The sequence below is a fragment of the Bdellovibrio sp. NC01 genome, assembly GCF_006874625.1.
Lineage (GTDB): Bacteria > Bdellovibrionota > Bdellovibrionia > Bdellovibrionales > Bdellovibrionaceae > Bdellovibrio.
Genome location: NZ_CP030034.1, coordinates 2,018,146 through 2,479,518, shown reverse-complemented (window position 1 = coordinate 2,479,518; position 461,373 = coordinate 2,018,146). Strand labels below are relative to the sequence as shown.

438 protein-coding genes, 3 tRNA genes and 1 riboswitch (2 of these 442 cut by a window edge) are annotated in these 461,373 nt (G+C 44.0%); of the genes, 254 read left to right on the top strand and 187 right to left on the bottom strand.

Annotated features, from left to right (window positions below; translation table 11 throughout):
- Positions 1–385 carry the beginning of a hypothetical protein gene (locus DOE51_RS11925; protein ID WP_142696793.1) on the bottom strand. The gene continues 1,370 nt to the left of window position 1, outside the view, so only the first 385 of its 1,755 coding nucleotides appear in the window; it begins with the start codon at positions 383–385; the stop codon falls past the left edge of the window.
- Positions 386–559: 174 nt separating this feature from the next.
- On the opposite strand from DOE51_RS11925, the gene DOE51_RS11920 reads away from it, so the two are divergent.
- Entirely contained in the window at positions 560–1,225 is a 666-nt protein-coding gene (locus DOE51_RS11920) for an SOS response-associated peptidase (protein WP_142696792.1), read from the top strand.
- On the opposite strand, the gene DOE51_RS11915 is transcribed toward DOE51_RS11920, so the two are convergent.
- Together DOE51_RS11915 and DOE51_RS11910 are read right to left on the bottom strand one after the other, a co-directional pair.
- Positions 1,222–2,511 (bottom strand): 3-deoxy-D-manno-octulosonic acid transferase, encoded by a 1,290-nt coding sequence (locus DOE51_RS11915; protein ID WP_142696791.1) that lies wholly within the window; start codon positions 2,509–2,511, stop codon positions 1,222–1,224. The genes DOE51_RS11920 and DOE51_RS11915 overlap by 4 nt on opposite strands.
- Positions 2,508–3,470 (bottom strand): glycosyltransferase family 9 protein, encoded by a 963-nt coding sequence (locus DOE51_RS11910; RefSeq protein ID WP_246845055.1) that lies wholly within the window; start codon positions 3,468–3,470, stop codon positions 2,508–2,510. Before DOE51_RS11910 ends, DOE51_RS11915 begins: the two co-directional genes overlap by 4 nt.
- A 306-nt stretch (positions 3,471–3,776) precedes the next feature.
- Between DOE51_RS11910 and DOE51_RS11905 the strand changes: the two genes are divergently transcribed.
- The 5 genes from DOE51_RS11905 to DOE51_RS11885 all read left to right on the top strand — a co-directional run bounded on the left by DOE51_RS11905 (position 3,777) and on the right by DOE51_RS11885 (position 10,602).
- Positions 3,777–5,030 (top strand): hypothetical protein, encoded by a 1,254-nt coding sequence (locus DOE51_RS11905; protein ID WP_246845054.1) that lies wholly within the window; start codon positions 3,777–3,779, stop codon positions 5,028–5,030.
- A complete protein-coding gene (locus tag DOE51_RS11900) occupies positions 5,020–7,317 on the top strand; it encodes a hypothetical protein (protein ID WP_142696789.1) in 2,298 nt (765 codons plus the stop codon). The genes DOE51_RS11905 and DOE51_RS11900 overlap by 11 nt, the downstream gene beginning before the upstream one ends.
- Positions 7,318–7,332: 15 nt before the next feature.
- Complete coding sequence (locus tag DOE51_RS11895) at positions 7,333–8,391, top strand: hypothetical protein (RefSeq protein ID WP_142696788.1); 1,059 nt, start codon at positions 7,333–7,335, stop codon at positions 8,389–8,391.
- Complete coding sequence (locus DOE51_RS11890) at positions 8,391–9,575, top strand: class I SAM-dependent RNA methyltransferase (protein ID WP_142696787.1); 1,185 nt, start codon at positions 8,391–8,393, stop codon at positions 9,573–9,575. The genes DOE51_RS11895 and DOE51_RS11890 overlap by 1 nt, the downstream gene beginning before the upstream one ends.
- Before the next feature lie 73 nt (positions 9,576–9,648).
- Positions 9,649–10,602, top strand: a complete 954-nt coding sequence (locus DOE51_RS11885; protein ID WP_142696786.1) for a hypothetical protein — start codon at positions 9,649–9,651, stop codon at positions 10,600–10,602.
- A 90-nt stretch (positions 10,603–10,692) separates the two neighbouring features.
- Here DOE51_RS11885 and DOE51_RS11880 read toward each other — a convergent pair whose 3' ends face one another.
- The gene (locus DOE51_RS11880; RefSeq protein ID WP_142696785.1) at positions 10,693–11,895 is read right to left on the bottom strand and encodes an endonuclease/exonuclease/phosphatase family protein; all 1,203 of its coding nucleotides are present in this window, start codon (positions 11,893–11,895) and stop codon (positions 10,693–10,695) included.
- Between the two features lie 154 nt (positions 11,896–12,049).
- On the opposite strand from DOE51_RS11880, the gene DOE51_RS11875 reads away from it, so the two are divergent.
- Positions 12,050–12,979, top strand: coding sequence for a hypothetical protein (locus tag DOE51_RS11875; protein WP_142696784.1), 930 nt, complete (start codon positions 12,050–12,052; stop codon positions 12,977–12,979).
- Between the two features lie 50 nt (positions 12,980–13,029).
- Here the strand turns inward: DOE51_RS11875 and DOE51_RS11870 are convergent, their stop codons facing one another.
- Positions 13,030–13,878: an RluA family pseudouridine synthase gene (locus tag DOE51_RS11870; protein ID WP_142696783.1), complete on the bottom strand. Its 849-nt coding sequence runs from the start codon at positions 13,876–13,878 to the stop codon at positions 13,030–13,032.
- A gap of 98 nt (positions 13,879–13,976) precedes the next feature.
- Between DOE51_RS11870 and DOE51_RS11865 the strand changes: the two genes are divergently transcribed.
- Positions 13,977–14,657, top strand: a complete 681-nt coding sequence (locus DOE51_RS11865) for a DedA family protein (protein WP_246845053.1) — start codon at positions 13,977–13,979, stop codon at positions 14,655–14,657.
- An 81-nt stretch (positions 14,658–14,738) separates the two neighbouring features.
- On the opposite strand, the gene DOE51_RS11860 is transcribed toward DOE51_RS11865, so the two are convergent.
- Positions 14,739–15,794 carry a hypothetical protein gene (locus tag DOE51_RS11860; RefSeq protein WP_142696782.1) on the bottom strand — a complete coding sequence of 352 codons (1,056 nt, stop codon included), beginning with the start codon at positions 15,792–15,794 and terminating at the stop codon, positions 14,739–14,741.
- A gap of 108 nt (positions 15,795–15,902) precedes the next feature.
- On the opposite strand from DOE51_RS11860, the gene DOE51_RS11855 reads away from it, so the two are divergent.
- The 7 genes from DOE51_RS11855 (at position 15,903) to DOE51_RS11830 (ending at position 22,108) form a co-directional block, all read left to right on the top strand.
- Positions 15,903–16,700 carry a TatD family hydrolase gene (locus DOE51_RS11855; protein WP_142696781.1) on the top strand — a complete coding sequence of 266 codons (798 nt, stop codon included), beginning with the start codon at positions 15,903–15,905 and terminating at the stop codon, positions 16,698–16,700.
- Between the two features lie 2 nt (positions 16,701–16,702).
- Positions 16,703–17,569 carry a ThiF family adenylyltransferase gene (locus DOE51_RS11850; RefSeq protein WP_142696780.1) on the top strand — a complete coding sequence of 289 codons (867 nt, stop codon included), beginning with the start codon at positions 16,703–16,705 and terminating at the stop codon, positions 17,567–17,569.
- Positions 17,563–17,697 (top strand): hypothetical protein, encoded by a 135-nt coding sequence (locus DOE51_RS19375; RefSeq protein WP_256373169.1) that lies wholly within the window; start codon positions 17,563–17,565, stop codon positions 17,695–17,697. The genes DOE51_RS11850 and DOE51_RS19375 overlap by 7 nt, the downstream gene beginning before the upstream one ends.
- Positions 17,669–18,724 carry a class I SAM-dependent methyltransferase gene (locus DOE51_RS11845; protein WP_142696779.1) on the top strand — a complete coding sequence of 352 codons (1,056 nt, stop codon included), beginning with the start codon at positions 17,669–17,671 and terminating at the stop codon, positions 18,722–18,724. Before DOE51_RS19375 ends, DOE51_RS11845 begins: the two co-directional genes overlap by 29 nt.
- A gap of 52 nt (positions 18,725–18,776) precedes the next feature.
- The gene (locus DOE51_RS11840) at positions 18,777–19,748 is read left to right on the top strand and encodes a deoxyhypusine synthase family protein (RefSeq protein WP_142696778.1); all 972 of its coding nucleotides are present in this window, start codon (positions 18,777–18,779) and stop codon (positions 19,746–19,748) included.
- A gap of 201 nt (positions 19,749–19,949) precedes the next feature.
- On the top strand, positions 19,950–20,372 hold the full coding sequence (locus DOE51_RS11835) for a PAS domain-containing protein (protein ID WP_142696777.1): 423 nt from the start codon (positions 19,950–19,952) through the stop codon (positions 20,370–20,372).
- Positions 20,373–20,416: 44 nt separating this feature from the next.
- Positions 20,417–22,108 (top strand): thioredoxin domain-containing protein, encoded by a 1,692-nt coding sequence (locus DOE51_RS11830; protein ID WP_142696776.1) that lies wholly within the window; start codon positions 20,417–20,419, stop codon positions 22,106–22,108.
- A 4-nt stretch (positions 22,109–22,112) separates the two neighbouring features.
- Here DOE51_RS11830 and DOE51_RS11825 read toward each other — a convergent pair whose 3' ends face one another.
- Genes DOE51_RS11825 through DOE51_RS11815 form a run of 3 tightly spaced genes read right to left on the bottom strand, consistent with a single transcriptional unit; the run spans position 22,113 to position 26,675 of the window.
- Positions 22,113–23,804 carry a GMC oxidoreductase gene (locus DOE51_RS11825; RefSeq protein WP_142696775.1) on the bottom strand — a complete coding sequence of 564 codons (1,692 nt, stop codon included), beginning with the start codon at positions 23,802–23,804 and terminating at the stop codon, positions 22,113–22,115.
- A gap of 8 nt (positions 23,805–23,812) precedes the next feature.
- Positions 23,813–24,913: a DUF6765 family protein gene (locus DOE51_RS11820; protein WP_142696774.1), complete on the bottom strand. Its 1,101-nt coding sequence runs from the start codon at positions 24,911–24,913 to the stop codon at positions 23,813–23,815.
- On the bottom strand, positions 24,903–26,675 hold the full coding sequence (locus tag DOE51_RS11815) for an alpha/beta fold hydrolase (RefSeq protein ID WP_142696773.1): 1,773 nt from the start codon (positions 26,673–26,675) through the stop codon (positions 24,903–24,905). Before DOE51_RS11815 ends, DOE51_RS11820 begins: the two co-directional genes overlap by 11 nt.
- Before the next feature lie 169 nt (positions 26,676–26,844).
- Between DOE51_RS11815 and DOE51_RS11810 the strand changes: the two genes are divergently transcribed.
- From DOE51_RS11810 to DOE51_RS11800, 3 genes are all read left to right on the top strand, one after another.
- Positions 26,845–27,636 (top strand): MOSC domain-containing protein, encoded by a 792-nt coding sequence (locus DOE51_RS11810; RefSeq protein WP_142696772.1) that lies wholly within the window; start codon positions 26,845–26,847, stop codon positions 27,634–27,636.
- 269 nt (positions 27,637–27,905) lie between these two features.
- Entirely contained in the window at positions 27,906–29,888 is a 1,983-nt protein-coding gene (locus tag DOE51_RS11805; RefSeq protein WP_168196443.1) for an AarF/ABC1/UbiB kinase family protein, read from the top strand.
- Positions 29,889–30,068: 180 nt separating this feature from the next.
- Entirely contained in the window at positions 30,069–31,505 is a 1,437-nt protein-coding gene (locus tag DOE51_RS11800) for an MFS transporter (RefSeq protein WP_142696770.1), read from the top strand.
- Between the two features lie 55 nt (positions 31,506–31,560).
- Here DOE51_RS11800 and DOE51_RS11795 read toward each other — a convergent pair whose 3' ends face one another.
- The 5 genes from DOE51_RS11795 to DOE51_RS11775 all read right to left on the bottom strand — a co-directional run bounded on the left by DOE51_RS11795 (position 31,561) and on the right by DOE51_RS11775 (position 38,610).
- Positions 31,561–32,739, bottom strand: coding sequence for a hypothetical protein (locus DOE51_RS11795; protein ID WP_246845052.1), 1,179 nt, complete (start codon positions 32,737–32,739; stop codon positions 31,561–31,563).
- Positions 32,740–32,910: 171 nt separating this feature from the next.
- The gene (locus DOE51_RS11790) at positions 32,911–36,102 is read right to left on the bottom strand and encodes a tail fiber domain-containing protein (protein ID WP_142696769.1); all 3,192 of its coding nucleotides are present in this window, start codon (positions 36,100–36,102) and stop codon (positions 32,911–32,913) included.
- Positions 36,099–36,626 carry a hypothetical protein gene (locus DOE51_RS11785; RefSeq protein ID WP_142696768.1) on the bottom strand — a complete coding sequence of 176 codons (528 nt, stop codon included), beginning with the start codon at positions 36,624–36,626 and terminating at the stop codon, positions 36,099–36,101. Before DOE51_RS11785 ends, DOE51_RS11790 begins: the two co-directional genes overlap by 4 nt.
- Before the next feature lie 93 nt (positions 36,627–36,719).
- Complete coding sequence (locus DOE51_RS11780; RefSeq protein WP_142696767.1) at positions 36,720–38,081, bottom strand: MATE family efflux transporter; 1,362 nt, start codon at positions 38,079–38,081, stop codon at positions 36,720–36,722.
- Complete coding sequence (locus DOE51_RS11775) at positions 38,062–38,610, bottom strand: NifU family protein (RefSeq protein WP_142696766.1); 549 nt, start codon at positions 38,608–38,610, stop codon at positions 38,062–38,064. Before DOE51_RS11775 ends, DOE51_RS11780 begins: the two co-directional genes overlap by 20 nt.
- A gap of 152 nt (positions 38,611–38,762) precedes the next feature.
- Here DOE51_RS11775 and DOE51_RS11770 point away from each other — a divergent pair, with 152 nt between their 5' ends.
- The 4 genes from DOE51_RS11770 to DOE51_RS11750 all read left to right on the top strand — a co-directional run bounded on the left by DOE51_RS11770 (position 38,763) and on the right by DOE51_RS11750 (position 42,699).
- Entirely contained in the window at positions 38,763–39,686 is a 924-nt protein-coding gene (locus tag DOE51_RS11770) for a class I fructose-bisphosphate aldolase (RefSeq protein WP_142698271.1), read from the top strand.
- 12 nt (positions 39,687–39,698) lie between these two features.
- Positions 39,699–41,177 (top strand): lysine--tRNA ligase, encoded by a 1,479-nt coding sequence (lysS, locus tag DOE51_RS11765; protein ID WP_142696765.1) that lies wholly within the window; start codon positions 39,699–39,701, stop codon positions 41,175–41,177.
- Positions 41,178–41,296: 119 nt separating this feature from the next.
- On the top strand, positions 41,297–42,256 hold the full coding sequence (locus tag DOE51_RS19315) for a sulfurtransferase (protein ID WP_246845050.1): 960 nt from the start codon (positions 41,297–41,299) through the stop codon (positions 42,254–42,256).
- Positions 42,247–42,699, top strand: coding sequence for a YiiD C-terminal domain-containing protein (locus DOE51_RS11750; protein ID WP_142696764.1), 453 nt, complete (start codon positions 42,247–42,249; stop codon positions 42,697–42,699). Before DOE51_RS19315 ends, DOE51_RS11750 begins: the two co-directional genes overlap by 10 nt.
- On the opposite strand, the gene DOE51_RS11745 is transcribed toward DOE51_RS11750, so the two are convergent.
- The 7 genes from DOE51_RS11745 to DOE51_RS11715 form a co-directional block, all read right to left on the bottom strand.
- On the bottom strand, positions 42,633–44,777 hold the full coding sequence (locus DOE51_RS11745) for an ATP-binding protein (RefSeq protein ID WP_142696763.1): 2,145 nt from the start codon (positions 44,775–44,777) through the stop codon (positions 42,633–42,635). The genes DOE51_RS11750 and DOE51_RS11745 overlap by 67 nt on opposite strands.
- 69 nt (positions 44,778–44,846) lie before the next feature.
- Positions 44,847–45,311, bottom strand: coding sequence for a DUF3465 domain-containing protein (locus DOE51_RS11740; RefSeq protein WP_246845049.1), 465 nt, complete (start codon positions 45,309–45,311; stop codon positions 44,847–44,849).
- A 20-nt stretch (positions 45,312–45,331) separates the two neighbouring features.
- Positions 45,332–46,066, bottom strand: coding sequence for a hypothetical protein (locus DOE51_RS11735; protein ID WP_142696762.1), 735 nt, complete (start codon positions 46,064–46,066; stop codon positions 45,332–45,334).
- A 144-nt stretch (positions 46,067–46,210) separates the two neighbouring features.
- Positions 46,211–46,753, bottom strand: coding sequence for a CAP domain-containing protein (locus DOE51_RS11730; protein ID WP_142696761.1), 543 nt, complete (start codon positions 46,751–46,753; stop codon positions 46,211–46,213).
- Positions 46,754–46,950: 197 nt separating this feature from the next.
- A complete protein-coding gene (locus tag DOE51_RS11725) occupies positions 46,951–47,670 on the bottom strand; it encodes a rhomboid family intramembrane serine protease (protein ID WP_142696760.1) in 720 nt (239 codons plus the stop codon).
- A 118-nt stretch (positions 47,671–47,788) separates the two neighbouring features.
- Positions 47,789–48,169: a hypothetical protein gene (locus DOE51_RS11720; RefSeq protein ID WP_142696759.1), complete on the bottom strand. Its 381-nt coding sequence runs from the start codon at positions 48,167–48,169 to the stop codon at positions 47,789–47,791.
- Entirely contained in the window at positions 48,166–49,113 is a 948-nt protein-coding gene (locus DOE51_RS11715) for an HD-GYP domain-containing protein (RefSeq protein WP_142696758.1), read from the bottom strand. Before DOE51_RS11715 ends, DOE51_RS11720 begins: the two co-directional genes overlap by 4 nt.
- Before the next feature lie 59 nt (positions 49,114–49,172).
- Here DOE51_RS11715 and recG point away from each other — a divergent pair, with 59 nt between their 5' ends.
- The 6 genes from recG to cysS all read left to right on the top strand — a co-directional run bounded on the left by recG (position 49,173) and on the right by cysS (position 57,758).
- On the top strand, positions 49,173–51,260 hold the full coding sequence (gene recG / locus DOE51_RS11710) for an ATP-dependent DNA helicase RecG (RefSeq protein ID WP_142696757.1): 2,088 nt from the start codon (positions 49,173–49,175) through the stop codon (positions 51,258–51,260).
- A gap of 88 nt (positions 51,261–51,348) precedes the next feature.
- Positions 51,349–51,756, top strand: coding sequence for a hypothetical protein (locus DOE51_RS11705; RefSeq protein ID WP_142696756.1), 408 nt, complete (start codon positions 51,349–51,351; stop codon positions 51,754–51,756).
- Between the two features lie 56 nt (positions 51,757–51,812).
- Positions 51,813–54,008 (top strand): S8 family serine peptidase, encoded by a 2,196-nt coding sequence (locus tag DOE51_RS11700; protein WP_142696755.1) that lies wholly within the window; start codon positions 51,813–51,815, stop codon positions 54,006–54,008.
- Between the two features lie 175 nt (positions 54,009–54,183).
- Complete coding sequence (locus tag DOE51_RS11695; RefSeq protein ID WP_142696754.1) at positions 54,184–54,678, top strand: CarD family transcriptional regulator; 495 nt, start codon at positions 54,184–54,186, stop codon at positions 54,676–54,678.
- 128 nt (positions 54,679–54,806) lie between these two features.
- Complete coding sequence (gltX, locus tag DOE51_RS11690; protein WP_142696753.1) at positions 54,807–56,288, top strand: glutamate--tRNA ligase; 1,482 nt, start codon at positions 54,807–54,809, stop codon at positions 56,286–56,288.
- Between the two features lie 18 nt (positions 56,289–56,306).
- The gene (cysS, locus tag DOE51_RS11685) at positions 56,307–57,758 is read left to right on the top strand and encodes a cysteine--tRNA ligase (protein WP_142696752.1); all 1,452 of its coding nucleotides are present in this window, start codon (positions 56,307–56,309) and stop codon (positions 57,756–57,758) included.
- 15 nt (positions 57,759–57,773) lie between these two features.
- On the opposite strand, the gene DOE51_RS11680 is transcribed toward cysS, so the two are convergent.
- Complete coding sequence (locus tag DOE51_RS11680; RefSeq protein WP_246845047.1) at positions 57,774–59,990, bottom strand: penicillin acylase family protein; 2,217 nt, start codon at positions 59,988–59,990, stop codon at positions 57,774–57,776.
- A gap of 223 nt (positions 59,991–60,213) precedes the next feature.
- Between DOE51_RS11680 and uvrB the strand changes: the two genes are divergently transcribed.
- Genes uvrB through murJ form a run of 3 tightly spaced genes read left to right on the top strand, consistent with a single transcriptional unit; the run spans position 60,214 to position 65,727 of the window.
- Positions 60,214–62,292, top strand: coding sequence for an excinuclease ABC subunit UvrB (uvrB, locus tag DOE51_RS11675; RefSeq protein ID WP_142696750.1), 2,079 nt, complete (start codon positions 60,214–60,216; stop codon positions 62,290–62,292).
- Complete coding sequence (gene uvrC, locus DOE51_RS11670; protein ID WP_142696749.1) at positions 62,279–64,168, top strand: excinuclease ABC subunit UvrC; 1,890 nt, start codon at positions 62,279–62,281, stop codon at positions 64,166–64,168. Before uvrB ends, uvrC begins: the two co-directional genes overlap by 14 nt.
- Entirely contained in the window at positions 64,165–65,727 is a 1,563-nt protein-coding gene (murJ, locus tag DOE51_RS11665) for a murein biosynthesis integral membrane protein MurJ (protein WP_142696748.1), read from the top strand. Before uvrC ends, murJ begins: the two co-directional genes overlap by 4 nt.
- A gap of 14 nt (positions 65,728–65,741) precedes the next feature.
- On the opposite strand, the gene DOE51_RS11660 is transcribed toward murJ, so the two are convergent.
- Positions 65,742–66,263, bottom strand: coding sequence for a hypothetical protein (locus DOE51_RS11660; RefSeq protein ID WP_142696747.1), 522 nt, complete (start codon positions 66,261–66,263; stop codon positions 65,742–65,744).
- Between the two features lie 87 nt (positions 66,264–66,350).
- On the opposite strand from DOE51_RS11660, the gene DOE51_RS11655 reads away from it, so the two are divergent.
- Positions 66,351–67,559: an MFS transporter gene (locus DOE51_RS11655; protein ID WP_142696746.1), complete on the top strand. Its 1,209-nt coding sequence runs from the start codon at positions 66,351–66,353 to the stop codon at positions 67,557–67,559.
- Here the strand turns inward: DOE51_RS11655 and DOE51_RS11650 are convergent.
- A complete protein-coding gene (locus DOE51_RS11650) occupies positions 67,556–67,762 on the bottom strand; it encodes a hypothetical protein (protein WP_142696745.1) in 207 nt (68 codons plus the stop codon). The two genes, DOE51_RS11655 and DOE51_RS11650, sit on opposite strands and share 4 nt — an antisense overlap.
- Before the next feature lie 163 nt (positions 67,763–67,925).
- Here DOE51_RS11650 and DOE51_RS11645 point away from each other — a divergent pair, with 163 nt between their 5' ends.
- The 5 genes from DOE51_RS11645 (at position 67,926) to DOE51_RS11625 (ending at position 73,603) form a co-directional block, all read left to right on the top strand.
- A complete protein-coding gene (locus DOE51_RS11645) occupies positions 67,926–68,435 on the top strand; it encodes a hypothetical protein (protein WP_142696744.1) in 510 nt (169 codons plus the stop codon).
- Entirely contained in the window at positions 68,393–69,709 is a 1,317-nt protein-coding gene (locus DOE51_RS11640; RefSeq protein ID WP_142696743.1) for a nodulation protein NfeD, read from the top strand. The genes DOE51_RS11645 and DOE51_RS11640 overlap by 43 nt, the downstream gene beginning before the upstream one ends.
- A complete protein-coding gene (locus tag DOE51_RS11635; protein ID WP_142696742.1) occupies positions 69,709–70,458 on the top strand; it encodes a slipin family protein in 750 nt (249 codons plus the stop codon). Before DOE51_RS11640 ends, DOE51_RS11635 begins: the two co-directional genes overlap by 1 nt.
- A 144-nt stretch (positions 70,459–70,602) precedes the next feature.
- On the top strand, positions 70,603–71,730 hold the full coding sequence (locus tag DOE51_RS11630; RefSeq protein ID WP_246845046.1) for a SpoIID/LytB domain-containing protein: 1,128 nt from the start codon (positions 70,603–70,605) through the stop codon (positions 71,728–71,730).
- 37 nt (positions 71,731–71,767) lie between these two features.
- On the top strand, positions 71,768–73,603 hold the full coding sequence (locus tag DOE51_RS11625) for a hypothetical protein (protein WP_142696740.1): 1,836 nt from the start codon (positions 71,768–71,770) through the stop codon (positions 73,601–73,603).
- Positions 73,604–73,660: 57 nt separating this feature from the next.
- Here the strand turns inward: DOE51_RS11625 and DOE51_RS19240 are convergent, their stop codons facing one another.
- Positions 73,661–73,999, bottom strand: a complete 339-nt coding sequence (locus DOE51_RS19240; protein WP_142696739.1) for a hypothetical protein — start codon at positions 73,997–73,999, stop codon at positions 73,661–73,663.
- 50 nt (positions 74,000–74,049) lie between these two features.
- Between DOE51_RS19240 and DOE51_RS11615 the strand changes: the two genes are divergently transcribed.
- The 4 genes from DOE51_RS11615 (at position 74,050) to DOE51_RS11600 (ending at position 77,232) form a co-directional block, all read left to right on the top strand.
- Positions 74,050–74,817 (top strand): hypothetical protein, encoded by a 768-nt coding sequence (locus DOE51_RS11615; protein ID WP_142696738.1) that lies wholly within the window; start codon positions 74,050–74,052, stop codon positions 74,815–74,817.
- A gap of 71 nt (positions 74,818–74,888) precedes the next feature.
- Positions 74,889–75,497, top strand: a complete 609-nt coding sequence (locus DOE51_RS11610; protein ID WP_142696737.1) for a hypothetical protein — start codon at positions 74,889–74,891, stop codon at positions 75,495–75,497.
- A 118-nt stretch (positions 75,498–75,615) separates the two neighbouring features.
- Positions 75,616–76,494 carry a site-specific tyrosine recombinase gene (locus DOE51_RS11605; protein WP_142696736.1) on the top strand — a complete coding sequence of 293 codons (879 nt, stop codon included), beginning with the start codon at positions 75,616–75,618 and terminating at the stop codon, positions 76,492–76,494.
- 105 nt (positions 76,495–76,599) lie between these two features.
- Complete coding sequence (locus DOE51_RS11600) at positions 76,600–77,232, top strand: carbonic anhydrase (RefSeq protein WP_142696735.1); 633 nt, start codon at positions 76,600–76,602, stop codon at positions 77,230–77,232.
- Here DOE51_RS11600 and DOE51_RS19370 read toward each other — a convergent pair.
- Positions 77,229–77,360: a hypothetical protein gene (locus DOE51_RS19370; RefSeq protein ID WP_256373168.1), complete on the bottom strand. Its 132-nt coding sequence runs from the start codon at positions 77,358–77,360 to the stop codon at positions 77,229–77,231. The genes DOE51_RS11600 and DOE51_RS19370 overlap by 4 nt on opposite strands.
- Positions 77,361–77,445: 85 nt before the next feature.
- Here DOE51_RS19370 and DOE51_RS11595 point away from each other — a divergent pair, with 85 nt between their 5' ends.
- A complete protein-coding gene (locus tag DOE51_RS11595; protein WP_168196442.1) occupies positions 77,446–78,252 on the top strand; it encodes an ABC transporter substrate-binding protein in 807 nt (268 codons plus the stop codon).
- Here the strand turns inward: DOE51_RS11595 and DOE51_RS11590 are convergent.
- From DOE51_RS11590 to DOE51_RS11575, 4 genes are all read right to left on the bottom strand, one after another.
- Positions 78,249–78,800: a hypothetical protein gene (locus DOE51_RS11590; RefSeq protein ID WP_142696733.1), complete on the bottom strand. Its 552-nt coding sequence runs from the start codon at positions 78,798–78,800 to the stop codon at positions 78,249–78,251. The genes DOE51_RS11595 and DOE51_RS11590 overlap by 4 nt on opposite strands.
- 48 nt (positions 78,801–78,848) lie before the next feature.
- Entirely contained in the window at positions 78,849–79,298 is a 450-nt protein-coding gene (locus DOE51_RS11585; RefSeq protein WP_142696732.1) for a hypothetical protein, read from the bottom strand.
- An 82-nt stretch (positions 79,299–79,380) separates the two neighbouring features.
- Positions 79,381–80,139 (bottom strand): hypothetical protein, encoded by a 759-nt coding sequence (locus DOE51_RS11580; RefSeq protein WP_142696731.1) that lies wholly within the window; start codon positions 80,137–80,139, stop codon positions 79,381–79,383.
- Positions 80,140–80,149: 10 nt separating this feature from the next.
- Positions 80,150–80,920 (bottom strand): ABC transporter substrate-binding protein, encoded by a 771-nt coding sequence (locus DOE51_RS11575; protein WP_142696730.1) that lies wholly within the window; start codon positions 80,918–80,920, stop codon positions 80,150–80,152.
- Positions 80,921–81,069: 149 nt separating this feature from the next.
- Here DOE51_RS11575 and DOE51_RS11570 point away from each other — a divergent pair, with 149 nt between their 5' ends.
- The 3 genes from DOE51_RS11570 to DOE51_RS11560 all read left to right on the top strand — a co-directional run bounded on the left by DOE51_RS11570 (position 81,070) and on the right by DOE51_RS11560 (position 83,630).
- The gene (locus DOE51_RS11570; RefSeq protein ID WP_142696729.1) at positions 81,070–81,498 is read left to right on the top strand and encodes a hypothetical protein; all 429 of its coding nucleotides are present in this window, start codon (positions 81,070–81,072) and stop codon (positions 81,496–81,498) included.
- Between the two features lie 141 nt (positions 81,499–81,639).
- A complete protein-coding gene (locus DOE51_RS11565; RefSeq protein ID WP_142696728.1) occupies positions 81,640–83,202 on the top strand; it encodes a hypothetical protein in 1,563 nt (520 codons plus the stop codon).
- Positions 83,202–83,630, top strand: a complete 429-nt coding sequence (locus tag DOE51_RS11560; RefSeq protein WP_142696727.1) for a hypothetical protein — start codon at positions 83,202–83,204, stop codon at positions 83,628–83,630. Before DOE51_RS11565 ends, DOE51_RS11560 begins: the two co-directional genes overlap by 1 nt.
- On the opposite strand, the gene DOE51_RS11555 is transcribed toward DOE51_RS11560, so the two are convergent.
- A complete protein-coding gene (locus DOE51_RS11555) occupies positions 83,631–83,969 on the bottom strand; it encodes an FKBP-type peptidyl-prolyl cis-trans isomerase (RefSeq protein ID WP_142696726.1) in 339 nt (112 codons plus the stop codon).
- 45 nt (positions 83,970–84,014) lie between these two features.
- Between DOE51_RS11555 and DOE51_RS11550 the strand changes: the two genes are divergently transcribed.
- Together DOE51_RS11550 and DOE51_RS11545 are read left to right on the top strand one after the other, a co-directional pair.
- The gene (locus tag DOE51_RS11550; protein ID WP_168196441.1) at positions 84,015–84,758 is read left to right on the top strand and encodes a class I SAM-dependent methyltransferase; all 744 of its coding nucleotides are present in this window, start codon (positions 84,015–84,017) and stop codon (positions 84,756–84,758) included.
- Positions 84,759–84,867: 109 nt separating this feature from the next.
- The gene (locus tag DOE51_RS11545; protein ID WP_142696724.1) at positions 84,868–85,185 is read left to right on the top strand and encodes a hypothetical protein; all 318 of its coding nucleotides are present in this window, start codon (positions 84,868–84,870) and stop codon (positions 85,183–85,185) included.
- Here DOE51_RS11545 and DOE51_RS11540 read toward each other — a convergent pair.
- From DOE51_RS11540 to DOE51_RS11525, 4 genes are all read right to left on the bottom strand, one after another.
- A complete protein-coding gene (locus DOE51_RS11540) occupies positions 85,172–85,990 on the bottom strand; it encodes a CPBP family intramembrane glutamic endopeptidase (RefSeq protein WP_142696723.1) in 819 nt (272 codons plus the stop codon). The genes DOE51_RS11545 and DOE51_RS11540 overlap by 14 nt on opposite strands.
- Before the next feature lie 81 nt (positions 85,991–86,071).
- A complete protein-coding gene (locus DOE51_RS11535) occupies positions 86,072–87,385 on the bottom strand; it encodes a beta-sandwich domain-containing protein (RefSeq protein ID WP_142696722.1) in 1,314 nt (437 codons plus the stop codon).
- A 71-nt stretch (positions 87,386–87,456) separates the two neighbouring features.
- Positions 87,457–89,025: a L,D-transpeptidase family protein gene (locus DOE51_RS11530; RefSeq protein WP_142696721.1), complete on the bottom strand. Its 1,569-nt coding sequence runs from the start codon at positions 89,023–89,025 to the stop codon at positions 87,457–87,459.
- Positions 89,026–89,221: 196 nt separating this feature from the next.
- The gene (locus tag DOE51_RS11525; RefSeq protein ID WP_142696720.1) at positions 89,222–89,920 is read right to left on the bottom strand and encodes a class I SAM-dependent methyltransferase; all 699 of its coding nucleotides are present in this window, start codon (positions 89,918–89,920) and stop codon (positions 89,222–89,224) included.
- A 76-nt stretch (positions 89,921–89,996) separates the two neighbouring features.
- Between DOE51_RS11525 and DOE51_RS11520 the strand changes: the two genes are divergently transcribed.
- From DOE51_RS11520 to DOE51_RS11505, 4 genes are all read left to right on the top strand, one after another.
- A complete protein-coding gene (locus DOE51_RS11520; RefSeq protein ID WP_142696719.1) occupies positions 89,997–90,506 on the top strand; it encodes a hypothetical protein in 510 nt (169 codons plus the stop codon).
- A gap of 120 nt (positions 90,507–90,626) precedes the next feature.
- Positions 90,627–91,256: a PadR family transcriptional regulator gene (locus DOE51_RS11515; RefSeq protein ID WP_210415526.1), complete on the top strand. Its 630-nt coding sequence runs from the start codon at positions 90,627–90,629 to the stop codon at positions 91,254–91,256.
- Between the two features lie 4 nt (positions 91,257–91,260).
- Positions 91,261–92,007 carry a siderophore-interacting protein gene (locus DOE51_RS11510; protein ID WP_142696718.1) on the top strand — a complete coding sequence of 249 codons (747 nt, stop codon included), beginning with the start codon at positions 91,261–91,263 and terminating at the stop codon, positions 92,005–92,007.
- A complete protein-coding gene (locus DOE51_RS11505) occupies positions 92,000–93,214 on the top strand; it encodes a multidrug effflux MFS transporter (RefSeq protein ID WP_168196440.1) in 1,215 nt (404 codons plus the stop codon). Before DOE51_RS11510 ends, DOE51_RS11505 begins: the two co-directional genes overlap by 8 nt.
- Here DOE51_RS11505 and DOE51_RS11500 read toward each other — a convergent pair whose 3' ends face one another.
- Positions 93,215–94,093 (bottom strand): LysR family transcriptional regulator, encoded by an 879-nt coding sequence (locus tag DOE51_RS11500; RefSeq protein WP_168196439.1) that lies wholly within the window; start codon positions 94,091–94,093, stop codon positions 93,215–93,217.
- Between the two features lie 98 nt (positions 94,094–94,191).
- On the opposite strand from DOE51_RS11500, the gene DOE51_RS11495 reads away from it, so the two are divergent.
- Positions 94,192–94,719 carry a hypothetical protein gene (locus tag DOE51_RS11495; RefSeq protein WP_142696715.1) on the top strand — a complete coding sequence of 176 codons (528 nt, stop codon included), beginning with the start codon at positions 94,192–94,194 and terminating at the stop codon, positions 94,717–94,719.
- Positions 94,720–94,774: 55 nt separating this feature from the next.
- On the opposite strand, the gene gstA is transcribed toward DOE51_RS11495, so the two are convergent.
- On the bottom strand, positions 94,775–95,383 hold the full coding sequence (gene gstA / locus DOE51_RS11490; protein WP_142696714.1) for a glutathione transferase GstA: 609 nt from the start codon (positions 95,381–95,383) through the stop codon (positions 94,775–94,777).
- Positions 95,384–95,569: 186 nt separating this feature from the next.
- On the opposite strand from gstA, the gene DOE51_RS11485 reads away from it, so the two are divergent.
- Entirely contained in the window at positions 95,570–95,854 is a 285-nt protein-coding gene (locus DOE51_RS11485; RefSeq protein ID WP_210415525.1) for a helix-turn-helix domain-containing protein, read from the top strand.
- Positions 95,855–95,859: 5 nt separating this feature from the next.
- Here DOE51_RS11485 and DOE51_RS11480 read toward each other — a convergent pair whose 3' ends face one another.
- Both DOE51_RS11480 and DOE51_RS11475 read right to left on the bottom strand, forming a co-directional pair.
- Positions 95,860–97,557, bottom strand: a complete 1,698-nt coding sequence (locus tag DOE51_RS11480; protein WP_142696712.1) for an NAD-dependent malic enzyme — start codon at positions 97,555–97,557, stop codon at positions 95,860–95,862.
- A gap of 169 nt (positions 97,558–97,726) precedes the next feature.
- Positions 97,727–98,107: a hypothetical protein gene (locus tag DOE51_RS11475; RefSeq protein WP_142696711.1), complete on the bottom strand. Its 381-nt coding sequence runs from the start codon at positions 98,105–98,107 to the stop codon at positions 97,727–97,729.
- Between the two features lie 86 nt (positions 98,108–98,193).
- Between DOE51_RS11475 and DOE51_RS11470 the strand changes: the two genes are divergently transcribed.
- Entirely contained in the window at positions 98,194–100,050 is a 1,857-nt protein-coding gene (locus DOE51_RS11470; RefSeq protein ID WP_142696710.1) for a hypothetical protein, read from the top strand.
- A 6-nt stretch (positions 100,051–100,056) separates the two neighbouring features.
- Here the strand turns inward: DOE51_RS11470 and DOE51_RS11465 are convergent, their stop codons facing one another.
- Both DOE51_RS11465 and DOE51_RS19195 read right to left on the bottom strand, forming a co-directional pair.
- Positions 100,057–100,473 carry a hypothetical protein gene (locus tag DOE51_RS11465; RefSeq protein WP_142696709.1) on the bottom strand — a complete coding sequence of 139 codons (417 nt, stop codon included), beginning with the start codon at positions 100,471–100,473 and terminating at the stop codon, positions 100,057–100,059.
- A 50-nt stretch (positions 100,474–100,523) separates the two neighbouring features.
- Entirely contained in the window at positions 100,524–100,688 is a 165-nt protein-coding gene (locus DOE51_RS19195; protein WP_168196438.1) for a hypothetical protein, read from the bottom strand.
- A 257-nt stretch (positions 100,689–100,945) separates the two neighbouring features.
- Here DOE51_RS19195 and DOE51_RS11460 point away from each other — a divergent pair, with 257 nt between their 5' ends.
- Positions 100,946–101,728, top strand: a complete 783-nt coding sequence (locus tag DOE51_RS11460; protein WP_142696708.1) for a hypothetical protein — start codon at positions 100,946–100,948, stop codon at positions 101,726–101,728.
- 55 nt (positions 101,729–101,783) lie between these two features.
- Here the strand turns inward: DOE51_RS11460 and DOE51_RS11455 are convergent, their stop codons facing one another.
- Positions 101,784–102,005 carry a KGG domain-containing protein gene (locus DOE51_RS11455; protein WP_142696707.1) on the bottom strand — a complete coding sequence of 74 codons (222 nt, stop codon included), beginning with the start codon at positions 102,003–102,005 and terminating at the stop codon, positions 101,784–101,786.
- Positions 102,006–102,373: 368 nt separating this feature from the next.
- Between DOE51_RS11455 and DOE51_RS19365 the strand changes: the two genes are divergently transcribed.
- The 4 genes from DOE51_RS19365 to DOE51_RS11435 all read left to right on the top strand — a co-directional run bounded on the left by DOE51_RS19365 (position 102,374) and on the right by DOE51_RS11435 (position 103,842).
- Positions 102,374–102,667, top strand: coding sequence for a helix-turn-helix domain-containing protein (locus tag DOE51_RS19365; protein ID WP_142696706.1), 294 nt, complete (start codon positions 102,374–102,376; stop codon positions 102,665–102,667).
- A gap of 3 nt (positions 102,668–102,670) precedes the next feature.
- Positions 102,671–102,955 carry a helix-turn-helix domain-containing protein gene (locus DOE51_RS11445; RefSeq protein ID WP_210415524.1) on the top strand — a complete coding sequence of 95 codons (285 nt, stop codon included), beginning with the start codon at positions 102,671–102,673 and terminating at the stop codon, positions 102,953–102,955.
- Positions 102,956–103,055: 100 nt separating this feature from the next.
- Positions 103,056–103,340 carry a helix-turn-helix domain-containing protein gene (locus tag DOE51_RS11440; protein WP_142696705.1) on the top strand — a complete coding sequence of 95 codons (285 nt, stop codon included), beginning with the start codon at positions 103,056–103,058 and terminating at the stop codon, positions 103,338–103,340.
- 181 nt (positions 103,341–103,521) lie between these two features.
- The gene (locus DOE51_RS11435; protein WP_168196437.1) at positions 103,522–103,842 is read left to right on the top strand and encodes a helix-turn-helix domain-containing protein; all 321 of its coding nucleotides are present in this window, start codon (positions 103,522–103,524) and stop codon (positions 103,840–103,842) included.
- 135 nt (positions 103,843–103,977) lie between these two features.
- Here the strand turns inward: DOE51_RS11435 and DOE51_RS11430 are convergent, their stop codons facing one another.
- Positions 103,978–104,250, bottom strand: coding sequence for a hypothetical protein (locus tag DOE51_RS11430; RefSeq protein WP_142696703.1), 273 nt, complete (start codon positions 104,248–104,250; stop codon positions 103,978–103,980).
- 325 nt (positions 104,251–104,575) lie between these two features.
- Here DOE51_RS11430 and DOE51_RS11425 point away from each other — a divergent pair, with 325 nt between their 5' ends.
- Together DOE51_RS11425 and DOE51_RS11420 are read left to right on the top strand one after the other, a co-directional pair.
- Entirely contained in the window at positions 104,576–104,893 is a 318-nt protein-coding gene (locus DOE51_RS11425) for a hypothetical protein (RefSeq protein WP_142696702.1), read from the top strand.
- A 228-nt stretch (positions 104,894–105,121) separates the two neighbouring features.
- The gene (locus DOE51_RS11420) at positions 105,122–105,544 is read left to right on the top strand and encodes a Crp/Fnr family transcriptional regulator (protein WP_142696701.1); all 423 of its coding nucleotides are present in this window, start codon (positions 105,122–105,124) and stop codon (positions 105,542–105,544) included.
- Here DOE51_RS11420 and DOE51_RS11415 read toward each other — a convergent pair.
- The 4 genes from DOE51_RS11415 to DOE51_RS11400 all read right to left on the bottom strand — a co-directional run bounded on the left by DOE51_RS11415 (position 105,541) and on the right by DOE51_RS11400 (position 108,369).
- On the bottom strand, positions 105,541–106,026 hold the full coding sequence (locus tag DOE51_RS11415) for a DUF4442 domain-containing protein (protein ID WP_142696700.1): 486 nt from the start codon (positions 106,024–106,026) through the stop codon (positions 105,541–105,543). The genes DOE51_RS11420 and DOE51_RS11415 overlap by 4 nt on opposite strands.
- Before the next feature lie 9 nt (positions 106,027–106,035).
- Positions 106,036–106,731, bottom strand: coding sequence for an alpha/beta fold hydrolase (locus DOE51_RS11410; RefSeq protein WP_142696699.1), 696 nt, complete (start codon positions 106,729–106,731; stop codon positions 106,036–106,038).
- A 49-nt stretch (positions 106,732–106,780) separates the two neighbouring features.
- A tRNA-Cys gene (locus DOE51_RS11405) sits at positions 106,781–106,854 on the bottom strand.
- A gap of 63 nt (positions 106,855–106,917) precedes the next feature.
- Positions 106,918–108,369: an ATP-binding protein gene (locus DOE51_RS11400; protein WP_142696698.1), complete on the bottom strand. Its 1,452-nt coding sequence runs from the start codon at positions 108,367–108,369 to the stop codon at positions 106,918–106,920.
- Positions 108,370–108,518: 149 nt separating this feature from the next.
- Here DOE51_RS11400 and DOE51_RS19190 point away from each other — a divergent pair, with 149 nt between their 5' ends.
- Complete coding sequence (locus DOE51_RS19190) at positions 108,519–108,671, top strand: hypothetical protein (RefSeq protein ID WP_168196436.1); 153 nt, start codon at positions 108,519–108,521, stop codon at positions 108,669–108,671.
- Between the two features lie 13 nt (positions 108,672–108,684).
- Here the strand turns inward: DOE51_RS19190 and DOE51_RS11395 are convergent, their stop codons facing one another.
- From DOE51_RS11395 to DOE51_RS11365, 7 genes are all read right to left on the bottom strand, one after another.
- Entirely contained in the window at positions 108,685–109,014 is a 330-nt protein-coding gene (locus DOE51_RS11395; RefSeq protein ID WP_142696697.1) for a multidrug efflux SMR transporter, read from the bottom strand.
- A gap of 12 nt (positions 109,015–109,026) precedes the next feature.
- A complete protein-coding gene (kdsA, locus tag DOE51_RS11390; RefSeq protein WP_142696696.1) occupies positions 109,027–109,881 on the bottom strand; it encodes a 3-deoxy-8-phosphooctulonate synthase in 855 nt (284 codons plus the stop codon).
- Positions 109,882–109,934: 53 nt separating this feature from the next.
- Positions 109,935–111,305, bottom strand: coding sequence for a chloride channel protein (locus tag DOE51_RS11385; RefSeq protein ID WP_142696695.1), 1,371 nt, complete (start codon positions 111,303–111,305; stop codon positions 109,935–109,937).
- A gap of 118 nt (positions 111,306–111,423) precedes the next feature.
- On the bottom strand, positions 111,424–111,603 hold the full coding sequence (locus DOE51_RS11380) for a hypothetical protein (RefSeq protein WP_142696694.1): 180 nt from the start codon (positions 111,601–111,603) through the stop codon (positions 111,424–111,426).
- A 47-nt stretch (positions 111,604–111,650) separates the two neighbouring features.
- A complete protein-coding gene (locus DOE51_RS11375) occupies positions 111,651–111,839 on the bottom strand; it encodes a hypothetical protein (RefSeq protein ID WP_142696693.1) in 189 nt (62 codons plus the stop codon).
- 89 nt (positions 111,840–111,928) lie between these two features.
- Positions 111,929–112,561: a glycosyltransferase family 1 protein gene (locus DOE51_RS11370; RefSeq protein ID WP_142696692.1), complete on the bottom strand. Its 633-nt coding sequence runs from the start codon at positions 112,559–112,561 to the stop codon at positions 111,929–111,931.
- A gap of 119 nt (positions 112,562–112,680) precedes the next feature.
- Positions 112,681–112,935, bottom strand: a complete 255-nt coding sequence (locus tag DOE51_RS11365; RefSeq protein ID WP_142696691.1) for a hypothetical protein — start codon at positions 112,933–112,935, stop codon at positions 112,681–112,683.
- Between the two features lie 198 nt (positions 112,936–113,133).
- Here DOE51_RS11365 and DOE51_RS11360 point away from each other — a divergent pair, with 198 nt between their 5' ends.
- Together DOE51_RS11360 and DOE51_RS11355 are read left to right on the top strand one after the other, a co-directional pair.
- On the top strand, positions 113,134–113,349 hold the full coding sequence (locus DOE51_RS11360) for a hypothetical protein (RefSeq protein ID WP_142696690.1): 216 nt from the start codon (positions 113,134–113,136) through the stop codon (positions 113,347–113,349).
- A gap of 63 nt (positions 113,350–113,412) precedes the next feature.
- On the top strand, positions 113,413–113,688 hold the full coding sequence (locus DOE51_RS11355; RefSeq protein WP_142696689.1) for a helix-turn-helix domain-containing protein: 276 nt from the start codon (positions 113,413–113,415) through the stop codon (positions 113,686–113,688).
- A gap of 63 nt (positions 113,689–113,751) precedes the next feature.
- Here the strand turns inward: DOE51_RS11355 and DOE51_RS11350 are convergent, their stop codons facing one another.
- Both DOE51_RS11350 and DOE51_RS11345 read right to left on the bottom strand, forming a co-directional pair.
- Complete coding sequence (locus DOE51_RS11350; protein ID WP_142696688.1) at positions 113,752–114,171, bottom strand: hypothetical protein; 420 nt, start codon at positions 114,169–114,171, stop codon at positions 113,752–113,754.
- A 158-nt stretch (positions 114,172–114,329) separates the two neighbouring features.
- On the bottom strand, positions 114,330–114,713 hold the full coding sequence (locus DOE51_RS11345; RefSeq protein ID WP_142696687.1) for a four-helix bundle copper-binding protein: 384 nt from the start codon (positions 114,711–114,713) through the stop codon (positions 114,330–114,332).
- A gap of 270 nt (positions 114,714–114,983) precedes the next feature.
- On the opposite strand from DOE51_RS11345, the gene DOE51_RS11340 reads away from it, so the two are divergent.
- Positions 114,984–115,175 (top strand): hypothetical protein, encoded by a 192-nt coding sequence (locus DOE51_RS11340; RefSeq protein ID WP_142696686.1) that lies wholly within the window; start codon positions 114,984–114,986, stop codon positions 115,173–115,175.
- Between the two features lie 55 nt (positions 115,176–115,230).
- Here the strand turns inward: DOE51_RS11340 and DOE51_RS11335 are convergent, their stop codons facing one another.
- On the bottom strand, positions 115,231–115,584 hold the full coding sequence (locus DOE51_RS11335) for a hypothetical protein (protein WP_142696685.1): 354 nt from the start codon (positions 115,582–115,584) through the stop codon (positions 115,231–115,233).
- Positions 115,585–115,667: 83 nt separating this feature from the next.
- On the opposite strand from DOE51_RS11335, the gene DOE51_RS11330 reads away from it, so the two are divergent.
- Positions 115,668–115,982, top strand: a complete 315-nt coding sequence (locus DOE51_RS11330) for a YheU family protein (protein ID WP_246845044.1) — start codon at positions 115,668–115,670, stop codon at positions 115,980–115,982.
- A gap of 15 nt (positions 115,983–115,997) precedes the next feature.
- A complete protein-coding gene (locus DOE51_RS11325; protein WP_142696684.1) occupies positions 115,998–116,489 on the top strand; it encodes a hypothetical protein in 492 nt (163 codons plus the stop codon).
- Positions 116,490–116,492: 3 nt separating this feature from the next.
- On the opposite strand, the gene ybaK is transcribed toward DOE51_RS11325, so the two are convergent.
- Genes ybaK through DOE51_RS11310 form a run of 3 tightly spaced genes read right to left on the bottom strand, consistent with a single transcriptional unit; the run spans position 116,493 to position 119,807 of the window.
- Positions 116,493–116,981: a Cys-tRNA(Pro) deacylase gene (ybaK, locus tag DOE51_RS11320; RefSeq protein WP_142696683.1), complete on the bottom strand. Its 489-nt coding sequence runs from the start codon at positions 116,979–116,981 to the stop codon at positions 116,493–116,495.
- Positions 116,968–118,785, bottom strand: coding sequence for a monovalent cation:proton antiporter-2 (CPA2) family protein (locus DOE51_RS11315; protein ID WP_142696682.1), 1,818 nt, complete (start codon positions 118,783–118,785; stop codon positions 116,968–116,970). The genes ybaK and DOE51_RS11315 overlap by 14 nt, the downstream gene beginning before the upstream one ends.
- Before the next feature lie 41 nt (positions 118,786–118,826).
- Positions 118,827–119,807, bottom strand: coding sequence for a M4 family metallopeptidase (locus tag DOE51_RS11310; RefSeq protein ID WP_142696681.1), 981 nt, complete (start codon positions 119,805–119,807; stop codon positions 118,827–118,829).
- A gap of 242 nt (positions 119,808–120,049) precedes the next feature.
- Between DOE51_RS11310 and DOE51_RS11305 the strand changes: the two genes are divergently transcribed.
- The 3 genes from DOE51_RS11305 to DOE51_RS11295 all read left to right on the top strand — a co-directional run bounded on the left by DOE51_RS11305 (position 120,050) and on the right by DOE51_RS11295 (position 125,131).
- The gene (locus DOE51_RS11305; protein ID WP_142696680.1) at positions 120,050–120,853 is read left to right on the top strand and encodes a trypsin-like serine protease; all 804 of its coding nucleotides are present in this window, start codon (positions 120,050–120,052) and stop codon (positions 120,851–120,853) included.
- A 102-nt stretch (positions 120,854–120,955) separates the two neighbouring features.
- The gene (locus DOE51_RS11300) at positions 120,956–124,474 is read left to right on the top strand and encodes an efflux RND transporter permease subunit (RefSeq protein ID WP_142696679.1); all 3,519 of its coding nucleotides are present in this window, start codon (positions 120,956–120,958) and stop codon (positions 124,472–124,474) included.
- Positions 124,475–124,618: 144 nt separating this feature from the next.
- Positions 124,619–125,131 (top strand): hypothetical protein, encoded by a 513-nt coding sequence (locus tag DOE51_RS11295; RefSeq protein WP_142696678.1) that lies wholly within the window; start codon positions 124,619–124,621, stop codon positions 125,129–125,131.
- A 52-nt stretch (positions 125,132–125,183) separates the two neighbouring features.
- Here the strand turns inward: DOE51_RS11295 and DOE51_RS11290 are convergent, their stop codons facing one another.
- From DOE51_RS11290 to DOE51_RS11280, 3 genes are read right to left on the bottom strand one after another with little or no spacing between them, the layout of a single operon-like run.
- Positions 125,184–126,083 carry a serine protease spb1 gene (locus tag DOE51_RS11290; protein WP_142696677.1) on the bottom strand — a complete coding sequence of 300 codons (900 nt, stop codon included), beginning with the start codon at positions 126,081–126,083 and terminating at the stop codon, positions 125,184–125,186.
- On the bottom strand, positions 126,080–126,529 hold the full coding sequence (locus DOE51_RS11285) for a FixH family protein (RefSeq protein WP_142696676.1): 450 nt from the start codon (positions 126,527–126,529) through the stop codon (positions 126,080–126,082). The genes DOE51_RS11290 and DOE51_RS11285 overlap by 4 nt, the downstream gene beginning before the upstream one ends.
- Positions 126,529–127,086, bottom strand: coding sequence for a redoxin family protein (locus DOE51_RS11280; RefSeq protein WP_142696675.1), 558 nt, complete (start codon positions 127,084–127,086; stop codon positions 126,529–126,531). Before DOE51_RS11280 ends, DOE51_RS11285 begins: the two co-directional genes overlap by 1 nt.
- Before the next feature lie 107 nt (positions 127,087–127,193).
- Here DOE51_RS11280 and DOE51_RS11275 point away from each other — a divergent pair, with 107 nt between their 5' ends.
- From DOE51_RS11275 to DOE51_RS11255, 5 genes are all read left to right on the top strand, one after another.
- Positions 127,194–129,284 carry a site-specific recombinase gene (locus DOE51_RS11275; protein ID WP_142696674.1) on the top strand — a complete coding sequence of 697 codons (2,091 nt, stop codon included), beginning with the start codon at positions 127,194–127,196 and terminating at the stop codon, positions 129,282–129,284.
- The gene (locus tag DOE51_RS11270) at positions 129,284–130,003 is read left to right on the top strand and encodes a dolichyl-phosphate beta-glucosyltransferase (RefSeq protein ID WP_142696673.1); all 720 of its coding nucleotides are present in this window, start codon (positions 129,284–129,286) and stop codon (positions 130,001–130,003) included. The genes DOE51_RS11275 and DOE51_RS11270 overlap by 1 nt, the downstream gene beginning before the upstream one ends.
- A gap of 355 nt (positions 130,004–130,358) precedes the next feature.
- Entirely contained in the window at positions 130,359–131,993 is a 1,635-nt protein-coding gene (locus DOE51_RS11265) for a S8 family serine peptidase (protein ID WP_142696672.1), read from the top strand.
- A 181-nt stretch (positions 131,994–132,174) separates the two neighbouring features.
- A complete protein-coding gene (locus DOE51_RS19405; protein ID WP_142696671.1) occupies positions 132,175–133,797 on the top strand; it encodes a S8 family serine peptidase in 1,623 nt (540 codons plus the stop codon).
- A gap of 93 nt (positions 133,798–133,890) precedes the next feature.
- A complete protein-coding gene (locus DOE51_RS11255) occupies positions 133,891–136,113 on the top strand; it encodes a cation:proton antiporter (RefSeq protein WP_142696670.1) in 2,223 nt (740 codons plus the stop codon).
- Here DOE51_RS11255 and DOE51_RS11250 read toward each other — a convergent pair whose 3' ends face one another.
- Entirely contained in the window at positions 136,114–137,517 is a 1,404-nt protein-coding gene (locus DOE51_RS11250; RefSeq protein ID WP_142696669.1) for an aldehyde dehydrogenase family protein, read from the bottom strand.
- Positions 137,518–137,592: 75 nt separating this feature from the next.
- Entirely contained in the window at positions 137,593–138,531 is a 939-nt protein-coding gene (locus DOE51_RS11245) for a gamma-glutamyl-gamma-aminobutyrate hydrolase family protein (protein WP_142696668.1), read from the bottom strand.
- Between the two features lie 247 nt (positions 138,532–138,778).
- On the opposite strand from DOE51_RS11245, the gene DOE51_RS11240 reads away from it, so the two are divergent.
- The 5 genes from DOE51_RS11240 (at position 138,779) to DOE51_RS11220 (ending at position 142,054) form a co-directional block, all read left to right on the top strand.
- The gene (locus tag DOE51_RS11240; RefSeq protein WP_142696667.1) at positions 138,779–139,477 is read left to right on the top strand and encodes a pirin family protein; all 699 of its coding nucleotides are present in this window, start codon (positions 138,779–138,781) and stop codon (positions 139,475–139,477) included.
- 37 nt (positions 139,478–139,514) lie between these two features.
- Positions 139,515–139,952 (top strand): hypothetical protein, encoded by a 438-nt coding sequence (locus DOE51_RS11235; protein WP_142696666.1) that lies wholly within the window; start codon positions 139,515–139,517, stop codon positions 139,950–139,952.
- Positions 139,930–140,310 carry an OsmC family protein gene (locus tag DOE51_RS11230; RefSeq protein ID WP_142696664.1) on the top strand — a complete coding sequence of 127 codons (381 nt, stop codon included), beginning with the start codon at positions 139,930–139,932 and terminating at the stop codon, positions 140,308–140,310. Before DOE51_RS11235 ends, DOE51_RS11230 begins: the two co-directional genes overlap by 23 nt.
- Positions 140,311–140,372: 62 nt before the next feature.
- Complete coding sequence (locus tag DOE51_RS11225) at positions 140,373–140,960, top strand: TMEM175 family protein (protein ID WP_142696662.1); 588 nt, start codon at positions 140,373–140,375, stop codon at positions 140,958–140,960.
- Between the two features lie 65 nt (positions 140,961–141,025).
- A complete protein-coding gene (locus DOE51_RS11220) occupies positions 141,026–142,054 on the top strand; it encodes a PHB depolymerase family esterase (protein ID WP_142696661.1) in 1,029 nt (342 codons plus the stop codon).
- Between the two features lie 36 nt (positions 142,055–142,090).
- Here DOE51_RS11220 and DOE51_RS11215 read toward each other — a convergent pair whose 3' ends face one another.
- A complete protein-coding gene (locus tag DOE51_RS11215) occupies positions 142,091–142,513 on the bottom strand; it encodes a cytochrome b562 (RefSeq protein WP_142696659.1) in 423 nt (140 codons plus the stop codon).
- A gap of 224 nt (positions 142,514–142,737) precedes the next feature.
- Between DOE51_RS11215 and DOE51_RS11210 the strand changes: the two genes are divergently transcribed.
- From DOE51_RS11210 to DOE51_RS11200, 3 genes are all read left to right on the top strand, one after another.
- Positions 142,738–146,085 carry a tail fiber domain-containing protein gene (locus DOE51_RS11210; protein ID WP_168196435.1) on the top strand — a complete coding sequence of 1,116 codons (3,348 nt, stop codon included), beginning with the start codon at positions 142,738–142,740 and terminating at the stop codon, positions 146,083–146,085.
- 167 nt (positions 146,086–146,252) lie between these two features.
- Entirely contained in the window at positions 146,253–147,002 is a 750-nt protein-coding gene (locus DOE51_RS11205; RefSeq protein ID WP_168196434.1) for a DUF5602 domain-containing protein, read from the top strand.
- Positions 147,003–147,062: 60 nt separating this feature from the next.
- Complete coding sequence (locus DOE51_RS11200) at positions 147,063–147,620, top strand: hypothetical protein (protein WP_142696656.1); 558 nt, start codon at positions 147,063–147,065, stop codon at positions 147,618–147,620.
- Positions 147,621–147,652: 32 nt separating this feature from the next.
- Here the strand turns inward: DOE51_RS11200 and DOE51_RS11195 are convergent, their stop codons facing one another.
- Positions 147,653–148,129, bottom strand: coding sequence for a Dps family protein (locus DOE51_RS11195; RefSeq protein ID WP_142696654.1), 477 nt, complete (start codon positions 148,127–148,129; stop codon positions 147,653–147,655).
- A 133-nt stretch (positions 148,130–148,262) separates the two neighbouring features.
- Entirely contained in the window at positions 148,263–148,703 is a 441-nt protein-coding gene (locus DOE51_RS11190) for a hypothetical protein (RefSeq protein ID WP_142696652.1), read from the bottom strand.
- A gap of 177 nt (positions 148,704–148,880) precedes the next feature.
- Here DOE51_RS11190 and DOE51_RS11185 point away from each other — a divergent pair, with 177 nt between their 5' ends.
- The gene (locus DOE51_RS11185; protein WP_142696651.1) at positions 148,881–149,657 is read left to right on the top strand and encodes a trypsin-like serine protease; all 777 of its coding nucleotides are present in this window, start codon (positions 148,881–148,883) and stop codon (positions 149,655–149,657) included.
- A gap of 5 nt (positions 149,658–149,662) precedes the next feature.
- Here DOE51_RS11185 and DOE51_RS11180 read toward each other — a convergent pair whose 3' ends face one another.
- The 7 genes from DOE51_RS11180 to mmsA form a co-directional block, all read right to left on the bottom strand.
- On the bottom strand, positions 149,663–150,136 hold the full coding sequence (locus DOE51_RS11180) for a VOC family protein (RefSeq protein ID WP_142696650.1): 474 nt from the start codon (positions 150,134–150,136) through the stop codon (positions 149,663–149,665).
- Between the two features lie 27 nt (positions 150,137–150,163).
- Entirely contained in the window at positions 150,164–150,748 is a 585-nt protein-coding gene (locus DOE51_RS11175; RefSeq protein WP_142696648.1) for a dihydrofolate reductase family protein, read from the bottom strand.
- A gap of 96 nt (positions 150,749–150,844) precedes the next feature.
- Positions 150,845–151,465 carry a uridine kinase gene (gene udk, locus DOE51_RS11170; protein WP_142696647.1) on the bottom strand — a complete coding sequence of 207 codons (621 nt, stop codon included), beginning with the start codon at positions 151,463–151,465 and terminating at the stop codon, positions 150,845–150,847.
- 5 nt (positions 151,466–151,470) lie between these two features.
- The gene (upp, locus tag DOE51_RS11165) at positions 151,471–152,103 is read right to left on the bottom strand and encodes a uracil phosphoribosyltransferase (protein WP_142696645.1); all 633 of its coding nucleotides are present in this window, start codon (positions 152,101–152,103) and stop codon (positions 151,471–151,473) included.
- A gap of 20 nt (positions 152,104–152,123) precedes the next feature.
- Positions 152,124–153,332, bottom strand: coding sequence for a URC4/urg3 family protein (locus DOE51_RS11160; RefSeq protein ID WP_142696644.1), 1,209 nt, complete (start codon positions 153,330–153,332; stop codon positions 152,124–152,126).
- Positions 153,325–154,581, bottom strand: coding sequence for a GTP cyclohydrolase II (locus DOE51_RS11155; protein ID WP_142696643.1), 1,257 nt, complete (start codon positions 154,579–154,581; stop codon positions 153,325–153,327). The genes DOE51_RS11160 and DOE51_RS11155 overlap by 8 nt, the downstream gene beginning before the upstream one ends.
- Positions 154,582–154,597: 16 nt before the next feature.
- On the bottom strand, positions 154,598–156,073 hold the full coding sequence (gene mmsA, locus DOE51_RS11150; RefSeq protein ID WP_142696642.1) for a CoA-acylating methylmalonate-semialdehyde dehydrogenase: 1,476 nt from the start codon (positions 156,071–156,073) through the stop codon (positions 154,598–154,600).
- Between the two features lie 185 nt (positions 156,074–156,258).
- Here mmsA and DOE51_RS11145 point away from each other — a divergent pair, with 185 nt between their 5' ends.
- Positions 156,259–156,975 (top strand): class I SAM-dependent methyltransferase, encoded by a 717-nt coding sequence (locus DOE51_RS11145; RefSeq protein ID WP_142696640.1) that lies wholly within the window; start codon positions 156,259–156,261, stop codon positions 156,973–156,975.
- Between the two features lie 24 nt (positions 156,976–156,999).
- Here the strand turns inward: DOE51_RS11145 and DOE51_RS11140 are convergent.
- From DOE51_RS11140 to DOE51_RS11120, 5 genes are all read right to left on the bottom strand, one after another.
- Positions 157,000–157,082, bottom strand: a tRNA-Leu gene (locus DOE51_RS11140).
- A gap of 565 nt (positions 157,083–157,647) precedes the next feature.
- Positions 157,648–158,100: a hypothetical protein gene (locus DOE51_RS11135; protein ID WP_142696639.1), complete on the bottom strand. Its 453-nt coding sequence runs from the start codon at positions 158,098–158,100 to the stop codon at positions 157,648–157,650.
- A 95-nt stretch (positions 158,101–158,195) separates the two neighbouring features.
- The gene (locus tag DOE51_RS11130; protein WP_142696638.1) at positions 158,196–160,091 is read right to left on the bottom strand and encodes a hypothetical protein; all 1,896 of its coding nucleotides are present in this window, start codon (positions 160,089–160,091) and stop codon (positions 158,196–158,198) included.
- 316 nt (positions 160,092–160,407) lie between these two features.
- The gene (locus tag DOE51_RS11125) at positions 160,408–160,731 is read right to left on the bottom strand and encodes an Hpt domain-containing protein (protein ID WP_210415523.1); all 324 of its coding nucleotides are present in this window, start codon (positions 160,729–160,731) and stop codon (positions 160,408–160,410) included.
- A gap of 44 nt (positions 160,732–160,775) precedes the next feature.
- A complete protein-coding gene (locus DOE51_RS11120) occupies positions 160,776–162,830 on the bottom strand; it encodes a ferritin-like domain-containing protein (RefSeq protein WP_142696636.1) in 2,055 nt (684 codons plus the stop codon).
- A 115-nt stretch (positions 162,831–162,945) separates the two neighbouring features.
- Here DOE51_RS11120 and DOE51_RS11115 point away from each other — a divergent pair, with 115 nt between their 5' ends.
- From DOE51_RS11115 to tsaA, 3 genes are all read left to right on the top strand, one after another.
- Positions 162,946–163,503 carry a DsbA family protein gene (locus DOE51_RS11115; RefSeq protein ID WP_142696634.1) on the top strand — a complete coding sequence of 186 codons (558 nt, stop codon included), beginning with the start codon at positions 162,946–162,948 and terminating at the stop codon, positions 163,501–163,503.
- 94 nt (positions 163,504–163,597) lie between these two features.
- Positions 163,598–166,771, top strand: a complete 3,174-nt coding sequence (gene ileS, locus DOE51_RS11110) for an isoleucine--tRNA ligase (RefSeq protein WP_142696633.1) — start codon at positions 163,598–163,600, stop codon at positions 166,769–166,771.
- Between the two features lie 16 nt (positions 166,772–166,787).
- A complete protein-coding gene (gene tsaA, locus DOE51_RS11105; RefSeq protein ID WP_142696632.1) occupies positions 166,788–167,525 on the top strand; it encodes a tRNA (N6-threonylcarbamoyladenosine(37)-N6)-methyltransferase TrmO in 738 nt (245 codons plus the stop codon).
- On the opposite strand, the gene DOE51_RS11100 is transcribed toward tsaA, so the two are convergent.
- From DOE51_RS11100 to DOE51_RS11080, 5 genes are all read right to left on the bottom strand, one after another.
- Positions 167,522–168,028, bottom strand: a complete 507-nt coding sequence (locus tag DOE51_RS11100; RefSeq protein ID WP_142696631.1) for a pyridoxamine 5'-phosphate oxidase family protein — start codon at positions 168,026–168,028, stop codon at positions 167,522–167,524. The two genes, tsaA and DOE51_RS11100, sit on opposite strands and share 4 nt — an antisense overlap.
- A gap of 179 nt (positions 168,029–168,207) precedes the next feature.
- The gene (locus DOE51_RS11095; protein ID WP_168196432.1) at positions 168,208–169,371 is read right to left on the bottom strand and encodes an ABC transporter permease; all 1,164 of its coding nucleotides are present in this window, start codon (positions 169,369–169,371) and stop codon (positions 168,208–168,210) included.
- The gene (locus tag DOE51_RS11090; protein WP_142696629.1) at positions 169,368–170,519 is read right to left on the bottom strand and encodes an ABC transporter permease; all 1,152 of its coding nucleotides are present in this window, start codon (positions 170,517–170,519) and stop codon (positions 169,368–169,370) included. The genes DOE51_RS11095 and DOE51_RS11090 overlap by 4 nt, the downstream gene beginning before the upstream one ends.
- 9 nt (positions 170,520–170,528) lie before the next feature.
- Positions 170,529–171,308: an HlyD family secretion protein gene (locus tag DOE51_RS11085; protein ID WP_142696628.1), complete on the bottom strand. Its 780-nt coding sequence runs from the start codon at positions 171,306–171,308 to the stop codon at positions 170,529–170,531.
- A complete protein-coding gene (locus tag DOE51_RS11080) occupies positions 171,305–172,636 on the bottom strand; it encodes a TolC family protein (protein ID WP_210415522.1) in 1,332 nt (443 codons plus the stop codon). The genes DOE51_RS11085 and DOE51_RS11080 overlap by 4 nt, the downstream gene beginning before the upstream one ends.
- A gap of 222 nt (positions 172,637–172,858) precedes the next feature.
- Between DOE51_RS11080 and queA the strand changes: the two genes are divergently transcribed.
- The 8 genes from queA (at position 172,859) to DOE51_RS11040 (ending at position 181,140) form a co-directional block, all read left to right on the top strand.
- Positions 172,859–173,881, top strand: coding sequence for a tRNA preQ1(34) S-adenosylmethionine ribosyltransferase-isomerase QueA (queA, locus tag DOE51_RS11075; protein WP_142696625.1), 1,023 nt, complete (start codon positions 172,859–172,861; stop codon positions 173,879–173,881).
- 2 nt (positions 173,882–173,883) lie between these two features.
- On the top strand, positions 173,884–175,038 hold the full coding sequence (tgt, locus tag DOE51_RS11070; RefSeq protein ID WP_246845043.1) for a tRNA guanosine(34) transglycosylase Tgt: 1,155 nt from the start codon (positions 173,884–173,886) through the stop codon (positions 175,036–175,038).
- Positions 175,039–175,134: 96 nt separating this feature from the next.
- Positions 175,135–175,479, top strand: coding sequence for a preprotein translocase subunit YajC (yajC, locus tag DOE51_RS11065; RefSeq protein ID WP_168196431.1), 345 nt, complete (start codon positions 175,135–175,137; stop codon positions 175,477–175,479).
- On the top strand, positions 175,479–177,173 hold the full coding sequence (gene secD / locus DOE51_RS11060; RefSeq protein WP_142696624.1) for a protein translocase subunit SecD: 1,695 nt from the start codon (positions 175,479–175,481) through the stop codon (positions 177,171–177,173). The genes yajC and secD overlap by 1 nt, the downstream gene beginning before the upstream one ends.
- A 13-nt stretch (positions 177,174–177,186) precedes the next feature.
- The gene (gene secF, locus DOE51_RS11055) at positions 177,187–178,125 is read left to right on the top strand and encodes a protein translocase subunit SecF (protein WP_142696623.1); all 939 of its coding nucleotides are present in this window, start codon (positions 177,187–177,189) and stop codon (positions 178,123–178,125) included.
- A gap of 56 nt (positions 178,126–178,181) precedes the next feature.
- Positions 178,182–179,873 (top strand): single-stranded-DNA-specific exonuclease RecJ, encoded by a 1,692-nt coding sequence (recJ, locus tag DOE51_RS11050; protein ID WP_246845042.1) that lies wholly within the window; start codon positions 178,182–178,184, stop codon positions 179,871–179,873.
- Complete coding sequence (gene queC / locus DOE51_RS11045; protein WP_142696620.1) at positions 179,870–180,568, top strand: 7-cyano-7-deazaguanine synthase QueC; 699 nt, start codon at positions 179,870–179,872, stop codon at positions 180,566–180,568. Before recJ ends, queC begins: the two co-directional genes overlap by 4 nt.
- 2 nt (positions 180,569–180,570) lie before the next feature.
- Positions 180,571–181,140, top strand: a complete 570-nt coding sequence (locus DOE51_RS11040; RefSeq protein WP_142696619.1) for a DUF366 family protein — start codon at positions 180,571–180,573, stop codon at positions 181,138–181,140.
- A 97-nt stretch (positions 181,141–181,237) separates the two neighbouring features.
- Here the strand turns inward: DOE51_RS11040 and DOE51_RS11035 are convergent, their stop codons facing one another.
- A complete protein-coding gene (locus tag DOE51_RS11035) occupies positions 181,238–181,816 on the bottom strand; it encodes a hypothetical protein (RefSeq protein ID WP_142696618.1) in 579 nt (192 codons plus the stop codon).
- 79 nt (positions 181,817–181,895) lie between these two features.
- Positions 181,896–182,333, bottom strand: a complete 438-nt coding sequence (locus tag DOE51_RS11030; RefSeq protein WP_142696617.1) for a hypothetical protein — start codon at positions 182,331–182,333, stop codon at positions 181,896–181,898.
- A 128-nt stretch (positions 182,334–182,461) separates the two neighbouring features.
- Here DOE51_RS11030 and DOE51_RS11025 point away from each other — a divergent pair, with 128 nt between their 5' ends.
- Entirely contained in the window at positions 182,462–184,651 is a 2,190-nt protein-coding gene (locus tag DOE51_RS11025; protein WP_142696616.1) for a cation-translocating P-type ATPase, read from the top strand.
- Between the two features lie 9 nt (positions 184,652–184,660).
- On the opposite strand, the gene DOE51_RS11020 is transcribed toward DOE51_RS11025, so the two are convergent.
- From DOE51_RS11020 to DOE51_RS11010, 3 genes are read right to left on the bottom strand one after another with little or no spacing between them, the layout of a single operon-like run.
- Positions 184,661–186,256: a hypothetical protein gene (locus tag DOE51_RS11020; RefSeq protein WP_142696615.1), complete on the bottom strand. Its 1,596-nt coding sequence runs from the start codon at positions 186,254–186,256 to the stop codon at positions 184,661–184,663.
- A gap of 47 nt (positions 186,257–186,303) precedes the next feature.
- Positions 186,304–186,651 (bottom strand): DMT family protein, encoded by a 348-nt coding sequence (locus DOE51_RS11015; protein WP_142696614.1) that lies wholly within the window; start codon positions 186,649–186,651, stop codon positions 186,304–186,306.
- Between the two features lie 3 nt (positions 186,652–186,654).
- Positions 186,655–188,262, bottom strand: a complete 1,608-nt coding sequence (locus DOE51_RS11010) for a Na/Pi cotransporter family protein (protein WP_142696613.1) — start codon at positions 188,260–188,262, stop codon at positions 186,655–186,657.
- Positions 188,263–188,417: 155 nt separating this feature from the next.
- Here DOE51_RS11010 and DOE51_RS11005 point away from each other — a divergent pair, with 155 nt between their 5' ends.
- Positions 188,418–188,840, top strand: coding sequence for a (deoxy)nucleoside triphosphate pyrophosphohydrolase (locus tag DOE51_RS11005; RefSeq protein ID WP_142696612.1), 423 nt, complete (start codon positions 188,418–188,420; stop codon positions 188,838–188,840).
- Here DOE51_RS11005 and DOE51_RS11000 read toward each other — a convergent pair.
- The gene (locus tag DOE51_RS11000; RefSeq protein WP_246845040.1) at positions 188,825–189,214 is read right to left on the bottom strand and encodes a thiol-disulfide oxidoreductase DCC family protein; all 390 of its coding nucleotides are present in this window, start codon (positions 189,212–189,214) and stop codon (positions 188,825–188,827) included. The two genes, DOE51_RS11005 and DOE51_RS11000, sit on opposite strands and share 16 nt — an antisense overlap.
- A 76-nt stretch (positions 189,215–189,290) precedes the next feature.
- On the opposite strand from DOE51_RS11000, the gene DOE51_RS10995 reads away from it, so the two are divergent.
- Complete coding sequence (locus tag DOE51_RS10995) at positions 189,291–189,908, top strand: LON peptidase substrate-binding domain-containing protein (RefSeq protein WP_142696610.1); 618 nt, start codon at positions 189,291–189,293, stop codon at positions 189,906–189,908.
- On the opposite strand, the gene DOE51_RS10990 is transcribed toward DOE51_RS10995, so the two are convergent.
- The gene (locus DOE51_RS10990; RefSeq protein WP_142696609.1) at positions 189,905–190,813 is read right to left on the bottom strand and encodes a heme A synthase; all 909 of its coding nucleotides are present in this window, start codon (positions 190,811–190,813) and stop codon (positions 189,905–189,907) included. The two genes, DOE51_RS10995 and DOE51_RS10990, sit on opposite strands and share 4 nt — an antisense overlap.
- 89 nt (positions 190,814–190,902) lie before the next feature.
- On the opposite strand from DOE51_RS10990, the gene DOE51_RS10985 reads away from it, so the two are divergent.
- The 5 genes from DOE51_RS10985 to DOE51_RS10965 all read left to right on the top strand — a co-directional run bounded on the left by DOE51_RS10985 (position 190,903) and on the right by DOE51_RS10965 (position 197,780).
- Positions 190,903–191,850: a cation diffusion facilitator family transporter gene (locus DOE51_RS10985; protein WP_142696608.1), complete on the top strand. Its 948-nt coding sequence runs from the start codon at positions 190,903–190,905 to the stop codon at positions 191,848–191,850.
- A 159-nt stretch (positions 191,851–192,009) separates the two neighbouring features.
- The gene (locus tag DOE51_RS10980; protein ID WP_142696607.1) at positions 192,010–194,991 is read left to right on the top strand and encodes a hypothetical protein; all 2,982 of its coding nucleotides are present in this window, start codon (positions 192,010–192,012) and stop codon (positions 194,989–194,991) included.
- Positions 194,988–195,455 (top strand): hypothetical protein, encoded by a 468-nt coding sequence (locus DOE51_RS10975; RefSeq protein WP_142696606.1) that lies wholly within the window; start codon positions 194,988–194,990, stop codon positions 195,453–195,455. Before DOE51_RS10980 ends, DOE51_RS10975 begins: the two co-directional genes overlap by 4 nt.
- Positions 195,452–196,510, top strand: a complete 1,059-nt coding sequence (locus tag DOE51_RS10970; protein ID WP_142696605.1) for a prepilin-type N-terminal cleavage/methylation domain-containing protein — start codon at positions 195,452–195,454, stop codon at positions 196,508–196,510. Before DOE51_RS10975 ends, DOE51_RS10970 begins: the two co-directional genes overlap by 4 nt.
- Positions 196,511–196,532: 22 nt before the next feature.
- A complete protein-coding gene (locus tag DOE51_RS10965) occupies positions 196,533–197,780 on the top strand; it encodes an EF-hand domain-containing protein (RefSeq protein WP_142696604.1) in 1,248 nt (415 codons plus the stop codon).
- A 3-nt stretch (positions 197,781–197,783) separates the two neighbouring features.
- Here DOE51_RS10965 and DOE51_RS10960 read toward each other — a convergent pair whose 3' ends face one another.
- Positions 197,784–198,290, bottom strand: coding sequence for a TlpA disulfide reductase family protein (locus DOE51_RS10960; RefSeq protein WP_246845039.1), 507 nt, complete (start codon positions 198,288–198,290; stop codon positions 197,784–197,786).
- 20 nt (positions 198,291–198,310) lie between these two features.
- On the bottom strand, positions 198,311–199,717 hold the full coding sequence (locus tag DOE51_RS10955; protein WP_142696602.1) for an AarF/ABC1/UbiB kinase family protein: 1,407 nt from the start codon (positions 199,715–199,717) through the stop codon (positions 198,311–198,313).
- Positions 199,718–199,802: 85 nt separating this feature from the next.
- Between DOE51_RS10955 and DOE51_RS10950 the strand changes: the two genes are divergently transcribed.
- Positions 199,803–201,110, top strand: coding sequence for a deoxyribodipyrimidine photo-lyase (locus DOE51_RS10950; protein WP_142696601.1), 1,308 nt, complete (start codon positions 199,803–199,805; stop codon positions 201,108–201,110).
- Positions 201,111–201,117: 7 nt separating this feature from the next.
- Complete coding sequence (locus DOE51_RS10945; protein ID WP_142696600.1) at positions 201,118–202,485, top strand: TIGR01777 family oxidoreductase; 1,368 nt, start codon at positions 201,118–201,120, stop codon at positions 202,483–202,485.
- Between the two features lie 19 nt (positions 202,486–202,504).
- Here the strand turns inward: DOE51_RS10945 and gloB are convergent, their stop codons facing one another.
- Both gloB and DOE51_RS10935 read right to left on the bottom strand, forming a co-directional pair.
- On the bottom strand, positions 202,505–203,263 hold the full coding sequence (gloB, locus tag DOE51_RS10940; RefSeq protein ID WP_142696599.1) for a hydroxyacylglutathione hydrolase: 759 nt from the start codon (positions 203,261–203,263) through the stop codon (positions 202,505–202,507).
- Positions 203,260–204,057 carry a RimK family alpha-L-glutamate ligase gene (locus DOE51_RS10935; RefSeq protein ID WP_168196430.1) on the bottom strand — a complete coding sequence of 266 codons (798 nt, stop codon included), beginning with the start codon at positions 204,055–204,057 and terminating at the stop codon, positions 203,260–203,262. The genes gloB and DOE51_RS10935 overlap by 4 nt, the downstream gene beginning before the upstream one ends.
- A gap of 63 nt (positions 204,058–204,120) precedes the next feature.
- Here DOE51_RS10935 and DOE51_RS10930 point away from each other — a divergent pair, with 63 nt between their 5' ends.
- Complete coding sequence (locus DOE51_RS10930; protein WP_142696597.1) at positions 204,121–204,546, top strand: bacterioferritin-associated ferredoxin; 426 nt, start codon at positions 204,121–204,123, stop codon at positions 204,544–204,546.
- Here the strand turns inward: DOE51_RS10930 and DOE51_RS10925 are convergent.
- On the bottom strand, positions 204,543–204,800 hold the full coding sequence (locus tag DOE51_RS10925) for a (2Fe-2S)-binding protein (protein ID WP_142696596.1): 258 nt from the start codon (positions 204,798–204,800) through the stop codon (positions 204,543–204,545). The two genes, DOE51_RS10930 and DOE51_RS10925, sit on opposite strands and share 4 nt — an antisense overlap.
- 136 nt (positions 204,801–204,936) lie before the next feature.
- Between DOE51_RS10925 and greA the strand changes: the two genes are divergently transcribed.
- The 3 genes from greA to DOE51_RS10910 are packed head-to-tail and all read left to right on the top strand — an operon-like array spanning position 204,937 to position 208,239.
- Positions 204,937–205,425, top strand: a complete 489-nt coding sequence (gene greA, locus DOE51_RS10920; protein ID WP_246845038.1) for a transcription elongation factor GreA — start codon at positions 204,937–204,939, stop codon at positions 205,423–205,425.
- Positions 205,426–205,477: 52 nt separating this feature from the next.
- Entirely contained in the window at positions 205,478–207,457 is a 1,980-nt protein-coding gene (locus DOE51_RS10915; protein WP_142696595.1) for a hypothetical protein, read from the top strand.
- Positions 207,458–207,459: 2 nt separating this feature from the next.
- Positions 207,460–208,239, top strand: a complete 780-nt coding sequence (locus tag DOE51_RS10910) for a glycerophosphodiester phosphodiesterase (protein WP_142696594.1) — start codon at positions 207,460–207,462, stop codon at positions 208,237–208,239.
- An 87-nt stretch (positions 208,240–208,326) separates the two neighbouring features.
- On the opposite strand, the gene tatA is transcribed toward DOE51_RS10910, so the two are convergent.
- The 8 genes from tatA to sohB form a co-directional block, all read right to left on the bottom strand.
- Positions 208,327–208,575, bottom strand: a complete 249-nt coding sequence (gene tatA / locus DOE51_RS10905; RefSeq protein ID WP_142696593.1) for a twin-arginine translocase TatA/TatE family subunit — start codon at positions 208,573–208,575, stop codon at positions 208,327–208,329.
- 85 nt (positions 208,576–208,660) lie between these two features.
- A complete protein-coding gene (locus DOE51_RS10900; RefSeq protein ID WP_142696591.1) occupies positions 208,661–209,128 on the bottom strand; it encodes a hypothetical protein in 468 nt (155 codons plus the stop codon).
- Between the two features lie 207 nt (positions 209,129–209,335).
- Positions 209,336–210,556, bottom strand: coding sequence for an ABC transporter permease (locus DOE51_RS10895; RefSeq protein WP_142696590.1), 1,221 nt, complete (start codon positions 210,554–210,556; stop codon positions 209,336–209,338).
- 6 nt (positions 210,557–210,562) lie between these two features.
- Positions 210,563–211,534 carry an ABC transporter permease gene (locus tag DOE51_RS10890; protein WP_142696589.1) on the bottom strand — a complete coding sequence of 324 codons (972 nt, stop codon included), beginning with the start codon at positions 211,532–211,534 and terminating at the stop codon, positions 210,563–210,565.
- Positions 211,535–211,587: 53 nt separating this feature from the next.
- Positions 211,588–213,279 carry a peptide ABC transporter substrate-binding protein gene (locus DOE51_RS10885; protein ID WP_142696588.1) on the bottom strand — a complete coding sequence of 564 codons (1,692 nt, stop codon included), beginning with the start codon at positions 213,277–213,279 and terminating at the stop codon, positions 211,588–211,590.
- Between the two features lie 26 nt (positions 213,280–213,305).
- Positions 213,306–214,292, bottom strand: a complete 987-nt coding sequence (locus DOE51_RS10880) for an ABC transporter ATP-binding protein (RefSeq protein WP_142698261.1) — start codon at positions 214,290–214,292, stop codon at positions 213,306–213,308.
- A 14-nt stretch (positions 214,293–214,306) separates the two neighbouring features.
- Positions 214,307–215,269, bottom strand: coding sequence for an ABC transporter ATP-binding protein (locus tag DOE51_RS10875; protein ID WP_142696587.1), 963 nt, complete (start codon positions 215,267–215,269; stop codon positions 214,307–214,309).
- Positions 215,270–215,289: 20 nt separating this feature from the next.
- Positions 215,290–216,312 (bottom strand): protease SohB, encoded by a 1,023-nt coding sequence (gene sohB, locus DOE51_RS10870; RefSeq protein ID WP_142696586.1) that lies wholly within the window; start codon positions 216,310–216,312, stop codon positions 215,290–215,292.
- A 143-nt stretch (positions 216,313–216,455) separates the two neighbouring features.
- Here sohB and DOE51_RS10865 point away from each other — a divergent pair, with 143 nt between their 5' ends.
- On the top strand, positions 216,456–217,154 hold the full coding sequence (locus DOE51_RS10865) for a hypothetical protein (RefSeq protein ID WP_246845037.1): 699 nt from the start codon (positions 216,456–216,458) through the stop codon (positions 217,152–217,154).
- Positions 217,155–217,340: 186 nt separating this feature from the next.
- On the opposite strand, the gene DOE51_RS10860 is transcribed toward DOE51_RS10865, so the two are convergent.
- Both DOE51_RS10860 and DOE51_RS10855 read right to left on the bottom strand, forming a co-directional pair.
- The gene (locus DOE51_RS10860; protein WP_142696584.1) at positions 217,341–218,048 is read right to left on the bottom strand and encodes a VC0807 family protein; all 708 of its coding nucleotides are present in this window, start codon (positions 218,046–218,048) and stop codon (positions 217,341–217,343) included.
- 41 nt (positions 218,049–218,089) lie between these two features.
- The gene (locus tag DOE51_RS10855; RefSeq protein ID WP_142696583.1) at positions 218,090–218,479 is read right to left on the bottom strand and encodes a hypothetical protein; all 390 of its coding nucleotides are present in this window, start codon (positions 218,477–218,479) and stop codon (positions 218,090–218,092) included.
- Positions 218,480–218,583: 104 nt separating this feature from the next.
- Here DOE51_RS10855 and DOE51_RS10850 point away from each other — a divergent pair, with 104 nt between their 5' ends.
- The 6 genes from DOE51_RS10850 to DOE51_RS10825 all read left to right on the top strand — a co-directional run bounded on the left by DOE51_RS10850 (position 218,584) and on the right by DOE51_RS10825 (position 224,706).
- Positions 218,584–219,402: a hypothetical protein gene (locus tag DOE51_RS10850; RefSeq protein ID WP_142696582.1), complete on the top strand. Its 819-nt coding sequence runs from the start codon at positions 218,584–218,586 to the stop codon at positions 219,400–219,402.
- Positions 219,403–219,408: 6 nt separating this feature from the next.
- Positions 219,409–220,953, top strand: coding sequence for a tolA protein (locus DOE51_RS10845; protein WP_246845036.1), 1,545 nt, complete (start codon positions 219,409–219,411; stop codon positions 220,951–220,953).
- Complete coding sequence (locus tag DOE51_RS10840; RefSeq protein WP_142696581.1) at positions 220,950–221,744, top strand: J domain-containing protein; 795 nt, start codon at positions 220,950–220,952, stop codon at positions 221,742–221,744. The genes DOE51_RS10845 and DOE51_RS10840 overlap by 4 nt, the downstream gene beginning before the upstream one ends.
- A 96-nt stretch (positions 221,745–221,840) precedes the next feature.
- Positions 221,841–222,602 carry a hypothetical protein gene (locus DOE51_RS10835; RefSeq protein ID WP_168196428.1) on the top strand — a complete coding sequence of 254 codons (762 nt, stop codon included), beginning with the start codon at positions 221,841–221,843 and terminating at the stop codon, positions 222,600–222,602.
- Between the two features lie 161 nt (positions 222,603–222,763).
- Complete coding sequence (locus DOE51_RS10830) at positions 222,764–223,597, top strand: hypothetical protein (RefSeq protein WP_142696579.1); 834 nt, start codon at positions 222,764–222,766, stop codon at positions 223,595–223,597.
- 101 nt (positions 223,598–223,698) lie between these two features.
- A complete protein-coding gene (locus DOE51_RS10825) occupies positions 223,699–224,706 on the top strand; it encodes a zinc-binding dehydrogenase (RefSeq protein ID WP_142696578.1) in 1,008 nt (335 codons plus the stop codon).
- A 2-nt stretch (positions 224,707–224,708) separates the two neighbouring features.
- On the opposite strand, the gene DOE51_RS10820 is transcribed toward DOE51_RS10825, so the two are convergent.
- From DOE51_RS10820 to DOE51_RS10805, 4 genes are all read right to left on the bottom strand, one after another.
- Entirely contained in the window at positions 224,709–225,506 is a 798-nt protein-coding gene (locus tag DOE51_RS10820; RefSeq protein ID WP_142696577.1) for an RnfABCDGE type electron transport complex subunit D, read from the bottom strand.
- Between the two features lie 53 nt (positions 225,507–225,559).
- Positions 225,560–225,823 (bottom strand): hypothetical protein, encoded by a 264-nt coding sequence (locus tag DOE51_RS10815; protein ID WP_142696576.1) that lies wholly within the window; start codon positions 225,821–225,823, stop codon positions 225,560–225,562.
- 83 nt (positions 225,824–225,906) lie between these two features.
- Positions 225,907–226,194: a KH domain-containing protein gene (locus DOE51_RS10810; RefSeq protein ID WP_142696575.1), complete on the bottom strand. Its 288-nt coding sequence runs from the start codon at positions 226,192–226,194 to the stop codon at positions 225,907–225,909.
- Positions 226,194–226,721 carry a DUF4423 domain-containing protein gene (locus DOE51_RS10805; RefSeq protein ID WP_142696574.1) on the bottom strand — a complete coding sequence of 176 codons (528 nt, stop codon included), beginning with the start codon at positions 226,719–226,721 and terminating at the stop codon, positions 226,194–226,196. Before DOE51_RS10805 ends, DOE51_RS10810 begins: the two co-directional genes overlap by 1 nt.
- Positions 226,722–226,951: 230 nt before the next feature.
- Between DOE51_RS10805 and DOE51_RS10800 the strand changes: the two genes are divergently transcribed.
- From DOE51_RS10800 to DOE51_RS10790, 3 genes are all read left to right on the top strand, one after another.
- Positions 226,952–229,894, top strand: coding sequence for a tail fiber domain-containing protein (locus DOE51_RS10800; RefSeq protein ID WP_142696573.1), 2,943 nt, complete (start codon positions 226,952–226,954; stop codon positions 229,892–229,894).
- A gap of 98 nt (positions 229,895–229,992) precedes the next feature.
- On the top strand, positions 229,993–230,739 hold the full coding sequence (locus DOE51_RS10795) for a helix-turn-helix transcriptional regulator (RefSeq protein ID WP_142696572.1): 747 nt from the start codon (positions 229,993–229,995) through the stop codon (positions 230,737–230,739).
- Positions 230,740–230,936: 197 nt separating this feature from the next.
- A complete protein-coding gene (locus tag DOE51_RS10790; protein ID WP_142696571.1) occupies positions 230,937–231,401 on the top strand; it encodes a hypothetical protein in 465 nt (154 codons plus the stop codon).
- A 101-nt stretch (positions 231,402–231,502) separates the two neighbouring features.
- Here the strand turns inward: DOE51_RS10790 and DOE51_RS10785 are convergent, their stop codons facing one another.
- Positions 231,503–231,751: an AbrB/MazE/SpoVT family DNA-binding domain-containing protein gene (locus DOE51_RS10785; protein WP_142696570.1), complete on the bottom strand. Its 249-nt coding sequence runs from the start codon at positions 231,749–231,751 to the stop codon at positions 231,503–231,505.
- A 159-nt stretch (positions 231,752–231,910) separates the two neighbouring features.
- Between DOE51_RS10785 and DOE51_RS10780 the strand changes: the two genes are divergently transcribed.
- A complete protein-coding gene (locus tag DOE51_RS10780) occupies positions 231,911–232,525 on the top strand; it encodes an HAD family phosphatase (protein WP_142696569.1) in 615 nt (204 codons plus the stop codon).
- 4 nt (positions 232,526–232,529) lie between these two features.
- Here DOE51_RS10780 and DOE51_RS10775 read toward each other — a convergent pair whose 3' ends face one another.
- Positions 232,530–232,931, bottom strand: a complete 402-nt coding sequence (locus DOE51_RS10775) for a hypothetical protein (protein ID WP_142696568.1) — start codon at positions 232,929–232,931, stop codon at positions 232,530–232,532.
- Between the two features lie 284 nt (positions 232,932–233,215).
- Here DOE51_RS10775 and DOE51_RS10770 point away from each other — a divergent pair, with 284 nt between their 5' ends.
- Positions 233,216–235,591, top strand: a complete 2,376-nt coding sequence (locus DOE51_RS10770) for a hypothetical protein (RefSeq protein WP_142696567.1) — start codon at positions 233,216–233,218, stop codon at positions 235,589–235,591.
- A gap of 8 nt (positions 235,592–235,599) precedes the next feature.
- Here the strand turns inward: DOE51_RS10770 and DOE51_RS10765 are convergent, their stop codons facing one another.
- The gene (locus tag DOE51_RS10765) at positions 235,600–236,337 is read right to left on the bottom strand and encodes a transporter substrate-binding domain-containing protein (RefSeq protein ID WP_142696566.1); all 738 of its coding nucleotides are present in this window, start codon (positions 236,335–236,337) and stop codon (positions 235,600–235,602) included.
- A gap of 127 nt (positions 236,338–236,464) precedes the next feature.
- On the opposite strand from DOE51_RS10765, the gene DOE51_RS10760 reads away from it, so the two are divergent.
- From DOE51_RS10760 to DOE51_RS10750, 3 genes are all read left to right on the top strand, one after another.
- Positions 236,465–236,905 (top strand): GNAT family N-acetyltransferase, encoded by a 441-nt coding sequence (locus DOE51_RS10760; protein WP_142696565.1) that lies wholly within the window; start codon positions 236,465–236,467, stop codon positions 236,903–236,905.
- Between the two features lie 3 nt (positions 236,906–236,908).
- A complete protein-coding gene (locus DOE51_RS10755) occupies positions 236,909–237,829 on the top strand; it encodes a polysaccharide deacetylase family protein (protein ID WP_246845035.1) in 921 nt (306 codons plus the stop codon).
- A gap of 123 nt (positions 237,830–237,952) precedes the next feature.
- A complete protein-coding gene (locus tag DOE51_RS10750; RefSeq protein ID WP_142696564.1) occupies positions 237,953–239,308 on the top strand; it encodes an HD-GYP domain-containing protein in 1,356 nt (451 codons plus the stop codon).
- A 65-nt stretch (positions 239,309–239,373) separates the two neighbouring features.
- On the opposite strand, the gene DOE51_RS10745 is transcribed toward DOE51_RS10750, so the two are convergent.
- The gene (locus DOE51_RS10745) at positions 239,374–240,861 is read right to left on the bottom strand and encodes a M48 family metallopeptidase (RefSeq protein ID WP_142696563.1); all 1,488 of its coding nucleotides are present in this window, start codon (positions 240,859–240,861) and stop codon (positions 239,374–239,376) included.
- Positions 240,862–241,045: 184 nt separating this feature from the next.
- Here DOE51_RS10745 and mutM point away from each other — a divergent pair, with 184 nt between their 5' ends.
- From mutM to DOE51_RS10730, 3 genes are all read left to right on the top strand, one after another.
- A complete protein-coding gene (gene mutM / locus DOE51_RS10740) occupies positions 241,046–241,858 on the top strand; it encodes a bifunctional DNA-formamidopyrimidine glycosylase/DNA-(apurinic or apyrimidinic site) lyase (protein ID WP_142696562.1) in 813 nt (270 codons plus the stop codon).
- Between the two features lie 129 nt (positions 241,859–241,987).
- Positions 241,988–242,209, top strand: coding sequence for an acylneuraminate cytidylyltransferase (locus DOE51_RS10735; protein WP_142696561.1), 222 nt, complete (start codon positions 241,988–241,990; stop codon positions 242,207–242,209).
- Positions 242,210–242,515: 306 nt separating this feature from the next.
- Positions 242,516–244,969, top strand: a complete 2,454-nt coding sequence (locus DOE51_RS10730; RefSeq protein WP_142696560.1) for an acyl-CoA dehydrogenase — start codon at positions 242,516–242,518, stop codon at positions 244,967–244,969.
- A 40-nt stretch (positions 244,970–245,009) separates the two neighbouring features.
- On the opposite strand, the gene DOE51_RS10725 is transcribed toward DOE51_RS10730, so the two are convergent.
- Entirely contained in the window at positions 245,010–246,047 is a 1,038-nt protein-coding gene (locus DOE51_RS10725) for a hemolysin family protein (RefSeq protein ID WP_246845034.1), read from the bottom strand.
- Between the two features lie 270 nt (positions 246,048–246,317).
- On the opposite strand from DOE51_RS10725, the gene DOE51_RS10720 reads away from it, so the two are divergent.
- Positions 246,318–247,148, top strand: a complete 831-nt coding sequence (locus DOE51_RS10720) for an aldo/keto reductase (protein ID WP_142696559.1) — start codon at positions 246,318–246,320, stop codon at positions 247,146–247,148.
- 74 nt (positions 247,149–247,222) lie between these two features.
- Here the strand turns inward: DOE51_RS10720 and DOE51_RS10715 are convergent, their stop codons facing one another.
- Both DOE51_RS10715 and DOE51_RS10710 read right to left on the bottom strand, forming a co-directional pair.
- Positions 247,223–247,663: a response regulator gene (locus tag DOE51_RS10715; protein ID WP_142696558.1), complete on the bottom strand. Its 441-nt coding sequence runs from the start codon at positions 247,661–247,663 to the stop codon at positions 247,223–247,225.
- 121 nt (positions 247,664–247,784) lie between these two features.
- Entirely contained in the window at positions 247,785–249,368 is a 1,584-nt protein-coding gene (locus DOE51_RS10710) for an Rnase Y domain-containing protein (RefSeq protein WP_142696557.1), read from the bottom strand.
- A gap of 206 nt (positions 249,369–249,574) precedes the next feature.
- On the opposite strand from DOE51_RS10710, the gene DOE51_RS10705 reads away from it, so the two are divergent.
- Positions 249,575–249,985 carry an OsmC family protein gene (locus DOE51_RS10705; protein ID WP_142696556.1) on the top strand — a complete coding sequence of 137 codons (411 nt, stop codon included), beginning with the start codon at positions 249,575–249,577 and terminating at the stop codon, positions 249,983–249,985.
- On the top strand, positions 249,975–250,376 hold the full coding sequence (gene arfB, locus DOE51_RS10700) for an alternative ribosome rescue aminoacyl-tRNA hydrolase ArfB (RefSeq protein WP_142696555.1): 402 nt from the start codon (positions 249,975–249,977) through the stop codon (positions 250,374–250,376). The genes DOE51_RS10705 and arfB overlap by 11 nt, the downstream gene beginning before the upstream one ends.
- Here the strand turns inward: arfB and DOE51_RS10695 are convergent, their stop codons facing one another.
- Positions 250,377–251,615 carry an MFS transporter gene (locus tag DOE51_RS10695; protein ID WP_142696554.1) on the bottom strand — a complete coding sequence of 413 codons (1,239 nt, stop codon included), beginning with the start codon at positions 251,613–251,615 and terminating at the stop codon, positions 250,377–250,379.
- A gap of 53 nt (positions 251,616–251,668) precedes the next feature.
- On the opposite strand from DOE51_RS10695, the gene DOE51_RS10690 reads away from it, so the two are divergent.
- The 4 genes from DOE51_RS10690 to DOE51_RS10675 all read left to right on the top strand — a co-directional run bounded on the left by DOE51_RS10690 (position 251,669) and on the right by DOE51_RS10675 (position 253,973).
- A complete protein-coding gene (locus DOE51_RS10690; protein WP_142696553.1) occupies positions 251,669–252,058 on the top strand; it encodes a hypothetical protein in 390 nt (129 codons plus the stop codon).
- 12 nt (positions 252,059–252,070) lie between these two features.
- A complete protein-coding gene (locus DOE51_RS10685; protein WP_142696552.1) occupies positions 252,071–252,886 on the top strand; it encodes a sulfite exporter TauE/SafE family protein in 816 nt (271 codons plus the stop codon).
- Positions 252,886–253,275 (top strand): DUF1634 domain-containing protein, encoded by a 390-nt coding sequence (locus DOE51_RS10680; protein WP_142696551.1) that lies wholly within the window; start codon positions 252,886–252,888, stop codon positions 253,273–253,275. The genes DOE51_RS10685 and DOE51_RS10680 overlap by 1 nt, the downstream gene beginning before the upstream one ends.
- A gap of 218 nt (positions 253,276–253,493) precedes the next feature.
- Positions 253,494–253,973, top strand: coding sequence for a DUF4442 domain-containing protein (locus DOE51_RS10675; RefSeq protein WP_246845033.1), 480 nt, complete (start codon positions 253,494–253,496; stop codon positions 253,971–253,973).
- Here the strand turns inward: DOE51_RS10675 and DOE51_RS10670 are convergent.
- From DOE51_RS10670 to DOE51_RS10660, 3 genes are all read right to left on the bottom strand, one after another.
- Entirely contained in the window at positions 253,959–254,957 is a 999-nt protein-coding gene (locus DOE51_RS10670; protein ID WP_142696549.1) for a nitronate monooxygenase family protein, read from the bottom strand. The genes DOE51_RS10675 and DOE51_RS10670 overlap by 15 nt on opposite strands.
- Positions 254,941–256,017: a voltage-gated chloride channel family protein gene (locus tag DOE51_RS10665; RefSeq protein WP_210415521.1), complete on the bottom strand. Its 1,077-nt coding sequence runs from the start codon at positions 256,015–256,017 to the stop codon at positions 254,941–254,943. Before DOE51_RS10665 ends, DOE51_RS10670 begins: the two co-directional genes overlap by 17 nt.
- Positions 256,018–256,238: 221 nt before the next feature.
- Positions 256,239–256,865 carry a TetR/AcrR family transcriptional regulator gene (locus DOE51_RS10660; protein WP_142696547.1) on the bottom strand — a complete coding sequence of 209 codons (627 nt, stop codon included), beginning with the start codon at positions 256,863–256,865 and terminating at the stop codon, positions 256,239–256,241.
- 510 nt (positions 256,866–257,375) lie between these two features.
- Between DOE51_RS10660 and DOE51_RS10655 the strand changes: the two genes are divergently transcribed.
- Complete coding sequence (locus DOE51_RS10655; protein WP_142696546.1) at positions 257,376–257,888, top strand: helix-turn-helix transcriptional regulator; 513 nt, start codon at positions 257,376–257,378, stop codon at positions 257,886–257,888.
- Between the two features lie 10 nt (positions 257,889–257,898).
- On the opposite strand, the gene DOE51_RS10650 is transcribed toward DOE51_RS10655, so the two are convergent.
- Together DOE51_RS10650 and DOE51_RS10645 are read right to left on the bottom strand one after the other, a co-directional pair.
- Positions 257,899–258,876 carry a universal stress protein gene (locus DOE51_RS10650; RefSeq protein WP_142696545.1) on the bottom strand — a complete coding sequence of 326 codons (978 nt, stop codon included), beginning with the start codon at positions 258,874–258,876 and terminating at the stop codon, positions 257,899–257,901.
- Positions 258,877–259,071: 195 nt separating this feature from the next.
- A complete protein-coding gene (locus DOE51_RS10645) occupies positions 259,072–260,595 on the bottom strand; it encodes an MFS transporter (RefSeq protein WP_142696544.1) in 1,524 nt (507 codons plus the stop codon).
- 496 nt (positions 260,596–261,091) lie between these two features.
- Here DOE51_RS10645 and DOE51_RS10640 point away from each other — a divergent pair, with 496 nt between their 5' ends.
- Positions 261,092–262,708, top strand: a complete 1,617-nt coding sequence (locus tag DOE51_RS10640; protein WP_142696543.1) for a fumarate hydratase — start codon at positions 261,092–261,094, stop codon at positions 262,706–262,708.
- 51 nt (positions 262,709–262,759) lie between these two features.
- Here the strand turns inward: DOE51_RS10640 and DOE51_RS10635 are convergent, their stop codons facing one another.
- A complete protein-coding gene (locus DOE51_RS10635) occupies positions 262,760–263,083 on the bottom strand; it encodes a hypothetical protein (RefSeq protein WP_142696542.1) in 324 nt (107 codons plus the stop codon).
- A complete protein-coding gene (locus DOE51_RS10630; protein ID WP_142696541.1) occupies positions 263,080–264,144 on the bottom strand; it encodes an AI-2E family transporter in 1,065 nt (354 codons plus the stop codon). Before DOE51_RS10630 ends, DOE51_RS10635 begins: the two co-directional genes overlap by 4 nt.
- Positions 264,145–264,237: 93 nt before the next feature.
- Between DOE51_RS10630 and DOE51_RS10625 the strand changes: the two genes are divergently transcribed.
- On the top strand, positions 264,238–265,017 hold the full coding sequence (locus DOE51_RS10625; protein ID WP_142696540.1) for an SDR family oxidoreductase: 780 nt from the start codon (positions 264,238–264,240) through the stop codon (positions 265,015–265,017).
- A gap of 10 nt (positions 265,018–265,027) precedes the next feature.
- Here the strand turns inward: DOE51_RS10625 and DOE51_RS10620 are convergent, their stop codons facing one another.
- Both DOE51_RS10620 and DOE51_RS10615 read right to left on the bottom strand, forming a co-directional pair.
- Positions 265,028–265,687, bottom strand: a complete 660-nt coding sequence (locus tag DOE51_RS10620) for a PilZ domain-containing protein (RefSeq protein WP_142696539.1) — start codon at positions 265,685–265,687, stop codon at positions 265,028–265,030.
- A 340-nt stretch (positions 265,688–266,027) separates the two neighbouring features.
- Entirely contained in the window at positions 266,028–267,314 is a 1,287-nt protein-coding gene (locus DOE51_RS10615; protein ID WP_142696538.1) for an Hsp70 family protein, read from the bottom strand.
- Positions 267,315–267,410: 96 nt separating this feature from the next.
- Here DOE51_RS10615 and DOE51_RS10610 point away from each other — a divergent pair, with 96 nt between their 5' ends.
- Both DOE51_RS10610 and DOE51_RS10605 read left to right on the top strand, forming a co-directional pair.
- Positions 267,411–268,235: a phospholipase A gene (locus tag DOE51_RS10610; RefSeq protein WP_142696537.1), complete on the top strand. Its 825-nt coding sequence runs from the start codon at positions 267,411–267,413 to the stop codon at positions 268,233–268,235.
- A 9-nt stretch (positions 268,236–268,244) separates the two neighbouring features.
- Entirely contained in the window at positions 268,245–268,724 is a 480-nt protein-coding gene (locus tag DOE51_RS10605; protein WP_142696536.1) for a GreA/GreB family elongation factor, read from the top strand.
- On the opposite strand, the gene DOE51_RS10600 is transcribed toward DOE51_RS10605, so the two are convergent.
- Positions 268,725–270,470: a VWA domain-containing protein gene (locus tag DOE51_RS10600; RefSeq protein WP_168196427.1), complete on the bottom strand. Its 1,746-nt coding sequence runs from the start codon at positions 270,468–270,470 to the stop codon at positions 268,725–268,727.
- A gap of 135 nt (positions 270,471–270,605) precedes the next feature.
- Between DOE51_RS10600 and DOE51_RS10595 the strand changes: the two genes are divergently transcribed.
- From DOE51_RS10595 to DOE51_RS10585, 3 genes are all read left to right on the top strand, one after another.
- Entirely contained in the window at positions 270,606–270,815 is a 210-nt protein-coding gene (locus DOE51_RS10595; protein WP_142696534.1) for a hypothetical protein, read from the top strand.
- Positions 270,809–271,126, top strand: coding sequence for a hypothetical protein (locus DOE51_RS10590; protein WP_142696533.1), 318 nt, complete (start codon positions 270,809–270,811; stop codon positions 271,124–271,126). Before DOE51_RS10595 ends, DOE51_RS10590 begins: the two co-directional genes overlap by 7 nt.
- Positions 271,127–271,207: 81 nt before the next feature.
- Positions 271,208–272,491: a helix-turn-helix transcriptional regulator gene (locus DOE51_RS10585; protein WP_142696532.1), complete on the top strand. Its 1,284-nt coding sequence runs from the start codon at positions 271,208–271,210 to the stop codon at positions 272,489–272,491.
- Here DOE51_RS10585 and DOE51_RS10580 read toward each other — a convergent pair whose 3' ends face one another.
- On the bottom strand, positions 272,492–272,875 hold the full coding sequence (locus DOE51_RS10580) for a DUF333 domain-containing protein (RefSeq protein ID WP_142696531.1): 384 nt from the start codon (positions 272,873–272,875) through the stop codon (positions 272,492–272,494).
- On the bottom strand, positions 272,872–273,936 hold the full coding sequence (locus tag DOE51_RS10575; RefSeq protein WP_142696530.1) for a hypothetical protein: 1,065 nt from the start codon (positions 273,934–273,936) through the stop codon (positions 272,872–272,874). Before DOE51_RS10575 ends, DOE51_RS10580 begins: the two co-directional genes overlap by 4 nt.
- A gap of 133 nt (positions 273,937–274,069) precedes the next feature.
- On the opposite strand from DOE51_RS10575, the gene DOE51_RS10570 reads away from it, so the two are divergent.
- Together DOE51_RS10570 and DOE51_RS10565 are read left to right on the top strand one after the other, a co-directional pair.
- On the top strand, positions 274,070–276,262 hold the full coding sequence (locus DOE51_RS10570; protein ID WP_142696529.1) for a metallopeptidase family protein: 2,193 nt from the start codon (positions 274,070–274,072) through the stop codon (positions 276,260–276,262).
- Positions 276,231–278,195: an adenylate cyclase gene (locus DOE51_RS10565; protein WP_246845032.1), complete on the top strand. Its 1,965-nt coding sequence runs from the start codon at positions 276,231–276,233 to the stop codon at positions 278,193–278,195. Before DOE51_RS10570 ends, DOE51_RS10565 begins: the two co-directional genes overlap by 32 nt.
- A gap of 7 nt (positions 278,196–278,202) precedes the next feature.
- Here DOE51_RS10565 and DOE51_RS10560 read toward each other — a convergent pair whose 3' ends face one another.
- A complete protein-coding gene (locus tag DOE51_RS10560) occupies positions 278,203–279,090 on the bottom strand; it encodes a 3'-5' exonuclease (RefSeq protein ID WP_142696528.1) in 888 nt (295 codons plus the stop codon).
- 115 nt (positions 279,091–279,205) lie between these two features.
- On the opposite strand from DOE51_RS10560, the gene DOE51_RS10555 reads away from it, so the two are divergent.
- Entirely contained in the window at positions 279,206–281,362 is a 2,157-nt protein-coding gene (locus DOE51_RS10555) for an FUSC family protein (RefSeq protein ID WP_142696527.1), read from the top strand.
- 8 nt (positions 281,363–281,370) lie between these two features.
- On the opposite strand, the gene DOE51_RS10550 is transcribed toward DOE51_RS10555, so the two are convergent.
- The 5 genes from DOE51_RS10550 to DOE51_RS10530 are packed head-to-tail and all read right to left on the bottom strand — an operon-like array spanning position 281,371 to position 286,570.
- Positions 281,371–282,288: a hypothetical protein gene (locus tag DOE51_RS10550; protein ID WP_142696526.1), complete on the bottom strand. Its 918-nt coding sequence runs from the start codon at positions 282,286–282,288 to the stop codon at positions 281,371–281,373.
- Positions 282,281–283,657, bottom strand: a complete 1,377-nt coding sequence (locus tag DOE51_RS10545) for an ABC transporter permease (protein WP_142696525.1) — start codon at positions 283,655–283,657, stop codon at positions 282,281–282,283. Before DOE51_RS10545 ends, DOE51_RS10550 begins: the two co-directional genes overlap by 8 nt.
- Entirely contained in the window at positions 283,657–284,955 is a 1,299-nt protein-coding gene (locus DOE51_RS10540) for a UDP-N-acetylmuramoyl-tripeptide--D-alanyl-D-alanine ligase (RefSeq protein WP_142696524.1), read from the bottom strand. The genes DOE51_RS10545 and DOE51_RS10540 overlap by 1 nt, the downstream gene beginning before the upstream one ends.
- A 4-nt stretch (positions 284,956–284,959) precedes the next feature.
- Positions 284,960–286,063: a glutamate-cysteine ligase family protein gene (locus DOE51_RS10535; RefSeq protein ID WP_142696523.1), complete on the bottom strand. Its 1,104-nt coding sequence runs from the start codon at positions 286,061–286,063 to the stop codon at positions 284,960–284,962.
- A 9-nt stretch (positions 286,064–286,072) separates the two neighbouring features.
- Entirely contained in the window at positions 286,073–286,570 is a 498-nt protein-coding gene (locus DOE51_RS10530; RefSeq protein ID WP_142696522.1) for a PepSY-associated TM helix domain-containing protein, read from the bottom strand.
- Between the two features lie 226 nt (positions 286,571–286,796).
- On the opposite strand from DOE51_RS10530, the gene DOE51_RS10525 reads away from it, so the two are divergent.
- From DOE51_RS10525 to DOE51_RS10505, 6 genes are all read left to right on the top strand, one after another.
- Entirely contained in the window at positions 286,797–289,130 is a 2,334-nt protein-coding gene (locus tag DOE51_RS10525) for a PAS domain S-box protein (protein ID WP_142696521.1), read from the top strand.
- Between the two features lie 15 nt (positions 289,131–289,145).
- The gene (locus DOE51_RS10520) at positions 289,146–290,807 is read left to right on the top strand and encodes a hypothetical protein (RefSeq protein ID WP_246845031.1); all 1,662 of its coding nucleotides are present in this window, start codon (positions 289,146–289,148) and stop codon (positions 290,805–290,807) included.
- Between the two features lie 21 nt (positions 290,808–290,828).
- Positions 290,829–291,341, top strand: a complete 513-nt coding sequence (locus DOE51_RS10515) for a ribonuclease H (protein WP_142696520.1) — start codon at positions 290,829–290,831, stop codon at positions 291,339–291,341.
- A 121-nt stretch (positions 291,342–291,462) separates the two neighbouring features.
- Positions 291,463–291,633, top strand: a complete 171-nt coding sequence (locus DOE51_RS19185; protein ID WP_168196426.1) for a hypothetical protein — start codon at positions 291,463–291,465, stop codon at positions 291,631–291,633.
- A gap of 8 nt (positions 291,634–291,641) precedes the next feature.
- The gene (locus tag DOE51_RS10510) at positions 291,642–291,881 is read left to right on the top strand and encodes a hypothetical protein (protein ID WP_142696519.1); all 240 of its coding nucleotides are present in this window, start codon (positions 291,642–291,644) and stop codon (positions 291,879–291,881) included.
- Positions 291,871–292,281 (top strand): bis(5'-nucleosyl)-tetraphosphatase, encoded by a 411-nt coding sequence (locus tag DOE51_RS10505; RefSeq protein ID WP_142698255.1) that lies wholly within the window; start codon positions 291,871–291,873, stop codon positions 292,279–292,281. The genes DOE51_RS10510 and DOE51_RS10505 overlap by 11 nt, the downstream gene beginning before the upstream one ends.
- Here DOE51_RS10505 and DOE51_RS10500 read toward each other — a convergent pair.
- Positions 292,278–293,312: an SDR family oxidoreductase gene (locus tag DOE51_RS10500; RefSeq protein WP_210415520.1), complete on the bottom strand. Its 1,035-nt coding sequence runs from the start codon at positions 293,310–293,312 to the stop codon at positions 292,278–292,280. The genes DOE51_RS10505 and DOE51_RS10500 overlap by 4 nt on opposite strands.
- Positions 293,313–293,322: 10 nt before the next feature.
- Complete coding sequence (locus DOE51_RS10495) at positions 293,323–293,856, bottom strand: hemerythrin domain-containing protein (protein WP_142696518.1); 534 nt, start codon at positions 293,854–293,856, stop codon at positions 293,323–293,325.
- A gap of 153 nt (positions 293,857–294,009) precedes the next feature.
- Here DOE51_RS10495 and DOE51_RS10490 point away from each other — a divergent pair, with 153 nt between their 5' ends.
- Positions 294,010–294,210 (top strand): hypothetical protein, encoded by a 201-nt coding sequence (locus DOE51_RS10490; protein WP_142696517.1) that lies wholly within the window; start codon positions 294,010–294,012, stop codon positions 294,208–294,210.
- Between the two features lie 57 nt (positions 294,211–294,267).
- Here the strand turns inward: DOE51_RS10490 and DOE51_RS10485 are convergent, their stop codons facing one another.
- The gene (locus tag DOE51_RS10485; RefSeq protein WP_168196425.1) at positions 294,268–294,876 is read right to left on the bottom strand and encodes a hypothetical protein; all 609 of its coding nucleotides are present in this window, start codon (positions 294,874–294,876) and stop codon (positions 294,268–294,270) included.
- A 446-nt stretch (positions 294,877–295,322) separates the two neighbouring features.
- Here DOE51_RS10485 and DOE51_RS10480 point away from each other — a divergent pair, with 446 nt between their 5' ends.
- From DOE51_RS10480 to DOE51_RS10465, 4 genes are all read left to right on the top strand, one after another.
- Entirely contained in the window at positions 295,323–295,889 is a 567-nt protein-coding gene (locus tag DOE51_RS10480; protein WP_142696515.1) for an SRPBCC family protein, read from the top strand.
- A gap of 8 nt (positions 295,890–295,897) precedes the next feature.
- On the top strand, positions 295,898–297,070 hold the full coding sequence (locus tag DOE51_RS10475; RefSeq protein ID WP_142696514.1) for a zinc-dependent alcohol dehydrogenase: 1,173 nt from the start codon (positions 295,898–295,900) through the stop codon (positions 297,068–297,070).
- Positions 297,071–297,098: 28 nt separating this feature from the next.
- Entirely contained in the window at positions 297,099–297,290 is a 192-nt protein-coding gene (locus DOE51_RS10470; protein ID WP_142696513.1) for a hypothetical protein, read from the top strand.
- A gap of 89 nt (positions 297,291–297,379) precedes the next feature.
- On the top strand, positions 297,380–297,706 hold the full coding sequence (locus DOE51_RS10465; RefSeq protein ID WP_142696512.1) for a plasmid stabilization protein: 327 nt from the start codon (positions 297,380–297,382) through the stop codon (positions 297,704–297,706).
- A gap of 32 nt (positions 297,707–297,738) precedes the next feature.
- Here the strand turns inward: DOE51_RS10465 and DOE51_RS10460 are convergent, their stop codons facing one another.
- A complete protein-coding gene (locus DOE51_RS10460) occupies positions 297,739–298,305 on the bottom strand; it encodes an NADPH-dependent FMN reductase (RefSeq protein WP_142696511.1) in 567 nt (188 codons plus the stop codon).
- Positions 298,306–298,385: 80 nt separating this feature from the next.
- Positions 298,386–298,766, bottom strand: coding sequence for a hypothetical protein (locus tag DOE51_RS10455; RefSeq protein WP_142696510.1), 381 nt, complete (start codon positions 298,764–298,766; stop codon positions 298,386–298,388).
- A 125-nt stretch (positions 298,767–298,891) separates the two neighbouring features.
- Here DOE51_RS10455 and DOE51_RS10450 point away from each other — a divergent pair, with 125 nt between their 5' ends.
- Together DOE51_RS10450 and DOE51_RS10445 are read left to right on the top strand one after the other, a co-directional pair.
- The gene (locus DOE51_RS10450) at positions 298,892–299,773 is read left to right on the top strand and encodes a LysR family transcriptional regulator (protein WP_142696509.1); all 882 of its coding nucleotides are present in this window, start codon (positions 298,892–298,894) and stop codon (positions 299,771–299,773) included.
- Between the two features lie 240 nt (positions 299,774–300,013).
- On the top strand, positions 300,014–303,226 hold the full coding sequence (locus DOE51_RS10445; protein WP_142696508.1) for an Ig-like domain-containing protein: 3,213 nt from the start codon (positions 300,014–300,016) through the stop codon (positions 303,224–303,226).
- 45 nt (positions 303,227–303,271) lie between these two features.
- On the opposite strand, the gene DOE51_RS10440 is transcribed toward DOE51_RS10445, so the two are convergent.
- Positions 303,272–303,748 (bottom strand): hypothetical protein, encoded by a 477-nt coding sequence (locus DOE51_RS10440; RefSeq protein ID WP_142696507.1) that lies wholly within the window; start codon positions 303,746–303,748, stop codon positions 303,272–303,274.
- 138 nt (positions 303,749–303,886) lie between these two features.
- Positions 303,887–308,566 (bottom strand): tail fiber domain-containing protein, encoded by a 4,680-nt coding sequence (locus DOE51_RS10435; protein ID WP_142696506.1) that lies wholly within the window; start codon positions 308,564–308,566, stop codon positions 303,887–303,889.
- Positions 308,567–308,973: 407 nt separating this feature from the next.
- Between DOE51_RS10435 and DOE51_RS10430 the strand changes: the two genes are divergently transcribed.
- Complete coding sequence (locus DOE51_RS10430; RefSeq protein WP_168196424.1) at positions 308,974–310,449, top strand: methyl-accepting chemotaxis protein; 1,476 nt, start codon at positions 308,974–308,976, stop codon at positions 310,447–310,449.
- Between the two features lie 90 nt (positions 310,450–310,539).
- The gene (locus DOE51_RS10425; protein WP_142696504.1) at positions 310,540–311,556 is read left to right on the top strand and encodes a catalase family peroxidase; all 1,017 of its coding nucleotides are present in this window, start codon (positions 310,540–310,542) and stop codon (positions 311,554–311,556) included.
- A 1-nt stretch (position 311,557) separates the two neighbouring features.
- Here the strand turns inward: DOE51_RS10425 and DOE51_RS10420 are convergent, their stop codons facing one another.
- Positions 311,558–312,097 (bottom strand): hypothetical protein, encoded by a 540-nt coding sequence (locus DOE51_RS10420; RefSeq protein WP_142696503.1) that lies wholly within the window; start codon positions 312,095–312,097, stop codon positions 311,558–311,560.
- A 165-nt stretch (positions 312,098–312,262) separates the two neighbouring features.
- Complete coding sequence (locus DOE51_RS10415) at positions 312,263–314,206, bottom strand: methionine--tRNA ligase (protein WP_142696502.1); 1,944 nt, start codon at positions 314,204–314,206, stop codon at positions 312,263–312,265.
- Positions 314,207–314,317: 111 nt separating this feature from the next.
- On the opposite strand from DOE51_RS10415, the gene DOE51_RS10410 reads away from it, so the two are divergent.
- Positions 314,318–314,497 (top strand): hypothetical protein, encoded by a 180-nt coding sequence (locus tag DOE51_RS10410; protein WP_142696501.1) that lies wholly within the window; start codon positions 314,318–314,320, stop codon positions 314,495–314,497.
- A gap of 1 nt (position 314,498) precedes the next feature.
- Here the strand turns inward: DOE51_RS10410 and DOE51_RS10405 are convergent, their stop codons facing one another.
- Positions 314,499–315,740 (bottom strand): cupin domain-containing protein, encoded by a 1,242-nt coding sequence (locus DOE51_RS10405; RefSeq protein WP_246845030.1) that lies wholly within the window; start codon positions 315,738–315,740, stop codon positions 314,499–314,501.
- A gap of 180 nt (positions 315,741–315,920) precedes the next feature.
- Between DOE51_RS10405 and DOE51_RS10400 the strand changes: the two genes are divergently transcribed.
- Together DOE51_RS10400 and DOE51_RS10395 are read left to right on the top strand one after the other, a co-directional pair.
- The gene (locus tag DOE51_RS10400; protein ID WP_142696499.1) at positions 315,921–317,135 is read left to right on the top strand and encodes a class I SAM-dependent rRNA methyltransferase; all 1,215 of its coding nucleotides are present in this window, start codon (positions 315,921–315,923) and stop codon (positions 317,133–317,135) included.
- A 15-nt stretch (positions 317,136–317,150) separates the two neighbouring features.
- Entirely contained in the window at positions 317,151–317,447 is a 297-nt protein-coding gene (locus tag DOE51_RS10395; protein WP_142696498.1) for a chorismate mutase, read from the top strand.
- A gap of 17 nt (positions 317,448–317,464) precedes the next feature.
- Here DOE51_RS10395 and DOE51_RS10390 read toward each other — a convergent pair whose 3' ends face one another.
- Positions 317,465–320,050 (bottom strand): U32 family peptidase, encoded by a 2,586-nt coding sequence (locus DOE51_RS10390; protein WP_142696497.1) that lies wholly within the window; start codon positions 320,048–320,050, stop codon positions 317,465–317,467.
- Positions 320,051–320,226: 176 nt separating this feature from the next.
- On the opposite strand from DOE51_RS10390, the gene DOE51_RS10385 reads away from it, so the two are divergent.
- Complete coding sequence (locus DOE51_RS10385) at positions 320,227–320,907, top strand: hydrolase (protein ID WP_142696496.1); 681 nt, start codon at positions 320,227–320,229, stop codon at positions 320,905–320,907.
- Between the two features lie 168 nt (positions 320,908–321,075).
- Positions 321,076–321,777, top strand: a complete 702-nt coding sequence (locus DOE51_RS10380) for a helix-turn-helix domain-containing protein (RefSeq protein ID WP_142696495.1) — start codon at positions 321,076–321,078, stop codon at positions 321,775–321,777.
- 10 nt (positions 321,778–321,787) lie between these two features.
- On the opposite strand, the gene DOE51_RS10375 is transcribed toward DOE51_RS10380, so the two are convergent.
- Positions 321,788–324,196 (bottom strand): tail fiber domain-containing protein, encoded by a 2,409-nt coding sequence (locus DOE51_RS10375; protein WP_246845029.1) that lies wholly within the window; start codon positions 324,194–324,196, stop codon positions 321,788–321,790.
- A gap of 180 nt (positions 324,197–324,376) precedes the next feature.
- Here DOE51_RS10375 and DOE51_RS10370 point away from each other — a divergent pair, with 180 nt between their 5' ends.
- The 4 genes from DOE51_RS10370 to DOE51_RS10350 all read left to right on the top strand — a co-directional run bounded on the left by DOE51_RS10370 (position 324,377) and on the right by DOE51_RS10350 (position 328,481).
- The gene (locus DOE51_RS10370) at positions 324,377–324,943 is read left to right on the top strand and encodes a cysteine hydrolase family protein (protein ID WP_246845028.1); all 567 of its coding nucleotides are present in this window, start codon (positions 324,377–324,379) and stop codon (positions 324,941–324,943) included.
- Between the two features lie 590 nt (positions 324,944–325,533).
- A complete protein-coding gene (locus DOE51_RS10360) occupies positions 325,534–326,307 on the top strand; it encodes a replication-relaxation family protein (protein WP_142696494.1) in 774 nt (257 codons plus the stop codon).
- A gap of 103 nt (positions 326,308–326,410) precedes the next feature.
- A complete protein-coding gene (locus tag DOE51_RS10355) occupies positions 326,411–327,157 on the top strand; it encodes a hypothetical protein (RefSeq protein ID WP_142696493.1) in 747 nt (248 codons plus the stop codon).
- A 16-nt stretch (positions 327,158–327,173) separates the two neighbouring features.
- Positions 327,174–328,481, top strand: a complete 1,308-nt coding sequence (locus DOE51_RS10350) for a type IV secretory system conjugative DNA transfer family protein (protein WP_142696492.1) — start codon at positions 327,174–327,176, stop codon at positions 328,479–328,481.
- On the opposite strand, the gene DOE51_RS10345 is transcribed toward DOE51_RS10350, so the two are convergent.
- The 5 genes from DOE51_RS10345 to DOE51_RS10325 all read right to left on the bottom strand — a co-directional run bounded on the left by DOE51_RS10345 (position 328,482) and on the right by DOE51_RS10325 (position 331,570).
- Complete coding sequence (locus DOE51_RS10345; RefSeq protein WP_142696491.1) at positions 328,482–328,814, bottom strand: hypothetical protein; 333 nt, start codon at positions 328,812–328,814, stop codon at positions 328,482–328,484. It abuts the gene before it with no gap.
- A gap of 117 nt (positions 328,815–328,931) precedes the next feature.
- A complete protein-coding gene (locus DOE51_RS10340) occupies positions 328,932–329,423 on the bottom strand; it encodes a hypothetical protein (protein ID WP_142696490.1) in 492 nt (163 codons plus the stop codon).
- A gap of 9 nt (positions 329,424–329,432) precedes the next feature.
- Complete coding sequence (locus tag DOE51_RS10335; RefSeq protein ID WP_142696489.1) at positions 329,433–330,569, bottom strand: hypothetical protein; 1,137 nt, start codon at positions 330,567–330,569, stop codon at positions 329,433–329,435.
- 2 nt (positions 330,570–330,571) lie between these two features.
- A complete protein-coding gene (locus DOE51_RS10330; protein ID WP_142696488.1) occupies positions 330,572–330,862 on the bottom strand; it encodes a hypothetical protein in 291 nt (96 codons plus the stop codon).
- Between the two features lie 3 nt (positions 330,863–330,865).
- Positions 330,866–331,570, bottom strand: coding sequence for a hypothetical protein (locus DOE51_RS10325; RefSeq protein WP_142696487.1), 705 nt, complete (start codon positions 331,568–331,570; stop codon positions 330,866–330,868).
- A 60-nt stretch (positions 331,571–331,630) separates the two neighbouring features.
- Between DOE51_RS10325 and DOE51_RS10320 the strand changes: the two genes are divergently transcribed.
- Together DOE51_RS10320 and DOE51_RS10315 are read left to right on the top strand one after the other, a co-directional pair.
- Positions 331,631–332,434: an alpha/beta hydrolase gene (locus DOE51_RS10320; RefSeq protein WP_142696486.1), complete on the top strand. Its 804-nt coding sequence runs from the start codon at positions 331,631–331,633 to the stop codon at positions 332,432–332,434.
- Complete coding sequence (locus DOE51_RS10315) at positions 332,434–332,718, top strand: hypothetical protein (protein WP_142696485.1); 285 nt, start codon at positions 332,434–332,436, stop codon at positions 332,716–332,718. The genes DOE51_RS10320 and DOE51_RS10315 overlap by 1 nt, the downstream gene beginning before the upstream one ends.
- A 74-nt stretch (positions 332,719–332,792) precedes the next feature.
- On the opposite strand, the gene DOE51_RS10310 is transcribed toward DOE51_RS10315, so the two are convergent.
- Complete coding sequence (locus tag DOE51_RS10310; protein ID WP_142696484.1) at positions 332,793–333,308, bottom strand: DUF1697 domain-containing protein; 516 nt, start codon at positions 333,306–333,308, stop codon at positions 332,793–332,795.
- A gap of 302 nt (positions 333,309–333,610) precedes the next feature.
- Between DOE51_RS10310 and DOE51_RS10305 the strand changes: the two genes are divergently transcribed.
- Together DOE51_RS10305 and DOE51_RS10300 are read left to right on the top strand one after the other, a co-directional pair.
- The gene (locus DOE51_RS10305) at positions 333,611–333,994 is read left to right on the top strand and encodes a hypothetical protein (protein ID WP_142696483.1); all 384 of its coding nucleotides are present in this window, start codon (positions 333,611–333,613) and stop codon (positions 333,992–333,994) included.
- Between the two features lie 19 nt (positions 333,995–334,013).
- The gene (locus DOE51_RS10300; protein WP_142696482.1) at positions 334,014–334,412 is read left to right on the top strand and encodes a hypothetical protein; all 399 of its coding nucleotides are present in this window, start codon (positions 334,014–334,016) and stop codon (positions 334,410–334,412) included.
- Here DOE51_RS10300 and DOE51_RS10295 read toward each other — a convergent pair whose 3' ends face one another.
- Positions 334,413–334,697, bottom strand: a complete 285-nt coding sequence (locus tag DOE51_RS10295; protein ID WP_142696481.1) for a YciI family protein — start codon at positions 334,695–334,697, stop codon at positions 334,413–334,415.
- 607 nt (positions 334,698–335,304) lie between these two features.
- Between DOE51_RS10295 and DOE51_RS10290 the strand changes: the two genes are divergently transcribed.
- The gene (locus tag DOE51_RS10290) at positions 335,305–335,586 is read left to right on the top strand and encodes a type II toxin-antitoxin system mRNA interferase toxin, RelE/StbE family (RefSeq protein WP_142696480.1); all 282 of its coding nucleotides are present in this window, start codon (positions 335,305–335,307) and stop codon (positions 335,584–335,586) included.
- A complete protein-coding gene (locus DOE51_RS10285; protein WP_142696479.1) occupies positions 335,576–335,890 on the top strand; it encodes a helix-turn-helix domain-containing protein in 315 nt (104 codons plus the stop codon). The genes DOE51_RS10290 and DOE51_RS10285 overlap by 11 nt, the downstream gene beginning before the upstream one ends.
- A 24-nt stretch (positions 335,891–335,914) precedes the next feature.
- Here DOE51_RS10285 and DOE51_RS10280 read toward each other — a convergent pair whose 3' ends face one another.
- On the bottom strand, positions 335,915–336,163 hold the full coding sequence (locus tag DOE51_RS10280; protein ID WP_168196423.1) for a helix-turn-helix domain-containing protein: 249 nt from the start codon (positions 336,161–336,163) through the stop codon (positions 335,915–335,917).
- A 108-nt stretch (positions 336,164–336,271) separates the two neighbouring features.
- Here DOE51_RS10280 and DOE51_RS10275 point away from each other — a divergent pair, with 108 nt between their 5' ends.
- The 5 genes from DOE51_RS10275 to DOE51_RS10255 all read left to right on the top strand — a co-directional run bounded on the left by DOE51_RS10275 (position 336,272) and on the right by DOE51_RS10255 (position 342,842).
- Positions 336,272–336,526 carry a helix-turn-helix transcriptional regulator gene (locus DOE51_RS10275; protein WP_142696477.1) on the top strand — a complete coding sequence of 85 codons (255 nt, stop codon included), beginning with the start codon at positions 336,272–336,274 and terminating at the stop codon, positions 336,524–336,526.
- 62 nt (positions 336,527–336,588) lie between these two features.
- Entirely contained in the window at positions 336,589–336,861 is a 273-nt protein-coding gene (locus DOE51_RS10270) for a helix-turn-helix transcriptional regulator (RefSeq protein WP_142696476.1), read from the top strand.
- 416 nt (positions 336,862–337,277) lie between these two features.
- Positions 337,278–341,177: an RHS repeat domain-containing protein gene (locus DOE51_RS10265; RefSeq protein WP_142696475.1), complete on the top strand. Its 3,900-nt coding sequence runs from the start codon at positions 337,278–337,280 to the stop codon at positions 341,175–341,177.
- Between the two features lie 790 nt (positions 341,178–341,967).
- A complete protein-coding gene (locus DOE51_RS10260) occupies positions 341,968–342,192 on the top strand; it encodes a hypothetical protein (protein WP_142696474.1) in 225 nt (74 codons plus the stop codon).
- Positions 342,193–342,539: 347 nt separating this feature from the next.
- On the top strand, positions 342,540–342,842 hold the full coding sequence (locus tag DOE51_RS10255; protein WP_142696473.1) for a hypothetical protein: 303 nt from the start codon (positions 342,540–342,542) through the stop codon (positions 342,840–342,842).
- Positions 342,843–342,961: 119 nt separating this feature from the next.
- Here DOE51_RS10255 and DOE51_RS10250 read toward each other — a convergent pair whose 3' ends face one another.
- A complete protein-coding gene (locus DOE51_RS10250) occupies positions 342,962–343,585 on the bottom strand; it encodes a murein L,D-transpeptidase family protein (protein ID WP_142696472.1) in 624 nt (207 codons plus the stop codon).
- Between the two features lie 153 nt (positions 343,586–343,738).
- Here DOE51_RS10250 and DOE51_RS10245 point away from each other — a divergent pair, with 153 nt between their 5' ends.
- From DOE51_RS10245 to DOE51_RS10235, 3 genes are all read left to right on the top strand, one after another.
- Complete coding sequence (locus DOE51_RS10245; protein WP_142696471.1) at positions 343,739–344,326, top strand: hypothetical protein; 588 nt, start codon at positions 343,739–343,741, stop codon at positions 344,324–344,326.
- Between the two features lie 2 nt (positions 344,327–344,328).
- Complete coding sequence (locus tag DOE51_RS10240) at positions 344,329–344,901, top strand: hypothetical protein (RefSeq protein WP_142696470.1); 573 nt, start codon at positions 344,329–344,331, stop codon at positions 344,899–344,901.
- 265 nt (positions 344,902–345,166) lie between these two features.
- Positions 345,167–345,901, top strand: a complete 735-nt coding sequence (locus DOE51_RS10235) for a hypothetical protein (RefSeq protein ID WP_142696469.1) — start codon at positions 345,167–345,169, stop codon at positions 345,899–345,901.
- Positions 345,902–345,933: 32 nt separating this feature from the next.
- Here DOE51_RS10235 and DOE51_RS10230 read toward each other — a convergent pair whose 3' ends face one another.
- From DOE51_RS10230 to DOE51_RS10220, 3 genes are all read right to left on the bottom strand, one after another.
- Positions 345,934–346,863, bottom strand: coding sequence for a hypothetical protein (locus DOE51_RS10230; RefSeq protein ID WP_142696468.1), 930 nt, complete (start codon positions 346,861–346,863; stop codon positions 345,934–345,936).
- A 607-nt stretch (positions 346,864–347,470) separates the two neighbouring features.
- Positions 347,471–348,067: a hypothetical protein gene (locus tag DOE51_RS10225; protein WP_142696467.1), complete on the bottom strand. Its 597-nt coding sequence runs from the start codon at positions 348,065–348,067 to the stop codon at positions 347,471–347,473.
- A gap of 231 nt (positions 348,068–348,298) precedes the next feature.
- On the bottom strand, positions 348,299–349,741 hold the full coding sequence (locus tag DOE51_RS10220; RefSeq protein ID WP_142696466.1) for a hypothetical protein: 1,443 nt from the start codon (positions 349,739–349,741) through the stop codon (positions 348,299–348,301).
- A 145-nt stretch (positions 349,742–349,886) separates the two neighbouring features.
- On the opposite strand from DOE51_RS10220, the gene DOE51_RS10215 reads away from it, so the two are divergent.
- The 4 genes from DOE51_RS10215 (at position 349,887) to DOE51_RS10200 (ending at position 352,679) form a co-directional block, all read left to right on the top strand.
- Positions 349,887–350,885 (top strand): hypothetical protein, encoded by a 999-nt coding sequence (locus DOE51_RS10215; RefSeq protein WP_142696465.1) that lies wholly within the window; start codon positions 349,887–349,889, stop codon positions 350,883–350,885.
- 16 nt (positions 350,886–350,901) lie between these two features.
- A complete protein-coding gene (locus tag DOE51_RS10210) occupies positions 350,902–351,495 on the top strand; it encodes an NADAR family protein (RefSeq protein ID WP_142696464.1) in 594 nt (197 codons plus the stop codon).
- Positions 351,496–351,785: 290 nt separating this feature from the next.
- Complete coding sequence (locus DOE51_RS10205) at positions 351,786–351,983, top strand: hypothetical protein (RefSeq protein ID WP_142696463.1); 198 nt, start codon at positions 351,786–351,788, stop codon at positions 351,981–351,983.
- A gap of 6 nt (positions 351,984–351,989) precedes the next feature.
- A complete protein-coding gene (locus DOE51_RS10200; protein WP_142696462.1) occupies positions 351,990–352,679 on the top strand; it encodes a hypothetical protein in 690 nt (229 codons plus the stop codon).
- Positions 352,680–352,687: 8 nt separating this feature from the next.
- Here DOE51_RS10200 and DOE51_RS10195 read toward each other — a convergent pair whose 3' ends face one another.
- The gene (locus tag DOE51_RS10195; RefSeq protein ID WP_142696461.1) at positions 352,688–353,632 is read right to left on the bottom strand and encodes a hypothetical protein; all 945 of its coding nucleotides are present in this window, start codon (positions 353,630–353,632) and stop codon (positions 352,688–352,690) included.
- Between the two features lie 152 nt (positions 353,633–353,784).
- Between DOE51_RS10195 and DOE51_RS10190 the strand changes: the two genes are divergently transcribed.
- The gene (locus tag DOE51_RS10190; RefSeq protein ID WP_142696460.1) at positions 353,785–354,519 is read left to right on the top strand and encodes a hypothetical protein; all 735 of its coding nucleotides are present in this window, start codon (positions 353,785–353,787) and stop codon (positions 354,517–354,519) included.
- A 205-nt stretch (positions 354,520–354,724) separates the two neighbouring features.
- Positions 354,725–355,270, top strand: a complete 546-nt coding sequence (locus tag DOE51_RS10185; RefSeq protein ID WP_142696459.1) for a hypothetical protein — start codon at positions 354,725–354,727, stop codon at positions 355,268–355,270.
- A 776-nt stretch (positions 355,271–356,046) separates the two neighbouring features.
- On the opposite strand, the gene DOE51_RS10180 is transcribed toward DOE51_RS10185, so the two are convergent.
- Complete coding sequence (locus DOE51_RS10180) at positions 356,047–356,592, bottom strand: hypothetical protein (RefSeq protein ID WP_142696458.1); 546 nt, start codon at positions 356,590–356,592, stop codon at positions 356,047–356,049.
- 15 nt (positions 356,593–356,607) lie between these two features.
- Entirely contained in the window at positions 356,608–357,297 is a 690-nt protein-coding gene (locus DOE51_RS10175) for a hypothetical protein (protein WP_142696457.1), read from the bottom strand.
- Between the two features lie 218 nt (positions 357,298–357,515).
- On the opposite strand from DOE51_RS10175, the gene DOE51_RS10170 reads away from it, so the two are divergent.
- From DOE51_RS10170 to DOE51_RS10120, 11 genes are all read left to right on the top strand, one after another.
- Positions 357,516–357,944, top strand: a complete 429-nt coding sequence (locus DOE51_RS10170) for a hypothetical protein (protein WP_142696456.1) — start codon at positions 357,516–357,518, stop codon at positions 357,942–357,944.
- Between the two features lie 107 nt (positions 357,945–358,051).
- Positions 358,052–358,684 (top strand): FG-GAP repeat protein, encoded by a 633-nt coding sequence (locus tag DOE51_RS10165; protein WP_142696455.1) that lies wholly within the window; start codon positions 358,052–358,054, stop codon positions 358,682–358,684.
- A 3-nt stretch (positions 358,685–358,687) separates the two neighbouring features.
- Positions 358,688–359,017, top strand: a complete 330-nt coding sequence (locus tag DOE51_RS10160; RefSeq protein WP_142696454.1) for a hypothetical protein — start codon at positions 358,688–358,690, stop codon at positions 359,015–359,017.
- Positions 359,007–359,600 (top strand): hypothetical protein, encoded by a 594-nt coding sequence (locus DOE51_RS10155; protein WP_142696453.1) that lies wholly within the window; start codon positions 359,007–359,009, stop codon positions 359,598–359,600. The genes DOE51_RS10160 and DOE51_RS10155 overlap by 11 nt, the downstream gene beginning before the upstream one ends.
- Positions 359,601–359,910: 310 nt before the next feature.
- Entirely contained in the window at positions 359,911–360,399 is a 489-nt protein-coding gene (locus DOE51_RS10150; protein WP_142696452.1) for a hypothetical protein, read from the top strand.
- A gap of 608 nt (positions 360,400–361,007) precedes the next feature.
- Positions 361,008–363,467 (top strand): hypothetical protein, encoded by a 2,460-nt coding sequence (locus DOE51_RS10145; protein WP_142696451.1) that lies wholly within the window; start codon positions 361,008–361,010, stop codon positions 363,465–363,467.
- Positions 363,468–363,476: 9 nt separating this feature from the next.
- The gene (locus DOE51_RS10140; RefSeq protein ID WP_142696450.1) at positions 363,477–365,945 is read left to right on the top strand and encodes a hypothetical protein; all 2,469 of its coding nucleotides are present in this window, start codon (positions 363,477–363,479) and stop codon (positions 365,943–365,945) included.
- 12 nt (positions 365,946–365,957) lie between these two features.
- Positions 365,958–366,509, top strand: a complete 552-nt coding sequence (locus DOE51_RS10135; RefSeq protein ID WP_142696449.1) for a hypothetical protein — start codon at positions 365,958–365,960, stop codon at positions 366,507–366,509.
- 33 nt (positions 366,510–366,542) lie between these two features.
- Entirely contained in the window at positions 366,543–367,610 is a 1,068-nt protein-coding gene (locus DOE51_RS10130) for a hypothetical protein (RefSeq protein ID WP_142696448.1), read from the top strand.
- A complete protein-coding gene (locus tag DOE51_RS10125) occupies positions 367,600–370,098 on the top strand; it encodes a hypothetical protein (RefSeq protein ID WP_142696447.1) in 2,499 nt (832 codons plus the stop codon). Before DOE51_RS10130 ends, DOE51_RS10125 begins: the two co-directional genes overlap by 11 nt.
- A gap of 8 nt (positions 370,099–370,106) precedes the next feature.
- The gene (locus tag DOE51_RS10120) at positions 370,107–373,793 is read left to right on the top strand and encodes an RHS repeat domain-containing protein (protein WP_142696446.1); all 3,687 of its coding nucleotides are present in this window, start codon (positions 370,107–370,109) and stop codon (positions 373,791–373,793) included.
- Between the two features lie 31 nt (positions 373,794–373,824).
- Here the strand turns inward: DOE51_RS10120 and DOE51_RS10115 are convergent, their stop codons facing one another.
- Positions 373,825–374,253, bottom strand: a complete 429-nt coding sequence (locus DOE51_RS10115) for a hypothetical protein (protein ID WP_142696445.1) — start codon at positions 374,251–374,253, stop codon at positions 373,825–373,827.
- Positions 374,254–374,418: 165 nt separating this feature from the next.
- On the opposite strand from DOE51_RS10115, the gene DOE51_RS10110 reads away from it, so the two are divergent.
- Together DOE51_RS10110 and DOE51_RS10105 are read left to right on the top strand one after the other, a co-directional pair.
- Positions 374,419–375,363 (top strand): hypothetical protein, encoded by a 945-nt coding sequence (locus tag DOE51_RS10110; protein ID WP_142696444.1) that lies wholly within the window; start codon positions 374,419–374,421, stop codon positions 375,361–375,363.
- Entirely contained in the window at positions 375,363–375,833 is a 471-nt protein-coding gene (locus DOE51_RS10105; RefSeq protein WP_142696443.1) for a hypothetical protein, read from the top strand. Before DOE51_RS10110 ends, DOE51_RS10105 begins: the two co-directional genes overlap by 1 nt.
- Positions 375,834–376,306: 473 nt before the next feature.
- Here DOE51_RS10105 and DOE51_RS10100 read toward each other — a convergent pair whose 3' ends face one another.
- Positions 376,307–377,278 (bottom strand): SOS response-associated peptidase family protein, encoded by a 972-nt coding sequence (locus DOE51_RS10100; protein ID WP_168196422.1) that lies wholly within the window; start codon positions 377,276–377,278, stop codon positions 376,307–376,309.
- Positions 377,279–377,608: 330 nt separating this feature from the next.
- Positions 377,609–378,034 (bottom strand): hypothetical protein, encoded by a 426-nt coding sequence (locus DOE51_RS10095; RefSeq protein ID WP_142696441.1) that lies wholly within the window; start codon positions 378,032–378,034, stop codon positions 377,609–377,611.
- A gap of 693 nt (positions 378,035–378,727) precedes the next feature.
- Here DOE51_RS10095 and DOE51_RS10090 point away from each other — a divergent pair.
- Positions 378,728–379,018: a hypothetical protein gene (locus tag DOE51_RS10090; RefSeq protein ID WP_142696440.1), complete on the top strand. Its 291-nt coding sequence runs from the start codon at positions 378,728–378,730 to the stop codon at positions 379,016–379,018.
- A gap of 416 nt (positions 379,019–379,434) precedes the next feature.
- The gene (locus DOE51_RS10085; RefSeq protein ID WP_142696439.1) at positions 379,435–381,594 is read left to right on the top strand and encodes a hypothetical protein; all 2,160 of its coding nucleotides are present in this window, start codon (positions 379,435–379,437) and stop codon (positions 381,592–381,594) included.
- Here the strand turns inward: DOE51_RS10085 and DOE51_RS10080 are convergent.
- Positions 381,586–382,992, bottom strand: coding sequence for a hypothetical protein (locus DOE51_RS10080; protein WP_142696438.1), 1,407 nt, complete (start codon positions 382,990–382,992; stop codon positions 381,586–381,588). The genes DOE51_RS10085 and DOE51_RS10080 overlap by 9 nt on opposite strands.
- A gap of 116 nt (positions 382,993–383,108) precedes the next feature.
- On the opposite strand from DOE51_RS10080, the gene DOE51_RS10075 reads away from it, so the two are divergent.
- The 6 genes from DOE51_RS10075 (at position 383,109) to DOE51_RS10050 (ending at position 387,801) form a co-directional block, all read left to right on the top strand.
- The gene (locus DOE51_RS10075; protein WP_142696437.1) at positions 383,109–383,819 is read left to right on the top strand and encodes a hypothetical protein; all 711 of its coding nucleotides are present in this window, start codon (positions 383,109–383,111) and stop codon (positions 383,817–383,819) included.
- The gene (locus DOE51_RS10070; protein WP_142696436.1) at positions 383,816–384,607 is read left to right on the top strand and encodes a hypothetical protein; all 792 of its coding nucleotides are present in this window, start codon (positions 383,816–383,818) and stop codon (positions 384,605–384,607) included. The genes DOE51_RS10075 and DOE51_RS10070 overlap by 4 nt, the downstream gene beginning before the upstream one ends.
- Positions 384,604–385,164, top strand: a complete 561-nt coding sequence (locus tag DOE51_RS10065; RefSeq protein ID WP_142696435.1) for a hypothetical protein — start codon at positions 384,604–384,606, stop codon at positions 385,162–385,164. The genes DOE51_RS10070 and DOE51_RS10065 overlap by 4 nt, the downstream gene beginning before the upstream one ends.
- On the top strand, positions 385,130–385,711 hold the full coding sequence (locus DOE51_RS10060; RefSeq protein WP_142696434.1) for a hypothetical protein: 582 nt from the start codon (positions 385,130–385,132) through the stop codon (positions 385,709–385,711). The genes DOE51_RS10065 and DOE51_RS10060 overlap by 35 nt, the downstream gene beginning before the upstream one ends.
- A gap of 92 nt (positions 385,712–385,803) precedes the next feature.
- On the top strand, positions 385,804–386,487 hold the full coding sequence (locus DOE51_RS10055) for a hypothetical protein (RefSeq protein ID WP_168196421.1): 684 nt from the start codon (positions 385,804–385,806) through the stop codon (positions 386,485–386,487).
- Positions 386,488–386,718: 231 nt separating this feature from the next.
- Positions 386,719–387,801 (top strand): hypothetical protein, encoded by a 1,083-nt coding sequence (locus tag DOE51_RS10050; protein ID WP_142696432.1) that lies wholly within the window; start codon positions 386,719–386,721, stop codon positions 387,799–387,801.
- Between the two features lie 211 nt (positions 387,802–388,012).
- On the opposite strand, the gene DOE51_RS10045 is transcribed toward DOE51_RS10050, so the two are convergent.
- Positions 388,013–388,321, bottom strand: a complete 309-nt coding sequence (locus DOE51_RS10045) for a hypothetical protein (RefSeq protein ID WP_142696431.1) — start codon at positions 388,319–388,321, stop codon at positions 388,013–388,015.
- 75 nt (positions 388,322–388,396) lie between these two features.
- On the opposite strand from DOE51_RS10045, the gene DOE51_RS10040 reads away from it, so the two are divergent.
- The 4 genes from DOE51_RS10040 to DOE51_RS10025 all read left to right on the top strand — a co-directional run bounded on the left by DOE51_RS10040 (position 388,397) and on the right by DOE51_RS10025 (position 390,696).
- Positions 388,397–388,669 (top strand): hypothetical protein, encoded by a 273-nt coding sequence (locus DOE51_RS10040; RefSeq protein WP_142696430.1) that lies wholly within the window; start codon positions 388,397–388,399, stop codon positions 388,667–388,669.
- Between the two features lie 133 nt (positions 388,670–388,802).
- A complete protein-coding gene (locus tag DOE51_RS10035; RefSeq protein ID WP_142696429.1) occupies positions 388,803–389,174 on the top strand; it encodes a hypothetical protein in 372 nt (123 codons plus the stop codon).
- Positions 389,175–389,240: 66 nt separating this feature from the next.
- The gene (locus DOE51_RS19440) at positions 389,241–389,495 is read left to right on the top strand and encodes a helix-turn-helix domain-containing protein (RefSeq protein ID WP_142696428.1); all 255 of its coding nucleotides are present in this window, start codon (positions 389,241–389,243) and stop codon (positions 389,493–389,495) included.
- Positions 389,496–389,511: 16 nt separating this feature from the next.
- Entirely contained in the window at positions 389,512–390,696 is a 1,185-nt protein-coding gene (locus tag DOE51_RS10025) for a site-specific integrase (RefSeq protein WP_142696427.1), read from the top strand.
- Between the two features lie 151 nt (positions 390,697–390,847).
- Here DOE51_RS10025 and DOE51_RS10020 read toward each other — a convergent pair.
- Positions 390,848–390,924, bottom strand: a tRNA-Met gene (locus DOE51_RS10020).
- A gap of 100 nt (positions 390,925–391,024) precedes the next feature.
- Entirely contained in the window at positions 391,025–392,833 is a 1,809-nt protein-coding gene (locus tag DOE51_RS10015) for a glycoside hydrolase family 15 protein (protein WP_142696426.1), read from the bottom strand.
- A 54-nt stretch (positions 392,834–392,887) separates the two neighbouring features.
- On the opposite strand from DOE51_RS10015, the gene DOE51_RS10010 reads away from it, so the two are divergent.
- Together DOE51_RS10010 and DOE51_RS10005 are read left to right on the top strand one after the other, a co-directional pair.
- On the top strand, positions 392,888–395,143 hold the full coding sequence (locus tag DOE51_RS10010; RefSeq protein ID WP_142696425.1) for a bifunctional alpha,alpha-trehalose-phosphate synthase (UDP-forming)/trehalose-phosphatase: 2,256 nt from the start codon (positions 392,888–392,890) through the stop codon (positions 395,141–395,143).
- The gene (locus DOE51_RS10005; protein WP_142696424.1) at positions 395,115–396,257 is read left to right on the top strand and encodes a mechanosensitive ion channel family protein; all 1,143 of its coding nucleotides are present in this window, start codon (positions 395,115–395,117) and stop codon (positions 396,255–396,257) included. The genes DOE51_RS10010 and DOE51_RS10005 overlap by 29 nt, the downstream gene beginning before the upstream one ends.
- A gap of 38 nt (positions 396,258–396,295) precedes the next feature.
- Here the strand turns inward: DOE51_RS10005 and DOE51_RS10000 are convergent, their stop codons facing one another.
- Together DOE51_RS10000 and DOE51_RS09995 are read right to left on the bottom strand one after the other, a co-directional pair.
- A complete protein-coding gene (locus DOE51_RS10000; RefSeq protein ID WP_142696423.1) occupies positions 396,296–397,606 on the bottom strand; it encodes a hypothetical protein in 1,311 nt (436 codons plus the stop codon).
- A 201-nt stretch (positions 397,607–397,807) separates the two neighbouring features.
- Complete coding sequence (locus DOE51_RS09995) at positions 397,808–398,863, bottom strand: rhodanese domain-containing protein (protein ID WP_142696422.1); 1,056 nt, start codon at positions 398,861–398,863, stop codon at positions 397,808–397,810.
- A 236-nt stretch (positions 398,864–399,099) separates the two neighbouring features.
- Here DOE51_RS09995 and DOE51_RS09990 point away from each other — a divergent pair, with 236 nt between their 5' ends.
- The 14 genes from DOE51_RS09990 to DOE51_RS19180 all read left to right on the top strand — a co-directional run bounded on the left by DOE51_RS09990 (position 399,100) and on the right by DOE51_RS19180 (position 409,296).
- Entirely contained in the window at positions 399,100–400,707 is a 1,608-nt protein-coding gene (locus DOE51_RS09990; protein ID WP_142696421.1) for a peptide chain release factor 3, read from the top strand.
- 13 nt (positions 400,708–400,720) lie between these two features.
- Entirely contained in the window at positions 400,721–401,644 is a 924-nt protein-coding gene (locus tag DOE51_RS09985; protein ID WP_246845027.1) for an ABC transporter ATP-binding protein, read from the top strand.
- The gene (locus DOE51_RS09980; protein WP_142696419.1) at positions 401,644–402,417 is read left to right on the top strand and encodes an ABC transporter permease; all 774 of its coding nucleotides are present in this window, start codon (positions 401,644–401,646) and stop codon (positions 402,415–402,417) included. Before DOE51_RS09985 ends, DOE51_RS09980 begins: the two co-directional genes overlap by 1 nt.
- On the top strand, positions 402,411–402,908 hold the full coding sequence (locus DOE51_RS09975) for an LEA type 2 family protein (RefSeq protein WP_142696418.1): 498 nt from the start codon (positions 402,411–402,413) through the stop codon (positions 402,906–402,908). The genes DOE51_RS09980 and DOE51_RS09975 overlap by 7 nt, the downstream gene beginning before the upstream one ends.
- Before the next feature lie 18 nt (positions 402,909–402,926).
- A complete protein-coding gene (locus DOE51_RS09970; protein WP_142696417.1) occupies positions 402,927–403,181 on the top strand; it encodes a hypothetical protein in 255 nt (84 codons plus the stop codon).
- A 155-nt stretch (positions 403,182–403,336) separates the two neighbouring features.
- A complete protein-coding gene (gene ffh / locus DOE51_RS09965; RefSeq protein ID WP_142696416.1) occupies positions 403,337–404,668 on the top strand; it encodes a signal recognition particle protein in 1,332 nt (443 codons plus the stop codon).
- Between the two features lie 68 nt (positions 404,669–404,736).
- Positions 404,737–404,985: a 30S ribosomal protein S16 gene (rpsP, locus tag DOE51_RS09960; RefSeq protein ID WP_142696415.1), complete on the top strand. Its 249-nt coding sequence runs from the start codon at positions 404,737–404,739 to the stop codon at positions 404,983–404,985.
- Between the two features lie 80 nt (positions 404,986–405,065).
- The gene (locus tag DOE51_RS09955; protein ID WP_041875527.1) at positions 405,066–405,305 is read left to right on the top strand and encodes a KH domain-containing protein; all 240 of its coding nucleotides are present in this window, start codon (positions 405,066–405,068) and stop codon (positions 405,303–405,305) included.
- A 256-nt stretch (positions 405,306–405,561) separates the two neighbouring features.
- Positions 405,562–406,077, top strand: coding sequence for a ribosome maturation factor RimM (gene rimM, locus DOE51_RS09950; RefSeq protein WP_142696414.1), 516 nt, complete (start codon positions 405,562–405,564; stop codon positions 406,075–406,077).
- Positions 406,077–406,904: a tRNA (guanosine(37)-N1)-methyltransferase TrmD gene (trmD, locus tag DOE51_RS09945; protein WP_142696413.1), complete on the top strand. Its 828-nt coding sequence runs from the start codon at positions 406,077–406,079 to the stop codon at positions 406,902–406,904. The genes rimM and trmD overlap by 1 nt, the downstream gene beginning before the upstream one ends.
- Complete coding sequence (locus DOE51_RS09940) at positions 406,897–407,475, top strand: RNA methyltransferase (RefSeq protein ID WP_142696412.1); 579 nt, start codon at positions 406,897–406,899, stop codon at positions 407,473–407,475. The genes trmD and DOE51_RS09940 overlap by 8 nt, the downstream gene beginning before the upstream one ends.
- 48 nt (positions 407,476–407,523) lie before the next feature.
- A complete protein-coding gene (gene rplS, locus DOE51_RS09935; RefSeq protein ID WP_142696411.1) occupies positions 407,524–407,943 on the top strand; it encodes a 50S ribosomal protein L19 in 420 nt (139 codons plus the stop codon).
- A gap of 281 nt (positions 407,944–408,224) precedes the next feature.
- Complete coding sequence (locus DOE51_RS09930; RefSeq protein WP_142696410.1) at positions 408,225–408,965, top strand: ribonuclease HII; 741 nt, start codon at positions 408,225–408,227, stop codon at positions 408,963–408,965.
- 46 nt (positions 408,966–409,011) lie between these two features.
- Entirely contained in the window at positions 409,012–409,296 is a 285-nt protein-coding gene (locus DOE51_RS19180; RefSeq protein ID WP_256373183.1) for a YraN family protein, read from the top strand.
- A gap of 1 nt (position 409,297) precedes the next feature.
- Here the strand turns inward: DOE51_RS19180 and DOE51_RS09920 are convergent, their stop codons facing one another.
- Positions 409,298–411,712, bottom strand: coding sequence for an LPS-assembly protein LptD (locus tag DOE51_RS09920; protein ID WP_142696408.1), 2,415 nt, complete (start codon positions 411,710–411,712; stop codon positions 409,298–409,300).
- 136 nt (positions 411,713–411,848) lie between these two features.
- Between DOE51_RS09920 and DOE51_RS09915 the strand changes: the two genes are divergently transcribed.
- Positions 411,849–412,178: an STAS domain-containing protein gene (locus tag DOE51_RS09915; RefSeq protein WP_142696407.1), complete on the top strand. Its 330-nt coding sequence runs from the start codon at positions 411,849–411,851 to the stop codon at positions 412,176–412,178.
- On the opposite strand, the gene DOE51_RS09910 is transcribed toward DOE51_RS09915, so the two are convergent.
- Positions 412,175–413,314, bottom strand: a complete 1,140-nt coding sequence (locus tag DOE51_RS09910; protein ID WP_142696406.1) for a hypothetical protein — start codon at positions 413,312–413,314, stop codon at positions 412,175–412,177. The two genes, DOE51_RS09915 and DOE51_RS09910, sit on opposite strands and share 4 nt — an antisense overlap.
- Before the next feature lie 142 nt (positions 413,315–413,456).
- On the opposite strand from DOE51_RS09910, the gene DOE51_RS09905 reads away from it, so the two are divergent.
- Positions 413,457–414,047 carry a hypothetical protein gene (locus DOE51_RS09905; RefSeq protein ID WP_142696405.1) on the top strand — a complete coding sequence of 197 codons (591 nt, stop codon included), beginning with the start codon at positions 413,457–413,459 and terminating at the stop codon, positions 414,045–414,047.
- A gap of 94 nt (positions 414,048–414,141) precedes the next feature.
- Here DOE51_RS09905 and DOE51_RS09900 read toward each other — a convergent pair whose 3' ends face one another.
- Positions 414,142–415,347 (bottom strand): vitamin K epoxide reductase family protein, encoded by a 1,206-nt coding sequence (locus DOE51_RS09900; protein ID WP_142696404.1) that lies wholly within the window; start codon positions 415,345–415,347, stop codon positions 414,142–414,144.
- Between the two features lie 84 nt (positions 415,348–415,431).
- Here DOE51_RS09900 and DOE51_RS09895 point away from each other — a divergent pair, with 84 nt between their 5' ends.
- Both DOE51_RS09895 and DOE51_RS09890 read left to right on the top strand, forming a co-directional pair.
- A complete protein-coding gene (locus DOE51_RS09895) occupies positions 415,432–417,081 on the top strand; it encodes a ChaN family lipoprotein (protein WP_246845026.1) in 1,650 nt (549 codons plus the stop codon).
- Positions 417,078–417,521 carry a DUF4339 domain-containing protein gene (locus tag DOE51_RS09890; RefSeq protein WP_142696403.1) on the top strand — a complete coding sequence of 148 codons (444 nt, stop codon included), beginning with the start codon at positions 417,078–417,080 and terminating at the stop codon, positions 417,519–417,521. Before DOE51_RS09895 ends, DOE51_RS09890 begins: the two co-directional genes overlap by 4 nt.
- Here the strand turns inward: DOE51_RS09890 and DOE51_RS09885 are convergent.
- Positions 417,484–417,756, bottom strand: coding sequence for an HU family DNA-binding protein (locus DOE51_RS09885; protein ID WP_142696402.1), 273 nt, complete (start codon positions 417,754–417,756; stop codon positions 417,484–417,486). The genes DOE51_RS09890 and DOE51_RS09885 overlap by 38 nt on opposite strands.
- 105 nt (positions 417,757–417,861) lie before the next feature.
- Here DOE51_RS09885 and DOE51_RS09880 point away from each other — a divergent pair, with 105 nt between their 5' ends.
- The 5 genes from DOE51_RS09880 to pyk all read left to right on the top strand — a co-directional run bounded on the left by DOE51_RS09880 (position 417,862) and on the right by pyk (position 423,314).
- Complete coding sequence (locus tag DOE51_RS09880; RefSeq protein ID WP_246845025.1) at positions 417,862–418,569, top strand: hypothetical protein; 708 nt, start codon at positions 417,862–417,864, stop codon at positions 418,567–418,569.
- 60 nt (positions 418,570–418,629) lie between these two features.
- Positions 418,630–419,310, top strand: coding sequence for a tol-pal system YbgF family protein (locus DOE51_RS09875; RefSeq protein WP_142696401.1), 681 nt, complete (start codon positions 418,630–418,632; stop codon positions 419,308–419,310).
- Positions 419,310–420,047, top strand: a complete 738-nt coding sequence (locus tag DOE51_RS09870) for a hypothetical protein (protein ID WP_142696400.1) — start codon at positions 419,310–419,312, stop codon at positions 420,045–420,047. Before DOE51_RS09875 ends, DOE51_RS09870 begins: the two co-directional genes overlap by 1 nt.
- A gap of 97 nt (positions 420,048–420,144) precedes the next feature.
- Positions 420,145–421,821, top strand: coding sequence for a hypothetical protein (locus DOE51_RS09865; protein WP_142696399.1), 1,677 nt, complete (start codon positions 420,145–420,147; stop codon positions 421,819–421,821).
- A gap of 5 nt (positions 421,822–421,826) precedes the next feature.
- A complete protein-coding gene (gene pyk, locus DOE51_RS09860) occupies positions 421,827–423,314 on the top strand; it encodes a pyruvate kinase (protein ID WP_142696398.1) in 1,488 nt (495 codons plus the stop codon).
- 2 nt (positions 423,315–423,316) lie between these two features.
- Here the strand turns inward: pyk and DOE51_RS09855 are convergent, their stop codons facing one another.
- The 6 genes from DOE51_RS09855 to DOE51_RS09830 all read right to left on the bottom strand — a co-directional run bounded on the left by DOE51_RS09855 (position 423,317) and on the right by DOE51_RS09830 (position 428,908).
- Entirely contained in the window at positions 423,317–423,715 is a 399-nt protein-coding gene (locus DOE51_RS09855; protein WP_246845024.1) for a response regulator, read from the bottom strand.
- The gene (locus tag DOE51_RS09850; RefSeq protein ID WP_142696397.1) at positions 423,712–425,121 is read right to left on the bottom strand and encodes a GAF domain-containing sensor histidine kinase; all 1,410 of its coding nucleotides are present in this window, start codon (positions 425,119–425,121) and stop codon (positions 423,712–423,714) included. The genes DOE51_RS09855 and DOE51_RS09850 overlap by 4 nt, the downstream gene beginning before the upstream one ends.
- A gap of 104 nt (positions 425,122–425,225) precedes the next feature.
- On the bottom strand, positions 425,226–426,209 hold the full coding sequence (locus tag DOE51_RS09845) for a Crp/Fnr family transcriptional regulator (protein ID WP_142696396.1): 984 nt from the start codon (positions 426,207–426,209) through the stop codon (positions 425,226–425,228).
- 158 nt (positions 426,210–426,367) lie between these two features.
- Positions 426,368–427,024: a 3-oxoacid CoA-transferase subunit B gene (locus tag DOE51_RS09840; RefSeq protein WP_142696395.1), complete on the bottom strand. Its 657-nt coding sequence runs from the start codon at positions 427,022–427,024 to the stop codon at positions 426,368–426,370.
- Between the two features lie 3 nt (positions 427,025–427,027).
- Positions 427,028–427,726 carry a CoA transferase subunit A gene (locus tag DOE51_RS09835; RefSeq protein ID WP_142696394.1) on the bottom strand — a complete coding sequence of 233 codons (699 nt, stop codon included), beginning with the start codon at positions 427,724–427,726 and terminating at the stop codon, positions 427,028–427,030.
- A 6-nt stretch (positions 427,727–427,732) separates the two neighbouring features.
- A complete protein-coding gene (locus DOE51_RS09830) occupies positions 427,733–428,908 on the bottom strand; it encodes a thiolase family protein (RefSeq protein ID WP_142696393.1) in 1,176 nt (391 codons plus the stop codon).
- A 94-nt stretch (positions 428,909–429,002) separates the two neighbouring features.
- Between DOE51_RS09830 and DOE51_RS09825 the strand changes: the two genes are divergently transcribed.
- From DOE51_RS09825 to DOE51_RS09815, 3 genes are all read left to right on the top strand, one after another.
- The gene (locus DOE51_RS09825) at positions 429,003–429,989 is read left to right on the top strand and encodes a DUF4097 family beta strand repeat-containing protein (RefSeq protein WP_246845023.1); all 987 of its coding nucleotides are present in this window, start codon (positions 429,003–429,005) and stop codon (positions 429,987–429,989) included.
- Between the two features lie 136 nt (positions 429,990–430,125).
- Positions 430,126–431,061 (top strand): hypothetical protein, encoded by a 936-nt coding sequence (locus DOE51_RS09820; RefSeq protein WP_142696392.1) that lies wholly within the window; start codon positions 430,126–430,128, stop codon positions 431,059–431,061.
- A gap of 120 nt (positions 431,062–431,181) precedes the next feature.
- Positions 431,182–431,279: riboswitch (purine riboswitch) on the top strand.
- Positions 431,272–431,748, top strand: a complete 477-nt coding sequence (locus DOE51_RS09815; protein WP_142696391.1) for a hypothetical protein — start codon at positions 431,272–431,274, stop codon at positions 431,746–431,748. (Overlaps the previous riboswitch by 8 nt.)
- Positions 431,749–432,151: 403 nt before the next feature.
- On the opposite strand, the gene DOE51_RS09810 is transcribed toward DOE51_RS09815, so the two are convergent.
- The 4 genes from DOE51_RS09810 to DOE51_RS09795 all read right to left on the bottom strand — a co-directional run bounded on the left by DOE51_RS09810 (position 432,152) and on the right by DOE51_RS09795 (position 442,973).
- A complete protein-coding gene (locus DOE51_RS09810; RefSeq protein WP_142696390.1) occupies positions 432,152–436,990 on the bottom strand; it encodes a tail fiber domain-containing protein in 4,839 nt (1,612 codons plus the stop codon).
- Between the two features lie 67 nt (positions 436,991–437,057).
- Positions 437,058–441,827, bottom strand: coding sequence for a tail fiber domain-containing protein (locus DOE51_RS09805; protein ID WP_142696389.1), 4,770 nt, complete (start codon positions 441,825–441,827; stop codon positions 437,058–437,060).
- A gap of 161 nt (positions 441,828–441,988) precedes the next feature.
- Complete coding sequence (locus DOE51_RS09800) at positions 441,989–442,267, bottom strand: hypothetical protein (RefSeq protein WP_142696388.1); 279 nt, start codon at positions 442,265–442,267, stop codon at positions 441,989–441,991.
- A 76-nt stretch (positions 442,268–442,343) separates the two neighbouring features.
- Positions 442,344–442,973, bottom strand: a complete 630-nt coding sequence (locus tag DOE51_RS09795; protein WP_142696387.1) for a hypothetical protein — start codon at positions 442,971–442,973, stop codon at positions 442,344–442,346.
- Positions 442,974–443,057: 84 nt separating this feature from the next.
- Here DOE51_RS09795 and miaB point away from each other — a divergent pair, with 84 nt between their 5' ends.
- From miaB to DOE51_RS09740, 11 genes are all read left to right on the top strand, one after another.
- Positions 443,058–444,428, top strand: coding sequence for a tRNA (N6-isopentenyl adenosine(37)-C2)-methylthiotransferase MiaB (gene miaB, locus DOE51_RS09790; protein ID WP_246845022.1), 1,371 nt, complete (start codon positions 443,058–443,060; stop codon positions 444,426–444,428).
- Positions 444,428–444,985, top strand: coding sequence for a bifunctional nuclease family protein (locus DOE51_RS09785; RefSeq protein WP_142696385.1), 558 nt, complete (start codon positions 444,428–444,430; stop codon positions 444,983–444,985). The genes miaB and DOE51_RS09785 overlap by 1 nt, the downstream gene beginning before the upstream one ends.
- A 99-nt stretch (positions 444,986–445,084) precedes the next feature.
- A complete protein-coding gene (locus DOE51_RS09780; RefSeq protein WP_142696384.1) occupies positions 445,085–447,286 on the top strand; it encodes a cation:proton antiporter in 2,202 nt (733 codons plus the stop codon).
- Between the two features lie 69 nt (positions 447,287–447,355).
- Positions 447,356–448,498, top strand: coding sequence for a formylglycine-generating enzyme family protein (locus DOE51_RS09775; RefSeq protein WP_142696383.1), 1,143 nt, complete (start codon positions 447,356–447,358; stop codon positions 448,496–448,498).
- 43 nt (positions 448,499–448,541) lie between these two features.
- A complete protein-coding gene (locus tag DOE51_RS09770) occupies positions 448,542–449,057 on the top strand; it encodes a gamma carbonic anhydrase family protein (RefSeq protein WP_142696382.1) in 516 nt (171 codons plus the stop codon).
- A 94-nt stretch (positions 449,058–449,151) separates the two neighbouring features.
- Positions 449,152–450,615, top strand: a complete 1,464-nt coding sequence (guaB, locus tag DOE51_RS09765; protein WP_142696381.1) for an IMP dehydrogenase — start codon at positions 449,152–449,154, stop codon at positions 450,613–450,615.
- A gap of 5 nt (positions 450,616–450,620) precedes the next feature.
- Positions 450,621–452,141 (top strand): glutamine-hydrolyzing GMP synthase, encoded by a 1,521-nt coding sequence (gene guaA, locus DOE51_RS09760; protein ID WP_142696380.1) that lies wholly within the window; start codon positions 450,621–450,623, stop codon positions 452,139–452,141.
- A 117-nt stretch (positions 452,142–452,258) separates the two neighbouring features.
- Complete coding sequence (locus DOE51_RS09755) at positions 452,259–453,200, top strand: hypothetical protein (RefSeq protein WP_142696379.1); 942 nt, start codon at positions 452,259–452,261, stop codon at positions 453,198–453,200.
- Positions 453,201–453,316: 116 nt separating this feature from the next.
- The gene (locus DOE51_RS09750; RefSeq protein WP_168196420.1) at positions 453,317–457,726 is read left to right on the top strand and encodes a tail fiber domain-containing protein; all 4,410 of its coding nucleotides are present in this window, start codon (positions 453,317–453,319) and stop codon (positions 457,724–457,726) included.
- 87 nt (positions 457,727–457,813) lie between these two features.
- Positions 457,814–461,356, top strand: coding sequence for a DNA polymerase III subunit alpha (dnaE, locus tag DOE51_RS09745; protein ID WP_142696377.1), 3,543 nt, complete (start codon positions 457,814–457,816; stop codon positions 461,354–461,356).
- A 3-nt stretch (positions 461,357–461,359) separates the two neighbouring features.
- Positions 461,360–461,373 carry the beginning of a hypothetical protein gene (locus tag DOE51_RS09740; RefSeq protein WP_246845021.1) on the top strand. It continues 1,168 nt past the right edge of the window, so 14 of the gene's 1,182 nt are visible here — the first part of the coding sequence; its start codon is at positions 461,360–461,362; the stop codon falls past the right edge of the window.

Genomic DNA, 461,373 nt, shown 5'->3' with positions numbered 1-461,373 from the left:
TGAATGGCAGACCATTTTTCCACGCATAATACATACGTAGAAGATAAGGGAAGCGGCCACAGTCAGCGTAATAAAACACATCAGCTTCTTGGCTTGCATCATAATAAGGATTAGCAACAGGGTCTTTAAAGCATGAATCAACGCTATTACACTTAGACTTCGCCATTCTTACGACGAAGTTTTGGTAGCCAAGCTCGTCGTTGGCGTCCCATTGAAGTTTACGCACAGTCCAGACCCCTTTAGCAGGATCGGCGTTTTTAAAAGCTATCGACATAGAGGGGCTTGGCGTCTCCATAGGATCGGCAGAAGCCACAGAGCTTACCAATGAGCCTAGAACACCCGAAGTCATCGCTATCGCTAATAGTGTGCGTTTAAACGTTTTCATAATATTGGAGGCAATTGCAAAGCCAAGGCCACGACATCTCGATCTGGAACGCGAATATAAAGGCATTGGATAAATTTCAAACTGTCTCAAACTTTGACAGTGGACCTTTCTGGTTAGTTTTTCGGGGTGGCGTCAGAGTTTGTTTGTGGCGCTAAAAAATGATTTACTCCGTGCATGTGCGCAACTTATGCGGCGGCAAGCCTCAACACTATTCAAAAGTATTTTAAGGTTAAATTGCCGGCCATCATCCGCGAGGTTGAGCCCGTCTTGCATCCGCATTCATCTGCTCCAGTGATCATCGCTCCTCAAGGAGAGATGCAAGTGGAGTATATGAATTTCTCGTTGATCCCGTCGTGGTCTACGGAAAGAAAACCAAAGTTTGCAACCTACAACGCGCGCATTGAGGAAGTGTTAACAAAGCCATCTTGGAAAGAGCCCTTTGCGACTCGGCATTGTATTGTTGTGATGGATCAGTTTTTCGAATTTGCTGCCATGGGATTATTTGAAGGGCACAAAATAGGAATCTCTGCGAAAGACACAACGTCGCTTTTTGCCGCGGGCATTTGGGATCAATGGTTTGATAAGCAGACGGGGCATTTCGTGCGGTCATTTGCTATCTTAACGACAGAACCAACGCCGCAAATTCTTGAAGCAGGTCATGACCGTTCGCCGATTTTCCTAGATCCAGATGATTGCACAGAATGGATTATGGGCAGAGAGTCCCGCACCGAGTGGCTTGAATTTCTGAAACACGCGCGCCTTTTTCAAGATCTTTCCTTTGAACAAGGCGAGCGAATGAAATCATACACAGGCCAAATGAAGCTGTTCGAAGAAAATTAAAGCTGCTGCGCGATCGAAGAAAGCACACGTTGCGTGCTGTTCTTGTTCTTACCGATTTCGGAGCGGATTTCTTCTTTGATATGCGGGATTTGTTCGAACTGCTTACGCATACGATCAATCAACACCACGATATCTTCTGGTGAATGCACAACCTGCACGATCATCCCTGACGAGAAATTCTTTTTCTGATAAAACAAAGCTTCACGATTGTTTTGATGGAAAGGTCCCACCATCACCGGCAATCCTGCGGCTAAAGCTTCCATCACCGAATGCACTTGTTTTTTGAACGAGCCACCAATGAAGGCCATGTCTGACCATGTGTAAAGCTCTGCCAAAATGCCGACTTGATCGATCAATAAGATACTGCCTGTCGGCCATTCCGTTGTTTTTGAATAACGCACGAACGGAAGACCCGCATCGCTCATTTGTTTTTCTAATTTTTCAAGATGTGCCGGCGTTGTTTCATGGGGCGCAATGATCGCTTTAAAAGCCTGGCGTTTTAACTTCGCCAAAGCAGGAATCACCGCGTTTTCATCTTCAGGCCATGTCGAGCCTGCGATAAAGACAAATTCATCCGGAGTTGGCATTAGTCCTGATTTCAACGGCTTTGGATTTTCCAAGCGATGGAAAACCTGATCGAAGCGCGTGTCGCCACTTACAAAAATCTTAGATTTCAAATGCAAGCTTTCCAGATTGCGTTTGTCTTCCTCAGACACACAGTGAATTTCACTGATGCGATCCAAAGAATACTTCGTCAGATAACGAGTCATACCTTTCAAGCGCGAAGAATTATCTGCAAACGTGGCAGAGAATAAACAAGAAGGCAGACCCTTTTTTGCCGCTACTTGGGCAAGCACAGGCCACACATCTGTGCGCGAGAAAAGAACCGCACGGGGATTCCATTTCGTGATGAAGGCAGTCAGTGAAGACTCTAGATCCCACGGCAAAGCACCCCACATATCGACGTCATGCAAGCCTTCCAGAATCTTTTTAGCGGAAGGAGAAGAATAAGTCACGATGATCGGTAGATCTGGATATTGCTTTTTAAATTCGCGAATCACCGGACGGGCGTATTCGATTTCGCCACTGGCCGCGTGAATCCACAAAGGACGTGCTAAAGCCAATTCATTTTCAGAGCCTGCTTTTTTGATTTTATAAAAGCCTGAATTCTTATCTTCGATCATTTCGCGCATTTTGCCACTAAAGAACGGACGAAGAAGTTGCAACATGTAGAAAGCAAAAGGCATCAAGGCGTATTTATAAAATGCAAAAACAAGTGAGCTCACGAATGGCCTCTAAGAATTCCTTGCAGTTGTTCCGCCACTTGTGGAGGCGTGATATCGACAAGGCATTTATGATATTTTTCTTTATTCACACAAGGACCCTGACCGTGTTTGCTGCAAGGGCGGCAATACAAATCAAGTTCCATGATTTTTGTTGTCGGACGAGAAGGGAAACCAAAAGGGGCTGGTCCCATTAAAGCAATGGTGCGTTTGCCCAATTGTTCTGCCACATGTAACAGACCTGTGTCGTTGCTAACGACGGCGCGAGACAAAGCGACCACAGCCGACGAAACGTTCAACGAACATTTTCCAGCAAGGTTCAATACACGATCCGGCGCAACCGCATGAATGTCTTCGATGAACGAATCTTCGGGGCCGCCAAGTAAAACAAATCTTTCGCCTGGAAGTAATTGAATCAAATCCTTCCAATAATCTTTCGGCCAACGTTTCAAAAAGAACGCAGCCGACGGCGCTAAAGCAATGGCGTTGGTATAGTCACCTAAAACCTCTGCCGCTTTTTTTAAATTCTCTTCACTTGGAAAAATCTGTGGAGCCGGAGGAGCGATTTTCGAAACGCCCCATTTCTGCAAAGGCTCTAACAAATCACGCTGGCCATTGAATGGCATTTCAAAAGTATTGATGCGAAGTTTGAAAAGCAAAAATCTTTTCCAACGACGAATTGAACGACGAATAAATTTTGGACCAATACCAATGATACCAAGAGGACGTAAGATCCACGCAATCACACGCGAACGCATGTTGTTGTGAGCATCGTAAATGTGCGTGAAATTTTCCGCACGCATGCTCCATACAAGTTTAATCAAACCAAGTAGACCCGTTTTACGATCAAACTCCCACACACGTTGAATGTGAGGATGGTTTTTCAGCAAAGGCGCCATGTCTTTACGAGTGATCCACTGCACCTCAGCGCCCGGAAAGGTTTGGGCAAGTGCTGAAGGCACACTCAGAGTCTGAACCACGTCTCCAAAGCTGGAAAAGCGGATGACTAAAATTTTGGCAGTTGGGGCGTTGTTTAACATCCCAAAGAGCCTACCAAAGGCGCCGTAAAAGGTCACATGTTTAAAATATGGAAAGGGAGGAAGGCTTTAAATCGGGGACGCGGGGCCCAACCTTTGCTCCATGTTATTCAGAACAGGAGTCCAATGACTTTCAAAACCACCCGCAGCGGGACTAAATTTAAGGCATTTTGGGGAGCTATTTTAGCGCTCTTCTTGCCACTATTTGCAGCTGCACAGGTGCGAACAGAGATGAAGCTCTTCTCTGACTCCTATATCAGCCCTGAATTTGAAGCTACGCAAAAAACCAACTATCAATTCGTTGGCGCTCAACTAAAGACCGAAACTTTCTCTGAAGACAACCTTAGAATGGATATTTCAGGCGGTGTGGCTATGGGCTCGCCGTTAATGAATTATCTGAATATCAGCGAATTTTTCTATCAAAACCGCCAAAGGACGACAGAGACATTCTATATTGGTCGCAAAAAACTGCTGTGGAATGAACTCGATTCGCGCTGGAATTTTGGTGTTTGGCAGCCGGTATTTAAATGGAATCCACTGGCTCCGGAAGAACAAGGCCTGTCAGGTATTTTCTGGCAAGTGGATAAGCCGTTATATACTTTTGTGTTGTTTGCTTCTCCTTTATATATCCCGAATCAAGGCCCGAGCTTTGAGATTGAAAACGGCGACTTCGCGAAGGGCAATCCGTGGTTTCATCAGCCACCACAAAGTGTCAGAATCTGGAACGAAGCGACAGCGATGCAATATCGTTTCGATCAACCGAATGAATCCCAAATCGTTCTGCAAAACTCTTACGGTGCAAAGATCGCCTTTGGTGATCCGCAAGCATTCCGTACGCAAATCAGTTATCTGTATGGTCCTGACAACGTTTTGGCCTTGGGTTATCAAGGAAGCCTTGATCTTTCGACTTTAAAAGGAAATGTCGAGTTGCAGCCGCAAGTGTTCTATCACTCGTTGACGGGCATGGATGTCACCTACAAGTACAACAAATGGAAAATGGGTATCAGCGGTCTGTGGGATCGTCCCAATAAAGAGAAACTTTTTGAAGATCAATGGAGTCAGCCGATCTTTGAAGATGCCTTGCTTGTCAGTCCTTTCATCGAATGGGACAACGGCATGTGGGCCTTTAATATCATGCGCTTAGATATCTTCGGTGGCGAAGTGAAAGAGGTCGGTGAAAACTTAGCCAATACGCCGCTGACGAATCTGTATCCGTTCCAAGAGGCGAACCAAGTTTCAGTTCTGACGAATTTAAACATGGGCGGCGGTCAGCGCCTTTTCGTAAAATTAAGTTATACTCAATCGGATAAAAACGACTTTGAATTGATCCGTGCGAACTCTCGCTATCGTCTGTCAGGCTTGTGGTCGCTTTTTGGCGAGATGCAAGTTCTTAAAGCCGGTCCAACAAATAAAAATAACGTCAACGACATCGCGCAATTCGCGAACAACGATCGTCTGATGTTTGGGATTTCTTATGCATTATAAGAAATTTCTGAACCTTATTTTAGCGGCTTCCATGGGTCTGTCACTGGCAGGCTGTAGTGATTTCTTGAATGGTAAAAAGCAAGAGCCTGAAGTTCTTGAATTCTCGAATCAAAGACTGGCGTGTCTGAAGGAAGTTCCAAGTCAGTTAAAAGATTTCTCTGTCGGCGAGGCGAGTGAAAAACGCATTCGTGGAGCTTTTGATTGTACAAAAGACGCCCTAAATTATTTTAAAGATAAAACTTATGGCTCAGTTCCTGGTGCTTACACAATCGAAGAAATGCGTAACTTCTTCGGGAAGTATTTCCTAAAAGAAAATAACGTTTCTCCTGAGTTCGCTGCCGAATTGATGAAAATTAAAAAAGCTCTTTTGGGTGGTAGCGATAGTTATCTGACAAAAGAGGAGATCGTGCGTCTGGTTTCTTTGTTAGATATCCTACGCGACGAAGCTGTGCAGCTATCGCCGCACATGAAGATTTTATTGAATCAGGCAAACGACAAGGCCACGACGTGGGAGCAAGTTTCTGCGGCCACTGAACAGCTGCGTTTCACATTGCAAAGACTTCTGGATAAAACTCAACTTTCTAGTTCCGATTATAGTTTTGAAGACGGCAAGCGTGCGCTTTCAGGTCTTGGCGATTTCTTGCGTGGTTCTGAACCGTTTGAACCGTATGAACAAGTGCGTGACTGGGTTCCTATGGTGGAATCGGTTAAGAACATCTTGATGGGTCGTCGCACACAATTGACGAAACTGTATCAATGGAAAGAAAGCCTTGATACGTTGATCGATCTTTATGGTTTGGCGTTGAAGTACCGTTATGTCATCGGCAATACGAGCTTTGAAGGTCCAAATGACATTCGTCAAATCAGTCAGTTTATCAATCAAGGTTTAAGCCTGATTGAAAACTGCTACCAAATGAAAAATGAAGGTTTGATCCCGGCTGAAGACATCGACGTTCTTGTTGATCAAGTGATGTCGCGCTTTAAGTTCGGCATGGACATTAAAGCGACTTCGATTAAAAAAATCTATCGCATCGTTTTGTTAAGAATGCTTTCGCCTGAACGCCAGGGCGATTCGCGTGGGTTGTTGGGCTTAGATAAAAAACATCTGGCAGCACTTCGTCGCGAATTCAATATCTGGCGCATGGATCAAAGTTTCTTTGATCTAGCAAATTTCGATGAAAAATCAGCATCAATTACGCAGAAAGATCTGATCGATTCTTATGAGCGCTTTAATAAGAACTTCGTGATTGAAAAAGGGTTGACCGATAATCCATTAGAACAAATGGCGTTGGAGCAGTCGTGGAATGACTTGGGCGTATTGCTTAAAGCCGACAATATGATCAACTTCAACTCAAAGGGCCGAGTGATCGAAACCTTGAGTTCGAAATCAGTTCCTGTGACGTGGAAGTCATTGACGAAAATGAATCTGATGCGTGCCATCGCGCGTATGCTGATGTTGGGTTATGCTGAAAATACGAAAAACGATCTTAGCAGCGCGCACATGAGCAAAGCAGGATTGATTGCATGGTATGATGAATTTAATGAGTTGGGTCTTGATATCAAAGCTTTCGACCCACGCACGGGCAATTCCGGTTCCCGCAGTTTCTTAGAGGCGAATTTCTTTACGTTCTCTGGAAATGGTGATGATTGGATGGACATGCGCGAAACGTTTGAGTTCGTCAGTCTTCTTTTCAGCGCAGGTCTTTCTACAAGTAGCGATATTATTGAAGACATGGCAATGTGCCGTGTAGATCAAAAAGACATCTTCGGCGAATACTACATGAAAGAGACGTGCTTTAAGCAGCATTTCCGCGATCATTTCGGAATGTACTTCAATAACATGCCAGGGATGACAGCTTTCATTAAAGGTCTGAATGCGGCTGATTACGATGCTGTGTACACATACTTGAAGGATTCGTCGCTGTCGGCTGATCAGAAACCAGGTTTGATTGAAACCTCGAATATTCGTACGATGGTGATGATTCTTCACTATGTCGAATCGATTATGGTGACATACGATACTGATAAGAATCAGACTTTGTCGTTGGATGAGGTTTATGCTGCGGCACCACGCTTCATGTCGTTCTTTAAAACAGTCAGCCCGACTAAATATGAATTCATCATTAAAGAGGGATTTGCTTATTTAGTGTTCAATGGAACGATGCCGGGTGGTAGCGGGATCCTTGGATTCCAATTTTCGAAGCACTTTAAGGATGAAGCGACTCGTAAAGAAATCCTGAGACTGTTCGGAACACTGAAGGATCAATTGAATAAGGCCCCAAACTAAGCTATCGTCGGACCCATGAAGTTTTGGGTCCTATTTATTCTTTTATTGCCGCAAGCCCTGTGGGCCAATGCCACTGACGATGAAGTGGTTATTCCACTCGAGGATAAAAATCCTCCGCCATTAGTTATTAAAGACTCAAAATCTCGTGCCCGTATTGAAGCTATCGTTGATAGTAAAACGATCAGAGCCGTCAGTTACAATTCAGACTGGTTCCCGGGCGAAGTGATCTTCGTCGATTCACAAAGTAAAAATGTTGGCATCATTGCATTCGTTGAAGTGAAAGATGTCTTGGGCCGTGGCGATGGTTCCTATGAACTGCGCTGTGAGCTTCTTCGTCAATCACGTGCGGAAATGATCCAAGTTGGCGATCAACTGATGCATATCGATATGACCACGGATAATGCGCGCTATAAGGGGAGTACGGATCTGATGATTCGTCGTCGCTCGCCTTTGGTGTCGGCAAAGTACAAGCCGCTTATCACTCAAGGTTTGTCCGTCGGTGATACGGCAGAGACCTTGTGGGAAAATGAATATCTGATCACATGGTACGGTCAGCTTGATTATGGCTGGAAAGATTGGCTGACAGTGCAGGCGGTTCTTCCTGGTTATTTATTGGGTGCTTACAATGCGACAGCTAAGTTTAGAGCATATCAATCGAATTCGACCGTGATTTCAGTCGGTCCGACGTTTGCGCGAATTCCTTCACAAGATAAATCGACTCTGAATCTGAACTTTTATTGGGACTCGATTTCTTCGGAAAGCACTTTGTCGCATACGTTTGCAACCTTGGCTCTTTTCAGTTTTGAAAACGCCGAAGATGCAACAGCCATTAAATCTTTGGGTACGTCATCATTCCAGACGGGATATGAATTTATCTTGGGCAATTGGGATCGCGTGTTGTTAGGTCCGACCTACAACTTCGAGAAAAAAGCGATCGGTGGTTATTTAACTTATCTAAAGATTTGGGATCACTTCCATGGTGGCCTGTCGGTGAACTCGACGAACATTTCATCGTTTAAGCTATCGCCTGTTGATGGTTATTACTTTACCGTTGATGCTTACTGGAGATTTTAATGAACAAGTTTTTCGTTTCAACTCCGCTAGGTTATGAATTAACGACACTCGCAGAAATGAAAGAGTGCTGGCCTTATTTGTTAGGTAAAGATTCAAAAACCCACTCATTGCCATTCCCAGAAGTGGAAGTGTTGCAGGGTGGACTTGAGTTTGAAACGGAACTGTTCGCAGCTTTACAGTTTAATTTCTTTTTGAAAACCGCGAATCGCGTGTTGCTGCGTATGACTTCGTTTCGCACGAAGGATCTGCCAAAGTTTTATCAGAAATTTAAAGCGTTGCCGTGGAAAGAATATTTGGCTCACGGCCATGTCGAGTGGGAAGTGGCCGCGCAAAAAAGTCGTTTGAATAATGAAAAACGTCTGCAAGAAAGTGCTGAAAAAGCATTAAGCGAATTGTTTCCAAAGACCGAGGCCAAAGATTTCGCAGGTTCGATTTACATTCGTATGGAAGAAGATCTGTGCACGATTTCTTTAGATGCAACGGGTGAACATTTGCATAAGCGTGGTTGGTCGGTTCTGAAAGGGGAAGCCCCTTTGCGCGAAACGATTGCGGCGTACTTGTTGAAAGAAATGATTGGCGAAGCCACTCCAGCAGAAATTCGCGAAGTGACTTTGCTGGATCCAATGATGGGTGCCGGAACTTTCCTGACAGAGGCGCGCAGCTTGTGGCAAGGTCAGTTTAAGCGTCCTTTTGCTTTCCAAAAATGGAAGAAAGCTCCCAAGCTGTTTTTGTCAGAGACTTTCGTTTTTAACTACGAACTTCCTTCCTCGAATATGTTTAAAGCATTTGTCGGATTTGATATCGAAGAAAAAATGCTGAAGGTTGTCTCTGAAAATTTCAAAGAAGTTGAAAGACAAATTCAATTTCAAGAAAAGGCCGATTTCAAATCGACGCCTTTAGAGGTTCTGCATAAGAATTCGATGGACACGACGTGGACGGGGGCTCGTCCATTATGGATGGTGGTAAACCCACCTTACGGAGAACGTCTTTCAAGTGAGGGCTTAGGCGGCCTTAAAGGCTTAGCAGAAGCGTTCTGCACAAACTTTAAGCCCCAAGCTTTGGGTATTCTTTTTCCAGATAAAGAACGTCTTCAGAAAGCACCTATTGGTTATAAGGTCGAAAAAGAGCTTAAAATTAACAATGGTGGACTGCGCTGTTTGTTCACCATTTTGACACCACTGTAAATTTTCAGGATTCGGTTAGAATTGGGACTTAGCCCCTAGAAGTTTACAGGGAATCCATGTAGATTCCTGGACCATGAAAACAAGCAAACTAATTCCAGCGCTATTCGTTTCTTCTTTGATGGGTCTTGCGGCCTGCACACCTCGTGACGTGAAAGTCGGTACTGACGATCAACGTGCGAAAATCCGTCAGCTTAATAATAAAGGCAACGGTAAGGCTAACCAAAAGAACGCTAACGAGTTCAGCTTAAGTAATTACTCGCTGTCTTCATTCTTGATGGAAAAACAAATTGAAGCAGTAGAGTTAGTTAAGGTTGCGATCAGTGGTGACACCGAAGCTCGCAAAACTCAATACGTGGTTGAAGCGGGTCAAGATCGTGAAGACGGTGCAAAGACGGCTAAGATTACGTCTGTTTATCAAGGTTATACTTACCAATCTAATGATGCCGCTTGGGTTGCTAAAGCTAGTAAAAGTATTAACGTCGTTTATACTATGAAAGATGGCTTGCTTGAGTCTTTGTCTGCGACTGGTGCGAATGTGAATTCAACTGTCGACAATCCAGACGCTAAAAAGACTTACGTAAATTTAGAAGAAGAAACATACGCAGTAAAAGCAACTTCAGTAGATGCAGCGAATTTAAAAATTGAATTGAAATCTGCGGGTCAAATCTCCGGCTCAAAAGGTGGCAAGAATGTGCCAAACGCAGTGACTATCGCAGTGACTGTGGTTGTTGATAAAGCTTCGTTGCTAACTTCAGATGTTAAAATCGTTTCTATGGATGCAGCGATGACTTATCCAGGCTTTAACGGCAAGACATTCAATTCAAACCTTAAAGGTGGTGCGCTAGCGTTGAATCTAAACGGTATGTGCAACAAGCTTGTTGGTACTGTTGATGCGAGTGCTGGTCCGAAAAACCAATATAAAGTTACGTTCGCCGAAGATAGCATCACAATCAAAGGTTGGGTCAAAGATCTTGCAACTTGCGGAAAACGTCCGACAGTTGATATTAGCCGCCTACAGGTTCCATAAACTGTAGAACTCTTCTTTGAGAAATAAAAAGGCCACTCGTCAGTGGCCTTTTTATTTTCCGCTACTCCAATTTCACAGGAGTTTGGCAGCTTATTTTTTCTTTTTAGACTTCGTTTCTTTCTTGTCAGCTTTTTTCTCTGTCGCTGCTGGTTCGTCTTTTACGGGAGTCTTGGCTTCACTTCTTTGTTTCAAACGAACATAAAGTGGGAAGTGGTCTGACACGCCTGTTTGTGTGTCGTAGTCCCAGCGTTTTGGATATTTACCTTTCGACAAGTGAACTTGATTGTAGCGAATCACGTCGATAGTTGCTGGTTCCATTTCGTAAGAACCTGTACCGTCAGCAAGCAAGGCTTTACCGTAGATTTGAGCGTCTAGGAAAGACCATGATTTTTTATAGTTGTGAGAGCCCGGGCAGTCTTTGCAACCCACGAAGTGAGAAACCGCGCCACCTTGGCTTAAGATGTCTTTGAAGATGTGCTCTTTGTCTTCTTCTTCGTGTGTGATGTTCAAGTCGCCACCCGCGATAACCATCGCGTTCGGGCCTTTGCCTTTCATCAAATCCACTGTGAACTGAGCGATTTGTTGGCGCCAGTAAGTCGGATTCGCTTGTGAAGGGTAGTGGGCTACGAAGAACGTGATAGGATCACCGTTTGGAGCTTTGACAGTCACCTCTAAGATACGACGTGAACGTTCCATCCAAGTTTTATCGTTATCGTTTTTTGGCTTCCATGGGATCGGATGAAGAACCGGTTTTCCAACCAATGGGAAACGCGACAAGAACGCCACGTTGATACCGCGCTTGTCTGGGCCATCAATAATAACTTCTGTGATGTAATTCGCTTTCTTCAAGTACTCTGTGTTGAGTTTATGAAGAACAACATCGCTTTCGATTTCCATAATTAACAAGTTGTCTGGGCCGTTGCCATCAACGTCTAATACAACTTTAGAGATGTTTGTCAGTTTTTTATCTAGAGCTTCTGGAGTCCAATCTGTACCGAAGCATTCGTTACGGCGATATGAAGAATCATTCGCTTTCATACAGCCTTCGCGCATCGCTGGATCGCTTTGTTTTACACTCTTAGGAAGATATGTGTAGTCCTCGTGTCCTGGTGTGTGAACTGTGTCGAACAAGTTCTCCATATTGAAAGACATCACGCTGATTTCATTCGGCGCTTTGCTGGGTAGATCCCATTTATCTTTCTGGAAGCCAACCGCACAACCAGTGATAACAACGAAGAAAATAAGAGCGAAAACAGAGCTGATTAATTTTTGGACAGATCGAAAGTTTTTCATGCCCCCAAAGGTAAGGGGTTTGCTTTCATGACTCAAGCGTAAAGAGTTTTAGGATTTTAATGAGACATCGGGTGTCTAAACTTTGGCTATTGTGTAATGCAAGGCGCTATGGCATAACCGACGAGAATTTATTCGGACTTTCGAGGAGATAGATATGTTGAAGAAGATTTTAAGCCTTGCTGTTGCCAGCACCTTTTTAGCCTCTCCAGCTTTTGCTGCGATTTTGGATGCTGACGACGCTGCACTTTCAACTTCTATTTCTGGCAGAGCAAATGATTGGTCTCTTACTTTCTTCTCGATCGCCTCTGTCAGCAATATGAAACCAGGTAAAGAAGAGAAATCAAATCGCTCTGTTGATTCTTATGACTACTTGTCAGTGAACTACAAAATCGATTCTGTACAAAAAGCTTCAATGCGTTTGCCATGGTATTTCAATACTGCAGGTAACAACGAGTACGGCGATGAAGTGACTTCTGATTTTTCTTTAGCTGATATTCATTTCGTGTATTCAAACTATGACTTGGGTTACATCGGTGACGTGGATTTGTCTGGTAAGGTGAAAGCTTATCTTCCAACAAGCAAACAATCTCAGAACCAAGGTTTGATCACAAAAATCCGTTTGGAAGGTTACGCTGATTATCAAATCACGCGTTCATTAAGCGTTGCCTACGTTGCGAAACCAGATATCTACTGGCAAAGCAGAACGGCATCTTTGAACGATACTATTCCAATGTATGATGACGGCTCATTCTACGTAACGGACCCACGTCAAACGAACAAACAGTTCGGTCTTGAGCACTACCTACAATTTCAATACGACATCAACAGCATGTTCAGCGTCACAACTAAAACAGGTTTCAATGAAAGCTGGTACCACACTTCAAACGTTGAAGAGCTTGATGGCAACCACACGACTGCATTGCGTTTGGGTGTCGACGTGTGGATTCGTCCCATGCGTGGTCTATCGTTCACGCTTGGTATGAGCAACGATACAATGCTTAATAGCTACAGAGGCCAAGATGTTAAAATTTGGCAGCCATTCAATACACAGTACTCTTTAATGACAAACGCTTACGTGTTTTAAGCGTAGTAAAGAAAAAGGCCGCTTCGAGCGGCCTTTTTTATTTCTGTATTCTATAATTTGAAATGATGATGTTCGTTAGTGATTGGATTTGTGAAGCTGAGTTCATTGGCTTCTAGTTCGATTTTTTCTTCTGTCCAGATTTTTTCTGCGCCGTAGGCGTGGTCGCCTATGATGGGGCAGTTTTCGAAACCTAACTGTGCGCGGATTTGGTGGGTTCTTCCTGTGTGCAGTTTGATTTTTACATCAAAGGTTTTATCTGCTTGTTCTTCAACGCTTAAAATTTCTAGTAAGCATTCTTGCCAGCCTTCGTGGTGTTCACGATCTACTTTTTTTGGTGCGCGTGGAGATGGCTCCATAAAATGTGTGAGCATACCAAGAGATGGCGCGCGCATTGTTTTGGCGCGATAGATTTTTGTCATCTCTCTGCTGATTAAGAGTTTGTTGAAGGCTGTTTGGAATTCGGTGGTCTTTGCGTAGACGATCAGACCTTTTGTGGGAACATCTAAGCGATGTGTGACAAAAAGTTTTTGTCCGACGGTTTGTTCTAAATAGGCTTGCAAGTTTTCTTGAATGTTATCAACCGAGGCATGAACGGGCAGGCCTGAGATTTTGTTCACAATTATAAAGTGTTGATTCTCAAATATAATACGCTCACGCCACAGACCATCGTTCTTTGGGAATCTACGTGGTTTTGTGTGGACTCTTAAGTAGGCACCTTCTGAAACCGAGAAATTATCTTGAAGACGTTCTCCATTCAAATATATCGCGCCTAGTGCTAACAACTCTTCGAATTGAGCAAGTGTGAGATCGCAAGTGCTTAATAAAACATCACCAATCAGTCCCGACTGAGGGCTGATTATATGCTTTACTCCGTATTCAAATCCTCTTGCGCTCTGCATACTAATCCTTGCGTGGTGGAATTGTACTTAGCACGGTGTGACGTCAGTATTCAAGCCGTTCAAGTTACTCCATATTAGTTTGCTAGGAGAACTTATTTTTGGAATTAGCTAACGAACCCATTTTTCAATGGATCTCGCAGTTCGCATATTCACCGGGGACAGTTTATCTTGTCATCGTAGGGATGATGCTGCTTTCTGCCGTGGGTTTGCCGATTCCAGAAGAGCTGACTTTGATCAGCGTTGGTATTTTGGCATTCGTTGGCCAAAACCCAGATGTGTTCCCACCGCCATATCCTAATGCGCCTGTCGTGAATGTTCATTATGCCGCCATTGTCGCCTTTATCGCCGTCGTCTTTAGTGACACGCTGATATATACGATAGGGCGAAGTTTCGGGCGTAAGCTTCTTTATCATCCGCGCATGCACAGAATGTTTCCACCGCACCTAATGAAAAAAGTGGAAGAGTGGACTCATAAATACGGCATGTACGCATGTGGTATTTTCCGTTTCACTCCAGGTGTGCGTTTCCCAGGTCACTTGGTTTGCGGTATGATGCACTTCCCATTGTGGAAGTTCTTGTTGATCGACGGTATCGCGGCGTTGATTTCAGTTCCAACTCAGATCTATTTGCTGGCTCATTACGGCGAGCCTATTTTAAAGAAACTGCGTGAATTCAAAATCGTGGTTGGGATCATCTTGTTATTGTTGATCATCTATTTCGTGGCGAAGAAATTGCGCCAGAAGTTTTTAGAAAGAAGAGCAGAGGCTGCTTCTAAATAGTCTAAAAAGAAAAACCCGCTCTTTTGAAGCGGGTTTTTTGTTTCTAAAGATGTAAATCAAAGCTGAAAATTTAAATTATAATTATGCGGCTTTTGTACCGAACACAGTTTCTGGAGTCAGCTCACAAGCCAAGTGCAAGGCAAATGGTTTGCTGTGGAACTTCGGTTCGTTGTCTTTCCAGAAAACTTTTTCGTAACCACTTTGCAGACCAAAAAGTTCTTCGCGGATTTTGAAGCACAAGCCCGCAGGCGAGCCCAACAACCAATCCATTTGCACCAAGAACAAAGCTTCTTCAAGTTCAACAGGATTCAATGAATTCACGAAACTTTTTGGAAGATTATCAACCAAGTGGCAAGCGTTGTGCGAATACTTGTGGAAAGCTTTTTCCATTGGATGCGCAAAAAGTTTTTCAACACGAGCATCTGCTTTAGGACCTGTGAATGGCTGAGCCAATTTTTTGAAATTCCAATACAGCAAAGCATCGTTCACGATGTATTCAGCGCGTGGCAAGTAATCAGAAATTGCATCGACTTTAACAGCTTCGTGCGAGTGATCTTCAACGTGAGCGTTGTGATCAACGGCAACAATGCCACGCAAGTGATACAAGAATGAATACAAGCAGTGCAGCTTTTCCATGAATGGTTTAGAGAAGTTCAAACCGAAGTTATATAACAACGGAGAACCGACTTGTTTTTCAAACCACGTGAAAGTCTCAAGAAGGTGGCACAACTCTGAAAGGTCAACACCCCAAGGTTTCATCGCCAAATCAAAGCTTTCGTTGAACTGATGTTCAAACTCTGCGCACAATTTTGGATCAACAACAGCAAGATGTGATTGCAATGCACGCACGCGAGCATTGGATCTTTCGTAAAGCTCGACATGCGGGTCTAAAGCTTTCCATGCATCGAAGGCGAAAGAATAATCAACATGTGGAGTTGCCACAGGAGATTTGATGTAGTTGTTCAATTTGACCAAAGACAAACCTGTCAATGCGTCAGCCATGTATTTAAATGGCTCTGAAGGGGAGAACTTTTTAAAATCAGCTTCTTGATTCCAGAATTGAACTTTCAAAGGCTTCCAAGTTGTGCCCTTTTCCATAGTCACATCAAAACCCAAACGTAAGCTTTTGTGCTTCATACACACTCCTTCACCTGTGACATATCGGCGTCAGTCGAGCCTTGTTCGAGTCGAGTTTTTATGAGACGTTTTCAAGGATGAAAGTCTAGCTGAGCGGACGGAGGAAATATGGTGGCTTTTGGAAGTTGGGTCGATGCTCACGGGCATCTGGCAGATGCACGATGGGATGGTCAGCAAGATCAGATCATCGAAGAAGCGCGCCAAAAAGGCATTCATTTCTTCATGCAAGGCGGAGTGGGGCCCGAGGATTGGGAAAAACAGAAAGCTCTGAAAGCACGTTATCCAAAGCACATTGGCTTGTGTTTTGGATTGCATCCGTATTGGGTTGTCGATCACGACGAAGAGGCGTGTGAGCAGGCTCTTGATCTTTTGGCGACACAGCTTCCTCAAGCAAAAGGTTTGGGTGAAGCTGGTTTGGATTTTCGCCCGCACATTATGAAGGATTCTCAAGACCGTCAGATCACGGTTTTTGAAGCGCAATTGGAATTAGCACAGCTCGCTCACAAGCCGATGGTTCTGCATTTGGTGCAGGCTCACGATTTTGCTCTTAGGATTATGGACCTGTTTGGGCTTCCAGAACAAAAAGGCATGGTACACTCCTTCAACGGCAGTGCAGCGAAGGCTCAGGATTTCCTAAATCGTGGTCTTTATCTGTCTGTTGGGGGCCCCGTAGCTCGTCCCGATAACCAAAAGCTTCACCAAGCAGTCCGCGAGATCCCTTTGGAGTTCTTATTGATTGAAAGTGACAGCCCGGATCAGGCGCCGCCTTTGTATCAAGGTCGCTTAAATCCACCTGAAAGCATTTGGGAAGTGGCAAAGACTATAGGGGAGTTAAAATCACTTGATCCCCTGGAAATATTAGATATCACTACAGGGAATTTTCACCGTCTTTTTGGAGACACGTAAGAATGGAAAACACACAAACTGCCGTAGCACCTGAGCTACAACAGCCGCCAGAAACCGAATACGTTTTGCACCGTCGTTTTGACCGTATGGGCCGCCTTGTTGGCGATCCAGCGATGCGCAAATTGATGAGCACACACGTGATGGTCGTTGGTATCGGTGGAGTGGGTTCGTGGGCAGCGGAAGCCTTGGCGCGTTCGGGCGTTGGTCACATCACAATCGTCGATTTCGACGAAGTTTGTATCACAAACACAAATCGTCAGTTGCATGCGGTTCAAGGCATGGTCGGCAAAAAGAAAGCCGAAGTGATGGGCGAGCGTTTACGCAAAATCAATCCGCAAGCAAAAGTCACAGTGATTTCTGAATTCTATAACGCTGAAAATTCCGACAAGATGCTTGAAGTGAAACCTGATTTCTTGATCGATGCGATCGACAACTTGACGGCGAAAGCGCACTTGCTTGCAACGTGTGTGAAAGAAAATATCAAAGTCATTACCTCAGCAGGATCGGCAGCGAAATTAGATCCTCTTCGTATTCAGAAAAAAGATTTGGCAGAGACACACACGTGTCCTCTAGCTCATCAATTGCGTAAAATTCTTCGTCAAAAATACGATTTCCCAGAAAAGCATTTTGGTATTCCATGTGTGTTTTCTGACGAGCCGGTGATGATGCCGGAAGAGTTGAAATACGATAAAGGTATGGGCTTTAAGTGCGTGTGCCCAAAAACAAATGATTTCCATGGCTGTGACAACCGTAACATGATCTATGGTTCTGCAAGTTTTATCACGGGTTCATTTGGTTTGGTTATGGCGTCGCATATCGTGAATGAAGTTCATGCAGAAGCGAAAAAAGAAGGAGCAGTCTCATGTTAGTAGCTGCGTGGTTCACCATCGTCGGTCTGGTTGTTATTGCCGGATTCGTCATGCTAGGGTTAACATTTAGACATTGGGCGCAACAAAAGAAGGTGGTCAATGAAAAGCAAGGCGCTGCTGCGAAGTAATTTAGCACTGGGGTATTCTTTAGCTCGCTCTGTTCATTTTACGATGCAACAGATGAGTCTGCCACTGATTGAGCGACTGTTAAGCAGTCGCCACGATAAAAAACCTAATCTCGTCAAAAAACATCTGCAAAAATCAGCACAGGAACTTTATCAGCTGCTTCGCAAAGACAGCGATAATATCAGCCGCGGCATTTATCCTGTCGAAGTTTTAAAACCTGAATCTTTAAGTAAACATGCTCTTCGTTATCCGAAAATCCTTGTCGACGGTTTTTCTATTTCTAAACGTCGTAACGAGCGTGAGGCGCATGAGTTTAATCATGAAGCACGCGAATACATGCGCGATGTTCCAGAATATTATCAGCGAAATTTCCATTATCAATCCGGCGGCTATCTGACTAAAAAATCAGCAGAGCTTTATGAACATCAGGTCGAAATCCTGTTTTCAGGAGCAGCCGATGCGATGAGGCGTTTGATTATTCCGCTAGCGAAAGAAGTTTTGCCCGGCGATGGGGAAGGTCTGCACTTTTTAGAAGTGGGCGCGGGAACGGGCCGCCTGTCGCGGTTTATGAAACTGGCTTTTCCTAAAGCCAAAATCACTCTGCTGGATTTGAGTGAGCCCTATTTAAAGAAAGCCCAGGAAAATCTGGCGGAATTCACGCGCATGGATTTTGTTCAAGGGGCCGCAGAACAGCTGCCATTCCGCGATAAACAGTTTGATTTCGTTTATTCATGTTTTCTATTTCACGAATTACCCTTGGAAGTCCGTCGTCAGGTGTTAGAGGAAAGTCTGCGGACTTTGAAGCCTGGCGGTTATCTAGGCTTTGTTGATTCTGTGCAGAAGCAGGATGCCAAAGACTTAGAGTGGGCTTTGGAGCAATTTCCAGTGGATTTTCACGAGCCCTTTTATAAGAACTACAGTCTGACTCCGATGGAAGATCTGATCGCGCAGGCAGGCTTTGTAAGTACTGGACACGACCAGGGTTTTTTCTCTAAGGCGATCCTTGCACAAAAGCCATTCTCTGCTTGAGTTTTTAGGTAAACGTGCTACTTTGCGAACCTTCAAAATAACAGGAGCGCAAATGGGACCAATTTCTCAGTTTATTGAACATCACTACCGTCATTTCAATGCGGCCGCTTTGAAAGATGCAGCTAAAGGCTATAAAACTCACATCGACAATAAAGGCCAAATGCTTGTGACACTTGCAGGTGCAATGTCTACAGCAGAATTGGGTCTTTCTTTGGCTGAAATGATCCGCTCTGGTAAAGTTCACGCGATTTCTTGCACAGGTGCGAACCTTGAAGAAGACGTCTTCAACTTGGTAGCTCACGATCACTACGTACGCATTCCAAACTACCGTGATTTGACTCCAGCTGATGAGCAAAAACTTTTGGAAAAACACTTGAACCGCGTGACTGACACTTGCATCCCTGAAGAGGAAGCAATCCGTCGTATCGAAAACGTAGTTCTTGAATACTGGCAAGAAGCTGACCAAAAAGGTGAGTCTTACTTCCCGCACGAATTCATGTACAAAATCCTTCTTTCTGGAAAATTGAATCAGTACTACCAAATCGATCCAAAAAATTCTTGGTTGTTGGCTGCTGCTGAAAAAAATCTTCCAATGGTTGTTCCAGGTTGGGAAGACTCTACTTTGGGTAACATCTTCACTGGTCACATCATCAAAGGTGACATCAAAAAATCGACGACTGTTAAAGGCGGTATCGAGTACATGAAAACTTGGGCTGAATGGTACATGTCAGCTTCTAAAAAAGCTCCAGTTGGCTTCTTCCAAATCGGTGGTGGTATCGCTGGTGACTTCCCAATCTGCGTAGTTCCAATGTTGGAACAAGACTTGGGTCACGAAGACATCCCATTGTGGAGCTACTTCGCGCAAATTTCTGACTCTACAACTTCATACGGTTCGTACTCTGGTGCGATCCCGAACGAAAAAATCACTTGGGGTAAATTGGCTCCAACAACTCCATCGTACATCGTTGAATCAGACGCAACTATCGTTGCACCTTTGATCTTCGCTTACGTAATGGGTCACTAGTCCGCGGACGCGGGCAGTGCTGCCGCCACGGCAGTCGCGGCAGCTGGAGCAACTTCGTTGCGACAATATGAGACACAAATTAAAAGGGCTTCCTTACAACGGAAGCCCTTTTTTTATTTTGAGATGCTTTCTTTAAGATTTCATTCCCGTGATAGGAAATTTTTGGCAGAGCTTGTATTCTAGAGTTCGGTGGGGGATTGCATGTCACAGAAAGCTCTTCTGACGTTTCTTGAACAACGTCAGCTTTCCGTTGATCCCGTAGCATTGAGGCTTTTAAAGGATCAACAACTCATTCGCCTGTGGAACTCAGAAGGCGATCTAATTTACTATAACGAAAACATGAAGAAGATGACTTCGTATTCACCGTTGGATCTTTGTCTTTACAATATCAAAAGTCTTTATCACTTCGAAAATGATGGCTTAGAGGTCTTCAAAGCCTTAGCGGCGCGGGCGCTGCTAGGTAAAGATTTGGCAAAAGAGCGAAGCTACTTTGTTCGCGAAAGCATGGGCGAGCAGCTGCGGGCTAAAACCCTTGTTGACCTTGCGGTGCCGATCTTTCATCAGGATCAAATCAGCGGCATTTTAATCGCTGGTCAAAGCGAGATCGTCAAAAAGGCCGCATAAAGGAATGACTAGACATTCATAGGCACATTGACTTTAATGTGCCTATGAAAACGATTCTTATTAGTCTTATTTTCGCAGCTTTTTCATTCACAGCTTTCGCTCGTCTTTCTGACGGTAAAGCACATCTTAAACTTCAAGGCACAAAAATTATCGGTAATATCGATAAAGGCTTCCATTTCAATAAGGATGCACCAGCCTCTTTAGCGATAGGTGACAAATCAGTTGAGCCGACTAAAAAAGAAGCGCAAGAAATCATCTTCGACGCGTCTTCTGCTAAAGGACAAGCATTCAAATTAAGTTTCTATGTTTGTGATGACAAAAACACAGTGTGCGAGTCGCATGAAGAAACTTATGTGATTAAAGCGGACAAGCTTGTCGCGGCTGTGAATGCGGCTGATAAAGTGCAAGCCGCAGTGCCGGTGGTTGCAAAGCCAGCCGCACTTAAAAAGAATAAACACGGCTTCTATGAAAACAACTTGGCAGAGGCTTTGAAGTTAGCGGCAGCTCAAAAGAAAACAGTGCTCGTTGATTTCAATGCTCCATGGTGCCCATCTTGTATCCGTCTTGAAACTGAAACTTTCGGTGAAAAAGCATTCATTAAAGCTTCTGGTAAATTGATCAAAGTCAGTGTGAACATTGATCGCGCAGATAATAAAATCTGGGCGGATAAATACGACGTGCACGCAATTCCAACGATGATCTTAATGAACGGCAATGGCGATGAACTAGCGCGTTTGTTGGATTTCAGAACGGCTGACGTTTTGGCGAAAGAATTGACGGATCTGCAATCTAAAAAATTGGCTTCAACAGCAGAACTGACGAAGAAAGCTGAAGCTGGCGATAAAGAGGCGCGCAAAACTCTTGCGACGTTGTCTTTCAATGCGATGAAATATGATGAAGCTGCGAAATGGCTAGCTCCATTAAATGAAAACAGCTTGATGTTGGCCGTCAGCGAAGTGAATGTTGCACAAGAAGCATTCGAAAAAGATGCTAAAACTAAAGATGCTTATCAAAAGACTTTGGAAAAGTGGATTGCAGTGTATTCGGCATCGCCTGAAGTGATGGACTGGCGCTTGCAATTAGCGAAAGCCCTTAAAGGCGAACAAAAGACGATCCCAGCTGAAGCAAAAGCAATTGCTGATAAAAATCTGTCTGAAATCCAAAGACTTTTGGCAACAGCGGCAGAACGTAAAGCGTTCTTCGCGAACACTTTGCAAGGCGATTACACGGGCTTTGAGCGTGCTGAGCTTCTGGCGCAACTTGCGAACACGTATGAATTCCTCGATGTCCAAGATCGTTTGAAAGCCACGAAGGACGAACTTGCGACTGAAGTTTCAGCGATGAAGCTTTCGGTGGCTCGTCCTGGTCAATTGTTGACGGCGTTTTCTTATATGAAACAAGCAGGTCAAAAAGAAGACGTCGTGAAATGGCTAAAACAATTGATCGAGGCAAATCCGAAATCAGACGTTTACTACACGAAACTTGCTGGTTACTACTTCCGTGAAAAAGATTTCGAAAAGGCACTGCCTTATTCTGAAAAAGCGGTTGAACTGACTTCTGATTTGAAATTGTACAACATGAAGATGTTGGCAGAGATTCAAAAAGGCTTGAATCAACAAAAACAAGCCTCTGAAACTTTGAACAAAGCTCTAGCTTTACCGGAAGCAAAACTAGAGGCGAATAAGAAAACAGTTGCAGCGATGGAAGAACTAAAAAAATCGCTGGTGACTCAATAATCTTTTACTGCGCCGACGCTGCGGAATAATCAGACAGTCTGACCTTCACGGGGATTTGATCTGCGATATACTCAGCGACGGCAGCAATCGTCAGCGACGGGTTTGGTCCCGTCGACGTTGGCAGAATACTGCCATCGATCACATAAAGTCCTTCGTAGCCATAGACTTCACCCTTTGAATTTACAAAACCTTCCGCAGGATCGTCAGACATCGGGCAGCCGCCCAGTGGATGAACCGCGATGACTTTATTCAAATAGGTCAGGGGATTTTCGACAAAAACACCACCGACATTTTCGGCGATCTTTTTCATTTCAGTGCGCACGCGCTCGAAATGAAGTTCGCTCTTATCCATTTTCCATTCAATCACCGCTTGGCCATCTTCGCGCAAACGAATGATGCCATCGGATCTATCGCGGCCCATGCCCAACAGAACAAATGCACGGCGGGCAAAGTCCGCTTTATCCAAGGCGCGCGCAAATTCATCACCGACATTAATTTGCGGTGTGATGTGAATGCCAAAGGTTTTACAAACGAATTTCTTAATATTTTGCCACGCTAGTTTAAAGACGCCCGTGATGCCATCGAATTGTGGAACTTTACCTGACAAGTACCACGCCATGCCGATCGGGAAGCCCGCATCTTCTAAGTACATGCCGTGCGGGAAACCGTCTGGATAATTTTTAAATGAATACTTAATAGCACCAGTAATCACGGGACCATTCGTTGGATCTAGCGGTTTTTTTGCGTCGAAAACCATTCCCAGCAAATCGCCATTGCCACACCATTTTTTACCAAGGTTGTTATTTAATTTTGGCAAATAACCTTTGGCTTTCATTTTTAAAAGTAAAGACGATGAGCCCACAGATCCCGCAGACACAATCACTTTGTTTGCTGTGATGACAATTTCTTGCAGTGGGAACTCTGGAACAACGAGTGTAACTTTATAATGACCCTCGACCTGTTCAATCTTCGTTACTTCAGCCTGAGTTTTCACTTCAAGTTTGCCAGCGTTTTTCAAGAAGCGCGCACGTTGAATGTAATTCAGATCTAAAGTATTTTTTGCGTGGATGTTGCAACCGATATCGCATTCACCGCATTTCGTGCATTTCGATTGAATGGCACCATGGGAATTCAAAGTTTGATGTCCTGGGAATTCGCCTTCAAAACGGACCGCAAGGGGAGGAAGCACAAATTCCTGTTTCGCCGTTGCCTCAGGATTCTGTGGCATTTCTTCAGCGGCTTTCTTCAGTGCAAATGTTTTCGGCGTGTTTTTATAATAACTGTCGGTATCGACGGGATAGGGTTTCGCCTCCATCGTTGCGATCACTTTGTCATAGTAGGGATCAAGCGTTTTGCGATTAAAGATCTTAGGCCAACCTAATTGGAAAAACTCTTCTGGCATTCGATACAAAACGTTTGCGTAAATCAGGCTGCCACCGCCAAGGCCACTGGCAGTCAAAGTCATGACGTCACTTTCGGGTGTGTCGCGGAACTCCATCAGACCAAATTTTTTATCTTCCGGGTCCCAGAACATATTGTCTTGAATATCTTGCGGGCGGCGGGGGAATTCATGCATTTTCCAGTGACGACCGCGCTCTAGCAAACAAACGTTGTAACCTTTTTCAGTCAAACGACAGCTCATGACTGAGCCACCGAAACCAGAACCAATAACGACATAATCAAAATCAGTTTTCATGTTGAACCTTACGCTACACAGATTTCGTGTTTAGGAAGAACCTCATGCAGGACGCTGAAACGATAATAAATCAGCGCATCGTGCATCATCTTCCAGTTGGATTTTAAGAAAGAGTCCTTGTAAGCCACGTTTTCCATTTCAAATTGTTCGTGGAATTCGATATCGAAGGCTTCTTTCAGCCAGGACTCTGGGCCTTCCGCTTGATATCTCCAGACATCGGTTCCAAATTTAAAAGCGCCGCAAAGAATTTCGTTTTTCCATTTTTCTAAACGATCCGTGCCTTCTTCGTCGTCGATGCTTTCAATCAGCTCTTTGATTTTTGCAATGTCTTCGTCGAAAACTTTTACCAACGGTAAATTGTGCGCTTTGCGAACCTCTTTAAAGAATTCCAGGACATGATGGACGGCTTGCATGTAATCGGCCGGGTTGTCGCGACGAATGATGCGACCTTCCCAGTCTTTGTAGCGCCAACGCAAGTAGGGCAAGTCCGGATAACTTAAGACCGAACCGTGCCCCACCGGCAGATACTTGCTGACAAAAAAAGATTTGATCCAGTCAACCAGGCGACGCAGTGGATTTCTGCGGAAGTATTTCTTGCGATAGGTCATCATCTCTTGATCCAGTTCGCCTTCGTCGTCGTAGATCTCATCAACCATATTTACTTTGTCAGTGATGCCGGCAAAGCCCTGATGGGCCCAGGTATCGACGTAGGCGTGCGTTGTTACACCAAGCAGGTGATAACCGAAGTTGCGATTAAAGTTTGTGATTGTGCTTTTAAGAATATCTTGAGCGATGACGCTATTAGGACGGCAGATCAGCCTTTGCACCAAGGAATCGGCGCCGCTGCTGCGGATTTCGTTGCCGGGAATAAAGTGGAAAGGAATCCACACGTGATGATTCGCAAGCTCTTCAAAATTGCGATAGTCTAACATGCGATGCGCACTGGCTTCGAATTCATAAGCGGATCTGTTTGTGAATAAGATCTTTCCTGACTCAACAGCGTCGTCGACATATTGTGAACTGCTGGCGATGGTGTTCGCTTCAAAGGGACTAAAGCCACTCATGCGGGCAAGGACGTAAGTGACTCCTAAGTGGAAATCAATTTGCATCGCGCACCTCGTGTTTTTTTAAGAACGCTAAAAGTTGTGGGAACACTTCGATATGTGAATACTGACCCATGAATGTGTCTTGATGGCCGTAATTGGCGAATTCAAGATATTGTACGCGGTCTGCGTTTTTGCTGTCTTTTAGAGCTTCATAAGTTTGTTTGTTCGATCCTGGGAAGATGTGATTGTCGCTGCCACTGATAAACAACGTCGGCGGCAGAGTTTTCTTTTTACACTCTTCAAGGTAATTAATTTTTTTATCGAACGACACCGATGCTTTCGCAAAAAGCATTTTTCGAATATGGCGATAATAGTGAAAACTTGTGCCACCAAATAGATCCACTAAACGACGGTGAGTCGTCGGATGCATGTTGCGATGGTTGTAAGCGGCAGGATAACCCCAACCCCACATGAAACTAACGAGGTGACAGGCAGGCTCTTTACATTCGTGACGAATGCCTCGCTCCATCCAGTATAACCATTTACCAAACCCCGGCCCCGGGAAGTAGGCCATGCGCGGACTGATGTACGCATAACCAAAGATGTATTCAAGAAGTTCGGGTCCAAAGATCATCTTTAAAAATGCCTGCCAGCGAACTTTTGGACTTAGCGATACGCTGTTTGAAATGATACTTGCAATATTGTCGACATAACCCGCAGCAAGCGACGCCATGAAGCTGATTGAACCCACGCAGTGGCAGACCACGTGAACTTTGACGTCTTTACCGCAGCTTTGACGAATGAACTCCAAAGCTTTCGGAATATCGTTCTTTGCGATGTCGTCTAAGTTATAACGGTGTGGCATCAAGTTGTAAGTGAATCTGCCACTTCCACGCCAATCCAATGACCATACATCCGTAAAACCATTCGAATGCAGATAGTTCACAAAGTTTTGATGCTCGGGCATGATGTACATGTCCGTTGAAGTTGTCAGACCGTGCAAAAGCAGCACGACGTTTTTCGTTTCTTTCACTTTAAAGCGTTGCAAAGAAATCGTAAGCCCGTCGTGGGTATCGATGGGATGTAACGTCTTTTCCCCCATAGCCACACCTTGAGTGGTATTCATTGGGAATAGATGCTCGTTCCAACGCGAACTTGTGGTTGTAAAAACAAACGGCGCATAGGCCTGCCACAAATTACCAGCAAAGACGTTTAAGAATTTTACGATAGCTTCTTGTTCATCGACGATCGAAGCAGCATTCGTTTTAAATGTCGTTAATTGCTTGATGAAGTCGCTGACTGAAATTCGCAAAATTCCTACGCCGCGCACTTTTTTAGCGATGGGATTATCAAACGTCGAATGGCCTTCCCAGATATAATAATACAGCGTTGTCGTTTGCGCCCACATCTCAAAGGTGTCTTCTTTGACGACCTCTTTGAAGCCAAAGAAAGTCCACGGTTTTCCTTGGGCATCTTTCAAGAATAGGGTGTAGTGCATTTCTTTTGCTGTATCTAAATCAGGGCTCGCATCAGGGCGCACAAACAGATTGAAAATACCTTGTTCGATTTTCAAAGGTTCTTGGTCTGAAAGTCCACTAATCACGCCGAAGGCTTCTGCTTGTAAAAGAGGATCGGTAATGAACTGATCGATGTCGTTGGTTTTGATCGTCAAAGTGAATTCAAAATCTTCTCGATTTGAACCTGATTCAATCTGTACGAAATCGTTTTTCTTAAGGGGATTTTCTGCAGAAAGGTTGAATTGTTTTGGCACGAAGTGGCCGGCCATTCTCTCTGTGAACTCGAGGGAAGTGCGATGTGTTGTCACTAATGTTTCCTTTGTTTATTTTATTCTAAAGAGGTCTGTGTTTAGCGTAAACGACATTAACGCCGGGCAGACCTTGGATCGGTGGACAGCGGATTAAAAACTTGGACGCGCAAGCTCACTGAAATAGAAAGCTCTTGCCTGTAAACGCCACTCGCAGAAAACTTGCGCTATGAGAATTGAAGAACTTTTTATCTATCCGATTAAGTCGGCGCGTGGCCAAGCAGTTAAAGACATGAAAATCACCCATGAAGGTCCAGAGGGCGATCGCCAGTGGATGCTGATTGATGAAAATGGAAAGTTCGTTTCGCAAAGAACCGTTCCTAAGCTTGCAACTGTGGAAGTCTTCAATGATCAGGCTGCATTGACTGTGGGTTTTCAAAAGATGTTCTTTAAAATTTCTAAGAACAACTCGTTCCAGCGCAAGGTCAAAGTGTCGGTATGGAATGATACGTTTGAAGCCGCTTTGGAACCAGATCTGTACTCGCAGGGGTTGTCGCAGTACCTAGGGACAAATTGTCGTTTGGTTCGTTATGCGCCTTATTCACAACGCCGCGTGCTTTCTCATCAAGCGGATTGGAAACCTGAAGTGCGTTTTTCTGACGGTCGTCCTTTACTTTTAGTAAATACAAAAAGTTTGGAAGATCTAAATGGCCGCCTGCGAACTCCAGTCGGTGTTGATCGTTTCCGTCCTAATATTGTGTTCCAAGGTGGTCAGGCGTTCGAAGAAGAATCTTGGAAGAAAATCAAAATCGGCGAAGTGGTTTTCTCGTTACCGAAGAAATGCGCGCGTTGTGCGATCATCACTATCGACCAAAAAACCGGAGAAAAAACGGGTGCTGAACCGTTGAAAACTTTGGCGTCGTATCGTCGCGATGACAAGGGCGTAAACTTCGGTGTCTTGTGGATTCCTGAGAACGAAGGACAAATCAAAATTGGCGATACTCTCGAAGTTTTAGAGTAAGCCTCACGACAGTCAAAAGGCAGCGACAGAGTTTGCTGCCTGTCTAGCCCATACACACCTCTTAGGGAGTGGTAAGGCCCTAAAGTATTTATGCCCATGGTCTGAGCTGTGCATCTTTTCTTAGTGAATTGTTTTATTCACAAGGGTGTATCATGTTGAGACGGTTTACAGCTGTAATCGGCCTATGCTTAGCGTTCCTGCTGGCCTGTGTTTCTTGGGCAAGTTCCAAGAAGCAGGATCTGTATTTGTCTTATGAGCAACGGGTAGCGATGACCTACGCGTTAGCCGCACACGGTGAAGCCAAAGACATCCAACGCGATTACCTGGATCGCGCCGAAAAATACTTTACGACAGTAGCCCAAATTCCCGTACAAACTGTTGAAGTCACTAATTTCGAAGAATTCCTAAAACATTTCCGTGGTGAATGGCCGAATACTCAAAGCGTTGCTTTGGATTTACAGTTGATCGAAAAAGACGGTCCACGTGGTATCGTCGAATACCATGCTAAAAGCCCTCGTATCCAAGCGCAAATCAATAAATACATTGAATGGCAAACGGAGCAGTTAAAATTAATGGGCGAGTCTGATAAAGAGGCCGCTAAACACTTACAATCTGCTGATATCGTGTCTAATGCGCTGGCCTTGTTGCAAGATCCACAGGGTAAAGAGCTTGCGAAACAGTGGTTGTTGCAAGAAAACGAAGCGCTATTTAAAGATAAGATGCAGGAATTCAATCGCATCGGTGAAAAGATCGCAACTTCGGAAATGGCGAAGTCATCTGATGTGTCCTTAAGAATTGTTTTGCAGACCATGTTTTCAGAATATTTTTCGCGCCTGTCGCCAGCTTCAAAGAAACTGATCGTGTCTTCGTTTTTAGGTGAAAACTTGAATTCTTCAGACATGCAGAAGTTTGAAATCATGGTGCAAAACAGCGGTCCACAATTGCAAAAACTTTTGCAAATCGTGGCTCGTCAGGGAGATTTAAGCCCTGAAATGATCAAGGTTTTCAAAAGTCTTGAAGATGCGGTTCGTCCCGTTCCATACCGTCAAGTGGAAGAAATTCTGCAAGCTGAAAAAGCTAATTATCAGTTCCTATATTTTGAACGCAAACCATTGGGCGTAGGTACGATGGCCCAAGTTCACCGCGCAAAAATCCTTATCGACGGCAAACGTGCAGATGTGGTTGTGCGCTTCATTAAACCAGATATCGAAAAGCGCGTTGAAGAAGATGCCCGTATTCTTAAAGAAGTGGCTGCTATTCTAGATAACAACGAAGAATTCGCAAAAACGGGAGCCCCGAAGCTTTCTCCTATCGTGAATGATCTGACTGCAACAGTAACGGCAGAGCTCAGTCAAGAAGACACAATCGCGCGCCAAAAGCTTGCGGCGACTCGTTACAATAAAACAGTATTGATGAATACTCCCGAGTATAAAAACTATATCGAGTTCCATGTGCCGCACATCTATGATCCAAAAAATAAAGAATCAAAATTCATGATTCAAGAAATGGTCATTGGTAAAAAGCTTGATAAAGAAGCGAATGCTTGGGCTGAGTTGGTTCCTGAATTAAAAAAAGGTGTTGTAGAAGCGTTAGCTAAGATGTGGGGCCAGGAAGTGTTATTCGGCGGCGGATTCTATCACTCGGATCTGCACCAAGGTAACTTCATGGTTCGTCTGACAGATGAAAAGATTAACGTCGCTATTCTGGATTACGGAATGGGCGGTGTGATTTCACCTGAATTGCAACGTCAGGTGATGGTTTTGGGTGTCGGTGTTGAACTGAAGAACCCTGAGCTGACAGCACGCGGTTTCTGGAGCATCAGTGATAAAGGCAATAACACTGTCACACAAACTCAGTTGAAATCATTAGTTGCTGCACGCATGAAACAAACTCTTTCAGTCGAAGAAGCTTCTATCGATGGCTGGACGAAGTGGGCGATGTTACAGGGCTTGCGTTTGCCTTATGACTTTATCAGTTTAAATCGCGGTATCGTGATCGTGAATAAACTTTTGCAAGACAGTGGAAGTACGCTTTCAATTTCAGGAATGCTGAAATCATTTGCGATACAAAATCCTGCACTGGTTTACAAACGCTTGGTAATCGAAGAAAAGCTTTCGCGCGCGGATCTTTTGAAGCTCGGCCTGCAAGAAATTGCAAATCGTATTCGCCCGCAACAACCGGTGACTCCTACAATTCCGGTGGATATTCCACATGCGGGAGTTTCATTAAGCTGTGAAGGTGTGTTCCTATAGAAATAGTTTTTGAAAATAAATTATGAAGGCCAAAGGTGCTCCCTTTGGCCTTTTTTATTTGCCCTGTCTTCTAACAATGCAAAATTAAACATAAGAAATTTTAACGGAATTCGTTGAGGGTAGAGTCTGGACTCAACAACAATGTGGCTGAATGTTCCATTTGCAGGAGGGAAATCATTAATGGCTACTACAACGATGAAGGCAGTAGAAAAACCAAGTAATATCTGGAAAGTCATCATGGCATCCAGTGCCGGGACTTTGATTGAATGGTATGACTTTTATATCTTCGGAAGTTTAGCGACAATTATTTCTGCACAGTTTTTTCCTAAAGGACATGAAACCGCAGCTCTATTAAGTACACTCGCAACATTTGCGACAGGCTTCATTGTTCGTCCGTTTGGGGCTTTGGTATTCGGCAGGGTTGGCGATCTTGTCGGTCGTAAATATGCATTCATGGTGACCTTATTAATTATGGGGCTTGCGACGACAGCCATCGGTTTGCTACCGGGTTACGAAAAGATCGGTATCTTAGCGCCGATTCTTTTATTGGTACTTCGTCTTTTGCAAGGTCTTGCCTTGGGTGGGGAATACGGTGGTGCTGCGACTTATGTGGCGGAACACAGTCCCGACGGAAAACGCGGTTACTATACAAGCTTCATTCAAACGACGGCGACTCTGGGTTTGTTCGTGTCACTGGGTGTGATCTTAGCAACACGTCTATCAATGGGTGAAGCAGGATTCAAAGATTGGGGCTGGCGGATTCCGTTCTTGCTGTCGATCGTGCTGGTCGTTGCTTCATATTTGATTCGTAGGAAAATGCACGAGTCGCCGCTGTTTATTAAAATGAAAGAAGAAGGCAAAGGATCAAAACGTCCTTTGCACGACAGCTTCGCACAACCAGCAAATCGTCGTCTGGTGATTTTAGCTTTGTTAGGTGCAACCGCAGGGCAAGGGGTTGTGTGGTATACGGGGCAGTTCTATGCTCTCTATTATTTGCAGACGGTTTTAAAAATTGATTTCGTGCTGGCAAATAAAATCATCGCAGTGGCATTGCTGTGTGCGACACCATTCTTTGTTTTCTTCGGGGCTCTTTCAGATCGCATCGGACGTAAGAAAATTATGATGGCTGGATGTTTAATCGCAGCACTTGCATACTATCCGATCTATCAGGGCTTGGAATTTTATTCGGGCTGGAATTCTGCCGATCCAATGGCGGCTCCGCTGAATCCTAATGTGGGGATGTTAACATTCTTAGTGTGGATTCAGGTGATGTTCGTAACGATGGTTTACGGACCGATCGCGGCCTTCTTGGTTGAATTGTTCCCAGTGAATATTCGTTACACTTCGATGTCATTGCCGTACCATATCGGTAACGGCGTGTTCGGGGGCTTAGTGCCATTCATTGGAACAGCGTTGGTTGCAAGCACCGGCAATCACTTCGCGGGGCTTGCGTATCCGATCGCGGTCGCACTGATGACATTTATTATCGGGACATTGTTCATTAAAGAACAGCGCGACGTCACTTGGCATTCAACGACACCGACACCTACGCCGCCGTTGGGTGGTAAGGGTGGCCCCACAGTACGACCTGCTGGTGCCATGAGAGACATGAATTAAAAATAGAAGAGGGGCCTTGTGGGCCCCTCTGGCGTTTTAAGATCCTTAATCAAAATCAAGGAGCTAAAGTAATAAGACCCGAGCGTACGACGCGACCTTGAGCATCCACGGATATACCCTGCACATAGTACATCACTCCAGGAGTCAGGCCCGATAGTGAGGCTGAATGGTTCGTCACCATATTCGCATCAACATCGGTATAGATTTCTTCGAAAGTAAATTGATTGATAATGCGCAACTGACTGTTCGAAGCATAATTCGTTTTCCAACTGAATGTTGCTGAACCACCACTCAAAGAACCGATTGCAAAGTCTGTCAATGCCAATGGATCCACTGAGCAAGGATTCGAAGCTTGATCTGGCATTTTATAGTTCTTAGCAGGAATTGTATTCCAACCAGTGAACTCTAGGTAAGACATTGCTAAGCCTTTTTTGCCATTCTTAGAAATATAGAAGTAATCGTTACCTGTGAAACCGCACAACGAGTGATTCGATGGATTTTTCCACGAGTGAGCGGCGTTGTGGCGTTTCCAAATCAACACATTGGCTAAGTGATAACGTGGACCTTGATAGTACAAGACCTTCACAGGGATTTTTGAATTTTTGTCTAAATAAACTGTGCGATAAGGGCAGCCCATACGAGTCGCGTGATTGCCATCATTGTTGATAATTTCATTCCATTTATCGCCCTCTTTGATGAAGACGCGGGCACCGTCATCGGCAAGCGAAGCAATTTCATAGTGACCAGCTTCATCGCCGTCTGCTAATTGCAGAACCGATGTATATTCCAATGCGAAATTTTCAATAAGTTTATTGCCGTTAGCATCAACAAGTGTCGAGCCCGCTTGCGTTGAGAAACCTTCTGTGAATAGGCGAGTAGGTACATTCACGTCGGCGAAGTAAATCTTTTTATCGATCACATCACCTTTATTGTAATAGTCCATAACCCCAGCCACATTGGTCATGGAGGAACTCTTAACATAAAGTTTTGCAAGCAAACCATTTTCTGGAGAGGCGGCTGCATTTCCTGAAAGAGGGTCACACACTGTATTGTCGGCATCTTCAAAATTCACCGAGCCGATAGTGGGACCTGTTTGGGTTTTGTGGCCAGAGAAGACGCAGCGGATGCTCTTCATGAGACCCTTTTTATAGCGAATGTCTTCAGCTTGCTTACCAGAAGACATACTCGCTGCCAGCAGAATACTGCCAAGAACGACCATGTGCATTTTCATCATACGTACCTCAACGTCAATGCCAATAGTTTAGCAAAGATGGAAGATTACAAAAAGAAATTGGAATTTATCGTCATGGTTTGAGGCGGAAAACTGTCACGCTATGAGAATGATTTGCTACTTAATTATTTTCTTCACCGAGCTTTGACCGAGTTCATTAGAGAACTCGTGAGCTTACTTACAGATTGGTGCCGAAGGGTCCTTCGCACACAGATAAGACTTCAACGCTTGGATCTCTTTGTCTTTAGCGGCATTGGCTTCTTCAAGCTGTTGCGTTTTTTCTTCAAGAGACGCAATTGCACGAGCTTGAGTTGATTGAACTTCACTGACACCAGTTAAGCGCGCATAAAGCTCTTTCACTGCACCGATGAGTGGCGAGACGAGCTTCGAATAAGCAACAGTTTTGAAGCCGCCATCCTTTGGTGTTTCGACGGCTTCTGGGAATTGCTTTTCAACTTCTTGTGCGATCACACCAATATCATGAGTACGTTCGTGAGTGGTTGGTTGATTAACGTCTTTGCGCCAATCGAATTCAACTCCGCGAAGTTGTAGAATTTTTTCGAGTGGATTTTCGATTTCCACGATATTTTCTTTTAAACGCACATCCGAAGATGTTGTCCAAGCCGTTCCAAGTGCTGTTCCATTCACTGTGAAAAGTGCAGTTGGGGAGCTTGTACCAATACCCACGTTGCCAGAAGGCTGAATGCGGAAACGTTCAACGCCCGCATTAATATCTTTGATGATGTAGCCACCATCGTTCACCGCAGCCATAGTCCAATTATAGGTTGTGGAGTTGGTATTTTCTAAACGAATTCCTGTCACAGTTTGTGCTGATGAAACAGCGAATGGATAGGGAAGAGTGCCCGTTTCAACAACATGAAGTCGTGCAGCCGGAGTTGTTGTGCCGACACCCACTTTACCATCATTCGCAATGTACATTCGAGTGAAGGCCCCGCTTAAAGTTCCACCGCTTCCATTAATCATTGTTTTAAATGACATGTCGGCGCCACCTGTAGAGGAGCCATAGTTTTCTGTTGCATTCATTTCAATTGCAGCAGATGGATAAGTGAACGCACTGCCAGAGCGATAGCCATAAGCATAAAGACCCGTCAGAGTGTCACCCGTAACAGGGGAGGTTGGCGTCGTAGGTGTGCCACGAGCTTTTTTACCACCCAGAGTTGCGCCAAGGGTTGTATCTGAATAGTGAGTCGCAGAAATAATATTCGAAGTGGTTTGAGTTCCAGTCACATCTAATGGATATGTCGGACCAGCCACTGCATCAGGACCAATGCCGACAAAACCAGAGGTCGGCGTTGTGGTGATGGCTTTTTTATTTCCTGTAAGAATACTAACTGGGTACGCATCAATTGTACCAAGTAACGCCGAAGCACCAAAGGATTGACCACCTAATTTAAAGTAAGTGGCGTCATAACCACCCACAGGTAAATCTGTTGCTACCAACGTACGGAATGACGGAGTGCCAGCCGCGCCATTTGGCGCGATCAAAACAGTGTTCGCCGGTTGAGAAGCAAACGCCGAAGGTGAGACCGTGATCGTTGAGCACACCCACGTTCCTGTTGGTGATGAGAACGTCAACGTCTGAGAGGACGAACAGTTGCCAGGCATTTGACTGGATTTAATAATAGAAGCCGCGTCAGCCAGATCTGCCGTCGACAAAGAAACGTTCGTCCAATTTGTACCATTGTATTTTAGAAACTGACTGGCTGATAACGTTCCATAGTTAACAGGCACGCCACTTATTTTTGCGACTGTTGGTGACGGGTACGTACCACTCAAATCACCACTTGCAGTTCCCGTCGGAGCTAACGAAAGAGTTGTCCATGCAAGACCTGAAGAGGATACAGAGCTTGAAGTTAAAACCTGACCATCAACGCCAGCAGGGAAGCGCACCGCGCCTGTTGAATCACGCGCTAATAAATCGCCTTTCGTTGTTAACGGAGATAAATTATTAAACGCAGCTGTTGATGTCGAAGCGCCCGTACCGCCATTTGCTACAGGCAGAGTGCCAGAAACATCGGAAATTAAATTAACAAGTGAACCATTTGTTGCTGCCGTAATACGACCTTGAGCATCCACCGTAATATTAGCACGAGTATAAGATCCCGCCGTCACCGCAGTGTTTGCAAGACTCAATGTCACGGAACCCGTTGACCCGCCACCAGTTAAACCAGTTCCTGCAGTGACGCCAGAAATCGTGCCACCACCTCCTGAAGAGGAGATAACAACCCAAGCGCTCGAATTATACTGATAAATAACTTTCGTATCTGTAGCGAAGTAAATCGCGCCCGTAGAAGGCGAAGCCGGTTTTGCAGAATCAAGACCTGATTGAATCGACGGTGTGCCGCCATTATTAATCACGCTATCTGTGATGCCATAACCACTTAATGTTGTCGGTTTCCCCGAAGTGATTTTTGACCAATCCAATGAGGGAATGTCAGAAGCAATTAACGCTGTCGAGCCAGAGATCACACGACCTTTCGCATCTGTTGTTACTTTATAATAAGAGCCCGCTGTGCCCGCAGATGCGAGTGTCAAGGCACCCGAACTTGAAAGGGTTGCATCGCCACTCACGGGAACCGCGGTTGCGGTATTAGCAGCATTACCGACATAAATTTTACCAGCATCAAGAGCTGTACCCATTTTAGAATTAAAAGTATTCCAATCCGTCGCTGTCAAAAATCCTGAAGTAGATCCCGTGGCTGTTGCCACAGTCAAAGTCGGAGTCGTCGTGTTGTTGGCAACTGTGATGACTGGCGAAGAAGAAGTCACACTCGTTACAGTTCCAGCATTTGAAACAAACGGCGTACAAACAAAACCAGAACCAGAATAAGTTAAATACTCGCCAGCCGCACACGTCGGAACATCTGCTTTTGCGACAAGATCACTTGCAGACTTCGAGCCTAACTTATCAGCGACCATTGCACGAACGGCCGTTGGCACATTCGTAATCGTCACGTCGGGACTTAAATCAGAGCTGTCTACTTTGATGTGCAGACTGCGATTGGCCGCCGTTGAAACGGTGACTGCAGATGAATTTGAACAGTTGATCGTGCCAGAAGAAGCGAAGATCAGCTCGGCCGTGTTGCCGGTGCTATCTTGGCGTGTACCGCTACCGATAATCACACTGAATTCACCATTCGATCCTGGTGTCACGTTTTGCGTTTCTTCAAAGGCTACGCACGAAGAATAAAGAATTTGGAACGTAACGACTTTTGAAGTCGTGATCGGAGTGCCACTGGTATCAGTCAAGACACCTTCATAGGTGAATAGACCACCAGGGCTTGGCGAAGCTGCCATAGCCAATGAAGGTAAAGTCAGAAGGAGGAAAAAGAATGACTTCATCATTCTAAAATCCTCCCGCGTAAGATCACGCCCGAACCCGTTGCGACAGTTTGTTTTTGCGCGCGCAAGCGGCCTGTTAGTTTATAACCAGAACCTGATGCCGAGCCAGAACCCGCAAGAACTTCTTGGCGAATTGTTGCCGAAGGCGTGTATTTCACAGAAATATCGCGATAGATGTAAGAATTCGCACGCGTGTGCGCACGGAATTGTACCACAACAGTTTGTCCTGTTGTGAAAGTCATAGAGCTCCATGGCGCTTTTGAATTCGAAAGAGTCACGGAGTAATCGGCACTACCACATTTCAACAACGACGACGTGTCGTAAGTTGCAGTGTTAGTCCACGTCACACCACCGTCGAAACTGACATCAACGCGATCGACGTAAGCAGAACATTTGGCTTGAAGTGGAACGGATAATAAATCAGAAGCGACGATAAAGTTTTTTCGGAAGTCGAAGTCGTCCAATGCACGAAGCGCCGCTACATTGGGATTTGCATCCGTACATGCAGCGACAAACAAGCAGCTCATAATGAGACAAAGTGGTCCTACGTACCTTAACGACATTATGGAAAATATCGGTAAAAAATCGGTGAACCTAAAGTCTCAGAACGGAACTAAGGTCTAATTCGTGCCTACATTTGTGAGATATTTCTTACTTAAAATATGAAAGCGTAACGTAAGAAGGATGGATGCGAAAATAAGTCCGATCAACAGTCCCATCCAGATACCCACGGGGCCAACTCCTAAGTGAAACGCCAGTGCATAACCGCCAGGCAAGCCCATCACCCAATATGCAAAAAAGGCGATGATGCTAGGAATTTGCGTGTCACTCATGCCACGAAGTGAACCGATTGCCACCGCTTGCACGCCGTCAAAAATTTCGAAGATCGCAACCACGACGAAAAATTTCGCAGCCCACTCAATAACATCGGGATCGTTCACGTAAAATGTCGGGAACCAGTGACGAAGGAAGAAGAATCCAAGAGCGCAAAGGCCCATGTAGATCGCGCCCACTTTGATTGCCGTGAAGCCCGCGTGACGAGCCTGCGCATAATCACCACGACCCATTTCGAAGCCGACACGGATGCTTGAAGCAATACCGACACCTAAAGTGATCATGAAACTTGTCGATGCCAAGCTGATAGTAATTTGATGTGCGGCTAACGGAATCGCTCCGAACCAACCCATCATGACAGCCGCAGACGAAAAAGCACCGACTTCAAAGAAATAAGTGAAGCCTGTTGGAATTCCCAAGCGCAACATGTTCTTGATCATCTGTTTATCGAAACGGTGAATCCACGGCTCGCTAAAGTAATGCGCGAATTTTGGATTCAGGTGAACATACGCGACCATGCAGAACGCCATGATACAGCGAGCGATCAACGACGCCCATGCCGATCCCACCAGACCCATTTTGGGAAGACCATGATAACCGTGAATCAAACCATAATTCAAAAGCACGTTGATGATCACACCGGCGATCATAATATACATGCCCACTTTGGTTTTGCCGATACCGTCGGTGAACTGCTTATAAGATTGATAAATCATCGACGGAACGATGGACCACGTAAGCAATTTTAAAAACGGAATACCTTGAGTGAGAATCTCAGCACGCTGGCCAAAAATTTCTAAGTGCGGAATTAAAAGATAAACTCCCGCGACCAACACGGCACTAATCGCACAGGCGACAAATAGTGAATGGCGCAGGAGAGTTCCACCTAAAGGGAAATTTTCTTGGCCCTGCATCTTTGCGAACAAAGCTGTTGTAGGAGCTAAAATTCCTAAACCAAAGATCAAAAAAACAATGAACAAGCTGCTCGCAAATGCAGAAGCACCTAGAGCGACAGGCCCAAGCGAGCCAACAATCACCGTATCAGCCAGTTGAATCATATTCTGACCCAGCTGACCTACGATAATGGGACCTGCAAGTTTTAATAAAAGTTTCGTCTCGTGAAAGGACTTAGACTGCAAGAACTTCATGAATTTCCGGGAACAGCTCTTTCATGCGCGTCTCGATGCCTTCTTTCAAAGTGATGCTTGAACTTGGACAGCCCGAGCATGCACCTTTCATGTGAATGTAAAGAGTGTTGCCTTCAAGTCTGTTGAAGACAATGTCGCCACCATCAAGCGCAACAACCGGACGAATTTCGCGGTTCAAAACAGATTTGATATTGCGAACAAGTGTTGAGTCATTTTCATTGTACTCTTCGTGGTTTGTTACGAATTGCACAACCACGGGTTCTTTGCGATCCATGTGTTCTTGGATCAAACCACTCAAGGGCTGAGCCAAAAGTTCCCAGTCCACCCAGTCTTGCTTCGTCACTGTAATGAAATCAGTGCCGACGTAAACCGCACTCGTCCACGGGAAGCCAAAGATTTTTGAAGCAAGGGGAGAACGCTCTGCCTCCTGCGCCGTTGGACAATCAAAGCCTTCTTCTGCAACTTTTGTGTGCAAAAGGAACTTCATCGTAGACGGATTGGGAGTGATTTCGTAGCTAACCTTGTTCATAAAAGACCTCTCTGTAGAGCCAGGCCACAGTATACCACACAGGGGTTTCTGCCAAGCGTGTTAATCGATGCGCCATGCTTGATTATCCTGAAAAAGTTCAATACGTTGGTTTGGCTTTAAACATGAGGAAATACTACACAGGAGCGGTTTTAATGACACCAAGAGTTAGAGAGATTTTAAGCTGGTACGGCGCTGACAACCCAGGCGTATTGACGAATATGGCTCGCATGTTCAACCAAGGTAAATTGGCGGGCACAGGTAAACTTGTGATTCTTCCAGTGGATCAAGGTTTCGAGCACGGCCCAGCACGCTCTTTCGCGAAAAATCCAGATGGTTACGATCCAGCTTACCACGTTGAGCTTGCGATTGAATCAGGTTGCTCTGCCTATGCGGCTCCACTAGGTGCTCTTGAAGCGATCGCTCGTGATTACGCGGGTGAGATTCCTTTGATTTTGAAAATCAATAACTCTGACACTCTATACGGTGACAAACGCCCTATCTCTGCATTGACGTCATACATCGACGATGCTTTGAGACTTGGTTGCGTAGGTATCGGTTTCACAATCTATCCAGGTTCTGGCGAACGTAAGCAAATGTACGAAGAAATCGCAGAAGCTTCACGCTTGGCGAAAAACGCGGGCCTTGTTGTGATCATCTGGTCCTACGCTCGTGGCGAACAACTTTCTAAAGACGGTGAAACTGCGATTGACGTTATCGCTTACGCAGCTCATATCGCGGCTCAATTGGGCGCGCACTTCATCAAAGTAAAACCGCCAACAGCTCACGTTGAACAAGCAGCGGCTGCAAAAGTTTACGCTGAACAAGGTATCAAAATTAACACGTTGACTGATCGTATCCGTCACGTTGTGCAATCTTGCTTCAACGGTAAACGTGTTGTGATCTTCTCTGGTGGTGAAGCAAAAGGCACTGAAGAGATCTTGAAAGAAGTGAACGAAATCGCTCTTGGTGGCGGCTTCGGTTCAATCATGGGTCGTAATGCATTCCAACGTCCAAAAAAAGAAGGCATGGAACTTTTGCACAACGTAATGGAAGCTTTCGCCGGTAAAAAACTCTAGTAGGAACTAGCAATGTCGATTCAAGAAAATCCGTTAAGAGCGGAGAAACGTAAAAAACTTCATGCCCTTCGCGAGAAAGGCATCAACCCTTATCCGTATGCTTTCGAAAATAAGACGGCGATTGCCTCTATCGTAGAAACTCATGCTGCTGGTTTGCAAGCAGGTGAAAAGAAGCCTGAATCTGTTTACCGTATCGCAGGTCGTTTGATGACTTTGCGTGCGATGGGTAAGGCATGCTTCTTCAACGTGCAAGACCAAACAGGTACTGTGCAAGTGTACGTGAAGACGGAAGAACTTCCAGAGATGGAAAAGGCTGCCTTTGAATTGGTAGACCTTGGCGACATCGTGGGCGTTGAAGGTTACGTTTTCAAATCGCAAAAAGGTGAGTTTTCAATTTACTTGAAACACTTCCAAATTTTGACGAAATCAATTGAACCTCTTCCAGAAAAATTCCACGGTGTTCAGGATATCGAAATCAAGTATCGTCACAGACACTTGGATTTGATGACAGATGCGGATTCACGCAAAGTGTTCCAAACTCGTTCAAAAATCATTTCTGAAATCCGCAGATTCTTGGATGAACGCGGTTTCATGGAAGTTGAAACGCCAACACTTCAACCAATCTACGGTGGTGCTGCGGCGACTCCGTTCACGACTCATCACAAAGCTTTGGATATGAAGTTGTACATGCGTATTTCGCCTGAACTTTATTTGAAACGTCTTTTGGTGGGCGGTTTTGAAAAAGTTTACGAGATCAGCAAAAACTTCCGTAACGAAGGTATCGATCGTACTCACAATCCTGAGTTCTCGTTGCTAGAGTTCTACGAAGCCTACACAGACTACAACTATCAAATGAAACAATTCGAAGAGTTGGTTTCAACTCTGGCTTTGAAAATCACTGGCAGCATGAAAGTGACTTATCAAGGTAAAGAGATTGATTTCACGCCTCCTTGGAGACGTTTGACTGTTCATGACGGTGTTCGTGAATACGCGAAGATCGATCCAGACAAGGCGACAGATCAAGAATTGTTCGAAGCTGTTAATAAATTCGGCGGCGATTTGGATAAACCAGGCAAACGTGGCGAAATGGTGATGGAGCTGTTTGAGCTAACAGCAGAACAGCACTTGTTCCAACCAACGTTCGTGATGGATCATCCAAAAGAAATTTCTCCACTGACGAAAATTCACCGCGGTGATGATCGTTTGGTTGAGCGTTTCGAGCCGTTTGCTGCGTGCATGGAAATCGGTAACTCTTATTCAGAGTTGAACGATCCAGAAGATCAAACAGCGCGTTTGAAAGAACAAGAAGCCAGCCGTGGTTCTGACGAAGAAGCGCATCCTATGGATGAAGATTTCTTGTTGGCGATCGACTCGGGCATGCCACCAACAGGTGGTGTGGGTCTTGGAATCGAACGTATCGTGATGATCCTGACAGATCGTCCAAGTATCCGCGATATTATCTTCTTCCCAACTATGAGAATTACTAAGTAGTTGGTAAGAGAATTTTGAAGTAAAATAAGGGGAGCGGACAAGCTCCCTTTTTTTCAAGAAAAGGGTCCCGTGTGGTACGTATCCTCCTGTAGGGTCCTTCTCTGATATGGAGGTTAGAAATGCGTGCCTTAGTTCTTCTGATTGCGGCAGTGACGTTGTTCACAGCCTGCCAACAAACGCCGACAAAAGTAGTTTCACAAGAACCTATCATTCCGGGAACAATCACCGCAGAAAAAGTGATGGCCGACAATCCAGTTATTTTGGATGTGCGTGCTCCATTTGAATTTAACTTGGCGCATGTGCCAGGTGCGATCAATGTGCGATGGGAAGATTTCTCGCAACAAGATCCAAGATATCGTGGTTCTTTGCAGACGGATTTGTTTGCGATCGCACGACGTTTATCTTTGATCGGTATCGACATGGATTCAAAAGTGGTGGTCTTGGGAAAAGGTCGTCAAGGTAACGGTGAAGAAGGCCGTGTCGCTTGGACCTTGCAAGTTCTTGGGGTGAAAGAGGTTTACACTTTGGTGAATACATCTTATCGCCAGCTCAATCCCAAAGAGGATCGTCCCGATGTTAAAAACAAACCTTATTGGAAGCCAGTTGTCGATGAGTCGTTGACGATCTCATTTGATAACTTCAAGGCCTACGCTCTTCAGCAACTGCCGCCGATGAAGTTTTCAAGTAAAGCGCGCACGAAGGCTTTGGGTGGTATTCCTCCGGGAGCATTAGATGGCCCTGCACCAAGCTTGTTTGGTATGAATTTCAACGATGCCAAAGGAAAGGTTGTGATCTTGGATGTGCGCTCGCCACAAGAGTTCGGCATTCAAAATCTAACTCAACATAAAGAAGTGAAAGCGCCCGTTGTGAATTTAGAATGGCGTGAGTTCTTTAACGACAAGGGCATGACAAATCGTGAAGTTGAAAAACTTTTGACGAATAAAAACATTGGTAAAGACAAAATCATTCTTGTGATCAGCAATCACGGGGTGCGTTCCGCGGCGGTGACATACGCTTTAAGAGCGATGGGTTACCGTCAATCCGTGAACTTCGCTGGAGGATATGAACAGTGGAAGTAAAAGGCCAGGAGCTTGAGGCTATCTTAAGAGATAAAATTAAGCTCTATGAGCATTTGGGCATTGAAGTGGTCGAGATCACTTCAAGCAAGGTCCATTTCCGCGTGTCTTTAGAGAAAAATCTTAACCATAAAGGCACCGCTTTTGGTGGCAGCCTTTATGCGACGGGCGTGATGTCGGCTTACGCCTTAGTGCTAGCGGGCCTTAAGCATTATCATATTAATACCGACAACATTGTCATCGCCAAAGGCGAAATCTCTTATTATCGTCCGGTCGACACAGATTTCGACGTGGTTGCGCGCTTCAAAAACTTGCAGCAAGAAGAAGCATTCTTTAGTGAATTAAAGCAGAAAAACAGAGTGAAAGACGTTGTCGAAGTTCAAATACTTGGTGATGGCGGCTCTCTGAAAGCTTCACTTTCAGGAACTTTCGTCGTCAACGCTTGAACTAAACATTCAACGACTTCGGCTTTCTTAACGGGTTTCACCATATAACGATCACAGCCACTTGTTAAAGTTCGCTGTAATTCTTCAAGCACCGCTGTCGCAGTCAAAGCAATCACACATGTGCGTTTCATATGGTTTTCGTTTTCAATATGACGAATCAGTTCAGTCGCTTTATATCCGCTCATGACTGGCATCTGCATATCCATAAAGACGACATCGAATCTTTCTTTTTTAAAGGCCTCAACCGCTTCTTTGCCGTTGGTTGCATCAGTAATATCGAACGGAAGATTTTTCAGATAATGAGTGATCAACAAACGATTGTCTTCAGAATCGTCCACTAACAATAACTTAAAGCGCTTGTTGCCAAAATATTCTGGCCACTTCGTCGGTGTCGCTTGGATTTTTTCTTGCGGACCCGAGACGTCAGGACGGTGAGGCAAAGTGATTCTGAACGTCGTGCCGCGACCAGCAAGACTGCGCAGTTCAATGTCACCACCCATGATTTCCACGAGATTTTTAGAGATAACGAGGCCTAAACCTGTCCCACCATATTTTCGTGTAATGGCTGATTCGCCTTGAGTAAAAGGGGAGAATAAATTTTGTTGTTTATCGCGTGGAATTCCAATTCCCGTATCGCGAACCTCGATCACGAGTTTATCGGATTCACCTTTTTCGACGTAAACCTTAATCAGCACTTCGCCTTCGTCGGTGAACTTTAAAGCGTTACCAATAAGATTAAATAATACTTGGCGCAAACGTGTCGGATCACCAATCTGAAAAAGCGGCACGGTGCTATCAATGTCCAACTCAAAATGCAGACCTTTTTCTTCGGCTTTGATTTGCAGAATTTCAAAAACGCTACGAATGGTTGAGTGCACGTTGTAGGAAATGTTTTCTATCGACAGGGCCTTCGCTTCGATCTTTGAAAAATCCAAAAGGTCATTGATTAATGCTTTAAGATTTTCGCCGGCATGACTGAATAACGTTAAGTAACGTTCTTGATCTTTAGACAAATTTGTTTCACGTAAAAGCTCTAACATCCCTAGGACAGAATTTAAAGGCGTGCGAATTTCATGGCTCATACGAGCTAGGAAGTCAGATTTCGCCCGTGAAGCTTCTTCGGCCTGTTCTTTGGCGATTTTTAATTCATTTTCGGTTTCAACAACCAGTTGGATTTTTTTGCGATGATAGGTCACTGCGGAACCAGCAACCAGGGCAGAAAAGCTTAAAGTTAATAATGTCGCGACGATTTGCAAGGATTCATTGGTGCGTGGCCAAGGTTCTCCGGCGATGGCAGGATAGGCGAGTGTCAGAAAGCCAATCATGGTGTTGACAATCATTGCACATTCAAGACCATACCAGATCGCTGGTAATAAAATGAAAATGCCGACGAAATACCAAAAGCGAAAAATAGGGACAGTGATGCCCGTGACAAAAGCGGTCGCGATGCCTCCGCCAAGAATGATCTTTTCTTTCAGTGGCATCTTCCAACGCCAATCTAAATCGAAGCTTTCGATCGGGAATTTATTAAGACCTTTTTTATCAAGGTAAGGAGTTAAAATAATAATCAGTGGGATCGAGATTCCAACGCCAGTCATGATGTCACCAATGAAGGCACTGAAACCTTGCCAAACGATGGTGTTGGAATCCGCATAACCTGTCGTAAACAACATGGCCTGCTGAAAGATCGCAGCCACCATCGAAGGAATCAGTAATCCATGCACGGCATAGATCACAAGATTTGTTGGAGTTGGTGACCACTTCGTTCCTTTAAAACGCTCTTTCACCAGCACGTACGAAGCCCACGCTTCGACCACGTCAACTAAACCTATCAAGGGATAAACGGAATACTTGGTAATACCAAATAGCCCTGCTGATAAAGTGGCATTGATAAATAAGGCGGGCAGAATGCGATAGCCCCACCAGCGAATCATGACAAATGCAAAGGCGATAGGAAAATAGAACGTCGAAACGCCCGGCGCGATTTGGTAGACAAGACTCAGTTGCGTTCCTAATTGAAAGAACACGATGGGAAGAATCCACGTCCACCATGGCTGTTTATTTGCGCTATTATCCATATGATCAGTTTAGGTAAGAAGCGCTGGCTCTGCTAAGAAAGTTACTGTTAAGTGTGAAAGGACAAAGTGCTATTTGTTGAGTCCAGCCAATTCACCGTGGATCACGATGAAGCCGTCTTCGTGTTTGTTTTTAACTTTTGGATTGTAATGCAACCAGTGCACAACGGCACCCATTGGTGACCACGAATCAACGATAAAATCGCCGCAGGCAATTAGCTCATCGCCGGCTCTGTAGTCTGGCAAATTTCCGAATTCGATATTATAGATCACTTCAACGCGATCATTGGTCGTTGAAAGGTCCTTATCTAAGTCGACTTCGAAGTGCACGTGGCCTTGGCGATTTTCAATTTCAGAGACAATCACGCCCTGAATAAATGCACGACCCAAAAACTTAGGTTTTTGCGTGCTACGCCATTCGATAACTTGTTCATTATTAATTTGCAGATCTTCCATTTTGTTTTTGCAAGTCGGAAGATCTGTGTTGGCGAAAGCCGTGACTGAAACCAACAAGGAAAGCAGAATCAGAAATTTCATCTAGAAAAACTCCGTTCTAACTATTCGTGAGCGCCGTTATCAATCCACGTTTTTAAGAAGGCGGTTTCGTCAGCTGTCAAACGCGGAAGTCCCGATTTCAACGGTGGCATTTGACGTTTTGCCGTCGGCAATACGATTTTATAGAGCTTACTTTCTTCTGCAGTATCAGCAAGAACGCCATGTTCTTTCATTGCAGCGACTGAATCCAAAACTGTTTCAACGTCTTCAACATCGTGCGCATGACAGCTTAAGCATTTCGGCGCGATGATGTACTTCTGTAGGTTTTCGAACGTCACCGGAAGTTTAGTGATATCAGGTTTTGTTTCTACTGGAGGAGCTGACTGACCCGCACACTTTGGCAAATCTTTAATTTTACCGCTTGGACGGCCACTTGCTTGATCATCAAACCAAGATTCGAGGATTTGTTTTTCACAATCCGTCAGTGATTTATAACCGCTGGCTTTCGGTGGCATTTGATTGCTGTTCACCTCATCCAGGATTTTACCTTTAAGCGCAAGTGCTTGTTCAGCGGTGCCCATGGCGTTACGGCCAGTGGTGTGACACTCCAGACAGCTGCGCAGTGATGTTGTTTTCAAAACATCAAAACTGATCGTTTGGTCGTACGAGAAACTGCCGATATCTGGAAGACCGTTCTTTCCTGTTTTGAAAAGACCGATTTCTTCCATAGGGTAGCTACAAGCTGCCAAAGCCAGAGAGACGAACGAAGCTGTCAGAAAAAGCTTAAGATTTTTCATGGAAAAGGTTTTACCAGAAAGATTTCATCTTGGCAGGAAAACCTCTTGAAAATTAAAAAGTACAGAGCTGTCGAGTTAATTGACAGCCCCACTTGAAAGCCAAAAGAGAACTTACATTTTTTTTAGCGGTTTAATTCGATCTGACTAGGGGTTTTGACTCGAGAAACACTGAACCCAATACATTACGCCACTCGAATTAGTTGCAAGGCCGACGCCCATGGAATGAAAGTTCGCGCCTAGAATATTTGCTTTGTGACCGGGCGAATTCATCCATCCACTCATCACGGCTTCCGGTGAAGAATATCCTAAGGCAATATTTTCGCCATAATATCCAAAAGCGACTCCGAAACGTTGAAAACGTTGTGTACTGGTTTCGCTAGGACTGTCGTGAGAAAAGAAATTGCGTGTAACCATGTCAGCCGCATGCGACTGCGCTTCCGCAACACAAGCGGGAAGGGGTTTTAAAGAAGCTAAAGATTGTTTTGCTCTTTCGGTATTAACTAAATCGATCACGGCACATTCTTGCGAATTCATAGCGCCACAACCATTCGTGCCAGCAATGGGGTCGGCGCTTGTCGCCGTATTATTAGATCCGTCCGATGCAGATCCAGAACCACCCTGTGCGCAGGCCATTAGAAACAAAAACGGTAGAAGAAGAAAGCCGCGCCATGATTTTTTAAGAACCATTGTCTCTCCCTCAATTCAATTTTTTTATTCTAACAGATCTGCGGCTTCTGAGTTGTTTCACGAAGATAATTTCGTAGTCATCTAGACAAAATATCTGCTGACGTCTCAAATTTCGCTGAATTTTCAATAGCCAAATAAAAGATTTCTCAGAATAGCATGAGGCGTTTCACAAAATATGTCGAACCTCAGTGCACGAATCAGTCGACGAATATTTGATATTCCAAGGCAGCATTAAATTTGCGACGATGACGCCAGTAATATAAACCCGCATAAAGAGCACCAATGATAAAGCCAATCAAATGCGCACTATAGCTGACGGAAGGATCAAAAGCCGTGGTCGGCATGAAGACACCCAATGCAACACCCACACTACGCAAGGCGCGCGCCGAAATTGTACGGCGTTTATCAATCGCAAAATAAAGTGTCAGCCATAAACCGGCAAGCCAATACACGACACCTGAAGCGCCAATCAATTTCACATCTTCAGGCATGTTCATCAGGACGAAAATATTTGTGATGCCACCAAAGGCAAAAGCCGCAAACGGGAACAAGGCTAAACCAAAATAGCCGTTAATAAAATATCCCAGAATAAAAAAGAAGAGCGTGTTTGAAAGCAAGTGATGAACGTCAGCATGAGCAAACAAAGTCGTCCATAGTCGCCAGTATTCTTTGTGTTGGAAAACTCGTTGGGGACTTGCTGCCATCCACTCTTGCGCATGAAAGAAATTTTGCTGATAGATCACACTGCCAATGATGAGAATAAAAGTCGCCAACGCTGAGATGATCCCCGCATTGACAGAAGGTTTACGACTTAACCATGTGGCACTTACACGATGCCAGATATAAGGTTGTGAAGAGGCCTCGTTGAGCATGTCCTGTGATTCAGGAACTTCCGCATTTGCAATGTGTGAATCCATGTGGGGCCTCCGTGACAAACGATGAAGCCTGGATACGAAGAGTCAAGGACGGGGGAAATAAAAAAGCCTCAAATAGATCCTATTCGAGGCCTTCAAAAAATTTAATTAGTAAGTGCGATTACTTAGTAACTTTTAATGCTTGGTAGATCGCATTTGTTGAAGCAGGTTCGCGGCCAGCACGAGCTGAGACAACGCACTCTTGTCGTTGTACATCTGAAAGCTCTTGGTTCTCTGCGCATTTATCTAAAGCAGCAGGGTTGAAGCTTTGACCTTTGATGCTGTCCCAGCATGACCAGAACGTTTTATCATCGTGTTGAAGATTGCAAACAGTGGCTGCATACCAATCAACATCATCTTTTTGAATCTTCTCTTTGCATTGAGAGACATCTTTATCGCCAACGAAACGATCGCAGAAGCCCTGCGGATTTGTTGGTTCAAGCGCCATAGCGATCAACGGAATAAGCGCGATTAAAAAGACAGAGTGAATAATGTTCTTCATGAAGCGACCTTTATCTTAAACAAAACAGAGTACATTGCTTTCAACATATCGGGATCATAACGGCCCGCTAATTTTTCTTTCATCATTTCCACTGCATCCAATGGCTTCAATGGAACGTTGTAAGAACGCTGAGTCGTCATTGCATCGTAAGTATCAGTGATAGCGACGATACGTGCAAAAGGGTGGATCTCTTCAGCGACGAGTTGTTGTGGGTAACCGTTGCCGGCCCATGACTCGTGATGCTCGAAGCAAGCCGCCTTAATTGCGTCACTAATATTCGGATGATTATTCAAAATAATTAAGCCGTATTGCGGGTGCATTTTCATTTGCTCCCACTCGGCATCTGTCAGGCCGCCTTTTTTGCAAAGGATGTCCAAGCTGACGTTGCGTTTACCGATGTCATGGAAAAGGGCGCCGACACCCAATTCTTCCAACGTTTTAGCATCGTAACCCAGCGCTTTCCCTAGACCTAACGAGTAGATAGAGACGTCTAAAGAGTGATTGTAAGTGTAAAAATCATGGCCCGATAAAGAAATCATGAAGCCCATCGCTTCCGGGGCCCCTTCCATCAGGTCGATGAAGTCTTTAATGATCGGGCGAGACTCATCTAAAGCGGTATTGACGTCAGGATTCTCAAAAAGATCTTCCATCAAAGCCACAGAGGATTCGCGCAGGATTTTTGCCTTTGAAAAAGGATCGATCAACGAAGAGTTCATCTCTTCGCGGACCCAGTCACGGTACGCTTGTTTGTCTTCAATGCGCACAAAGAAAGAATCCCCCGTGTCACGCGAGTGCAAGCGTTCAATCTTTCCATCGGAAAGCTTATCGCCTGCGCGCAAGTACAGGACGTACCTGTTATCAACAAGTACAAAAATATCGAATGCCGTCACCTTGTCGGGACGGATCGTCGTCAGGCGTATTCTGAAATAATTGGAGGACTCCATAGAGGAATTCTGCCATGAATTCATTGACTTAGAAATAAAATCCGCAATACTGACCAAGTATGGCCCTTCGTCTAGATACGCAGATAATGTACCTAAAAGGAGTCGGTCCCAAACTGGGCGACCTCTTCAATCGCAAAGGTTTAAAAACCTTAAGAGATCTCTTTGAGTTCTATCCGCGTGCCTATGAAGATCAAAGGGCGGCTCGCAACATTGCGAGTCTCAAACCGGACGATATTGTCAGCATCAAAGCGACAGTCGTCGCAGTTCACAGTATCAATATGGGACGTTCGACACGCAAAATGTACGACGTCGTTGTGAAAGATGCTTCCGGACAAATTCACTGCAAATACTTCCGCGTTCCTTACAAAGGTTATTTTGAGCGCTTCAAACCCTTCACGGAAGTGCGTGTTGTCGGCAAAGTGACAGAGTATCGTGGGCGCATCGAGTTTCATCATCCTGATATTCGCGACATTGAACCCGATGAAGAAACTCAAGATGCTTTGATTCCGCTGTACACAGAGATCGAAGGACTTGCGACAGCGAAAATTCAAAAGCTTGTCCGTTCAGCTTTTGCCCAAATAGAAGAGTGGCCTGAAGAAGCCCTGCCGAAATGGTTGCTGCAAAAATACGAATTAAAATCACGCAAAGATGCTCTAAAGGAAATGCATTTTCCCGACCCAGCTAAAGCCGCTGAATATGCGGAATTTAAAACGGCTGCTCAACGTCGTATTATTTTTGAAGAATTCTTCTGGCTTGAGTTGTGGTTAGCATCTCGTAAGGCGGGCTTTCAAAAAGAGGGTGCCCCGAAAATTGAAAATGCCGGTCACAAATTAGCGGCCTTAGAAAAATCTTTGCCTTATCAGTTAACGGGCGCGCAGAAAAAAGTTTTCGCCCAAATCAAAGCGGATCTTGAAAAAGGTCATCCGATGCATCGTCTGGTTCAAGGTGATGTGGGAAGTGGTAAAACGCTGGTTAGTTTCATGGCGGCACTTTATGCGATGGAAAGCGGTTTCCAATCGTGTTTGATGGCGCCGACAGAAATTTTAGCGGAACAGCATTTTAAAAACGCGCAGAAAGTTTTGGCGCCATTAGGTGTACGACTTGGTTTGTTGGTCGGTAAAACCAAAGCTTCGGAACGCAAAGAGTTGTTATTCGAACTGCAATCAGGCGAAATCGATTTGATCATCGGTACTCACGCTTTGATTGAAGACGAAGTGGTTTTTTCAAATCTTGGTTTAGCCATCATCGATGAACAACATCGTTTCGGTGTTGAACAACGTGGCGTTTTAAAAAACAAAGGCAAGTCGCCGCATTTTTTGATTATGACAGCAACACCGATTCCACGAACATTGGCGATGACTGTTTATGGTGATTTGGATGTTTCGATCATCGATGAAATGCCACCTGGCAGAAGTCCAATTCAAACGCGCGCGATTTTCGATAGCAAAAGACCTCAAGCTTTGCAGTTTATGCTGGAACAATTGCAAAAGGGTCGTCAGGCTTATTTCGTTTATCCGTTGGTGGAAGAAAGCGAAAAGATCGATTTAAAGAATGCCGTCAGCGAGTTTGAAAAACTCCAGCAGCAATTCCCACAGGTTAAGTTCGGATTGTTGCACGGGAAAATGAAACCTGCTGAAAAAGACGAAGTCATGAATCAATTCCGTCGCCATGAAATCCAAGTTTTGGTTTCTACAACGGTGATCGAAGTCGGCGTCGACGTGCCAAACGCCAATATCATGATTATCGAACACGCCGAACGCTTTGGGCTTTCGCAGCTTCATCAGTTGCGTGGCCGTGTCGGACGGGGTGAACACAAGAGCTTCTGTATTCTGATCATGGGTTATGCTGTGTCAGAAGAAGGTAAGCAGCGCACCGAAATGATGGAAAAAACTTCGGATGGATTTAAGATTGCCGAATTCGATCTTGAAATGCGTGGGCCCGGAGAATTCATGGGCACGCGTCAATCCGGTTTAGCGGGATTCAAGCTTGCAAACTTGGTTCGCGACATGGCGATCTTGCAACAAGCGCGTGAAGCGGCTTTCGAGGTTCTGAAAAAAGATCCGAAACTGTCATTCCAAGATAACAAAGGCCTGCGCGAAGAACTACTTCGTGAGCACGGTCCTGCAGCATTGGCCGGAATCGCTTAAAAAATATTTTTACGAAATAGAACAAATGTAGTTGAAGCGGAAATATTTTTCAGCCATCCTTTATATAAGTTCACAAGGATGTGACAAAATGAAAAAGAGTTTCTTCAGCGTTGTAGCTACAGCATTCCTATTTTCCGCGCAAAGTTTTGCAGCGGTTCCTTCATATCAAGTTAATATGCGTGTCGGTTTGAAAGGCCAAGCTCCGCTTGCCATCAATACTGTTGCGAAATCGGGCAAAAAGACTTTCATCAGCGAATTCTCTGACGACGGTCAAAGCGAAACATTGGTTGAAGTGTTCGCGAAAAAATCCCAAGTAAATCGCAAAGAAGGCATTTTCATGGATGTCACTGTCACGAAACGTGTTCGCGGCGTTAAAAAAGCGTCTGAGCGCGCGCAAATCTTCGCTCCTGAAAATCAAGAGATGGAAGTGGGCGTAGGAGCCAAAGGCCGTATGGCAGGCAATATGTCGCTTGCTGTCATGGCGCATCAACTCTAAGTTCTATTGATACCCCTCGCGGCTCATGATCTAACTCCTTTTAAGGGAGGGGCGTCATGGGCCAACAGTCTCTGGCTTTCATCATTCTATTTTTTGCCTCGTTCCTTGTTTGGCCATCTGCCTATGCGGGCACTTCTTTAAAACTTAATTACGCCACAATTTCGACAAACTCATCTGCGGCAATTTCTGACTTTTCAGCCGACGATTTAATGTCTGTTGAAGCGACTGAGTTCATCTTGCAGTTCAAGCGACCGTTAAATGTTCTGCAAAAAAGATCATTGAATAAGTCATTCCAAGTTTTTGGTTACATCCCTGATGATGCCTTTGTTGTGCGTGCGACGGCTTTACAACTTCGTGAGTTTCAAAGTACTCACAGTAACGTCAGTGGCTTCGTAAAATACGATTGGAAATTTAAAGTAGAATCTGAATTATTAAGCTTAAGTGTCTTTAATAAGGACGAAGCACAGATTTTAATCATCAGGATCTTCAACGCCAGTGAGGCGCAAAACATCTTTGCTAAAATCAAAGCGATCGATCCGCAAGCGCTTATTGAACTTGAAGACTCTGCAACCTTAAGTGGTTCTTTAACTTCTCAAGGCAATAAAGCGAACAACTTTGCGAATGCATTTCATGGAAAACAGTTTGCGATCTATACGCGTAAGCACTTCATTCCGCAGATTGCAATGTTAACAGGGGTTGAGCATATTTCGACTCCACCAAAAATAGAGCTTTACGATTTCCAAACTTCTGATGCCGATGCGCCACCGACTTTGACTGGTTATGAATCGGGAACAAAGTTGATGAACTTTGATGCGGCTTACGCGGAAGCTTTCACCGGTCGAGGGCAGATCTTAGCGATGGCTGATACGGGCGTGGACTCGGGTGATGTGCAGACTTTGACGCCAGACCTACATGATGCCGTGATCGAAGGACAAGCTTTCGGTTTGCGTTCCACTTCGTGGGCTGATCCGATGGGGCATGGAACTCATGTGGCGGGCTTGATGGTCGGTCGCGGAATTTTATCTGATCGCGCGGTTCATGGTGGCGCCATCGAAGCCTCTTTGATTGCTGGCAGTATGTGGTCGCCCCTGGTGAAGAACATGACGGTGCCATCAAAGCTTTCAACATTGTTCGATGCTGCTTTTAAATCCGGTGCACGAGTTCATTCCAACTCGTGGGGATCAAATAAAGATCCGGGTGCCTACGATGCTTCGGCGGTGCAGGTCGATGAATGGACTTACAACAATCCCGATATGTTGGTTGTCTTTGCTGCCGGTAACAACGGTGCTGACATGAACAAAGATGGGCGCATCGATGAGATGAGTTTGGGCTCTCCGGGCACTGCAAAAAACTGTCTGACAGTGGGCGCTTCTAAAAATTGGGTCGCGAATGGTGGCCTGCAATCACAAATTGGTAAACTCAATGAAGGTCGCACCTTGTGGGCGGCGGAACCTTTAGCCTCTTCAAAAATGTCAGACAACGAACGTGGACTTGCGCCATTTTCTTCGCGTGGGCCTACAAAAGATGGTCGTTTAAAACCCGATGTTGTCGCCCCCGGAACAAACATCTTAGGCGTGAAATCGCATCAAGACGGCGCTTCCAGTTTGTGGGGTTATTTTAGCAAAGACTACACATGGTCGGGGGGCACATCGATGGCGGCACCTCTGACAGCGGGTGCTGCGGGTGTGACTCGTCAGATGTTGATTGAAAAATGGGGGATTGCAAATCCTTCGGCAGCGCTTGTGAAGGCGATGTTGTTGCACTCTGCGGAAGATTTATTTCCCGGTCAGTTCGGTGCCGTGGGCGCAGAAAAAGGCCAAGAGATTTTGGTGACTCGCCCGAACGTTGACGAGGGGTATGGTCGCGTGAATATGCAAAACATGGTGGCGCTGGGTTCGCACGATACCGAGACCCACGTGATTGATGCGCGCGACGGTGTTGCGCAAGATCAAGCGGTCACTTACACGATCACTGTCACGAAAGAATCAGGCTTGTATGCGAACTTGGTTTGGACGGATGCTCCGGGCTCTCCCAATGCTGCTGCGGCTTTGGTGAACGACCTTGATTTGGAGCTAATGTATCCTGATGGTCACATTTGGAAGTCCGAAGACCACGTGAATAACGTTGAAAGCCTGGAGTTGTCAGGCCTAACGCCCGGAATTTACCAACTGACAATTAGGGGCTATAGAGTTCCCGAAGGCCCGAGAAATACTCAAGCTTTTGCTTTAATCTACTCAGTTCGGCCACTTTAGTAACATACCTTAAATGCCTGAAATCATTGCATCATCAGCACTTGGCGTTAAGGGCATTTTTCACCTGAATTTCCCTCTGAAATAATTTCCTGGAGCGGTGCTCTGGTTTGATAACTCGTGTCAAATTTGATAGAACAGTGAAGGTTCGATCTCTGTCCAAAAGCGAGGTTCTCGGATGCAGACATTTAATATCGGTGATAATGCAGTTTATCCCGGCTACGGCGTAGTTAAAGTTGTAGCTATTGAAACTAAAGAAATGTTAGGCACGAAAACGACCTTCTACAATATGCAATTGGTAGATACAGGTCTTAAAATCATGATTCCGACAACAAATGTTAAATCTGCTGGTCTTCGTCCCATCATTTCTAAAACTGAAGCTGCTCGTGTAGTAGGCATTCTTAAAGAAAAAGACATCAAAATCGACAACCAAACTTGGAATCGTCGTTATCGTGAATATATGGAGAAGATCAAAACTGGATCTGTCTTCGAAATTGCTGAAGTTTTGCGCGACTTGTTCCTTTTGAAAGCCGATAAAGAGCTTTCTTTCGGCGAACGCAAGATGCTTGATTCTGCACGCAGTCTTCTTTTGAAAGAGCTGACTTTGGCGACAAGCCAAGAAGAGCTTTTCATGGAAGAAGAAGTGAAAGCGATCTTCGGCGTTACAGCCTAGGGGGCGGGAGCCCGCAGAGCTGCAGCGCCGGCAGGCGCGAAAGCTGAAGCAACTTGTCTCCAATTAGAAAATCTAATAGTGTAAAGGCTTGGTTAATCACCAAGCCTTTTTTCATTTTGGAGTGTCCCATGGCTTCGCAAATTTCTCCTCATGTTCGTGTTCGTTTTGCCCCATCGCCAACAGGTTATCTGCACGTTGGTGGCGCAAGAACTGCGCTTTATAATTATCTTTACGCGAAAAAAAATGGCGGTGAATTCATTCTGCGTATTGAAGACACGGATGAAGCACGTTCAACGCAAGAATCTTTGCGTGGCGTGGTTGACGATATGGTGTGGTTGAATCTTTTGTGGGCGGAAGGTGTTGACCCTGTGACGTTGAAAGACGTGGGTCCGCTAGGTCCTTACCGTCAAAGTGAACGTCAAGATATCTACAAAAAATATGCTGATGAATTATTGAACGCAGGCAAAGCTTACTACTGCTTTTTGACGGATGAAGAAATCGAAAAGCAACGTGAAGAAGCATTGAAGGCGGGACGTTCTCCGCATGTGAACTCTCCTTATCAAGATTGGACTCTGGATCAAGCGAAAGCGAAAATCGCTGAAGGTGGGAAAGCGGTTGTGCGTTTTAAAACGCGCGAGCTGAAAAAAGATTATATTTTAAATGACCAAGTTCGTGGTGAAGTGCGCTTTCCTTCGGACATGGTCGGCGACTTTGTGATTTTAAGATCTGGCGGTATGCCAGTTTATAACTTCTGCTGCGTGATCGACGATCATTTGATGAAGATGACTCATGTGTTCCGTGCGGAAGAACATCTGCCAAATACTCTTCGCCAAATGATGATCTATGAAGCGTTCGGCTGGCAATTGCCAGAGTTCGGTCATATGGCGTTGATCTTGGATGAAGACCGTCAAAAGCTTTCGAAACGTAAAGGTGCGGTTGCTTGCGGTCTTTTAAAAGAAGAAGGCTACTTGCCGTCAGCAGTTTTGAATTTCATCGCACTTCTTGGTTGGTCACATCCAGAAGGTAAAGAGATCATGTCCGTAGATGATATGATTCAAGCTTTCGATATTTCGCGTTTGAATCACTCAGGCGCGATCTTTGACCGCGTGAAATTCAAATGGATGAATGCGCAACACTTGCGTGCTCTTCCAAATGCGGATTTGTGGAAAGCGATTCAACCATTTTTGGCGCGTGAAAAAATGGAACTTCCCCAAGATCCAGTATGGCAGGATAAATCGATTTCATTATTTAAGCCGTATATGGAAGTTTTGGCGGATGCGATCGAGTTGTACAAACCACTCAATGATAAATCTTATGTGATCTTGCCAGAAGCTGACGAGACGATGAAGTGGGAGCCAACGAAAGCAGTTCTAACTGCGTGGCGCGATCTTGTAGCAGCATTGCCGAACGAGTTCATGACTGAAGACGAATTCTTGAAACTTCAAGATGAAGTGAAAAACAAAACAGGTGCTAAAGGTAAAAACTTGTTCATGCCAATTCGTGTGGCGGTGATCGGTAAACCTCATGGTGCTGAATTGAAGATTCTTGTTCCATTGATTAAAAAATCGTCTTTGCTAGCTCGTGCAGAGCAAGCGTTGGCAAAAATCTAGAGAGCCGCGGAGATAGGGATGTCGCTGAAGATTCACAACTCTGAGTCAAAAAAACTTGAAGAATTTGTATCGCTGGAACCAAAGAAAGTAAAAATGTACGTCTGCGGTCCAACGGTTTACAACTTCCTACACGTTGGAAACTTCCGTGGCGTCGTCTTTTTTAATCTGGTTCGTAACTGGCTTGAATATTTGGGTTATGAAGTTCAGTACGCTCTGAACTTTACGGACGTCGATGATAAAATCATCGCGCGTGCCCATGAGTTGAATATGGAGCCGGGGGCTCTTGCAGAAAAATACATCGCTGAATACAAAAAAGATTTTAACTCTTTGGGATTGCGACCTCATGATTTCAATCCGAAAGTGACTGAATCTATGAACGAGATCACAAGCATCGTTGAAACTTTGATTTCAAAAGGCAAAGCCTATGAAGCCAAAGGTGACGTGATGTATTCGATCGAATCGTTTAAGGACTACGGCAAACTTTCAGGTCGTCACACTGACGAATTGCAAGCGGGTGCCCGTGTTGAAGTGGACGATAAAAAACGCAATCCATTGGATTTCGCATTGTGGAAAGCTGCGAAGCCAGGGGAAATTTCTTGGCCGTCTCCGTGGGGACCGGGTCGTCCTGGTTGGCATATCGAGTGCTCGGCGATGATTCAAAAAATCTTTGGTGAGCAGATTGATATTCACGGTGGCGGGATGGATTTGATTTTCCCGCATCATGAAAATGAGATCGCACAAAGTGAAGGCTGCACTGGAAAGCATTTTGTAAAATACTGGATGCACAACAATATGTTGAACTTCGGTGGCCAGAAGATGTCGAAGTCCTTAGGTAACATCGTTACGATGCGCGAGTTCCTTGAAACAAACAGTGCCGAACTTTACAAGTGGATGATTTTATCAGTTCACTATCGCACGATGAGCGATTTCTCTGAAGCGGCGATTGATCGCGCGGTTTCTGGTTTGGGTCGTGTTTATTCGGCGATGGCTTTGGCTGAAAGTTATCTGACAGGCGAAGTGAAGATGGCTGATCAAGCCTTCCAAAAAATTACGGACGATGCTTGGGTGAAAATTGAAAATGCATTGAATGATGACTTTGGTACGCCTGAAGCTTTCGCGACGTTGTTTGAAGTCGTTCGTCAGTTCAATAATCAAGTTCGTCGTGGTATGAAAACAAATCCTGCGATTCAAGGTAAGGCTGTGGCGTTTACAAACTTTGTACGCCGCTTTGGTAGCATGATGAGCATGTTCCAAGAACCTGCTCATGATTTCCTTGTGAAGTTGGATGATTTGTTGCTTGCGAAAATGAATTTACAACGTTCTGTTGTGGATACGTTAGTTGCGGAACGTGGTCAGGCTCGTGCGAATAAAGATTTCGCTAAGTCTGATGAGCTTCGTACAAAATTAAACGATATGGGTATTGCGGTCAGCGATACGACAGAAGGTTCATTCTGGGAAGTAGCTAAATAAGCTACTTCCGTCCTTTTACTGCTGCAACATCAGTTGGTAGTGTTTGCCAGCAGTGATTTCAAACTCATCCATTATTTGCGGTCTGTATTCGCCTTTAATAAACATTTGCACTTGGTCTTTATAGAATGGCGACAAGATATGTTCCGAGTTGCCAATCGGTAAAATACCCCAGCTTTTTTGTGGCTGGGCGAAGTCAATAATTCGACGAGTAGATGCACCAGCCACGACTTGAAATTCCCCTGTGAAACCACGTTGTTTATTGTTGTTGATTTCGTTATAGGCGCCTGGAATTGGGTAAGGACCTAAGTTAAATAATAAACTCAGTGGGAAGCTGCGACCCAATGGATGACGATATTCGATCGTATGAATGTCGCCCCACGTAGGTTTCTTCGCAAGTTTCGCCAAAGTTTTTCTAAAGCCTTCCGTGATCAGCTGGCTTTGTGATTGTTTTTTCCACCATTCAGATTGTTCGTTATTTAAGACACGTTTATAGAAGACCCACGCATGTGTCGTATTCAAATAACCAGAACGCTCTTCTTCGTTCAGATTAGCTAGCAGTAAATTCAAATTCTGACTGTTCCATTCATGAAAGAACGCGGCTTCTGTAGAGTTGAGTTCTGAATGGAAGTTCCACTTGCGAAGTTGATTTAAGAACGCGTTGTTCTGTGCGAGTTCCGCAGGGGACAACTGCAACTTCGTCAAAAGAATCTTCATGATACCAGGTGTGAAAGCATCATAGTTGAGCGTTTGAATGTTCTTAAATTCTTCAGCGCTCCAAGTTTTTTTAGTCTGTAGAGTCTGTAAAATCGTTTGATAGCGATCATCGGCCTGCCAGTCGCCACGCATATAGGCAGGAGCTTCTTTTGGACGAGAATTCGCTGTGACGATGATGCCATCGCGCGGATTTACATCATGGGGTTTTTCAGCCCATGAAAGCAGACGGACGTATTCGTCTTTACCGGAAACACCATCAAGAATCATATCGGAATTGGGATTTGCTTTGACTGCAAAATCGCCGAATGTCCACCATGCGATGTTGCGTTCGTCGGCATACATCACGTTTAAACCGGGCGCGCGACCGGGTTTTAAGGCCTCTTCGAATTCGCTCATGTTTTTAGCTTCGCCCATTTTATAAAGCGCTGTGATGGTGTCGTTGCCGGGCTCATTATAAGCCCACTTCAATGCTAAATTCTTTTCATCAAGAACGGCGTCCATCAAAGGACCATGCGGAGTCATAATCACAGGCATCGTGATATTCGGTTTGTCTTTGACGTTGATAACCTCATCCCACTCGTCATAAGGCTGCCAACGGTTTTTATACGCGACCATTTTTTTATCGCGGTCTAAACGTTCACGATACAAATCCATGTCATCAGTTTGTGACATCGTAAAGCCCCAGGCGTGATGGCGGCTGTGACCTAAAACAGCATAAGGCACCATTGGTAGATAATGGCCGTAAAGTTCAAATTCTGGGGTGTGAATGTGGGCTTCAAACCAAACGCCTGGGTGTGAAAAACCAATGTGCGGGTCGTTGGCAAAAATACTTTTTCCCGAAGCAGATCTTTGCGGGGCGATCAGCCAAGCATTGCTGCCATCAAAATAGGGCGCATATAAATTTTCAGTCGCAACAAAAAGCGGCTTAAATGTTTTGTAGTCTGTGATCTGAGCCGGAGTCGTTGGCCAGTCGTTGCGCAGATCTTTAAATAGTTCTGGTGTTAGTTTTTTTGCCAGTGCTGACATCAACACATCGTTTTTCAAAGCCACACCAAAGCTATAGGCCATGTGACCTGTCATCATATAAGCGTCGTGGGGCGTAAAATGACGAGGCTTCATTCTTAAAAATGTAAAACCATACGGAGCTGGGTGCGTATCGATGTATTGATTAATACCATCGCAGTAAGCTTCCATCTCTTCTTGCATTTTATCGTTGGAAACACCGGCCTTCATTTTGTCGGTAAGAAGTTTGTCGACCGTATGACGTAAAGCAAGACTGCGATAAAGTTTATCGCTCTTAAGGGCAACCTCGCCGACAACTTCGGAAAGTGTTCCTGTGACAAGGCGACGCGACATCTCCATTTGAAAAAGTCGTTCGCTGGCCTGAATGTATCCCAGCGCACGCATGGCATCCTTTTTCGTCTGGGCGAAGATGTGCGGAACGCCATATTGATCACGAAGAACCTGAACGGGCGCGGATAGCTGTGTCAGCTTCGCGGTGCCCTCTAAGGGAGCCACCGTTCGTCTAAAAAAGTAAAAACATCCCAAACAAATCAGAATGAAAAGAGCCAGGAAGCGTACAAGTATTTTTCTAAAGTTTGCAGACATACTTTACTCTCACAAACAGGGGTCCAGGTGGCAATATGAAGATGTAATATGAATGTCACTCTGCATAATCATGACGAAGAGCGAGACCTTTAATTTCTAGAGAGAAATGCGCATTTTTGCTACAATCGGAGGGATGGCCAATACTTACAAAAAGAACTTCCAACTGGTGTCTGAATTCAAACCATCTGGCGATCAGCCAAAAGCGATCGAGCAGATGGTGCAAAACTTTGAAGCAGGATTAAAACATCAAACACTTCTTGGTGTGACTGGTTCAGGAAAAACATTTTCAATGGCGCATACAATTGCGCAAATGAATCAACCCGCGTTGATTCTGGCGCCGAATAAAACTTTGGCGGCGCAGCTGTATGCAGAGTTCAAAGAGTTGTTTCCAAAAAATGCAGTAGAGTATTTCGTCAGTTATTACGACTATTATCAGCCGGAAGCTTATATTCCTTCGACGGATACTTATATTGAAAAAGACTCTGCGATTAACGAACAGATTGATCGCATGCGCCACTCGGCGACGCGTTCATTGTTTGATCGTCGTGATGTTATTATCGTCAGTTCCGTATCGTGCATTTACGGTTTGGGTTCACCAGAAGCCTACGAAGGCATGATGATTCAGATCGTGTCGAATACGGAAATGAAGCGCGATCATTTGTTGCGTGAGCTTATCCGTGTTCAATATCAACGTAATAACGTTGATTTTTCACGCGGTACTGTTCGCGTGCGTGGTGATAATGTCGAAATTTTTCCACCGTATGAAGAAGAGCGCGCCGTGCGTGTTGAATTCTTCGGGGACTTCGTCGAACGCTTGTCGTGGATCGATCCATTAACTGGACAAGTTTTGGAAGAGATTGATCAAGTCGGTATTTATCCTGGAAGTCACTATGCGACCGGGGATGATAATATCAAGCGTGCGATCAAATCAATTCAAGATGAATTGCAAGTGACGCTGAAAGATTTGAATACAAATTTAAAATTTCTCGAGGCTCAGCGTCTTGAACAAAGAACTTATTATGACATCGAGATGATGGAGCAAATGGGATTCTGTCAGGGGATTGAAAATTACTCTCGTCATTTGACGGGACGTGGACCTGGAGAGCCACCTCCGACATTGCTTGAATACTTCCCTAAAGATTTCATCACGTTTATTGATGAGTCGCATGTGACCGTGCCACAAATCGGCGGTATGTATCGTGGAGACCGTGCGCGCAAAATGAACTTGGTCACTCATGGGTTCCGTTTGCCTTCCGCATTGGACAATCGACCACTTAATTTCCAAGAGTTCGAAAAGATGATGGACAAAGTGGTCTATGTGTCGGCGACTCCGGGAAATTATGAATTGCAAAAATCAGAAGGTATCATCGTTGAACAAATCATTCGTCCAACGGGTTTGATTGATCCGATTGTTGAAATTCGTCCTGTAAAACATCAGGTCGACGATTTGTTAAAAGAGATCCGCGAACGCATCAAATTGAAAGAGCGTGTCTTGATTACGACTTTGACGAAACGATCAGCGGAAGATTTGACTGAGTACTATGAAAATCTAGGTATCAAAGTCAAATACCTGCATAGCGATATCGATACATTGGAACGTACAGAAATTCTGCGTGATTTGCGTCTTGGTGTTTTTGATGTTCTGGTAGGTATCAACTTGCTGCGTGAAGGTTTGGATATTCCAGAGGTCAGCCTTGTGGGGATCACCGACGCCGATAAAGAAGGCTTCTTGCGTTCGGAAAGATCACTGATTCAAACGATCGGGCGTGCCGCTCGTAACTTGAATGGTCGTGTGATTTTGTATGCCGATGTCGTGACAGAAAGTATTGCGAAAGCCATGGGTGAAACAGATCGTCGTCGTCGTATTCAGCAAGAATACAATGAGGCCCACGGTATCACTCCGCAATCTATTAAGAAAAAAATCAGAGATGGCTTGGGCGAGGCGTTCGACGGATCGTTGGCGGCTAATCCATTGCAAGGTGAAAACAGAGAAACCGCAGTCTTTAATAAATTCTCGAAAGCTCCAGATAAGCTGCAAGAGGAAATTGCAAAACTTCGTAAACGCATGAAAGAATTGTCGGCAGACCTTGAATTCGAAGAAGCGGCGAAAGTGCGCGACGAAATCAAACGTTTGCAAATTGTTGAGCTGAATATTCGTAACGGCGAAGTAGAAGCCGATAGTGCAGAGGTAAACAAGGATGGCCTCAAGTAGGTTCGAGGAAATTCGCGATAAGGTAAAAGAGTTTCCTCTTTTACCCGGCGTCTACTTGATGAAAGGCGCTGGCGATAAAATTATTTATGTTGGTAAAGCGAAAGCGCTTCGTAACCGCGTGCGCAGTTATTTTATTGACAGTAAAGACCATTCGCCAAAAACTCGTCTGCTTGTTCAGAATATTCTTGAAGTTGAATATATTCTTACGAAAACCGAAGTCGAAGCGTTCCTGCTTGAAGCTTCGTTGATTAAAAAACACCGTCCCAAATACAACATTCGCCTGCGTGATGATAAAGCTTATCCGTACATTCGTTTTAGCTGGTCGGAAGAATTTCCGCGTTTGTATTTGGCGCGTAAGGTGAAAAAAGACGGTTCGTTGTATTTCGGTCCGTACACTTCGGGTTTTGCCGTGCAAGGCACGATTCGTTTTTTAAATCGTACCTTTAAGATTCGTGATTGTACTGATGTCATGTTTAAGACGCGTACTCGTCCTTGTATGACTTATCAAATTGGTCGTTGTACGGCACCGTGTGTGAAGTATGTCGGGCAAGAAGAGTACAAACAGGAAGTTGAAGGCGCGAAGCTCTTCCTTAAAGGGCAGAACAAAAAAGTCATCAAAACGATGAAAGAAAAGATGATGGCGGCGGCTGACGAAGAAAAATTCGAAGTGGCGGCCCGTCTACGTGATTCGATTGAATCTATCAAAGCTATTTTACAAAAGCAGTCGGTGATTAACGATACGACTGAAAAAGACCAAGATGCTGTCGGCTTCTATGGTGATGAACGTGGTTGTCTGATTGAAACTGTTCACGTTCGCGCGGGAAGAGTGATCGGTACAAGACCGCATTTCTTACCGCACTTTGATCCCAACGACCCGGCTGAAGATCACCGCGAGTGGCTGGTCGATTTCATGAATCAATACTATGACGATAACTTCATTCCAGATGAAGTGCTTTTGCCTTTGGATATTGGTTCCGATTTAAGCAAGTTGATGGAAGAAGTTCTTAAAGAACGTTCTGACCATAAAGTAACGGTGCGCTTTGCAACGGATGAGCGTGGTCGTAACTTAGTTGATATGGCTAACGAAAATGCCAAGGCTCATTTGTTAAAACATGTTTCTAAATCGGAAGAAAAACTTCGTGGTTTGGAAGAGATCAAAGAAAAATTAGGTCTGCCAGATATGCCTCGCCGTATCGAATGTTACGATATTTCGACGTTCCAAGGTGCGGAAACGGTGGCTTCACAAGTTGTCTTTGAAGAAGGTGTTCCTGCGAAGGAGCACTACCGCCGTTATAAAATTAAAACGGTTGAAGGTATCAATGACTTCGCGTCCATGTACGAAGTTCTATCTCGTCGCTTCAAACATACTGAATACGAGGATCCAAATTTGATCGTGATCGACGGTGGTAAAGGGCAGTTGTCTCAAGCCATCAAAATTTTGGAAGAGATCGGGCGAAAAGACATCCCAGTTGTCGGCTTAGCGAAAGCTCGTACTGAAAGCGATTTCCAAAAGCAGGAAGTCGAGTCGACAGAAGAGCGCTTCTTCCTTCCGGGGCGTCAAAACCCTGTGGTGTTTAAAAATAACTCCGAGGCGTTCTATATCCTGACGGGTATTCGTGACGAAGCCCATCGTTTCGCGATCACTTATCATCGTAAGCTGCGTGAAAACACGTCGATTGAAAGTGAATTGGATTACGTTGTCGGCCTGGGTGAAAAAAGAAAGAAAACTCTTTTGACTCAGTACAACTCTATTGATGAAATCAGAATGGCCGAGCCAGGAGATATCGCCAAGCTGAAAGGATTCAATCGAGTTCTTGCAGAACGTATCATCCTGCAATTGAACGATTCTGAAGAAGAAGAGATAGAAGCAGAATGAGAAACCACGCGCTGTTAGTTGGATTGGGAATATTTTTTAGTCGTATTGCAGGCCTTGTCCGAGAGCGCGTATTTGCTCACTACTTTGGTAACTCTGATGCCGGGGACGCTTTCAAAGCGGCTCTTAAAATTCCCAACTTCTTACAGAATCTTTTCGGTGAAGGCGTTCTTTCTGCAAGCTTCATCCCAGTTTATGCCCAGCTTCTAGCAAAAAAACATGAAGAGGAAGCCGCAAAGGTGGCCTCTGTTATTGGTAGCTTGTTATTCGTGATGACGTCGTTCTTGGTTTTAGGCGGAGTCTTCGCAACGCCGGCATTGATTGATTTGATCGCACCGGGTTTCGTTGGTGAAAAACGTCTTCTAACTATCAAGATCGTACAAATTCTTTTCCCAGGCACGGGCTTCTTGGTGATGTCGGCTTGGTGTTTGGGGATTTTGAATTCTCATAAAAAGTTTTTCCTTTCTTACGTGGCCCCGGTAATCTGGAATTTGACGATCATCGTGACGTTATGGATTTGGGGAAGCAAACAAGTTCAATTTGATTTAGCGTTAACAGTTTCTTGGGGTTTGGTTGCGGGAAGCTTCTTGCAATTCTTTGTGCAATTGCCATCGGCTTTGCGTTTAGGAAAAAAAATCATTCCTTCACTGGATGTGAAATTATCCAGCGTTAGAACGATTGTCAGAAACTTTGTACCGGTGGTGGTTTCTCGTGGTGTGGTGCAAGTCAGTGCTTACATCGATAATATGTTGGCATCACTATTACCCACGGGTGCGGTTTCGTCTTTGGCCTATGCGCAGACCCTTTATCTTTTACCGGTCAGTCTTTTTGGGATGAGTGTGTCCGCGGCAGAATTGCCAACGATGTCGCAAGCGACGGGCAGTGAAGAGGAAATCCGTGGTTATTTGAACGAACGCTTAAATCGTGGTCTTCAGCAAATCGCGTTTTTTATCATTCCTTCGGTAGTTGCGTTTTTATTGTTGGGTGATTTGATCGTTGGTGCTGTTTTCCAAACAGGCCAGTTCGATGCAAATAGCACGCGCACTGTGTGGTTGGTATTGATCGGTTCGACGGTGGGCTTATTGGCGTCGACACTAGGTCGGTTGTATTCGTCGACTTTTTATTCTTTGAAAGATACACGAACGCCGTTAAAGTTTGCGATCGTACGTGTGGTTGCAACAACTGCGTTGGGAATTCTGTTTGGTTTTTATTTGCCGAAAGCCATGGGGCTTGAAGCTTCATGGGGGACTCCGGGGTTGACGGCGTCAGCAGGTCTTGCTGGTTGGATTGAGTTCTTTTTCTTAAGAAAAGCTTTGAATAAGAAAATCGGTCAGACGGGCTTGCCATTTACTTTCCAATTGAAAGTTTGGGCGATTGCTTTAGTTAGTGCGGGAATTCCAGCGGCGATTGCGCATTTTATTTTGCCAGAGCATATGCATGTGATTATCAAAGCGGTGATTGCAGTTGCGATCTATGGCTTGCTCTATTTCTCTTTGGGTTATGCTTTGAAAGTCGAGCAAGCTCATAGCTTCTTACAAAAAATTCTACGTCGTTTGAAATAGGTCGCGAAAGCGACCTACCAACGTGTGCCCCAACCATAAAGGTTCACGATAAAGTTTCCGGCACTTGTTCTGAAAATCAATTGGCCACTATAGCTGCCTTGATACCATGGGCGGAATTGCACCCAAACGTTGCATTGATAGCCTGGAGGCAAAACATGTGGGCAGTTGGCGTTGCCGTAAAAACCTTGGCCGTATAAATCAATTCTATTCAGATACAAATTTCCTGATCCCGTGCTTCGTAAATAGAAATTTGCCGAACGCACAGAGTTCACGGGCACTTGGCCGAAGTTATAATTGTAGTACTGATTCCCCGGATTTGGATTACCTGGATATTGTGGTGGTCGAGGGTCATGAGGTTTCTGTGGTTCAGGACTGTTGCCATCATCAGGAAGAGGTTCCGGCAGACCCTGTATTTGCAGCGGAGTTAAAACTCCATCCGCGGAGACGAGTTCGAACTTTGCTTCGTTTGCAAATGTTGAAAGTGAAATCAAAAAAGTGGCTAGTGTGAGTATCCAAGCTTTTATAGACGCTTTCATAGACCTCTCCTTGTGTGGGCTGATGAATTTATTTTTCTAGAAGAACAAGTTGGTCGCAAAGTAAATCCACTGTATGCTTTTCTTGTCATGAAAGAATCAGTCTGGTCTCCGCTTAAAATTTCAGTCTATCGCTCGTTTTGGATCTGTGCTTTTTTGTCAAATCTTGGAACATGGGTTCAAGACGTGGCGGCAAGTTGGGTGATGACACATCTGTCGACATCGCCTTTGGTGATTTCACTTTTGTCTTTCACGGCAAATCTGCCGGTCGTTTTTTTAAGCATCCCTGCAGGCTTTGTCGCAGATCAGGGGCATCGTCGTCGCATTCTTTTAATTGCTCAGACAATGATGTTTTTTTCCGCGGGAATTCTTGCGTTTTTGGTGTGGCAAGAAAAGATCACCGAAGGATCTTTGCTTATTCTTTCCTTGGTGATGGGCGTGGGTTTTGCTTTGACGAATCCAGCCTTTCAATCTGTTTTGACGGATCTTGTACCGACAGAATCGCAGGCCCAAGCGGTGCTGGTGTATTATATGGGAATTAACATCACACGTGTGTTGGGTCCTACTTTGGGCGGCGGTATCTTAAGCGGTTTTGGTCCTGAGTGGGCGTTCTTGTTAAATGCTCTGTCATTCTTAGGTTTGATTTTATTTTTTGTGCGTTGGCCCGTTAAAGAAGCCGTTGAACAGAAAAAAGAAATTCATTGGTCCCAATCAGAGTGGAGATTTTTATTCTCTTTGCACAACATGAAGTTGTGGGTTGAGATTTTCATCGTCACTTTCTTTGCGAGTGCCTTGTGGGCTTTGTATCCAACACGCGGTCGTGTTGAGTTGGGTTTAAGCAGCTTGCAATATGGTTCTCTTTTAGGCTTCTTAGGTTTGGGCGCATGTTTCAGCGCTGTGTATTCAGATAAAATCATGCAACCACACAAAACGGATTCATCATTATCGGGTGCTTATATCGTTTATGCCGTGGGCCTGCTTTTGATGGGCCTAGCACCGAGTTATGTGTTTATGTGTGAAGCGATGTTTTTTGCTGGGATCGGTTGGTTGATTCTTGCGACCTTGATGAACATGAGTTCCCGACAGCTCACGGGAAAATCACATTTGAAAGCAACGATGCTGGGAGTTTTCTTAGCAGTCTTTTATGCAGGGATGGCTTTAGGGGCCGTCAGTTGGGGAGCGTTCGCGCGCTTTAGTTCCACATCAAAGGCGCTCGTTGTGGCGGCAGTAGGCTTATCGATTACGGGATTTTATAAATTTGCAAAATCCCGCATGAATAAAATAACAGCTACAAATTAGTGAACGCGGTGATGACTTGTTTCGCGTTCTTTTGCGCACACAGGACATTTTGCTTCTTCAGCAAGCACGCAGATTTCTGAATCTTGGCGATAGCTGAATTCAACAGGGGCACCACATAGCTCACAATTGTTGACAGCCTGTTTGAAGCTTTCTCTTTTGATAAATTCTTCAGTCGGGATGATGTTGAATTTGAAAACTCCCATGGTGGCCTCCTCTAGCTTGAATTGCTTATCGGATGTTTTTGTCTCAACTTGAGGCATTTCTTTGCGTCCTTATATACAGAGTCATTTGTAAGACCTTCCAGCGCAGGGCGCTAAACACCGGTTTTAATAGTCTATGGTCTAGGACGAGAGTATTCTTCGTCCCATGAAGGATTACATTCAATATCTTGAAGAGGTTTTAGGCTTACAAAAAGTCATGATCTCTGACGGAGCCGGAGCACCGGTTGTTACAAACGAAGCCGCTAAAACTCAGTTCTTTACTGAGCAAGGTTCGTTCAGTCCTTCAAACATCCAACACTTCGAATTGATCTTTTTAAATATCCTTACGCAAGCTAAAGAAAGTTTGTTCCTGCCAGAAACGAAAGATCTTTTTGGCAAGATGAAGGCTGCAATGAAGCTGCGTAACCTGCAAGTTTTGGAACTCGATTGCACGGTCGATGATCGTTCACAATTGCCGTCAGAGCTTGCAAAGATTTGTGAAAGCAAAGTTGTTGTTGTGTTTAGTTCTTTCCCAAAAGATATCGGCGAGTTGATTTTCAAAGGGCCTGGTAAGTGGATTGAAACTTACAGTCCTGCGTATTTGCTTGAGGATGCGGGAGCGAAAAAAGTTGTATGGAACGATTTGCAAAAAGTTATGCGCGAGCTGGGTATTTGAAGTTCGTTCTTCCACTAGTAATCATGTTACTAGCAGGAACGGCCAAAGCTACTTGCACATTAGCACTGACAGTTAACGAAGCGATTTCAGCTTCAACCTCTGATTATTTAGAACGTGCAGAAAAGCGCGCACTTGAAAACAAGTGCGAGTCCATTTTGTTGCGTGTGAATACTCCGGGTGGAAGTTTGCAAAGTACACGTTTAATCGTGTCGCGCATTTTAGCGTCACCCATTCCGTATTTGTGTTTGATCACACCCAGTGGCGGTCACGCGGGCAGTGCGGGGGCCATTATTCTGCAAGCCTGTCACGTGAATGGCGGATTGGTCGCAACGAATATCGGTGCGGCGACTCCGATCTTGGGCAGTGGTGAAAAAATTCCTGACGATCTTAGAAATAAAATGATCAATGACACTGTCAGTTGGCTTGATGGCATCACCACGCTTCGTAAACGCAATCTGAAGTTTTCAAAAGAAATCGTGACGGAAGCGAAGGCCTTAAGCAGTGAAGAAGCCTTGAAACAAGGTGCCCTTGATATTGTTGCGAATAATGAAACGGAATTTTTAAAACAAGCGCAGGGCCGTAAAACTCTTTTAGGCGAGAAAAAAGAAAGCACCGTTGAAGTGGGCGATCTGCAAGAGTTCGAGCCAGATCTGCGCTATAAAGTTTTAAGTTTCGTTGCGGATCCTGAATTTGCCTACATTCTTTTTATGGGCAGTTTGGCGTTGTTGTATGTCGAGTTGACTCATCCCGGGTTGATTGCTCCGGGAGTGATTGGTGGTTTGGGCATCGTGCTTTCAATGGTCGCTTTCCACAAACTTGATGTGATGTGGGGAGGACTTGCGCTGATCCTTCTAGGAATCGCATTCCTGATTGCGGAATTGTTCCTGCCAAGTTTTGGCGCTTTGGGTATCGGTGGTCTGATCGCGGTGTTTGTGGGAAGTTTGTTTTTATATGATCCGCAGACGACGGGTTATCACTTGCCGTATTCGATCATCACGCCGGTCGTGTTGATCCTTGGAGTTTTTGTTTTAGGTTTAGGTTATTTGGCGTTTGGCACTTTTAAGTTGAAGCGCCGTGATTTGGATACTGATCTGCAAAGTGCAGAAGGAACCGTAGTGACGACCGAAAGCAACGGTCATCGTGGTCAGATTCAAATCATGGGTGAGACTTGGAAGTATGTCTCTGAAGATTCATTGACAGTGGGTGATCATGTGTCGGTCACAGCTCGTCAGGGTCTAACTTTAAATGTGAAAAGAAATAAAAGGAGTCCGTAATGGAATTTCTAATAGCGATAGTAATTATTGGTGCAATTGTATTTAGTTCGATGGTGAAAATCTTGAACGACTGGGAACGTGGCGTGGTTTTGCGCCTTGGCCGTGCCGTGGGCGTGCGTGGACCGGGTCTGATTTTATTGATTCCGTTCATTGAACGTATGATTAAAATCGACACTCGTACAGTGGCGATGGATGTTCCACCGCAAGACGTGATCACTCGTGATAACGTTAGTATGCAAGTGAATGCTGTTGTGTACTTCAAGGTGACGTCACCGCTTGAAGCGATCACGCGTATTGAAGACTATTACTTCGCGACAAGTCAGTTGGCACAAACGACATTGCGTTCAGTGATGGGGCAATATGCTTTGGATGACGTCCTTGAACACCGTGATAAAATCAATACAGCCTTGCAAGCGATTCTTGATAAGCACACGGAAGCGTGGGGCGTAAAGGTCACGATGGTTGAAGTTAAACAAATCGATCTTCCAAAAGAAATGCAAAGAGCGATGGCTCGTGAAGCGGAAGCAGAGCGTGAGCGTCGTGCAAAAGTGATCTCTGCCGACGGTGAAGTGCAGCGTGCGCAGAAATTGGCTGAAGCGTCACAAACTTTGGCGAGCTCGCCATCTGCATTACAATTGGCCTACATGCAGACTCTGACAGAGATCGCAGGCGATAAGTCGAATACGATCTTGTTCCCATTGCCAATGGATTTGGTTAAACCGTTCATGCAATTGGAAAACAAAAACTAGACTTTCATCCTTTCTAAAATCTTAGTTAAATATCTAAAGGCAGAGCACGGATCGCTCTGCCTTTTTTTTCGTTAGCGCAAGCTAAGGTAAAACTCTAGGGATGGGGAAGCGATTTTGCGAATTTTGTGGGCGTTTATTGGTTTTTTGAGCGTTTTTATTTTGTCGTTATCGGACGCTCAATCCGCGCAACTGCATCCTGATCTTGTTCGTGTTCGCTTAATGACCGCTGGAAAGAAAATAAAAGTTTCTGGTGTCGGTCTTAAATTCCAAAGTCTGTCACAAGCCATTCAACAAGTTTCCATCCCCATGAACAATCAAGCTGAAATCCGTCTGTTACAAAAAGATGGTAAGAACTTTTGGGGTTTAAAAATCAACAGCCAAGATTACGAACATCTTTTTGCGGAAAAGTATTTCGTTATTCAAGGCGAATCAATGCGTATCGGTACGCAAACATTGCCAGATAAAGTTTTGCTTTCAAGTAGCGGCTCATCAAAAGTGGATGTTGTTGGTGTTTTGCCTTTGGATGAATACGTGATCGGTGTTCTTTCAAGTGAAATGCCGTCGTCATGGCCACTTGAAACTTTGAAAGCACAAGCGGTTGCGATTCGATCTTATACTTTGGCGGTGATGAGTGAACGTAAAGATCGCGCTTATCACGTTGAAAGCAGCGTGATGGATCAAGTCTTCCGTCATGTTTTAGGTGATGAAGAAGCAGAGTTGAAACTTAAGAAAGCAATTCAAGCCGTTAAAGAAACAGAAGGCATGAAGTTGATCGGCCCTGATCGTCATGTGCTAAAAGCGTTCTATCATTCCGATTGTGGTGGTCGCACGACGACTGCCAAAAATGTATGGCAAGGTGGCGTTGATGCGGGGGTTGCAGTGGATAGCTCCTGCCCAACGGGACCGCACTCGATTTGGAATTTCAAAATCAGTAAAGAGAACATGGCGAAACGTCTGAATGTTGCAAGCTTCACCAGCATGGTATTGGTGAAGTCTAAGGCCGACAATCGCGTGCAGGAAGTGCGTGTGGCGTTGAATGACGGAACTTCCAAGTCTTTCTCTGCGAATGAATTCCGTCAGATCTTGGGCTTTCAGGAATTGCGTAGTACGGCTTTTGATTTGAAAGTCGAAGCGGGGCAATTGTTATTCAATGGCAAAGGCTTCGGTCATGGGGTCGGGCTTTGCCAGTGGGGAAGTCGAGTTCTGGGAACTCGTGGAGCAACGTTTAAGGAAATTCTGACCCATTATTATCCATTAGCTCGACTTAAGTAGATCGTGCGTTTCCCTAAGTGTCCCGATAAGTATTCCAATGAAATACTTAAGCATCATCGTCCTAACATCACTATTTGCAAGCTCAACTCATTCTTTTGCGACAGAAGCCGATGGCGCCTGTCTGAATTGTTCCGAAGCCGGGGGCGGTACAGCAGCCAAATTAAATACTGCGGTCGATGCCATTGCAAAAGCGATTAAACCACAGGACGCTCATTGGATTGATGCGAACTTTTTCGTCGATACAAAGCCTGTGGGTAAAGAGCTAGATGTCGTTTTCAAAAATCCCAGCGATTTAAATTTATCACAAAGCCAAATGACAAAAGTGTGGGGAGTCTATTCTGATTTTCTGAATCAGAAAAATCTGACGGACGCGTTGAAAGTCGTCAATGGTCAAGGCAAGAACTTACAGCACGAAGAAAAGCTATTACTTCTAAGTATGGTGGGCAGTCGCTTATCCAGCGGCTATAGCTCTACGGGAAAAGAAAATAAAGACATCAACTCGGTTTACATGAACGCCGTGAAAGCGGGCAGTGAAGGTGGCGTGTGTGGTGATATTCATAAACTTCTTGGTGAAGTCGCAAAAAACTTAGGCTTCGAGGCCGTCGGTCGCCATACCGGTCAATGGCAGCAGAACTTAGATAAAGACAATGCCGGCGGTCATGCGATCTTGCATTTCCGTGATCCCAAAACGGGCGAATACTATGTGCAGAATTATTCGCAAGTGTACAACACGCGCCAAAAAACTTTGCAATCGGCAGTCGATGTTTCAACAAAAGTTTTAGGTGTCTTGCACGGTCAAACTTATGTTGAATCTCGTCCTGGAAAGTTGCACGAATACGTACCTGCAACGGCGCAATGGGTAGAAAACCAAATCAAAGGTGTTGCTGGTTTTAAACCGGACGCTTCGGTTGCAACTGTAAAAATCGGCGAACATGAAAAGACGTTGGCGCTGCAAATGGGCACTGAAAATATAAAAGGCTTCATGCTAAGCAGCCGTGTGAACACCGATGAAGGCACATACCAACTGGATGCTGCCGGTCTTGCAACTCGTGGTGAATATAAAAAAGAATTTAAAGATCGTATGATTGATGAAGTGAAAGTGACTTCGGAAGCTTACGGTGGTGCACTTCGCTTATCGGCTCCTGGTTTTGATGCGTGGTCTGATACTTACAAACAAGGCGAGCGCAATACGTTCTTCTTTGGTGGTAACATCAAAGGAACAGCGCGTGTGAATGATACGACAGGGAAGATTGAAATCAATTCTGTGAATTTGGATTTCAAACCCAAAGGTGGCGATCAAACAAAAACAACAACAGCGGGAACTCGTACAGAAGTAAAAGCTGGTGTGGAGCATGAGTGGAAAGATTTAAATCTTAAAGCTTCGGCTGATCGTACATGGGGTTTCATCCCTGTTGAAATCGAACAAAAACACCGTCCTAAAATGCAAACGACATATGACCGTGTTGGTATCGTTTACGATACAAGTAAGCCCGATAAAAAAGAAGCCTACTTGGTAGTTGGCGCCGACGTTTATTTCTTAGAAGGTGTGAACGTTAATTCCGCAGTGGCGGTGAAGAATTCTATCAAAGCCGTTTTGCCGACAGAAAAGTTAGGCACGTTTACGATTGCTGCGGACCTTGGCAAGATCGTTTCAAATAAAAGCAAAGATCCGTTCTATGACACGGTTCCAACAACTTCAGTGGGCATTGATTGGAATAAGCAATTAAACAAGATGCTCGATGTCGGCTTCAATGTTAGTTACACAAAAGGAACGCAAATTCAGCCGTTCGGAGTTATCGGTCCTGTCACACCTGTGATGGGCGGGCCCGAAAAGAAAGTTCAAGGAATGGTTTACTTGCACGGCAAATTCTAGAAATAAAAAAAGGCGCTGTGCAAGCGCCTTTTTAATTCAAGGTCTGAAATTCTTTTTTTAGAATCCCATAAAGACTCGGGCTGCAAACATGAACACTGCGCCCAAGATAATTACGTTCGTTGCTGTTACTGTCATGGCTTTATCCTTATAAAAAATGTCAAAGTTTTGATACAAGTCCCATTTCGGTAAAACGATGAAAATTCTTAAATATTTCTTTTTTTGTCGAAGTTTTGGTCTAGCTTTTTGAGACAGTGGTGCCCCTTTTGCGCACCCTCCACAAGGTTTAGACGATAAGCACCCCTCTGTTTCGCTCTGAGAATACCTGGGATTTCCTATATAAAACCACAACTTACGCCGTTTTTTCTGACTTGGCATACGCATAGCAATAGTATCCATACGAGAGGTGACCACTAACGGTGCACCACTTAATAAGAAGAGAGGCTGTTATGAAAAATCTCAACACTAAGCTTATGATCCTTCTAGCTGGTATCTCCTTGATGGGAGTTGGTTGCAGCAAGAATCAATTGCAAGCTAGCGACTCTACGGCAGTCGTAGATGGGAATACAGCAACTGGCGTAACTCCACTTGCACCAGACTCTACTGATTCATCTTCATCAGCTTCTGGTTACACAAACTCAGCAGCATTCACTCCAGTGTCTTTGCAAGAGTTCAACTCTTACGTAGCAACACATCCATTGAATGCGCCGACTAACTTTAAAGTGACGATGAACTTGCAAAACAACGGAAGCAATCGTTACGGTGGTACAGTTCAGATCTCTTATACAGATACTGGCTACACATACAACGGTACTTTCACTGCAGGCACAGGTAACAACGTATCGATCAAGACTTTGAAAGATAACGACACTCCAGAAGCGCAATTCAACTACTGGTATTCGTCTTCTTCTGGTCCGGTGTTCTCTGGTTTCTTCCAAGATTCTTACGGATCGATCGTAGTGATCGTTGATAAATATGTAAGTGTATCTGGTGGTGACGCTCAAGGTGGCGCTAATGTGATCTCTGGTTCAATCTACTACAAGAACTTTGCACAATCTTATGCGACTCAATCGCCATACAGAAAATGCTGGTTCATTTATGATGGTCCATACAACTGCCGCTCTTCAGCGATCATCAACAAGACTTCTTTGGTACCAGATGGTTACAGAAAATTGGGAACATTCTCTTACATGAGCAAATCAGCAGTGTTCCAATAATAGATAGATAAACGGATAAAGAATTTTAAAAACGAACTAAAACACTAGAAAAGAGTTACTTGGAGAGAATTATGGAAACGCTTAACAAAAAGACTTTAAGTTTTTCTACAAAACTTTTCGGCAGAGCAGTAGCAACATTAGCACTTATCTTCACGATGGCTGCTTGTGGAAATAAAGGTGGCGATAGCAACAATAGCAATTACCTTTGGGGTGCAAATTGTGCAACTTGCGTAACATCTTTAGGAAATGGCACTGCGATTGACGTGTTTAACGCTAGCAACGCAACTCGCATCGCAAATCTTGTTAATATGCAACTTATTGTAAATGGATCGACGTTCGTTCCAGGTGCAAGTTCATCTTACAATTTGTATACGGGCCCAGTTGCAGTATCAGGAACTTTCACATTGTCTCAGATGGCAGCAGATCCAGCGACAGGTCAATGTGCGATTCCAGCAGGCAGCTACACTGTGCAAACAGCTTCGATCGGTCAAATGTCTTTGGGTTCAATCGAGCTTCCTGATTTGATCACGACAAATGGTGTGCAAATCAGAATGTCTCTTCGTGGTGGCGTTCTTTATAAAGATGCGATGACGCAAAGAACTCGTTTGTTCGGTTCACTTTACATCACAAGTGTAAATGGTATTCCTTGCTCGAATGCTTTCTCTGATACTTTGAACTAATTCTTAAAGAAAAACTAAAAACAAAACACCGAAACCCTGAGTTCATAACTCGGGGTTTCTTCTTTTATAGTCCATAATATCTGTTGCGCTTAGAGGAAAGTCTGGGTCTAATGGTTATATGGAATTACCTCTTTGGATCGACTTCTTTGATGAACTTCAGAATGTGCGAGGACGTTCCCAGAATACGGTGATGGCTTATCGTCGTGATTTGGAACTTTACATCGAATACTCAAAAACAAATAAATCAGTGAGCGGCTTTTATGAGTTTATGAAAAAACATAAACTTTCAACGCGTTCACAAGCGCGCGTGATTTCTTCTTTACGCACGTACTTTAAGTTCTGCGAATCGCGTGGTCAGAAATGCCCAGAGCTTCGTGAACTAAAACCACCTAAAGTAAAAGTAGGTCTTCCGAAAGTTTTGACTCCGCAAGAGTTCCAGCAACTTTTTGATGCAGCTGAAGTGAATGACCCTGTAAAGACAGCACGTAATCAATTGACGTTGTTGTTCTTGTACGGATTGGGTTGTCGTGTGTCAGAGCTTATCGCTTTGAATGTGACTGATTTTAATGCGACAGACCGTTGGATTAAAGTATTAGGTAAAGGCAGCAAAGAACGTTTGGTGCCTTTGACTGAAAAGTTAGCAGAAGAGTTAACGAAATACTTGAAGGATTCACGTGGCACTTTGCTTAAAGAAAACTCACCAAGTATTTTGATTAACGATCGCGGTCATCGTCCATCACGTGTTGACGTGTGGAGATGGTTGGCGGCGTGGTCTTTGCGCGCAGGTTTCGCAGAGCCGGTGAATCCGCACAGATTCCGTCATGGTTGCGCGACAGCGTTGCTTGAAGGCGGTGCTGACTTGCGTTCGATTCAAATGTTGTTGGGGCACGCAAGTATCCAGACGACTCAGATTTACACGAACGTGACGACAAATACGATGACTCGCACAATTGAAGAGCATCATCCGCTATCTCAGCTTCAACCGGTTGAGAAATAGACTCTTAAGTAAACAATGTCGGGGCGACAACACGCCCCGGCAAAAATCGCACTATTTTATCAACAGTGAATTCCTCATGAGTTATAACAGAAGTGAGGGAAAATTATGTCTGATGAAGTCAATAAGCTCGTAAGCGGCTTTCATAAATTTCGTACGAAGTACTTCCTTAAAGATACAGAGTTGTATCATCAACTCAGCACAGAAGGTCAGTCTCCAAAAACTTTGATTATTGGTTGCAGTGACTCGCGTGTCGATCCAGCTCTTTTAACACAAGCAAATCCTGGTGATATCTTCGTGATTCGTAACGTGGCGAACTTGGTTCCTCCTTACGAAGTTGGCGGTGGATTCCACGGGGTCAGTTCGGCGATTGAGTTCGCGGTGAATGGCTTGAAGGTTGAAAACATCATTGTGATCGGTCACGAGCAGTGTGGCGGTATTAACGCTCTTTTAAAAGGCAATACAAGCCGTACTGATAGCTTTATTTCATCGTGGGTTGATATCGCGAAAGAAGCAAAGATTGAAGTTTTGCGTGAACTGCCAAATGCGCCAGAGAAAGTGCAGTTGGATGCCTGCGCTAAAAAAGCAGTCTTGATTTCAATGGAAAATTTGATGAGCTTCCCATTTATTCAAGAGCGTATGCAAAATCATGGCTTGAAAATCTACGGTTGGTTCTTTGAATTAGAACAGGGTCGTATGCTTGAGTTTAACTACGAACAAAGAAAGTTCGTAGAAATCTAAACTTCACGCACTAAAAATAAATAAGTGCAGATGATGATTCCGACGATTCCTAAAAGAACGGCTCCTAGGATGAATAAAAGTCCTAGGGCTTGTTTTCTGCGTTCCTGGTAACTTGATGTTTCTTCCATGGGGCGAACCTATCTAAGATTTACAGTATTTACAATAATTGTTTGTAAGTTGCGTGTTCCATTCTCATCCGCTAGGTTCCCCCGTATGAGCTTGTTAAGAAAAATCCTGTATACTTCTGCATTTTTCGGTTTGTTTTCTGTTTTTTCTAAACAAGAAATCGCTTTTGCCGTCGTTAAATATGATCCTCCATTTTCAGTTGTCACTTCGGATTTTCCTCCATTTAGCTATCTAAAAAACGGACAGCCGTCAGGGGTCATGGTCGACATCATTCAGGAAGTTCTGAAAGAGCTTGAAAACGACGGTAAGTTGCCAAAGATAAGTGACGTGCAAATTAACTTTGTGCCATGGAAGCGTGCCTATCGCATGGCCAGTGAAGGCACGAATGTTATGCTTTTCCCGATGGGTATTAATCCGGAACGTAACAAGCAGTTTGCATGGGTCGGACCGCGTTTTCCGCGTTCTATTTGGATTTATTCTTTAAAGACTGACAAGACACACGCTCTAAAAAAGCAGGATTTTAAGGGCAAGCTTGTTGGTATTGTGCGCGGCTATTCTTGGGATAAAGACTTGCGCGATATTTCTGCGATTCCTGATGAAACTGTGGATGATCGTATGTTGGTGCGAAAACTTGCAGGTCACCGCATGGATTACATTGCGATGGATGAAGAAGTTCTAAGATATACACTGCAGTTGATGAAAGACACCGATCCATTTGTTCGGGATTTGAAACTAGAAAAGGTATATCCATTGTTCGCTGGGGGAGAAAGAACGTTTGGTCTTTCGAAAACAAGCGACCAAGATTTGATCGCTCGATTGCAAAGCGCTTATCTAAGACTCGAAAAGCGCGGCACAATTAAAAAGATCTGTAAGCGCTACGATATTCGCTACTAGTGTTTTAGCATGCGGCAGAATAGCAACGATGACATGCCAGCGTTGCCGTCTGCTTGACGACCAATGACGAGCATTGAATTTTGGTCGGCCGAATTTCTAAACCAATAACGCAATTCCGATTTCTCGCCCACATAAGCAAGTTCTGCATGATCTGGTTCTAAAATACCTTCGGCACCTTTAGAGCCGCGCAAGATCAACTCACTTTTCGTTTCTTCGGGAGTTAAGCCCGCATAAGGATCGGATTCATAAAAGAAACCAAAAATGCCCATGATGTAAAGTGGTGCTGACTTTTGAAATACAAAAGCGCCAAAGTGGGCATAATCAGGATTGTACATTGAATTCAAATGAAAGCATTTGCCGCTGTAGGCAGAAAGATCCGCTTGCGCAAACTGGGCTGTGCCTTGTTTATAGTCTTCAATAATCGCAAGCATCGGTTCAGAACAGCTATTGCCGTTGCAGAACTGCGTCGGGTCTGGAGAAAAAGTATGAGCCGCAAAGGCAGATGAATTTAGAAGTGAAACCAGAATTGCAAGTGCGAATGTTTTCAAAGGAGCCTCCTCCTTTATGGTTTCAATCGCACTTGGTGCTGTCAATGACTAGTTACAAACACTTTGTGAAGCCAGATATGGAACATCTGGTGTGATCACGTAATTCGAAAATAAATCTTGATTCACATTGTGATCATAGTAATTGCCGAACGACGTATACAGATAAGGAATGATTTCAGTAGGTGCCATAGCCGTCACAAAGCGAGTTGGCGACAGACTTACGAAGCGCACATAGCCTGGCTTCACAACGCCCACCGCGCCAAAATCAGAAAGAATATGATTTTCGGGCGCGCCTTGAGTTTTAAACAACATGTAAGGAGTATAGCGAGCCCAGTCTTCTTTCACATCGACCGTGATCTGCATTGTGCAACGACCATTCACACAGTTTTTTAAGGCCGCCTCACGCAATACGATTAAACAATTGCGATCCGCCTGTTCTTGGAGTGCGAAAGCGAAATTAGAAAAAGATAACAAGGCAATCACCAGTAGATGCTTCATGAGTTTCTCCTGCTTTGAATGGGGAAGAGAAGTTTTTAGCATCTTGATTCTGGATCGAGCAGTTACAATGAGGAAATTAAGCTTATTGTTGTTGTGATGGTGTTGTTGAGTTTTTCGTATTACGAAGTTTGGCGTTAAAGTCGGCGACTTTGCCAAGACCGACGCTCGCCCAATAACGACGAGGAACTCCGTTTGTAAGCAATTGTGGTTTCACTTGTGCTGACACCAATGCAACAAGGGCAACGGCTAAAACGACGAAGGCAAAGCCATGCCATGTGCCTTTTAAATCTGCGGAACTAAGTTCAACGTTGAAGATCGTCGCAAATAACAAATACAACCAAATTCCAAAGTGCCAGCCCCATGATGGAAGTCCGTGGAATGAAGGATCGTGCAAAAACGCGCGGCCACCTGGAATCACAAAATAAAAATACGTCAGAAGCAATGCCGGCCCAATAACTAACGGCGCGATACCAATGAACAGATTGCCCATCGCTTGCCAAAGTTTTGGAATATACAACAACCAAAAATTCGGCGCTGGACGCGGGCTTGCTGTCACATGTCCGTGCGAGCCGTTTTTACCGCTGATATCAAGAAAACGCACATCTTCGATTTTATAAAAAAACAACCACGCCGCTAACAAGTGGCTGAGTTCGTGAATCATAATGCCGGGGCCGAACAGAATCACAAAAGCTTTCGGGCCAATGACGGCAGAGATGTTCGAACGAAATTTGCTGGAAGTCCAATTCAGAATGAACCCCAAAACAAAAAGCCCAACAGAAATAAAAGCCAATAAGATCAAGGCTTCCAACGTAAAATAAAAAAGGGCTTTATTGAAGTGCATCCTTCATATGTTAGGGGTGTTGATTTCCGTGAGTCAAATAGGACTCGACGTCTTTCGCAAATTCCTGGGGATTTACGTGGCGATTGAATTCTTTCATGATGGCGGCGTTGCGAGGCGTGTTCTTTAAAGCAATGCCGTACTTGTTAACCAGAATCGGTTTGGCATTGATTTCCAATTTACCGCGATACGGTTGCAGCTCTTTTTCTTTGGCCATGGAGTATTGAAAAACGGTGGCATCCATAAAGATCATATCAACGCGTTTGTTTGCAAGCTTCAACAAGTTGGAAACATCGCTCGTTGTTGTTTCAATGTTTAGTTTCTTTGCCTCGTACAACTCTTTAATCCCGGGACGGAGTTCAATGCCAACGACATTGCCTGCCGTATAAGGTGACAGGTCACTGAATTTGCTCCAGTGAATGGGTTTGTCTTTACGTTGTATGATGACCCATGGGGTTTCAGAAACGATGTCGGAGTAAATAAAATTTGGAACGTCCTGATCGGAATAGGGGAAGAAACCATCGATGGTATCAGATTTGGCGGCCGTGATTTTTGCGCGGGTCCACGGAGCAAAATCAATCACCAGCGTATAACCCATTTTCGCGAAAATTTTACGAAGAGCCCAAACAGCAGCCCCTTGATCTTTCATAGACTCTGACATGTAAGGAGGGCTTTCGCCGGTAATTAAATGCAGCTCTTTAGTCGGCTTTGGCGGCGTTTCTGCGAAGGCTGGCGGGCTCGCGGTGAAGCTTAAAAGCAATAGATAAGATAAGATCGTCTTCATAACGTGCGGGTGACCTCGTGGAGTATAGTTTTTATTCAATGGAACGTCCCTGTACAGTCAAAGTTTATTGATAATCCTGCTTAGATTTAATGTTCGATGCCGAAGTTTATTACTTTCTTCTATAGGGGAAGTAGGCTATGACTCGGGCCATGAAAATGATCGTCTTTTTTCTTACGTTGATGTCGGCACAACTCGCCTTTGCAGATCACTATGAATTCTTCGTTCGTAACGGTGCTTTGCTTTTGTCTATTGATATTCCTGCGACAAGCAGTCGTTTTGCTCAGCCCATTCGTGTGGAAGTTCGCGACTCACAAACTCATGAACTCGTTGAACGTGAAAATACGTGGGTTGAAGTCAGTTATTATCTGCCAGGAACAAAATTCGAAACGACGATGAATCCAATGAACGGTTATTTAGATCGTTGCCAAGCAACTGTTCCCGGTCGTGTGTGCGGGACAATGCATTTCGCCCAACCGGGCAAGTGGAATATTGCTGTTAGCTTTAAAGAATTCCACGGCGATACAGAGTCGCAAGTGTACGCTGTCTATGTCGACGGTTATATTCCAACGCCTCGCTAGACATTTTCTTAGCCAAGCAAACTGAAACAAAAACGAGAGCTTTCTTCGGAAGGCTCTTTTTTTATATCTATCTTAGGTCCTGTTTCATCAGATTTCAGAAAATCTGGTGAGTGATCAATTCTTTCTCGATATCCTCATCATATGAAACACATATCTCTGGTTTTGGCGATGGGCTTGGGGTTAGGACTTCAAGCAGGGGCGGCAGACAGTCCTCTTTGTGAGGATGCTGCGAAATTAACTTGTACTCCTGGCAGTTACAACGACGGCACAGGTACCGTGACGTTGAAGTCGGATGCATTTACAGAAGCAGCCGACAAAGCCGCAGAGAGTTTGAAAAAAGTTGAACCAAAACTTCAGTCAGAAATTCAAGCTTACTTAAAAAATAATACTTACTTCAAGCGTGTTGCTTCCGCGGGATTGGGCTTAGATATTTCTCCGGATTGTCAGGCGAAAGAAGCCGCCAATCAGAAAGCTTGTGAAGACAATATCGTCACGGGGCTCGTGGAGCTTGCGAAAAAATCGATGAATCCGCAAATGATCTACGGTGTTTACGGTGCAGGTGGCGGATATGGCGGTGGTTATGGCGGCATGATGGGCGATGGTGGTCAACCAACGACGGGTGGCGCGCAAACTGGGCAACCGGGAACGGGTCAACAAACCAGTCCTTATGGCACTAATTACGGTATGACAGCTGATATGCAAAATATGATGTACGTGATGAGCGATAAGGGCTTCCGCGATATCATCGGGGACGGCATGAAAGCGGTTAATGATAACAGTGTGAGCACGCGTTCAACAAAATTGATTCAAGATAAAATCTTCCCTGACGTTAAATCTCTTTTAGTTAAGAAAATTTCTGAGCTGCCAATTGCTGAAGATAAAAAACAGTTGATGATGGATAAAGTTAAAGGCATTCGCTTCGGCGGTACGGACTGTTCAATCATGGGTGTTGCTGGTGTCAGCGAAACGTTTATGCCCAATGCTTTCTATAGCCCGACAGAACAAAGCTTTACTGTATGCAAAGGTTTTTTAGGCGACAATCTTTCTGAATTTGGAATGTCGATGTTTATCGCGCATGAGTTGGCTCATAGTATTGATCCCTGTGGGCTTTCGACGGCGCCAGAAGGTGTTGGTATCACTTATTCGTCATTTAAGCCTTTGGCTGAAAAAGAAAAAGAATATCCAATCACAGGTTTGATTTCTTGTTTGCGTTCAGAAAAATCTATGAATGCGGTTCACAAAGATTTACCGCCAAGTAAAGCGGCGGAATCTTCGAAAGAATCCGTGGCTGCAAGCATGTGTGAAAACGATCAGATTGGTGAAGCGGTTGCTGATTGGTTTGGTACGGAGGTGATGGCTGCGTATATCACAAAGAACCATCCGAACCTGACGAAGACACAATGGCAAAACGGTGTCACAAACGTATTTAGAACGGCGTGTTCAGCACCGAATCAACCAGCAGCACTGTGGGATGAGCATCCAAGCGTTCCGACACGTGTGAATGCGGGTGTATTGCAAAATCCAATTGTCAGACAGAAAATGGGTTGTTCACCATCGAATACTCGAGTTTACTGTGATGCAACTAATCCAGATGCGATGGCTCAGAAAACGGCAGCTCCAAAAGGTCGCGTGCAAATGACATTTCCAGCACACGGTGACCCGGCAACAACAAGTCCTGCGACTTCAAACGGAGGAGTTCAATAATGAAAAAATTAATCTCTATCGCGATCTTTTCATTGTTAGCATCTAGTGTGTTTGCAAAGCCGATTAAAAAGCCATTACGTGCGCCGACAAGCGTGCCCGCAGTGGGGGGCTTTAAGTTTGAAGTAAAGTACGGGGATAAACTGACAGAGTTTTATGTGTGGTCAGATAAGCAAGGAAAGTATTTTTCGGCCGCTCAGAATGGCAGATCTAATACCGGCAATTTGTCAGAGAAAAATTATAACTTTTTGACTGCGGAATCAGCGAAGATTGTGGCCTTGCCTAAAACGAGTGCGAAATCTTGTCCGACTTCGCACATGAAAATTTCTGCCAAGGGTGGTTCGCAAGTTCAAGCTTCTTGTTTGGGAGCGAAGAACAAAACGACTCAACGTATGGCAGAAATGGCGAACGTCTTGTCGTTGTTGCTATAATTATTCGCGCGGACGAACTTCAATAATCTCAACATCAAAAAGCAAATTCGAATGGGGCGGAATAAGCCCCTTTTGTCTTTCTTGGTAACCCAGTGCCGCTGGCACAAACAGATGCCTTTTGCCGCCTTCTCGTGCGCCCATAAGGCCTTGATCCCAGCCTTTGATCACTTTGCCTGAACCAATCACAAATTGAAATGGGCGACCGTGTTTGTACGAAGAATCGAAAATCGTTCCATCTTCCAGGCGGCCTTCATAATGACAAATGACCAACGCGCCTTTGACGATTTGAACGCCAGCGCCAACAACCGTATCCGTAATTTGCAATTCATTTTTATCCATGCAACAGGTATAAAAGTAACAGCAGTTAAAATCAAGGATGGTTCCATGAAAGCTTATTATCACGAGCATGAAAACGCCTATCGCCAAATCAAACAAAAAGGTCTTGTCGGCTGGGGCAATGCGCGTTCCTTGGATGAGTTAGGTGATGACTTAACTAAACGCTATGTGACCGAAACTGTTCAGAAGCATTTCGCAAATCCTTCTGCACATACGGCCTTGGATCTTGGCTGTGGAACAGGCACGACAGCTTTCATTTTAGCGAAGTTAGGTTTTCAAGTTTTAGGTGTCGATGTTTCCGAGACTGCCATTGAAATGGCGAAAGAGCTGACTGCGCAACAAGGTTTGCAAATTTCGTATGCGGTGACCGACATTCTGGATTTATCGAAGCTTCAAAAAAAGTTTGATCTTATTTACGATAGTCACTGCCTTCACTGCATTGTTTTTGAAGAAGATCGCAAAGCCGTATTTAACGGGATTCAAAATATTTTGCGTCCCGGGGGAATCTTTATTCTTGATACGATGGCGCACTCGCCGGATATGAATATTACTGGAACTTTTGATACTCTTCGTTTTGATGAGAATTATATCTTATGGCACAAGACTTCGATGTTAGATCGTAGGGGGTTGGTTGAAATTGATGGCCAGCATTGGTGTGCGCAACGTCGCGTTTATCCCAAAGAAATTTTATTAAAAGAAGTTGCGGATGCAGGATTTAAAGTCGTCTCAGAGTTTCTTGAAGAACAGTCCGACAAGCATCCCTCGATGCTCCGTTTGGTTCTTTCGCTCTAAGCGTCTGGGGAGTTGCTGGAAAATCGCCAATAAATGTTGGTAATGTCTTCAATTTCACGCAAGGATTCGGAAGGGTGTGGTAAGAGCTATTTTTTCGAGAGGAAAAGCTATGAAATCTTACTTTGCAATTCTAGTATTTATGTTTTCTTCGACTCAAGCATTTGCGGTTGATTCCGTTGCGCAATGTTTGCCGAAAGCGCAAGCAATAGCATCGGCTTTGGATTCTGTGAATGGCAGTCATTACGCCGAACTTCCAGTTGCAACACGAAGCGCTTCTTTCTTTAATGAAGCCGATGTATCTACACAACTTCACTTGATCTATTCATTCGGTATCGGCGAGTCCATTTTGGAAGTCACTCTAAAACCAAATTACTACTCAGCCGGTGACTGCGTTTTCGCAAGCGCAACTTTACTTACACAGGATTAGTCGGCAACTGACGAAGCTTCTTGCGATAAATATAAATCGCAAGAAGTAGGTAAATGGCGGCGTTGAAAAGTCCTGACTCGCCACCAAAAAACTCATCGCGCGGGCCTTTAATTAAGAATACCGGATACGCGAACTGAATCCATAAATTATGGGCTCCATGTGCTAAGGCTGCAACGAACACCGAACCTGAGATATCTTTCAGCCAACCAATAATCACCGCAAACGAAACAATGCAAATCGTAAAAAGTAGAAGACTTAAAGCGGGCAGTGACGACGTCGCATAATTAGAAAATAAAATTAATGGCCAATGCCAAATCGCCCAGATAATTCCCAACCATAAATAACGGCCACGAATGCCGGCTTGCTGAAATTTTGTTTGTAGAAACCCTCGCCAGCCAATCTCTTCTCCTAAAGCGCTGACAGAGCCTATAAGAACGCCTACAGTGATCGCAATAAACCAACGCGTGACTTTCGTGGATGACACTTCACCGTTGAAGGAGCCTTCTTTGGTTGCGATTAAGAGGCCCAAGATCAGCATCGCAGTCGCTGCTGGAATCCCGTAAGCAAGTGCGTAGGACTTGAGGTTTCCCCATTTGAAGCCCAGGCTGCCGATGTCTTTAAAAAGAGCGGCACACAGAATTCCACAGATGCCCGGCGTCCACATCAATAAGAATGTCAGCCCCATATCGTTGACGCCTGCGCCCCGAATCATGACGTATTCGATGCTCCACGAAAATAAAAACGTCAGAAGAAGAAAGATAAGAATTTGAAATTTAGCAGGCAGAGCTCGCAAGCGATTGTTCATCTTAGGAAAAGTTGAACGCGAGAAGGGAAGTTTGTCAATTTTCAAAAAGAAAGGGCCCCGTGAAGGAGCCCTTAAGGCGAACTATTTAAGAATTCTTGCCCAGTAGCTTTGGTCCGCCAAGATAGCAAGGTATCTGCCGGCCACCGCTTGTGGGAAATCTGTGTTTGAGTTGTACTTCGCTTGATACTCGACGATCAATTGATAGCGCTGTTCGATGTCCATCAATTTTACTTCTTTAGTTAAAGCTTGCTCTGCAACCACGAAGGCATAGGCACTCATGTCGCGGTGAGTATTCTTTAAGAAGCTGCCCTCTTGTGAAGAGACGAATAGTTTATAGTAATTCGTTCCTTCTGTATCAGCTTGGCGGAACGTATAATTCGCAGCAGCGATTTCTTTGCGATATTGTGCTGGTGCAAAATCACGGATTTTATTCATGATCGTTCCATACAACGGTTTCGCTTTTGCTGAATCAGGCATTGCCGAATATTTTTTATTCAAGTCTGATGCGATCGAAATTAGCGAAGCGCTTGGATATTTACGGCAAGGAAGTTCCGTTTGCACGGAAAGAACAATGACGTCGAAAGTTCCTTGCAGCAAGTTTTTGTAAGCCGGTTCAGAAACACCGCCAGCACGAACCGCATTGTATTGATCCGCAAAGAAATTAAGCAGCGTTAGCAAGTAAGTTGAACTTGTGTAAGAGCCACCTGTTTTCATTGTTGCGATAAAGTCAGCTACTTGATCTTTCAGCTGATTGCCAGCGAATTTTTCTTGGACCGAACCAGGGGCAGCCGCTTCAGCGCGTGACACCCACAATTGGATTGGATCAAGTTTATCTTTCAACAATGAATCAATGCTCTTTTTGCAAGAGAAGTCAGGAACTCGAGATCCAAGTGCTAACTTCGGAGCTTCTTTTGTCGAAAACGCCTTGATTTCCAATGCAGATTCGCCACCCATTGCTTCCGCAAGAATTTCGATCGCAGTGATTGTTGCGTCCGTATTTAAAAGTTCAGAACTGATTGCCTGTGATGCTTCATCAACATAAATACCAGCCAATTGGCGTACTGGGATTCTTTCGTTTTTATCTGTCACAAGATTTGTTGAATAAACTTTCGAGCGACCTAATTTCGATTTCGCTTCGATACGTACCAAAGGTAGTGCTTTAGAAAGATCAAGACGATAAATCTCGCCACCTTGATTGCGAGTGACTTGATCGATACGGCCTACGCCTTCAAATTGCCCTTGAGATGGTGGAAGATCCGGTTGAGTCGGTGGAGCGGGTGGATTTGGAAGATTTGGATTTCCTGGTTTTGCCGGAGGAGCAGGTTTTGGAGGCGCTGCTGCTGGTGGTGCCGCCGGTGCGGCAAAGGCTGCAATGCTGGCGCTTAAAGTCGCCATGAATACTATTCTGCGAAGTGATTGCGCGTACATGTGAATAAACCCTTTCTTGTGGTTGTTTTGTGCGACTGCTAGAACGCAGCCATCATATTTCTTCTAATTGCTGTATTTTGTCCGTAAATGTCGTCAACAAATCTAACAACGCCGTCTGCACTCGCCATTGAAGTCAGATAAGCGGTATAGACTGCCGTATGCTTATATTTAGGAATTGGTATCTCTGTCGATTTCGTCAGAACTTCGCCAGGTCTTGCCATTGTCGCTTCGATGGTTTTGCGATCCCACGGAGTGTCCTCTAAAAGATACTCGGCCAGATCCAAAGGACGTTGTAAACGAATGCACCCTGAACTTAATTGGCGCATGGGCGTATCAAACAATTCACGCTGATTCGTATCGTGCAGATAAATCGCAAACGAATTTGTCAGATCAAACTTCAGAACTCCTAACGCATTTCCTAAGTGAGGCAGCTGTCTGATTTGCACGTCAGGTGCGACGCGGCCTTCTGCGATTCCCAACCAGTCGACGGAAGTGGGATCGATTTTACGCGTGAAATCTCCGGTCCATACTTCGTAGTTATGCGATTTGAAGTACTCTGCAATTTCTGGCTTTGTAAGAGCTTTAAGATCATTCACCTTGTCTTCACTGAAAATGGTTGGTGGCACAACCCAGAATGGATTGATGATCACTCTTAAAACTTCATCTTTCATTGTTGGTGACTTGCGAGCGGGGCGACCGTTGACTGTTCTGAAGGTCATTGTGCGTGTCCATTCTGTCGAACCGTCATAAAGAACAAAGAACGACATCGCAAGATTCACAAAGATGTAGCGATTTTCAAAATATTGCGGAAACCAGCGCATCTTTTCCATGTCGGTTTGGATTTGACGTACGCGATCCATGCACGACACGCCCAAGAACTTCCAAACTTTCCCATTCGGAGAAATAATGCCGTCAGGTTTGATCCACAAATTCCATTGCACGTCACTAAGGGCCGCCAGAAGCTCACCATCAAATAGTTCATCGGTGTTATTGATGTTGTAGCCCAATTGACTGAAGCGTTTCTTGATGTCGCTGATAACTTTATTGCGTGAATAAAGGCGCAGGGGAGTGTTGACTGGAACGATGTCCTGCCATGAACCGTCCATGCATTTAGGATAAATTTTCTCCATAGCATCTTTTGCAGCGAAATACGGAGGATTTTGTGGTGCTACTAAATCAAAAAGCGTTGCCGGATTGCGACCCGAAGTCACAACCAGAGTCATAACCTGTTGGGGCGTTAGAAATTCTTTACGAATGAATTTAACATCGCTTGTTACATTTTGCGGGTCGACATTGCCGATGTTCAAATCGCGCAACAAATTATAAAGCATATTATTGACCTGAGGGCGCATGGTTTTTTCTAAGTTACCGCCTGCTCGATAAAGATCTTCAAGTCGCTGACTCCAATAATATTGTGGGTTCAAACCGTGATGCCAAATCGCTAAAGTCGCTTGGCGAACATCTGAAATGTCCAACTGATTCAAAGCATTTGTATAGTCACCTCGGCCGAAGCTGGGTTGGCTGATTTCATACTGTGCAAATGCTTGAGGCGTGCTCAATATGAACTGAGCGGCGACGAGAACGACGGCTATTCGAACGAGACCCATAATGATTTCTCCTGCGATGATGGTCATTAGACTTTCGTGTAGCCGAGATTCTTGCGTGAGCTTTTAAAAAATCGAACTTGTATTCATTGAACTTGTACAAAGTCATGAATAAAAAATGAGATGAAAAAGTGACCACATCACTTTCTTGTTGATAGTTTTGTAGTGAAAAATGATGGAACGTTGTTAGATAAAAGTTTTAAGTCTGCAGTTCTCGCGATTTCTTGAATTCCCAGATTTGCAAAAGTGGATTGGCAATATGCTTTCGCCATTTTGGATTAATCTGGGCAAGCTCTTCAGTGCCATAGATGGTTTCTTTGCGGACCACTTCAAAGCCAGCCGCACTTGCAGCTTGTTGGAAATCTTCTTCTGTATGCGCATGACTTGTCAGATGCACTTCTTCTTGTTCGTTCACTTTGAAGTGCGCAAGAATTCCTTCGACCGTGCGATCTGGATGAATTTCTGAGATATAAACCGGGCCGTCCATTTTTAAACAAGCCGCAAGCTTTTTAAAGAACATGGTAAGGTCATGGATGTGTTCGATGACTAAGCTTGCAACGACAGCATCAAACTGATCCGCAGTGAAACCATCATAAGTCATGATGTCTGCGTGAATCAGCTCCAGATTCTCTTCAGGGAGCTTTTCTTTCGCTTTTTGCAGCATACCCTCAGATACGTCGATGCCCACGACATGATTGTGTTGTTGAAGCAGTTTGATAGTGTTGCGACCTGTGCCGGGACCAATCTCTAAAACAGTTTTATTTTGCAGATCATTCCAATAGCTTGAAAATGACAACTCATCGGCGGCAACCGTAGGGTTTGGATATTGATCGTAAAACTCTGACCACGTGTCGTAGCCGGACTGATTATCTGTTTGCGCAGGTTTGTTGTCAGACATACAGCTCCTCCATGTGATCCAACATCTAGTTTAAATGAATTTTACCCAAAGACAATAGCAGTCATAGAATTTCAAAATGAAATCTTTTAAAACTCCTATCGGTTTTGCTTTATTGTTTTTATCCACTGGGTGTGAGTCGGTGGCTCGTTATCAACCAGCAAAAGTCAAAGCGCCTGCTTCCGTGCAGGTTCAAGATAATCACAAAGTCATCTTTGATGATGTCACAATGAGATTTTCTTTGCGCAGATTGGATACGAAACTTTTGTTGGATTTAAAAATGGAAAACTTCGGCGACGAAACAGCGACGATGTCGATGCAGGATATCGTGCTGACCGATGATGATAAGAAACTTCTGATTTTGTCGAAGGCGGGGCACTATTCGAACAACGGCGACTATGCTGCCCTTATGCAAGTCAAAGAAAAGGTGAATGTCAAAGCCGGGGAGACCACGCGCTTAGTTTATACATTTGAAGTCCCGCAAGAAAAGGCCGACGTCACAAAAGGATTCAATCTGAAAGGGCACATCACCAAAGGGCAAAAGACTATTCCGCTTTCGGTGAGTTTTGCCGATTCTAATATTCAATAAATTTCGCGATACAAATTATTTTACTTCACGATCTAAAAGATCTCTGAGGAAGAGATCTTTTGTTATTTAAATCGATCTGAGTTGCAAATTCTCAACTAATTCGCATTTAAGCTCGGCCTCTTGTGTTTTCGATATATCGGAAGTAGTGTCTATTTAGATATATCGAAAACATTTAAAAAAGATATATCTGAAGCAAAGGAGATATTTATGCGTGGGCATCATAGAGGTGGGCGCGGTGTTGAAGAAAAGCTGTCACGTCTTTTACGTCACGGCGATCTTCGTTATGTCATTCTATTTTTGCTAGAAGAAAAACCTCGTCATGGTTATGAGCTTATCAAGGCATTGGAAGATCTTTCATCTGGAGTTTACACGCCAAGCCCCGGTGTTATTTATCCCACTCTGACGTTTTTGGAAGAGGGTGGATTTGCCACAGCAACGACAGAAGATAATAAAAAGCTTTATAAAATCACTTCTGAGGGAAAAACTTTAGTAAAAGAAAACATCGCCTTCGTGAAAGAGATTTTGTCGCGTTTTGCAATGGCGGGGCAGCGGGTCTCTCGACTGCGTCAAGAGATGGGGCGAGAAGATATGATGGACGTTGCGAGTCGTGAAACTTCGCCGATTCGTCGTGCAATGCATGCATTTAAAGCCGAACTTTTTTTATTCATTGATGCAAACAAAGAAACCAAACTGAAGGTGGCAGAAGTTATTGACCGCGCCACTGAAGAGATTCGAAAGCTCAAAGGGTAAATTTATGTCAACACCAGATCGTGAAATTAAAACGGTGATGCATCAACTGAAACAGCGCACATTAACGGTAAAGAAGATTGAAGAATTAAATTCCCGTATGCGCCGGATTACTTTTACCGGTTCCGAGCTTAAAGATTTTGTATCGTTATCGCCCGATGATCATATCAAGGTCTTTTTACCTTCTTCTGGAGAAGATAAACCTATCATGCGTGACTATACACCGCGCAGATACGACAACAATGCTTTAGAGTTGGATATTGAGTTCGTGCTTCACGGTGAAGGGCCAGGTTCATCATGGGCGTCACAGGCACAAGTAGGTGCCGAATTAACAATCGGTGGACCTCGCGGATCTAGGGTTGTTCCGTATAGCTTCGATTGGTACTTGATGATTGGTGACGAAACAGCGTTGCCATCTATTGGACGCCGTCTTTTCGAATTGCCTGCACACTCTAAGGCCATTGTGATTGTTGAAGTTGAAGATGAAACGCATCGTGTTCAATTGCCACTGTCTGAAAATGTGCAAGTGCAATGGCTTTATCGCCATGGGCGTAAGCCTGGATCCGCAGAACAGTTTAAAAATGAAATTCTAAAAACGGGTTTTCCTGTTGGCGACTATTTCGTGTGGATTGCGACAGAAAAATCCGTAGCAATGCAGTTGCGCGATTTACTGGTCACTGTTCGTGGCGCGAATGAACAGTGGGTGAAAGCAACTGGTTATTGGAATGCCAGTAAGGATGATCACCATGGATAAAGAAAATAGTAAACTCTTAAACGGCATTGGTTTGGTTTTATTATTAGGAACTCTAACGGCGCTTGATCCTTTGACTATTGATATGTACTTGCCAGCCTTTGGCAGTATTCAAAAGGATTTTATGACGACAATGTCAAACGTGGAGCTTTCGGTATCGACGTTTTTCGTTGGTATGGCCTTCGGCCAACTTTTTTATGGACCGCTAGCGGATCGCTTTGGCCGTAAGCTGCCGTTGCAATTGGGAATGCTTGTCTATTTCTTTGCGACGTTGGGTTGTGCTTTCGCCCCAAATATTGAAACCTTCATCGGTTTTCGCTTGTTGCAAGCCCTGGGTGGTTGCGCAGGTATGGTGATTACGCGTGCGATAATTCGTGACCTGTTTGATACGAAACAAGTCGCGACTTTTTTGTCTAATATGGCTTTAGTGATGGGGATTGCACCCATTATCGCGCCAACCGTGGGTGCGGTGATTAACGAACACTTCGGATGGAAAGCGATTTTCTTTGTATTAGCAGGCGCCAATTTGCTGTGCATGATTGCGATCGCTATTTTCTTGCCTGAAACAAGCAAGGTGCGAAAAACTGAATTAAAAATCGGTACGGTCTTTACTTCCTATATCAAACTCTTAGGCAATAGAAATTTCGTTGGTTACCTGATTCCAGACACGGCCGTGCGCGCGGGAATGTTCGCGTATATAGCGGGTTCTCCGTTCGTATTTATTGAGCTTCTGGGAATACCTTCAGAAAAATATGGCTTGATCTTTGGTTTGAATGGGCTGGGTTTAGTCTTGGCTTCACAAGTGAATCGTCGTTTGTTATCACGTTGGGCTCCAGATACGATTTTACGTTGGAGTGTGCGGATTGCCGCGATTGCCTCTGCGTGTGTTTTACTTTTCGCGTGGAGTGGTCCTTCGAAGTATGTCTTCTTGGGTTCTATTTTTATTTTCCTCGCGAGTTTGAATTTTATCAGTCCGAACTCTTTAGCCGGAGCCCTGTCTTCACAAGGCCATCAGGCGGGAACGGCATCAGCTCTTTATGGGTGTTTGCAGTGGAGTATGGCTTCAGTGTCTTCGTACTTCGTAAGTTATTTTCATAACGGTACAGCCTTCCCGATGAGTGGAGTCATTCTGTTCTGTGGATTGCTGTCCCTGTGTGCATTTCAGTTTTTAGTAGTGCAGCCAGCGAAAAGAACGCCAGCCTCTATATGATCAGGTAGATTTGTAAGTTTCTAAGATCTCATTCACTAAGACCTTAAACCACGGAATGCGAATGAGATCTTTTTTGTATAATAGGTGATAACTCACGTGCGGTGCGAGATCATTGGATGCAGGCGTTGCCATGATCTTTGAGCTCTTACGCAGTAAATTCGCTGGCGCAACAGCCCAACCCAATCCATTTTCGACCCAGGTCTGCAGTACCTCCCAATTTTGTAAAACGCGCAGAATCTGGGGTTGGCCTTCGAGTTTGTATTTGCTCCAAGCCTCTTCGGGAAAAGAAAAATCTTCGCCATAAGCAAGGATTGGGTAGGAGTTAAGCTTTTGCATAAGCTGACGTTCTGTTGCGGGTGTGGCGATCTTCCATTTTGCCGGATAGATGATCTGAAATCCTTCTTTGAAAAGAACACGGGCGCTGACCTGAAGATTGTCAGGGACAACGCGTGTGATACCAATTGCAATTTCATCTTTAGCAACGTTCTCAGAAACAGTCCCGCTACGAGTTGGCGTGAAGATCAACGGATGTGGGAACGTTAAGTTAGCAGCCGTGCGTGACAGAAGCTCTGCGGGGCCATAGATCTTTACGGGCTGTTGTGGTTCGATAGAGAATTTTGAAACGACCCCATCGACAATCGCATCGTAATTTTGCCAAGTGGGCTGAATGCGCGCAAATAGTTCATGGCCAATAGGGGATAGAGTCTTTTGTCTACCTTGTTTTTGGAACAGCTTTTCGCCGACAAGTTCTTCAAGTTGTTGCAAGTGACGACTGAGTGCGGGTTGAGAAATTCCCAGAGTGTTCGCGGTTTTAACGACATTTCTTTCAGTCGCGAAAGTCATGAACGATTCGATCAGGTGGCGTGGATACTTCGTCATAATATATACATTATTGCATATAATATATGTGAAAACATGCATATTCTTTCCCATTTGTATTTCGTATAAGGACGGCATTCCCATTAAAGGAGTCCCCCATGAAAAATATGATTATTGCTGGCGCGATGATGGCCATGTCGATGACAGCTCAAGCCCGTGTTTTGGCTGGTGTTGATCAAGACGGTAACTCTTGTCAGTTGGTATTAAATGACGTGCAAGTCTCGGCACCGGTTGCACATAACCCTTGTGATTTCGATAGCGATGGCGAAGGTCCCTGGTGTACGGGTAAACCCGCGATCAACGTGGTTCATGTTACTGGCGGTGGTGAGTACGTCACTACAGCGGGTCGCGTGAATTTCAGTATTGATGATGAATACGCGTTTCTGGATGAGCAAGGTCAGCTCACTTCAGTGACAGCAGACCCTGCTGGCGGCGGCACGGTTTCTATTGATTTAACGAAAAGTGCTAATGCGAACGGTTCGGTTTATTTCTATTTCCCAACTGCTTACGGCAAAACATTGACGGGAAAACAAATCGTTCAAGCTCTGGATGATAGATCGTCAGGTCGCAGTTATTCTGAAATCTGGAAGTCAATCTATACAGACGTGACTTGCACATTGAAATAATTCGAATAAGCGCGAAGCCCGATCAGGCGACGCGCTTATTCTTGAACATACTTTTTTAAAGACGAATGCCTTCCGCAGCAACAGCGGCTTTCACTGTCGGTCTTTCATTCATTCTGGCCATGAATGACTGAAGATTCGTGAATGGTGTCAAATCTACTTTTGTGATGTTGGACCAGCGAAGAATGTTGTATGCATACGCATCAACAACAGAAAACTCAGAACCTAAGATGTAGTCGTTATCGGCAAGATGTTTATCAAGTAAGCTCAAGCGTTTTGCGACTTTTTCATGATTCCACTTTAAAGCTTCTTCGTTATGAACATGAGCATAGAATAATGGCGAATAGCCTTTGTGCAACTCTGAAGAAATATAATTCAACCATTCCATGGCTGTATATCGTTCGCGCGTACCCAAACGAGGAATCAGATTTTTTTCCGGAACTTGATCCGCGATCCATTGCAAAATAATGCTTCCTTCAGTCAGTAAAGACTCATCCGGCAACTTCAAAGCAGGAACGTAGCCTTTAGGATTTACTTCGAAATAATTGCCACCCTCGAATTGTTTTGTTTTTAAATCCACTTTGACTAGATCAAAGTTAAGACCCGCTTCGCGCAGAATGATTTGTGGACCCAAAGCGCAGGCGCCAGGTGAAAAGTATAACTTCATAGGAATCTCCTTTTTGTCAGATTGCTTTTCAAAAATACGATTGCATGCTAGTTCTGTAAATAAATTTGTACTGCCTTACGAGTAAAAGCAGTTACCGTTTGGAAACTAGAAAAGTGGTGAGCCATGTTGAAACGCCGTAAAACCAAAATAGACCCAACCGCATCGGATTGTCCTTTAGAGACGTGCATGCGTTTTATCTCGGGGACGTGGACGGCGAATATCTTGTGGGTCCTTTATCACAACCCTCGTCGCTTTAGCGAACTGCGCACGGATATGCCAAAGGTATCTGCGAAAGTTTTAAGTGCCAGACTTAAGCGCATGGAAAAGTCGGGATTGATAAATAGAACTCAACTGAAGACATCGCCGCCATCTGTGGAATATTCACTGACTGAGTTGGGGCGGGAATTGAAGCCCGTGATTGCGGCAGTGATCAAAGTGGGCGAGAAGTTGCGCCAACAACGTCTCGCCTAAAATATTTACCAGTCAGCCTTCGTATAGCTGCGGTATTCGGGATACCAGAAATTCTCGTCCAAAGATTTTTGTAATTCTTCGTCAGATACTTTCTTAGCAACGCCATCTTCCATGGCCGCTTTTGCCACTCGTAAAGCGATTGTACGGGACACTTCACGAATGTCGGCAAGATTTGGTAGCAATGCCCCTTTGTGATCTTTCGCCATAGGTGAGCAATCAGCCAGCGCATTGCTTGCTGCCATCATCATACCGTCTGTGACTTGACGAGCTTTTGAAGTCAAAACACCAAGGCCAATACCAGGGAAGATGTACGAGTTATTACATTGGGCAATGGGATAAACTTTGTCGTTATATGTCACTGGCGCAAACGGACTCCCTGTCGCAACAAGTGCAGCACCGTCTGTCCAACGAATAATATTTTCTGGCAGAGCTTCCACACGCGAAGTCGGATTCGATAGCGGCATCACAATCGGGTGAGAACAATTTTTGTGCATAGTACGAATGATCTCTTCAGTGAAAAGACCCGGTTGAGCAGACACACCAATCAAAATTGTTGGCTTCGCGTTTTGCACAGTTTCTAGCAAAGAGATTTCTTCACCTTCCGTATTCCACGAAGTCAGGGCATCGGTTTTTTGTACCAAGGCGCTTTGGAAATCCAAAAGGTTTGGCATTTTATCAGTCAATAGACCAAAACGATCGACCATGTAAATGCGTGCGCGAGCTTCGGCGTCGCTTAAACCTTCGCGCTTCATCTGCAAAATGATTTGTTCTGCAATACCGCAACCAGCAGATCCCGCACCCAAGAAAGCCACACGTTGATCGCGAAGCTTTCCACCGTTAGCGCGACTTGCTGCAATCAAGCAACCAAGTACCACTGCGGCAGTTCCCTGAATGTCGTCATTGAAGCAGCAGATTTGTTCACGATATTTTTTTAAAATAGGGGAAGCGTTCTTTTGCGCGAAGTCTTCGAATTGCAAAAGAACATCGTGCCAACGGCGTTTCACGGCTTTGACGAAAGCATCAACGAAGTTTTCATACTCTTCGCCCGTGATACGTGGATGTTTCCAACCCATGTACAGTGGATCGTTAATCAATTGTTCGTTGTTCGTTCCAACATCCAACACAATCGGCAATGTGTAAGCGGGACTGATGCCGCCGCACGCTGTGTATAGCGATAGTTTACCGATCGGAATGCCCATGCCGCCGATACCTTGGTCACCAAGCCCCAAGATACGTTCGCCATCAGTGACGACGATAACTTTCACATTTCTTTTTGTGACGTTGGCAAGCATGTCATCAATGTGATCGCGATTTGGGTAAGAAATAAAAAGACCACGGTTCGCACGGTAGATTTCAGAGAAGTGTTGGCACGCTTCGCCCACAACCGGCGTGTAAATGATCGGCATCATCTCGGTCAGATGTTTATTGATCATGTGGTAGTAAAGCGTTTCGTTCGTGTCTTGCAGGTTGCGCAAGTAAACGTGTTTATCTAGATCCGCTTTGAATTGATGAAATTGAGTGTAGGCGCGAGTCGTTTGTTCTTCGATTGTTTCAATCGTGTGTGGAACAAGTCCATGAAGTTTTAATTCTCTGCGCTCTGATTCTGAAAAGGCCGTGCCTTTATTAAGAAGTGACATCTCAAGCAAAACTGTTCCCGAGTAAGGAATTTTCACCGGACGTTTGCTTTTATATGTGCTTTCCATTGAAGTCTCCAAAGCCCTAATTTTCAGGGGGCCCTTCTATGGAAAAAATAGGATTTTACGGCCATTTTGGCAATGAAGTTCTCTATGAGTTGTATTCTAGTTCGTGGTGCATCTTGTTGAGTGCGCAAAAACACACTCAGACAGAGGCCAGAAAGTCACACTTTAGGGGCTAGAACGTATAGCGGCAGGCGAAAGAGCGAGTCGATTTATTAATCTTGTTTTGCAGCTCGATGACGAAGCCCGATTTCGATTCTTGTGTGAACACGTTGTACTTCGTTTTTGTCGTCGCATGAGTGCGAACGTATAACGAATTCCACGGGAAAACCGTCAGCAAGGTTTCTGCTTCGTCGCCAATCAGCACCAATTCAGAAGCCTGTTTTTGTGTGAATGTTCCACTTGATTTCTGTGGCGTTAAAATGGCATCGCGAGTTTGATTGGAAGAAGAGATGATCCAACCTTTCAGGCTTGATTGGCAGTACAAACGATCAAAAGCTTGCGCTTGTAGGGATGCCATCATTGAAAGGGTTAGAATCAGTAAATTCTTTTTCATAAGCACTTTATCGGTTTTATAGCAGCGAAACTATTTAAGACCGAAGGCTAGTTCATTTTGATATTCCAAGTGCCGATGTAGAAAGCATGAAACTTTATGCCTTTCTTATCATTGCACTTATCGTGAATTCCGCCTCGGCAAAGATCACTGTCGGCGACCAAGAAATGGTTAACGGCGTTGGTACCTTGGGTATGGGCATGGGGATGGGGCAAGGTGGCATGGTAGGACCGATGCCGCAGGGTTTTTATCCAACACTGGGTAAAGATGCACAAGAAAAGTCGGCCGTTAGTTCAACGGGCAGTCTTGTTAATAAAGCGATTGATTATATTCCGGATTCAAACTTAAAAAGTGGTTTGCAAGAGTACATGAAAATTGTGAATCCTGAAGCTTATCAGGGTGATTCTTCTGTCGGCGGATCAAATCGCGGCATCTCTGCTTATTTCACTCGGGAATACCAAAAAAATAAATGCTTTCAAGACGCGGCCAAAGGTTTTTACGACGACATCAGAGCCACACTTAAGAAGAACAATCAATGTGATCGTGAACTTGATAAAACCAAAGAAGCTTCAGTCAATTGGCTTGAGCTTATGAAAAACGGTTTGATGGATTCGTGCAAAGACAACCGCGCGAAATTGACGGATCAAGCCGGCGTTGGGGATAAAAAAGACTACAAAGAAGGCTGGGTTTTGGATCTGGCGATGAAGCATGCCAATGGCAATCCGGAAGCGGCTTTACAGCTTATCGGAATGTGCGGTCATGATGATGTCGCTCAAGGCGCTTATTCGTATTGGGACTCATCAGATGCCGCAAAAGACAAAGTCAAAAATCAAGTTGAACAAGTCAAAGCAATGAAAAAGAAAATGGATGCGAAGCTTAAAGCATCCTTTGCAAAATTTGACGCTTCTGATGAAGAAAAACAGAAGACATATATTTTAGGACAACAGGCGTCGTATCTGAATTCACAAATACAAGCCCTGCAGAGTCAAAAAGGCATGGTGTCGGTACTGGAGTGTCCCGCGCAAAGTTCTGATTTCTATTTGCCAGGTTCGTTGTCAGCATCAGCGGATATTCCAAAAGCATTGAAAGACAAAATCATGTCTGTTCAAGATCCAGAAAAAGAAAAACATATTCCCGGTAAGTACTATCACGTCTATGGTTCCGCATTCCTGGGCTGTAAAATGGTTGAAAAAGGCATGTCGCCAGAGACGGCCGTTACCGTGCAAAAGCAAGCGGCTCGTTTATATCGTGGCATCCGTATGTGCGAAGCCAATAACCGAAAGATCAAAGACTCTGAACAGATTGCGAAGAGCTTAGGCGTGTCGGATTTGAACGATACCAAAACGATTCAAGACAAGGTTTTGAAAGTTTGGACTGACGAGTTAGACGGTAAAGTTGACTGTTCGAAATTCGATAAAGAAACGATGCAGAAATGCAACCTGCTATATCAGTTCAATATCAAGGGTCTGAAGAAAGACGAAAAAGAGATCGTTCTGCAAAAGATCGAAGGATATGTCGGTCAAGGTGATGCGGCACAATTGTATTCTGATTGGTATTTCGGCGGCGGCAGTATCGCGGGCAAGAATTTGCCATGTTCAGATGTTCGCTATAAGGGCCCCAAGGATTTAATGAATCCTAATGAAGGTATTTTAGGCAAGTTGTTCAAACCTTCAGGCTGGAGTGATGAACGCTACAAAAAAGCTTCACAAAAAGTTGCGACCTATGATGTCGACTTTGAATGGACGGTCGCTCAGCATGAAGCGGGCAGTGCATTCGGTGCAAAACTCTGTGCGAACGCCAAAAATAAAAAGAATCCATTTGCAGATAAGGCGTGCGAAATCACGGCTGGATATAATGGCTACAATCCCTATAATCCGGGGCAGGGTGGATACATGGGCTTCCCGGGTGGTGGTATGATGGGAATTTCCAATCCAGGTGTTAAATAATTTTTTCTAATGAATATGGCGAAGTTCTGAAACGAGTCTTTCAACTTCGTCTTTACTTAAATCTCTTTCAGCCAATTCACTGCGAAACGTTGCGACTTCTTTGCGTGAACGCGCTAAAAATCTGACTGACAATACAACTGCTGTTAGTAATAAAAAACCAGGCACACTGGCAATTCCCAGAAAGCCCACTAGCAACGTGTTGCGCAGAGTTTTTCTAGCATCAAGTTGAATGGCATTTTCCGTTAGCGTATTAAAATCGGCGTTTGAGTTTGACCAGAAAAGGTCGATCTTAACAAGATTCTGATTTAAAATCTGAAGGCTGCGGGATTGCAGCTGTTTGCGTGTCAGGTAAAAATTAATGCTGACGACAATCGCCGATAAACTTAAACACGCAAACCACACACCTAAGACGATCTCAATCATACCGGTCCTCAAGAACTTTGATTGTGCTCCGTTCTTAAGGGATGTCAATATTATCGGCTCGCTTCGGTTGCAAGCGGCACGTGGTCAACCAGTGAGCATTGGCGCACGCCAGCTTGGCCTTCAGCTTCGTCTACTTTGTGAAGCTTCGTTCGGGCCCATAGGATACCCATTTTAACTTCCTGCCAAACGTAATAGTTTTTTACGCTCATCTTCACGGCAAACCCCATCGACTCATTTCGGTAAATGTAAAGATGCGCAACTCTAGGGATGGGTTTCAAAAGACTCGCTTTTTCATCAAGCTCTGGGTTGGCTTTTGGTGACGTCGTTCGGCAAAACGGGGGCATCAGCCAGTCAAATTATCTTTACTAAACAAAGAATATTTATAGGCTTGCATTACGTTATGGGTTCGCCGTCGTTTCCCTCTAGACAGAATGAAAAGATGGCCCTATTTATGGGGGCCATGAGATCGTCGATGTTGGTTCGAATTATGGTGGCCTTCTTGAGTGCGCTGGTTGTGACCGTAGCAGCCAAGATCATTCGCACGCCCGGCGAAGAAAGGGCTGCGCGCGAAGCACTCGTTAATGCGCAAATTGAAAAAGAGTCCGAAGAACTTCTGAAGATCTTCGATAATCCCGATTCGATGACTTTGTATTCTGTGAATCCAGAACCCGCGGGCGAACTAAAACCAGAAAATTACAAAGTTCTGAATCAAACTGAGCTTGATCGCGACGGTATTGGAATCGTTAAGAACGAAATTGAAAGAGCGACGAAATCATTTGATCCGAAAGCGCCCACAAGGGCGTGCTTTAATTCACGTCATCGCATTCATGTTGAGAAAGCCGGGCAAAAAGCAGACTTCTTGATTTGTTATGAATGTTTACAGATGCGCGGTTTTTCTAACGGCAAAGATTATTGGTATGGAATCACTCGCGACGACGCCCAAACTTTTGGGAAACTTTTTCCGGCGGTCAGTGTTGCCACGGTTTTGGAGAACTCCCGCAATTTCAACGGCACGTTCTTAAAAGTTGAAGGCTACGCAAGCTTTGAACCCGATAATACAACTCTTTCTGATAATAGTGGCCGAGTGAAGTGTGACGAAAATATTTGGCTCGACATTCCCAAAGATGGTTTGCATAGTTACGGCGCCATTAATCGTAGCAAGGTCACTGTCATGGGGAAGTATGAAGTGAATAAGACGGGCCATCATGGCTGTTCAAAGGGCTCTTTAGCTGACGTCAAACTTTTGAAGTGGTAGTGGGGTAATTCCCAGGTCGAGGGAGATTCGACCCGGGTGAGGCTTCCGCTATGATCTAATACCTAGATTCATTCTCCCGATAATCTTCATCATCTTTATAATTATCTTCGTCATAGTCTTCGTCACGAGAACGACGAACCTGACCATCTTTGCCACCATGACTTGCGTGACCACCCATTGCTGAAATTCTACGATGTTCTTCTGGATCCATCGAAGCGAATCCTCTGCGTGAAGAGCCCGAAGAATGACGGCGGGAAGAACTTGAACGTGTTGCCATTACTTTTCTCCTTGTTAGATAGAGGGTTGGTTGAATTGAATTCCTATTGTTAAACTAGGTTCTATTTCCAAGAGTGTCGTTATGTTCTTTGCGATGAATCTACTGCTGCACGAGGAAGGTTGAATCTTGTTAATTAAACTGAACGTTTTTGCGGTGAATTCCGCGCAGCCTGAATGAGAATTTTCTGTAATTTACTTGGTAAATTTCTAAAAACAAATATCAACAAAAAATTGAGAATCTTGTGTCTGCATTTTCGACAATAATCGGCTTAAAGTACGCGAGTTATCTGAAAGACTAATAACTGTTCATTGGTAACGAACGGATTTAGTTTTTTATATCACGCGTGAGTCATCAAAGGATTGAGAATTATGTCGGAACTAGGAAAACATATTAAAGAGTTACGAAGAGGTGTCGGTCTTTCACAAAAAAAGGCGGTTGAACTTTTTGGAATACGCCACAGTCAATTTTTATCAAACATTGAAATGGGCCGAAGACTTCCACCTATGAGTCTGTTGAGCAAAATGTGTGAAGTCTACAAAGTTCATCCCGATGAGGTGTGGCCGAAATACTTAACTGAAGTTCAAACGATTGCGGCTGAAAAGGCTTTGCGAAAATGGAAACTCCACACCGATAGATTAGTGCGTGCCGCAAATGGGAACTAGTTTATGATGGGAAGAAATGAATTCGCTGAGCTTCTGCGCGAACTCCGTGTTCAGTCACATCTGACACAATTTGAAGTCGCAGAAAAGTTGCAGTATGCAACTCCTCAGTATGTGTCCAACTGGGAGCGTGGTATTTCTACGCCACCCGTGGCGCATTTGAAGACATTGGCCAAGATCTTTAAATATGATGACGAACTTTTGTTTGAAAAATTCTTACAAGAAGAAATCAGGGTTATTACTGAAGATTTTAAAAAACAGTTTACGCGTAAGGGACGGTGGAATCCTTAACGCAGGCGTTTGCTTGAGTTTGGTTTCAAATACGTAACTTTGTATTGCGAAGTTTCCGTGCGAAGGTGCGACAAAGATTCTGCTAACTTGAAAGTTATTTATGAACACCTTTGGTCTTTACATCAAACAGTTGCGCATCAATAAACGCCTTACCCAGTCGGAGGCAGCGCAATTGCTGGGTAAGGATCAACAAGGGCAATACATTTCTAACATCGAGCGTGGCCAGTCCGTGCCATCGATTGAAGTTCTAAAAAAACTTTGCGAAATCTACAGCGTCCAAGAATCAGAAATGACCCAAGAATATATGAATCTTTGTCATCGCAAAGTGAGCAAAAAAATTAAGTCTGAATGGGAACGTTGCGCTTCATCTCCAAGTGGGCATTAGAAGTTTTCGGGCCCAATGTTAATTTAAAAAATATCATCGTTGAACCTTCGGATTCACGTGAGTCGGTTCGCCTTTTTTCATGACTCCGCTATTTCCGGTTATAAATATTTATAGTCTATAACTACTCGATAAGATTTATTCGGAGAATAACTATTCCACAACACAGCAACGAGGGATGCACATGAGTTTGTATGAATTTTTGAGACAGAAGCGGATGAATAAAGCGCTGACTCAGAGGGAAGCGGCCGAGTTGATCGGCAAATCAAATCACCAATTCATTTCAAACATCGAACGAGGCTCCGCAAAACCATCAATCGCTGTACTGAAGCAGCTTTGTGAGATCTATGATGTCGAATATAGTGATATGTTAAATGCCTATATCGACGGAGAAAAAGAACAGGCTGTGCTTATTGCTATATATAAGTGGACTGCTCTTCAAAAGGACGAAGACGATGAAGCCAAGACACAATCGGGTAGAGATCCGTGGGTCACCTCTTTTTGATGAATCTCAAATTAAGCGTTGAAATTCTGATTTTTTGATCCTCGCTACATTGGTTGGCATTGGGTTGTACGGCCCTGGCTTTTTATTTTCTTATTGTTTTTGTATATTCTGCCGCTTTTTTTATGAGAGATCAATCTATTCACGAGTGCGATCGTATTGGTTGGCTTTGTATTGATCTTGATAAGTATCGTGGCTTGTATTTGAAGCACGTATATATTTATCTCTCATGCTTCGGCCTGTGGACTCGTATGTGTTTTCAGCCGCGCGAGAGCTGAATTCTCTTTGTTCTGGTGTACGGTATTGATCACTTGTTGTCGGATTCATTGTGTTGCGATGATAGTCATCATCGTAAGCTTCTGCCAGAGTCCCCAGCAGAAGTGCACTTACTAGCAGTAGACTTGCTTTCATAGTGGCCTCCTTGTTATGCGTTTTCCACGAATATCTTATTTCAACAATAACACTTTGAGAATTGATGCAAACTCGTGAACTCGCAAGAGGCCGATACAATATACACAATCGCTTCGTGCAAATCTGCTTGAGTGTTCTTTACTAAAGGCCGTCCTGTATCCAGGTAGTGCTCTCGCATGTGGTGGCGGAATCACTTACGTGAGCGACAATTCCTGGTTTTTAGGTAACATAACCATTTAAACAGCGAGTCTAGAGAGTAAATTGAAGGTTGTTAACCCCCTATAAAGTTAGGTATGTTTATTGGTACTTTATTGAGGATATTGGCTTGGCATCTTACGAAGAATTTCTCGAAGCACTTGAATCTGGTTTAGAACACGGTCCGATGAAAGCTCATCACGTGAGCATTCTTGCTGAAACATATCTGAAGCATAATGATTTTCACGCAGTCCGTTCTTACGTTATCTCTGCATTAAGCGATCTTGTGAGTCACAATAAAATTGAATTCAGTCTGACTCATGCCGATGGTTCTTTCATTCCAATGGCCGGAGAGCGCAATAAAATCAGCGCTGAAATTAAAGAGACATTGTTGAAATCAACCGAACGTTTTGATTTAGACGGTTTATTTATCATTAGAGCGAAATAAGAAAAGGGCAGAGAGCCCTTTTCTGTGACCAGACCTTGTTCTAATGTGAATGGAATGTCTTCATCTCTAGTTTAAACTTTCTAAAATTTCTGGCGTTAAAAAGCGAAAACTCGTGCGCACTAGCAGTGTCCGTCGAATGTGAATCAACCACTTTGTGTTCACTAGCCCCGTGTTCGCATTTGCAAGACTGGTCTTTTTTAATCAAGAAAATTTGATAACTATCTGGACATGGCGAAGTTAATAACAATTCCAAAAGGTGAATATCTATATCGGCAAGGTGATCCGGCGACCGCCATGTATTTGGTAAAATCAGGATCGCTTGTGATAACCCGCTTCTTTTTGCATCATGAGGTTGCCCATCGGAATCATATCTTCGCTGATGATATCGTCGGGGAGTTGTCTTTATTCGATGGCAAGCATCGCGATCACAACGTCAAGGCCACGCAAGACACTGAAGTCATCATGATCGAATATGCGACTCTTTTGCATAGTATGGCCCAGCTTCCGCCTTGGGCAGAAGCCTTGATGAAGACACTGATCAGCCACATCCGCATCGTCGCACATCACTTGCGTGTGCGCATCGATCAAGAAGTACATCAGGAACAAATGTCTTCGTCTAAAAAACCGGCTCCGCTAAATGATGCGGGTTAAGCTGGTTTTTTCTTTCTGACATAAAGAGTTTTAATCACCTCGGCGATGGTTTCGCCGTGGATGTCTTTGATTGTGACGGACAGATCAAAAATATATTTCTCGTTATTCGCGGTGCGCGCTTTCACTTCGTTTAACAGAGCATCGTCGATGCGAAATTCCGCGAGCAGTTTGGTTTTGCCAGGCTTTATAAAATCAATCTTCGCAGCCTTATCCCAAACCACATAACCGGGACCAAGATTATTGATAAGCAAATACATGAAATGCGGATCAGTCATGGAATAGATCGATCCACCAAACTGCGTGCCCACGTAATTGCGATTGTAGAAACGAAGTTTTAAAGCCACCCGCAGATATCTGCGATCTTTAGAAATCTCTTCAACCTCGACACCGGCCCCGAAGTACGGTGGATAGATGTTAAAAAATAACCGCATCACCCAAGTCGGAGTTCGTTCTGCAATTGCTCTGAGCCATCTTACGATCATTTGGATTTCCTATTTCTTTAACCACTTCACCAGTGCGTTCGTTACAAGTTCAGGTTGTTCTAATGTTGAAGCATGTCCACAGTTGGGAATGGTCACGTATTCAGATCTGGGAAGGCCATTTGCAATTTCAGACATCACTTCCGGTGGCGTGAGCTTGTCTTCGCGACCACCCAGAACAAGTGTGGGACACAGAATGTTTTTAAGATCAGGTCGCGAATCAGGTCGTGACATGATGGCATTTTGCTGGCGCAGAAACGCATCAATGCCAGTGTCCTCTGTCATCTGCAAAAATATTTTCTGCAAGCGCGGATTATCAAAATCATGAAATACAAATGGTAAAGAAGCTTTCATTGCTTCTTCATATTTTCCTGAAGTGGCTTGGTCCATCGCCACTTTGCGGGCGGCCGTTTGTTCCGCTGTATCGGGGCGTGCTGACGTATCTAGAAGCGCGAGTTTCATTACACGCTCGGGCGCTTGACGAAGAATCTCAAAAGAAATGTAGCCACCCATCGACAGCCCCATTAGCGTAAATTTCGGCGGAGCTGTCGCAAGAATCTCTTTTGCAATTTCAGACATTGTATCGTGTTGACGATGATCTGCGATTTGGACTGACCCAAATTGCCAAAGCGAAGGAATCTGCGCTTCAAAAAGTCGCGCCGAACACGCAAGCCCCGGAATAAGAACAATAGGATGAGATGAGTTCATACCCGATATTCAAACATAAGATTTTGATTAGTACTAGAGAGAGAAAAATTGGAGGTGACGAGCGGATTTGAACCGCTGTAGCAGCTTTTGCAGAGCTGAGCCTAACCCCTCGGCCACATCACCCCTAAAGGAAGGTTCAAACTAAGGCTTAGGGGTTCTGAAGTCAACTTTTAACAAGTTTTTTGATTAACAGCCGAGGCGTTTTAGGGATTCAAACGGGTGATAAGTAAGCTTCAAGGCTCGTTCAATGTGTTCCGGCTGTAGCTTTTCCTTGTGATCAAGGTCGGCAAACGTTCTTGCGACTCGAAGCGTCGCGAGCTCGCGGCGGCGACTTGAAAGCTCCTGCGGAAAGATTTCTCGCATATAGAAGCTTGGTAAATCAGCAATCAGCTCTTCAAAACGCCAAAAGCCTGCGACCTTTTTGAAACGCAGATCCTTTTCCGCTAAATGCTGACGAAATGCTCGGGCTTCTTCAATCTTTTCTAATATAGATTGGCCTTTCATTTTTGTGCCGTCCTCTTTCTTGCTGGTGAAGAAAGTTGTTTGAAAGCGATCTACTAACGGACCCGATAAACGCTCGCCATAAGACTGACATTTTTTCAAAGAACGCCCACACAAGATTCTGGCACCGGGAACCCAATCTCCACACGGACACAGATTTGTGGTGGCGATCACAAGTGTTTCAGCAGGGTATTGTTCAAAATACCTGCCGCGACGAATACGAATGCAGTTTTCTTCCATCGGTTCACGCAGGGATTCTTGTGCGCGCGCTTGAAATTCTAAAAGTTCATCAAGCACCAGCACACCTTTATGCGCGCGAGTGATTTCGCCTTTAAAGGGGGGAACACCCCCACCAATCAAACCCAAAGGTGAAGTTGAATGATGGGGATGCACCACAGGTCGCCATCTGAGTGGGGTTTCCGATGACTCCCTGTTGTTTCGAACAATCACATGCATTTCATCTTGCGAAGGCGCACGCAGGAGTGACGACAGTGTTCTCGCAATAGTGCTTTTGCCTGAACCTGCAGGCCCTGCCAACAAAACTGAGTGCTCTCCTAAAGCCACAAGACTTAGAAGTTCCGCTTGCCGCTCGGGGAATTCTAAATCCAATCCAGTGCGAGGTCTTTCAATCTCGTACTTGCGTGGTAAAGCTTCAACGAATGTGGGTTCATTAATATCTTGAAGAGATGAAAGCAGCGCGCGACCAAAAGTTGCCGTGCCGCCATTATTTTGCCCGGTCCATACGAGTGTTTCTTCGCTGGGTTCGAAATCTTTTGTCAGATCATCGGGCTCGAACACTTCACCAAGCAAACCGAGTTCGCCATAAATGGTGACGGATTCAACTTCAGGCACAACAGCTTGCTGCGATTCCCACAGAATTCCTAAGGCCACGGCGAGCTCAAGACCGCGAGAGGATTTTTTAAGATGATTGGGACGAAGATTCACCAACACTTGTTGTGCTTTGGGAAATTCAAAACCTTGCGCGCGAATGGCGCTTTTAATTCGGTGAATACTTTCTTTAATGCCTTGGTCGGGAAGACCCAAGAATTGAATTTGAGGAAGACCTGCGATGAAGTTGATTTCAACTTCAACAGGGACTAAGCGATCGTGTTCACGAATTAAAGACTGAATTTTCATGCGAAGTTTTATGTGCAAGCTGTGGTCGCACATAAAATTTGAAAACATCAATCAACCAAATGAGGTGATGGACGGATCTCGGTGTAAGTTGTCAGCTAGCCTTTGCGCTGCCAGAAAAACTTTCTAATCTGAAACAAAGGGAGGCTTCTATGCAGCATAAGAACGAAAGAATTTATAAAACTTTAGAAACGAAAAAAGCATCACAACTTGAAGGCAAGATCAGTGGCAGAAAACCAAAAGAGTCTGTTCGAAAAAATGAAGAGCGTCCGGAAGCATTGAAAAACAAAAAAGGCCGCGCGTAATAGCGCAGCCTTCTTAATGAACTGACATTTTCGAAAACACATTCATAAGCACGACACCCACAATAATGAAGCCCATGCCGAGCACCGCAGGTAAATCCAAAGCTTGCTTGTATAGAAAGTAACCTGCCGTGGAAATCAAAACGATTCCGAGTCCTGACCATGTCGCATAGACAATACCGACAGGCAGAACTTTAACGACCTGACTTAAGAAATAAAACGACAACAAATACCCAGCAAGCATCGTCACAGTAAACGGGATGTGCGTGAAGCCCTCTGTTTTCTTCAACAAAGAAGTGGCGATGACTTCAAAAATAATAGCCAGTGCTAGTTTTACGTAAATCATTCGCTTTTGGAATTAGTTCTCTGTATTCAACACGGGGAAAGCTTTGACGATGTCGTCGATGGCTTTCATTTGTTGTAAGAAAGGTTCAACTTTCGATAATGGCAACGCGGAAGGGCCGTCGCATTTTGCTTTTTCTGGATCTGGATGGCTTTCGATAAATAGACCAGCCAAACCAACAGCAAGACCTGCACGAGACAGCTCTGCCACCTGCGCACGACGACCTGAAGAAGCCGCACCACCTGGATCACGGAATTGCAAAGCATGAGTCGCATCCAGAATTACTGGCGCGCCTTTAGAAACTTTCTTCATCACTGTGAAGCCCAACATATCCACAACCAAGTTGTCGTAACCAAAACAAGAACCACGTTCGCACAAAATAACTTTGTCGTTACCGCACTCTTGAATTTTTTCGACGATGTTGCCCATTTGGCTTGGTGCCAAGAATTGAGGCTTCTTAACGTTGATCACGGCACCTGTGCGCGCCATGGCTTCTACAAGATCCGTTTGACGAGCTAGGAAAGCTGGCAACTGAATCACGTCGGCAATTTCTGATACCGGTTTTGCTTGGTGAATTTCGTGAATGTCAGTGATGACTTTCACGCCGAAAGTTTTTTTCAACTCTTCAAAGATTTTCAAACCGGCTTCCATTCCCGGACCGCGGTAGGAATGAATCGAGGAACGATTGGCTTTATCGAAAGAAGATTTAAATACGTAAGGAATTTTCAACTTATCTGTGACTTTCACGAAGTGTTCGCACACTTGCATAGCTAAATCACGAGATTCCAAAACGTTCATACCAGCAAACAAAACAAAGGGTTTGTCGTTGGCAACTTCGATATTTCCGATTTTTACGATCTTATTTTGCATGCCGATTACCATAGCACCGGGGGGAGCTATGGTAAAGGGCTATAAAACGCAGATTAATGGGCTTTCGCTGAGTGATCCTTAGCAGGACCCTCTTCAAGATCCGACAACGCGGGATAGTAATCGCTTGGGACTTTCAAACCACGGCGAACGATTTTTTCCGTCATAATTGAGTTTTTCATTAATAATGTGGAAATCAAATATGCAATCGAGCAACAACCCAATAACGGCACAAGGCCCAGAGGTTGTTTTGTGCCTTCAAGCGCAAAGACCACCGATGTCAAAAGCGCACGCGATGAACCGGCAAATAAAGCTGCCATGCCAACCAAAGCCATCGCATGGGGATCAACTCCCAAAGAGGGGAACGCGGTGTTTAGAACTGTTCCAGTAACGAAGCCAAAGGTTGCACCCAAAGTAAGCAATGGCGCCAGTGTCCCACCCGAAGTCCCACTACCTAAAGCAATCGCCCAAGATAGAAACTTCCAAATAAAGATACTTAAGGCCACGCCAATCGTTAACTGACCACTGAGGCTGAAGGTAATGTTATCATACCCAACACCAAGACTGCGCGGCTCGATCAAACCAATAATTCCCACAGCGATTCCACCCAGAGCTGGCCACCACATCCAGTGCAATGGCAATTTTTCGAATTGATCTTCAACCCAATAAATCGATTTTGTTACAAGCACACACAGGACACCCATCATCGCGCCAAAAACAAAATAGGTCGCAAGATTCGGAATAGTGGTGATTGCAAGATCGGGCATCGTAAAGAAGGCGCCGGAACTAAAGAACACCGTACGCAAAGTCGCAGCGACAACAGTTGCAAGCGCTACGGGAATAAAAGATTTCGCACGAAATTCAAACAACAACAATTCAATCGCAAGCAGAACCGCAGCCAGGGGCGTTCCAAAGATGGCTGTCATGCCCGCCGCAGCACCAGAAGCCAAAATCACCTTTCGCTCGTAAGGAGTCGTGGGAATGATTTGCCCAAGCCATGAACCTAAAGCACCACCTGTGGCAATGATAGGTCCTTCGGCTCCAAACGGGCCGCCAGATCCAATCGCTATGGCAGACGAGAGTGGTTTTAGGAAAGTAATTCGACGAGGAATGCGACTTTCACGTTCCAAAATATTTTCCATTGCTTCGGGTATACCGTGGCCACGAATACTTGCGGAACCAAAACGCGCCATCAAACCAACAATCACACCACCCAACACGGGCACGAGAACGGCAAACCAACCCATCGTATTTTCACTCGGGGCACGTTCGGTCAGAGAAAACGATTGGAAGTAAAAGATGTTTGTGAAAAGACCAATACCCATCAACAAAAGTTTTGCGACGAACATACTGGCAATCGCAACAAGGCAGCTTAGTAAGCAAATAAAAATAAGACGACGTTTCTTGGAAAGCTCGAGTTCAGACATTTTTCATCCTCTGCTTACTTCGACTTTGCGAAGTAAAAGTTTGGGCTCGCAAGGAAACTGATACTGAAACGAAAATGCGTCAATGCATGTGGCCTTGCATCGAAACGGCGTGTCAAAACTAAAGAATGTCCTCTTCAGGCTTATCCCACGAACGATCTTTGTGATGAAGCTTCTGTTCGTGTTTCACATCGCGAGCGAATTCTTGATCTTGTGGCGGTTTACGATGAGTAGGCGGCGAAGAATTCTTTTTATCCGAAGACTGTGTGTTTTCTTCGGCTTTACGAATTGAAGATTTCATACTTCCTCCAAAGAAAAGAAGGGAAGTGTTGTGACTTCCCTTTGTGATTAATAGTTTCCTTTGTGTTCGCGGTCATAACCAGTGGTATCGCGATTTTCAAATCCCAGCTCTGAACGAGAATGAGTCGCTTTATCGCGATCAGGGCCTTGTCGCATGTCCTGCTGTTTTTGCTGATAACTTGGAACTTTTTTATTGTCGTTATCTTTAATATGGCCACGGTTGGTTTTACTTTTCATAAGACCCCCTTCATCACTTTCATTTTACTCGAGCGAGGAAAGAGGCCCATCCATCCAAAGGCCAATTCGTGTATGTGTGAATGCATTGTCTAAAGACTGCGAGTCAAAAGTTCAGTGGCTTTGCGAATTTTACGTCTCATCGCTTCTTCTTCTAAATCGGCGACACATCTCCAGGATTGGTCCCACGCAAGATGTTGATTGCGCTCATCAAAAGTTTTTAGAAGATAATCGGAAGTCACATCGGATCCCACTGCCAGTTGCGGCTTTTGTTGGGGATGCTGATTTAAAATCAAATCCGCTTTATTTATTAAGATTTGCTCGGACTCGTGATCCGTCACCAGCGAATTACTGAAGCCGTCATAGATCGTCAGAACGGGAATTAAATGCTCTGAATATTTTAGAGCCGAAGCATCGCTATACCATAGATGAAATTTTGCGACACCTTCTTCATCCATCAAGGTATCGATGTAACTGCGGCAATCGTCGTGACGTTCGGTCGAGGTAAAATTATAGGGAATATGGGGAGTCACGACGTGAACTCCGCTGCGATATTGATGCTCAAAGGAACTTTCTTTCTGATCTCCGATCTGCGGTTTTTCAAAAAAGAAAATACGACGGTTGCGCGCATAGCGGACCATTAAGTGGTGCAGACGTTGATACACGTCACTCCAGCGCACATGAGAAAAAACGATCATATCTAAACTGACTGAGCCCGTATTCATAGTGTTGCATCCCTTGATTTCTTGTTGTGTCGAGCAAGAAGATTTAAGTATCCGCATCAGATCTTCTTACTCCAAATTACGAACGCACTTTTCAAATGACTTTGCCAATTTACAGTTCTTCAGCGTATTTCGCTTTCGCTGGGTTGTTTGTCTTTTTTCTCTTTTTCCAATTGGACTCCTGCTTTTGATTTGTGGCTTCTTCGCTCAGCAGGTTGCTTATTAAGAGTCTCGGTTTTTTGAGGGCGGTCCATAGAGGATGATTGATCAGGCTTGCTTTTGTAGGAAGGGGAATCATGATCGAGTGATTCTGAATTCGCGGCTGCAAAGCTAAGCAAACTCCAACTAATAACAAATAGAAATATTAATTTTTTCATAACCCCTCCTTGAGAACTTCAGTGTGAAGAGCTTTTCCACAGGGAGCATTATGAAGATGTCCTCATTGTTAAAATCCAAACACTTGTCATAGACCAAGGTGGCTAAGTATTGCGAACTTGAAGTCAAAGTGGGGCCTTCGGTCTGTCGGCAAAAGCAGTGGGGGCGCTTATAATGAAGTCATCAACATGGAGGTTTTTATGCCTAAAGAAGCATTAGACACAAATAAAGGTCCAACGATGAATCCCGCAAGTCTGCCTCAAAACGCAAGAAAACAGGGGGTGGTGAGTAAGGAAAATCCTTATACGGCTCAGCCAGCAGAGGATGAAGCGGTTTATGACTCTGAGACTGATCACGAGGATCTCACAGAAGTTATAGATTCAGAAGGACACACGGATCATCTGAATCACTATTGAGCATTGACTGTTGTCAGTCCTTATCGCTAACATATTGTTTATAGGATGCGATAAGGAGAGGTCATGGGCAATAAAAGCGGACTCGCTAGTTTTTTAAAAGACAAGCGTATTGAAGCCAATCTTTCGCAAAAAGACGTGGCGGATTTTTTGAAATACGAAAGCGCTCAGTTTATCTCAAACTGGGAGCGTGGTCTTTCATCGCCACCGATTACGATTCTAAAAAAACTAGCGGATTTTTACGGAATTTCTCCAGACAAACTTTTTGAAGTGGTTCTGGAAGAAGAGATCAGACAGACGACTGTTAATCTGCAAAGAAAATTCAAACAAGCTAAGGCTTAAATAAAAAACGCAGTCCTGGGACTGCGTTTTTTATTTCAATTATTTCGACTTTAAAAAATCAAACTACTTCGTCAATGTGCAAGTCAAAAGATCGTTGCCGTAACGGTAATAGAAAGATTTGTTAGCAACCACTGGGAATGTCGCTTCACCTTTCAAAGACTGAACGGGGTTTGACATTGTACGAGGCAAGATCGTAACGACATTGTCAGAATCACCCAAGATAATCGTGTAATAAACAGCAGCTTCTTTGTTAGCAAGAGCTGTCAAGATTTTGCATTCATTAGGTTCAATTGATGGTTCGTCATCGTTTAAGCCCGACCATGCAGTGACAGAAGTATCAAGAGTTGTACGTTGATAAAAGTTCGTAGCGTCTTCAAGTTTGCAAACCAATTTTTCGTCAGCGCAAGGGCGGATCGCCTGGGCGTGTGACAAGCTAGATACCAATAGAAGAGCCAATACGTTAAGTGCAGCAAATGCTTTCATGAGGGGGAATCTCCATTCGTTTTTTGAATGGAGGCACTATACCTAAAAAAGGCCTTTTCATTTGTTAGGAATGAGTTTTTTGAAAAAGCTTCCAGAGTGTCTAAAAACCTCTCGTTCCTAGGAGTGAGGGGGCCAAATTACTGGATTTGAAGGGGAATCTAGTGGGCTGACATGCGCTCGCAGCTTTCCGCGCAGCGACGGCATACCTCTACGCAATCGATCATCATTTCGTCGCCCTGAGCCAGGCGTTCGCAGTCCGTTGCACAGGCTTTACAGACTTCTGCACACAAGCGGCACAAGTCATGGTGGAATTCAGAATCTAGTGTCATCAATTTTGCGCTCGTTTCACATATCAATGAACAGATTTGCAAAATACTGATGTGTTCAGAGCTAGCGTGCTCGCCACCCATATCTAAACAGTGAGGCACTAACTGCAAACACAAGTGCGAGCACTCCGTGCAGTTGTCGATACATTGTTGCATCGCTGACGTTTCATGCTCGTGTTGGCCATTTAAAGAGCTTTGTGAATAGTTCTCTGCCATAAGATCCTCCTGATCAGATGAGTTGGGTGGGGCGTATCTTCTATTATCGAAATTATTTTTTGCACTCCCAGTTTATTTTGTGAGAGTTGCTAAACCGCAAGAGACCGACTGCTGTCGAGTCGCGCCTGAGCTATGGGCGAAATATTGCCCCTGTTTTGCGGAAGATCGTCCCATAAGAAAGCATAATCTCTTTTATAAAAGATTTCGTCAGAGGCACGTCTTTTGAAGTTTAAATCTATGCGACATACGTCGTTTAACAAGGAGGCTAATATGGCTCAAGAAAACCAAGCTCAAAAACCAGGCATGAATCAACAACAATCATCGACTGGTCAACAAGGCAATATGGGTCGTAACCAACAATCTCAAACTCCAAACTCAAACCAAGGCCAAAAATCTGGTCAGCAAAGCTGGCAATCAGACACTGGCTCTCAAAACTTCGATAAAGGCCAAAGCCAAAAATAATTGACCCAACCAAAAGTTTTAAAAAAGGGACTGCGCTTTTAACGCAGTCCTTTTTTTATTCGCTCTTTTTATTGCTTTCAGCATTGCTGTTGCTTTCACTGGCTCCGCCGCCAACGCCGGTCTTAGCACCTTGCTGCTTCTTTTGTTTTAAGTTCGACTTTGAAGTGCGAGTGCCTGGAGCTTTTTTGTCAGACGAGTCTGCTTGGCGCATTGGTTCTGCCGTACCTTTATCTACACGCGAAGAAGGGGCTGGGCCCGGATCGTTTTTCATTTCTTGCATTCCCGTTTCATGCACGTCTTCCGTGGAAGTTGGTGCTGATTCAGTCGTTGCGATCTTTTCTGCCGCCAGTGCTGGAACAGTCAGGGCGAAGCTCAGTAAAACCGAAGAACCCACGCTAGTTAAAATCATAGAAAGCTCCTTATTGAGAAGAGTTAACGACAAACCAACTTTACCGAAGGCTTTCCGGTTTGACCTTCTGTTTCTTTTAAGATGTGTCAGATAAAAGTCTTGCGACTCGCGCGCGGGCTTTCTATGCTGAGCCCATGAATGAAGAAGTAAAACCACCCGTTGAAATTCCACAAGAAGATCTGAGCGCTGACGCGATCGAAGGCATTATTGAAGCGTTCATTCTTCGCGAAGGTACAGATTACGGGAGCGTTGAGGTCAGTTTGTCTGCGAAGAAAGAACAAATTCGCAAACAACTTGCACGCAAAGACATCAAGATCGTGTTTGATTTTGCATCCGAATCAGTCACTTTGATGACCAAAGCCGAGTGGCAAAAGTTGCAAAGATTATCGCAAACGTGATAGAGTTTTTCTTACATGTCTCTTAAAATTTCCACAGATCTTATTGATAATACCCTTGTGCTGACTTTGCAGGGCAGTCTGAACGAATACTCGTCAGAGCTGAATCAAGTTGCAGTCCATCCTTCTTATGATCTGAGCTTGGATCTTCGTTATTTGACAGCGATCAATTCCATCGGCATTCGTAATTTTCAAAATTGGATTTCTAAAGTTGAATCGCCACGTATTATCTTTTTGCGTTGTCCTCGGAACTTTGTTCATCAACTGAATTTGGTTCATGGCTTCATTCCAGAACGCAGTGAAATTCGCAGCTTCTATGTCACGTTTTATTCAGAAGCGACGGGTGCGGAAGTGGAAAAACTTTTCGTGCGTGGAATTGATTACGATATCGAACATGGGCAGATGGTGCTTAAGCCAGGTGCTTTGGCTAAAGATGCTTACGGCAACCCCATGGAACTTGATGACATCAAAGGTCAGTACTTCAAGTTCCTGGAAGTTTATAAAAAATAATTTTTAGCCTTTAATTCCGACATTCACCAAAGTGGGCGATAACAAGCGCATCACTTCTTGGGGTAGAATCTCGACCAAGAAACCGCGTTTGCCGCCGTTGATATAAATCTTTGGCAAATCTAAAATCGTTTTTTCCATATACACCGGCATCTGGCGTTTTGTACCAAAAGGTGAGGTGCCGCCCACTTGATAACCCGAGTGGCGATCAGCCACTTCCGGTTTGCAGGGGTTGATGGATTTAACACCCAGATCACGAGCCAGCTGTTTGGTTGAAACTTGCATGTCTCCGTGCATAAGAATAACAAGCGGCTCTTTGCTGTCGTTTTCCATGATCAAGGTTTTAATCACCGCATGTTCGGGGACGCCCAGTTCGCGGGATGAAACCGATGTGCCACCTTTTTCTTCATACTTAAAAAGATGTGGCACGAATTGCACGCCGTTATCGTTCAACATGCGAATAGCAAGAGTGACGGGGACTTTAGATTCGCTCATGGGTTATTGTCTTTTCTGTTTCTGGACGAGGCTCGATGTATGTTTTTTCTGCGTCCTCTTTAAGAACTTGCGCCAATTGTTCCATGCCCTGGCGTGAAAGATCCAAGAAAACTTTTTGATCGTGACGAACTTTGAATTGTTCTTTGACCATCAATTCGTCATGCAAGCGGAAGCGTTCGATCATGCGGTAAGTGCGCTCTTTCGGAATGCCAAGATCTTCTAAAAGTTCGCGTGTCAGATTTAAGCTTGAATCCAAAGTTTCACGTTTGATGTGATGAACTTTTAAGGCCATCAAGTCAAACACGTGCTGACGATTGCGCGCTCGCGCGTAGACGATTAAATGCGGGAACTCCGTGCGCACGAGTTCTGCGATTTGCGTTGCGACCGCCATGTCATCTACGGCAATAATAAAATATCGTGCTTTCGCGGCACCTGCCGCAATCAGAATGTCTTTGCGGGAAGCGTCTCCGTAATAAACCGTATTGCTGAATCTGCGCAGCAGTTCGATTTGTTCTGTGTCGTGATCAATAGCGGTGAAACCGATATCCTGTGTTCTTAAGATACGGCCAAAGATCTGACCAAAGCGACCGAAGCCCGCAATGATCACGGGGTTTTCGACATTTTCAAATTTGTCGTAGTCTTTTTTCGGTAACGTATCGATGGCTCTTTCCTGTATGCGATCGTTCACTAAAATAATAAACGGACTTAAGATCATCGAAAGTGTCACAATCAAAGTCAGTGTTTGTGTCCACTCTAAAGAAAGAATATTAGCATTCTTACCAACGCCGAAGATTACGAAGGCGAACTCACCACCTTGCACTAGGTAGACGGCAAGGTTGCTAGAAGGCAGACGTTTTAAGTGCATGATACGACCCGTAAGATAAGTCGCCGCACCTTTCACAATCATGTACAAAACCGTCAGACCAATGATCGTAAATGGTTTTTGAATGATTAAAGCCGCATTCACCGACATCCCAACAGAGACGAAGAATAGACCCATCAAGATCCCTTTGAAGGGTTCTAGATCGGCTTCTAATTCATGACGATATTCAGATTCTGATAAAAAGACACCGGCAATGAAGGCGCCTAAGGCCATCGACAGGCCTGCGTGCTCCATCAGGAAGGCGACACCGATTACGATCAGTAACGTCACGCCCGTAAATAGCTCACGGCTGCGCAAGGCTGCGACTTGGCGTAAGAAGGGACCCATCAATGTGCGGCTGAAGATCGAAATGCCCAGGATCGTAAATAAGAAAGCCCCCCAGTTCACTTCAGCAACATTTGCCGTATCAAGTCCCAAGCTTGGAATGATCGCAAGGGCAGGGATCGCAAACACGTCTTGCATCAACAAGATCGCAAAAGAAGCTCTGCCGAATTCTGTGTTTAAAACTTTCTTTTCTTGTAGCGATTGTAAAGCAAAGGCCGTTGAAGAAAGAGAAAGTGAAAAGCCAACCACAAAACTTGCGGGCCACGATAAACCAAAGCCGTGCGCAATGCCACCGAACACCAAAGTGGTAAGCCCCATTTGAATGCCGCCATAACCGATCAAGGTTTTGCGCAGCGACCATAATTTTTTAGGCTGAAGCTCAAGACCGATCAGAAACAGAAGAAAGACAACACCGAATTCAGAAAGGCTTTGGGTGTAGTTAAGATCTGTGATCAGGCCCAACATTTGTGGGCCAACAAGCAATCCCGCGGCTAAGTAACCAAGAATACTTCCCAGTCCTAATTTTTGAAATAGGGAAACAAGAAGAACGGAAGAGCTAAGAAAAACAATGACGGGGATCAGATGGGCGTGAGTCATACTCCAAACGGTAGCAAAGACTCAGCGCCCGTATCAACAAATTATAGACCAACAGCGCGGAATGCGTTGCTTACTGTCAAACACTCATCCGAAGTCAAACGACGTTGGCACTCGCCAATCGTTTCACGAGCATAATCAGAGAATTGAGAGTTTTCGCTCAAACGCTCTGTCATAACGGCATAGAATACCGGAGCTAACTTATCCCAACCCAAAGCTTGCACCATCAACGCTGTTGCGCGATTTGGAATGCCGGAAAGCTTATGCACGCCGCAGTTGTCATTTTGCGCTGTCGGTTTGCAATCTTGGCCCAATTCTGCAGGAATTTGTGACATGTGACCTGGTTGTGGGTCCAAGCCTTTTTCAGGGTGAAGCATGTCGCGAAGAGCTTGAACCTGGAAGCCGTATTTTTTGCTCGCATATTCTTTCAAGTCGTCAGCTAGAACCGATTCGCCGATCAAGAAGTCATTGGCACCTTGGCCTGATTTAACTTGGATCATTTGCCCGAACAAGTCTGCAACGTGTTCATTCAAAGCACCACTTTGACCTTGGTATTTCAATTTAGAAGTGTATTGCACAACCGCGTGAGTGTATTCATGACCGATCACATCAACCGCACCTGTAAACCATTTCAAACCGTTGCTTTCGCCACCGCCGAATAGGAACTTGTTACCGTCCCACGCCGCATTTTGTCTCATACCGAAAAGATCAATGAAGCCACGACCGACACGAACTGTCGCTTCGATATCGCTACCACGATTGTCGAAAGAGTCTCTGCCGAAATTGTTTTTATAGAAGTCACGAACCAGAGTGATGTTCGCGCTGGCACGGCGTGCTTCATCAGTAATGAAAACGCGTTTCCAAATCGCTCCCACTTTGTTGCCGTTAACAAGGACTTTAACGCCTTTGTTATTGCCAATACCCGCGATCGGGGAAAGAGCCGCATCATAAACAACCACGTCGCCGGCGTTAGCTTTAAACGTGAACAATAAAAGACCTGTAGCGAAAATGTGTGAAAACTTCATTCGACACCTCAATGTTTAAAATATGTGAGGGGTCTATCACGGAAAGTGAAGAAGTGCCTTATGGTGTTTTTAATCTATTGGTGTATTTACTAGGGTGTCTAAAAAGTACACAAACTAGAGTGTTACTCTAGTGGCACCACTATGAAAGAATCTCCTGACAGAGTTTTTCCTATTTCGGATTTTCCTGTGAACGCTTACTTTAGCGCTTCTTGATTTAATGATTTTATTGCAAGGAGTATCTTTTGAAGTCTCTTAAATATCTTTTGGTTTCGTCATTGTTGGTTGCTGCGTGCTCGGATAAATCGGCACAAAATTCTACGGAAGTCAGCGCTAACGGTTCTATAGTTGGTGGCAAAGAAGTTCAACCTGGCGACAGAGAAATGACTTCAACTGTAGGCTTGTACGATACAGAAGGTAAGTTCCTTTGCACAGGCACATTGATCAGCGCCAATCTTGTTTTAACTGCCGGTCACTGTATTGGTGAAAAGCCAGAAAAAATGATCGTGATCTTTAAAGAGAATTTCAACGATCTTAACAAAGACAACACGCGCCCTGTTGTAGGTGCTGTTCGTCACAAAGATTACGATCCAAAACGTGGCACGAACACGGCTGACATCGCAGTGATCAGATTCGACAACACAGTTCCAGTGCCTGCTGGTTACAAAACGGCGAAGCTTCTTCCTGATTTCAACTTGCTACAAAAAGGCACTTCCGTTGTTGTTGCGGGTTACGGTTTGAACTGGTCATGGGTTATCAAAAAAGGTTCTGGCGTATTAAGAACGACAGAACTTCAAGTGAAAGATCCAAACTGGTCTGAAACTGAATTAAGTCTTTCTCAATCAGTAAAACGTGGTATCTGCTCTGGCGACTCTGGTGGTCCAGGTTATTTGGATATCGACGGTCAGTTGTACGTATGGGGTGTTGTAAGCCGTGGCGACTCTTTGCCGATTCCGTTGACTCCTGATTGCTTTATCTTTTCTGTGTACACGCGTATCGATGCTTACAAGACGTTTATCGTTGAAGCAGCCGCAGAGTTAAATAAATAATTAGCTTTCCTAATCCTGCTAGGGCGCAAACAATTTGCTGTGTTCTAGCAGCTTGTATCGCGTCCATTCCTTGAGGGCCGTTCTTCTATTAGAATGGCCCTTATGCGTATCTCAGACGTCTCGATCAAAAATTCAGTTTTTGCGTGGATGCTGTTTGCGGCATTCATCATCTTTGGCGCGATCTCGTTTATGCGCTTAGGGGTCAGCCAACTTCCTGACGTCGATTTTCCGGTAGTAAATGTCAGTATCACTTTATTAGGTGCTGCGCCTGAAATTATGGAGACATCTGTTGTCGATCCCGTGGAAGATGCGGTGTCTTCCGTCGAAGGTGTCGAGCGTATCACTTCTGTCAGTAAAACCGGCATTGCGAACATCACCATCGAATTTACTTTGGATCGTAATATCGACGTTGCTTTGCAAGAGGTGCAAACCAAAGTCGCGCAAGCGCAGCGTTTGTTGCCAACCAATGTTGATCCGCCCGTTATCACCAAAACCAATCCTGATGATCAGCCGATTATCTGGCTTGCTTTGACCTACGACAAAAATGATCCGTTTTTTTTAATGTCGTATGCAAAAGATTATCTGAAGGATCGTTTCACAACGGTTCCCGGGGTCGGTGACATCATCTTAGGTGGCTACACGGATCCCGCGATGCGCGTGTGGCTTAAGTCCGATAAACTTTTGAAAAATAATATTTCTGTGACCGATGTGATGAGTTCAATCACCTCACAACATGCAGAGATTCCTGGCGGCTTCATTCAAAATTCTGAAAAAGCATTTAACGTTCGCACTTTGGGAGAGTTCACAGACAGTAAAGGTTTCGATCAGCTGATCATCAATCGCCGTGCGGGCCAGGTCATTCAAGATCCATTCAACGTTATCAAAGTAAAAGATCTTGGTTATTCGAAAGAAGGCCTTGCTGAAGTTTATCGCATTTCGCGCTTTGATGGCATTCAAGCGTTAGGTCTTGGGATTAAAAAGCAGTTGGGCTCAAATGCTGTCGCAGTGGCGCAAGGAGTGAAAGCAAAAATCGATGAGGTGCAAAAAACGCTGCCGCCAGGAATGAAAGTCGGCGTGAATTTTGACTCGACTCGATTTATCGAACAATCTGTGCACGAGATGATCAAGCACTTGATCTTAGCAGTGTTGTTAACTTCGATTGTGTGCTGGGTTTTCTTGGGCAGTTGGACTGCGACCTTAAACGTCTTGCTGGCAATTCCGACTTCAATCATGGGTGCATTCATCGGGTTGTACTTTGCGGGTTTTACGTTGAATACGTTCACGTTATTGGGGCTCACCCTGGCCATCGGTATCGTCGTCGACGATGCCATCATGGTTCTGGAAAACATCTTTAGATATAACGAAAAGGGACTACGACCCATCGAATCCGCGATCATTGGTGCGCGCGAAATTACATTTGCAGCGTTAGCGGCATCCGTCGCCATCATCGCGATCTTTTTGCCTGTCGCTTTCATGCAAGGGGTGATCGGAAAGTTTTTCTTGCAATACGGGATTACGATTTCGCTGGCGGTGTTGTTGTCGTTGATTGAATCGTTAACGATTACGCCTATGCGTTGTTCTAGTTTCGTGCATTCGGGACATCGCACTACTCGTATCGGTAAAGCCTTCGATGCGGGCATGGATAAATGGCGCGATTTTTATTCTAAAACTCTTGAGTGGACTTTGGGGCATCGGGTGATGGTGTTGCTAGCATCCGTCGTCTTTGTTGGAGTTTCGTTTTATGCAATTACTTTTTTAAATAAAGAAATGACTCCGGTTCAAGACCAGAGCTTATTCATTTTGCGCTATCGTACTCCGGTCGGGGCGTCGTTGGATTTTACTGATGCAAAATCAAAGCAAATTGAAAAGTGGTTGAAAGGTCGCAGTGAAGTGGCGCACATGTATACCGCTGTCGGTGGTACTGGTTCGGGTGGGGGCAGTGACTCAAATACGGGGATGATGTTCGTAACCATGAAGGATAAAGGTCAACGCGGTAAAGATCCAAAAACCGGGAAGGAACTGACACAACAACAATTCATGGGACTGGCGCGCAGTGAGTTGTCGAAACAAGTATCTGATACATTGATTTTTATGATGGATCTGTCGTCACGAGGTTTTTCAACTGGTCGTGGTTATCCGATTGAATTTTCGTTGCAAGGTCCTGATTGGGCCAAGTTATCAGAGCTGAATACAAAAATGATCAATGACATGAAGGCATCTGGCCTGATGGCCGACGTCGATTCAGATTATTTAGAAGGCATGCCAGAGGTTCAGGTCGTGCCCAGACGTGATCAGGCGGCCTTACGTGGTGTCAGTGTTGATGCCATCGGTAACACCGTTCAAGCGCTGATCGGTGGCGTGAAGAACGGTCAGTACACGAAGAATGGGCATCGCTACGACATCTATGTGCAGCTCGAGAAAAAAGCCGATCCGAGGGAAGAGTTCAGTGAGTTGTTAATTTCTAACGATAAAAACAATCTGATTCCGCTATCAAAAGTGGCAGAGTTAAATACCAAACCTTCGCTGCAACAAATTTCCCGTGTGAATCGGCAGCGTGCTGTGACCTTGTTTGCAAACTTAGCACCGGGGGCTTCACAGCAAGCGGCCTTAGATTTTATTGCACATAAAGCGAAAGAACTTCCGCCGACGTACTTCGTAGAACAATCGGGTGCCGCTAAAACGTTCTCGGAATCGTTTTACAGTCTGATCTTTGCGTTGGCTTTGGGGATCATTGTTGCCTACATGGTGCTAGCAACGCAGTTTAACTCGTTCTTAGATCCCATGACTGTCTTGATGGCGTTGCCGTTTAGTTTTAGCGGAGCCTTCTTTGCGCTGCTGATTACGGGACAAACGATCAATATGTATTCGATGATCGGGATTTTGCTATTGATGGGGATCGTGAAAAAGAATTCCATCCTGTTAATTGACTTTACCAACTCTGTTCGCGATCGCAATCCGAATGCACACGCGAATGAAGCATTAAAAGAAGCATGTCCTGTGCGCTTACGTCCGATCATCATGACGTCAGTTGCAACCATTTCTGCGGCGGTCCCATCAGCCTTAGCAACCGGTGCGGGTTCTGAAACATTTAGACCGATGGCGATCACGTTGATCGGTGGCGTGTTTGTTTCAACGTTGCTGACGTTATATGTGGTCCCGGTGACATATTCGTTAGTCGATCGTTTTAGAAAGCGTGACGTCAGAAAACAAGAAGTCGCTGAAGCGTTTGAAAATGTCGGTGATGCGACTTCAATGCCATTTGACCAAAATGAGAGTGGCGAAGGTGTATCGGGTAGTGCGCCGCTATTAAATGCCGATGGGAAACCAGCGGAAGCAGATTTATCTGCGATGATGAAGTCGGGTGCTGGGGCTTTTGCTGGTGCTGCGAAGCCAGGGCAAGCAAAAGATGCGCAAATGTATATCGATGATTTCGATAACGAAGCACATTCAACTGAGATCGAGGACGAAGACTTAAGTAGTGAAACGAAACCTTCGCATATAAATCGAAAAAGAAACGCGAAAGAAAATTTGAAATCGGAGTTTCCGGAGAAAGCAGATGCCGTAGAAAAACCCGATAAACTACACAGAAAACGAAAAGGCTTCTTTGATTTTTTCCACTGATACAACTCATCTTACCAGTTCGCCGTGGTAAGTGGAACACACCCGATATGTCTTTCATCGGGGCTACTTACCAACGACCTTTAATAAAAGTACCACTAGGGATAACGAAAACTTTTTTAACGATTCTTGATAAGGAGAAGATCTATGAAAGGGATTTTAGTTGCTCTTGCTCTGACAATGACTGGTATGTTTGCTCACGCAAACGATGTGAACAATGATGAGATGGTTGCAAAAGGTAAACTTAGCTGGACATGTGGATTGAAATTCACAGGTTCATCTTACGGCGTGAAAGTGGTTCTTGGTCACTTCACAACTGAAGCAACAGGAACTCTTGGTTGCGTTGATTTGGAAGGCAATCACTGGTCACGTCGTGTGCAAATCTCTATGGGTTCACACTTCATCGGTCCTGTTGTAGGGCTTGGCTATTTTAAATTCGCAGGTCTTTCTTCAGAGATCAGCTTATTTAACTGCAGCCCAGAAGTTTTGTTCGGTAGCTACGTAGTAGCTCACGGTCAAGGCGCAATCATCGGTGGTGCAGGCACATTCGCAGCAGTTCGTGTAAAACCACCAGAAATCGCTGTGAACATCGGTTTGAAATTGGTTAAAGGCTTGGGTGCTCAAGTTGGTATCGAGCATCTTCGCATCACACCACTTTAATCGAGTGATTTAAAATCTATGCTCCGGTCAGTAAATAAGACCGGAGTGTGGATTACCTTTGCCAGCGCTGCTGGTAACTAAGAGTGACCGTTTTAGATAAGCTGGAATTTTCCGGCGCACCAAAGAGTGTTTGATCCGCATACGAAAGAGTCAGTGCCGACTCTAAACCAAGCATATAATTCGCAATCATCGACCACGTCATATTTTTTTGAATAGAACCATTGGAGCTCTGCGCGCCACTGATGCGAATGGCGTCTTCAGACATTGATGAAAGACTCGAGCCCAAACGAAGATCGCCGTAACTCCAGCCGCCACCGACTGTGAAGCTGTGACCCCAACCTGGAGTCGCCGTTATTTTTCCACCGGCTCCCGCATTGTCAAATTCGCGCTCAAAGGATTTATGAAGTTCAGCGCTGGCATTGGCATCCCATCTTCCAAAAACTTTGGTAAAGACAGCGCCACTGCCGACTGTAAAGAACCCACGCCCGCGCGAGTCTGTCGCAAAAATATTATCGGAATCATAAACTGACGGCGACGTAGGTAAAGTGATTTGCAAGTACGCAATGCCTTTAGGTTTCCACGCAGAATAACTTAGTTCCGGCAAAAATTCGTAGCCAACTCCGCCAGAAACATCACCAAGACCTGTGCTGTTTTCATTTGCGACCTTGCGATACACGACAGGAACCGTCAGGCCCGCTTGCCACGCATCGGATAACAGCATCGCGGCTTCAATTTTATAAGTCTGACTTTGATTGTCGTCATCACGATGAAGCCATTTGCCATTCGCAAGAACGTCGTCAGTGACTTGTCCATAACTATAAGAGGCTGTCACTTGGGCTTTATCATCACCCAAGATCAGAGCCGGAAACGCAAAGCCACCACCGCAGCAGCTGGCAGCATATGTTTGCAATGAAGAAAATAGAATAACGAAAGCAAAAAGAACCTGGATCATATAACTAAGGCAATGGCGTCTTGATCGACGATAAGATTTTGATTTTTATAAATGAAACGAATTTCCCAATCGCCAGGCATAATGAAAAACACTTTGCGCACGCGAAAGACACCGTCCTGAAGTTTTTCAATTTTTACAGGTGAGGAACCATGACCCATGGACGGCATCCATAAAACAATCGATAAAGACTGAACCGGATCCGTGTAAGGGCCCTGCATGCTTGCAAGTCCTTTGTTCCAGAACTTCACAATGAACTCAGACTCGCTCGAGCTGCGCGGACCTTGAACCCATTCAATACTTGCGCATTGATTGCTTGTTAAAAACAAAACCGGGCAAGAAGCTGAGTGAGTATTGTTGTCTTCCTGAACAACTTGTTTTGGATCGATATAATCGGGACGAGCACAGGCAGACAAACCTAAAAGAGCAGCGAAGAATAAAGCTTTCATTAGTCCTCTCTTTGAATGAAGCAGCCTAGTGCGCGGCCTTCTTTGATACGAGGAGATTTTCCAGCTTCAATGTCATCAAGAACATCTTTAAGGAATTGTTTTTTCGCAGAAGGCCCCACGTGACTGTCTGTCACGCCACCTTGATAAAGCAATTCACCTGAAGAATTAAACACAAAGGCGTGAGGTGTCTTAAGGGCACCCAATTCGTTGGCCCATTTGTTTTTACTGTCTTGAATCACAGGGAAAGCAAGTTTGGCTTTTTCGAAATGCTCTTTTGTTTCAGTGGGGCGTTCATCTGCATTGGAGTGAACTCCGACAAAACGGAAGTCAGGATATTTTGCCGAAAGCTCGTTAAGCAAAGCTTCATGACTTGCAGAGCATGGACATTTTGCTGACAAGAACACCAGCACGCTGCCCTTTTTCTCTTTGTCATTCAGTTCAACTGTCAGAGTGTTCCCAGTGATAACGTCATTCGCTTCAATACGGCTTAATTTTTCTGCCGCTTGTGCGTGAAATTGGAGCAATAGAGTAATGACTAAAAGAAAGGCAGTTTTCATAGAGATTTTTTCTATCACAATGCTCTTTGAAAACAACGCCACATTTGGTTGCCTTGTTATGACACGGAGCGATTGTGTGCAGGGACCATATTCGCTAAAATTTTTATATGTTTAAGCAGCTTAAAGACTACCTCATCCGATTTAGACAGTACAAACGCAGTGGTAAAATCCACAGTGATCTTGATGTTTTATTGTCATCTGCCTCTGAACAACGAACTTTGGAAGACAGGCTGCAATGGCTTGTGCGGCTTTTACAATGGGTGCGCTACGAAGGCCACGTCGATTCGCATATCGAAACAGAGACGGGCAAGATTCCTTCAGCACGTCTTCGTTATTTGACGATGGTTTTGGATCGCAACCTGGAATGGAAGAAATCCGTTGCGGTGATCTTGCGTTCGGTTGTGAAAAACGTCAGTGGTATCGAACTTTATACGGAAACTGGGTTACCGCGTGAAGTGGGTGTCTTGGGCGAGATCTGGGATCGTTTGACGATGAAGATGTTGCCAACTCCGCCCTTGGATTATGAGCTGGGTTATTTGTTTTGGGCATTGTTCCCAGACGAGAAAGATCCCGTGTGGATTGCCTCTATTGATCACAATACCTTTGAGAAGGTGATTGAGCTTTTTAACTATGAAGTCTCAAGTGAAGAAGGCGACTGGAATCGTTTTATTGATGATCTTGAAGATGCTCTGGCGTATTTGGTCATTCAAACTCGCGCCATCGGTTTGTCGCCAGCTTTCCGTCATCGCATGGATAAACCTAATTTCCGTGATTCCGCTTTTTTCGCTTTAATGCGAGCCCTCGAGGAATTCCAAATTTCCTATCGCCAAGAGAATCGTGAAGGTTTCATTGAAAGAGCCTCGCGCTTGCGCCTGGTGTTGTGGGAATGTCGTCGTGAGCTTGCGCAAGTTCATAAACATTTAGATGAATACGGTGTCAGTATTAATCTGGTGTTCCAGATGGCGCGTTTACAAGCGTATCTAAAGCGCATCGATAATTTGGTTGAGATTTTGATCACTGAAAAAGTCGACTATAAGAAGGTCACGCATTTCCTTGCAACTTTAGTCGAAGAAAATCACGATCTGCGCAGTATTCGCTCTTTGATTTCACAAAACTCCACTTTGCTAGCCCGAAAAGTAGTAGAGCGTGCCGCGGAAACGGGTGAGCACTACATCACACGCACGAAAGAAGAATATCGTCGTATGGTTTCGGCTGCTGCCGGCGGTGGTGCGATCACGGCAGGAACTGTCTATATTAAGACGGCGATCCTGGCGTTGGGACTTTCGGGGTTCATGACCGGTTTTTTTGCGTCTTTGAATTACGCGATCAGTTTCGTGACGATTCATTTAGCGGGCTTTACGCTGGGAACTAAGCAACCAGCAATGACAGCACCTGCTTTGGCAGAAAAAATGCGCGACGTTGATACTCCGGAAGGAATGGAAAGCTTCGTTGATGAAGTGACTCATATTATTCGTTCGCAAGTGGCGTCGGTTGCAGGAAACGTTCTTCTGGTAGTGCCAGTGACTTTACTGATTGATACGGCGTTTTTCTTTTTATTTGGTCATCACATCATGTCGCACGAAACGGCTCACCACTCCTTCGAAGCGGTTGATATTGCGGGCCCGGCTGTTTTATATGCCGCATTTACGGGTGTCTTATTATGGCTATCCAGTATCGCTGCGGGTTGGGGAGACAACTGGTATGCGCTTTACTCTTTACGTAAGACATTGGCGCGTTCGCCGACTTTGAAAGTGGTTTTTGGTAAAGTGAATGCACGCCGAATTGCTTTGTTCTTTGAAAAGAACATTTCCGGTCTTGTGGGTAACATTGTTCTGGGTGTGATGTTGGGTATGGTGCCAGAGATTTTAAAATTCGTGGGCATTCCTTTAGACGTGCGCCACGTGACGCTGTCTTCAGGCACGTTGGGTGCGGCAATTCCTGTGATGGGTTCTGAGTACCTTCATAACTGGGAATTCTGGCGCGCCATCATCGGCATCTTCTTTATTGGTACATTTAACGTTTCAGTCAGTTTTGGTTTGGCCTTGTTAGTTGCCATTCGTGCTCGTGCGATCAATACGACACAACGTCGTGCGCTTCGCAATGCGGTTTTAAAACGCCTTGTGCATCATCCTCTGACTTTCTTACTCCCAGTTGGTGCAGCGGTTTCAAAATCGACTGCAGAAGGGCGCTCGCACTAATGAAAGATCTGTCTATTGTTATTCCAGCTTATAACGAAGAAGCGCGTCTTCCTCGCACTCTTGAAGTTTTGCAGGCGATGATCGCGCACAAGGAATTGCAATGGAATGTGATTGAGGTGCTGGTTGTGAATGACGGCTCAGCCGATGGCACCGCGAAACTTGTCATTGAAACGGCGAAAACGTTTCCGTTGTTAAAGCTTGTCGATTTGTCGGTGAATCAAGGCAAAGGGGCCGCTGTTCGTGCGGGATTGAAAACCGCGGTCGGTGAGTGGGTGCTGATTGCTGATGCGGATATGGCGACACCCTGGGATGAAGTGAATAAATTTGTTATTCCCAGCGAGAGCTATCAATTAGTTATGGGTTCGCGCGGTTTGCCACAAAGTCAGATTGAAGTTCGTCAGCATTGGATTCGTCAAAGCATGGGAAAGACATTTAATAAGATATTAAAGAGTCTTGTCTCCTTGCCATTTCATGATACGCAATGTGGTTTCAAACTCGTGCGCAAAGATGAAGCGTTCAAAAAAAATATTTTACCAGCTTTGTATGTCGATCGCTTTGCGTGGGACGTAGAGCTGATTTTACAGATGCAAAAGCACAAAAAATCTATCCTGGAAGTACCGATTCGTTGGGCGCATCAAGAAGCCTCTCGTGTGCGCATGTTCAGAGACAGTTTGGAAATGTTCTTTACTGTTTGGAAACTGCGTTTTCGTCTAAAATAAGCTGCTCAAAGACTGCTCACGCCATTATCAGTGACACGAACTATCCTGCCTTTTTGTTGAATTACGGAAAGCATCGCGTCATTTACAATGAATTAATTTTAAGCACCATAAATGCGTTTAACTCATGGCAACTATAACCAAATCTTATAATAAGGGCTGAACTGGTTCTATTTTTGAACTGGGGTTCCACTTTGGAACTACGTCACTCATGACAGATTTTTTCACTTTTTCTGCTTAAAAATTATTTTTAGGTGGTTCCAAAAGAGTACTTGATAAATGTTTCATCGTGAAATGAACTGCGTCTCCATAAGGACTTCAAAAGGGTGAAGTCCAAGGAATTAGGGGGGACCTAATAATGAAACTAAATGCATTTTCACTAGTTTTGTCTGTGATGCTAGCGACGTCGGCCCAAGCAAGCCAACGTGTGATCGTGATCATGAAAGATCAACAAACGTTCAAAGCTGCAAACATGGCTTATAAAGCTAAAGGCTCTTACAGCTTGAAAAATTCAGGCATGAACACTTTGTCTAAAGTTGATGGACAAGTTGAGCAGTCTCTAGAAAATTTGAACACGTTGATCGTTAACGCGAAAGACGACGTTGAAGTTTCTAAGTTGCAAGCTGATCCTTCAGTTGCATACGTAGAGAAAGAAGTTTTCCACGAAGCACCACGTCCGGTTGCAGGTTGGTTGTCTACTCCAGCTGCTAAGTCTTCTCAACAAACTCAAATCCCTGGCAAAAATACTCCTTGGGGTATCGTAGCTGTTAAAGCTCCACAAGCTTGGGCTACTTCAAAACAAGGTCAAGGCGCTCGCGTTCTTGTTCTTGATACAGGTATCGATGCAAACCATCCTTCTTTGAAAGCTAACTTCGAACAAGGTAAAGACTTTACTGGTGCTAGCGATGGTTCTGATTTCACAGACCACGTTGGTCACGGTTCTCACTGCTCTGGTACAATCGCAGGCGTGATGGATTCTTCTGGTTTCACAGGTGTTGCTCCTAAAGCAAAAATCTTGATGGGCCGTGTATGCTCTGACGATGGTTGCTCAAACGTTGCAATCGCTGCTGGTATCAACTGGGGTATCCAACAAAAAGTTGATGTAATCTCTATGTCTTTGGGTGGCGCTTGGTCGACTCCTGCTGAAAGAGATGCAGTTGCTAAAGCTGATAAAGCAGGTCTTACTGTTGTAGCAGCTTCTGGTAACGACGGTTCAAACAAAGTTTCTTACCCAGCGGCTCTTCCTTCTGTAATCGCAGTTGGTGCAGTTGATAACACTCTTAAGAAAGCTGATTTCTCTCAATACGGTCCTGAGTTGGCAGTTGTTGCTCCTGGCGTTGACGTTGTGTCTACAGTTCCACAAGGTACTGGCCGTGAGTCTTCTGTAACTTTGATCGTTGGTCAAAAATCTGCGAAAGTTAACTCTGCTACATTCCAAGGCGCTCGCGAAGTTTTGAACGGCGAAACGAACGTATTGGTTGATGCTGGTTTGGGTAAACCTGAAGATTTCAAAGGTAAAGACCTTAAAGGTAAATACGCTTTGATCTCTCGCGGTGAAATCTCTTTCGGCGATAAAATCAAAAATGCTATCGCTGCAGGTGCTACTGGCGCGATCATCTACAACAACGCTCCAGGCTTGTTGCAAGGTTCTTTGACTTCTGATGGTTCAACATTGCCAGCAGCAGTATTCATGATCGAACAAACTGTTGGTCAACAATTGGTAGCGGCTTTGAAAGCTAACACAGCTGTAAAAGCAACTGTTCAAACTGTTGCAACTGACTACGCTTCTTTCCAAGGTACTTCAATGGCGACTCCACACGTTGCTGGTGTTGTAGCTTTGATCAAAGCGACAAACAAAAAATTGACTGGCGCGCAAGTTAAAGCAATTTTGAAACAAACTGCGACTGCATTGGGTCCAAACTCTAACAATGAGTACGGTTCTGGTGTTGTTAATGCTGAAGCAGCTGTAAACGCAGCAAAAGCAGCAAACTAATCTGATTTAAAAATCAAATTCACGAAAGGCTCTGGGAAACCAGGGCCTTTTGTCGTTTTGGACATAGTTAATTTCGTTCTTGTAAGTTGTTTTTCGTGACTAGGAATAATGAACTTTTCATCTGTAAGGCCGTCAAGGTGAGGGTCTCGAAAAAAAAACTACCACGGAATTGGGAGAACAAATGAAGTTACGTCTATGTTCAGTGCTTCTGTCAGTAGGGTTGGCGTCGGTGGCCAACGCGGATCAAAGAGTGATCGTTGTGATGAAAGATGCTCAGTCTTATTTGCAAGCGCGCTCTGCTTTCGTTTTAAAATCGGCAGGTGATTTCCATGTTGAACACAACTTGGATTATTTAAATACCTTCGTTGGAACTGTTCGTTCAGATGCCGATATTGAAAATATGAAACAACAACCTGGCGTGATGTTGGTAGAAAAAGAAACTTTTCATCCAGCGCCGGCACCTATTCGTGGGTACTTGGGTAAACCCGTTAGCGTAAAAGATTTGCCAGGAGCACGTACTCCATGGGGAATCATGGCTGTGAAAGCGCCACAGGCTTGGGATAAATCGAAATCAGGCGAAGGCGCTCGAGTTCTGGTGCTTGATACCGGTATCGATAAAGATCATCCTGCGATCAAATCCAACTTTGAACGTGGTCAAGATTTCACGGGCAGAAGTTCGGGTGATGATTTTGCGGATCTTGTTGGGCACGGAACTCACGTATCGGGAACTGTAGCTGCGGTTCTTGATCAAACGGGCTTCACGGGTGTTGCTCCTAAAGCAAAACTTTTAATGGGTCGCGTGTGTTCGACTTTGGGTTGTTCAAGCTCTGCGATCGTTCAAGGGATCAACTGGGGTATTTCACAAAAAGTAGATGTGGTTTCAATGTCATTGGGTGGCGCATGGTCGACTCCTGCTGAACGTGATGCTGTCGCAAAAGCTGATAAAGCGGGTGTGGTTGTTGTTGCGGCTTCAGGTAATGACGGCTCAAGCAAAGTTTCTTATCCAGCAGCATTGCCTACAGTGATCGCTGTGGGTGCAGTGGCTGAAAACCTTGTCAAAGCAGACTTCTCGCAATACGGACCTGAATTAGCGCTTGTTGCTCCGGGCGTAGACGTTCTTTCATGTGTTCCGCGCGGCACAGGTCGTGACGCTGAAGTTTCGATTGATAACGGTCAGTCGAATGAAAAAGTTAAATCGACGTCATTCCAAGGGGCTCGCGAAGTCTTCCAAGGCGAAACAAATGTGTTGGTGCCTGCAGGACTTGGTAAACCTGAAGACTTCAAGGGAATCGACGTCAAAGGTAAATACGCGTTGGTATCTCGTGGTGAGATCTTGTTTTCTGATAAAGCTAAAAATGCCGGTGCAGCAGGAGCTTTGGGTGTTGTTATCTACAATAACGTTCCAGGTCTGATTCAAGGTGCATTGACGGCTGATGGTTCAACACTTCCAGTTGCAGCCTTCATGGTTGAGCAAGCTGTTGGTCAAAAAATCATCGCTGACATTCAAGCTGGTAAAACAGTGAAAGCGAGTTTGAAAACGATTGCGACGGATTACACAGAATTCCCAGGGACATCAATGGCGACGCCACATGTTTCGGGTGTTGTTGCGTTAGTGCGCGCAACGAACAAGGCGCTGACTCCTTCACAAATTAAAGATTTGTTGAAAAGAACAGCACAACCTTTGGGACCAAATCAGCAAAATCAATACGGTGCGGGTCTTGTGAATGCAGAAGCTGCTGTTAACGCAGCGGTGCAGTCACGCAAAGTTCAGGCTCAACCGGTAGAGATGACGGTGATTCACTAAGATCTCTGTTTGTTTTTCATTTAAAACGGCTTCTCTGTGTAAGAGGAGCCGTTTTTATTTGCGCAAGTGCGTGGTTCTTTACATAATTTTTATATGCAGCATTTACCTACCGCGATTACTGATTTAGCTCTCATCTTGGCAACAGCAGGTTTTGTTACTTTGCTTTTTAAAAAGTTAAATCAACCGATCGTGTTGGGATATCTGGTTGCAGGTTTTATTGTGGGTCCAAAGACGACTATGCTGCCTTCGATTTCTGGTTCTGAAGGTGTGCAATTGTGGGCCGATATCGGTGTGATCTTTCTTCTGTTCGCATTAGGTCTTGAATTCAGTTTTAAAAAATTATTGCGCGTCGGCGGTGCTTCCAGTGTCGCAGCCTTATTTGAAGTCAGCTGTATGATCTTGTTTGGATTTACAACAGGTCATCTGTTGGGCTGGAACTTTATGGACAGCCTGTTTTTAGGCGGTATCCTTTCAATTTCTTCAACGTCTATCGTGGTGCGCACATTAGACGAATTAGGATTTAAAAATCGCCGCTTCGTGGGTGTCTTGCTGGGTATCTTAGTGATCGAAGACTTAGTTGCGGTTTTATTGTTGGTTTTGTTAACAACCGTCGCCGTGACTCGTGACTTCGCCGGCATGGAGATGTTGTTTTCTAGTTTGAAACTCGCATTCTTCTTATGTTTGTGGTTCGTGACGGGGATCTTCTTGTTGCCAACGTTCTTGAAGCGCTCACAAAAAATTCTGAATGAAGAAACGATCTTGGTCGTGGCAGTGGGCTTGTGTCTATTGATGGTGGTCTTTGCCAACAAAGTCGGATTCTCGTCAGCTTTGGGGGCTTTCATTACCGGCTCGGTTCTGGCAGAAACTATCGAAGGGGAGCGTATTCATCATTTGATTACGCCGCTTAAAAATTTATTTTCTGCCGTGTTCTTTATTTCCGTGGGCATGTTGATTGACCCTGCAGTGTTAACAGAACATTGGCGTGTGGTTTTGATTTTATCAGCGGTTGTGATTTTCGGAAAAACAATTGCCGTCACTGTCGGATCCATTCTTTCAGGACAGACTTTTAAGTCCTCTTTGCAAACGGGCATGAGTATCGCGCAAATCGGGGAGTTTTCTTTCATCATCGCGACGGTGGGTTTAAGTTTAAAAGTCGTCAGCGCCCAGCTTTATCCATTGGCGGTGGCTGTGTGTGTGGTGACGGCGTTTACAACTCCGTACATGATGAAATCTTCAGGCGCCGTGTATCGCTTCCTTGAAAAGATTTTGCCCGAGCGTTTTGTCGTGGCACTTGATCGTTATAGCATGATTTCATTTTCACTGGCGTCGAATAAAGAATGGCGCGAGCAAGTCCGTGCATATGTTTTAAAAATCTTCCTGAATTCAGTCATTATCATTGGGGTGTTTCTATTAATGGCACGAGTGTTCTTGCCGTTCTTGTTGGAACGCCAAATGGATGAACGTTCTGCGAAGTTTCTGACGTTATCGGTCACGTTGATCGGGACAGCGCCCTTCTTGTGGGCGCTTGCTTTCGGAAGGACTCGTCACTTTGATGCGATGATGGAAACTGATGGCAAGAATACGCATAACTATGTGTTCATGGTGTCTCGTGTGATGGTTGCTGTCGGCCTTATTGGTGCGATGGTGGCACAGTTTGTACCGATTTGGTGGGCTGTAGGTATCACGGTGTGGATGGTCGTGGTTGTAGGGTATGTGTTTGCGACCAAGCTTCGCGAAATCTATTCGTGGTTTGAAAGTCGTTTCTTGTCGAATTTGGAAGACGAAAGTCACAAGGTTCATGCGAAGAAACACAGTCATACATTGGCCCCATGGGATGCCCATTTGACCGAGTTCGTCGTGCCTGCCGAAGCGCCTTATGTGGGGACCGAGTTGCAACATTTAAAAATTCGCGAACATTTTGGTATTACAGTGGCCTTAATTGAACGCGGTAAACGTCGAATTGCGGCTCCACGCGGTGATGATTCGTTTATGCCTGCCGATAAAGTATTTGTGATCGGCACGGATGAGCAGCTAATGAAGTTTAAAACTTTTATCGAATCCGAAGAAGTTATCAGTGGCTTATCACTTGAAGAAACTCCTGATTACAGTCTTGAGCAGTATTTAGTCACAGCCGATTCAGATTGCGTTGATAAGACGATTCGTGAATGTGGCTTGCGCGAGAAAACTCACGGTTTGGTTGTGGGTTTGGAGCGTGATGGTCAGCGTATTTTAAATCCCGATTCGTTAGAGGTTTTGCAAGTCGGGGATCTATTATGGATCGTCGGAGATCGCGATAGTATTTTAGAGCTGGCGTAATTAAACTCGCCAGCGAATCATATTTTTGATTACTTCCATTTTTTGTTTCGTGTAAGGCGGATACATCAAGCCTAAAAGTTTTCCGCCCCAGCCTTGACGTAATACCGATTTGCCGTGAGAAAACGTCTTAAAGCCATGAATGCCATGACTTGTGCCCATGCCGCTTTCGCCAACGCCGCCAAATGGCAGGTTATCATTGCCAAGATGAATCACGGAATCGTTAATCACCAAGCCACCGGATGACGTTTGGCTTTGTACGGCTTCAATTGTCATTTCGCTGTGAGAATAAACGTAAAGTGCTAAAGGCTTTGGTCTTTCGTTGATAAAGTGAATCACTTCGGTGATGTCTTTGTATTTCATAAGTGGCAAGATGGGTCCAAAGATCTCCTCTTGCATCAGGCGTGAATGAACGTCCACATTTTCTATAACTGTTGGCGAATAGTAGCGCGTGTTTTCATCGCTCTCTCCACCGAATAAAATCCCGGCCCCTTGTGCAAGGGCTTCGGCCTGCATTTCTTTTAAACGCAGGCAGTGTTTGTGCGAAATGATGCGAGCATAATCGGCATAAGCTTTTCGTTGTGCGGGTTCTTTTCCGAAAATGTTTGCAAGTTTTTGCGTAAATAAACGCACAAAAGATGGATAGACGGTTTCTTGAATGAAGAGGTAGTCGGGGGCCACACATGTTTGCCCGGCATTCATAAATTTCGACCACAGTAATTTTTCTGCCGCTAAATCTAAATCTGCAGTGTTGTCGATGATTGTCGGGGACTTGCCACCTAACTCTAAAGTGACGCTGCTTAGATTTTTAGCTGCTGCTTCCATCACAAGTTTGCCGATCTGTGTGCTCCCGGTGAAGAAGATGTGATCGAAAGGTTGTTTCAAAAGATTTTGCGTCGTTTCGGGACCGCCTTCGACGACACGAATGAATTCTTCGGCGAAAGCGCCATTTAATAATCGCGCGATCAAGGTTGTCGTCGCCTGCGTGTATTCCGAAGGTTTAACCACACACGTGTTACCGGCAGCGATGGCAGAAATCACAGGTCCCAAAGTCAAGAGCACCGGGTAATTCCACGGCGAGATCACTAAGCATACGCCGCGCGGTTCATAGTGAATGTAACTTTGCGAACCTTTTAAAAATAATGGAGCAGGAACACGTTCCGGTTTCACCCAATTGCGTAACTGTTTTTGAGCGTGACGAAGCTCCATAAGAAGCGGGTAAATCTCTGTCGTCAGCGTTTCCATTTCTGGTTTGTTGAAGTCTTCTTTGAGTGCTTGAACAAATTCTTTTTGATTTGAATCGATCAGATTTTCTAAGGTCTTTAAATGCTCAAGACGCAAATCAATCGCTTCTTTACGCAGTTGCAGGCTGTACTGTTTTTGATGGAGATAGAGTTGTTCAAACATAACTCTATTTTAGATCTTAAGAAGACTGAGGCAATGAGTATTTTGATGTCATACTGCGGTCTTTTGGCGACCGCACTATTTCTTTCTTTGATTCAAAGCGAGCATCAAGATCTCTTCGCCTAAATCGTTATTCATAAGTTCTGGATGGAACTGCAAAAGCAAGCCTTTGCCGTTCTTAAATTCCGTCGCTTCAGTGACACCATCTGATGCAACCGCAGCAATTTCAAGCAAGCCGCCTTCACGATAAACGACAGATTGATGGTGAATAGAGTTCACCAAGATTTGTGAACTGTTTGAACTCAAAGAGCGCAAAATATTATTACTTGTGCCTTGGATTTCAATCGTGTGCCAGTCATTGGCGTGTGCAACTTTGTGACCGATTTGTTCAGGCACGTCTTGAATCAACTGATAACCCAGCGCCACTGAAGCGATCTGTGAACCGCGGCAAACGCCAAGTAAGAAGCCCTGATCTTTTTCCACGTAAGACTTAATCAACGCAGCTTCGAACTGATCGCGCGAAGGAGTGACCTTGCGGCAATGAGAGTTGATTTGGCGATACAAGGTTGGATCAACGTCATCACCACCCATGGCAACCATGAACGGGAAGTGGTTTGAAATTAACTGGAAGAACTCTGTGGTTTCTTCGTACGTCAATCCCAGGTTGGCATTGATCGGCAGAATGAAGCAGCGTTCTTTCATACGATGAAAGACCTTTTGAAAACCAAGAATGCGTGGCGAATGCATTGAATAATCGAACGGCAAGTTTGCGATCATCAATACCCGTGGCTCCCAGCGGTTTTCTTCAAGCAAAGAAAAACCATCCAAAGGGAGTTGCGGAATGTGATTTTCAAAAAGATTCATCAGGCAGGAGTTTTTAGCCATCTCGCTTAAGTAGCGACGCGCAGCTTGTTCGGGAGTCTCATCAACTCGAACAGGGATGACCATTGGAGCCAGGGTGTGCCCAGAGTTCCACTCGTAAAGACGCAAATTCTGCGGAGCGCTTGCTGAAGACATATCTTACTGACTTATCGGAAAATTGAGGCGTTTCATAACGTTATAAAGTGTCTCAAATCAGAGCGCTTTTGAGAGGTCCAGAACTTGTGAAACGACATTCATAATGCGGCGAGCTGCAATAGGGCGCATCTCAGTTCAAACTATATAAATGAAAACTATAAAGAAGATAAAAAACTAGTAATTTCCTTTAACGGCAAAAAGGCCTAATCTTAATTCATCAACGAAACAAACTTTAAGAGAGGTTTATATGATCACAGTTAGAAAATCAGCAGACAGAGGCAACGCAGAACACGGTTGGTTGAAATCCCGCCACACATTCTCTTTCGCGGATTATTACGATCCACGTTTTATGGGCTTTAGTAACTTGCGCGTGATTAACGAAGACCGCATCGCGGGTGCGACGGGCTTCGATACCCACGGCCATCGCGATATGGAGATTATTTCTTACGTTATCGAGGGCGAGTTAAAGCATCAAGACTCAATGGGTACTAACACAGTGATCAAACCTGGCGAAGTACAAAGAATGAGTGCTGGCACAGGTGTTCGTCACTCAGAGTATAATAACTTGAGCGATAAAGAGACGCACTTCCTGCAAATTTGGATCACTCCAGAAAAAACAGGAATCACTCCAAGCTATGGTCAGAAATCTTTCGCAAATGATTTTTCATGCAGCGATATGATTCTGGTGGCATCACGCGACGGTCGCAATGGTTCGATTACAATCAACCAAGACGTCGATATGTATGCAGTGAAAGCGCAAGACATTGGTGAGAAAAAATTGAAAACGTACCCACATCGTCACATTTGGGTGCAAGTGATTAAAGGTGACGTAACAGCCGACGGAACTGCTTTGCAAGCGGGCGATGGCGCCGCAATCCAAGAAGTTGAATCCGTAAAACTTCAATGGAGCAAAGACGCGGAATTTATCGTTTTCGATCTTCCGTAAGTCGGGCCGCAGACAGAGAAGCAGAAAGGATGCCATTATGAAAGAGCAAATCGTCGAGGTCAGCAAACGCCTTAAAGATCTTCATCGCCGCTTTCTTGAAAGAGAAAGACAACAGGCCGAGAAATACTTTGAGCGCAGAATTTCTCCTTTCGATTTTTTACAGATGTTGACTCACGAGCAGAGCTTTAAGTGGTTGCAACCGTTTTCGGCTCTGATTGCAGAGATCGATGCCTTCGCTGATGAAAGCGAAGAAGTGACGCAAGCGGATTTGGACTGCATCAGGGAACAAATTGATTTCGTGTTGCATAAAGAAAATCCGCAGGCAGCGATCTATCATCGCTATCAGCATCATTTAAGTGAAGATCCAGAGTTCGTGTTATTACATTCTAGTTTGCGCCAAGCGCTGATTAAGTTAGATTCAGGTAAGAAAAAGTTAGAAAGAGGACAGTTAAATGGTTCAGGGCAAACGTTATAATGATTTAGCAGCAAAGATCGTAGCAGGACATTTCGAGATCACGGCTGGTGTCACGCAAGAAAAAGGCGGCGGTGACGAAGGCCCAAGTCCTCATGAAATTCTGGAAGCGGCCCTTGCTGCTTGCACGATCATCACAGTGCAGATGTATGCGAACCGTAAAGGTTGGAAGCTGGAATCGACCGATGTCAAAATCACGATCGATTCGGAAAGTAAAACGGAATCAAAAATCTCGCGCGAGTTGACGTTTAAAGGCGAATTGGATGCCGAACAAAAACAGCGTTTGTTTGAAATCGCAGAAAAATGTCCTATCCACAATCTTTTGGAAAGCCACATCACAATCACTTCAACAATGGTATAAGCCGGTTTACACACCGGCTTTGCCGTCGTAAGATAATTTAAATTTTCAGCAAGGTAGTGCAAATGAATAAGGGACGTCTGGAAGCATTTAGTGATGGTGTGATTGCAATTATCATTACGATCATGGTGTTGGAACTAAAAGTTCCGCACTCTCCGGATCTTTCAGCGTTGTCAGAACTTATTCCGGTGTTCATCAGCTATATTCTAAGTTTCATTTATGTGGGTATTTATTGGAACAATCACCATCACTTAATGCATTCAATTCATAAAGTGAATGGTGGAATTCTGTGGGCGAACTTGCATCTGCTGTTTTGGTTATCTTTGGTGCCGTTTACAACATCGTGGATGGGCGAAAATCATTTCCCCACAGTTCCCGTTGTGATTTATGGCGTGAACCTGATGATGTGTGGGATCGCTTATACGATTTTAACTTATGTGTTGTTGCGCTCTGAAGGTGCAGATTCTAATTTAGCGCAAGCGGTGAAGTGTGACTATAAAGGCAAGATTTCAGTTGTGGCATACGCGATTGCGATTGCAGCGGCTTTCTATCATTCGTGGATTTCTTATGCGGTTTACATTTCTGTCGCCGCGATGTGGTTAGTTCCAGACCGTCGTATTGAGAAAATCTTATTGGGCGAACACAAAGTCTAAAGCGCCGGGGAATTTGTTTGCGTCCAGAACAGGGAAACCGTTAGCATTTTAGTAGCGGAGTTTTCATGTCGGCAGCTCAGAAATTATGCGTAGTTCTGTTTTTGGTTTTGTCATCTTGTAACAAGTTTTCTTCAAACGACTCGACGACGACTCAAGATCCGTCTTCAGGTATCACGAGTTCTACCAATCAGACGGTTGGCATTTATCCCCATAAGATTGATTTCTACATTCCAAGTGGAGCGACATCGGCGATCGTCTTTCTTCACGGTGGTGGTGGTAAAAAGGAAGGCATCGAATATTCCTTGGGCTTTAAAACTACAAATACCACAACGTCTTATGTACTGACCTCAAGCGCACAGACGTGGCTGGCTAATAATCATGTGATGGCGGTTTTTCCCCAAGGACAAAACGTAACGGGTAATAATTGGACTTGGTCAAATTACGTCATGATTTCTGGCGCAGACGATGTGGCATTTCTTCAAGCATTGGTGACTTCGATTAAAGCAAATTATCCATCTGTGACTAAAGTGTATTTGGCAGGACATTCTAATGGCGGAATGATGGCGAATCGTATGTGGTGCGAATCTCCATCGACATTTGATGGTTATGCTGCTTTGGCGGGACCTCCATCCGTTCATTTGGATGCAAGTAGTGATCATCCCTGCGCACCTAGTACCGTAAAACCATTCATAAGCATTGTCGGGGATCGCGATCGTGTTTTGGCCACGACCAATAATATGGCTGCAGCAACTTGGACTATCAATTCTAATTTGGTTACAGAGCCAAGCGCTTGGTATGACGCAAGCCCAACGGTGTTGAACGATAAATTGTATTATTCTGTTCGAACGAATTTAAAATGTGCCACGACGCCTGCAACGCCAACGGTATCAGGACAAGTTACGACTTATGGTGATTGTTCTGGTTCGTTAAAGCTAATGATTATTGCTTCAACGGGAACGGCTTTGAACCCAACAGGAGGCGATCATTGTCTGGGATCAGCAAGTGACGTCAGCTTGCCATGTTTAACGAATCTTGCCGGCGACACCGGCCTGGATCTGAAGACCGAGATTTTTAATTTCTTAAAGAACTTCTAAACAGGTTGTCTGAACCGAGACAACCTGTCTTGGCAATTATTCTTTGTATTTACCGTGACCGTTTTTGCGAATGTCGCCCATGTGCTGCAAGATTTTAGCGGCCATTGCATTGTCATTGTTTGCGAACGCTTGTTGCAATTGTTCAGACAACGCTACTTCCTGCGACATCAAGTCTTGATAATCTTTAAGAGCGGCTTCTTTTTCTCCATCTGGAAGATCAGCGATTGTTTCCGGGACTTGTTGAGCCACGATTTTAAAAAGCACCGTCATCTGCTGACTTTTTTCTAGATTTTTTGAATTTTGAGAAGAGTCAGCAACACTGCTGCCGATCGCTTTGAAGAGCGTCCCTAGTTGCTTCATGTTTTGTTTTAAAGAAGCAGACGAACCCAATTCTTGGGCGAATGCGGACGACATCATTAAGGCGACTGCCGCGAAGGAAACAAAGAATATTTTTTTCATGTGAACTCCTTTGTGAAGTTCTTTTTTCTATCTTTTGTTCTGTTGAAGTTCACTCTCATAAAGTTGAGTTACAGCCTTTTAAGACCTCGACGTTTTTTGCAAATAAACATGCGGCGTCTGGTAATTTAGGATGTTTCGTGTCTCAGGATGAGACTGGAACGCTTAAGTGATGATTATTCTTCATAATAATTAAAAATATAAGCAAACAAACCGATAAGATGTTCATGAGAACATGTACGTTTGCTGGTTTTTTTCTTATTATGTTCGCATTTAGTGTGGTGCAAGCCGCACCAAGTGCATTGACATATCAAGGCCGTATATTGAAGGCGGATGGTTCTGCGCTTGAGTACAGTTCCGTTTCATTCTTGTTTCAAGTCACTGATTTTTCTGGTTCCTGCGTTATCTATCAAGAGCAAGTTAATGGTTACAACATGGTGAACTCGGGTGGCGTGTTCGACATCGCGATTGGTAACGGTGCCGTGCAGTTTCCTTCGTCAGGTCTTTTTACAATTCTTGATGCCTTCAATAATTCATCGACATTTCAATGTGGCAGCTGTGTCGCAAGTGGTAGCAGTTATTCTTGTTCAAACAGTGGTTCCGTTTATACGGCAGCGATCGCAGATACCAGAAAACTGCGCGTGGCGTTTTATGATGGCAGTGGTTGGAAGACGATTTCTCCCGATGCAGTGATTCGCTCGGTACCTTTTGCTGGTTATGCGATGTCAGCGCAAAAGCTTGGAACCAAAGCCGCAAGTGACTTTGTTTTGAAAGCAGAAGTGAATGGCAATGTTTCGTGTAGCAGTGGTAATTTCCTAACGTGGGATGCGACGACGCAAACGTTTGGATGTTCTGGTGTCAGCGGTGCTTCGGGCGGAACGGTGACGAATGTTACTTCAAGCAATGCTTATCTTTCCGTGGTGAATGGGGCGGCGACTCCGCAATTGACAGTCAATGTGGGAACTGTGGCGAATACGGTGGCTGCGGGGAATGACTCGCGTATCGTTAACGCTATTCAGTCAGGCGCGACGGCGTCGGGTGATTTAACAGGAACATATCCAAGTCCAACGGTTGCACAAATTCGTGGTGTTGCAGTCAGTGCGACAGCGCCGACTTCGGGGCAGTTCTTTAAATATTCAGGAACGAATTGGACTCCTGCTGCGATTGCAATTTCTGACGTTACGAATTTAAGTACGACGTTGAGTGGTTATTTAACTCAAGCCGCTTTTAACACCGCGGTTGCAAGTGGCACATGCAATGCGGATGAAACCCTGTATTGGAATTCGGTTTCAAGCAAGTTCATGTGTCAAAACATCACGTTGGCATTTGCTGGTGATGTCAGCGGTGGAATCGCAACGACGAAAGTCACAGCTCTTCAAGGCAGAGCGGTATCAACGACGGCGCCGACATCAAATCAAGTATTGCAATGGGATGGGACAACGTGGTCGCCGTCGACGTTGCCTGCGGGAAATGCGGGAACAGTCACGACCGTCACATCAACAAGCAGTTACCTTGTTGTTGCTAATAATACGACGACTCCGGCTTTGACGTTAAATGTGGGGACTGGAGTTAATACAGTTGCGGCAGGTAATGATTCGCGTATCACGAATTCTGTGCAAAATGGTTCTTCTGCGACTTTGACAAGTGTTGTGTTAAAAGATTCGGGCACAAAGACGGTGACGGTGCAAGCGCCGACAACTGTGACGACAAGTTATGTTTTGCGTTTACCGGCTGCAGTGGCTAGTGTCGGCGGGCAGATGTTGACGTCTGATACTTCAGGAAATCTTTCGTGGACAACACCTTCGACAACAGCAACAAGTTATTCCGGTGTGTTGCCAGTTGCGAATGGCGGTACGAATAGTTCAACGGCATTAACTGGCAATAAAGTGATGGTCTCAAACGGCACTGCGATTGTTGAAGGTCCTGCGCTGACAAATGGACAATTACTTGTGGGCTCTACTGGCGCTGCACCAGTGGCAGCTTCATTAACAGCGGGTACGGGTATTACGATCACCCCAGCGGCCGGGGCGATTACTATTGCGACGACAGGCTTGCTGGCAAGTTCATTAGCAGATGGAAAAATTTGGGTTGGCCAAACCGGCACGCCAACTGCCGTCACACCAGGCGGCGATGTTACAATGACGAATGCGGGTGCGTACTCAGTCGTAAAACTTCAAGGTGTCGCAGTGAATAGTACGGCTCCAAGTACCGCAGGCCAAGTACTTCGTTATGATGGTACAAAGTGGACCCCGAATTTTGTTAGTATGTTTGATTTACGCTCGACGGTCACTGGCACAAGTGCCTTTGGTGGTGTGGGTTGTACCGCAGGTCAGACTTTGACTTGGACTGCGGCGACAGACAATTTGTCGTGCACGAATATCGCAGTCACAAGTTCGCAAGTCAGTTTTGGATCGCAAACTGCGAATACTATTTTTGCAGCGCCATCGGGCAGTGCTGGCGTACCTAGTTTCCGCGCGTTGACGACGACAGATTTACCATCGAATGTTCTGACGGGTGCAGGTACCAGTGGTCGAATTCCTTATTATACAGCGGCAAACACCCTAGCAAACTCTGAGTTTTATATAAGTACTTCTGCTCCATTGGGAATTGGTGTGGGAGCATCGCCAGGTCTTGGTCATGGAACCAACGGCAATATGAGATATTTCAGTGTGACGGGATCTGGATCGGGCGCTTCAAATTCTGCTGGTATTTTAAGATTGGGTGGCGATACAACAACGCCTGCCGCAGGAAATCTTTTAGGTGGAGTCGAGTTTGTTTCAAAAAACAATCCGGCTTCTACAAGTATTTACGGGGACGCTGCGATTCAAGTATTTCTTGATGGTGCAGGCGGTGCCGCTGGATTTGGAACGGAGATGGCATTTTCCGTGAAGCGCGATAACTCTACAACGTTGTCGGAAGCGCTTCATATTAGTAGCGCTGGTTACGTGGGCGTTGGTACATCGAACCCTGCGGTGAACCTGCATGCGTATTCTAACAATCCTGGTGGTTACACGATTATTTCGAATGACAACGCAGGTGCCGGCGGAAATCAATGGCGTTGGTATTCATCATCGACAGGTGCACCTCTTGGAGCCAATGCGATGTGTTTTGGTATTGGTACTTGTTTGTTCACTTTGAATAGTGATGGTAGCGCGAAACTAACTGGTGCCTTGACGCAAGCATCGGACATGCGATTGAAAAGAGATGTCGCAACCATTCCGGATTCTTTACGTAAACTCGAAGGTCTTCGTGGTGTCACTTACAATTGGATCGATCCACAAAAAGAATCGAATAAGCAGTATGGTGTCATCGCTCAAGAGGTTGAAGCCATTTTTCCTGATCTAGTTAAAACTGATAAAGAAGGTTTTAAGTCGGTAAATTATACGGGGCTGATCGCTCCGATGATCAATGCGATTAAAGAGCTTAAACATTTATTTGTGCAAAACGATCAGCAAATTCAAAATTTGCAAAAGCAAATGGAATTAAAAGACCAGCAGATGAAAGATCAAGCTGCGCAAATGGAAGCGATGAAGAAAGCGCTTTGTGAGCTCGGTAAAACGGAGTTCTGTCGTTAAGACCAGTTCTTGTCGCTACTCAATTACAAAATTCATAACCATTGCCAAAACTAATTAGGTGAGCATGTCATTTCCAATGAATGCTTGATTGCTTTTTCTTTCTATTCCCGTTGGCGCCATCCTTGAGGCGTATGCTCCGGTGCAGTCGGAGTGGAAAGGGAATATTTATGAAAGCATTCTTACTTGGAATAGGAATTCTATTAAGCGTTCATGCGCAAGCTGACGTCAAAGTGTGGGGAGCTGGTTTGCCCGTTGGTAACGGCCTCGCGCGTACCTACATTAATCTTGATTGCGATGGTAAACCCACAGCCATTGGCATTGGTATGCAAGGCGCAACGTTAGATGGACTGCCTTCGCAAATGCATATGTACGATTATATTTTGCCAATGCCTGAATTCTACAATTTGCCTCCGTTTGAACATGTGATGCTAAATTGGAATCCTCATGGTCATGACCCTATCGAAATCTATGGCGCGCCTCATTTCGATTTCCACTTTTATATGATGAGCAACGAAGACCGTATGAAGATCACTTGTATGGGTGATGATGCGGCCGTCTGCGTGAAAGATCCAGGTGCTGATTATACGCCTCAATATTTTGCACCAACTCCAGCCGGTGTTCCGCAAATGGGTTGGCATTGGATTGATACTCGCTCTGGTGAGTTTCATGGTCAGCCGTTCACAGCGACGATGATTTACGGTTTTTATGATGGCAAAATGGCTTTTGTTGAGCCCATGATCACACGCGATTTTATGCTCTCAAAAATGCCAGCTGGAACTGACTTTCCAACACCTACGAAAGTGCATAAAAGTGGACAATACCCAACGCACTACGATCTGACGTTCGATTCGGTACAAGACATGTACTTTATTGAAATGAATAAGCTCGTAGAAATGCAGGGGGATACCGGCACTTAACAATATAGTTGTTGATTCTTTAGCCGCGAGTTCTGAAGATAGTCTTAGGAGTTTTCAGAGATGCCAACGCTAAAGAATCAACGCTACTTGCTTGCGATCTTCATTGTGATTTTTGTTTTAGTGGGCCTGCGCTATTGTTATTACGGCGCGGTTTTTAGTTCGTGTATCTATTCTGAAAAAGAATTGCCGTTAACTGCGGAATTTACCGATTCCGTTTTTATTCTTACAAAATCCGTCGCCGTTGTCCGCGGCGAGAGTGCCGATTATAAGTGTTTGCCGCACATGGGGCAGATTCGCAACATGTTGGTTGAGGCTCAATATGCTGATCATTATCGCACCTCGGTCGTAAATGGAAAAATCGAATACATCGATGTGAAGTCAGGACTGAATCTTTATCCCATGGAAGTTGTAGCCGTCACTAAGCATGGCATTACGACGATGGATTCCGGTTCCGGTCCTATTTATTATGTGGTGATGCGCGATCCGACAGGACAGCTTTATCAAGTAGCGACTGTGAGTTTGGGATTGAATAAGGGTGATGAGTTCATGAAGGCCGTGAAGAACGGGAAGGAAACTCTGTTAAACCCAATGATTCGTTTTACTGAAGAGCAAAAGTAAAAGGGCCTTTGTGAAGGCCCTTTCGATAGGGTCTATTTTTTCTCAAGCAAACTTCTTAACATCCACGCTGTTTTTTCGTGAACTTGAAGTCTTTGCGTTAATAAATCGGCTGTTGGTTCGTCGCTGGCTTTTTCAACAACGTCGAACAACTCACGAGCTGTGCGTGCTACAGTTTCTTGGCCCACAACAAGTGTTTCAATCATTTTTGTCGCGTTGATTTTGCCACCTGGAACATCTTTGATCGAAGAAAGTTTTGCGAACTCTGAATAAGTGCCTGGAGCATAGTGCCCCAAAGCACGAATACGCTCGGCAATCAAATCGACTGCTAAAGCCAATTCGTTGTATTGAGTTTCAAACATCAAGTGCAGAGTTTGGAACATGGGACCTTCCACGTTCCAGTGGAAGTTATGAGTTTGAAGGTAAAGAGAATACGTGTCTGCCAAAAGTTTTGATAAACCGTGAGCAATGTCTTTTCTATCTTTGTCGCTGATACCGATATTGATTTTCATGCAGCCTCCTAAAGTCGCAGATAAAATCTTAGACTAAAGAGGCTGTTGTTTGAAATTTAAATTTTACTAGGGGCCAGTTTCTGACCCTAAAGTGTGCGGACAAGGTTCGACCGTTAGAGTCAAAACTCGGGAGTTAAAGCGTGCAAGTCAAAATTTTAGACTCTTGGCGGTTGCGATAGTTGTCTTCGATATATTTGATGCCAATAGGCGCGTGACCTTCAGGCACTTCTTCCTCTGTTTTTAAAAGAATCAAAGAAGCCGCACCTGTTTTAGTCGTGACGAGACCTTGGAAATAGTCGTGATTAAAACGCACCAAGCCTTTTTCGATATTCACGACAGGTGGGTGACCAACTTTCCACTCTTTGGCGGCAACAGTTTGGCCATCAAATTGAATTCCTGAAACTGGAAGACGTTCGTTCAACGGGTGAGGTTGATTGTTTTCAAAGTACTCTTCACCAACTGTGAAAGAGCAAGCTTTACCGTTTTGGTCTTTACCAGTGAAAGTGCCGGCTTGTACGTGAGCGAAAGAAACAGATGAAGCAAAAAGAATTGCCAATGCGAATACTGATTTCATGAATCCTCCAATGTGTGCGCAGAAGATTCCTTGAGTGCACTTAAGATGGCAAAGAAATCCGCGATTTTTTCGCGGAAGACAGATAAATGAAAATCGGTTGAAACCAAGCTGACTTTTGTGCGCCGCTCTTGGGTATTTTTTATTGGCAGGCCATGTATTTCTAATTACAACGGCCCCATGAAAACGCTGGTGAGTATCTTAACATTTTTGAGTCTGAGTTCGGCCCATGCCATCGTTGGTGGTCGCCCCGTTACTGACGGATCGTTTCGCCAAAGTGTTGCACTGGTTTTTAAGAACTCCGCTTCAGAGTCGCAAGGCGAAGCTTATTGTAGCGGCACCTTGTTGAATGCAAAATATGTGATCACGGCGGCTCACTGTCTGGTGCTGGGTGCAAAACAATTCAAACTCACGACAGACGAATTTCAAAAGCGCACGTGGATTTATGTGGGTGATTCGCAGGTGGAGTCCACTCGACCTTTGTTGCCGGCGCAATTTCAAACGGTGCGTTTCTTTATGCCTCCACAGAACGATTCTATTTTTAGTGACCTGGCAGTGCTGGAATTAAATGAAGCTGTTGATTTGCAACATTATCAGATTCAAATAGCGCCGCTTGCGGTGGCGGATAAATCAATGATCGGTCGTGAATTGATTCACGTGGGTTATGGTATGACTGATAACCAAGGGCCTAAAGGAACAAAGTCCTTGATGTCATTACCACTGCGCAGTTTGAACGGATACGATGGTTTGCAAGTCGGGGAATATCAGCGCTCTGGTCCCAGTGCCTGTCACGGTGATTCGGGTGGCAGTGCTTATTTGATTGATCAAGACGGTGTGCTGAAATTTATCGGAGTGGAAAACGCGATTTCAAATCATCCGTGTGGAACCGCTGCAACTTATTTTGTGCCGATCACTGCGCAGATTTTGCAGTGGCTCGGCACAATCACGAAAATTTAAAAGTATTACTTAACAGCTTCAAGAGCTGCGATGTTGATCTTTTTCATTGTCATCATCACATCGAAAGCGCGCTTGGCCAGTGCGCGATCTGAACTTGTTGTTAGGTCCAACAAAATTCTTGGCGTGATCTGCCACGAAAAGCCCCAGCGATCTTTGCACCAGCCACATTCACTTTCTTGACCGCCATTATTGACGATCGCATTCCAGTAGCGATCCGTTTCTTCTTGGTTTTCAGTGATGATCATAAAGCTGACGGATTCGTTCGGTTTGAAAATAGGCCCGCCATTCAGTCCTACGAATTTGCGACCTAGCACCGTGAATTCAACTGTCAGCTCGACACCTTCTTTACCGTCGGGAAAATCACCAGGAGCAAGATTGACTTGGCCCACGCTGCTGTTGGGAAAAGTATTGGCGTAAAATTTTGCGGCTTTGCTTGCTTCGCCGTGGTCGAACCACACACATGTTACTAATTCAGTCATAGTGGAACTCCTTGAAGAGTGGGGAATTTATTTCTTTAAATTGTAATCGAGAATTAAGACCCCTTTGGGCGTCGTTTTAGATTTGATCAGTTCCAAATCTTGTTTCGCACTGTTTTCGCGGAATAGTTTTTTACCCGTACCCAAAACAAGCGGGTAGAGCATCAAAATATATTGATCGATCAGTTTTTCACGCATCAACGTTTGAATCAGATCACCACTGCCAAACATGTAGATATCTTTGCCGGGCTCGGTCTTGAGTTTTGCAATTGCTTTAGCAGTATCACCTTCTAGCAGTGTTGAATTCTCCCATTCAACCGCGGGCAAAGTTTTTGAAGCGACATATTTGGGAATCTTATTCATGAACTCGCCAAAGACGGGAATATCACGACCGACAGTGGGCCAGTAGCCAGCAAAGATGTCATAGGTCTTCCGCCCGATTAACAGGGCTCCGGCTTGTTGCATTTCTTCAGCAACACGGTCATCGTCATCACCAAAGAACGGCAACTGCCAACCGCCATAGGGAAAGCCGTTTTCGGGATCTTCTTCTTTGGCGCCGGGGGCTTGCATAACTCCATCAAGAGTCAGAAACGAAATCACAATAAGTTTGCGCATGAATCCTCCATGACTGGCGTTATCTGAAGGATTTATTATTCAACGATATTTTAGCAAAGAAAAATTAAATATCTCTGAAGAATACAGATTAAGACGCTAGATGGAAAAGCGTTGTCTTAAGCGGCTTTGCATTTGGTTTAGAATTTCGTCGTAATCGCCATGATCTTTGATAACCATGTGGGCGTGTTCTTTAGAAGGTTCGACGAATTCGTTGTGCATGGGGCGAACCTGCAGTTCAAATTGTTTGCGCACACCTTCAGGAGTTCTGCCGCGTTCTTTGACATCGCGATTCAGGCGACGCTCAAAACGTAAGCTTTCTGAAGTATCAAAGAAGATCGCTTCATCAAGTTCGGCACGGACTTCGTGAGAATGAAGAATCAAGATGCCGTCGACGATAATGACTTTGGTTGGTTTGCCCAGCAAAGTTTCTTTTTTGCGCGAGTGGGTGACAAAGTCATATATCGGGATCGCTAAAGGCACGCCGGATTTCAGTAAATTCAAGCCTTGCGCAAGCAATGAAAAGTCTAAACTGCTCGGATGATCAAAATTCACCGAACCACCATCGCCATCAAACTTTGCAGATTGATCGATATAGTAATTATCTTGATAAATGATCGAGCAGTTTTCTTCTCCAAGTTGTTTTTGGAGTGCTTTCGCGAAGTATGTTTTACCGGAACCACTGCCGCCAGCGACACCGATGATATGTGGTCTTTGCATCAAGCCTACCTCGTTTGGAACAAGCGATCGCCAGCGTCTCCTAGACCCGGCACTAGATAACCCATTTCATTCATCTCATTTTCTACGTTGATCGTGTAAAGCTCAACATCAGGATGATAGTGATAAATTTTTTCCAAACCTGAGGCACTGACCAGGATGCTGATCACTTTGATTCGGCCTACGCCATATGCTTTTAAACGGTCAATGGCCGCTAAAATCGTATCTGCCGTCGCAATTAAAGGGTCACAAAGCAAGATCTCTTTGCCTTTTACGTCATGGGGCATTTTGAAATAGTACTCAACGGTGTTGTGTATGAATTTATCTCGGTAAATGCCAATAAAGCCCGTGCTGGCGAAAGGGAGCATCGAAAGAGCGGCATCGAGCATCCCGTTACCGGCACGCATGATCGAAACCACCACCGGCGGATTTACGATGCGTTCAGCCTTTGCAGAAGTGATCGGAGTTTCAATCTGAACTTCTTCAAGGTGAACCCAGTCTTTCATGGCTTCATAAACAAGAATTTTTGAAACTTCTTTTACAAGTTCGCGGAATTCGTGGGAATAAGTTGTACGATCACGTAGGTATCCTAATTTGTGTTTCAAAAGAGGATGATTAATGACGAAAGTATTTTTATTCATAAAATAATTCTCCAGTGAAATTAGAAGACAGTGCCGTCACTTTGAATTTTTAACGGAGGCGAACCATCGGGACGTAAGCTTTTTGCGGCTTTTCTTCCAGCCCACCAAGTGCCACCTTCTAAAACTTTTGCCAACGGGAAGTCAGCTGCGGTTTTGTTTAAGTGTTTTTGCACTTGTTGACCGATTCGATCCAACAAACTGACCGTCAGTCCACGCCATTCAATAACAAGTTCAGATTCGGGATGATGTGCTTGCTCTGCCATTTTTGGATCTTTTAAAGAGATCAAACCACAGTCTAACAACAATCCACCATTGCGATATTCCGCAAGTCCCGTCAGTTGTTCAACGTGAGTCAACGTGAAGCCCGCTTCCATCAAAGGCTCCATCAACGAATAAGTCATCCACTGTGAAAGTTTATGAAAGGCTGCAAGACCACCTGGAACCTTCGAGTATTTCCAAATGTCACCTAAGTTCACGCCATCCACCTGTAAACGACCTGGCCAGATATCTCCAAGGCCATCTAGAACTGCACGCAAAAGTTGTGGACCTGTGACGGTCATACCATAGCGAGTTTTTAAATAATCGGCGATGCTTCCAGGGCGACCTAACGGGAACAGCTCTGGCTTATTGGCAACGGTTTCACCCAGATTGCGCAGAAGACTTAAACGACCTTCAAGACCGATAAGGGGATTTTGTGGAGTCACTTGAAACGCTTGGGCCAATGTTTCAAGTTTCAGATTTTTTAAACCTTGAGCCGTCGCACGCAGTGGTTTTTCTTCTTTATGCGATAACTGACCATTCATGAAAAGATAAAAGCTTGCAACACCCAAGCCTTCAGAGCGTTGAATGCTTTGCCCAGTGCTTTCCTCTTTATAAGCCCACACAGTTCCAGCACCTGCATCCAGCAACACCGAAGTGATGACCAGATCAAGCTTGATACGTGCACGCTCCATGGGTTCTAGGTCTTTGATTTTATCTTCCAGGATGGCGGTGCGATCCAGGCCGCCCGCACGGAAGTGACCCCAACGTGAGTGAAACGGAATTTCTAAAGTTGGGTAATTTTCGCGAATCACCTCAACAACATAATTCACCAGATGATCGAATTTTTCTGGATGATAGTTGAAGTGAGTTTCGCCTTGTTCAGTCAGCTTTAAAATATGCCCGGCACTATGGCGAATGGCTTCCGGTGATAATAAAAAATCTATGTCTTGTGCAGAATAGTTATTCATCGATAGGTCTTCCTGTTACAAGGGCCAATTCTTCTTTGGATTTTTTGTCGCCTGGGTTGAAATAACCAGCCGCTTTTTTAGCTTCGATTTCGACCTGAGCATCCGGCGGAATAAGATCGGCAGGAATTGAAATGCGATTCACCACTTCAATGCCGCTTTTTACGATGGCATCGTATTTCATGTTGCTCATTGAATGCAGATTGTGAATTTTTGTGATGCCAAAGAATTGTAAGATGTCGGGCATTAATTCTTGGAAGCGAGCATCTTCAACACCAGCAACACATTCTGTGCGGTGGAAGTAAGTCGCTGCCGAATCGCCGCCTTCTTGGCGTTTACGAGCATTGTAAACCAAAAATTTGGTGACTTCGCCTAAAGCGCGACCTTCTTTGCGGTAATAAGCAATCAGACCGACGCCACCGCGTTGTGCGGTGCGAGCCGCATCTTCGATACCGTAAATCAAATAAGGACGGCATGTACAAATATCAGAACCAAAAACATCGGAACCGTTGCATTCGTCATGCACACGACAAGTCAGTTCCACATCAGGGTTCGATAAATCTTTGACGTCACCGAAAACATAGACCGTCGTACTACCAATAGGCGGCAGCATCACTTTCAGATCGGGTCTTGTGACAAGCTCTGGGAACATGCCACCAGTTTCTTGAAATAGAATTTTACGAAGATCACCTTCGTCGACACGCAAGCGTTTGGCGATGCCAGGCAAATACCACACGGGTTCAATTGCGATCTTTGTCACTTTGATGTCGTGATTTTCAGTGACGATTTTTCCGTCCACTTTCAGGCGGCCGGCATCGATAGCACTTTGAATTTCTGGAATTTGCAGACGCGCTTGAGTCACCGCAATCGTCGGGCGCACGTCATAGCCTGCATCATAATATTTCTTAAAGTGAATCGGAACGTCGAAGCCCCATGGATCTAAAGAAACAATTTTGTCTTGATCATACCAAGACGGGAACGGACCGATTTCAACCGGACTTTCCGTGTTATGTAAATCCGGTTTGTGTGAAGTTGAATATCTTCCTTGTGCAATTGAAAGCGCACGATACACGGCATAGCTACCACTGTGTGTTCCAATGGCATTGCGTTTTTTCGTATCGGTCAACGAACCCACAATGGGTCCACGCTTCAAGGGATCTTTTTCGCCCCATTGAATTGGAAGGCTGTCTTGAAATATCTGACTTGAATGCGAAGTCAAAATGACATGTGCGGATCTTTTGTGTTCACTCATAATATATCCTTGTGAATTATGACATCCAGTTACTGTCTTGTTGCTTTTCCCACTTCATCGTTACTTTTTTCATGTTCGACCAGAAATCCAAAGAGTGGTGACCTGTGATGTCGCCTTGACCGAATTTGGATTCACGAATGCCACCAAAACCAAACGGTTCTCGTGGTACTGGAACGCCGACGTTGACTCCGACCATGCCTGCCGAGGCGTTCTGAATAACTTTTTCAGCAAGTGCCCCGTTGGAAGTGAAGACCGAACAGGCATTGCCATAAGGATTGCTGTTTTCGATTTTCATCGCTTCAGAAATATCTTTGCAGCGAATAATACTTAACACCGGACCAAAGAGTTCGAGTTGTGCCACTTCGCTGTTGGCTGCGACATTGTCTAAGATTGTCGGCCCCATCCAGAAACCCTTTTCATGTCCCACGGGAACGGTGGCCTTGCGCCCATCAACAAGGATTTTGGCTCCTTGTTGTTCGGCCTTCGTGATAGCATTGTGTAAAAATTCAACTTGGGCTTTCGAGATAATCGCACCCATATCTTTACCAAGTTCCAACGACTTTGCGCGCTCGATAATTTTTTGAATATGTTTGTCGACGTCACCAACAGCTAAAAGCACGGCGGCTGCCATACAACGTTGACCGGCACACCCTGTAAAGGAATCACTGATTCCAGGACCTGCTAATTCTGGGTTGGCATCAGGCAATAAGACGATATGATTTTTTGCGCCACCTAATGCCAGAACGCGTTTTCCTAATTTTGTTCCGCGATCAAAAACCGCGCGGGCCACTTTTGTTGATCCGACAAAGGCGACGGCTTTAACATCCTTATGGTCAATCAAAGCTTCAACCGTTCCTTGCCCACCTTGCAGAACTTGGAAAAGTCCGTCAGGAAGACCGGCCTCTTTTAAAGCGGCCGCGATACGCATTGAAGTCAGGGGAGTTTTATCTGACGGTTTCCAAATATAAGCGTTCCCCAATGCCAAAGCTATAGGGATGGTCCACATAGGAACCATAGCTGGGAAGTTAAAAGGAGTGATGCTTGTGACGACGCCCAGTGGTTCGCGGCGATACTCGCAGCTGACTCCGCGGGATACTTCCATCTTGCCACCCATGTCCATATTTTGCAGAGCGGTCGCGAATTCTAAAACTTCGATACCTTTTAGAAGGCCTGCTTTTCCTTCAGCGAAAGTTTTTCCTGATTCAGAAGATTTTAAGTGTGCAATTTCATCAAGATCGCGAACTAAAATTTCGCGGAAGTTAAATAGAATTTTAGTGCGTTCTTTCAAAGGAACTTCAGCCCACAGTTTTTGTGCGATTGAAGCTTCACGCACGGCTTGGTCAACATCTTCCGCTGTGGATTCATGAAATTCACCGATGACGTTGCCGTTATAAGGGCTCGTCACTTGGCGCTTGGAACCATGCGCAGGAGCAAATTTTCCTGACACAAAATTCAAACAAGGAATGGGGCTGACTGGAATTTTAACGCTCATAGATCCTCTGTTAATTTTTTTTGAAAAAGAAAAAACAGTATTTATACTCTAGTGAGCTTGCCAATATAAAAACGAAACGAGATCTCATCTGTAATGTTCAGCCGGGAGAATCGCTTGAATTTTGACGTGAGTGCTTGCGGATTAAATTTGTTGAGCGATTGTCTGCGTGTTGCCTAGGAGCTTTGATGAGCAAAGATTATAACGAATCAGTAGCATTTCATTATTCGCAATATCGCCCACCTTTACATGCGATGATTTTATCCAAAGCGATAGAGCAAAATGGACATTTTGATCTTGGCCTTGATATAGGGTGTGGAACCGGAAAATCATCAAAGGCCTTGAAGTTATTTTGCAAAGAAGTGATTGGAATAGATCCCAGTCAAACCATGATCGACAACGCGGAAAAACTTCCTTCGGTGACTTACATTTGTGGGAACGAAGAAAGTCTCGCGCAGTTTAAAAATCAACAATTTGCGATCGTCACTTTTGCAGGTTCGCTCTTTTACTGTAAAAATGAAAAGCTACGATCTGAACTTAAAAGAATCAGTCGCGATAACGGATTGATTGTTATTTATGATTTTGAAGTAAGGGCGAGCGAATTTTTATCCGCCATTGGATTGAACCTCAGTAAAATCGAGTCGTCAGGCTACGATCATGAAGTGAACATATCTGACTGGCCAGAGTTCAAAGAAGAAATCGTTCGTAAGGAGCAAATTATTCTGTCGCCTTCTGCAAAGGAGTTGGCTCATTTTATTTTGGCTCATTCCACTTGGACTGACGAGTTGGCGATGCAATTTAAAGATCACGATCCTTTTGATAAGCTTGTCAGCTACTTAAAGTCTCAGGGAAGCGAATTCGAATTGCCGGTGAATATCTTTTATTCTCGATACAAGGTGAACTAGGGCGGAGAGTTGCGATTTGGAAAGTGGTGCGCCGGGGGGGACTTGAACCCCCACGCTTGCGCATACGCCCCTCAAACGTACGTGTCTACCAATTCCACCACCGGCGCGCACCGCAAAGAAACCAGATAAATAAATCTGATAGAGGGAATAAATACTTAAGCATTTTGACCCCTCAGAGTCAAATAAACGCATTGCCGCGGCTTTTCACCGAACTAGACCTTCTTTTGCCCACATTTTTAGCAAAAGTTTTTAACCCCAACTGACAACTCTTTGGTCAATACAACAAGAGCACGGACGCTCTTACAACGGAAGCAAGAAGAGCTAGGATGGCGCTTCAAGCAACCGAGGCCAAGGAAGGCCGATTCAAGGAGAAGTTTTTTTAACTAGATTACTCCGACGAAGTCGGAGTGCTAACGATAGGGAAGGGAGTGAGCGATGACTGAATTACATGACGTAGCGATGTTCTGCCTCTTCTACTCTGGTGTTGTGATGTACTCGTTGTGGCTCACCATTGGGAGAAGACCCGCAAAAGCTGTAGCACGCAATAAACGTTAGAATTTTAATTTAGATAATTTAGTTTGGTGATTGATAGAGGGTTTGGTGGTTCCCCTCTACAGTCCGGGGGAGCGATGAGCTCCCCCATTTTTTTTGATAAATACAGAAAACGAAAAACTAGTAAAGTTCTACGTTGTTTTGAACAGGGTAAAGTCCTTGAGCACGTGCCTCTTCAGGAGTGATGTCGAATGCAGGGTTTGCACTGTTCGTCATTGTGCAAGTCACGTCGACATTGGCGTTACCAACAGACGTCGCCGCATCTAAAGTTCCATCATAAGTTTTTGTGCGCGCATTGAAGTTCGCATTCAATTTGCCAGAGCCGTCGGCACCTTCGCCAATCGCGCGAATGTAACGTCCTTCTTGGATGTCACTTGAAGTCGCTTGCATTGTGCCCGTGTATTTAGATCCGCCATTCACCTTAACGATGATATCGCTCGCGATCTGATTTCCAGAAGTTGTCGTGTCAGCTGTGATCTTATAGAAGAAATAAGTTCCTTCGCAGTGAAGTTTCGCGGCCTGTGACATGCTACCAATTAACAAAGATGCACTCGTGATGATTAAGAATTTCATGTTGTCCCTCCAATGGATAACTATAAAATCTTAAACTCATCACAATACCGAGTGCAACGCCTATTAGTGTTAATACTCAAGAGATCCTGGACCCTCTACTGCAGAGAGTACAGCAAGAAACGATCGTAAGTGGCGCGAACGAATAATCCTGCCGACGTCCAAATCATCAAACCAAAGGCATTGATATCATTGATCGTGATTTTAGAAGCGATTGAATAATTGTTATCTGGTTCGAGCACCAGATACTGACCCGTCATTGAAGTCGTCACAGCTAAACAAGCCAATTTCCCATCGCGCAACGGCTGAATACCGCCAGCTGGGTAAATAAGAATCAATCCTGCCGCGGTATTTTGTGCAGCCGACGAAATAACCTGGTGAGTTCCGTCAAGATCGCGCACGTGCAGAGAATAATCAGCAATGTCGAGATAATAAATTTTCGTACCAATGATCTGCGGGCCAAAGACCCCACCTGTGACATTGAATGAAGCATCGCTGCGACTTAACGTCGTATCAAGTGTGCCATCGAGTGTGACTGCATAAAGAGTGGTGCCGTCGTCATACCAGATGCGATCTTGTGAATCGATACCCATAAATTGCGGAATCATCGCAACAGAAGGCATGAATAACGATTTGGTATCTTCTAAGACGCCAGTCGTGGAATATTTTTTCAATATAATAGTGACTTGGGTTGTATTGCCAAGATCGTAGTTGTAACCGCTAGCAACGATTTTACCAGTTGAAGTGGCTGCCAGCGAATGGATGGCCCAATAGTTGATGTTTGTATCGTCGACTGAAAAGCTGCGCAAGTATGTGCCATCTTTGGTGTAGACTTTGACACGCTTATTGCCATTGTCATCGATATAAACATTTTCAGAGCTGTCTAAGGCCATCACACCGACACCAGAGCTCGAGTTAAAATCATTTACGCCACTGCCTGAAGAATCTAGACTCGTAACATATTGAAAGGCTCCGGATGAATATTCCCAGCGTTCGGCTAAACCCGTGGCACGATAGGCATTGTTCATGACAACAAATGTTTGGCCGTCGGGTGATATCGCAAGATATGTCACGCGCAGAGTGCGTGAACTGTTCGAGTGAATTGCACTTAACAAAGACGGCGTACCACTTGAAACGTCGTAAATGGCAATGCCGCGAGTGGTGCCACCATTGGTATAGTCATTCGGGTCGCCCAAGCCAGTGACATACATTTTTCCTGAAGCATCAAAGGTCACGTCGATAAAGGACTCGATGGCGCCACCTGTCAGGTCGTGAATTTGCACGAGTGTGCCATCAATGTGGTATTGATAAATATAATTGGGATAATTATTGGAAAGAGCCCAGATATCTTTTGTCACTGGATTTTGTGAAAAGATCTTGAGTGTTGTGTTTTGGGCTGCACCAATAGATCGGATGTAATTGCCATTCAGATCATAAAGGTCAATCGTTGTCGGATCGACGGAGCCATAGACTGTGGCCCCGGTGTTAAAATTGGCCGACATCATGCCGTCGCTGTTATCAGCGAATTTAACGGGCTTTAAATCCCAAACGCCGTTTTCAAGTTGATGACCCGCAGTCAGTGGCAATTGCGAAATCGCGCCAGCGGCAGTTACTTTCAGAATTCCATTTGGAACGGGTTGGCTCCAGTCGATGGAACTACCGATATAATAATCACCACTCGGAGTTTTAAAAAATGGATTAGGGCCCGCAACCCAGCGACGATAAGTGTTGAAGTCGATCGGAATTGTATTAAGAGTTGCGCCGGTGGCGTCGAAAGTGATGATGCCGCCATCGCCAATCATGGTGAAGTTCTTTGCATTATCAACAAAACCTTTTCCGTTACCAGTACCTTGCGCCCAAGCGCCGACCCATTTGTTTTTACCAAGCGTCTTAGCCAGAGAAAGAGTGTAGTTCCCCGTTGGAATATATGTCGCGGGTCCCGAAGTAACTTGCGTTGAGGAAGGAAGTTTGGCGCTTGAACTGAATAAACTCACGTCCAGCGCGCAAGCTGTTAGAAACAAACTCGAAAATAGTGCGATTACGTTCAGTAAATTCCGAAGCATCATGGTCCTCTTATGAATACTTGTCGGAATTTTAACAACAGGGCATAAGTGTCGTTTGTATCAGAATGAGATCAAGAAATCTGGAACGGTAGTGCAATTGTTCGAAATGCTAAGACCTTACAAGTGGATGAGTGTCTAAGCAGTCATGGAACGCAAAATTGTGTGAGCGCTATTTAATAAAATTAAACACGTTTAAATCTAATTCTTAGACGGGAATTAAGAATCTCGGGCATGAGTGTTGGGCGTGCTATCCAAGCAAACTTTCTAAAACTTTGCTTAATTCTTTGGTGCTTTGATTCAAGCAAAACTCAATGCGGACCAGGTGTTCACGCCGGCCGTGTTCATCCCACAGTACGAAGTTTTTTTCTATCGCTCCAAATAATTCCCCTAGTGGACGAAGCCCTAAGCTTAGACAAGAGGCGCGCAAGCGATGTGCTTCTTCTTGCGCCTCAAAAAGTTTTTCTTGTTCGTTAAGTTTTTGTATTCTTTCAAAATCCTGAAAGATCGTTTTGAAAAAATAGTCGCTGACGGATTTCATAAGTTCCATCTCTCCGCCATCGAGTTCGCGCAATCGCAGAAGATCTTCGACTGTGACTAACAGTTCTGGATCATGCATCACAAACTCGCACTTCCGGGATGAGGTGGCAATGGTGGGGGAGGTTCATTGATACGGACCGTGTCTTTAAAGCCAGCGGCCAAGTGAGAACTGTCGCACAAGGGTTTTGACTTTGAATTTCCGCAACGACACAGGCGGGCGCTTTCAGTGCGCAGAACCACGCGTCCGGTGCCAGTGCATAATTCAAGGTTTCCCGAAACAGAAAGGGGACCATCGGTGATACGATCGAGTTTTAAGACACCACCACGATTCTGTAATTCAGTGGCATCGACTGTTTCGGGCTCGCCGCTAGCTTTGAAGTTACAAGCAACGTGGGCGGCATCACAGAAGGGTTTGTTTTGTGATTGACCACAACGACAGAGTGTTGCGCGATAACCGATTTTTTTGCCATCGATCTCCATATCACCAAGAACGGCGTAAGGTCCGTTTTCACGTAAACGCAAAACATTGACCGCAGGTGCAGTTTCATCATGCAGATCTTTTGATTTACTTTTGTATTTCAAAGCTCCTGACGGACATTGGCGAATGACTGAAGCCAATTCGTCGGCATTGGCTTTTTCAGGCAAAATCCATTTTCCGGGAGTGTTCGCTAAAAAGACTCCGGGTAATTGTGTGACACAATGGCGCGCGTGCATACATTTTTTGCCTTCAAAAGAAACGGCAATTGCTGGCGAGTCTGCGATCTCGATGGGATTTGCTTTGCTAGACTCCGCGACCGCAGCTAAAGACGTGGCATTGCTGGTTCCAGTTTTTTGAAGAGCTTTGTCGTCATTCGTTCCAGAAATTTTTTGCGCGCGTTGATAGATTTCTTTGATTTGACCTTGTGTGCTTTCAAGCTGATCGAGGCATGCTTGAATGTGCGGGTTGTTGGCTTTCTGGCGTTTTAATTCTTCGCTCAGTCGTGTGATGGCGTCTTTAATTTGATCAATGCGTTCGTTCATAATCACCATCTCGCCACTGGGTGACAGTGGTGATAAGGATCTAGCCATAGCAAAACTCATCCCGGCATTGCAGTTGTTGTTTGGTGAGGCCGGCAGGTGTGTGAGTAGTTCCCCCACAGTCGCCATCGCGTGCATAAGGGCATAGGCAATACCCAGCATTTCTTTTTTCTCGACGTTGCTGCGATTTTCGATGGCATAAATTTGGATCAAAGTTTTTAACATGAAAATGTAAAGCGCGTTTGCGACATCCATGAATTGCGCAGCCAACGGTTCATCAACAAACACACGATTGCCAAGCTCAACCGGTTTACGCATGATCGGATTGCGAGCCACGGGACGTGATGGTTCAAAATTGGGATTCTTCGCCAGTAATTCCGCATATTCAGTTTTGATTGCATTAAAGCGCGCAAAGTGAGAGCCCGCTTCTTCCGTCGCTCCTTCGCCTTGTCTGATGATTGTGTCTAAAGCTTGAAAGGCTGTGGCTTTGTCTTTAATGATGAGCAGTCCTGGCAACGGCGAATCCAATGGACCGATTTGCTGTGCAGGATTTCCACAGAACAATTGCTGCTCACCTAGTTTTTCGCACAGCTGAGAAATGCATTCATGTAAAGTGTCGTACAAATCACCGACAGTATCGTAATCTCCAGTGTGCGCCATCAAAGTGTGTTGGGGAGCTTGGCGGCTATACTGTTTGTTTGGAACGAAGGTTTCGCCATCGTGCACTTCTAGTGATCGCGGGCGTTCTAAAAAAATAAAATGATCCAGTGTACTCATGTCAAAGCGTGCAAGCTCGACCACGATGTTTGCGGGATACATCCCGGGATAAGCGGGAAAGTTAGGGCGCGAAAAATGGGGAGTTGAGCCCATCGACACAAAAAGATTCGATACCAGCGAAAGATGAGTCATTTCTTCCAGGGCAATTCCCAAAATCACCCGGCGCCAACGATCGACAGCGGCGAGTTCTTCTTTGGTCAGGCCTTCGTCTTCTGAGCGTTTTAATCCCAACATGGCATACAAGTATAAGCACATGAAGTTGTGCTCAAGTTCGGCCGCTTCTGCCAAAGTCGAGAAAAGTTGGACTCGCGATTCAATCACAATACTAGAACTCGCCATATGAAATCCCTCTGTCGAAATTTTCCGAGATGCTGTGGGGATGTTCAATATGCGATAAAGCAAATAGGCAAGTTGAAGCCGCGTCCCTTATCATAACAGTGGCAGGAGAAAAAATATGGGTGCAAGAAATCTCAGTCGTGCGGTGACTGACTCGGATCATATTCAAGGAAATAAGAACGCCGCTATCACACTTGTCGAGTATGGCGATTATCAATGTCCATTTTGTGGAGCCGCATATCCGATGATTAAAACTTTGCAGAATCATTTCGGTGATAAACTGCGTTTCGTGTTCAGAAATTTTCCGCTCGTGCATTCGCATCGCTATGCCGTGACGGCAGCACTGGCTGCGGAGGCAGCTGGACTTCAGGGTAAGTTTTGGGAAATGCACGACATGCTTTATGAAAACCAATCAGCTTTAGAGCCCGAAGACCTGATCGCTTATGCGAACGCTTTGAAGTTGGATGTTCGCAAATTTCAACGCGACATCAGCAACGAAGGGTTGCTGGCCCACGTGAAAGAGGATTATCAGTCCGGTGAAAAAAGTGGGGTCGATGGAACTCCTGCTTTTTACATCAACGGCGTAAAATATACGGGACCGTACAAGTTCTCAGAGCTCAAACGCTATATTGAAGGGGTTCTTGGGCCGGGAATTTCAGAGGAAAAGCCGTATTAACGCAGCGCTCGGTCTGGACTGTCAGGATTTTTCCAAATTTGCTTTCATCTAAATGGTGCACGAGTTGGGAAAACCTGATAGTTATTAAGGACCTATGACAAACGCAAACAGCACAAGTTCGACTCCATATTCAGCAGTAAAACCAGATGTTCAACTTTCAAAACAAGAAGAACAAATTCTTAACTTCTGGGATCAAGCGCAGATTTTTAAACAGACTCTCGATCCTGCTGGCAAAAAAACTTACAGCTTTTACGACGGCCCTCCGTTCGCAACGGGCTTGCCTCACTATGGTCACTTGCTTGCGGGTGTTTTGAAAGACGTTGTTCCTCGTTACTGGACAATGAAGGGCTACACAGTGCCTCGTCGTTTCGGTTGGGACTGTCACGGTCTTCCGGTTGAGTACGAAATCAACAAGACTCATAAAATCGAATCACGCAAAGACGTTTTCAAAATGGGTGTCGAAAATTACAACGACGCTTGTAAGTCTATCGTGAAACGTTATTCCGAAGAGTGGAAAACAACAGTCCGCAGAGTAGGTCGTTGGGTGGATATGGAAAATCCATACTTCACAATGGACGTTTCTTTCATGCAAAGCGTGTGGTGGGTGTTCCAACAACTTTTTGAAAAAGGCCTGATCTATGAAGGTTATAAAGTTGTTCCGTACTCTGTAGGGATTTCGACTTCGCTTTCAAATTTCGAAGCGAATCAAAACTATAAAATGGTGCAAGACCCTGCGATCACTGTGATGTTCAAGTTGGTAAACCAACCTGATACAGCGGTGATGGCTTGGACGACGACTCCTTGGACATTGCCATCGAACTTAGCTTTGGCTGTTGGTTTGGATATCGACTACGTGAAAGTTCAAGAAAAAGCGACAGGTCGCAAATTGATCTTGGGCCAAGCGTTGCTTCCGTCTGTGTTTAAGAAACCAGATGAAGAAGTTGAAGTTTTGCAAATGATGAAGGGTAAAGACTTGGTCGGCATGACGTATGAGCCGCTGTTCTCGTACTTCGCAGATCGCGCCGACAAAGGCGCCTTCAGAATTATTTCTTCTGATCACGTAACGACTGACAGCGGTACAGGTGTTGTTCACATGGCGCCTGCATTCGGTGAGGAAGACTACTACGCGTGTTCAAAAGCGGGCATTCCACTTGTGAACCCTGTTGATGACGATGGTATGTTCACTTCAGAAGTTCCTGACTACGCGGGTAAGCGTGTGAAGGATGCCGATAAAGACATCATCGCTGATTTGAAAAAACGCGGTAACTTGTTCAAACAAGATACAATTCAACATAGTTACCCATTCTGTTATCGTTCAGATACTCCGCTCATTTATCGTGCGGTGTCTTCATGGTTTGTTGCGGTTGAAAAAATCAAAGAAGAATTGATCGCCAACAATAAAAACACGACATGGGTTCCAGATCATCTTCGTGATGGTCGTTTCGGTAACTGGTTGGAAGGCGCTCGTGATTGGGCGATCTCTCGTAACCGTTTCTGGGGGACTCCGCTTCCACTTTGGAGAAATGCTGAAGGCGAAGTGATCTGTGTGGGCTCTCGTGCAGAGCTTGAAAAATTGTCGGGTCAAAAAGTCGACGATTTGCATATTCAATTCGTTGATAAAATCACAATCCCATCGCCAACTGGTAAATCACCATTGAAGCGTGTGGATGGCGTTTTGGACTGCTGGTTTGAATCAGGCTCAATGCCTTACGCACAGTGGGGTTATCCTGAAACTTCAGTGGAAGAATTTAAAAAAGCTTTCCCAGCAGATTTCATCGCGGAAGGTTTGGATCAAACGCGCGGTTGGTTCTACACGTTGTCGATCATCGGTACGGCATTATTCAATCAAGCTCCGTTCAAAAACGTGGTTGTGAATGGTTTAGTGCTTGCTGAAGACGGTCGCAAGATGTCGAAGTCTTTGAAAAACTATCCAGATCCAATGGAAGTTTTGAATCAACACGGTGCCGATGCTTTGCGCCTGTATTTGATCGACTCTCCAGTCGTTAAAGCGCAGGAATTGAAATTCTCTGAAAAAGGCGTTTACGATATCGTTCGTAAGATCTTGTTAAGATGGTGGAACTCGTATTCGTTCTTTGCGAATTACGCGAACATCGATAATTTTGTTCCAAAAGGCGATGCGAAAAAATCTCCAAACATCTTGGACCAATGGGTTCTTTCTCGTTTGAATGGTTTGATTGCAAACACTCGTCAAGAGATGGACGCTTATCGCTTGTACAACGTTGTTCCGCACTTGCTTCAATTTATTGAAGACCTGACGAACACGTACATCCGTTTCAACAGAAGCTTGTTCTGGCAAGAAGGCATGCCTGAAACAAAACGTTACGCTTACGAGACTTTGCATGAAGTGCTTGTGACGTTGTCACGTTTAATGGCACCTTTTGCTCCGTTCATGTCTGAAGTAACTTATAAAAACTTGTCGCAAGTATTGCCGGGCAAAAAAGAATCAGTGCACTTGGAAACTTTCCCAGAAGCTGATTTGTCTATGCTTCGTCCTGAATTGGAAGAAGCTGTGAAAGCCATGGATACACTTGTAACATTGGGACGTAATCACCGTGAAAAAATCGGCGTGAAAGCGAAAATCCCGTTGAACGAAATCAAAATCATCCACAGAAGTGCAGAGCTTCTTGAGACTTTGAAAAAGTTCGAGCATTTGTTCATCGATGAATTGAACTTCCGCAAAGTGGAATACAATCCGAACGAAGATCAGTTCGTACAAGTGACTGCGAAAGCAAACTTCCCGGTTCTTGGTAAACGTCTGGGACCTAAAATGAAAGCGGTGGGTGCGGGCATCCAAAAACTTTCATTGAACGAGATCTTGAAACTTGAAAAAGGTGAAGCAATCACTGTTGAAGGTGAAGAGATCCAATTGGCCGACGTAGAAATTCGTCGCGCGCCAAAAGGTGACAACGCGAACTTGTCAGTTCATCAGGTTGTATCTATCGAAGTCGATCCAACAGTGACTCCAGAGCAAGAACGTGAAGGTTTGGCTCGCGAGATCATGCGTAAGATCCAAGCGGCACGTAAATCGGCTGACTTTAAATTGGACGACAAGATCACTTTGAACATCGCGTGTGATGGTGCTTTGCTCGAGGCTCTTGAAGCGCACAAGGACATGGTTACTAGCGAAACGTTGACTCACACGTTGAACATCATGGCGATGAATACAGAGCCTTCAGGTAAACACACTGAAACTTCTGATATCGACGGCAAGGTGCTTAAAATCGGCGTGACGGCGTTACCTAGATAGTTCGACAGAGGCTGCAATGAAGAAGCATGGAGAAGTTTTTGAATTTGCAGCTATCGGTCATGTGCAGACTCCGTTTAAAGATAAATTTGGAATTCCTAGACAGCCGGGACTTGTTTCACAAGCGAAGGGTGTCATCAAAATGCAAGACGATCCCGATTTGAAAACCGCCCTAAGATCTTTAGAGGAGTTTTCCCATCTGTGGATCGTTTTTGTTTTTCATGAACACGGTGGTAAGAACTGGAAGCCGAGCATTCGTCCTCCAAGATTGGGTGGGAATCGCAAGGTTGGAGTTCTAGCTTCGCGTTCACCGCACCGCCCGAATCCGATCGGAATGTCTGCGGTCATCTTGGAAAAGGTCGATTGGGAAGCAAAAGGTGGTGTTGAAATTCACGTCGCAGGTGTGGATCTTTTAGATGGCACTCCGGTTTTGGATTTAAAGCCTTATATCCCGTACGCTGATTCAATTCCCGATGCTAATCCAGGGTGGGCATCAGACGCGATCACGCGCATTCCTGTGCAGTTCAGCGATGAAGCTTTAGCAGAGATCGCAAAACGCGATCCCAACGGCGAACAAAACCTCAAAGCCTTGATCATCGAAGTGCTAGAACTCGATCCACGCCCAGCCTTCAAAAAACGCCAAGCCCCATCAACAGATCCAGCTCAATGGGGCACACGCTATGGCTTCGATATGCTAGGCAACGACGTCAAATACGAAATCCGCGAAGGCCATTTCTACGTCTACGCCATTCTTTAATGATTTAAATTCAACGTACCGTGTTCGCCCATTTTTGTAGGCTTGCCTGTTGCGAGACGCGTGAACTCTAAAATTTTCGCGATCGGATTTGAAGGTGAGTCCCAATATTCTGCTTTGTCGACGTTGATACGCAATAATTGAATGTTCGGGTCAAGTTCGCCTTGGGGGAAGTAGGCTTGATAGAACTTGCTCCACAGTTGATGAACTTTTTCTTTATCATCAACTAGCTCAGCGGTGCCTGTGACGGACACATAAGTGCCGTGCGCATTTGAATAAGATAAATTCACATGATCGTCGCCGCTGATGTCTTTCACTTTGTGCGAATCTTTCGCGATGATGAACCACAAGTCGCCGTCAAAATCCACTTGTTGAGTCATCAATGGAGAGCAGTGGAGCGTATTATCCGCGCACTTTGTTGTGAGCATTGCCACTTTCACGTCTTTGATCAGTTCACCTAATTTTCGAATTTCGGGATCAGAGCTATGTTGTGATTTGTTGTCCATGCAGCCTCCTATCCAGTTAGGTTAACGCTCGAACGAATCGCAGCCAACTTGTCCTTTGGCAGTCCGCTGATAGTGATCTTGAAAACAGCCGTATTCTTATTAGCATTTATCAGAGGGGTTTTTATGAGTTCAATGAAACTGCACATTCCATTCATCGTTCTTTTGGTATTCGTTGCCGCTTACGTTAATTTCGTTTGATCTGCTTTGTTCCGAACTAAAATCCAAATACAAACTCCCACAACGACAATCGCAAATAACAGCGTATTCAAAAATGAAGTCAGCACGTGCTGAAAACCAACTTCAGGCTCTAGCAGAATACGACGAATGGCTTCACCAAAATGTGTGATAGGAGTGAACCAGCTTAAAATCTTAAGTGGTAAGCTCAGATTAAATGAAGGCCAAGACATTCCTGAAATTAAAAATGCCGGCATCGAGTAAAACATCAAAGCCACAATCGCCGTGACGGAATCTTTAAATAAAAGTCCAAACAGAAATGCCATGGCAGAGCTTGCAAACACAAATGCAAAACCAAAAACCGTGATAAGGCCCAACTGCGTATACGAGACATTTAAATGAATCCACGGCAGTAAAATATAGATATAGGCGAGCGAGAATAAAAGATTGATCAGCGCATAGGGCAGACAGCGACCCACAATATACGGCGCAACCATGCCAAAAGATTGCGGCGGTTGCCAGACCCGACGATCTTTTTCTTCAGTCAGGCTAAAACAAAGTCCCACAAGAATGATTTGTTGAAGAATGGCGTAAATAAGTCCTGGGACAAAAAAGAAGCTGTAATTCAGAAGAGGATTAAAAATCTGCCGGGTATCTAAAGCGATCGGACTTGCAAGGTTGAAAGCTTTTTCTTTGGTTTGCCCGGTTTTGCGCATAAGGGCCATTAAGGTCCCAGCTCCAAAAGTTTGAGTGACGGTTGCCGTTCCCACCATGGCGGGATTTGAAAGTGCGAAGTTGGAAGTATTAGTCGCAAGATATAGGGGACTTGCTTGCAGGCGCAGACGTCTTTTGGTGAAGTTTTTTGGCACGTAAAGCAAGGCGACGTTGTCACCATTTTTTATAGCGTGAGTAGCCTCGGGAATTGTTGTAAACGAGTCGGTCAATGCCACCTCTTCGGTTGCATCGATCTGACGAAGAAGATTTTGTGTGAATGCAGATGAATCTTGAGCAACCACAGCCACGGGAACATTTTCAACGCGCCCTTGAGTGTAGGCAAAACTTAAAACCACACCATACAAAATTGGCGCACCAAGAACCATGAGCAGAATGTCGTGATTCCGAAATACTTTTTGCAGCTCTGAGAGGAAAATTTTAAAAAAGTATTTCATGACGGCGCTCTCCATTTCTTGCGATAGAATAACAAGGCCAGGCCTAAATATACGACCAGCAATAGGGCAAGATGAAGCATCTCTGGAGTGACCTCGTGTAAAGTGGCGCCTTCTTGATAGATTTTGCGATAACCGGAAATGAACGGCGTCAGAGGGAATATCGCGGTGATATATTCGTAAACGGCGGGCATCTCTTTAATTGGAAAAGTATATCCTGATAAAATAAATGCGGGGGACGCTAAAAGTAAGACCCCTTTCATCGCACCCACCGTGCGCGAAGAAGCAAGCGAGATCAAACAACCCAGTGACAGAGCGGTTGCGGTCAGGAGGCTTGAAAATATTAAGAGCTGATAAACGGGAGCATGAAGTCCCACATTAAAGAGGGGGAAGACAACCCGAAAGAAAAGTTCAAAACTGATAAGACCTACAGCAAAATAAAAAGTCCATTTTCCCCAAAAAAAGGAATTGGAACTTTTAACCTGCGCTAAGAGTGCTGGGATTTCCTGACGCTGTTGATGAGGCACAAAACATAAAGCGCCCAATAAAATTAAAACTTGATGTAAGATCGCGGCCCAAATACCCGGGGTCAGGTAATTTAAATAGTTAAGTCCCGGATTATAAAGACGCGCCATTTCGAGCGGAATAGGTTGAATCATATTCATCGCGCGAACGAGCGACAGTCCGCCTTTGCGCAAGACTTTTAACTGCACGCCACCCGCAACAGTTCCAGTCAGAGTCGCAAGCTCTGAAGCGGCAAGGTTGGCGACAATCAGATTGGTGGCGTTGATCCACGCCGTGATCTGCACGCGATGACCCCGTTTTATATTTCTTTGAAAATCTTTGGGAATGATCACGGCGACGGCCCATTTGCCACTTAAAAAGTCATTCTTAAGTTCTTCAGGACTGCTATACGACTGATCCAAACGAAAGGATCGATTGCTTTCCAAAAAACGCAAGTAGGTGTGAGACAGCGCACTGTTATCCAGATCGACGATGGCCGTGGGCATGTGATTGACAACACGATCTAAAAAGATTCCGCCAAAAAAAAATGCATAAAGCAGGGGCCACGCCACCACCAGAAAAAGCAGACCGCGATTTGAAGTCAGACGCAGCCATTCTAATTTCCAGACCGTGGCCAAATCTTTCACAGAAGACTCCTATAAAGAAACTAGAGCAGTCATTCCCGGACGTAAACCTTCAATGCTTTCAGAGGGACGTGCGCGAAGTTCGAATGTTTTTAAATCAAAACGTCCTTGCTCGTTTGTTGACTTCCATTTGGCGAAAGCTCCCAAGGCGGAAATATAGGTGATCTTCATGGAATACTCTTTATCGAGTGCGGGAATTTTAACTTTCACGGTTTGATCTTTTTTAAAATCTTTCAGGCGATCTTCGCGAACGTTAAACACAACCCATTGGTCTTTCAGATTGACGACCGTGATCACGGGATAACCTGGGGAAATAAGTTCACCAACGTTAGAAACGATTTGTAAAACCTCGCCTTCGATAGGCGATTTAATTTGGGTTTCATCAGCGGCGGCTGTGACTTCTCCGACAACTCCTTCTGATGCTGACAACTGTGCGCGGGACGCTTCATATTTAAAGCGTGCTTCGTCACGCTGTTGTCTGGTGACGGCCCCTTCTTCATAAAGTTTTTCAACGCGTTCATAAGTGGTGCGCGCCAGTTTCAACTGATCGCGTGCGGCACCTTTGCCGGCTTTGGCGGACATCATTTTCGCTGCCACTTCGGGACTTTCCAAAAAACCCATGACAAAATCTTTACTGACCGCTTGGCCTTCGCTGACTTGAATATCTTTAATACGTCCAGGGATTTTCACACCGACATCGACCTCAGTGGCTGCGACCTCGCCATAAAAGTAATCTTGTTTTTCGGTACATGCACAAAGACTTAAACACAATGTCAGACAGAGAAATTTCATGGCGTTTTCTCCTCAGCTTTATAGATGGCAACGATTTCATCTTTTTGACCGCTGAATTTTAAGAGTTGAACGTAGTTGCTGTTGTAGTCGTAAAGAACTTTCAGCTCATTCAGACGAACGGAAAGTAAAGCGAGTTCGGAATCGATGACGTCCGTGCTTTTTGAAAAGCCATTCTTAAAGGCTGAATTATTTAAACGCAGACTTTCTTCAGCTAGACTTTTGGTTTTTTGAAGAGTGTCGTATTGTTCTTTGGCGTTCAGAATTTCTGAATAATATTTTTCAACGCCGATGTTTACTAAAGTATTTGCGTGGCCTTCGAAATAATCCAAATACACTTTTTGTTGGCTGATAACATTCAAATCACTTTTGTCGCCGCCACCGTTAAAGATATTCATTTTAAGAGCGACGCCAACAAACCATTTCGGTGCGAGCTCTGTCAGATCTTTTTCGTAAAACTCGTAACTGCCGATTAAGGCCAAGGTCGGATAAAACTCAGATCGGGCTGCCGTTTGTTTCGCCTCTAACAGTGAGCGCTTGTGATGAATTTGTTTTAAACTGAAGTTTTCATTGCCCGCAGTGCTGGAATAGCTTTCCATGGGCTTTAGCGGCTTTAATGAAAGCGGCGTGGTTAAATTGAAATCGGTATCAGACAACTCGAGTGTGTTCGCTAAGACCTTTTTGGCCAAGTTTTCATCGCGAATAGATTTGGACAATGCACTTTCAGCATCAGCCACCGCAACATCCACTTTCATTTTTTGCGCGCGTGAAAGTTGGCCTTGTTTGACCAGAGCCGCGGCAATCCGCTGATGCTCTTTAAACGTGGTCAGTGAATCATTGCGCACTTCGCGAACTTTGCTTGCCAGTTGCACAGTAAAATACTGTTGCACCAGCTCCACCAAAATACGCCCTTGAGTGTCCGTGCTTTCTGTTTGCGAGTTGTTATAAAGTTCTTCCTTCGCACGTTTGTTAGCGGTGATTTTTCCACCAGTAAAAAGCGGTTGCATCAGGTTGACCGTCGCAAAAGTGAAATCCTGTTTTTGAATTGGCAAAACAAAGTTAGGCAAAGCCGCATTCAATTGGTTTGCGACTGCATTCCCAACGGCGGGATTGCCCGAAGCTGCGGTTGCCGAAGCCGCAGATGACGCAATCATGGCCGAACGCAGATCATGTAAATCAATTTCAATATCATCGTTCAGATGAGTATAGGCCGCCGTCACGCTGACGCTGGGAAGATATTTCGCGAAAGCTCCATCGCGATCGGCCTTAGCCGCTGCAACGGCAGAGTCCGAGGCTTTAATTTCACGATTATCGCGCAAGGTTTTTTCCATGGCCTGACTCAGGCTTAAATTTTGAGCGGCAAGAGCGGGACAGGCTATAAGAATAAATAAAAGAGTTCCTGCAATTTGCATGAGCAATTTTTATCAAGTCTAGCAAAGCTCGCTCAAGCGAAGACTGTTTACTAGGTTAAGGGACATATAAATTCGTTTTGAAGTGTTGAAAGGCAGGAAAAGCTGTTGCCCGAATTGGGGCTTTGCACTACAAAAGCTCCTATGAAAATCACGGATCTCGACTTCCAGTTTCCCGAAGAACTTATTGCCACTTCACCGGTGCGTCCTTCGCGCGTAATGTGGGTGAATGAAGCGGGTCAGCCTTCAGAAATTTCTCTTCAGGATTTGCTTTCTAAGATTCAACCCCAAGACGTTTTGGTTTTGAATAATACGCAAGTTTTAAAACGCCGTGTGTTTTCAGGTGATGTTGAGATTCTTTTCCTCAAACAAATTTCAGCGACGGATTGGGAAGTTTTGTTCCCATCCAAGAAATATAAAATCGGGGAGTCCCTAGAGCTGCCATTGGGTGTTGCGATGACACTCCAACAAAAGGGCCGCCCGCAAGTGGTGCGCTTAAGTGAAGAAGTCAGCGAAGACTATTTTCAAAAAGTGGCAGAATTGCCGTTGCCTCCGTACATTCAAAAAGCGCGTAATGAACGCCACACTGTTGATGCTGATGAATCGTGGTATCAAACGGCGTGGGCGAAAACACCGGGCAGCTTTGCTGCGCCCACAGCAAGTTTGCACTTTAGCGCTCAGGATATTCAGGCACTCAAAGCCAAAGGTGTGAACATTGTCGAAGTCACTTTGCACGTGGGCTTGGGAACGTTCTTGCCGGTGACCGCCGAAGATCTGAACGATCATGATATGCATGAAGAGTATGTTGAGATCTCCTCGCAAAGCTGGAAAAGCATTTTGAGCGCCAAAGAACAGGGGGCTCACATTTGGTCCCTGGGAACGACGTCAACACGCTCTGTGGAAAGTGCCGCAGGTGGTTTGCTGCAAGGATCGCCTGAGGAAGGCTATCGTGGCTTCACGAAGCTTTTAATTCAACCTGGCTACAAATTTAAGATCGTTGATCGCCTGCTAACAAACTTCCATCAACCGCAATCGACACTGCTTGCTTTGGTGGCTGGATTTTCTTCCCTCGAGACAGTAAAAGCTTGCTATCACTGGGCTATTGAGAGAAAGTTCCGACTCTTTTCTTACGGCGATCTTTCTGTATGGATCGCACGCTCGGAGTAAATATGTTGGACGGAAAAAACATGACAACAGAAACACCGCAAATGTCTTTAGGCGAATTCAAAGTTCATAAAACCGAGGGCAATGCTCGTCGCGCGACTTTGATGACAGCTCACGGTCCAGTGCAAACACCGGTGTTCATGGCAGTTGGAACAAAAGCCACTGTTAAAGCGATGACTCCGGAAGAATTAAAAGAGTGCGGCACGCAAGTTGTTTTGGGTAACACGTATCACTTGCATCTTCGTCCTGGCGAAAAAACAATCGCAAAAATGGGCGGTCTTCATAAATTCATGAACTGGAACGGTCCGATCCTGACAGACTCTGGTGGCTTCCAAGTGTTCTCATTGTCACAACTTCGCAACATGAGCGAAGAGGGTGTGGAATTCCGTTCGCACTTGGATGGCGCAAAATATTTTATCTCTCCTGAAAAGAGCATGGAGATCCAAATGGATCTTGGCTCTGACATCATTATGGCTTTCGACGAATGCCTTCAGTATCCCGCAACGGATGAAGACATCGAAAGATCTATGGCGCTGACGTATCGTTGGTTGCTTCGCTCTAAAGCGGCGATGACTCGCAAAGAAAGTTTGCTGTTTGGTATCGTGCAAGGGGGCTTAAGCCTTAAGCACCGTTTGAAATCTTTGGAGCAAGTAACGAGTGTTGACCTTCCAGGTTACGCTTTGGGTGGCTTCAGTGTTGGTGAGCCGATTCACTTGATGCATGAGTTGCTTCCGCATGTCGCGCCAAAAATGCCTGAAAATAAGCCGCGCTATTTGATGGGCGTGGGCACGCCAACAGATTTAATTATTGCAATCGACGCGGGCATCGATATGTTCGATTGCGTCATGCCTACTCGTGTAGCACGTAACGGAACGATCTATACATGGCAGGGTAAAGTCAGCATCAAACGTTCTGAATACAAAGAAGATCCATCTCCACTTGATCCAGAATGTGACTGCTATACGTGCACGAATTACTCTAGAGCGTACTTGAGACATCTATTCTTGAGTGGTGAAATTTTAGGCTCGCGTTTGAACACAATCCACAACATCCATTTCTACATGAAACTCATGGAAAAAGCGCGTGAAGCTATCGCAGAAGGTCGTTGGGCGCAGTACCGCGATGACTGCTTAACGCGTTTCGTAAAGAAGGATAAATAGAGTTAAAGTATTGATTCTCCGATGGAATAATGCTGAATTTTAGCGTTACCTTTGCTGGCTGTGCCGGCAAGGGCGAAAGCAACTTCGGAGGATTCAATGTTATTCGGTCTACTAGTATCTACAGCTTATGCTCAATCCGCAGCTCCTGCTGGCGGCGCTCCATCTACATTCGAGATGTTTGTTCCGTTCATCTTCATCTTCGTTATTTTCTATTTCTTGATCATTCGCCCACAATCTAAACGTCAAAAAGAGCACCAAAAGTTTTTGACGGAGCTTAAACGTGGCGACGAAGTGATCACTGCTTCAGGCATCTTGGGCCGTATCGAAGGCATCACAGATCAATTCGTGACTGTGGAAATTGCTGATGGCGTGAAAGTTAAAATGTTACGTACTCAAATCGCAACAACTCAGAAAGCAGCAACAGCAGAGGAAAAGAAATAATGGACGGACTTCGTTGGAGAACAATCGGCGCGGCAGCGGGTATTGTTTTGGCCCTAGTTTGGGTCATGCCAAATATCGTAAAATTCGGTGAGAACTCTTGGTGGCCTTCAAAGCAAACTTTGAACTACGGTCTTGATATCCAAGGTGGCTTGCACTTGGTAATGGGCGTAGACGTTGACGGTGTGGTGAAAGAATCCACAACTCGTATGATGGCTTCTGTGAAAGCAGATATGGCTAAAGATGGCGTTGAAGGTGTCGACGTGAAAGCGGATAAACCTGAAGCGGGCGAAATCATCGTGACTGTTGCAAATGCAGACGCGAAGAAAAAAGCTGAAAAAGTATTGGCAGACAAATACCCAACACAACTTCAAGTTGTGGGTTCAACTGACAACACAATCACAGCTCGTTATTTCGATTCATACTTGAACGATTATAAAAATCGCGTGATTCAACAAGCGATTGAAACAATCCGTAACCGTGTCGATGAATTCGGTGTGGCAGAGCCTTCGATTTCTCAACAAGGTTCAAACCGTATCTTGGTTCAATTGCCAGGTATGGCCGATGCTGAAAAAGCAAAACAGTTGATCAATACAACTGCGAAACTTGATTTCATGATCGTATCTACTGAAAAGACTCCACAAGAGTTGCAAGCTTTGATCGCTGATGCGGAAAAAGCGGGTAACTACAAAATGGCTGACATGAAGTACTCTGATTATGTGACTAAATTGAATGCGGATTTGAAAGGTAAACTTCCAGAAAAAACTGTTGTTTACTTCGAAAAAGCAGCCAATGCCGCGAACATGGAGTCGGGCGCTGTTCCATTCTTGCTAAGAACTGATACAGATCTTGGTGGTGGCGCTTTGGATGACGCCTTTGTTGGTTACGACCAATACGGTGGTCCACAAGTTTCTTTGCACTTCAATACAGCAGGTGCTGCGAAGTTCGCTGATTTGACTGGCGCAAGCGTTGGTAAACAAATGGCGATCGTTCTAGATAAAGTCGTTAAATCTGCGCCAAGCATCCGCGATCGTATCGCTGGCGGCCAAGCGGTTATCACTTTGGGTGGTGGTCGTGACCGTAACGGTATGATGGATGAAGCGAAAATGATTTCAACAGCTCTTCGTGCGGGTGCATTGCCTGCATCTTTGGAGCAATTGGAAGAGCGTCGTGTAGGTCCAACTTTGGGTGCTGACTCTATCAATAAAGCGAAATTGGGCGCCTACATTGGTGCGGCTTTGATCGTTCTATTTATGATGATCTACTACAAAGGCATGGGCGTTATCGCGAACGTATCTTTGTTGATCAATATCTTGGGTGTCTTCGCTCTATTGACTTCATTCGGTGCAACTTTGACTTTGCCTGGTATCGCGGCGATCGCTTTGACGGTCGGTTTTGCGGTCGATGCGAACGTTTTGATTAACGAACGTATCAAAGAGGAACTGGCAATGGGTCACAGTTTGAAAGTGGCGATCCAAGAAGGTTACCGTCATGCGATGTCTGCGATCATCGACTCGAACGTAACGACAGGTGCAACTGCAGTTGTATTGTTGTACTTCGGAACTGGTCCAGTACGTGGTTTCGCAGTGAACTTGTTGATCGGTATCTTGACGACTCTATTTGCGAACGTGTTCGTATCTAAAGTTATCGTCGATCAATTGATCACTAAATTTAACGTTAAGAAGTTGTCTATCTAATATGGGTGCACAAATGGCAAATAAACAAACGACAGCAGACTCATCTGGCAAATATGACTTCGTCGGTAAAGTAGGTCTTTTCACAGGTATTTCAGTTTTACTTGTGGTTCTTTCATTGGGCTTCTTGGCTGTACGCGGAATCAACTACGGTATCGACTTCAAAGGTGGTACTGAGTTTCAAGTTCGCTTTGATAAAGGTGTAACAATCGCTCAGGTTCGTGATGCAGTTGAAGAATTGCATCTTGGTGAAGTGGGCGTTCAATCTATCGGCGACACAGATGAGTTCATCATCCGTTTCCAAGGTAAACAAGGCGCTAACGATAAAGAAACGAATGACATCTTGAATGCGGATATCGCGAAAATTAAAGAAGTTGTTCTTTCAAAATTCACTGCGAACAATCCTGAAATCCGCCGCGTAGATACAGTGGGACCTCAAGTAGGTGCTGAGTTGAAACGTAACGGTTTGCTTGCGGTATTCTATTGCTTGCTTGTGATCTTGATCTACGTAGCAGTTCGCTTCGATTTCAAATACGCTCCAGGCGCAGTATTCTGCTTGTTCCATGACGCTGCGATCACTTTGGGGATCTTCGTTATGGTTGGTAAAGAAGTGAACGTACCTATCTTGGCGGCGATCTTGTCTTTGATCGGTTACTCGTTGAATGACACGATCGTGGTATTCGACCGTATTCGTGAGACAGACTCTCATTACCACGATAAGGGCTATAAATTCATCATCAACAAAGCAATCAATGATATGCTTCACCGTACATTGATCACTTCAGGTACAGTATTCACGTCAGCGTTGTGCTTGTACTTGTTCTCTGGTGGTACAGTGGCTGATATCGCTTTTGCGATTTGCATCGGTATCGTATTCGGTACGTACTCTTCAATCTACGTTGCGGCACCTATCGTGTTGTTGATGGATAGATTGACGTCGAAAAAAGCTGCGTAAGCGGCGCTGAGGTTTTAGTGAATCCGTTATGGAAATTGCGAGAAAGTGAGACGGAGGTGGCAACGCCTCCACCAGTGGAAGGTCAGCAGTGGCCGACACTGATTAGCAAGCTTCTCGCAGCTCGCGGATTCACTGAGGCTCAACAAGTTGACAAGCTTTTGTTTCCTAAGCTCGCTGATTTGAAAGATCCTCTTGCTTTAAAGGGGATGTCTCAAGCTCTTGAGCGTCTAGGCCAGGCCTATTTAAATGGCGAAAAAATCTGCATCTATGCTGACTTCGACCTGGATGGAACTTCAGGTCTAGCTCTTTTAAAAACGGGCATGTTGGCTTTAGGTTTCCCACACGTTCTACATTATCAACCGAAGCGTCTGTCTGAAGGTTACGGCTTTCACGCACACGCAGTGGAAGAGTTGAAAGCCCAAGGTGTAAGTTTGATCATCACCGTTGACGTGGGTATTACTGCTCACGCGGCAGTTGATCGCGCCCAGGAGTTGGGTGTTGATGTGATTTTAACGGATCACCATTTGCCTACAGAAACTATTCCCAATGCCTTTGTCGTTGTGAACCCGAATCAGGGAACTTGCGAAAGTGGTTTAGGTTATTTGTGCGGGGCGGGCGTTGCGTTTTACTTGCTCCGTGGCTTGAAAAGATACTTTCAAGACAACCCACAACTGCCTAAAAACAATTGGGATTTGAAAGAAGTGCTCGACTACTTCACGATCGGCACTTTGACCGATATGGTACCGCTAGTTGACGACAATCGTGTGTTAGTGAAACACGGATTGGTGAAGCTTGCTGAAACTAAAAGAGCAGGACTTCGAGCTTTACTTGAAGAGTTGGATTTAACCGGTCGTCCTTTAACAAGCCAAGATGTTGCGATTCGTTTTGCGCCAAAGTTGAATGCTTTGTCGCGTATGGAATCAGGTATCTTGCCAATTGATATTTTCCTTTTAGAAGATCCTGCAAATGCGCGAGATATGGTTCGTCAGGTCATGAAGAACAATTCCACTCGTGTGCAATTGCAAAGTGATGCGGAAACAGAAGCTCAAGAACTACTTAAAGAGTGGCCTCATAAAGACTTTGTTTTCGTTGCTTCTAAAAATTTCCATCGCGGTGTTGTAGGTTTGATCGCAACGAAGTTGACTCAAGTTTACAACAAACCGGCGTTCGTGGGCTCATTGGGTGATGACGGCATGATCGTCGGCAGTGCCCGACTTCCGCAAGGACAGGAAGCCTGTCTTGTTGAAGCGATGGGTTCAGCGGCAGAATTGATGAGCCGTTTTGGTGGTCACTCGGCGGCGGCGGGTTTTGAAATTGCGGAAACGAAAGTGCCAAGTCTAGTTGAAAGACTGTCTTCGCATTTTTCTGATTTGCGCGAAAAACCAAAGCCTTTGGAAATTTACTACGACATCGAAGCAAAACTGCCAGAAGTCAGTTCGGGCTTGATGAAGTGGTACGATTTCGTGGGGCCTTTTGGTGCGGGATTCTCGATCCCGTTGATTCATTTTTCTAGAGTCGAAGTTTTATCGAAACGCGAACTGAAAGGCGGGCATCTTCGTTTGAAGTTGGCTGATCCTGAAACGCACACTTCGATGGAAGCTTTGCTCTTTACTCCGACACCTCGACAAGTGGAGACTCTGCAGTCAGTTCCTGGATTCTATGATATCTTGGGCGAGCTTCAGTGGAATTACTTCGCTGGTCAGAAATCTATCCAAATTCTTATTCGTGATCTAAAGGCTGCGACATGAGATCATCTAAAAAAGTAGTTGCCCTTCTTTCCTCGGGTCTTGACTCGACGGTGAACGTATTTGAAGCCATCAAGCATGGCCATGAAGTCGTTTTGGCGTTGACGTTTAATTACGGTCAAAGAGCTGCGGCAAAAGAAATCGAACAATCTGCGAAAATTTGTAAACACCTAAACATCCCACACAAAGTGATGGATGTGACATGGTTTAAAGATTTCAATAAGTCGTCTTTGATCGTTGAAGATCAAGAAGTGCCAACAGGCAGTGCTGTTGAAATTGATAACTTGCAAAAATCAGCCGACACAGCAAAGTCGGTGTGGGTGCCCAACCGTAATGGGATCTTTATTAACATCGCGGCTGCTTATGCAGAAGCGTTGGGTGCTGATGCCGTTATTCCCGGGTTCAATGCGGAAGAGGCTGCGACATTCCCAGATAATTCCCGTGAATTCTTGGAAGCTGCAACGAAATCGTTGTGGTATTCAACGGCGAATCACGTGACGGTGGGTTGTTACACCGCTCATTTGGATAAACCAGCTATCGTGCGTTTAGGGCAAGGTTTGAAAGTACCATGGGATTTGATCTGGCCATGTTATTTTACGGGCGATCAATGGTGTGGGCAGTGTGAATCCTGCCAACGTGCGAAGCGTGCCTTTGCTTCTGCGGGTGTCGATGTAGCCCATCTTTTTAAAGGAGCCTAAGCGTGGAATCATTATTCATTGATAAAAAATTTGCTTACGACGGCAGTCAATTGCGTTCGTTGTTTGCGTATCTTGATCACGGCATCTTAGGTCCATCGATTATTTCTTGGCAGGGTGCTTGTGATATTCCGTTTACTCACATGGTGGATGGTGAGGACCTTTTAGCACAAGCGGTGATCGAAAGTGATGAAATGCTTCATTTTATCATCGAGATCTTTGATCGCGATCTGTTTTCAGGTGTGGCGATTCAAAGATTGTTTGCCTCTATTGTGCGCGATTATTTGCAAACAAAAGCAGCGGGCGCTTTAAATGGCCAACAGCTTGTACGTAACGGCGACGATATTTATTGGCAAGACCGCAAGCTTTCAATCAGCATTGCGACTCGCTCGCCAGTGTCAGTGATGGTGCACTTTGCGATGAACGTAACGAACGAAGGCACGCCAGTTAAAACGACAAGTTTAGGGGATTTGAAGCTCAATCCAAAGACCGTTGCTGAGGATCTTATGCATCTATTTAAAATTGAGTATGGTGAGATCGTACAAGCGACACAAAAAGTTCGCCCGGTGCCTTAGTTTTTAAATTTCAAAAGTTCTAATAAAAAAGGCTGCTCTTGGGCAGCCTTTTTTTATTTCATACACCAGAAAATCAAAAGCAAAAATATCCTAGGGATTAGTTTTGCTTTGCGCACTTTCCATCGTGTTGGCACTTCATCATCATTTCTCTTAAGGTCATCAGGTCACGTAATGAGTATTCCAACTCGCGATCGTATCCGCGTGCAACCGCGCCTTGTTGGCCGATTGTGATGAAGTCATTCACGTAAGCGAATTGATCTTTCGTGAAAGTTTCTGTGCTGTGAGTTTTTTTGAAAGACAACTCTTTCGCGTTAGCACGGTAACCCATGAAACGTGCTCTTTGTTTTTTTGCTTTCACAAGGCCAGCATCCAATTTGTTCCAGCATTTCACTTCAGCGATTTTAATAACTTTGTTTGTGTTGTTATCAAAAACAATCACGTCTAATTCGCCAGCAGTGCCATCACCATTGTCATAAGAAATACCAGTTAGCACTTTGTATTGTGGGGCTTGGAATTCATTCTGAAGTTCAAGGCGTGCCACTTCTTCGCAGATAGCTCCTGTGTCGAAATAATCACGGGGAGCATCTTTAAGCGCCGCTACTTCTTGCTCAAGAGTGGGAGCGGCAAACGCGGCAGCGGAAACAAACAACGCAACTAAAGCAGATACGAACTTCACGAATATCCTCACTGGTTTGATGTGAGGAAGGTATGGCTTATTTGGCTTTTAAGGGCAAACAAATAAGCCAGTACTGATATTAATGGTGGCTATGGTCTTCAGTCTTTGCCGGGGCGTCCGTGGAGGCGAAAGCTTTCAGTGGCAAATCATATGCGACTTCGTTGCCAACGAATTTTTCACGAGTGGCTTTAATAAGCAATTGACCGCTTGCTGGTAGTTTTTTGCTTGGTACGCAGTGGAAATGATTGCCACCCATCACAGAACACGTGAAAGGAATCTCGGTTTTTCCGGATTTGAAACGCGCTTGGATGCTTGAATCTTTTACAGTGGGATTTTCGAAGTTCATATCCACAAGAAAGATGTGTGCGCCTTGTTGGGGGTCCATTTCTAGCTCTGTATGGAAACCACCAGGCATTTTGATGTGACCACCATGAGGTCCCGGTTTTTCTTCACCATGAGCAAAGACATTCAAAGAGAAGCTAAGAACCAATATAAAAAATGAGACGGCCAAACGCATGAATACTCCTGTGCATATCGTTCGTTTAACTCTAGGAGCGAGGTTGGAGATTTGTGACAAACCAAAAAAATATATACTTCTTGGGTTGAAGAGAAATTCTGCCGTATATCTAGGGTGTGAGGTTAATTATGGAAATCGTTTCATCTGAAAAGCAAAGTACGGACTTACAACTGATCGGTATGTCGTGCGTGAATTGCGCGGCGAAAATTGAAAAAACGCTCAACTCATTCCCGAATGTAAAGGCGCAGGTCAATTTTGCGACAGAGCAAGCTCACGTCGAGTTCACAGATGGTGTTGCGAACACAGATGAACTTCTTAAAGCGATTCGTGAAATTGGTTATCAGGCTTTCACGATCGATGAAGAAAGCTCTGCCGCAGAAATCAAAGAGCGCGCTCAAGCAGAGTATCGTAAAGACCTAACACATTTCATAGTTTCAGCCGTGCTAACTTTGCCGTTTCTTTTTGAGATGGGCATGATGTTCACGGGCTCACATCATATGTTTTTGCCAGCATGGTTGCAGTTGTTGCTTGCAACCCCTGTGCAGTTTTGGATTGGCTGGCGTTTTTATCGCGGGGCTTATTATGCTCTTCGCAATAAGAGTGCAAATATGGACGTGTTAGTCGCATTGGGAACTTCGATGGCTTATTTGTTAAGCGTGATTGTGATCCTTGCACGTTGGGAAAATTATCACCTTTATTTTGAAGCCAGCACAGCTGTTATTACTTTAATTCTTTTAGGTAAACTTCTTGAAAGTCGCGCCAAAGGTAAAACATCAGAAGCGGTTGAAGGTTTAGTAAAACTTCAACCGAAAACGGCGTTGCGTGAACAAGACGGAAATTTTGTGCAAGTCGCGATTGAAGAGTTACAGCCGGGCGATATCGTTTTAGTAAAAAATGGTGAAGGCATTCCCGTTGACGGTGTTGTGGTAGATGGAGCGTCGAGCGTCGATGAATCAATGCTAACTGGCGAAAGTATGCCGGTCGCGAAATCTAAAGACGATCACGTGTATGCGGCAACGATCAATCAAGATGGATTGTTAAAGGTGCAAGTGACGGGGGTGGGCGCGAAAACTCAGTTAGCGCAAATCATAAAAATAGTCACGGCTGCGCAAGGCTCTAAAGCGCCAATTCAAAGATTGGCCGATAAGGTTTCGGGAATTTTCGTCCCTGTTGTTGTAGGTATTGCTGTCTTAACTTTTATCGCGACGTGGTTGATTCTTGGTGATTTGCAGGTGGCCTTCGTTTCAGCGGTGTCCGTTTTAGTGATCGCTTGTCCGTGTGCTTTAGGATTGGCAACGCCAACTGCTGTTGTGGTTGGAATCGGAAAGGCAGCACAAGCCGGAATTTTATTCCGTGACGCCAAAGCGTTAGAGTTGGCTGAAAAAATCGATGTCCTGGTCTTAGATAAAACGGGCACTATCACTGAAGGTAAACCGGTTGTCACACGCATCCATCTTGTGTCTGGTGCGCGAGAACTTGATGTCCTGCAAATTGCCGCCAGTCTTGAAAACGGTTCTTCGCATCCATTAGCACATGCGATTTTGGATCGCGCGAAAAAAAATGAACTGTCTCTGTTGCCCATTCAGAATTTCACTGCAAGCCAAGGTCATGGTATTGAAGGTGTCGTGAGTGGAAAGAAATATCGTTTGGGACAAGCTGCATGGAGTGCTGATGGCGCATTTTTGGATCAAGCTGTGATGGGTGATTTAGAAGCGTCGGGCAATACCATCATGGTCTTATCGAGTGAAGAGCGCATTCTGGCTTATATCGGTGTCGCTGATAAAATTCGTCAAAGCTCGAAAGCAGCGATTCATGCGTTACAATCGCGCGGCGTGAAAGTTATCATGTTAACAGGCGATAACGAAGGCACAGCTCGAGAAATCGCAAAACAGGCAGGTCTTACTGATTTTAAAGCGGGTGTGAAGCCTTCGGATAAAGCAAATGTTATCGTAGGACTTAAACGCAAAAAACAGATCGTCGCGATGGTGGGTGATGGTGTGAATGATGCGCCGGCATTAGCGATGGCGGACGTGAGTTTTTCAATGTCATCAGGTACGGATGTTGCCATCGAAACTGCCGATGTGACTTTGATGAAGAATGATTTGCAATCTGTCGTTCACGCCTTGCACTTATCGGAAGTGACGTTAAAGAAAATTCGTCAGAATTTATTCTTTGCCTTTATCTATAACGTCTTGGGTATTCCGTTGGCAGCGTTCGGTCTTTTGAACCCGGTTATCGCCGGTGCGGCTATGGCTATGAGTTCCGTGTCAGTTGTTTCGAATTCATTATTATTGAAGCGCTACAAACTTAAAGAGTAGTCGTTGCGACTACTCTTTTTCTTTTTGTTTGATGTAAGCTTCGCGTAACCACAAACGGATGTGTTTAAGATAGTGATCTTTCATTCCAAAGAACACAAAGTGGTTGTGGAAGAACTCTTTGCCACCGCGATCTTCTTCGGTGTAGTTCACAGTGCCGATGATTTCCGGTGTTTCAGTTTCTTCGGGACGCCACAAGATAAATTCGCGGAAGGCGCCAACACTGATCGCACGATAGTATTTCATGACTAGGCCAGCTTCTGAGATCTGACTGATTTCCACTGGGTTTGCGACTTTAAGAACAGAAAGCTCTTTTAAAGAAGCAATCGTCACTGGGATTTTATTAGCAAAACGGCTTTGCTCGTTCGTAAGCTTTTTAGCGATATATCCTTTATCAAGTGGCGTGAAGAAAATGTCTTTCGTCCACTTACCAATTTCGCGAATCTCATCAAGAGGAACTTTTTTACGCGAAATCATAAAGAGTGAAGGCAATTCCTTCATTTCTTGACCGGCACGTTTGTGGCGCTCTTTTAAGTAGTCGGAAATTTGGTCCCAGCGTTTTTGTTTTTCAATTTCAAATAATTCGTAGTTTGCAAATACGAAATCAAAATTCAGCGGTAGCTGCTGACGATTAGGCGTATCCTTGTCGGCTAGGTCGGAAAGCAATTGGCCGAAGTTAGTATAAACATACACTTCGCTGTTTGCGAAACGATCCGTCAGGAAGATCTTAAGATCCAATCCCAAGGGTACATCTTCATCCATAATTAAAATACGTGCGGGGCCAGAGTGAGTATTCTGAAATCCAGCATTTTCGTGATTCTTCGCTTGGAGGATGTGTTTGCGAATTTGACTGATTTGCAGATTGTCAGCCGCAAAGAAATGGAAATCACACAGGAATTCTTTTTCGTTTAATTCTTTGCATGACTTGCAGTAAGCGTAGACTGATTTTTTGCTGTCTGCCTTAAAGGCTTCGCTATAGTATTTCGTTAAAGCCCCTAATGCGATTTCGTGATTGTTGACCGTGGTAAAGCCAACCTCGCTTAAAGATTCAATCGAGACCTCTTTAAGCATTTCAATGGTCGCATTGATTTTGATCGTCGCAACTGTTGATGAAGAACTTAACGGATGGCGCCCAGTCAGTGCGTATTCTAAATCCTGCTTCAGAATCAATTTATCAAATGGTTTATAGATCACGTTGTTGATAATGCGATCTTCAGCCAATTTAATATCGAAGTTAGGGCTGTCAAATGCGGTAAGAATCAACGCCGTTGGTTCATGCTCCGAGCACATTTTTTTGCGCATAAAGAAGTCACGGGCGCGACGGACAAGGCCCATGTTTTGTGTGCCCAAGAATTCATTTTTCGCGATAATTAAACGCAGTTCGTGGGTGCTTGCTGGCTCAAGGTGTTCTGAATCGTCTGCAGAAAAACGTTGGCCGCCATTGGCAAGAGCCTTCGGGCCTTCGTGAACTGCAACTTTAAGCCATTCGTGGAATTCGGCAAGATTAGTGAAGAAGCGAATATGAAGCTTTGGATCTATTGATTTAAGAGTATCGAATAGATCCTTTTGTATACGCACATCATCTTCAAGTACGTAGATGAACTTCATACTTATATTGTATCCCTAAATGAGATGCATGGGAAGGTGGATATTATCTATGGCGATCTAAAAATGAAATAAACCGCGCCAAGCAGGCACAGGCCCGCCCACAAGTAATCCAGCTTCAAGGACTGTTTCATATAGAGAACTGAAAAGCCCGCAAACACCACCATCGTGATGACTTCTTGAATGATCTTAAGCTGTGGCAGAGTGTAGTGATTAATGCCGATGCGGTTCGCGGGAACTTGCAGGGCATACTCAAAGAAGGCAATGCCCCAGCTGATGAACACAGCCACCCAGATCGCTGAGTCTTTTAAGCTTTTCAAGTGCCCATACCAGGCGAAAGTCATAAAAATGTTAGAAAGAAACAAAAGGACGATCGGGGAAATTGTTGCTGTATTCATACTCTATGGCGTTGTGCTTTGGTTGTAAGCATGATTCACAAGAAGACTCGCGATACGACGGTATTCGCTGAGCAAGTCCAAGTGGATCGAGCTTGTGTTAATAGATGAATTTAAACCACGGTTCAGACGGCTAATATGGTTTTCGCGGAATGTGATTTCCAATTTCGCCAGTTCGCGTTTCAATTGGATTGCAGCGTCGCACAATTCGCGTTGTTGATAAGAGTTGATGGCCATTGCCGCAACTTTAACAACTTGTTCGTGCATGCCACGAATTTCGTGCCAACCTTCGCTTGAGAATTCTAATTTCAAAGCGTTCTTCTTAATCGCCAAAGCTAAGATGTTGATGTCGATCGCATCGGCTGCACGCTCAAGATCACTCAGGAACATAATCATGTTCATGATGTTTTGATGAACGACCGTGTTCGATTTGTTGGCGTGGTCGAGTAAGAACATCTTTGTTTCGCGGTACAAGAAATCGACTTTGTTGTCGCGATCTTTGATGGAATCAAAATCTTTCGGATCGTTTGTTTCAAACAAACGGATCGAGTCTTTGATCATGCCTAAAACGATATCGGCCGTACGCATGATTTCGCGATTGGCATAAGACACCGCCAATGCAGAGCTTTGATAATTGTCCATGTTCACGAACTCTGTGCCGAATTCTTCAGATGCAGATTTCGGGAACATCTTTTCGATCAATGCCGCACCTTTATTGATGAACGGGAAGAATAAGATCGCAGATACGATATTAAACACCAAATGCGCATTGGCGATGGAACGAGAAATTGTCGTATCGAAACTCATTAAGAAGTCGATGAATAATTGCGTGAACGGGTAGAAGATCACAACGCTGATCGTTTTATAGAAGAAATGGGCCCACGCCACTTGGCGACCGATATAGTTACCACCAGCAGCTGCAATCAATGCGACAGAAGTCGTCCCAATATTCGCACCGTAAACCCAGATCATCGCATCGTAGAATGTAATGGCTTTAACGGCGGCTAAGCTCATCGCAAGACCAATTGTGATCGCCGAACTTTGCACGAACGCACAGAAGACGATTGAAATCAAAAGAGAGTAGCCTGGGTTATCACGAACGCTTTGGAAGAACTCCGTCAGCATTGGGTTTTCTGCAAAGTGATGCGCAGAAACGGAAACCAGTTTCAGACCCAAGAACAGTAATGCAAAACCCATCGCCGTTAACGAAAGATTTTTGAAAACTGTTTTCTTCGCTTTAAAATAGAACGCAAACGCGATCGCAAAAACCGGCAGGGCATACTGCGATAAATCCAAAGAGATCAATTGAACCGTCAATGTCGTACCGATGGCCGTACCAATGATGACACCCATCACTTGACGAAGATTCACGACACGCGCCGAACCCAAGCCCACAAGCATCGAAGTCACGGCACCAGAGCTTTGCATTAAAGTCGTTAGGACGACGCCAGTTAAGATCGCAAGAAATTTACTCTGCGAAAGGCGGTTCAAAAGATTTGTGATTTTGCCGGCCATGATCTTTTCGAGTGAAGAACTCGCCAGGCCCATGCCGTATAGGAACAGCGCAACACCGCTGATCAGTAAGATAAAAAATGAATTCCCCGTATCAATCATCGATACAATCCTGTCTACCGGCTCCGCCGGAGTACCTACTAAAAAGACCAACTGCCTGCGTTGCTTGCATCCGGTCTTTTTAACCAACCCAAAGAACAAAGATAGCAATAAAAGAATGCTTTTAAAAGATTAAAAAGCCCTGTGTAATGAGGAATATGAATCAGAAACGTGAACCCGTTTTAGTTGTGGCTGCTCTTATTCGCAGAAGCTTCGATAGTGATCGGAAAATTCTTGTTGTCAGAAGAGGTCCCGCGCAAAGCGGCGCAGGATACTGGGAGTTTCCCGGCGGTAAAGTCGATCCAGGAGAAACCTCTGAAGCGGCTCTGGTGCGTGAAATTGATGAAGAATTGGGTTTGCCGATTCAAGTCGATGGCTTTCTTGAAGAACTCGACTTTGCGTATCCTTCAAAGACAATTCGCCTAAGAGTTTATTGGGCGATGACGGCGCAATCGCAAATCGAATTACGAGAGCATGACGCTATGAAGTGGTGTCTTCCGGAAGAAATCGTTGAAGAGGAGTTGTCGGCTGCGGATCGACCTTTTGTGCAGTTGATCCGCGCTGTTTATTCCAGCAAATAAGAGCGCTCTTCTTTGGTTGGAAGACGGCAGAAGTCTCTTTGGCCAAACCAAGCATAGCGATTTTTAGCGATCAAATTGTACAAGATGTCTCGTAATGGGCCAGGGATGATCCAACCGATCACCGCCAATTTGTAGATCCCACCAAGTCCTGAGAGAATTTTAAGAATGGCCGCAGAGCGATAATAAAGTTTGCCGGCCTCATAATATACTACGGAGTTTAAGTCAGTACGATCCTTCTCTGGCAATAGCTCTTCCGCCGTCGTTCCTTGAAGGGGTGCGAAGAGGTAAGAATGCTGTTTGTCTCGGATAATCACAGCATCAACGAACCCGTTACAAAGGTGACAGATACCGTCGAAAAAGACTACATTTCTCATTTTTGCGTCTACCTTTTCCATAGCAATCTCAGGCTACAATCTTTATAATAGAGTTTCAAGATGAGGAGTCCAGCTCATGGAAGTCTTTCTGTTCCCTCTTGTTAACGTGACTCTTTTCCCGAGAACCACGAAGCCGTTAAATATCTTCGAGCCTCGCTATTTGGCTATGATAAAAGATGCCATCGCCAATAAGCAGCCCATTGCGCTTGCTTACATTGAAGATCCTTCAAAAGTGGTTCCTGTTCGTCCCGGAGAAGCGGTTCCCTTTGTTCGAGAAATCGCTGGCTACGGTTACGCACAGATTATCGAGGAACGAGTCAACGGGACACTTTTGATCTTTCTTCAAGGGCAAGGCAAGTTACGTCTAGGCAAAGTACTTGATCGCGGCACGCCGTATATCGTGTGCGAAGGTTCGATCATTCCTGAAAAATCGATTTTAGAGCCGCCACAAAAACCGAAGTTAAGCTCGATGCATAAGATCTTGTCGCGCTGGATTTACAGCCACATTCCAGATCCTATGCAACAAGAGATGTTCATGAAAAATCTTAATCAACCGGAAGAGATCGTCGGCGCTTTCGCATCCTACATGGTGCGCGACTACGATTTGCAGCAGATGGTTTTGGAATACGACGATATCAACGATAAGGTCGTCTTCTTACATCGCTTGATGGAATCAAACGAGCTGACAGTTTAATTCGACTGTCGGGCTCTTACAAAGAACACCCATTGTAGCAACACCACCCAAATAGTATGCGCTAGCAATAAGTGAGTGATCTTCATCCACGTTGGCGCGTGTAAGAACAACGTCGCCATTCCAAATAAAATTCCCACGATAAGTAGCAAGCTCATTTGCAGAGATTTTTTTTGCAGAAGAGCGTTGTCAGAGATTTGCGCTTTCATCCAGAAGAAGAACGCAAGTGAGCCCGCACCGATCACCGCGAATAACGGGTGAAGACCACGAAGTCTAACCAAGAAGTGCGATTCACTGTTGAAGTCGGCAAGGAAGCCCTCGAACAAGTTGTCAGTCGGGAAGAGTGAGTTTGATAGCGCTGCCCACGCACCTGTCACGCCAATGATCACAATCACCCACGGAAGATATTTATATTTCTTATCTTGTTGTGATGGTTGGTCAAGAGGCGCACTGAGAGTTGCCGCCGCATAAGCAAGAGCTGCAGCACCTGTGAGCATGAATGAATTGATTTGATGAAGCGCCATCACAAATGCGCGATAGGGAGTATCGTTTGTTGTAACAAGCTTAAATAAAACCAATTTCGCGCCAAGAAGCGCTTCAGTAATCATGAAAATCAAAGTGGCAAGAGCTGCTTTTCTTGCGAAGTGACCTTTTGGATAGATCTTGCGTGCGACCCACCAGAAATAAATCACGACAAAACCATAGATGCCAGACATCAAACGATGGCCGTATTCAACCCACGTTTTGCCTCGTTGCGCTTCGGGAATAAGTTGGCCGTGACACAAAGGCCACGTGTCGCCACACCCATCACCCGAATGAGAAATGCGTACCCACGCACCCCACAGAATCACAAGAATCGTATAAATCAGAAGGCTAAATGCAAATTTCTTGAATCCAGATTTTGTCATAGGTCTTATGGGCTATCACGAGGCGAAAAAGGGGTCAACTTGAGCGGGGAGTTATTGACAGAAAAGCCCTCGCAATGTCTTACTGAGTTATGTCTGAAAAACACGCGCATCACAACCACAGTCATTCAGGTTCTCATAGCCATTCACACAGTCATTCGCATGCCCATGCTCACGGTGCCATCATCGGGCGTATGCGCTTTGCTTTCTTGTTGAATTTAGGCTTTGCAGTGATCGAATTGGTGGGTGGAATTATGACGAATTCCGTCGCGATCTTAAGTGATGCGCTTCATGATTTTGGTGATGCGCTAGCGATGGTTTTAGCGATCACGATGGAAAAAGTGTCGCACCGTTCAAGTGATGAGCATTTTTCATATGGTTACCGTCGTTTCTCTGTCCTAGGTGCAGTGATTACCGGTTTGATTTTGATTGCCGGCTCTATCTTTATTTTGATTGAAGCGATTCCGCGTTTAATTCATCCGCAACAACCTGAAGCGAATGGCATGTTGATGTTGGCGTTCTTTGGTGTCGCCGTGAATGGTTATGCAGCTTATCGTGTTTCGCAAGGCACTTCGTTGAACGAGCGCATGTTGATGTGGCACATGATCGAAGACGTGGCGGGGTGGGTGCTGGTTTTGATTGGTGCTTTGATTATGAAATTTTTCGACGTGCCACAAATTGATGCGGGTCTTGCGATCGCGTTGTCATTGTGGATTTTATATAACGTCTTCAGAAATTTGAAAGAAGCATTGAAAGTTTTTTTGATGGCATCGCCGGGTAGTGCCAGCGTTGAAGAAATTAATTCTGAAATTAAAAAAATCGAATTGGTTGAAGATGTTCACCATTCACATTTGTGGTCTTTGGATGGTGAAAATCATGTGATGAGTGTGCATGTCGTGTTGACTGCAGCAGCCTCAATGCAGGACATGCAGAAAGTAAAGAGCCAAATCAAAAGTCTCGTTAAGAAATACGGAATCATCGAAGCAACCATCGAAACAGAAGTCTCAGGTTTCGCGTGTATCGATCCGGAACATAAGTAATTTGACTGTCTCATTCTGATCAATTTTTGCGTATCGCATTTAGAATATTTAATACATTTAGAGCATAAAACATTTCAAGCACGTAAAAACACTCGGCTTTCCACAAGTTTTTATACATTTCTGCCGATAACTTCTACAAGCAGTAGGAGAACGGTACGTATGAGAACCACAATATTCCGCAACAACCGCGGTAGCGTGATGATGCAGGTCCTTGCAGCCACAGCTGTGATGAGTATCTCCTTTTACTTCCTGACGAATTACGTTATCGGCCAGAAGAAACAAGTCACAAAAACAGTGAATGCTGTGAACCTCCGTTTTGCTTTGAACAGTACGATGGACTACGTGATCTTCGGTGTCCGTCAAAAATGGTGTTTCACGGATGGTACGCTTGTTAATGATTCAACTTGTAATCTGGCAAGTCCATTTAGCGTTGAACGTGTGATCATGTCCAATGACCAAGAGAACGCGATTAGAACTCTGGTTGCTGCTGGTGCAAACGTAGGCTCTGTTGATCTCAATAATGTGGCGTTAAAATCTTTCAAAGTTACTCTGAATCCAGGTTTGCTTTCTTCAGTGCATCCTCTATTCCCTGTAATGCAAAAATTAAAAACGGTGAAGGACGAAGCGACAGGTAAAATCGTTGAAGTTGCTGGCGTAACTGTTGAGCTGACAAAGGATACAAGCGCCTATTTGCCACGCGCGGGTCGTGAATCATACCTTACGGTAAAAATTGCTCTGATTGATTCGTCAAAGAACGTGATTTCGATGAACAACGTGGATCTTTCATTAAGATCATCCCTTGCAATTTATCCTCGTGAAGTTGGTTCTTTTGCGTTGCTTGCGCCAAAAGATCTTCATATGGATAACACGTATGATGCGACATATGATCTTGGCGATATCGGCTTTCATCAGTTTACGAATCGTAAAGATCTTGGGAAGGGTCCCGGTCTTGTTTTCTTAAGTCCTGTGTTTGTTAATAACAATATTTATCTGCCACAATTATCTAAAGATGAATCTGCAACACCTGAAAATTCAAAATATTCCGCGGTAACGTTTGCGGATCGCGTGTACATCGGTAACGGTTGGGTGAAGTCACTGCATTCTGGTGGTGAAGATGATCTATATGTGCCTCGATCTGCCGGTGGTCTTTCAGATCGCTATTGGGCTGATTCGCCAAGCTTTGGTGGCTTTTTGAAGGGCATTGAAAATGACGGCGGTGAAGACGCGGGTCTAAAATATTTTGCGAAAATTAATACCGGTGATGTTCCTGATACAAAACTTTTGGCAATGTGTGCAACGTTGTCAAAAAACCAAGCGAGTGTTGAAACTGCGTCTAAAACAAAACTGGGCGCCTCTAAAATCACCTCTTCTAATAGCGGTAATACAAGTAAAGTTTCGTATAAATTATTTTTCGATACGGGTAGTTCATTCGAAGAACAAGGTAACTATATTCCTGCAGCGGCAATTACAAGCAGCAATTGGAGTGGTGTAGCTAAGTATTCTGGTGATAATGAAGACGCTGTCATTAATCTTACTTTCTTGTTCGACGGTAAAACCGCCACACATGCTATGCCGTTGAACTCTCAGATGATTTTTCAGCCAGTTGTTGGCTCTGCATCGGCATTAGCGTCGCTGAATAAAAGTCTAAATACTGCAAGAGATAGTCTTAAAACGGCAAATACCGGAATGGACGATCTAAATGCACAATTATCAACTGCGAAGTCTTCGTTAAGCGTAGCGCAGGCTTCGCTCGACGCAGAATTAGCGAAACCGGTTAAACCAACTCAAACGGCTGATAATCGTGAACCTGCAGCTGAGGCAAGTCCAACTCCAACGCCGTCGCCATCTCCTACGGAAACGCCAGTGGCGGAAGCGTCACCAAGTCCTTCGCCATCGGCGACTCCAGTGGATGATTCTAAGTATCAGAATCCCGACACGATTGCGTCTTTAAATGCGCAGATCTCGAATTTGAAGACAACTATTAGTGATTTGAGTGCAAATAAAATCCCTAATCAGGATAAGGCTATTTCAGATGCGAATGCCGCGATTAACACTGCTCAAAACGCGCTCAACAATTATAATGATGCCGTTCAGAATCCGCCACAAGTAACGGTGGATGTGAAAGGTTTAATTAAGAAAATTAACAATTGGACGGGGCGTGTAACTTATTACGGTGACAAGCTTGAGCTTGATGTTACGACAGTTAATGCGAATCATTTTATCAATTCTAAAGGTGAGTTGACGTCGACGGGTCCGTCCATCGGTGTTCTTGGATATGACAGCACATATTATAACAGCAAGTTAATCCCAGGCTTATCGATTGGCGAAAACACTGCTTTGCAAGGTTATTTGAATTTCGGCATCGGCGGTGCTTATTTAACGAATCCAACAAACGTAGCCGCAACAAGTAATAGTCCTGCCGAAGATATCGAAGGCTTGGGCATGAGTTTGGATGACCTCAATGCGCAGTGTGAAGATGCCAGAAGTAAATTGTCTTCGCAATCGTTTGGTGGTGCTGACTGGAACGTCAGCTTCGCATCGACGACTCGCCATTCATGGAACTTTGCAGGTATCGATGGATCTGCAGATCCGGCAAATGATCCTGTCTATAACAAAGACTTAGTTTTCGGTGCGACACCTGTTTGGAAAGTCGCTTCGATCGTAGGTAATTGCATTATTCCTTCGAATGCGAACTTAGTAACTGGTTTTTATGCCTGTGATAGTTTGACGATCAATGCTCGTACAAATCCGTTGCGTATCATCGGTACATTTATTGTGGGTAAATTAAAAATCGATCCGTCAGCTTATGTTGCCGGCATTCAATGGAGTTCCATCTATCTTCCACAGGCAACGAAAGAATTACGTAAGGCAGGTATTTTGAAACCGACTAGTAATCCTGCAGCTTCTTGTGATTCAGTTATGAAATCGCCAATCTGGCATCCAATTCCTTCTGTTCAAGAAGTTTCTGATGTCAGATCGTGTAATGCGATTAGTTTAAGAGCCCAGGCAAATCCGTTCCAGTGGACTGCAGTCGATCCAGATTGCGGTATGGTGGCGGGTGCAACTCAGTCGACAACAACGTGTAAGAAAAGACTTGTTCGTTTCTATGTAGTTGAGCAATCAAGAGAGAGTGGCATATGATTTTTAAAACAAATAAATCAATTGCAAATAATAAAGGTCAGACCATCGTTGAAGCTCTTGTGGGCTTAGGTTTGTTGACCGTAGTCGGATTCACTTTTACGGGTGGTATGATTTCTCTTCGAAACTCAACGAAGAGTGCTGTCGTATTGTCTTCTACCGAAAGACAGATTAACGACATTGCAGAGAATATCAAGGCCGGCGTTGAAAACTATCAGGTGAATTTTGACTATAAGACGGGAACTAAAGAAAGTCTGAATGTCGATACGCTTCCGATGGCTTGGGATAATGGTATTATCACAACCCGCGCTCAATGCCCTAAGTGTGCGGGCACTTATGGTTTCGTTATTCAGCCGTTGGAACAATACAGAGGTCTTTATCAAGTAACCATGCGATTGACTCATGAATCTTGGAAAAAGAACAATGAGGAATTCCGCGATTATACATTTGTGGTGAGTGCAAAATGATTAAAAAATTTAATAGCACCCTCAAAAATAATAAAGGTTTTACGCTTCCGGAAGTCATTGTTGGTGTCGGTCTTGCGGCAGTTGTAACTGCGGCAGTAGTCGCGACGCAAGTGACGGCAACAAAAGATCAAATGGCTTTAAAGAAGCAATTGGATGAATCTATCGATGAGATGCAGGCCGAGAGAATTCTTTTCGGTGATTTTAATACAGTTGAGCCTTCGTATAATAACATTGTGATGAACGATGATAATGGATTGAATTTCTTCGATTATTATCCGGATCTTCCTGCAAACTCTGTGGCTGGTAGTTTGACCAGAACAATCACGTTGTCATCCGAAACCGTAAATAAAACGGTAAGTGTGGTATCGCAAGATTTGGCTGCGGGAGCGACGATGAACTACGATCCAACTGCGGCTTACGTGATTGGTTCGGCTCCAGCCGACTTTAATAAAGCGGCGCCATTGACGTTCGTTTCTGTAAATCGAAATAACTGGGTTGGTGCTGTTCGCCCGGGATTTTGGACGACGGGCATGATGTTGATGTTTGATACTTTGGCCAAAGTTCGCCCGACTAAATCGGATGGCACTTTGGATATGCAAACTCCGCCAAGAAGTCCAACTTTTGTTGGTTCGGTTCAAGGGCTGGTTTTGCAACCTGTGGGTGAACCATTCTCTTCTTTGTTAAAGAAAAATCAGCCAGATACAGGGGCTACTATTCCTGACGCAGATACATTTTTAAGAAATGTTCCATCGGTTGGCGGGGGCCAATCGGTTATACGTTTGCGCGCAGTTAAAGTTTTACAATACACAATGGAGCCAGTGCTAAGTGAAAATCCAGAGTGTTATCCGAATGGTGATACGACTAAAAAACCATATCGTCATTCCAACTTCTATAAGCTCATTTATCGCGGAGCCAGCGCGCCAGCTAAGGTGCTGCTTGCGAATAAAGTTTGTAGCTTTGTGATGACTCGCGATTCTGTTTTGAAAAGAATGATTTATTTTAAAATTAACAAACCACAGGACTTAGCGACTCAAACGCAAACTGCGGGTCTTTAGGTTGTTAGTTGAGGGGGAATGTATGGGGACGGTTTATTTACGAAGAGCACTGAGTGCTGCTTTGGTTTTTTCGGGGAGTCTCGCGTTCGCACAGACAAGAAGTTTTCCGATGTCAGTGAATACTGCAACGTCGGGAGAGTCAGTCGTTTCCGCACCGGCGTCGGGGCTGGTCACTCGTTCAGGGAACGCGACTATGCAAGTGAAGATTGTGAACTCGTGCTTCGGTACGAACTTGCGTGGTGTGACGAATCCGGTTGCTCCTAGTTCTGAAATCTATGCGGATTTTGATTTGGTTGTTGGTAGCAAAAGCTATCATATTGGCGTTTGGTATCCAGCTATCATCATTTCTGCTCTAGGATTTAATCCAAGTTCTGTAAATCCAATTTCAGCAGAAAAATTAAATATTCCTGCCGGAGGAAATGCAGCGATCTATGGTAACACAGTCGTTATCAACTCGCCTTTTCCAAGTAAAGTATCCGTGGATGCTGCGGGAAATATCGTTGATGCCGATCCAGGTGCAGTTTACGTAAATCCAGCTACAGTTTCCTTCACTCAAAAGGTGAGCACTTGTGATGGATCAGCATATGGTGCGTATGGTGTATCGTCGTATGTTCCGGCGAAGGCCTGTGGCGATTACATGGGAAAAAACGGTCCGATTAGTGCGACATTGGGTCAAGTGAATGTCGCATCGGATAAATCGAGTGTAGAAATTAACGTATCGTTCCCGGGGCAAACGGGTTTCTGCGGAGGTTATTATTCGCCGTTGATGGTGTTCTTCGATGATGCGCGTCCTGCATTTTCGAACATCACTGATTTCCCGTTGAATAAATTTGCTAAAACATCATGGCCTGAAGCCAATCACGTGGGTTATTTCTTAGCTCTTGATGATGGTTCTGGCAAAATTACTAAAAAGGATCAACTTTTTGGTAACGATGAGAAATATAAAAATGGTTTTGAGGCTCTGAAAGCTTTGGATTCAAATCATGATGGCGTTATCGACAAGCGCGATAAAGCTTTCAAAAATTTGGTTCTTTGGAGTGATAAAAATGGTGATGGTGTTTCTCAACCAAATGAGTTAGTGAAGCTTTCGTCGAAGGTCGTAAAAATCTCTTTGAACTACAAAGATGATCGTATCGTTGCTCAAGGCATGTATGCGGAAGAGCGTGAATACGCAGACTTCTGGTATAAAGATGCCAAAGGCAAATTGAAAAAAGGCGATATCGTCGACGTATGGTTGTCGCCACGTAATGTGCAGTTAAGTCAGAAGTAGTTTCTACTTCTGACCCTTCAAAAGTTCCTTGATTTTTTCCTCTAGGACCTGTGGCTTCTTGTCGTCAAAACCGCGATAAAGAGTCACAGGTTTTAATTTTTTGTCGAACACGAATAAAGTTGGCAGGGCTACGACCTGAAAGTCTTTCGCCATCTGCTTATCTAAATCTGCTAAGACTGTGAATAAGACTTTTTCTTTCGCTAAGTAAGCGTCACGTTCTTTAATGTCGTCGTCTTCATTCACACCAATAAAAACCACGCCTTGGTCTTTGTACTTTTCAAATAGCTTGTTGTAGTGCGGAAGCGCTTCTTTGCAGGGCGCGCACCATGAAGCCCAAAAATCCACGACGACGACTTTGCCTTTAAGGTCTTCGATTTTTGGTTTTACTGATGACCCCAATGCCACGGCTGGAATAGATTTAAATTCGACAGTCGGGGGATTGCTGGCAGCATGGGCGTTGAAACTAAATGCGAAACAACTCACAACCCAGAAAACAAAAAACTTCAGCACAGAAGACAACATAAAATCCTTTAAGAAATTCGATCCATGTATTTCAGTAACACATCACGACCACGAATTTTTGCTTTTAAAACAGATAAGAAAATAAAAACGCCGCCTGTTTTGCGATCTAAGAAAATAATCTCGCGTGGGGGAGTCCGCCATTTAAACTGACGAATAATTTGGAATACTTTACGCGACAAACGCTGTGGTAAATCCGTATTCTTCCAATCATACAAACCGTTCTGATCAATCTGGCCATGCGTATTGCGTGGATCATTGTATTCAATGAACGGTTCGACACTTTCAAAGCAGAACTCTTCAAAAATACGACGAAGCTCTGTGTCGTCTCCGTGTTCAATAAATTTCAAATCAATCGCTGATTGAGTAAAGACCTGATGATCGTTAAATAGGGCGCCTTTGATCATGCGACGGTAGGGAGTTAAAAAACTTTCAGGATAAGAGCGTGTCGCGCCAAAATCGAAAAGTACTAGTTGATCATGCCCTTGCGGATCAATACGAATGCGATAGTTACCACTGTGAGGATCTGTTTGCACGACACCCCATTCAAAGACTTCTTTGAAATAAAGATCCAAGAAATTCATCGCAAGCTTATTGCGACGTTCTTGAGAAAGACTTTGAATTAATGGATCATCAACGCGCAAACCGCGCTCAAAGGAAGAAGCTAAAATTTTAGGACCAGAAAATTCACGATAAATTTTAGGTACGACAAAACGAGTGTCACCCTTCAGACGTTCGTAATATTCCTCGGTCAAAGTGGCTTCAAGTTCGTAATTAGTTTCTTGCACTAACATTTCACGCGCTTCTTCGAACAAAGGATTCAAATTCAAATCCTTAGGAAGCAGCTTCATGGTGCTGAGTAAAGTTTTAATCGCCTTTAAGTCACTATCAATTGCGCGATCGACATTAGGATATTGAATTTTCAATACGATCGATTCACCAGTCGCCTTGATGCGCGCGCGATGCACTTGCCCCATTGAAGCGGAAGCCAAGGCTTCTTTTTCAATCTCTAATAAATCCAACTTTTCTTGCGAAAGATTTTTCTTTAAGGTCGGTTCGATCGCTGCCCAAGTCAGGGGAGGCGAGTCCGACTGCAAAGATTTTAATAACTGATTGGCTTCTTCCGGCAAGAAATGTTCACCGTACATCGAAAGCATCTGGCCAGCTTTCATCAAGCTGCCTTTCAGTTCACCCAATTCAGAGCTGATTAACGAAGCCTGATTTTGTAACAGCTTTTTCCAAATGGCTTCTTTGTCTTCTTTGCTTTTAAGGGCGGTCGTGATGCCGTGACTTGCGATGGAAGCCCCGGTTTGTACGGTCAATTTTGCGATGGACAGACTGCGCGAAAAAACTGAGGACTTGATTTTATCGATCCCCTTTGGTGGACTTTGCTTTTTGGCAGACTTTTTATCATCCATCAGGACTTGTTTTACCTTGTTTGGTGGCAATGTTAAACCTCTAAAGTATAGCGCTTTAAAGGCGGACTGCAACTGGACTTCTAATATGACAAAGCTCACTCTATTTTGGTTTCGACGCGATTTGCGCTTGAATGATAACGCGGGGCTCTTTCACGCCCTGAAAGAACACGATAACGTTCTACCAGTCTTTATTTTTGATACAGAGATTCTTGAAAAACTCGAGGACCGGGAAGATCCCCGGGTAACATTCATTTATCAAACCATCGCGAACCTTAAAGAGGAGCTTCAAGCAAAGGGCTCTGATTTATTAGTGCGTCATGGAAAGCCGTTAGAGGTCTTTAAAGAGCTGTTTGCAAAGCTTCCTGTCGAGGCAATTTACACGAATCACGATTACGAACCTTATGCGCGCGCGCGTGACGAACACGTCGCCAAGCTTGCGACGAAACATAAGATCGAATTTAAAACATACAAAGATCAATGCTTGTTTGAAAAAGATGAGATCCTTACGGGGCAGGGTAAACCCTATACGGTGTTTACTCCTTATAAAAATAAAGTCCTGGAAAATCTGACGAGCTTTTATTTAAAATCTTACCCGAATAAGAAATACGAAAAATCTTATGCGCAAATCAAAAAGGCAGAGCCACTTATTTCTTTGAAGCAAATGGGCTTTGAGACGACAAAGATCGCGCTTCCATCTAACAAGATCTCAAGTAAAACTTTAAAAGAGTACGCGGAAAAGCGTGATATCCCGTCTGAAGAAAAAGGCACAACTCACATCGGTATGCATCTTCGTTTTGGCACAGTCAGTATTCGCGAACTTGCACGTGAAGCCAAAAAACATTCAGACGTGTGGTTGAGTGAACTTATTTGGCGCGATTTTTTCATGCAGATTCTGTGGCATTTTCCGCAAGTTGAAAAACAAAGTTTCCGTCCAGAATACGATAAGATCGAGTGGCGCAAATCGAAAAAAGATTTCGAGCGATGGGCCACGGGAACGACTGGTTATCCCATGGTCGACGCAGGCATGCGCGAGTTAAATGCAACGGGCTTTATGCACAACCGTGTACGGATGGTGGTGGCAAGTTTTCTTTGTAAGCATTTATTGATTCATTGGTCGGAAGGCGAAAGATACTTCGCTAAAAAATTATTAGACTATGAATTGTCATCAAATAATGGGAATTGGCAATGGGCAGCGGGATCGGGTTGTGATGCGGCTCCGTACTTCCGAATTTTTAACCCGGAAGCGCAAGAAGCGAAGTTTGATCCTAAGCAAAAATATGTCGAGAAATGGATACCCGAGCTGCACACAGACAAGTATCCTGAACCCATGATCGCACACGTTGAAGCGCGCGGGCGTTGTTTGCAGGCTTTCACTAAAGCCTTAAAGAAATAGGTGTTGTATGAATGTTTTGATTACAGGTGCTACGGGACTTATTGGTCGTGAACTTGGAAAAGCTTTGGCCGAAAAAGGCCATCGGATTTACGCGGTTTCACGTAACGAAAAGAAAGCGCGCGAAACATTGCCATTTCCATGTGAGGTCATCACGGGTGATTTGATGAAAGGTCCGATCAAGGATCTGCGCATGAATGACATCGATGCTGTGATCAACCTGATGGGTGAGCCCGTGGTTGGTCTTCGCTGGAGTTCCGACCGTAAAAAGAAAATTTACGATTCACGCGTACTTGGCACGAGACATTTGATCGAATCCTTACCACGAACAGTCAAAGTCTTCGTTGGCGGCTCGGCGATCGGTATTTACGGCGACACTAAAGATTTAATTTGTGATGAGAATACGGCGCCAGGAAAAGACTTCTTAGCGCAACTGACAGTTGATTGGGAAAAAGAAACAGCCAAAGCCTCAGGTCGAGTCAGCTTCATTCGTACAGGTATCGTACTCGCTCCACAAGGTGGCGCCATTGATCAAATGCTATTTCCATTTAAAGCCGGCGTCGGCGGTATTTTAGGCGATGGCAAACAATGGATGAGTTGGATTCACATCAAAGATATCGTGGGCATTTTCATGATGGCGCTTGAGAACTCAAAAGTTCATGGTCCTATCAATGGTGTCGCTCCACATCCAGTCACAAATAAAGAATTTTCGAAAGAGCTCGCTGAAGCCCTTGGAAAACCATTGGCGCTTCCGGTACCTAAAGCCGCATTGAAACTCTTGTACGGTGAAGCCGCAGAAACGATTCTTTGTTCGATCCGTGCGACAACTCGCGCGGAAACAGAATTTCATTATGAATTTCACTTCCGTGATCTGAAAGAAGCTTTTGCGGAAATCTGTACGCCTCACAAGCAAGGTGAAGAGATTTTCTATGCCGAACAATTTGTGAACGTCCAGCCGCAAGATCTATTCCCATTCTTTAAAGATCCACACAACCTAGAACAAATTACACCGCCGACCTTGAACTTTGCGATTTCAAAAGTTTCAACAAAGGAAATCGAGCAGGGGACATTGATTGACTACAACCTGAAAATTCACGGTGTGCCAGCGAAGTGGAAAACGGAAATTGATGAATGGAAGCCGCCGTTCAAATTCGTCGATAATCAATTAAAAGGTCCGTACACGCTTTGGCATCACACGCATGAATTCAAACCTTTTTGTGGAGGCACATTGATGATCGATCGTGTTCGCTACAAATTGCCATTTGGATATTTCGGTTGGCTTGCGGCAAATAAGTTCGTCAGAAAAGACGTCGAAGGAATATTTAATTTCCGCCGCGAATACATCGCCAAAATGTCAGAGCAGATGAGAAATCGTTAAAATAGAATTTACGGAAGCTTTACTGTTTGTTGCGCAGTTCACGCAAATAAGTGAATTGCGCGACAGAGTGAGCTAGTAGGAATGGATTTACTTTTACTTCAATAGATAATTTTAAAGGCACGGAAGGTAAGCCCATACTACGGCGATTCACCAATTGATTCTCGTACATTTCTAAATCTTCGTCATCGCCAGTGATCGGCGAGTTGTCCAAATTAGAAAGCATTTTACAGAACATTAAATTTTGCTCTGTGTATTCATGAGTGCAGTAAATTAAAGTATCCGCAGGTAAATGTTTGATGCGTTGAAGGCTGTCGTAGGCTTGCTCATAAGTCCCTTCGAACAGACGGCCGCACCCTAAACCAAAAAGAACGTCGCCCGAAAATAGCCATTTCATTTCTGGCGAATAAAAAGCCACGTGTCCTAGAGTATGTCCGGGTAACTCCATCACTTTAAACTTCATCGGGCCAATGGAAAATTCATCACCTTCCTGAACCCAGTGCTCAGCTTCACCAATTTGCATTTTATTTTTTGAAGGAGCATAAACCGGTGCGCCGTGTTTTTCGCGCAAGCCGCGCACGCCACCAATGTGATCGTTGTGGTGATGAGTGAGTAAAATTCCTGAAAGTTTTAAGCCATTGTCTTCAAGATATTCGGAAACTGTTTCGCTCTCTCCTGGATCGACAACCACCACTTGTTGATTGGAATCATCAATCAACATAAAAACGTAGTTATCTTCAAAGATGGGTAGAAGTTCTACCCGAGGGCGAACTGAGTTCATCGACAGAGCTCCTCTATATGTCTAATAATAGCACGGGTGACATTGACTTGAGTGTACTTTTCGATTCCTTCAAGACCAGGGCAGGGGTTCACTTCTAAAATCAAACTGCCTTTGTGTGTGCGCAAAATATCGATGCCACAAATCTCTAAATTGAATAATTCCGCTGTCTTTAAAACCAACTCTTCCTCGCGCGCCGTGAGCGTGCAGGGCTCTGCTGTGGCTCCCAAAGCAAGATTCGATCTAAAGTCGTGAGTCGATTTTCTTTTCATTGATGCAATGATTTTGCGACCGACAACGAAGGCGCGAACATCTTCGCCAAAGCTTTCAGGATACGCGTCTTGCGCCAGCACCTCTTCATCAATATCCGCAAGTAACTTACTTAAAGCAGCAGAATCGTCGGCAAGAAAAACGCCTTCGCCCTTGCTTGAGATGAGCTTCTTCACGATGCACGGAAAATTTCGTTTCCAAGAAAACTCATCTCGATTCTGGACAAGTTCCGAATAGGGCGTAGGGATTTGCAACTCTAAGCAAGTCACGTAAGTCATCCACTTATTGCGCGCCTTCTTATAGGCGACGTGATTATTCAATACATGCCCGCCACGAGTTTCAAACTCATGGAGTGTCTCTAAGGCCTCTTCAAATTGAAAGTTCCCTATGCGTGGAATTAGAGCGTCGAAACGTGCGACACATTTTGAGACAGGCCATCCCGGGTCCCATAAGAGCGGAGTATGTCCTGCCAACAGCAGTTCCTCGACCAAACGCTGGCTTGAGTGAATTTCGAATTTGCGACTCAATATGAGGACCTGCATGTTCTGGCCTTGGGAGTAAAGGAATAGTGATTTAGAATTCTATCCTATATGAAGGTCAAAGTCGAACTCGAGGGACGGGATTTTTTAGAGGTTGAATGCGAAAGCATTCAGGGACCTGTCACGCGTGTGTCGTTCATGGGCTGTACAGAGTTTATGAATATGATGCAGTCGATGCGCAAAAACTTTGGGGTCGATATTTCTAAATGGCCTTTGCCAGAAGCAAACGATCATGGCGCGATTCTTTTGCGCGAAATGATTTTAAAGCTTAAAGGCGAGTGGGAATTCCCCTATAAAGAAGATGAAGTTTGCCATTGTCGTACAGTCGCAACGCACACGATTGATCAAGCGGTCATTGCGGGGGCACACTCGACAGATAAGGTAACCCGTCAGACGTCAGCAAGCACAGCCTGCGGGACGTGTCGTCCTGAAGTGCAAAAGATCATCGATTATCGTTTGGGTAAAAAGACAGCTTAGCTCGTTTTTTTCTCGGGCGGTTTGCCCGTCATATCTTCCACAATTTTTTCGGGGAACGTACCGGTTTTAAGGTAGTGCTCTAGCATGGGGCCCAGTTTGCGGCGACACGTTCCTCCGCAAGGACCAACTCCGGCCTGGGTGGTGTCGAAGATATCGTTCAGGGTATGGGCGCCGTCACGAATAGCTTTCTCAATAGTCTCTCGCGAGATATTGTTGCAGCGGCAGATGATTTCGGTCTTTTTCTTAGCACCCATACCTCTATGGTACGCTAGGCTGGGTTCGGGCGCAATGCGTCGCTTGACGCAGGGCGCTTGGTCTGGATGGGGTCGCGAGTTGATAAGTTACGTGGAATCTTGTAAAAGTAGTGTCCTTCTAACAGTGGAGACAAAGATGGCCGGTGGCGCAAATGATAAACTTCCTATGACAATTCGCGGAAAAGCTTTGCTTGAGGCAGAGCTGAAGAAGCTATTGTTGGAGGAGAGACCTTCTGTAATCAACGCCATCGAAGAGGCTCGTGCTCAAGGCGATATCTCTGAAAATGCTGAATACGAAGCAGCTAAAGAGCGTCAATCTATGATTGAAGGTCGTATTGCTGAAATTCAAGGCAAAATTGCAGGTGCAGAAGTTATCGACGTGACGACTATCAAGGCGGACCGTGTGGTTTTCGGTGCACACATTAAAGCTGTGGACACAGAAACGGACGAAGAGATCGCTTACCAAATCGTGGGCGTTGACGAAGCAGACGTTAAAAAAGGTCTGATTTCTGTTCTATCTCCTTTGGCGCGCGCAATGATCGGCAAAAAAGTCGGTGACACTGTCACTGTTCAAAGCCCGAAAGGCGACAAAGAGTTCGAAATCCTAGCTTTCGAATATAAATAAATTTTTCCTAAAAGACATTGTCGGTCCATAGCTTTCACAAGCACAATAAGTTATGGATCGTCGACTTCGTTCTGATAAGCATCTAGTTACTGAGCAACCTGGCACTCGCATCCTTGTGATCGGTTTGGCCATCTCATTTTTTCTTGGGTACACCCTTAAATCTGTTCTATCGCCAGCACGAGTGGCTGCGCGAATTGAAAAAGCCGCAAGCCATATTCACAAAGACATCAAAGTGAGTTTTGAATCGGCGCAAGTCAGTCTTGCTGATGGCATTTTGCCGCGTTTTTCAGTGGTCATCACCAAAGCACAAATGGAATCGACACAAGCATGTTGGATGGCGCCCATTCTTGAAATCGATGAATTGCGTCTGCCGGTTTCCTTCTGGGGAGTCATCACTGGTACATCATTAGTTAAAAAAGTCGAAGCCGATAATGTGCAATTAACTTTGCGTGGAAATTTGAAGGATTGTAATCAGGCTGAGTTCAATGCAGAAAATGCTTCAAGCCAACCTGCAACTCCAGCGCCGGCCGTGTCGTTGTCACCCAACGAACAAGCACAAAAATATCGTAATGCCGTCAGCGAGCTTTCAATTCAAAACTTCAAAATCGTTTTGAACGAATACCCGCAATATCCAACAGAGTTCATGGATTTCGCAGTGAAAGTAAAATCCTTCGAACCTAAAGTGATCGAAGTGAAAGCGAAGACTCATTTGCTGCGTGATGAATTGGTCGGCGATTATTTGTCGCACGCAAATCTTTTTATCGAGTATAAAGAATCCCCAGAAAAACACGTGCAAGCGCATTTCTTTGGAAACTGGCGCGAAGGTCACTACAGCATGATCGGCAATTACACGATTGATGATCACTTGCTGAATGTTGAAACGGATCTAAAACATATTCCTTTAAGCCAAGTTCTGTCGTTGATGCAAAAATACGATCTGGTTTCAAAAGATCTAAACGGCAAACAGGTATGGATCTCTGCATTGGGGCGTATGACAGCGGACATTCGAAAAATCCGCGAAGCTCCGGTGGAAGTAAAAAACTTCCGCGTCGAAGGAGAGTTGGGTGAGCTTTCATCAGAGCAAATCACTTTCACAAAACTTGAACCCTTGACCTATAAGCCCATCAATATTGACGTCAAGAACATGCGGGTTAACCGCTTGCTTAATTTCTTAAGCAGAAATCATCAGCACAAAATATTAGGCGATTTGGGAAGTTTCTCGGGGCGTGCAGAAATTCGTTCGGAAAATTATATTCATCTGACGGGTGAGCATACGGGCTTGGAATTTATCTTCTCCAACAAAGGTCAGCGTGAACTGCAAGTAATCGAGCGCATGCTGGGTGATATCAACCTTGACGGTGATCAATGGTCGTTCCAAGTAAACCGCGTTGAACCACGTGGTGGAAACTTTATTGGCAGCGTGAATTTAAAAGCCGATCGTGATTTCAAAGATGTTGATATTAAAGCGCGCATCGACGAAATGGTGTTCGCTCCGCAAGTACAAAAGCTAATGACCAACGGTGGGGAAGTCGGCCTGACAAGCGTGAATGCGGAAGCACGAATTATGGGTGGCGACTTAAAATCTCTGAAAGGTTTGTTGCTCGTTGATAAAATGAGTGTCGAAGGCATGGACTTCGGCAAAACTCGCGGTGAATTCGACTTTCAAAAAGGCGAAATCCAGTTGAATACAAAAATTCAATCGGTCGGCGTTCATGAAACGTCACCAGGTGCCGCGATCTTGAATCAAGTCACAGAGCCTGAATGGTGGCAAAACGGTCAGCTTGATATTCAAGATTTAACAGGACAATTCCATTTCAAAGATCTGCAGCATCTGCAGTGGAAGAACTTCCAAGCAAAAATGGGCAAAGATCGTCGTATGACGGCAGATGGTGCGTGGGATGAATTCGGTCAGTTGAAGGGCTCGGCACTCATCAAAGACGGGAAGAACACGAAAAAGTTTGTGCTAGAAGGTAATCGTGAAAATCCACAGTTCACGGTTGAAAACATTCCGGCACGTAAAATGAGAAAATAAAAATGATCGCCTTGTTAATTCTTATTTTAAGTGTTTCGTTTCTGGTGATTCGCCACTTTACGTGGAAAGCACAAGCGTGGCCGGAAGGGGCTTTGCGTCCTCCACAATATCAAGGTCATCGCGGATACTGGAAAGAAGGCGCACAGGAAAATACGTTGGCGTCGTTTATGGCGGCAAAAAAACGCGGTCTGCAAATGATCGAAATGGATGTGCGCCTTTCTAAAGATAATGTCGTCGTCGTTTTTCACGATAACGATTTGAAGCGCTTAGGAAATGTCGAAAAACTTGTGAATGAACTGACAGCGGCGGAACTCGCAACGGCTTCTCAGGTTGTCAGTCTTGAGGCTTTGCTGCAATCAAACGACATTCCCCCGTATTTAAATATCGAATTAAAAACGGATAAAGCGTTTGATGGTTCCCTTGAAACGGAAGTGGCTAAGCTTGTTCGTAAACACAAAGCTGAAAAGCGCATTCTGTTTTCAAGCTTCAATCCGTTAGCGATCAATCGCTTGAAAAAACTTTTACCCGAAGTTCCGCGTGCGCTGCTTGCAACGAAAGAAGATGATCCAGCAAACAGGTTTTATCTAAAGCACATGCTGTTCGCACCCTACATCGGCGCAAACGCCTTACACTTAGATTATAACTACGTGAGCATCGCAGAACTAGAAAAGTGGAATCGCCGCAAAATCCCAGTGGCCTTCTGGACAGTGAACGATCCTGCCGTCGCAAAAAATCTGTTACAGCATGGAGCCCTCAGCATAATCTCTGATACGCTCGTTTAATAAGTGCCTCATGCGTTAGCGCAAAAAGAAAAAGCCTTCATAGGGTTGCTATGAAGGCTTTTTTAATTTCAAAATTTAGAACAACAATTATGAGTTGTGTGGCTCAGATTGTTTCTGAGTTTGACCAACGTTTTGACCTTGTTGTTGTTGGTGAGAAACTTGTTGATGAGTATCTTTGATATCTTTTGCATCAACGTCGATCTCGTTCAAACCTTGTTTAAAGCCACGGATAGCTTTACCAAGCGATTGGCCCAATTGCGGTAGGCGGCTAGGACCGAAGAAGATCAAGAAGATCAAAGCAAGAAGTAAAAGATGTGTTAGGCTAAACTCACCCACGGGTTTCCTCCCAGTAAAAAGACAACGACTTAAACAGTTTACACGTTTTAAGCCGTCCTGAGAGGAAAATCAACAGTCCCGTCGATTATTCTGTCGGCATGTCAATAATTTCGACCTGATCTGCGTCAGAAGCCTCTTTTTCAAGAGATTCCGTACCTTTATCAGGGCTGATCGCCACGACTTTAGCTCCTTCTGAGACAACCTGAACTGGGGCAGCCTCACTTTGTGGAGCCTTCGTTGGAAGCGTTTTCGCGATGCCTTTCACAGGTGTGGAAGGGTGGTTCACAGATTTCGCAGTTGCCTTCGCAGAAGCTTGGCCACCGTTCATCTTTTTAAGTTCGCGATCATATTTGCTCTTCAAAGCCGTAAGCTCTTTTTGATAGCTTGAACGGATTTGCTCAACTTGGGCGTTACGAGATTCTGTCACGCAAGTTGAATACGTGTTTGCAGCGATCTCTTTCGCTTTCGCACGGCAAGTAAGTTCGTAGGACGTTTGCGTAAACGCATTCGCCGAGAAAAGAATCATTCCAATAAATGAAAGTACTGTTTTCATAAAATACCTCAGCCGGACTTATTCCAAGTATCGTGCCGAGCGGGGAACGCGTATTTTCTAGCTCACCGAGGGAAACATTTCTTTTTTTCAGGGGTGTTCAGGCAATTGTCAGGCGGGTGGAAATCATGGAAAGGCTTCAATAAAAATAAAAAAGGGAGGTTTGAAGCCTCCCTTTTTCGTCGCTTTTAAATTGAACCAGCAAAGCGGCTATCGTCTCATCGACTTCGGATCGATCGCGTCTTGAAGACCATCGCCCAAGTAGTTAAAGCTGACTGTTGTGATCAAGATCATCACGCCCGGAAGAATCGCCAAGAACGGAGCTTGATAGATCAACTCTTGCGCGTTGTTCAGCATGTTACCCCAGCTTGGAGTCGGCGGCATGATACCAAGACCCAAGAATGATAAAGCGGCTTCAAACAAGATCGATTCACCAACACCCAAAGTGATTGATACCAACATTGGGGCGATCACGTTCGGGAACATGTGACGAACGATGATTGTGCTGTCTTTCGCACCCAGGGTACGAGCTGCCAATACGAATTCACGTTCACGCAAAGAAAGAATGCTACCACGAACAAGCAAAGCAACTGTCATCCACGAGAACAAGCACAAGATGATAACCATCTTGAAGATACTTTCATTCGAAGTCGAAACCAGAGCTTTTAATGCAGGGATCTTCGACATGTCGACGGCCGCGATCACGATCAATACCGGAATCATCGGCAATGACAACAAGCCATCCGTCACACGCATCAACGTCGCATCAATCACGCCGCCATAGAAGCCGGCAACAGAGCCAATCAACAAACCAATAAGGGCGGAGGCAATCGCAACCAAGATACCAACGCCCATTGAAACGCGTGTCCCGTAAACCAAGCGGATAAACACGTCGCGACCCAATTCGTCTGTACCAAAAAAGTGAAACGTGTCGAAACTTTTAAACAAAGACACCATTTCTTTGGCTTCAGGAATATCCAAAGACTTTAAGCCAGCAAGGGCTTCCGGCATTTCTTTGTTCGCAAGATCAAACAATGCATCCGCAGGTGCTGCTGATTGCACGATGCCTTTTTCAAGCAAAGCCGTTTGCAATTTTTCAGCTTCAGCCGGATGGTTGTTGATGTACTTTTCAATTTCAGTCTCGCGCACATCAGGACCTGCCTGGGCGTGAGTAAATGGCGCTAAGTAACGATTCGCCACGTTCTGTGCATCGGGATCTAAATCCGTGATGCTTTGAATTTGGTTCGCGAAGACAGATACCAAAACCAATAACAAAATCAAAACTGCACTGACCACTGCTGGTTTGTGAGTCATGAATTGGCTAAGGACCATTCTCCACATCGGCTGAGCTTTTTCGAGCTCGGCACGATCTTTATCTGAAAGTTTTTGCGTTAATGCGACGTCAGTCATAGTCATTTCCGTTCCAGACATTGCAACCTACTTGTAAGCGATTCGCGGATCCGCGAAGCCATAAGCGATATCAGCAACCAAGTTCATCAACAGAACCATCGCTACCGAGATAACGAAAGAGATCATCGCTACGTTATAGTCATTACCGATAATAGAGTCGTAAACAAGTTTACCGACTCCTTGATAAGCAAATACAGTCTCTGTCAAAAGCGCACCAGAGAATAAAGAAGAAATGCTGACTGCCAAGATCGTGATCAATGGGATCAAAGCATTTCTAAATCCGTGCTGCCAAATCACCGTGCTGTTCGAAAGACCTTTTGCACGCGCAGTACGAATGAAATCGTGGCGCATAGCTTCGGCCATTGAAGAGCGTGTGAAACGAGAAAAACGACCGATCTGTTGGATCGATAATGAAAGCACAGGAAGAACTAAATATTTAGAGCGATCCAAAATGTCGGCCCAGAAGCCCATGTCACCAGCGCCGATAGTTTGTGTACCGCCGGCAGGGAATAGCGGGAATTTTACGGCGAATGCGATAATTAAAACGATCGCAAGCCAGAACGAGGGTATCGATATCCCCCCGAAGGACAGCAGACTGACGAAGGTGTCGATCTTGCTGCCAGGTTTAAGAGCGGAAAGCATTCCCAGTGGAACTGCGATGATGATCGACAATGCCAAAGAGATAAATGAAAGCAGGAATGTATTCCAAAGACGTGGGCCCATAAGCTCTTCCACAGGCACACGGTAAGTACGGCTGTAACCAAGGTCACCTGTTAGAAGCGAACCCATCCAACTGCCGTAGCGTTTGTAGATGGGTTGATCCAAACCGTACAACGACTTCAAACGTGCAACGTCTTCCGCCGTGATTTTAGGATTCGAGGCAACCATCATGTCGACTGGATCGCCCGGCATTAAGCTCATTAAATAAAAGACCACGAATGATAGAACAGCTATCACTGCGAAAGTTTGCAAAATGCGGCGGGCGATAAATGTCGTCACAATAACCTCGTTCGTCTAACAGCACGCCGGTGGAACCGGCGCCTCTAAATGTACTAGTTCAAATTCCAGTCTTCTACGTTGTTTGTTTCGTAGAACTGGTGGCCAGTCATTTTGTAATTCTTCAAGTTCTTAGGAGTTACAGAAATGTCTGAGCGGTAGTAAAGCGGAAGTACTGGCACATCTTCTGTGTAGTTCTTCAAGATAGTTGCAACGTGCTCAGCGCGTTTTTTCGCGTTGAACTCAAGATCCAACTCATCAAGTGCTTTGTCTGCATTTGCATTTGACCAACCCATGAAGTTTTGGCCAGACCAGCTGTTTTTCGCAGTTGGAATTGCTTTAGATGACGTTGTTGAACGAGGGCTGTTTTCCGGAGAAGAAACCCAAGCAAACAATGCCATCGCACCAAACTTACGGTGAGTCATAGTGTCGCCGAAGAATACACGTGCTGGTTCATTCTTGATAAGAACTTCGATACCAGCTTGTTTCCATTGGTTCTGCAAGTACACTTGCACGAGCTCACGAGTTTTGTTGCCCGCAGTTGTTTGGAATACCAATGACAAACGTTTGCCGTCTTTAGCGCGGTAACCGTCAGCACCCATTTTCCAACCAGCTTCGTCCAAAAGTTTACCCGCATTACGTTTAGAGTAAGGGTACAAAGTGATCACTTTAGGATCTTTTGTGAACCAAGGGTCTTTTGGTGAAATGTTGTGGATCGCAACTTCTTGTCTGCCTTCGAAAAGAGCTTTCACAAGGTCTTCGCGATTGATCGACAACAACAATGCTTTACGAACTTTAACGTCTTTCAAGATTGGATTGTCCAAGTTCAAGTCGATGTGTTCGTAAGTCACAGACGGTACGAAGTGAACATCGTATGGCAAAGATTCAGCTTTAGCTTTTTTATCGAATGCCAAAGCTTGGTCGAAATCCAAACCAAGAACAGAGATCATGTCGATTGTGCCAGAACGAAGATTTGCTTCCATTGTTCCTGTGTTAGGAATCAACTTCACAACGATCTTTTGGATGTTCGGTTGTTTGCCGTAGAAGTTTTTATTCGGAGCAAACGCAACGTGTGAACCCAATTTTACGTCAGAGATAACGTAAGGACCGTTGTACAAGCCAGGATTTGTTGGGTTGCGAACGTAGTTAGAGTTCTTTTCGTAACCTTCTTTTTGCTTACCATATTTATCAAAGATGGCTTTTTCCAAGTGAGTTGGCACTGGGAAGAATTGCGCAAGTTGGTAGAAGTCCCATTTTGCTTTGTCGTAAGTAAAAGTACATTTTTTAGGATTTTTTGGATCAATGTCGATTTTCTCAACTTGCGTCCATTGCTCTTTTTCGCCAACAGTCACAGTTGGAGCTGTTGCGATTGTGTGAGCTGTAATGAAGTCTTGGCAGATAACTGGTTTGCCATCGCCCCATTTCGCGCCCTCAATGATTTCCCAGTTGGCAATGATGTGTTTTTTGCCGCCAGCTTCAACGATTTTCGCTGTGCCTTTTTCCAATGACGGAATTTCTTTCGCCAATTGCGGAACCCATTTACCTTCAGCAGTCAAATTCACCAACGAACGACCTACCAAACGGTACATGTAAGCTGAAGCAGACATTGTCATGATCAGCGGATTCATTGTCTCGAACTCTTGAGAAATACCGATTTTAAGTTCGGCATTTGTAGGTGCTGCTACTGCTTGAGCGCCAAGGCCCAAACCTGCTACAACCAGCAATCCTTTTGCAAACTTATTCAACATTTATTACTCCTTGTTGATTTTAAAATCTATTCTGCCTTCATGCTTGGAGCTGTCGTCAGCCAACAAGCTTTCTGGTGAGTTCCCGCGCCTTCAAGAACCGGCGTCTTCTGCACACAGATGTCCATTTTATAAGGACAACGAGTATGGAACGAGCAGCCTGATGGCGGGTTGATGGGACTTGGAACTTCTCCACCCAAAGATTTTTTCATCTTCTTTTTACCCTGACCCACACGAGGAATCGCTTGGATCAAAGCTTGAGTGTAGGGGTGTCTTGGATTTGCGAACAATTCGTCACGACTTGCGATCTCGACAATTTTACCAAGATACATAACGGCGATACGATCACAAACGTGTTCGATCACTGAAAGGTCATGGGAAATAAAGATATAAGTCAGACCCAATTTTTCTTGTAGATCTTCAAGCAAGTTCAAGATCTGAGCTTGGATGGAAACGTCCAAGGCAGAAACGGGCTCGTCGCAGATGATCAATTCAGGATTTAAAGCAATCGCGCGAGCAATTGAAATACGCTGACGTTGACCGCCTGAAAATTCATGCGGGTAGCGATTCACAGCCGATTTGCGAAGGCCCACAAGTTCGATCAATTCAAGCACACGTTGTGTGCGTTCGCTGTCAGATCCGACATTGTGAATGTCCATAGGCTGACGAATGATTTGGCCCACAGTCATACGCGGGTCCAAAGAAGCATACGGATCTTGGAAGATCATTTGCATGTTCTTACGTTTTTTACGAAGGTCTTCACCTTTTAAAGTCAAAAAGTTCTGACCATCAAAGCTGATGTCGCCAGCAGTAGGTTCGTAAAGACGAATCAACGTACGGCCCAAAGTGGATTTGCCACAGCCAGATTCTCCAACTAGACCCAAAGTTTCACCTTTGCGTACGATCAAAGAAACGTCGTCGACAGCTTTGACACTTGCCACTTCGCGAAGGAACAAGCCCTTTTTAATTGGGAAGTGCTTCTTAATATTTTTTGCTTCAAGAATGATATCGTTCACCATTTTTGATTCCTTTACAGAGGATTGAAGCAAGCCACTTTGTGACCTGGAGACACTTCAAGAAGTTGAGGTTTAATTGCAGGACATTCGCTGACCGCGCGTGGACAACGATTCACAAACGGGCAGCCCGCTGGTAATTCATGAGGAGCAGGAACGCTGCCTTCAATCGCCGTCAGACGCTTTGTGCGCTCACCAAATTTAGGACGAGACGCAATCAAAGCCGCCGTGTAGGGGTGGTGCGGGTTCAAGAACAAATCTTGAGTTTCAGATTGTTCACAAGTTTGACCGCCGTACATCACCAAAACGTTGTCAGAGATTTCAGAGATCACACCCAAATCGTGCGTGATGAACTGAACCGTCATGTTGAATTTTTCTTGCAGGTTTTGGATCAATTCCAAAATCTGTGCTTGGATTGTTACGTCCAAAGCCGTTGTCGGCTCATCGGCGATCAAGAATGTTGGATCACACGATAAAGCCATCGCGATCATCGCACGTTGTCTCATACCGCCAGAAAGTTGGTGCGGATAGGAGTTGTAACGTTCTTCCGGAGAAGGGATGCCCACCAGGCGCAACATTTCAATGGCGCGCTCTTTAGATTCCTTTTGCGAGCATTTTTTGTGTTTCATGATCTGCTCGTCCATTTGGAAGCCGATCGTAAGCACAGGATTTAATGCCGTCATCGGTTCTTGGAAGATCATGGCCATTTCGCCACCACGAACTTCTTCCATTTGCGGCTCTGAAAGTTTCATCAGATCTCGACCGTTCAAAAGAACCTGGCCCCCAGTCACTTTGCCTGGAGAGCCGATCAAACGCATGATCGAGTAAGACGTGACTGATTTACCAGAGCCGGATTCGCCCACGATACCTAAAGTTTTACCTTTAGGAATTTCATAGCTGATATTGTTCACAGCTTTGAATGGACCGGCTTTGGTTGTAAAAGTCGTTTCAAGATTTTTTACTTCAACGATATTTTGCACTTATCAGTTTTCCTTAAAGCTTAGAGGAAGCGACGAGTTTCAAGTTCTTCAACAATTGAAAGAGCGCCTTTTTTAAACGCTTTCCCGATAATGCCAGTCAGCTTGTCGCTGATGCTTTCGTGGTGTTCAAAAGTTACTTTAATAATTTGGTGTTTATCCGCAAGACTCATCAAATAGTCGTCACTTGTTCGAATCTCATCGACAAGGCCTTTTGTGATAGCCTGTTCACCATACCAGTATTCGCCCGTTGCAACCTCAGAAAGATTCAATTGAGGACGGAATTTTTGTACGAAACTCTTGAACAATACGTGAGTTTCCTCAAGTTGTTGTTTAAATTTCTCTTCACCTTTTGGTGTGATCTCGCCAAGCAAGCTGACCGTGCGTTTAAACTCACCAGCCGTGTATTCTTTCACATCGACATCGTGTTTTTTAAGAACGCGATGGAAGTTCGGAACTTGCGCCACGACTCCAATTGAGCCAACGATTGCAAATGGAGCCGACATGATTTTGTTAGCAGTTACAGACATCAAGTAACCACCGCTGGCAGCCACTTTATCCACGCACACAGTTAATGGAATATTCTTTTCACGGATGCGCAAAAGTTGTGAAGCCGCAAGACCGTAGCCATGAACTACGCCGCCTGGGCTCTCAATGCGAACGACAACTTCGTCCTGTGGAGTCGCGCTTGTTAAAATCGCAGTCACTTCTTCACGCAAGTTTTCAACAGCAGATGCTTTCACATCGCCTTCGAAGTCGATCACGAAGATTTTCTTTTCGTGCGCACGAGATTTGTCAGCAGACTCTTTTTGTTCCGCTTTCAGTTTCTTCTTCATCTCTTTGCGTTCGTTTTTGTTTGAAGTATGAGCTTGAAGAAGGTTGCGGAAGTTCTTGTATTTCTTATGCAAAAGTTCCACTTGGATTTCTGATTTTTGGCCGGCAGCTTTGGCGGCAACCATCGCGATCACAAGAATCACTGCGATGATGGCAAACAGGATCAGAAAGGTCTCTGCGGCAAAAACTCCGATGCTTTGCATTGCGTCCATGATGTTTACTCCTTATGAAGCAAGGGCCTAAGTTATTAAGGAATAGGCCAAAGGTCGAGCATCTTTTTTGTTTGCTCAAAAAAAAGAGAAGGGCCTGGTAGACTGGGCGGCAGATGTCTCTTTCGAAAAAACTCATTTTTCTAATGTTTCTGACTTCGATCTCACGGGCTGCCTATGCCGCGGGGAAGGAAGAAACGCGTCTGCGCGGTTTCGCTGAGCATCAAAACGAGAACGAGCAGTTCGATAAAGCCCGTCAGAGGGGCGAAAGAGCGTTCTATGAAGAGTTGGATCAATGGGAGGCACAACGCCACCGCCAGCTCGACGATTATAAAAAAACCAAAAAAGAAAAAGAGATGACTGACGACGGCCCGGAATTCCGCGCTGATGCAGCTGCTAAGAAAGAAGTTGCTACGGAGTATGAAAAAACCCGTAAGTCGTACAGTTTAGAAAAAGCGAACGAAGAAAAGCTTTCCCGTGAGGACAAAAAGCTGCCGACCGAAGCGCAAGAGTTGGGTTTGGATAGCGAAAGACCGCGTTATGACTATCGTAAGCGCGCCGCTTTCGGAGCCAAACCTAAATTCGGCAGCAACGCCGGTTCATCAGGCGGAAGCAGTCCTTCCTTTGGCGGCGGAAGCAATTTCCCACCACCACCAACATTCGACGATTTCAGCGGGGGCGGGGGCGGCTACGTGCCAGCACCAAACCTTCCTGAAGATTTCGGAGATGTGCCACCACCTCCACCGCCACCACCACCTCCAGGTTTCGGTGGTGATGATGCGTTCCCGAATGATTTCTCTGCACCGCCGCCACCTCCACCATTCGGTGAAGAAGGTGAGTTTTAAGGCGGTTGATGAAAAAGGCCCGATCGACTGCGTTGTCGGGCTTTGTCCTCGCTCCGACGTGCCTGTAGCACGCCTGCGCTGCGGGAAATCCCTCCGCCTTGCGCTCGAACCTTTTTGATCAACCTTGGTTTTCGGTTTTGCGATTTTAAATTCTGAGTTTTTTGAAGAAATAAAATGAAGACGTTGTTACGTCTTCATTAGATCGTCGGTTGTTAGGCCGGAGTACTGTTTTACTCCGCGCATGAGGTACCAGAAGATTCCTAGTAGGAAGATCATGGATGGGACCATGATGATGGCCATTGACCATGTTGTCATTTTTGCGATTTGTTCGTTCAAGATGACTGACTGAGCTTCTGGTGACAGAGCTTTATCGATGTTCAGGAAAATTCTTTCTGCTAAGACGAAGTTGCACACGGCACTAAATACGAATGACAGCGACAGCCACATTGTTGCTTTTTTTAAGTGCGCGTGGAATTCAACTTGTTTGCCATTTTGTTGCAAACGTTCTTCAAGCAGATCAACTTTCATCACGCCTGGATTTAAGAAAATAGCTTCGATGAATGGCTTTTTTGTGAAGGCAGAGCCGAAAACGAACAGTCCCACAAGAGCTGGGAAAGCTGCTTCTTTCACTGCGAACCAGAAGCCGTGGATACCCATCAAGGCCAAGCCGCCAGTTAAGCTGACGTTCAAAAGACCCAAGGCTGAAAAAGCATTTACTTTTTTGCGTTTTGCGAGATCGTATGCGCCGTAGCACAACGGAAAGGCAAGGGCCAATAGCAATGCTGCCAATGGGCCCAAATACTTCGTTAGTTTATTCAGAATTAAAACTGGCAAAACGATATTAAAAATCAGATTCAGCCAGCTATTTTCAGGTTTTTGCGTTTCTGTAGACATGCCTAGCATCCTTGTAGGCTTCAAACCAAAAAGCAACTATTTTAGTCGACGCGCTCCACGCCACCCATTGCTTTGATGTTTTTAACTTTCAAATTATCGCAATCGTAATCGCCTGTAAGCTTCAAGCGAACTTTTTGATCCTGTTCAGGTGCCCATTTGTTAGAACGATCAAATTTAATTTGCACATCAGCCAGATACTCTTGGTTGTAAGAGCCCGGTGTTGTGTTCTTAAAATTTTGTACGTTGATTTGATCTTTGCTAGAGATAACGAAGTCAACTTTTGATGACGTATCGACGATCGCGAAATAAGCGCGTGCAATGCGTGCGACTTTCGTTTCGCACTGAACACCTTTTGAATCTGTTTCAGCAGAAGCCGATTGCGCGGCAATTAAAAGACCCAAAGATAAGAAGAAATTAAATAGTGTTTTCATTGAGGTTCCCCCGAACGGTTGTTTTGTTTATGAGGGACTTCTATCTCAAGATGAGACGATCGCGCATCTCTCATTTTTTTACACATTCTACCGATAAGAGACACATGGCTGAATCGATGGGCAGTGCACTTAAAGGGATCCGTACAAAGATGGGTTTTACCAGTGCGCGCTCCTTTTATATGGCGTTAGAAGCCAGGGCTGATCTGGTTTTCAATTATTCCTATTACATGAAAATCGAAGCCGATCAGACGGCACCTTCTGAAAAGGTTATCAACCAGTTGGCAAACCTTCTGCCTCAAGTGGACGGTGACAGCTTGGTCGCAATTTATTGTCAGAGTCTTTTTCCAAAACAGATGTCGCGTATTTTAAGTCAATCTAAAGAGGCAACCAGCAAAATCTCGAAAACTGCAGTCAAAAAAGCGGACCTTAAAAGTTTTCAACAAGAACTGACTGAACGTCAGGTGGCGGTAATCGCAAAATCGGAAGGCCATTATTTCTTGTTCTTGCTATTAACCTTGGCGCGAGAGGGATTGTCACATGAAGATATGGCGACATATTCATTTGTAAATCTTGAAGAGGCATTAAAAGATCTCAAAGCCGTAAAGGTCGCCTTTGAAGAAAAAGGCCAGGCCTTTGCTTCATTCCCAGAGTATGTTTTTCCTAAAGCGGATTCGGAGTCGTTAAAAAAACTGTATGGCGCTCTCGATAGTTTTGATCAAGTTCGTCATCAGTTCTTCGCAATGAAAAAAGCGAAACTTGCGTCGTTCTTTAAGCGCGTTTCGCCACGACAAGTGGATATCATCCTAGGCCATTTGGAACTGTTGTTTCAAACGATTCGTGCCGCAGATGAAACCGATGTCAGCTATAATACGGAAGCAATTTCATTTAACGTCAGTCTTCATCGTGGACCAATAAAGGGATAAGAGAACATGCAGCGCTGGATCGTCCTGATCATTTTAATATTCTCTTACTCGGTGGCAAATGCCGCTTCCGATTTGGAATTGTTATATTCAAAGCAGATCGCGTGGGCTGCTGCCAATATGGATGATCCTAAAGTTGTAGCGTCATTCAAAACGTCATTTCAAAAATTGGTGGCCGATAAAAGTAAAGTCTCCCAACTGCAAACACCTGAAGGCAAAATCATTTTGCAACAAGGTCAGAACCTTTTAACAGCCACCGATCTAAAAGCGCGCCTTGATAAGTGCGTGGTTTCAACGGCCGCCGCGAAAGGTGTGGCGGAGGCGTTGGCAAAGGCTTTGAACATCAAAGCCTTAAGTCCCGCTGATTGTTTCGAGCCTGTGGCGCAAGAAAAGAAGCTGCAACTGTTTGGTAAGGACTTGCAACAAAGTATGCAAGACGATGCCAAAGAAAAGATTTTAGGAATCGCTTCGCAGCAGTTAAAAAATACGCAGAAATATTGGCAACAAGCTGCAAGTCAGGACACTCTTGATGTGGCTGTCGAGCTGATGGATCGTGAACGCGATTTAAAAGCTCGTCCGGCACAGCAGGGCCTGGAGTTGTTGTTTTATACAAATGCAATTAAAGACCGAAAGTTTAAATCAGCGATTTCCCAAGTCGATGTCAAAAACGCATTTAAAGAAGTACAAGGCGAACTTAAGAAGCACGAAGACTATCTTACGGATCTTTCTAGAAAATCTTCTGAAGAGTCGCTGCAGAACTTGGTGATCTCTAATCCCGCTGCGACAGCAGAGTACCTATTAAAAAATCCAGGTTCGGCCGATTTGATTTGTAAAATTCTGCAAGGTTACGACAGCAAAGTGGGACGACAAGAAACAATCGATAAAGCCGTCTTCTGGGGTGGATTGGTTGTTGGGGGCGTTTTACTTGTGACCGGGATTGGTGCAGGTGTGGGTGCCGTCGTCTTGTCTGGCACTGCGGCTGCGACAACGCTGACAACTGTGGCAACGGGTGTCGCTATTGCCGGAACTGTTGTTGGTGGTGGTGAGACAGTTTATGCATCTTCAAAAGCTTATAGTTCTTTTGTCGATGCAAGCAATCTTAGATCTTCAGCATATGCAGAAGGTCTTTCAGGCGATGCTTTCACAAAAGCCGATCAAGCAAAAAAACAAGCTTATTCCGAACTTGCTGAAGCTGGCTTTTCTGCGGTTTCGATTATTCCGTTTGGCACAGGTATGAAAGTTATGAAGGAAGCGGCACAAGCGTCGCGCTTAGGTTCGCTTTCAAAAGTGGCAACAGAAGGCGCGAAAGTGGAAGCTGCAAGTGTCAAGTCACTTGCAGTTTCACTGAAAGAGGTTTCTGCGGATAAAGAAGTCTTAAAAGCGCTAGAGAAAAGCCAAAAAGAAGTCAGCTCGGATGAGATGGGTATGTTCTTAGGGTATTTGTCTGATCTTCCTGCCAACGAACGCCAGCAAGTGTTGACGATGATCAAACAAAAACCGGAAAAAGTATCACAAGCAATTCGTGAATCGTCGACAGCAGGAGTTTGCAAATGAAGTGGCTGATAGTTTTCTCATTACTATTTGCTTCTGTCGGTTTCGCGCAAACCGCGGATGAAGTTCGTCGTATCATGAATCCGAATAGTTCTTTTTACGACATTCTAGGGGTTAGCAAGAACGCGACGGATGATGAAATCAAAACGGCTTATCGAAAGCTTTTGAAAGTTTATCATCCTGACCGCTATCAACAGGACCCTGTGAAAAGCAAAGCGGCCACGGAAGTCTTAAAGAAAGTAAATATCGCACGCGATACGTTGGCTGATCCAATGGCGCGTCGACAATACGATGTAAAGATCAAAGCAACAACTGCAACGACGACCGCGACAAGTGCTAAGTCAGCGGCAAGTGAAGGACCGAAAAAATGGACGCCGGAAGACTTCAGTGCAAAGCAGGCAAAAGAGGCGGCTGAAAAGGCCGAGCAAGCTGCAAAAGAAAAGGCCGCCGCCGCAGCGAAGGCCCGAGCGGAAGCCGCCGCAAAAGATCAGGCCGAAAAAGCCGCGCATGAAGCAAAAGCGGCACAAGCTCGTGCGGAGGAAGCCGCGCGAGTTGCAAAGGCTAATGCAGAAGCCGCAAAAGCAGCAGAAGCAAAACCGGTTTACGAAAAACCAAAGACGCCGCCCGCAAGCAGTGCCGCATCGACCGCAGAAAAAACGGCAACCTACACAGAAAAAACCGTCTTCAGCGCCGACGGCATTAGCGCCAAAGCGAAAGAGGCCGTGAAGTTCTATCAGGAAACCTCTCGTTGTGGTGAAGGCTTCTTTAAACGTTTCGTCGACGTGATGCTGTGATAATCTGCAAGGTTTAAGGCAGATTTTTAACAAGGGCATTCCTTAAAGAATCACAAAGCGCGCCACAGTTGTTTAAATTATAGAATGCGGCTTGATGTGTTCTATAATTTAGATCTGTGGCTGGTCATTCTTATAATGCTGATGATATTGGCAGCGGCTTCTTATATTGGAAAACTCAGCGGTCGTTTTCACCGTCGTCTAAAAGATACTGATGAAGACTCCACAAATTTTGCGCCGACAACCATCCTAGGTCTTATGGCCTTGGTTCTAGGTTTTACTTTTTCGATGTCAGTTACGCACTATGAAAATCGCAGGAACCTTGTCATACAAGAAGCGAACGCCATTGGGACCGCTTACCTCCGTGCAGATCTTCTACCGCAAGCTGCTAAAGAAAAAGTTAAAAGCTTGCTTAAACAGTACGTCGACCTGCGCATTGAGTTTAATAATTTTAAAGCTGATCAAAAAAGCATTGATGAACTGAAAATGAAAACCCGCATGGTACAAAGTGATATTTGGAATACGTTGATGCCATTAACAGAAAAATACCGCGATCCTATAATGGCGTTAAGTGTGAATGCGATGAACACGGTCTTTGATTCTGAAAGTGAACGCACCAGCGCGATGGAACATCGCATTCCAGAACTGGTTTATATTTTGTTATATCTGATCGGCGCGATCGGGGTGGGGTCTCTCGGGTATTTGGAAGGTTTGCGTGGAAATAAGTCGTTATTTAATATCTTCGCTTTGTCGGTTTTATTTTCTTTGGTCATTGGCCTGATCATGGACATCGATAGGCCTCGTCGGGGGCTTATCAAAACGGATCAGCAGGCTATGATTCAACTTAAAGAAAGTCTCTAGCCATGAGTTGCCGGGAAACCGGCACCTGCCGAAGAGGCGGCTTTGATATGCCGTGAAACTGGCGAATTTCTACATTTTTCTCTCGGAAACACTGATTTTTTCTGGCACGGCCACTGCAATGAACACAGGTGTCAAACCAAACTCATGAAAGTGGCGTCATTATGAAAAAACTTTTCTTCCTTCTTTGTTTCAGTTTTTCAGCAGCTCAGGCATCTACGAAAGGAATCGCTGCTCCAGCATTGCTCGGTCAAGAAGTCCTTCAACCAGGTGGCTATTCAGCTTTTATTGATTCGTTTGAGGGCATTGCGAAATTCACCGTTTATTCACTCTACAACGATCCTGAAGACGGTTTGAATTTACAATTCGACGATCAAGAGTCCATGGCTCATATCGTTCATGACGATCAAGGTGGCGTCGGAGTGATGTACGATGAGGGTTTCCCAGAAGATCTTAAAAATATCGAAGCCCGTATGACAGATATCAATAAAATCGAAATCGTTGTGAAGAAGTGGAATGTTTTAACACGTCCTGAGTTGAAAGTACGTTTTCAAGCTTTCACCGCAGCCGATAAAAGTGTTTGGGTTGGTTTTCAATCGCCATTGACTCCTTTGTTTGTGTATGGTTCTGCTGTGCAAATTCCAGTATTGCTGAATGCGCCTGACAAGGTTGATACCCTCAAGAATTGGCTGTCTCCATTAACGACGCAGATCTTGCAAAATGCGAAAACGCGCATGTATATGAGAGTCGCGATTTCTTTTGTCACAGAAATTTCAGGTCAGCCGGTCTCAACTCCGGTTGTCTATGGTCCTTTGATGCTTTTGACGGAAGATTCCAGTGCGCAGATTAGCGGTGCGCTGTACGCTTGGTACCATGCCTACTTGCCGGCACTTGAAGGTGGAAAATTTGTTATCTCCATCAGTCTTGCGCCGGAACAAGGGCAGATTTTCTATATTAATAATGATCTTGAAGTTCCAGCGGCAAATCTTCTCTTTTAACAAAAAAAGTTTCCAAATTCTTGCAAGCTGACAGGTTCATCTCTTTTGAGGTGAACCGCTGTTTTTGACGATTTAAAATTTCCTCTTTAAGGGAGGATGTCATGTTTGCTGCTCGCTATGTTCCAGGACAAAAGAAATTATCTTTAACGGATATTCCGAAACCAAAACCGGGCCCCCGCGATGTGCTTTTAAAAATTCGCGCAGCAGGTATTTGTCATTCTGATTTGCACGTTCTAGCTGGTGAAGTTGGTTATACTCATACGTTTACAATGGGCCATGAAGCTTGTGGTGAGGTTGTGGAAAAGGGCAGTGATATCTCCACGGAATTTAAAGCGGGGACGTTGTATGCGGTTCATGGACCGAATCCTTGTGGTGATTGTACGTATTGCCGAACGGGTTTTGATAATTTGTGTAACGGTCCAGGCAGAACCTTTGTGGGCTTGGGGCAAGACGGTGCCTATGCTGAATATCTGGCGGTGCCTGCACGTAATATCGTGGAAGTTCCTAAGGGCATTACACCTGAGGTCGCAGCGGTCGCAACGGATGCGGTGTTGACTCCGTATCACGCGATTAAAGCATTGGGTGAAGTTCAAACGAATTCGAAAGTCTTAATTATTGGCTTGGGTGGTCTTGGTATGAATGGCGTGCAGGTCGCACTTGCATTGGGTGCAAAAGTCACGGCCTGCGATTTGCGTGATGCAAGTTTGGAAATGGCAAGATCCATGGGGAAATTGGATGCTATCAACTCTAAAGATCTGGATAAACAGGTAAAGCCCGGCTCGTTCGACGTCGTGGTAGATTTTGTTGGACGTGATTCAACGTTCACTCAGGCACAGACCTTTGTGCGCCCTGGTGGTACCATTGTATTAGTAGGTTTGGGTTCACAACAGGTGCCAGTGATTAGTACACCGTTAATTAGCTATCAAGTGCGTGTGCAAGGTGCGTTCTGGGGAACTCACCAAGAGATGCACGAAATTTTTCAACTGATTTCAGAAGGGAAAATCAAACCACAGGTGGAAACAGCACCAATGAAAGATGTGAATCATTGGTTGGAAGAGCTGGAAGCAGGTCACATCAAATCGCGAATGGCGCTGCTTCCAAATTTTTAAACTTAAACGGTTGTTTTGGCTTCTGTCGGTTTAGTCCAGAAGAATTTCTCGCCCGGCAGAAGCTTATCAATTAAAGGCGTCGTGATCGATAAACCTGCAAGTGATAAAATCAAACCGGCTTTATTGCCCAAGGCGATTTGAATGTAAGCGCCTGCTAAAGCCGCCATGCAGCCGAAGATGATGCGACCCAAACGTGCGTTTGGAGTGCTGCGTGGATCTGAAATCATAAAGAATGCAAAGATCAATAACGAAGCCGTCTGCATTTTTTGAAGTGGAATGCTGAAGGATTCATTCATGTAGGCAGTGTAACCAAATTGGATTCCCGCATAAGTAAGAAGGAATGCTAAGCTGACATCTGTGCGACAAGCTTTGTTGCTGACAAAAATACCCATGCATAAAATAAAAAAGGCAAGGGCCGCGCCATTGTTCCACTGCCCAGGATTGATCGTTACCTGCCCCAGAAGAATGCCGACAGCAAGAGCAATGTTTGTTGGGTTGAAGATGTGTTTGTCGTTCCAGCGAAAAATAAATTTACTAAAAATCGCCAAAGCAATAAGCGCCAAAGAAATCGGTAAGGACGGACAGCGCATCAGAATGCACAAGGAAAGACCCGAAATCAAAGCACTACGCCACTCGAAGCGAGGAAGTTTCCACAGACGTGTGGCCAAAACTTGCGATACAAGTGCGGTCAAAAGAATCAGTGCCAACCATGCAATATTCAAATCAAATTTGAGCCAAACCAATCCGTAGATCAGCATACTGAATAGAACCATAATCTGGTGATTACGTGGATCGCGCATCAGGACCCTCCTTGGTTCTAGATTATGTTATTCGAATTTGCGGTTTTGCAAGTTTACTCAGCCCATACCGTGAAAGTATTCACGACTTGGCATGTCGTTTTATCCACAACGGCTTCAAGTTGGGCCTGACCACCGTGGGTATTCGTGCGCACAGTAAAAATTGAAACTTTATTGCCACTGAAATCCAGGCGTGGAGATTGTTCGACTTGTGTGTGTTGTTGTTGGGCGATTTGTGCTTCAACGGAGTCTGCACAGTTCTCAGAGGCAAAAGAGATCGTGGCGTTTAAGACGAGTACAGCGAAAATCAAAAACTTCATAAAAACTCCTTTACGTGGTTTGGAGCTTTTATATGTGAAGTGTTGCAGAATTTCCCGTTAGAATTTGGTTAAGTTGCAGAAGATTAACCTCTGTGAATGAGAAATTTCTCTTCGTCTTTTATTTGAACGATTCCACGAAAGCCATTATTAGCGGCCATAGCGGCGACGAGGGTGCGCAGTGAACCGATATTTTTTCCCTTTGCGCCCAGAAGTCTTCCGAAGTCGCTTTGTTGGACATCGATCATAAAGACAGTGGTCTGTGGACCCACGAAATAGCTCACCTCGAATTTTGCAGTCGTCGACAAGAGCGAGTTTAAAATAGTCGTGATAATCTCAGAGATATTGGTGCGAGCAATATTGACGTCACTCATTAAACATCCTGATCTGCGGGAAATAATTGAACGCTTAAGCAGTAAGTATCGCTGGCGTGCGGTTCTTCAGAAAGACTTGCAAGCTTGTACTGCAATTGTTGAATCAAAGCGCGCGCTTCAGTGATTCGTTGTTTGTCGAAAGCAAAAGTGACGGCATTAAATTCTGTCGCGATATTTTCTTTTGAATCGTAAAGTGACATCGCATTGGCAAGGATACGGCGCGTGTCTTGTACGGCTGCGATCGCAAGAGCTGGAGTTTTTCTGCGCCCATCCAGACGTTGATACTGCTCGTTGCGAGTCAGCTCAAACAATAAAGCTCTGTCTTCGTCAGATAAAAAAATTCTTTCTGAGATTTGTACGGCCGTTTTCATTGTCAGCGGAATACGTTCGTTTAATAGATCAACAAGGCGACCGCTTGAAATTCCTAGCGCTTTAGCGTAGGCGCGCTTTGAGTAAGCGGGATTCTTTTCTCGTTTTGATTGATAATCATGTTGGAGCACTTCTATCGACTTACTAAACTTCTTCATGGCCATGTCAGGATGTAAATAAAACTGTGTGTCGGCAAATCAGCTTGAAGAGGGGGCATGAGATGCCCTCTTTGTGGGCTATGCTGCCCGTGCTTTTGGCCTATGTTCTAAGAACGCCCCAAAAATAGAGCAAATGAGCAAGGATTGTAATCTGGAGATTCGAAAACCGCTCTAGAATAGCTCGCGCTGAGAACGAATTGGACCGATTAAAAACTTGTTAGAGGTTCATAATGAATAACACAAAGTTTTTGTACGTCCATTTATTTCAGCGAATTCTATTCGCTTCATTATGTCTGTCGAGTATTGCGACGTGGGCTTCGCCGACGACGCTGACTTATCAGGGCCGCATCGTAAAATCTGACGGCAGTCCTTTGATTTTTGATAACGTCAGTTTCATTTTTAAAATCACAGATCCATCTGGTGCTTGCGTTATTTATCAAGAGCAATTCAGTGGTTATGACATGACAAATTCCAAAGGGATTTTCGATGTCGCGATTGGAACCGGATCTGTTATTTTTCCAGCCGATGGTTCGCTAAATGTCTTAGACGTTTTTAATAACTCACTTACATATGCGTGTAATGGTGGTGGTGGAGCCACTTACACACCGGGAATTAGTGACGGTCGTAAGCTTCGCGTGCAGTTTCATGATGGAATTGGCTGGCAAACGATCACTCCCGATTCGACGATTCGTTCGGTGCCGTTTGCAGGGTATGCGGTGTCTGCGCGTAAACTTGGAAGTTATTCGGCGACAGACTTTTTGTTGAAAGCAGGCTTGCCAACTTGTGCGGCTGATAACTTTTTAACATGGGATGGAACTCATTTGACGTGTTCTGCATCAAGCGGGGGCGGAGGTGGTGGCGGCGGTACTGTTACGAGCGTCACGTCCACAAATTCGTATATTACAGTTGCAAATAATACGACGACAGCACAAGTAACTTTAAATGTAGGAACGGGAGCTAACACTGTGGCTGCTGGCAATGATTCGCGCATTGTGAATGCATTGCAAAGTGGTGGAACGGCAAGTGGTGATTTGAGTGGGACTTATCCAAGCCCGCAAGTCATCGCCTTGCGGGGTGTGGGGGTCTCAAGTGCAACACCTAGTGCTGGCAATTATTTAAAATATGATGGTTCGAACTGGGCGCCTTCGGCAGTTACGGTCTCTGACATTTCGGGTTTGTCGACACAGCTAAGTAATAAGATTGATGCTTCGCAAATGCCTGCAAATTGTGGTGCGAATCAGACGTTGGCATTTTCGTCTCCGACGGGGACATGGACTTGTAATAACATCACAACATCTCAATGGACGACAACAGGTTCGAACATTTACTATAATACGGGCAACGTCGGTATTGGAACGACTTCTCCATCACAAGCTCTTTCTGTCGCAGGTACTATCGAGTCGACAAGTGGTGGATTTAAATTTCCAGATGGGACAACTCAAACAACGGCTGCTGGTGGCGTTAGTGGCACAGCGGGACGTTTAGCGAAGTTTTCGGGTGCAGGAACGTCGCTTGCGAATTCCTTGATTCAAGATAATGGTTCGATCGTCAGTGTCGGGATTACTCCGGATGCTTACAATCTGGCGGGCACGACTTTGCGAACGGGCAGTATTCAAATGGGTAATACTTCGAATTTTAGCAATCAAGATTATTACCTGACTGCTGGAGCGAATTCGACGACCGTTCCCGTCGCTAATACTTATCCTTATGCGCTGATCGCTGCGACGGCATATCAAAATTATAATGTCGTGGGCATTGGTGGATCTGCCGATGCAAATAGCAGTATCGCGGCGGCCCAACTCATTCAGTTTTTTACGAACCCGACATTCAATTCTACAACATACACCGAACGCATGCGCATTCAACCCAATGGCAATGTTGGTATCGGAACGAATTCTCCAGGGCAGGCGCTTTCTGTTGCAGGAGTCGTTGAATCAACATCTGGAGGATTTAAATTTCCAGATGGAACAACGCAAACCACAGCATCTTCTGGTGGATCGTGGACGACGAATGGTTCTAATATTTCAAATGCAAACTCTGGCAATGTCGGTATCGGCACGTCTAGTCCAAGTCAAACACTTGAGGTTAGTTCCTCAACAGCGGTTCCGTTGATCACTTCGACGGGATCTTACGGCGGAAATTACGTGGGTGGTGGATTCCTTGCGCAAGGTTTGCCGCGTGCAAATGGTTATTTCGCTTTCGATAGTTCTGCCAATGAGTGGTTTTCTGGGCTTCCTTATGGCGGGAGCGGTTATGCGATCAATTATAAATCAACAACGACACACACCAATGCGACCTCCGATATCACGGGACTTGGTGGCAGTTCGAATTATTTCTATATTGCGACAAACGGTAACGTGGGTATTGGCACAACGTCGCCGGGTTTGAAGTTTGATGTGACGGGAGCGGGTCGTTTTAGTGATGGTGTTGGTATTCATGGCGCGACTCCAAGTCAAGATTGCAACGGGCAAACATGTTATTTGAGTGTGAATGGCAATTCGAACCTCAATGGTATTCGTATCAGTGGTGCTGACGGTCAAAATACGATCTTTCAGCAAACAAGCAACGTCGACCTATCTTTGACGGCGAATGGTGGTGCCGTGCGCTTTGGTCAAACGAATACTCCTGATGATTTATATATCTCAAAAACGGGCAGAGTCGGTATCGGTACGACAGGTCCTGGTTACAAACTTGATGTCAATGGGGATACGAATATCGCCTCGGGTTCGGTCTTAAGATTCGGTGGCACACAGGTGTGCTCAAGCACGGGCTGTACGTCGTCATCTGATAGAACTTTGAAAGAGAACATCACTCCGCTTGAAGAATCATTGGAAAAGATCTTACAGCTTCAAGCCGTGCGCTATGATTACAAGGACAAGGTTCGTTTTGGCGATCGCAAGCACATTGGTCTTATTGCCCAAGATGTTGAAAAAATTTATCCCGAAGTTGTTGTAACTGATAAGCAGACTCATTTGAAATCAATTGCCTATGATCACTTAGTGGCGCCTCTGATTGAAGCCGTAAAAGTTTTGAGTGATAGATTGGCTTTGCTTGAGAAAGACCACTCACAGCTGTATGAGGAAAACCAGCTTCTAAAGCAGAAGCTCCAGCAGATGGATTCCCTGCAGAAATATTTGTGCTCTAAAGATCCTCAGGCTGAATTCTGTAAATGAAATTAGAGCAAGCATAGACTAAACGCTTTGAGTCGGGAGTTGTTTAGTCTTTAATCATTTCATTCTTAGAGTTATACCTGTTCCCTCGGGAGAACTCTATGAGTACCAATGACAAATCCAAAGCTCTGCTTCATACGCTCAGAAATCTGGTAAAGAATTCGGATCAAACTTATGAAGATCTGGCGCGCAAAATGGATTTGAGTGCCGATACGATCAAACGCTTGTTAAGCGGAAAAATTCCTATTTCGCTGGAACGCGTTTCAGAGATCTGTGATCACATTGGGATTGATGTTTTTGAGTTGGCTCGACTGGCGAAGTTTGGGCAAAAAGAAGAGCATCCTATTTTATCTTTAGCGCAAGAAAAAATGCTCGCTGAAGATGAAGCAACGTTTGCTGTGTATTATCTGATTACGATGGGTTTTACATTTGATCGCATGCTTACAGAGTACACTTTTTCAAAAGTGCAGTTGACGAAGATTGCCTTGAAGCTTGAAAAGCTCGGCATTCTGGAACTTCATCCCAATAACAAATTGAAGATGCTTGTGTATCGCAAAATCCGTTGGCACATGAATGGTCCGCTTCACAATAAATACATGATTTTGTGGGCGACCTCGTTTGCGAAAGAGGTTTATCAAACGACGGATTCCTATAAATATTTCTTTAACTTTCCTTTGTCGAACGACTCCAAAGCAGAAGTGCTAAGAAAAATCGTAAAGCTGTGCCGTGAAATTGAATACTTGTCTGAAATGGATTTGAACGTGCGCAATCGTGCAAGCACTTCGATGAATCTTTTAATCGGGGCTCGTCAGTGGATGCCGGAAGTTACACGCCAATTTCAACGCTAACTCGGAATGAAAAGTAAGCGATGTGAATTTTGAACGCGCATTGAGAATGGAACATGCTGGTACGCTAACGCCCTTTTGATGCCCCATTTACAAACTAATAATATTGAATCTCACTTCAAACGAGAGCATTAACTGCGCATCTTTTCTGCGCAGGGAAGTTAAAAATTTATAAGTTTAACTATTGAAGGGGATTCAAAATGAAAAAAGCTTTCGGTCTTTTGGTTGCTATGATGTTCGCGGTTCCAGCGTTCGCAGGTATCTCTAAAAATTCTTCTTGGGAAGAAATCATGTCTGCTAAAACAGTTGTTGTTAAAGCTCCAACTGTATACATGGGTCGTTCAGTTGATTACACTTTCGTTTGCCAAGATGGGAACTCTTTGCGCACGATCAAACCAGTAGACACTACAGTTTCTAAATCTTACGGAGACCGTGAAGAAGTTGTTGTTGTAGGTTCTGGCTACCTTTCAACTCCAATCAACTACACTCACACTGTAGAAAACTGCTTCTGGAACAACAACCAACGTCTTTGCAAAAACCAAACTGTTAAAGGTTCTTACGCATTGACTGTTTCTATTCCAGTTTACCGTTTGATCTCTACTAAGAACGCTGATCACTACACGTTCTTGTTCAACAAATCTTACACTGTTCCTCAGTGCGACTAGTTCTATCTTGCCGCTAATTTTGTTAGTGGCGATGAACTTTAAGATAAAAAAGCCGACGTTTTGGGCGTCGGCTTTTTAATTTTGATTTTTTTATTAAGAACTTATTTGCAGGTATTTTCAAGGTAAGATTCTTCGACCACTTCGTCTTGTTCAGTCCACTCCAGCAAAGACATCTCAGTATTTTTATTCCAGTTTATTTCGCCCTTATTCATCTTGCGAATCGTGACTTCATCACCTTCAATCGACCAAAGTAAAACATCGCCTTTTGCGATCTTTAAAGCTTTGCGGACACGAAGGGGAATTGTCGTTTGATTTTTTTTTGAGGCTTTTGAAGTTGCGCCAGTCTTCATAGATGTTGACTCCAAGATGAAACGCCTAAATGAGTACCTATATCTAGAGTAAAACAGACGAATCTGTGTTGTCGAATAGGTACGAATTGGCGCAGTCTTTACTAGACCAACAACTTGCTTCCTTTTCCTTGGCCGCAGTTTGTGAGAGAGTAAACGCCTATGTTAAAGCGTTTTTATCCTTCACGAGATTATGAAGCCCTTTTGTTCGACTTTGATGGCACGGTTGCTGACACCATGGGCACGCATCTGGAAGCCTGGAATTTAGGGCTTGCTGCTTATGATCTGTCATTATCGAAAGAGCAACATCAAACGTGGGCGGGCATTCCCACGGTTAAGATCGTGGAGTTATTGAATCAAAAGCACGGAACGCAAATTTCTGCTGAGAATTTCCTGAAAGAAAAAGAAGTGCATTATTTGGCGTCGCTTGGAACGGTGAAATCTATTGTTCCGGTGATGGAAATCATTCAGCACTATCACGGCAAACTTCCAATGGCGATCGTGACGGGCAGTCGTCGTAAGATCGTCGAATTGACGATGGATCACTTGGGCATTGGCAAATATTTCGATTTACTGGTGTGTGCAGAAGACTATGTGAACGGCAAGCCTGCTCCCGATTGCTTTTTAAAAGCGGCCGCGTCTTTTAATATTAAACCCCAGCACTGCCTGGCTTTTGAAGATGCCGATCTTGGTATTCAATCAGCCCACAGTGCAGGGATGGACTGCTTAAAAGTGACTGCTGATATGCAGTTATTAAGCCTTCCAGTGTCGCGCTAGTATTTTATTGGCAGTCGATTGGGGCGCCGAAACCGTGTTGCAGAACGCGATCGTCATCCATGACCGCTCCGAAAAGACCTTTTTCATTTAAAGTACCTTGAATTGAAATCGTCTCAGGATTGATGATGTTTTGTGCGCCTTCGGAGTTGAACACAACGCCACTTGCCCAGATTGAACCGCCATCACCTACGTGCGCCGCCAAAAGACCTTCAACCGCGATTGCGCCACTTTTGATTGTCACGACAAGAAGAAGATTTTCTGGATGTCCTTCTACTTTGCGAACTTCAACAGTTGCCGTGCCGGAATTGCTGAGACCAAAAGAGCAGTTTAATTTTTTATCAGCGGCCTGCGCAGAAGATGTTGTGAATGCGACTAGAAGTGAAAGAATAGAAAATAAGCTTTTCATGGGAACTCCTTTTTAAAGTTTATCGACTTTCCAGCCGATGCCGGAGTTCTATTCTGAAAATAGATATCGGTATAATCCTATTATAATTATGCTTTATATAGGTTAAAACCTATCATCCATTTGGAGTACGCTCGCTCTCGCTAGATGAAAGAGTTGTCATTTCCCTAGCGGGAAAATCGTCTCAATTTCACGTGATGGCGCGGTTTCCGCTCGTATAACGGTTTTGGCGACTTGTAATGTGTACGCAATATTGTGTTTAGCTAATTAAACCGATGTGTATCTATATGAAAAACTATTTTGGTATGTTTTGGGTAGTTTTATCATTGTTCATGGGGGCCATGGCTCAGGCGTCACCGCAGGGGCTAGGGTACCAGGGGCGTATCCTGCGCTCTGACGGAACCCCACTCGAATATTCTAGCGTTTCATTCATCTTTCAAATTACCGACCCTTCTGGTCAATGCGTGATCTACAAAGAACAAATCAATGGCGTGAACATGATTAACTCGGGCGGGGTTTTCGATGTCCCCATTGGTTCCGGTGCAATCATTTATCCGACATCAGGCTCGTTCAAAATTTTGGATGCGTTCAACAACATGGCGACCTACACCTGCTTAGGTGGCGCAACTTACAACGCCTCCCAAGGGGATTTGCGTAAACTGCAAGTGCAGTTTCATGACGGCGTGGGATGGAATCAGATCACTCCGGACTCTGTCATTCGTTCTGTACCTTTCGCAGCGTATTCTTTAGCCGCAGAAAAATTAGGCGATAAGACGGCGGCAGAATTTGTTTTGAAAACAGGTATTCCTAATTGTGCAGCCAGTGGGAAAATTTTAAGCGCAGATGCTAGTGGTTTTACTTGTGTGACAGATCAAGCGGGTGCGGTCGTTGGGCAAACATCTGGGACAGTGGCAGCTGGCGATGATTCCCGTTTCTCTTCACTGGCTTCTGATATTTCAAATTTGACGACAGCGGTGAGTGGTAAAGTTTCGCAATCACAATTTCCTGCAAGTTGTTTGGCGAATCAAACTTTAACGTTCATGTCACCAACGGGAAGCTTTACGTGTTCGAATATTTCGATTTCTGGCTCACAACTCAGTGGTAACATTGCTGGCAATGCTGCGGGCTTCACGGGCTCATTAAGTGGTGATGTCACTGGAGGTCAAGGAGCAACGAAAGTCGTCGCGCTTCAAAATAAAAACATTTCGGCGACGGCACCTACGGACGGTCAAGTTCTGCAATGGAGCAACTCAAGTAATAAGTGGGAGCCAACGACGTTGCCTGCTGCGAATCCAGGTACTATTACCGGCGTGACGGCGGGTTCTGGATTAACGGGTGGTGGCACATCAGGTTCCGTTTCTTTAGCGGTTGATAGCGGGACATCTGCAAATCAAATCGTGAAATTAGATGGGACTGCGAAGCTTCCAAGTGTTGATGGCTCGGCGCTGACGAATCTAAATCCCGCGAATTTGTCGGGCTCAATTCCCGTTAGCAAGGGCGGAACGGGCGCAACAAGCTTAACTGCGGATCGCTTGATTGCAAGTAACAGTACAGGCACTGCATTGATTCCATTTACCTGTGGTACGACTTCAATGGTGACATTCGATGCTGCTGGTAAAATGGGTTGTACTGCTTTTTCTGCGACGACGTTCTTTGCAAACGGGGGCAATGCATTTGGTACAAGTACTGCGGATCTGGGAACGACGAATAATATTCCTTTGAATTTTATGGCCAATGGCGGAACAAAGATGACTATTCTGACAAACGGGAATGTTGGTATCGGTACCACAACGCCAACAAACCCTTTGGATGTTAGTGTCAGCACAGCGGCTATGGCAAAAATGATGCAGATTAAAAATAGCGATGCGACGGGTGGTGCCGCGGTAAACATCGTTGCCGGCACGAACAGTGTTGCATTGGGAACCTGGGGACCTTCTGCTGGAGGTACGGTCACATATCTTGAATCAAGTTCTGCGAATGGCTTGCTGATTGATACTTTCACAAATACGGCCATTAGATTTGCAACTAATGGTGGTTCAAATGAACGAATGCGTATTGCTGCCGCGGGTAACGTCGGTATCGGCTCCACAAACCCTGCAACGAAGCTTGATGTCGCAGGCGAAGTAAAGATGGGAAATACTTCGGCGACTTGTTCTGCTGCGATAGAGGGTTCGCAAAGATACAATTCGACAAGCAAGGTGATGGAATTTTGTAATGGCTCCGCGTGGACACCTCTCAGTAATTCGCCTCAGCATCTCTATGGAACAATGGGAGGTTGCCAAACTACTGTGACTGCAAGTTCGGGTGGTTATGTTGATCTGTGTACCTATACTTTTACGCCGACGAAAACAGGGACCGCGGACGTCGTTGTGCATTTGCAGGACGTTTATTTGACGACGGCAGGTACTGGCGGCAACTTTGGTTTTCGTCTGCAATTGAATGCGACGAATGGCGCCTTAAACAATTCGATTTTTATGACCAGCATTCACAGATACGGAGCTGGTGCCGTGTTTTTCCCACCTATCAGTGATCACTGGACGGTGACTGCGGGAACATCCTATACCCTGACGCTGCAATACTTTTCGCAAAGTTTTGCTGGCGGTATTTCATTAAATACCCAAGGCAATTCATCGCTTAAATACTACGACATAACCATTTATTAGCTTTCGAGTTATTCGCTTGATCTAAGGTCTTTATTGAGTGCGGGCGCGATCATTGGATATTTAGACAGATCTCCATGAAGACGTTTTCGAAAACTTGCTTCGATTTTTGCTAACTTGTCTTTGTGTTTTTTATGGAAAGTAAAATAGGTTGGAATTTTTAAAAGCGGTTTGTCTGAAACTTTAATAAGTTCTTTCATGCCGGGATCTTTTTGTAGCACACTTTCACCCGTCGATTTCAAAGCAATGTAATAATCTAAACGCTTGGTCTTAATCATCTGCAGGCCTTGAAGCGCGCTTGTCATGGACGTTGCATTAAGACCGCGACGTTGAGCTTCTCTTTCGATCATTAAGTTACCAATCGTGTAAGCGCCTTTGTAGTTTTTCAGATTATCGACATTGAAGTTTTTGATCTCTGAAGAATAAAAAATATTGGCAGTTGAAAAGGCGATAGGAAAGGACACGTGAACAAGGTTTTCACGACTTTTAAATCCCGATACAAGATCGTCATAGATGATGACGTCTAGCTGCCCCTTTTCCACTAAATCTCTACAGCGTCGCTGTGGGACATTTTTAGGAATTAAATCAATATTGGCATCTTTTAAGGTATCAATAAGAAATTGTGTGTACTCGCGAACAGATTGTAAGTTTGTGACTTCCTCTGGAATCGAAAGAGTCATCGCCGAGTTTGTCGTTGCGAAAAGCTTCAGGGGCGCCATTAAAAGAATCAGTACAAGAAAACGTGCCATATTTGGAAGTATAGGGATCAAAACCAATGCTGACAAGCGAAGCGCGCTAAAGGTCTAAAAATGCGGACACCTGCGGTTGACTCCACGTGCGATTGCCTTTGTTGAAAACGGTTGATAGCGTTTTATCATGAATAAAACAGTCCGCATTCAACTGATTCCTGGATCAGAAGCTGCTTCCATCGTTGATCCATTTTATGAACAAGAAGGTAAAACGCATCGAGCTCGTCCTTCGGACTTGTTCTTTGCAGCTTTCATAGAGGATAAAATTGTCGGTGTTTGTCGTTTTTGTGTGGAAGAAAATACGCCACTGCTAAGAAGTATGATTGTGCAGGAGTCGTTACGCGCGCAGAAAATTGGTGCGAAAATTCTTGAAAGCTTCGCGGAATACCTTAAGCATAACAATATCAAAGAAACATACTGTATTCCGTACGGGCACTTGGGGAATTTCTACGGTTTGATTGATTTTAAAGTCGTCAGAGAGACGGATGCGCCTGCATTTTTGCAAGATCGCATTCAGGAGTACCGTAAGATTTCAGACAAAACCTTTATGATCATGCGCAGGGATTGACCTATGAAAGTATCTATGAAGCTTAAATTTATCGCAGCCATAGTTTTGTTAAGTCTCAGCACAGCGAAGTCATTTGCCGCTGAAATCAGTATTACCATGGACGATTTCGACGTTTATGAAGAAACAAAACTCAATGCTCAACAAAGAAATGACGCGATCTTAGCTGTTCTAAAAAAGCACAAGATTAAGGCCACTTTGTTTGTCGTGGGCAAGTATATTCAATCCAATCGTGATCGTGAGCTTTTAAAGCAGTGGAGCGATCAGGGCCACATGATTGGCAATCACACGTTCGATCATAAGCCCTACAACGCCAAGATGAGTCTTGAAGATGAAAAAGCACAAGTACTAAAGTGCGAGGCTGTCTTAAAAGATAATCCCGGCTTTGAAAAGATTTTCCGCTTCCCAATGCTTGCCGAAGGCGATACTCCCGAGAAGCGCGATCAATTCCGTGGATGGTTAAAAGCGCATGGTTATCGTCTTGGCGAAGTCACGATTGATGCGTCTGATTGGTATATCGATCAAAGGATGAGAAGTAAGCTCGCGGCTGATCCAAACGCCGATCTAAAACCTTATCGTGATTACTATCTCGAGCACATCTGGGATCGAGCGCAATACTACAATAATCTTTCAAAAAAAGTTTTGGGCCGTGAGGTTAAGCACACACTGCTTGTTCACTACAAGTTACTGAATGCACTTTATCTTGATGATCTTCTAACGATGTTTGAAACAAAAGGTTGGAAGTTGATTGACGCCAAAGAGGCATTCAAAGATCCAGTTTTTGCCAAACAACCTAAGAGTATGCCTTCTGGTCAAAGTTTGCTGTGGGCACTTGCAAAAGAATCGGGTAAATACGATGCCGAACTTCGCTATCCAGGCGAGGACGACGTCTATGAAAAGCCAAAGATGGATGCGCTGGGCTTATAAAATCATCCGAAATATGAAAATACTCAAAATGTCCATGCCGTGTCCTCGGCAAAGAGACTAGAATTCAAGAGATCTTGATGATGTCCTCTTTTAAAAATCTGATCTGCAAATATGCTTTGAGGCATGAAGCAGTTAGATTTAGTCGCGATCTCTAAAAATGAAAGTTTCATCGAACGCTGCCGCACATTGTGCGCAGACTTCGATTTTCAATATGCTCACTTTGGATCTTCGGAAGATTTCTTTGAACAAAGCGAGCACGCACCAACAATTAAGTGCTTCATTTTAGATTGCACCAAATTTGAAAATATCCATGAGGCGGCGGGCACGATTCAAGTGGCGCGCCAGATGATGGATCGCTCTTACATCATTTCAATTTTAAATTCTAAGGTCGATCCAAATGAAATGGAGTTATTAAAAAAATCAGGTGCGAATCTGATCATGCTTGATAACGAGTTCACGACGAACAGTAAATTGGAATTCGTAGCAAGCCAGGTTATTAAGTCGGCATTCATTCCTGTGAAAGTTGTCGATTTGGTACCTGAATCAAGCATCAACGGGCATCTTTACATGTTGATGCCGATGAATAGAAAATTTTTAAAAGTTTATAAGCCAGGTTCAAAGATCGACAATGCTTTCATCATAAAATACGCCGAAGCGAAAGAACTTTATACTCATCGTAACGACCTATCTGCGTGGGTTGAATATATTCAAAAATTTCAAGCTCGCGATGACAATGCGGGTGCGCGAAGCTGTCGCGCGAATTTTTTAAAACTACAGCAAGCGTTCTTAGATCTGGTCATTCTGATCAGCGATCAAACGACTTCGACCTCTTTTGCCGCCGGTAAAACATTGTATGCTTTGTGTGAGAAATTTTGTGCAGATCTCTTAGTTTCTTTAAGAGAAGTCATGGCGCCGTGGGAGGCCGTGAATAATTCCTCGATTGGAGATTTTGGATCGGTTGAGCGCGGTACAGCAGTCGCAGCCTATGCGGGAATGCTTGCGGAAAAGATTTCTCCGGCGGTCGCTCCGAAAGCGATGATGGGCGGTTTGCTTGCCGATATTGGTTTGATTTTGGTTTCCCCAGAGGTCAGTCGAAAAATTCGCACCGGGAACGTAGCTCACATGACGGGTGAAGAGCGCATGGAATACATGAAGCATCCTATTTACGGTCTTAACCAAATTCTTTCGAAGCGCATTCCTTTAGATGATCTGATCAAAGATATGATTCTGATGTCCCATGAGCGTATGGATCAAAAAGGTTTTCCTAATAAACCCGCTGCAGTGAAAATGAAGGAAGAACCTATGATCATAAGACTCGCACAAGAACTCGACGACGCCCTAACAATTAAATTGGGTAAAGAGCGAGTCGAGTTTGATGGAACATTCAAAACGTTCCTGTCGAAAAAGATCAACGAAGGGGACGGGTATCCCTTGATGATGCTTCTGAAATTGAATCCCCTGATTAGAAGAGCAGGGTAGTTAGGGATTATTGTGAATAAAATCTTTGATAAATTGAAACATTTTAAACAGAATACGCGATCTCTTTACGCGGACTGTTTGCCAAAGATTTTATCGTAATCAATCAACCCTTGTCGCCCTAGTTCTAGATATCGAATGTGAGTTAAGAATTCTTCAATTTCCTGGCTATTCTCGAGGTAGCACGAAGCGGACGGCTGGATATCTTTAAAACTGATAACGTTCAAATCTAAGCCAGCTCGACTTACCCTCGTCAGTGTTGCGGGGTGTGAATCAAATGGATGAGGCGTCGCTTTTTCATCAATCATGGCTAGTATTTCTTTATTTTCAATCGCGACTATACCTCTGAGCATAGCATCTGGAATATTTGATAAAACTTTTTCTTCATTAGCGAGTGACTTAATTCGTTCATTTACAATTGCGTAAATTTCGTCAGCTGCTGTTGCTTTCAAGAGAGCCGACGAAAAAACTTTTGCACTTGTCAGTTGAATTGCTAGTTCGTCTGCGGCCTCTTCACGCTGCCTATTATGAAATGCATGGGAAGCCCTAAAGCATGTAGCGAAATAATCGACAATGAATAGCGCAGGCATTGCGCTCAGGCTACCATACTTAAGATAGCTTTTATTCTCAGATGAAAGTGATTCCTGAGTTCGATTTAGTCTATTAAATACCGGATTATAGTGTAAGGAGAACTTTGTATCTAATCCTCTAAAATGTCCGAATTCATGAGCAAGGATAGATTTAAACTCTTCCACTGAAAGCAGTTTCATGATTGACGAAGAAATAAATAGTGTTCGACCTTTACATTTTCCATCGAGTGTTTGAACGTCAGCTTCTGTAACGAAAAAGTTGGGTTCAAGACCGATAATGATATTGTCCGGTGCCGTGGTTTGCGCTTGATGTGAGAGAGCGCGCACAGCTTCCCAAAGTTTAGGATGATCGGATGGGAATAGTCGTTTGCCTATCGTGGTTATGCTTGGCTTTGAGAGAATTCTGAATAGGTCCCTACATATTTTAAAAACGATCCAGGCTGCACCAATCGCAAGTAGTCCTGTCAGTTTTGGAAAATATCTCGACCAGAAATAGGCAGGAATAAAATATGAACCGAGTACCAACACAATGGCATTCGTGATTACTGATAGACAAACGAGTCCAATGCAGGCGAAAACGCCAATTCGGAACATGATAAGATGTATAAATCGATTTGTTTTTGTGACCCATCCCAGTAAACTGAAAATAATTAGTGAGAAAAGTGTAAAGCCTGTAGTTGCAAAACAAAGAGTTTCAAAATCTCTAAGCTCTGAATCTATATCGCAGCTTTCTTTTACCGCTTGTCTGAATTGGTCTTGATTTAAATCATAAAGTCGCGGGCATAGGTAGGTTAGTGTTAATTTGTATGATTCTATTTGGGAGTTTTTGAATAGATCTTCCAGTGTTGATGTAAATTTGCTCGAATTGTAACTCTGCATTCCAATAGCGGCCAATGCCCCCAAGAGAGGGATTGCGCAGCAGAACAGTAGAGTAGCCAGAAGTTTTTTAGAAAGTAATTTGGTCATATTCGTTAGATCGGAACAAACTTTTGTTTACTTAAAAGTAATTTGTTTATGTCTAATGTGTCTCATTAAAAGGCAATGAAGATTAGATTTGCGGAGCGATAAAAACCATGGCCATTGCGAGGTTCGTTAAATTAATTTTGCAAACCCCAAATCCAATGATAGACGGTACCTACCGGAGGCCAACATGCCCGAGTTACCAGAAGTCGAAATCGTGAAACGCGGTCTTGCAGAAATCCTTGAAGATCATCCGCGTTTAGAAAAAATCGAACTCAAACGCAAAGATATTCGCAGTCCTATTCCTGCTAAAAAATTAAGCACCTTGGTTGGCGAGAAGATCACTTCTGTGCAGCGTCGAGCGAAGTACTTGCTGTTGTGGACGCCGAAAGGGGCGATGCTTTCACATCTGGGAATGACCGGAACGTGGAGGGTGGCGCCAAAAGGAGATGAGCGGTCTCATGACCATATCTACCTTCATTTTTCTAACGGTCTACGGTTGGCGTATCGTGATCCGCGACGTTTCGGCGTGTTTGATTTCGTGACCGATCCTGCGACGCATCCAAGCCTTAAAAATCTGGGACCCGAGCCGCTTTCGAAAGACTTTACCGGCGAAAGTTTATGGGAAAGTCTGTGTAAGAAAAATATTGCGATCAAAGTGGCGATCATGGATCAAAAAGTGGTCGTTGGTGTCGGCAACATTTACGCTAGCGAAGCGTTGTTTGCGGCAGGAATTAAGCCGTCACTTCCAGCCTCAAAACTCTCTCTGGACAGAGCGAAAATCCTGGTGCGTGAGATTCAAAATGTGCTTTCAGAATCCATCAAAGCGGGTGGATCTTCGATCAGCGATTTCGAACATGCTTCGGGTGATAGTGGATACTTCCAAGATCGCTTCAAAGTGTATGACCGAGCGGGAGAACCATGTGTTGTCTGCGGTACACACATTCGATCGAAAGTGATGGGTGGTCGAAATACCTTCTGGTGCGGCCATTGCCAGAAATAAATTTTTTAAAATTTCGTTTGCTAAGAGTGCAAAAATTTGTGTAACTTAGCCATTAGTCGAGATTAAAACAAAAATGTGCGTTCGGAATTACTCTGAGTGCGCAATTAATTATACGAAGGGACAACAACAATGAAAGCTATCGTAATCGCAGCTTTGCTAGCACTTTCTTTCACAACTGGTTTCACATGCTCTAAAAACCAACCAGCTGAAACTACTCCAGCAGCTACTGAAGCAACTCCAGCAGCTACTGAAACTCCAGCAGCTACTCCAGCTGAAGGTACAGCAGCTCCAGCTCCAACTGAAGCAGCTCCTGCAGCAACTCCAGCAGCACCTGCTGGCGAAACTAAGTAATTTTACGCCACAAGCGTAAAGCACCTTAGTTGCTTGATGAAAGCCCTCTTCGGAGGGCTTTTTTTATTTCCCGCACCAGTAGCGGACTTCCGGTCAAAACTAGAATTCCAACTCAATTTCTCATTCTGAAAAGCTCCTCCAACGACCTGTTTGAGCGGAGTTTAGACCCAAGCAATCCTCATAAATTCAAATTTGTATAAGCTCCTTAAGGTACCGAATTTCCTAGGCTTCTGAAAAAAGCCTGCTTGCGCATGCTCATATTAAGCGGTGTAATTATTGTGGTTAGCAATAATAAGGAGAAACATCGTGGACTCTATCAACTCGTTATACGGGTATTTCTTAGAGAGCTGCACATGGGCTTGGGTTTTGGGCTCTGTGGTGCTCTTGTTGTTCGTCGGCTTCTTTGGAAGTCCTTTGATCGTGTGGACGATCGCAATCGCGGCTATCATGGCGGGCTTCGCAGCTCCGATGTGGTTGTGGATTGTATTTGCGGTTGTCGCTGTGATCTTCAATATTCCACCAATCCGTCAAGCGTTGGTGACTTCAGGCGTGTTCGCGATTTTCAAAAAATTCGAATTCTTGCCAAAAATCTCTGACACAGAAAAAGCCGCTCTTGATGCGGGTGTTGTGTGGGTAGAGAAAGATCTTTTCTCTGGTAAACCAAATTTCCAAAACTTGATGAACGAACCTTACCCAGATTTGACTGCGGAAGAAAAAGCGTTCATGCAAGGCCCGGTTGAAAATCTTTGTAAAATGATCGACCACTGGGAAATCTATAAAACAAAAGAAATTCCTCCAGCGATCTGGGACTACATCAAGAAAGAAAAATTCTTGGGTATGATCGTACCGAAAGAGTACGGCGGTCTTGGTTTCTCTGCGCTTTGCCATTCTGAAGTGATCATGAAAATCTCTTCTCGTTCATTGGCAGTAGCGATTCAAGTGATGGTTCCAAACTCTTTGGGTCCTGCAGAGCTTCTTGCTCACTACGGTACTGACGCTCAGAAAAAACACTGGTTGCCTCGTTTGGCTGACGGTAAGGAAATCCCTTGCTTCGGTTTGACAGAGCCAACTGCGGGTTCTGATGCTGGTGCGATCACTTCAACAGGTGTGTTGTTCAAAGATACAGACGGTAAAATCAAAATCCGTTTGAACTGGAACAAACGTTGGATCACTTTGGCTGCGATCTCTTCTGTGATCGGTCTTGCGTTCCGTCTTCGTGACCCAGAAAATTTGTTGGGTAAAGGTGAAGATCTAGGTATTACTTGTGCGTTGATTCCATCGAACACTCCGGGTGTTGTTTTGGGTCGTCGTCATGATCCATTGAATACTCCATTCTATAACTGTCCGACTCAAGGTAAAGACGTTGTCGTTGATGCTGAAGAGGCTATCGTTGGTGGTATCGCTAACGCTGGTAAAGGCTGGATGATGTTGATGGAATGTTTGGCTGCAGGCCGTGGTATCTCTTTGCCTGCGCAAGCAACGGGCGGTACTAAATTGGCTGCACGTGTAACATCAGCTCACTCTGTAGTTCGCCGTCAATTCGGTGTTTCTATCGGTAAGTTCGAAGGTGTTGAAGAACCTCTAGCGCGCATCGGTGCTTCTGCTTACGCTCTTGAGGCGATGAGAAGATACTGCTTGGGTGCACTTGATAAAGGTATCAAACCAGGCGTTATCACAGCGATGCAAAAATACTATGCGACTGAAATGGGTCGTAAAGTGATCGTTGATGCGATGGACATCATGGGCGGTGCGGGTATCTCTTTGGGCCCTCGTAACGTTTTGGCTGAAATCTATATCGCAACTCCAATCGGTATCACGGTTGAAGGTGCGAACATCATGACTCGTACATTGATCATCTTCGGTCAAGGTGCGCTTCGTGCCCATCCATTCGCGTACTCTGAAGTTAAAGCTTATGAAGCTAATGACTTAAGAGCATTCGACAGAGCATTCTTCGGCCACATTGGTCACATCGTACGTAATACGTGCCGTGCGATCTTGTTGTCATGCTCTCGCGGTTACTTGGCATCAACTCCAGATTGCCATCCGCAAATGAAAGTTTACTTCCGTCGTATGTCTTGGACTTCAGCAACTTTCGCATTGCTTGCTGACGTTGCAATGGGCGTTCTTGGTGGCTCTTTGAAAATGAAAGAGAAAATCACGGGTCGCTTCGCAGACATCTTGGCTCATATGTACATCGCAACTGCGATCCTTCGCCGTTTTGAAGCTGAAGGTCGTCGTGAAGAAGATCTGGCTTTCGCACACTACAACTTGAAAGTGTGCATGGCTGAGATTCAAAAAGGTTTCGATGGTATCTTTGATAACTTGAAGATCCCTGGTCTTCGTTGGTTCTTCAAAGGCTGGTTGGGTGCTTGGTCTCGTATCAACTCAATCGGTTCGCAAGCTTCTGACGGTTGGACACACGCTATCGCATCAGCAATGATGAAAGAAGGCGGTATCCGTGATCGTTTGACTGAAGGTATCTATCTTCCAAAAGAACGCGATCAAGCAGTAGGTCGTTTGGATTATGCATTCTCTGTATCTTTGAAAGCAGAAGCTGCTGAAAAGAAAATCAGAAAAGCAGTTCACGCGGGCACTCTTCCGAAGAAGAAAGCAAACCAATTGTTCGACGAAGCTCGCAGCAAGAATGTTATCACTGAAGAAGAATTTAAACTTCTTCAAGAAGCAGACGCCGTTCGCTACGACGCGATCTTGGTAGACGACTTCAACGAAGAACAATATCACGCAAACAAAGTTCTTTAAGAACAAATAAAAAACCCCGGTGATGAACCGGGGTTTTTTATTATGGGCGGCGGCGAGCGCGGCTTGCCAGAAGTTTTTTTACATACCCATCATCGTCTTCGTCGTAGATGTCGCCGATGATTTCTTCGAAGATGTTTTCCATTGTCACTAATCCGGCCACTGTGGCGCGATCATAGATCACGGCCATGTGGGAGTTTTCTTCCTGCATTTTGATCAGAATACGAAACAGTGGCTCAAAGGATTTAAACTTTAAGCATGGGCGAATCAGGCTGGACCAGTCGGGATCTTCTTCTTTGTATTTGCGGGCGACGAAAAATTCTTTGCTGTTGATAAGGCCAATGACGTTACCATCTTCAACGACGGGCACACGTGTGTGCCCCGAATTCACGATGATTGTTTCCACGTCTTCGATGGAATCACCTTTACGCAAGTACACGACGTCTTTCCATGGAACCATCACTTCGCGCGCCAATGTTTTATCGGCGCTAACGATATTCATTACGTATTGCTTCGTTTGATGTGGTAGATCTTCAATTTCTAAATCTTGATCCGTAGCGGTTTCGGTTTTTTCAGTCAGACTAAAAATTTTAAGAATGATATGCGTTGATTTTTCCAGCAACCATACGGCCGGCGATAAAATCTTTTCGCCCCAATAAAGCCAGCGTGCCGCCCACAGGGAAATAAATAAAGAATTTCTTAACGCCAATGTTTTTGGAACAAGTTCACCGACAACGACGCTTAAATAAGACAACGGCAAAACAACCAAGGCGATGGAAATGGCTTCTGCTGTTTGTTCTTTCAAGGCAAAAGTTTGTACCAGGTGGGGAGTCAGCGCTTCTTCAGCACCGGCACCACCAACAGCTGCCGCAATAGCGCCGACAAGTGTGATACCAATTTGGATCACGCTCAGGGTGCGTTCAGGATTTTCTTTTAACTGCAGTAAAAGTTTAGCGCGTTTATCTTTGGCAGAGATGTTTTTCAGTTGCAGTTTGCGAACTGTGACGAAGGCCATCTCGGCACCTGATAAAAGCATATTTAAAAATAAACATACGGCAACAACCAGAAGCTCCGTCATCATACAAGCTCCTCGCGTGCGATTTTATTTTGGGTGTTAATTAAAGAAAGGCTTACGAGATTTAAATTGGGGTCAGGGTCCATATGCAGTTAAGATAACAATTCAGATTCTGAAGATCAAAGTTATCCACTAAAATAAATTTTATACATTGCTTGTCATTTTAACATTCGTGAAATGCGCGTCATCTTGGGATCTCACAGAATGCAAACTTGACCGAAATCGAACAGAAGAGCTAAATGGTGCTTATGTTTGTTACAAAATAAGAGGTGTCTTATGTCGAATGTTCCTTCTCTTAAACTCAACGACGGTAAAACAATTCCACAACTTGGCTTCGGTTTGTGGCAAGTTCCAGATGCGGAAGCGGAAACGGCTGTGCTTGAAGCAATTAAAGTCGGCTATCGCTCTATCGATGGTGCAGCGATTTATCGCAACGAAGACGGCTTAGGACGCGCGATTCAAAACTCTTCAGTGAAGCGCGAAGAGCTTTTCATCACAACAAAACTATGGAATGAAAATCAAGGTTACGATTCGACGTTAAGCGCGTTTGAACAAAGCATGAAAAAGCTAAAGCTTGATTACTTGGACATGTATTTGATCCATTGGCCATCGCCACATCGTGGTCTGTTCGTGGATACATGGAAAGCGCTTATTCAACTTCGTAAGGAAGGTCGTGTTAAGACGATCGGTGTTTCAAATTTCACGATCGATAACTTAAAAAAGATCATTGCAGAAACGGGCGAAGTACCAGCAGTAAATCAAATCGAACTTCATCCGAATTTCCAACAAAAAGAACTTCGCAAGTTCCACGCAGAAAAAGGCATCGCCACAGAATCGTGGAGTCCACTTGGCCAAGGTAAAATCTTGCAAGATGCGACTCTATCAGAAATCGCGGCGAAACATGGAAAATCTGTAGCGCAGATTATTTTGCGTTGGCATTTGCAATCAGGTTTGATTGTGATTCCAAAATCAGTAACACCTTCACGCATTAAAGAAAATTTTGATGTGTTTGGTTTTACGCTTGATAACAGCGACATGGAAAAGATTGCGAAGATGGATTCAGCGGAGGGTCGTATTGGTCCTAATCCCGAGACAGCGGCGTTCTAATACGAAAGAACGAAGTTGGCGTTGGAGGCCCCTGCGTGAAGCAAGGGCCCCTCAAACTTAGCGTTCCTAGTTGCCTAGATAGAACGCAAAATAAAATTAAAAGATCGCATCATTGAACTGAAGGCTTGGCGCTTATTGATGAAGCCCAAGTAAGAGAAGTTGCGTACAAGCGGCAAATCCAATTCTTCTTCGCTGTGACCTGTGTAGATCACCACAGGAATTGGTTTGCGTACCTTATGAACTTTCTTTTCAGTCAAAAGACGGTCCATCAAAAGTAAAGTATCGCGGCCGCCCATTTGTGGCATTTGCCAGTCCAAAACAACCAAATCAAATTGCTTATTCACAAGAAGAGGAATGGCGTCTTGTCCGTCGAAAGCCATAGTCACGTCGCATTTATAGTGATCGAGAATGTGTGACATCAGTTTTACTGAATCCAAACTGTCATCGATAACTAAAACACGTGGAGCGTGCTGCTTTTCTAGATTTGTTGAGGAAGACGTTGTTTCAAGTACCATATCGAGTTCTCCTAAGTGCATTGCCTTATTTGAACCGATTTGGAGTGGAAAAATCTTCTAAAACCGTGAGTATGAAGGGGTTTTAATGAAAGGTCCGATGCGTTTCAGCAAAGAACTCGCGTTACGCGAGCTCTTTACGAGTTTGCTCAGTTACAATTGTTTCGCGGACCACAACAACTTTGATTTGTCCTGGATAATTGCATTCCTCTTCGATACGCGCAGCGATCTTTTTTGAGAGATCAAGTGCGTGAGTATCGTCGATCTTTTTGCCATTCACCATCACTCGGCATTCACGACCGCCACTCAAAACGAAACAGTCAGTTACGCCTTGGAAGCTTCGTGCGATGTCTTGAAGTTCAGAGACTTTTTGGTTGTATGATTCAATCGTCGAACGACGTGCACCAGGACGAGCGCCAGAAATCGCATCGGCTGCGATGACAACAAACGCATGATCTGTTGAAGGTTGTTCGTCAAAGTGATGGGCTTTAACCGCATGAACCACATCTGGTGCTTCATTGCGAGCCGCGATGAAGTCAGCACCAATCACAGCATGGCCACCTTCCATCACATGGTCCATCGATTTACCGATATCGTGAAGCATGCCTACACGGCGAGCTTTCTTAATATCGATACCCAATTCCGAAGCTAGAAGGCCAGCAAGCCAACCCACTTCGCCGCAGTGGAAGTATTGATTTTGTGTGAAAGAGTAACGATAGCGCAAAGAACCCATCATCTGACGGATCTCTGGATGCAAACCTTCAAGTTTCAACTCTTTGGCTAAAGAGTCGCCATCGTGTTTGATATTTTTCGTAAGTTCTTTCTTTTGGTTTTCAGCGATTTTACGAATGAAATCTGGAGTAATGCTTTTCTTCTCTTTGAAGATGCGTTCCAAAGTTCTGCGCGTTAATTCACGACGAACAGGATCAAAACCTGCAACGCCAACCATATCCAAACCTTCTTCAACGATGATATCGCAACCGCAAGTTTCTTGAACGGTTTTGATATTTTCACCCGCAGGATCGCAGAAAAGTTTGCGGACGTGGTTGTCTGGGAAGTTCACGGCACCAATGCCACGCTCTGCACAGTAAGGGCGTGCGAAGCGGTCGATGATCAGGCCCAAGATTTTTTTCGCACGAGTTTCCGCATGTTCTTTCACATCTTCTTCATGTTCTTGCGCAAGACGGGCCGCACGACGTTGGGCTTCGTCTTCCATCATCGTTTTCAATTGCGTTTTGAATTCTTCGGCAGAGGTGTTCAATTTTGCAGTTAATTTTTCCACGAAATCTTTATTCAAAGATTTTTGAACTTCTTTAACTTTATTCAGTTCTGCTTCTTGAGATTTCAAGGCTTGTTCTTGAACTTTAACTTCAGCTTCACGCTCTTGCAGTTTTTTCTTTTCTTCTTGAACAAGGGAATCTGCTTTCGATTTTTTCTCGTTAGCAACTTCTTGAAGATCTTCGATGCGACCTTCGGTCTTTAACATCTCAGCTTCAATCTTTGTCCACATTTCCATTTCAATTTCTTGCACGCGTTCTTTTTCTTCTAGCTGACGAAGCTCGACAGCCTCTTTGGCTTCTCCGAGAATTTCATTGGCTTCTTCACGAGCTAAACGAAGAGTGCGCGCGTTCTGCAATTTATGTAAAGCCAAGCCCAATCCACCACCGGCGATAATTGCAATAAGGGCTATAGCGATAACTAACAACATAAGACACTCCTAACCCTCTAAGTTTACACTGGGCTGCCGCGCCAACGCAAATTTTCCCAGTATTTACTTCGGGCGTTATCAGAGTTATTCTTTCATTCGTTAAGCCTAACGCATGGGGAGGAAATATGGCGCACATGAGCTGTCAAACGAAGTGGACCGGAGGTCTGGGCTTCGAAGCACTCTCTGGGAGTGGACATAAGTTCCAAATGGACACAAAAGTGGCAAATGGCGGCGATGATCGAGGTGCGTCTCCAAAAGAAGTGCTCTTAGGTGCGATCTGCGCGTGCTCAGGTATCGATGTGGCTTCAATTCTTAAAAAAATGAGAGTCGATCTTCAATCTTTAGAAGTGAATGCGGAATCTGACACAACTCAAGGCTATCCGTCGATTTTTGCGAAAGTGATGGTTGATTTTAAGGTCACTAGCCCCGACGCAAAGCCTGATCAAGTTATTAAATCTGTCGATCTTTCGATGACCAAATACTGTGGCGTCAGTGCGATGGTGAACCCCACATCGCCAATTTACTACCGTGTGTTTTTGAATGGCGCGGTTATTCACGAAGCAAAAGCCGATTTTACAGAAAGTTTAAAAGAGTCCGAGGCGGGGCATGGACGTTAATATTCCATTTCACGAATTGGATTTTTCATACGCGCGTTCGCGGGGGCCGGGTGGACAAAACGTGAATCGCACCAATTCGGCGGCGATTTTGCGCTGGAATCCCGCAAAGAGCCACGCGTTTTCGCCCGAAGTGAAAGAAAGATTGCTACATAAACTCGCAAATCAGCTAACGGATGAAGGCGATATCTTGATTCGCAGTGAAGAGCATCGCGATCAAGACCAAAATCGTTCAGCCTGCATTCGTAAACTGCAAGCGCTGATTAAGAAAGCTTTGTTCGTGCCGAAGAAACGTGTGGCAACAAAACCTACAAAAGGTTCTGTGCGCAGAAGACTTGAAGGTAAGAAAATCCAATCAGAAGTCAAAGCCGGTCGTCAGAAAGTTCGTGTATAATTAAACCGGCTCTGCAATATGCGCGTCGGCTTCTTTGCCGGCCACTTGTTCCACTGCAACGATATTGCGTGATAAGAAAACCGCAAGCAGTGTGAACGCAATCGCGATGTAACCCACATTTTCAAAATGATCTAAATGTCCCGTGCCTTCTTGTTGAGTCACCATGATGCCTGCGATGTAACTGGCCGTCGCTGAGGCTAATTGCTGCACGCAATTTACGATACTCATAAAACTTCCACGATTTTGCGGTCGAGTGGTCCCTGAGACCAAAGCGGTCGCAGGAATCATGCGCCCGCCAGACATCACGAAAAACAAAGAAGTACAAATCAACGCGACCCATAGTGGACTTGGGGGCAGGTGTGTAATCAGGAAAATAGGAATCAACGTCACCAGCGCGCCATACTTAAACACATCGTGTTTTCCGTATTTATCAGCTAAGCGTCCAATCATAGGTGACGTAAAAATCGTGAATAAACCGCCAACCATGTAAATCAATGGCAACTGTGCTTCAGTCATGCCGACATTTGCGACCATTGATGGCGAAAGAAACGGCACAATGGCAAAGTGACCAAAGATCACGCAAAACATAAAGACCAAAGCGCGACGTTGATTGGTGTTCTTGATGATTTCAATTAGCGACTGATAAATCGGCGCTTTTTGGCGATTCACTAAATGCCCACGCATGGAAGGCATGAAGAATAAAATCATTAAACACAATACCAGCGATGCAAGTCCCAGAAAGATAAATGGTGCATGCCACGAATACTGATTCGCAAGAAATAAACTAAAGGGAACGCCAAAAATAGATGCCATCGAAAAGGCCGTCATGATCACGCCCATCGCGCTGCCACGGCGTTCGTAAGAAATTGCATCACTCACAATCGAAAGGACGAGTGAGCTTAAGACTCCGCCAAAGACTCCGGTTAAACCGCGCGCAAGCAAGAGCAATTCGTAAGTGGGAGCCAAAGCACATGCGACCGTGCCCAAGCCAAAGCCTGTATAGAAAAACAGCAAGTTCACTTTGCGATCGAATTTATCAACAAAGAAAGAAGCAAGAAAACCACTCACGCCAGCGCAGAATGTGTACGATGACACGAGGAGTCCGAACTGATGAGGGTTGATGTGAAAAAGACGCATCAACTGCGGACCAAGCGGCATCATGATCATGAAGTCGACAACCGAGCTGAACTGAATCGCAGCAAGCATGCCGAGTAAGATTTTTTCTTTTTTCGAAAACATCGTAAGTCCTTTTGGTTGACGTCGGTTCTAAGGCTAACCCATAATCGCTTTATATGGCAGCAATTATGAAATTTCTAAAAGCACTTGTGGTTCTCGTCATCGTTGGTGGTATTTGTTACGCCCTGGTTGAATATTACAGCGTGATCTTCTCTAAAACAATCAATGGTCAAATCACAGCGGTTGAGCGTGTTGAAATTCCTGTTGCATTGATTTCTCGCGCGAACAGCGACATCAATGAAAAAGTTTTTTCATTCGCAATTGGTATCAAAGACGAAAAAACTGGAGAAATCTACACAGCTTCTTCTGAAGATCGTCAGTGGGCCGTTGCGCAAAAAGGACAATGTGCAGAAGCTGTTTTCTTGCCTTATCCTCCTTGGAAGTTTACAAAGAAAGATACTTACTTCGGCGCAAGACTTGTTCGTTTATTTGACTGCCCTAAGTAAGGGGGAGTTCACATGTACGAGTTACTCTTGTTGGGAACCTCAATTGGCGCAGGCTTCTTAGGTTCCCTGTTAGGCTTAGGCGGCGGCATTATCGTCGTTCCAGTTCTAACCTTAGTTTTTCACGTCAACATTCGTTACGCGATCGCAGCAAGTTTGATATCAATTGTTGCGACATCTTCAGGCGCAGCAGCCAGCTACCTAAAAGATTCACTGACTAATTTACGTCTCGCTGTTTTCTTGGAAATCGGAACGGTTACTGGTGCCATCGTTGGTTTCTTGATTGCGTCCTACATCAAAGCGCAGTTTTTGTTTTTACTTTTTGGTGGTTTGTTGTTTTTCTCAGCCATCATGATGTTAAGAAAGCGCGAAGAGCATTTTTCGGGTCACAATCATCCTTGGGCGGAAAAATTAAGACTTGATGGTTCGTATCCAGACGCAAAAGGCGGTTGGATTCACTACAAAGTCGAGCATGTGCCACTGGGGTTGTTTGCTATGTTTGGTGCTGGAATTCTTTCTGCACTGTTAGGTATCGGTTCGGGTATTTTCAAAGTACTTGCAATGGATGGCGCGATGAAAATGCCCATCAAAGCGTCGTCAGCCACTTCCAACTTCATGATCGGTGTGACAGCTTCGGCAAGTGCTGGCGCTTATTTACTGAAAGGCGATATTCGCCCAGAAATTGCATCGCCGGTTGCCGTTGGAATTATCATCGGTTCGTTCATTGGTGCAAAGATGATGGTGAAAATTCCAGCCGTAAGAATTCGTCAGATCTTCGTGGTTGTGCTTGCGATCGTATCAATCCAAATGATCATGAAAGGACTTAGCTAATGGAGCAAAATCAAGATCCAACATTAGATCCGTTACATCAGCTTGAACTGACGATTTCAAAACTTTTGCGCACAGGTGTTTTACTTGCGGGAATGTTTTTGGCAATCGGTTGGGTGTGGTTGTGGATTCAAAATGGTGACATGCTATCGAGTTTCACAACATATGAGCCAAAAAGCTTCATGGAGACAATTCACTGGGCGTTGTTAATGAATGATCGTCCCATGATCATCTCTTTAATTGGTATGGTGATCTTAGTGTGTTTGCCGGTAGCGCGTGTATTTATGACAGGCGTTCTATTTATCAAACAAAAAGACCGCGTGCTTGCGATTATGGCGTTCGCCGTCTTTGCCGTTTTAATTGCAAGTTTCTGTTTGGGCATTGATTTGTAGTTTTAAAGATTTCCTCTATCGCGTGGCCAAAAAAAGCAAGCTGTCGAGTAGAAGGAGGGAATTTGAGAACTGGTTCAAGGGAATGAATCATCGTCTTCTATCGGCAGCTTGTTCACTTATTATTATCTGCCTAGTTTAATATTTCTGCAAATCTCCTGGTCCTTAATAGAAAATGCTGGCCTCTTTTAAGTCCAGAGTCCTAAGATAAATGCATGAACATGAAAAATCTCAAATTCACAGCGTTTATTAATCTTTACGGTCTAGTAAAAATCCCACTTGTGTTGTTTTGTTCACCGCGCGTGATCGAAATGAACGATAAAAAATTCGTATTGAAGATTCCTTTGAATTTCAGAACGAAAAATCATCTGAACTCGATGTATTTTGGTGCATTGGGTATTGGTGCAGAATTGTCTTTGGTGGCACCTGCGGTCGCAGCGATTGCGGAAAGCAAACAGAAGATCGATTTTGTGTTCAAAGATTTTAAAGCGGAATTCTTAAAGCGCGCGGATGGTGATGTGCACTTTATCTGTGAAGAGATCGAACACGTACTTGCGGTCATTGACGAGGCAAAAACAAATCCAGCACGTGTCGAAAGAAAGATGAAAGGCTACGCAGTGGTGCCTTCAAAAAATCCGACAGAGCCCGTAATGACTTACGAGCTGACTTTGTCGGTGCGTAACAGATCACTCAAGTCCTAGGCGCGATACAGCTTTCACGCTGTCATCGTACTCGTTAATGAGTTTACGATAGATGTCGTGAACGCTTAAGATATCGTCGACTAAGCCCACAGATTGGCCAGCTGTCCAAACAGTTTTCCAAGTGGGCTTCATCGCTGCCTCTTCTAATGACTTCATGCCCATCAAGTGAATCAACGGCACCATATATTTTTTTGTCATTTTGTGTTCTTTCAGAATCTTGAAAGCCCACGGTAAATCCGTTCCCAATTTTTGCACATACGGAGTATTGATAACAGCTGCTGGCGTTCCTGACACACGCGTTGTCATCACGATATCTTCCGGAGTGGAATCAACGATGGCCTTTTTATAAGCCTCATCGACTTGTGCTTCTTTGCTGGCGATAAAACGTGTACCAACGCTAACACCCGAAGCACCTAACGCCAAACACGCGGCAATCATTGAACCATGAGAGATTCCGCCCGCTGCTAAAATTGGAATCTGCAATTGAGTTTTAAGCCATGGAATCAAAACCAACGGCGAAATCGGTCCCGCATGGCCACCAGCGCCCGCGCCCACAGCGATGACACCGTCAGCGCCCATATCCTGAACTTTCAAAGCGTGTTCAAGGTTTGTGACGTCACAGAAAACTTTCGCGCCATTTTTATGTGCTTCTTGAATCACCGCTTTCGGAGAGCCTAGTGAGGTGATAAACATATCAACACCGTTATCAAGAGCGATCTTTAGATCGTCATTCTGACGTTGATTGCTTTTGTTCACGATGATGTTTACGCCAATTGGCTTTTTTGTTTGTGACTTGATTGTCTTTAAAGCTTCCGCATATTTTTCAAGCGGGCGATAATTCAAAGCGGGGAATGTGCCGATACCGCCAGCCTCACTCGCTTGAGTCACAAGGTCCGTGTTGCTAACTAAAAACATAGGTGCCGCGATAATAGGGAAATCGATACCCATCAAGTCAGTAAAAGGTGTCTTAATTTTTTTCAGCATACTTACGTACCTCAATTTTTTGTGAATGATAAATTCCTGAATGACCTGAAAACAAATAGCTCATCACGCATGCAAGGGCTGTGTAAACCGCAGCTTCGCTTCCGAATAACTCTAGCGCCATCAATGTGCACGCCAGTGGTGTGTTGGCGGCTCCGGCAAATACGGCAACAAAGCCCATTCCTGCAAGTAAAGAAACCGGCAATGGAATCATCCACGCAAGTGCATTACCTAAAGTTGCTCCAATAAAAAATAACGGTGTAACTTCGCCGCCTTTAAAGCCAGCACTTAAAGTCACAACCGTAAAGATCAACTTTAAGATGAAATCATAACTCGGAACAGAATGCTGAAAACTTTCAACAAGCACAGGGATGCCTAATCCCAAGTAGCGGTCTGTCTGGCAAATAGCAACCAAAACTAAAACAAGAATACCACCGACGAACGCGCGCAGGGGAGTGTAGCTGATGAAGTTCTTAAATGCTTTTGTGGAGCGATGCATGCTCCATGAAAATAAAAAGGCGCAAAGCCCGAAGATAGCGCCAGCAATCAGTGCCCATGAAATATTAAAGAACGAAAGTGCCGGGACCTCTGATATTGCATAATGTGTATGATGAATGCCCCATACCAGGCACACTTGATCGGCAACAACGGCGGCAATAAAGCATGGCAAAATTCCAGACGTGCGCATGCGGCCGATCGCCAAAACTTCCAAACCAAAAATTGCTCCAGCCAGCGGAGTTCCAAAAACCGAGGCAAAACCACCGGCGATACCGGCCATCAGCAACAACTTACGATCTTCAGAATTTAATTTAAAAATTTTCGTTAATTGATCCGCAAGACTTCCACCCATTTGGACGGCCGTGCCTTCGCGTCCCGCAGAGCCACCAAAAAGATGCGTCGCTAAAGTTCCGAATAAAACCAACGGCGCCATTCGTAACGGTACCACCGCTTGTGGATTGTGAATTTCATCAATCAGCAGATTGTTGCCAGCTTCGACCTTTTTTCCAAACAAGTGATAAACATACGCGATGATCAAGCCGCCCACCGGCAAAAGATAAATCAACCAGGAATGCGACAGGCGAAACTGTGTGATGAAATCAAGAGCGTAAAGAAAACCCGCAGAAGCTGAACCTGCAAGAATGCCGACGATGCTTGCGATGAAGAGCCACTTTAAAAACTCTGGAAAGATGCGAACTTGTTCGAGTGATTTCTGAAACGATGCTGAAATAAAGTCCTCCTCGCCCTATGTAGGATACGAGGAGGTATGGAGGAGGCAAGGATTTTTTAAGGTTGTAAGTAACGGCTGATCAAAGTGTAGACTTCTTTTTTAACAGCTTGCTCTCTTTCAGGAGATTGAGGTCCTAGAAGGCTCAATTGCAAGATGTTGTTAAAAGAGCTCACGATGAACAAGGCAACCATGTCGCGATCTCTGCCTGGCAATGCTGGCATATGTGCTAACACTGCTTTTTGGTAGTGTTCGAAGAAAACTCTGCGCGTTTCCCAGTAATCCAACATGCCTTGTACGCCCTGCAAAGCAGTTCTTAAAGGTCTGTTGTCGTGGAAGCGTGTGAAGCCGATATCGATGAAAGCATGAACTTTCGAATCAACGTCTGTGGCTTCAAGTTTCGCCAAGTGTTCTTCAATGTAAGCGAGGTCTTTTTGAAGCAAGTCGTCGATAACGGCTGCAACAATAGCTTCTTTATTCGCAAAGAATTGGTAAAGCGAACCAATACTTACACCCGCCATTTCGGCGATTTTATCAGTTGTAATAGCGTGATAAGGCTCTTGCACTAATAGACGTGCGCATGATTCTACGATGCTGGCTACGGTCTCTTTAGATCTTTTTTGGACCGGGATTTTCAGCATGTACTTCTTTTCAGGATTCGTGTGGGTAACAGGAGCTGCGCCCATGATGTCCTCCTTTCGAGGTCAGTAACTTTGCTCGTGTTCATATTCCACCTAGGTAGCTTAATATTCAATACTGGATACCTAAGTATCAAAATACAGTACCGGAGGTCCCCTTATGAGTAACTTTTCAAAAAATCTTAACAGAAATCACAAACCATCGTCCTAATATGGTACAAACCTCACCTTGCGTCCATTTCTTACAGATTTGAAATCAAAGACCTGTTGAGATTTGGAATTTTGCTTATAACGGAAGCAATTTTTCACAAGCAAACGCGAGAAAAAAAGAGCATTCGACTGAATTTCTAACAATGAATTTCATCGATGCTCATAAAAAATCGCGAAAAATCTAACATCAGTTAGATCCTCTAATTTTTCGTGCACCACTGCGCATCACGCATATTTTTCGTCACTCCTCACATTTATAAAAAGCTAAAAAATATGATCTTTCATGATCTGCATCATCGTTTTGGACCGCAAAGTTACATAAACTCAAAGGCATAGGAGGTCTCTGTTATGAATGAACAGGACTCACAGAAATTGAGTTGTTTAGGTGAAAAGCTTGGTGTGTGCATCAAGGACCAAAACAAAACCGTGCTATTTCAGAATGGCGCTTCGCTAAAGATGTGCGGCAATCTAACAGGGCAAGTGTGCGGTAAAGCGTGCATGAAGCTTTATCATCAAGTGGAAGAGTGTTCTGCGATCTCTCAAGGGATGAAGCTCTTTAAGAATACGGATCTTGATGGCAGCAAGGTCGATGCAATGATTGTGAATGATGGCAACAACATCACGACATTCCTGTATCCATTGGATGAAAATCAAGACAAGTATCAAAAGCAGGAAGAGTACTTCGTTGAAAAAGGTCTGACGAAGAGTGAGATCCGTATCATGCAAATGGTTTTGCAGGGTATGACGAATGCAGAAATTGCAGAGAAGCTTTTCATTTCCAAAGCAACTTTGAAAACGCATTTGAACAATGCCTATAAAAAGCTTCCAAGCTCCATTCGTCCGTCGCAATTAAGAGCGTAGGTCGAAGGGCCTACGGCGCTGGGGAGATATCAGCGAAACGATCTTCCTGGCGATCATAGAAGTGACGAGTCAACACATACACCGGGCAGTGAGCCGCACGTACCACGTTGCGAGTGTAGCTGCCTAGCAGAGCCGCACTCATCGGTCCGCTTTGGGCTTCCATCACAATCAGATCTACATTATGACGATCAATAGCGTTCAGGATAAGTTTATCAATTCCTTCAAAGCTGCTATCGACTTGGAAGTTGGCGCGAACGCCTTCACGCTCGGCCCACTCAATCCAGTGATGGGCACGTTGCGTTTGGTGTTCAATTTGATGTTCGACAATTTGATCTAATGTCAGCATCTTGCCCTTGTAATTGTAAACCTTCGGGCGAGTATCTAGATCAAAAAGACTTTCAATAGGACGGGCAATGCAGTGGAATAAAGTGATCTCTGCGCCGAACTGCTTCGCCATTTCTAAAACATGGCGATAGTTGTCTTTAGAATGCTCGCCGAATTCAGTGGGAAACATAATGTTTTTAACGCCGTCGGTGTGCGTGCAGTGCGCACCGATCACATAAACAGGCACTTCGGATTGTAGAAGCAAGCTTTCCGCAAAACTTCCCAAGATAAAGCGCTGAAAACCCTGACGGCCATGGCTGCCAACAACGATCATGTCAGCCTTCGTGCGCACGGCATAGTCCGACAACACTTCGGCAGCACCGGCGTGCGATTGTGAAGCGTGAGGTATGACATGCGGCTCTTGTAAGAAGGGCAGATTATAGTCTTCAAGCACTTCGCGGAATAATGATTCCGCCGTACGCGAATGATCTGTGACCCAGGTTGGAACTTCGTAAGTGGGAAGAACGATTTCATTTTCGCGTAGAAGATATAAAGGCTCAATTTCCGCACGAGTGGATTCAAATAAATGCGTTAAAATATCAGCCATTTTCTGGTTCAACTCTTTGTTGTCTTCAAACGCATCCATCGCCCAGATGATTCTCATCGGAAACCTCCCACATTGCTCTTATTGCGCCAAAGGCGGCACGACTTCGCAAGCATGGCCTTGCGGGCAGTGTAAGGAAACAAACACTCTAGAAGGGGAGGTCAAGATTCTGAAGACGCTGTAATGAGATTTCGGAAATAAAAAAGGCCGTGATTTCTCACAGCCTTTTTTGAAAATCTAAATTTTAAAGAAGAACTACACAGGATCTGCAACTTGGTTTGTTGCATTGGCATTTTGTTTTGCCTCTTCTTCTTTTTCCATGCGCAAAATATATTCTTTTGTCGCTTTTGGAAGTTCATTCCACATTTTGATCGAAAGGAACAAGCCCATGATCGCAAATGGAATCAAGAATAGTGGCCAGTAAGCCCAGCTTTTCGCAGACAAGTAACCGATAGCAAGTGATTGCAAACCTGAACCCAAGTACACGCAACCATCTACGATGCCAGAAGCTGTTGCCGTCATTTTCTTACCACCGAAGTCAGCAGCGGCTGTACCCGACATCAACGAGTGAACGCCGATAACTGCCAAAGTCATAAGAACTGCTGCAGAACCAACAACTGTCGGATTGCTGAACAAGAAGAACGCCATCACCGCAAGCAACACGATCATGATCATGTTGTTAATCGCTGCTGGAGGACCACGACGAGATTGGAACAAGCGGTCTGAAACCATACCGGCTACGAAACCACCGATGATACCAGTCAAGCAAAGCAGAAGACCCCAGTTTTTCGTGAAGAATTCAGTGCCTGCGAAGTAAACAGGATCTTTATCTTTCATCTCGTGAGCGAAAACCAAATACCATTGCATGATACCGTTACGCAAAACGCCTGACGTGAAGTCAACCAAGGCGATCGTGTACATGATTGGGCTTGAGAATACTTTTTTAAGTACAAGGCTCATTGTGATTTGAACGTTTTCGTCGTCACCAGAAGACGCGTCCGCTGTATCGAAATCGTCGAAGTTCGCTTCTTTTGGAGAATCCTTCAAAAGAACCATGTCGATCAAAGCCCAAACAACCAACAAGAATGATGGGATGAAGAAAACCAACCATGTCGCGTTCGTCGTCAAAGTGTCGATCGCGAACAAGTGTTGAATCATGCCCGTGAACCAAGAAGTATCAGTCGGGTGAAGCTTAGAAGCTTCAACGATCGCTTGACCCCAGTCGAAGGCAAAGTACACACCGAAAGAAATCAAAGTACCGAAGATCGCGCCGAAAACGCCGCGCTCACGTACGTGGAACCAATACGCTTTTACTTTGATGATTGAAACCGCACCGTAAGATTGGAAGAACATGTTGAGTGCAAACAACACAGAGAACAAAACAACCATATTTGTTTTCAAACGACCCATCATATACAGATAAGTCGCGCCACCCATGGCCATATTCATGATCGCTGCACCCAATGTCGCGATGATGATACCTTTTTTACCGCCGATCTTATCGACGATGGGACCATTTAGAAGGAAAGAAAAACCGTAAGTGATTGTACCGGCAGCGAAGATCAAACCGAATTGTTCTTTGGTCATCATGTCGCCCAAAGCATTCTTCGCAACGTTCAGGTTGTAGCGGCCCATATATAAGAAGGCATAGCTCATACCCAGCGGGAACCAGTTAACGAATCGACGAATCATGAACTTTCGCGTGTGGTTTAAAGGATTGTTCGCGAAGTACAAGAAAATTACCGCAGCGAGACATAAGCTCACGAGTAATAATGCCATGGGTGCCTCCAATTACCTCGGGCGAGCCGAAGCGTAGACCTGTAATGTAAAATTCGCAGTGAACGTAAAATATAAATAAAGAATTTGCAACGCGGGAAACGCGCAAAATCCTTAATAAGCTTTAGGATTTCGTTAAGATCCTCGAGAGAAGCATATAAATTGAATGCATCACGATATTCATAGCGTGCCTATTATTCACATCTGATAGGAAGCGCATAATTTACATTTAGAGCCATAAGAAAAACTTATGGAAAGTACAATTATTATCTGTTTGTGCTTATAGGTCTAGGGCGATAATGTTGTTTCAAGACGAGACGACGAAAGTCGAAACTCTCTGTACCTCGGTGCTTCCAGACCGCCCTCTATCGCAAGAGGATCCTAGGTCGCAAACTTAAAACCGCCGTGATCACGGCTCATATAATCCCACCATAAAGCCCCACCTAAAAGCCGCACCGAGGCTTGCGCGCGTACAGTTCTGCTTTATAATTGGCGTACTATGTCATTTAAGTATTCTCCTCTCTACGAAAAGCAAAAAGATACAACTCAATACAAAAAGATCTCTTCAGATCACGTTCGTGTTGAAAAACTCGGCGATAAAGAAGTTCTGATTGTTGAACCAGAGGCCTTGGAGCTTTTGGCGCAAGAAGCACTGAGCGATGTTTCGCATCTTCTTCGTCCAGCTCACATGGCGAAGCTTGAAAAAATTCTTCAAGATCCTGAAGCTTCACCAAATGATCGCTTCGTGGCGATGGATTTAATTAAGAACGCTATCATCGCGGCACAAATGGAATTCCCATCATGCCAAGATACCGGCACAGCGATTGTTGTCGGTAAAAAAGGTGAGCGTGTGTTCACTGGTTTTGATGATAAAGAGTTCTTGTCGAAAGGTATTTTCAATACCTATCAAAAACGCAATTTGCGCTTTTCGCAGATGGCGCCCATTTCTTTCTTTGAAGAAAAAAATACGGGCACAAATTTGCCAGCACAAATCGACATCTATTCTGAACAAGGTGACGAGTACAATTTCTTGTTCATGGCTAAAGGTGGCGGCTCTGCGAACAAATCTTATTTGTATCAAAAAACCAAAGCGGTTTTGAATCCTGAAGGTTTTGAAAAATTCGTGCGCGAGACTTTGAATTCTTTAGGAACTGCGGCGTGTCCTCCGTATCACTTGGCTTTCTGCGTGGGTGGTACGTCGGCGGAAGAGACTTTGAAAGTTGTTAAATACGCCTCTGCAGGTTACTTGGATGGTCTTCCAACTTCGGGCAATGAATCAGGTCGCGCTTATCGCGATCTTGAGATGGAAAAGCAAGTTGAACAATGGGCGCGTGAGACTGGTATCGGTGCACAATTCGGTGGTAAATACTTCGTGCACGATGTGCGCGTGATTCGTTTGCCTCGTCACGGTGCAAGCTGTCCTATCGGCGTGGGCGTAAGCTGTTCTGCGGATAGAAATATCAAAGCGAAGATCACTCGTGAAGGTTTGTTCCTTGAGCAATTGGAACTTCACCCAGAACAATATCTGCCAAATCATTTGAAAGATGCTTCAGCGGAAGCGATCACGATTGATTTGAATAAGCCGATTGCTGAAAACTTGAAAATCTTGTCGCAACAAAAAGTGGCGACGCGTGTGATGTTAAATGGTCCGATGATCGTAGCGCGTGATATCGCGCATGCGAAGCTGAAAGAAAAAGTAGATCGCGGTGAAGGTGTGCCTGAATACTTCAAGCAATTTGCCGTGTATTACGCAGGCCCTGCCAAAACTCCAAAAGGTTATGCATCGGGTTCCTTCGGACCTACGACTTCAGAGCGTATGGACCCTTACGTGGGAACGTTCCAATCTTTGGGTGGTTCGATGATCATGTTGGGTAAAGGCAATCGTTCGCCACAAGTCACAGAAGCTTGTAAGCAGTACGGTGGTTTCTATTTAGGTTCCATCGGTGGTCCAGCGGCACGTTTGGGTAAAGAGTGTATTACGAAAGTGGAAGTACTCGATTTCCCAGAGTTGGGCATGGAATCAGTTTGGAAAATTGAAGTAAAAGATTTCCCAGCGTTTATTATCGTTGATGATAAAGGTAATGACTTCTTTAAATCAGTGATCAGAAAACTGTAAGCGATAGAGAAAATGAGAAATAAAAAAAGGCGGGGAGTTCCCGCCTTTTTTTTATTGTTTGATCTGACACTGAACTGTGCAAGTTGATCTGCATTGCACGTAAGCGTTTTGATCAGGTGGAATATAATTCGGACTGCAATAAGTGTTGCAGCGATTTGTGAAGCTTAGCGGATTTCCTGAATCCATGCGGCACTGAAATTCCGCTTGGTATTTTCCATCGCGTTCCGAGCGATCTTGAAGATTGCGTGGGCAGAAGTAATCGTTGCCGCGGCAATAGCCGGAAGCTGAACCGCTGCCTTGCGTGTATGTCGTGCTTGCGAATGCCGTAAGTCCAAGAAGTACGAGAGGCAAAGAGATCAAAAATATTTTTTTCATGACTCATTTCCTTTTGTTTTATGAAGTTCTGGAATCAAAATTGGTACAGTTTGAGTAACCACGTTGCAAATGACCGGGCCGATCAGGAGTCCCGGTAAACCCATGACGATAACTGCGCCCACAACGCATGTGAAGCCCACGATCGCCGGAGTGTCATCGTCTTTGCCGCTGATTAAAATCGGCTTCAAAAGATTGTCAATCGTGCCCGCGACAGTCGCAAATGCCACCATCCCGAAACCCGCGCCGTTTCTGCCGCCGATAAATGCAAGAAGGGCCAGCAGGAAGCCGACGGGGGCTGCGCCAATCACTGGAATGAACGACAATACAAAAGTAATTGGCGTCACAATCCAGAAATCACCTTCACCACAAATCAAACTTCCGAAGCCAATCGTACACGCTTGAATCACGCCGATGACGAAAGTTGAAAATAAAGTCGTCGCGCAAGCTCGTTTAACGACAGCGATGATTTTTTCAGTTAACGGCTCATCCAGCAAGCTGTACTTCATCACAAATCCTTTGAACGAGTTCGCCTGTGCAAGCAACACGATCAAGAAGATTAAAAACATTGTGAGATTGAACAGAACAGCCGGGGCTGAGCTAATGACGTCCGTTGAAAATGTAAAAACAAATGAACCTAAACGGTGCATGAGGTTGTCCAAAGTCTCACGAACCGGCGAAGTCAAATCAACTCCGACAATGTTTGAGATTCTTTCGATCACGCTAACAGCAAAATTCTTTAGAGTATTTAGTTGCTGTGTGATGTGGCCTGAATCAAGATTCTGCGGCAGTTTTACCACGGTGATTAAGCGGTAGATGGCTAGGCTAAGTGGCACCCAGAAAATCGCTAGTCCAATAACCGTGACGAGGGTGATGATCAAGCCGCGCGGAAGTTTTAAGCGCGCCGTTGTGCGGTTGATGAAATCATTCAGTCCCAAAGCAAAAATGCCGGCAATAATGAATGGCAAGACAAAGGGAATGTTGATGATAAAGAAGCTTACCAGCAACAATACCAACAGGATAGAAATCACAACGTTCGATCTATTTCTTAAAGCTTCAATCATGACATAAATGAACGCATGTTTTTTAAAGGCAGGCAAGTGTGAACGCAGCTTGCTTTCTCAATAAAAAAGCGATTTCCTAAGTTTGGAGGCTCTATGTCGAAACATTACACTCTTATAACCGGTGCGAGCGGTGGCATTGGCTACGAACTTGCGCAAAATTTTGCGAAGGATGGACATAACCTCATTCTGACGGCGCGTTCAAAAGCTGCAATGGATGAGTTGGCAGAAAAGCTGCGTAAAGACTATGGCGTTCAGGTGCAAGTTTTTGCAGCGGATCTGAGTCAAGCGACGGAGTGTTTGAATTTGCAAACTTTCTGCGAAGACGGTGGTTTTGTGATTGAAAATCTTGTGAATAACGCGGGCTTCGGCGATCACGAGAAGTTCTTGAACGCCGATTGGAAAAAACTAGAAGAGATGATGCGTTTAAATATGGAGTCTCTTGTGCGTCTGACACATGAATTCTTACCTGGCATGGTGGAGCGTAAGTCAGGTGGTGTTTTGAATGTCGCCTCAACGGCGGCATTTCAACCCGGCCCGTTTATGGCTGTTTACTATGCAACGAAAGCATTTGTGTTGAGTTTTTCAGAAGCCTTGAATGAAGAACTTGCTGGTACCGGGGTTCATGTCACGTCCTTGTGCCCCGGCCCAACAAAGTCTGGCTTTCAAAAAACGGCCAACATGGATAAAGCCAAACTTTTTGAAATGCTGAACATTCCTAGTTCAGCAGCAGTCGCAGAATACGGATATCGCGCTTTTAAAAAGAAGAAGGCGGTGGCCATCCATGGCCTCATGAATAAGATCATGGTTCAATCCTTGAGAGTGTCGCCCCGATTTTTAATACTTAAAGTTGTTCGCCTTCTTCAAGGTAAGTAATTAAAAAAAATTATTCAGAAGAAACAAAGTGCAGGCCAAGCTCTTGCACTTGTTCTGAAGAGTTCCACTTCGACCAGCGCACTTGTCCTTGCACAGTGATGAAATCGCCTTCTTTGTTTTGATATGAAAGATTTACGAAGTCTTTCGGCTCATAAAACTTTGCTGAAATTTTCAAACACGAACCATGTGGCGATATGTTTTCAAAATGCCCCGGAAGCATCGGTTTAAAAGTTTTGGTATTGCCCACGGGAAGTGTTGAAGGACTTAATAGGCCTCGCACTTCGTGTGGTTCGCGCTTATCCTGGCGAAGTTTGACGTGTTTGCCGTTCAACGCTTTTTTAATATTATCAATGAGACTGTTTTCTTCGGTTTTCCATAGAACCACGAAATCTTCATTGTGTTTTAGTTTTAGTTTCATGTTGGCGGAAAGTTCGTTCACGACAAAAATCGTTTGCATGTTGGGATATGTTTTTTGGAAATGTGTATATAAATCGAAGTGACGCATTTCTAAGAATGGCAAATAAGCAACAACAACCATCGGCTCTTTATTATCAGCAGCGATTTCACGGATGTCGTAAGGATTTGCAACGACCATCATCTCGAAATTTTTTTCGCGCTTAAAAATTTTTGGAATGATTGAAATACCTGTCAGTAAAACTTGTGTCTTCATCTCTGTTCCCCCTGTGCGAAGGTTCAAAGCAAAGAAGTTGCCAACTTCTACTCGAAGAAAAATCAACCAGAACTGAAATCCTTTGACAGGTGTCTAGTGTTCGCTAACAGCAGATTTTTTATAACATCTCAAAATGAGACGCGCTAAAATATTGAAAGGAAGGGGGAAATCACTATGAACAAGAACCCTCAAGCTTCTCAGGCAAGCTCAGATAAAGGCTTCTTATCTATTATCAAAGATAAATCAGGTAAGTTAGGTTGGATCTTTCTGTGGCTGATAGGTATTCCAATTCCGATCCTGCTTATTCTTTATTGGATCAGGGGCTGTACTTAATAGTCTATTAAGTCACCTTTTGGCCGTGTCCCCAAAACGCAGCCGACTCCACAAGTCCACCTAAAACCGAGTGGAAGTGAGATTGAGTTTGCAGTTTTGCCTGACCGAAGCGTTTCTCGAATTCCTTTTGAATAAAAGGAACCTTCGCAGTTCCGCCGGTGATGCAGACAAGCTCGACTTGATCTGAAGTGACGCCTGCAGATTGAAGGCACTGGTCTAGGGATTCGAAGATTTTTTCGCGAGTCGTTTGCGCCCAATCGATAAACTGTTGGGCCGTGAACTTCTCTGCGACTTCGATTCCTGGATAGTCGAAATCAAAATCAGTTTCAGCATTTGCTGAAAGATCGCGTTTGGTTTTTTCGATGCGCTCAAAGAATGGGAAGATCTGTTGGTCTTCAATGAGTGCGAACAAGCGATCAATAGACTCTTTATCTTTACCCGTTAAAGAGGACTTACGAACTTCGCGGATGAATTCGTAAGTGTCTTTTTCTTTCAGGTGCACGATGTGAGCAGGGTGGTTCAATCTTTGTGTGATCGTCACAGGCATGCTTAGGACGTTGCTGCTCATAGGTAAACGATATCGCGACTTTGCGCCGAAATATTCATTCAATTTATGACTCATGAACACGCTATCAAGGGCGTCGCCTGCCATAGGGCAACCGTCGATCGCAAGGACGTCTTTTTTATCAAAACCGTCGGGGCGCAATTTAATTAAAGTAAAGTCTGAAGTCCCGCCACCAAAGTCACCGATCAAAACGATTTTCTCTTCTTTGATCTCTTTGCGATAGTCGAAGGCGGCGGCTAAAGGTTCGGGAACGAATTGGACATCTTTAAATCCTGCCCATGCTGCAGCTTTTTCCATGCGATGAAGGGCGAAGCCATCAGCAACAGGGTCCATTGAATAACGAGCAGGTCTACCGATGACAGCACGCTCAACTGTTGTGCCTAGTGCTTTTTCCGCACGCTTTTTAAGCTCAAGCAGGAAAATTCCTACCATGCTTTCTAAAGTCAGGATGCGATTATCTAAAACTGTTCCCAAATAGTTTTGGTTGGGAAGGTGCGATTTGAAAGAACGAAACAGGCGTCCTTCCATGTCTTGCTCAATGTATTGTTGAATCGCCTCGCTACCGTAGTAACAAAGATCAGGATTTGGAAAATACAAAAGAGTGCGCATCATGCTTGGATCAGCAGCTTTAGGATCTACTGGCAAAGCAAGATGAGTTTTTCCGTTATGAAAAGCACCTACAAGTGAATTGCTGGTACCGAAGTCGATGGCAAGAATGGAATCAGACATAAATTAGATCCTGTCATATATCAGTGTATTTAGCAATTTTTAGGGCAATTTGGACCAAAGCTTTATGTCTGCGGCAAAGCGCTTTATTGTTTAGGAATGAAGGTCGTATGTTGTGTCGTTTTAGCTCTCATTCTGAATTCTCCCGTGTTGTTAGCTCAGACCGAAATGGCGCCTGCTGAGGAGTCTCAACGTGTGCAAGAGGCCACGAAACAGGAAAAGAAATTCCCGACTTTAGATGAACAGGAAAAGTTGAAGATTCTTTATTATAAGCCCATGTATTTTGCGTACGGGAATCCTTTAACGAAGATTCAGCTCAGCCTGCGTGTACCACTTTTTCAGGAAATCCCTATAAATTTCGGCTATTCGCAAATGATATTTTGGGAATTAGGTGAAGATTCAAAGCCTTTCTTGGATGCGACTTATAATCCGGAATTTTTTTATCGTATGAAGCTCAATGAATCATTTTTTAATTCTGTCGATTTTGGAATTTGGGAGCATAACTCAAACGGCAAGGGTCACGATGATTCCCGCTCGTATGATACGAGTTATGTGCGTGCGAATTTTCGGTACGACACGCGTCGTTGGGCTTGGCAGGTGATGGCGAAAGGGCAGTACCTATATAGCATCGATGATACCAACCGCGATATCGTGGATTACGTCAGTCCCTTCATGTATGAGATTAAGTTTTTACAGCGTTTCGATTCGTGGTTTGATCATCTTGAGGTCATTATGAATATCAACCCCGGCGGCAAGTGGGGGACAGACTTCGCCAAGGGCGGTTATCAGTTAAGCTTTGACTTCCATTTGGGCGGACTTAAGGTTGTTCCTGCATTTTATTTGCAGTACTATTACGGTTACGCCGAAACCTTGTTGAACTACAACGAAAGAGTGAATGAGTTTCGCGCGGGACTAATGTTCTAAGGGGAACTCATGGATAAGCTTAAATTCATCGAACACGTTCGCAGTCAATTATTGAAAGATATGGCTGTTCTTAAAGAGGCTGCTCGTGCGACGGCTGAAGCTGCGACTCATGAAGAAAGTAAACCCGAAAATGAATATGATACTCGCGGTCTTGAGGCCTCTTACTTAGCGGGCGCTCAATCAAAACGTATTGTTGAAACGGAAGAGTTGTTGGTGATTTATAAACATCTTGAGCCAAAGATGTTTGGTCCTAATGATCCGATTTCAGCAACGGCCTTGGTGCAAGTTGAATTAAACGATAAAAAGATGTTTTTCTTTTTGATGCCTAAAGGCGGCGGTTTGAATATTGATTTTGAAGGTCAGCGTATTCAAACAATTACGCCCAATAGTCCCCTGGGCGAGGCTCTATTGGGCTTAAAAGTAGGACAAGTCGCGATCGTTGAAAAAGGGGATCAGGTTCTTGAGTACGAGATCCTCTCGGTGCAGTAATTACTGACAACGGTAAGATAAAGTATAACTTCCTGCTGGCAGATTATTTTGGAAGACAAGTTTTAAGCCTTGCACTTCATAACTGTCAGTATAGTTCGATCCATCTTTCATCACGATCACGGAAGCAGTCGTTGAACCAATCGGTGCGCAATCCAGATCCATCGTTTTCACCATTTGACTGACGCTTTGACCGATGCCGGCAAGTTGGGCGCCGTAATCACTGGCACACACAGTACCGATGATAGAGCCACCGACTGTGCCATAACCAAGCAGTCGTGAAAGAGCATCATAAGTTGGGCCATAAGCTTCACGGCCTTCGTTATAGCAAGCTTTATCACCTGGGCGTACGATGATGGAGTTGAAGATAAATTTCTTACTTGGCCAGTTTGTATTCACAAGGCTGATCAAGTTTTTAGGAATGTTTTTATAAGCTGTCGCTGATTCATCCGCGTCACTGATTAAGATCACTGAGAATGCGGCATCGGATCTGAAGAAGTTTTTCTGATTTGTTTCACCAGCGATGGCTCTTTCAATCACACGGTACGTGACGTAGATACCTTGCTCGCTTGCAGAACCTGTTTCAGGTCTTTGAACAGTATTGCTAAGAGCCGTTTGTGCGTTAGCTAAACCCATTGCTGGAGTGATCACGTATTGATTTGTGAAACCCGTCAATGGCAACAAGCGACCATCACCATATGTTTTATTTGAAGGATCTGTTGTTGTGACGGCAATACGGTAATCCAAGTTTTTCACTTGCTCCATCAAAGAGCTTACACGTTTCGCCATGCTTTTTTGTACGTCTTGCATTGAAGGCGAGTTGTCGACCACAACCAAGATATCGACTTTATTATCAGCCGTAACCGCTTTTGTTTGTGTGATTTCGCGATAAGGGCTTGTGATTGTGAAATTCAAATAAGCTTGACCGCTTTGATTTAAGTTATCAATCGCAGTGACAGTGACTTTATGAACTCCGGCGCTTGCATTCGCTGCTGTGATCGCGCCTGAAATACCTGCACATGCTACAGCTTGCCCGTCAAGAAGGCAGCTTACGGATTTAACACCGACGCCAGCGTCGCTAGCTTGATAGTTGAACACATTGTTAGTGCCAGTTTGATAAGAGTTGCCGCTTGCCGCAGTCAACGTTACTTGCGGAGGCAAGTTGTCGTGCAAGATGTTAGCAGAAGCACAGAAGCTGACGCCGCCGTCGTAGTCTTTGAACTGCACACTCACTGTATTTGATTTGTTCGCTGATCCAAGAGTCCATGCTTTTGAAGTCGCAACAGGTTCCCAAGTTCCGCAGGAACAATCAGGAGTATTACTGATCTTCATTTGGCTTACGAACATGCGATTCAGTGTCAGTGTGACATTCATGTCGTTCGTTGATGTCGCGCCGCCATTAATAGCGATTGTTCCCGCATCAATCAAACCTGCTTGAGGTGTGCCGCAGTTTGCGTTCGGTGAACCTGTTGTCGAGCCAGTTGGTGAACCCGTGTAACCACCTGATACGTTGCCATCAGAGCTTCCGCCCGTTGAAGTTCCAGGCGATGGCGAAGGCGACGGGCTTGGTGATGGACTTGGTGATGGTGAAGGAGAAGGTGTCGGTGTTGGATCGACACTTTGACTGCCGTTATCATTCGATGGATTTTGTGATCCTGTGGAATCTGATCCAGATGGTGCTTTGCAGGCAATCAATCCCTGAGTCAGCAGCAGAGCGATCATTAATTTTCTAAATGCGTGGCTAGTCATATCCATCCCTTTTGGTATTCGTGCGGGTTTCAAATGATCCTAGCGTGCTGCCTAATATTTCCACAATCCGTCGAGCTGCAGATTTTTTCCCGTGAAGAAAACTTAGACAGTTTGCTCAGAGGAGATTTTTGGATTGTGAAAACTCTTTTTGCGATTTCTGGTTGGCGAGTGGATAAATTCTTTCACAGCAAATTAACAGATGAAAAAATAAATTCTCAAATTAGTACGGCAAGACGTACTGGACGTGGGAAATTTCAATGGGATCTCACCGTAGTTGCTTGGAGAATTGCTCAGGTATGTCTTACATCTATTAGTACAACGAATAATCACTGGAATTTATGGTAAATGATAATTCATCGAGCGGAAAAATCTTAGAATTCAAAACTTTTTCTAAAGAAGAGTTGCCCGAATTAATTCGCATTCGTGTGTTGGAGTTTGTGCAGCTGATTTGCCAACATCCCGAACACGTGAACGTTGTATTAGCTCAAGAAAGTAATGAATTGAATTTTTCAATTTATTGTTCAGAGGAAGATAAGAATCGTCTCGAAACTACGGATCAAAATATTCTCGCAAGTCTTGAACAAGTTGTAGAGGGACTCACTTTCCATCATGGATTCCGTGGATCCATCAAATTATTCGCGATGAACGTCTTATAAGAAGGCGCAGAATCACTCGCAATAGAACGCTGATTGGTAATTAAATATAGAATGAGCGCCTAATCCGCTATCCTTAACAATATGTCACTTGAGTATATTGAAATTTGTCCTGACGAACTTAGAAAGCAGCTACGCGAACGCGGTCTGACGCATGCCGATTTGGCGAGCATGTTGGGGCTTTCAACGAAATCAGTGCAAAGATGGCTGAATCAATCTATCAAGCGCATGAAGATTGAAAATTTGGAAAAATTGGCGAAGGCTCTGAATATTGATAAAGAGCTGATCACCAAACAACGAGTTCCATTCCGGCCATCTCCGCTGAATCGCTCTTTTGAAGATCTTTGTTCTGAACACTTAGTTTATGCGATGGCTGCCAATGAAGATTGGAAAATCTACGCCAGTCTTTTGCGTTCTTACGGTCCAAAACAGCTCCCGTCGGTTCAAGAAGCTTATTTATATAAAAATCTAGGAATTGCGTCGCTGCGTTTGGGTAAGATGAATGCCGCGAAAGTTTATTTGGATAAAGCCGTCACGTTGTCTGAATCAAATGGTGATTATAATTTATTGATGATCGCATTGACGACTCATCAAGATCGTTGTCATATGATCGGCGATTATAAAGCCGGCATCCATTACTACAATAAAGCGACAGAAATCTTACCCAAAATCACGAGTGATAAAATTGCGAGTTTATATCTTGCCCGCACGGGAAAATTCTTTACGCAATGTGGTCGTGTTGATGAAGCGGTTTTTCTTTTGCGCCGAGCTTTAAGTCGTTACTACAAAACGGATACTCCGAACGTTCAATTCATTGCGTTTTGCCTGTCTTACCTAACGTGGGCGTATCTTCGTGCAAGAAATTATAAACTCGCTCGGACGACAGCCAAACGCGCGTTGCGTGCTTCACACCGTGCTGGATGGATCAGGGGTCAGTCTTTAGCACTTTATACTCTGGGAATTTTAACTTACTTGCAGCCAGAGGGGCGCGAGCTTCGTGATAAGTATTTCGGTAAAGGCCGTGCGATTAAAAGACACATTCCGAATCGTCCTATCGATGCTCCCATTGAAAAACTGGAGTTCTTGCGCCACTGTTTGAACCAAGATTTCGAAAAGGCCAAGAATTCGATAGTGTGGCGTTTAAAGAAAAGTCGTCGTAGCAATTTATATTTTAGCTATGCCATTTTGGATGCTTTGTTTTTAGCAAAATTAGACGGGGGAGTTCAGCCTATTCGTAGTACCTTCGTGGACCGCGCAGAAGAAGTCTTCACAAGAATGCAAACGGCTGATGCGCTGGAAGCATTGAAGTTTTTAAAAAGTAAATCTTCGATCACGCAAGAAGACTTGCTTAAATATTTCGTGTTCTAATTATTTCTTCGGAAAATGTTTATAGTACAGAGTCCATGAATCAATCATAGAGCCATCTTCAAAGACGCAATAGTCATATTGTTTGCCGTCTTTTTCTTTAAGAATTCTATTCTTTGCTTTCAAATCCCAGCAGTATTGCGCTGCCGGGTTGCCAGCAAGAGTCGTGTTGGGCTTCGTGGATTCAGTCGCTGGTTTTCCCGTGTAAGCAGTCCAAGCTTGGCACGAAGGCTTGCCGGATTTGATGCAGTCAGCTCCGATTTTAGCGCCTTGGTATTCGCTAATTTTCACTTCGCGATACTTTTCGTTCTCATAATAATTCAAAGACGTTTGTGCGAAGCTCTGTGATGACAGTAGGAGAGTGAAGGCGATTAGGAGTGTTCTCATTGTGTGACCGCCTTGTCTTCGAAGTAAGTTAACGTCGCATCTTTATAATATGTCCTATCTAATAACTGTTTGGCATCTACCCAGCCATCGCTATTCGCCGATTGCCATGATTGACCCCAGCTATTGACAATTTTGATTGCGTCGTAACACTTATTTTGGCTGTTGCAGACTTTCCGATAACCCGACACGACCACTTGATGTTGGTTCTTGCAGTTTTTGTTGCTTGGCTTTTCATCTAAGCAGATATTGCCAAGAGCGAGTGGACGTTTTTCACCCAAAGTTTTTTTAATTTGTTTAAGTGTTCCCGCATAATCACCTTTTTTGCCAGTTTCGGGATAAAAACCAACTTTTACATCTTTAGCTTCAAAGAAAGCGCTATTCTTTGCGCGAGAGCATTCCGGTGGAAAAAATAGTTTTGCGACGAATTCCGAGTAAGTCTCTTTGCCGAAAGCTTTCAGCATGTCTTCGTTTGAACTTTTTATTTCGAAATTTTGATTGATTTCATCTTTTGCGGTAGCGAAAAAGTCAGCTGCGCAAGTAGGACATTCTTTTTTCAACGACTGATATTTGTCGTAAGTTTTTTCTAATTTTTCCCAAGCTGCAGTTTGAATGTCGGTGGCATCTTTTGCTCCGCCAATTTTACTGAGAATTTTGTCTAAAGAAACGCATTCTTCTGAAGGAGCGCTGTGAGTTTGATAAGCGATAAGTTGCATTACGTTGGCGGCAGAACCACCATCGATTTTAGCTCCAGCACCATAAGACATTTCGCCATTTTCTATGGTGGAGTATTTAGTTAAGGCTATCGGTGAAAAAATATCTTTATTTTCAATCTTTGTGCAGTCAGTTTTCTGATATCTGCAATTTTCCGCTGAAAGCATTGTTGATGCTGCGTAAGCGTAGCAGACGCCTAAGCTATCTTGTGACATCACTGGTTGAAGATTAGTAACCTCTGTAATGCTTCCTTGAGTTTTATCGGAAGTTGGGACGGCGTTAAAGCCGTAGACCTGCGCTTGGGAAATAGAGCCAAAAAACAATGAAACAAATATTAGTTTTATCGCCATATATGAATATCGTCTTAGTTTGGGACAAAAATGGATAGTCTAGAGCATGGATACCTGGACTAGAGTCGGATGTAATCAACAAATACGTAAATGTTTAAATTTCCACAGTCTTTCTGCCGAAAAAGACTGTGGAATGAAACTCATCGTCGCGGCTATTTTTGCATGGACAACATTGTTCGGAGCGCTACCAGCTTCGAAAGCTGTCGCGTCTTCTTTCAACCCTGATCTTGTTTTGTTGAATCCCGCGGGAACATCAGTCGGCCAATATCTTTTGTCATACAAGGATTACCAGGATTTGCGCATCGACGTTGATAAAAACGGTAGCGTTGATATGTGGGTCTTGCGTAAAGGTTCACTTGAAATTCGTTTACGTTATTTGAATGATCAAGTTTCCTATATTCACTTTATAAAACATAAAGACGGCCGTGTTGCCGAAGCTTTGTATCGACCTGTTGGTAACAAGTTTACCCTGGTGAAAGCAGTTCAAAGAAAAGCTAGGGTTATAAATGGTGACTCGTCAGCGGCTTGCGCTGCCGATAAAGTTAAAGTGATAAATGAAGAAATAAAAAAGTTTTCCGAAACACTTTCAGCTGACGTAAAAGCTTCAAACTTTGAAAGTTACCTATCAGACACGTGTTTGGAGAGTGAGACGACATTCCCAATGCTTAAAGACGCCTTGATGGATAAAAACGATCTTAAGTTTGCAGATTGTATTGCGAGTGAAAAAGTGAACAAATCTGCACAGGCTAACAATTTCCAAGTCGATGAGACTTCACTTTCTTTATATAGTGCCCAACTGAAATTGGATCTTTTGAAGATCGTCGGTGAAAAGGCAAAAGAGCCACTGTTCACTTGTGAAGATGTTAAACCCTCCGATGCTGGAGATAAATCAAAGCCGATCCCTGTAAAAGGAAGTTATACTGAGGGAAAAGATATTAAAATTTCGATGCCCTCTTCTGATGCGAGCGCAAGCGATGTAAGACATGTGGTATTGCACGAGCTAGTGCATAGAGCGGGCCTTCAGGATGACAGACTCACGGAATTGATATTGAAAGAGTGTTCGAACGCAGGTGTTCAAAAAGACGAAACTGCGAATAGTCGTGGGCAGGAAAATAAGGGAATGTGGTCAGATAAACACTCTGTCAGCCATATTGCTAGCGAGGTTGGATCGGCACCAATAAAAAAAGGCGAAATGGGGCGATTGCCTGCAAGTGTCGTTGCGACGCCGATGAATGGTTCGATCGCGCTTCCTGATGATGTTATGGCGACGTTTAATGAGCTTAGCAATCAACCTGTAAGCGCGCCATCTGATATTGCTTCTGCTAAACCGATTGCGACTGGTAAACAATTAGCCGCAACTAAAGTTGATAAATCTCCAGAAGGTTTGACTGCTGCCGTGAAGGATAGTGCCAGTGCAAGTGCTCCGGTATTCCGTATGGCCAATGAAGTAATGGGTGCGGTGAGCACACCAGCTCTTGCGGAAACGAAGGACTCTTCATCCGGCTCCTATGTTTCTTCGGGCTCATCTGGAGGATCAGGTTCATCAGGTGGTGCATCCGATGTTGCGGTGGGCTCTTTGAATGCAGGGACAGCAACGGCAAAATCAGTTGCTGAATACACGAAATACCGTGAACAAGATGGTGTGAAATCAAATTCACGGTCTCCAGCTTCAACTTCCGTTGTGGCTTCGGGCGAAGCTCCAAACTTCAAAGTTCAATCTCGTAATACATTAAAGTCAGATGAAAGAATCGTTGAGCAAGTGGACCTGAACGGCAGTTATTCAATGGCGTCTGGTTCGGGCTCATCATCGTCTTCATCAGGTATCTCAGCTTCCGATACGGCATCTTTTGCAAAAGCAGATGCATCAAGAACGGCTAAAGCGGCAACAGCGGCAACTCGTGGTGCAAGTTCCTCAGCTCCAAGTTACTCAGGGAAGGCGGGAGGTTCAGCCGCGTCCCTTGGGGGCGGTGGTGGTGGCGGTTCATCAGGCGCATCAGCCGGTGGAGCATCCGCTCTTGCAGCAGATGATGAGTTAACGATTAAACCGGGGAATAATAAAGCAGCTTCGCCAAGTCGTGCTCCGGCAGCGATTGATTCTGCATCTGCAAAGGTGCAATCAGCGAATTCTTCTCGAGAAGAGGTTGTTACGTTCTTTGCGCGTGGCGATTATTCGACGACGAAATCTAAACTTAAAGATAACAACTTTGTAAATTCGCTTAAGACCAACAAAGTAACAATCATTGATTTGTACGGAAATTCTTACGGGGCTGATCGCGGCGACGTGGTTTTCTTGGATGAAGGGAATCGCTTTGTTCGCCAAAAATAAACGCAATAAATCAATGGTACTTCTTATTGTCGCAAGCTTCTGGTTGGGCTATGTCGGTTTAACTCTGGGGCAGTTCTATTATAATGTCGCACGCATGACGGATGATATTATTGCCGAACGCCATTCACAGATGGTGTATGCTGAAGACAATCAGATTCCAGCATTGATCTCTGATAATATTAATTTAGTAGATACAAATCTGCACAAAGCACACGACTTAGGGTTGATTCATTTCTATATTCTCCAAAAAGGCAGCGAGCCCGTTGCGTATTACAACGGTGGTGAAGGCCCTGAAGCATTGAACTATGACTATCAGACTTTTAACTCTGTGTTAGCAAGCGGCAATCTGGCATATAGAACGATCAAGATCATGGATTATCGCTTAACGGTCGGTATTCATCAAAATCGTCATCAAATCATCTTGCAGAATCTTAAATACATGAAAGGCCCCATTCTTCGTGACCTTGCGATGGTGACGGCATTTCTTTCGCTTGTCGTGTATTTCTTCTTGAAAGACATCATCGATCTTAGTCGCATTCTTTCATCGAAAGATCGTAACAAGATGGCAAATGTTCGTTCGCTTTCAAAAGAAGGACAAACACTTTTGCAAGCGGCTCGTTCTTACGAGAGTACTCAAAAAACATTGGAATACGAAAATAAAGTTTATACTGAAACGTTAACGCCCGCGATTGTGCACGAAATGAAGTCGGGTAAAAAAGCGCCATACTCGTTCCAGACGTCACTTATTCGTGTCGATCTAAACGGATTTACGCAAATCTTCTTAGATAAAAAAGACGAATATGTGACAGAGATGATGCACAACTATTTCGTTCGCGCGCGCGAGGTGATTGAACGTTATAACGGTTTAATCTATCAATACGTCGGCGATGAAATCGTTTTCCATATCAAAGAAGAAAAAGTAAATTCGCAGGCCATGGCGCTTGCGTGTTTAAGAAACATCTTCGAAGTTGCACAAGAAATTGAAGATAACTTGCCTGAAGGGGCGGATCACTACTTTAAAGTAAAGGGTTGCTTCGTTCTTGGTAAGATTCGTTTCGTACCGCAAGATTCAGGATTTTCATTATCGGGCTTGCCGCTTATCGAATCTGCGCGTTTGCTGAGTGTCGTAGAGGATAAAAAGAAAAGCTCCGTGACTTTCTATAGCGATATGGCTTCTCAGGTAGAAAATCTTTGCCATATCAGTGAAACAAAAGAAGCTGTGTTAAAAGGCTTTTCTGACAGAGCAAGCCTTTCTAAAGCGACGGAGTTCGCAAGCGTAAAAGAGGTATTAGCGCAAGGCCGTCTGGCTGACGTCACGTACTTCCGAGGCGATTCCGATCTCATTCAAATCTACGAATACCTTCATCAGGTGCTTGCCGTGGGGGACGAAGATATTTTCTTTAAAGTCTTTGCAGAACTAAAACACATCAAAGTTCGTCAAACGAAACAAGAGCAAGTAAATGCCTTTGTGAGTTTGTTTAAAGAAGCCCATAAATGGAATGAAGCTGGGAATGTCAGCGATAAAGTCCTGGCTTCGGTGATTTCGTTGTCGTCAAATTTAGTCCCAGTCAGTCAGGTCGAAAATTCATTGCTTGAGTTATTAACTCAATGTCTTGAACACAAAGATCCAAGAACTCAAGCGAACGCAATCATCGTGTTGGGTGACTTGGCTCAAGACATTACGTTCTTAAGAAAATACATCTACGTGAAGCACAATCGAGTGTCGGCGGATGCATTATTGGTGTCAGGTAAAAAACAATTCGATAAAGAGTTGGCTGAAAAGCTAGATGAGTTTTTAGAATCTAAAAACCCGCTTTTCAAAGCGAGTGGTCAATTCGTGGTGAAGCACCTAGCGGATCACTACAAGAACACCGACCCAGTGTTCTTTGAAACAAATCAACATCTGAAAACGTTATTAAAAAAGGCCTCATAGGCCTTTTTTAATTTTTAAATCCATCAGCTAAGGCGATATCGCGGGTGATGCCGCCGAATGGGCCGATATACACGATCTCTTCAAGCCAATTGATTTCAGAAGGGACGTCGTCTTTAAAAATCGTTTTTGACCAGAAGCGATTTGTATTATCCCAACTGTAGCCACGACTTTTTAAATGTTCTTTTGAATCAAATGGTGCCGCACTTGCAATCACTTGAGTCATCAAACGTTTTGCATTTGAAGTAAGCTCCGCAAGATAGGGTTTGTTCGTTGCTGGATCTGTATGACTTAGCAAGTAAAGTAAAGCATCAACGTCATTGATCGCACGATGTGAATCCGTAAAGAAACCATGGTAGATATTTAAAAGTTCTAACTTCGAACTGAAGAAGCCTTTGACACTCCAGTCGATTTGCTTCACTGAACACGCCCAGATTTTTTCTTTTGAAATATTAGCTTTACGATCAATGAATGGACGATCGAAGCGAGCATTATGGGCGATAACCAGAACGCACTCATGCAAAAGTTTGCCAACTTCATCCCAGTCGATTTTTTTGCCTGCAAGCATCTCATCTGTGATGCCAGTCAAAGCAATGATTTCTGGCGACAACGGGCGACCCGGATCTTGAAATTCTGAATAAGATTTTCCAAGACCTAAAACTTCGCCGGTATTTTTATTAAATTTAAATTGGCGCAGACCAATTTCGATGACTTGATCGTTTGCATGGTTAAGGCCCGTTGTTTCAACGTCTAATACGGCTCCCATGCGCACTAAATCGGCATTCTGTTCAAGCCATGCAGGAGTCGCGTATTCTGGAATCGCCAATTGACAATCTTCCAGGCGACGCAATGTCACTGTTTTTCCATCTTCTGATTTACCGATCCAACGAAAGGCCATGTTAAACTCCTCGGGATATAATTTACGACTTATTCTTGTCTTTCTCCAGTGAAAATGAATTGAAGGCCGTGTCAAAGTCATTCCTTTCCGAACCTACTGGGAGTACGATTCAGTAATGGCACGAAGTACTGGAATCTGGTCGCAATTAATCACTTTTGAACCTAATAAAATGGAGCCGTGGGTCGCATTTAGAGCGGCACTCGGAATGGCTCTTGCTGTCGGTATTGGGTTCATGATGAACTCGCCCGCCGTTGGTCTTTCTATTGCCATCGGTGCGTTGAACGTTTGCTATTCTGATAAATCAGACGCGTACATTGACCGCGCAAAAAGAATGATCGCAGCATCAGTGCTGTCGGCAGTATTCGTGTTTCTGGCAGCGTGGTCGGCTAATGAGCCTGTTTTGGTTTTTGTGTTATTAACGTGCATTGCATTTTTCTCTGGCATGTTGGTGGTGCTTGATACGGTGATTGCTGATCTAAGTGTGATCTGTCTTGCGACGTTTTTGATTTTTTCGGCGCAAGCTTTGGATGCTGGTTCCGCTTTGCATTTAAGTTTGTTTGCGTTCATCGGTGGCTTGCTGCAAGCGGTGATCGGCATCGGTCTTTGGCCATGGAGACGTTATCGCCCGGCACGTCGGGCTTTAAGCGCATTCTTTCAAGACATCGCACGACTGACTTCAACTTCCGGAACGGCAGAGCAGGCCCCGCAGGCAACGCATTTGAGTATCGAAGCACAGAATGCTTTAAAAGATCTTGCTGGCGATTCAAGGGCAGATGCACGACGATATCGATCTTTATTGGCGCAAGCAGAACGTTTGCGTTTGACGATCCTATCTTTGTTAAGACTGCGCAAACGTTTAAGTCGTGAAATTGATCAACATTTTAGTGTCAGTCTATTAGACGATATTCTGAAATCAACCGCGAAAGTTTTAGATTCCGTCGGAGAAGTCATTCAGACGTCGCAATCTATTGGCGTGGCACCCCCAATAATCGTACAAATTGAAAACCAAATTACGCAGATTAAAAATCAACGCTCTGAAAATGAGTCGGCATTTCTAAATGCTGTCTTAAATGATCTAACCTATCAGATGGATATGTTAGCAGGACAGCTTCGTGCGGTAGCAGATCTTTCACTGCGCACAACGGCAGTGGGTATTCAGAAAGCAGAGCAGATCGAAGCTTCAAAACCCATCAAGATGCGTTTTCGCGGAAGTCTTGCGACACTGCGTGCGAATCTAACTTTTAAATCTCCTGGTTTCCGTCATGCTGTGCGCTTGTCTTTGTGTATTGCGATTGGCGAGATTCTTTCTAAGTCTTTAAATCTGCATCGCGCGTATTGGGTGCCAATGACAATCGCGATTGTGTTGAAGCCTGATTACGCGGCAACATTTAATCGCGGTATGCTGCGGGTGTTGGGAACTTTAGCTGGACTGGTGATTGCTACTGTCTTGTTTCATATTTTCCCAGAAACACAAACGGCGGAATTTATTCTTATCGTCTTATTTACTTTCCTAATGCGGTGGGTGGGATCAGCGAACTATGGCATCTTTGCGATGTGTGTGGGGGCTTTGGTTGTGGTGTTGATCGCTCTTACGGGTGTTTCCCCTAAAGAAGTGATCTGGGCCCGTGGACTCAATACGTTCATGGGTGGTGCGATCGCATTGATTGTTTATTTGTTATGGCCCACTTCAGAAAAGTTGCAACTTAGCGAAGTCATAGCACGTATGCTTGAAACGTATCTTGAATATTTCAAAGCGGTAGTTGCCGTGATCAAGGGTCACTCGGGTTATTCCGATCAAGATATGGATCGCATTCGTCAGACCTCGCGTGTGGCGCGCACAAGCTTTCAAGCTGCCTCAGGTCGTTATACGCTCGAGCGCGGGGCTAATTTTGAAGATCTTAAAGTGATCAGTGCGATTACGGTAGCTTCGAATCGTTTTGCGCACTCGATGATGTCGATGGAGGCGGGTTCTTCGCAAAGACTTTCTGACAATCAGAAAGAAGCCTTTAAGGAATTTGCGGCACAAATCGAAAAAACAGTGACGTTGTTAGTTGAATGTCTGCGTGGCAAAGATATTCCGCAGAATGAATTTCCGGATGTTCGCCAAGCTTATGTGAAACTTGTCGAGTCGCGCGAAAAAGAAGGTGAGCAATTCAGCGTTATCTTTGAAGAGGCCGATCGCATGGCTAACAGCCTTATCACATTGACCGAACACGTTCGTAAACGTTTGGTCGAAAACAAAATCAATAATCGTAAAGAAGTGCCGGTCTAAAATACGGACTAGAAGACTGAAAAAATCGTATTCACATTCATCGTAACGCCAGACCACGCAAGGTGCTGTGGATAGAATGTGAAATACGGATTTAGATAAGTGTCACGATTGATGGCCCAGCCTAAACCCAGGCGCTGATTCACAGATTTATTTAATAAGGCATATTGATCGCTGCGACCGCGTGGATTCCACAATGAAATATTCGATGACGTAACGACACTTAACTTGTCAGAGAAGTTGTATTTTACATTCGGATTAAATTCGAAGCTATAACGGGCGGCCTTGCCATCTTTTTTGATGTATTCACGTTCATACATGAAATACCCAACGGCCATATCAACACCAACAGCAAAGGCACTGGCACCTAGATCATAGACGATCGAATGATTATCCAAAAGCATTCCGTATTGGCCGACATTTTTAAACTCTGGGACCGTACGCAAAACAAACCCCGGCGAGTTCTTCATTTGCATGTCCCACACACGCGTCGAGTAGTCATAAGTCAGCGAAGGATTGCTGACATCAAAGCGCTCCATCCCGTGAAAAGGATGAATGGCTTTTAAACCCGTCGAAAGACCCACTGTGCTTTTTGAATTGATACGATAGCGTAAGCCCATGCTGCCACCGATAGCCGTTTGAAAACTTCCAATGCTGCCATCAGGATTCGGCTGATCTTTTTCAGACATATCCGCTAACGTCGGTCCCGTATAACTAAGATTAAACTTCAAGCTATAACGAGACAGTGAACCACCGTCGGCTTTCAACTTTGCGTCGGTGATATCAGAGTTATCTTGAAAGGTTTTATTACGAAGAGAGTCTACTAAAACCGATTCGTTCACCGTTTGTGACGACACCGCAGTTTGTGAAGTTTGCGCAAAAGCGGAAGAAGCAGCTAAAAAAATGGCAGCAATAATAAATCTATTCATAAGCAAGACCTTCCGGTTTCAGCAAGGCCACGCGCGAACCAAAGCGGCGAAGTTGCTCTTGGTTATGAGTAATCATAACCAGTCTGTGATTGTTCTCACGAATCCAATTGTTCAGATACGCTTCTAATAAGCGCGTACGCTCTGGATCAAGGGAAGAACTTGGTTCATCCAGAAATAGAATTTGAGGATTCAACTGAAGACTACGCACCAAATGCACAAGTTGAGCTTCGCCACCTGAAAGCGTCGTAGCATTTTTTGCTAAGATCGAATCGTTAAGACCAAATTCGCGCAAAAGATGTTTGGCCTTTTCTAAATCAAAAGCCTGGTTTTTATGAGAATGAAATGAATAAGGATAACGAAGATTTTCTTCGACAGTTCCCGGAATGAAGTGCGCCTTTTGATGGATGTAGTGAATCACTTCTGAAGAATCTTGAAACATAATGTTTGTTTTGTTTTTCTGTTCTTCGCGAATCTCTGAAAGATCAAGGCCTGTCATGGATTTCAATAAACGACTTTTTCCTGAACCAGAAGGTCCGCTTAAAATTAATTTCTCTTGAGGTGGTTGCAGGAACGACCACGTCGGAACGTGTGCAGTTAGCCACTTCGGCATAAAGAAATAGTGATTCATGAAAAGCGCAATCAAAGTGCCGACCATTGAAGTCAGTAGGATCAAGAACATCACTAGAATCTGAAAACGCGCCGCTGTGAGTGGATCCACGCCACCGATAAGCTGACCCGCCATAACACCGGGAAGGCTGACTAAGCCGACAATCGTCATACCGTTAATAGTGGGTGTTAGCGAAGTGCGCAGCAGGTCACGATAAACACGGTGAGCGGCTTCAAAGTGATTTGCACCAAGTGATTTAAAAGTTTCAATTTCAAGAATATTTTCTGCGCGCACACGTTCTAAATTGACGAGTGCCAAGGAAATCGCCGAAAGCGCATTCCCCATCAAGACACCCATATAGGGCACGAAGAATGAAGCTTGCTGTAAGGCGATTTGATGAAAGAAGACTTCAAGGCTTAAATACCCAAGCGGCCACGCACTTCCAAGAAGTGCCACGAACGCGACACCGTACATTTTAAGCGATTTGTGTTTAAGGCGCGACACCACCGCTTGCGCTGCAACCAAAGTCATAAATAGCAGCACTAAAACATTGAGCAGCGCAGATTCGCCTTTTAAAATCCATCGTAAGACAAAGCCAACGGCAATTAATTGAATCGTCGTGCGCAGTCCCGCAATAAAAAAATCTTTTTCAAGATCGAACTTTAGAAATTTAGAAATAGAAATCGCAATCAGAATTAAAACTGACGCCATTGCGATTTGTAAATTGCCAAAATCCTGAGCGTAAAGAGAACTCGCCGTCATCAGTCCTCCTGAAAGATCTTATGCAGTTGAATTGATTTAGAACCCTTAAAGAAGGCCATGTCAAAGTGTGACTGCATTTCCTTTAAAGTTGAACGAGCTTCCTGAGCATCAGCAAATTTGAAAGTTTGAAATGAAGAATTCAAACCCTGGACAATGGCTTGAGCCTCCGTACCCACGGTTGCAACCCTCACAGGGGACCCATGAAACAACGACGTAATCTCGCGGCCAATCTTAATGTGTTCTTCTTCGCAGGATAAGCCTAGCTCAAGCATTGAACCTAGAACCAATAAAGTCCTTTTGCCTTGAGCGAGCTTTGCGAATTCCTGCAAACCTAAGAGCATACTTTCAGGACTCGCATTGAATGCATCATCAATTGCGTAAGTGCCGTTCCAATCAAAAGCCTGAAAACGACGAGCGACACCTTTAAACGAAGCTAAACCTTCGTGAATTTTTGCAACAGGGATATCCAAAGCGACAGCAATACCAACAGCGGCTGCCACATTCAGTTCTTTCGCGGAAGCTGAAAACGGGCAGTGAAGTGTGCGAACTTGTCCTGCAATTTTCAAAATAACTTCTGAAGCGGAACGGGAAGGTAAAATTTGAATTTCACTTTCTGTAACATAACCGAATGTGATGACACGTTTCCCTGTGGAACGCGCTTTTTCTAAAATCATCGCATCTTCATAAGGAACAATAAGCGTGCGTGCCGAAGCGGCATCAAGACCCGACATTTTTTCTTGTGCTAATTTTTCTTTAGAACCAAATTCGCCGACATGGGCTGTGCCGATGTTTAGCAATGCCACCACAGAAGGTTGCAGATAACTTAAAGGGATCGCGAAATCACCAACACGACGAGCGCCCATTTCAAATCCCGCAATCGCGCATGTGTTTGGCAGACGTAAAATCTGATTCGCCAACGCAATTTTCGTATTCAAGTTAGCAGGACTGATAAATGAAGTCTGCGGATGTGATGCCTGAAGAATTGCGCCCAGAAGTTCTTTAACGCTGGTTTTGCCATTGCTGCCAGTAATAACGGCAACTTGTGCTTGGAGTGAGGGACGATGTTGAATGGCGAGGTTAAAAAGATATTTACGCAGATCAGGAACTGAAAAATGCGGAACATCGAAGGACGCGATCTTTTCATTTTCTTGATAAGTAAAACCGATCGCGCCTTTTTTAACGGCCTCTGCGATCAAAGAGTGTTGATTCACTTCTTTGATCGTCATTGGCAAAAACCAATCCCCGGCTTGGATCTTCGAGACATCAGTCTGAATGATTGCAAACGGAGGATTCATCATAGATTTAAACCTTGAAGTGACTGCGTGCTTTCAACACTTCTTTCAAAGATTGCGTCTTTTGGAACATCTCAATCATATCGTCGGCTGGAGTTTTTCCAGAGATCACACGTTTTTTAAATACTTCCAACGCTTTTGCATCAAAGCCCCACTCTTTCAAAACCGCAGGCGCTTTTTCAAGAAGTTCTGTCGCGCGAGCAGACATGTCTTCAGCTTGCAAGCCATGACGAGCCACTTGGCCCAAGTCATAGATGCGAGTTTGCTTAGAAGCTCGGCCCATCAAGCTTTCATCAAGCACAAGAGCTAAGAATGAAAGGAATTGCGCTTCAATTTCTTCGATTGAGTTTGGCATATCAAAGACTTTGAATTCGTAACGGTTTTTTTCCGTTGGATGGAATTCAATCGGAGGCGCGATGTAAGAGCGTTTGTGCATACGGAAGCTTTTGCCGAAACCTTCACGAAGAGGCCACAAGCTGCCATCAACAAACGGAGATGCCGTGCTGAGTGCAGACAATGCTGGACCGTAATAGTTGATTTTTGCTTCAAGCTCATCGTCGTTAACCAGAGCTGCTAGATTTTCTGGAAGGCTGACGTTGATGTCTGGACCAAACGTTGTCATCACTTCCATAGACCATTGCCAATAGTCGTGACGGCGTTTGTTTTGTGGTCCCGAGAATTTTGAATGAATCGGGTGATGAGACAAGCATACAAGATCGTAGTTGTTCTCGTTCATTTTAGCGCGCAGGCGTGAATACAAAGTTTTGTGAACTTCTAATACGTGCTCAAGGCTGTCGCAAACAGGCGTTCTGATTTCTACACCTTTAGGTAAAATTTCTTTTGCGGCGAAATCCATGTCAGGCAAGTGGTAACCTTCAACAACGAAAGGCATGAGTTTCGTTTGTGGAGGCTCAAGATCCAAACCGTCGCAAGAAGGAATGCCTTCCAAAGAAACGCTTTCGAAAATCGCGTTCAGCGTTTCGAATGTCAAATCATGATGCCATAGTGGAGTGAAGTCGTCTTTTTTAACGACAAGGTATTCGGACTCAAGACCGAAACGGAAACCTTTTGCGAAATTCTTTTTTTCCTCTGTGGAAAACTGCGAAAATTTCATAAGTAATCCTTAAGCCTTTTTTCTTCGTGCGAGATAAGGTTGAACAAAAATAATAATACCTGAAACTAATAGGAAGAATACGCCCACAGCGCTGGGCAAGAACAAGCCATAACGAACCACGGGGCCGAAATAAGCGCCTTCATGAAGGGCTGTTAGGAATGAAGCGCGGCGAATACCTTTACCAGTGACTTGGCCTGTCACTCCGTCGATTTGAATTTCCCATTGAGTGTTCTTAGCGCGCAAGCGGATGTTACCAACGGCGGGTCTAATATCGATTTGCGAAACATCTTTCCAGGATTGAATTTGGGCTTCCGGTACAGAACGAGCGGCTTCAAGAATTTGTTCGAAGCTGACGGAAAGAGCCGATTTAACTGGAGCATATTCTGGTTGAACCCAGCTATTGAAACCACGTGTGGCGAGCGTAATGCCAGTCACCAAGGTGATCAGAAACGGTAAAGCAATAACGATTGAGACCCAACGGTGATATTTGCGCATGATTCGAAACATAGGGCATCTATATACGCCAGGTGTTCCATCTAGGAAAGCAAAGCCACTTTATAGGGAAATAATGAAAATCAAGTGAGGTTTAAAGCCGATATATTGCTCTATAAAGCCGGTAATTTTCATTTGTTCAGCTGCAAAGGGTCTGTGAACAGTTCTCAGATACTAACAAAGTACAAATGGCTGCCCTGGACAGAAGCGATATCATGGATATTAGAGGTTAGAACTTCGAATGAAAAGATACATGTTTGGGCCCAAAAAGCATTTCGTTAAAGACGTCCTTGCGGTCGTTATTTCAGTCGGGGTGGCATTTGCTATTCGCGCGATATTTAGTGAAGCGTTCCATGAAGGTTTACCATTTATCTTCTTTCTTTTGGCGATCATGTTTTGCGGATGGTTTGGTGGGTTCTGGCCCGGATTCGCGGCGACCGTCGCCTCCACGCTTTTAAGTCATTATTTCTTTTTGTCGCCCGTTCATTCTTGGAAAATGGCCAATGATGAAGGTCAGTTGATACAGCTTGCAATTTTCTTTTTGGCAGGCGTTCTAATTTCATTGGGTTGCGAGAGATTTCGTAAAGAAGTCCGTCTTAAGAATATTTCCGATCTCAATTCGATGCGACTTTTGAAGCGATCTGAAAGCAATGAGGATTTATTAAATAATATTATCGATGCGTTGCCATCTCTTATCGCCAGTGTTTCCGCTGATGGAAGGTATGAGATGGTCAATCAAAGTTATGCCGATTGGTATGGGCGTGATCGCTACGATATCGTTGGCAAAAGATGGATAGATGTCATTCCGGCTGACCGATATGAACAAAACCGATCTTATTTCGAACAAGCCTTCGCTGGTGTAGGTGCAAGTTTTGATACTCAAGTTTTAGATACACAGGGCATGCGCAGAGTTTTTCACTCCACTCTTATTCCAATGGGGAAACCACTCGAGCGTGTGCTTTTTGTATCGCAGGAGATTACGGATCGTATTCAGGCCTTAGAGACGGTGAAAAAGAGCGAGATGGAATTTCGCACCATCTTTGAACTTGCGGGCTCTGGAAAATTCGAATTCGATACATCCGATACTCATTTTCTTCGAGTGAATCGTAAATTTTGCGAGATCACGGGATATTCGAAGGAAGAATTGCTACAAATGCGTTTTTTCGATCTTGCGCCGGAAGAAGAACGGGAGGCGCGCTATCAAGAATATTTGGAAATTTTGAACAAGCCATCTTCAGATAATGCGTCTGAGAAAACTTACATTCGTAAAGATGGCAAAACCGTGTGGCTTGCGATCACTTCGGCGTTCATTCGCGATCCATCTGGAAAATCAATTCGCGCCATTGCGACAACTCAAGACATCACTTATAAAAAGAAATTCGAATTTGAGTTGATGGAGGCCAATCGCCGAACGGAAGAAGCGAATCGCGCAAAATCCGCATTCTTGGCCAACATGAGCCATGAAATTAGAACGCCCTTGGGAGCGATGTTAGGCTTTGCCCAGCTTTTATCAGAGGCAGAAAATCTTGATCCCGATCAGCGTAAACAAGTTCTGACAGTTTTGCGCAATGGTGAGCACTTGTACCGTCTTGTGAATGAACTCCTAGATATTTCCAAAATTGAAGCCAATAAAATGGAAATTGAAAGAATCGAGTTTGATCTTGAAGAAGTTCTGCGTGATGTGACATCGTTATTCGCATTAAAGGCCCAAGAAAAAGGTCTTGCCTTCGAGGTGCGCAGCGAAACGCCTCTGCCGTTAAGAGTTGTGAGTGACCCGACCAAAATGCGTCAGGTCGTCTCCAATATCATCGGCAATGCAATTAAATTTACCGAACGTGGTGATGTTATAATTCGTTGTGGGATGGTTGGTGATTTTCTGTTTGTACGTGTTGATGATACCGGGCCAGGTATCTCGACAGAAAATCAAGCAACCTTATTTCAACCTTTTGCGCAAGGTGATGTGGCGACGACGCGTAAACATGGTGGCACGGGTTTAGGGTTATATCTTTCAAAGAAAATGGCTCACGCCTTAGGCGGTGATGTAGTGCTTGAACGCTGTGATGAAGGCAAAGGTTGTACGTTTGCCTTGTCATTTCGTTTGGAAATTCCGGATCGCTCAAGGGTCTTTCATATCGATGCCGGAACTGAAGCTCATGTGGCGAAAGGCCAGGCTAAAAAAACGGTTTATGACAGAGTTGACGGAGCAAGAGTGTTAGTTGTCGATGACGTTGAAGACAATTTGCAGTTAGCGAAATTGTTCTTGTCCGCGTCAGGAGCTGTGGTGGAATGTGCTTTAGATGCTCGCGCTTGTTTTGAACTACTGAAGCAATATCAGTTCGATATTGTGTTGCTGGATATTCAAATGCCGAAGATCGATGGTTATGAGGCGGTTAAAATTATTCGCGAGCAGGGTTATAAAGTGCCAGTCATCGCGTTAACCGCGCACACGATGCTTGGCGAACGAGAACGATGTTTAGAAGCGGGCTTTGATGGTTATTTAGGAAAACCTATCAATCGCACGGCCCTGATTCAGACTGTAAAAGCATTTTCGCAAAGGACTTCCCAATCTTCTTAGCTGGAGGAGACAGAAGTGAAAACGATCTTAGTTTTTTTAGTGCTCATGCCTTATTTTGCAATTGCGCAAAACAATAATTCTTTGTGGAAAATAACCAAGCCCGCGTGGACCGAAGATGATGAAATTCGTTTTGGACAGTTTGTAACCAGTATTGGTCAGGCGGTCTCGGCTCGTAAATGTCGTCGCGTCGACACGTGTATTAAATCTGCTGCAAATCCATATCGTGATACCGATCCAGCTGATTTAAAACCAGAATCAGATTGTGCGGACTTTCCTTACTTTTTGCGTTCGTACTTTGCGTGGAAGAATGGCTTACCCATGTCCTTGGAAAGTATTGTAACTGCACGCCCTGTGCCTGGGAATAAAGGGGATCTTCGTTATACAACTTATGGAAATATTGTCCTTGCTCGCTACGATGTTTTATCAACAGCTTCAGTCTTCAACGATCAGTGGTTAGCATCAACTTATCCAAGTGCCGTGCAATTTTTGAATGAATCTTTGAAGAAGCTGACATGGTCAGCAGCCTATCGGATGATGGGATTAGAAGATGGCGATCTTTATACCGATTACTATCCAGCGAAGATTTCTCGCGATGCTGTTCGTCCTGGGACAGTGATTTATGATCCTAATGGCCATGTCACAATCATTTGGAAAATTGGTGACGATGGGCGAATTTATTATATCGACTCACATCCCGATAACACCGTCAGTAGTGGCATGTTTAATTCAAAATTCAGTCGTAGCATTCCGGATCAAGGCGCGGGATTTAAAAACTTTCGGCCCTTGATCTTGGCAGGCGCTACTAAAGACTCAAGTGGCGCCTACGTCGGCGGGAAAATCATCGGCGCAAAGAATGCGACCTTAGCATTATATGGGAAGGAACAATTTTATGGTACGAATCCTGATCCAAAGGGTGATTGGAAAAAAGGGAAATTTGTCTATAATGGCAACACCGTTTCTTATTACGATTACGTGCGCATGAAAATGGCCAAGGGTGCTTTAAAAATTAACCCTGAGACTGATATGAAAGCGGACGTCACTGATATTTGTGATAGTTTGCAGGATCGTGTGGAAGCCGTACAGGCCGGTATCGATGCAGGTATTCAAAACAAAGAACACCCAGAGCGATTGCCAGAAAATATTTACGGCACAACCGGCGAGTGGGAAAACTATGCCAGTCCCGCACGTGATGCGCGTTTAAAAATGGTTTTCATGGAGCTTTTGTATTCGGCGAAAAATTATATCGCTCGCTATAAGGCTAACGATCCCACGATCGTTTACAAAGGCAAAAATCTAGCGAAAGATTTGCTTTCGACTTATCAAACCGGAGTGAAAGCTTGTAAGTTTTCTTATGTAAACTCAGCAGGTGTCAGCGTGAATTTGGATATGGAAGAGCTACGCAAACGTTTGTTTTTGATTAGCTTTGATCCTTATCATTGCGTCGAGCTGCGTTGGGGAGCGTCAGAAAGTAAAGAGCTGTCCAGTTGTCACGATGATCCTGAAAAATTCCGCTGGTATCGCCAGGAACGTTGGCTTCGTTATCAGTGGGAACGTCAGTTTGAGTTCCGCATGGATTATTCGTTGGAAGAGCTCATTGGACCGTTGCCAGGCACCGGTATCGCAGAGCCACCCGATGTGGATATCGAAGCGTATCTGAATTCGGAAATTAAAAAATAACTTTGCAGAAGATCCTGTCCTATGAAAGTCTTAAAGGCAGGATCTATGCTTTTACCTTTCCTAAAATCTTTTTTTAATCGCATTTCAGCATTCTTCGCTTCACAAGACGCGATAGAAATCTATACCGACGGCAGCGAAAAAAATGGGCGCGGTTCGTGGGCTTATGTGATCGTGAAGAACGGACAGGTGGTTCATGAAGCCAGTGGTAAAGAGCGCAAGGTGACCAGTACTCAAATGGAGATGCGTGCTGCGATCGAAGCTTTGCAGTCTTTATCAGAACCCACTTCTTTGAAGCTTTTTTCTGACTCGCGTATTTTAATTGATACGATGACTTTGTGGCGTAACGACTGGAAACAAAATTCGTGGCTCAAGCCTTCAGGTGTGGCTATTCCCAATATTGGCTTGATTCAAAGTCTTGATTGTTTGGATGAAAAGCATCGCATCGAATGGGCCTGGGTGAAAGCGCACGCGGGAATTTCGTTTAATGAACGCTGTGATGAATTGTGCCGAATCGCAAGAGAATCTCTGGGATAACAACCTTGGCCTTATTTCTTGCAAGAGTTTATTAAAGGTGCGGTCTTCGGTCTGGTCTTTATCTCTGTCTAATCTGCTATCCTGAAGGCACTCGTATTAAGAGGAATGAAGGAGGTCTTTTATGTCTGGTCATCATAAAAATAAAGGCTTTAGTCAAACGAGCAAACGTTATGAAGGCTCGTTGAAGGCACAACGTAAAGCAAGTCATAATAAACAATTAGATCATTCTAGCGACGTTCATGAAGAAGAAGCTGGCCAAAGTTCATCTAATAAAAATACTGCGAATAAATAGAGGTGAGTATGGAGATTCAAAATATTTCCTCGAAGGATCCAATTGCTCATACTCAAAATATCGCAATGCACTTACATGCGTTGAAAGATCACTGCGAGGAAGATATTTCTAAAGTTGAAGATCCCAGCGCCAAGGCGTTGTTTCAAAGAGCCGCCCAAGTTCTAGGAACTTTGGAAAAAGACTTCCAAGAATTTAAACGCGGATCTTCCGATGACTTTGGTGAAGATGAAAACTCATATGAAGAGTAATGTGTTATCAGCAGGGGTGATTCCTTTTTTAAATGAAAAGCCCCTGCGTTTTTTATTGCTTCGCAGTTACAACTATTGGGATTTTCCAAAAGGCGAAGTAGAAGAAGGTGAAGATCCATTTCTGGCCGCGCAACGCGAGCTTAAAGAGGAAACCGGTCTTGAACCGTATAAATTTCCATTCAAAAAAGAATTCATCGAAACGGAGCCCTATGGCAAAGGCAAGGTCGCGCGTTATTACATCGCAGAGATGAATACTGACAAGGTCGTGCTTGGCATCAATGAAGAATTGGGGCGTCCCGAGCATCAGCAATACAAATGGATGACTTATGAAGAGGCGCTCGAGGTGACAGTGCCGCGGTTACAACGAGTATTGAAGTGGGTGAATGCGAAACTATCTTAGTGATGAATTTCGCCCTCATTGTTAAGTCGTGCCGCTTTTTCCGAGACACGTGTTAGGACTGATGGCGCAAGTGCCGTGTGCGCACTACGTCCTTCCACTTGTGTTTCACGATCTGCGGTGCCTTCTGGCAAAAAGCGATTTGCTAGGCCAATGATGTCTGAAAAGAACTCTGGAAAGTGCACATTAATTCTGTGTGCAAGTTTCGCGGTAAGAGAAATAGTCAGTTCTGCTTTACCCCAGCGCACAGCTTCGCGAATTTCTTTAGCAGACTTTTCAGCGTTTTGTGAAATAAGTGGTAACGAGTCCAAGATCGCAAAGATCGTATATTCTTTTGTTGCTTGACCTTTGAATTTCGCATGATCGATAGAGCCGGTTCTCATTAAATTCGGACAAACTGTTGTAACATAAATACCGTCTTTCATAAGTTCCGCGCGTAGCGATTGTGAATAGCCAGTTAAGGCGAATTTACCGGTACAATAGGCGGCAAGGTGAGGTACCGGAATAAGCCCGCCAATGGAGCTAATGTTCACAATACGCGATCCAGCGGTCATATGGGGTAGGCACGCCTCAACCATATGAAATGGCCCCCAGAAATGTGTATCGATGGATTCTTCAAAGTCTTTCGCTGTGGCATTTTCAATTGGCATTGAAGAGATGACGCCAGCGTTATTGATTAAAATATCAATGCTGCCGAAATCATGCAAAATATGCGAAACGGTATCGACCACTTGAGAATTGATTGTGCAGTCACAGGCGTAAGTATGGACTAACGTATCTGGACACTCAAATTGCAAAATATTTTTTGCGCGCAAGAGTTCCTCGGAATCGCGGGCAAGTAAGGCGATGGAAGCCCCGTCTTGCGCAAACTCCTTCGCCAGCAAAAGACCTAAACCGCGGGAACCCCCGGTGATCACGACGACGTTTCCTTCGAAATCAATGTATCGGCGGCTTTCTTTAAATTTGGTATAAATCATGGAACCTAAAAAACCTAAGCCTACGCCCATTAAAAATCTTTTTGCCAAAGTCTTCATGGTGTCTCCCTTAAAGTTGCGGTCCTTTCATTCCTCGAAATGAATCAGAGAATCGTGGTGGCATTAAATTCGCGACCATATCCCAAGTCGTGCCAATGATAGTTTGTTCTTGAATTTTTGGTTTTAGTTTTTCAAAGGCATTCGCCATCATCTGCGATTCTTCGTCAGAAAAGTTTTCACGAGCCAAGGCGAATAATTCGATTTCTTCCTCGTGAATGTGATGTTCAAGAGCTTCTTTCAGTTTCGCAGCCGTGGCTTTCCAATCCATATTGGTTTTACTTTGTAATTGCAGCATACGTAATAATGTTTCTGCTTCCATATGCTCTTTGTAGCCATGCAAAGCGCGATCTTTTAAGGATTTGATTGTGCGCAAGGAGTTGTAAAAAACAGATTCCTCAGCTCGTGAGTGTGGAACAAGTTCATCGCGAATTTGTTCCAATAAAAAATGGCGTGTCTGTTTATCTCCTTCAGGAAGACTGAGTAGATCAACGAAAAGCTGCTTTAATTTATCATGGTCTCGCTTTAACAGTTCGTATATTTCCATGATGAAATCCTCTCTGTGCTTTGTAATCAGAATCGAATCGTCTATGAATTTTCACAAGAGGGCTGACAAGAATACATGACTTGTGCAGGACTACGGGCGGGGTTGCATTCGAAAGGGACGGGTGTATTCTGATTCCATTCTAGGAGGTCGCTCATGAAACTGAGAACACTATTGCTTTTTGCAATCGCAGCAGCGGGGACCGCCTACGCTGTGAAAGCTCTTGCTAAAAATAAACGTGAACCGTTAAATTTAGGCCCGGTCGATCCGATTGATCAAGAGATCGACGATTCATTTCCGGCGAGTGATCCTCCGTCTTGGACTTCGGGAAGTCCTTCCTCTGATCAGCTTCATTAATGAAAAAAGGGGCTTCGTAAAGCCCCTTTTCTTTTTCACCAATTGGATTGTGGCCAACTAGTATTGAGACGGATTATTCCGAGAATATCTTTCTTCATCAAAATCTTCGTCTTCATAATCTTCGCGTGCGTGAAGACGACCTTCATCCATTTCAGAATCATAGTCTTCATCCCAACGATCAGAACGAGAAGACATTGGACGTCTGCCTGATTGTGATTGTTGCGATTGACTAGATTGACCTCTTCTTGAGCCGGAGCTCGAGCCTGAAGTCATTGAACGTTGAGAGCCACGACGAGAAGGAGAATAATTTTCCTCTTGATCGCGATCCGCATTCGCGTAACGACCTTGGCTGCCTAAATCATCATAGTCTTCATCCCAGTTTGTGTGGGATTGAGTGAATTGACGGCCGCCAGTGCTGCGACGTGGGATGTCTTCATCATAGTCACTGCTACGACCATATTCAGATGAGCGTGAGCTACGACCTTGATTTCTTGTGTTACTTGCAGAACGACCTTCATCATAATCTTGATCCCAACCCTGATTGCGACTGCCTGAATATTGTGTATTGTCGTCGTAGTCATTGTAACGATCACGAGATCCCATTTGTTGTTGCGAGTGACCTCTTTGACCACCGCCACGAGATTCGCTTTCATAATATGGGCTCATGCGATTGCTTCTATCCATGTCTTGATCTTGATTTCTTCTAGAGCTAGAAGCGGAGCGAGTCGCACTGGAACCTCTTGAAGAGCCTGAGCTTGAACTTGAGCGAGAACTACTAGTCGAAGGCGAGCGTCTGCTTGAGCTGCTACGACCAGATGTACTCCTTGAACTTGTGGATCTTGAAGCCATAACTTCCTCCTTGTGTTTCCGAGCTAAAGTCTCGGGTTAAAAAACAGTGTTTTCACAAAAGTCCGACAATCAATTTATAGAGAGCAAACACTGTGCCCAATTAAGCAAGCATACGGTTTTCTTAAAATATTTTATGAAGAGGAAAAGCTCCTCTGTGAGGCAGAATAGGCCGTTCTGAATTGGGTCTGTAATATCACGTCGTGAGGCTGGTCTTTACATCCATTTTCAGAGGCATAAGGTTGAGGAAATAGAGAGAGGTGAGTATGGAAAATCAGCATGCTGAAGTTTCTCCCGAAGGACGACGCAAGAGACTTGAAGACAAGGGATTGGAAACTGTCGAAGCTGTGACTGTGTTGGCTTCAGCACAAAACCTCTACACCTTTTGGTTGAACCCTCAGAATTTTATGGCTTTCACCGAGCAACTGGAAAGTGTCACAAAAATATCTGACACTAAATCCCACTGGAAATGGAAAGCTTTGCGTGGCAATAAAACTCTTGAATGGGACAGTGAAATTGTTGAGAGCACACCTTATTCAGTCATTGCCTGGCGTTCAACTCATGTTTCGGAAATAAAACTATCAGGCCGGGTTGAATTTCGACCTCTTGATTATGGCCGTGGAACTGTCGTGACAGTGCGAATTGCTTTTGATGTTCCTGGCGGAAAGTTCACCGAGTTCATCGAAAAAATGCTGGGTGAAAGTCCACATCAGAACTTGAAAATGAACCTTGTAAAATTGCGTGAACTTTTTGAAGCCGGAGAAATTCCTCGCGTTGAAGGACAACCAGCTGGCGCAGATCGAAAGCATGAAACTAAAACGGCATTACACTAGGAGTGAGTATGAAAGCGGTTTGCTGGCACGGGACAAAACACGTTGAAGTCGAAAAAGTTCCAGATCCACGAATCTTGAATCCTCAAGACGTCATCGTGAAAATCACCTCGACGGCAATATGTGGATCAGATCTGCATCTTTTCGATGGCGTGATTCCAACAATGCAAAAAGGCGATATTCTAGGTCACGAGTTCATGGGAGAAATCGTTGAAGTGGGACCGCACATAAAAAATGTGAAAGTCGGAGACAAAGTTGTTGTGCCATTTAATATTTCTTGCGGGCATTGTTTCTTCTGCAGTCGTCAGGAATTTTCACTCTGTGATAATAGCAACCCCAAACCTGAAGTAGCTGATGGTCTTTACGGTCACGGTGGGGGCGGGCTCTTTGGTTATTCGCACATGTATGGTGGGTATGCCGGTGGTCAGGCAGAATATGCGCGGGTTCCTTTCGGCGACGTGGGACCGTTAGTTGTGCCTGCCGGTATGGATGACGACAAGTTACTTTTCTTAAGCGATATTTTTCCGACTGGTTATCAAGCGGCGGTGAACTGCAATATTCAGATGGGGGATACGGTCGCCGTGTGGGGCTGTGGCCCGGTAGGACTTTTTTCGATTGAAAGTGCCTATTTGTTAGGTGCAGAACGAGTGATCGCCATCGACCGTGTGCCAGAGCGTTTGAAAATCGCAAAAGAAATTTGTAAAGCAGAAGTCCTGAACTATGAAGAATGCGATGTGCTTGAAGAACTAAAAATCCTGACAGGTGGTCGAGGTCCCGACGCGTGCATCGATGCCGTAGGTCTTGAAGCGCACGGCACTGATTTATACAGCAAATATGAAACCGCAAAAATGTCCGTGAAAATGGCAACAGACAGACCCATCGCCCTTCGTCAGGCCATTCAAGCATGTCGTAAAGGCGGAACGGTTTCAATTCCTGGCGTTTATGGTGGATTTTTAGATAAAATGCCTCTAGGAGCTGCTTTCGCGAAAGGTTTGACGATGAAGATGGGGCAGACACACGTGCGTAAGTATATGACGGCATTGCTTGAACATATTCTTCAAGGCGATATCGATCCTTCGTTCTTGATCACTCATCGAATCAACATCGAAGATGCTCCGGAAGCGTATAAAACATTTTTAGATAAAAAAGATAGTTGTGTGAAAGTTGTGATTAAAAATCATTAAATGCGTAAGAACACGATAGGAGGTCCCCATGGCTTACAGAGACATCCCGAAATCAAATACGCCAAACTATAAAGAGCACAATCCCAACCGCGTCCCCGTGAAATCAGGTCTGGGTGAGGGCAAACGAGACAAATCATATCAAAGCGATTATACGTCTCGCACCAATGAATCCAGCCGCTATCGCACCAGCAGCAACGAAAGCGAGATCGGTCCCAACTAAAATAACTTTCTTGCATTCACACATAGAAGTGTAAATTTACTAGAGAGTCTTGCGGTCATAGTTCATCTTTTTCATAGGAGGAGATCAATATGCCAAGAGGTTCAAAAGAAAGTTACACTTCAAAACAAAAACGCCAAGCCCACCACATCGAGGAAAGTGAAAAAGAGCGTGGTATGTCTAGCAAAAGAGCCGCGCAAATCGGTTGGGCGACGGTTAATAAAGAAACAGGTGGCGCCGGTCGTGCTGTTTCAAATACAGAGCCATCAAAACGTGGCGGTCGTAAAGGTGGTCTTGCGAAAGCTGCAAAATCAGCGAAAGCAAAATCGGCTTCAAAAAGAGCATCTTCTAAAACGAGCTCTTCGAAATCCACGGCAAGAAAGAAGTCACCTTCTTCAAAAAGAAGAACGACTCACTAACTAAAAAGGCCCAGTACCGGGCCTTTTCTTTTTTAATTTCCCATGATCGTCGGACGGGGAAGCAATGTCATAGACTTATTTTCTATCAACTGCTTTAAACTTTCGATCAATTCCTGAATCTTTATTTCAGTCTTATTATCCGTGAACGTATCGCCATTCATTTTGCTTTTAACTGCCGACACAACAAGTTGCGTTTGTTCCGTCATGCGACTTTCAATAATCAGCAAAGTCCCTAAAAGTGATGCATGTGCTTTTTCACCCGCGGTGCCCGCAGTAATGAGCGCCACAGGTTTCTGCGAAAACTCCATGGATGATACCGTCCAATCAATTGCATTTTTAAGCGTGCCTGGAACGCCTAAAGCATATTCAGGCGTTGAAATAAGAATGGCATCGGCCGCGCGCAGTTTTTCACGAAAGCGAGAGATTTCTTTTGGCGGATCTTCCGTATCCAGATCGGGATTGAAGTGCGGAAGATCGGCGATTTCGCTGAATACTTCCGTGGTAAAAATATTTGCTGCAACTTTTGAAAATGCAGAAATCACATGCAGATTAGAAGATTGTTTTCGCGTGCTACCACAGATAGCTAAGATCTTATACATGTGGGTATTAGAACGCGTCTAAGTGGCAGATTCAAGTCATGGGGAAACGCGCAACGGCGCAGGGCCGTCACGCGAGGGGATTACTCCGGGCTGCAGTTATAATTGATTAGATCAATCAGGTTTTTCGTAACGCTATTAGCTGGAGTCAATACGATAACCATTTGCTCATCCGTATAAGCACCGTAAGCGCTTTTGCTTCTTTCAAAGATTTCTTTAGGCATAAAAGAAGAACCGGATGCCTTTGCCGTTTGAATCGCAGCTTTCAGGCTTTCGTTATTGGGAATTTCTGCCGTGTAGCGTGGTTCGCGACCGTCGACTTCTTCGCCCGCATAAATAAGGCCTACGTAAGAAGACGTCATATAGCAGCTTGTTTGACCCAACTGGCGGGCTAGCAAGATGTCGCTCGCAAAGGCTGAAGAAGATAATACAAAAATAAGACCCATCACCATCGTTTTAATCATAAAGTGCTCCTTGAATGGGCTCTTTATAGGATTTTTCTTAAAATTATTAAAGTTAATTATAATGTATGTTATATTCAGTTTTACTTATTATCTTCTATGGAAGAATTTCCTATTTCGAGGTTTAAATGGAACCTAATCTTTATCACCTTCGATATTTCCTGGATGCTGTTCGTTTAGGCGGGGTCGCGGCGGCCGCGCAAAAGAATCGTGTTTCACAATCGGCGGTCAGTCAGGCGATCAAAAAGCTTGAAGATTCTTTAGGAGCCACTCTTTTGGTGCACAGTAAGAATCAGTTTAAGGTCAGTCCAGAGGGTCTACGTTTGCTAGAATCCATGGAAGGTGTTTTGGATTCAGTTCGCGTTTTGCGCAGTGTTTTAGCGGGTGCCCAGGAAGAAAACGCGGGCCCTTTGTCGATGGCGACTTTACGCAGTCTTGCGCTGGTATTATTTCCTGGGGTGATGAGCTCTTTACAGAAGAACCATCAGAAGATCGAACCGGTATTAAAGATCGGGCACACAAAGAACATCTTAGAGCAAGTTCTTGATGGTGAAATCGAAGTCGGCGTAGTGATGGATAATAAGGCTTTGCGTGGAGTTGATAAATACATTCTGCATGAAGGGCATTTTTGCTGCGTGATTGGAAAAGGCTTTAAGGATCAATATAAAACTTTGGGCTTTCTTGCGACAGAAGAAAAACCAGGTGTCGCGGAAGTTCGTAAGCTCTATAAAAACCGCTATAAAAAGACCGCTCCAGTTTCGATGATCGTAGAAAGTTGGGAAGTGATCGCACGCTTTGCAAGTGAAGGTCTAGGAATTGGTTTCGTGCCTGATTTCGTCGCGGCATCAGTACCTCATCTTCAACTCACAGAAGTGTATTCTGAATTTGCACATAAGATTAAATATAAAATTGTGCTGATATCTAAAGGTGATCTTTCAGCGAATGCTCAGCTTCTTGCAAAAGAGCTTGAGCGCAGTACCGCCAAAGTATTCCAAAGTGCGATATCCTGATCGAACAAAAGTGCATATATGGAACAATTCTTATTCTTACAAAAATGAAAATTTCCTAAGTTTTAGAGTGAAGTTGATCGCTTTTTAACTGCGAACACGCGCTCATTTCGCTCTGAAGGTAACTGACTCAATTTAGTCTTTAGAGTGACTCATTTTGAGCATTCGCTTTGAATAGAATTTGATGGCCTTCAATATATAATTAGAGCGGGATATGCCGATACAAAATTATCGGAACGCTTTATGAACACTTGTATAAACCTGTACGTAACCTTATTGCTGTCTCTTGGACTTTCCTTTGGATTGTCAGGATGTACTATTTCCGGCGATGTGCATGCCACAGAGCTGGTGCCTGCATTGAAATCTGCAGGAAGTCCCGCCTATTTCACGAACAACCCAACTATTAAAGTCGTTCTTACCTTCAATCGTCCACCTGACGTGTTGAAGTCAGATGATTTTGATCTAACAAATGCCACGCTTGCGCAAGTCACTGCTATCGACAGTAAAACTTATGAAGTGACCCTGACTCCACAAGGGCAAGGCGTTGTTTCGTTAAGACTTCCTCAAGGAGCCGCTCTTGGTAAACGTGGAGAGGAAAGTGAAGCCTCAACAACGTTTGAAGTTCATTTTGACGACATTATTCCAACGATTAATACACTTGATTTCGATCCGCAAAACGTAAGTTTTTCGACGTCGCCCATTATTAAAGGTAATACCGAGCCTGAAGCAATTTTAACTTTATATAATTCAATCACATGTTCAGGACCGGTGTTGGCGGATACGAAAGCGGATAAAACGACGGGTGATTACAGCTTAACTCCGGCCACAGCTTTAACGACTGACGGTGATTATGCGTGGAGTTTGAAATCGGAAGACGCCGCAGGAAACATTTATTGTTATCCATATCCACTAGCTTATCATTTGGATCGCACAGCGCCATCGGTGCCAACGATTTCACTGGTAAATGGATCTATCGAAGACAATCCTATCGCGATTAATGTTTCATCGTGCGTGGATGCAAATCAAAACCCTGATTCATTCTATCAAGTGGCATTTATCCCAGATGGTGGAGTCGCTCCAGCAATTGGCGATGCGGCATGGGTCAGTTGTGCAGCTGGTGTAAACACAACGACACTAACAGGTGACGGCGCGCATACGATCAACATGTGGGTTCGCGATGAAGCGGGTAACGTTGCACAAAGTAACACGATCAGTGTTACTCTGGATACCGTTACCCCAAGCTTAACGATTCCGATCGCGAACTCTTTAAATCGCAACTCTTCGCAAACGACATTGGCTGCGGATGCTGATGTGGTTTCTGATGAAGAGGGTGGTGGCGCGTATTCGCTTGTAGCGGCAACCTCACCAAAATGTTCTGACTATGGCTCGGTGCAAATTGATGCTTCCACAGGAGAGTTTTCATTCACGCCGACAGCTCATTATTTTAATAAAGATGGTGCGACTTCTTATAACGGCGGTCCGTGTAACATAAAAGTTCAGTTTGCCGATCAAGTCAGCCCCACTCCGCACATCATCACTAAAGAGATGGCTGTCAGTGTTGATTTTGTCGATGAAGTTCCTGCGATTACGGCATGGCCAGGTACAAATGGCACCGTCGCCGAAAAATGTGGTAACAAATGTTTCGCTAATGCAGTTTTCGATGTGTCGTTCACTGCGAATCCTGGTGGTAATGCGACTTTCCCTGATCCTCAGAATTTAACTTGCTGGGCAAGCAGTGCTGATACTTATTACGTTGATGTTGCAAGCTGCGATATCACGGGGAATAACGGAACGCTTGCGCTGCAAATGGGAAGTGCACACGCGCTTGTATCAGATGTGACGCAAGTCACACTGTATGTCTCTGATGGTGTCAGCAACGTTTCGAAGACATTTAACGTTCACGTCGATAACTATGTGATGAGCATGTATCCAGCACTTGTTGCAAGTACGCCGCTATCTTGTTTGTTGTGTCATGCGAATGTGCAGGCCGATATCGTTTCGGATTTTGGGGTTGCGAAAACAAGTTATAACAATGCTTCTTCAATCTTGGGAATGACACCGCTTGCGAACTCGCATATTCAGCATACTTTGAATAATACTTATGGCTTTTCTGTGACGGGTTCTTTGTATATGCCTGACATTACAGTCACGGATAAAAACTTTATTAAGCAAGCGACGGGAAATCCAAACTCAGCTCCGATTAATTTGAAAACATTCTTACTAAACGCCTGGAACTATTATCCGGTTATCACAGACTATTGGGGCGGTATCATCACCGATTCTGATGGTTATGCGAAAGTGGATCCAACGCCTGTGGCACAACCAGCGGCGTTGCCTTCGAATCGTTTGTTAGGAGGTATTCAAACCAAATCCTCGATCACGATTCGTGCGCCGTCGGATGCAGAAATTATTGCGTTAGATTCCTCTTTAAATGCTTCGACAGTGGCTTATGTATTTAAAGGTCCAAATTCGAAACCGGGTTTAAGTGGTCTACAGATCGTAAACCTTGGTAACGGGAACTTTGTTAAAAACAACGGCACGATCGTCTGTTATGGAAGTATTATTATCAGCGGTACGTTGTATTTGAAAAATCCAGACATTCAAACTGACGATGTGGGTTGTTCTATTTACGTCGCTGGCAGTGTATTTATTGAAACTGATCGCGCCAATGCCATTACCTATTTAGGTGGTACAAGTTCGCCGACGTTGCAAATTACAAGCTCACGCAATCTGTATATGGGTGTGAACATGTATGATATTAAGTATCAGCGTGGTGGCGATGCGTTTGCATTGGAAGCTTCAAAAATCGTGAACGCTGCAAATCCATCGGGATTGCGTGATGCGGTTGAAGGCGCAACAACTATTAAAAGCAATGGTGGAGATAGTGGCTCGCTAGAGTACATGCGCTGTCCACTTCATCCGGGGCATGCTGCTTATTTAGATGCGCACTATGTCTCGAACGGTAACTATACGGCGTGCGATGCTTCGGTCGATTCTGTGAAGTGTGCCTATGCCGACCAGATCTTTGCGAACTGGCGTGGGGTTGTGACGGGCTATAATCACTATGATGCGACTCCGATTGTTTATAATTCAGCTACAAATACTCTGACGAACATGATTAGCGCTTACGAGTCGATGTGTCGTTATAATTCAGGCTGGCAAATGGCCAACTATGCAAATTATGGTTGGAGCTGGAATGGTTCGTGGGCCGAGGATACGTCACTGTATGGCTCAGCGACGATTAATACCATCCGTAGATCAACGACATTCAATCATTTCAGGGTCAATGCTAAGGCCGTGCATTCGCGCTACGCAGGCACGTTCAGGGGCTCTGTGATTGCGCCGTATGCGCTGTTTGCGATCGGGAACTTGGTATTCCAATATGATACGACCTTAAATGCGGTCGTGCCGTTCCCACGTTTGATGGTGCCAAATCCTATCTTTGACGTTCAATAAGATATCGTGAAATAAAAAAGGCACTTTTGCGAGTGCCTTCAGCATTTAGAAATTAAACAGATAATTTTTTTCGTAACCAGCGGTGTCCCAGTTGCCGTTAACCACTGGAGCAACTTCCAGTTGAACCTTTGTCGCCGGAGCCGCGATTTCTGCAAACGCAGCACATAAGTAAACTTGTTCGCCGCTTGTGTTTTTCTCATAACCAATGGCTTCCGCGTGCACGCATTGTGTTTGAGCAGGCAAGATCGCTTCCATTTCATTGATTCTCATCCAGAAAGTCGCCGAACCCGCTTGAGCTGAATTCACTTGAGTCCATTTATAGATCAAACGCAATTTACTTTCACCAGCGTTCCAGCACCAAGAAGATTGTGGTTGGAACAATGTTGCCGTGAGTTCTTTACCTTGCGCTGTTGTTAACACCAAAGTTTTTTCGGAAAGGGGAGAGCAACCAGAAGTATCGACGGCGAAACTAGTTGCACTAAACAAAAATAACATCAGAAATGAAGCGGTCAATTTTAACACAGGTTGCTCCTTGGATTCGGAGCGGGAATATAGCGACTTCAGCCGAAAAATAAAAGCCGGGACTGCTACATTACAGAAAATTGATTTTAGAACGCCTAAGGAAAGTATATTTTATCGAGCCCCGTGACGGAATAGGGCCTATTTCTCTTTAATAGAGCTTATAGCGCGTTCGATACGCTCAAGGCGGGCTTTGATCTCTGCGTTTTCTTTCTTAAGCTCAGCGTTTTCAGAGCGCAAACTGTGAATCTCGGCATCTTTTTCGGTTTTCAGATCTTGAATTGATTTCACCAAAAGTGGAGTCAGTTTGCCGTAATCGATCGACCATGGCTGTTTCTTTTTTAAAGGTCCTTCACCATCATCGCCATTGGTAGTAACTGCGTAAGGGAAGACTTTGTAAAGCTCCTGCGCGATGAAGCCTGTGACCTTGGTTTTATCTTTATCGATGATGTAGTTATAGTCATGAACTTTGATTTTTAAAAGATCAACAAGGCTGAAAGACGTATCGACAATGTTTTCCTTCATACGGCGATCTGAAGAGGTATTGTAGGCCGTATTGGTAGCATTTGTAGAGATCGAACCTACTTGGGTTTGGCTAGCGCCAGTGTAGAATGAGATCACGCCATTGGCGTTACTGACGTTCCAAAGATTTATTAGGTTATTTGTAGCATTACTTTTGATGTTGAGGCCATCCCAACCTGTGTTCGCCATGATATTGAGCATGCCGTTGGAGTTTCCAGGCGTTGGATTTGTCGTTGTATTGATTCCAAGATTTCCTGCATTTGAAATCGCGACTCGTACCGTAGGAGTATAAGACGAGCCCGCAGTTAATCCGGTATTGCTGAAAAAATAAATACCATTTGCATCTTGGGTAATTACGTTCGCGGCTGTAGATTTAGCAATCCAGTTTGTGCCGTTATAAGCAGTTTGCGAGCTTAAGTAAGCTCCACCTGCAGTTGCTAACAAGTAAGCACCGTCGTCATTTCCAGTTCCTGAAATGTGCACCTGACCCACAGCTGTATTGTTGCGGATATCCAATAGATAAGCGGGTGCCGTCGTTCCTATGCCCGTTTTGCCATTAAAGAAATTTGATGAGCCTGTGTCTGCTTGATAGATACTGTATTTGTTTGTGACAGTTCCGCCGGTAGCTTTAGTGTTCAGATAAAGGTCATACATGTTCGTAATTGTACCAGTCTGAATCTCTGGATTAATCGTGATGCCGTAGGCGTTTGTCGTTTGTGGCGTCTGTCCCGCAACGTAAGCTTCATTACCGTAATTCAAAGTGATGCCCTGCAAGTTCGATACGGTACCACTGTCGGTATTGCCATTGTAGCGATTGCGAACGGCACTTAACCACAGTGCTGAACCAGTGCCACTAACTGTAACACCGGAAGGGACGTTGTAAGAAAGACCACCAGAAAGAGCCTGCGAAGTTTGTGAAGAGTTGGCTGCTGGAGTAATGCGCATCCAAGAACCGAATGCACCAAAAGTCCCAGCTGCTGTAGCCGTTTGATTGTATACTGCGTTCAAATAAGTGTTTGTTTCAATCGTGCTGAAGTCAGAAGGCATTGTGGTTTTATCACCAAACAAACCACCACCAAAGACTGTCAGTGGAGCAGTGGGTGAGGTCGTTCCAATACCGATGTTGCCAGACGAATCAATGCGCATTCTTTCTGTCGAATCACTTGCGCCAGCGCCGGTTGTATAAAACTCTAAACGACCTTTAACTGTATGAGTGCCACTTGCAGGAGCGCCCTCTGCATGAGAAGCAATATAAGATGAACGATATGTGCCCGTACCATCATGACCATAAAAGGAAATAAAACCTAACTCGTCATTGTTATTAACAGCGGCGTAGTTGCGATTTTTCCAAAAACTAAACGTCGGACCACTTGAAGTCGCAGTGTTATTTTCAAATGCTGCGGCACCAACGACATGAAGATTTGCACCCGGGTTTGTTGTATTGATACCAACGTTGCCACTATTTAAAATCGTCATGCGGGATGTGTTATTCGTGATGAACGACAAGTTATTATTATCCGTTGTTCCAAGAGTTGCGGCTGCAGCAAAACTATTGCCGCCATTGATGAACATTCCGGCAGCTGTATACGTCGAACAACCAGCCACACCACTGGCATTAAAGCTAATCGTTTGTCCAACACCGCAATTAAATGGAATGTAGGAAGAACCTGTTCCGTCAGAAGCAACTAAGCGATTCGCTGTCATCGTTGTGGCGCCCGTACCACCTTTAGAAACAGGAACCGCAGAAGGGAAGTTTGCTGGATCAGCGGAGATCGTTCCCGAAGAGACCGCGATACCAGAACCCACTTGCACCACACCTTGAGCGGATGTTGTTGCAGCATTCACACTGATCGCCGGAGTCGTCGTGCCCGTTGCAACGACGATGGGCAAAGTACCAGTAACATTCGTCACAGTTCCGTTCGTTGGAGTAATCCATTTCAAACCACTTGCTTGCGTGGAATCAGCCGACAAAACTTGCGCATTTGTACCGACTGGCAAGCGGATGTTATTTGTGGCATCGCGAACTAAGATATCGCCCTTTGTCGTTAACGGAGACAACGCATTGATCGCACCCAGTGCGGTCGAAGCCCCCGTACCACCATTTGCGATAGGTAAAATATTTGTCACACCCGAAGTTAAATCGATAGCAGCACCATTCGCCGCTGAAGTGATACGGCCTTGCGCATCCACTGTGATCGTAGCACGAGTATAAGAACCCGCTGTCACCGCCGTATTTGCAAGATTCAATGTCACTGAACCAGTTGTACCACCGCCAGATAAACCGGTGCCAGCGGTCACACCTGTGATCGTACCACCTGATCCACTCGCAGAAGCGATTGAAACCCAAGTACCACCGTTATATTGATAAATAACTTTTGAATCGGTCGCAAAGTAAATTGCACCCGCTGAAGGTGTTCCTGGTTTTGAAGCATCAAGACCTGTTTGAATTGAAGGCGTACCACCAGCATTTGAAACTAACGGGTCATTAATTCCGTAACCACTTAACGAATTCGGTTTGCCGGTCGTGATTTTCGACCAATCGAGCGCTGGAATGTCAGCGGCAACTAAAGAAGCAGCACCCGAAGTAACGCGACCTTTAGAATCCGTTGTCACTTTATAGTAGGTTCCAGCAGTGCCAGCGGCTGCTAACGTTAACACCGTTGATCCGGCTGAAGAAGTCACATCACCTGTGAATGCAGGAAGATTCGCCGCTGGAATAGTTCCGCTTAAGTCACTCGCAGTTAAAGGTGAATTCACAAAAGCAGTGCCGTTGAATTTCAAATAATCTTTATTTGCAGGCGCAGTTAAAGTCAGTGTTGAACCCTGAAGTTTGGCTACTGTAGACGCTGCAGAACCAGGACCACTCGCTGTTACATCGCCAGTTAAAGCAGTGATGTAGCTGCCCGCAGCTTGCTTAGAATTAAAAGTATTCCAATCAGCAGAAGACAAATAACCATTCGTCGAAGTCGTCGCTTGTGAAATTGAAATCGCAGGCGTCGTTGAACCATTCGTGACCGATAACGGTGCTGAAGCAGAAACTGAAGTCACAGTCCCGCCGCCATTGTTATCACTACCAGCAATCCATTTTGTGCCATTGTATTTTAAGACTTGGCCATTTGTTGGAGCCGTCGACAAATCAATGTCATAGCCTTTAATTTTATCTACAGATGCAGCACCGATAGTTCCACTGACATCACCAGCTAGTGATACATTGATTGCCTGACACAAGAATTTACCCGCAACTGAATTCCAATAAGGAGTTTCATAAGCAGCACAATTTGCAGAACCAACTGCCGTATTAAATGCAGAAGTTGTTTGATATCCCGATAGTGTTGTCGTTAAGTTTGTAACGTCACTTATCGCAATAGCAGCCGGAGTCCAGTTCGTACCATTGAATTTGAAGAATTGTCCTGACGTTGGAGTCGTTGCTGAAATTCCAACTCCACGAAGGGCGATAACAGAAGGACCTGGGTAAGTGCCGCCAAGATCACCACTTGCTGTCGCACCAGATTGAATCGCATTCACGATGCGTGGATCATTACCAGCAGCGACCGTATTCGCAACAGTTCCGACATTCAAAGTCAGAGATGCATTCGCAGAACCATTGGTAATTGTTATATAAGAGTTCGAAGAGGCAACGTTCGTAACTGTACCACCACTTGCGCCAGACACACCGGAGCAACCAAATGATTTTGTCGTCGCATTCCAAGTAAGGAAGTTACCGCTGTCGCAATTTGTATTACTGTTGACTTCGTTTTTCAGAACAAAGTCGGTGACATCATTCGTTCCTAATTTTTGCGCACTCAAAGAATACGCCGCATAAGGAACCGAACGAATAATATTATCTGGAGAGATTGTTTTCCAACCCGAGCCATCATGGAATTGCACTCTTAAGACACGTCCATCATCCGCAAGGGGATTGTAAGTGCTAGAACCATTCGTGCACGTATAACCAGAACAAGATCCACAAGTATACGGGCCTGAGTTATTAAATGAGTCCAGAATTGAAAAGCTAGCAGTCAGTGGGAAGTTAATTGTTCCGCCACCAATCGTGACATCGAACACACCACCGGAATTCACCATGTTGTAGCCCGTGACTTGCTCTTGATAAAGAACGCAGGAACCACTTGGATTTAAAACTTGAAAAATGAAGCTGACATTATTGAATTCGAGTGGCGAACCATCAGACTTTAGAATGCGTCCTTGATACGTCAAAGACTTATTGGATGCCTCACTAAGTGAGTAACCCAATAAAGAAATGGTTAATACAAATACGTTCAATAGACGCCCAAAACTCATACTCTATATTTCGGCTAACTTATTGATTCTCAAGAGAGTTTATCGAGTAAATACGAGGGAAATTGTCCAGATTCTCAGAATGAGACAGTTAAATGACGTAAAGATAAGGTTAAGGTCGGGGGCAATAAAAGCCCTTCAGTTGGAAGTCCAGTGAAGAAGGACTTATTACTTTAAATGGAGAAATTCGAATTTATGGATTTTCTACTTCTTCAGCTGCCAACTTTGCAATTTCGCGACACGAGATTTTTTCCATAGTTTCTCTTGGGACTGCATGGAAACAAGTGAATCGCTAGACTTTCAACCCTCAACACCGGGGTCGGATTTTATTATTCTTCCGAAATAAGAACATATGTTCCTGGTAGTTAATTTTTAGAATGCCGATATCAGGGCATCAGGAGAGTTGCGGTATGTTTCAAAAGTTGTTCTCTGGTATTCGCGGTAAGCTTTTGCTGTTGGCTTGTTTGCCATTGGTTTTTTCAGCAGTGGGAACATGGTTAACATTCAATCGGGCAGATCGTATGAGTGCGTCGATTCAAGACCTAACTAAAAATGTTATTCCGACTGTGCAAGCGGTTGGTGAAATTCGTAAATCAAGAAATGCATCACGTCAGTGGTTTTGGTCGGCAGTCGTTCATGCGAAAGATTCTGATAAACGAATTGCGGCGGTTGATAAATCCATTGCGGAGTTCAAGATCTTAGAAAAGAGTTTGGATGATTACGAAAAAACACCATTCGTTGAATTTGAAAAAAACGAATTCCCTGCAGTAAAAGCAATGCTTCCCGAATACAAAGCGACTTTTTATAAAATTGCGCAACTGATTAAAGAAGGCTCGCAGGAAAGTATCGATCAGGCGACAAGCTTAATGGATCACAGATACCTAGAGCTTGGAACGTCGTTGAGCACTTATTGTGAAAAGGTCATGGCCTATTACAACAAGGTCGGCGCCGAAGAAAGCATTCGTACTCAACAAAATCATTCGGAATTAAAACAAGCGAATCTTTGGACTTCTATTATTTCAAGCGTGATTTTATGGGTCATTACATTCTTAATGTCTGAAAGTATCGTTCGTAATATCTCAAATATTGCTGAACATCTCATGACAACAGGTAAAGATGTGCGTGAATCCATCGAACAACTTTCGCAAGCCGGTGATTCACTGTCTAAGAATTCGACTTCTGCGGCCGCATCGCTTGAAGAAACAGTGGCTTCCTTGGAAGAAATCAATTCAATGGTAAGAACTAATTCTGAAAATGCACAAAGAGCGGCCACACTTTCAGATGACTCCTACAAATCTGCAGAGCGTGGGGAAGTTGAAATCAAACTTCTTATCAGCTCTATGCAAAGTATTTCGGAATCGTCTAAGAAGATCGAAGAAATTATTAACGTTATTGACGATATCGCCTTTCAAACAAATTTGTTGGCTTTAAATGCGGCGGTCGAGGCAGCTCGTGCCGGAGAACAAGGTAAAGGCTTTGCCGTGGTCGCGGAGGCGGTCCGGGGTCTTGCGCATCGTTCGTCACTTGCGGCGAAAGATATTTCACAACTTATCGGTAAGAGTGTTGCTGAAATCGAAAATGGTTCAAAGATCGCGGATCGTTCTGGCGTTGTTCTTTCTGATATCGTGCAATCCGTAAAGCAGGTTTCTGATCTTAACGGACAAATTGCAGAAGCAAGTCATCAGCAAAATGCCGGCTTAAGCCAAGTGAACCAGGCCATGGCGAATCTTGATCAATCTTCACAAAGTAATGCAGCGGCTGCGGAACAAATCGCGGCGGCTTCAGGTGAAATCAGAGGTCAGGCCATGAATGTCGAATCTGACGTTCTGACTTTAAATACATTTGTAGCAGGTAAACGGGAGCGCACAGCTCCCAAAGCTGCTTAAGCGCAACAGACAGCAAATCTCTTTGCTGATAAGCAGTCTTGCCCCAGCTATCGCTGAATAAGATGCTCGACGGATACCATAAATGCTTTAATGAACCTTATTGTGGAGGTTCCAATGGTGTCGCGTCTTTTATTTTCGTGTTCAATAGGTCTTCTTTCTTTTTCAGTTTTTGCCACCGAGGTAAAATCATCCTCTGACGCCAAAGTATCCCCCGTCGATATTGTGAATCAAATGGAAGCGAATGGCAGTCACACCGGTTTTCGCAGAAATCACGCAAAGGGTTTGTGTGTCGAGGGAATTTTTAAAGGGACCAAGGAAGCGCGCGAACTGAGTTCCTCAAATATCTTTTCTGCTTCGGCAGTTGAAGTCATAGGTAGATTCTCGAATCCAGGACCAAATCCAAATTCACCAGATAACGCTCCGATGCCGCGTGGTTTTGCAATGCAGTTTCGTCCAAGTAAAGGTGCGAGTTCAAACATGTCGATGTTAGATGTGCCGTTATTTTCCGTAAACACACCTGAAGCATTTCTTGAATTATTAAAGGTCAAAACACCGGAGCAAGTCGCGGCTTTTAAAGAAAAGCATCCCGAGTCGGCACCGTTCTTTGCTTTTATTAAGGACTTCGGCGTGCCACAAAGTTACGCGACAGTGGATTATCACAGTCTTCACGCATTTAAATTCACGAATAAAAAAGGCAAAGAGCAATTTGTGCGCTGGAATTTCATTTCAGATCAAGGAAATCATTTTTTAACTGTCGATCAAGCGAAGGCAAAATCCGCAGACTTCTTATCTAAAACTTTAGAAGAAGAACTTAAAAAAGGCCCCGTCACGTGGAAAATGGAAGCTATTCTTGCCAAAGACGGCGATAGCTTGACTGATCCCACAGTCGAATGGAAAGGCGAGCATAAGAAAGTTCAGTTGGGCATGTTAACGATTAAGAAAACCAGCGGTAATGGATCGAGCAATTGCGATCTTATTAACTACGATCCCAACAATTTGGCTGAAGGAATCGCTCCCTCAGATGACCAAATCCTGCGCTTCCGTTCACCAGCTTATGCAATCTCTTTTGGTAAAAGGGTTAGCGAACAAGCGCAGAAAAAACAATAAGCTAAAATCTTTTACGTAATACGATAAAAGGGGAGCCATCACCAAAAAGAGTGAACGAGATGCTAAGATCATCAGACGAGTAAATATTCTGATCGGCCACGGCGACGAGATCTGCATGGGACGGATGTAGATCGTAAGCGTATTCTTTAAAAACAAAGATGGAAGCCGCCGCAGAGGCTGCAATCAGTGGAGGTACGCCAATAGAGCGTAATGCCGCATCTACGACCTTTACAATAGAGGCATGGCACCAACGGTTGGCAATATCGTCGTGATTGTGGCGGGACGTACACGCACCCCCATGGTCGTCGCCATTCATTTTAAGAATTTCTTGTTCCGAAAATCCAAAAACTCGGAAAGTGCCGTCAGCATCTACTAACTGGACTTTAACAATGGCAGATTCGTCAGCTCTTTTTGGTACGAAGTCTCTTTGATTGGCGCGCGCATTGATCCAGTCAAAGTTTGCTTGAATGCGCTCATCGATTTCATCATGCGGTGGAGTAGATTGTGCGAATACTGAAGTACAAAAAAATAAAACGCTCATAAATATAATTTTCATAGAATCCTCGGTGCATGAGGTTCTAGAAAAATAACGAAGGTAAAACAAGAGCTCGAGGATTAGAGTTTAGAAAGCTGCGCTGAATGTAATAAAAAAAGAGCACTGGGATCAGCAGTGCTCTTTAAAAAGTAAACTATTGGAATTATAAACCTACGTATTTTCAGTCGCTTCAGGAACAGCAGGGAAGTACACGCCTTTAGGGTTGATAACATGACCAGCCGGAATGCCTGTGCCCAGTTCTTCAGCGCGGAAAACGTCTGCTGGTAGATTCAATGATTTACGTAGCTCTTCCATTGTTGAAGGAACGAATGGTGCCAACATAATCATTAAGTTCTTCAATACATAGAAGCATGTGTACAAAGCATCTTTTCTTTCCGCTTCAGGCGCACGGTCGTCGTGCGGCTTGAACTGCGTAAAGAGCGAGTTGATCTGACGGGCATAGTTTTCCACTTGGCCCAATAAAATCGCATAATCGCCTTTTTGCATAGAGCGCAAATACATTTGCACCAGCTTCACAGTTTCAGCTTCAACTTTGCCGATCAATTTACCTTCTGGAACTTTGCCACCGTATTTTGAGTGACATGCAGAGATTGGCTTTTCGAAAGCGGCATTCATTGGACCAGCCAAGAATTTATTTCTTTCAGCGAAGTGCTCGAAATCGAAGTTTGAAGATTTCACTGGCAAGCTTAATAGCGCCAAGAAATAACGAACTTGATCTGGAGAATACCCCATCTCTACCAACTGGTCGCCAGTGTAGAAGTTGCCCTTCGACTTACTCATTTTTTCGCCGTTTACCATCAAGTGATAGCAGCTTAAAATTTCAGTCATTTGCAAATCGCCTTTTTGTGGCAACTCAAGGGGATTGTTTTTGTGACCCAACCACATTGAACCTTGCATGATCACATAGAAGAACACGTTGTCTTGTCCTAGGAACTGCACAACTGTGGCTTCAGGATCACACCAGAAGTCTTTGTATTGTTCGGGATTGCGACCAGATTGCTTCAACGCCACTTGCGTGAATACGATCGGTGCAATCAATGAATCCGGCCATACGTAAAGAGTTTTACCCTTCATGTCTGGGTCTAATTCTGCAGGAACGGGAATACCCCAAGACACGTCACGCGTGATCGGACGAGCGGCCCAGTTCTTCGTTTCTACAGAAGGAATGCCTGCGGCTTCCAAAACCTCTTGGCCTTTTGCAAGATCCGCTTTTGAATCGAAAAGACATTCGACTTTTTTACCAGCGACATAACGAGATTTATGTTTTGGTAAAGTGTCTTTGATTTCTTTGTATTTAGGTTCGTGCACGTTTTCAAAACGGCAGCCGATCAAAACAGTGTTTGTCACTTCTTGTACAACAGCCGCACGCCATGCTTTTTGTTTTGTCTCAATCCATGTTTTCAATGGATCAGCGACTTTCCACATGTCCAACCACCAGTGAGCCGTATCACGCAATTCAGGAATTGCGTCGCTCAACTGACTGCGTGGATCTTTCAATGTTGTCGGATCATATTGGGCACCACACACGTCGCATTCATCAGAATACGCCTCGGTATTGCCACAGTTCGGGCATGTGCCGCGAACAAAGCGGTCTTGTAGGAAACGATTCATTTTTGAATCGTACCATTGCTTAGTGATGCGTTTTTCAAGCAGACCGTTGTTAAACAAACGACGCAAGAAATCTTGTGAATATGCTTCGTGCGCTGGATATGTTTCCGGGCGTGATGTGCCTGTGAAGATATCCGTTTGAATTGAATATTTTTTTAGAGTGTCTTTTTGTTGTTCATGAATTGTATCGATGAATTCGCGAATTGTTTTGCCAGCTTTAACTGCCGCCACTTCGCTTGTTGAACCGTGATCGTCGTTACCGTTCACGAATAAAACATTTTCGCCACCGATCAACATACGCATCCAACGTGCATAGATGTCCGCTGGAACATGGGCGCCAGCCAAGTGGCCCAAGTGTAAAGGACCGTTTGCGTAAGGCATGCCTGCCGTAACAACAACTTTCTTTGGCTTTTTGAACATGCTAAGAACAGACTTAACATCTGTTGGTGGAGTGAATTTATTTTCGCCTTTTGGACCTTGTTGCATAAAGAACCTCTAACCTCTTACTTTATCGAAAATTCAGAGGCAGCGCCGCCTTTAACTTCATGCATCAAAGGTTTTAAGTAAGAAGCTTTGTGAGTGCAGCAATATGCTTCCTTGAAAAAGGTCCGTGTTCTTGGTTTATTCACTCCAACATCACAAGGGAGAGTCATGAGTCCTGAAGAAAACTTAGAACAGGAAAATCTAGAAAGCCGCAAAAAAGCGATGATGGTCCTTGGGTTGACTTTCATTCTGCCAATTGTTTTTACGCTTATTGCTGTGTGGATCTACATCTAGATTATTTTGCGGTACTGAGGGCGCCAGCATCCGTGAGGCTTTGCAAAGCGTGAAGATCCTGTTTTGCTTCGGCACCTTTTAAAAACTCACCGATCACAACCGTGTCACCGTTGTTCAGGGCCTTCACGAGTTTAAGAAGACCTTGAGCTTTTGAACTTTCAACCACGACTCCGCCGAAACTAAAAAAGAATTTATCTTTTTTAGTCAGACTTTGCTGCCATAATATTAATGATTTTTCACTGCGCAAGCGAACTTTCGATTTCAATGACAGCTTCATATTCACGCGCGGGATGTTCTTAAATCCTTGCAGAGAAATATGCTTCATCCAGGACTTTAAGAAGGTTTCCTGAAGTTCTGAAGTAGAAAGATTTTTCAGCAGGGCGATGGATTGTTCGTAAGCCTCAGGCAACTCCGTCACTTCGCCTGATTTTTCATGCAAAGTTTTAAACGGAGTTGTCACACGGGCACCCGCGATACCGAGCTTTGCATCCAAAAGATCATTCAAGGATTGTGCAACGAGCTCTTTGTGCGGTTGATCGACCCATACGCCTAAGCTCCAGGTCGCGCTAAACGAGCCATCTGATTCCGCGATATGCCAAGCCGATGATGGCCAGTAAGAAATATCACCGGGCTTCACTTCCAAAAGCTGCGAAGCTTTTTTGTGTTTGTCATATTTAAAGGCGCGGTCGAGTGCTGGATTTTTCTTAGCGTAAGCCGAGGTCCAGAGCCTGAAACGTTTCACGCCAACCACTGGAAAACTGAAGACTCCGCAGGAGTCAACGTGAACTCCAAATGGAGTTTTGCGGTAGTTGCCTAAGTAAAGACCAATTTCTGAAAAACGATTTGGAAATCCGACATGACGATAAAGTTCGTTTGTGAATTCAGTCAGCAGGTGCTGTTTTTTACCATTCACTTGCAAAAGTTCGTCGCAAACCAAGCAGTAATCAGAAAATAAAGACTTCATGCGCTCGTGATAACCCAATAAAGATGTGTCCTCTTTTTCGGGCAGAACTTGCAGGACGTCTTCGGCCTCGGCCTTAAAGCCATCGATATAGAATTTAAAGCCGGTAGGATCGTTAAGTTCGCGGCAGCGGTCGCTGTAAAGAACCAAAAGATTGAAGATTTCGGCATCACCCATTTCCAATAAGCCAGACTTCACATTTTTCAAAACTAGGGGCTTCTTTTCCCAATGATTCTTTGCAAAATTTTGCCAAAATTTCTGATCAAGCTGTTTCTGACTCAAAGGGCACTCCAAATGGAAATAGGGTCGTTCAGAGAGTCGGCGAGAATGATCTGTGAGTCAAATAATGAGCCCTAAAAACACCGCAAGTGATGTAAATTTCTCAAGGCCCTGGAAGGCCCGCAGAACCTCTTGTGGCCGAGCGTAAATTAGCTTAAATATTCACTCTCTGGAGACCCGCTAATGAAATCTGCCCCTATTGCTTTTCAAGACCCTCAAACGATCGAACTTAAGCGTGACGTGACTAAGCACCTTAGGCAGGGGCACCGCTGGATTTTCGCGAATTGTTTCGATGAGGGTCGTTCTTTAAAGTCGGGCATTCATCTTTTGAACTATAAGGGTGAAACCTTGGCCTTGGGTATTTGGCAAAGCGATACTCAATTGCGTTTCCGCGTTTTGGTTTTGGCTGAGGAGCCGATCTTTAGACGCAACAACATGAAGCGCACTTTGGAACTTTATTTTGAAAGCCAGTGGCGTAAAGCGGTGGCCATCCGTAAAACTTTCGATCTTTCTGTTACGAACTCATTTCGTTTGATTAACGGGGAGGGCGATGGCTTCCCAGGTTTGATCGTTGATATTTACAACGACACAGCGGTGATTAAACACGATCATCCGATCATGGAAAAGACTTGGAACGCGCAAGCTATTGCCGAGCAAATCCAGGAATCGTTCCCGCAAATCAAATGCGTTTATCTTAAACGCCGTAATGACGCTGATGAGAAGGGGACGAACATCATTGGGACGCTTGCTCCAGAGGTTCAGTTCTTGGAAAACGGCGTGCTATTCGCTTCGAATATCCGTGATGCCGCAAAAACAGGATTCTTCCTTGATCAACGCGATAACCGAAAAATGATTCAGTCCTTCGCGAAGGATAAGACTGTTTTAAATCTTTTCAGCTACACAGGTGGGTTTTCAATTTTCGCTGCTAAAGGTGGCGCAAAAGAAGTGACCAGCGTTGATATCGCTAAAGTGGCGATCCAAGCGGTTGAACGCAATTTTGAAATCAATAATCTACAAACGGTTCATCACGATATCGCGACAGATGCCTTTGCTTATCTTGAGCAATTGAATACTGAAAAGAAACGCTACGATCTGGTTATCACAGATCCACCAAGCTTTGCGCCCAATGAAAAATCAGTGGAGCAAGCGAAGGCCGCTTACGCGAAAGTCTTCTCGAATTCCATTAAACTGGTAAATCAGGAAGGTCTGTTTGCGGCAAGTTCGTGCTCAAGCCACATCTCTACAAAAGTATTCATGGAGATCTGTCAGGAGGCTTTTTCACGCGCTCGTAAAAAGGGGACGTTGATTTATCAAGGTGGACAGCCGGTCGATCATCCTTACCCTTTAGCGATGGAAGAACTTCGTTATTTGAAATTTGCGCTATTCCGTTTGGACTAAAGAAGGATCCTCACTGTGAGTAATATTCCAGAGCTTCGCCAAGAAATTGATCAGATCCACAAAGACCTTCACGCATTGTTGTTGCGCCGTCGCGAGCTTACAATGGCGATTTGGAAGATCAAACAAGAGCAAGGTCTGCCATTCTTCAATGCCGAACGTGAAGAGCAGATTGTCGCTGATTTTATGAAGATGGGTATGGGCGAGGGACAACCCCAGGACCCGCAGTTCGAAGAGCTTCTAAAGGGTGTTATGAACTCTTTGTTGCGTGAATTCGAAAAGTATTTGAAATCCAAATACTCTCCGAAATCTTAATTTGAAAGTTCTGACTTCTATTTTGGTGTCACAGAAGTCGGAACGAATCTTTTTCTGCTTTGATATTCTTTTTCGCGTTGGAAATGGCTTTCAGAAAGACCATAGCTTTCAACGTCGCCAAGATCTTTGATCAACGAATCTAAATCTTTTTTACCGTTAATGAATTCCAAGTGAGCTTGGATTTTCGTTATCAATTCAGCACCACGCTCTTTCAGAGCTTCATAACGAATAAAGCCAAGACCGAATGATTCCCACTCTTTAACGTAACGAGCGGCTGATTGCGATGTGCCATTGTACATCGTATTGCGACACTCTTGGTCTGGTTTGATTTGGTGCCAGTTGCCGAATTGGTCTTTCAATTTGACGTCGTGTTTTTCACAAGGCTTACCACAGTCTTTAAAGCTTGAACCTTTGCTTAGGAAGGCCGCGAACACACAGTGCTCCATGTGGAAGCTTGGCATGTATTGGTAAGCAGTGACTTCAAAGCGCTCTGCTTGGCCAGCTTGAATCAATTCACTGACTTGCAGGTGATTCAGGTCGTAACCCAAGCAAAGACTTGAAATGCCTTTATCCAAAAGATATTTCGCCGTCAGGTGGTTTGCGACGTTCAAGCTAAAGTCACCAAGGATTTGGCCTTGGTAGTTGTTGGCTTGCAGGTATTGAACCGCGCCCAAGTTACGAGCCAAGATAGCATCGGGATTTAAGTTCAACAGATGTTTCACATTGCGATGTTCGTTAGGTTTTAAAATACGAGTCGTCGCAATACCCACTTTGAAGTTTTGTTCTTTCAAAGCTTTCAAGCTTGGTTCGAAGTCTAGACCGAATTCAAAATCCAAGATTGCAAGATTGATATCAGTGGCAATCAATTGTCCTGATTTCACAGCATTGGCGACGTCTTCAACTTGGCCTTTATCGCGCAATAGAAGATTCAATTTAACGCCAGGCTTAGATGATCCTTCGATCTTCTTCGCATTGATCCACGACATTGTTTCTGTCAATGTCGGCAAAACAGGAGTCGTCCCATTTTGAATACGCAAGTCTGTCAGTTCTTTTACCAACTGCTGACGTAATTCTTTAACTTGGCGGTTTGGTAAAAATAAAGGTGTTGCAGGATCAATGTGGCATTCAAAGCTTTCGCCACGGAAGGGGCTACCCATCAAAGCAAAAAGCTCTTCTTGTAGATCTGCGGCATTCAAGCCTTTGTTCTTAGCAGCCTCGCAAATATTTTCTGATGAAGCTGAAACCGTATATTTGCCATCTGTGTAAGTCACAGTTAAAGGTTTACCCAAAGAGGCTTCAGCACGAATAGAAACGGGCAGACGTTTTTTTCTTTGTTTGTCTTCAACACTCAAAGAAACATCACGCTTAAGGTCTTTGTCGTGATTGTAGAATACGCGGGCGCCATTGAAGACTTCATCCATCACGATATCGCGCGAGAATTCCAATTCAAAGCGACGAGCTGACAAAGACTTCACCGCAAAGACGAAGCCGCCTTTTTCAACGCTCTTGCCATTTTTATCTGCGTAGACCCAAAGAATACCATCACCAGGCTTAATGAAATCAGCTTTAAGACCTTGAAGGATGGTCATGTCAGTCAAATCCACTTCAAGAGAATTTTCGTTCACGCGTTTGATCTTGCCGAATTCAAAACCACGGTGTGAGCTGAATGTGCCTTCAACAAGTTCTTGGTGATTTACACCATGGAACCAACCACTATAAAATCCGCGAGAGAATGCGGAACCCATTTGTTTTTTAAGAAGGATGGCCTTTGAAAGATCTTGGCCCGCTTGGGCTGCTTCAATCGCTTCGTCGAAACTGCGTGCAGCAGTGGCAACGTATTCAGGAGTTTTAAGACGACCTTCGACTTTGAAGCAGTCCACACCGGCTTCAAGCAATTGCGGGACTTCGTTGATACCGCAAAGATCTTGCGGAGAAACCAGGAATGACTTTCCGTTAAGATCTTTTTTCTCGCCGTCGACATGCATTTCGTAAGTGAAACGGCAGCTTTGTGCACACTGACCACGATTGGCAGAACGACCGCCGATACCTTCAGATGTAAAGCATTGGCCAGAATAGCTTACGCACAAAGCTCCGTGCACAAACACTTCGATTTCTTTCGTCGTGTTTTGTTTGATAGCTTGAATTTCTTTAATTGAATTTTCACGCGCTAGAACGAAACGTTGAATGCCCAAATCGTCTAACCATGTGATGGCTTCTGCATTTGTGACACTCATTTGTGTAGAAGCATGAATGCGCTGCCATGGTGCCATTTGACGAATCAATTGCACCAAGCCAAGGTCTTGAACGATGAAGGCGTCGGGTTTAAGCGGAAGAATTTTTTCTAAAACTTCAACAGCACTTTGCAGTTCGTTTTGGAAAATTAAAATGTTGAATGCAAGGTTCACCTTCACGCCGTGAAGATGACAAGTGTCGATGATGTCTTTAACTTCTTCGATTTGGAAATCGTGACTGCGCCCACGGGCATTAAAACCGGGAACTCCCATAAAGATCGCATCGGCTCCGTTATGGATTGCTGCCAAAGCCATGTCTTTAGTACCAACGGGAAGTAACAGTTCAGGGCGCTTTAAGTTCTTATTTTCCATGGCCTTTTTTACCAGTGTCGGGGACAACCTGAAAGGGGAAATCTGACTAGATAGGGGGAAAAGGGAAAAAATATCTGGTTTTTTAATGTGCCTGCCAGCAAATCGATCATATCCGAGCTTCCCTATTCCTATAAGTGCTTTAACGTTGAATTAAAACCAACCAAAAAGGGCAGATTATGGCGCAATCGACTCCTATTCGTGATCCTAAAAACGACAGTTTGTTAACCCCGCAAAATTCCGTTTTTGCCTTTATCGATTACCAGCCAGAGCAGTTTCATGGACTCCATTCCGGCAGTAAAGAGCAGATGATGTTGAATATCGTGGCTCTGGGTAAAATTGCGAAGGCGTTCGCTGTGCCCACGGTCTTAACGACAGTGGGGGTGCAGATGGGTGTGAATGCGGCTACAACCCCGGAACTCAAAGCAGAGCTCGGTGATATTGAAGAAATTGATCGTACAACTCTGAATTCCTGGGAAGATGCAGATTTCCACTCTGCGATCAAAGCGACGGGCCGAAAAAAAATAATCATCGCGGGCCTGTGGACAGAGGTGTGCGTAGCGTACCCAACGTTAGATGCCATCAAAGAGGGCTATGAAGTTTATGTGGTGGTCGATGCCATCGGTGGAGTGACGAAGACTTCCCACGATTCAGCGATGGAACGCATGATTCAAGCCGGAGCAAAACCAATCACTGCTTTAGCGCTAGCTTGCGAATTACAACGGGATTGGTCGCGCGGTCATGGTGATACACTTCGCAAAATCGTGCAGTGGTATTTCCGTGAATATAGAAATCTCGAGTCAGAAATTCCATTACGAAACACGGGGCATTCGCCCGAAGCGAATGCCCATCTTTCTTAAGTAAATAAGAACCTTCATCGCCTTCATAGGGTAAATATGAGGGCGAGTGAAATCTCATTCACGATTGCGCCAATGTTGGCGTGGGCGATAGTACGGGAAAGGCCTAGAATGATTAGGTGTCTTAAGTTTTAGACCAGAGATTTCAGGGAATCTTAATAAGATAGTTTTATGGAATTTTGTGCTATTAAAAAAATTGGTTATATTCTTCGTTTCTATCGTCGCCAAAAAGGCCTTTCACAAATCGACATGGCAGAATCCTTGGGGGTCTCAAGTCGGAATTACCAAAGACTTGAACTGGGGGAGGTCGAGCCTCGGCTTGAAACTCTTTCGCGAATTTCGAAAGTCTTAGATATTTCGTTATCGTCCTTAATACGAGTGACTGATTCTGAAAATCTTTCGATCGGAGATCTTGCGACTGCAAATGAGCAGATGCAATTTCGTGATCTCAATCTGCAAACACAATCTTCAGATCAAGATTTGCAATTGGCCGAGCGTTTGATCGCCAAAGATCGCCTCGATCTTCCGACGTCAGAATTGAGCGCACAGTTAAAAGGCACGACCGCGAACTTATCAGATAATTTGGCAAAGCTTGTTGGCGCTTCTGCAGCACAAATTGATATTCAGCCTTATGTTCTGGAAGGCTCTGCGGTGGAACGCTGGGAACTCGTGTTTCGTATGAATTTAAAGCGAGCATTGATTCGAAATTCTTATCTGTTTCCGAACGGATTTATTGTGTTCGAAGAATATCATCACAGCTTAAATCCAAATCCTGACAATCCAACTTCGGAAATTTATATTCGGGACATCACGGCACGACATAATCTTGAGATATGGTTGGCTCAACAGCGCTTAAAGAAAGCATTCGCTTAGGAAATTTATGCTATTTGTTGTTAATTGCTTTTTCTAAGCGATTCAGACGTTCTTCAAGATCTGCATTCTTTTGTTTAAGGCCTTCATTTTCCGAAGCCAATTTACGAAGCTGTTCATCATGCCCCAGGTATATGCCGTAAAGTTCTTTAACGGCATTGATCAGTGGCGCCACAAGCTCTGAGTAAGAAACGGATTTATATCCGTCATTCGCAGTTTGCACGGCTTCAGGAAATACTTTTTCCACTTCTTGCGCAATCACGCCCATATCGCGAGTCGTTTTAAATTTCTGATCTGGGAATTCCTCTGTACGCCAATCAAAAGTCACACCACGAAGTTGCGAGACCTTCTTAAGTGCTTCAGGAATCTCTTCGATATTTTTCTTCGCACGAATATCCGACCACGAGGAGGCATTTGAAGTAGAACGGAAACTGCCATTCACATCAAGCGTGTATTGCGGCGTCGTCGTTTCGATACCGACGTTTCCTGAATTAGGCTCCGTGGTAAAAGCATATTTAGTAGTAATCGTACCAGCACCTGTGGGCGCGCGAAGTCTGATGCCAGTGTATGTTGTAATAGAGTCATAGGCCGTCGTTGAAGCCTTAATTTCTATGGCATTCGCTTCGGTAATAGTAGAACCACCGGCAGCAACACCGACTAAAGAAACTTGCGCTGTCACCGCATTCATTTTATCTGAAGTGGGAAGGCCGGCTTGACCATTAATTTCAATTCTTCCCCACAGAGCGGTTTGTAGTCCCGTGATGTTTGCGGCTCCAATGCCAGGGTTCACTCGCCCCATGACGCCATAAGAAGTTCCGGTGAAGCCTGCCGTGTTGGTCACCGTTCCGATGCCAGACACAGCACCTTGCTCGCCACCTTGCGTGTAGGATCCACTAATAGTGTTATCAACACCCATGGCGGGCATGGAGATGCTGCCAGCTGCAGTTTGATTTTGCGAGACAGAGACGGTGAATCTCCCTGTTCCCCATGAGCTTGTTGGGCCATAATAGCGTGAATCAAAGCGGAATTCCCCAGGGGTCGAGTTGCCGCTGCCCATACTTCCTAAATAGATAGAGTTATCTTGGATCCTCAATCTCTGCGTGCCACCTGTTGCAAAAGCAATTTGGTTGTTGTTAGGGCTGTACATACCTGTCGATGGCGTGCTCGTGAATGAATAAGTCGGGGCGCTCGCTGTACCACTGCTACCTAAAAGTGGATACGTGACTCCACCAATAAGATCAACGTAAGCCGAGCCACTTTGTGAGACTTTAAATTTCTTCGCAGTGGAATCAAAATAAATCGTTCCCTCATTCGTTCCAGATACCGACGGTGCCGCGATTTCTGGTAGAACAACTGAAGATGGCAGTCGTGCTGCGGGAATTGTACCTGTTGCAATCGCGGCGGCGTCTAGACCTGCGATGTTTGTGCACGTAAAGGCATCTGTCACTGCGGACCAAGTCAACGTTTGCGAACTTGTGCAAGCAGAAGAAAATTGTGAAAGTCCCGTCGAAGTTTTTAAATCATCGACTCCGAAATAGATGGGCTCAAGTTCAGTTCCACTGAAGCGATAGACCTGACCTGTTTGTGGAGCTGTTGTTGCGACGGCGACACCCTGAACTTTGGCGACTGTGGGATTCGGAAGTGTTCCTGTCAGATCTCCGCCCAGTGCTGTTGAAGATTGAAATGCACCTGTGATGCGTGAATCATTTCCTTGGGCAATAGTTCCAGCTGTTGTTCCGAAATTTGCAGAGACTGTTTTTGTTGTTGTGCCCGTGACGTTAATTCCAGTGCCAGCCACGACGTCTGCAATAACACCAGTGCCGCCAGCATCCGTCACGCAGGTGAAAGAGCTGCCGTTAAAAAACACCACCTGTCCAGCGCTGCACGCTGTCGCTGGTAAAATATTTGTGCGCACAAAATCGGTCGCCGAATAGCTGCCTAATTTCGCCGCGGTTGCCGCAAACAATGAATAGGGCACAGAGCGAATCTCATTGTCCGGAGAAATCAGATTCCACCCAATGCCGTCGTGAAATTTCACGGTCAATCTGCGTGATTGATTCACAACAGGACCCTTGCTGCTTGCGACGTTATTGTTTGCGTCGGCACAATCCAATGTTTTTGTATTATCGAAAATATCTTTTAGTCCGACGCTTCCAGAAGTTGGGAACAGCTGTGTGCCGGTTCCTAGTGGAACATCAAACACACCTTTTGAGTTGGTCATGTTGACGCCATTTTTCTGCTCGCGATAATAAACACAAAGTCCGTCTTCAGATTTGATTTCGAAAAGAAAACTAACGTCATTGTATTCTAGTGGCGAACCATCAGACCCAAGAATGCGCCCTTGATAAGTCAGCGTTGTCGGAGACGCGAAAGCATAAGAAACCATACAAGATGAAAGACAAAAAAGTACGAGTCTGATCATAGAGTTCTTCTCGGTCTTGGTTGCTTCTTGTTTAAGAGAAAAGGACTCAATGAGAGGGATGATCGCAATAAAATTTATTCTCGCGTCTTGTTTACCATTATTAAATCGGTAATATTCGACTCGCCTTATCAAAGGTGAATCTGATTGCGAGATTCCATTCGGATTAACTAGAATAAGTTTATGAATTGGAAAGAGGCATTTATGGTTCAGTTAGAAAATATCCAGACGGAAAAGACCGCGTTGTTGATGATGCATTATCAAGCGGATGTTTTTAAAGTGCTCGCAAATCATCTTCCTCAAGATATGCTTGAGCGTGCGAATGCTCTGGTGCAAATGTGGCGACAAAAGGGTGGTCAGGTTGTCTTTGCGAATCTTGCTTTCGGTGCAAACTATGAAGCCGTTCATCCCAATAATCTTTTAACTTTGAACGTTAGCAAGGCTGGTATCTTTCGCGAAGCGAACCCGCAAACAGTCTTAAAATCCGAAGCTCAGGATTGGCATTACTCCTGCCCACGAGCGAGCGTTTTTTATGGAACGACTTTAGATCAAGATTTACGTGCTCGAGGAATTAATTCACTTGTGATGGCTGGCATCGCAAGCAGTGGAGTTCTGTTTTCAAGTGTGGCGTGGGCAAGTGACGCCGACTATCAACTCTATCTGGTGCGTGATTGCTGTTTTGATCCAGACACTCAAGCACACGAGGCGTTGTTTCGTACCAGTTTCGCGACTCGCGCGAAGATTTTGTAGGGGTAAAAATGGAAAAGGCCCGATGGTTTACCATCAGGCCTTTATTGGTTGCGGAGGCAGGATTTGAACCTACGACCTTCGGGTTATGAGCCCGACGAGGTTAAAATCATAAACCCGCGAAATATTTAAAATATATTAATGATAATATCGACTTACGTGATCTTTAAGTTCGGATGATTTCGGTCGTTTTCGATCCTTTTTGAGCTGCCGTGGACCACCGGTGGACCATCGGTGATACTCAAAAAACAGCAATGCTTTTCACTCTTCCCGGGACTTAAAACCTCCCGGGATTTTTTTATCCAAACATCCGATTTCCAGCCACAAATTGCTCAAAAAATCTGCCCCCATGAAGGCACCCACCTTGAAGCCATGACGCGAGGGGGCCGCTCCCTAGGAATGTGGCCCTGGTTTCCACATCCTAGCTCTCCGCCTCTCCCTCCGCCTGCAATTAATCACCCGCTCCCTACGAGAGCTGGTGATTAATTGCAGCCTCCCTCCGAGGCGTATCGCTAGTCTGTGAAAACCATACCACCGAGGGAGCGGCCCCCAACATTTTTCCAAATTAGTAGTTAGTATTTAAAGGAGAGTTTTTGAAACAACTAAACTTCCCAGGCATAAAACCAAAACCAGAAAATATAAAATCTCGTTCCGTAATTCTATCCGAACGAGATTACCAAATTATCGAATACGTCTTGGACATGAAGTTCGCCACTGTCCAAGACGTATTCGAAAAATTTTTTAAAGTTACCTTATCCAACGAACCAGCGAAAAGCGACGAGTGGGCCGTGAGACGCCTCCAACAACTCTCAAAAGCTGGCTACCTTAAACCCATCCATTCCTTTTCCGAACGCCGCAAATACTACCTTGGAACCGTTAAAGGATATTCCATCTTAGAAAAAGTAAAACCAGAAGCCGACGTCTCTAAACCTGTGAAAGGCATCGACCACCACACCTTCGACCACGACAAGAAAGTGATCGAAGCCAGAATTATATTAGAAAACCAGCGCGCAGCCACTTCTTGGATTTCTGATAAGAAACTCCGCTCCAACAAAGATTTAGCTGGCGGTCTGTTATTATCTAACGTTCCGGACGGACTTTTTAAAACCCCTGAAGGAAAACGTATCGCCTTAGAAGTAGAAGCGACTACAAAAACCAAAGCCATTTATCAATCAAAAATAAAAAAGTACGTATCGATGATGAGATCAAAGGACACCAAAGTGAACGTCTTCGATAAAGTTTTGTATGTGGTAGCAAAACCTTGGGTGATTGATTTTTTATCTAAAGAAACAAAGATCTACGGTGAACTTTTTGAAATCGTATCGTGGCAGGATTTCTTTGGCGGAACATCCGGCGAGCGATCCTAATTAGTGTTATATTATTACGGGTGAAGATTGAGCATTTGCATCAAATCTCGTTTCAAACAACTAGAGCCAAAGAATTACCTTTGGCAAAAGAAAGGAAAGAGATTTGAAAAACTACGCACCAACAAATGCGACAGTTAAAGGTGTGCAAGCCGAGGCTTTAACGAAGATTGAAATCGAAATGCTTAAGTACATCTTAGAGATGCGCTACATGACGATGGATCAATTAATTAGAAAGTTCTACGACGGTGGTAAAGTTGAAGGAGCACTGAAACGACTTTTTGATCGTGAGCTTATTAAAACAAAAGATAAGGAGCTGACACTTGAAAGCCTTGTTCTGTTAACGTTAAAAGGCCGAGAAGAAGTGGTGAAAGCGTATCCGGAAAAACGCTTGCCAGAGCTTTACAGTAAAGTATTTCCTTTCAGAGTTAACCATGACCTTCACATCAATAACTTAAGAATCCGGTTTGAAGAACTTGGGTTTCTATCAAAATATATTTCTGAAGAGCAGCTCAGAACCGTTCCATTTTTCTTAAGAGAATTTAAAGACCTTCCAGATGCGGTATGCATGAAAGCAAACGGTAAAGGCTACTTCATGGAAATGGAAATCTCTGGTAAAGGTCTAAAGCAGTACCGTGAGCGTATGGATTTATACTCTAAAGTCTTAAAAACAGATGAAATGAAACAACAACAAATTGAAGGTGTGATTTTCTTCTGCACTGATGAAAAGGTCATGGGTGATATTAAGCGCGCACTGCCGCCAGATACTAAAAACTATTCTGTTATGCCATATAAGAAGTACTTTGAAGACTTAAAAGCACCAACACCACAAAAGCCAAAACCAAAATCGTAACTTTCTCTACAAGCAAATGCCTAATTCTTTATTGTCTTATCTATTTTCTCCCAAGGAACCTTCAATCCAAATCGGACGGATTGAAGGTTCTTTCTTTCAGTATGATTACTTAACTGACGGAGAACTTAATCATCATGTTCATGTGCTTGGAGCGAGCGGCTTTGGTAAAACAGTATTAATCAATAAAATAATGAAACAAAGGCTCTTTCAAGGACAGGGGCTTTTGTGGATTGATTTAAAGGGAGACATAGAGACCATAAATCAAATGCGCGAGGCCGTAAAAGCTAGTGGCAGAGAGAACGATCTAAAGATCTTTTCAATTTCGCATGCTGAGTTTTCTGGAACTTATAATTTCGTGAAAGTTGGAAATGCTACTGAGCTCAGAGATAAGATCATGCGATCGCTTGAGTGGAGCGATAAGTTTTATGAGACTCAGAGCAGTAGCTACTTACTAAAACTATTTATTGGATATTGTTGGCTTCGAGATAATCAGTCATTTAATTTTGATCTAGCCGCAGTATTAGAAGGTTTAAGCTCTGTTGAGTATATTGCTGACTTATGTGTGAAAGTACCAGACTCAGAGCCCAAAGTTAAAAAAGCACTAGAGGATTGTTACACATACCTTAACTCCAGCACGACATATCTGAATCTGAGCGGTCTAAGATCGCAAATAGAATCATTGGTGCTAGCTGATTTTGGAATCTTTCTTCGTGAAGACCAAAACGGAATAGATTTGTTCTCGGAAATTAAGGGACAAAAGGTAGTATTTATATTTTTGGATTCGAGAAGATATGGGGAGTCTGCGAAGTCACTGGGAAGAATTTTAATTCGCGATATTATTGCAACCTCCGCTCGAATCGATGCGGAAGTAGCGGCAATAGACCGAAAAGTCTTCACCGTGATGATCGATGAGTTTCCGGATATTGCACACGAAGATTTCACTGCATTTCCGGATAGAGCAAGAAGTTCTAAAATGTGTTTAGTTCTAGGGCATCAGAGCATGTCTGATTTGGATAAGGTGAGTGATACTTTCGCTAAGAGGCTTGCAACTAACATTTCAAGTCTTTATTCGTTTTTGCAACCGGTTCAGGAATCAGCTGAGGCTGTTTCGAGCAGAGCAGGTACAAGAACAGTCTATAAAGAAACAGAGCGAACAAAGAGGTTGTTATTTTGGGATCTTCCAACTGGTGATAAATCTCTCAGAGAAGTAGAAGAATTTGTAATCCACCCGAATACTGTAAAGTCTCTTAGAGTAGGTGAGTGTGTCGTAATTAAAAAGTATCCGAATTCAAGAGCGTACAAAATAAAAGTTTCGTTAACGTAATTATAAAGCGAGAAAACATATTCTACGCATTAGCCGCTCGAACTTACTACCTAATGGGCCGAAGTCATAGTTATCTTGGTCAATCCACGTTCGAACTCTAGCCGCACCAAATATAATACGCATAAGCAGTGCCCATATAGAGGAAAAGACTATCACGAGAATTGTCATTCCAAATGTAGCGACAGTTAGCCCAAGTAATACACCAGACAAAGTCGGTTTAGAGTTAAGTACTTCACGGGGAGTAAGTAATAAAAAGCCACCATACATAACAATCAAAGGACAAAGAAAAACAATCATTGGAAACGACTTCCTAACAAACCAATTTTCCTTCATAACAATCCCCTGTCTGCGGTAGGCGCTCTACTGCACCCGAACTCCGTGGGCTAAGCACGACTGAAGGCATTACGCAAAAGCGTATTGACTTCATCTTGCGTGGTCACAACCAACCATTTAAAGCTGTATCGGAAAGAATATTAAACTAACGAACGCAATCGCAACACTAACTAAGTTTGCAAGTAGTAGAGGCTTAATTAACTCTTTCTTTTTTAACTTCGTAGTAATTCGAACGAATGTGTATTCAATATAAGTTGTAATTGCGATCGCAGATACAAAGGTAAAGATCCAAGTCCAGGGATTAAAAGTCCCAACACTTAGGTAACTATATAATAAAATCCCGGGACCCACTTCCCATACGAGTCCAGCAAGAGCGATCAGGATGCCTCCGATAATAGTGGATGCTAGATTCATAAAAAACGTAATCCAAAACGATTTCATACTACTGTATGGCAAATATTTCTTAAGGATGAAAAATTCTAATAGGAGACCCACTGGAATTGCAATCAAAGCGTAACGATCAGCAAAAAGTAAGGCTGGCCATACCATATCGGCCTTCGCGATGAGGGGAATTGTGAGGATAACGAGTGCTGCAAATACTTTCTTCACTATAGATTCCTATCTGACTTTCAAGCATCCAGCTTTTTTAAGTTCCTTCAAATCTGAAAGATAATTTGAATAGCTCTCACCCAAAAATCCATCTAACCCAGTACTCACATCATTAAAAAAGTATTGCTGAGCAGTCTTATCACCCCAATACGCCAGAAGCCCTTGGCTATTTATATACTTTTCAATTTCCTCAGTATTATCCGAGTTAATTTTTTTGAACCTCTGAATCACTTTGCGTGCTTTGTCTGGATTAATTTTTGTTGAATCTAAAATACATTTCTTTGGTTGCAACGAACAAGTTTCTCTAGTGCACGTAATTGATTGCTGAAATAGCTTAATTTCTTGAGAATCATATTTGTAGGTTTCTTCTATGGTTAGACCGCTTGAATCTTTTGTTATATTGTAGAAACCGATTTCGCCGGAATTAAAAATGGGTTGAGAGTAAGTTCCATTCTTTTGAATGAAGTAAATTTCATAAGGGGCATCGCGTTCCGTTTTTTCAGTGCGTTTGTCTTTGTACGCACAAACGATCAATTTGAAGCCTGAAGACGTTGTTGCGATGATCTTTGGTGTATCTTCACTATTTGTGTATTCGCCACCGTCAGGGCAGTGGATCGCTTTCTTGTTGTCTAACCATTGTACTGATTTTGTGACTTCTTGGTAAGCATCTAGTACTTCATCACTAGCTTTGACGCTTTTAACGTTCATGGCTACAGAGATATTTTTGCCATGAAAAGGCTCTGGGGCAATATAAGTCACATATTCGTAAGATTTATTTATTCGTGCGAAAAGTATCGAAGATTTTTTGTATCCCTTTAATGCTTCAATATCTATCTTTTCTACAGAAGCGTCTGGATATTCTTTTTTGTAAGTCATTATATCAGCGGCAACATCTTCTTTAACGTTGTCATCTTGGGCGGAATTTACGCGAAGAAAGATAAAAGCGTTTGCTTTCTGCCATTCTTTTCCCTTCGGGTGGAGAATGGCGTTCGCTCCAATTTTCGCTGCTTCTTTTCCATCACAGAGACATTCCCAGCCATTTGGTATGTGGATGGAGAATTTAAATTGGTCACCAAAAATGAGAGCAGATTCGGATTTTGCCTGGATACTGATGAGAATGCCAAAGATTAAAGAGACAAATTTCATTTTCAAAACCCCGAATTTTTAAAATATGTATGAAGAGACTTCGCCATCGCACGATCCCTTTTTTCAACATAATGCAGACCCATGTATTTCAAACATTGCTTTAAGTGCTCTTCTACCTTTTCTTCTGACGCGCCACTTGCAAGTAATGTATAGAGAGGCCCCGCGTAAGAGTCATATTCGCTTGGAGCATGACCATCTTTGATCAAATTAGGAATAACGCCAACTGGGTCCCAATGCTGTAAATAGCGACGCAGATTTTCAAGAACTTCTTTGTAACCTGTTTGATCACTCATAAATTACTTCGTTCCAAGAATCTCTTCACAAGTATAATACTTGATCGGTTCACCTGAATTGTCCTCCTTTGGTTTTTCAAAGTAGAACCTTAGATAGTGAGAACGTAGTTCAGATTGAGCAGTACCTCTCGTCCTAGTGTCTTGAAGAGCTTCTCGTGCTTCCTTCGTTTGGAGCGAAAGAAGTATATTCAAACCAACTTCGCTTGAAGTGTAGTCATTCAAATTCGCCAATCGCTGAGCTTTCTTAATTACCTCTGGAGTAGAACAAGGCAGGCCTTTATTTTTTTGAACAATTCCACAATTTTTTTCAATCGACTCTTTTACTTTAGTCACAACCGATTGCACATACTCAGCATCTTTCGGCTTAGTGAATGAACGATAAATCACTGAATGGGACGCTGACAGTGAGCCATCTTGCTCTTCATAGATCATGACCGAACCAAGCCCCTGCGGATCCGAATTCGAATTCTTCACCTCATAAAATGTATACCTATGTGGCTTCTTTTCTTGGCCGAGTCCAAAACTCAACATCTCAATTTTTTGACTTTTAAATTCTGCTTCTGGAACTGCATCAATAGCGGCTTTAATACACTGCTGATTCGACATAGGAGTTTGGTATACCGGGTTATCACGAATGATCTGAGTCGGATCACAAGCTGATAGTAATAGGGCAGGCATAATGGGAATGACGTATCTCAAAAAGTTCATTCTTAAATTAAACCTCAATAAACATCTTCAAGTATACACAAATTTGTTTTATAATTCATTATGCTGCAAACACTACGGGTATTACTTCTTAAGGTTATCAAGATCGCACTTCTTGTGTACTTAGGTCTTATCGCGATCATCTATTTTGCCCAAGACCGCATGATCTTCTTTCCCACAAAACTCCCTAAAGATTTTAAATTTAATTTTGGCGAAGAGAAATGGACTGAATTTGGCGGCACCCAGATCCACAGTCTCCTGATTCATACTAAAGATTCAAAAGGTATCATCCTTTATTTCCACGGAAACGGTGGAGCGCTAGATAGCTGGGAAGAAGTAGCCAACGAAATTTCCCAAAAATCTCACATGGACGTCTGGATGGTTGACTATCCAGGATATGGAAAGAGCGAAGGAAAAGTTTCGTCTGAATCCCAACTGTTGAGGGTAGCAGAAGCTGTTTTTAATGACGTTAAGAAAGTTTATCCTGATCAGAAAGTAGTTCTTTTTGGTAGATCACTGGGGAGTGGACTTGCGGTGTATCTTGCCTCACGTAACGAGGTGAGAGCTCTCGTGCTTGAGACTCCTTATACGAGCCTGCTCAAAGTTGGAAAAGAGAAATTCCCTTTCATTCCAGACTTCATTATGAAATATCCACTTCCCTCATTTGAGTGGATCAAAGATGCTAAAGCGCCAATCTACATCGTTCATGGTACAGATGACGAAGTAGTTCCATTCGAGCAAGGAAAAGAATTAGCAGCACTAGTTCCTAAAGCTGAGTTCGTGGTGATTCAGGATGGGCATCACAACGATCTTGATATGTACAAAGACTACTGGCCCAATCTTCTTACATTTTTGGAGAGTAATTAGTGTTCACAATCCTTGAACCCGCCGACATTCGCTGCAAAAACTGCCAGCACGTAGGTAAGTCAGTAGTAAATAACTACTACCGCCCGACATTCTTAATCTCACTTCTCGTAACAGTGGGAATCGTAGCATTCTACTGTTATGGAGTGCCTAGCGCTCTAATGATCAAGCTGGCTCCAGGTTTGGGACTTCCCGTACTTGTGTGTTTTGCTACTTTCATTTCAAAAGAAGCTCACTCATGTCCAAAGTGCTCTTCAACTGAATTAGATGATCTGAACGATAAATAGAAGCCATTACGATTGGATCAAAATGTTCTCGTGATAGAATTAGAAATTCAGTGTTTCACGTGATTCAAAATCATCTATTTTTTGGTCACTTTTTTGATTGTTTCCCATGTTCGGGTAGTTATTAACTTTCCGAATTGCTTTTCCAGAAGGACCATGAAGGCTGGGCCTTTTGGGTGTGGAACGTATAGCGAGTACACAACCTGATCTTCAATTTTGAAGATCACTACTCCATCTTTCCTAATTGGAAGTTTTGGTTTTGGGGCGGTACTGTCTTTCAGAAAAGTTACCACGTGCTTCGATTTGCTCGGCGACTTCACGTCTTTAAATGGATTTGAATCCAACATCTCACGTAAGTTAACTTGAAGGCGTACAATTGTAGAAAAGCTCCGTCCTAATTTCTTCTCTAAAGCAACTTCGATTTGTCGCTCTAAAGATTTAATAGCTTTTTTTGATGTATCAAAGACGACATTCCCGCTTGAAAGTACAGTAACGACGTTAGTAAAGCCTTCTGCTTCAAAGCAATTTTTCAATTCTGACATTTTTGCGTTGAGTGGGCTCACGCCTCGAAGAAATGCGACATATCTTGCCATGGATCAACTTTAAGAAAAAGCCTATTCGCAAGCAAGAGGTTAATTTAGTATTCTCGTTGTTCTGTCAAAGCCTGATCAGTAATTTTCAGGATTTTCTTGTTTGTGAAGATTTTCCGTATAATCTCATTCAAATTATCTCCACCGGGATTTCATTCTTTAGTTTCAGAACTGAGTCCTCTAAATAGGAAACTCCATGTTCAAATCCAATCCATTCTTTTAAAACCCCAAATCTCCTTGGCAAGGCCATTGCTCTTTGGATCAGCCAACTAAAACTGATCAAGCTTTTACGCTGGGAGCGGCATATGCCATCAAAATTAAACCGAGTTATTACATGTCTTAAAATCATCGCAGGCGCTGAGATGTTTGCGGCATTCGCGATTCTTGCTTGTATCATCTATATGCTAGCAGCGGTGCCAGTTGATCAAAGATCTATTGGCACGCTGATTTTCCTCAGTGTGATCTTCATGCTCGTACTTCTCATGATTGTAGCTATTTACAAAGTGGTGAGTGGTCTAAGACATGGGCTTTCTGGTGCATGGGTAGGGGGAGTGATTCTACTGTCATTATCTCTCTCAAGCCTTCTTTTTCCAGTCGCAATTGTTGGACTCATCGCGATCTTCAGTAAAGAAGTTCGCTCTCGCTACATCAGCAATCAACACCCTCAACCTGAATTGAATTTTAACTAAAGTTTTTAGAGGTGAACTTATGGATTTAAAAGAACAGAAAATTAAAAATGCAATCAGATGCTTACTCATTAGCGCAGCAATGCAGATTGCTCAGCTTGGATACTCAGCTTATTTAATGATGAAGGCGAGAACTGAGTTTGATAAATTAATTCAAAAGTATCCTGATCAAAACTTCGGTGTAGATCGGCCGGAAATCTTTGGTGCTTCTGCGATTCTTCCAGCGCTTATGATCGTTGCGACTTTCTACGTGGTTCAAGATCTGAAAAAGGAAAAAGGCTGGGCGTGGATTGCAGCACTCGTTATATTCATGTTGAATATCCCGAGTTGGATTTTGCCAGTAAGTGTGATCGGTCTGATTATGCTCTTTGATGAGCGCGTGAGATCAACATTCCTTAAAGAACTTGATATCGCGTTCTAACTAAACGTGATCTTTAATAGCTTCAGCATGAAGAGCGGGTTCAAATTCCACAACTTCATATGAAGCTACGCCATTTTTCTTAAATGGATCTTGCTCTAGAATTTCAAAGAGTTTTGATTTCTCCATGCTGCGGACGATGATGATGCCACCAGAGCGTGGATTCATTGGGCCAGAAGCTAAGAATAAATTCTGCTGATATTGTTTTTTAAGGTAATCGCGGTGTGCGGGAAGGTTCTTATCAACTTCAGAGAGCGGCTTCAAATAGGTCAAAGTAACAACGAACACAGATTCAATCCTTTAAACATCAAGCCGTGCTACTTCAGCTTTTGCGACTGGCGTCGCTCCAGCTCTGTGCGCACGAGCGCAAAAAGCTCACCGAGATAAACAAGACTTTAATATCCCGATGAGCATGCCTCCAGGCACAGGTAAACGCTAAAATCACAAAACCCCGAAGGCAAGTGTAGAGTGATAAAATGCAAGCAGCTGCGTTGAATTTCCACTCTAAAACAAACCTATTCACTCTCATCAACCATTGACCCCGAACTACATAGCGTAAGTGAAGTACCAACGTAACTGAAGCTATCGTCACGGTCCCGAATTCGGACAAACTCTCTCTGAGAGTTTGATTTTTCTTTTAAATTCCCTTGGCACATTTTGCATTTCGCTTTTCTGACCATAAAGCCACGCCAGCCTCTGTGAGTCTGTCATGCCTTTTGGCGGCAGGCCTTTTCAGAAAATCGAGCAAACTGCGCCAATGGAATTTTATTTCCCCCCGCCCAGGCAAGCTGGGGGCGTACCCGGCCGGGGGGAAATATTTATTTTTACAGTATAAGGAGCAATTCATGGCATCAATTGACAAGTATACCAAAAAGGTATACAAAGAAGGTGTGAAGTGATACATACGGTTCGAATCTCAAAACGGGCAGCATCAAGCATTAAATCGGTTCCGATCTTTATCAGAAAGAAGTTACTTCACTGGGTTGAATCAGTTGAAATCTTAGGTTTGGAAGAGGTTAGGAAGATTTCTGGTTACCACGATGAACCATTAAAAGGTGAGTGGACAGGATTTCGATCAATTAGGTTAAACCGTTCATACAGGGCAATTTATAAGATTTTGAAAGATGGATCATTGGAGTTCGTAGAAATCGTAGAGGTAAATAAGCATGGCTACTAAAAAGAAAAGTTCGGCAGTAAAATTTCTGGAAGAAGTTTCTGGTGGTCCTTTGACGTTTGGGTCGCTGTTAAATTCCATTCGTCTGTCTGATGAAATGACTCAAGAACAAATGGCTAAAAAACTTGGAGTTACAAAAGGTCATCTTTCGCAAATCGAAAATGGAAGAAAGTTTGTGAGTCCAGATCGTGCGCAAACATTTGCGAAGAAGCTCGGCTACTCGGAGGTAATGTTCATTAAGCTTAGCCTTCAAGATCAGCTGACGAGAGTAAAGCTTCCCTACAAAGTTGAAATCGAGGCAGCATAGTGAGTGATCGTTATTGCAAAATGTTTAGCCTAAGAGCTTTGATGGATGAACTTTCAGAGTTTCAGCAACTTTAAATAGTGTTGTTAAATTGATATTCTTCTTACCATTTTCAATAGCCTGCCAATGCTGTCTTGATTTAATCAGGCAGTCATCTCCGGTAATATCATAAACGTCGAGCTTCTGGCGTTCTCTTTCAGCCTTAACATTGGCGCCAATGCTTTTCAGAATATTGATATCACGTTTAGTGAGGGTTTGCGTTTTTCGCGTTGCCAAGAATACCAACCTTTAATGCGTATGATCGTATGCATTAATTGTGGCTTCAAAGATTGGCTTTACGTGCATACGATCGTATGCTAAATTAAATGTTGTTGGGGGTGTTTTATGTATAATGCGAGGAACGAAATCAACAGAGAACTTGCCCAGTTTTTAAACAAAGCCCGTCTGCAAAGCCGTTTAACAATTCCAGAAGCGGCAAAACTCGCTCATCTAGACCAATCAGCCATTATTAATTACGAAACGGGGATTCCGGTACCTGTTCCGGACTATCTTTCGATGATGCGTGCTTATCAGATGGGATCAATGCTAGCGGGCGCTAAGATTCAAAGGCTTTATTCCAAGCACTTGGATAATCTTTAAATAATTCTTTGCTTGCGGTGAAAATAAAAACTGCTTTAGGATCGTAATGTCGGAGGTCACTCATGAAGGGCGCAAGTATTCTAGCGAAGTTCTTAAAAGAGAAACGTGTCGCAAGTGGTATGTCGCAAAAGGAAGTGGCAGATAAGCTTGGTTATACGACTCCGCAGTTTATTTCAAACTGGGAGCGCGGAGTTTCTTCTCCACCGATCAACGCCATCAAACAGCTCGGCGTCATGTATAAGGTGAAGTCAGAAGACTTGTTCGAAGTGGTACTGGCTGAAGAAATCAGAATCACCACTGAAACCCTCAAGCGCAAGTTCAAACTTGCTCGATAGGGGTTTAAAACCCGGCATCTACTTTGTTGTCGGGTCCTTCGTTTCACTGCAGACCGGATGGTCACAGAGTGAGACTGAAGTAGCTGGTCCAACTGCGTTCTCCGCACATCCGTGCACGTACGTCTCGTTTCGCTCAGAACCCTCCGCCTCGTATCAACCAAGTTTTGAACCCTATACAGAACATCAACCATTCGGAAACAATGTCCGAACAAGCCGCTCTTGTGAGCCCGCTCAACATGTCAAAACCGTAAGGTGAAGACATCGGTAACCTTTTCACATCTCACTCATCCATATCCAATTTAAAAGGGTCATTGCTCGATAAGAACGTTAATTCTTCAAGAGCCACTAAACTGAGTATTATTTTGAAGACAGTTCCTGTATAAGCGTCCAATTAAATTATAGTTTATGGGAACGTTATGAAATTTGCTGTGATTTCTTTATTGGTGTTATTTTCAGCCTCTCTTTCTCAAGCTGTTGAACAGGATATTCAAGTTGTTCCTTACGCAGATGCTTACGCGGGAATGATGGATGATTGTAGAACGAATCCTGATGCCCACTGTAGTCAGGTTACTCATCCTACAGGTCACGGTACGGCTGCGGGTTGTATGGTGTCAGGCACGATGCATATACGTGAAACATTCGACTATTATGCAAATATTTATGCATTTATGTATGACTGGACGAACAATTGTCAGCAGACGGTAAAGGTGCGAATCAAAGCTGGAAATCAATGGGGAAGATCTGTTGATGTTCCTGTCGGCCATTACGCGGTTGTTGTGGGGTATGATTCTGCAAGTGAGGTACCTACATTAGCAAGCTTCGAGCTTAATTCAAATGGCGGGAACCCAGCGCCAAAACCTCAACCCTCTCCAACACCAACTCCTCCTCCGGTAACCAACTTGCCAATTCCAGGAAATGTGCCCGGCGCTTGTCAGCCTGGCGTAAGTAATCCAAACATTCCCGGCCACTCCGTTGTTAATGCGATTAACATGTCAGTCTCGGAGGAGATCCCTCTAGCGGGAGTTCCATTTACACTTACATATTCAAGTGATCGTATTCGTCCAGGACAAAGCTTCAATCCTAAGAAGTTAGGACTGGGGGGGTGGTTACCATCCATTTACAAATTTGCTGATTTTGCTCACGGACGAATTTACCAAGGTGCCAACGGAGTTCGCTTCTTTAATCGCTACAACGATTTTGATGATACGAGAATTGTCTTCTCTCAAGATGGTTTAACTAAGGATCAATTTGATGCTGCTACCGGAAATCTTCGTAAATCCAGTCATTATTCTTCATTCATGGACATCAGCAGTTTTAGCTATTTCGACGATGGACGCATTAGTTCGGCAGGCTTGATAACCGCGGGCGCTGCCGCGTTTAAATACACACAAAGTGGTGGCATTATTTCTGGTTATGGTCCTTACGTAACTAAGTTTGAATTAGATGCTAAAGGCAATCTTGCTTCAGTCACAAATCCACTTGGTGAAACGTACCGTATGACTTACGACGACAGAGGTTTGCTCACGTCATTTCAAAAGCCAGGTGGGCAAGTCTCAAGAATGTCATATGATAAAGATGGTAACTTAATCCGCGATGAAGGTGATGGTGGAAGCTTCATCTCCTTAACAAAGACTTCTTCAAACGAAGGAAACGTCGTAGAAGCAAAAAATGCTTTGGGTCAGAAGTCCACTTTTCTCACTCAACAGTTGAATGGTGGTATCACTATGTCGACGATGACAGAACCATCTGGTGCGGTTTCTAAGACTGCGTCTGCATTTAATGGGCAGGGTTACATTACCGCTTACGGTTCAGTCTATGAAGCTAACTTTAAAGATGATCCGAATTTTGGCAGTAATATGCCCACAGTGTCCTCGCGCTTTCAAGTTCCAAACACCAATATCAACCTAAGAGTCGTTCAGGCAAGATCAGATAATTTGCACCGTCCAGCTGGGATGACTTGGTATTACGACGATCGTACAACGAGCTATACATTTCAAAATGATGCAAAACGCACTTATGTGACGACATTTAATCGTAAGGCAAATTCTGAAGTTTCAAAGACTCCTTCAGGAAGAACTATAAAAATCCAGCTAGTTGATCGTCATTTCTTGCCGTCGACAGTTGCGGTTGGAACCATCGCGCCAGTAAAATTTGAATACTGGGGAGATAAGGTATCTTCGGTTAGCCAAAATGGTGTCGTATTATTAAAGAACACTTACGATCAAAATCAGTTTCTAAACAGCGTTACTGATGCATTCGGACGGCAAACTCAGTTTTCTTATGATTTGGCAGCAAGAGTGACTGGTATCACACTTCCTGATCAAGCTAAGATTGCAATGACATATGATCCAAATGGAAATCTCTCAAGCATCACGCCTCCTGGTAAGGCTTCGCATTCTTTTGGATATAACGTTTTTGGCTTAGTTGGAAAATACCTTCCACCTTCCATCAACGCAAAAATCTCTGGTGCGACGATTTATGACTACAACGTCAATAAGCAAGTGACATCGGTCACAAGAGCTGATGGCGCAAAGATCTCATTAAACTATGATCCTGCTTCATCATTCTTAACTTCATTGAACACTCCTCTTGGTGCTTACAAAATTGATTACGTTCCGAAGACTGATTTGATTCAAAGTATCCAAACCCCAGATGCGCAAAATATTTCATACAAGTATGCAGCAAACTATCCTCTTCAAGTTGCAACTTCAGGTGAATTCAATTCAGTTTTGAAGCTGGACTACAACGCAGACGCAACAGTTGCGTCATACTCGGTGAGTGACTCATCAGGTGTTCCTACTAAAGTGGGATTTGCATATGATCTCGATATGCTCCCAGTTGGAGTTGGTAACCTAAAGCTTACTCGTAATGATTTTGCAGCTGTGAATGCAACCACACTTGGTAAAGTTATGAGTGCCATTAAGTATGATGTAACGGGAAAACTAGTTTCTGACTCTTACTCAAACGGCAAAGCGGCTTTATACTCGCTTTCAAGCACCTTGGATAAAGTCGGTCGTATTGCTTCAAAAACAGAAACACTTGGGTCTGCAAAATTGTCTTCGCAATTTGAATATGATCTGCAGGGTCGTTTAGTTAAGGCGACATCAAACGGTGTTACACGTACTTACACATATGATGCTAATGGAAATCGCTTAAAGTACACGAGTGGCACAACATCGTATGTTGGAACATATGATGAGCAAGATCGTTTAGTGTCATATGGTAATTCAAAATTTGAGTACAACGATAACGGCGATCTTCTTCTTCGCACAGATTTAAATCCAGCGACGAAGGAGGAAAAAGTAACTAGTTATACATATGACGTCTTCGGAAATCTTCGTTCAGTTAAATTGCCAGACGGAGGAGTGATTGACTATGTTATTGATGGTTTGAACCGCCGTGTTGGCAAAAAGATTAACGGAAAGTTAGTTCAAGGTTTTATCTATTTAAATCAATTGCAGATCGCGGCTGAAGTTGATGGAACGGGTCGTATCTCAAAAACTTTCGTATACGGCACAAAAGTAAACGTACCAGATTACGTAAATTATAACGGCAAACAGTATCGCATCATCTCAGATCAAGTTGGAACTCCAAAGATGATCGTAGACTCAGTAACTGGTTCAGTCGTCGAGCAATTTAGTTACGATGAGTTCGGTAACAATTTAGATGGCAAGGTAAGTGCGATCATTCCATTCGGTTTTGCCGGTGGTATTAACGATTCAGATACTGGACTTGTGAGATTCGGAGCTCGTGACTATTCGCCAGTGATTGGTCGTTGGACGAATAAAGATCCGATTGGTTTTGCTGGTGGCCAGGGTAATTTGTACGCTTATGTGGGGAATGATCCTGTTAACTTTATCGATCCGAGTGGACATTTTGGGCTTGCCGGAGCTCTGATTGGTGGCGCGTTTGGTGCGGCCAGTGGATATCTCGGTGCTCTAATAGCAGACCCAAAAGCAAAACCGGAGCAAATCTGGAATAGCGTGCTTACTGGTGCGCTGACGGGGGCAGCTGTCGGTTCAGGGGCATGGCTTGGTGAGGTGTTGGTTGGTGGTGGAGTAGCAACTGCTATCGGCGGTGGTCTTGGAGGCTTCGGTGGAAGCGCTTTAGGACAACGATATTTTCAAGGAAAAATTGATTGGGCTGCGGCTGGACTGTCTGGCATTTTTGGTAGTTTAGGTGTCGCCGGTTCTGGAGCACTCACAACCGGAATGTTGCCTTCGGCTGCAGCAGCGGTAGATATTGGGGTTTCTACTGCCTTGATGCCAATGGAGCTTGGGTTGGGTGCAATTCCTGGAAATAGTGTTTGTCATTAATATAGTTGAAGCTATCATTAGCCAATGCGATATGAATTTTCGACTTCTATAAATAAGGGACTTCGAATTTTTGGATTTCTATTGAGTATAGCCATTGTTTCAATCTTGGCTATACACTGTGTCCAATCAGAGAAATATCTTGGTGCAGTGATATTTTTCTTATTGATTATTCCTGGTATTTTCGAGATCAAAAAATTGATTGTTGATAATCGAACGTTGATATTATTCGACAATTATTTGGAGTATTCTATCTTCAACGGATCTCATGCAAAAAAGTTTGAGATACCGTTCTCTGATATTCAATCTATTAGAAAATCAAAGCTAGGTGCCCCATTCTTTATTGTATTGAAAAATGGAATGGAAATTTTCTTTTCATATAATTTCAAATTGAACTCTTCAAGTCTTAATGACGATGAAGTTGCTCTCATTAGAAAATTAGGTGGAACAACTTATCTTCAAAATATTGTTTTTCTAAAAGCAATCCTCGAATCTAAAATCAATAAATGACCACTTTCGAATTTTACGGCAGCATAGCGTTTATCATTCTATTTGTTGTTGGCTTTATTCCAGCGATAAGAAATTTTCTGGCTGTTTACAGGGTAAAATCTGATTCTGTACCTCGGGCACAAAGAATATTCTCTTTATTGTTTATTGGAACGAGTATCGTTTGTATGCCGATTCTAGTGGGGTTTCTCGTATACCTTTTAGTTACGAGGACGCACGGAACTCAGTAAACATCTGTGTTGGGTCTTATTGTTATGAACTTGGCTGTTTCTGACGGGAGCAATAAATGACCAGCTTTGAATTCTACGGCTCTATCGCGATGATATTATTTCTGATGGTGGGATTCTTTCGTGCCATCAAGAACTTCAAGTTCGTCTACTACCGTAAAGGTGCTTACGCTTCTGAAGGAGCTAGAAAGCTTTATCTCATATATGCGGGGATAGGTATCGCAGGTATTCCATTCGTAATTGCCGTTTTAACTTATTTGTTAATCACGAGAGGGTTAAGATAGGTTTGAACAAGGTCGAAATCATTGGAAGCATAATTTTTATTATAATTGGAATCATCGGTCTGAAACCGATGATCTTCAATTTTAAACAAGCTTACAATCACCAGATCCCCAATATTTCAGAAGCTCGAAGAATTGCCTTGGTTATCTACTTCGGGCTTGCGATATTACTATGTCCTTTTGTGTGCGGATTGCTAATTTACCTAATGTACATCCGATTGAATTAATGGTGACAGTTCCGGCGCAGTCAGCATTCGGACATAGAAGGAAATTAGTCAACTCGCCACCAGTCCCTAATCTTTGAATTAAAAAGCTCCTGTCGAAACCAACAACCACGACAGGAGTTCAAAATGAAAAAGTTAGTATTTATCGCTCTCGTTCTCATCCCGGGCTTATCTCATGCAGGTTCCATCTCTTGGGTCTCCCAAGATCAAAAGCTCAACATGGGTCGCTGCTCCCTTAAAGTCTGCGCCGAATCCGACCACGGTGTCTCGCTAGAAAAATCTTGTGATTCCATCCGCCCAACCAGCGGCGGCTACACATCGGGCATGATCCATTCCGGCGAAGAACCAGTCTACCGCACAGGCAGTAGCAGTTGCTACTGCAGCTGTGACTTTTCATTTGTCGGCGCGGTGAAGCGCAGTGGGTATTAATCGCGTATATCGCGCACAGTGCTGAGGTCGCGGAGCCACCGAAGCTGAAGTAAGACGATGAGCTCACGACCGCGCACCGAAGGTGTGCAATTGAGTGAGCTCATCGGAATGAAATTAGACTAAGGAAGTTTAGACATCTCTTTCGCTATCTCTGCATAGCGATCTGGAATCCAAGACGCCGCAAATCTTGGTGGCGGCGCTACTTCACCTTTCCTGAAATCAACTGGCGCAAAGATCAACTGCCACTTGCGATAATTCGATTTAGCCGCAAGTACAAATAACTCTTCAATAGCTTCATCACCCATAGCCAGACATCCAATGGAAGCATCACTCCCATGAATCATGATGTCTCCACCCAATTTAGTCCTGCCATCATCATGTGCGTGTCTCAGATCATCAGCGTTCGGGTAGTTCACTCGAAGTGCCAGATGGTATTCACTATTGGGATTAAGTCCTTCGACGCCATAAACGCCTTCAGGAACTTGATAATCGCCTTCGCGAAGTTTCGGACCTGATTTTCCGCTAGCAGCTAATACTGTATAAGTTTTTATAAGAACAAAGTTGTTCGTTAGATCTTTTGCGAAAAGAGAAAGAGTCTTTTGCGATTTGATATAAAGAAGGACTACATCTTGTGGCGGGTAGGTAGCGTGAGCAGCTTCAAAGAATGGACGGAGTTTAGAGTTTACATTTGCCTCGTATTGATAAACACGGTCAGCAACTGTTTTCTTGCCGAGGAGCTTCATTCGGAAATTTGTAAAAATATCTAGCTGTAGAGCGTAATATACACTCGCAATCGCTATAAGCGAGATGATAAGGCCTTTAATGATATTTAAGATCGAAATGGCTTTCACAGGATCTTAGCTTGCCATAAATTGGGTGTTAACTACAATCGGTTTATGGAATTCAAACGCCATTTCACTCTCATTATCGCAAGTCTTGCGCTCTCTGCGTGCGCAACCGACGCCTCCAAACAAACCACCATTAGCTACCAAGACCAAATCTCCTGGGGCAACTGTGAACTTGCTGAAGAAAAAATGCTGCAGGAAAAAGAAGAAACCAAATACTTAAGTTTCTATCAAAATACGATCGGCCAGCTTGGCTACGTGTGTAGTCTTCCAATAACCCTGACTCTTGATGCTGCGTTTATTATAGGTTGTCCAAAGGGTGCTATTGGTTGTGTCGATCCTAAAAAGCCATTCATGCAGAATATGTTTCCATATTCGTATCAGTCATACGAAGTGCTAAAAGATGTCAGATGTCCCGACACTGACTACTACGTTCAGAAATCTTTAGCTGTAGCTCAATGTTATGAAAAGCGTACTGATGAAGCTTCACTTAAAAAGTCACTAGCACTGTTAGATTCAATTCTAATTAATTATAACAGCTATGTGCCAACTTGTATCAGGGATCGCGATGCGATTGTGGTGAAGGATGCACACGACCGTGTAATGAGCAAAATCGCTGCTGGAGATACGAAGAAGTAGTTATGTTTAAAGCTTTGCTTCTATCTATAGCAGTATTGTTTCTTCTTTCTTGTATTTCTGAAGAAAAGAAGTCTTCTGTTGATTTATTCACCACTCAAATCCAAGAAAACAAATGCGAAGAAGCGGAAGCTCGCATTCCACTTGAAACTGATCAAAACCAATTCATAAGTCTTTCAAAAAAGTCTTTTGGCTACGTGGTTTACGGTGCGACAGTTCCCGTGACTGTGGGACTAGATGTTTTGTTGGCAATTCCGTGTGTGAATCTTTCTGGCTTTTGCAAAAAGGGTGATCCAATTTTTGTGTCACCAGTTGTCTACGAAAAAACTAAAGATTTGAGATGTCCCGATACGCGTTACTACGTGAATAAGGTGATGGAACTGTCTTCGTGTTATGAGAAGCGGGGAGATAGGGGCTCGCTTTTAAAATCTCTTGATCTCGTGAATGCTATTGTTGAGAGATATGATGATGGGCCAACGTGTGTGAGCGATAGGGATGCGGAGAGTGCCAAGAAGTTGCAATTGAGAGTGCATGGGAAGATGCGGGAACTCAAAGTAACTTGCGGGAATTTACGGTAAAATCCCAAGAAATAAATTGTGCGTAACGCTGAGTCGTTACAATAAATTAGTAAAATCATTCAAGTCTCTGAATTGTCTAAAAAATTCTAAAGTAGGTCGATTTTTTTCGAACTCCCATCCTTGACTTAAACTTCAGTCCGCTTATTTTGCTTCTGTGGAGGATTGATGGAGTTGCTTGTTGTAGGGATTGTAATTGGTGGTGGGTTAGTTTTTTTCGGTCTGTTGAAGTTTGCTAAGGTTCTAAAACAGTAGTCAGAGTAAAAACATGGAATTTGAAATTGTAGTTCAACGTAGCGTCTTATTAAAGACAGTCATGTCTCCAATGCATCTCAAGATGGCTGGATTCTACGCAAGCGAGTGTCGCAAGATTGAAAACAGTTTTGCTGAGTGCGGATTTGATTACGGATACCAGATACGAAACTATGAATGGCTACAAGGATTCAGTGCCAGCTGTTTTATGAGTTGCGCGGCTTTTATGGAATCTGCAATCAATGAATTAATAAGCAAGGTTGTTGATGAGTCAGAAGGTGAACATCCTCTGAGCAAAGTCATCACACCTGATCAGGTCCAGTTGCTGAAAGAAGAAAAGGAGAAAAAGAACCTTTTTGATAAGTGCGACAGGCTTGCTGAAATTCTTGGCCAAAAGAGAATGGATCGAGGAAGTGCCATTTTTCAAAATGCTGCGGGAGTAATGGCTGTCCGAAATTCATTAATGCACTATAAGCCATATTTGGTGGAAGTTGAGCGTACAAATGGTTTTGAAGGTGATGAAGTCGATGATCGCAATCACATCGTGAGTCTTGAAAAAAGACTCAAAGGGAAGTTTGAAGATTCCGCATTCTTTAGAAATGATTCGCAACCTTACTTTCCGCGAAAGTGTTTAGGTGCCGGTGGGGCTGAGTGGGCAGTGAAGGCTGTTCAGGAGTTTGTGCTGGAGTACTATAAGTTGATAGGCGCAGACTCGGGGAGTCTGCGAAGGATATGCAACATTGAGGATTAGTTGATTCAATGGGATATTTGTTCTGATAGACTTTATTTTTTGTTTTTTGTTTTCAGTGAAGTTGGAACTATTGATTTCGTAGTTTTAATTCTTCCTCCATTTCCAGTGAATACAAGTGCCGTCCATCGTTTCATTGTTTTTTCCTCTATCTCTTCTTTAATTGTTCGAGGAGATTTGAAGTTGGATGTCATATAAAAAATGGAGATAAAATTATTCCAGTCTTTTGAGTCGCTATATCCATGAAAATCTGCATAAAGTCCTTCCATTGCCGTTTTTAATTCCCTTTCTGAGTCGATAAATTTAAACTCTATTGCAGTCGCAATAGATTTAATACCTCCATCGGGAATATAAGTTTTGAACGCTTGGTTTATGGATGGTCTTTTAATAAAATCTTTTCCAAAGTTACCTTCCAGAACTGAATGCATCACGTTTTGAATTTCCAACTCATCTTTTGGATTAGGGCTTAGTTTTTCTAAGTAAAATGGCGTTTGTTCAAGTTGTCCTAATAATATTCCTCGGATAGGTGAGTGAGTAATTGACTCAAACCCTGTTTCGTTATCTCCCAAAAGAGAGCTAATGATCTTGATTTCATTATCAATAATATCGACAGCTTTACAGTCGAAAACGTCGTAATCAGCATTGAATTCCAATTCAAATTCATTTTTGGAATTTCTAAGCTGTTCGACATTTTTTATAAACCGGTCACGATTGGCATTTAGCTGCAAGAGATCGAGGCAAGAAATGACTGCGTTTATTAGAAAGTTTATTTTGTGTTGAATTGATGCGTGGTATGACGCTTCTTGGAGATCTAAATAGTAATCATTGCGCGCCTCATCTTCATCGTCGCCATAAGGATATCCACGCTTGTGCATGACTTGAACCAATGCAGCTTCGTCTTTTCCAATTTGTTTACGATCTTTTTGAATTAAAGTAATCAAGCTTTTGATGTTTAGCGGACTCATTTAGAATCTCCGTATGTAGGTAGATTTCTTCTAACGAATAGATATCTGTATTGGTCTTTTGGTTCACCTTTATAAGTGTTGGTAAAGTAAACGTGTTGTTTGTGAATTTCTTCGTGTCGTTTTATCAAGTTGTCTAACTCAGTGCTTGCTGTCGAAACTTGTTTGTCATTGATGAGTGTATGTATTCTCTGAAGGTTCTGAATATTATCACGATAATGATCGCTTAAATTACCCAACAAGGCTTTAAGAGTTTGCTTGTATTCTTTAATTTCAGACAAGTCAGTTTCAAGTTTTAAATCTCTGATGGATATCCGATATTCTACCGAATTCATGAAGTTCCGGTACAATTCCCGAGCTAAAGGCATTCCGAAAAGATAAATTAGAGTGAAACCTAAAGGTATTATTAGTAAGCACCACAGATTAGACTGTTTTAAATAGCCTTGAATTAGCTCTACGCGATTTCTAGATGGATCTCCGAAAACTGTCGTAATGGGTATTTGCCAATTGGTTATTAGCCACGCGGTTATGAACGTTCCGCTGATAGGGGACTCAATTCTGTCGCTAATTGACTTTAATGTTTCCGTGAGCACAAATTCCTCTAGTCATTTTAAGAAATCGAAGTTAAATAACGGACAGTCTTGCCGTCATATTTCCCTAAAGCTTGCCCATATGTTGTGAGCCAGTAGTCTTGTAGCCATTTATATTTTAAATAGTGATTGGGATTATCTATGGTAAGTTTATTTAGAATTTCAACATGGTCGTCGAGTCTATCCTGGATAACCTGAATGCGTCCTTCCTTCGCGCGAAGAAAATCAATAAAGAAAGGGATATCTTTTTGTAATTTGCCGAGACCATTATCACCGAAGCGGTCCCAGTTATATAAAGCTTGCTGACCGGAATCTTGATAAATTTGATTCACACAAAGAATTAGGTCGGCATGCGTTTCAAGATTGAGTTCTTTAATTAATCTTGAACTCACAATTACTCGTGGATATTTGGCTTGTAACTCGAGTTCATACGCCTCAATATAAGCAGGACCTATTACTACCTTTTGATTTAGGTCAAAATGAACTTTTCCTATCGATACTCCGCCACGGAGAGGGATTTCGGAGAGAAAAAGATCAAATTGTATTCGACCGATCGCAATTAAGAAATCTGCGACCTCTTTCGGCGTAAAAGAGGTTTGCCCTTCAGGAATCTTCATTCCCAGTATTATCGAATCACTTATGATAAGAGTTTGTATCTCTTTCTTACCATCGATTTCCTTGAGTGCTTTAGTAGCAGTTGTGCACACGTCAAGTATTCGAGAGAGTTTTGATGTGTCTCCAGATCTATCTGACTCTTTGCAGATTTCTTTGAAACCTAATATGTCGAGGAAGGCGATTAGATAATGTTCGTAGTTAATTTGCACTGTAGGTCCTGTATAGATTCTATCTTACGCTAGTTGAATTCTGTTTTTTTTAGTTCTGATGATTTCTTCTAATTCCTTATGACTTCCCTGAACATACTTGTGAAGGCTTGTGATCAAGTCTTCATCGGTGAGTGGAATGATCAGGCCGCGATTGTCTCTGTACGTATCTTCACAAGTTTTTATAAATCTATCATTGTCATCGATCGATCGGCATAAGAGTAAGCCAACTAGTCCCCTTTGAGGACTAAATCGGCCGGCGAGTTGATCTAGCTCGGGATTTGCAACTTGTCTTGAATAGTTTTTGCATTCAGCGAAAACGTGCGGACAAAGCGTTTTAGGATGTTGTGCCAATGCATTAAAGACTCCAGCCTGAGCCGAATTTTCAAATGCAATATCAATTCTCTTCCGACCATCGTGAATTTTAACTTCGGTGCGCGGATTGAAAAGACTGGGGTACAGTAAGAAGCTGAGAATTCCAGTGACTAATTTATGGTATTCCGTTGCGTGGTCGTTACCTGGATGAATACTGTTGAGCTCAGTTATTAAGTGATTGCAAAGCTGGTGAATCTCAACTTCTCCATCGTCAATATCATTTCCTTGCAGGGAAGATTCGCCGCCGCTTACAAAAGCAGATTTGAATCTATTGAAAATCTCAGGATGTTTTCTTGAGAAAATGGAAAGATTCATTTTTGTGCCACTTTGTGTTTTTGCGACGTCCTTTTTTAATACATAGGGATTGTTAGATATTTTTCTTCTTTGTACTAAAGGGCCACCGTTTTTCAATTGCTCTTCTCTCAAAAATTCTAATACATAGTGGTGATAATATTCGTGAGATGTATATCTTTCTGACAAGGAAACTATTCGTTTGGGTACAAGTAAAATTTTCTTATGATCTATAATTAGGGCTTTATCGTAACTTTGAGCCCAATTAGATTCTTTACGATCCCAGTAGTGACCAGATGCCACATTGTCTGTGAGAGGTATTTCCCAGAGTTGGCATTGGCTAATTGTGTAGTCTATGAGTTGTCGACGTATAATATTTGTGGTCATGTCTGATAATCGATCTTTATCGAAGTCATCCACAAAGATTCTAATGTCTTCCAAATCCTGTACTAATCCAGATTGGATCGCTTCACTTTCAAGAATGCCCTGGAAGATTTCGTCCGCGTTTGATTTTGTGACTCCGGTGCCTTGTCCAGTTGGTGATAGGCCAAGGAAAGTTTCTTTGGGCTCTTTTAATTGTCTAAATAAATCCCGGGCGGTTTCAATTTCATCTGCCTGGATCAACTCTGAAATTGTTGTGAAGAAGTTTCTTATTGATTCGTTAGCTTCCTGGCAAAATCTATCAGGCCACTTTTTGATGAAGTTTGGATCAAGAAACAGTGGAATGTCTCGATCTGTGTGGATGTCCACGAAGTCGAGTTCAAATTGTGTACGTCCGAGTTTAAAGTGTTCGCTTATTTTCATTTAAGTATAATCGGCGATAGCTGAATAATTGTTTATATCCGCTATGTGTCTGTTTGAGAAGTGTAACATAAACATTGAACAATTTATTTTGATTAAACTTAAGTCTGTATATGCCGATTTTCCGTATTACTTTAGGTAAGGATCTATGAAAAAGCTTATTACAGAACTTGTAGAAATTGCGGGCGACTATTCGCGAGTCGATTTTAATTCTGAACACGTAAAACAGTGGATCGGACAGTTTGATAGGGGATTAAGAGAACCAGTACTCTCTGAATTAGTGCATGTATTGAATAGAACTTATTTAACTTCTGAGTCGATGGTTCATTACCTACAAAGTATGTTGACGTCTAAGGCTATAATCGGACTTGATGATCCCAGTGAATTCTGGGGTGATACGGAGATTTTAAACATTCAAGACAAGGGTGAGAGTCAAAAGTTTCTTGTTGCTGAATTTGGAAAGATACTAAATGAGGAATTGGATATAGATATCGATACTTGCGGCGCAGAAGAAGTCCGTAGGTTTTTGTATCTCGATGATGGACTCTTCTCTGGTAATACCGTCAAAAACGATTTATGTAATTGGTTAGATTTGAAAGCTGAAGACCTAGTAGGTGAGGAGTTTGAAATCATAGTCATCACGTTTGCGAGTCATACTTTAGGAAAATGGATCGTAAAAGAAGCTATTGAAAGTAAAATTTCAGAGTTAGAATTGAATGGCAAATATCGATCGTTACATGTGAAGAAATTTAGAAATAATGTAAATGTTCGCGATCAATCTGATGTCCTGTGGCCAGTTCAGCATGATTTTGAAGAAGAGGTTAGAGACTTCGTGGTTGAATTAAATAGTAACGGACTTAAGGCAGTAAATTTTCGTACAGGAAACGATGTTGGGGAAAATTCCTATTTCTCGACTGGCTCTGCGCGACACATTCTCGAAAATGCTTTACTACACAAAAGTGTACAGATTAGGAATGAATCTGGAAATTTTAAACGTGCTCATAAGCCATTAGGTTTTACTAGTCATAATTCTCTGGGATTTGGTTCATTATTCGTGACACACAGAAATTGCCCTAATAATTGTCCTTTAGCGCTTTGGGCGGGAACAGATAACTGGTATCCTTTATTTCCGAGAAAGAATAATTAATTTGGCGAATCCGGATTTGAGAAGTTACATTTCAGAGCAGTGCATTGTTTTCTGGAAAACCAAGGAACAATATGGTGGTCTATCAAATATGGCTGGAGGATTTCCCGTTGTAGTTAACGGTTTGCGAATTTCAACAGTTGAGGCGCTCTATCAAGCATGTAAATTTTCTGACTATCCTCGAATTCAGCAAGCGATCTTTGATCAGTCGAGTCCCATTTTTGCGAAAAAGGTAACGAAGCCTCATCAGGATAAAATCCGCGCAAATTGGGAGAATGAAAAGATTCAAATAATGAGGTGGTGCCTTAGAGTTAAGCTTTATCAAAACTGGGATAAGTTTTCAGAACTGTTAAAATCCACGGGCAATAAATCAATTGTTGAGTATTCTGATAAGGATAATTTTTGGGGAGCAATGCCAGTAGGAGACGGAGTCCTTGAAGGGACAAATGCTCTTGGTAGACTACTTATGCAACTTAGAGAAGACATGAAGAGACCTAATGGTTTCTCGGAGTCGAGTGTTGTTCCACCGTTTAGGAATCTAAAGATTCTTGGTCGTGGAATTCAACCTATTGAGAAGATTTCTGGGGAGCCGCAGGGTTCATTTGAATTTTAAATCTAAATCTACACATAATTTACATATATGTTGACAGGGCCTTTTTTAGGCCCTATTTTTGTTTTCAGGAACGGATTCTCCTCTGGAGAAGCTGTTTCAGTCTTATTTTTAAATCATCCAAAGTAATGAGCTTCTGGAGCGTTATCGCTTTGCGATTCCGCGCGCTCATTCCTTTGGAGTTAGTTGATGAGGATGTCCTATTCTTATCCCTTCGGGTTACACGTTGAAATAGCGTCCTGCTATTTCAATCAGCTTCCGGGGGCTACTTCTCACTGTCGCCGGAGGCGTTAATGTCGTTAACGAAGGAGTATTTTGATTATCAGGCTTATTTGCCCGAGGAAGAGGTTCGGCAGTTGGAGTTTATTGGGTTGTCAGAGCTCTTTAAAAGCCAGTGGGGCGTTTTGGATGAGTCGGATGACTCAAGTGTTGCATTGGATCTTGCGACGCCTCTAAAGCCGTTGTCGAACGAAGTATTTGTTCGTCTTTAATTTGTCATGAAGATCTGGTCGTCAGTTTTTCCTTACGTTCCGGCTGATATCGAGTCGATCCTTCGTGTATTTCCTGATGTGAGATTGCCTGATATGGAAGTTTACCGTTGTTTTGAACAACTAGTTGAACATGTTAAGAAGGTAAATATGCCTATTGCGTTTCGTATGGAACTCATCAGAGCATTTGAATACTTTCAAAAACAAAGTCTCACTGATCTCGACCGTCGTGATCCGCCATCTGTTTTGAAACAAAACTGGATGGAACTAAAAAGAAAAACGACTGGTCTTAACATTCTCGAATCTTACCGAGCTGATGAACACTTCTGGCGTATCGTAAAGGCGTTCGTCTATGAAGTGGAGCCTTGCTCTGTCATCATCCCTGAACCTCCAAAGAAAATCGTACCTGAAGAGAAGTGCGACAAGTGGAAGCCGTTTGACTTCTTTAACAACCTCATCAGCAAAATGGAGTCGCGTGTACAGTTCGGGGAGGATGAGAAGTATATGATTCTTTTTGGGCTTTATTATCTAAGAGCTGAAGCTGATGTGGCGCCGGGCAAAAGAGATGATAAGAAGATGAAACAAGTCTGGGGTCGTATACAATCTAAGCTAGAAAAAGTCGGCTTTATGGCCGACTTTAAGAATGAAACCAAGTTGAAGGATACGATTAAATATTTTATTGAAAGGAAGTTTGATTAGCGAAAAGGTTAATTAAAGTAATCTGTTTTTAAAAAGTTTGTTTTACTGATTTCATCTTCAGTAATTACAAAGTATTTTAAATTCTTCGTTGTCATTGGTGAACTTGCGAACATGTTGTTAACTTCATTGCGATAGTGAGTTTTAAGTTCGTCATTGGAGACGACGATTACGACATTTCCAGACGCTTGTCTCCCGGTTGTTTTTTCATAGTCAAAAATTGCTGAGCTAACTTGATTAACTATCTCTTGGAGGCGGGTGCTTTTGCTTGTTCTGTATTTGAACTCAAAAATAATGTCTTTTTCAGTTTTTTCTTTTGAGGCGAGGATTGCATCATACTCACGTCGTTCAAGACGTTTATTGATTAGTAGCTCGTGCGTTAGAATGGGCATTTGTTGAAGCAGGGATTTGATGATCTTATCTTCAATTTCAAATGCTTTCCGCATTGATGCAGTTGCTGAATCTTTGAATGCAATACCCTTCAAGGCATTTTCTTGTTTTACATCTGACGATTTTGTTTCTTTATCTTCTGAGTCATCTTTAAGAGCTCGCTTGCGCTCCTCAGTAGGAGATGCTGCAACTTGATTCTTAGTATTTACGTCATTTTCTTTTTCTTGGAGTTTATTCTTTAAGTCAGCGAGAGTTAGTCGACCTGTTTCATCAATTACCTGTTGGTTTTCGCTCCATTTTAAATAACCTCGCAATAAAATATAAAGTCCGATAAAAAACATCGGAACTGAAATCCAAGGTAAAATTGCAATTATTGTTTTTATTAATGTTGTTCGGTTAAGAATGATTTCTTTTGCTAGAGGAGATAGTTTCTCTAGGGTTTCAATTGATAATTGAAGATCGAAAGTTTCTTTTAAGAACAACCAAGGTATTACGCCAGAAAGTGTTATTAGACCCAGACCTAAAGATGCTCTAAAACGATGTGAATCGCTATAATCAATGTTCACTTATTCTCCTGACATCTATTGATCGGTAAATATTTATATTGAATTACACCCTTTACAAAAGATTCACAGGTATTTGAATGAAGTTCATGAGAAAATATATAAACACAAAGATGTGTATTTATTTGAGACGCCTTTTTTCTTAGGAGGCATTTGTGGCAGAAGACGAATCTCAGAAATCACGATTTGATCTTTTTTTAGAAGCAGCAAAAAACACTGCAATTACCTCCGGCCATAAAATCACAACGTTAACCCAAGTGATTGATCACTCATTCAAAGCCACAGAAATGTCGCGCTGGATGGATATCTCATCAACTGGCGCAGGCTTCGGCGGTCGTTTCCATCGCGTTTTTCACGGTCATGATTTTGTTTCTAACTTTCCGGAAGTCGTAAAACGCTTCGGGCTGAAGAAGGCACTTACGCAATATCCTTTTGAAATCTTCAAAGACGCATCTACTCCAGACGGAGTTCCGCTTCCGGGTATGCAGACGCCGGCAAAGAATAATGTCATCACACCGAAGCAAGCTGGTACCTGGGGAAGTCAAAATCTAGGAAAAGCCTTAGGTGGTGCTGCTGCAATTTATGGAAGCTATAGTCTCTATAAGAATGCAGAAAACGGTGACTTGGTCCGTCCCTCAGTAGCAATTCTAGCTACAGTTGGAGTTGTGACCAAAGTTACAGCGGGTGTTGTTACAGCAAATCCTGTGATACTCGCTAGTGGTGTTGCTGATGTTGCGATCATGACTAAGAACAAAGAACACGTAAAGATCGCTTTCAATGAAATTTCAGTCGCCGTTGTTGCGCAGGGAGAGCGGGTAAAGGAGAAGCTGTTGCCAGATGGATTAGCTGCTCTAACGAACTACAATCTGCGGTTGTTTGATTCGGAGTGAGGTTAAACGAGTTGGGTCGTTTAGTTGGTTGGTTTTGATTTTTGATCGATTGAATTTTGTGGCGATCATCTTTGATGCTCGCGGATTCAATCGATAGAAGTTACTTCAGTTCCAGGGACATGGCGTTCCTTCCACTCTGTCCCTTGCGGGTTGTGGAGTAGTAAGAGTCTTTTGGTTGGCAGTAAAGATGTCGTAAGAGGTGTTAGTGAACTTTATTGGCAGTGACTTCACTAGATTTGATTTAAAAAAGATATTCATTCAAACCTTTGTTCGAAACATGTCATTGTTTTGCATTATTTTAGCCATTTCGTTTTACTGGTTTTATTTGAATTCGTTTACGTTGACCGAAATTTTAGCGGAAGAACGAAAGCTTTTTTTGATTTCGTTATTGGTTTCTTTAGCAATCTCTGTTTTTTGGTTTTTATACGCGAAAAGATCAGTTTCAATCTCAAATGGAACGGTTGTCTTTAATGGCAACAAGACCTTAAAATTTAGAGAACCTATTGTCGTAATCAGGCATCACTGGCCAGCGTGGATCAATCTCCACCTCAACGGAAATAAATATTTAAAAATCTGCGTTGAAGAAAAATCGTCTTTATATTTCTATTCAATTGAGATTGTTCGTTTCAGTCTTGCATCGGAATCAGAACAGTTCGCGCTGAAAGTTGCTAGTGCGGTCGGCGGTAAAGCTTATCGACTTAATAATTTGGGCAGGAAGATTGAGATAAAGAGTGAAGGTTCTGTTTTATGATTTTTAAAGTCAGCGACTATCCTAGTCGGCAATTGAGAAAAGAATTTTTTGTGCGTGGTTGTAAGATCACACTTTTTATTTATTCATTTTTGTTATTGTCGACGGTCTTGGAGTATCTGGTTGACCATAAATTCTTATCGACTCCTCTGTTTAAGTTTTTGCTTTGGTATTCAGTATACCTTGTTCTTACCGTCGTTTTCGTGAGTGTTAGACATTATCATAACTCTAAAAAATTCATATTCATAAATGATGGAATTATTAAGATTGGCAAGAGGAAGCCGTTTGCAGTCGGTAAAGTGAAATGGGTAGTTGTCTCTAGTTTTTTTGGTGGTTTCTGGTCAGGTGAAAATAAAGATTTGGTTTTTCTATATTCCGGATGGTTTCCATATCCGAAATTTAGTTTAATTAAAATTTTAAGTTTCCAAGACACTGACTCTTTTTTCGACAAAGTTTTAGTGGAAATTCCGGGGCCTGTATATCGCAGAAACGTCTGGGACTTGAGAGCGAAGAAGGTACGCTGAGGCGTGGTAGATAGATTCTTTTTAAAATTGATTGAATTTCATGGCGCTCAACTTTGTTGCTCGCGGATTCAATCAATTTCTCTACTCCAGTTCTGAGGCCATGCGGTCTCGCCACACTGTTCGGCAGGGCCGCGAGTAAATAAAAAGAGGCGAGGGTTAGCTCGCCTCTTTTTGCTTCAAAGGATAAAAAACTACAGACTCTTCTTTAATTTTTTATATGACCTCCAACAGTTAAAGTCTCGAACTCACGAAAAACTAATTTAAATTCTGACGATCGGTGATGACCAAACTGTCGAACACGAAAATTTCGCCAATAGTTACTGACTTACTTCTTTCGTGCTGAAGTACTCTAAACATTGCAATCACACGGCCTTGTGAATCATTGTTGTAGATCAAGTAGCAATGTCCTAATTTTACCGGTTGTGTAGAGCTTCGTTCAGCGGTTCCCATTGGGTCGATATCTGTATACGCTAACCACAACAATGGATCTCTTGAGCGATCATACTTAGAATCTGATTTAATTGATTCGCACGATCTTTCACCTAAGTCCCAAATGAAACTGAAATCGTCAGGGGTAACAGTCACTTTGAAGTGGTCTGGAGTATATTTGGAAGTTAAAAAAATGATATCCCAGTTGTTTTTCTTTTGTGACAAATTTCCCTTAGTTTCATAGACGAAGCTGTAAGTGGGATCATTGAAGTTGATCTCTTCTTGTTCATCAGCAGTTAAAGTTACTGAGTCGCTTGCGTTGGAAAATACTGGTAGAGCAAAAAGTGCTAGAGCAATAATTAATTTTTTCATGACATTATTCCTTTATTAGTTAAGTTTGTTTTTACGTGACGATTTTGTTGGAACGGGTTGCTTCAGCAATCCAGAGTAATTTACTTTTTTACCAAATAACTTGGATGCCGATTTCAATTCCACTTCTTGCGATGCTACTTTCGCTTCAGGTTTTTCTTCGCGTTTTGGATTTTCTGATTGATATACTTCATTGATCGGATTGATCGTCTCATACACTGATACAGCGTAGCTCAAGATCAATGTTTTCGTTTTTGGATCAGCGTCTTCTACTTTAAACATGTAAAAGCCGCGAGCTGAATGCGTACTCAAATTGATTGCGTAAGAGTGTCCAACTTGTAAAATCACGTATTGTTGGAACTGTCTTTGTTTATCTCCATCTAGAACAAGTTTTCTTCCGTTGATTTCTTCTAGAGGAAGAATGCCTAAATCTGACATCATGGAGGCAAAGCCACTGTCAGGAGAGCTATCGGGCACAACGATAGGACCTTTTTCGCTCCAAAACGCAAGCTCAAGATCTGCACGGTTTGTTTCGAGTGAGTGCTTAGAGAGAAAGAGCTTTGCTCCAGTGGCAGTTGGGTTCTCGTAAGTCTGTCCAGTTAAGGCAACAGTTTTAATAACATTAACTTCAGGCATGCCGTTTTGGTCAGCCGCAAATGAAGAAGAAACGCTCAAGATAAGTGCTAGGGATACGATCAAAGATTTCATAAAAAGTCTCCGTAAGGTTGTTTGTTAAAGTCGAACACTGACCCATCAAAGCAATACGGTGCCCATCGTAAAACCCTCTTAAAATCGAAAAGAAGGACATTTTTACTGAAAATTCCAGGATTGGAGACCTCAAATCCCGGAACGGAAACTATTAAAATGGGTCGGGGTAGGTATCAGATGTTTGTATAAACATCTATGTGTATATATCCTTTGAAGTAATGGATCTTAAGAAACACCTTCTCATTATTTTAGCTCTCGTAGTTATGAGTGCGGGCTATCTCGCGAGCCAGAGACTTATCAATTTCAAGAAAGATGCGAATTCAACTGTAGCGATCATTACAAGCTTAGAAAACCGTGGCGGTAGCCGAAGCTTTAAAATCGTTCACTATGAATTCGAAGCGGGCGGCCACAAGATTCAAGGCACAACTATTGAGAGTTGGGCTGATTATAGTGAAGGTGTGCAGGTTTTTTATACAATAGATGAAGCAGGTCAGGTTCATCATATCGTTCAGAGCAATTGGGGAGATTGGGTATATTTTAAGCTGTCACTCATTGCTTCAATCTGTTTGGTGATATTCCAATTCATTTCATACATCGTAAATCGCAAAAGAGCTGAACCCCCATTTAAGAAGGCTAATTCGAAATGAAGTCTATATTCAGAGCCTATGAGATTTGGGCGACAATTATTTACTGTCTAATCATGGCGGGTCTTTGGACTCAAACACTCTGCATTTTATTCTTAAGGACTGTGGGGATGATTCCACCTCATTACTGGATTTGGTTTTTGATACCCACCGCAATCTTGATTTTCCTTTTTACGTTTAAATATTTCTTTAAGCCGAAGCCCATACTCATAACTGGTGGTGTTCTCATAATAAGTATTTTTATCGCAGCTGTTTCAACTGTGATGAGTTATGAGCTTCGAGAAATACCTATGTATTATCAACCAAAATCGTGGAAAAAGGTCGCAAACTTTGGATTGTTCAATGCAGATAATAAATGGCGTTACGACGATAAGAACGGGCCATACATAAACGTTTCTGGAGACTTTAATGGTGATGGTATAACTGATTTAGCAGAAATAACTGCAAATCGTGAGATGACTGAAATTGCAGTTTACGTGTTTTGGAATTGCAATAGAAATTCTACTCCTACATTAGCGATTCATGACGAACTCCCAGCAGCTGAAATGGGAATCGAACTTTATAAACCTGGTACATATCAAACAGCTTGTGGTAAAGGGTATTTTGAATGTACTGACGGTGATACTCCAACTGTTACATTTAAATACGACGCAATTAATCTCTTTAAATATGAAAGTGCAAATTCATCTTTATATTGGAATCCTAAAACGCAAAAGTTCGATCAACACTATATGAGTGACTAGGCTGTGGAGTTAACTGAAGGTGGCCTCTTATTTATAGCTGTTTTGGCGGGACTATCGCTCGTCGTGTATTTGCAGATCTTTATCGCTTTGCCACTCAATCAAATTCTTAAAGACCAAACTGACGACATGTCATTCAGTGGACCAAGAGTTGGGGCGCCGTGGATCGCCATCATGGGGTTTGATCAAAAGATCAATGCCGCGGCTGAGAAAAGCAACATTCGTAAATACGTGGTGCTCGGAAGAGTTCTTGTTGTTGTTTGCGCGCTTTTAATTTGGAGAGCGACTACTCCATTGAGTGATTCGATTGTTGAGAGGTTAATCATTGAAGGATAAATACGTATTTTCTTATCGAACAATTGCGCCTACAGTCTCAGACTATTTCCTGATTAACTTGCGCAGGAACAAATTACTTACTTGGAAAGTTGTATTGCTATATATTGTTAGTTTTTCTTGTTTGTGTCTTTTATCAAGGGCCATTTCCAAACAATTCAATATTTCTCTTTATGATGTGGGTTTCGCGTTAGTGCTTTCAATGGTCTCTGTTGTTTTGATGTTCTTCGTTCTTTATATTATTTTTGGGTTATCGCTTCAGAAAGCTCATTGGACTTTCTTAAAAGATAGAATTGAAATCAGAAGTCTGACTGGGACAGCAGGATATTCATATTCCGATATCACTCAAATTGTTATGGAAGCTCCTTACCTGGCGTTCATTTATATCCAACCCAAGGGTCGATTTCTAGTAACACCATGCTGGTTAGGAAATGCTGAAGAAGAGTGGTTGGAATTCATAAGCTTTTTAGAGGTGAGATGTCCTGGTGTAAGTGAAAAAATATTTGTTAAGACCTTTAAAGGGCTAAAGCAAAGCCATGAAAAGAAAACTCCAGCCGAGGCTTACCAGTATTGGAAAGCTCAATAGGTCCAGAATGATATAGTTCTCGATCAAAATTTGACCATCTCGTTCTGATATACAAGAATGTATTTATGGTGGGCTATTGATGTTTAGAAAGGGTAATTCGTGAAGTCGCAATGGATTGCATTTGTCTTTCTGATTGTGGGACTACCTCTTATATGTGCAGCCGAATATCTGTTAACAAATTGTGTGACAAAAATTACCAGTGGGTCTTTGGTGTGTGGGGAGGATGCTTTACGTATTATCATCCCTTTGTGCTTGATCTTTCCAGTCATGGGTTTCTTCGCTTGGTTTAAATTAGGAAAAGGAAAATCCGATGAAGACTAAACCAATCATTATAACTATTCTTATCGTGATCGCCTTTGGGCTGTTCTTATATAAGCTTCCAGATTTAAGTTTTGTAAGCTTAGGTGTTCAAAATCAACTCGAGGAAAAGATAAATAAGAAACGCGAAAACTTAACAAAGAACTTCAAAGACGGCGATTATATTTCCGTGCGTGATCTTTCAGACGGTTTTCCAGTTCTGTGGAACAGAAAGATCAAGTCACGTGGAAAGCTTGATCTAAGCTTAAGCAGAAAAAGTACTTATAAGGTTTTGACCGATCTCGGCTGCGCCCAAGGATACAACAGCGAAGTTCGTCTGATGTTTAACGAATCCATTGATAGTGGGCCTTTCGCAGCTCCAGTTGAAATCGAAGGTACGGTTGATCGACAAGGATTTGTGCGCGTTGAAAGTATCAAGTCAATAACAGGTTTTGTTGCTGATGACTGTAAAGAGATGGAGATTAAAAACAATGTGCAGTAATCTAACGGTCTCCGCCATCGTTCTTTTGTGTTTTTGTTATGACAAAGGAAAACGGATGCTGTTGATTTAAGAAAAATGGTGTAATCCGATATTCTAAATTCAGTTAAAAGCAAGAAAGATCTCGGTGGTAAAATGCTAACCTTAGAAATTGGAAATTGTTACGTTGTTGAATATATTAATTTAGATGGAACAGTAAGAAATACTATCTAGTTGCAGTGAGTTTCCAAGTGAAGGTGAGGGCCTGCAAGCATTGGTCACCTTAATCCCCTGTTGTGTGAATCAGAAATGCACCATCTATAATTGACTATTTCTAAAAGACGGCTGGGGAAAGTTATTCATGTTCACAAACGACGAAAAAACTATTTCCGTTTCCAATACAGATAAAACCTGTAAGAAAATTTCGACTGCAACATCACTTCAAATAAATGCACAATTATTAACTTTTTAACTGCCAGAATTCAGCACCATTATTTCAAAACATTTTTTGAATCAAATAAAAACAACAAACTAAAGTTTATACGACACCTATGGGCATCAAGAAATTTTAACGTTGCAATAACGACACAAATAAACAACCGTTTGTAATTGAAAAATTGCAGAGGGGATTTATGAAAGTATTAGCAAGTGTATTGCTATTGCTCTCTATCGCCGTATCGGCGTTAGCGGATCAAAGCACATTGATGTTATCAACAAGCAAAGCTTCGTACACCTCAGGAAGTCGTGCCGTATTGATTGCTCGTTCGATGTTGACTCCTTCGGATTCAAAGTCAGAGTTTGTTTTCAAAGCAAAACTCAATTCAACAAATGTTAAGATTACTTCTATTTCTTCTAGTGTCGCATATACAGTGACCAATGAACTTCCTGCTGGAAATTTTGTCTGGCAAGTTCAAACCTTCGTTCAAAATAAATATGATGCTCAAAAGTTGAATGAAACAATTGTCTTCTTTGGAAAAGAAGTTTTGAATCTGCAACGAAAAATTGAAGCTGAAACGAACGCCCAAGTATTGGCAGCTTTAAATGCTCAACTAGCGCGAGACAATTCGATTATTCAGAGAGCACGAGCTCAGTTAGACAAAATTCGAAGTTTAGTTAGCACTCAGTCTATTAATTTTAGTGTGAATCCCCCAACATTTGGTTTGGCAAATCGTGCAGTTCCAACGCTGTCAATTGTGCCCGACAATATTTCTGGAATCTATTTGGTTGGCGCTGCTGCGCAATTCTCTGTGACATTAAGTGGAACGACTTTCGATGGAGAAGCTGCTGATTGGACATATGATGCCGAGATTCCCGCGGTAGGTTCCAAACCAGCCATTGAATTAACAAAAACTGTTAACTCAGCAACACAAGTCACATTCAATTCAGCAGTTTTTGCGTCTTCCAGTGCAGGATGGCGTCAGTTTGTTCCTAAATTTAAGTATCGCTTAAAAAGCCAATACACGAAATTTAAAGAAGCTGTTGGTTTAGCAGTGATTAGAAAAAATGAATTCATTAAAGATAAGAATCTGTCTAATGATCCAAAAGAGATCGCATATTATCAATCACTGATTTCTGAAATTGATCTTCTGATAGCAGCGCTTTCCGATCTGGGTTTAAGTTACCAGCCGTTTATGGCCGCTTCTTATGATTTCAAAGTTAAAGATGCATCTTTGCCAAAAGGCTTTCAAATTACGCCTCCTGTTGACGGTTTTGTTCTTTCTGAAGGTGGGCTATCAAAAACATTTCAAATTAGGTTAACCTCTGACCCTGATAGCGATGTCTTCGTTACATTTACGAATGATTCACAAATTACTGCGGTTGCGCCCGTTGTTTTTAATTCTCATAACTGGAACATACCGCAATCCGTTTCTATTCAGGCATTCGATGACAATATTTCTGAAAGTGATCATTCATCTTCGCTTCAGATCTCAAGTACTGGTGGAGACTATAACGGCATCACTTCAAGCATTTTAATCACTATTTTGGATGACGATGTTTGGAGTAGTGTCTCGATCGCTGCAGATTCAGGCTGTGCCATTCGAAAAGGTGCTTTGTATTGCTGGGGTGGCAACGAATACGGACAACTTGGAATGGGTGACACCGTTACTCGTACGGTACCAACGTTAGTGCCGACAATGGACTCGGGTGTTTTGAAAGTAGTTGGAAATGGGTTTCATAGATGCGCAATTAAAAACTTACAAGTTTATTGCTGGGGTCGGAACAACAAAGGACAGATTGGTATTAACTCATCTGGAACTAATGTACTGACGCCATTCTTAGTGTCTGGTGCTGGGACAGTTAGTGACATTGCTGCTGGGAATGAAGCGAGCTGCTCAATTAAAAGTAGCTCCAAAAATGTTTTCTGTTGGGGAGATAATTCTTATGGTCAGGCAGGAGTAAATTCAACAGCTACGTCCTTGTTGGTGCCAACGCTTGTTCCCGGAGGATTTCAGGCGAAATCCATTGCGACGGGTCCGACAAGTTCGTGCTTTGTCACTCTTGACAATAAAGTTTATTGTTCTGGAGGTAATGGTGCAGGAGAGGTTGGGGATGGTACTACCATTAAACGTATCAGTCCTGTTCTTGTAGTTGGATCAGACTCTTTGGGTACCATCAATAGTGTGACCGTTGCAGCCGGTAGTCGACAGGGGTGTCTTGGTTATCAAAACGGTGTCAAGTGTTGGGGTGATGGTATCTATTACTCTATGGGTACTGGAGTTAACGGTACTTATGCTATCCCAGCGAGCGTAGTTGGAATCTCAGATAACGTTGTAGCGCTCTCAGCTGGTACGGCCAACGTTTGTGCCGTTGTTTCTGATCGAGTAAAATGTTGGGGATGGGGCAATAGTGGACAGAATGGTAACGGATCCACAACTTCAGCTCAGTACGCTACTGAGATTGCCGACACTTATAACAAAGCCACTTTTACGGCGTCAGGTGGTTACAGTACCTGCGCAATTATCGATGGCAATGTCAAATGCTGGGGTGTTGGGTCAAGCTATAAGTTGGGTAACGGGATAGCATCGGATTCACTTACTCCGGTAACAATCGTAAACCCTTCACTCTTTCGAAAAAACAGAGACCTTCTTTAGGGAACAACCATGAAGTACATATTTTTAGTTATTTCTTTTCTTTTATGTTTGAAGGCTTTTGCTGATGGAAATATTGCTTTATCTACGAGTAAAGCAACTTATTCAGCCGGAGAGCGAGCAGTTTTGGTTGTTAGGGTAGTTACTCAACCAACTGATTCAAGAAATGAATACTTTTTCACAGCGAAACTTAATGCAGTAAGCATGAAAATCACACCAATTTCATCGAGTGTTGCATATGCGGTGACGAAAGACCTTCCAGCGGGTAGTTATTCTTGGGAAGTTCAAACTTTCATTCAAAATAAATTTGAAGCGCAAAAGTTGAACGAAACAATCGTGTTTTTCGAACAGGAAGTCCGCGACCTTCAACGTAAAATCGCTGATGAAAAAAATGTACAAGTCATTGCAGTTTTACAAAATCAAGTAGCACGTGATAACGCGATTTTGCAAAATGCAAATGTTCAACTTAATAAGATCAGAAGTTCAGTGAGCACACAAACAGTTAGTTTTATAGTGAATCCTCCGACAAAGAGCTTAGTTAATCGGGCACTTCCAACTCTATCTATCTCCGCAGACTCTAGCACGGGGATTTATCTTGTTGGCTCCTCGGCTCAATTCACAGTAAATTTAAGCGGAACGTCGTTGAATGACGAAGAAGCAGAGTGGACATTCGATGCTACAATTCCAGCGATTGGTTCTCAACCAGCAATTACTTTAGACAAAACTATAAATTCTCCCACTCAAGTAACCTTTAGTTCCCCTGCATTTCCTGCTTCAGCTTCTGGTTGGCGACAGTTCCTTCCTCAGTTTAAGTACAGATTAAAAAATCAGTACACAAAATTTAAAGAAGCAATCAGCTTGGCAGTCGTAAAAAAGGCTGAATATATACAGGAAAAGAATCGAAGTAACGACCCAAAACGTATCGCTTTCTATGAGTTACAGATTTCAGAAATCGATATGCTAGTTTCTGCATTATCCAATTTAGGCTTGAAGTATCAGCCTTTTGACTCAACAGCATTCGACTTCAAAATCAAAGACGGCTCCTTGCCGAAAGGTATTCAATATCTGAAACCAAGTGGTGGTTTGGAGTTAACCGAGGGAGGGGGGGATAAGATTCTCAAAGTTCGCTTAACTTCTGACCCTGATACTGATGTTACAGTTAACTTCGATACAGGAATTCAGATCAAGTCGATTTCATCACTAACTTTTACATCTCATAATTGGAATGTTTATCAAGAAGTTTGGGTAGGTGCTTATGACGACAATGTTATCGAAGGTGATCACTATGCGGATATTGTCTTAACAGCGAGCGGAACTGACTATTCAGGAATATCGAATACAGTGCAGGCGGTGTTAATTCACGACAATGATTTTGCATGGGATAAGGTTGTTGCAGGAGGCAGTTCCGTCTGCGCAATTAAAAACGGCGCGCTCTATTGTTGGGGTTCAAATGTTAATGGTGAGTTGGGTATGGGAGATACGATTAGTCGTGCGGTTCCCACTCTCGTTCCTACAATGTCATCGGGTGTAATAGACGTTGCAGGCACGGACTCTCATCGTTGCGCTAATAAAAATAGCACGCTCTTTTGTTGGGGTAGAAATAATTACGGACAGGTCGGAGTTGGAACGACTATACAAAATTACCTAACACCAACACAAATCACTTCTTTGCCTGTGGGCACAGTCACATCAGTAACTGCGGGTTATCGACATTCATGTGCAGTTAGTTCTCTTCAAGCATATTGTTGGGGCGACAATAGCAGTGGCCAGCTAGGAATTAATTCAACCACGGCAAGCTTCAATACGCCACAATTGGTGCTTGGGCCAAACAGAGTCGTCATGATCTCAGCTGGTACGGCGAATACATGTCTTTTTGACATCAATCCAGTGCGCGTGCTGTGCATGGGTGACAATTCGTATGGGCAGATCGGTGATGGGACAACAACTCTTAGGCGCTCTCCAACGTTAGTTACTGGTTCTAACTCGCTGGGCATCACTGGAGTTGCGGTGGGAATGCTAAATAAGCTCGTCTGTCTGTCTCATACCACTGGTGTGAAATGTTGGGGCGACGGAATACAAGATGGATTTGGAAATAACGGAGCCTCATTCCAATCTTCAGTTCCTGTATCTGTAAGTAATATTACGACTTGGACTTCGTCCATAACGGTGGGAGATGCATCAGCATGCGCAATCACTGATAGTAAAATTAAATGTTGGGGGCGAAACTATTATGGAAATATTGGTGACGGTACAACTCAAAACTCTGCGCCAGTTCCAAAAGATATTAATATTATCTACGGTAGTGCAACTGGTGTTAGTACTAACGGTAACTCAACTTGCGGTATTATCGACGCAAAAATTAAATGTTGGGGGTCTGGTTCGGGTTACATGCTTGGCAACGGAAATACAACGGACCAACCTTTACCAGTTCCGATCGTGGAACCTCTTAACTTTAAACGCTTTAATCACTTCAATTTTTAGGAAATAAACATTATGAAATTATTGTTTTCATTATTATTCTCGTTAGGTCTTCAATCAAATGCATTCGCAGCAGTTAAGCTTAGAAGTTTTGACTCAAAATTCCTAACAAGTATCTTAAATGTTCAAATGCAGCCAGAAGCTCCTCACTCGAATGATCAGATTACGCTGTTTTTAAATATCGATACTGATTTTTCTTCTTCTGAAGAAATGAATACAATTCTTGAAGCAAAATTAGATGGTCTGAGTATTGGATTGTTAAACCCAACGACAGGGCTGTGGATCGCTGCACTTGAGAGTGCGACGGTTGGAAATCACTTTTTGAGTGTTTCCTATTACCTCGAAGATAAAGCTCAAGCGGAGGTCATTCGCGCAAATCTTTCGCAAATTGAACAAGACATCGCTATTCTTGATGGTCAAATCTCAATGGAAGAAGATGCAGGTAATCTCGCGGTTCTTCAAGCGGCTAGAGCTGCAAAAGTTTCCGACCAAACTAGTGCATTGAGTTCTTTGTCGGCATTGAAGACATTGGTCACAACTGAAAGCTTTAACTTTATCGTTCAATAAGTAGGTTTTCCTTTTTTTTGAAATGAGAGTAAAATGAAATTGTTAATTTTAACAATAATGGGATGGCTCGCGCTTTTTTCTTTTGATAGCGCTTTTGCTGCCCCTCAATTCTTAGATTTTAAGCTAAGTGCAACGAAATACGCTGTTGGTCAGAGTGCTGTATTAATAGCATATACAAAAATTCTCCCAACAAATAGCTCAGTTGAAACATACGTTGAGGGCTCACTAGATGGAAATCCAATTGAAGTATTGCAGTTGGCGAACAACTTATCCATATCCGTGACCTCGCCACTAACGGAAGTGGGGTCACATTCATGGAAGGTTTCCGTATACGTTCAAGATAAAAAGCTTGCGCAATTTTACCGTGAATCAATCTTTAGCTATCAAAAACTAGTGGACGAAATCGATGCGAATATCAACAATGAAGTTGAGCCGACCAAAATTGCGCTTCTTCTTCAAGAAAAGAATGAAAAACTTGCTTTGATTGAATCAGTTAGCGCGATGGAGGCCAGAAACCGAATTAAGGTTTCATCTCAATATTTCTTTTTTGATGTCTCATCCACTAAAATAAATCTTTCTTCAACGCCGCTATTAACAATTGAACCAGCGAACTCACTTTCTGAATTCTCGGTTGGTCAACATGCTTTATTTTATGTATCCGTAGGTGGCATTCTAGGAAATGAAGATGGCCCATTTGATTACGGTGTGGATTGCAGTGCGATTGAGGCAATTTCAGCAATTTCTTTCGCCACTCAAAAAATGGATAAAACCTATTTTACTTGCGCAAGCGAGCAACTCATTTCAGCAAATTTAGGTAACTGGACTATTTCAGCTAATTTGAAAGTTCGTTCAGAAAAGAAAGTCCAAGCGATAAAAGCAGTCTTGCTTGCTGCAAATCAAAAGAAAGCTGACTACTTAGCTCAGGCAAACATTTCTGACGAACTTGCTGAGGCATACTTCCAAGCTAAAGCGGCTCAGTTGACCGTAACGATTGCTCATTTATCTAGCCTTCAAAGCACGCTTTGGGAAAATATTATTCCTCCAGTAAGTCAGTCGTTTGAAGTCGTAGCGCCATTTACGGAGGGACACAATGTTTGGTAAACAAATAGTTCTTTTAATAACGTCTCTTCTAGTTGGATCAGCCGCATTAGCATTGGATCCAGCAATATCGGTTTCATGTGTGCCAAGCTGCCTTTATTTTTCAGGTCAAACTCCCAAAGTTCGTGTTAAAAATGTGCCGGTATCCATTGACAATAGACTAACGGTCAAAGTTGAAGGCATCTTTGATTCACAAGCAGTTCAACTTCAGAAATCCGGTAAGGAATATATTTACCAGGGAGCAGTAGTTGGATCAGAAGGATTTGCAAAATACTTAGATATTTCAGTTTACGCTGTCGATGAGTCTAAAGAAAATGCATACATAGCGCAAATTAGTAGCTTAGGTTTAAGAGTCGCTAAGATTGACGAACTTCTTCAATCAGGACCAAATTCAATTCTTGAAACTGAAAAATCTAAACTTCAAGCCCAACTTGCAGACCTTAACAGCAAAAAGGTCAATTTAAGATCTGTGATCTATTCAACTTCAGTAAAAATTCTTGCGCGCCCAATCGTTGAATCATCTATCGGTATTTTGTCTCTCGGCGGTGTTATAATTAATGACTACAATGATCTATTTACGAACCCTGTTGTAAGCGTGACTGGCGTCAGCCTTAGCAATAAGTATTCTGACTTCACCGTCTTTTTAAACGGGGTAGTTTTACAAACGTCAGAATTCTTTTTAAACCCCAATTCGTTAATTGTTCAGAAAAAGCTTGTGGATGGTGAGAATACAATTCGATTTTACGGATATGATAATTTAGGCAAACCACTATTCGCTGTGTTTAAATTCTGGGCCGGTTCAAAAAGTAAAGTCATAACTTTGAAAGATGTAAATGGCACTCCAGTTGAAAATGCTACCGCAAATATCAATGCTGTCGGTTCCAAAGTTTCTCAAAGTCTTATGTCAGATTCAACGGGTCGAATATTTATCACTAATTTTCCTGCAAACATGATGTTAAACTATCAAGCATATGTTACAAATGGATTTGCCGCGGGAACGTTGGCTTCAAATATTGACACGGCATCGGTGACCTTATCTACCGTTGGTTCTGTTCAAGCCCAAAATCTAAACTATAATTATGATTTATCAGGATGGGATCTAACTTCTGGGCAAGTTTACAGAGCTCCTATCACATCGGACCTTTCTAATTTTCTCATTAAACCAAAAAATAAAATTCATGGTTTAGAAAGAAAGACGCGAAAAATATTAAATGAGAAGAGCATTCGCGTATTTGAAGATGAAGATTGTCTTCTAGGTCAATGTTCCTTGATTCTTTCAACAGCTGGTGTTGGCGCAAAAACAACATCACACACCTTTGTAGCTACTGAGAAAAATCTAAAAATCAATTATCGATTCAAAACATTGGAGATTTTCAATGGATATGAAGATACAGAATACGACGACACATACACAATTTCATACCGATCAAGCTCTGGATATTCTAATTCGATAAGTGGAAGCATGAGAAGCCTGGGAAGAAATGCGTTCGATGCAAATGCTTTGTCTCAGTGGATGCAATTTCAAATCATGAATGAGATTGGGGATACGGTAGAGATAAAGTTAACGGTTACGAATGTCATGGATGATTTATATGACAGTCTTCTTCAGATTGCTCCTATTTATGGATCAAGACTTCAACTTGCTGCTTCTTTAAATAAAGACGTTATGGCTCTAAGCGTAGGATCTTCATTCTATGCTAATGGAAAAACACAGGTTGACGGTCACGTGAAGGTAACCGGTACCCCTGGTGATAAACTTTCAGATTTAAAGCTCAATGTAAACGTAGCAGGTGTATCGCTTGACGGAAGCTTGTTAAACTCAGCTTCTTCAATCGTAGGATCATTCTTCCCATTATCTGGAATTCTTGAATCAGATGTCACATTTGAATTTGCGACACCTTACGACTTTAAACTTCCGGAAAAAAGTGAAGCAACTGTTTCGGTTGAGGCTATTAGCGAGGGACCTCATGACGATACGGCAGTTCTTACTATTGGAAAGCTTCCTGCAATTGGATTTTATTACAATTTTTTGGACTCAAGAAACACAAAAATCGCAATTGGCGAAGGTGGAACTGAATGGGTTCTTCCCCAAGTCGCAAAGTACGTGGCTTATTTGGAAGACAACTACTCGACGTTTTTTACCTTACTGTCGCCGATGAATGGGGGTACTCCGTTAGGTTATGGAAGTGAGTTCGGAGATGCTGCTAGATATTCTCCTAGTTGGTATAATTTGGCTGCAGCCAAGAACGAGGTAGAGGCTGCGGAACAGGTTTACGAACGTGAAATGGCTGCGACAAAACTGATTGAATTGGCAAATGATTCCGCAAATGGAAGTCACATTTTGCGGATTTGGGCTGACGGCCGCTTTTTCAAAACTAGTGGGGCACAAATTGATCCATTTTGGGCAAAAATCAATTCTGATCCCGTTGCAGCCAGTATCATTGTCCCTTGGCCAGGCTATTCATCAGAGTTCTTAATTTTCTTTCGTTGAGGTATGTGATGCGAAATGTTTTTTTTAAAATTTTATTGGTAATTTTAGGTTTTGTGACCGTACAGGCTGCCCCAACTGCGGCTCAAAAAAAAATTATAGTTTTAAATAAGGGAAAAGGAACAACTAACTATTCTTATGATTTTGGAACGTTAGGGATTGGACAGCTTGGGTGGGTGATTTTGGAAATTTCTGTTAATCAACCTATTCAACTTGGAAATCTAATTCTTAGTGGTAGTTCTGAATATAAAATTACCCAAGATGGTTGTTCCGGAAAAATGCTTCTTGGAGGATCATGTGAATATAAACTTGAGTTTGTCGGCACCTCGGCCGGCGTAAAAAATGTTTCTGTGACCGTGCTTGGTATATGGCAATCGGATGGATCATCTCAGTTGTTTAATGTTAGTGGAACTGCAAACGCGATGGAGTACGTGATACCACCAAGCGATCCGGCTGACGGAGATTGTAAGACAGGTTCATTTATTCGAGTCGATGATCAGTCAATGTCGGAATCAATTCCTATTTTTGGAACTCCGTTTTCTCTAACTTATACATCATCTTTTACTTCCCAGTATATCTCAACTTACACAAATATCGGAACTCAACCAAAGTTTCATGATTTGGGCTGGAGTATCAGTGGAATAAATTTTTATGATATAGCAAATGAAAGATTATTTTTGGGATCCGGTGGTAGCGCAGTAAAAGCTAAACTATTACAACCGGACGGGACGTATCTGGTTTTAGGGGATGGCGAGGTATTTATTTTTGATTCGACAGGCAAGCAGATTGCTACAAAAGGTTCATTAACTGGTTTTACAAAATATTCGTTCATATACAATTCAAATCGAATCAGCTCTATAACTGATGCTTATGGCAACCTTACCAACTTTGAACGTGATTCAAGTGGGCATTTAATTAAAATCACCACTTCATCAGGATTGGTAACTCACTTAGAGTATTCTGCAGATAAACTTGTGAAAGTGATTCTTCCAAACGGCGACTTTTATCGAATGTCATATGTAGCTAGTACCGAGCTTTTAAAAACTTTTGTTAAGCCAAATGGAAACACAACATATCTAAGTTATGACGAAGCTGGAAAATTAATCCAAGATACTAATGATGCCGGAAATATTACGAATCTAAACATGAACTTTAATTATGGATTGCAAGGAATTTCACTGTCTACTGCTCTTAACAGAGAAACCCAGTACGAAATGGTGAGATATCCCGATAACACTTATCGCCGTGTTAAAACGAATCCAGATGGTTCATATGAGCAAACTGACATAAGTGATAATAACTCAAAGACTGTTGAAACTGATTTGGTTAGAACTGAAACAACTTATGGCCCTGATATTAGATTTGGTTCGCTCGCAGCTATTCCAACTTTTGAGTCCAAGGATTTTGGTGATACGATTCTAAACACATCGATTACACAAAGTGCTGTCGGACTAATTGATCCATTTAATTTTACATCCGTTACTACGGCTAAAACTACAAATGGTGAAACGCTAACTTCTACTTTTAATAAGGTGCAAAAAAAATTTATTGAGACTAGCCCCGCTGGAATTGTAACCAGCGTTTTAATAAATGAAGACGAAAAACCAAAACAAATTCAAGTTGGAACTCTCGATCCAATTGAATACGACTATTTTTCTTCTGGAGAAATTAAATCTGTAACTCAAGGCGCTAGCTCTTTAAGCTTTAATTACGATCAATATGGGTATTTGTCTTCTGTGCGAAATTCTCGAAATGAGACTTTTACTTTCATAAATAATTTACTGGGAAAGGTCGTTAAAAGAATTTCTCCAGATAGTAGAGTGACCGAATTTAGATATGATAAGAATGGTAATATAACGCAAATTGTGACACCTTCAGGGATAAGTCATTTATTAGAATATAGTCCAAACGATACATTGATTTCTTATAAAGCACCTCTTGTTGGTGGCCGCGAAGAACAAACTAGGTTTACTTATAATAGTGACAACCAATTAGTTGAATTAAAACGTCCTGATTTGCAGTACGTGAGAAACTACTACGATGCGCAGACCGGAAAGATTAATGAAAAAAGATTTTCTAATCTAGGTGTTAACAGATATTATTACGATCCAGACTATTACGTTCTTACTAAAATTGATTCTTATGATGGCATTACAAATGCTTTTTCTTATTGGGGTACAAAACTTGCTAGTCTGACTTGGACAAATACAGCATCGCAAGCATTGTATGGTTCGGTAAACTTCACCTACGATTCGCACTATAGAGTGGCGTCTAGATCAATCGCTGGAGCTGCGGGTTCGGGATCTCCTTCGGTGATTAATTACACCTACAATGGTGATGGAAAAGTTCTTCAGGCAGGTGAGCTGAGTCTTGGATATGACTCTTTCACTGGAAAATTAAAAACTACACAGTTAGCGAAAGTTTCTGATCAAAGAACTTATGATTCTCAGGGCAGGATTGTTACTTACAGTTCTATTTACACGCCAACTTCTGGCCCTGTTCAAACTATTTTCTCATATACCTTGACGAGAGATTCGGAAGGGCGAATTTTAACTAAATCAGAAACCAGTTTGGGTGTGACCACTCTATACTCATATGAGTATGATAGTTCTGCCAGACTTACCAAAGTATGGAAAAATAGCTCCCTTTATTCGTCATACAATTATGATCTTAATGGCAACAGAGTCAGTGGGTACACTGCCTCTGTTCCATTCGTGTCGATTTTCGACAAGCAAGATAAACTAGTGAGTTATAATCAAAATAAATATTTTTATAACTCAAATGGTGACTTGTCGAAAGTGCAAATGTCGGAAACACAATCTAAGTCGTTCAGGTGGGATCCTCTAAGTGGATTGAGGCAAGCGATTTTGGCGGATGGCAGAGTTCTTACTTACGCCCACGACGGTAATCATGACCGTGTTAGAGTCGCTGTTAATGGTTCTACGAGCGCGCGTTATATTTACGAGTCTCCTCTTAAAATTGCGGCACAAGTAAGCGATCAAGGTATTTATGGAAAGCGGTACATGTATGCTTCAGGTACTGTGGCGCCCGACTACATAAAAAGCTCAGGTGTAAATTATTTTATAGTTAAAGACCACCTTGGATCTGTGCGTTTTGTGGTAAATAGTTCTGATGGATCAATAGCCCAAAAAATAGAGTATTCTGATCTTGGCAAGGTTTTGGTTGATAGCAATAAGGGCTTTCAAGCATATGGTTTTGCTGGTGGCATTTACGATCAGTTCACTCAGCTCGTAAAATTCGGAAAACGTGAATATGATGGAGAAACTGGCACGTGGTTAAGTAAAGATCCAATTTTGTTTGGAGGACGAGATACTAATCTGTATGGTTACGTCTTGCAAGACCCGATCAATTTCACGGATCCCGACGGTGAATCGTCTGATGCTTGGGAATCCGGAGAATTAGGATATTTAATTGGAGTCAATCTTTATAATACATATTGTGCAAACACTAAAAAATGCGAACAGATTCCGATTGATGATCCGTGGACACCTGGGAAGGCTGCCCAAGATCTCGGTAAGTGGACAGCTGAAAATTATTTGCTCGACAATTCAAAGACACCAGGTAAAGGAAATACATCTCAAAATAGCTGTAATCCTAAATTAAATTGTTGTCCCCCGCCTGAAAATCCGTTGGATAAGATAGGGACTACACCTATTCTTGACATGTCAAAGAAGTAAGAGAAAAATTCTTTATGATAAAACGAACTTTTCAGTATTTGTATTTAACTCTTGGCACACTAACACTGGTTTTTAGTGTTGGTGCGCTACTTATTGAATTGTTGTTCCGATCCGAAAGTTTGATGAGTACCTTCAAGGCATCAATCCCAGTATCGTTAGATGGCATTAGGTTTTTACTATGGTATTTAATTTTCAAAAATCTTCCCAAAGATACGTTCTTCAATTTGACCTCGATTACTTTTGAAGTTCTTGAAAAAATTGGAAAAATTTTAATTTTTAGTTTTGTCTTAGATGTTATGGTTTTTTTGTATAAATCATTTATCTTCAGCGGACCAAATGTTGAATGGAAGAATATTGCAATTCCTTCCCATGATTTACCTGTATATTTGGTAGTTTTTTCCTGGTTCTCCTTTCTTATGAAATTGTTCGTTCTCTTAAATGGTTTTGTTACTCCAACCATTAACGGCCTACCTGCATTATTATTGGGAATGATGTTTCTAAAAAATAAAAAAAATATATCTTAAGGGACAACGATAAAAATTTGTTCGAATTTCGTTTTTTTTTGTAAGGATTAGAGAAATTGAATTGGCATATCAGATTGCTTCTCCTGTTTTTAGGAGGAGCAATGCTCGACAAAATCACTTTTCTAATTATCTCAACTCTACTTTTAAGTAGCTGCGCAAATGAACTAGATCACAAACAAGAAGAACCACCATCCGGTGTCCGAATTCTATCCGAATCTCAAGTTCATATCTCATTCACACCAAACGATTCTGCAAACTCATATCAAGCCATCATCACGTGGCCCGAAGCTCAAGGCACGATCCGTATCCTCGAAAACTCAAAGGTACTGGCGACTCTTTCCGGACAATTCACGTCTTACTCGGTCCCAGTTCAAGGCGGCACGGAGGTCTCATACCTCGTTGAACACTTATCTACGGATAATAAAATCATCTCATCCGTCCAAATTTTAGGCACAGTCCCTAAAGACCTCTTCTGGGATAAAGAAACAACCTTAGAGCAAGACACCATCATCAACGCTGGTCGTATCTACATCTCTAAAGACGCAAAAATCCTCACCAAACAATTCAATCTCACAATTATTGCTGACACCATAAAAGCCGAAGGTGGTCTCATCACAAACTTCGCAGACGGTGAATCACAAAAAGCGATTGCGACTAATGGACTTAAGGGAGGAAATATCTCTATTTCTGCCCAAAAGGCTTCTGGCAACCTCGCAATTGAAATGCGTGGGCAAAACGGTGGTGAAGGTAAGTCTGCTGTTATGGGCGCATTTGGCTCAACACAACAGTGCTTTTCCGGACCAGGCGGAAATGGCGGAAACTCCGGCGAACTAAAAATCGATATCGCCGACGGCACAACTCTCGCACTTTTGGTAAATCGCTATGTTGGCATGAAAGGTCCAAACGGTGGCGCACCATGGTCCCACGGAAAAGACACCATCACAACTGGCACTTGCCAGACGGTCAAACCTCAGCCTGGCACCGATGGAACTTTTGGGCGTGTCTGCATAAAACTAAGATCAACTGATACATTCGAGTGTCGCTAATGAAAATTCTAATTCTAATAAGCACAATTGCATTTCTAAGTGGCTGTGCGACGACATCTACGGAAAAAGTCTACCAAAACATGATCCTGGCGGGAACAGCTGGCGCCATCTACGGTGCAACTAAGCCCGAATACAAAACCACACAAAGTGTGATGTACGGAGCTGTAGGGGCCGCGGTTGCAGCAGCTGTAACTCTTTACTTTGAAGGACCAGATAAAGAAGAAATTAAGCTTCGCCAAGAAGTGCAATCTCTCAAAGCGAGGCTTGATCAATTCACTGAACCTAAAGTTATAAGTCAGGGACCAGCAACCTTTGGTGCGAGAATTCCAGAAAAGTATCGCGCGATGGTCAATCCTGGAGAGTGGAAAGTGTACTCAATGGACGAGTGGGTGGATGATGGTGAAAATCGAATCGTTCATCAAGACAAAGCGATGGAACTGATTCCACCGTCGTTGATCCCCGGCAAATAAAAAAATACATCAGTGGGAATGCAGGTTGGAGTTATTAATTCATTCAAACCAAACCATAACGCTATAGGGAAAACTATGTAAAAAATAAGATTGAATATAGAAAAGCTGAGATAGCTCTTTGTGTTCAACTTTTCTTGCGGTTTTGTTTTGAGTCGAACCAAGAAAATTAGAGTCAATAACGAGAATAGAATGATTAAAGCGAAATTTATTTTTGTAACGATACCAACGCTAGGGGAAAATGTTCCGCAAAGTAGATGGGGATTGCGACGAGTATCCAGCAACGCAAAAATTGAACTAATTACGAACAGGATCACGAATGAAAAGTACCATTTTCTTTGGGCAGACTTCATACCTTAATAATGAGTTCATCAAAAAGAATGGGCAATTAAAAATAGTTTCTTTGTCTGACATTTGATCACGGTCTAACTTATTTCATTTCAATTGGTCTCATTACTATTCTTTGGCTAGTACTTTTAACTCAGTACGTGCTCATATATGTGGTGTTCTGGATCGTCAAGAATAGCTTCAAGTTCAACCTTGGTCATTTGTTCGGGCGAAAGCCAAGGCTCAAGATTTTCATCTTTCAAAGCAATAATAAGTCTATCATGACCAGTTTGGGAAATCTCCGGAGTGGGTTCATGAGTGAGTGCCGCGAACGAGTAAAACGAATCTTCAGGAGATGTTCCCCAAAGATCATAAAGGCACGCAATTTTGAGATCGTGATTTCCTTTAGGAGTAAACTGAACTATGAGGTTTTTGTCTTCCGGCGGGATCGCCGCAGAGCTGGACGCCTGGGGGCGGGTAGCTGATGCAACTTTATAATCTAATGAAGATACGTTTTCGTAGAAACTCTGAACAACAAAGAATCCATGCTTATGCCCAAAGAGATCACGCCAAAACGCATTTCCTAAATTATCCCGACGAGCATTGTAGAGGCCGTTGTACTTGATATCAATACTCTCAGGCTTATCAGCCGGTCTGCAATGATAACGAGCAAGCTTAATAACGTTCTCATCATTTTCACGAACTATAATCGGCGCATAGGTCATAGGAAAAACACGTGAATCAGTAGGGATGAGCTCAGATCTCTTCATTCCTTTAATGCGTGCAGTATTTTTTTCGATGTGATTTGTAGCAATGCGCTTTTCGTTGAGAAACTTTTTGGTTTCTTTCAGAGCAAGAGCCTCTTCGGCAGCTTTTAGGCGTTTTTCTTGTTTTTCAAGATCAAGTTCAAGTTCTTTGAGTTTCACTTTGCGGTAAGCTTGAATGAGCTTTTGAATTTCGCGCTCTTCAGAATTTTCAGCATCATCAAACTCAGCCTCTAAAGCTTTACAAATCTTAATGCGCTCATCTGAAAGACGACGATAAAACATATTCTGCAAAAGCTCATAGTCAATACGAGCCTCGTACTTGACCCCAAGAGATTTAATCTGTTGCTTCACCATCGCGCTATAACACATGCCTCAACAGTAGAGGATCTCTGCTCTTCTGTCGAGGCCAGGATGATGATAAACATTCATCTGCGGCGTTATGAGAAAGGCTCCTGCCTTTCTTCCTTCGGACTTACGCTTCGGGATAGCATCATGCTATGCCGACCGCGTCAGTTTCTTCTCTCCAACGTACTCACATGTACGTCTACGCTTCGAAACTGCCTCTCTGCCTTGCATCTAAATATTTCTGATCACCCTCAGGAATTCAAATTTCATCGTAAAAGGGGAATTTAATGTCCTACATGCCGGATGCGAGAGACTGGAAGGAGCGAGTAGGAGGTATCGTCACTGAATTGTTTTTGATTTAAACACCTTCGGAAGTAGAAATCTCTTAGTCAATTGAGCTAAGATAAATACACATGACACTGGTATTGCTGAGATCATTACGATCGTTAAGGAAACGGTTGTTAAATCAGACAGTTTAGGTTTGATTTGATGGAAAATATTTTCCCAACCGCTACTTTGAATGCCTAATGCCCACATGACCGCGTAAACGCAAAGAAGTGAAGCAGGTATGGCGAGTATTAGCACAGCGAAGTTTACGACACTCTGAATTCGTTTCGTTGAAAGAACTTCAGCAGCGAAATAACAGCATAACGGAACTGTGTACAAAACCCAAAGTGGAGTCCCAAACCAAATAAAAACAATCAAAGTTTTTGCCGTTAAATAAAGTGCGATCCAGCGATAAAGATTCTGTCTTGCTATAAACATCTTTCAAAGTATAATTGCTGATGTTTATATTTCAATTCATGAATGGTCGAGGATTGCAATGAGGCCGGTCAAATACTGGTTCTATAATTTTCTAATTTTTCTGAGCGTTGCTGCGGCCATTCCATTTTTCTTTGATCCTTATAATGGTTGGTTCATATTTCTCTTTATTGCGTCTGGCATTTGCAGAATTTTCTTTCCTTGGCGGCTAAGATGTCCAAAGTGTGGTTGGAAGATTATGCAAAAGAAAAAACAAATTTGGGGTGTTCGTGTAGGATATTGGTTTATTCCTAAGGTCTGCGATAACTGTGGAGTTAATTTAAGATAAACAATAGGACTTCGATATGAAGTATCGCATCTATAACATATTAATCGGGCTGAGTTTCATAGGAATGGCACTACCTTTCATTAATCTTAGAAATGAAATATTCGTTTTGCTAGCTATGTTAGGTGGTTGTTCGCTCGTGTTTATGCGTTGGGCGATCAGGTGTCCAAGGTGTGGAGGGAAACTTGTTTTTCGAACAGGTGAAAAACACGACACGAGACGAAATTTCACTTTCGTCCCAAAAGTTTGCAATCACTGCGGCTTGAATCTTCGAGACAAAGCCGCTGTCCAGAAAGCGAACGCGGAATGGTTGAAAAAGCACCGCATGTAAGGTCGTAACTTTGCACAAAGGGCTCACGGAGGCTTAATCCGTGAAATACCTTTATCTAATTCTATTCGCCGCAATCGTCTTTATCAGTATTGAAAACATCGCCTTCGCGAGAGACGCAGTAGAAATGGGCACGTCCGCTCAAGCCTACTTCCTCCGCATTGGTATTGCAACAGTCGGCATTGGTATCACCATCGCAGGAATTCTTTATAGCATCGGTCTCGGACAATGGGGTCGCATCTTACTCATCAACGGCGGCATCGGCGCAACGATAATCCTAGGCATGGCCGCTATCTTAAAAATCTTCAGCTCAATCACAGGCAGTTCTCTATGAGCACTGATTTGATAAATGGTCAAAAGGTGTCAGATACGAGGCGGAAGTTTCGCATTTCCCGCATGCGTATGTATCAATACGCAGAGGACAGATGTGAAGCTAACAACAAAGTAGATGGCATCTTTTCAACATTTAAGTTCATTAAGGAGTCTAGCAATGAAATATAGAAGTGCCAGACTCCTTAATGAACGCTCTGGGTGGCTAGGGCTATCTGTTTGGGACCTCGCTATCGTTGCATATACGCTCATCATAGCTAATTCTCTTTTGCAACCATTTGGGTTTGAGCTGCTAGCGTTTCCAATTGCTGGAATCGCACTCCTTTTCTTGGTGAACATCCGCTTAAAAAGTCGTCCAAAAACTATCCGCGATTACCTTCGTAAATCAATCCTTCCAAACACTGTCTCAACGGATAAAAGATGATTCCTGTTTTTAGTCATTTCGAAAATTATCTTAACTTCCAGATTGCCGTCACCACAGATGGAGTTGTGTTTATTGGTTTCACAACTCCATTCTGCGATTACGAGATTGATGATGCTCGCTCATTTCATCAAAGACTTGTTCAGGTTCTAAAGCCGCTAGACCCCTCAATCATCGTTCGCGTAGAACTTGAATCAAAAGAACGAAACGACTTAAACGAGGATATACCGCGCTCAAAAGCCATCAATGAAATTGGATTCGTACAAAACGAAGCTAGAATTTTCATCTCAGTACATCCGCCTGTTTTTAATCTCTTCCGTAAAAAGCAAGGACCGCAAAACCTCTTTGAACTGCTCACAACAACTGTTGAGAGCTTTAAAAGTCTAGGATTTGATCTTCAACCACTGAGCGAAGCTCAAACGGTTCAATCCTTTCCCGGTGATCTAGTGATTGGTGAAAGGTCTCTTGAAGGTCCAACTGAATCAACAGGCGTGGTTCGAATTCTCAAAAACCCGCACGCCGAATTTAATTTCCACGATTTAAATAAAGCTCTTTTAAAACTTCCAAAACCTTTCAAGTACGTCGTTTCATTTCAAAGGTTAGGAGAGGCAAAAGCTAAAGTACTACTTGATAGAAAGAGTAAACAACTTGAAGGATCTCATAAAGTTGAAGAAAGATTGCAGCAGGCATCAATGGAAGATGCTCAAAGTGACGCATTCACAAGTGGCATGCAACTATTTGAAATTGAATCGCTTTTAGTACTTAGTAGAGACTCGCAGAAAGAGTTATCTAAAGATTTAAGAACCTCACAATCAGCTTTAAGTCTTTTCTGTGAATCGATGATTGAAACTTTCGGACTTCTTCCAAGCTTCGCAGCCACGTTACCGGGAAGCAGGCTTCATGTGCCGCTTCTGGAAAATGAAGATGCGCTAGTCCAGTCACTACCTCTGTTTGCTCCACGCGAAGTGGAAGTTCTAAGATCGGATCGCGTGTTAACACTACACCGCTCAGACAATACGCTTTTCCAGTTTGATCTTTTCAATCCTTTGTTCAATTCGTTCAACGCATTAATTGTGGGGCCAACAGGCAGAGGTAAATCAGTTCTAACTGGACTTCTAACAACGGCAGTTCTGAATGCACCAGAAGTTCATGTGATCAAAATCGATGTCGGAGGCTCTCATTCAAAAGAGTGTGAACTTTTGGGAGGTGAAGAGTTCGTATTTGAACTAAACACGCCTTCAAATCTAAATCCGTTAAAGTCTTTAATGATGCACAATGCTTCATTGTCTGAGCGTATTGCGATCGCTTCAAAGTTCTTAAGTGTTCTCATTCAAGAAATTGGGGAAAAGGATCTCACCAAAGAAATGCGGGGAGAGATCGAAAGTCACGTGCGAAGTTATTTCGAATCAGTTCCTCAAAACCCATCGATCAGCGATTTTGTAGAGAAGTCTCCAACCTTCCCAAGGGTTGGGTTGTTGAAGCGTTGGACGAACGGTGGACTTTATGGCTCTGCCTTTGGCAACAGTGCTGAAGGAGTGGTAGCGCCTGAAGCTGATTGGGGTAAGTCCAGTGTTCGCGCCACGACGCTACCATATCCTAGCCGTAGGCTGAAGTACTATAACTTTAGCAAAATCTTTCAGGCAGCAGACCCTGAGTTTGCGGTCGCAGGTTTTGCTGCGCTAATGGCTGAAGTGAATTCGCAAGTTCTGGCAAATGACGGACGCCGACTAGTTTTGGTACTAGATGAGGTCCCATTTTTTATTAAACAATGTTTTGATCTCATCAAGTTCACGGCAGCAAACTTTCGTAAATATGGTCACGCGGTCATTCCAATTTCTCAATTGATGGATCATTTGATTGTTGAGGGCGATATGGGATTAGTTGAAAACATATCGCAGAGATTCCTCTTTGGCGCGACCGCGCATGTGGAGGAGCAATATCAGCCGATCTTGAACGGACTTCAAAGTATTCCAGGTCAATATTCCGAAGTAGCCCTTCAAACCGAAGAAGGAATGCGCAAGCATGTAATTAAGTTGTCGCGTGAAGAATACTGGGAAAGAACCTCATCAAAGACTGATAAAGAGAAGATGCGAAAAATGATGGAAGCTGTGCCAGGGTTAACGACACAGCAGGCGATAAAGATCTTATCTTTAGAATGATCTTGAGATGAAAGCAATTAAATAGGCAAGTGCGCATGTAATTAAAAAGGTCGATGATAACCGCAAAAAGTTAACAAGCTTCTTATTAGATATTTTATCGTCATCTCTAATCGTAATAAATAGAACAGCGGTTTCGAACGAGCGCGATGGTGCAGAGGTGATGTTCTGTTTTATAAAAGGTAGCGATTTTTTGAAGCCAAAGATTGATATTTGTTTTCTGTAGGTAGTGAACTTACCCCAGTATATGTAAGACAAAAGCCAGATAGTTAAAAAATAAATTAGAACAGAAATTCCAACTTTATGAATGGAAGTTCCATAATCTGTTGGAAATCCCCAAAATAATTTATAAAAAAATCGTTCGGTTGGACTATTTATTAACTCCGACTGAGTTGATCGAAGATTGCCTTGAATTATCCGAAGGCTCTCTGCTTTAGTTAGTTGACCACGAAATCTGAGGTATTCGGCCATCAATTCGATGTCCACGTATAGCTCTGAACTGTTGAGCCCGTTATAAGATACTAGATTATTTTTTTTCCAGTATTCCATTTCATTAAGGCTGGGCTCAATGAGTTTGGTCATTCTTTCTATTGTACTTTGTGCCAGGGCGTCATCAGCATCGGCTTTGTTCTTCGATAGGTTTTTAAGAATGGCACTCAAAATGCGCCAGCTATTCGTATTTGCGAAAGGATGGGAGGCTGAAAATTGCGAATTTAAATATGTGGTGTCGATAGGGCCTTCGCTCTTGCTTCCATCTTTTAATATTCTAAAATTCTCCAAAAAATTAGATTCATTGGAGTGAAGATAATATAGCAAAAATATGAGTCCTCTTTTTTCGTTCGAAGTTTTTTGATGTAAAAGTAATAACGTTAGTCGAGATAATATCGCGTCAACTTCTGCAGGATTTGATAAAACCCCCATCCATGTAATTCGCTTTACAGAAGTGTACACACCGAACAGTAGGGCGGTGTTGTTGTTGCAAACATCAGTAACCTCAATCTCGCATCGGTGCATATAATTGGAGTTCTGAATTTGATCTATATACTTATTTAATGACTTTGATTCGATACCGAGCTGAGTAGTAAATCTCAGATGTTCTCGGGCTTGGCCTAGTAAGAACGTAGAAATCTGGGGTGTCTTTCCTTCCGTTATCTCTTTTAAATATTGCGCCTCCATCGGCGTCGTAGCTGCGTGCGTCCACTGATTTATTAAGCTATTTACGTTATCTAAAAGGCGAGGCATTGGGGCTTGGTCCCCCCTAATCCAATTAGCGACTGTGGTTCCAGCGATCTGGCTAAATGAATTACCTAAAGGTATTAAGTTATCTTCAAGTTTTGGCGACTCTGCGAAACCTAACGTCGAACATAATAAAAAAGCTATGAATGTTAAACAAAATGGCATCGAACTATCCAATCCCCTGGTTTTTATAAAGTTACATTCAATCGTATCCGCTCTCAACAAAATCTTGTTGTTCTTATGTTGATTGCTTTTGTGATTTCGGAGGTTAAATCACTTCTATGATCAACTACATCGGCCTGGAATTTGCTCAAGCAGACTCCGAGGTAGCGATGTTAATTGATTCAGATAAGTTCGAAAAGCAGTTATCCATCCGCTGTTGGTGGATCCGCATTTGTTCGGCCGTGAGTCTAACCGTTGCACTGTCGGGAGCAAAAGCCTTCGCCTTTGACCCAACTACTTTATCCCACGGCCTCTCTTCCCTCGGGGGGATACTTGGTGGAATAGGTGGGGCAGATGAGGCGATTGATGTGGGGTTTGCGCTGACGGACCTCATGCAAGAACTGGATATTGAACCGTCAAGTGAAGCGGAAGTACAAAAAGCTGTCACTGATCTTGAAAATCTGAACTCTAAAGTTCGAGACCTTAGATACTCACGTGAAGAAATTCGCACGGCGATTTCTGAAGATCTCACACGCGCAAACTCTATGGCTGCAAAATTGCGTGCAATTAAAAACATGATCGCAGCCTCTAAACGTATCGCAGAAATAACAGGACTTCGTCCGCGCGCCGGAATGATCGCGAACTCCGTTCAACAACTTAAAATAAACGGCATGATCTTAGACGAACTACAAAGAATGCGCAGATCCATGTACATGCAGTCAATCCGCGAAAATGAAATTAGATACCGCAGAAGCTACTTCCTTGAAACCATCAGAGAAGAAGAAGGATCGAGTAGAAGGAGATCAGAATTTCAAGGAAGCATTCTGTGAACCCGTTTGATCCAATCAACTCACTTCTTCTTGAAAGATCTCTAGAACTTTTTTCTAAAGTCTCAGTGGTGGTCACGGGATCAGTTGCCGTGTGTTTTCTTATGCGTGCCGTCTTTTATCAGGTAACCTTTAGAGGAGTCGATGCCTACGCAAGTCTTTTTCAAGATGTCATTGCGTATTTCGCTCTTATAAATGTTTTTCCAATGCTCGTAAAACTTCTCATGCAGACTGTGATCCAGATAGCCGCAAAAGTCGGATCTCCGGAAATGTCCGGAGTCAACGAAGCTTCTGAAAAGTTCTTTGAATACATGTCAGGCGACTACGTGATTATGCAAATATGGGAGAAGATCGGTGACATAAGTCTTATCGTCATTGTGCAAAGCTGCTACTCCATCATGATAGGGCTTTTACTTGCAATCGCTCCAATCGTTATCTTTAGTTCAACCATTCTAAAATTATCAAGCGGCATAGGTACCTATTTTAAAATTCTCTTCGCCACATCAATGTGGCCGATACTCTGGAATTTACTTGGAACGCTAGGAGCTAGCATGTGGCCTAAGTTCTTTGAGTCCCCATTTCGGACAGTGGTGTACTGGAGTCTCATTAAGTTCTTCCAATTTCTATCACCCATATTTTGCATTTCTCTTTTCTCATCTTTCTCAGCAGCAAGCGCCCTCGGAGCGCTTGGAACTATTGTGGGTGTTTCAACGGGCACTTACATGAAAGTAAAAGCCTTCAATAAGTTTGTGAGCACGTCAGCTTCGAAAGACAGAGGTAGCAGTAAATGATTAAGCTCATCTATAAAAGCAAATTAATGCGCGAAGAGATAAAACACTGGATTGCACTTATCTCTTTAGGCGTATGCGCACTCTTAAGTATCGCCTGGGGACTAAGCAAAAAAGAAAAAATCATCGTCATCGGTATGGATGAAGCAGGAACTCGTCTTATTGCCAATCAATCAGACCGACTAATTCAAAACGAACTAAAAGTCTTCTTTAAGAACTTCTTTGAGCTTTATTACGGTTATAACGACGTCAACTACAATGAACGAATGCGGCTAGCTACAGATTTGTTCAGTGAAGAACTTTGGCAAGAAGAGCGCGAAAAGATCACTCAGATAGGAGCAAACTTAAAGAAGACACCGTTAAGTCAATCGGTGGAGATTCTTTCCATTGATCGAGTGGATAACTTCAAGATTGAAGCGATTTTGCTTTTAAAGATCAAAGCCAGAATGAATGACCAGCAAGTAAAGTTAAAGGTGAATATCGAGTATCGTAAAACTGAGCGAACAGAAGCGAACGCGTATGGTTATGAAATTACTAGCATCACTGATGCTGCTATTTGATGCTTGTCAAAATGCCAAACTCGGCGTTGCTCGGGCAGTCGGCTTGTGCTACTTACCTTCAGTAAGCCTCCGCGTCTCATTTCTTCGCGCCTTGATTTTGCCAATTTTACTTCTCATCGAAATTTCTAGAGCAAGCGCAGTAAATCGCATTAGTGCAATAAACAAAGACTTATCCCAAGTGAAGAAAATTTATCTTCATGCTGGATTGGTTTCAACTGTTGAATTTACGGCTCCAGTATGGGGAGTGAAGGTCGGGAACAATAATTCCATCAAAGCCGAAATCTCACCATCAAACCCAAAAGAAATCACACTTCGCCTAAAATACCAAAACGCCGAACCAACAAACATGATCGTAAGGATAGAGAAGCGCGTGTATGTGTTTGATCTAATTCCTTCTCGGAATTCGCATCAAGACTACGTCTTGATCAGGGGTAGTTACGGATCGCCCGCCATGGCCACGCAGCCCACAGGGCTTGCTGAAAGCAATACGCGGCGATCAGAAACTAATGCAAAACTAATAGAGTCAGTAAAATTAGGAGGCGAGTAGTGAGTATCATAATTTTTCTGACGTCGATCGCATTTGCGCGAGAGTCACTCTACAAGGCGCCAGTGCAGACTGTGACCGCTCCAAAAGAAATCGTGTCACCAACTGTGACGCCATCAAAAGTTATTCATGGGCGCAGTCCAGCTCCAGTGCTCCGCACTTCTGCATCCTCAGCGCAGCTGGGGAACCTCGACAGCGAAATTTTAGTTCAATCGAATTATCGAGTAGAAGATTCGAGTGAAATCACGCCTAAAGAAAAGCTGATAGCAAAAATCAAAGGTGTGAAGCCAGTCGATGTTTTAGAAGCTGAAATCAGAGAAGAAATCACTGCATTTCCAGATTCTAAAATCCCAGCAAGAGTAGTCGTAACTTCCGGAAGGCTAAAAGGCGCAGTCCTTATTGGTGAAGCAACACTAGAAAAGAACTCAAAGAAAGTCTCAATCAACTTCAAAGAGTTAGTGAGCCCAAGAGACCATGACCCATATCCGATTTCTGGATATGCATTAGTCGAAGGCGAACATCACACAAACGAAGGAAAATTCTTTTTAGCCGAATTCCTAGCAGCGGGTGCTGCAGGTTTCGCTGACGCGAGCATCTCAAGATCACAAAATATGTACGGCAATTACGTCGACGAACCTTCCCTCGATACTTCTGGTAAGAAGGCATTGGGGAGTGCTTTGAATAAAAGTGCTGAGAGATATGCTGAAAAATCTAGGAATGCTCCGGAGTATACGGTTATCTCCCCGTACAGCACTCTCCAAGTCCTTCTTACAGATTGATGAAAAACGGCCGTCTTCTTTGTTGTCAGGCTTTCGACTGTCCTCGACGTACTTCATGAGTACGCCTGTGGGAATCAAAATCCTTCCTCCGCGAACCCAACCATTTTTGATCAATCCTTGATTAGTCTCAAATTGAGAATGAGCCGTCATTTGTCTGTCTGTAAATTTCCCGGAATACCATACCGCATATATTGGAATCTGTTTGGTCTCTGGATTGCTTTTAAAGTGCATATGGAAAAAGTCTCAAGAGAATTCGTAGAAAAGGCATTAAAGGAATTGGCAGATGACTTCGGCTTTAATGAGTTTGTTCATGAAGGTCAAATTGCGCACCTGTTGTTAGAAAATAAAATTGAACAGGCGGTTTCATTGATCGCTCAGTCATTTCGATTGCCTATAAAAGTGAATCTTTACGACTTAAATTTGGAGAAAAATGCAGATAAAAGGTATTGGCGAAACAGTACTTCTTACAACAACGGAACATCTAATGTAGCCGCTAAAGTATTTTTGCCTTCGGACCTTCCGTTGTTTGGTTCATCTTCAATGGTAAATTTTCAAATTTCTATTGGAATCTCCGACAAAGCGTCGCTTGAGCCTTTAACCTTTATCGCTATTGTGGCGCACGAGTTGTCGCATGTTTTTCTGTACTCCTTGCGTCACCCACGTAAGGAGAGCGAAGTCTTTACGGATCTTACTGCGATGGCTATGGGGTTTGCGAACGTATTTGATAAAGGAAGAAAAGTTGTCAAATCTACAGTGAAGCAAAATTGGAATCAGCGAATCGTAGAAACTTCTACGACAACTTACGGGTATCTAGACGACAATTCATTCGACTTTGCTTATGCGCGTATCAACCGAATATTGGATGAACAAAGAACTCAAAAGTTCAAAGTATTAGGAGCATTGCACTTATTAGAGGCGCGACTAGAAGCTCTTGAACAAAACTTTTTTAAACTCGGGCAATATTTAAAGCTTATTGATCTCAGAAAAGCTAACTCATTGGAAATGGAAGATTGTCTACGCGTTGGTGAACTTTTCAGGACTGATAGTATAAGTTTATTTCAAGCGCAATCTCGTCGAATTCAAACAGTTTTGAGAAAGTCTTTGGATAGGGTGACTGTCATTTCCGGTTTTAAGAATAATCACGAGAACGTCTTAAAAAGCGTTGATTTGCGAACGGTTGAGTCGGAACTTTTGGAGCTGGAAAGTAAAATTGCCCAAGATCTCAAGGCGATTTCAAAGTGTCTTCCAAATAAAGTTAAATTTAATTTGTTAATTAAACACATCATTGAACGGTTGAAGAATTTTTTGTCTTAATCATTTTGGCATTCAGGTAGAATTCAAAATCATATCTAATGTCTCCAGGGCCCTCCAGAGCGTCGAAGGGTGGTATCCATTTATGCAAGAAACCATAAAGGCGATGTTTTTATATTATAATGTAATTGTACTCGCCAAAATGACGCTGTGGTGATTTCTGAAAATTTACCAAAGAAGACCCAAGAGAATTAATAATAAATATTTGAACATATTATTCATTAGGCTGATTTAGGCTTTTTTCATATTTTTGAATTAGATTTTCTACTGGAATTGTTGAATAAGTGCATGAGGGGCTGATGGAGCCGTCGTTGCATACTAGGGCACCGCCGGAAGTGTAGCGTGCTTCGCCGGACTGACAGCCGCTACCAAATCCACCATGCGATGAACAGCATCCCGTATGTGCAGATCTCTGTGTCTTGCACGAAATCGTCTCTGACCCCGAAGAAGACCCACCAGAGCCACCACATGAAGATAATAAAGAACCAACAAGAACTAAGACGACAAAGTACAACTTAGACATACGAAAAAGTCTAAGTCGTAAAAACAAATATGACAAGAACGTGTTTATAGTTCAGTGTTTTGGTCAGGGGGATTTATGAAATATATTTTTCTAACGGTATTAACCTTTACAAGCGCTCAAGCGGCAAAAGGTAAAATGAAATATCTGCTGTTCTATACGGAATCGGCTAGCGTCGAGAACGATACTTCGAGACTAATTTCGTTTGATTCTAAAGTTGAATGTGAAAAATCACAAAAAGATGGCCTAGTTCATAATGGTAAGAAAATTTTTGGACTTGAATCAAATAAGTATCCTCATTTTTGGAGTAATTGTGCCCTAGCGGAAGTTACCGTCGAGAACGTCAAATAACCTGAGGTCCGCGGAAACACGAAATGGACCGAAATGTCCGATGTGGAAATCTGAATTCTAAAAGTTCACCACTTAAAATATGACGCAATATTGCTCTCCTGGGTTATGGAACTACCTAAACCAAGGAGAGCAAATGACCGAAGCTATTGAAGTTAAGAAAACAAAGCCAGTTAAAGACCCAACATCCGAAAAGAAACCGTCTGACTCCAAATCCGGAATTAAGAAGCTTGATCTAAATACTGTAAAGCTACTCGAAGGATTAAGCACCAAAGCTAATAGGAAACCACACGGAAGAAAAATCCGCGACGTCGAAATCATCGCACTCGCACTTACATTAATTGAGCCAAAGCATTTGGTTCTCTTGCAAGAAAACTCTTTGTCTGAAGAAGACCGATTCAATATCGCCCACGAAGAATATCAAAAGACTCACGGAAAACTCACCCGCAGCCAATTCCTAGGCAAACTTCTGTCAGGTGAAATCGTAGCAACTAAAAAAGAGACTTAAATTCTTTCAATCATGCGGATGGTCGTCCGCGAGAAAATATTTGAATAACTATTAAGAGGTAATACGATGATCGCAACTCAAGCTCTGGAAGCAAGTTCCAGGGAATTTAGGCTCTTTGAAAATTTAAAGGCATTGCTAACACCTAGAGAAGTTTGTGATCTCCTCAATATTTCAATTAAGACAATCTATGATTGGAAATATAGGGGAGTGTTAAGGGGAGTACCCGAAGAACTTTTCGTTAAGGTGAATCGAAAACTATTCATCCGAACTGACATTCTTCGAAAGTGGATCTTATCGCAGAACGGGCTTTTTAGTCCGTGAGTGAAAGGACAACTTCATGTCAGTAAAAAAAGTAACAACAAGTAGTGGTGAAGTTCGCTGGGAAGTCCGTGCTCGTGAAAGCGGGCGTGGATCAAGAAGAGTTAAGAGGCGTTTCGAGAAGAAGATTGATGCAGAGAAGTTTCTGTTAGACTTCGGGAAGCGCAAGGAGACTCTGGTTATAGATCCTTTTGCGGCAGTGACATTTGAGAACAAATACTTTTTGGAGGAGGCGCAATATTGGCTTACTTCAAATAAGGAAAGGTTTTCTCCTGGTCATTATAACAAAGCAAAGGCATTTATTTCTGAATTCCACATCAATTACGGAAATCTTCAGATTAAAAAGTTCACTCCGCAGTTTTTGACTAAGTTTCAGATGGACACTGTAGGTCGAGGATCTTCGGTCGCTACCTGTAATCGTAAAACTGAAATTTTGGTTGCGATATTAAACTACTCAGTCAAGCAAAGAAGAATTCCGTCTAACCCTTCAGTAGGTTTCAAAAAGTTCTCCAAACAAAGTGTGGAGATGAAATTTTGGAGCGAGGATGAGGCGAGGCAGTTTCTGTTGCATATAAACCTAAAGTATCAAAGGCACTCAAAGGATCGATGGATTTATCTCGTTTACTTGATTGCGCTTAATACGGGAATGCGTGCGGGAGAGATCTGGGGGCTTAAGCGTTCAGATATTAATCAGACGCGTGGAACGATTTCAGTTTGGCGTCAGTTTAATCGAGTGTCGCTCAAACTTACTCATACCAAAGGTAAAAATGCTCGGGTGGTTCCAGCGAACGATTATCTCCTTCAGGAGTTGAGAGTCTGGTGTATGGACCGAGCACTTGGAATGGACGATCTTCTTTTTAGTACAGAAACTGGAAAAGCTATTTGTCACGAGAACTTCGTCGCAAGAAGGTTTAATCAGGATCTGATGACATGGGGAGGTCGAAGAATTCGCTTCCATGATCTTAGGCATACAGCGATCACGTTTATGGTGAGTAAAAAGATTGATCTAAAGACGGTGAAGGATGTAGCGGGGCATGCGAGTATAACTACGACGATGGAATATTCACACATGCTCTCTGAAGCTGTATCGAAAGTTGCCGCAGAGATATCTTTAGTTCCGGCTGAACAATCAAACAGGCTTCGATTATTGAAGGAAGAAGAAGAGAACTCGAATGATATTTTTCGAGAAATTCGAAAAGTTTAGTTCGGTAAATTTCGATCAAATTCTGACGTGTTCGTAGACTGGTGGACCATCGGTGGACCTTTTTAGAAAAAACAGCGATTTTTGCTATGAGAATAAGCAATTCGTGATTTTCTTAAGTGTTTAATTTTATGAGAGAAAAAAAGAAGAAAATTGGTTGCGGGGGCAGGATTTGAACCTACGGCCTTCGGGTTATGAGCCCGACGAGCTACCAGACTGCTCCACCCCGCGACAAGGATTGCTCCAGAGGATTCAGTTGTATAGAACTAAGAGGTTGAGGTCAACCCCTCACTTGTTTTATTTGTAGTTAATACCCCGGGTCATTTGTGCTTTAAAAGAACACGGGCGATTTCAGCGCGCGATCGATTGCGAAAGCACAGTTAATGAGGCCGACATGACTGTAAGTTTGTGGAAAGTTACCCCACTGACTGCCAGTCTCAACGTCGAAATCTTCACTCATCAAGCCCACATGATTCTGAGTTTTAATCACGACTCGCAATAATTCTTCCGCTTCGTGAGCGCGACCTAAGTGCGCAAGTGCTTCGATATACCAGAAGCTGCACACTAAAAAGGCAGACTTTTGCAGACCAAAATCATCTTCATGGCGATAGCGAAGTAAAAATCCTGGAGCCAGCGCAAGTTCACGTTCAATGGCTTCAAGGTGCAAGAACGCGCGCTCTTTGGGTTTATCGAAAAAATATCCCAGAGTAATTAATTGTAACATGCTCGCATCAAGTTCGTTGGAACCAACCGCCTGCGCGTAAGCTTGTTTTTTTTCTGAATAACACTGTTCAAGTAATTCTTCAGCATGGCGCAAAGTTTTTTCTGACCGAGCAATCAGCTCATCATCTTTCAATAAGCGCGCAACTTTTCTAACTGCCGCACTTCCTGCCCAATGAAACATGAGTGTGTAAGAGTGCACGGCTTGCTTGCCACGGAATTCCCATACGCCGTTGTCGGGAACTTCCATCGTTTTTTCAATATAACGAAGAACAGAACGCATCAAGCGTGACGAGGAACGATCTCCACGACCGGATAAGCGTTCGTCGGTGTAGAGTTTAAATAGTGCTAAAAGAATCTGCCCGTAAGCATCGTGCTGAATTTGCAAGGCAGCCTGATTTCCGATGCGCACAGGTTTGTTACCAAGATATCCAGCCAGTGGCATTTCAATTTCAGTCATGTCAGCCGTACCATCAATGCGATACACGGGTTGCAGGCTTTCAAGATCGTCGAGATTTAAATTCTCAATAAAGTGCGCATACTTTTCCATTTCTTCGAAGTGTCCCAAAGAATTTAAAGCAGAAAGAGTATAATAAGTATCGCGCAACCAACAGAAACGATAATCCCAGTTACGACCTTCGCCGTGAATTTCCGGTAAACTTGTTGTTGCGGAAGCGATGATGGCACCAGTGTCTTCATATTGATGCATCTTTAAAGTCAAAGCAGAGCGAATCACTTCCTTTTGAAACACGCGCGGAAGATGACAGTGTTCAACCCACGTTTTCCAATAAGTTTCTGTGCGATTTAAAAATTCTTCGAACGTTGTTTGTAGCGGGCCTTCAAGGGGAATGCCCCATGAAAGCACTAAGTACAAATCTTCACTTAAAGTAAAATCTCGCTCTTCTAAAATGTACGTCAGTGAAGCGTTCGTCGTCAGACGTACGGGTTGTTCTAGACCTTCATAGCGAATGTGATTACTGCCCATCAGTGCTTGCGGAATAATTTTTCCGTGATCACCAACGGGTTTGCAGCGCACGCGAATGCGCGGATGGCCGGAGATTTTTTTGATTTTGCGAAATAGCATTAGCGGTTTGTGATAGCGTTCAAACAAACTAAAGCGCGGAGCAAAATCAATCACTTCGAAAATGCCATCGCTTGTTTCAAAGCGAGTCGATAAAATATTTGTATTTCTGATGTAGTTTTGTTGTGTTGAAACCTTCTCTGCACAAGAGGAGATTGCAAACTCGCCACCTTTTTCTAAATCAATTAGGGATCCAAAGATAAAACTTGAATCGAACCTTGGCCAACACAGCCAACTGATGTTAGCCTGTTTATCTACCAGAGCAGTGTAGGCACAATTGCCAATCAATGCATGCTCATAACGATGGGGTGAATTCGCCGAAAGTGTTTCACGTTCCACTGTGGACCTTTCTTTAAAAATAAATTTCCAGCTTTTAGTTTAACGGAGGACTTGATGCCACAAAAGCCGAAAAGAATCTTTATTAGTAATAGACTGCCGTTTAGCATTGACGTCAACGGCGAACTAAAAAGAGGAAGCGGAGGGTTGGTATCAGCACTGCTGGGAGTAAGTCTTGATGAGCCCTTTGCATGGCTTGGTTTCGAGACAGATGAAAAAGTCGCAAAAGTACTTGAGGAAAAAGACAAGGATGTTCATCCGCAAATGGAATTGCATCCAGTTCTGCTTTCAAAAGAGCTGTACACTAAATACTACGACGGTTTTGCGAATGATATTATCTGGCCTTTGTTTCACTATGAGGCACATCTAGCAAATTTTAATCGCAACAATTGGGAAGCCTATAAAAAAGCCAACCAAAAAATGGCCGAAGCGATTGCAAAAGTCGCAAATCCCGGTGACACCGTGTGGATTCATGACTTTCATTTTTTACTTTTGCCACAAATGTTGCGGCAATTAATTTCGCAGGTAAAAATTGGCTTCTTCTTGCATATTCCATTTCCGGCAGCTGAGTTGTTTAGACAACTTCCAGTGCGCGAAGAAATTCTGCGCGGTCTTATTCAAAGTGATCTGATCGGTTTTCATGAGCACTCTTATCTGCGCCAATTCATAGTGAGTCTTACAACCACATTAGGCATTGATTCTTCCTTTTTTCGTGCAGAGATCGACGGACATACCGCACATCTTGGAGTATTTCCGATCAGTATCGAAACCGATTTATTAAAAGAAAAAGCCAGTTCTGCGGCCGTTTTAGAAAAAGTCGAAAGTTATAAAGCGATGAGTACCGTGCCGTTCACGATTCTTGGAATTGATCGTTTGGATTACACCAAAGGTCTTGAATTAAAATTGCGCGGTTTTCAACAGGCGTTAAGAAAATATCCAGATTTGGTTTCGCAGGTTTCCTTGTTGCAGGTTGCGGTTCCTACACGTGAAAAAGTTCCTGCGTATATGAAAATAAAAAAAGAGGTCGAACAGTTGGTCGGCGCAATTAACGGAGAATTTGGCAAGCCCGATTACAATCCGGTTCATTATATTTTCAATTCCGTCAATGAAACAGAATTATTGGCATTGTATCGAAAAGCCAATGCGGCACTTATAACAAGTAAACGTGATGGGATGAATTTGGTCGCCATGGAATACGTCGTATCTCAAGATCTTGCGACACCTGGTTCATTGATATTAAGTGAATTTGCAGGGGCCGCCTCGTTGTTAAGTGATGCATTGATTATCAATCCATGGGATGTCGATGCTATCGCAGATGCGATCTATAAAGCATTTAAGATGAGTTATGATGAGCGCTTTGAAAGAATGGCGCACCTTCAAGACATTCTGTCGCGTTATTCTTCGACAAAATGGGCTGAAGGCTTTCTTTCAGATCTTGAGCGCATTCAAATTAAAAATACCAAACGGGGAGCTCAGGAGTTGGTTCCAAAAATCAGCAGTTGGCCGACACGTTTGCTTGAGTTCTTACGCAAAGACAAAATTAAAATTGTTTTGGATTACGATGGCACCGTGGTCGCTTTAACCAAACGACCTGAACAAGCAGTGCTGCTATCAGAAACAAAAGATTTGTTGTTAAGTTTGCATGATCATCTGGACGTATTTGTGTTAAGTGGACGTTCGAAAAAATTCCTCGACCTGCAATTTGATCATCTACCGATTGATTTAGCGGCAGAACACGGCGCCTTTTATCGTATTTCTGGTGGAGACTGGCAAAGTCGAATCTCTTCGGATATCAGCTCGTGGTATCCATACGTTGAAAAAGTGATGAACGACTATGCCGGACGAGTGCCGCTGTCGTTTGTAGAAAAGAAAAGTGCAAGTCTAGTGTGGCACTTTAGGCAATCCCCAGAAGACTTCGCAATGTATCAAGCAAAAAAGTTAGATGATGAACTGCAAGTCGGTATGTCGAATGAACCTGTGACGGTCGCAATGGGTTCACGTATCGTTGAAGCGAAAGCCATTGAATGCAACAAAGGAAGCTTCTTGCGCTGGTTGATGCAGAATTCTGATTCCGATACGGCTTACATTTGCATCGGCGATGATCGTACCGATGAAGACATGTTTAAAACTCTTGGCGATAAAGGAATTTCGATCAAAGTCGGTGCCGGAATTTCGAATGCACAATACAGATTATTTTCACAAAAAGATGTCGTGATCTTTTTAGAAGAGCTTTTGAAATATATGGAAAATAAAAACAATCAAGGGACACGCAAAGGAGAGGAAAATGCAGCAATCCGACATAATCCACTTTAGTCCCTTCATCTACAAAGGCAGTCCATTAGAGTGGCTGGTCGCGATCGGCTATGCCATCGTGATTGCGTTGATTGCGAAAGCCATTTTGCGTTTCGTAGGTGGACGTTTGCGCGAAGTCGCAAGAAAAACTGCGTGGAAGTGGGATGATGTTTTGGTGGCGTGTCTGGATAATACCCGCATCTGGGCGCTTTTCATCTGGACCTTGCATCCGCTTGGAAATTTCATCGAAGGCGAAGTTGATCTGCATCGCGCGGTTTATATTGTCTTCGTGGTGCTGACGACCTTGCAGGTGGGAATTTGGGGCAGCTATTCTTTGCGAAGCTGGCAGAAAGATTATCTCTCGGTGAAAGTCAGTCACGATGCCAGTGCGGCTTCTGCCATAAACTTATTGATCACTGCCACGAATGTAGTGTTCTTTGCGGCCCTCTTGATGATTTGCTTAAGCAACTTAGGTGTGAATATTGGGGCGATGCTTGCGGGAATGGGAATTGGCGGTATCGCGATTGCTTTAGCCGCGCAGAATATTCTGGGCGATTTGTTTGGCTCGCTTTCAATTGTTTTAGATAAGCCTTTTGTCGTTGGCGATTATATTGTCGTAGGAAATGACCAGGGGACAGTCGAAAATATCGGAATCAAAACCACGCGCGTGCGCAGCTTAACTGGTGAAGAGCTGATTTTTTCCAATAAAGATCTTTTGGAAAGTCGTGTGAAAAATTTTAAGCGCATGTGGAAAAGACGGGTGTCTCTAAAATTCGGCGTGCCTTTTGAAACGTCCTCGCAGATTTTAAGTCAGATTCCGCAATGGATTAAAGGTTTTATTGAAGAAGAAAAACTCCTGAGCTTCGAGCGCAGTCATTTTTCTGAAATCGGGGCGTCGTCGTTCAATATAGAAACGATCTTCTGGGTCACGGATCCTGACTACAATAAGTACATGGATTTACAGCAAATCTTACTATTTAAAATAATTAATCGTCTGCGTGATGAAAAAGTTAGTATCGCATTGCCTGCACAAGCATTTCAGTTACAGGATTTTGATGAGGATCGCGCGGAACAAACGCAGAAAGTTACGCAAGTTCCTACGGAACGACGTCGTGAAACAGGACCTGCGCATTAGAAATAAAAAAAGCCCTCTGCAGAGAGGGCTTTTCGTTTCTATTGGCTGTCTTGAATGTACTCCAATTTTTTAGCAACGCTTTGCGTGTGATCGCCAATCACGCGGGTTAAAAACACAGTCGCTTTTAATTTTTTATTCCAAAGTGAATCTGAATCTTTGAATTGCAATTGTCCCAGGCGAATAACAGTTTTGACCGAGCCTCGTTGAATCAGCGATGCCGGAATCTCGCCGTCATAAACCAGACGATCTTTAAGCAGCCAACGGACTTCCGTAATTTGCACGTGATAGAAATCATGCACAAGTTCCGGGCGGGGAGTTGGCGCAGTCGCGATGATCTGAGTGGCTTTTCCTGCACCCACTTTGCTTAAACTAATATTTGCGAAGTCAGAAGATTTAAATGCATTTGTAATGCGAAAAACAGTCCCACCGTCGTCAACGGACTTTTCTCCAACGAAAATATCCGATGAATCAAAGTCGAATTGAACCTCACCATTGTGGAGGATTGCTAAAACTCGGCCGGAGTATTTTTTTGGATCTTTGTCGTTGGCCCAGATAATTCGCACTGACTCTTGAATGTTCTTTGTGAACTCTAAGTATTTATCAGCGACTTGTGATCCCGCGGCCAAAAGTTTTGTTGCACCAGATCTGCTAACAAAAAGGTTTTCAGTAAGTTCAGCAGATGATGGTTCTGTCGCGCTCAGTGTGCTGATTGAAATAGCTGCTGAAGAGTACTCCTTTGGTAAAGCGGTATCGGACTTCACCACAAGTAATTGCCCGTAACTGCCGTTTTGCCCTCGCGAACCATTCAGACCATCACGACCTTCTTCGCCATCTCGGCAGTAATGTTGTTCATTTCTGCATGTAGAACCATGGCATGTCTTTACGCTCCAAGTCCCTGTCGTGCAACGACAGCCGCGTTCACCAGCTCGACCACCTAAACCTGCTTTGCCGCCTTTGCCGGCAACTGCGCTGATTTTAATATTTTTCAATTGCTCAATATCAGAATAATAAACTGTGGCATTGCCGCCGTTGCCGCCGCGACCGCCATTGCCTCCTTCGCCGCCATTTGAAGCACTAGCGCCTTGAAGATCTTCTGTGCCTTGTCTCATCGAACAGTTCTTGGCATCTTCACCATCTTGACCGTCGTAGCCGTTGTTGCCATCGGCACCATCAAGATCGAAAGCAGTCGCGTGATTCAGCGTTTGCGCGAAGACTGAAATATTTTGGCCATTAGAACCATTGCGACCGTTATTACCAATCTGTGCGCTAGCACCCGGTGTTCCAAAGGTCGTCGCAAAACTTTGCGATACAAAAAGGGCTGTAGCGATAAATGTGGAACGAATGTACATGAGTAACCTCATCTCATCATAAAATTAAAAAAGCTGTGGACGTGGATTTCATGATGCAAGGCTTGTACCTTCAGAGAAAAGTCAAAATGGCTCTGAAAAATTCACGAAGTAAGAATGAAATTGGAGCGCGAGTGCGCTAAAAAAAAGAAGGCCCAGCAATATGCTAGGCCTTCAACTTTATTTTAAACTGAAGAGGCGTTACTAAGAACGAGTGTTCGTGCTACTAACAGTTTCTGCTTGGCCTTGAGAGTTAATTTGCACCACTTTAGTTTTACTAACTTGGATCGTCGGCAAATTGTCGTCAGTGACACCATTTGCTTTCATTTTTTCAACTTCAAAAGGAACGAGCTGTTTCGCGCCTTTTTTGCCTGGGTGAAGTTTCCACTGATGTGCGCAGTTTTTAGAGCACGTGTCTTTTTTGAATTCTAATTTCGCACAATCAACGCAGATCAACTCTTCGCTGTCGCAACGAGCGCAATCAATTTTAATTTCTGAAGGTTGGCCACAGTGTGGGCACAAACCGTATTTCGTTGAAGGTTGTAGGTTTTGATCAAGAGCCACACGGTGATCGAAAACAAAACATTCGCCTTCGTATTGATCGTTCGGATATTCATTTAAGTAATTGATGATCCCGCCGTCCAATTGGAAAACGTTGTTGTAGCCTTGCTTTTGCAATTCAAGAATACCTTTTTCACAACGAATGCCACCCGTGCAGAAGATCAACATTTTTTTATCTTTCGAAATGCCTTGCGCTTCAATGTATTGCGGGAAGTCTGTGAATTTTTCGATGTTCGGATTCAAAGCACCTTTAAAAGTTCCGATCTTGTACTCGTACCAGTTGCGAGTATCGATCATCACATAATCTTTTTCTTCTTTAAGAACTTTGTTCCACTCTGTTGGTGTCAAATGGTGATTGATGCCTTCTGGCGGCATCATTTCTGGAATCCCAGTTGTTACGATTTCTTCGCGGATTTTTACTTTGAATCTGCGAAATGGAGCTTTTTCAGAATAAGAGTCTTTATAGAATTGATCCGGCTGATTGAAGTATTCGCGCACGAATTGCTTCCACTGTTCGAAAGACTCTTGTGAAGACGCAGAAACGGTTGAGTTGTAGCCTTCGTGACCAAGAATCACGAGACCTTTGACATTCAATTCTTCAGCTTTGTTTTCGAGATCTTTTTGAACTTGTTCAGGGTTCGCAAGTTTCAAGAATTTATAGAAAGTCGTAACATAATGCTTCGTCGCATTAGTATCCATAGAAGGCACCTCAGTTATCCTAGGTTTTTGAGAGTAAAAAGCCCCAAAAACCATCTTGGCTCCAAACCAAGCGGAGTTGAAAGTTATGTATGCGCCTTTTATAAGACCCGAAAGCCCATTCCGCAAGAGCAAAAGCGACCTTTAGCGTTAAATCCAACCCGAGGGGGGTAAAAACTTGCTACCAAGGTGCGGGTTCGCTTAAATACGCTTTTAATAGACAAATTAAAGGCTTAAGCATGCTCGCTACACCGCAAATTCAGAAAGAAATTCAAAGACGCCGCACCTTCGCGATCATCTCGCATCCCGATGCTGGTAAAACAACTCTGACAGAGAAATTGCTTTATCATGGTGGCGTGATTCACGAAACCGGTGAAGTCAAAGGTAAGTCTGGCACGAAGGCAGTGACTTCGGACTGGATGGAACTTGAAAGACAAAAAGGGATTTCGATCACGTCGTCAGTGATGACATTCGACTACAATGATTTGCGTGTGAACTTGCTGGATACTCCGGGCCATAAAGATTTCTCTGAAGATACATACCGTGTCTTGATGGCCGTAGATTCTGCAGCGATGTTGATCGACGTTGCTAAAGGCGTGGAAGAACGTACGAAAAAACTTTACGAAGTTTGTCGCCTTCGTAAAATTCCTATTTTCACTTTCGTAAATAAATTGGACCGTGAAGGTAAAGACCCACTGACGTTGATTGACGAAGTTGAAAAAACTTTGAACATGCAATGTTATCCTGTGACTTGGCCTTTGGGTATTGGTCAGCGTTTCCGTGGTATCTACAATCGTATGACTCAAGAAATTTGGATCTACGATCAACGCCGTGAAGAAGTGGAAGATTATAAAATCATTCCATTCATTAAAGGTAAAGACGACGCGATTCTTTACGATTACTTAGATAAAGAATCAGCAGATCAAGTTCTTGAAGAGCTTGATTTGATCGAAGGTGCCTTGCCGCCATTTGATGTGAACGAATTCTTAAGCGGGCAAATCTCGCCTGTGACATTTGGTTCTGCAAAACAGAACTTCGGTGTGGATACATTCCTGCAATTCTTTACGAAGTATGCGCCAGGTCCGCAACCACGTCATACGAAAGATGATAAAGAGATTGATCCACTTGATGCGAAATTCACAGGCTTCGTATTTAAAATTCAAGCCAATATGGATCGTCGTCACCGTGACCGTATTGCCTTTATTCGTATCTGCTCTGGTAAGTTCGAGCGTGGTATGAAAGTGCAACACTCACGCTTAGAACGTGAATTGCGTCTGTCATATTCTTCACAATTCGTTGCTGCTGACAAAGAAACTGTCGATGAAGCATTTGCAGGCGATATCGTCGGTGTCGGCGATACGGGCAACTTTGCGATTGGTGACTGTGTGGCTTCGTCTGGTAAAGTGCAATTCGAAGACATTCCAAAATTCGCTCCGGAATTGTTCGGTAAATTATCTGTACGAGACGCTTTGAAACGTCAAAAGATGCAAGAGGCATTGAAGCACTTGTCTGAAGAAGGTGCGATTCAATTGTTCATTGATCCGTTGTTAGGCCCGCAAGATCCTATCATCGGCGCGGTCGGTGAACTTCAATTCGAAGTGTTGATGCATCGTCTGCAAGACGAATACAACTTGGAAGTAAAGCTCAATCGCTTGCCATACTCTGTGGCACGTTGGCCAAGAACAGCTGACGGCAAACCAGTGAAAGATCTGAAAGGTGGAGCAAACATCTTCTACGATCTGATCGACAATCCGGTTGTTCTTGTAAATCAAGAATGGGATTTGAACTGGTTGAAGCGTGAAAACCCAGACGTTGAATTCCACACAAGTATTTCGCGCGCTCGTTAATAGGATTTAAATCATGCTGCCTTTAAAGATTGAGAACCTTAAAAAGACCTACCCAAGTGGCCAACAAGCCGTCAAAGGTGTGTCTTTCGATGTAAAACCTGGAGAGATCTTTGGACTCCTGGGACCAAATGGTGCCGGTAAAACCACGATCATTTCGACGATCACAACGCTTGAACAGCCTTCCAGCGGTTCAGTGCAAGTTTTCGATCAAGAAGTGCAGAAGAATCCAAACTACACAAAAAAACAACTCGGCGTTGTTCACCAAGAAGTGATCAATTCAGGTTTTTTTGATGTTGAAGAAATCCTGACTTTCCAATCTGGATACTACGGCATTCGTAACAACAAAGAGCGCATCGAGTTTCTGTTGCATAAGCTTTCTTTGTATGAACATCGCCGCAAAAAAGTAAAACAACTGTCAGGCGGGATGAAGCGCCGTTTGATGATTGCAAAGGCCTTGGTTCATAATCCAAAACTATTGCTTTTGGATGAACCCACAGCCGGTGTCGACATCGGTCTTCGCGAAACGCTGTGGAAGTTCGTGGGCGAGCTGCGTGCAGAAGGCATGTCGATTTTGCTGACAACTCACTATCTTGAAGAAGCAGAGCAGCTGTGCGATCGCATCGCAATCATCAATCAAGGCAATCTAGAGTGTGTGGGGGAGACGAAAGAACTCGTTAAACAATACACGCAAAAGAAAATCCGTCTGACGTTGAGTGCGCCGTTTGCGTTTAAAACAAACTACTTATTTTTCCAAGAAGGTGCTGATTATCTGTTCTTGGTTCCTCCTGGAAAACCAATGGGTGAATTCCTGACGGAACTGCAAATTCCAGTAAACCTTATCAGCGACGTAAAAATCGAAGAGGGTAATTTGGAAGAGGCCTTCATGAAAGTCGTGCAGACTCCATCAACGACAGCAACAGTTCAAGGAGCGAAGTAATGACAGCATTCTGGACTTTGTTTCAAAGAGAAATCGCACGTTTTCTGAAAGTCATCGTGCAAACGGTGATCACGCCTTTTATTTCTTCGTTTCTTTACCTTTTGATTTTCGGTGTTTCGTTGGGTGCAAAGATGCCAAGTCATGAAGGGGTTCCGTATTTGGCATTCTTGATTCCTGGTTTAATGATGATGGGCTTAATGAATAACGCCTTTCAAAACTCATCGTCTTCAATCGTCTCATCGAAATTTTCCGGCGACTTGGAAGATTTGCGAGTGTCACCACTTTCAAATCAAGAGATCATCTGGGCAATGGGACTTGCGGCCTTGGTGCGCGGTTTTGTCGTGTCAGTGATCACGTTCATCGTCGGTTCGGTATTTTGTTATTACCAAATCGGAGAGATTTTAAGCTTGGCTCATCCTATTTACGTATTCTACTTCATCGTTATGGGTGGAATGATCTTTGGTTTGCTAGGCATTTCAGTCGCGTTCTGGGCCACAAGTTTTGACCAATTGTCGGCGTTTTCAGCTTTCATTCTTTTGCCATTAACGTATTTGGGTGGTGTGTTCTTATCGATCGAAAACCTGCACCCTATTTGGCAATTCATTTCGAAATTGAATCCATTGCTTTATTTGATCAATGGCCTTCGTTACGGAGTCGTGGGTGTCAGTGACGTGCCAATGACGATCGCAGTGCCAATCTCTTTAGCGGGCTTTGTGGTGTTTTACGGCATGGCTTTGTTCAGTCTTAAAAAAGGATCGTTCCAAAGATGGTAAGCCGAAGCTCTTCTAAATATTTGATCGCGACGAGTTTGTTATTGCTGATGGTGATCAGCATGACATTGTCGTCGTGCGCATTTTTTAAAGAGCGTTATGGACAAAAACCTGAAGTGAAGCTTGCACAAGTTTATTTGCAAGATGCGAACTTTCAGGCGGCGACTTTGGTTTTTGTTTTGGATGTGAAAAATCCAAATAAAGCAGATCTAAAAATCGATCAGGTCGATTACGAAATTCAATTGGATGGCCAAAGTTTCGCAAAGACGACAATCGATAAACAAATCATTTTAAAATCAGAAGCCACGACAGCAGTTGAAGTCCCAATGCCCTTTGAATACATGCGCCTGGCGGGTGGACTGATTAAAGCTCTGAAAGGCGAAGACGTGGCTTACGTGTTTGCTGGTAAAGCGAAAGTCTCGGGCTTCACGGTGCCATTCAATGAAAAAGGCACGTTCAATATTAAGTCTCTTCAGGAAAAGCATACGAAGTAATATCTGAAAGAGGATGTTATGAAAGAGATCTGGTTTAAACGCAAAAAATACGGTTGGGGTTGGACTCCGGCGAATCTTCGCGGCTGGATCGTGACTTTGCTTTATGTGGCCTTAGCTCTTACGACTTCGCTGGTGGCGCCGATCTCGATGCTGGCTTTTTTTGTTTTGCTTATTGTGTTCACAGCGGTCTTTATTGGGATCTGCTATAAATACGGCGAAACTCCTCGCTGGCAGTGGGGTGGGGATTCCGGCTCGCAAGATAAGAAATTGTAAACCAGCAGTTTTGCCCTAATAAAATCCAATTAAATGAAGCCTGAGGCTTGCGACGCTAAAAGTCATTGCCCCATTCTTTGTCATTCCTTGCCCAATAAGGTAATAAAATCCTTTGCTTGAATACCGACGTGGTCGGCAGTTTTGGGAGTTTGGCGATGTTCGAAAATTTATCAGATAAAATCATGGCAAGCCTTAAGAAGGTTCGTGGTCAAAGCAAGATCACGGAAGCGAATATTGAGGAAGTCATTAAAGAGATTCGCCTGAGTCTTCTTGAAGCTGACGTAAACTTTAAAGTCGTTAAAAACTTCATCGACAAAGTGAAAGCCAAAGCCTTGGGTGCTGACGTTCTTCAAAACGTAAACCCAGGTCAGCAATTCGTAAAAATCGTGCACGATGAATTGGTGCAAACATTAGGCGGTGGTGCCGTTGATATCAACGTGCGCGAAAATCCAAGTGTGATTTTCATGGTCGGTTTGCAGGGTGCTGGTAAAACAACATCGTCTGCGAAGTTGGCTCTTTATATCCGTCAAAAATTAGGAAAAAAGCCGGGCTTGGTTCCTGCCGATATTTATCGTCCAGCGGCGATTGATCAGCTACAAGTTTTGGGTAAGCAAAATAATATTCCAACATATCCAACGCCAGTGGGTATGAAACCAGAACAGATTCTTGAAAACGCTAAACAGTGGGCGCGCGACAACATGGTTGATGTTGTGATCGTGGATACTGCGGGCCGTTTGCAAATCGACGACGAGTTGATGGGCGAACTAGGTCGTTTGAAAGATATCTGGAAGCCACAAGAAATTCTCTTGGTTGCCGATGCGATGTTAGGTCAGCAGTCAGTCAACGTGGCAGAAGGTTTCCATAAACGTTTAGAGCTAACAGGTTTGGTTCTAACAAAAGTCGACGGGGATGCGCGCGGTGGTGCGGCCTTGTCTATTCGTGAAGTCACAGGCATTCCAATTAAGTTCTTGGGTGTTGGTGAGAAGGTGACCGCACTAGAAGTCTTCCATCCGGATCGTCTTGCGGGACGTATCTTGGATATGGGCGACGTTTTGTCTTTAGTTGAAAAAGCTCAAGAAGTGATTGATGAGAAGGCGGCTCGTGACTCTGCTAAGAAGCTCATGAAGAACGAATTCACGTTGGAAGACTTCCTGACTCAGATCCAATCTCTAAAAAAGATGGGTGGCTTCGAATCTATTTTGAAATTTTTGCCTGGCATGGGTGATATTTCGAAACAATTGAAGAACATGGCTCCGCCAGACGCCGAAATGAAAAAGATTGAGGCGATTATTCACTCTATGACGATCCAAGAGCGCCAGAATCATAAGATTTTGAACGCTTCGCGTCGTATGCGTATTGCGAAGGGTAGCGGAACTCAGGTTCAAGACGTTAACAAGCTGATTAAGCAGTTTGAAGACGCTAAAAAGATGATGGGCGGCCTAATGAAAATGGGAATGGGTCGAGGCGGAATGAAGTTCCCATTTTAGAGCTTGATATTTAATCCTGAACACAGTACACACTTGGTCTTACTGTTTTGAACAATGAGGTTTAAGAAATGGCAGTTGTTATTCGTTTGGCTCGTATGGGCTCTAAGCACGATCCTAAATACCGCATCACTGTTGCGGATTCTCGTCGTTATGTAACTGGTAAATTCCTAGATATCTTGGGAACTTACAATCCAACTCCGCGTGGTGCAGACAAGAAAGTTGAACTTGACCTAGTTAAAGTTCAAGACTGGATCAAAAAAGGTGCTCAACCTACAGACCGTGTTAAGCACGTTATTAAGTTGGCCCAAGCTAAATAAGTAGTTGGCATATGAGCGATATTCGATAGAATATCGTTTAGTGGTCCTTTTTGGAGGACCGTTGCTTAACAGGAGTAATTATGGATAGCTTGAAAGACCTCGTTGAGTTCATGGCTAAGTCTCTTGTCGACAAGCCTGAAAAAGTTGAAGTGGATGAAATTCCAGGTCAGCAAACGACGTTGCTTGCTCTTAAGGTTGATAAAGAAGACCTGGGCAAAGTAATTGGTAAGCAAGGTAAGACTGCAGCTGCTATGAGAACTATTATTCGTGCAGCTGGTACAAAGCTCAACAAGCGTTATCACTTAGATATCGTTGAATAGTTTTATATAATTACGCTTATTAAAATTTGATTCTCAAAAGGGGTTGTCTACAAACAACCCCTTTATTTTTCTCAAAGGCTTCATCTTCTCGTTGCTTCGTGATCAGCGTACAAGCCGTTCGCTCTTTCTTCGCGTCCCGACAACGAGATTTGGCCCGTGTGAGGGAGTGTAGTCTGTACATTGCGACAGCAACTCACTTGCGCTGCGGCAAAAGCAATGTGATTAAGAAAGAGATAATTAAAGTAAAGGTTTAAGTATGAAATTAGTAGGTAAAGTAAGAGAAGCGCACGGACTTAAAGGAGATCTTTATGTTGTGATCTTCTCTGGCGACATCACTTGGGCTAAGCGCATGAAGAAATTTGCGCTTCAAGGAAAAGGTGAAGCAGAACTTCAAGAGTTCACTGTAGAGCGCGTGAAGCCTTTTAAAAAAGGTATCATCGTGAAGGCAGCTGAAATCACAGATCGTACCGCGGCTGAAGGTATTGAACACTTCGAATTCTTTATTGAAGACGACTTGTTGGTTTCAAAGCCTGGCGAAACGATCTACTTGTCTGAAATCAAAAACTTCAAATTGAAAAATCCTGAACAAACTGTGTTGGGCGAGATCGTTGATTTCTCTACGAACGGTGTTCAAGACCTTTTGGTGGTTGATGTGAATGGTAAGAAAGTTGAAATTCCATTCGTGGATGCTTTCATCAAGAAAATTGATTTCAAGCACCAAGCTGTTGTTATGGATTTGCCTGAAGGGTTGCTCGACCTCGAGAACGCTTAATGTTGCAAATTGATGTGATCACCCTTTTTCCAGAGATGGTTCAAAGCGCCGCAAGTTTCGGCGTTCTTGGTCAGGCCATCAAGGGTGATCTCTTAAAAGTTTCTTCCCACACTCCACGTGAATTTGCACAAGATCGTCATCGCACTGTCGATGATCGTCCATTCGGTGGTGGCGACGGCATGATCATGCTGGCAGAGCCCCTCGAAAAAACCATTCAGAAAGTGCAACATAAGAATTCCAAGGTGATTTATCTTTCTCCGCAAGGGGATGTTCTGACAGACGCGAAGGCGCGAGCTTTGGCGAAAGAAGAACATCTGGTTTTTATTTGCGGTCGTTACGGCGGAATTGATCAACGTATTATCAACACTTATGTCGACGAAGAGATCTCTGTCGGTGATTACGTTTTATCAGGCGGGGAGTTGGGTGCATTGATCGTGATTGATGCGCTTTCACGCTTCGTTCCTGGGGTTTTAGGCCATAACGAGAGTGCGGATAAGGATAGCTTTTCTGAAGGGCTTTTAGAGCATCCTAATTTCACTCGCCCGCGTGAGTATTTGAATCAGGAAGTTCCCGAAATTTTATTAAGCGGGGATCATAAGAAAATCGCGGATTGGAAATACAAAGTTTCTGCTTTGGTCACGATGGTGAAACGTCCTGATTTATTTCATTCGCATATTGAATTAGAAAATGAAAAATACCGTTCTTTGAAAAAGAAAAAGACGGCAGTTCCATTAATGGAGCTGAAGAAGTTTTGGCTGAATTTATCAGAACGAGATCGTAAGATCTTGGGTCTTGAAGGATTGGTCGAGGAAGATTTTAATGGCTGAAGAAATCTATGTTCCGCGCTTAGCTATCGGTCTTGTGCATCACCCGGTGCGCGATCGCCAGGGTAAGACGGTTGCTACAAATGTCACAAATTTCGATATCCACGACATCGCGAGAGCGGCTCAGGTCTATGGGGTGGAAAGATATTACATCATCCATCCCATGCAGGATCAGCAAATGTTCGTTGAGCGCGTTCTTGATCACTGGAGAGTGGGGCAAGGGGCGAAATACAATCCCATGCGCCGAACAGCATTGGGCCCCGTTTTTACCGCCGACAGCGTTCAAAAGGCCGTAGAAGACTGGAATGTTCCTGAAGCTCTGTTAATTGCGACTTCAGCTCGAAATGAAGGTCTAAAAAAGTACTCTTTTGCTGAGCTGCGACATGAAATGCATGTAGAAAAAAGACCCGTTTTTATGCTATTTGGTACGGGCAACGGTTTGACGGAAGAGCTTTTACAGTCTTGCTCCGGAGTTTTGGAAAGCATCAGAGGGGCTCCCCCTCAGGATTATCGCCATCTCTCAGTGAGATCGGCAGTAAGTATCTGTCTTGACCGCGTAATGGGTCCATGGTAGACCCTTGTTTTACTTTTGAAGAAAAAATTGAGCATAAGGGACTAAGCAATGGCTAAAGCTGCTAAAAAAACTGTGAAAACTAAATCTGAAGTTAAAGAAACTAACCTTGTTCGTCGTATCAGCGTAAAAGCGGCTAACAAAAACATCCCAGCTTTCAGCTCTGGCGATACAATCAACGTATTCGTTAAAGTTAAAGAGGGTGAAAAAGAACGTGTTCAGCTCTTCAAAGGTATCGTAACTAAAATCCAAGGTGCTGGCGCTGCTAAATCATTCACAGTTCGCAAAATCTCTGCGGGTGTTGGTGTTGAAAGAACTTTCCCGTTCAGCTCTCCAGCTTTGGACAAAGTTGAATTGGTTAACGTAGGTAAAGTACGTCGTTCTAAACTTTACTTCTTGCGCAACCTTTCTGGTAAAGCTGCTAAGATCGAATCTGAATTGGCTTCTGCTGCTACAGCAGCTGCTGAATAGTTTCAGTCTTATAAAATTGAATTTTAATAAAAAGGCTTGGTGTAAAAACCAGGCCTTTTTTATTTTCAGGATACGAGTGATTTCGCATTCGATGAGTCGAGTTCGTTCTTGTCGAGGCGAAATTATTTATGCGCCTTTGCAAATTCATGATCTGATACTTTCATTCGTGACTGACTGCTGAAGTTCCGTCTAAAAGAGATACATAAATTCCGTAAGAGCTGAGGGTAGACTTTTCTACTCCGGCGAAGCCGGAGTGTAGACCTGAGACGGAATTGTGAACAATGGCAGTAAAAACATCTCGTAAATCATCTGTGACTAAGACGGCGAACAAGGTCGCTGTCAAACCTGCAAAGAAATCACTTTCAAGCGCAGTCGCGAAGAAACCGATAAAGAAGCCAGCTAAAAAGAAACCGGAGCTTCCTAAAGTGGAATGGCGTGAATACTCTCCACATCCAATTATTGGTGTCGATGAAGTAGGGCGTGGATGCCTTGCGGGGCCTGTTTATGCGGCGGCCGTCATTTTCAAATCCGATGAACTTGCTGATCAAGTAACTGATTCAAAATTAATATCCGAAGAACGTCGTGAAGAGTTGGCAGAGCTGATTTGCAAACATCATCATGTGGGAATCGGTCATGCAACTGTTGAAGAGATCGATGAGCTTAATATTTTGCAGGCATCATTGCTTGCGATGAAAAGAGCTATCGAGGCTTTGAAAGTTTCAACAGGGCATGTGCTAGTAGATGGAAATCAAAAAATTCCAAACCTTGTTGGCTTCGAGCAAAGCACTTTAATCCAAGGCGATTTGCGTGCAGCACCTATCTCTGCAGCTTCCATTGTTGCGAAGGTGACGCGTGATCGTTTGATGAAGGAATTGGGAGCGCAATACCCAGCTTATGGCTTCGAACTTCACAAAGGCTACTCAACGCCGGTTCACAAAAACTCCATCGTCGAACACGGACCGTGCATCTGGCACAGAAAGTCCTTCGCCGGAGTTAAAGAATACCTTCCACAAGAAGAGTAAACTCTATTGGGCCCACTTTCGTGGGCTTGAATCTGAAAAGTCCGTTATCTTTCATTATAAAAAGAAAAACTGCGAATTGCTAAGACAGCGATTGAAAACTCCCTATGCGGAAGTTGATTTGTTGTTTCGTGCGCCCAGTGGAAATTTGATATTGGTTGAAGTGAAGACCTCGAACAGTGCTGATTTTTTACCTGCGCGAGTGAATCAGCGGCAATGGTCACGCCTTGCGCGAGCTGCGCAATTCTTAGCAGCTCGTTTTGATTGTCTGGTTGAATTTCATTGGGCGTTCGTGGATTCGAATTTCACAGTCACAGTTTTTGAAGAGCTGTGATCTAGAAACCGAATTGATCCAAGGCCTCTGGTTTAAGCGGCGGTTTTGGATTTCCGTCGAATGTGAATTCGAAGTTCAAGCGTGTGTTCGCCTCACCACCAGTAACTTGGTCTTGAATCAAAGTGATCAACCAACAATCGCCCGGTGGTTTGAATTGCGCGATGTAGGCCCACGACTTAACCGGCTTGCCGTTCACGGCTGCTTGCCAGTTGGAATCGTAAACCACCTGGCCCATCAAGTTCACGTAAGCAGAAACGAAGCCGGCAGCGAACGTATAATCTTCCGTACGGCTTGATTGTTGAACCGCTTGGCCTGGAGTGATTTTATATTGCTGAGTCAATCCCACCTGACCGAAAAGACCCATATCATCCATCACGCGTACACGAGATGAAATGTTCGTCACACCCTGATAAGGGAAGTAGTCGAAGATCGAATAAGTTTGGAAGTGTTTTAAACGCACATCCAAGATCGCCATCAAGTCAGACCACGGTTCGCGTGTGCTGTTGCTGCGATCTTTTTGTGAAACGTCGTAAGACTGCAAGAGCTTCAACGAGGCAATCTGTTGATATTCAGGACGATCGCCCACCCAGCGTTTTTCAGTGAGTTTGTTCGTCAAACCGAACGTCACAAGGTTGCGATCGTAAATACGGTCTTGATAGTCAAACTGCAAACCGTAAGGCGACGTTAAGTCACCGTCACTGATGCCATCACGTGAAGAGTAAGGAGCATCATTCAAGGGGCCTGTGCCAAAGAATGGATGATCTTTCTGCTGAATCCACGGAATGTTTGTGTACGTGACCTCGGGGATGATTTCGTGTTTATAGCGATCCGATTTTGGATTGATCGTATCGCCATAAATACCACTGAAGATCATACGGCTTGTCACTGAAGTACGAAGATAGCGACGAACGTAACTTTGTTCATCGCCCACGCTAAAGTTGTAGTGTGTTTCACGATAATTCAATGACGGTACGATGTCGAAGCCGTCAGTGATTTGGAATGGATAGTACACAGATGGACGGAAATCCAAGCGTTGACCAGTACGGATCAAGTCTTGATTGGGGTCGTACACGCCATCGTACACAGGATGACAGGCAGGATCGTCAGACCAGTTCGGCTTATTACAGTTATTGGTTTGATATTTAAGCGGTGACCCCGTGCTAGTCGCACCCGTCGTCATATTATCGTAAGCATTTCCTGCACGAGTGAAGTTGACGTAGTCCAAGTCCCAGAAATAAATGAAGTTGCTATCGCCAATACTTTTTTGAGTGGCTGAATAGCGAAGTTCAGGAGCTCTGTGAACAGCGTCGTCATTTCCAGCGCGTGGATCTGATTGCAACATGTTGACGTAATAGGACGTATCCAAACTCATGTGACTGTCTTTGGTATTCTTTGTCACAGAGATGCGATTTTCCATCGCCGGGTCACCGTAGTTTTCAGTCTCAAAAGGGAAATCTTTTGGATATTGAAGGTCACTTGCCAGGTTGACTTGTGCGCGCGCGACAACGTCGTCAGGCATTTCATAATAATGCTGATAGCGCACGAACCAACGCTCAAGAGAACTGCCCTTGTCGGCGGGACTGCGGAAACGATTCAAACGTTCATCATCACCGAAGGCCTTATCGTCTAATAAAGCCGTATTTAAAATACCTTCGCTTTGCTCATTCAGCATGTAGCGATATTCCGCCAAACCTTTTAAGCCCCTGTGTTCGTAGTTTTTTGCGGTCAGGGTGGCGTCGCTGCTGCGATTGATCGCCCAGAAGTAAGGTTGAATGAATGTGAAACCGCCGGTGTCGGATTGTTCGAAGCCGGGTGTTAATAGCCCTGACTGGCGATCACTCTTTAGTGGAACAACTAAGTAGGGGAGCCAGAAGACCGGAACATCGCTGATGCGCAGGACAGCGCTTTTGATGTAAGCATAGCCACCCATTTCAGCGCGTACCGAACTTCCTGAAAAACTCCATGTCGATGGACAGTTTGTACAAGCCGTGTAATCAGCGGTTGAAACGATGAATTCTGATTCGCCGATTTTTTCTAAGCGATCACCACTAAAGCGCACAAGGCCTGCTTGCACATAACCGTTGTAGATAATGCCGGTGTTGCTTTCGTAATCAAGAGTAACTTGGTCACCTTTAATGGAGTTTTTTTGATCGACGATCTCAACGTGACCCTGAAGTTCTGCGCGTTTTGTGCGCAAGTAAACTTTGGCGCGATCGGCTTTGATGTGTTGACCTTGATAGACAATTTGCACGTTGCCTTCGAGTTCAACAGTTTCTTTTTCAGAATCGCGGAACATATCGTCAGCATTGATCAAAATGCCCTGGATTTTGGCTACGGGCTGTGAGTCCTGCGCAAAAGTCAGCGATGTCGCAAGCGACAGAAGTAGAAATACTAAGATGGTCCAGCGTTGAAGCACGGGATAAGTCTAGGAAGAGGTTGGTCGTTTGTCGAGCTAGAAATTGAAGATTTTCTGGCCTCTTTTTGGACTCTAAAAGTGACAGTTAAAGACCGTTAAGGAATAGCACGTCATTTTTTATCTAACGAGGTCTTTCATGGAAGTAAAAATCTTGCTTGATGGCGATATCGCCGTTGTGTCATTGAGTGGTCGTATTGAAATCGAGAAAACGCAATCGTTCAAGCAAGCTTGCTTGTCTAACTTCAAGAATAAAAAAATCGTATTTTGCATGAAGAATTTAAACTTTGTCGGTTCTTCAGGCATTCAATCGTTCTTCGGTGTATTGAACGATCTTAACGCGAACAACAAAATGAACGCGAAAATCGCGGGTTTGAACCCGGATTTCCAACGTCTTTTCAGTTTTACAGAGTGTAAAAATCTAGAAGTCCACGAAAGTGTGGAAAATGCACTACTCAGCTTCGTTTAAGGCTGAGTAGTTCCTCTTAATTCATTCAATTTCTGACTGAGCTCAAGGTTTAAGCGCTCCAAAGCGGATGCAGCGACCTTGAGTTTTTCATTTTCTTCGTTCTTCGCAGTCCACATGTAACGCAGGCTTTCAAGCTGCTCAATAAACTGGCGATTTTCGCGCTCTAAAGTTTGGATGCGTTCTTGATCTTCAACCACGCGGATCTGTAGATCTGCATGTTCAACGCCCAATTTTTGATTCTGACGAATCAATTCGCTTTGGCGTTCTTGAAGGCGTTCAATTTCGGCATCCAAGCGCTCTTTCATATCTTCTTTGCTTCTACGCAAAGTCACAAGTTCATTTTCAAGCGCATCTTGGCGTTCAAGTGCTGTATGAAGCTTCAAAGTTTTCACTTCAAGATCTTCTTGAGCTTGATGAAGTACTTGAAGTTCTTTGCTCATGCTCTGGATTTGATCCTCATAGAATTGAATCATTTCTTGAGCTTTTTTCTCTGACGCTTCCACTTGGTAACGAGAATTCTTCGTCACTTCAATGATTTGATGACGAATGTCACGCAACTGCGCTTCTTTGCGAGCTAAATCTGTTTCCAGATCTTGCAGTTTTAAATCTTGAGTGTGTGAATACTCTTTCAGTTGCGTGATGTAAGGCTTCACCTGAGTTTTGATACGATCATGATATTTTTCATGGCGGATCAAATCTGCTGTCATTGTGCGTACGCGTTCTTGAAGAGCACGCAATTTCTCAGTTTGAATTTCTTTTTCGCGTTCAACTTGATCGAATTTTTGTTTCCAAAGATTGTCTTTTTCTCTCCATACCAAAATTTGGTCTGTGATTGAAGACTGAGCCAGGCGAGCTTTGTTCGTCTCTTCGCTCATTTTTTGGTTTTCGGTTTCAAGAAGTGAAAGACGGCGTAAAGCCACTTTCAATCGCGCCATAAGGTCTTCATTCTGTGAAATAAGGTTTTCGACAGTTGAAGATTTTAAAATTTCCTTTGGCAAATGACTGAGATCTGCACGCTTCGGCATCTCATCAGGCAATGGGATTTGCCCCACAGCCGGGATGACCGGGCGGGCTTCCTGTTCAGGTTCAAAATCTAATAGTCCAAGTCTTGCGCTTTGAAAAGTTTCGGTGTCCATAGCCCTCCTCCATGAAGTCTAGGTCGCCATTTAGTCTTTATCATCTCAGGACGAGACGTTGGTCGTCAAACTATGGGCTGGAAAGCTAGACCAAGATCTATGTACTTAATGAATTCGCTGAATAGGCCGAAACGTATTTGGTATGGCAGTTCCAGCTTTAAAAGAAGCATCAGCAGCAATAGAAGAAGCAAAGAAAAAGGAAGAATCAGCCTTTTTCGATGTGGGTGTAGATCGCTCAGAAATGGGGCGACCTGAATCGTTGCGCTATAGCATTCTGACGTGGGTTCTTGAAGAGCGCTATGACAGAGCCATTGAAGAGTTGAAAGACTTTTTGGATAAGCCGTCCGAGTATCCTAATTTCAAAAACAAGGTGACTCGTTATATTCATCACTCGATTGATTTGATTTATGCGATCAAAGCAAAGCGTAGTTTTCCAGGTATTAACTCTTTGACTCGCGCCAAGCAGCAAGAGCTTCGTGAAAAGTTTAAAGAGCACTATAAAGAGCTGCAATATATCCTTAAAGTTGTTGAGAAAATTCAAGGTGATTTGCGTGTGGCTGACGTGCGTTCGACGATCTATGTTGTGCGCGCTTTGTGGCTTGCGACAGTGGGTATTATTATCTTGGGTTTCTGGTTGGATATCGTCAATGGCCTGATGAAAACAAGTATCGTTGTTTTCGATGATGGCTTTGGGAAACTGGCGAATTGGCTGGCAGAGCGAATCGGTTTTTAAACTAAGACTTTCAATTTAAAATAAAAAGCGGAGTAATAACTCCGCTTTTTTTGTTTTCAGCTATCTGAGTTCCGACTTTGTCGGAGCAGGGGGGCTATTTCTTCAAAGATTTGTAAGCAGCATCTAGAACTGGAAGTAGTTGGCCGCCGCTAAGAAGTTTGTTGTTAACAAATACAGTTGGCGTACCACCAATTTGAGCCGTTGCACCTTCGTTGGCCATTTTCACAACCAAAGCGCGAACATCTGGGCCTTCAACGCATTTTTTCAAATCGTCTTTTGGAATTCCAACCACTGGAGCAACTGATTCTAAGTTTTTATCCAAGCTGTTGGCTTGAATGATATCCATTTGGTTATCAAAGAAATAGTTGTGTGCTTTCCAGCCTGTTTTGTTGATTTGCTCAGAGCACATAACAGCAAATGCCAAGCCGCAAGAGATGCCATCGCCGCCGCCTTTGATCGCATCGTTGCAAGTGCCATCAAGAGGGAACGGCTTAAAGATCAATTTAACATCAGGATGACTTTGTGTGAAGGCGTGCAAGCTTGGAGCTGCGTGTTTGCAGTGTGGGCAGCGGAAGTCGGCGAATTCCACGATTGTCATCACCGGTTCTGTTTTACCAACTTGAAGTTGAAGGCCTGCTGCTGGATCGAAATTTTGCGCCGGAGCTGCTTGCCAGTAAGTCACTTTTTCGTTTGCGATTTTTTCGATATCGCTTAAGCCATGGCTTTCTAGATACATAAGGTTGCCGATGAAGGCCAATACGGGGATCGCAATGAATGCACCCAAAGCCCAACGATCCGTCACGAACATGTCTTTAATATCGTCAGAGATGTTTTTTGTGCTTAAATTTTCAGCGCCAAGGTAAATGCAGATGAAACCTAAGATTGATAGAACATAGGCCGAGATACAGAAGATGCACAGGTTGCTCATCTTAGTGACTGAAATCACGCCCATCACGATGGAAGCGATCACAGTAATTAATGAGATTAAGAAAGCATAGCGGCTTGTTTTAGCGCGATCTTGCACCAAGTTGTAGCGAGTTACGAATAGGAAGAACAACAGAATCAGATTCGTCGCAGCTCCCCAAAGTGCCATAGGAATACCCAAGAAGGCTGAGTATTTGCTGGCAGTCACAGCGTCACAGTTAAGGACTTCGTTGATGTTACAGACGGATTCACCCTCTGCAAGGCCGAACTTCACACCATAAAAGTGTTGAGTTAGGTAAGTATGAACGCCGATGGCGACAAGGGTGAAGATAAGAGCCAGAAGTAGGAACTTGTTTTTGTTGCCTGTATTTTTCATGACCTTATTCAATCTTAGAATGTCGCTTGAAATCAATATAATTTATGTAAATATGAATACTTCGACCACCTCAAGGATGAGAGTTTGAGCGACTTAGAAAAATGGATCCGCATTCGTAAAGACCTATACCTGCAAATGCAAAAGCAGGTTCGCCATCGTTTGGGGGAGGACACCCCTGAATTGATGCGTTATCATAAGGTCTATGACCAAGAGTTCTCGAAAAAGTGGCAGGCCGCGACGAAAGAAGATCTGTGGTCGCAAATTCAGAATTCTCAGATAGTTCTCATTGGAGATTTCCACGCCCTTCATCAGTCGCAAAAAGCCCAGGTCCGTATCTTAAGAGCGCTGCCTCCGGGGCGACCGGTATCGTTGGCGGTGGAATTCTTCGAGGCGGCCGATCAAGAAAAGATCGATAAGTACTTAGCCGGGCGACTTTCTGAAAAAGAGTTTTTAAAGGGCGTACAGTGGCAAACGCGTTGGGGTTTTCCCTGGGAACACTATCGTCCCTTAATGCGCTGGGCTCAAAAAAACAAAGTCCGCGTGTATGGCATTAACAAAAGCTATAAGAAGCGTAATGCCACAACTTTAAAATCACGTGACGTCTTTGCGGGCAAAAAAGTTGCGGAAATTGTTAAAGCGAATCCGGAGCATCTGGTTTTTGTGATTTACGGAGATCTGCATTTAGCGGGTGCCCATATTCCACAAGAGATCGTGAATTGTTTAGGCAAACCGAGCGCTAAAAAAATTCTACGCATTTTTCAGAATGCGGAAAAAATCTATTTCCAATTGTTAAAACAAGATTTGGAAGCAACAACGGATTTAGTTCGGTTGTCGCAAAATACGTTCTGCTTGATGAGCGTTCCGCCGTGGGTGAAGTGGCAAAACTACTTGATGTATCTTGAGCAGACTTATGATCGCGTTTTGTTTGAAAGCGAAGATGATGACGATTGGGATGATGACGACGAGGAAGAAGAACTCGATTATTCCGACCACGTCGGTCGTTATGTGCAAATTATTTCTGAAGAATTAGGGCAACCTGTTTCGACGGCAAATTTGTCGGTTTATACCGCACATGATTCTGCATTCTGGGTGCAGGCCCGTGAAAAATACGATGCGAAGAAATTGAAATGGATTGAGGCTTTGATTGCCGATGAAGTTTCTTTTTATTTGCCGGAAATTGAAGCGGCTTATCTGGCGCGTGCTTCGGTGAACCATGCTGCGACCTTGGCGATGCAATTCGTGCATGCGCAGCTTGCGGGTCGTAAACTGCTTTTCACCGATATGCCGAAAGATTTTCTGCGTTTGATTTGGATTGAAGCCATTTCGTATTTTGGCTCTAAGATCATCAATCATAAACGTAAAACTGATACGATTGCCGACATCAAAGCGACCCTGGCTTCGCGGGGTCCTAATGATATGGGTAAAGAATCATTGCAGCTTGCCCTTGCGCAGAAGATGCATGAATTGATGGTTATCACCGGTGTGCCGAAACATCGCTTGCAGGCGCAGCCTCGTAAAAAATGGAGCTTCGTTATTGCCGCACGTCTTTTGGGTGGCATGATGGGGGAGCGCTTGTTTGCCGGATATCATGATAACTTAGTTAGTACGAAAAATATCTTAAGCTTTTTAAAGAAGCCTTTAGATAATGAAAATTTCGAAGTAGCTTATTATTCATTCTTAGAAGTGATCGAATCACTTCCAGCACCATTTCACAGTAAGAAAGAAAAACTATGAGCAACAAATGGTATTGCAGTCAGAATTTAAAACCTCAAGGCCCGTTTTCGATGGAAGAAATGCGTGGCAAAATTCATCGCGGTGAAATCGGTCCACAGGATTTGATCTGCGGTGATGATGATAAATGGATGCCGGCGATAGAGTGGGGCGTATTTGAGTTTCAATTATTCCCAGCCACTCAAGGAGTCGTGCAGGGGGCAGAGTTTGATCTGTATACGCGTGAGTGGGTTTTACTTAAAGGACAAGGTGAAGGTGGTAAAGCGCTTCAAGAAGGGCCGTTTGCCATTGAAGAGTTGCGCGAAGGATTGATCGCGGGAACAGTGTCACCATATCAGTATGTTTGGAAAACAGGATTGAGCGGTTGGTGTCAGTTGAAAGACCGCCCTGAATTTGCACCTGTGATTAGTTCAGAGCGTCTTTCAGATCCTTCCCCGGTTTAAAACGAGGAATATGGGCGCTAGGAATTTTAACAGTTTCACCTGTTTTAGGATTGCGCCCCTGACGCGGTTTACGAGTCGTGCGAGAAAATGTGCCGAAGCCTACAAGTTTAACTTCGTCGCCTTTTTTTAAAGCTTCTTGAATCGCTTTAAGAGTGGCATCGAGAATTTGTTCCGATTGTGATTTTGTGGATTTAGTTTTTTCCGCGACAATTTCAATCAGCTGAGCTTTGTTCATTTGCGATCCTTCGGTGCCAGGAAGCAAAAATTAAATTTTGCCCTAAAAATGGTCAAGTTAAATAAAATGAAATAGTCTTTAAGTCTTGAAATGATGGAGGCGGTCATGATGAATTTCTTCTTGTCTTTGATAATTTCTTTTTCTTTCGCACAAGCGTTCGCACAGGAAAAAACCTCTGCGATTCTGTACGATTTGAAATCAAATCAAACAAAAAAGTTATTCACACTAACCATTGAAACGACAGATGCAGCAGATGGAACACATTCGAAAACATCGTATCAAGATCTTAATGGCAAAGTGGTTGTGCAAGAAACAGGTTTAGCTCAAGGTGATGAACTAAAAGATTATACTTTGGAGCGTCCGCAGACCGAAGAAAAAGGTCATATCTTCACTCGCGATGGTAAAGTCTATTTCGAGTACGAAGGTCCTGGTGGTAAGAAAAAATCTGCGAATGAAAAAATCGACGGTCAGATTTTAACGCCAGCAAATTTCACGGCTTTTGTTCGAAAAAATTGGGACAGCTTTAACGCGGGGAAAGCTATTCCTGTGCGCTACGCGGTTTGGGATCGCCAAGAAACCGTAGGTTTTACTTTAACTAAAGTCGGCGATGCAGAGATTAAAGGGCAAAAAGCTATCGAGCTGCGCATGAAGCCTACAAGTTTTGTGATTGCCGCTATCGTTGATCCCATTCATCTGTGGTATCGCGTGAGTGATAAGAAATTGATGATCATGAAGGGTCGAGTGCAACCGCGCCAAGATGTCGATGGGAAGTTGAAGCAGCTCGATGCCGAAACGGTCTATACCTTAGACTAGAGTCACAGTCTCAAATTAAGACAGTCTCAATATTTATCGGTTTTTACCGATAAGTGAGGCATGAAAAACCAAAACGCATTGTTTGTGATTTTTTGCCTCTGCCTAACGATTGGTTTGTTAGGTGTTTATAACGTATTCACAGGCTATTTTAATGGCCATCAAGAATACGAAATGCGCATCAGTGCCTTGCAAAAGCAGGTGTCTGAAGAACGCTTTAGCAATTCTGTATTGTCTTATCAATTGAAGGACTTCCAGCAGGCTGTTGCGCAGGTCCTTCCAGAAAATAAAAAACTTCAAGCTAAGTACGAAGCGAAGAATTTCGCTTCGTCGATCAGAACTCCGGCAAGCGATGAAGGTATCGATTTGTCTGCGGTTTATTTTGAAAAAGGTAAGAAGTTTTTCCAGTCACAAAACTATGAAAAAGCGATCCGTCAGTTTAATGAGATGGTCGAAAAATACCCGTTGTCTAAACACAATGTGGAAGCTCGCTTCTTTGTGGCAGAAAGCTATTTCTTAAAGAAAGACTATAAATCTTGTTTGTCAGAGATCGACACCATGGTGTCGCAATATCCAGACAACGATCTGACGGGTTTTATCCTTTTAAGAATGGGTCAAATCAGCGAAGCCAACAATCAAGTTGAAGAAGCTTCCGAAGTTTACAATGCCGTTCTTAAAAACTTCAAAAACGAAACTCTGAAACAACAAGCTAAGAAATTAGCGCAGAATGTAGAGTACAAATAATGAAGAAGTTCTTTCGAGTTCTGATCTTCATTATGGCATTTCAGATGGAAGTTCGAGTCAGAGCTTCCGGCGACGTCATGCAACAGCCGACGGCATGTTTGAAATCCAAAGAAAGCTGCACAATTCATGTCACGGGTCCGGTGTTTCACTTGGAACGTGGTGATTTTAAAATGCATGCTTCAGAAGATTCGACTTTGATGCGTGCTTCAGCTCAGCAATGGCGCCTGATGAAGGGCACTGTATGGATGGAAGAAGCAAATAACGTTGAAGTTGAAACGGTCTATGCGACAGTGAAAGCGACTCATGGCCAATACTGGGTGTTGGATCAGGGCGACAAAATCACAATTCGCAATATTGATGCGGAACTTGAAGTGACTTTACGTGATGGTAAAAAACTTGAAGTGCCATCGGGCTTTGAATTTTGGGTCGCTGGTTTTAATTCTAAGAATCAAAATGAATATGGCATGATTCGTCCGATCGATATGAAAGAGCATTTGCCGGTGTGGAATGCTCTTTATAAAGGATCGAAGGAAAATTTCGTCAAAGAAGTCAAAGATCTTAAGGAAAACTGGGGCGACATGGCTGAAAAGAGCGCCGCCGTTTATAAAGTCACGACAGAGCGCAAACTTGCTGCAGTGGCTGAAGCCGAGCGCAAAGAGGCCGCAAAAAAGCGTTTGGACGAACAAAAACGCCAAGAACTTAAGAGTCTCTACTTTCAACGCACATTCGAACGCTAAACTAAAGTCTTGTTTTTTGTGATTTCGCAAAGGGAAGGCCAAGTCTGGTTTTCTCTCGGGCTATTGCTTATGTTAAGCTGAGGTCTGGGAGGATAGGATGTCTTCTATTTCATCATCAGATAGATCTCGTCAAGATGACAGGGTCAGACAAACTCGCGAAGAATACGAAAATCGTGAGAGTGAAAATACCAAGCGCCGTAGCGAGGAATTAAAACGACTCGAGTCTCGCCATCACGAAGAAATCAAGAATATTACTGATGAATATGAAAATCGTATTGCGGAACTTAAAGATCGCAATCGCGAGACGTTGACGAACAAAGACTTCGAAAACAATCGTAAGATTGATGAAGTTCGCGAAACGTATCGCAATTCTTTACGCAATAAGATGGAAGAAGCTTACGATCAACGTGAAGCCCAAAAATCGGCTTACGAATCGACTCTTGAAAAGCAAAAGCAAATCAATGAATCACAGAAACAGAATCTCGTCGGACAAATGAACGATGAGGTGAGTTCACGTGATGACCGTTTCAATACAGCTATTGAAGCAAATCGTAAAAAAGCCCAAGAATCTGTACAAAGCAACACGCGTAAGCTTAATGAAGCTCACGAAAAAGAAGTGACTGCGATGCGCCGTTCGAGTGAAGACCAAATGGCTGCTAAAAATCGCGCGACGGATGAAATGCGCAAATCTTATGAAGGTCGTTTGAAAAACAGCGAACGCATGAGAGAAGCCGACAATGCACGTTGGTCGCAGAAATACTCTGATACAGTGAAAAATAGCGCTGAAGAATACGCTGACAATTTAGATATTAAGCAACAATTGCTTGATCAGGAACGCGGTTCTTTACGTGATAAATACGATAATAAATTAGAAGCAAAGACTGAAGCATTGGATCGGCAGAATGAAGAGTTCCGTGATTCAGTCAATGAGCGAGTGAATGGTCAAATTCGTTCTCGTGATAGCAAAATTCAGCGTTTAAGTTCAAAACTGAACAATGAAATGTCGAAGAATGAGCGTTTGCGTGGCATCGAAAGAAAAAATCTAACGAATGCTTACGAAAAGCGCATGGCTCAATTGAATGAGCAGCGTGACGACGCTATCGATCGCATGAAGGAACTGAATGACGGCCGTATTTCTGATATCAACGATCGTACGCAAAAGCTTTTGCAGAACGCGGACCGTGAGGCTAAGTCGAACTCAACGATCACGAATCTTCGTCATCGCGAAGAACGCGAAACGATGCAACAGCAACACAAAGATCAATTAGAGCAAGTGAATAACAACGCGGAAAGCCGTGTTCGTAAGATGGCAGATCTTACCAATAAAAACCAAAAGGTCTTAGGTAAGTATTACGCCGATTCTCTAGATCAGATGGAAGCGAACTATACGGAACGCATGGACGGCCAGCGTGAAAAGACAACGGCAGATCAGACGGCTCTTAATAAGGTCATGACAGAGCGTTTTCGCGGTATGGAAGCAAATTTCAATTCGCGCCTGGAACAAACTGTAAAGTCTTATGAGGACAAACTTGCGGCTCTTAAAGAGAATCAAGATCGCGAATTGAAACGTGTTGAGAATATGTATTCTCAACGCTTGGATGAGCGCGAGAAGTCAGCAAAGAGTGAAAAACAGTCTGTAGAGATGAAGTATGAAGCTCGTTTGGCTCAGCTCAACGAGTCGCATCAAGATCAACTTGATAGAATGAATAGACGCCACCAAGAGGATATGCAAAACTTATCTACGAAGTTAAGTTCATACTCTAGGAAGGCATAGTTCAGATGTTAGCAGATCGACGCGCAAAAATTGTAGCCACAATTGGCCCGGCGACTCGTGATGAAAAAAACCTGGAAAAAGCAATTAAGGCGGGCATGAACGTGGCTCGCCTTAATTTTTCTCACGGAAGCCATGAAGACCACTTGAAAGTGGTTCACTCTTTAAGAAAATTATCGAAAGAACTTCGCGCTCCAGTCGCGATTCTTCAAGACCTTCAAGGACCGAAAGTTCGTGTAGGTAAATTCGAAAACGGTTCTATTGAAATCAAACCTGGTGAAAAACTTGTTGTTACAACAGCAAAAGTTTTAGGTAAGCCGGGGCTTATTCCTTCTGACTTTAAAGAACTTCCATTGGCCTGTGTGCCTGGCACAAGAATCCTTTTGGATGACGGCTTGATGGAAATCAAAGTTCTTCAAGTTCGTGGTGAAGAGCTTGATGTTGAAGTTATTTACGGTGGTATTTTGAAAGACCGTAAAGGTATGAATCTTCCGGGTGTAAATCTTCCGGTTGATTGTATGACTGAAAAAGACTTGGAAGACCTTGAATTTGGTATCGCCAATAAAGTCGACTACATCGCTTTAAGTTTCGTTCGTCATGCTCGTGACATTCGTAAACTTCGCGAAATTCTTGAAGAGCGTAAATCCAACGCCAAAATTATCGCGAAGATCGAAATGATTGAAGCGATTGAAAACTTGGAAGAGATTTGCCGTTTAAGTGACGCCGTGATGGTTGCACGCGGTGATTTGGCTGTTGAAGTCGGTCAAAGCCGTCTACCAGGTTTCCAGAAACGTATTATTTCGGTCTGTAACCAATTGGGTCGCCCAGTGATCACAGCAACACAAATGCTTGATAGCATGGTTGAAAATCCGCGCCCAACTCGCGCCGAAATTACGGACGTAGCGAATGCCGTTTTAGATGGTACTGATGCTTTGATGCTTTCAGCAGAGTCTGCAAGTGGTAAGCATCCATTCAAGTGTATTCGTACGATGCATGAAATTATCTGCGAAGTAGAAAACAATGAAGAAAAATACTACAAGCTTTCATTGGAAAACGAATTCTTGAGCGCGCCAGCTGCGATTGCGGCAAGTGCTTCATTAAGTGCGTTGAAGTTAAATGCGACAGCGATTATTTGTCTGACGACTTCAGGTAAGACTGCGAATATCATTTCTGGCTTCAGACCACGTGCACGAATTATTTCAGTAACTCAGCATATGGATGTTTTGAATCAGATGGAGCTTGCGTGGGGTATTCAAACTCACGTGATTAAATCGTACAAAACGATGGAAGATATCCTGACTCAAGTTGATCAATTGTTGGTGACTCACGGTCTTGCAAAAACAGGTGATCGTGTGATTCTGACATTAGGTCAGCCGATTGCTCAGGGTGCAAAAACGAATTCTATCTATGTGCATACAGTGGGTGGTGAATCGTATAGCAAGCTTCCGGATGAGCAGTTGCCTTTGCGCTGCCAGATGGACCCACCGATAGAATAAATTTAAATCGCAATTCCAAATTCCTCGGTGATGCGGGATTTGACCTTTTTATAGCTGACCGGTTTCGTAAAGTAACCGGTCGCACCTAAGCGCATGGCCTTCTCAATACAGTCGTTATCGTCGTAGGCGCTCATCATAAATACCAAGACGTTCGGGTGTTTATCGCGAATATTTTCAAGTAAATCAAAGCCAGTCAGTTCTGGCATGTTGATGTCAGTCAAAACTAAAGTATCAGAACCGCCGTCGTGTTTTTCCAAATACTGTAAGCATTTCAGCGGATCTTCAAAATAGTGAAAATGTATTTTACCGGTTGAAATAGCGCTGCGAAAATTCAATTCGCTCAGAAGTCCTACGTCCCTTTCATCATCCACCACAATTAAGTTTAAAGGCTCTTGAGTCATGGCATCGCCTCATTTGTTGTGGGACGTTTTTTGTCCGTAGCAATATCTTTTGTGGGGTTCAAGGTAGGGGACGGAAGTTCTTGGTGTGGCAAGAAGATGATGATCTCTGTAAATTGACCGTCTTCACTGTTGATACTGATGTCGCCATCACTTTTTTGTAGTGTTTGGCGAGCTATATAAAGTCCAAGGCCTGTGCCTTCGCCGCTTGGTTTGGTCGTAAAGAATTCGGTGAAGAGGTTGGTAAGAAATTTTTTAGGAATTCCTGTGCCATTGTCACGGATTGTGATTTTCAAATTTTTTTCTACTTTTTCCAAAGCGACTTTAATAATCGGTTTATATCCTTGAGCTTTTTCAGAATGATATTTTTTCGACATCGCATAAAGAGCGTTATCAAAAAGGTTAATAAACACCCGCTCGATGCCGGCTGGATTTACGACTAAAGTTTTTAAATTAGAGCCGATGTCTTTTTCAACTTTAAGATCTGATTTGAAAGATAGATCTGATAAAGAACGCAAGCACATTTCTAGAGAGCGATCAATCAAAGTGGGGACGTCGATAGACTCTGTCGTGTCTTCGGATTCTTGGCGAGCTTGTTTTAACATGGAAGTGATAATTTCGTTCGCGCGGTCACCGTGTTCGTGAATCATCAACGCAAGTTTTTCAATCGACTCGGCACACATATCTTCGTGAATTAAGTCCTGAATGATCTCTGCCGAGTTGATAATCACGTTTAATGGATTTTTAAGCTCATGAGCGATACCAAAGGTGATGCGTCCGATGGTTGCCAGTTTTTCTTGGGAAATCATCTGGCGTTGAGTACGTTGTAGTTTTTCAAAGGCGAGTTGATATTCTTTGGTACGATCTTGAACTTGTTGTTCAAGATTTTCTTTCACTTTGCGAAGTGATTCTTCAAAAGCAATGCGACGATATTCCGTCCCAATTCTGGCAGCACAGAACTCTACAACTGTTTGCAGTGTTTCATATTCTTCAAGGGGTTTGTCGTCCATGATAACAAGTAATCCGATCAGCCCACCATCCGTGTGTAAAAACGGAGCGCCAATGTAGGATTCAATTTTCATATTCGTTAACATTTTGTCTTCGGGAAATGCCAAAGCAACCCCTTGCGCGTAACAGTTCACACGAGTGCCGCATAAAACGTGAACGCAAGGAGTTCCTTCTAGATCGTAAATCACGTTATCAACGAATTGCCCATCGGCCCACATGAAGTCGGATTCAACTTTCGTTTGTTCGGGTTCTATCGCATGGCCCACCATCACGTATTTCACGTGCAACTCTTCCCCAATTCTTTGTACAAGTGCGCGGATATAATCTTTTCCGATAAGCAACTGATCTAAGTTGTAAAGATGATGAAGAACTTGAATGGTGTTAAAACCTTCTAGGTCCATACGGAATCCTCTAGAAAGATGTTAACATCGAAGAATATGAAGTAATTGAGTGTATGAGGCGCATGCTAAAGTACATGCGCTCTATTGAAACTTTTGCTCGGATATTATCTGAGTTTTTTACGGAGGTTGTTAACTAGCGTCCAGTTGCGTGCAAGCGGCTCGACGTAAGGTAGCTCGACAAGAATGTACACGCCGGCTGTGTCCATAATTTTTTCCGTCAGATATTTTTTCTCGATCAACGGATTCACGTCATCCACTTTGATCAAGCTGCCAGTTTCTTTCATGGATTCGTTCTGTACGTCGTTTAAGTTTACTTTGTAAAGACCTTTACGATCTGGCTCTGAGCGTTTTGCAAATAGCAAAATGCCATTCAAGATTTTGACTTCAGCTTCTGTGATTTCTGGTAAGCGATCTTTTTCTTGTTTGAACAACCACTCGTTATACCAATCAACAAAGCCAAACAATTCTTGCGGTTTTAGGTTCGTGATTTTTTGCGAACCATCGCCGCGATCTTCTTGAGTCACATAACCAAGATCCGTCAATGCATTCACAACAGTTTGCATTTTGTTTGTGGCTTCTTGAAAGATTTGAATTGTGTAGTTGCGAAGCAAGACTGATGAAATGCTCAAACCATCATTTGGCTCGGCTTTTCCGTATTTGTTGCCAACCAAATTTAGAATGGAAAGATATTTATTTACGATATGAGGCGGGAAGCGCTCTTCATTCGGATTTGAATTTTCCAGAAGTTTGATCTTCTTGTTGGCTTCACGCAAATTTTCATTCAGGTTTTTCATGATCGCGCGAACCCACACTGGCAACGTATCCATTTGTTTGTTCAATGAATCATAGGGCAGAGCGATCACTTCTGTTTCTTTAGTCGCTTTGACGTTGGCACTGCGAGGTTTATTGTCGAACAAGGCCATCTCGCCAACCATTGCGCCGGCTTGAATTTCAGCAAGAACAACTTCGGTGTTACCTTTAGTTTTTGTGACAGCTAAAGTTCCAGATTTTACGATGTACATCGCATCAGGCGCGTCGCCTTCACGGAACAAGTAATGGTCTTTTGCGATTTTCTTTGCGTCTGCCACAGGTAAGTCCTCTCGAAGAATAGACTTAGATTATCTATGGAAAGAACCAGAGGTGCAATTCAGCAAAACCCGAAGGCTAGACTAAAGATCAGAGATGATTCAAAACAAGACAGATAAGAGAGATAGAAGACCCTGTAACCAGAGTCTTCTATTGTTAACTAGAACGTCATAGCTTTGCAGTCAGGCGCGATGGTCATCTTGCCTTCAGTGGCTGCTAAAACTTTTTCTGGAGTCAAATCAGGAGCGTACTCTTTCAAGACAAAACCTTGAGGAGTTACTTCGATCACGCCGAAATCGCTGACGATTTTCTTGATACATTTAATACCAGTCAAAGGCAGAGTGCATTTCGTACGAAGCTTAGAATTGCCTTCTTTGTCCGTGTGTTGCATGGCCACGATCACGTTCTGAGCACCAGCAACAAGATCCATGGCGCCGCCCATACCTTTTACCATTTTGCCAGGAACCATCCAGTTAGCGATCGAACCTTGTTCGTCAACTTCCATCGCACCAAGCACAGTCAAATCAACGTGACCACCGCGAATCATCGCAAAGCTGTCAGCACTTGAAAAGAAGCTTGAGCCTTTAACTGTTGTCACAGTTTGTTTGCCAGCGTTGATAAGATCTGGATCGACTTCCGATTCTTTCGGGAAGGGACCCATGCCCAAAAGGCCGTTTTCGCTCTGTAACATAACCGTTTTGTCGGCAGGGATGTAGTTTGCAACTAAAGTTGGAATGCCGATACCTAAGTTTACAGTGTAGCCATCTTGAACTTCTTTAGAAATACGTTGAGCAATTTGTTCTCTTGTTAATGGCATGACTTACCCCTTGCTCACAGTTTTTTGTTCGATACGTTTTTGGTAGTTCGTACCTTGGAAGATACGTTGTACGTAAACGCCAGGAGTGTGAATTTGATCTGGATCTAATTCGCCAACTTCAACTAATTCTTCAACTTCAACAACTGTGATTTTACCAGCGGTTGCTGCCATCGGATTAAAGTTGCGAGCTGTTTTTCTGAAAATCAAATTTCCGAACTTGTCGCCTTTCCAAGCTTTCACAAGTGCGAAGTCGCCAACAATACCGCGCTCTAGAACATAATCGCGACCGTTGAAGTTTTTGATTTCTTTGCCTTCAGCGATTTGCGTACCCACGCCCGTTGCAGTGTAGAATCCTGGGATTCCCGCACCACCAGCGCGAATGCGTTCAGCCAAAGTGCCTTGTGGGCAGAATTCAACTTCAAGTTCACCGCTCATGTACAACTTTTCGAACAAGGCGTTTTCACCAACGTATGATGAAATCATTTTTTTGATTTGGCGTTTTTGCAAAAGCAAACCCAAACCGAAATCGTCAACGCCGGCGTTGTTAGAAACGCACGTCAGATTTTTTACGCCGATTTCAGTCAAAGCAGAAATGCAGTTTTCCGGAATACCACAAAGACCAAATCCGCCAACGACCAAAGTCATTCCGTCTTTGACGCCAGCCAAAGCTGACATGGCGTCTTTATAAACTTTGCTGCTCATAGCGGCCTACGCTTTTTCAATAATCAAAGCGACTGCTTCACCACCACCGATACACAAAGTCGCTAGACCATAGCGTTTGTTGTGAGTGTGAAGAGCATGCACAAGAGTCGTCAAGATACGCGCACCAGAAGCACCGATCGGATGACCGATCGCAACCGCACCACCGTGTACGTTTACTTTTGCTGCAGGGATTTCAAGTTCTTTCATTGCAACTTGAGTCACAACTGCGAATGCTTCGTTGATCTCCCAAAGATCGATATCACCAACATTCAAACCTGCTTTAGACAACGCTTTTTTGATCGCGCCGACTGGAGCTGTTGTGAAGTATTTTGGTTCGTGTGCGAATGTGCCGTGAGCAACGATTTTCGCAAGTGGTTTCAAACCACGTTTTTTAGCTTCGCTTTCAGACATCAACACGTGAGCTGCGCCACCGTCGTTGATTTTTGAAGCGTTCGCCGCAGTGATAGTGCCTGCTTTATCGAAAGCTGGTTTCAAACCAGGAATTTTATCGAAGTTTGTGTTGAATGGCTCTTCGTCTTTATCAACAGTTACGGCGCCTTTGCGGCCCTCAACTGTTACTGCAACGATTTCATTTTTGAATGCGCCATCAGCCCAAGCTTTTTGTGCTTTTTTGTAGGAATCAACTGCGAAAGCATCTTGTTCTTCACGAGTGAAGTTATGTTCTTTCACGCAGATTTCTGCCGCATTACCCATGTGGAAATTGTTGTATGGATCCCACAAACCGTCTTTGATCATAGAGTCTGTCATTTGTGTCGGACCCATGCGGTAACCAGAACGAGAATTTTCAAGCAAGTGCGGAGCCAAAGTCATGTTCTCTTGACCGCCAGCGATTGCGATTTTTGTATTACCCAATTGGATGTTATCTGCCGCAAGCATGACGGCTTTCAAACCAGAACCACAAACTTTATTGATCGTCATTGCTGGAGTGTTGTTGCTAAGTCCTGCATACAACGCCGCTTGACGAGCTGGAGCTTGACCAACACCTGCAGTCAAGACCTCGCCCATGATCACTTCATCAACTTCATTTGGAGAAACTTGCGCACGATTTAGCGCCTCTTTGATAGCTGCTGCACCGAGCTTTGGTGCAGGTACAGATCCGAACGCGCCTTGGAAAGAAGCCACTGGGGTTCTTACGCTGCTGACAATCACTACATTTTCCATTTATTCACCTCTTAATGTTGAAAATCGTAAAAAGATTTACTTAAATAGAGTCTGAGTCAAGACATCACACACCATCAGACCTTGGAGACAACGCATGTCAGCGATGAGCCTCATTCTAGCAAAGCTTATTATTCAGCCTGTTTTCGCAGCGGCTTTTGCTGTGCCAGTTCAAGAAGGCGATCGTTTGGTCCTTAAAGGACTTGAAGCGCAGGTCCAGCTTGTTTCTATCCCGGGAAGTAATGCCGTGAAAGTAGTCGGTGTTGACGAGAATTCTTCGGCAGAAGGCGCTTATGTGATCTCCAAAAAAGATAATATCATCGAAGTGCGTATGAATGAATACGACGGCAAAAAAGCCTGGATGAATATCTTGCCAAAAGCGTCATCACAACTGAGAAAAATTGAGATTTCAGGTTTACCCGTTCCCACGGAAATTCATTTGCGCGGTGGCTCCGTTGTTGCGCAAAAATGGAGCAAAGACTTGAAGGTGAGTTTGACTCAGGGCCGCGTGTCTTCGTTGAATGGCTCCGGCAACTTGCAAGTTTACGTGCAAAAAGGTGACGTGAACGTCGCAGATCATACAGGGAAAGTCAGTGCGGACACTTATGCAGGTAGCATGAGCATTAAGAATGTCCAAGGCGACGTTGATGCCTCTTTGTTCACAGGTCCACTTTCTCTTGAGAAAGTGCATGGCTTTTGCGCAATCACTTCACAAATTGGTCCTGCTAAAATTTTGCAGGGCACAGGAACTTTGCAATTTGAAAATGGCAAAGGTGGTTTGAATATCCAAGGTTTCCAAGGACGCGTGGATGGTCAAAATCAAGAAGGTTCTGTCACAGTGCAAATGGCGATGGATTCTGAAGTCGATATCAAATCCAAAGCAGGTCGCGTGCAAGTTCAAGCACCTGCGGGCTCGGGAGCGAGCGTCAATCTGCTTACAATCGAAGGTGATATTTTTGTTCCTAACGAACTTCGTGTGAACAAATTAAGCTCTGAGAAAAGCGTGCGTGGTCGTTTGCGCGGTGAAGGTCAACGCGGAAGTATTTTTGTGCGCAGTCAAGACGGCGCAATTATCGTAAAATGAGTTGACACAAATTTATAAATACATCACAGCTTGTATCAGGCTGTTGAAGTAGGTCTTCATGACGCAATGCTTGATGCGAGTGTGCGTCTGATCTTGTTGAATAGCCTCAATCAGTTTTAGCTAACCTAGGTACAATATGGCAAAAATCGTTAAAAAGAAGCCTGCAGCGAAAGCCGCAGCAAAACCTGTAAAAAAAGCTCCAGCGAAAGCGGCTGCAAAGCCAGCTCCAGCTAAAAAAGCGGCACCAAAAACTGTCGTGAAGAAAAAGGTTGAAGCAAAAGCTCCTGCGAAGGCAGCGGCTTCAAAAAAACCTGAGCTTAAGAAAAAGGTTGAAGCGAAAGCCAAACCCGTTGCGAAAGCGGAAGCAAAAACTCCTGCAGCAAAACCTGCTGCGAAGGAAGTAAAAGCCGAAGCTAAAGAGACGGCGAAAAAAGCTCCTGCGAAAGCAGCAGCGCCTCAACCTGCGGCTGCTAAAGAAGCTCCTAAGAAGGATGCGAAAGCTCCTAAAAAAGGCAAGGCTGCTAAAGGTAAAGAAAAAGAAGAATCTGATCTTGATGATGACTTTATCGCCGATGACGACATGATGGGCGATGAAATCGGCGAGTACGAAGAAGAACTGAAAGCCGTTGAAGAGTCTGAAGAAGATGTGGATCTTGTTGAAGAGTGGACGGGCGAAGAGAAAGCAAAATCAGATGAAGAAATCATCCTGACAGATGCTGAAGGTCGTCGTTACTGCCGTGCTCGTGATTGCGATCAGATCGCAGTTGTTGATGCTTACTGCCGTTTCCACTACTTGATGTTCTGGAAGAAAATCCAAGTTCGTAAGAAGATCCTTCAAGATGGTAAACTTGAGCGTTACGTAGAAGAGTTGACGTCTCGTTATCCAGATAAATTCTTGGAGATGATCCGTCGTGATTTGCGCACTGAAAAAGACTTCTTGGCTGCTATTCAAGAGCTTGAGATCGATGAATCAGTGGGTGAAAACGAATTTGAAGAAGATACAAGCGCCTACATCGAAGAAGTTCGTGGTATGGGCGACAGCGGTGGCGGCGTCGAAGAGGACGAATACTAATCCAAACGCTGTAAAATCATGGATTTACAATTGTTAATCCACTGGAAATTGTTTATTTTAGGTCTGCGTCAAAAGCGCAGACCTTTTTTATTTTGATTGCAAGTAAGAAATCTCACGGCTATCAGTAACCGCACGAACGCAAATATAAGTCGGAGATACGGTCCGGCGTTTCTACCCATCGCCGTAAATGATGGTCTATTTGGAGATAGAATGAAGACGTTAATCGCTCTTGCTCTTGTGTCCCTTGTTTCTGTTGTGTCTCAGGCTGCGGATCAATTCCCAAAAGGCCCAGACGCTAACCTAACTCCTGGTGCTCTTTGCACACGTCCAACATCACACCGCTATCCAGAAGGTATTAACTACTGCGAACGCAATGTTGATTCAGGCACTAAAAAAGACGTTTTCCGTGAATACGACAAAATCGGCTACCGCACTTTGCAAATGGATCGTCAAAAATTCAAAATCGATCACTATATTCCATTGTGCATGGGTGGCGCGAACTCTGAAGATAACTTGTGGCCACAACACGTAAGCGTGTACACAATCACAGATCCTTTGGAGCCAGTTCTTTGCGAAAAAATGGCGCAAGGTAAACTTCTTCAAAAAGATGCAATCGCTATGATCAAGTACGGTAAAGCGCACCTTGATCAAGTTCCAGCGATCATCGCTAAAGCGCAAGCGCTTTAATATTCAAATTTAGATTTAAAAGATTATCTCTGTGGGGGAGATCTGAGCCCGTTTCGATTCATAGTCGGACGGGCTTCGTACTTTTTGGGTCTTCGTTTTTCGTAGTGCGGGGATTTTCTGAAGAAGTATTTCAGCACTTCTTCTTCGAGCGGCACGCCGTCCGGGCTCGATCGTCGCCACAGCTGCGCTGTGGTTCGCGCCATCGTGGCGCCGACGAAGGCCGCTCTACGCAGAAGCGCTGAAATACTTCTTCAGAAAATGTATCTTCGAATAATAAGAATCAAAAAAATGTCGACAGAGTTTGCGACTATGAGATCGAAAGCGGACCGGGACGGGTGTGGCTTATTTTTGGTTTTCGTCGAGAAGGTATGGACTTACTTTTGGTTGAGTGTTTGCGTTGGGGTTATTTGCAGAATGGGGCGCTTGGGTCTTTTTTGCATAGGTAGGACTTCATCATTTGGTTTTGTTGTTCCAAGTGAAGTGCGTTGGCTTTTATTTTTTCGTTCTCGTGACGTAATTGTTCTGAGTTTTTTCTCATCACAATATTTTGCTCTTTAAGTGACGCGATTTCGCGGGAGTGTTGGTCAGTTGTTGTGAACAATGTTTGCACTTTTGCAGTTAGATCTACAATTTTCTTTTTCAAATATTTTGCTTCCGCGACAAGATAAGGCGTGAGCTTACTATAGTCGACGGTCCACATTTTAAAATCTTTGTCGCCAGGTTTGCTATTGGCTGAGCCTTCGCCTTTGCTGACAGCTGCTGGGATCAACTCATAAAGTTCTTGAGCGATAAATCCTTCGCCTTGCGGTTGGCCTTGTTCGTATTTCCAGTTCCATTTGCGTGGTTGGAGTTTGTCGAAGATCGCATCGTTTTTCTCGGCATCGAGGTCTGCGATGTTGGTTTTCATGCGACGGTCTGATGTCGTGCTGTATGTTGTCGTTGAGCCGGATGTGTTAATCACACCCACTTCGCCATTTGGATTGTTGAATGTAATTTGGTTGGCATTTGCTGTCGTCGGAATATAAGTTGAGATGGCCCAGCCATTCGCGTTGGAACTGCTGACTAGTAGAGCTGATGATTTACCATTGATATTATTATTAGTTGTACCGATGGCGACGTTACCGATAGCGTTGATTCTCATGCGCTCAATGGCACCAGTGCCAGCGTCTGGTCTTGTTGCGAACGCCATGTCAGCGCCGCGGTTGTTTGCCGTCGCAGTTGATGTGCCCATGCTGATATAACCAACACGTTGGCTGGCCTGATTATTATTTAGATCCATCCATTCAATATTACCCAGATTAGTTCCCACGCCATCAACTGCATTCGAAGTTAATTGCAAGATACCTGAACCGTACGGTGCGGTTGTGCCTCTTCCTTTAAGTGTTAGGAAAGTACGACCCATTAAATCGTTGTTAATGCCAGGACTTGATGTGCCGATTCCAACGTCACCGTTTTCAGTGATACGCATGCGTTCAACAAGGGTGTTGGTATTGAAAGTTTGGTTGGTCGTGTCGCCTACGGATGTATAGAACGCCAATTGTCCCGAAGCTTCACCAGCTGCAGTTCCATGAATCGAACCTACTTTTGCAGCGATGCGCGCTTGTGGGTTTGTTGGAGCGTTCGTATTTGAATCCGTTAAAGTGAAATCCATGCTGACAGCAGAATTGTCATCAACGTCACCCGCTGGTTGGTTGCCTTTTAAGAGTACCATCGATTGATTGCCGACAACACTTGCTGATTCTACATGAAGCATACTTGTTGGTGAAGAAGTGCCAAGGCCTAAGAAGCCTGTGCTATCTAAAGTCATGCGTGAAAGGCGAGCCGTTCCACCAACTGGAGTGACGCCAAAATCAATTTTTGTTCCGTTGCCTGTGGCTGTGAAATCTTCTGCTGCTACGAATTGCAGTGCCCCGTTGTTGGTGCCGTAGGCGCCACCAGAAGTATAACCAGTCGCATACAACGCACCGATACGGTCACCTTTGAGCGTTTGCGCTGGTGCGGCTGTCGTACCTCGAGATTTAGCAAAACCAATTGCAGGCCCGTTTGTATCGGGACTTGATTGTTGAACACGGATCCAACCAGTATTGCCGATGACATCAAGGGGCGCAGCAGGCGAACTAGTTCCGATACCCACCTTGCCGCTGTTTGCTAAAACTAATTGATTTGAATTCCATGTGCCGGCGTTGTCGCTGGCCGTTTCAAAATACAAAGAGGCACCATTTACTGATTGAGTTCCAAGTCCCATCGAGTGAATGCGTGATGTAGCCACAGGACCCGAGCCATTGTTTGATGCGAATTCAAGGTAGTTGTCGTTACTACCACCAGTACCAGCGTCATATAAGCGCAAGGCAATGTTTGTGGTAACCGCAGCGCCACCTTGGATGGTCACCATTGGTGTCGTTGATGTCGAGCCACCATTAATGAAAGTCGCATTGCCTGAAGTATCTAAGGTGAAACGATTCGTGTTGCCAGTCATCAGTGACAGCGAATTGCTATCTGTTGTTCCTAAAGTTGCGGCAGAGCCGAAAGCATTGCCGCCATTGACGTAAACACCCGCAGTCGTATAAGTCGAACAACCCGCAACGCCGCTGGCATTGAATGTAATTAATTGTCCAACACCGCAAGTGAATGATTGATAAGCACTGCCAGTTCCGTTTGCGGCAACTAGGCTATTTGCAGTGATTGAGGATGCAGCTGTACCACCTTTAGCAATTGGAACAAGAGAAGGGAAGTTTGCTGGATCAGCGGAGATCGTTCCCGAAGAAACAGCGATACCAGAACCTACTTGCACCACACCTTGAGCGGATGTTGTTGCAGCATTCACACTGATTGCTGGAGTTGAAGTTCCGGTTGCCACAACGATCGGTAAAGTGCCAGTGACATTCGTTACCGTGCCATTTGTAGGAGTAATCCATTTCAAACCACTCGTTTGCGCAGAATCAGCAGATAATACCTGACCGTTCGTACCTACAGGGAAACGAATGTTGTTCGTGGCATCGCGAACTAAGATATCACCTTTAGTAGTTAAAGGAGATAAAGCGTTTATCGCACCTAACGCTGTTGAAGCGCCAGTACCGCCATTCGCGATTGGTAAAATGTTTGTAACTCCAGAAGTTAAATCAATCGCTGCACCATTTGCTGCGGAGGTAATTCTACCTTGAGCATCAACCGTAATAGTTGCACGAGTATATGAACCCGCAGTTACCGCAGTGTTTGCAAGATTCAGTGTTACACTGCCAGTTGTACCACCACCAGACAAACCCGTACCAGCCGTCACGCCTGTAATCGTACCACCAGAACCAGTTGCCGAAGCAATTGATACCCACGCACCAGAGTTGTATTGATAAATAACTTTTGAATCTGTGGCGAAGTAAATTGCACCCGCAGAAGGTGTTCCTGGTTTTGAAGCATCAAGACCTGTTTGAATTGATGGTGTGCCTCCAGCATTAGAGACCAATTGATCATTAATTCCGTAACCACTTAACGAATTCGGTTTACCCGTCGTGATTTTTGACCAATCAAGGGCTGGAATATCAGCTGCTACCAATGAAGTAGCACCCGAAGTAACACGACCTTTAGAATCTGTCGTTACTTTATAGTAAGTTCCAGCAGTTCCAGCCGCCGCCAATGTTAAAGTCGTTGAGCCAGCAGAAGAAGTCACATCACCAGTAAATGCAGGAAGATTCGCAGCTGGAATAGTTCCGCTTAAGTCACTTGCAGCCAAAGGTGAATTCACAAAAGCAGTACCATTGTATTTTAGATAATCTTTATTCGCAGGGGTCGTGATTGTTAAAGTTGAACCCTGGAGTTTCGCAACTGTTGCAGCCGCAGAACCAGGACCTGTGGCCGTCACATCACCAGTTAATGCTGTGACATAATTGCCCGCAGCTTGCTTAGAATTAAAAGTGTTCCAATCTGCAGATGACAAATAACCATTCGTCGAAGTCGTCGCTTGTGAAATTGAAAGTGCGGGAGTTGTTGTACCGTTAGTGACAGACAACGGTGCTGAAGCAGAAACTGAAGTTACAGTCCCACCGCCATTGTTATCGCTAGCGGCAACCCATTTTGTGCCGTTATATTTTAAAACCTGACCATTCGTTGGTGCAGAAGATAAATCAATGTCATAGCCTTTAATTTTATCTACAGATGCAGCACCGATAGTTCCACTCACATCACCAGCTAGTGATACATTGATTGCCTGACACAAGAATTTACCCGCAACTGAATTCCAATACGGAGTTTCATAAGCAGCACAATTTGCAGAACCAACTGCTGTATTAAATGCAGATGTTGTTTGATAGCCCGATAACGTCGTTGTTAAGTTTGTAACGTCACTTATCGCAATAGCAGCCGGAGTCCAGTTCGTACCATTGAATTTAAAGAATTGTCCTGACGTTGGAGTCGTTGCTGAAATTCCAACTCCACGAAGAGCGATAACAGAAGGACCTGGATAAGTTCCACTTAGGTCGCCACTTGCTGACGAACCCGACTGAATGGCGTTTACGATGCGTGGATCATTACCAGCAGCGACCGTATTTGCAACGGTACCTACGTTTAAGGTTAATGTTGCATTTGCTGACCCATTCGCAACACTCAGGTAAGAATTTGCAGAAGAAATATTCGTAACTGTACCACCGCTTGCGCCAGACACACCGGAGCAACCAAATGATTTTGTCGTCGCATTCCAAGTTAAGAAGTTGCCACTATCACAAGTTGTGTTGCCATTGACTTCAACTTTTTTAACGAAGTCAGAAGCGACATTAGTTCCAAGTTTTTGTGCAACTGCTGAATGAAGTGCGTAAGGCACATTGCGAATGACGTTGTCTGGAGAAATAGTTTGCCAGCCTACGCCGTCGTGAAATTGCACACGCAACAAACGACCATCATCAAGGACGGGTGAATAGGTCGCGCCGCCTTTACAAGTGATGTCGCTGGAGTTGTCAAAAGCGTCGGGCAGTGCAAAGGAAGGTGCGACAGGGTAACTCTTAGTTCCTGAACCAATTGAAACGTCAAACACACCGCCCGAGTTTGTCATATCAATACCGTCGACTTGTTCTTGATAGATGATACAGCTTCCGTTCGGAGCCATAATCGAAAACAAGAAGCTTACGTTGTTGTATTCAAGCGGGTTGTTGTTGGATTTAAGGATGCGGCCTTGGTACGTCAATGAATATGGGGACGCAAAGGATGTTTGCATCAATAGCAGAATCGCTAGAAAAACCAAAGACGTACAGTGTTTCATGTAGTACTTATCGGTCAAAATTCATGAATTCTTGACAGTATTATTATGAGAAAATGTTCCACGAGTTCTAATGTTTGAGACAGAAAGAAGCGTGAGGATCTTTATTGCAAAGATAAGCTTTAATTAACTCGTTTTCTTGTTTCAATTGTGCATTTTGTGAACGTAACTCCTGCACTTCAGTCTTGGAAGCTTTATCGTTCGATTGCGATTGCAACGAGGCGATTTCACGTTTTTGTTCCGCGAATTGCGACTGGACCTGAGAGTACATTTGTTTAAGACCCTCAATAACCAGTGGAATGATCTCTGTGTATTTCACGCTTAAGAAGCCTTTATCATCTTTTGTGATAGCTTCTGGCAAAACTTTTTCAACGTCTTGAGCGATCACGCCGGCTTTGCGTGGATCTGTTTCTTTGTCGCGATTATAACGATAAGTAACACCGTTCAATTGTAAGACCTTATTCAAGCCATCTTCAATCGGAGTGATTTCTTTTTTCAAACGTCTATCTGAAGAGGCACTCCATGCAGTCTGTCCGTATACGATGTAAGCACCTTGTTGAAGATCATTATAGACAATAAAATTACCACTGCCGTTTCCGTCGGGACCAATTTGCCAAAAGCGTGAGCCGCCAGAGGTTGCAGAGTTGCGAATGCGAAGGGGAGCTTGGCCAGCAGCTGGAAGGTTCATATTGACGTCAAGTGCTGCTGCTGGAGTTGTGGTTCCGATACCAAGATAGCCGTTGCTAGCAAGGCGCATTTTTTCACCGCCAGCATTAAAGAACGCGATTGGAGCGCTATACTGATTGATAATGTTTAGTGAGTTCGCGCCACTCCAGCCGGTTTGACCAGAACTATTCATCGTGATGACGCCATAACTAGCTCCGTCATTCGAGAACAGGACGCCTGTTGCACCAGTGGCATTGTTGTTCACCAGATTCATCCAGTTTGTTGTGCCAGCAGCATTTCCTACAACCTGAAAGTTATATTGTGGTGATTGCGTGTTAACGCCAACATAGCCAGATGAATTAACAACCATTCTTGGAAGACTCGCGGTCGCATCCCAAAGATACCAACTTCCGTTAGCCCATGTTGACGAACCACCTGTACCGACTTGATAGCGACGATTGTCTGAAACCAGATCCACCGTTGAATAAGCGGAAGCGTTTGTGGCTTGGACATTCACGGCGGCGCCACCGGCAGTCGTGCCGTAAGAGCGAATGATGCCACTGACATCAAGTGGGTAAGTCGGTGTTGTCATACTTGAACCGATACCGACGTAGCCACTTTGGTCAATTGTCATGCGTGGAGTTGCCGTGATCGTATTGTTTGCAGTCGTGTAGAACTGAAGTTGTGTACCAGCTGCAGTTGAAGAATAGTTCTGTGTTGTGCTGGCCCAAATCGCAGCACCTTCAATGTAGTTACCGGAAGTGTCGCTTGAACCATTGAATACAAACGCACCCAATGATTCGCCAGATTTCATTGCGGCCGGTGCACCGGATGAGCCGCGAAAATTTGTTAAGTTAAAACTTGGATTGCCACCATTACCAGTTGTGGGACTGCCCATGAAGTTAGTCACACTGATAGCAGGGTAGCGAGCTGTATTTGTTGAAGTGTTATCAGAGGTAATCCCAACTGTCGCCGTTGCATTGGCGCGATAGACGCTTAATGACTCTGTCGGAGAAGTTGTACCGATGCCGACGTTACCAGCAGAATCAATGCGCATTCTTTCTGTCGAATCACTTGCGCCAGCGCCAGTTGTATAAAACTCTAAACGCCCTTTAACTGTATGAGTTCCACTGGCAGGAGCACCGTCTGCATGAGAGGCAATATAAGATGAACGATATGTGCCCGTGCCATCATGACCATAAAAGGAAATAAAACCTAATTCGTCATTGTTATTAACAGCGGCGTAGTTGCGATTTTTCCAAAAACTAAATGTCGGGCCACTTGAAGTCGCAGTGTTATTTTCAAATGCCGCCGCACCAACAACGTGAAGATTGGCGCCCGGATTCGTTGTGTTAATACCAACGTTACCAGAATTCAAAATCGTCATGCGCGCAGTATTGTTCGTAATAAATGACAAGTTATAATTGTCAGTCGTACCAAGTGCCGCCGCAGAACCGAAAGCGTTACCACCTTTAGCGAACATCCCAGCAGACGTCGCGGTCACACATCCTGCGATACCACTGGCATCAAATGTGATCAATTGACCCAGACCACACGTAAACGGTGTAACTGTAGCGCCTGTCCCGTCAGATGCCAACAAGCGATTCGGAGTCAATGACGTAACACCCGTACCACCTTTAGATGTTGGTACCGCTGACGGGAAGTTCGCAGGGTCTGCAGAGATAGTTCCTGAAGAAACTGCGATACCCGAACCCACTTGCACCACACCTTGAGCGGATGTTGTTGCGGCATTCACACTAATTGCTGGAGTTGTTGAACCTGTTGCAACAACGATCGGCAAAGTGCCTGTGACATTAGTGACAGTGCCTGCATTTGGAGTAATCCATTTTAAACCACTCGCTTGTGTTGAGTCCGCTGATAATACTTGTCCGTTTGTACCAACAGCTAGACGAATATTATTAGAAGAATCACGAACTAAAATATCACCTTTAGTAGTAAGTGGTGAAAGAAGATTGAATGCACTTAACGCTGTAGTTGCGCCCGTACCACCATTTGCAATCGGCAAAGCTCCCGTGACATCGGAAGTTAAATCGATTGCTGCGCCATTCGCAGCTGAAGTGATTCTACCTTGTGCATCGACTGTGATATTAGCGCGAGTGTAAGAACCCGCAGTGACCGCTGTGTTCGCAAGATTCAATGTGACTGAACCAGATGTGCCACCACCAGACAAACCCGTGCCCGCTGTGACGCCTGTGATGGTACCGCCCGAACCTGATGACGAAGCGATAGAGACCCACGCACCAGAATTGTACTGATAAATAACTTTTGAATCTGTCGCGAAGTAAATCGCACCGGCAGAAGGGGAAGAAGGTTTCGATGCATCAAGGCCTGTTTGAATTGAAGGCGTGCCACCTGCATTCGTGATCAATTGATCAATAATGCCGTAGCCACTTAATGTATTTGGTTTACCAGTCGTGATTTTCGACCAATCAAGCGCTGGAATGTCGGCAGCAACTAAAGAAGCAGCACCCGAAGTGACGCGACCTTTAGAGTCTGTTGTTACTTTATAGTAAGTTCCGGCAGTACCAGCCGCAGCCAATGTTAAAGTCGTTGATCCGGCTGAAGAAGTCACATCACCAGTAAATGCAGGAAGATTCGCTGCTGGAATCGTTCCACTTAAATCACTCGCTGCCAAAGGTGAATTCACGAACGCTGTGCCATTGAATTTCAAATAATCTTTATTTGCAGGCGCAGTTAAAGTCAGTGTTGAGCCTTGAAGTTTCGCAACCGTTGAAGTCGCTGAACCAGGACCACTCGCTGTCACATCACCAGTTAAGGCAGTGATGTAGCTGCCCGCAGCTTGCTTGGAATTAAAAGTATTCCAATCCGCAGAAGACAAATAACCATTTGTCGAAGTCGTTGCTTGAGAAATCGTAAGCGAAGGAGTGGTTGTTCCATTTGTGACGGATAATGGGGCAGACGCAGAAACTGAAGTCACAGTGCCGCCACCGTTGTTGTCATTACCCGCAATCCACTTCGTACCGTTGTATTTTAAAACCTGACCATTCGTTGGTGCAGAAGATAAATCAATGTCGTAACCTTTGATCTTATCAACGGAAGCGGCACCAATGGAACCACTCACGTCGCCAGCCAAAGACACGTTGATCGCCTGACATAAAAACTTACCAGCAACTGAATTCCAATAAGGAGTTTCGTAAGCAGCACAGTTGGCAGAACCCACTGCTGTATTAAATGCAGCAGAAGTATGATAGCCAGAAAGTGTTGATGATAAATTGGTGACGTCAGCAATCGCAATTGCAGTTGGCGTCCAGTTCGTGCCATCAAATTTAAAATACTGACCCGAAGCCGGCGTTGTCGCAGCCACACCGATACTGCGGATCGCAACAACAGACGGACCCGGATAGGTACCACTTAAGTCACCACTTGCAGTTGCGCCTGATTGAATCGCATTCACGATGCGTGGATCATTGCCGGCAGCCACCGTGTTAGCAACAGTACCCACATTCAACGTAAGATTTGGTGTTGCGGCACCATTGGTCACGGTTAAGTAGGCATTTGCAGAAGTGACATTCGTCACAGTCCCACCACTAGCACCAGAAACACCGGAACAGCCAAATGTTTTGGTTGTTGCATCCCAAGTTAAAAAGTTTCCGCTATTGCAAGTGACGTTGCCGTTCACATCACCTTTTAAAACGAAATCATTTGCTGTTTTAGAACCAAGGCGTTCCGCTGAATAAGAATACGAAGAATAAGGAACAGCGCGGATGACGTTATCTGGGGAAATTGTTTTCCAACCTGAACCATCATGAAACTTCACACGCAAACGTCGTTCATCAGATGAAGCCGCGTTGTAAGTGGAGCCACCATCACAATTCAAACTGCCAGTGTTGTTGAAGGCATCTGATAAAACGAAAATACCATTGCCCGGAAAACTCTGTGTGCCTCCACCAATGGGAACATCGAACACACCGCCAGAGTTCGTCATGTCGACATGATCGATTTGCTCACGATACAAGATACACTGACCATTCGGAGTTGTGATTTCAAATTGAAAGCTGACGTTATTATATTCAAGGGGAGTGCTATCGGATTTTAAGATACGGCCTTGATATGTGAATGAGTTCGGTGAGGCGTGTGCCACCAACCCAAATAAAACCAGAATGATTCCAACCAAGTACGTGCAGGGATTCATATAGAACTTTTCGGTCACTAATTAAAAAATCTTGACCGGATTCTGATTGAAAACGACTCAGGTTGAGACAGATTGGGGCGATGTAATCAAAAATAAAAAAGGCTGCCTTTGTATAAACAAAGCAGCCTTCTTATGAGCGAGACTTTTGTTGTGGTTAACTATTAGAAAGTCTGAGTTTGTACTGGTTGGTTTGGCGCTGGATTTTGAACGCTGAAGTTTGAACCTTCAATCATTTGCATACGAGCGCGTTCTTCACGAAGACGTGACTCTTCTAATTTTTCCAAAATTTTTAGCTCAGTGTCTTTCTCAAGTTGAACACGTGCCGTGCGAATGTAATCAGCGTTCGGGTGAACACGAAGTGGTTGTGCTTGCTGTTGAGTTTGAGCAGAAGCAGAAACCGCCGCGAAAAGTACTGCGAATAGAAGAACGATATTTTTCATAGTTGGTGCCCCTTTTGGACTCATAGCTACTGTAAAAAGATGGAGAGAGTATACAAGAATGCTCTGCGTCGTGAGTTTAGTGTACTTTCTTCTTACCTTTTCCGCCAAACATGCGCGGGCCGCGGTCTTCAGAGTCATCATCACCGTCATCCTCTTCTTCAGAATCTTCATCTGCGAAGTCTTCATCTTCATCGCGTGGTGGTGACAACTCTTCACTTTGTTCCGCGCGAGTCAAAGCATCTTCGTCATCAGTTTCTTCCGAAACCATCGCTTCACCATCAAGACCTAAAAGCTTATCTGCTTCGGCTTCTAGAGATGAATTTTCAGTCGAGAAACGCAAATACAACTTCTTACCTTGGAATGGATACTCGGCCCAAACATAAGGGAAATCGACTTCGCCATCTTGTTCGAAATATTCCATCATCATTGATGCAGCAGCATCTACGCAATTGTGAATGCGTGACAAAGCATCTTGCTCGTCTTGAGAATAATTCATAGAAACTTCGAAATTGGCCTGAGAAATACGGCCTTCTTCGTGATAACCAACGCGAAGCGTAATTTCTTCGGAGTAAATACGACCTTCGATAATCAACTCAGCTTCGTCGAGATATTGGGCAAAATTTTCTTTGAAAACAGCCTGGATTTGATCTGAGTATTCTTTCGGGAATTTTGTCCACTTTTTGGAACTTTTAAGTCTTGGATTCATGAGTGGGAGCCTCCCTCGAACTTTGACATTTTTAAGGCCCTTGTCTATAACTCAACCTCTTTAAAGACACAAGAGGTAATGGCCGTGGCTGACACTGTTGAAACGACTGCAAATCCTGAAAGCGCAAACCAAACTCCAAAGACGGGGGAAGGTCGTGGCGTTTATATTTCTACTTACGGCTGCCAAATGAATGTGAACGATACAGAACGTATGTATTCACTTCTAGAGATGCAAAATTTTGAACCGGTAAAAACTCCGGAAGAAGCTGACTTGATCATCATCAACTCATGCAGCGTGCGTGAAAAGCCGGTGCACAAAGTGATGTCTGAAGTTGGGACTTTCAGAAAAATGAAAGAAAAAAATCCCGACATGCGCATCGGTATCGGTGGTTGCGTGGGTCAGCAAGAAAAAGAAAACCTGATTAAATCACAACCGTTGATCGATTTCGTATTCGGTACGGATCAAATCGACAATTTGCCAAACTTGGTTGCAAAAACTTACTCAGAGGGTGGTAAGCACGTGAACGCGAAATTTGAACATCGCGCTCCGTACAATATCGACACTTTGGTGCGTAACCCAGGTGTTGCGACATTCGTGAACATCACTAAGGGTTGCGATAATTTCTGTACATTCTGTGTTGTGCCTTACACTCGCGGTCGTGAAAAATCTCGTCCTTACGATCACATTCTGAAAGACGTGCGCGAGCTTGTTACTCGTGGCGTGAAAGAAGTGACGTTGCTTGGTCAAAACGTAAATTCTTACGGCGATCGCGATGTTGATTTCGCAGAGTTGTTGCAAAAAGTGGCGCGCGAGACTGATATTGAACGCATTCGTTTCACGACGTCTCATCCAAAAGATTTCAATCAAAAGCTTGCCGATACAATGGCTGCGAATGGCGACAAGGTGATGGAATACATCCATTTGCCGTTCCAAAGTGGTAACACGCGTATCCTAGAGCGTATGAATCGTAACTACACTCGCGAAGAATACTTGGAAAAAATCGCGATGTTGAAACGTACAATTCCAAACGTGGTGTTCTCGACAGACATCATCGTGGGCTTCCCTGGTGAAACAGAGGAAGAATTCCAAGACACAATCAGCATGTGCCAAGAGGGTGGTTTTGAAACTATCTTTGCATTTGCGTACTCACCACGTCCTTTCACGAAAGCTGCGAAGTTTGAAGATCAACTTCCTGAAGACGTGAAATTCGATCGCTTGAACAGATTGTTTGAAGCGCACGATAAAATGGCGTTTGAATGGGTTAAAAAATACGAAGGTCAAACAATGAAGATCTTGGTAGAGCAAGTGGACCGCGAACATGGAAAAATCCAGGGTCGTTCTACAAGCAATAAACTTGTTCACTTCATGGGTTCGCCTGATTTGATCGGTAAAACTGTTGACGTGCGTATTACAAAAGCGTTCCCAGCAGTGTTCAGAGGAGAATTGATTCAGTAATGAAAGACCTTTTGGATTTTGACAATCTTAAAGCTCAGATCATTTTCACGAATGAGACTCAAGATGAAGAAGTTTTTCATCAAAAGGACCTGGTGCGTTTGTTCCCTTACGGTTTGTCTGTAACGGGTGATGTATCTCGTCCGATGTTGTTGTTGAAAGATGAAGGTCATCAATACACTTTGCCAGTGGCGGTCAGTCCGATCGAGGCGGGTGTTGCTTTATCACAGTCGAATAAAACAATTCCACAATCGACTCCGCATCGTTTTGCAGAGATGTTGATGAATTCTTTGAACATCGAAATTAAACAAGCGGTGTTTGTTGAAATTCGTGGTGCACATCAATATCTACGTCTGTATATCAGCGGCCATCCGCAATTAAATTCGTTGAAACTTCGCGCAGACGAAGTGATTTCTTTCTGCCTTCATATGAACGTTCCAGTGTTCGCGACAAAAAACTTCATCGGTCGTTCCCGTGTGATGAGTGCTGAAGTTGAAGGACAGATTCAGAAGTCACAAAACCATGGGCCTTTGACGGGCAAGATGGGTTATTTGAATTAGCGATCATTCCGACTCACATCTGTGAGTCGTCAGAATAAAATTTCGCAAAAATGCCGGACTGCAAATTGAATTATGTGATCATGCTTGAAACAATAAAGCATGATTCATTTACCAGCACTTATCACGGATTTAGGTTTCATTCTTCTTATCGGTGCGTTGGTCACGCTTTTATTTAAAAAGCTAAAGCAGCCGCTAGTTCTTGGGTATTTAATCGCAGGCTTTTTAGTAAGTCCTCACGTGCCGTGGTTACCAACGGTGCAAGACAAAGAAAGCATTCACACGTGGTCCGAAATCGGTGTGATCTTTCTTCTTTTCGGTTTAGGTCTTGAGTTTAGTTTCAAAAAATTAGTGAAAGTCGGCGGCTCTGCGGGATTTACTGCGGTGTTTGAAGTTCTCTTCATGGTGGGACTTGGCTACTTAGTTGGGCGCAGTATCGGGTGGAATTCCGCAGACAGTTTGTTCATGGGTGCGATTCTTTCTGTCTCTTCAACGACGATCATCGTGCGTGCCTTCCAAGAATTGGGCATGAAGGGCAGTCGCCTGGTTGAACTGGTTTTTGGTATCTTAGTTGTTGAAGACGTGGTCGCGGTTTTATTGCTGGTTCTTTTGCCAACACTTGTTTCAAGTAATGGTTTTGAGATTGGCAACGTGGTGGCTGTCACAACTAGAATGGTGTTCCTTGTTCTAGTCTGGTTTATTTTCGGTATCTTCCTTTTGCCCGCTTTCTTACGTTACATTCGCGATCTTTTGGATGAAGAAACAACTTTGGTTGTCGCAATCGGTTTGTGTCTTGTGATGGTTATCATTGCCACAGCCGCGGGATTTTCGCCAGCCTTGGGCGCCTTCGTTATGGGCTCATTGCTTGCGGAAACTCCGGAAGGTCATCATATTGAAAAACTATTGAATCCGGTTAAGAACTTGTTTGCTGCCGTGTTCTTCGTCTCTGTCGGTATGTTGATTGATCCAAAGATCATTCGCGACAATGGCGGTCTTGTGGCGCTGTTCACGATCGTTACGATCTTGGGTAAATTAGTAAGTACGTACTTAGGTGCGTTGCTATCAGGGCAATCGCGTAAGACATCGTTGCAAGCAGGTCTTAGTCTTGCGCAGATCGGTGAGTTCTCATTCATCATTGCTTCATTAGGTATGACTTTAAAACTGACAAGTGACTTCTTGTATCCTCTGGCGGTCGCGGCTTCGGCAATTACGACATTTACGACTCCGTATTTGATTAAATCTTCTGAAAGCATTTATCGCTGGACGGATTCAAAATTCCCGGATCGTTTCAAAATTCTACTTGATAGCTATTCAAGTTCTATCAAGCGCCAAGGTGGAAAAAGTATTGGTGGTCTGATCGCTTCAAGTTATGGCGTAAAAATTATTCTGAACTCAATCGTGATCTTGGCGATCATCTTTGGAATGAAAAGTTTCGTCCTGGTCCAGCTTGATGAACATCTTCAGGCAAGTCCTCATGCGGGTGCTTTTGCGTTTATTATTTGTTTGGTGATTTCAGCACCTTTCTTCTGGGGACTGCTGCAAGGTCAGCCAAGTAAGGATGTTGATGCTGAAGATCTTCGCCGTATTCAATCTCTTTTGCCTGGTATTACTTTAGGTCGAATCTTGCTTGCGGTGTTGTTGTTGTCAGTGATGATTGCACAATTTGTTTCGTTGCCAATTGCTTCAGGAGCGCTTGCAGGGATTGTTGTGATCGCGGTGTTCTTGACGATGCTTTATGGTGAAAAACTTTATGCATTTTTTGAAAAAAGATTCCTGCGTAATTTGACTGAAAAAGGTAAAGAGACTCACAACCCGGCGGAATTTGATCCAGCGTTGTTGCCGTGGAATGCCTCGGTTGAAACTTTCGATCTTGGTATGGATTCAAGTTTGATCGGCAAAAGTCTGCGTGAACTTTCATTCAAAGAAAAAATGGGCGTCACGATTGCTTCAATCAATCGTGGAGACCGACAAGTGTTCGCGCCGACCGGTGATTTCGTTTTATGGCCATTCGATCGTATCGTGTGTTTCGGTAGCGAAGAAGAATTAAGCGAGCTTCATCGTAAACTCAATGAAGACGCTGAAAAGCATCGTTGGGTTCAACCATTCGGTGGAAAATATCAACTGAGTTCGTTTGTTATCGAAAATGAAGATCCTTATGTGGGCAAATCAATTCGCGACAGTCGACTTCGTGAGGACCGCAAAGTTCTTGTCGTTGGCGTTGAGCGCGGCAAAAACCGCATCCTTGGACCTTCTTCCGAGTTTGTCTTGGAAAACGGAGACCTGGTGTGGGTTGTATCCGAGTAGTAGGACGCGTGTTATAATTCATCTGTTTATGTATTGACCGCAGCGGTGCGGGCAGAAAAAAATGGAAGTATGAGAAAGTTAAAGTTATTTCTCTCTATTGCGGTGATCACAGTTTTGTTGGTTGTCAGCAGTGTGATTGCTTATAAGAAAACTTTAGCACTGAAAACGGATTCCGATTCAGGTCTTGCTTGTTCAAGTGACACTTCAACTTCGGGTCGCGGCTTTTGGGCGTCGACAAAAGGCGCTGTTGCCGAAAAAACTTCAAGTTCTTCTTCAGAACTCAGCGGACAAATGGTGTGGGTGAACGGTGGTGAATTTTGGATGGGGGACGCGACTCCTGATTCTGAAGATGCTCATCCCGTTCATAAAGTTCATGTCGATGGCTTTTGGATGGATCAATATCCCGTAACGAACGAAGAGTATTCGGAGTTCGTCAAGGCCACGGGTTACGTCACTGTCGCAGAACGCACTCTTGATCCTTCTGCTTATCCCAATGTTCCTGCGGAAATGCTAGAGCCTGGTTCCGTTGTTTTTGATCCGCCAAAATCTGTTGAGCAAAGCAGTGGGCATATCTGGTGGCACTGGCAAAAAGGTGCAAGCTGGAAACATCCCGATGGTCCACAGAGTGATCTTCGTGGTCGCGAAAAATTTCCGGTCGTACAAATCGCCTATGAAGATGCGGAAGCTTATGCACAATGGAAAGGCAAACGCCTGCCAACCGAAGCCGAGTGGGAATTTGCGGCGCGTGGCGGTTTAGATCGCAAAACTTATTCTTGGGGCGATGATCTTCATCCGCAAGGAAAGTTTATGGCAAACTTCTGGCAAGGAAATTTTCCTGTACAAAATCTTTCAGAAGATGGTTTTCAAGGGCCATCGCCAGTGGGAAGTTTTCCGGCGAATGCCTTTGGTCTTTACGATATGACTGGCAATGTATGGCAGTGGACGTCTGATTGGTATCGACCTGATTACTACAAAACTCTTTCAAAAATGCGCGTCGTAAAAAATCCGCAAGGTCCAGAGGCAGCACTCGATCCTGATGAACCTGCGGTTCGCAAACGCGTGCAAAAAGGTGGATCGTATCTTTGTTCTGAAGAGTATTGTGGCGGTCTTCGTCCAGGTTTTCGTGGTAAGGGTGATGTTATGAGTGGCTCGCCTCAAGTCGGTTTCCGTCTGGTGCAAGACGACGGCGCTCTTCATACTGTTTCTAAATAATAAATTATGTTATCATGGGCTTTATTTCAAAAAGGACTTCGTAATGAGTGTTTTTGTTAAAGCTCGTGGCTCTGAACCTAAAGTTGAAGCTGATGTTTTCATTGCTGATAATGCACGCCTCATTGGTGATGTGCAGGTCGGGAAAGGTTCATCGATTTGGTACAACGTGACGATTCGTGGTGACGTTATGCCGATTCGTATTGGTAAAGAAACGAACGTTCAAGATGGCACCGTGATTCACGGCACTTATGGAAAATACGGGACAACATTGGCGGACCGCGTGACGATCGGTCACTTGGTGATGCTTCACGGTTGCGAAGTCGGCCGCGGGACTCTTGTCGGCATGGGCTCTATCTTGATGGATGGAGTCAAAGTCGGCGAGCACTGTTTAATTGGAGCTGGCTCTCTTTTAGTGGAAGGCACTGAAATTCCACCGCGCAGTTTAGTGGTAGGTCGTCCGGCAAAAGTAAAGCGCCCGTTGACGGATGAAGAGGTCCAGTTGCTGGAAAAATCCGCAGACAATTACCTGCTTTATAAGTCTTGGTACGACGAAAAGTAGTCCGCCGCGCCAAAACTTATTCCTGACATTACTTCTGGTTGAACTCTGAGGGGAATCCCCTCAGAATTATTTAAACCTGCCAGGAGTTAGTGATATGGAACGCGAGATACCTTACGCTCTGACCTTTGACGATATTCTTCTTCTTCCCCAATATTCTGAAATTACGCCGTCGGAAGTAGTGCCGAGATCTTTATTTGCGCGCGAAAAATTTCTGAATACGCCGATCATTTCTGCGGCGATGGATACAGTCACTGAAAATCGTATTGCACGTGTGATGGCGCAATTCGGTGGCTTGGGTATCATTCATAAAAATCTCGATATCGAAAAACAAGCTCTTGAAGTTGAAAAAGTAAAAAAATACGAAAGCGGTATGATCATGGACCCACTGACGTTGGGACCGGATCATATGGTGCAAGACGCGGTTGATTTGATGGAAAGATATTCTATCAGTGGTGTGCCGATCACAGTAAAAGGTGAATTGATTGGTATCTTAACGAATCGCGATCTGCGTTTTGAAGAAAACTTCAATCAACCGATTCGCAACTTGATGACGAAAGAAAATCTTGTCACAGCGAAAATGGGAACAACACTGGAAGAAGCAAAAAAGATTTTGCAAAAACATCGCATCGAAAAACTTCCAGTCGTTGATGATAAAGGTCGCCTAAAAGGTTTGATCACAATCAAAGACATCGAAAAAGCTAAAAACTATCCGCAAGCAACAAAGGACAACCACGGTCGTTTGTTTGTGGGCGCCGCAGTTGGCGTGGGTGCTGATGCGAAAGAGCGCGCAGAAGCTTTAGTCGCTGCAAACGTTGACGTTTTGTGTATCGATACAGCTCACGGTCATTCTAAAAATGTTTTGGAAATGGTGAAATACATTTCTCAGAAACACAAAGATGTGATGATCATCGCAGGTAACGTTGTCACTCAAGAAGGCACGCTCGCATTGGTTGATGCTGGTGCGGATGTGATTAAAGTCGGCGTAGGCCCAGGTTCAATTTGTACGACTCGTGTGGTTGCGGGCGTGGGTATGCCGCAAATTTCTGCAGTGGTTGAATGTGCGAAGGCTGCGAAAGCGCGCGGTAAAACGGTGATTGCTGACGGTGGTATTAAATTCTCGGGTGATATCACGAAAGCATTAGCATTGGGTGCGAACTCGGTGATGATTGGTAATTTGCTTGCAGGTGCTGAAGAATCTCCGGGTGAAACGATTCTTTTCCAAGGTCGTTCTTATAAAGTGTATCGCGGTATGGGTTCGATTGGTGCGATGTCTCGCGGTTCGAAAGATCGTTATGGTCAGATGGATATCGAAGACAACGAAAAGCTTGTTCCAGAGGGCATTGAAGGTAAGGTCGCTTACAAGGGACCGGCTTCAGGCGTGATTCATCAACTTGTTGGTGGTTTAAAATCTGGTATGGGTTATTTGGGTGCAAGAAATATTGATGAACTTCAATCGAAAGCGAAGTTTGTGCAGATTTCGGCACAAGGTCTTCGTGAATCGCATGTTCATGATGTCAGCATCACGAAAGAAGCTCCAAACTATAGAATCGAAAGTTAAAAACGATGCGCGGTTTTATTATTTTAGATTTTGGTTCGCAGTTTACACAATTAATCGCTCGTCGCTTGCGTGAGCTTGGATTTTACTCTGAAATTCATTCTTACCAATATCCAACAGAGGAAATTCGTAAAAAAAATCCTTACGGAATTATTTTAAGTGGCGGACCTAATTCAGTTTATGAACCTGGTTCTCCGCAAAGAAATATTCCGGAGCTTCGTAACATAAGTCCTTTATTCTGCGTTTGTTATGGTATGCAGTTACTGACTCATTCACTGGGTGGTAAAGTAACGAAGGCGCATCATCGCGAGTATGGTCTTAATTATGTAACATGGACGGAAGCCCTGCCTGAAGTTCCAAAGAAACAACAGGTTTGGATGAGTCACGGTGACGTTGTTGAAGCGGTGCCACCGGGTTTTAAAATCATCGCGATGTCAGATGGGAATCACCCAGCAGCAATGCGTTCTGATGACGTGCTAGCGGTGCAATTCCATCCAGAGGTGGCGCACACAGATCACGGTTTAAACTTGCTTCAATACTTTGCCAAAGACATGTGTAAAGCGAGGGCGGATTGGGATGCTCCTCATATCAAAGATCATTTGCTACAAGAAGTTCGCAAGCAAGTTGGTCCCACAGATCATGTTCTTGTCGGTTTAAGTGGTGGCGTTGATTCAACAGTTGTTGCCACTCTGTTAACTCAAGCCTTGGGTTCAGAACGTGTGCACTGTGTTTTTGTTGATAATGGACTTCTACGTAAAAATGAATTCGAAAATGTTTTAGTTTCTTATAAAGAAATTGGTCTGAACGTCAAAGGCGTTGATGCTTCGAAGGAATTCTTGTCGGCTCTTAAAGGTAAGACCGATCCTGAAGATAAACGCAAAACCATCGGCCGTGTGTTTATTGAAATCTTTGATAAAAGTTACGATCGCAATTTGCCAATCAAATGGCTTGCGCAAGGTACTTTGTATCCAGACGTGATTGAAAGCGTTTCTTCGGTCGGTGGCAGTGTCACGATTAAGTCGCATCACAATGTGGGTGGTCTTCCAGAAAAAATGCATCTAGGGCTTGTGGAGCCCGTGCGTGAGCTGTTTAAAGATGAAGTTCGTGCATTGGGTGCACAGTTGGGCTTGCCACACGCGATGTTATGGCGTCATCCGTTCCCGGGGCCGGGGCTTGCGATTCGTGTCTTAGGTGAAGTGACTGAAGAAAAGTTGCGCATTTTAAAAGACGCTGACGACGTTTATATTTCTGAACTTCGCAGACAAGGTTTGTATGAAAAAATCTGGCAAGCTTTCTGTGTGTTGTTGCCCGTGAAAACCGTGGGTGTGCAAGGTGACTCGCGCACTTATGACCACGTCTTGGCTTTACGTGCGGTCACTTCAAGTGATGGTATGACAGCGGATTGGTATCCGTTTGAATTCCAGTTTCTGCGCGAAGTTTCGAATTTGATTACGAACAAAGTTAAAGGTGTGAACCGCGTCGTTTACGACGTGACTAGCAAGCCTCCTGGAACGATCGAGTGGGAATAGTTCGCAGCAGCAAATTCTCATTATAAATTTTTAAGCCGTGCTTTTTTATTTGAAGAGTCCTACAAAGAACGCTTTGATTTCAGAGTTGAATCAAAACTTCTTTGAAGGAGTCTTCTTGTGGTTCGTGTAAAATCAAAAACTTCTGTGCTTGCCGCAGCTCTCTTGGTTTCTGTGACAGCGTTGGCTGCGCAAACGATTTATTATCAAGCCTCTGGTGTTTCAAAATTTCGTTACTTTAAAAACAATGACGGTCTGAATGTTGCTGAAAAGAGCATTCAAAATTACGACGTTGTTCAGGATTGGGGTTCAGATTCGGGATTGTATTTGGTTGATAGTCTTTTGACTCGCCAGGAATACACGAATGCAGATGGCATCAATGGCACAATCAAATGGACTGTGCGTGGCGGAAATAATTTTTCAACACCTCTTTATACGAAGTCAGAAACTGCGACTGATTTTGGTTTTAGTGATGTTGGCTCCTACATGTTGACGTCACTTGATGGCTGTTGTGCTGCGATGGCGGGTTATCGTCTTTATGATGTGCCGACAGGGAAATTGATTATTTCTTTTAACGATTTTACGAATTCCGAAGTTGTTCGCCATCCATTTGCCCTTGAAGTTCCAAATTCAAAATTGGGTTATCGTTTCTTAGGAGTTATCTCTGGTGATTCGACTCGTGATTTGGATTTTCAAACTCCGGCACAAGGTATGGCTAATGCCTTGTTGTTGAAATATGCTTCCAAGACTCAGTTTTTCCAACGTTTGCAAGTGGACATGGTAGCCAAACCAGGGTGGGCGATCAGTGTCCTTGATGCTCAATTTGAGGCGGACCCAAGCGCTCCCAATTCTGATAAGATCGAATTCAGAAATGGCATTGCAACGATGTGGAATATTGATGGCGCAACAGATGCGAATGCGATTCAAGGTGTGCAGCTTCGTCTAGTCTTGAATGCGGGAGATGACGACAAGACTGTCATAATCCCAATCGTAAACGATCGTTTGAATTTGGATAAAGCTCAAATTCCAGAAGGCGTGTCTATTAAAAGCATCCCTTTCTGATATTTAACGAAAAAAGCCCAGTGATTTCCAAATCCAATTCTTTAGCCTCTCTAAAGAATTGCCGATAAAGAAGCATGGTTTGGAAATCACCTGAACGTCCCTTATTTCCAATATTGATGCTCCTATTGCTGGTGAATTCGGCGGCAGCCTCGCCGTCATCGTTTACTTATCAAGGGCGAATTTTAAAAAGCGATAGCACTCCTCTTCAATACAATAACGTCAGTTTTCAATTTGAAATCACGACACCCAACGGTCAGTGTATTTTATATCGCGAGCAAGTCGATCACGTCGATATGACAAACTCAGGTGGTGTGTTTGATGTTCCTATTGGTGGGGGCGTTCGCGCCTATCCAGCGGGTCCTAGTTTCACTTTGCTGGATGCTTTCAATAATTCGACGGATCTAGTTTGTGAAGGTGGTACGGTCTATTCTGCAAGCTCTGGCGACAATCGTAAGCTGCGTGTGAAGTTTTATGATGGCTCAGGTTGGCAGACGATTACTCCTGATGCTGTGATCCGTTCTGTGCCTTTTGCGGCGTACTCTCAGTCAGCAGAAAAGATCGCAGACAAAACAGTCAGCGATCTTCTTGTGAAGGCCGAGGTGAATGGCAATATCACTTGTGATTCCGGAAATTTCTTAACTTGGAATGCTTCGACGCAAAAATTTGGTTGTTCGGGAGTGAGTGGTGCCAGTGGTGGTACGGTGACAAATGTCACTTCCGCAAATTCGTATTTGACTGTGACAAACGGGGCAGCCACTCCGAATCTAACTTTGAATGTTGGTACGGTGTCAGGAACTGTGGCTGCAGGTAATGACCCTCGCATCGTGAACGCGATTCAATCGGGTGCTTCTGCAAGCGGGGATTTAAGTGGAACTTATCCAGGGCCATCGGTCGTCGCCATTCGCAATGTTGGTGTCTCTGCGACGACACCGACTTCTGGGGAGTTTTTTAAATTCAACGGGACGAATTGGATTTCGTCAGCAATTGCGATTTCTGACGTGACGAATTTAAGTTCTAATTTATCGGGTTATCATACGACGGCGGCTTTCAACACAGCTGTTGGTTCTGCAAACTGTGCTGCTTACGAAACTCCTTACTGGAGTTCGGTCGCCGGTAAGTTTTTATGTCAGGCGATCAATGTGTCTTTGGCTGGCGACGTGAGTGGTTCCATTGGTGCCGCTTCCGTTGATAAGATCAAAGGTTACGATATTGATTTATCTTCCGCACCAACGAATGGTCAGGTTTTAAAATATAACGGCACGAAATGGGTTGCTGGTAATGACAATAACGGTGGTGGTACTGTTACTTCCGTATCTGGCTCTGCACCGATCTCAGTTTCTAATGGTTCAACGACGCCTGCAATTTCAATTTCTCAAGCGACGACTTCGACGAACGGTTATTTGTCTTCTGCGGATTGGAATACATTTAATGGCAAGCAAACAGCTGGCAACTATGTGACAGCATTAACTGGCGATGTGACCGCTTCGGGTCCTGGTTCTGCGGCTGCAACAGTTGCGAAACTCCAGGGTTCAACTTTAACAATCACGACTCCTGCGAATAAAGATTATCTAAAATACAATGGTACTGCTTTTGTGAATTCACCTTTGGCTGCAAGTGATTTAAGCGGAACTATTCCAGCTGCGAATCTACCAGCATTTACTGGTGATGTGACTTCTTCGGCTGGATCAACGACTTTAACATTGGCTGCGGCTGGAACGGCTGGCACATATTATAAAGTCACAACGGATTCTAAAGGGCGCGTCACTTCGGGTGCTGCTTCGTTATTAGCTGCCGATATTCCTGCACTTGATTGGTCGAAAATCACGACTGGTAAACCAAACTCATTAAGTGGTTATGGCATACTTGATCAATTAGTGACAAACGCAGGTGGAACTCCATCAATTCAAACAGGTCTTGATGCTTCTAAACCTTCTTCGCCATCTGCTGGTGCGATTTATTTCGCGACCGATTCAAAAGTTATTTATCAATACAACTCTGGTGCGTGGGTATCAATTGCTTCTGCGACGGGTTCTGGCGGCACAATCACAGGTGTGACAGCTGGCACGGGTTTATCTGGTGGTGGGACGACAGGGACTGTGACAGTGAATTTGGCAAACACCGCAGTGACAGCGGGATCATATACTCGCGCGAATATCACTGTCGATGCTCAAGGCAGAATCACTGCCGCTGCAAATGGGGCTTCAATTAATTTAACTTCTGATGTGACTGGAACACTGCCAATTGCGAATGGTGGTACCGGTGCGACGACTGCGCTTGCTGCATTCAACGCACTTTCACCGCTAACTACAAAAGGTGATATTCACGTTCGTGACGGATCGAACAATATTCGTTTGCCTGTGGGCGCTGATGCACAAGTTTTAAGTGCAGACTCAACCCAAGCAAGTGGATTGAAATGGATTACTCCAGCAAATGGGACTGTGACCAATGTGACGGGCACTTTGCCGATCGTCGTTGCAACAGGTTCAACAACACCGGCGATCAGCGTGAATGCTGCAACAACATCCACTCAAGGTGTGGTGCAAGTGGGGTCGGGCATCGCGGTGTCTTCAGGAACTATTTCTGCTGATCCAGCAAACTTCCCATCGGCCGTACCAGTCAGCAAAGGCGGAACGGGTGCAACCTCAATGACGGCAAATCGTCTGATTGCATCGAATGGAACAGGTTCTGCCTATGTGCCTTTCAGTTGTGGTCTTGGTCAATTACTGACATTTGATGCTGCGGGAGTCATGGGGTGTACTAACTACGCAACTTCTGGTTTTTTTGCGAATGGTGGTAATGCCTTTGCGGCAGCTGCAAGTTTAGGTACGACCGACAATAATAATTTATCTTTTATTACGAACAACACGGCTCGCATGACAATTTTGAACAACGGTAACGTTGGTATTAATGTCACAAACCCAGGCGCGAATCTTCATGTGAATGGAGCTGCTGCGTTTGAAAATAATACGGCGACCTCAAGTGGTTCGACTTTTAGCTTTTGGAAAAATCGCAACTACGCTGCTGTTAATAACAACGACGAACTTGGTTTTATATCGTTCTATGGTCATGACGGCACGGGTACTTATCGCGCGGCTTACATGGCGTCTCACGCAGATGCGGCTCCGGCAAGTGCCACTCATACAGTGAAAGGTCGTATCGAATTTTACACGACAGGTGGTACGGCTAGTGATGCGACCGAAAGAATGAGAATTGACTCCTCGGGTCTGGTAGGGATTGGTACAACTGCTCCCGGTTCTACGTTGCACGTGAAAGGTACGACCACGATTGAATCGCCAACGGATGCGAACAACCCGCTCATTTTTAATAACTCTGCAGGTGGCAATAAGTGGAATCTTTATAACCTTGGGACGACCGACGCTTCACCAGGTGGCTTTCTGTTTGAGAATTGCAACCCGACATGTTCACGTAAAATGACGTTAATGCCTTCTGGAAATGTGGGGATTGGAACGACTTCGCCTTTTTCAGTTTTTCATGTGTTGGATACAGGGACGGGCGCTCCTCGAGGAATGAGTAATGAGTATATCACTAATACTTCCAATGGTGGCGGTGGTCTTGGTTTCTATCGTGCGCGCGGGACGAGCGCCTCGAAAACTGCAGTCGTAGCGAATGATGGTCTAGGTTATATCTGGGCCAGTGGTTACAACGGAAGTTCTTATCCACTACCGGCACAGCCGATCGGCATTAACTTTTTTGCTTCTGAAAACTGGGATGCTACTCACGCTGGCGGTGGTATGAATTTTATGACAACCGCAGATGGAAATACCAATGGTGCGATTCGTATGACGATCGCTAGTAATGGTGGCGTGGGGATCGGTACCGGCGCGCCGATCACTCTTCTACATGTCAATCACTCGACAGGATTGTCAGCAAGTACCGTATTCCAAAGTCCTTACGGGATGATGGAATTTTTCCCGGGATGGAGTGACAGTTACTCTTACTTGGAAATTGGTAACACAAGTTTCACTGGTAATAATAACGGTCTGCGTATCACGGGATGGAATGGCAATAACATGCCAAATCTCTACCTGAGTGCGACGAATACATACTACACAGGCGCACTGACTGCTTCCTCTGACATTCGCTTAAAAGAAAATATCAAACCTTTAAAAGGAACGTTGGATAAAATCATGCAAGTTCCTGGTGTAGGTTTTGATTGGAAAGATGCGAAGACTCGTCAAGAGCAAGGTCATCAAGTGGGTGTGATTGCGCAAAGTCTTGAAAAGCAATACCCTGAATTAGTGAGAGAAATGGATAACGCCGATAAGAACGCGACTTTGAAGAGAATCAAAACGGTTGATTACTCGCACTTGTCAGCCGTTGTTTTGCAAGCTGTGCGCGAGCTTTATCAAAGATGGCTGGGGGATAGTCAGGTCGTTCATGCGGAACTCGCCTCTCAGAAACGACAAATCTCATCAATTCAACAGGAAAATGCGCAGCTGAAACAAGAAAATGAGGCTTTAAAGAAGCGTCTGGATGCTATTGAAAGCAAGTTAAACTCTAAATAGGATTTCCCTCGGAAATAACCCTTCTTTAGCCCTATGATGCAGGGCTTCCGATTTGAATAAGAGGCCTATCTAAGATATGAATTTATCATGTCTTTTGTGCATCTTCATACCCATTCTGAATACTCTCTTTTAGAGGCCGCTTGTCGAGTTAAAGCTATCGCAAAAAAAGCTGCTGCCATGGGCATGCCGGCTGCTGCGTTGACTGATAACGGAAACATGTTCGGTGCTGTTGAATTTTACTTTGCTTGTAAAGACAACAACGTCAAACCGATCTTGGGATTGGATGCGTATCTTGCTCCAGGTTCTCGTTTAGAAAAAAAACAAGATCGTGATCAAGTTGCAGCAGGCCCTCGTCGTTTGGTTTTACTTGCGCAAAATACTTTGGGTTATCAAAACCTCTGTAAGCTTTCGACAATCGGTTACCAAGAAGGTTTCTACTGGAAACCGCGTATCGATTACGAAGTGATCAAAGAGTACAATTCAAATTTGATCTGTTTAACAGGCGGCTTGCGTGGTGAAGTGGCTGATGCTTTCCTGAAAGAAGGCCCAGACGCGGCTCTTGCAAAGATCCGTCAGCTTAAAGAAATCTTCGATGATCGTTTGTATCTAGAGATGTGCCGCACAGGTGTGCCTGAGTGGGATCAGATCAATCCATTCTTGCTTGAAGCTTCAAAAATTGTTGGTGTGCCAGTGGTGGCGTCGAATGACGTGCACTACATGACTCAAGACGATCAAATCGCCCAAGAGGTTTTGATCTGTATCGGTACCAATAAAACTTTGAGCGATGAAAGTCGTTTCCGTTTGGGAACGGATGAGTTCTATTTTAAAAAACCAGAACAAATGCACGAGTTGTTCGCTGATGTGCCAGAAGCTATCAGCAACACTTTGCAAATCGCTGAACGTTGCGATGTAAAATTTAAATTGAAAGATGAAAACGGAAAACCGATTTACCATCTTCCAACTTTCGGCACGCCTGAAGGTGTGACCGTAAAAGATTTTATCGCAGCGAAAGCAAAAGAGGGTTTGCTTGCGCGCTTCGAAGAAGCTGAAGCTCGTGGTGAAACAGTTCCTGAAGAAAAAAAGCCAGAATACTATTCACGACTTGAATTCGAGTTGGGAATTATCGACCGCATGGGTTTCAACGGTTACTTCCTAATCGTCCAAGACTTCATCGGTTGGGCGAAGGACAATGACATTCCGGTTGGGCCGGGTCGTGGTTCCGGTGCGGGTTCCCTTGTCGCTTATTGCTTAAGAATTACGGATCTAGATCCACTTCCAAATTTCCTACTGTTCGAGCGTTTCTTGAATCCAGAACGTATCTCGATGCCCGACTTCGATATCGACTTCTGTCAAGATCGTCGTCAGGAAGTGATTCGTTATGTGACGGAAAAATACGGTCAACAATCTGTATCGCAAATTATCACGTACGGTAAATTGCAAACACGTGCCGCATTGAAAGACGTGGGGCGTGTGCTTGGGATGTTGTTTGCTGAAACGGATCAAGTAACAAAATTAATTCCAGATAAACTCGGTGTGACTTTAAAAGAATCACTCGAGATGGAACCGCGTTTGACGGAACTGATGGAGATGAACCCAACAGTTGCGACCCTTATCGACCTCGCTCAACGCGTGGAAGGTATGGTGCGAAATGCTGGTATCCATGCTGCCGGCGTTATCATCGGTGACGGACAACTTGTTAAGCACGCGCCATTGTACAAAGGTGCTGATGGCGAGCAAGTCGTTCAGTACGACATGAAGCACGCCGAAAAAATCGGTTTGATTAAATTCGACTTCTTGGGTTTGAAAACTCTGACTCATATCAACCTTGCTTTGAAGTTGATTAAGAAGAATCGTAATAAGGTCATTACGACAAAAATGATTCCGATGACCGATGCCGCAACTTTCGAAATGATGTCCCGCGGAGATACCGCAGGGGTGTTCCAGTTCGAGGGTGAGGGTATCACGGATGCCACAAGAAAAATCCGTCCATCAAGTTTTGCCGACATCACTGCGATCACGTCGTTGTACCGTCCAGGTCCGATGGCGAACATTCCTGACTTTACGGATCGTAAACACGGTAAAGCACCTGTTGAATACTTGCTTGAAGATACACGCGAAGTTCTTTCAGAAACTTACGGTATCATGGTTTACCAAGAGCAAGTTATGGGTATCGCCTCGAAGATTGCTGGTTACTCTCTCGGTGAAGCCGACATGCTTCGTCGTGCGATGGGTAAAAAGATCAAAGAGGAGATGGATCAACACCGCGAACGCTTCATGAAGGGCGCGGTGGAACGTGGTCATAATAAAGAAAAATCTTCTGAGTTGTTTGATCTGATGTATAAGTTCGCGGACTACGGTTTCAATAAATCGCATGCCGCTGCTTACTCGGTCGTGACAATTCAAACGGCCTGGTTGAAGTGCCATTATCCTGCGGAATTCTTTGCGGCACTTCTATCAACCGAGTTGTCTGATACAGAAAAAATCGTGAAGTACTCGAAGGATGCGGCGAAACGTGGTTTGACTGTGAAGTCGCCGCACGTGAATTTCTCTGATTATCTTTTCGATGTTCATGGTGACGAGATTTACTTCGGTCTTGGCGCGATCAAAGGTGTCGGTCAAGGTGCCGTAGAGGCGATCATTGAAGCGCGTGAATCACTTCCTAACAAAAAATTCACGTCGTTGGACGAGTTCTTTAATTCCATCGATCTTCGTCGCGTAAATAAAAAAGTGATCGAGTGCTTGATTAAAGCTGGTGCGTTTGAAGGTTTTGGTGCGCATCGTGCGCAAATCATGAGTGGCTATCAAAAGTTCTTGGATCGTGCTCAAGGTTTGCAAAAAGATCGTGAATTAGGTCAATCGTCGTTGTTTGACCTTGGTGGTCCATCAACTGAAACAGTTGTTGTTTTGGAAGATGTAAAGCCATGGAGTCGTACTGCTTCGCTAGCTTACGAAAAAGAAGTTCTAGGATTCTATCTGAGCGATCACCCATTGAAGGGCTTCGACACTCTTTCAGAGATCTGGACCTCTTGTAAAGTGATCGACTTACCTAAGCAAATGCCGCCGCCGGGTTCGCCGGAAGCGGAAGCTATGAAGGCTGCCAAGAAAGATTGGAAAAACCGTGACGCCGCTAAAAAGCGTGTCGTGGTTGCCGGTCTTATCACCGAACTTCGTGAACTGATCACGAAGAAAGGCACGCGTATGGCCTTCGGTAAGCTTGAGGACTTAACGGGGGCGGTCGAGCTTGTGATCTTCCCTGATGCGTACTCTAAAAACGAAGCGCAACTTCGTGATGAGCGTCCTGTCTTAATTGGTGGTGGTCTTGAGGTCGAAGAAGGTGTCGCTAAGATCATGGTGGATTCGGTTTCGCCAATGGAAGACATCTTAAAGAAAACAAAACGCCTGGTCTTAAGGTTAGATCGTATTCCGCACGAGGACTATCATCGCTTACACTCTTTGATGAAAGATTATCCAGGTCCTACTGCGGTTGGATTAGAAATTGATATGCCAGACATGAATCGTCGTGTGATGATGGAAGTCACAGAGGGTTTAAGTATTAACGTGAATAATGAATTCTTTGAGGGAGTTCATTCTCTGTTCGGTCGAACGGATTTTATTGAATTGAGGAGCTAAGGAATGCGCAGAACTTC

Excerpts from the sequence above, each read along its gene's own strand:
- DOE51_RS11920 (WP_142696792.1), top strand. The coding sequence starts at position 560 with ATGTGCGCAACTTATGCGGCGGCAAGCCTCAACACTATTCAAAAGTAT.
- DOE51_RS11905 (WP_246845054.1), top strand. The coding sequence starts at position 3,777 with ATGAAGCTCTTCTCTGACTCCTATATCAGCCCTGAATTTGAAGCTACG.
- DOE51_RS11900 (WP_142696789.1), top strand. The coding sequence starts at position 5,020 with ATGCATTATAAGAAATTTCTGAACCTTATTTTAGCGGCTTCCATGGGT.
- DOE51_RS11895 (WP_142696788.1), top strand. The coding sequence starts at position 7,333 with ATGAAGTTTTGGGTCCTATTTATTCTTTTATTGCCGCAAGCCCTGTGG.
- DOE51_RS11890 (WP_142696787.1), top strand. The coding sequence starts at position 8,391 with ATGAACAAGTTTTTCGTTTCAACTCCGCTAGGTTATGAATTAACGACA.
- DOE51_RS11885 (WP_142696786.1), top strand. The coding sequence starts at position 9,649 with ATGAAAACAAGCAAACTAATTCCAGCGCTATTCGTTTCTTCTTTGATG.
- DOE51_RS11880 (WP_142696785.1), bottom strand. The coding sequence starts at position 11,895 with ATGAAAAACTTTCGATCTGTCCAAAAATTAATCAGCTCTGTTTTCGCT.
- DOE51_RS11875 (WP_142696784.1), top strand. The coding sequence starts at position 12,050 with ATGTTGAAGAAGATTTTAAGCCTTGCTGTTGCCAGCACCTTTTTAGCC.
- DOE51_RS11870 (WP_142696783.1), bottom strand. The coding sequence starts at position 13,878 with ATGCAGAGCGCAAGAGGATTTGAATACGGAGTAAAGCATATAATCAGC.
- DOE51_RS11860 (WP_142696782.1), bottom strand. The coding sequence starts at position 15,794 with ATGAAGCACAAAAGCTTACGTTTGGGTTTTGATGTGACTATGGAAAAG.
- DOE51_RS11855 (WP_142696781.1), top strand. The coding sequence starts at position 15,903 with ATGGTGGCTTTTGGAAGTTGGGTCGATGCTCACGGGCATCTGGCAGAT.
- DOE51_RS11850 (WP_142696780.1), top strand. The coding sequence starts at position 16,703 with ATGGAAAACACACAAACTGCCGTAGCACCTGAGCTACAACAGCCGCCA.
- DOE51_RS19375 (WP_256373169.1), top strand. The coding sequence starts at position 17,563 with ATGTTAGTAGCTGCGTGGTTCACCATCGTCGGTCTGGTTGTTATTGCC.
- DOE51_RS11845 (WP_142696779.1), top strand. The coding sequence starts at position 17,669 with ATGAAAAGCAAGGCGCTGCTGCGAAGTAATTTAGCACTGGGGTATTCT.
- DOE51_RS11840 (WP_142696778.1), top strand. The coding sequence starts at position 18,777 with ATGGGACCAATTTCTCAGTTTATTGAACATCACTACCGTCATTTCAAT.
- DOE51_RS11835 (WP_142696777.1), top strand. The coding sequence starts at position 19,950 with ATGTCACAGAAAGCTCTTCTGACGTTTCTTGAACAACGTCAGCTTTCC.
- DOE51_RS11830 (WP_142696776.1), top strand. The coding sequence starts at position 20,417 with ATGAAAACGATTCTTATTAGTCTTATTTTCGCAGCTTTTTCATTCACA.
- DOE51_RS11825 (WP_142696775.1), bottom strand. The coding sequence starts at position 23,804 with ATGAAAACTGATTTTGATTATGTCGTTATTGGTTCTGGTTTCGGTGGC.
- DOE51_RS11820 (WP_142696774.1), bottom strand. The coding sequence starts at position 24,913 with ATGCAAATTGATTTCCACTTAGGAGTCACTTACGTCCTTGCCCGCATG.
- DOE51_RS11810 (WP_142696772.1), top strand. The coding sequence starts at position 26,845 with ATGAGAATTGAAGAACTTTTTATCTATCCGATTAAGTCGGCGCGTGGC.
- DOE51_RS11805 (WP_168196443.1), top strand. The coding sequence starts at position 27,906 with ATGACCTACGCGTTAGCCGCACACGGTGAAGCCAAAGACATCCAACGC.
- DOE51_RS11800 (WP_142696770.1), top strand. The coding sequence starts at position 30,069 with ATGGCTACTACAACGATGAAGGCAGTAGAAAAACCAAGTAATATCTGG.
- DOE51_RS11795 (WP_246845052.1), bottom strand. The coding sequence starts at position 32,739 with ATGATGAAAATGCACATGGTCGTTCTTGGCAGTATTCTGCTGGCAGCG.
- DOE51_RS11790 (WP_142696769.1), bottom strand. The coding sequence starts at position 36,102 with ATGATGAAGTCATTCTTTTTCCTCCTTCTGACTTTACCTTCATTGGCT.
- DOE51_RS11785 (WP_142696768.1), bottom strand. The coding sequence starts at position 36,626 with ATGAGCTGCTTGTTTGTCGCTGCATGTACGGATGCAAATCCCAATGTA.
- DOE51_RS11780 (WP_142696767.1), bottom strand. The coding sequence starts at position 38,081 with ATGAAGTTCTTGCAGTCTAAGTCCTTTCACGAGACGAAACTTTTATTA.
- DOE51_RS11775 (WP_142696766.1), bottom strand. The coding sequence starts at position 38,610 with ATGAACAAGGTTAGCTACGAAATCACTCCCAATCCGTCTACGATGAAG.
- DOE51_RS11770 (WP_142698271.1), top strand. The coding sequence starts at position 38,763 with ATGACACCAAGAGTTAGAGAGATTTTAAGCTGGTACGGCGCTGACAAC.
- lysS (WP_142696765.1), top strand. The coding sequence starts at position 39,699 with ATGTCGATTCAAGAAAATCCGTTAAGAGCGGAGAAACGTAAAAAACTT.
- DOE51_RS19315 (WP_246845050.1), top strand. The coding sequence starts at position 41,297 with ATGCGTGCCTTAGTTCTTCTGATTGCGGCAGTGACGTTGTTCACAGCC.
- DOE51_RS11745 (WP_142696763.1), bottom strand. The coding sequence starts at position 44,777 with ATGGATAATAGCGCAAATAAACAGCCATGGTGGACGTGGATTCTTCCC.
- DOE51_RS11740 (WP_246845049.1), bottom strand. The coding sequence starts at position 45,311 with ATGAAATTTCTGATTCTGCTTTCCTTGTTGGTTTCAGTCACGGCTTTC.
- DOE51_RS11735 (WP_142696762.1), bottom strand. The coding sequence starts at position 46,066 with ATGAAAAATCTTAAGCTTTTTCTGACAGCTTCGTTCGTCTCTCTGGCT.
- DOE51_RS11730 (WP_142696761.1), bottom strand. The coding sequence starts at position 46,753 with ATGGTTCTTAAAAAATCATGGCGCGGCTTTCTTCTTCTACCGTTTTTG.
- DOE51_RS11725 (WP_142696760.1), bottom strand. The coding sequence starts at position 47,670 with ATGGATTCACACATTGCAAATGCGGAAGTTCCTGAATCACAGGACATG.
- DOE51_RS11720 (WP_142696759.1), bottom strand. The coding sequence starts at position 48,169 with ATGAAGAACATTATTCACTCTGTCTTTTTAATCGCGCTTATTCCGTTG.
- DOE51_RS11715 (WP_142696758.1), bottom strand. The coding sequence starts at position 49,113 with ATGGAGTCCTCCAATTATTTCAGAATACGCCTGACGACGATCCGTCCC.
- recG (WP_142696757.1), top strand. The coding sequence starts at position 49,173 with ATGGCCCTTCGTCTAGATACGCAGATAATGTACCTAAAAGGAGTCGGT.
- DOE51_RS11705 (WP_142696756.1), top strand. The coding sequence starts at position 51,349 with ATGAAAAAGAGTTTCTTCAGCGTTGTAGCTACAGCATTCCTATTTTCC.
- DOE51_RS11700 (WP_142696755.1), top strand. The coding sequence starts at position 51,813 with ATGGGCCAACAGTCTCTGGCTTTCATCATTCTATTTTTTGCCTCGTTC.
- DOE51_RS11695 (WP_142696754.1), top strand. The coding sequence starts at position 54,184 with ATGCAGACATTTAATATCGGTGATAATGCAGTTTATCCCGGCTACGGC.
- gltX (WP_142696753.1), top strand. The coding sequence starts at position 54,807 with ATGGCTTCGCAAATTTCTCCTCATGTTCGTGTTCGTTTTGCCCCATCG.
- cysS (WP_142696752.1), top strand. The coding sequence starts at position 56,307 with ATGTCGCTGAAGATTCACAACTCTGAGTCAAAAAAACTTGAAGAATTT.
- uvrB (WP_142696750.1), top strand. The coding sequence starts at position 60,214 with ATGGCCAATACTTACAAAAAGAACTTCCAACTGGTGTCTGAATTCAAA.
- uvrC (WP_142696749.1), top strand. The coding sequence starts at position 62,279 with ATGGCCTCAAGTAGGTTCGAGGAAATTCGCGATAAGGTAAAAGAGTTT.
- murJ (WP_142696748.1), top strand. The coding sequence starts at position 64,165 with ATGAGAAACCACGCGCTGTTAGTTGGATTGGGAATATTTTTTAGTCGT.
- DOE51_RS11660 (WP_142696747.1), bottom strand. The coding sequence starts at position 66,263 with ATGAAAGCGTCTATAAAAGCTTGGATACTCACACTAGCCACTTTTTTG.
- DOE51_RS11655 (WP_142696746.1), top strand. The coding sequence starts at position 66,351 with ATGAAAGAATCAGTCTGGTCTCCGCTTAAAATTTCAGTCTATCGCTCG.
- DOE51_RS11650 (WP_142696745.1), bottom strand. The coding sequence starts at position 67,762 with ATGGGAGTTTTCAAATTCAACATCATCCCGACTGAAGAATTTATCAAA.
- DOE51_RS11645 (WP_142696744.1), top strand. The coding sequence starts at position 67,926 with ATGAAGGATTACATTCAATATCTTGAAGAGGTTTTAGGCTTACAAAAA.
- DOE51_RS11640 (WP_142696743.1), top strand. The coding sequence starts at position 68,393 with ATGGAACGATTTGCAAAAAGTTATGCGCGAGCTGGGTATTTGAAGTTC.
- DOE51_RS11635 (WP_142696742.1), top strand. The coding sequence starts at position 69,709 with ATGGAATTTCTAATAGCGATAGTAATTATTGGTGCAATTGTATTTAGT.
- DOE51_RS11625 (WP_142696740.1), top strand. The coding sequence starts at position 71,768 with ATGAAATACTTAAGCATCATCGTCCTAACATCACTATTTGCAAGCTCA.
- DOE51_RS19240 (WP_142696739.1), bottom strand. The coding sequence starts at position 73,999 with ATGGATACTATTGCTATGCGTATGCCAAGTCAGAAAAAACGGCGTAAG.
- DOE51_RS11615 (WP_142696738.1), top strand. The coding sequence starts at position 74,050 with ATGAAAAATCTCAACACTAAGCTTATGATCCTTCTAGCTGGTATCTCC.
- DOE51_RS11610 (WP_142696737.1), top strand. The coding sequence starts at position 74,889 with ATGGAAACGCTTAACAAAAAGACTTTAAGTTTTTCTACAAAACTTTTC.
- DOE51_RS11605 (WP_142696736.1), top strand. The coding sequence starts at position 75,616 with ATGGAATTACCTCTTTGGATCGACTTCTTTGATGAACTTCAGAATGTG.
- DOE51_RS11600 (WP_142696735.1), top strand. The coding sequence starts at position 76,600 with ATGTCTGATGAAGTCAATAAGCTCGTAAGCGGCTTTCATAAATTTCGT.
- DOE51_RS19370 (WP_256373168.1), bottom strand. The coding sequence starts at position 77,360 with ATGGAAGAAACATCAAGTTACCAGGAACGCAGAAAACAAGCCCTAGGA.
- DOE51_RS11595 (WP_168196442.1), top strand. The coding sequence starts at position 77,446 with ATGAGCTTGTTAAGAAAAATCCTGTATACTTCTGCATTTTTCGGTTTG.
- DOE51_RS11585 (WP_142696732.1), bottom strand. The coding sequence starts at position 79,298 with ATGAAGCATCTACTGGTGATTGCCTTGTTATCTTTTTCTAATTTCGCT.
- DOE51_RS11580 (WP_142696731.1), bottom strand. The coding sequence starts at position 80,139 with ATGCACTTCAATAAAGCCCTTTTTTATTTTACGTTGGAAGCCTTGATC.
- DOE51_RS11575 (WP_142696730.1), bottom strand. The coding sequence starts at position 80,920 with ATGAAGACGATCTTATCTTATCTATTGCTTTTAAGCTTCACCGCGAGC.
- DOE51_RS11570 (WP_142696729.1), top strand. The coding sequence starts at position 81,070 with ATGAAAATGATCGTCTTTTTTCTTACGTTGATGTCGGCACAACTCGCC.
- DOE51_RS11565 (WP_142696728.1), top strand. The coding sequence starts at position 81,640 with ATGAAACACATATCTCTGGTTTTGGCGATGGGCTTGGGGTTAGGACTT.
- DOE51_RS11560 (WP_142696727.1), top strand. The coding sequence starts at position 83,202 with ATGAAAAAATTAATCTCTATCGCGATCTTTTCATTGTTAGCATCTAGT.
- DOE51_RS11555 (WP_142696726.1), bottom strand. The coding sequence starts at position 83,969 with ATGGATAAAAATGAATTGCAAATTACGGATACGGTTGTTGGCGCTGGC.
- DOE51_RS11550 (WP_168196441.1), top strand. The coding sequence starts at position 84,015 with ATGAAAGCTTATTATCACGAGCATGAAAACGCCTATCGCCAAATCAAA.
- DOE51_RS11545 (WP_142696724.1), top strand. The coding sequence starts at position 84,868 with ATGAAATCTTACTTTGCAATTCTAGTATTTATGTTTTCTTCGACTCAA.
- DOE51_RS11540 (WP_142696723.1), bottom strand. The coding sequence starts at position 85,990 with ATGAACAATCGCTTGCGAGCTCTGCCTGCTAAATTTCAAATTCTTATC.
- DOE51_RS11535 (WP_142696722.1), bottom strand. The coding sequence starts at position 87,385 with ATGGCGACTTTAAGCGCCAGCATTGCAGCCTTTGCCGCACCGGCGGCA.
- DOE51_RS11530 (WP_142696721.1), bottom strand. The coding sequence starts at position 89,025 with ATGGGTCTCGTTCGAATAGCCGTCGTTCTCGTCGCCGCTCAGTTCATA.
- DOE51_RS11525 (WP_142696720.1), bottom strand. The coding sequence starts at position 89,920 with ATGTCTGACAACAAACCTGCGCAAACAGATAATCAGTCCGGCTACGAC.
- DOE51_RS11520 (WP_142696719.1), top strand. The coding sequence starts at position 89,997 with ATGAAATCTTTTAAAACTCCTATCGGTTTTGCTTTATTGTTTTTATCC.
- DOE51_RS11510 (WP_142696718.1), top strand. The coding sequence starts at position 91,261 with ATGTCAACACCAGATCGTGAAATTAAAACGGTGATGCATCAACTGAAA.
- DOE51_RS11505 (WP_168196440.1), top strand. The coding sequence starts at position 92,000 with ATGGATAAAGAAAATAGTAAACTCTTAAACGGCATTGGTTTGGTTTTA.
- DOE51_RS11500 (WP_168196439.1), bottom strand. The coding sequence starts at position 94,093 with ATGACGAAGTATCCACGCCACCTGATCGAATCGTTCATGACTTTCGCG.
- DOE51_RS11495 (WP_142696715.1), top strand. The coding sequence starts at position 94,192 with ATGAAAAATATGATTATTGCTGGCGCGATGATGGCCATGTCGATGACA.
- gstA (WP_142696714.1), bottom strand. The coding sequence starts at position 95,383 with ATGAAGTTATACTTTTCACCTGGCGCCTGCGCTTTGGGTCCACAAATC.
- DOE51_RS11485 (WP_210415525.1), top strand. The coding sequence starts at position 95,570 with ATGCGTTTTATCTCGGGGACGTGGACGGCGAATATCTTGTGGGTCCTT.
- DOE51_RS11480 (WP_142696712.1), bottom strand. The coding sequence starts at position 97,557 with ATGGAAAGCACATATAAAAGCAAACGTCCGGTGAAAATTCCTTACTCG.
- DOE51_RS11475 (WP_142696711.1), bottom strand. The coding sequence starts at position 98,107 with ATGAAAAAGAATTTACTGATTCTAACCCTTTCAATGATGGCATCCCTA.
- DOE51_RS11470 (WP_142696710.1), top strand. The coding sequence starts at position 98,194 with ATGAAACTTTATGCCTTTCTTATCATTGCACTTATCGTGAATTCCGCC.
- DOE51_RS11465 (WP_142696709.1), bottom strand. The coding sequence starts at position 100,473 with ATGATTGAGATCGTCTTAGGTGTGTGGTTTGCGTGTTTAAGTTTATCG.
- DOE51_RS11460 (WP_142696708.1), top strand. The coding sequence starts at position 100,946 with ATGTTGGTTCGAATTATGGTGGCCTTCTTGAGTGCGCTGGTTGTGACC.
- DOE51_RS11455 (WP_142696707.1), bottom strand. The coding sequence starts at position 102,005 with ATGGCAACACGTTCAAGTTCTTCCCGCCGTCATTCTTCGGGCTCTTCA.
- DOE51_RS19365 (WP_142696706.1), top strand. The coding sequence starts at position 102,374 with ATGTCGGAACTAGGAAAACATATTAAAGAGTTACGAAGAGGTGTCGGT.
- DOE51_RS11445 (WP_210415524.1), top strand. The coding sequence starts at position 102,671 with ATGATGGGAAGAAATGAATTCGCTGAGCTTCTGCGCGAACTCCGTGTT.
- DOE51_RS11440 (WP_142696705.1), top strand. The coding sequence starts at position 103,056 with ATGAACACCTTTGGTCTTTACATCAAACAGTTGCGCATCAATAAACGC.
- DOE51_RS11435 (WP_168196437.1), top strand. The coding sequence starts at position 103,522 with ATGAGTTTGTATGAATTTTTGAGACAGAAGCGGATGAATAAAGCGCTG.
- DOE51_RS11430 (WP_142696703.1), bottom strand. The coding sequence starts at position 104,250 with ATGAAAGCAAGTCTACTGCTAGTAAGTGCACTTCTGCTGGGGACTCTG.
- DOE51_RS11420 (WP_142696701.1), top strand. The coding sequence starts at position 105,122 with ATGGCGAAGTTAATAACAATTCCAAAAGGTGAATATCTATATCGGCAA.
- DOE51_RS11415 (WP_142696700.1), bottom strand. The coding sequence starts at position 106,026 with ATGATCGTAAGATGGCTCAGAGCAATTGCAGAACGAACTCCGACTTGG.
- DOE51_RS11410 (WP_142696699.1), bottom strand. The coding sequence starts at position 106,731 with ATGAACTCATCTCATCCTATTGTTCTTATTCCGGGGCTTGCGTGTTCG.
- DOE51_RS11400 (WP_142696698.1), bottom strand. The coding sequence starts at position 108,369 with ATGAAAATTCAGTCTTTAATTCGTGAACACGATCGCTTAGTCCCTGTT.
- DOE51_RS19190 (WP_168196436.1), top strand. The coding sequence starts at position 108,519 with ATGCAGCATAAGAACGAAAGAATTTATAAAACTTTAGAAACGAAAAAA.
- DOE51_RS11395 (WP_142696697.1), bottom strand. The coding sequence starts at position 109,014 with ATGATTTACGTAAAACTAGCACTGGCTATTATTTTTGAAGTCATCGCC.
- kdsA (WP_142696696.1), bottom strand. The coding sequence starts at position 109,881 with ATGCAAAATAAGATCGTAAAAATCGGAAATATCGAAGTTGCCAACGAC.
- DOE51_RS11385 (WP_142696695.1), bottom strand. The coding sequence starts at position 111,305 with ATGTCTGAACTCGAGCTTTCCAAGAAACGTCGTCTTATTTTTATTTGC.
- DOE51_RS11380 (WP_142696694.1), bottom strand. The coding sequence starts at position 111,603 with ATGAAATCTTCAATTCGTAAAGCCGAAGAAAACACACAGTCTTCGGAT.
- DOE51_RS11375 (WP_142696693.1), bottom strand. The coding sequence starts at position 111,839 with ATGAAAAGTAAAACCAACCGTGGCCATATTAAAGATAACGACAATAAA.
- DOE51_RS11370 (WP_142696692.1), bottom strand. The coding sequence starts at position 112,561 with ATGAATACGGGCTCAGTCAGTTTAGATATGATCGTTTTTTCTCATGTG.
- DOE51_RS11365 (WP_142696691.1), bottom strand. The coding sequence starts at position 112,935 with ATGAAAAAATTAATATTTCTATTTGTTATTAGTTGGAGTTTGCTTAGC.
- DOE51_RS11360 (WP_142696690.1), top strand. The coding sequence starts at position 113,134 with ATGCCTAAAGAAGCATTAGACACAAATAAAGGTCCAACGATGAATCCC.
- DOE51_RS11355 (WP_142696689.1), top strand. The coding sequence starts at position 113,413 with ATGGGCAATAAAAGCGGACTCGCTAGTTTTTTAAAAGACAAGCGTATT.
- DOE51_RS11350 (WP_142696688.1), bottom strand. The coding sequence starts at position 114,171 with ATGAAAGCATTTGCTGCACTTAACGTATTGGCTCTTCTATTGGTATCT.
- DOE51_RS11345 (WP_142696687.1), bottom strand. The coding sequence starts at position 114,713 with ATGGCAGAGAACTATTCACAAAGCTCTTTAAATGGCCAACACGAGCAT.
- DOE51_RS11340 (WP_142696686.1), top strand. The coding sequence starts at position 114,984 with ATGGCTCAAGAAAACCAAGCTCAAAAACCAGGCATGAATCAACAACAA.
- DOE51_RS11335 (WP_142696685.1), bottom strand. The coding sequence starts at position 115,584 with ATGATTTTAACTAGCGTGGGTTCTTCGGTTTTACTGAGCTTCGCCCTG.
- DOE51_RS11325 (WP_142696684.1), top strand. The coding sequence starts at position 115,998 with ATGTCTCTTAAAATTTCCACAGATCTTATTGATAATACCCTTGTGCTG.
- ybaK (WP_142696683.1), bottom strand. The coding sequence starts at position 116,981 with ATGAGCGAATCTAAAGTCCCCGTCACTCTTGCTATTCGCATGTTGAAC.
- DOE51_RS11315 (WP_142696682.1), bottom strand. The coding sequence starts at position 118,785 with ATGACTCACGCCCATCTGATCCCCGTCATTGTTTTTCTTAGCTCTTCC.
- DOE51_RS11310 (WP_142696681.1), bottom strand. The coding sequence starts at position 119,807 with ATGAAGTTTTCACACATTTTCGCTACAGGTCTTTTATTGTTCACGTTT.
- DOE51_RS11300 (WP_142696679.1), top strand. The coding sequence starts at position 120,956 with ATGCGTATCTCAGACGTCTCGATCAAAAATTCAGTTTTTGCGTGGATG.
- DOE51_RS11295 (WP_142696678.1), top strand. The coding sequence starts at position 124,619 with ATGAAAGGGATTTTAGTTGCTCTTGCTCTGACAATGACTGGTATGTTT.
- DOE51_RS11290 (WP_142696677.1), bottom strand. The coding sequence starts at position 126,083 with ATGATCCAGGTTCTTTTTGCTTTCGTTATTCTATTTTCTTCATTGCAA.
- DOE51_RS11285 (WP_142696676.1), bottom strand. The coding sequence starts at position 126,529 with ATGAAAGCTTTATTCTTCGCTGCTCTTTTAGGTTTGTCTGCCTGTGCT.
- DOE51_RS11280 (WP_142696675.1), bottom strand. The coding sequence starts at position 127,086 with ATGAAAACTGCCTTTCTTTTAGTCATTACTCTATTGCTCCAATTTCAC.
- DOE51_RS11275 (WP_142696674.1), top strand. The coding sequence starts at position 127,194 with ATGTTTAAGCAGCTTAAAGACTACCTCATCCGATTTAGACAGTACAAA.
- DOE51_RS11270 (WP_142696673.1), top strand. The coding sequence starts at position 129,284 with ATGAAAGATCTGTCTATTGTTATTCCAGCTTATAACGAAGAAGCGCGT.
- DOE51_RS11265 (WP_142696672.1), top strand. The coding sequence starts at position 130,359 with ATGAAACTAAATGCATTTTCACTAGTTTTGTCTGTGATGCTAGCGACG.
- DOE51_RS19405 (WP_142696671.1), top strand. The coding sequence starts at position 132,175 with ATGAAGTTACGTCTATGTTCAGTGCTTCTGTCAGTAGGGTTGGCGTCG.
- DOE51_RS11255 (WP_142696670.1), top strand. The coding sequence starts at position 133,891 with ATGCAGCATTTACCTACCGCGATTACTGATTTAGCTCTCATCTTGGCA.
- DOE51_RS11250 (WP_142696669.1), bottom strand. The coding sequence starts at position 137,517 with ATGTTTGAACAACTCTATCTCCATCAAAAACAGTACAGCCTGCAACTG.
- DOE51_RS11245 (WP_142696668.1), bottom strand. The coding sequence starts at position 138,531 with ATGTCTTCAGCAAGCGCTCCGCAGAATTTGCGTCTTTACGAGTGGAAC.
- DOE51_RS11240 (WP_142696667.1), top strand. The coding sequence starts at position 138,779 with ATGATCACAGTTAGAAAATCAGCAGACAGAGGCAACGCAGAACACGGT.
- DOE51_RS11235 (WP_142696666.1), top strand. The coding sequence starts at position 139,515 with ATGAAAGAGCAAATCGTCGAGGTCAGCAAACGCCTTAAAGATCTTCAT.
- DOE51_RS11230 (WP_142696664.1), top strand. The coding sequence starts at position 139,930 with ATGGTTCAGGGCAAACGTTATAATGATTTAGCAGCAAAGATCGTAGCA.
- DOE51_RS11225 (WP_142696662.1), top strand. The coding sequence starts at position 140,373 with ATGAATAAGGGACGTCTGGAAGCATTTAGTGATGGTGTGATTGCAATT.
- DOE51_RS11220 (WP_142696661.1), top strand. The coding sequence starts at position 141,026 with ATGTCGGCAGCTCAGAAATTATGCGTAGTTCTGTTTTTGGTTTTGTCA.
- DOE51_RS11215 (WP_142696659.1), bottom strand. The coding sequence starts at position 142,513 with ATGAAAAAAATATTCTTTGTTTCCTTCGCGGCAGTCGCCTTAATGATG.
- DOE51_RS11210 (WP_168196435.1), top strand. The coding sequence starts at position 142,738 with ATGAGAACATGTACGTTTGCTGGTTTTTTTCTTATTATGTTCGCATTT.
- DOE51_RS11205 (WP_168196434.1), top strand. The coding sequence starts at position 146,253 with ATGAAAGCATTCTTACTTGGAATAGGAATTCTATTAAGCGTTCATGCG.
- DOE51_RS11200 (WP_142696656.1), top strand. The coding sequence starts at position 147,063 with ATGCCAACGCTAAAGAATCAACGCTACTTGCTTGCGATCTTCATTGTG.
- DOE51_RS11195 (WP_142696654.1), bottom strand. The coding sequence starts at position 148,129 with ATGAAAATCAATATCGGTATCAGCGACAAAGATAGAAAAGACATTGCT.
- DOE51_RS11190 (WP_142696652.1), bottom strand. The coding sequence starts at position 148,703 with ATGAAATCAGTATTCGCATTGGCAATTCTTTTTGCTTCATCTGTTTCT.
- DOE51_RS11185 (WP_142696651.1), top strand. The coding sequence starts at position 148,881 with ATGAAAACGCTGGTGAGTATCTTAACATTTTTGAGTCTGAGTTCGGCC.
- DOE51_RS11180 (WP_142696650.1), bottom strand. The coding sequence starts at position 150,136 with ATGACTGAATTAGTAACATGTGTGTGGTTCGACCACGGCGAAGCAAGC.
- DOE51_RS11175 (WP_142696648.1), bottom strand. The coding sequence starts at position 150,748 with ATGCGCAAACTTATTGTGATTTCGTTTCTGACTCTTGATGGAGTTATG.
- udk (WP_142696647.1), bottom strand. The coding sequence starts at position 151,465 with ATGCAAAGACCACATATCATCGGTGTCGCTGGCGGCAGTGGTTCCGGT.
- upp (WP_142696645.1), bottom strand. The coding sequence starts at position 152,103 with ATGAATAAAAATACTTTCGTCATTAATCATCCTCTTTTGAAACACAAA.
- DOE51_RS11160 (WP_142696644.1), bottom strand. The coding sequence starts at position 153,332 with ATGAATAACTATTCTGCACAAGACATAGATTTTTTATTATCACCGGAA.
- DOE51_RS11155 (WP_142696643.1), bottom strand. The coding sequence starts at position 154,581 with ATGAGTGAACACAAAAGATCCGCACATGTCATTTTGACTTCGCATTCA.
- mmsA (WP_142696642.1), bottom strand. The coding sequence starts at position 156,073 with ATGAGCGTTAAAATTCCAGTCAGCCCCATTCCTTGTTTGAATTTTGTG.
- DOE51_RS11145 (WP_142696640.1), top strand. The coding sequence starts at position 156,259 with ATGAGCAAAGATTATAACGAATCAGTAGCATTTCATTATTCGCAATAT.
- DOE51_RS11135 (WP_142696639.1), bottom strand. The coding sequence starts at position 158,100 with ATGAAATTCTTAATCATCACGAGTGCATCTTTGTTAATTGGTAGCATG.
- DOE51_RS11120 (WP_142696636.1), bottom strand. The coding sequence starts at position 162,830 with ATGGCGAGTTCTAGTATTGTGATTGAATCGCGAGTCCAACTTTTCTCG.
- DOE51_RS11115 (WP_142696634.1), top strand. The coding sequence starts at position 162,946 with ATGGGTGCAAGAAATCTCAGTCGTGCGGTGACTGACTCGGATCATATT.
- ileS (WP_142696633.1), top strand. The coding sequence starts at position 163,598 with ATGACAAACGCAAACAGCACAAGTTCGACTCCATATTCAGCAGTAAAA.
- tsaA (WP_142696632.1), top strand. The coding sequence starts at position 166,788 with ATGAAGAAGCATGGAGAAGTTTTTGAATTTGCAGCTATCGGTCATGTG.
- DOE51_RS11100 (WP_142696631.1), bottom strand. The coding sequence starts at position 168,028 with ATGGACAACAAATCACAACATAGCTCTGATCCCGAAATTCGAAAATTA.
- DOE51_RS11095 (WP_168196432.1), bottom strand. The coding sequence starts at position 169,371 with ATGAAATACTTTTTTAAAATTTTCCTCTCAGAGCTGCAAAAAGTATTT.
- DOE51_RS11085 (WP_142696628.1), bottom strand. The coding sequence starts at position 171,308 with ATGAAATTTCTCTGTCTGACATTGTGTTTAAGTCTTTGTGCATGTACC.
- DOE51_RS11080 (WP_210415522.1), bottom strand. The coding sequence starts at position 172,636 with ATGGAAAAAACCTTGCGCGATAATCGTGAAATTAAAGCCTCGGACTCT.
- queA (WP_142696625.1), top strand. The coding sequence starts at position 172,859 with ATGAAAATCACGGATCTCGACTTCCAGTTTCCCGAAGAACTTATTGCC.
- tgt (WP_246845043.1), top strand. The coding sequence starts at position 173,884 with ATGTTGGACGGAAAAAACATGACAACAGAAACACCGCAAATGTCTTTA.
- yajC (WP_168196431.1), top strand. The coding sequence starts at position 175,135 with ATGTTATTCGGTCTACTAGTATCTACAGCTTATGCTCAATCCGCAGCT.
- secD (WP_142696624.1), top strand. The coding sequence starts at position 175,479 with ATGGACGGACTTCGTTGGAGAACAATCGGCGCGGCAGCGGGTATTGTT.
- secF (WP_142696623.1), top strand. The coding sequence starts at position 177,187 with ATGGCAAATAAACAAACGACAGCAGACTCATCTGGCAAATATGACTTC.
- queC (WP_142696620.1), top strand. The coding sequence starts at position 179,870 with ATGAGATCATCTAAAAAAGTAGTTGCCCTTCTTTCCTCGGGTCTTGAC.
- DOE51_RS11030 (WP_142696617.1), bottom strand. The coding sequence starts at position 182,333 with ATGCGTTTGGCCGTCTCATTTTTTATATTGGTTCTTAGCTTCTCTTTG.
- DOE51_RS11025 (WP_142696616.1), top strand. The coding sequence starts at position 182,462 with ATGGAAATCGTTTCATCTGAAAAGCAAAGTACGGACTTACAACTGATC.
- DOE51_RS11020 (WP_142696615.1), bottom strand. The coding sequence starts at position 186,256 with ATGAAGTTCATCTACGTACTTGAAGATGATGTGCGTATACAAAAGGAT.
- DOE51_RS11015 (WP_142696614.1), bottom strand. The coding sequence starts at position 186,651 with ATGAATACAGCAACAATTTCCCCGATCGTCCTTTTGTTTCTTTCTAAC.
- DOE51_RS11010 (WP_142696613.1), bottom strand. The coding sequence starts at position 188,262 with ATGATTGATACGGGGAATTCATTTTTTATCTTACTGATCAGCGGTGTT.
- DOE51_RS11005 (WP_142696612.1), top strand. The coding sequence starts at position 188,418 with ATGAATCAGAAACGTGAACCCGTTTTAGTTGTGGCTGCTCTTATTCGC.
- DOE51_RS11000 (WP_246845040.1), bottom strand. The coding sequence starts at position 189,214 with ATGAGAAATGTAGTCTTTTTCGACGGTATCTGTCACCTTTGTAACGGG.
- DOE51_RS10995 (WP_142696610.1), top strand. The coding sequence starts at position 189,291 with ATGGAAGTCTTTCTGTTCCCTCTTGTTAACGTGACTCTTTTCCCGAGA.
- DOE51_RS10990 (WP_142696609.1), bottom strand. The coding sequence starts at position 190,813 with ATGACAAAATCTGGATTCAAGAAATTTGCATTTAGCCTTCTGATTTAT.
- DOE51_RS10985 (WP_142696608.1), top strand. The coding sequence starts at position 190,903 with ATGTCTGAAAAACACGCGCATCACAACCACAGTCATTCAGGTTCTCAT.
- DOE51_RS10980 (WP_142696607.1), top strand. The coding sequence starts at position 192,010 with ATGAGAACCACAATATTCCGCAACAACCGCGGTAGCGTGATGATGCAG.
- DOE51_RS10975 (WP_142696606.1), top strand. The coding sequence starts at position 194,988 with ATGATTTTTAAAACAAATAAATCAATTGCAAATAATAAAGGTCAGACC.
- DOE51_RS10970 (WP_142696605.1), top strand. The coding sequence starts at position 195,452 with ATGATTAAAAAATTTAATAGCACCCTCAAAAATAATAAAGGTTTTACG.
- DOE51_RS10965 (WP_142696604.1), top strand. The coding sequence starts at position 196,533 with ATGGGGACGGTTTATTTACGAAGAGCACTGAGTGCTGCTTTGGTTTTT.
- DOE51_RS10955 (WP_142696602.1), bottom strand. The coding sequence starts at position 199,717 with ATGGATGATAAAAAGTCTGCCAAAAAGCAAAGTCCACCAAAGGGGATC.
- DOE51_RS10950 (WP_142696601.1), top strand. The coding sequence starts at position 199,803 with ATGACAAAGCTCACTCTATTTTGGTTTCGACGCGATTTGCGCTTGAAT.
- DOE51_RS10945 (WP_142696600.1), top strand. The coding sequence starts at position 201,118 with ATGAATGTTTTGATTACAGGTGCTACGGGACTTATTGGTCGTGAACTT.
- gloB (WP_142696599.1), bottom strand. The coding sequence starts at position 203,263 with ATGAACTCAGTTCGCCCTCGGGTAGAACTTCTACCCATCTTTGAAGAT.
- DOE51_RS10930 (WP_142696597.1), top strand. The coding sequence starts at position 204,121 with ATGAAGGTCAAAGTCGAACTCGAGGGACGGGATTTTTTAGAGGTTGAA.
- DOE51_RS10925 (WP_142696596.1), bottom strand. The coding sequence starts at position 204,800 with ATGGGTGCTAAGAAAAAGACCGAAATCATCTGCCGCTGCAACAATATC.
- greA (WP_246845038.1), top strand. The coding sequence starts at position 204,937 with ATGGCCGGTGGCGCAAATGATAAACTTCCTATGACAATTCGCGGAAAA.
- DOE51_RS10915 (WP_142696595.1), top strand. The coding sequence starts at position 205,478 with ATGGATCGTCGACTTCGTTCTGATAAGCATCTAGTTACTGAGCAACCT.
- DOE51_RS10910 (WP_142696594.1), top strand. The coding sequence starts at position 207,460 with ATGATCGCCTTGTTAATTCTTATTTTAAGTGTTTCGTTTCTGGTGATT.
- DOE51_RS10900 (WP_142696591.1), bottom strand. The coding sequence starts at position 209,128 with ATGAAAACAGTACTTTCATTTATTGGAATGATTCTTTTCTCGGCGAAT.
- DOE51_RS10895 (WP_142696590.1), bottom strand. The coding sequence starts at position 210,556 with ATGTCTGGAACGGAAATGACTATGACTGACGTCGCATTAACGCAAAAA.
- DOE51_RS10885 (WP_142696588.1), bottom strand. The coding sequence starts at position 213,279 with ATGTTGAATAAGTTTGCAAAAGGATTGCTGGTTGTAGCAGGTTTGGGC.
- sohB (WP_142696586.1), bottom strand. The coding sequence starts at position 216,312 with ATGGACGCAATGCAAAGCATCGGAGTTTTTGCCGCAGAGACCTTTCTG.
- DOE51_RS10865 (WP_246845037.1), top strand. The coding sequence starts at position 216,456 with ATGTTTCTGACTTCGATCTCACGGGCTGCCTATGCCGCGGGGAAGGAA.
- DOE51_RS10860 (WP_142696584.1), bottom strand. The coding sequence starts at position 218,048 with ATGTCTACAGAAACGCAAAAACCTGAAAATAGCTGGCTGAATCTGATT.
- DOE51_RS10855 (WP_142696583.1), bottom strand. The coding sequence starts at position 218,479 with ATGAAAACACTATTTAATTTCTTCTTATCTTTGGGTCTTTTAATTGCC.
- DOE51_RS10850 (WP_142696582.1), top strand. The coding sequence starts at position 218,584 with ATGGCTGAATCGATGGGCAGTGCACTTAAAGGGATCCGTACAAAGATG.
- DOE51_RS10845 (WP_246845036.1), top strand. The coding sequence starts at position 219,409 with ATGCAGCGCTGGATCGTCCTGATCATTTTAATATTCTCTTACTCGGTG.
- DOE51_RS10840 (WP_142696581.1), top strand. The coding sequence starts at position 220,950 with ATGAAGTGGCTGATAGTTTTCTCATTACTATTTGCTTCTGTCGGTTTC.
- DOE51_RS10830 (WP_142696579.1), top strand. The coding sequence starts at position 222,764 with ATGAAAAAACTTTTCTTCCTTCTTTGTTTCAGTTTTTCAGCAGCTCAG.
- DOE51_RS10825 (WP_142696578.1), top strand. The coding sequence starts at position 223,699 with ATGTTTGCTGCTCGCTATGTTCCAGGACAAAAGAAATTATCTTTAACG.
- DOE51_RS10820 (WP_142696577.1), bottom strand. The coding sequence starts at position 225,506 with ATGCGCGATCCACGTAATCACCAGATTATGGTTCTATTCAGTATGCTG.
- DOE51_RS10815 (WP_142696576.1), bottom strand. The coding sequence starts at position 225,823 with ATGAAGTTTTTGATTTTCGCTGTACTCGTCTTAAACGCCACGATCTCT.
- DOE51_RS10810 (WP_142696575.1), bottom strand. The coding sequence starts at position 226,194 with ATGAGTGACGTCAATATTGCTCGCACCAATATCTCTGAGATTATCACG.
- DOE51_RS10805 (WP_142696574.1), bottom strand. The coding sequence starts at position 226,721 with ATGAAGAAGTTTAGTAAGTCGATAGAAGTGCTCCAACATGATTATCAA.
- DOE51_RS10800 (WP_142696573.1), top strand. The coding sequence starts at position 226,952 with ATGAATAACACAAAGTTTTTGTACGTCCATTTATTTCAGCGAATTCTA.
- DOE51_RS10795 (WP_142696572.1), top strand. The coding sequence starts at position 229,993 with ATGAGTACCAATGACAAATCCAAAGCTCTGCTTCATACGCTCAGAAAT.
- DOE51_RS10790 (WP_142696571.1), top strand. The coding sequence starts at position 230,937 with ATGAAAAAAGCTTTCGGTCTTTTGGTTGCTATGATGTTCGCGGTTCCA.
- DOE51_RS10785 (WP_142696570.1), bottom strand. The coding sequence starts at position 231,751 with ATGAAGACTGGCGCAACTTCAAAAGCCTCAAAAAAAAATCAAACGACA.
- DOE51_RS10780 (WP_142696569.1), top strand. The coding sequence starts at position 231,911 with ATGTTAAAGCGTTTTTATCCTTCACGAGATTATGAAGCCCTTTTGTTC.
- DOE51_RS10775 (WP_142696568.1), bottom strand. The coding sequence starts at position 232,931 with ATGAAAAGCTTATTTTCTATTCTTTCACTTCTAGTCGCATTCACAACA.
- DOE51_RS10770 (WP_142696567.1), top strand. The coding sequence starts at position 233,216 with ATGAAAAACTATTTTGGTATGTTTTGGGTAGTTTTATCATTGTTCATG.
- DOE51_RS10765 (WP_142696566.1), bottom strand. The coding sequence starts at position 236,337 with ATGGCACGTTTTCTTGTACTGATTCTTTTAATGGCGCCCCTGAAGCTT.
- DOE51_RS10760 (WP_142696565.1), top strand. The coding sequence starts at position 236,465 with ATGAATAAAACAGTCCGCATTCAACTGATTCCTGGATCAGAAGCTGCT.
- DOE51_RS10755 (WP_246845035.1), top strand. The coding sequence starts at position 236,909 with ATGAAAGTATCTATGAAGCTTAAATTTATCGCAGCCATAGTTTTGTTA.
- DOE51_RS10750 (WP_142696564.1), top strand. The coding sequence starts at position 237,953 with ATGAAGCAGTTAGATTTAGTCGCGATCTCTAAAAATGAAAGTTTCATC.
- DOE51_RS10745 (WP_142696563.1), bottom strand. The coding sequence starts at position 240,861 with ATGACCAAATTACTTTCTAAAAAACTTCTGGCTACTCTACTGTTCTGC.
- mutM (WP_142696562.1), top strand. The coding sequence starts at position 241,046 with ATGCCCGAGTTACCAGAAGTCGAAATCGTGAAACGCGGTCTTGCAGAA.
- DOE51_RS10735 (WP_142696561.1), top strand. The coding sequence starts at position 241,988 with ATGAAAGCTATCGTAATCGCAGCTTTGCTAGCACTTTCTTTCACAACT.
- DOE51_RS10725 (WP_246845034.1), bottom strand. The coding sequence starts at position 246,047 with ATGATGACGGAGCTTCTGGTTGTTGCCGTATGTTTATTTTTAAATATG.
- DOE51_RS10720 (WP_142696559.1), top strand. The coding sequence starts at position 246,318 with ATGTCGAATGTTCCTTCTCTTAAACTCAACGACGGTAAAACAATTCCA.
- DOE51_RS10715 (WP_142696558.1), bottom strand. The coding sequence starts at position 247,663 with ATGGTACTTGAAACAACGTCTTCCTCAACAAATCTAGAAAAGCAGCAC.
- DOE51_RS10710 (WP_142696557.1), bottom strand. The coding sequence starts at position 249,368 with ATGTTGTTAGTTATCGCTATAGCCCTTATTGCAATTATCGCCGGTGGT.
- DOE51_RS10705 (WP_142696556.1), top strand. The coding sequence starts at position 249,575 with ATGGACACAAAAGTGGCAAATGGCGGCGATGATCGAGGTGCGTCTCCA.
- arfB (WP_142696555.1), top strand. The coding sequence starts at position 249,975 with ATGGACGTTAATATTCCATTTCACGAATTGGATTTTTCATACGCGCGT.
- DOE51_RS10695 (WP_142696554.1), bottom strand. The coding sequence starts at position 251,615 with ATGTTTTCGAAAAAAGAAAAAATCTTACTCGGCATGCTTGCTGCGATT.
- DOE51_RS10690 (WP_142696553.1), top strand. The coding sequence starts at position 251,669 with ATGGCAGCAATTATGAAATTTCTAAAAGCACTTGTGGTTCTCGTCATC.
- DOE51_RS10685 (WP_142696552.1), top strand. The coding sequence starts at position 252,071 with ATGTACGAGTTACTCTTGTTGGGAACCTCAATTGGCGCAGGCTTCTTA.
- DOE51_RS10680 (WP_142696551.1), top strand. The coding sequence starts at position 252,886 with ATGGAGCAAAATCAAGATCCAACATTAGATCCGTTACATCAGCTTGAA.
- DOE51_RS10675 (WP_246845033.1), top strand. The coding sequence starts at position 253,494 with ATGAAAAATCTCAAATTCACAGCGTTTATTAATCTTTACGGTCTAGTA.
- DOE51_RS10670 (WP_142696549.1), bottom strand. The coding sequence starts at position 254,957 with ATGCTGAAAAAAATTAAGACACCTTTTACTGACTTGATGGGTATCGAT.
- DOE51_RS10660 (WP_142696547.1), bottom strand. The coding sequence starts at position 256,865 with ATGGGCGCAGCTCCTGTTACCCACACGAATCCTGAAAAGAAGTACATG.
- DOE51_RS10655 (WP_142696546.1), top strand. The coding sequence starts at position 257,376 with ATGAATGAACAGGACTCACAGAAATTGAGTTGTTTAGGTGAAAAGCTT.
- DOE51_RS10650 (WP_142696545.1), bottom strand. The coding sequence starts at position 258,876 with ATGAGAATCATCTGGGCGATGGATGCGTTTGAAGACAACAAAGAGTTG.
- DOE51_RS10645 (WP_142696544.1), bottom strand. The coding sequence starts at position 260,595 with ATGGCATTATTACTCGTGAGCTTATGTCTCGCTGCGGTAATTTTCTTG.
- DOE51_RS10640 (WP_142696543.1), top strand. The coding sequence starts at position 261,092 with ATGTCATTTAAGTATTCTCCTCTCTACGAAAAGCAAAAAGATACAACT.
- DOE51_RS10635 (WP_142696542.1), bottom strand. The coding sequence starts at position 263,083 with ATGAAAAAAATATTTTTGATCTCTTTGCCTCTCGTACTTCTTGGACTT.
- DOE51_RS10630 (WP_142696541.1), bottom strand. The coding sequence starts at position 264,144 with ATGATTGAAGCTTTAAGAAATAGATCGAACGTTGTGATTTCTATCCTG.
- DOE51_RS10625 (WP_142696540.1), top strand. The coding sequence starts at position 264,238 with ATGTCGAAACATTACACTCTTATAACCGGTGCGAGCGGTGGCATTGGC.
- DOE51_RS10620 (WP_142696539.1), bottom strand. The coding sequence starts at position 265,687 with ATGAAGACACAAGTTTTACTGACAGGTATTTCAATCATTCCAAAAATT.
- DOE51_RS10615 (WP_142696538.1), bottom strand. The coding sequence starts at position 267,314 with ATGTCTGATTCCATTCTTGCCATCGACTTCGGTACCAGCAATTCACTT.
- DOE51_RS10610 (WP_142696537.1), top strand. The coding sequence starts at position 267,411 with ATGAAGGTCGTATGTTGTGTCGTTTTAGCTCTCATTCTGAATTCTCCC.
- DOE51_RS10605 (WP_142696536.1), top strand. The coding sequence starts at position 268,245 with ATGGATAAGCTTAAATTCATCGAACACGTTCGCAGTCAATTATTGAAA.
- DOE51_RS10600 (WP_168196427.1), bottom strand. The coding sequence starts at position 270,470 with ATGACTAGCCACGCATTTAGAAAATTAATGATCGCTCTGCTGCTGACT.
- DOE51_RS10590 (WP_142696533.1), top strand. The coding sequence starts at position 270,809 with ATGGTAAATGATAATTCATCGAGCGGAAAAATCTTAGAATTCAAAACT.
- DOE51_RS10585 (WP_142696532.1), top strand. The coding sequence starts at position 271,208 with ATGTCACTTGAGTATATTGAAATTTGTCCTGACGAACTTAGAAAGCAG.
- DOE51_RS10580 (WP_142696531.1), bottom strand. The coding sequence starts at position 272,875 with ATGAGAACACTCCTAATCGCCTTCACTCTCCTACTGTCATCACAGAGC.
- DOE51_RS10575 (WP_142696530.1), bottom strand. The coding sequence starts at position 273,936 with ATGGCGATAAAACTAATATTTGTTTCATTGTTTTTTGGCTCTATTTCC.
- DOE51_RS10570 (WP_142696529.1), top strand. The coding sequence starts at position 274,070 with ATGAAACTCATCGTCGCGGCTATTTTTGCATGGACAACATTGTTCGGA.
- DOE51_RS10565 (WP_246845032.1), top strand. The coding sequence starts at position 276,231 with ATGAAGGGAATCGCTTTGTTCGCCAAAAATAAACGCAATAAATCAATG.
- DOE51_RS10560 (WP_142696528.1), bottom strand. The coding sequence starts at position 279,090 with ATGGCCTTTCGTTGGATCGGTAAATCAGAAGATGGAAAAACAGTGACA.
- DOE51_RS10555 (WP_142696527.1), top strand. The coding sequence starts at position 279,206 with ATGGCACGAAGTACTGGAATCTGGTCGCAATTAATCACTTTTGAACCT.
- DOE51_RS10550 (WP_142696526.1), bottom strand. The coding sequence starts at position 282,288 with ATGAATAGATTTATTATTGCTGCCATTTTTTTAGCTGCTTCTTCCGCT.
- DOE51_RS10545 (WP_142696525.1), bottom strand. The coding sequence starts at position 283,657 with ATGACGGCGAGTTCTCTTTACGCTCAGGATTTTGGCAATTTACAAATC.
- DOE51_RS10540 (WP_142696524.1), bottom strand. The coding sequence starts at position 284,955 with ATGATGAATCCTCCGTTTGCAATCATTCAGACTGATGTCTCGAAGATC.
- DOE51_RS10535 (WP_142696523.1), bottom strand. The coding sequence starts at position 286,063 with ATGAAATTTTCGCAGTTTTCCACAGAGGAAAAAAAGAATTTCGCAAAA.
- DOE51_RS10530 (WP_142696522.1), bottom strand. The coding sequence starts at position 286,570 with ATGTTTCGAATCATGCGCAAATATCACCGTTGGGTCTCAATCGTTATT.
- DOE51_RS10525 (WP_142696521.1), top strand. The coding sequence starts at position 286,797 with ATGAAAAGATACATGTTTGGGCCCAAAAAGCATTTCGTTAAAGACGTC.
- DOE51_RS10515 (WP_142696520.1), top strand. The coding sequence starts at position 290,829 with ATGAAAGTCTTAAAGGCAGGATCTATGCTTTTACCTTTCCTAAAATCT.
- DOE51_RS19185 (WP_168196426.1), top strand. The coding sequence starts at position 291,463 with ATGTCTGGTCATCATAAAAATAAAGGCTTTAGTCAAACGAGCAAACGT.
- DOE51_RS10510 (WP_142696519.1), top strand. The coding sequence starts at position 291,642 with ATGGAGATTCAAAATATTTCCTCGAAGGATCCAATTGCTCATACTCAA.
- DOE51_RS10505 (WP_142698255.1), top strand. The coding sequence starts at position 291,871 with ATGAAGAGTAATGTGTTATCAGCAGGGGTGATTCCTTTTTTAAATGAA.
- DOE51_RS10500 (WP_210415520.1), bottom strand. The coding sequence starts at position 293,312 with ATGAAGACTTTGGCAAAAAGATTTTTAATGGGCGTAGGCTTAGGTTTT.
- DOE51_RS10495 (WP_142696518.1), bottom strand. The coding sequence starts at position 293,856 with ATGGAAATATACGAACTGTTAAAGCGAGACCATGATAAATTAAAGCAG.
- DOE51_RS10490 (WP_142696517.1), top strand. The coding sequence starts at position 294,010 with ATGAAACTGAGAACACTATTGCTTTTTGCAATCGCAGCAGCGGGGACC.
- DOE51_RS10485 (WP_168196425.1), bottom strand. The coding sequence starts at position 294,876 with ATGAGCCCATATTATGAAAGCGAATCTCGTGGCGGTGGTCAAAGAGGT.
- DOE51_RS10480 (WP_142696515.1), top strand. The coding sequence starts at position 295,323 with ATGGAAAATCAGCATGCTGAAGTTTCTCCCGAAGGACGACGCAAGAGA.
- DOE51_RS10475 (WP_142696514.1), top strand. The coding sequence starts at position 295,898 with ATGAAAGCGGTTTGCTGGCACGGGACAAAACACGTTGAAGTCGAAAAA.
- DOE51_RS10470 (WP_142696513.1), top strand. The coding sequence starts at position 297,099 with ATGGCTTACAGAGACATCCCGAAATCAAATACGCCAAACTATAAAGAG.
- DOE51_RS10465 (WP_142696512.1), top strand. The coding sequence starts at position 297,380 with ATGCCAAGAGGTTCAAAAGAAAGTTACACTTCAAAACAAAAACGCCAA.
- DOE51_RS10460 (WP_142696511.1), bottom strand. The coding sequence starts at position 298,305 with ATGTATAAGATCTTAGCTATCTGTGGTAGCACGCGAAAACAATCTTCT.
- DOE51_RS10455 (WP_142696510.1), bottom strand. The coding sequence starts at position 298,766 with ATGATTAAAACGATGGTGATGGGTCTTATTTTTGTATTATCTTCTTCA.
- DOE51_RS10450 (WP_142696509.1), top strand. The coding sequence starts at position 298,892 with ATGGAACCTAATCTTTATCACCTTCGATATTTCCTGGATGCTGTTCGT.
- DOE51_RS10445 (WP_142696508.1), top strand. The coding sequence starts at position 300,014 with ATGAACACTTGTATAAACCTGTACGTAACCTTATTGCTGTCTCTTGGA.
- DOE51_RS10435 (WP_142696506.1), bottom strand. The coding sequence starts at position 308,566 with ATGAGTTTTGGGCGTCTATTGAACGTATTTGTATTAACCATTTCTTTA.
- DOE51_RS10430 (WP_168196424.1), top strand. The coding sequence starts at position 308,974 with ATGTTTCAAAAGTTGTTCTCTGGTATTCGCGGTAAGCTTTTGCTGTTG.
- DOE51_RS10425 (WP_142696504.1), top strand. The coding sequence starts at position 310,540 with ATGAACCTTATTGTGGAGGTTCCAATGGTGTCGCGTCTTTTATTTTCG.
- DOE51_RS10420 (WP_142696503.1), bottom strand. The coding sequence starts at position 312,097 with ATGAGCGTTTTATTTTTTTGTACTTCAGTATTCGCACAATCTACTCCA.
- DOE51_RS10415 (WP_142696502.1), bottom strand. The coding sequence starts at position 314,206 with ATGCAACAAGGTCCAAAAGGCGAAAATAAATTCACTCCACCAACAGAT.
- DOE51_RS10400 (WP_142696499.1), top strand. The coding sequence starts at position 315,921 with ATGAAATCTGCCCCTATTGCTTTTCAAGACCCTCAAACGATCGAACTT.
- DOE51_RS10390 (WP_142696497.1), bottom strand. The coding sequence starts at position 320,050 with ATGGAAAATAAGAACTTAAAGCGCCCTGAACTGTTACTTCCCGTTGGT.
- DOE51_RS10385 (WP_142696496.1), top strand. The coding sequence starts at position 320,227 with ATGGCGCAATCGACTCCTATTCGTGATCCTAAAAACGACAGTTTGTTA.
- DOE51_RS10380 (WP_142696495.1), top strand. The coding sequence starts at position 321,076 with ATGGAATTTTGTGCTATTAAAAAAATTGGTTATATTCTTCGTTTCTAT.
- DOE51_RS10375 (WP_246845029.1), bottom strand. The coding sequence starts at position 324,196 with ATGATCAGACTCGTACTTTTTTGTCTTTCATCTTGTATGGTTTCTTAT.
- DOE51_RS10370 (WP_246845028.1), top strand. The coding sequence starts at position 324,377 with ATGAATTGGAAAGAGGCATTTATGGTTCAGTTAGAAAATATCCAGACG.
- DOE51_RS10350 (WP_142696492.1), top strand. The coding sequence starts at position 327,174 with ATGCCTAATTCTTTATTGTCTTATCTATTTTCTCCCAAGGAACCTTCA.
- DOE51_RS10345 (WP_142696491.1), bottom strand. The coding sequence starts at position 328,814 with ATGAAGGAAAATTGGTTTGTTAGGAAGTCGTTTCCAATGATTGTTTTT.
- DOE51_RS10335 (WP_142696489.1), bottom strand. The coding sequence starts at position 330,569 with ATGAAATTTGTCTCTTTAATCTTTGGCATTCTCATCAGTATCCAGGCA.
- DOE51_RS10330 (WP_142696488.1), bottom strand. The coding sequence starts at position 330,862 with ATGAGTGATCAAACAGGTTACAAAGAAGTTCTTGAAAATCTGCGTCGC.
- DOE51_RS10325 (WP_142696487.1), bottom strand. The coding sequence starts at position 331,570 with ATGAACTTTTTGAGATACGTCATTCCCATTATGCCTGCCCTATTACTA.
- DOE51_RS10320 (WP_142696486.1), top strand. The coding sequence starts at position 331,631 with ATGCTGCAAACACTACGGGTATTACTTCTTAAGGTTATCAAGATCGCA.
- DOE51_RS10310 (WP_142696484.1), bottom strand. The coding sequence starts at position 333,308 with ATGGCAAGATATGTCGCATTTCTTCGAGGCGTGAGCCCACTCAACGCA.
- DOE51_RS10305 (WP_142696483.1), top strand. The coding sequence starts at position 333,611 with ATGCCATCAAAATTAAACCGAGTTATTACATGTCTTAAAATCATCGCA.
- DOE51_RS10300 (WP_142696482.1), top strand. The coding sequence starts at position 334,014 with ATGGATTTAAAAGAACAGAAAATTAAAAATGCAATCAGATGCTTACTC.
- DOE51_RS10285 (WP_142696479.1), top strand. The coding sequence starts at position 335,576 with ATGGCTACTAAAAAGAAAAGTTCGGCAGTAAAATTTCTGGAAGAAGTT.
- DOE51_RS10275 (WP_142696477.1), top strand. The coding sequence starts at position 336,272 with ATGTATAATGCGAGGAACGAAATCAACAGAGAACTTGCCCAGTTTTTA.
- DOE51_RS10270 (WP_142696476.1), top strand. The coding sequence starts at position 336,589 with ATGAAGGGCGCAAGTATTCTAGCGAAGTTCTTAAAAGAGAAACGTGTC.
- DOE51_RS10265 (WP_142696475.1), top strand. The coding sequence starts at position 337,278 with ATGAAATTTGCTGTGATTTCTTTATTGGTGTTATTTTCAGCCTCTCTT.
- DOE51_RS10260 (WP_142696474.1), top strand. The coding sequence starts at position 341,968 with ATGACCAGCTTTGAATTCTACGGCTCTATCGCGATGATATTATTTCTG.
- DOE51_RS10255 (WP_142696473.1), top strand. The coding sequence starts at position 342,540 with ATGAAAAAGTTAGTATTTATCGCTCTCGTTCTCATCCCGGGCTTATCT.
- DOE51_RS10250 (WP_142696472.1), bottom strand. The coding sequence starts at position 343,585 with ATGAAGCTCCTCGGCAAGAAAACAGTTGCTGACCGTGTTTATCAATAC.
- DOE51_RS10245 (WP_142696471.1), top strand. The coding sequence starts at position 343,739 with ATGGAATTCAAACGCCATTTCACTCTCATTATCGCAAGTCTTGCGCTC.
- DOE51_RS10240 (WP_142696470.1), top strand. The coding sequence starts at position 344,329 with ATGTTTAAAGCTTTGCTTCTATCTATAGCAGTATTGTTTCTTCTTTCT.
- DOE51_RS10235 (WP_142696469.1), top strand. The coding sequence starts at position 345,167 with ATGGAATTTGAAATTGTAGTTCAACGTAGCGTCTTATTAAAGACAGTC.
- DOE51_RS10230 (WP_142696468.1), bottom strand. The coding sequence starts at position 346,863 with ATGAGTCCGCTAAACATCAAAAGCTTGATTACTTTAATTCAAAAAGAT.
- DOE51_RS10225 (WP_142696467.1), bottom strand. The coding sequence starts at position 348,067 with ATGAAGATTCCTGAAGGGCAAACCTCTTTTACGCCGAAAGAGGTCGCA.
- DOE51_RS10220 (WP_142696466.1), bottom strand. The coding sequence starts at position 349,741 with ATGAAAATAAGCGAACACTTTAAACTCGGACGTACACAATTTGAACTC.
- DOE51_RS10215 (WP_142696465.1), top strand. The coding sequence starts at position 349,887 with ATGAAAAAGCTTATTACAGAACTTGTAGAAATTGCGGGCGACTATTCG.
- DOE51_RS10205 (WP_142696463.1), top strand. The coding sequence starts at position 351,786 with ATGTCGTTAACGAAGGAGTATTTTGATTATCAGGCTTATTTGCCCGAG.
- DOE51_RS10200 (WP_142696462.1), top strand. The coding sequence starts at position 351,990 with ATGAAGATCTGGTCGTCAGTTTTTCCTTACGTTCCGGCTGATATCGAG.
- DOE51_RS10180 (WP_142696458.1), bottom strand. The coding sequence starts at position 356,592 with ATGAAAAAATTAATTATTGCTCTAGCACTTTTTGCTCTACCAGTATTT.
- DOE51_RS10175 (WP_142696457.1), bottom strand. The coding sequence starts at position 357,297 with ATGAAATCTTTGATCGTATCCCTAGCACTTATCTTGAGCGTTTCTTCT.
- DOE51_RS10170 (WP_142696456.1), top strand. The coding sequence starts at position 357,516 with ATGGATCTTAAGAAACACCTTCTCATTATTTTAGCTCTCGTAGTTATG.
- DOE51_RS10165 (WP_142696455.1), top strand. The coding sequence starts at position 358,052 with ATGATTCCACCTCATTACTGGATTTGGTTTTTGATACCCACCGCAATC.
- DOE51_RS10150 (WP_142696452.1), top strand. The coding sequence starts at position 359,911 with ATGAAGACTAAACCAATCATTATAACTATTCTTATCGTGATCGCCTTT.
- DOE51_RS10145 (WP_142696451.1), top strand. The coding sequence starts at position 361,008 with ATGAAAGTATTAGCAAGTGTATTGCTATTGCTCTCTATCGCCGTATCG.
- DOE51_RS10140 (WP_142696450.1), top strand. The coding sequence starts at position 363,477 with ATGAAGTACATATTTTTAGTTATTTCTTTTCTTTTATGTTTGAAGGCT.
- DOE51_RS10135 (WP_142696449.1), top strand. The coding sequence starts at position 365,958 with ATGAAATTATTGTTTTCATTATTATTCTCGTTAGGTCTTCAATCAAAT.
- DOE51_RS10130 (WP_142696448.1), top strand. The coding sequence starts at position 366,543 with ATGAAATTGTTAATTTTAACAATAATGGGATGGCTCGCGCTTTTTTCT.
- DOE51_RS10125 (WP_142696447.1), top strand. The coding sequence starts at position 367,600 with ATGTTTGGTAAACAAATAGTTCTTTTAATAACGTCTCTTCTAGTTGGA.
- DOE51_RS10120 (WP_142696446.1), top strand. The coding sequence starts at position 370,107 with ATGCGAAATGTTTTTTTTAAAATTTTATTGGTAATTTTAGGTTTTGTG.
- DOE51_RS10115 (WP_142696445.1), bottom strand. The coding sequence starts at position 374,253 with ATGGTTGGAGTAACAAAACCATTTAAGAGAACGAACAATTTCATAAGA.
- DOE51_RS10110 (WP_142696444.1), top strand. The coding sequence starts at position 374,419 with ATGCTCGACAAAATCACTTTTCTAATTATCTCAACTCTACTTTTAAGT.
- DOE51_RS10105 (WP_142696443.1), top strand. The coding sequence starts at position 375,363 with ATGAAAATTCTAATTCTAATAAGCACAATTGCATTTCTAAGTGGCTGT.
- DOE51_RS10100 (WP_168196422.1), bottom strand. The coding sequence starts at position 377,278 with ATGGTGAAGCAACAGATTAAATCTCTTGGGGTCAAGTACGAGGCTCGT.
- DOE51_RS10095 (WP_142696441.1), bottom strand. The coding sequence starts at position 378,034 with ATGTTTATAGCAAGACAGAATCTTTATCGCTGGATCGCACTTTATTTA.
- DOE51_RS10085 (WP_142696439.1), top strand. The coding sequence starts at position 379,435 with ATGATTCCTGTTTTTAGTCATTTCGAAAATTATCTTAACTTCCAGATT.
- DOE51_RS10080 (WP_142696438.1), bottom strand. The coding sequence starts at position 382,992 with ATGCCATTTTGTTTAACATTCATAGCTTTTTTATTATGTTCGACGTTA.
- DOE51_RS10075 (WP_142696437.1), top strand. The coding sequence starts at position 383,109 with ATGATCAACTACATCGGCCTGGAATTTGCTCAAGCAGACTCCGAGGTA.
- DOE51_RS10065 (WP_142696435.1), top strand. The coding sequence starts at position 384,604 with ATGATTAAGCTCATCTATAAAAGCAAATTAATGCGCGAAGAGATAAAA.
- DOE51_RS10060 (WP_142696434.1), top strand. The coding sequence starts at position 385,130 with ATGAAATTACTAGCATCACTGATGCTGCTATTTGATGCTTGTCAAAAT.
- DOE51_RS10050 (WP_142696432.1), top strand. The coding sequence starts at position 386,719 with ATGGAAAAAGTCTCAAGAGAATTCGTAGAAAAGGCATTAAAGGAATTG.
- DOE51_RS10045 (WP_142696431.1), bottom strand. The coding sequence starts at position 388,321 with ATGTCTAAGTTGTACTTTGTCGTCTTAGTTCTTGTTGGTTCTTTATTA.
- DOE51_RS10040 (WP_142696430.1), top strand. The coding sequence starts at position 388,397 with ATGAAATATATTTTTCTAACGGTATTAACCTTTACAAGCGCTCAAGCG.
- DOE51_RS10035 (WP_142696429.1), top strand. The coding sequence starts at position 388,803 with ATGACCGAAGCTATTGAAGTTAAGAAAACAAAGCCAGTTAAAGACCCA.
- DOE51_RS19440 (WP_142696428.1), top strand. The coding sequence starts at position 389,241 with ATGATCGCAACTCAAGCTCTGGAAGCAAGTTCCAGGGAATTTAGGCTC.
- DOE51_RS10025 (WP_142696427.1), top strand. The coding sequence starts at position 389,512 with ATGTCAGTAAAAAAAGTAACAACAAGTAGTGGTGAAGTTCGCTGGGAA.
- DOE51_RS10010 (WP_142696425.1), top strand. The coding sequence starts at position 392,888 with ATGCCACAAAAGCCGAAAAGAATCTTTATTAGTAATAGACTGCCGTTT.
- DOE51_RS10005 (WP_142696424.1), top strand. The coding sequence starts at position 395,115 with ATGCAGCAATCCGACATAATCCACTTTAGTCCCTTCATCTACAAAGGC.
- DOE51_RS10000 (WP_142696423.1), bottom strand. The coding sequence starts at position 397,606 with ATGTACATTCGTTCCACATTTATCGCTACAGCCCTTTTTGTATCGCAA.
- DOE51_RS09995 (WP_142696422.1), bottom strand. The coding sequence starts at position 398,863 with ATGGATACTAATGCGACGAAGCATTATGTTACGACTTTCTATAAATTC.
- DOE51_RS09990 (WP_142696421.1), top strand. The coding sequence starts at position 399,100 with ATGCTCGCTACACCGCAAATTCAGAAAGAAATTCAAAGACGCCGCACC.
- DOE51_RS09985 (WP_246845027.1), top strand. The coding sequence starts at position 400,721 with ATGCTGCCTTTAAAGATTGAGAACCTTAAAAAGACCTACCCAAGTGGC.
- DOE51_RS09980 (WP_142696419.1), top strand. The coding sequence starts at position 401,644 with ATGACAGCATTCTGGACTTTGTTTCAAAGAGAAATCGCACGTTTTCTG.
- DOE51_RS09975 (WP_142696418.1), top strand. The coding sequence starts at position 402,411 with ATGGTAAGCCGAAGCTCTTCTAAATATTTGATCGCGACGAGTTTGTTA.
- DOE51_RS09970 (WP_142696417.1), top strand. The coding sequence starts at position 402,927 with ATGAAAGAGATCTGGTTTAAACGCAAAAAATACGGTTGGGGTTGGACT.
- ffh (WP_142696416.1), top strand. The coding sequence starts at position 403,337 with ATGTTCGAAAATTTATCAGATAAAATCATGGCAAGCCTTAAGAAGGTT.
- rpsP (WP_142696415.1), top strand. The coding sequence starts at position 404,737 with ATGGCAGTTGTTATTCGTTTGGCTCGTATGGGCTCTAAGCACGATCCT.
- DOE51_RS09955 (WP_041875527.1), top strand. The coding sequence starts at position 405,066 with ATGGATAGCTTGAAAGACCTCGTTGAGTTCATGGCTAAGTCTCTTGTC.
- rimM (WP_142696414.1), top strand. The coding sequence starts at position 405,562 with ATGAAATTAGTAGGTAAAGTAAGAGAAGCGCACGGACTTAAAGGAGAT.
- trmD (WP_142696413.1), top strand. The coding sequence starts at position 406,077 with ATGTTGCAAATTGATGTGATCACCCTTTTTCCAGAGATGGTTCAAAGC.
- DOE51_RS09940 (WP_142696412.1), top strand. The coding sequence starts at position 406,897 with ATGGCTGAAGAAATCTATGTTCCGCGCTTAGCTATCGGTCTTGTGCAT.
- rplS (WP_142696411.1), top strand. The coding sequence starts at position 407,524 with ATGGCTAAAGCTGCTAAAAAAACTGTGAAAACTAAATCTGAAGTTAAA.
- DOE51_RS09930 (WP_142696410.1), top strand. The coding sequence starts at position 408,225 with ATGGCAGTAAAAACATCTCGTAAATCATCTGTGACTAAGACGGCGAAC.
- DOE51_RS09915 (WP_142696407.1), top strand. The coding sequence starts at position 411,849 with ATGGAAGTAAAAATCTTGCTTGATGGCGATATCGCCGTTGTGTCATTG.
- DOE51_RS09910 (WP_142696406.1), bottom strand. The coding sequence starts at position 413,314 with ATGGACACCGAAACTTTTCAAAGCGCAAGACTTGGACTATTAGATTTT.
- DOE51_RS09905 (WP_142696405.1), top strand. The coding sequence starts at position 413,457 with ATGGCAGTTCCAGCTTTAAAAGAAGCATCAGCAGCAATAGAAGAAGCA.
- DOE51_RS09900 (WP_142696404.1), bottom strand. The coding sequence starts at position 415,347 with ATGAAAAATACAGGCAACAAAAACAAGTTCCTACTTCTGGCTCTTATC.
- DOE51_RS09890 (WP_142696403.1), top strand. The coding sequence starts at position 417,078 with ATGAGCAACAAATGGTATTGCAGTCAGAATTTAAAACCTCAAGGCCCG.
- DOE51_RS09885 (WP_142696402.1), bottom strand. The coding sequence starts at position 417,756 with ATGAACAAAGCTCAGCTGATTGAAATTGTCGCGGAAAAAACTAAATCC.
- DOE51_RS09880 (WP_246845025.1), top strand. The coding sequence starts at position 417,862 with ATGATGAATTTCTTCTTGTCTTTGATAATTTCTTTTTCTTTCGCACAA.
- DOE51_RS09875 (WP_142696401.1), top strand. The coding sequence starts at position 418,630 with ATGAAAAACCAAAACGCATTGTTTGTGATTTTTTGCCTCTGCCTAACG.
- DOE51_RS09870 (WP_142696400.1), top strand. The coding sequence starts at position 419,310 with ATGAAGAAGTTCTTTCGAGTTCTGATCTTCATTATGGCATTTCAGATG.
- DOE51_RS09865 (WP_142696399.1), top strand. The coding sequence starts at position 420,145 with ATGTCTTCTATTTCATCATCAGATAGATCTCGTCAAGATGACAGGGTC.
- pyk (WP_142696398.1), top strand. The coding sequence starts at position 421,827 with ATGTTAGCAGATCGACGCGCAAAAATTGTAGCCACAATTGGCCCGGCG.
- DOE51_RS09855 (WP_246845024.1), bottom strand. The coding sequence starts at position 423,715 with ATGACTCAAGAGCCTTTAAACTTAATTGTGGTGGATGATGAAAGGGAC.
- DOE51_RS09850 (WP_142696397.1), bottom strand. The coding sequence starts at position 425,121 with ATGGACCTAGAAGGTTTTAACACCATTCAAGTTCTTCATCATCTTTAC.
- DOE51_RS09840 (WP_142696395.1), bottom strand. The coding sequence starts at position 427,024 with ATGCCATTAACAAGAGAACAAATTGCTCAACGTATTTCTAAAGAAGTT.
- DOE51_RS09835 (WP_142696394.1), bottom strand. The coding sequence starts at position 427,726 with ATGAGCAGCAAAGTTTATAAAGACGCCATGTCAGCTTTGGCTGGCGTC.
- DOE51_RS09830 (WP_142696393.1), bottom strand. The coding sequence starts at position 428,908 with ATGGAAAATGTAGTGATTGTCAGCAGCGTAAGAACCCCAGTGGCTTCT.
- DOE51_RS09825 (WP_246845023.1), top strand. The coding sequence starts at position 429,003 with ATGTCAGCGATGAGCCTCATTCTAGCAAAGCTTATTATTCAGCCTGTT.
- DOE51_RS09820 (WP_142696392.1), top strand. The coding sequence starts at position 430,126 with ATGGCAAAAATCGTTAAAAAGAAGCCTGCAGCGAAAGCCGCAGCAAAA.
- DOE51_RS09815 (WP_142696391.1), top strand. The coding sequence starts at position 431,272 with ATGAAGACGTTAATCGCTCTTGCTCTTGTGTCCCTTGTTTCTGTTGTG.
- DOE51_RS09810 (WP_142696390.1), bottom strand. The coding sequence starts at position 436,990 with ATGAAACACTGTACGTCTTTGGTTTTTCTAGCGATTCTGCTATTGATG.
- DOE51_RS09805 (WP_142696389.1), bottom strand. The coding sequence starts at position 441,827 with ATGAATCCCTGCACGTACTTGGTTGGAATCATTCTGGTTTTATTTGGG.
- DOE51_RS09800 (WP_142696388.1), bottom strand. The coding sequence starts at position 442,267 with ATGAAAAATATCGTTCTTCTATTCGCAGTACTTTTCGCGGCGGTTTCT.
- DOE51_RS09795 (WP_142696387.1), bottom strand. The coding sequence starts at position 442,973 with ATGAATCCAAGACTTAAAAGTTCCAAAAAGTGGACAAAATTCCCGAAA.
- DOE51_RS09785 (WP_142696385.1), top strand. The coding sequence starts at position 444,428 with ATGAAAGACCTTTTGGATTTTGACAATCTTAAAGCTCAGATCATTTTC.
- DOE51_RS09780 (WP_142696384.1), top strand. The coding sequence starts at position 445,085 with ATGATTCATTTACCAGCACTTATCACGGATTTAGGTTTCATTCTTCTT.
- DOE51_RS09775 (WP_142696383.1), top strand. The coding sequence starts at position 447,356 with ATGAGAAAGTTAAAGTTATTTCTCTCTATTGCGGTGATCACAGTTTTG.
- DOE51_RS09770 (WP_142696382.1), top strand. The coding sequence starts at position 448,542 with ATGAGTGTTTTTGTTAAAGCTCGTGGCTCTGAACCTAAAGTTGAAGCT.
- guaB (WP_142696381.1), top strand. The coding sequence starts at position 449,152 with ATGGAACGCGAGATACCTTACGCTCTGACCTTTGACGATATTCTTCTT.
- guaA (WP_142696380.1), top strand. The coding sequence starts at position 450,621 with ATGCGCGGTTTTATTATTTTAGATTTTGGTTCGCAGTTTACACAATTA.
- DOE51_RS09750 (WP_168196420.1), top strand. The coding sequence starts at position 453,317 with ATGCTCCTATTGCTGGTGAATTCGGCGGCAGCCTCGCCGTCATCGTTT.
- dnaE (WP_142696377.1), top strand. The coding sequence starts at position 457,814 with ATGTCTTTTGTGCATCTTCATACCCATTCTGAATACTCTCTTTTAGAG.